Source organism: Streptomyces sp. NBC_01622 (assembly GCF_045209635.1).
In the GTDB taxonomy this organism is placed as follows: Bacteria; Actinomycetota; Actinomycetes; order Streptomycetales; family Streptomycetaceae; genus Streptomyces.
In genome coordinates, this window is record NZ_CP109293.1 from 5,710,309 (window position 1) to 6,168,845 (window position 458,537).

The window sequence follows — 458,537 nt, forward strand, 5'->3', positions numbered from 1 at the left end:
CCGCGCCCGTGATGCTCTACCTGTGGGCCTGGGGCGCGGCCTACCTGATACGCCACGACCCCCAACTCGCCGGGCGCGTCCGCTACTCGCTCGCCGAGCACAACAGGGCCGTACGGAAAGGCCTGTTGCCCACCTGGCGATCGCTCGGCGCGGCCGTCCCCCGCTATCTGCGGCGCTCCTACCATCCGTCGCGGGAGGGATCGCTGAGCCGGGCGGTGGAGTATCTGAGGCGGTCACCGGCGGCGCGGGCGGGGGCAGGGGCGGGGGCCGCGTGAACTCCGAGACCGGTTCGGACCCCGGCTCTGGCTCTGGCTCTGGTGAGGTCGCCTACCGGATCGAGGATCTCGCGCAGCTCAGTGGGGCCACCGTCCGGACGATCCGCGCCTATCAGGACCGCGGGCTGCTCCCCCGCCCCGAGCGGCGCGGACGGGCGAACGCGTACGCGGACGTCCATCTCGCCCGGCTCCGCCAGATCGCGGACCTGCTCGACCGCGGCTACACGCTGGCCTCCATCAAGGAGTTGCTGGAGGCCTGGGACGCGGGCCGGGGCCTGGGCGGGGTGCTCGGGCTGGTCGCGGAGGTCGACGGGCCGTGGACCGACGAGGAGGCGGCCCGGATCTCGCGCGCCGAGCTGGAGCGGCGCTTCGGCGGCAGCCCGGACGACGCGGCCGTCGCCGAAGCCGTCGAGCTCGGCGTACTCGAACCGGTCCCCGGAGACACCGACTCCTTCCTCGTGCCGAGCCCCCAAGAGCTGGCGGTGGCCGTCGAGTTGTACGCCTCGGGGGTTCCGCTGTCCGCGATCTCTTCCCATCTGCGGGAGTTGAGGGTCCAGGTCGAGCACATCGCCTCCCGTTTCCTGGAGTTCACCACCGAGCACGTCTTCGCCCGCTACCTCGAAGGCCCGCACCGTCCGACCGACGCGGACGCGGCCGAGGCGGCCTCGCTCGTACGACGCCTGCGCCCGCTCGCCCAGCAGACTGTGGACGCTGAACTCGCCCGCGCGATGCGGCTGTTCGCCAACCGTTCGCTACGGCAACACATGGGGGCGGCGGAATCTTCGCCGTCGGTGTCCTCGTCACGTTCCGTGGCCGTACCCGAGGAGACAATGCGGGCCGTGGAGGGGCTGGTTGGGCCGGAGAAGGCGGCTGAGTTCGTCGCGCTGGCGGCTGAACGGGAGCTGCGGGCAAGGGCGTTGGATGCGCTCATGCCAAGTGATCGCCCCCCAGTCGATCTTGACGAACAGGTGTGACATGACAGGGAGTTGTCCACAGAAACGCCAAATCCCCTGTGGATAACTACAGTTGGTTGTGGACCAAACATCGGCTCCAAAAGAAAATGCGTGATCCGTGTCTCTCCCGTCATGCTGAGCGGATGGACGAAAGACGCACCGTGAAGGTGTCGAAGTACCTCTCGAAGCACCTGCGCCACCAGCCCGAGCGGATCGGGCTCACCCTCGACGAAGCCGGCTGGATCGAGATCGACACGCTGATCGCCGCCTGTGCCGCGCATGGGTTCCGGTTCAGCCGTGAGGAACTCGACCATGTAGTGGCCACGAACGACAAGCAACGCTTCGCGATCGAGGGCACCCGTATCCGCGCCAGCCAGGGTCACAGCATCGAGGTCGACCTCGGACTGCCTCCGGCCACCCCGCCGTCGTACCTCTTCCACGGCACGGTGGCACGCAACCTGGACGCGATCCGGGCCGAGGGGCTCCGGCCCATGAACCGCCACGCCGTGCACCTCTCCGCCGACCGGGAGACCGCGACCCGGGTGGGCGCCCGTCGCGGCCGGCCCGTCGTGCTCGCCGTGGACGCGGGCGCGATGCACGGCGACGGCCATGTGTTCCGGGTCAGCGAGAACGGAGTGTGGCTCACCGAAGCGGTACCCACGCGCTATCTGCGGTTCCCTGAATCCCACTGACCCCGCGCGGCCGAGATGTGCCACCGGGTATGGCCTCGGCCGCACCGCCCCCGGCATGATCAGAGGTATGGACCACTTCCCCACCACCGAGGCGGCCGTCACCGCTCCGCGCGACATCGCGGCCGAGTACGCGCGTGAGATCGAGGTCACCCACGACATCGGCGCCGACCAGACCTCGCGCCGCACCGCCGCGGGTTTCGGCGTCACCACCGACCCCGACGGTTCACTGCCGCACGAGGCCTTCGTCGAGTTCGGCGGACTGCCGCGGGTGAGCGTGCGGCTCTTCCCCGAGGACGACGCCGTGATCACGGTCGAGGGCATCTCCTGCCCCGACATCGCCCGTGACGACGTCCCCGCCTTCCTCCGCTCCGTCTTCGACGGCCACGCCTACGTCAAAGCCCGCCGTTTCCCACCCAGTTGCAACCTGATCGTCCCGCTGCCCGGCGACCGGACGCACAAGGAGTGGATCTCGATGATCACTCTCACGCCGTGGCTGAACAGCCGCATCAGGTGACGGTTTCACGTGAAACACGGACGGCCGCATAGCCTGGGAGCCATGAACCTGCGCCTGAGCACCGTGATCCTCCCGTACCGCCGCTGGAACGAGGGGAGCCGCGAGGCATGGCAGCGCGCGGAGCAGCTCGGCTTCCACACCGCTTACACCTACGACCACCTGTCCTGGCGCACCTTCCGGGACGGCCCGTGGTTCGGCGCCGTACCGACGCTGACCGCCGCGGCGGCCGTCACTGAGCGGATGCGTCTGGGCACGCTCGTCACGTCGCCCAATTTCCGGCACCCGGTGACCCTCGCCAAGGACCTCATCACGCTCGACGACGTCTCCGACGGACGCATCACCCTCGGCATCGGCGCGGGCGGCACCGGCTTCGACGCCACAGCCCTGGGACAGGAGCCGTGGAGCCCACGGGAACGTGCCGACCGGTTCGGGGAGTTCGTTCCGCTGCTGGACCGGCTGCTCACCGAGGACTCGGTGTCGTACGAGGGTGACTTCTACTCGGCGCACGAGGCCCGGAACATTCCAGGGTGTGTGCAGCGGCCTCGGCTGCCGTTCGCGGTGGCCGCCACCGGGCCCCGTGGTCTGAAGCTCACCGCCCGGCACGGGCAGGCCTGGGTGACCACCGGTGATCCCCGGCTGTTCGAGAGCGGCACTCCCGAGCAGTCGGTTCACGCCATTCATGGCCAGGCCGAGCAGCTGGCCGACGCCTGCGCGGCGATCGGTCGGGACGCGGCCGGGATCGACAAGATCCTGCTCACCGGTTTCACCCCGGACCGCGGCCGTCCGCTGGAGTCCCTCGGTGCCTTCGTCGACTTCGCGGGTCGGCACCAGGAACTGGGCTTCACCGACATCGTGATCCACTGGCCCGTCCCGGACTCCGACTTCGCGGCGGACGAGAAGGTCTTCGAGCAGATCGCGATGGAAGCGCCCACCCAGCTCCGCTGAGCCGGCGGCATCCCTGACCTTGGGCGCAACGGCCCTGCTGGGGGTCGTAACCACTCACATGTGCGCACCCCCGCACGGCCGTGCGGGCATATGCGGGAGAATGGCCCGGTGACCTCAGCGACTCGACAGCCCGAGACCCCGGCCTCCGCCGTCCCGCCACGGCTGATCGCCACCGACCTGGACGGCACTCTGCTGCGCGACGACAAGTCGGTGTCCCCCCGTACGGTGGCCGCTCTGGCGGCTGCCGAGGAGGCGGGCATCGAGGTCTTCTTCGTGACCGGCCGCCCGGCCCGCTGGATGGACGTCGTCAGCGACCACGTCCACGGTCACGGCCTGGCGATCTGCGGAAACGGCGCCGCCGTCGTCGACCTGCACGGCGGCCCCGGGGCCCACCGCTTCGTGAAGGTCCGCGAACTGGCCCGGAACAACGCCCTCGACGCCGTACGGCTGGTGCGCGAGGCGGCGCCCGGGACGGTGTACGCGATCGAGCAGACCTACGGCTTCTACCAGGAGCCGGCGTATCCGAAGCTGCACATGGAGATCCCGGACACCCTGGCGCCCGCCGAGAAGCTCCTCGCGCCGGATGCCCCGGGGGCCGACGAACCGGTGCTGAAGATCCTCGCGTTCCATCCCGACCTCGACCCGGACGACTTCCTGACCACCGCCCGCCTCGCCCTGGGCGACCGCGCGAACGTCACCCGCTCCAGTCCCAGCGCCCTGCTGGAGATCAGCGGCCCGGATGTCTCCAAGGCGAGCACGCTCGCCCTGTGCTGCGCGGAGCGGGGTATCGCGCCAGAGGAGGTCGTCGCCTTCGGGGATATGCCGAACGACGTCGAGATGCTCACCTGGGCCGGGAAGTCGTACGCGATGGGCAACGCGCACCCCGCCGTGCTCGCCGCGGCCTCCGGGCGGACCGTCGACAACAACGAGGACGGCGTGGCCGTCGTGATCGAGCGGATGCTGTCGGAGCGGCGGTAGCTCAGCCGACAGCCACTCCGCGCGCCGCCAGCCACGGCAGCGGATCGACCGCCGACCCCGTCTCCGCGGTGACCCGTACCTCGAAGTGCAGGTGCGGGCCGGTGGAGTTGCCGGTCGTGCCAGAGCGGCCGATCCACTGGCCGGCGGTGACCCGGTCCCCCTCGTCGACGGCGACGGTGGCGAGGTGGGCGTACTGCGTGCAGTAGCCGCCCGGATGCTCGACCACGATCTGGTTGCCGAAGGCGCCGCCGCAGGACACCCGCACCACGCGGCCTGCTCCTACAGCCCGGACCGGTGTGCCGATGGGCACCGCGAAGTCCTGGCCGGTGTGCCGGTTCGCCCAGCGGGAGCCGCCGCTGCCGAATCCGGCGGACAGTTCGCTCGTCTCCACCGGCGCGACCCATGAGGCGGTTTCAGTCGTCGGCGGCCGGCCGAGACGGACGGCGCCCCGGCAGGAACCCGCCGCGACCGAGGTGTCCGTCTGCCTGGCACCGTCGGTGTGGCTGTCGCCTTCGCCGGGGCGGGCCACCAGCACGGCGATCGCGCACAGCAGCACCGGAACGAGCAGTGGGTGACGGCGAGATGAGGGCATGTCAGCGATCGTGACCCGCGCGGCGGACCGGCGCCCTGTTCACGTCGTACGCATGGGGGACAGGGTGGCGCGAACGGCTCAGTGGGAGCCCCATGGTGACGGGCTCAGTCGAGTGCCTGCCACACCACCGTCGTACCGCCTCCGTCCTCGCCGATGCCGGGCCCGTACCAGCTGTCGCCGCCCAGGGATTCGGCCCGTCGCTTGAGGTTCTTCAGGCCGCTGCGGCGACCGCCCTCCGGGACGCCGACCCCGTCGTCCGCGACGGTGAGCCGGACGCCCGGCCGTCCGTCGGGCAGGGTCGCGGTCGCGTCGACGACGACCTCGATCCGGGTGGCCGCCGCGTGCCGGAAGGCGTTGGAGAGGGCCTCGCGCAGGGCCGCGATGAGGTTCTTGCCGGTGAGGTCGCCGACCACGGTGTCGACCGCGCCGACGAAACGGTGCGCGGGTGTGAAACCTAGTGGCACGGCGGCCATGTTGATCTCCCGCAGCACCCGCGTGCGCAGTCCGGAGGGGGCTTCGCTGGGGCCCTGTTGGAGCGCGAAGATCGCGGTGCGGATCTCCTGGATGGTGATGTCGAGTTCGTCGACGGCGTTGCCGACACCCTGCCGCACCTCGGGGACGAGCGAGTCGCGCCGGGCGCTCTCCAGCATCATGCCGGTGGCGAACAGCCGTTGGATGACCAGGTCGTGCAGGTCGCGGGCAATGCGGTCCCGGTCCTCGTACACCGCGAGGCGTTCCCGGTCGCGCTGCGCCTCGGACATCATCAGCGCGAGCGCGGCCTGCGAGGCGAACTGGATCGCGAGGGTGCGTTCCGCTTCCGTGAACGGCCGCTCGCCCGGCGCGCGAGGGGTGACGAGGGCGCCCAGGACGCGCCCTCCGCTCTGCAGGGGCAGCGCCATGACCGGCCCGTACGTACGCGCGAGGCCGGTGACCATACGGGGATCGGTGGCCGCGTCCCCTACGAACACCGGCTGTCCGTCGAGCAGTTGGGCCACGATCTCGCTCTCCGGGGGCACGACCGCGCCGAGCGCCTTCGACGGCCGTTCCGAGGCCACGGCGACGATCTCCATGCCGCCCTCGTCGGCGGGCAGCAGCACGATCCCGGCCGCCGATCCGGACAGCCGACGGGCCCGCTCCGCGACGACCTGGAGCGCGTCCTCGGCGTCCCCGCCGGACAGCAGGGCGGTCGTGACGGCCACCGACCCGTCGATCCACCGCTCGCGCTGCTGGGCGGCCTCGTACAGCCAGGCGTTGCCGATCGCGATGCCGGCCTCGGTGGCCAGGACCCGGACCATGTTGACGTCGTCGTCGTTGAACGGGTCTCCACCGCGTTTCTCGCCCAGATAGAGATTCCCGAAGACCTCCCCCTGGACGCGGATCGGAACACCGAGGAAGCCCCGCATCCGAGGATGGTGCGCGGGGAAGCCCCAAAAGCGCGGATCCTGGGTCACATCCACGAGCCGGACCGGCTCCGGCTCCCGGATGAGCGCGCCGAGCAGCCCCTTGTGCCCGTCGGGAAACCGCCCGATGCGCCGCGCGGTTCCCGCGTCGACCCCGTGAAAGACGAAGTCCGCGAGGGCGTCGCCGTCCTCGTCCACGACACCGAGCCCCGCGTAACGGGCGTCCGTCAGCGTGGCCGCTGCCTCGCAGATCCGCTCCAGCGTGGAGTGCAGTTCGAGCCCGCTGCCCACGGACCGCATCGCCGCCAGCAACTGCGGCACACGTGCGGCCAGTTCGGCGGACAGCCCTGAGGAAGGCGACGGGGGACCGGCACTCGGAGCGGCTGACATGCCCCGAGCCTAATTAGTCCCCTTTGTCACGGAAAGTCGAGCGCCTCGATCGCGAGCCTCCCTACCCGGCCGCCACCAACAGCTCCGACTCCGCCTCCCGCTCCGCCATCCCCCGCAACGGCCCCTCCACCGAGGCCAGTCCGGCGTACGGCCCCCGCTGCACGACCCGTCCCTCGTCCAGCACGATCAACTCGTCCACGTCCTCAAGTCCCGCCAGCCGGTGCGTGATGAGCAGGGTCGTACGGCCCTCCGTGGCGGCCAGCAGATCGGCGGTGAGCGCGTCGGCGGTCGCCAGGTCCAGGTGCTCGGCGGGCTCGTCGAGCACGAGGACCGGGAAGTCCGCGAGCAGCGCGCGGGCGAGGGCCAGCCGCTGCCGCTGTCCGCCGGACAGCCGCGCCCCGTGCTCACCGACGAGCGTGTCCAGTCCGTCGGGCAGCCCGTCGGCCCAGTCGAGCAGCCGGGCCCGCTCCAGCGCGGCCCGCAGTTCGTCCTCGGTCGCTTCCTTCTTCGCGAGCAGCAGGTTCTCCCGCACCGAGCTGTCGAAGAGGTGCGCGTCCTGGGCACACAGCCCGACGAGCCGTCGTACGTCGTCGCCGTCCAGGGCGTACGCGTCCACGCCGGCCAGCGTGTACGAACCGGCGTCCGCGTCGAGGAACCGCAGCATCACCTGCGCCAGCGTCGTCTTGCCGGACCCGGAGGGCCCGACCACGGCGACCCGTCGCCCCTTCTCCAGCGTCAGGTCGAGCCCGGCGAGCGCGTCCCGGTCCTGCCCGGTGTGCCGGGCGGCCAGTCCCTGCACTACGAGCGGGAACGGCGTCGCGGGCGCCTGGCGGGGCCGCTCCGGTTCCCGTACGGGCTCGGGGGCGTCCAGCACCTCGTACACGCGCTCCGCGCTCTTGCGGACCCGCTGCCGGTACTGCACGGCGAGGGGCAGTCCGAGGACGGCTTCGAAGACGGCGAGCGGGGTGAGGACGACGACGGCCGTCAGAACACCGCTGAGCCGTCCGGCAGCGACGGCCTGGGCGGCCACCAGTGCGGTGGCGGCGACGGTCAGGCCGGAGATCAGCGCGGTAAGGCCGTCGCCCAGCGCGGTGGCGGTGGCGGCGCGGGAGGCGATCCGGGTGAGTACGCCGTCTGCGCGGCGAGCCTCGGCGGTACGGGCGGGCAGTGCGCCGGCGACCGTCAACTCGGCGGTGCCGGTGAGCAGTTCGGTCACGCGGGTGGCGAGCACCCCACGGGCCGGGGCCAGCCGCCGTTCGGCACGACGGGCCACGGCACCGGTGACCAGGGGGACGCCGACACCGGCCGCGAGGAGACCCACCGCGAGCACGGCACCGGCCTCGGGCAGCAGCCAGGCCGTGAACCCGACCGTCGCCGCCGAGACGGTGGCCGCGACCCCGGCGGGCAGCAGCCAGCGCAGCCAGTAGTCCTGCAGCGCGTCCACGTCGGTGACGAGCCGGGACAGCAGATCGCCCCGGCGGGTGTCCCGCAGCCCGGCGGGCGCCAGCCGTTCGAGGCGCCGGTAGACGGCGACCCGGGTGTCGGCCAGCATCCGCAGCACCGCGTCGTGCGACACGAGCCGCTCCGCGTACCGGAACACGGCCCGCCCGATCCCGAAGGCCCGGGTCGCGGTCACCGCCACCATCAGATACAGCACGGGCGGCTGCTGCGAGGCCCGCGAGATCAGCCACCCCGAGGTGGCCATGAGCCCAACGGCACTGCCCAGCGCGAGACCTCCGAGCAGCAGCGCCAGGGCGAGGCGGCCACGCCGGGCACCGGACATGGCACGGACCCGGGCGAGGACACCGCCCGTGTGTGCCGCGAGCCGTGTCTCGGGCTCGTCGACGGCCACGGAGCTCACCGTCGCCTCCGGGCTCGTACCGGCGAGCGTCGGCCCGGCCTCCGCGCGAACCGCGGTCTCGCCCTCGGTCAACCGCACCACCCGGTCCGCCACCGCCAGCAGGGCCGGCCGGTGCACCACGAGCAGTACCGTCCGCCCGACCGCCAACCGCCGTACCGCCTCGACCACTTCGGCCTCGGTCGCCCCGTCCAGCGCGGCCGTCGGCTCGTCGAGGAGCAGGACCGGCCGGTCGGCGAGGAAGGCCCGCGCGAGGGCGAGCCGCTGCCGCTGCCCGGCGGACAGTCCGGCCCCGTCCTCGCCGAGCACACTCCCGATGCCCTCGGACAGCGCGTCCACGAACTCCAGGGCGCCGGCTTCGGCCAACGCCCGCCGTACGGCGGTGTCGTCGGCGTCGGGCCGGGCGAGCCGTACGTTCTCGGCGATCGTCCCGGCGTACAGCTGCGGCCGTTGCGGCACCCAGGCGATCCGCGAGCGCCACCGCTCCAGGTCGGCGTCGGCGAGATCGACTCCCCCGACCCGCACCCGGCCCTCGGCGGGCCGCACGAACCCCAACAGGGCGTTCAGCAAAGTGGACTTGCCCGAGCCGCTCGGGCCGACGAGGGCGACCGTCTCGCCGGGTTCCACTGCGAAGGACACGTCCGACACTGCGTCCACGGAACGCCCGGGATACCGGACCGTCACACCTTCGAAGGCGAGAGCGTCGGAGGGCACTTCGGTGGTCCCTGAAGTCGGTACCGGTGTCTCCAGTACCGAGAAGATCTCCTCGGCAGCCGCGAGGCCCTCCGCCGCCGCGTGGTACTGGGCGCCCACCTGACGCAGCGGCAGATACGCCTCGGGCGCCAGGACGAGGACCACGAGGCCGATGTAGAGATCCATGTCGCCGTGGACGAGCCGCATGCCGATCGTCACGGCGACCAGGGCCACGGAGAGCGTGGCCAGCAGTTCCAGGGCGAAGGAGGAGACGAAGGCGATCCGCAGGGTCCGCATGGTCGCCTGCCGGTACTCACCGGTGATGCGCCGGATCGACTCGGCCTGCGCCTTGGCCCGCCCGAACACCTTCAGGGTCGGCAGCCCCGCGACCACGTCCAGGAAGTGCCCGGAGAGCCGGGACAGCAACTGCCACTGCCGGTCCATCCGGGACTGCGTGGCCCAGCCGATCATCACCATGAAGAGCGGGATGAGTGGCAGGGTGCCAACGATGATCGCCGCCGAGATCCAGTCCTCGGTGACGATCCGCGCCAGCACCGCCACCGGGACGACCACCGCGAGCCCCAACTGCGGGAGATAGCGCGAGAAGTAGTCGTCGAGGGCGTCGACGCCCCGGGTGGCTAGGGCGACCAGCGACCCGGTCCGCTGCCCGCTCAGCCAGCCGGGGCCCAGCTCCACGGAACGCTCCAGCAGCCGTCGCCGTAGCTCCGACTTCACGGAGGCGCTGGCGCGGTGGGCGGCGAGTTCGGTGAGCCAGGAGACCAGGGCACGGCCACTCGCGACGGCCACCAACAGCAGCAGGGGAGTGCCGAGTTCACTCACGGACTTCCCGTGCTGGAAGGCACCGACCACGACCTCGGCGATGAGCATCGCCTGGGCGATGACAAGCAGCGCGCCGACGGCACCCAGGCCCACGACCGCCATCAGGAAGAGGCGGGTGGCGCGTGCGTATCGGAGCAGACGTGGGTCGATTGGTTTCACGTGAAACACACCCTCTTCATCGGGAGGTCCCGACTCCTCAGTAGGTCCCGACTTCTCGGCCGGCCCCAAGGGGGCATGTTTCACGTGAAACATGCCCCAAACCGGACTCAGTGGTCGGCCTCAGTGCGCCGCTTCGGCAATGTGCTGCGTACCGATCCGCTTGCGGAACACCCAGTACGTCCAGCCCTGATAGAGCAGGACGATCGGGGTGGCGATGCCCGCGCACCAGGTCATGATCCGCAGCGTGTACGGGCTCGACGAGGCATTGGTGACCGTGAGGCTCCAGTCCGCGTTGAGCGAGGACGGCATGACGTTCGGGAAGAGCGACAGGAAGAGCATCGCGACGGCGGCCACGATGGTGACGCCGGAGAACGCGAACGACCAGCCCTCGCGCCCGACTTGGATCGCCCCCAGCGCCGCGACCAGGGCGACGACGGCCACGACCAACGCGACCAGACTCTTGCCGTCACCGCTGTCGACCTGCGTCCAGATCAGGAAGACCAGCGCCAACAGGGCGGTGACGAGCCCGACTTGAAGCGCCAGCTTCCGTGCCCGCACCCGGATGTCCCCGACGGTCTTGAGTGCCGTGAACACCGCGCCATGGAACGTGAAGAGGGTCAGCGTGACCAGGCCGCCGAGGATCGCGTACGGGTTGAGCAGGTCCCAGAAGTTGCCGACGTACTCGAAGTTCTTGTCGATCTTCACGCCCCGCACGATGTTGCCGAAGGCCACGCCCCACAGGAATGCGGGGAGCAGTGAGGTCCAGAAGATCGCCGTCTCCCAGTTGCGCTGCCAGTTCTCCTCGGGCCGCTTCGCCCGGTACTCGAAGGCGACGCCCCGGACGATCAGGCAGACCAGGATGATCAGCAGGGCGAGGTAGAAGCCGGAGAAGAGGGTGGCGTACCACTCGGGGAAGGCGGCGAAGGTCGCGCCGCCGGCGGTGAGGAGCCAGACCTCGTTGCCGTCCCAGACCGGTCCGATCGTGTTGATCAGCACCCGCTTCTCGCTGCGGTTCCGGGCGAGCAGCTTGGTGAGGATGCCGACCCCGAAGTCGAAGCCCTCCAGGAAGAAGTAACCGGTCCACAGGACGGCGATGAGGACGAACCAGACGTCGTGCAGTTCCATGACTGTTGCAGCTCCCTCGGCCTAGTACGAGAAGGCCATCGGCTTGTCGGCGTCCTGGGAGTCGCCGCCGATCTTCGTGGGCGGGTTGAGGTCGGCCTCGGTGAGTTCGGGCGGGCCGGCCTTGACGTACTTCACGAGCAGCTTGACCTCGATGACGGCGAGGATCGCGTAGAGCGAGGTGAAGACGATCATCGAGGTGAGGACCTCACCCTGGGAGACGCTGGGGGAGACCGCGTCACGGGTCTGGAAGAGGCCGTAGACGACCCAGGGCTGGCGGCCCATCTCCGTGAAGATCCAGCCCCAGGAGTTGGCGATGAGGGGGAAGCCGAGGGTCCAGATGGACACCAGCCAGTAGAGCCTGGTGAGCTTCGGGCCGAGGGCCTTCTTCTTGAAGAGGACCACGTTCGGGACCTCGTCGTCGCCGACCCGCAGATGCTGGGGCAGCATGAACTTCTTGCGGGTCAGCCAGAGTCCGGCCAGGCCGACGGCGAAGGACGCCATGCCGAAGCCGATCATCCAGCGGAACGCCCAGAAGGTGACGGGGATGATGGGCCGGTAGTCGCCGGGACCGTACTTGGCCTGCTCGGCCTTGTTGGTGTCGTTGATGCCGGGGACGTACGAACTGAAGTCGTCGTCGGCGAGGAACGACAGTATCCCGGGGATCGAGAGCTCGACGGTGTTGTGGCCCTTGCTGACGTCGCCGTAGGCGAAGATCGAGAACGGCGCGGAGTCCTGGCCGTCCCACAGGGCCTCGGCGGCAGCCATCTTCATCGGCTGCTGCTTGAACATGACCTTGCCGAGGGTGTCGCCGCTGACGGCGGTGAGCAGACCGGCGATGGTAACGGTGATCAGGCCGAGCCGCAGCGAGCTCTTCATCACGGAGATGTGCTTCTTGCGGAACAGGTGGAACGCGGCGATGCCGACCATGAAGGCGCCGCCGGTCAGGAAGGACGCGGAGAGCGTGTGGAAGGCCTGCGCGAGCGCGGTGTTCTGGGTCAGCACGTGCCAGAAGTCGGTGAGTTCGGCACGGCCCTTGGCTTTGTTGATCTTGTAGCCGACAGGGTGCTGCATCCACGAGTTGGCCGCGAGGATGAAGTACGCCGAGAGGATCGTGCCGATCGAGACCATCCAGATGCAGGCCAGGTGGATCCGCTTGGGCAGCTTGTCCCAGCCGAAGATCCACAGGCCGATGAAGGTGGACTCGAAGAAGAACGCGATCAACGCCTCGAAGGCGAGCGGGGCACCGAAGATGTCGCCGACGAACCGCGAATAGGCGGACCAGTTCATGCCGAACTGGAACTCCTGCACGATGCCCGTGACGACGCCCATGGCGATGTTGATCAGGAAGAGCTTGCCCCAGAACTTGGTGGCCCTGAGGTACTTCTCCTTCTCCGTGCGCACCCACGCGGTCTGCAGCCCGGCCGTGAGAGCGGCGAGCGAGATCGTCAGGGGGACGAACAGGAAGTGGTAGACGGTGGTGATGCCGAACTGCCATCGCGCCAGTGTCTCTGGCGCCAGAGCCATTTCCACGTCGTCGGTCTCCTTATGTCGCCGTGGTACAGCGGCAGCTTGCCCCTTTTGTCACACACATCACGGGACGAACTGGGACACGCTTGTGAACGCGTTCACATTCACAAGCTATTATGGCGTACCGATTTTCGACCGACGAAGGGGGGTCCCATTACGGAGGGGGGTCCCCATAAGGCAACCCCCCTGACGTCACTCGTTACGAACGATCCCGCCGGCGACCGCTAGAGCTCCTTGCGGAACTCGGCCGCCACCCGCAGGAAGATGTCGTTGGCCTCGGTCTCCCCGACCGTGATCCGCACACCCTCGCCCGCGAACGGCCGCACCACCACGCCCGCCCGGTCGCACACCTCGGCGAAATCGACCGTACGCTCCCCCAGCCGCAGCCACACGAAGTTCGCCTGGGTCTCGGGAACCGTCCAGCCCTGAGCGCGCAGCGTGTCGACCACGCGGGTGCGCTCGGCCACCAACGAGCCGACCCGGCCCAGCAGTTCGTCCTCCGCGCGCAGCGAGGCGACCGCCGCGTCCTGCGCGAGCTGACTCACCCCGAACGGCACCGCCGTCTTGCGCAGCGCCGCGGCCACCGGCTCGTGCGCGATCGCGAAGCCGACCCGCAGCCCGGCGAGGCCGTACGCCTTGGAGAAGGTCCGCAGGACGCAGACGTTCGGCCGGTCGCGGTAGAGCTGGACGCCGTCCGGCACCTCCATGTCCCGGATGAACTCGCGGTACGCCTCGTCCAGTACGACCAGCACATCGCCGGGCACCCGGTCCAGGAAGCGCTCCAGCTCGGCCCGCCGTACGACCGTGCCCGTCGGGTTGTTGGGGTTGCAGACGAAGATCAGCCGGGTCTGGTCGGTGATGGCGTCGGCCATCGCGTCGAGGTCGTGCACATCGCCAGGGGTCAGCGGCACCTGCACGGCCGTGGCACCGCTGATCCGCGTGATGATCGGGTACGCCTCGAAGGAGCGCCAGGCGTACATGACCTCGTCGCCGGGTCCTGCGGTCGCCTGGATCAGCTGCTGGGCGACGCCGACCGAGCCGGTGCCGGTGGCCAGGTGGGAGACGGGGACGCCGAACCGTTCCGCCAGTTCGTTCATCAGACCGGTGCAGGCCATGTCCGGGTAGCGGTTGAAGGAGGCGGCGGCCGCCGTCACGCTCTCCATGACACCGGGCAGCGGCGGGTACGGGTTCTCGTTGGAGGACAGCTTGTAGGCCACCGGACCGTCCGCCGCGGCGGGCTTGCCCGGCTTGTAGGTGGGGATACCCTCCAGCTCGGCGCGCAGCTTGGGGCTCGTCTCGCTCACCGCAGTCCTCCTTGTGACCACCACCGGATTTCAATACTGCTCACCTTATGAGGATTCGACGCCGCCGCGTACAGATCGCGTCCGGGTGAGCGGCCTCCGGACGTCGGCCAGGACCGCCTCACAGGTCACATCCGCATCAGGGGCAACACCGTACGAAGACGCACGAACCGGGGGCGCGCTGTACATATATCTATGCGCCGGTAGCTCACGCCGTGGCGCGCATCCCTCGTGCAGGTGAGTTGAGACCTCTTCGAAACATCGGGGACTTGGCAGGCCCATGCGCGCCGACAAGTCACGTAATGCCATCGAAGCGTTTAACTGACTTTGTTTCTAAGGCAGTTGACCCCTTCTGACCTTGCAGAAACGTGCCTGTCAACGCGTGCATATGCGTCCGCACTACCCCACCGCATGAGCCCTACTATCGGCTCGCCATGACAGCAGCAGGGAAGCACCAGGTGAGCCGCGCGGAAACCTCTCGTCGAGGAAGCCGGCCGGGCCGGGCGGGAATCAGAGACGTGGCCGCCGCGGCCGGAGTCTCCATCACGACCGTCTCCGACGCCCTCAACGGCAAGGGCCGGCTCCCGGACGCCACCCGACGCCATGTCCGCGAAGTGGCCGACCGGCTGGGCTATCGGCCCTCCGCGGCGGCTCGCACGCTCCGTACCGGGAAATCGGGCCTCATCGGCCTGACCGTCACGACGTACGGGGATGAACCTTTCACCTTCACCGAATTCGCGTACTTCGCCGAGATGGCGCGCGCCGCCACCTCGGCCGCGCTCGCCCGCGGCTACGCCCTCGTGATCCTTCCGGCGACCTCGCGCCACGACGTGTGGTCGAACGTCGCCCTGGACGGCACGGTCGTCATCGACCCGTCCGACCAGGACCCGGTGGTCAGCGAGCTCGTCCGGCAGGGTTTACCGGTCGTCTCCGACGGCCGCCCGGCCGGCTCGCTCCCGGTGACCGCCTGGGTCGACAACGACCACGAGGCCGCCGTCCTCGGCATCCTCGACCACCTGGCCGCCGCCGGCGCCCGCCGGATCGGCCTGCTCACGGGCACGAGCACGGACACGTACACACACCTCTCGACCACCGCATACCTGCGTTGGTGCGAGCGGGTGGGCCAGGATCCGGTGTACGAGTCCTATCCGGCGCACGATCCGTGCGCGGGTGCCGTCGCCGCCGACCGATTGCTCGCCCGGCCCGACCGGCCCGACGCGGTCTACGGCCTGTTCGACCCCAACGGCACGGATCTGCTGGCCGCCGCGCGCCGCTACGGGATGCGGGTGCCGGAGGATCTGCTGCTGGTGTGCTGCAGCGAGTCCACGGTGTACGCCAACACCGAGCCGCCGATCACCACGCTCTCCCTGAAGCCGCGCCGCATCGGCACGGCTGTGGTGCAGCTCCTCATCGACGCCATCGAAGGGGTCAATTCGGATCTGCCGGTCGAGCAGGTGATACCGACCGAACTGATCATCCGTACGTCGTCCCAGCGACGCCCACCACGGACGACGGTCAGTCCGCCCCGGTCGCCGGAGGGGAAGTAGGGGGGTCGGGCGGTGGGGCTGTCCCGTCGAGTCGGTGGCTTCACCGTCCGGTGGGTCCGCTTGCCCCGTGCCGAGGACTGCTCGGGGTCTGTGCAGTGGCGGGCGGGGTCGTAGCTGGGCCCTTGCTCGCGGCCCGCACGGTGAGGGGTGGGGCGGTTGGGGGAGGACGCCGTGACGGGCTCCGCGAGGCGCTTGGTGCGGTGCCGGGCCTCTCTCGGGGCGGAGTGGCGGGCGGGCGGTGCCCGGGCGCTTCCCTCGGGCTCCAGTACGGGCCGGACGGTGCCGGGACTCCCGCCGGCGCCGTCCGGGCCGTACCGCCCGACCCTGTGTCCCCAGGCAGCCACCCGGCACCGGAGTCGACTACCGACCGGCTGACGGCCGGCGGCCGGCGGCCGTACCGAAGTCGGAGGTGGAGTACGGCACATCACACCGGCGAAATCCAGCCGCCCTTCCGGCGGGAACCGATCGTCCCTCGGGTGCTGGTCGAGTGGTCGAAGCCCTGCCCAATCGGGGCGAAAGCCACGGTGAGCCAGAGTCCTGCTCTGATTCACCACCCCTGGGTCATCACACGGCGCGATCCGCATTCCTATGATGGGCCCACGACACCGCGGGCCGCTGCGACCAGGCAGTCCGACGCGGTGCAGACGCGGCGTGATGGTGGAGGGGTCGATGACTCAGGGGGCCGGTCAGGGACCCGAGGTGGAGCGCACGGCGACGTTGCGCGACTTCCGGGTGCCGGCATACGTCCACGAGACCGGTCCGTACGCCGACAGCGCGCAGCCCGGCGGCGCCGTACGACCCGACGAGGAGGCCTTTGACGAGGCCTCTCCCGACGGGTACACGCCGACTCAGCGCGATCTGCCGGTCATCAATCGGGGTGACACGGTTCAGGTCGCGGTAGACCCGGCGTCGGTGGGGATCCCGCGGCAGACGGAGGGCCCCGGTCCGCTGTTCGTCGTAGGGGATGTGCACGGCTACCTCGACGAACTGGTGGCCGCATTGCGGGAGAAGGGCCTGATCGACGCGGCCGGCAGCTGGTGCGCGGGCACCGCGCGGCTGTGGTTCCTCGGCGACTTCACCGACCGCGGCCCGGACGGCATCGGCGTCATCGATCTGGTGATGCGGCTGTCCGCCGAGGCCGCCGCGGCCGGCGGCTACTGCAAGGCCCTCATGGGCAACCACGAGCTGCTGCTGCTCGGCGCCAAGCGGTTCGGCGACACCCCCGTCAACTCCGGCGCGGGCACCGCCACCTTCCAGGCGGCCTGGTTGCTCAACGGCGGCCAGAAGACCGACATGGACCGCCTCCAGGACGTCCACCTGCAGTGGATGGCCCGCCTGGACGCCATGGAGGAGGTCGACGGGCACCTCCTCGTCCACTCCGACACCACCGCCTACCTCGACTACGGCGACTCGATCGAGGCGGTCAACGACAACGTCCGCGAGACCCTCACCCGCAACGACGCGGACGAGGTGTGGGACGTGTTCCGCAAGTTCACCAAGCGCTTCTCCTTCCGCGACGAGGGTGGTGCCGAACATGTCCGCTCATTGCTCGACATGTACGGCGGGACCCGGATCGTGCACGGCCACAGCCCGATTCCGTACCTCCTGGGCGACGTCGGCTCCGAGGACGGCGAGGACACCGCCAGTCCCGTGGTCGAGGGACCGCACGTCTACGCCGAGGGACTCGCCATCGCGATGGACGGCGGAGTGACCATGGCCGGAAAACTGCTGGTCCAGCAACTGCCGTTGGATATCTGAGCGTTTAGCGGGCAGACGTCCCCCTCGGAGGACCGGCGGACGACAACGCTGGCCAGGGGCCAATTTCTGGAAACCCCCTGTCACCGTGTGCCGTCGCCGCTCTACCATCGGCTTATCCGTAGCAGGCTCCCCTCCGTTTCTGCCCGACGGCTCGTTGGCATGCGAGCCCCAAGCCCTACGGAGCATCGGGGGATGCACATGAACAGCGTTCCGCAGCACCTGCACAGCGAGGACCGCCAGGAGTACGAGCGGATCCTCGACGAGGCGCTGCGCTCCGCCCCTACCCGCCCGGAACTGGCCGCTGTAGGTAAGCGGCTCAACCCCGAACAGCTGCGCACCATGGCGCTGAACGCCACCGCACTCATCACGGCGGCCGCGGCGACCGAGTACCAGCACTACGTGAAGGTCCGCGAGGAACTGCGCCAGCCGGCGTCGTCCACCCCGTCGTCCGTCCACGAGACCGGCTCCGCGGAGCCGGGCGGCGTGGGCGCGATGGGGCTCGCCACCACCCTGGGGGAGGCTGCCGAGGGTGCGGGTGCCGTCGCCGTCGCCGCCGTCCTCACCCCCGTCCTCGCCGGCACGGCCGCGGCGATATTCCTGCTCGTGGGCTACATCCTCAAGATGCTCACCCCCGAGCCCGCGTTCGCGCAGACCATGCTCACCGCCGGCTGGGTGTTCGGCGCCATGACCGCCGCGGCGATCCTCGTCGCCGCCGTCGGCCTGCTCCTCACGGCCCTGCGTAACCGGCCGACGTTCGACGCCGACCCCTACGGCGAGTCGGGCGGTGAGGTGGCCCGGGCCAGGGAAGCCTGGCACGACGCCCTTCTGGAACGCGGCATCCTGCCGTTCCTCCAGGAGGCGCTCGCGGCCCCGGGCACGGCGGCCCTACGCCGTACGACACCCTCGGCACCGAGTCGCATGCCGCACCTCGGCTACGACCGCCCGGGCTTCTCGAGCCCCGACGACGGCCCGGAGCCGGGGCACCGCCCGAGCTTCAGCAGCCCGGACTTCTCCAGCCCGGACTTCGGGGGGCCCGAACACCAGCCGGAGTAGCCCCTCGGCTTGCGCCCCCACCCAGGGGAGCGCAAGCCGAAGACCCGGTCACGGACCTCGCTGCTCGTCGCGCCCGTCGAACTCCTCCCGCGCCGCGCGCATGGCGGTGACGTTCGTCTGCGCCCAGACGGTGATGCTCTGCACCAACCCGCCGACTTCCTGGCCCAGTTCGGTCAGCCGGTACTCCACGCGCGGTGGCACGGTCGGGTACACCGTGCGGATCAGCAGCCCCTCGCGCTCCAGCGCTCGCAGGGTCTGCGTCAGCACCTTCGGCGTGACGCCGTCCAGCCGTCGCCGCAGTTCGGCGAACCGCATGGTCCGGCCGTCCTCCAGGGCCACCAGCACCAGCATGGTCCACTTGCCCGCGATCAGCTCCAGTACGGCACGGGTGGGGCAGTCGCGCAGGAAGATGTCCACGCCGCCGTATTTCCTCAGGTCGAAGCCGGTATCCATGAGGAACCTCGGTATCAGAGAAGTGCCCTCTTCCGCAGGGTCGTCGCCCGGCCGAGCATGGAACGCGCCACGCACCACGCCCTGTTGACGAGGAGTCCGGATGTCCGCCCGTATGCACGCCATCGTCCAATCCGTGTTCGGCGGCCCCGAGACGCTCACCTACGTCGAGACCGACGTCCCCGGGCCCGGCCCCGGCGAGGTGCTCCTGCGGGTCGCCGGCGCCGGCGTCAACCCGGGCGACGCGGTGCTGCGGTCCGGCCGGGTGCCGGAGCTGGTCCCCCTGCCGTGGACACCGGGCAACGACGTGGCCGGTGTCGTCGAGCGGGTCGGCGAGGGCGTGACACGGTTCGCGCCGGGCGACGAGGTGTACGGCATGCTGTCCGTCACCCCGCGGGGCGCGTACGCCGAGTTCACCGCCGTACCGGCCGACGCGCTGGCGCCCGCGCCCAAGAACCTCGATCTCGCGCACGCGGGGGCCGTACCCCTGGTCGCGGTCACCGCCTGGCAGGCCCTGGCCGTGCTGGCGCGGGTCGGGCCCGGCGACCGGGTGCTGATCCACGCGGCGGCGGGTGGCGTCGGGCACGTCGCCGTCCAACTCGCCAAGGAACTCGGGGCGTACGTCATCGGCACCGCCCGCACCGCCCACCACGGCTTCCTGCGCGAGCTGGGCGCCGACGAGCTGATCGACTACACCACCACCGACTTCCGGACCGCCGTCGCCCCGGTGGACGCGGTCCTGGACCTGGTCGGCGGTTCCTATGGCCCGCAGTCCCTCGACGTGCTCCGGCCGGACGGTCTGCTCGTCGGCGCGTCGATCGACCCGGGGACGGACGAACAGCAGGCCGCCGCCCGGGGCCTGCGCTACACGTGGGTCACGGCCGAGCCCTCCGGAGCCCTGCTGAAGCAGGTCACCGAACGCGTCGAGGCAGGTCGGCTCCGGGTCTCCGTCGAGCGCACCTATCCGCTGGCCGAAGCCGCCGAGGCCCACCGCGCCATCGAGGCCAAGCGCACCACGGGCAAGCTCGTCCTCGTGCCGTGACCGGCTCGGCCCGCTCGTTCCCCACCGGGGCCCGACGGGGACGAACCCGAGGTTCGCAGGGGGGTTATGTCCACCCCGCACTCGGTGGACAGCCCCATCCTCCCCCGCACCTCGATCCGGTTGGCTGGTGATCGTCACCGATCAGGACCAGGAGCAACGGGGGATTCGGACATGCAGATGCCGTCATCGAGGAAGACCGGCGCCGCCCTGCTGGCAGCGGCGTTGCTCGCACTGGGCTCACCCATGGCCGCGACCGCCACCACCGGACACCCGGCGCCGGACCACCCCTCCCACGTGTACGGCCAGGCCATGCTCCAGCGCGACCTGGCAGCCGTACGGAAGGCCGGAGGCGGCGATGTGAACGGGCTGGCCAGGGTCGACGTACCGAACGGCGCACCGCTCATGGCCCGCATCGGCACCCGCACGGCCGACTCCACGGCCCCGATCCCCTGGAACGCGCACTTCCGTGTGGCGAGCACGACGAAGACGTTCGTGGCGACCGTCGTCCTCCAACTCGTGGCGGAGAAGCGGCTGTCGCTCGACGACACCGTCGAGCACTGGCTGCCGGGAGTCGTCACGGGCAACGGCAACGACGGCACCCGCATCACCGTCCGCGACCTGCTCCGCCAGACCAGCGGCCTCTACGACTACATCGACGACCCGGAGATCCAGGACCGCCTGATCAACCACTTCGACGAGAACCGCTACGACACCACCCCGGCGGCCGACCTGGTCGCCGTCGCGATGAAGCACCGCCCGCTCTTCGTGCCGCAGCCGGGCGGGGCCACCCGGTGGGCGTACTCCAACACCAACTACCTGCTGGCCGGGATGATCGCCGAGAAGGCCGGTTGCGCGAGCTGGCAGGACCTGGTCGCTCACCGGATCATCGCGAAGCTCGGACTGCGCAACACCTCCGTCCCCGGGCTCGACCCGTTCCTGCCCGACCCGCACGTGAACGCGTATCTGACGACCGCCGAAGGCAAGCGTCTCGACGTCACCGACCACAGCTTCCAGCACACCGCGGACTCCGGTGTGGTGAGCACCACCGCCGACCTGAACACCTTCTTCCGGGCCCTGGCCGGCGGCAGGCTGCTCCCCGCCGCGCAGTGGCGCGAGATGCGGCAGACCGTGGAACGGACCGACGACCCGGAGGACGTGGCCGAGATGCCCGAGGGCACCTACGGCCTCGGCCTGCGAAAGATCCCGCTCTCCTGCGGCGGTTTCTACTACACCCACGAGGGCGACGGTGCGGGCGTCAACACCCGTCCCGCGGTGAGCGCCGACGGCAGGCGCGCGGTGACCGTCTCCATCACGACCACCACCGCGCCGCCGGACCTCGCCGCCCTCAACCGCGCGACAGGCACGCTGGTCGACCACACCCTGTGCGACAAGCCTGCCAAGGGCTCACCGAAGAGCTAGGCCGTGTCCGACCCAGCCGGTCGTCGTCAGTCGGCGATCGGCAGGTACACCCGGTTGCCCGCCGCCGCGAACTCCTTCGACTTCCGCGCCATGCCCTCCTCGACCTCCGCCTTGGTACCGCCGTGTTCGCGGCGGATGTCCTGGGAGATCTTCATCGAGCAGAACTTCGGCCCGCACATCGAGCAGAAGTGCGCCGTTTTGGCCGGCTCCGCCGGCAGTGTCTCGTCGTGGAACTCCCGAGCCGTGACCGGATCGAGGGCCAGGTTGAACTGGTCCTCCCAGCGGAACTCGAAGCGGGCGTCGGACAGCGCGTCGTCCCACTCCTGTGCACCTGGGTGCCCCTTGGCGAGGTCGGCTGCGTGGGCGGCGATCTTGTAGGTGATGACGCCGGTCTTGACGTCGTCACGGTTGGGCAGGCCCAAGTGCTCCTTGGGCGTGACATAGCAGAGCATGGCCGTGCCCCACCAGGCGATCATCGCGGCACCGATGCCGGAAGTGATGTGGTCGTACGCAGGCGCGACGTCCGTCGTCAGCGGGCCGAGCGTATAGAACGGAGCTTCATCACAGATCTCCTGCTGAAGGTCGATGTTCTCCTTGATCTTGTGCATCGGGACATGTCCCGGGCCCTCGATCATGGTCTGTACGTTGAAACGCTTCGCGATCGTGTTGAGTTCCCCGAGAGTCCTCAACTCGGCGAACTGCGCCTCGTCGTTGGCGTCCGCGATCGATCCGGGGCGCAGACCGTCGCCCAGCGAGTAGGTGACGTCGTAGGCGGCGAGGATCTCGCAGAGCTCCTCGAAGTTCTCGTAGAGGAACGATTCCTTGTGGTGCGCCAGGCACCAGGCCGCCATGATCGAGCCGCCGCGCGAGACGATGCCGGTCTTGCGGTTCGCCGTCAGCGGTACGAACGGCAGCCGCACGCCCGCGTGGACGGTCATGTAGTCCACGCCCTGTTCGGCCTGTTCGACGACCGTGTCCTTGTAGATCTCCCAGGTCAGCTCCTCGGCACGGCCGTCGACCTTTTCGAGCGCCTGGTAGAGCGGCACGGTGCCGATGGGGACGGGGGAGTTGCGCAGCACCCACTCGCGGGTGGTGTGGATGTTGCGGCCGGTGGACAGGTCCATGACCGTGTCGGCGCCCCAGCGGGTCGCCCAGGTCATCTTCTCGACCTCCTCCTCGATGGAGGAAGTGACCGCGGAATTGCCGATGTTGGCGTTGACCTTCACCAGGAACCGCTTGCCGATGATCATCGGCTCGATCTCCGGGTGGTTGACGTTGGCCGGCAGCACCGCACGCCCCGCCGCGATCTCCTCCCGGACCACCTCGGGCGAGACCTTCTCCCGTACGGCCACGAACTCCATCTCGGGCGTGATCTCGCCCCGTCGCGCGTAGGCGAGTTGAGTCACCGCCGTACCCTCACGTCCACGGCGCGGTTGCCGGGGGCGGCCCGGGAACACCGCGTCGAGGTTACGGAGTCCACCGCGCGGTGACGTGTGCTTGATTCCGTCGTCCTCGGGGCGGACGGGACGGCCCGCGTACTCCTCGGTGTCGCCCCGGGCGATGATCCAGTTCTCCCGCAGCGGCGCCAGTCCCCTGCGGACGTCGGTGTCGACGAGCGGATCGGTGTACGGGCCTGAGGTGTCGTACAGCGTCACGGACTGCCCGTTGGTGAGGTGTACCTGACGGACCGGCACCCGCAGATCGGGGCGCGAGCCCTCGACATACCCCTTGTGCCAGCCGGCGGACTTCCCGGCCGCAGAGGACTCCTCGACCCCCGTCGGCTGCCCGGCCCGTGCGAACTCCTCGCCCGGAATGGGCTGTTCGTCCTGGCTGAAGGCAGGCGTGCGTACGTCCTTGTTGGTCATGAGACCTACTCCCTACGCCGGCATTACCCGGTAACAGGTTCGGCGGTCGACGCAGCGGCTTCCGTCAGCCGATGTTTCATGTGAAACATCACTCGATACAGGTGACGTTTCCCGTGAAACATCGCAGAGACGGAGGTCAGCGCCCTCTCAGCCCGGTGCTCCGAGCTCCCGCGTGTGCAAAGGTGCCTCCACGCTAGCGTCATATGTGGCGCGGTGAACAGTGGGCCTCCGGCGTTCTTGCGATGATCGGGCGGTGACCACGACGCAGCAGCCCCCGTACCCGCCGACCGGGCCGCCGCATGGCCATGACCACGGCCACGGTTCCGATGGCGACCATGGCTCCGGGTCCGGGGACGACGACAGCTCCGGCGGGGACGGCGGGCACGGTTCCGGCGCGGGTGGTGGACACGGTCACTCGCACAGTCACGGCCCGGCCGCCCCCGTCTCCCGTCACCTCCGGAAGGTCATCGCGGCGATCCTGATCCCGTTCACGGTCGCGGTCGTGGTCGGCATGGTGGTGCTGTGGCCCGGCGGCGCACCGTCGCACAAGCGCACCGGCGTCGGCTTCGACCGGCAGACGCAGCAGGCGACGGTCACCAAGGTCGTCAGCGTGAGCTGCGCCTCGGTGAACGCCTCGGGCGGGGGCGCGACCGGGGACACCTCCACGGCCGAGGGCTCCTCGGCACAGCAGGAGGCGGGCGGCACCTGCAAGAAGGCCACGGTCACGGTCAGCACCGGCAAGGACAAGGGCCGTACGTTCACGGAGATCGTGCAGCCCGACCAGTCACGGCAGTTGCATCAGGGCGAGAAGGTCGTGGTCGCGTACGAGCCCTCCGCGCCCAGGGATCTGCAGTACTCGGTCACCGATGTGAACCGTAAGTTCCCCATGGCGCTGCTCGCCGGCATCTTCGCGCTGGCCGTCGTGGTGGTGGGCCGGCTGCGCGGCGTCATGGCACTGATCGCGCTGGCCATCAGCTTCATGATCCTCAACTTCTTCATCCTGCCCGCAATCCTGCACGGCTCGAACCCGCTGATCGTGGCGGTGGTCGGATCGAGCGCCATCATGCTGATCGCCCTCTACATGTGCCACGGACTGTCGGCCCGTACGTCCGTGGCGGTGCTCGGCACGCTGATGTCGCTGGTCCTGATCGGCGTCCTGGGTTCGGTGTTCATCGGCTGGGCCGCGCTGACCGGCAACACGGACGACAACACGGGCCTGATCCACGGGCTGTATCCGTCGATCGACATGAGCGGCCTGCTGCTCGCCGGCGTCATCATCGGTTCGCTCGGTGTGCTCGACGATGTGACGGTCACGCAGACCTCGGCGGTCTGGGAACTGCACGAGGCCAACCCGTCGATGGGCTGGCGCGGGCTGTACCGCGCTGGTATCCGGATCGGCCGCGACCACATCGCGTCCGTGGTCAACACGCTCGTCCTCGCCTACGCGGGCGCCGCCCTGCCGTTGCTGCTGCTCTTCTCCATCGCGCAGAGCAGCGTGGGGTCGGTCGCCAACAGCGAGTTGGTCGCCGAGGAGATCGTACGCACGCTTGTGGGCTCGATCGGCCTGGTCGCCTCGGTACCGGTCACCACCGCGCTCGCGGCCCTGGTGGTCTCGGCGGACCGACCGGGACGCGAAACAGCTCCCGCGGGGGTTGCGGCGGCGGCCACGGCGGCGCCGGGTGCCGGGCCCGCGGCAGCGCCCGGTGCCAAGCCGGCGCCGGCGCGCGGCGGGAAGGGCCGACGCCGCAAGCACTGAGGACGGCGAGAACCGCCGCACGGAGCCACACAGAAGCGTTCCTGCGACTCCAGGGCTCCTCCCGGGCTTCCCGGACCGCACCCGGACCTCTCGGCCTCGCAGGCCTTTCAGGGCTCCACAGATGCCTCCAGGGGCCTCGGGCCCCGTGGTGAAGCGTTACGCCAACTCTCCCCGCCGCCGTAGCAACGCTTCAGCCGGCGCTCTGCTCCTCCGCCAGGATGCGGTCCAGTGCCTCGTCGAGGTGGGCGTCGAAATCCGCGAGCGCACCCTCCTGACCGAGCGGAACCAGCAGGTCGGTGCGGTCGAGGAACGCCACGAGCGGGGCCGCGCGGGTGCGGAACAGCGCCTGGTCGCCGCCCACCTGAAGCCTGATCAACACTTCGCCCAGCGTCTCGGGATCGACGGGCTCGATCCGCACATCGCCGTCCCCGGACGCCCGGCCCACCCCGTCGATCAGCAGCTCCCGGCCGAAGGCCCAGGTCACCGGGGCATCCCCCGGCAAATGGAAGGTCAGCCGTACGGCGTACGGATCGCACGTCTCGTAGCCCAGTTCGACCGGGATACGGAAGGAGAGCTCCTCGGAGACGAGGAAGCTCATCATGACCTCTGCCTGTACGGACTCGCGCATCGCCTATCCCGTCAATTGCCGCCGACTGGCCGGGAATGATCCCCGTGACACTGAAGGAATATTGCTGAACGTGCACAACAGATCACAAGGAGTAAGTTTTCAGATACTGATAGAGAGCGCGAGCGACCCCAGGAGCCTGCCTACCTCGGTCTGCAACTCCCGGGCAGCGGCCGGCAGACGATCCGCCTGATGCGAGGGGAGAGAAATGGCCATCGTGGCGGCCGTGCTGCCGAGCGTGATCGGAATCGCCGCGCAGACCGTCCCCAGCGCGTACTCCTGACGCTCCACCACCAGCTCCATCCGCCGCATCCGGTCCAGGCGCCGCAGCAGGGCGTGACCGTCCCGCACGGTGTACGGCGTGAGGGACTGCGCGGGGTAGCGGTCGAGGTGGTCGCGCCGGGCGTCCTCGTCCAACTGGGCCAGCAGGCACTGGCCGATCGCATGCGCGTGCCCCGTCTCACGGAAGTCGGCCCACTCCTCGACCGCCGGGCTGCCGGGGCTGTCGGAGACGCACATGACCTCGATCTCACCGTCGCGGTACATCGCGTAGTAGACCGGCACACCGATCGAATCCCGCCAGGCCGCCAGCGCGTCCACGAGCGTGCTGCGACGTTTCTCCTGCGCCCCGCTGCTGCTCAGCCTCTCGGCCGCTTCGCCGAGGAAGAACAGCCCTTTGTCCCGGCGGAGATAGCCCTCGTGCACGAGGGTGCGCAGCAGGTGGTACGCCGTGGGAAGCGCGAGGCCGGTCTCGCGGGCCAACTGCTTTGCGGGGGCTCCGTGTTCGTGCGCGGCGACGGACTCCAGCAGCCGCATCGCCCGCTGCACCGAGCCGATGAGGGTGGCGGCGGGCTGGGGCTGCTGCTCGGGGGCTGTCGCGGAGCGCTGTCGCGGCGGGGCCGCCACGGGGCGCAGCTGTGCGGGGATCGCCACTGAACTCGGCCATGTCGGCGGGCCGGGCTGGGTGGGAGGTGCGTGCGGTTCTACGGGTGCGGTGTCAACCGTGGCCAAGGGTCACTTCCGGAGCGCGAGGGGGCAGCCCGTGCGGGGAACACGGGGAGGGGGTGCGCCGCCCGCGGGGTTCGTCCCCGCGTCGAATTCCGGACTGTAACCGCCCGCCACCGCCCGCAGACGGCCTGTCCGGAAAACTTCCCTCGCCCGAGGGAACCGGTGATTCCTGTTACCGATCACCGGTTGCCCCGCAGGGCCTCACCAGTCGCTGCGTGAGGAGGAACCCGCCGTGAACTTCCGTACGACGTAGATCAGTCCGCCGACCAGCGCCACGAAGACCAGCGCCTTGAAGAGCAGTCCGATGACAAAGCCCACGACGGTCGCTATCAGCCCGCCGAACACGACCAGGGCGATGACCGGCACCGCGACCCACTTCACCCACCACGGCAGTCCGCCGAATATCTCTCGCATCGCCCTCGTCCTTTACCTCTCCGCCCGTCGTTCGCACCGGGTCCTGTCGGTGTCCGGCACTGCTGTGCCGGACCTCTGATGTCCTGCACTCGATGCTAGGTCGGCCGAAGACAGAACGGGGGCCTCGCATCCCTTGTCCTCCCCTGACCGTTCCCCTAGGGAACCCTGAGACGCGGGTCAGGCTTCCGGGGGAGGGTCAGGCCTCCGGCGGCGAGAACACCACCAGCACCCGCAAGTCCTCGCTGATGTGGTGGAACTTGTGGGCCACCCCGGCCGGCACATAGACGACGCTGCCGCGCGCCACCTGGGTGGTCTCCATGCCGACGGTGATCGCGGCACGGCCGCTCACGACGAAGTACACCTCGTCCTGGTTGTGCGGCTGCTGCCGGTCGTGATCGCCCGCGTCGAGCGCGTAGAGGCCGACCGACATGTTCTTCTCGCGCAGGAACTGCAGGTATGCACCGTCGTTGGCGGCACGCTCCGCCTCCAGTTCATCCAACCGGAATGCCTTCATCGCCCTCGTCCACGCTCGGAGTCGATCTCTTCTGCCACGATCAGACACATGAAGAATTTTCTAGTCAAGACGATCGCCAACGCGGGCGCCCTTGCAGTCGCCGTATGGCTGCTCGACAAGATCACCCTGACCGGCGACAGCACCTTCAAGAAGGTCTGGACCCTGCTCCTCGTCGCCATGGTCTTCGGCCTGGTGAACTTCCTCGTGAAGCCGATCGTCAAGTTGCTGACCTTCCCGCTGTTCATCCTGACGCTCGGTCTGATCACCCTGGTGGTCAACGCGCTGATGCTGCTGCTCACCTCGTGGCTGGCCGACAAGCTCGACCTGAGTTTCCACGTCGACGGCTTCTGGACCGCCGTCCTGGGCGGCCTGATCATCTCGGTCGTCTCCTGGGCGCTCAACCTCGCCCTCCCCGACGGGGACTGAGCGCGCGATGACCTACCGCGTCAGTTTCGTCTGCACCGGCAACATCTGCCGCTCCCCGATAGCCGAATCGGTCTTCCGCGCGCGGGTGGAGGAGGCCGGGCTCGGCGATCGGGTCGAGGTCGAGAGCGCGGGCACCGGCGGCTGGCACGAGGGCGACGGCGCCGACCCGCGCGCCGTCGCCGTCCTGGCGGAGCACGGCTACGGGACCGACCATGTCGCACGCCAGTTCCAGGCCTCCTGGTTCTCCCGCCTCGACCTCGTCATCGCCCTCGACGGCGGCCATCGCAAGGCCCTGCGCCGCCTCGCCCCGGCCGAGCATGACGCCCAGAAGGTCCATCTGCTGCGCTCCTACGACCCCGCCGCCGGCTACGACCTCGACGTACCGGACCCGTACTACGGGGGTCTGGACGGCTTCGAGGAGTGTCTTGAGATGGTGGAGGCGGCGAGCGAGGGCCTGCTCGCCGCGGTACGCGAGGAAGTGGAAGGACGAGCGACATGAGTGATTCCGCCGCAGACGAGGGTGTTCGAGACGGCGCCGGGGACGGCACGCTCGCGGTGCGGGCGGGTCTGCCCGAGCCGGTCAGGCACGAACCGACCCTGCCCGGCCCGGTGTTCGCCGCGCACTTCCACCTCCCGGGCGAGGTGACGGGCCCGTACAGCTACGGCCGTGACGACAATCCGACCTGGACCCACCTGGAGCGCGCCATCGGCGAGTTGGAGGCACCCGGGCGGAGCGCTGTCGAGACGCTCGTGTTCGCCTCCGGCATGGCGGCCATCTCGTCGGTGCTCTTCTCCCAACTGCGCGCCGGCGACACGGTCGTACTGCCGAACGACGGCTACCAGGTGCTGCCCCTGGTGCGCGCCCAGTTGGAGGCGTACGGCATCGGGGTGCGCACCGCGCCGACCGGCGAGGACGCCCAGCTCGACCTTCTCGACGGCGCGAAACTGCTGTGGCTCGAGACCCCCTCGAACCCCGGACTCGACGTGTGCGACATCCGTCGGCTCGTCGAGGCGGCACACGCGCGTGGCGCCCTCGTGGCCGTCGACAACACCCTCGCCACACCCCTGGGACAGCGCCCGCTGGAACTCGGCGCCGACTTCGCCGTGGCGAGCGGCACCAAGCAGCTCACCGGGCACGGGGACCTCCTTCTCGGCTACGTCTCCGGAACCGACGCCTCCGCGATGACCGCCGTACGCCGCTGGCGCAAGGTCGTCGGCGCGATTCCCGGGCCCATGGAGGCCTGGCTCGCGCACCGCTCGATCGCCACGCTCCAGTTGCGCGTGGACCGGCAGGACGCCACCGCGCTGATCCTCGCCGAGGCCCTGCGGGGGCGGGACGAGGTGACGGGGCTGCGTTATCCGGGGCTGCCCGACGATCCCTCGCACAAGGTCGCCTCGCGGCAGATGCGGCGCTACGGGTGTGTGGTTTCGTTCACGTTGCCCACGCGCGCGCGTGCCGAGCGTTTTCTCGACGCGCTGCGGCTCGTGGACGACGCGACGAGTTTCGGCGGGGTGCGGTCCACCGCCGAACGCCGGGGACGCTGGGGAGGGGACGCGGTGCCGGAGGGCTTCGTTCGGTTCTCGGTGGGCGCCGAGGATCCCGAGGACCTGGTGGCCGATGTGCTGCGTGCGCTGGACGAGTCGGCGCGGTGACCGCTTTACGTACCGCCGGTCGGTGTCCGGCTACGCACAACGGACGGTCCGAGCCTCCCCCCTCGTGGCTCGGACCGTCCTCGGTTCTGCGCGCGAAGAACCGCGCGCACAAGGCTAGTTGACTCTGTGTCAGTGTCCAATCACAGTAGCGACAGAGACCTATCGACTTATTTATAGTTGGGCCCTGCCCGGGGCCGGAAGAAGGGCGGGGAAAGGAGAATGCGTGCCATGGATCTGGCCTTGCTGCGCACCTTCGTGACCGTGCACCGGGCCGGCTCCTTCACCCGCGCCGCAGCCCTGCTCGGTCTCTCCCAGCCCGCGGTGACGTCCCAGATCCGCACCCTGGAGCGGCAGTTGGGCCGCCCCTTGTTCCTTCGCCAGGCCCGTGGAGTCACCCCCACGACCATGGGCGACGAACTCGCGCACAAGGCCGCGCCGCATCTCGACGCCCTCGTGGAGATAGCCGAGACCGGCCCCGACAACGACTCCTCCTTGCGCACCCTGCACCTCGCCGGACCCCCCGAGTTCACCGCCGAGCGGGCGCTGCCCGCGCTCACGGAGCTGACCGGCGACGACGGCCAGCCCTTCGCACTGCGCGCGTCCTTCGGGAACGCCGAGGAAACTCTGGAGGGACTGGCCGCCGGACATCACGATCTGGCCATCAGCACGGCCCGTCCACGAGGCGCCCTGCTCACGGCGACAACGCTCTGCGACGAGGAACACACCCTCGTCGCCGCTCCACGCTGGGCCGAGCAGATCGGCTCCGCGAACCTCGATCCCAAGGACGCACCCACTCTGGACGACCTCCCCCTGATCGAGGTCCACGAGTCGCTACCCTTCGTCTCCCGGTACTGGGCGTCCGTCTTCGACTCCCGCCCGGCCGCCTCGGGCACCGTCATCGTGCCGGACCTGCGGGCGGTGCTCGCCTGCGCCAGCGCGGGCGCCGGACTCGCGGTGCTGCCCCGCTATCTGTGCGTCCCCGCACTGGAGCGCGGTGAGGTCGTCCCGCTACACGAACCGGCGGTGCCACCGCTGCGGACGTATTTCCTGGTCGTACGCACCGGAACTCTCGCGATGCCGCACATCGCCCGAGCCCACGAGTGGCTGCACCGCGCGGCCACCGGATGGGGCTGACCAGGGACTTTGTCGTCGCTTCGTCTCGACGGCGCCGAATGTCACGCTCTGAACCACCAAGGTGACGTTTCGCGATGTTTCACGTGGAACCAGCCGGGCCACATTTCTCCCATGACCGTCCGACCCGTGGTCAAGCGCACCGCACGTGCCGTCCTCCTCGACGGCGACGACCTGATCCTGATCAAGCGCACCAAGCCCGGTGTGGATCCCTACTGGGTCACGCCCGGTGGAGGGGTCGAGCCCGAGGACACCACCGTCGTCGATGCCCTGCACCGCGAGGTGCACGAGGAACTCGGCGCCAAGATCACTGACGTGGTTCCCTGCTTCGTGGACACCGTCGAGCACATCGGGGCGGACGCCACAGCGACCGGCGTGAAGGTCCAGCACTTCTTCGTCTGCCACCTGGAGTCCATGGACCCGGCACTGCGCCACGGCCCCGAAGTGGACGCTCCCCTCGGCGAGTACGAGATCGTCAGAGTCCCGTTCACCCGGGTAGGCATCGCGTCCGTCCATCTCGTGCCGCTGTCCCTGCGGCACTATCTGGACGGCAACATCGAAGGCGTCCGCGCGATGCATGCCCCTGACCTCGGCTGACCTCCCCGGGAGCCGGATCAGTCCCCGGCGGCCACCAGTTCCTCGACCGAGTCGTGCCGTATGCGGTCCGCCGGGACACCTACGTCCTTCAGAGCATCGACACCGCTGCGGATCATTCCGGGCGGGCCCGAGACATAGGCGTCGTACCCACCCCACGGCCCGTACGTCCGTATGGCGTCCGGGAGTTGGAGATGCGCCTGCTGGTCGACGACCGTCCGGACCGTGAGCCACGGATACGACTGCTGGAGCCGGAGCATCGTGTCGAGGTCATAGAGGTCATGGTCGGTACGGGCCCCGTAGAACACCTCCACCGACCGCCGCTCGCCGTGCTCGGCGACGTCCTCCACCAGTGCCTTGATCGGCGCTATACCGGTGCCACCGCCCAGGCAGAGCAGTCCGCTGTCGGTGCTGTGGTTCACGGTCATCGAGCCGGCCGACGGACCGAGCCGGATGATGTCGCCGGGCCGGGCCCGGTGCACCAGCGCGTTCGAGACCCAGCCCGCCGGGACGGCCTTCACATGGAAGGTCAGCAGTCCGTCCGAGCGGGGCGCCGAGGCGAAGGAGTAGTGCCGCCAGATACGCGGCCACCAGGGCGTCTCCAGGCTCGTGTACTGCCCGGCGAGGAAAGGGTAGGGCTGGTCGGGGCGGACGGTGACGACCGCGATGTCCCGGGTCCTGAGATCGTGGGCGACGACCTCCGCGTTCCACCAGGCCGGGGCACGCAGTTCGTCCGCAGCCGCCGCGTCGATCATGACCTGGGAGATCGTCGTGTACGCCCGGACCCAGGCAGCCTCCGTCTCGGCGCCCCAGACGGCCGAAGCGTACTTGTTCAGCGCACCGATGAGGCACTCGCCGACGGCCGGGTAGTGCTCGGGCCGGGTGCCGTACTTGCGGTGCCCGCGGCCGAGGTTCTGCAGATACGCGACGAGCACCTCGGTGTTGTCGATGTGCTCGGCCGCGGTGAGCAGCGCCTTGAGCAACCGGTCCCGCTGGGTGTCCATCGCCGCAGGGAACAGCGACCGCAGCTCGGGGTGGCGTACGAAGAGCAACGCGTAGAAGTACGAGGTGACCTTGTCGGCCACGGGGGCGACTTCGGCCATGGTCCGTCGAATGAGTACGGCGTCCGGGGAGGCGTTCTCGGTGACGATGCCGGAAGACCGCTGGGCGGGTACACGCACGACGGCCGAACCGGTCGCGGCGCGGGCCGGGACGGGTGCGGGAGCCGACTGCTCGGGAGGCAGAACCTGCGCGGGCGCGAAGGGCGACGAGGACGCGGGAGACAGGCGCTGGGCCGGCATGGCGGGTGCCGGAGGCGTGGGGGGCGGAGCCTGGTCAGGAGGGGCGGGTGACGAGGGCGTGGGGGGCGAAGTTTGAGCAGGAGCAAAGGGCTGCGGATGGGGCGTAGACAAGGCTTGAGCGGAAACGAAGGGCTGCGGAGGCGCGGGCGACAGAGGCTGGGCCGAGGTGAAGGGCCGTGGGGCGGTCGCAGCCGACGGTATTCGCTCCTGACCAGGCGGGAGGCCCTGCTGCGAACCGTGGCTTTCCGGCTCCGGCGCGGCACCCTCGGCGGACCGCTCCGAACTGGCTGCGGGCGGGCGCTCGTTGACACCGGCCGCGGACCTGCGGACCGGTCGCATCACGGCCGGACGCCGTCCCCCTGTCGTCGCCCGCTCTTCGCCCGGAGGCACCTCCGGCTGCTTGCGTGGCGTGAACCAGCCGCCTCCGCCGCTGCCGCTTCCGCCTCCGGACGGGCCGTTGTCGGCCGACGTGGTCGTCGGAGCGTCCATGGTGTGCCTCGCCTCGAACATCTTTCGGTCGGTCGGCGTGCTTCCCCCATCGGAAGCTGCCTGCTTTCCGCGCGGACTGCTTGCCTTTCCCCGTTCGCTCAAGCGGCCAATACAGCCGTATCCAACCCACATTCCCACCGCGTACGGACAAGTAAGGCGAGATGTGACATTGCCCGCAGTACTCGCCTGCGGCGCCCCGCTGCGGACAAGAACCGGAGTCGACCATACCGGCCCGTGATGCACGCACAAGTCCGGCCCGGCTCCCCCATGAACAGGGGGAGGTGCGAACCATCAATTCCCCCAACTACCGGGCGCCTCGCACCAATTCGTAGGCATCCCACAGATCCCGCCCCGCATAGGAGTGGGTGGCAAGGCCCGCCAGATGTCGATCGGCGTTCACCGCGACAGAGACGGGTACGGCGCCGAACAGATCCTTGTCCGACATCGAGTCGCCATAGGCGACACAGTCCGCCCTCGTCACCCCGAACTCCTCACAGAGCCGATCCGCGATCACCACCTTGGCCGGGGCACTGAGGACTCCGGCCAGGTCCATCGAAGGCTCGGTGAAGGGCACGGCGGGGAAGAGCGATCCGTGTGCCGCGTGAGCGCCCCAACCCGTGAGCCGCTCCACAAAGAAGGACGGCGAGAGCGACACGACGGCGCAGTATTCACCGGCGCTCCTGATCTCGGCCCAGACCTCGCGGATCCGCGCCAACCAAGGGGCCGCTTCAAAGGCGGCCGCCACATGCGCCTCCGTGAGATCCGCCCAGAGCGCGTACACGCGGGTCGCATACTCCGGCGGACCGATCAGCCCGGCCGAGATCTCCTGTTCAAGCGCCACCGTCTCGGTTTCCAGACCGAGTTGACGTGAGATCTCCAGGGGCGCGCTGGTTCCGTGCAGCAAAGTACCGTCGAGGTCGAAGAGATGAAGTCTCGCCATGGGCCACGAGGTTAGTGGGCGGAACTGTGGCACCTTCCGCGAGCCTGCCGGATGCTCGCCGTTCGTCGGTGTTTCACGTGAAACTTCCGGCTTCGGCTGAGGTGTCGCACAGTCGGCCATGACATGGCCAAAAGCAAGTACGTCTCCCCAGAAACGGGTGGACGGCGACAACGCAGTCAGACAGCCTGACCTGCGTGCCGACTCATTCCCTCGCCGCTCTGCCCATCCGCCGACTGACGCTCCGCGATCGCACCGCCTGCGCCGACCTTTCCGAGGACCGGGGGTGGCCACGCGAGGAACACAAGTGGGGCTTCCTCCTCAGCGCGGGGACGGGGTACGGCATCGACAGTCCGGAAGGCGGCCTCGTCGCGGCCTGCGTCGTGACGGAGTACGGTCCGCAGGACCGCCCGGATCTGAGCGCCATCGGCATGGTCCTGGTCGCCGAACGCCATGCCCGTCAGGGCGTGGGGCGCCGGCTGATGCGCCACCTGCTGTCAGTGCTGGGCCCCACGCCACTGACCCTGCACGCGACTCCGAACGGCCGCCCGCTCTACGAAGAACTCGGCTTCAAGGTGACGGGTCGAGCCGAGATGCTGCGCGGCCATTTCACGCCGGACGGACCCGAGTCCCGGATCGCCACCCGTGCGGCCACGGCCGAGGACCTCACCGGCATCCTCCGGCTTGACGAGGAGGTGTTCGGCACCGATCGCACACCCCTCATCACACGACTACCCGCCTTCGCCGACCAGTTGCGAGTGGCGCAGGACAACGGCCGGATCATCGGGTATGCGGCGGCCTGGCCCAACATGGACACCCAGGTCGTGGGCCCGCTGATCGCACAGGACTCGGAGACGGCGAAGGCTCTCCTCAGCTCACTAGCCGCCCGCACCGACCGTCCCCTGCGCACCGACATCGACGCACGCCACGAAGACCTGCTGTCCTGGGTGAAGGAACGCGGCCTGGAGTACTGCGCCTCCAACTCCGTCATGACGTACGGGATCGCGGAGTTGCCCGGAGACTGGACACGGCGGTTCGCACCCCTCACGGTCGCGGCCGGCTGACACCTCCGGGCATGGAGAACGCCGGCTCCCGACATGATCGAGAGCCGGCGTTTCAGCCGTCTTCAGACGTCAGACGAGTGCCTCGAGGGCGGCCTGGGCGAAACCGTGGTCCTGCGACGGCGCGCCGCCACCGACCCCGATCGCTCCGATCAGCCGGCCGTCGCGGTGCACCGGGAGACCGCCCGCGATGAACAGCAGCGGTCGGTCGAGCGCCGTCGGCAGGGTGTGGAAAAGGCCTCCGGGCTGGACCGCGTCGACGAGGTCGGCGGTGGCGGCGTTCAGCTGAAGCGCTGTGTACGCCTTGCGGGTGCTGGTCTCCCCGGAGATCAGCACGGCCCGGTCGTCGCGCCGGAAGGCGAGCAGATGACCGCCCGCGTCCAGCACGGTGACGCTGACCGTGACTCCGGCGCCCTCTGCGGCACGGCTGGCCTGGTCGACGAGCGCTTCGGCATCCTGGATGGTCAGCGGGGCTACGGCGGTGGTGGTGCTCATCGGGGTTTCTCCTTGCGGGTGTTGCTGTTGGTGGTGTCGGAAGGACGGATCGGACGGACAGGTGCGGTCGGGATTCACGGGAAAGGCCCTGGCCCCGCGTCTCCCCGCTCCAGCCCTACGGGGTCAGTGGTGGACGACGGTCCGCTGCTCGCTCGGCAGGCCGCCCGCAACGACCGTGCCGTGGGCGCCGGTGCGGCGCTCCAGGGCGGCCGAGAGGATCGCGAGGACCAGGGCGGCCGCGGCGAGGACGGCGCCGACCCAGTTGGGGGCGGTGTAGCCGAGGCCGGCCGCGATGACGATGCCGCCGAGCCAGGCGGACAGCGCGTTGCCGAGGTTGAAGGCGCCGATGTTCACCGCGGAGGCCAGCGTCGGAGCGCCGTGCGCCTGGTCCAGGACCCGCTTCTGCAGCGGCGGCACGGTGGCGAAGCCCAGGGCGCCGATGAGGGCGATGGTGACGGCCGCCGCGATCTTGTTGTGCGCGGTGACCGTGAAGAGCGCGAGCACTACGGCCAGGGCGCCGAGTGAGACGTAGAGCATGGGCATCAGGGCTCGGTCGGCGTACTTGCCGCCGATGAGGTTGCCGCCGACCATGCCGAGGCCGAAGAGGACGAGCAGCCAGGTGACGGAGCCGTCGGCGAAGCCCGTGACATGGGTCATCATCGGGGCGATGTAGGTGATGGCCGCGAAGACGCCGCCGAAGCCGAGGACGGTCATCGCCATGGCGAGCAGGACCTGGGTGTTCTTGAAGGCGGCCAGTTCGTGGCGCAGTTGTACGCCCTCGGGCTTGGGCAGGTCGGGCACGAGCTTGGCGATGCCGGCCAGGCCGATCACACCGAGGCCCGCGACGATGGCGAAGGTGACGCGCCAGCCGACGGACTGCCCGACGAGGGTGCCCAGCGGGACGCCGACGACATTGGCGACGGTCAGCCCGGTGAACATCATCGCGATGGCTCCGGCCTTCTTGTCCGGGGCGACGAGCTCGGCCGCGACGACCGAGCCGATGCCGAAGAAGGCGCCGTGTGCGAGCGAGGCGACCACACGGCCGATCAGCATCACCGAGAAGCTCGGGGCGACGGCGGAAAGCAGGTTGCCGACGATGAACAGGCCCATCAGCAGCATCAGCATCCGCTTGCGGGGGACCTTGGTGCCGAGCACGGTCATCAGCGGGGCGCCGATCACCACGCCCAGCGCGTAGCCGGTGACCAGCAGGCCGGCGGTGGGGATGGAGACCCCGAAATCACCCGCGACCTGGGGCAGCAGGCCCATGATCACGAACTCGGTCGTTCCGATTCCGAAGGCCCCGATCGCGAGGGCCAGAAGCGCGAGAGGCATGGGGATGTACCCTTCCCAGAAGATTGCAGGAGCGCTTTGCGTGCGTTCACAATAGTTGCAGACGCGGGCTATACGCAAGCGCCGACTATTTCACCTGTGCTCTATCCTGGGTTCAGCCGCTCCGGGACGGAGGAAACGCCAATGACAGCGACAGACCCCGCGCTCACCGCCCTTGCCCAGGGCTGGTGCGCCCTCTCCTTGCTGCACGGGAGGATCGAGGCGCACATCGAGCGCGCCCTGCAGGCCAAGCACGACCTGAGCATGCGGGAGTACTCCCTGCTCGACGTCCTCAGCCGGCAGCACGACGGTGACGGGGGCCATCTGCAGATGCGGCAGGTCGCCGACGCGGTCGTCCTCAGCCAGAGCGCCACCACCCGGCTGGTCACCCGACTCGAGGACCGCGGCCTGCTCTCGCGATACCTGTGCCCGACCGACCGCCGGGGCATCTACACCAACGTCTCCGAGGCCGGCCTCGCCCTGCTCGAGGAGGCCCGGCCCACCAACGACACCGCCCTGCGCGAGGCGCTCGACGCGGCGGCCGGGAACCCCGAGCTGGCGCCGCTGGTCCGCGTCGTGGAGTCGATGCACGCGCCCGCGTAGCCAGCCCGTCCCCCACCGCACACCACTGCCTAAGGTGTGACCATGGGAGATCTTCAGATACGAGCCGCGGTCACCGAGGACGTCCCCGCCATCGTCGGCATGCTCGCTGACGACCCGCTGGGCTCCCAGCGTGAGTCACCCGACGACCTGACGCCCTACCTGGCCGCGTTGGAACGTCTGACCGCCGACCCCAACCAGCACCTGGTCGTCGCCGTGCGTGAGAGTCGCGTCGTCGGCACCCTCCAGCTCACGGTCATTCCCGGCCTGTCCCGCAGAGGCGCCACGCGCTCGATCATCGAGGCCGTACGCATCCACGCGGATGAGCGCGGCAGCGGCCTCGGCACCCGACTCATCGAGTGGGCGATCGCCGAATCGCGCCGCCAAGGCTGCCAGTTGGTCCAGCTGACCTCCGATGCCACCCGCACCGACGCCCATCGGTTCTACGAACGGCTCGGCTTCACGGCGTCGCACGTGGGCTTCAAGCTCCCCCTCTGAAGAGACGCCCAACTCCGGTACGAGCGTGAAGCATCCTGCCGACAGCGTGAGGCGTCGTGTTTCACGTGAAACACGACGCCACCCCGACCATCACGGCTAGCGGATCCCCCGCCACCCCTCCGGGTCCACCCCACCCGGCACAGAAGCGCTCTCGTCGTACGGCTGACGCGTGAAGACGAACGATCCGAGGTCCAGGTGACTCACGGACCCGTCGGGCCGCTGTACGGGCCGTAGGAGCTCTCCGGCGTAATACCCCTCCAGCCCGGTCCAGGTGCCGTCGCCGTTGGCCCGGAAGCGTGAGCGGCGGCCCTTGCCTGCCAATGGCTCCAGCGAGGCCTTTCCATCTGCCGTCAGCCGCAGGGCGAACCCGTGCGTACCCCAGTACCACTGCCCGGCCAACTCCAGTGCGGCGGCGTCGACTTCGGGCATCGGGCGCCATGGCTCGGGAATCCTGGGTTCGGCCTCGGCGACGATACGGACGAGGTCGGCGCCCACCGATGACAGCGGCGGTCCGGAGGTGCAGTTGGCCAGCACCACCGCCGAGACGTTGTCCTCCAGGCTGATGGTGAGGTTCGCCAGGAAGCCGGGCAGCGATCCGGAGTGGCCGATGAGCAGGCGGCCGTCGCGGTGCTGAATCTGCAGGCCGAGACCGTAGGCGGCACCGTCCACGACATCGGCCGCCTCGGCCGGTGCCGCAGGGGTTCGCATCTCCCGCACGGACTCCGCGCTGAGGACCCGGTCGTCACCGTTGGCCAGGAAGACGGCGAACCGCGCCAAGTCGTCGGTGGTGGACCAGAGTTGACCGGCCGGCGCCATGAGACCGAGGTCCACCGCGGGTTCCGGCAGCAGCGCGTCGGCCCACGGATGCACTGCCCAGCCGCCCGCGTGGGGTGCCTGAGGCTGGCCACTCGTGCGATGGAGGCCCAGGGGTTCGAGCACTTCCCGCCCGAGTACGTCCTCCCAGGGCGCACCGCGCAGCTCCTCGACGAGCGCGCCCAACAGCGTGTAACCGGGGTTCGAATAGTGGAACCGGCGGCCGACCGGATGCAGCAGGGCCTGCTCGCCCAGCACATCGCGGAGTTCGGGGCGCAGGGAACCGGGCGTCCGTTCCCACCAGGGCGCGGGTGCCTCGGCCGCCAACCCGCTTGTGTGCGCGAGCAGTTGGGCGACGGTGGCCTCCCCCACGCCGGTGCCCGGAAGATGCTTCTCCAGGGGGTCACCGAGATCGAGGACGCCTTCGTCACGCAGCCGCAGTACCAGGACCGCGGTGAACGTCTTGGTGATCGAGCCGATCCGGTACTGCACGTTCTCGTCCGGCCCGTGTCCGTCCACCGAGGTCCGCGCACCGTGCCACACCGCCCGCCCGTCCCGCGCCACCGCCGCGACCAACGACGGTGCCCGCCCCTCGGCCTGGGCCACGGCGATCCGATGCAGCAACGCCCGGCGGGTAGCGGGAAGCAAGTCGTCCTGAGATGTCGTCATGCCCCCAGTCCATCCGGCGGGGCTGCCATACGTCGAGCATATTTCCCGGGACACGGCACCGGGTCGGCCGCCCCCGGCCGACCGGTCAGGTCTGTGCCATGTCCACGAACCGCGAGTAGTGGCCCTGGAAGGCGACGGTGATCGTCGCCGTCGGGCCGTTACGGTGCTTGCCCACGATGATGTCCGCCTCGCCGGCGCGCGGTGACTCCTTCTCGTAGGCGTCCTCGCGGTGCAGCAGGATCACCATGTCGGCGTCCTGCTCGATGGAGCCGGACTCACGCAGGTCGGACACCATCGGCTTCTTGTCCGTGCGCTGCTCGGGACCACGGTTGAGCTGCGAGAGCGCGATCACCGGGACCTCAAGCTCCTTCGCCAGGAGCTTGAGGTTTCGGGACATGTCCGAGACTTCCTGCTGACGACTCTCGGAGCGCTTGGAACCACCGGCCTGCATCAGTTGCAGATAGTCGATGATCACCAGCTTGATGTCGCTGCGCTGCTTGAGCCGGCGGCACTTCGCGCGGATCTCCATCATCGACAGGTTCGGCGAGTCGTCGATGTAGAGCGGCGCGGACGACACCTCGGGCATCCGGCGCGCCAGGCGGGTCCAGTCCTCGTCGGTCATGGTGCCGGAACGCATGTGATGCAGAGCGACGCGGGCCTCGGCGGACAGCAGACGCATCGCGATCTCGTTGCGCCCCATTTCGAGGGAGAAGATGACGCTCGGCAGGTTGTGCTTGATCGATGCCGCACGGGCGAAGTCCAGCGCGAGGGTGGACTTGCCCATGGCGGGACGGGCAGCGATGACGATCATCTGGCCCGGGTGCAGACCGTTGGTGAGCGAGTCGAGGTCCGTGAACCCGGTGGGCACACCCGTCATCTCGCCGCTGCGTGAGCCGATCGCCTCGATCTCGTCGAGCGCGCCCTCCATGATGTCGCCGAGCGGAAGGTAGTCCTCGCTGGTCCGCTGCTCGGTGACCGCGTAGATCTCGGCCTGGGCCCGGTTGACGATCTCGTCGACATCGTCGTCGGCCGCGTATCCCATCTGCGTGATGCGTGTACCGGCCTCGACCAGGCGGCGCAGGACGGCACGCTCGTGGACGATCTCCGCGTAGTACTCCGCGTTCGCGGCCGTGGGAACGGTCTGGACGAGTGTGTGCAGATACGATGCGCCGCCGACCTTGTTGATCTCGCCGCGCTTGGTGAGTTCGGCGGCGATGGTGATCGGGTCGGCCGGCTCGCCCTTGGCGTAGACGTCGAGGATCGCCTGGTAGATCGTCTCGTGCGCGGGCTTGTAGAAGTCGTGGCCCTTGAGGACCTCGACGACGTCGGCGATGGCGTCCTTGGACAGGAGCATGCCGCCGAGTACGGACTGCTCGGCGTCGAGGTCCTGCGGCGGCACGCGTTCGAAGGCCGAGCCCGCGCCCTCCCACTCGCCGCCTTCCCGGCCGCGGTCGTGCTGTTCGTCGCGGCCCCGGCCTCCGTCGCCGCGCCGTCGGGAAGCGGGCAGACGATCACTTGGACCGCTCTCGGCCCACGGGTCGTCCAAGGGCTCGGAAATACTCAACCGAGCCACCTCCTCCCGTCCGCCGAGCGGACCTCGCCGTGCCCCTTATTTCTACGGCACGGCACTGACAAATGAGATGCCCAACTCCGGTACGGGCGCGTCGGTTTTGTGTTGGTTCTCAGTCCGACTGACGGGGCGGGTGCCGGTCCACCGTAGGCCCGCAGGCACCGTCAGCCAATCTGGTTATCCACAGGCCATGTGGACGACGGCCCGGATGCTGTGGAGAACCCGCCAAAACCTGTGCACGACCCGGTGGACAGCCCTGTGAACAAGACCTCGCCACTCCGCGCACGACCCATCTGACCTGCCTCTTTCCCATCCACCGGCTGTGCAGAAGAAAAACTTGTCCAGCTGGCCCAAGATCGCTTCGAACAGTGCGCGAGAGGACACGAGGCGAGATCAGAGGTAAGGGTCACATGGCAATTGCATCTCTTACCTGTGGACGATTAGATTAGTGCTCATGACACAGGCTCCCGCGACCACCAGGGCCACCCGACGCCGGCACGACCGCGAGATCGTCATGCTGGCCGTCCCAGCCTTCGGCGCACTCGTCGCCGAGCCCCTCTTCGTCATGGCCGACAGCGCGATCGTGGGCCATCTCGGCACGGCACAACTCGCCGGACTCGGCGTTGCTTCCGCTCTCCTGACGACAGCCGTGAGCGTCTTCGTCTTCCTCGCCTACGCCACCACGGCGGCCGTCGCCCGACGCGTCGGCGCGAGTGATCTCCAGGCGGCCATCCGCCAGGGCATGGACGGCATCTGGCTCGCCCTGCTGATCGGTGCCACCGTCATCGCCGTCGTCCTTCCCTCGGCACCTGCCCTCGTCGACCTCTTCGGCGCCTCTGACACGGCGGCCCCTTATGCGACGACCTATCTGCGAATCTCCTCCCTCGGCATCCCGGCCATGCTGGTCGTACTCGCCGCCACCGGAGTCCTGCGCGGACTGCAGAACACAAAGACACCGCTGTACGTCGCCATCACCGGCTTCGTCGCCAACGGCGTCCTCAACCTGGGGCTCGTCTACGGCGCCGGCCTCGGCATCGCCGGCTCCGCCTGGGGCACCGTCATCGCCCAATGGGGAATGGCTGCCGTCTATCTCGTCGTGGTCGTCCGCGGAGCTCGCCGGCACGGCGCCTCGCTCCGCCCCGACGCAACAGGGATCCGAGCCTCGGCGCAGGCGGGTGCACCTCTCCTGGTGCGCACACTCTCTCTGAGAGCGATCCTCCTGATCGCGACGGCGGTCGCCGCCCGCCTCGGGGACGCCGACATCGCCGCCCACCAGATCATCCTGTCGCTGTGGTCACTGCTGGCCTTCGCACTCGACGCCATCGCCATCGCGGGCCAGGCCATCATCGGCCGCTACCTCGGTGCGGACGATCCACAGGGCGCCCGAGCCGCCTGCCGCCGCATGGTGCAGTGGGGCATCGCCGTCGGAGTGGTGCTCGGCCTCCTGGTGATCGTGTCCCGTCCGCTGTTCCTCCCCTTGTTCACCAGCGACTCCACCGTCAAGGACACCGCCCTGCCCGCCCTGATCATGGTGGCGCTCTCGCAGCCGATCTGCGGTGTCGTCTTCGTCCTGGACGGGGTGCTCATGGGCGCGGGAGACGGGCCGTATCTCGCAGGAGCCATGTTGGTGACCCTGGCGGTCTTCGCCCCAGTGGCCCTGCTCGTACCGGCCTTCGGTGCCGGACTGACCGCTCTCTGGGGAGCGATGACTCTGATGATGACGGTGCGCATGTTGACGCTCCTGCTGCGCACCCGCTCGGGCCGCTGGGTCGTCACGGGCGCAACCCGCTGACCGTTTCACGTGAAACACCGCGCGCTGCCTCGTTTCACGTGAAACATGCGCGCCGTAGCGCCGCCCGAACCAACACACTCGCTGTGCCCTGCACCCCACCCCAATACGCGGGCCACAGTCCGCTCCTCCCGAGCACGGCAGAGGGGCCGCACCCCAACGGGTGCGGCCCCTCTCTCAGCTGTGCCGAGCGCAGCGGTCAGGCCGCGATGACCTCGATGTTGACCTTGGCGGCAACCTCGGGGTGCAGACGCACGGACGTCTGGTGGGCGCCCAGCGTCTTGATCGGGGCAGACAGCTCGATCCGACGCTTGTCGACCTCGGGGCCACCGGAAGCCTTGATCGCCGAAGCGATGTCGGCCGGGGTGACGGAACCGAAGAGCCGACCGGCGTCGCCGGAGCGGACGGCCAGACGAACCTTGACGCCTTCGAGCTGGGCCTTCACGGAGTTGGCCTGCTCGATGGTCTGGATCTCGTGGATCTTGCGAGCACGACGGATCTGCTCGACGTCCTTCTCGCCACCCTTGGTCCAGCGGATAGCGAACTTCCGCGGGATCAGGTAGTTGCGAGCGTAACCGTCCTTGACGTCAACGACGTCGCCCGCGGCACCGAGGCCGGAGACCTCGTGGGTGAGGATGATCTTCATTGGTCGGTCACCCTTCCCTTATCGCGCGGTGGAGGTGTAGGGCAGCAGCGCCATCTCACGGCTGTTCTTCACGGCCGTGGCGACGTCACGCTGGTGCTGCGTGCAGTTGCCGGTCACGCGGCGGGCACGGATCTTGCCGCGGTCGGAAATGAACTTCCGCAGCATGTTCGTGTCCTTGTAGTCCACGTACTGGACCTTGTCCTTGCAGAATGCGCAGACCTTCTTCTTCGGCTTGCGCACAGGCGGCTTCGCCATGGTGTATCTCCTGTGTGATCAAGAAGTGTGGGTACGACCCACCCCCGGCCCGAAGGCCTAGAAGGGGGGTTCGTCCGAGTAGCCGCCGCCACCGCCACCGCTGGCGCCGCCGGAGTTTCCACCCCAGCCGCCACCGCCGCCGCCCTGGCTGCCACCGGCGGGAGCGCCGGTTGCCCACGGGTCGTCGGCGGGAGCGCCGCCGGCCGGTTGACCGCCGCCGGAGTTTCCACCCCAACCGCCGCCACCCTGGCCGCCACCACCGCCGCCGCCGAAGCCGCCGCCCTGGCCACCGCGAGCGCCACCGGCGGTCTTGGTGACCTTGGCCGTGGCACTGCGCAGGCTGGCGCCGACTTCTTCGACGTCCAGTTCGTAGACCGTGCGCTTGACGCCCTCACGGTCCTCGTAGGACCGCTGCTTCAACCGGCCCTGCACGATGACGCGCATGCCTCGCTGGAGCGATTCGGCGACGTTCTCCGCCGCCTGCCGCCAGACCGAGCAGGTGAGGAAGAGGCTTTCGCCGTCCTTCCACTCGTTCGTCTGGCGGTCGAAGGTGCGGGGAGTGGACGCGACACGGAACTTCGCGACCGCCGCACCGGAAGGGGTGAAGCGCAGCTCGGGGTCGTCGACAAGATTGCCGACGACCGTGATGACGGTCTCGCCTGCCATGGGGGAACCTCTCGGCGGGTTTGCTGCTGGCTGCTTGGTGCTGCTGCTACTCGGATCCCGAGATCAGCTGAGCAGGATGCTCAGTGGGTCTCGGGGCGGAGGACCTTGGTCCGGAGGACCGACTCGTTCAGGTTCATCTGGCGGTCGAGCTCCTTGACGACCGCAGGCTCGGCCTGCAGGTCGATGACCGAGTAGATGCCCTCGGGCTTCTTCTTGATCTCGTACGAGAGACGACGACGGCCCCAGGTGTCGACCTTCTCGACCTTTCCGTTGCCCTCACGGACGACGGAGAGGAAGTTCTCGATCAGGGGGGAGACAGCGCGCTCCTCCAGATCGGGGTCGAGGATGACCATCACCTCGTAGTGACGCATGTGGAACCCACCTCCTTTGGACTCAGCGGCCACGGTCGATCCGTGGCAGGAGGGTTGTGATGCGTAAGCAACAGTGTGTGCCAGTAAAACAGTCGCCACTGACATCGGGTGCCCCTGATGGGGATTCCGGGTCGTGGCATGGGCAGACACCAGTGCAGAGGGTACAGAGTACCCGCACACCGGCTTCCGGTTGAAATCCGGTGGCGGAGAGCGTCAATCTGTACACATCGGGTGCGTCCGGCGCGACGATGCGCCGCCTTCCGCAGGAGGTGCCACATGGCACAGGCATTGCGACCCAACACCGCCGGTTCCCTTTTCGCCACGGACGGCAAGCCCCATCCGCTCCAGGACACGCTGCTCGCGGTGACCGTGGTGCTGGGGCTGACCGCGTTCATCACGGGGTTCTTCCACAACCTGCATCTGCTCAGCTCGTGGGCCGGCCTGGTGGGGATCCTCACCGGCGCGTACGGGCAGTGGATCTCCGAGACGACGAGGGAGCGCTTCGGCCTGATCCTGGGTCTCGGTGCCGCGGGTGTCGGATTCTTCCTCGGCATGGCGCACGGCGGCCTGTTCGGTGGCGTCATCAACTGACGGCCCCGACGCCTCAGTCCGAACTCCGCGTAAAACAGCACGGAACGCCTTGGCGGCCAACAGGCCGAGGCGAAGGTTGCATACGCCCAGTCTGGGCGCTCGCAAGGCGCAGTAGGCTTCGGCCCGAGAGCCGGAGCCCCTGTACCCATGGGGACACACCAGCCCGAGGAGCGCCCCGAATGAGCCTGACCCTGAGGACCATCAGTCGTGAGCAGCATCTGGCATTCATCCAGAGCCTGCCCTCGGCGAGCCACATGCAGGTCCCGGCATGGGCTGATGTGAAGGCGGAGTGGCGCTCCGAGAGCCTTGGCTGGTTCGACGAGAAGACCGGCGAGCTGGTCGGTGCGGGCCTGGTCCTCTACCGCCAACTCCCCAAGATCAAGCGGTACTTGGCCTATCTGCCCGAGGGCCCGGTCATCAACTGGTTCGCGCCGAATCTGGACGACTGGATCCAGCCGATGCTGGCCCACCTCAAGCACCAGGGCGCCTTCTCGGTGAAGATGGGCCCGCCGGTCATCATCCGGCGCTGGGAGGCCACCTCCATCAAGGCCGGCATCCAGAACCCGGATGTGAAGCGACTGCGGGACATCGAGGCCGACTTCATCGAACCGCGCGCCTTCGAGGTGGCCGACAAGCTGCGCCGTATGGGCTGGCAGCAGGGTGAGGACGGCGGCGCCGGCTTCGGCGACGTCCAGCCGCGCTACGTCTACCAGGTGCCGCTGGCGAACCGCTCCCTCGAAGAGGTCCACAAGAACTTCAACCAGCTGTGGCGCCGGAACATCAAGAAGGCCGAGAAGGCCGGTGTCGAGGTCGTCCAGGGCGGTTACCACGACCTTGAGGAATGGCAGCGGCTGTACGAGATCACGGCGTTGCGCGACCACTTCCGGCCCCGCCCGCTGTCGTACTTCCAGCGCATGTGGACAGCCCTCAACACCGAGGACCCCAACCGGATGCGGCTGTACTTCGCGCGGCACGACGGGGTGAACCTGTCGGCGGCGACGATGCTCGTGGTCGGCGGACACGTCTGGTACTCCTACGGCGCCTCCGACAACATCGGCCGTGAGGTCCGGCCCTCGAACGCGATGCAGTGGCGGATGCTGCGCGACGCCTACGCGCTCGGCGCCACCGTCTACGACCTGCGCGGCATCTCCGACTCGCTGGACGAGACCGACCACCTCTTCGGTCTGATCCAGTTCAAGGTGGGCACCGGCGGGCAGGCCGCCGAGTACCTGGGCGAGTGGGACTTCCCGCTGAACAAGCTGCTCCACAAGGCGCTCGACATCTACATGTCGCGCCGCTGACCTCACGGTCCTCGCTTCGATAACGTCGACAGCTCTCATACTCCTGATACACCGCAGCCACCCGAAAGGTTCCAGGTCCGGCCATGGCGCTCACGCTCTACGTCGACACTGCGCGCTGGCGGGCGCATCACAAGCACGTGGCCGAGCAGTTCCCGGGGCTCGTCCCGGTCTGCAAGGGCAACGGCTACGGCTTCGGGCACGAGCGGCTGGCGGAGGAGGCGACGCGTCTCGGCGCGGACGTCCTCGCCGTCGGCACGACGTACGAGGCCGCCCGGATCAAGGACTGGTTCGGGGGCGACCTGCTGGTGCTGACGCCGTACCGCCGCGGCGAGGAGCCCGTTCCGCTGCCGGACCGGGTGATCCGCTCGGTGTCGTCCATCGACGGTGTGTACGGCCTCGTGGGCGCCCGTGTGGTCATCGAGGTGATGTCCTCGATGAAGCGGCACGGCGTCAGCGAGCAGGAACTCCCGCAGCTGCACTCGGCCATAGAGAACGTCCGCCTGGAGGGCTTCGCCATCCACCTCCCGTTGGACCGCACCGACGGCTCGGACGCCGTCGAGGAGGTCATCGGCTGGATGGACCGGCTGCGGGCCGCGCGGCTGCCGTTGCACACGATGTTCGTCAGCCACCTCAAGGCCGAGGAACTCGCCCGGCTGCAGCAGCAGTTCCCGCAGACGCGCTTCCGGGCCCGTATCGGCACCCGGCTGTGGCTGGGGGACCACGAGGCCACCGAGTACCGCGGGGCGGTCCTGGACGTCACCCGGGTCTCCAAGGGCGACCGCTTCGGCTACCGGCAGCAGAAGGCGGCCTCAGATGGCTATCTGGTGGTCGTGGCGGGCGGTACGTCGCACGGGGTGGGCCTGGAGGCCCCCAAGGCGCTGCACGGCGTCATGCCGCGCGCCAAGGGCGTCGCCCGCGCCGGCCTGGCCACGGTGAACCGGAACCTTTCTCCGTTCGTCTGGGACGGCAAGCAGCGCTGGTTCGCCGAGCCCCCGCACATGCAGGTCTCGATCCTGTTCGTGCCGGCGGAAGCGGCCGAGCCGAAGGTCGGCGAGGAGCTGGTGGCCCATCTGCGGCACACCACAACCCAGTTCGACCGCATCGTGGATCGCTGAGCCTCTCCTAGACAGCCGAATGGCCGTACACGGGACGTTCGTGTACGGCCATTCGCGTGGTCTCGCAGGGGCTGTTCGCTCAGAGCGAACGGTCGGCCATCCCCTCGCCGCCCCACTCCACCTGTGGTCCGTCGAAGGGGGCCGCGTGCCGTCCGGGACGGGCCGCGGCCCCGAACACGAACACGTCCTCGGCCCGGTCTAGCACTCCGCCCGAGGGGTCGTCGTCGCCCGCCATACGCACCACGTCCCGCTCCGGCATGAGGATGTCGCGCACGATCACGGCGCACAGGTAGAGCGTGCCCAGGATGTGGAGGCCGATGGCCAACTGGTAGCCCTCGGTCGGCAGGCCCTTGTGGGCGTCTCCGCTGGTCGTGTAGGCGAGGTACATCCAGATGCCCAGGAAGTACGCCACCTCGCACGCCTGCCAGATCAGGAAGTCCCGCCACTTCGGCCGGGCCAGCACGGCCAGGGGGACCAGCCACAGCACATACTGCGGCGAGTAGACCTTGTTGGTCACGATGAACGCGGCGACGATCAGGAAGGCCAGTTGAGCGAAGCGCGGCCGACGAGGAGCGGTCATCGTGAGCGCCGCGATGCCTCCGCAGCACAGCAGCATCAGCAGCGTGGCGAACGTGTTGACCGTGTCGGTGCTGAGCGGGTCGGTCGAATTCTGAGCCATGATCAGCCAGAAGGACCCGAAGTCGACGCCCCGCTCCTGGCTGAACGTATAGAACTTCGACCAGCCGTCGAAGGCGAAGAGCATCACCGGCAGGTTCACCGCCAGCCAGGCTACGGCGGTTCCGCCGAACGCCTTTCCGAAGTCCCGCCACTTGCCCGCGCGCCAGCACAGCAGGAACAACGGGCCCAGGAGAAAGACGGGATACAGCTTGGCGGCCGTGGCAAGGCCCAACAGGACGCCGAAAGCGAGGGAACGGCCCCGGGACCACATCAGCATCGCCGAGGCCGTCAGAGCGACCGCCAGCAGATCCCAGTTGATGGTGGCGGTGAGCGCGAAGGCGGGTGCCAGGGCGACCAGCAGTCCGTCCCAGGGGCGGCGGGCGTGCGTGCGGCTGACGCATACGACGATGACGGCCGCGCACACCATCAGCATCCCGGCATTGACCATCCAGTACCACTGTTCCTGGTGCTGGATGCTGCCGCTGCCCGGCGTGAGCCAGGCGGCCACCTCCATGAATACCCCGGTCAGCACCGGGTATTCGAGGTACTGCATGTCGCCGGGGAGCTTGTCGAAGTACGGGACGAGCCCGTCGGCGAAGCCGCGCCCCTGGTAGAGGTGCGGGATGTCCGAGTAGCACGCGTGCGTGTACTGCGAACTCGCGCCGAAGAACCAACCGCTGTTGTAGCAGGGCGCCTTCTGGACCAGGCCGAGGGCGAACATACCGATCGCCACCAGCGCGATGACCCGTACGGGAGTCCACCAGGACGTCCCGAGGAGGGCGCGCCGGCCGACGGGGCCACCGATCAGTTCGCTACCGGCGGCGGCGACCTGGTCAACCTTGGTCGGCTTTACCGGATCCGGCTCGTGCACGCTCGCGGGCGTAAGTTCTGCACTGGGCATGGGGCACATCCTGCCGTACACACCTAGGAGTACGCCGAGGGCCGCCGCAACCCGGTGGATGCGACGGCCCCTGTTTCACGTGAAACCGTCCACGATGGGTGTTTCACGTGAAACACCCATCGTGGACGGTATGGCAGCTAACCGGTTGCGCCTCCGAAGATGCCCCCATTGCCGTTGCCGTTAGTGGTGCCGCTGGACTCCGTCGCAGTGGCCGTGTCCGTCGGCGTGGACGTCGCGCCTCCGTCGGTGCCGCCGTTGCCACTGCACTGCCAGCTGAACCGGCAGGACTCGGTTGCCGACGGCGTCGAACTCGGCGTCTCACTGGGCGTCTCGCTCGGCGTCTCACTGGGCGTCTCGCTGGGCGTCACCACGGGCGTCGGAGTGGGAGACGGTACGCCGTCCTCGTTCTGGACCTTGTCGATCTTGGTGGCATCCGGGAAGCCCGGGTCGGAGTCCCCCTTGAGTGCGGCCTCCATGTACTCGGTCCAGATCGACGTCGGAATGTCACCACCGTGAATGGACGGCACGCCTGCCGTGCCGTTCATCGACAGCAGCTCGGCGTCCTTGGGGTTCTCCCTGAACATCGCGATCGACGTCGAGAGCTGCTGGGTGTAGCCGACGAACCAGGCCGACTTGTTGCTGTCGGTGGTACCGGTCTTGCCTGCCGCAGTGCGGCCCAGAGCCTTCGCGTTCTTCGCCGTACCGTTCTGGATGACGTTCTCCAGGGTGTCCGTGACGTTGTTCGCCACGTTCTCCGGCATCGCCTGCTTCACAGCGGGCTTGTTGAAGCCGGCCACCGGCTGTCCGCCTTGCTTGACGGACGTCACCGAGTACGGGTCCGCCTGCTTGCCCGAGGCTGCGAACGTCGCGTAGGCGTCGGCCATCCGGATCGCGCTGGGTGTCGACGTACCGATGGCGAACGACGCGTTGAGATCCTTCGTCATGCTGCCGTTCAGGATGCCCGCCGACTGGGCGACGGCCTTCACCTTCGTCATCCCGACGTCCATACCGAGCTGGACGTACGGCGTGTTGATGGACTGCTCCATCGCCTTGCGGAGCGTGATGTAGCCCCAGGGATATTTGCTCTCGTTGTTCTGGTAGAAGATCGAGTTGTCCTTGTTCAGGACATACGAGCCGTCCTGGTTTCTGACCTTGAGATGGTCGTCGCCGTTGTACTTGCTGAGCGGCGAGATACCGACGCCATCGGTCTTGTACGTGCCGTACTCCATGGCCGCGGCGAGCACGAACGGCTTCCAGGTCGAACCGACGGGAACACCCGAGGTGTCGGCGTTGTTGGTGAAGTGGCCGTTCTCGTAACCGTCACCTCCGTAGAGGGCGACGATCGCTCCGTCCTTGGGTCTCACCGACGCCGCGCCGAACTGGACGTACTTGTCCAGACTGCGCTTCTTCGGGTCGATGCGGTCCTTCTGGACCTTCTTCACGGCCGCGCTCAGTTCGTTGACCTTGGCCTTCTCGAAGGTCGTGTAGATCTGGAAACCGCCCTTGTCGAACTCGGTCTGCGAGATGTTCGAGTGGCTCAGGACGTACTTCTTGGCCGTGTCGACCAGGTAACTGATCTGGCCGGTCATGCCCTTGGTCGCCTTGAGCCCCTGAGGCTGGGGGTACTTCTTGATGGCTTCCTGGTACTCGGCGTCCGTGATGCGCTTGTCGTTGTGCATCTGCTCAAGGATCCAGCTCCAGCGGGCCTCGGAGCGCTTGCGGTTGGCGCTGGCGGTCGCCGCGGAGTCGATGTTCGTGGCGCCGATCGGGTCGTAGTACGTCGGACCCTTCAACAATGCCGCGAGGAAGGCGCACTGACTCGGCGTCAGCTTGACCGCGTCCACACCGTAGTAGGTCTGCGCGGCAGCCTGTATGCCGTAGGCGCCGCGGCCGTAGTACGAGGTGTTCAGGTAGCCCTGGAGGACCTGCTCCTTGCTGAGCTGGGTCCCCACCTTGATGGAGATGAACATCTCCTTGAACTTACGGGTGACCGTCTGTTCCTGGCTCAGGTAGGTGTTCTTGACGAACTGCTGGGTGATCGTCGAACCACCCTGCGTCTCACCGCCCCGGGCCATGTTGACCAGGGCCCGGGCGATACCCATGGGGTCGACGCCCGAGTCCGTGTAGAAGCTCTTGTTCTCGGCCGAGATCACCGACCACTGCATGGCCTTCGGGATGTCGGCGATGGTGATGTTCTGACGGTTGGCGCCGGTGCCCGTGGCAACCATCTGATCGCCGTTGGACCAGTAGTAGACGTTGTTCTGCGACTTGGCCGCGGTGTTCTCGCTGGGGATGCTGACCATCGCGTAGCCGACACCGACCGCGGCCACGATGCTGCCGAAGAACAACAGGCACAGGCTGGAGACAAGCCGCCAGGAGGGCACCCAGCGGCGCCATCCGTACTTGTCGAAGCGCGGATAGTCGATGAACCTCTTCTTGCCGGGAGCGGGACCGCGTCCTCTGCCCCGGCCGGGCCCGTTCGGGCCACCGGGACCGCAGCCTGCCGGCTCGGCCCCTCTACGACGGCCGCCGCCTCTCTGCGCGGCCCGACGGGCTTCGGCACGGCTGCCGTACTGGCGGTCGTCACCGCCCGAATCGGCGGGGTTCGACCCATAGGAATCGGTTGGAGACCCGGTGGTGGCGCCTCGCGGTGCCGCGCGGCGGCCGGAGGTCGGTCCGGACTGGCCGCGTCGGTCCGCGGCACGTCCGCCTCCCTGCGGCTGCGGCGGTTTGCGACGGTGCTCGCTCATCGAACGATTACTCCTCGGGCAGGCGCACCCGTGCGCGCCTGGAAACGGCGGCTGGTTTCCGGTCCCCCCGAAGTACGGATGTGGTCGGTTCTGCATTCATCCGTACCGCACCGGGGACGTTGACGCCCCCACGCGTCACTTGGTTCCCGGTGGTGTGCATGCCGCACAGACTACGCACCGTCAAAACCTGCTTAGCCCCGAAGTTCACCCCAAATCAGGCAACTTGCTTCCAACGAATCAGTGATGTGACGCCGCTCACCATCTCCCCACTTGTCGCATCTGGAAGGCCGTTCTATCGTCTGGATGTATCGAGTCGATACATCAGCTCGGCATAAAGGCCGTCATGGTCGGACCGCGGACAGAGAGGAGGCAACGATGAGCCGACGTTCCGGCATCCTCGAGTTCGCCATCCTCGGTCTGCTCCGCGAATCCCCGATGCACGGCTATGAGCTGCGCAAACGACTCAATACGTCACTGGGTGTGTTCCGTGCGTTCAGCTACGGGACGCTCTATCCCTGCCTCAAGACGCTGGTCGCCAACGGCTGGTTGATCGAGGAGTCGGGGAACACTCCTGAGGACGCCCTCACGGCCACACTCGCGGGGCGTCGCGCCAAGATCGTCTACCGGTTGACGGCGGAAGGTAAGGAGCACTTCGAGGAGTTGCTCTCGCAGACGGGACCCGACGCGTACGAGGACGAACATTTCGCCGCTCGTTTCGCCTTCTTCGGGCAGACGTCACGCGACGTACGCATGCGCGTATTGGAGGGCCGCCGCAGCCGGCTGGAGGAGCGTCTGGAGAAGATGCGTGCCTCCCTGGCGCGGACCCGGGAGCGCCTCGACGACTACACCCTTGAGCTCCAGCGCCACGGAATGGAGTCCGTGGAGCGCGAAGTGCGCTGGCTGAACGAGCTCATCGAGAGCGAGCGGGCCGGACGTGACCTGAAGGGTCCCGTTCCGGACGGCACCGCTCAGCAGGACAGCACATCTGGGGAGTCGGGCGGCCTGCCCCGGCTCGGGGGTGCCACCCCCGGGCCGGATCCGTCCGATGACACCACCACATGAGGTCCAGTCAGGGCCTCACCTCGCACACACAGGGAGCAACCGGAATGGGTTCGGTTCGCGTAGCCATCGTCGGCGTGGGCAACTGCGCCGCCTCACTGGTACAGGGCGTCGAGTACTACAAGGACGCCGATCCGGCGGCCAAGGTGCCGGGTCTGATGCACGTCCAGTTCGGCGACTACCACGTCGGTGACGTCGAGTTCGTCGCCGCGTTCGACGTCGACGCGAAGAAGGTCGGCCTCGACCTCTCCGACGCCATCGGTGCCAGTGAGAACAACACCATCAAGATCTGCGACGTCCCGAACAAGGGCGTCACGGTCCAGCGCGGTCACACCCTCGACGGCCTGGGCAAGTACTACCGCATGACGATCGAGGAGTCCGACGAGACTCCGGTCGACGTGGTCCAGATCCTCAAGGACAAGCAGGTCGACGTCCTGATCTGCTACCTGCCCGTCGGTTCCGAGGACGCGGCGAAGTTCTACGCCCAGTGCGCCATCGACGCCAAGGTCGCCTTCGTCAACGCCCTCCCGGTCTTCATCGCCGGCACCAAGGAGTGGGCCGACAAGTTCACCGAGGCCGGTGTCCCGATCGTCGGCGACGACATCAAGTCGCAGGTCGGCGCCACCATCACGCACCGTGTGATGGCGAAGCTGTTCGAGGACCGCGGTGTCCGCCTTGAGCGCACGATGCAGCTGAACGTCGGCGGCAACATGGACTTCAAGAACATGCTGGAGCGCGACCGCCTGGAGTCCAAGAAGATCTCGAAGACGCAGGCCGTCACCTCGCAGATCCCGGACCGCGACCTGGGCGAGAAGAACGTCCACATCGGCCCGTCGGACTACGTCCAATGGCTCGACGACCGCAAGTGGGCCTACGTCCGTCTCGAGGGCCGTGCCTTCGGCGACGTCCCGCTTAACCTCGAGTACAAGCTCGAGGTCTGGGACTCCCCGAACTCCGCGGGTGTCATCATCGACGCCCTGCGCGCCGCGAAGATCGCCAAGGACCGCGGCATCGGCGGCCCGATCCTCTCCGCGTCGAGCTACTTCATGAAGTCCCCGCCGGTCCAGTACTTCGACGACGAGGCCTACGCCAACGTCGAGAAGTTCATCAAGGGCGAGGTCGAGCGCTAGGACCCGCCGGTCCGGTCGTCGAGGGTCCCCGGGGCATTCCGTCCGGGGACCCTCCTCGTATGTGAGGTTGTGCCCATGGCCGTCGTCCGTGACCTGCGCGTCCTTCTGCGCTTCCAGGGCTTCCGGCGCCTGCTCGCCGTACGACTGCTCTCCCAGGGCGCGGACGGCGTCTACCAGGTCGCACTCGCCGCCTACGTCGTCTTCTCCCCGGAGAAACAGACCTCGGCCACCGCGATCGCCTCCGCAATGGCGGTCCTGCTCCTCCCGTACTCCCTCATCGGTCCCTTCGCCGGCGTCCTCCTGGACCGCTGGCGCCGCCGCCAGGTCTTCCTCTACGGCAACCTGCTGCGCGCCCTGCTGGCCGCGGCCACCGCCGTCCTGATGGTGAGCCATGTCCCGGACTGGCTCTTCTACGTCTCCGCTCTGTGCGTCACTGCCGTCAACCGCTTCGTCCTCGCCGGCCTGTCCGCCGCGCTCCCTCGCGTGACCGACGGCGAACGGCTCGTCCTCGCCAACTCCCTTTCCCCCACGGCCGGAACACTGGCGGCGACCGCAGGCGGCGGCCTCGCCTTCGTCGTCCGGCTGCTGGTCGCGGACACCGACGCCACGGTGGTTTTGCTGGGCGCCGCCCTGTATCTGTGCGCGGCCCTGGCCTCCTTGCGCATGGCCCCCGAACTCCTCGGCCCCGACCTCGCGTTGACCCGGCCCCGACTGGCAACAGCCCTCGCCGGCACCACCCGGGACCTGAGAGCGGCGCTACGGCATCTCGCCGCACCGCAGCGCCGTGAGGCGGTCCGGGCTCTCCTCGCGATGACACTGATGCGCTTCTGCTACGGCGCCCTGACGGTCCTGCTGCTGATGCTCTGCCGGTACGCCCTGTCGTCGACCCCGGACGACGGACTGCGCCTGCTGGGGCTGGCATTGGGGGTCTCCGGCGCCGGCTTCTTAGTGGCCGCCGTGGTGACACCCTGGGCCGCCGGACGACTGGGCCCCGGCCGCTGGATCGCCGTGTGCGCCGCGGGCGCCGCGGTCCTGGAGCCGGCCCTCGGCCTCCCGTTCACCACCGCCCCGATGCTGGCGGCGGCCTTCGTCCTGGGCCTGACCACGCAGGGCGCGAAGATCGCCACGGACACGATCGTGCAGTTCTCGGTCGACGACGGCTTCCGCGGCCGGATCTTCTCCGTCTACGACGTCCTGTTCAACGTCGCCTTCGTCGGCGCGGCGGCGATGGCCGCCCTGATGCTGCCGCCGGACGGCCGCTCGATGACGCTGGTGGTCACGGTCGCCGTTATCTACTCGACGGTTGCTGCGGCTATGGCCCACTTTGAGCGCCGGAAAGTGTCACATCACTGATACGGAGTCGATCCGGGTCACAGCGGTGTCAGTGGGTGCCGGTAACTTACGTGCGTCTTACTTCGCACCATGCCGCGTGCCATGCCGCGTCATGCGCCCACGTTCCAGGGGGGACCCCGAATGACAACTCCGCCGCCTCAGAGCCCGAACCCATACGCCCAGGGCCAGCAGCCCTACGGCCAGCCCCAGGCGCAGGCTCCGTACCCGCCCCAGGGCCAGGCCCCGTACCCGCCCCAGGGCGGCTACCCGCAGCAGCCGGGCCAGCCCGGGTTCCCCCCGCAGGGCGCGGCTCCGTTCGAACCGGTCCTGGCGCAGCCCAGGCGCCGGTTCAGCCCCAAGCTGATCCGGCTCGCCATCATCATCGTGATCGGTATAGGCGCAGCCATCTACGGCGTCATATCGAGTCAGAACGACGCCGACACGGCGAAGGTCGGCGACTGCATGCACCGCGGCAGCACCAGCGACACCAACCCGGACCTCCAAGTCGTGAAGTGCAGCGACGCGAAGGCCCAGTACACGGTGCTGGCCAAGATCAGCGGCAACTACTCCGAGGCTGAGGCGCAGACCAAGTGCGCGGCGGCAGCGAAGGACTTCCAGTACTCGTACACCGAGAGCGGTGACGGCAGCGACTTCCTGCTCTGCCTGAAGGACTACAAGAAGTAAGGCAGTTGCGGCGCGGGGCGGTGTCTCATGTTTCACGTGAAACACCGCCCCTGATGCTGTCCGGGGTCATGTTTCACGTGAAACATGACCCCGTTCCATGGCCTCAGCTCTCCGAGGCCCACCACTCCTTGAGCGCGGCCACCGCCGCCTCATGCTCCATCGGCCCGTTCTCCAGCCGCAGTTCGAGCAGGAACTTGTAGGCCCGACCGATGGCCGGCCCCGGCGTCACGCCCAGGATCTCCATGATCTGGTTGCCGTCGAGGTCAGGACGGATCGAGTCCAGCTCCTCCTGCTCCTGAAGCTGCGCGATGCGTTCCTCCAGCCCGTCATAAGCCCGGGACAGCGCGGCAGCCCTGCGCTTGTTCCGTGTGGTGCAGTCCGAGCGGGTCAGCTTGTGGAGTCGGTCCAGGAGCGGGCCGGCGTCACGGACGTAGCGCCGGACCGCCGAGTCGGTCCACTCGCCGGTGCCGTAGCCATGGAAACGCAGGTGGAGTTCGACGAGACGCGAGACGTCCTTCACCAGCTCGTTGGAGTACTTGAGCGCGAGCATGCGCTTCTTGGTCATCTTCGCGCCGACCACTTCGTGGTGGTGGAAGGAGACCCGGCCGTCGTTCTCGAAGCGGCGGGTGCGCGGCTTGCCGATGTCGTGCAGCAGCGCGGCAAGCCGGAGCGTCAGGTCGGGACCGTTCTCCTCCAGTTCGATGGCCTGCTCCAGCACGATCAGCGTGTGTTCGTAAACGTCCTTGTGCCGGTGGTGCTCGTCGCTCTCCAGGCGCAGGGCGGGCAGCTCGGGCAGGACATGGTCGGCGAGACCGGTGTCCACGAGCAGCGCCAGACCCTTGCGGGGGTGGGCGGAGAGGATCAGCTTGTTCAGCTCGTCCCGCACCCGCTCGGCCGAGACGATCTCGATCCGCCCGGACATCTCCTTCATGGCCGTGACGACCCCGGGAGCGACCTCGAAGTCGAGCTGCGCGGCGAAGCGTGCCGCTCGCATCATCCGCAGGGGATCGTCCGAGAAGGACGCCTCGGGAGTACCCGGGGTACGCAGCACCCGGGCCGCGAGGTCGCCGAGACCGCCGTACGGGTCGATGAACTCCTTCTCCGGGAGTGCGACAGCCATCGCGTTCACCGTGAAGTCGCGCCGGACGAGGTCCTCCTCGATGGAGTCGCCGTACGACACCTCGGGCTTGCGCGAGGTCCGGTCGTACGCCTCCGACCGATAGGTGGTCACCTCGATCTGGAAGCTCCGGTCGACGTCTCCGACGCGGGCGTCCTTCTGCACGCCCACCGTACCGAAGGCGATCCCGACCTCCCAGACGGCATCCGCCCACGGCCGGACGATCTTCAGTACGTCCTCGGGCCGCGCGTCCGTCGTGAAGTCCAGGTCATTGCCGAGCCGGCCGAGCAGCGCGTCGCGGACCGACCCGCCGACCAGGGCGAGGGAGAACCCGGCCTCCTGGAAGCGGCGGGCCAGGTCGTCGGCGACGGGAGCCACCCGCAGCAGTTCGCTCACCGCGCGATGCTGCACCTGGCTCAGGGCACTGAGGTTGTCTTCGTTGGCGTTCGGCACAACAGAAAAGGGTACGTGGCCCGGGCGACCCCGGGCGCCTCCATTAAACTTGCACGGACATGTCACCTGATATCGGCGCAAGCACAGCCCTTGCGACGTACCGGGGTGCTCCTCTTTATACGCACACATACGGGACGCACCGATATCGATCTGCGATCTTGTGGAGCAGTCCGCGGCACTTCCCCTCAGCGCGCATCGTTACCATGCGTGGACGCACATTGCGACGACCACTGACGATGACGAGGGACGGGCGAGCGCGTGGCCGAGGCGGCAGACTTCCAGGGGACGTGTCCCTCACCTGCCCGCCGGTGGCTGCGGCGCACCGGCGCACTGCTCGCCGGGGCGCCTCTACTGGCCGGCCTCCTCCAGCTGTCCGTCGTCGTGCCCGCCGGCGCTACCGAGCAGACTTCCGCGCGGGCCGCCTCCGGCTCGCAGACGGTGTCCGTCTCCGTGGACACGCTCACCCCCAGTGCCCCCACGGACGGGGACACGCTGACCGTCTCCGGGACGGTGACGAACAACGGCAAGCAGGCGGTCACCGACGCCCATGTGGGCCTGCGCCTGGGACAGGCACTGAGCACCCGCTCGGCGATCGACAGCTTCGCTCAGCGCACCGACTTCGTGCAGGGTGTCGACGGCTCGGAGATCGACGACAAGTACACCCAGAAGTTCTCCAAGCTCACTCCGGGCGTCGCCGAGCCCTTCACCCTCTCCGTGCCGGTCGACAAGCTGGGCCTGGGCGACGACGGCGTCTACCCGCTCGGTGTCTCGCTCTCCGGTCAGACCTCCGCCCAGCCGTGGGACCAGGTGCTGGGCATCCAGCGGACGTTCCTGCCGTGGCAGCCCGACGACGCGGACACGAAGACGAAGACGACGTTTCTGTGGCCGCTCGTCTCCACCGTCCACATGACGGCACAGACGGGTTCCAACGAACAGCAGACGCCGGTCTTCCTCAACGACGACCTCGCCAAGGAGATCGCCCCGGGCGGCCGGCTCGACCAGATGATCTCCCTGGGCAAGGACCTGGACGTCACCTGGGTGATCGACCCGGACCTGCTGGCCTCCGTCGACGCGATGACCCGCAGCTACAAGATCCAGGGCGACGGCGGCACCACCACGACCGGCACCCACCAGGCGGTCGCCAAGGCGTGGCTGGCCCAGCTGCAGTCCGCGGTGGCGGACAAGGAGGTCGTCGCCCTCCCCTTCGCCGACCCGGACCTGGCGTCCCTCGCCCACAACGGCACCAGCGTCACCGGCTCGCTGAGCCATCTCAAGGACGCCACGGGCGTCGCCGCGACCACCGTGGAAACGGTGCTCCACGTGACACCGACCACCGACTTCGCGTGGCCGGTGAGCGGCGCCGTGGACCCGTCGATCATCAAGGTCGCCACCTCGGCCGGCGCCGACAAGGTGATCACCCGCAGCGACAGCCTCCAGGAGACCGGCGGCCTGCCGTACACGCCCTCCGCGGCCCGCCCCATCGGTGGCGGTACGACGGCGGTGGTCGCCGACGCGCGCCTCTCGACGGCGTTCGAGGGCGATCTGACGAAGGCCGGGGCGGCCACGCTCGCCGAGCAGGAGTTCCTGGCCCAGAGCCTGGCGCTGGGCCTGCAGACGGACAAGCAGCGCAGCATCGTCGTCGCCCCGCAGCGCATCCCGACCGCGAGCCAGGCCCAGGCGATGGCCGAGGCACTGACGGCCCTTCAGGGCAGCACCTGGACCGAGTCGCAGGATCTCGCCGCGGCGGCCAAGGCCAAGCCGGACGCGGGTGCCACCACGAAGATCCCGTCGTCCTCCAGGTACCCCTCCTCGCTGCGCAAGCAGGAGCTGCCGAGGTCGGCCTTCGAGGAGATCGCGACCACTCAGGACAAACTCGACAACTTCCAGGTGATCCTCAGCAACGAGGCCCGCGTGGTGACCCCCTTCGGGCGGGCCATGAACCGTGAGATGTCCACGTCGTGGCGCGGCCGGGCAGGAGAGGCGGAGAACTTCCGCCAGGGCGTGCTGGGTTATCTCGACGACCTCATCGACCAGGTCAAACTGATCGACAAGTCCGAGACCAAGCTCTCGGGCCGCAGCGCCACGATCCCCGTGACCGTGCAGAACAACCTGGTGCAGGGCGTCGACCACCTGATCCTGCGCCTCACCTCGACGAACCCCACGCGCCTCAAGATCGGCGGCAAGGCCTACACGGAGCAGCGGGTCACGGTCAACGGCGGGCACAGTCAGTCGGTGAAGTTCACCACGACGGCCAACGCCAACGGCAAGGTGGGCGTGGTCGCCCAGCTGTACACGGAGGACGGCCAGGAGTACGGGCAGGCCGTCAACTTCGACGTGAAGGTCACCGAGGTCACCGCCACAGTGATGCTGGTCATCGGCGGCGGTGTCCTGCTGCTCGTCCTGGCCGGCTTCCGGATGTACACGCACCGCAAGCGCGCCGCCGCCCGCCAGGCCGAGGAGGAGGGTCCCGACGGGCCCGACGACGCGGCGGGCGAAGCACCCGAGGGCCCGGAGAACCCCGAGGGCCCGCAGGACCGTCTCCAGGAGGAGTCCGGCACTCCGTCCCGGGCAGAAGACCCGGAGCACCCGAGTGACCTGACACCGGACACCGCACCGGAAAGCGCCGACCCGTCCGGCACGGGTGAGAGAGTGGACCGTTGAGCGATGTCGTGGCCGGTGGGCCCGGGGACGATGAGGTGGGGTAACCATGAACGCGCCGTACGACGGTGACCGCGGTCAGGGCGCGGGCAGCTCGGGCTACCCCGAGGGTCCGCCGCCCGAACACGGCCAGGTGCCGCCGCAGCCCCCCGCGGACATGTATCTCCAGGACGCCTACGACCAGGACCCCTACCGGGCGCAGGACCTCTCCGCCCAGGACCCGGTCGCCGAGGCGCTCTACGACCGCGCCGCACACCCCCCGCCGCCTCCGGGCACGTACCAGCCACAGCCTCCGCTCTACGCCCAGCCGCCCCAGTCCCCGTACGCCCCCGACCCCCGCGTGTGGGCGCAGACCCCGGCGCCCGAGCCCGAAGGTCCGACCCAGTACCTGCCCTACGGCGACGACGCCCGCACGACGCGGTTCGTGGGCGTCGACGACCTGGTGACCGGGGCCGGCGAGGACTACCAGGAGCCGGACGCCTTCGCCCACCTCTTCCGGGACCAGGGCCAGGGCGGCGGACGCCCGTCGATGGATCCCCCGGCGGTCCCCGGCCCGTCCCCGGCACCGCCCTCGGACCAGGCACCCCTCGCGCCGACCCCGGCGCCGATGTCCGACGCCACGATGCAGCTCACCCCGACGGCACCGGCGCCCTCGGCCGCTCCCAAGAAGGGCGGGCGGGCCGGCGGGCTCCTGAAGTCGAGCGCCGTGATGGCGGCGGGCACGATGGTCTCCCGCCTGACCGGCTTCGTCCGCTCCGCGCTGATCGTCTCGGCCCTCGGTGTCGGCCTGCTCGGTGACACCTTCCAGGTCGCCTACCAGCTGCCGACGATGATCTACATCCTGACCGTCGGCGGCGGTCTCAACTCCGTCTTCGTGCCGCAGCTCGTGCGCGCCATGAAGGAGGACGAGGACGGCGGCGAGGCGTTCGCCAACCGGCTGCTGACCCTGGTCATGGTGGCGCTGGGCGCACTGACCGCGCTGGCGGTCTTCGCGGCCCCCCTCCTGGTCCGCCTGCTGTCGGTGAAGGTCGCCAACGACCCGGCCGCCAACGAGGTCGCCGTCACCTTCACCCGCTACTTCCTGCCCTCGATCTTCTTCATGGGCATCCATGTGGTGATGGGCCAGATCCTCAACGCGCGCGGCAAGTTCGGCGCGATGATGTGGACCCCGGTCCTGAACAACGTCGTCATCATCGTGACGCTCGGCATGTTCATCTGGGTCTACGGCACCGCGGCGAACTCCGGCATGAAGGTCACGACGATCCCGCCGGAGGGCCAACGGCTCCTCGGTATCGGCGTTCTCCTCGGCCTCGTCGTCCAGGCCCTCGCGATGATCCCGTACCTCCGGGAGACCGGCTTCCGGCTGCGGCTGCGCTTCGACTGGAAGGGCCACGGCCTCGGCAAGGCCGCGATGCTCGCCAAGTGGACCGTCCTGTTCGTCCTGGCCAACCAGGCGGGCGCGCTGGTCGTCACCCAGCTCTCCACGGCCGCGGGCAACGACACGAAGGTCGACGGCACCGGCTTCGCCGCCTACGCCAACGCCCAGCTGATCTGGGGTCTGCCGCAGGCGATCATCACCGTGTCCCTGATGGCCGCCCTGCTGCCGCGCATCTCGCGCTCGGCCGCCGAGGGCGACGGCGGCGCCGTCCGCGACGACATCTCCCAGGGCCTGCGGACCACGGCCGTCGCGATCGTGCCCGTCGCCTTCGGCTTCCTGGCGCTCGGCATCCCGATCTGCACCCTGATCTTCGGCTCCTCGGGCACCAGTTCAGCCACGAACATGGGTTTCATGCTGATGGCCTTCGCCCTCGGCCTGATCCCGTACTCGGTGCAGTACGTCGTCCTGCGTGCCTTCTATGCCTACGAAGACACCCGGACGCCCTTCTACAACACCGTCATCGTCGCCGCGGTCAACGCGGGCGCCTCGGCGGTCTGCTACTTCGTGCTCCCGGCCCGCTGGGCCGTGGTCGGCATGGCGGCCTCGTACGGCCTCGCGTACGCGACCGGTGTCGGAGTCGCCTGGAACCGGCTGCGCAAGCGGCTCAACGGCGACCTGGACGGCGCTCGCGTGCTGCGGACGTACGCTCGGCTCGGTATCGCCTCGGTGCCGGCCGCACTGCTCAGTGGTGCGGCCTGCTACGGGATCGGACATACGCTCGGCCAGGGTGTCGTCGGCTCGTTCGCCGCGCTTCTGGTGGGCGGTGCCGTACTGCTCGGAGTCTTCTACATCGCCGCCCGCCGCATGCGTATCGAGGAGCTCAACTCCCTCGTCGGCATGGTGCGCGGGCGCTTGGGGCGCTGAGCCGGGGGCACATGCACAACCATCGTCCGCCGCTGTGTGTCGTGCATAGCGGCAGACTGTGGGCACAATTGGTTTCGGCGTCGGACAGCGTGCAACGGATGGGGAGGCAGGAGCGGCGGTGGCGGAACGGAGCACGGCTGCCGTCGACGTGGCAGACAACAGCGGCGACAAGCCGCTGACCGCCCAGGCGGACCAGTCCACGGCCGACGGGGTGGCCCAGAACCCGGAGCGGGACACGGACAGCGACGAGGCACAGGGGAGTGGCGGGATCGAGGAAACCGGGAAGGCCTCACCTCCCGAACTGCACAGCGGGCACAAGCTCGCCAGACGCTATCGCCTCGAAGAGTGCGTCACCCGTCTGGACGGCTTCAGCAGTTGGCGTGCGGTGGACGAGAAACTCCGCCGTGCCGTTGGTGTGCACATCCTGCCCGCGGACCATACGCGGGCCCGCTCGGTACTGGCCGCGGCCCGTTCCTCGGCGCTGCTGGGCGATCCCCGTTTCGTCCAGGTCCTGGACGCCGTGGAGGAGAACGACCTCGTCTACGTCGTGCACGAATGGCTGCCCGACGCCACGGAACTGACGGCGCTTCTGGCGCCCGCCCCGCTGGAGGCGCACGACGCCTACCAGATGGTCAGTCAGATCGCCTCGGCGATGGCCGCCGCCCACCGGGAAGGCCTCGCCCATCTGCGCCTGAACCCGAACGCGGTGCTGCGCACCTCGTCCGGCCAGTGGCGTATCCGGGGCCTGGCCGTCAACGCCGCGCTGCGCGGCATCAGTTCGGACACCCCGCAGCGCACGGACACCGAGGCGATCGGCGCCCTGCTGTACGCCGCTCTCACCCAGCGCTGGCCGTACGAGAGCGACGCCTACGGCCTGTCCGGGCTGCCCAAGGGCGTCGGTCTCATCGCCCCCGACCAGGTGCGCGCAGGTGTCCACCGAGGTCTCTCGGAGCTCGCCATGCGCGCGCTCGCCAACGACGGTGCCACAGCCTCCCGGCACGAAGCGGCGTGCACCACCCCGGAGGAGCTGGTGAAGGCGATCGGCGAGATGCCCCGCATCCGCCCGCCGGAGCCCGCGTTCACCGCACCTCCCGAATACCAGCGCACGACCTACCAACAAGGCTCGTACGGCCGCCCCGCGCCACGTCCCGGTGCCACCCAGGCGGTGCCGACCCCGCCGCCCCCGCTGCAGAGCCGCACCGGCAAGGCACTCAAGTGGGCCGTGTCCGCGCTGCTGATCGCCGCGCTGGGCCTGGGCAGTTGGCAGCTCGCGGACGCTCTGATGGATCAGGGCAACAAGTCCGAGGACACGAAGCAGACGCAGACGACGGACGGGAACGACAAGAGCGGCGGCAAGACCAAGCCGGTCAAGACGCTCTCCGTCCAGGCCGCCCAGGAGTTCGTGGCGAAGGGCGACGCCCAGCACCCCAACGACGTCGACAAGACGTACGACGGCGACCCGTCGACGTACTGGCGGACCTCCAGCTTCCTAGGGGGCCCGGTGCTCGCGCCGTACAAGCCGGGCGTGGGCATCGTCTACGACCTCGGTTCGGCGCAGGACGTCTCCACGGCGACCATAGGGCTCTACTACAGCGGCGATCACACGACGGTGAAGCTGTACGCGGCCGACTCGCTGTCGTCCTCCTCCCTGGACTCCATGACGCAGATCGGCACCGTCACGACGACCGGGACTAGTGCGACGGTGAAGGTCACCAAGCAGGTGAAGACCCGGTACGTTCTTGTCTGGCTCACCGCTCTGCCGCACGCGGCGAGCGACCGGTACAGCGATGCCGGCTACAAGCAGGCCATCACCGACGTGAAGTTCACGGGCTGACGTCCCACCGAAGGGGAGGGGGTCCGATGGCGGAAGGCGCCGGACACGACGGCATGAGCGATCAGGACCTGCTCGCCCGTCATGTCGAAGGCGACCCGGACGCCTTCGGTGAGCTCGTACGTCGCCACCGGGACCGTCTCTGGGCCGTGGCCCTCCGCACGCTCGGTGACCGCGAGGAGGCCGCTGACGCGGTCCAGGACGCCCTGGTCTCCGCCTACCGGGCCGCCCACACCTTCCGCGGCCAGTCGGCCGTCACGACGTGGCTGCACCGGATCACCGTGAACGCCTGCCTGGACCGCGCCCGCAAGGCCGCCTCCAGGAAGACGTCTCCGGTCGACGACACCGAGCGCCTCGAACAGCTTCTGGAACCGCACGAGTCGGCCGCCGCCCCGGCGGAGCGCAACGACCTGCACCGCCAACTGCTGGAAGCCCTGGGCACGCTCCCGCCCGACCAGCGCGCCGCCCTCGTCCTCGTGGACATGCAGGGCTACCCGGTCGCCGAGGCCGCCCGCATGCTCGATGTGCCGACGGGCACGGTGAAGAGCCGCTGCGCACGCGGAAGAGCCAGACTGCTTCCGCTCCTCACCCATCTGCGGCCGGAAAGAGCCGCTGACGACGAGGAACCGGGCGCACGACGGAACCGGGCGCAGGGGACATCCGTCCCACCGGCAGCGGGCCCACGCGAATCGTCGGGTCCCAAGGATGCAGGGCCGAGCGATTCAGCTGCTGTGAAGGGCGGAGGTGGGCGAGCGTGACATCCACGACGGACACGGCCGGGCACCCGGATGTCGCGGAGATCTCCGACCTCACCGAGGGCCTCCTCCCGCCGTCCAGGACGACTGAGGTACGACAGCATCTGGACGAGTGCGAGCTCTGTGCGGATGTCTTTGACTCGCTGGAGGAGATCCGGGGACTGCTGGGCACACTGCCCGGCCCACCGCGGATGCCCGCCGAGATCGCGGGCCGTATCGACGCGGCCCTCGCCGCGGAAGCTCTGCTGGGTGCCACCGCCCCCGAGGTCCTGGCCGCGCCAACTTTGGTGAGCGCCTCCCGATCGGTGTCCGGCGAGGACACCGGGACGCACGTTTCACGTGAAACATCGCCTCAGGCGGACCGCCCGTCGGGACGTGCGCATGCGGCGACCGGTCCCGGACGCAAGGAGCGGAGTCGCGGCGGTCGTCGCGGGAGGATCGTCCTCGGAGCCGTGTTCACGGCAGCCGTTCTCGGAGCCGGTTCTCTCTTCCTCCAGTCGCTGGGCGACCACAAGACGTCCGACGCGGCTCATGGAAACCCGACCAGCGCCGCGGACACCTTCTCGAAGGGGAAGTTGGAGAGCGAGGTCGCGGATCTCCTCTCCACGAAGACCGCCACGAGTCGGAGCGCCGACACCGGAGGCTCCTGGAACGCCGCGACTGTGCCGGACGGTCCGAAGTCCTCCGTCAAGACCCCCCAAACCCTGATCCAGCCCTCCGGCACCATCCCGAAGTGCATCAGGCAGGGGATCAACCGCGGTGACGAGGATGTGCTCGGCGCCAAGAAGGGCACCTACAACGGGAATGCCGCGTATCTCGTGGTGCTGCCCGACGCTTCCGACAGCACCCGGGTCACGGCCTATGTCGTCGACGCGGCCTGTGTCAGTGGGCAGACATCCGCCCCTGGCAAGGTTCTTCTGATTCGGTCATACGCGCGTTCCTGACTTCGGACGTCTCATCGCCGACCGGCGTGGTACTTCCCTCCTGTGTGCCGTCTCCGTGTGCCCGGACACACCGGGAATGCGGGCCCCGTAGGATCCGTTGGGTGGGGTGGAGGCTCCGACAGGGGCACCCACCGGTCGTACTGACGCAGTCCAGAGACGAGGAACCAAGCCGTGAGCGACGTCCGAAACGTGATCATCATCGGCTCCGGGCCCGCCGGCTACACGGCGGCGCTCTACACCGCGCGCGCGTCGCTGAAGCCGCTGGTGTTCGAGGGCGCCGTCACCGCCGGTGGCGCACTGATGAACACCACCGAGGTCGAGAACTTCCCGGGCTTCCAGGACGGCATCATGGGCCCCGAGCTCATGGACAACATGCGCGCCCAGGCCGAGCGGTTCGGCGCCGAGCTGATCCCGGACGATGTGGTCTCCGTCGACCTGACCGGTGAGATCAAGACCGTCACGGACACCTCGGGCACCGTGCACAAGGCGAAGGCCGTCATCGTCACCACCGGCTCGCAGCACCGCAAGCTGGGCCTGCCGAACGAGGACGCGCTCTCCGGCCGGGGTGTCTCCTGGTGTGCCACGTGTGACGGGTTCTTCTTCAAGGACCAGGACATCGCCGTCATCGGTGGCGGCGACACGGCGATGGAGGAGGCGACCTTCCTCTCCCGCTTCGCCAAGTCCGTGACGATCGTGCACCGCCGGGACAGCCTGCGTGCCTCCAAGGCGATGCAGGAGCGTGCCTTCGCCGACCCGAAGATCAAGTTCGTCTGGGACAGCGAGGTCGCCGAGATCGAGGGAGACCCGAAGCTGGCCGGCCTCAAGCTACGCAACCTGAAGACCGGGGAACTCGCGGACCTCGCGGTGACGGGTCTGTTCATCGCGATCGGCCACGACCCCCGCACGGAGCTCTTCAAGGGCCAGCTGGACCTGGACGGAGAGGGGTACCTGAAGGTCGAGGCGCCCTCGACCCGGACCAACCTGACCGGTGTCTTCGGCGCCGGTGACGTCGTCGACCACACCTACCGCCAGGCGATCACCGCCGCCGGCACCGGCTGCTCCGCGGCTCTCGACGCCGAGCGTTTCCTCTCCGCCCTCGCGGACGAGGAGAAGGCAGAGCCCGCGAAGACCACCGTCTGACCCCCATCCGCCCCACCGCACGATCAAGTTAAGGAGCCCGCCGTGGCCGGCACTCTGAAGAATGTGACCGACGATTCCTTCGAGCAGGACGTCCTCAAGAGCGACAAGCCCGTCCTCGTGGACTTCTGGGCCGCCTGGTGCGGTCCGTGCCGTCAGATCGCTCCGTCCCTCGAAGCCATCGCCGCCGAGTACGGCGACAAGATCGAGATCGTCAAGCTCAACATCGACGAGAACCCGGGTACGGCCGCCAAGTACGGCGTGATGTCCATCCCGACCCTGAACGTCTACCAGGGTGGCGAGGTCGCCAAGACCATTGTTGGTGCGAAGCCGAAGGCCGCGATCGTCCGCGACCTTGAGGACTTCATCGCCGAGTGATGTTTCACGTGAAACATGGATGGGCCGACTCCCCGGAGTCGGCCCATTTGCTTTGGAGTTGTCCCTAACCTCTCCTAGAGCGGTCGCAGCGCTGGTTCCTTCTGTACGGCCCCCAGCAGCCGGTCGAGCGCCAGCTCCACGTCCTCCTTCCAGGAGAGCGTTGTGCGCAGCTCCAGCCTCAGTCGTGGATGGGCGGGATGCGGGCGGACCGTCTTGAAGCCCACAGCGAGCAGATGGTCGGCAGGCAGTATGCAGGCAGGCTCTTTCCAGCGGGTGTCGCCGAAGGCCTCGATCGCCTTGAAGCCCCGCCGCAGCAGATCCTTGGCGACCGTCTGGACCATGACCCGGCCCAGCCCCTGTCCCTGATAGCCCGGCATGATGAACGCCGTCATCAGCTGTACGGCGTCCGGCGAGACGGGGCTCGTGGGAAACGCCGTGGAGCGAGGAACATAGGCGGGAGGCGCGTAGAGGACGAAGCCCACCGGCACATCATCGACGTAGACGACCCGCCCGCAGGAGCCCCAGTCCAGTAGGACAGCGGAGATCCAGGCTTCCTTCTCCAAGGCCGTCGTGCCCGCTCTTACCGCGGCCTGGCCGCTGACGGGGTCCAGCTCCCAGAAGACGCACGACCGGCAACGCTGGGGAATGTCCGGGAGGTTGTCCAACGTGAGCGGTACGAGCCGACGCCCCATGAAGGCTGATCCTCGCTTCCTTCGCCCGCAGCGTCGCGGGCGGCTGTCAGAGCGCTGCGTTCCCTGAGCAGACTGCCGACGAATCCGCCGACCGCTCCCAGGCCCAGACCCGCGCTCACCAGTCCGGTGCGGCTCACCGTTCGCATGGCCCCTGCCTCCCCTAAGAGGTGCTGCCAGGTGGATGCGCCATACCCGAGCGCATCGTATCCATGATGCGATTCCATCGATACCGACAGAAAGCAAAGAGCGAGCCGTGTTCCGGTACACACCGGACACGGCCCGCTCCGCAGGTCGGACGAACGAAACCCATGGCGTGGGCGGACGGCTCAGGCCTCGTCCTCCGAGTCGTCGTCCAGCAGGCTCCGCTGCAGGACCGGCCCCTCACCCGGGGCCAGCGAGCCGAGGATCCGCTCAAGGTCCTCCATCGAGGCGAACTCGACAGTGATCTTGCCCTTCTTCTGCCCCAGGTCGACCTTCACCCGGGTCTCGAAGCGATCCGAGAGGCGCGTGGCGAGGTCGGACAGCGCCGGGGAGACCAAGGCGCCGGCCCGCGGTCCCTTGGAACGCTGAGCGGTCTGGGGCCGTGAACCCATCAGGGTCACGATCTCCTCGACGGCCCGCACGGAGAGCCCCTCCGCCACAATCCGGTGAGCCAGCCGGTCCTGCTCCTCCGAGTCGTCCACGGAGAGCAGCGCCCGGGCATGGCCGGCGGAGAGCACTCCGGCCGCGACCCGGCGTTGGACCGACGGCGAGAGCTTCAGCAGACGCAGGGTGTTGGAGACCTGCGGGCGGGAGCGCCCGATACGGTCCGCCAGCTGATCATGCGTGCAGTTGAAGTCCTTGAGCAACTGATCGTAGGCAGCCGCTTCTTCGAGCGGGTTCAGCTGGGCGCGGTGCAGGTTCTCCAGGAGGGCGTCCAGGAGAAGCTTCTCGTCGTCCGTGGCCCGGACGATCGCCGGGATCGCATCGAGCCCCGCCTCACGGCAGGCCCGCCAGCGCCGCTCGCCCATGATGAGCTCGTAGCGCGTCGGGGCGATCTGCCGTACGACGACGGGCTGGAGGAGACCGACCTCCTTGATGGAGGTGACGAGCTCCTGCAGCGCGTCCTCGTCGAAGACCTCACGCGGCTGGCGGGAGTTCGGCGTGATGGAGTCGAGAGGCAGCTCGGCGAAGTGGGCACCGATGGGAGGCGCGAACGTCTCCACGGCGCCGTAAGACGGCTCCTCTGTGTCGTAGGAGGCCGGCGGCAAGGTGGTGACCTTCGCCGCGGCCACCCCTCGGTCGCCGGTGATGACCGGAACGGCCGCGGGGGACACGGAAGCGGTGCCGCCTCCCATGGCGGCCGGAGCCACCGTCTTCTCCCCGGTCGGGGCTGCGGGGATCAGTGCGCCGAGCCCACGGCCCAAACCCCTCCGTCGCTCGCTCACTGGATGTCCTCCACCATGCTCTGGTCGCTCTGCGCGCCGATGTGCCCATGTGGTGCGTCGTAGCTGACGCCCACACCCTTCAGTGCGATTTCCCTTGCTGCCTCAAAGTAGGAGAGGGCACCGCTCGATCCGGGATCGTAGGTCAGTACCGTCTGCCCATAACTCGGCGCCTCGGAGATACGGACCGAGCGGGGAATGCTCGTCCGCAGCACCTCGTCGCCGAAGTGGCTGCGCACCTCGTCCGCGACCTGGGACGCGAGACGCGTCCTGCCGTCGTACATGGTGAGCAGGATGGTCGACACATGCAGGTTGGGGTTGAGGTGCCCCCGCACCAGGTCGACATTGCGGAGCAGTTGTCCGAGGCCCTCCAGCGCGTAGTACTCGCACTGGATCGGGATGAGGACCTCCGCACCGGCGACCAGTGCATTGACCGTCAGCAAGCCGAGCGAGGGCGGACAGTCGATGAGGATGTAGTCCAGCGGCTGCTCGTAGGCCTGAATCGCCCGCTGCAGTCTGCTCTCTCTCGCCACCAGGGACACCAGCTCGATCTCCGCACCGGCGAGATCGATCGTGGCAGGGGCACAGAAGAGACCTTCGACATCGGGAACCGGCTGCACGACCTCGGAGAGAGGCCTGCTGTCGACCAACACGTCATAGATGGAAGGGACTTCCGCGTGATGATCGATCCCCAGCGCCGTAGAGGCGTTGCCCTGTGGGTCGAGGTCGACCACCAGAACACGGGCACCGTGCAGTGCCAGCGAGGCGGCAAGATTGACGGTCGTCGTCGTCTTGCCCACCCCGCCCTTCTGGTTGGCGACAACCATGATTCGGGTCTGCTCAGGTCGCGGCAGGCCCTCGCCCGCACGACCTAGGGCTTCCACAGCCAATTGGGCAGCACGACCGATGGGAGTGTCGTCCATAGGGGGCGGTGTTTCACGTGAAACATCCTCCCCCATCGACTCGGTACGGGGACCGGGGACCGGATCGGTCATCGGTCCCGCGATGTTGGCGTCGGACCGCAAGGATTCACTCTCCTCGACTTCAGGCTCGCAATGAACAGAGCCTCCCATGTCTTCAGGGTCGTGAACCAGTGAGGCCTGTTGTTCTGTGGAGAATTCCACCTCTGTGGACAACTCCGTGCCCTCTCCGAGTGATCCGAGAGGCTTCCGATCGCGGGGTTCGGCCGCGCGGCTGCGGCTGATGATGCCGTGGAGCAGTGAGCGACGTTTCACGTGAAACACGATGCACAGCAGCCGAGGCCGAACTGTCCGCGACACTCCGGCATGCGTAGGTTAGGCAGCTTGTGTGGAGTAAGTCTCGTCGTCAGGACGGATCAGCGACGGCGGCGAGTCCGTCCGGTGCGCGCCGCCTTCGCACGTTTGGCGGCGAAGCGAACACCACCGGGACTCTCCCCTACTTCGACGCGCACGACCGTGGACAGCGGATCAACGATGCCCTCGCCCACATGGAGGATGGATGTCTCCACAGCGCCGAGCTTGCTCAGGGCCGTTGCCGCCGCCTTGAGCTCTTCCTCGGCGGTGTCGCCCTTGAGGGCGAGCATCTCTCCGTAGGGACGCAGCAACGGGATGCCCCAGGTGGCCAGCCGGTCCAGCGGTGCCACGGCCCGGGCCGTCACCACATGGACTGGCTGCAGCTTGCCCATGACCTCCTCGGCCCGACCACGTACGACGGTCACATGGTCCAGGCCCAGCAGTTCGACGACCTCGGCGAGGAAGTTGGTCCGCCGCAGCAGGGGCTCCAGCAGCGTGATCTTCAGATCCTCCCGGACGAGCGCCAGGGGAATGCCTGGCAGGCCGGCTCCCGAACCGACGTCGCAGACGGTCACGCTCTCCGGCACGACCTCCGAGAGCACCGCACAGTTCAGGATGTGCCGTTCCCACAGGCGGGGCACCTCGCGTGGGCCGATGAGACCACGCTGCACGCCCGCGTCGGCGAGCAGCTCGGCGTATCGGACCGCATCCTCGAAGCGATCGCCGAACACCTCGCGCGCCTGCTCGGGCGCAGGGGGAAGCTCCGCTGCCTCCGTCACGGGGGACCGTCCTTCCGTACCGCAAAAGCGCATGGGGCGCTGACCATCAGGACCACCAGAACTACAGGACTATCAGGCTGACAAAGTTCGGCCCCGTCTGCTCAACAGACGGGGCCGGTGGAACGTGGGGACCGCTCAGGCGGGAAGCACGACGACGAAGCGCTGCGGCTCCTCGCCCTCCGACTCGCTGCGCAGTCCCGCGGCCTTGACGGCGTCGTGCACGACCTTGCGCTCGAACGGGGTCATCGGGTTCAGCTTCACCGGCTCACCGGTGTTCTTCACATCGGCCGCGGTCTTGGCGCCCAGCTCGGAGAGCTCGGTCCGCTTCTTGGCCCGGTAGCCGGCGATGTCCAGCATCAGCCGGCTGCGGTCCCCGGTCTCCCGGTGGACGGCCAGGCGGGTGAGCTCCTGGAGTGCTTCCAGCACCTCACCGTCACGGCCGACGAGCTTCTGCAGGTCGCGGCCACCGCTGTCGCTGATGATCGACACAGCGGCGCGGTCCGCCTCGACATCCATGTCGATGTCGCCGTCGAGATCGGCGATGTCGAGCAGACCCTCAAGGTAGTCCGCCGCGATCTCGCCCTCCTGCTCCAGGCGGGACAGGGTGTCTGCACCCTCGGCGGCGGCGGAGGTGGTGGTGCCTTCCGTCACGGGATGGACTCCTTCTTACTTCTTGGACGGGGACTTGGGCCGCTGCGGACCCTTGCGCTGTCCTGACTGGGCCTTGCTGCGGGTACCGCCGGCGGGCTTCGGGGCGGCCTTCTTGGCAGCGGTGGCGGGCTTGGCGTCCTCGGGTTCGTCCGACTTGCTCAGCGAGGTCTTCGGCTCGGCGTCGTCGGCCGTGTCGTCGGCCGACTTCGCGGCGGTCGACTGGCGCTGGGACTTGGTCTGCCGCTTGGGCTGCTGGCGCCGGGGAGCGGCCGTGGTGGGCGTGCCGTCCTCGGACTCCACCGCTGCCTCGCCCTTCACCACAGTCCCGTCGACCTGGGCCACGAGGCCCACCTTGGTGAGGCTGTTGATGAACTTGCGCTCGAACTCGTTGCGGTCGCGGCCCTTGGAGACGATCGCCTTGACGATGGCCTTCTCGCCCCGGCTGCGGGTCTTCTCGTGGTGCGTGACGTGCTTGGTCAGGCGCTCCAGGTAAGCGGCCTGGGCCTTGGAACCCGGGGTCGGGTTGTTGCGGATGACGTACATCTGCTGGCCCATGGTCCACACGTTGGTGGTCAGCCAGTAGACGAGGACACCGACGGGGAAGTTGATGCCGAAGATGGCGAACATGACCGGGAAGACGTACATCAGCATCTTCTGCTGCTGCATGAACGGTGTCTTCACCGTGGTGTCGACGTTCTTCGTCATCAGCTGGCGCTGCGTGTAGAACTGCGACGCCGACATCATCACGATCATGATCGCGGTGACGACCCGGACGTCGGTCAGCGTGGCACCGAGCGCCTCGACCTTGCTGCTGCCGTCCGTGAACTTCGCGGCGAGCGGGGCGCCGAAGATGTGCGCGTTACGCGCGCTGGCGAGCAGCGAGTCGTTGATGACGCCGATCGTCTTGCCCGTCGCGATGCCGTTGAGCACGTGGTACAGGGCGAAGAAGAACGGGGACTGCGCCAGGATGGGAAGGCACGAGGAGAGCGGATTGGTACCCGACTCCTTGTACAGCTTCATCATCTCTTCGGACTGACGCTGCTTGTCGTTCTTGTAGCGTTCCTGGATCTTCTTCATCTCGGGCTGCAGGGTCTGCATGGCCCGGGTCGCCTTGATCTGCTTCACGAAGAGCGGGATCAGGCAGATGCGGATCAGGATCACCAGGGACACGATGGACAGGCCCCAGGCCCAGCCCGTGTCGGGACCGAAGACCTTCCCGTACACCGAGTGGAACTGGACGATGACCCAGGAAACGGGTGTCGTGATGAAGCTGAAAAGACTGGCAATCGTGTCCACTAATCATGCTCCTTGGGCATGGGACGGTGTCTCTGCGGCCGGGCTCGAAGGACTCAGCCCTTCAGTGGCCGTTTCGGCGGCGGAGGTCCCGCCCTTGTCTGCGCGCCGTGCGCCTCGCAGCATCTCGTGCCACCTGGGTCGCTTGCGCGGCGGGACATGGTCCACACCGCCGAGCGACCACGGATTGCACCGCAGGATGCGCCAGGCCGTGAGCGCGGTGCCCTTGATCGCGCCGTGCCGGTCGATGGCCGTATAGCCGTAGTGGGAGCACGACGGGTAGTACTTGCACACCGGCCCGAGCAAAGGACTGATCGTCCACTGGTACAGCTTGATCAGCGCCAGTAGCGGGTACTTCATCGCGCGCCCCCTCCCAGCAGCCGCTGAACGGCGGCATCCAGGTCTTGGGCCAGCTGTGCATGGTCGGCGTCGCCCGCTCCGGGCAGCGCTCGTACGACTACCAGGCTACCGGGGGGAAACAGAGCGACTCGCTCACGCATCAGATGGCGAAGTCTGCGCTTCACTTTGTTCCGCACCACGGCGCCGCCCACTGCCTTGCTGACGACGAAACCCGCACGTGTCGGGGGAGCGCTCTCCCCTGGCGCGTGCGGGTCCGTGGCACCGCTACGAAAGTGGACGACGAGAAGCGGGCGGCCGGCCCGGCGACCCCGTCGTACCGCGGTCGCGAAGTCTTCGCGCCGCCTCAGCCGATGCTCGGTAGGCAGCACGACGTCATGACCTGATCGGGATCAGGCGGACAGGCTGGCGCGACCCTTGCCACGACGGTTCGCGAGAATCGCGCGACCGGCACGGGTACGCATCCGCAGGCGGAAGCCGTGGGTCTTGGCCCGACGACGGTTGTTCGGCTGGAAGGTGCGCTTGCTCACGAGGGGGCTCCAGAAATAAATCGGTGGTTGCGGGTGCCGTCCTGGCTGTCACCGTGCGCCCACGAGTAGCTCGCAGTAACGCCCGAGTGCACCGCTGACCGATCACCCACATGCGATCTGTGCCCATCGGAGGCAGGCGGCAGCAGCCATCGACAACTCGACCTGGTCACGGTACGCGGGGCTACGCCATCCGGTCAAACCAGCGGTCACAGCGAGACACTATCCACAGGCTGGGGACAACAACTTGAACCGCACCCGTCGCCCTGACTACCGTGGCTGGACTCTGATTCGTTCCTTTGTCCCCCGCCCCGACACCCTTTTCCCCTGCGTCCCACCCGATTTACATCCCGTCCCGTCCGCGAACCACACGTTCGTGGGACCCGTTAGAGAGCGTGCCCTGTGGCTGACGTACCTGCCGATCTTGCCGCAGTGTGGCCACGAGTGCTGGAGCAACTTCTCGGTGAGGGGCGTGGGCAGGGTGTCGAGACCAAGGACGAGCACTGGATCCGGCGCTGCCAGCCCCTGGCACTCGTCGCAGACACCGCCTTGCTCGCCGTACCGAACGAATTTGCGAAGGGCGTGCTCGAAGGCCGCCTCGCGCCGATCGTCAGCGAGACCCTGAGCCGCGAGTGCGGCCGGCCGATCCGTATCGCGATCACCGTCGACGACTCCGCCGGCGAGCCCCCGGGCCCGCCGGCGCCCCCCGCCCCGCCCCAGCGCCGCTACGAGGAACCCGAGCAGAACCGGGACCCGTACGAGGGCGGCTACGGCCGTCATCGCGCCGAGCCGCTCCCGGGCGGCCCCGGCGACCAGCTGCCCACCGCCCGCCCCGCCTACCCGTCGGAGTACCAGCGGCCCGAGCCCGGCGCCTGGCCGCGCCCGTCGCAGGACGACTACGGCTGGCAGCAGCAACGGCTCGGCTTCCCCGAGCGGGATCCGTACGCGTCACCGTCGTCCCAGGATCAGTACGGCTCGCCGTCCCCTGACCAGTACGGAGCACCGCCCCAGGACTCTTACAAGCCGCAGCAGGACCAGTACGCCCCGCCGGCTCAGGACTACCGCCCGCAGTCGATGGAGCGTCCGTCGTACGAGCAGCAGCGCGCGGAGTACGAGCAGTCGCGGGCCGAGTACGAGAAGTCCCGCGCGGAGTACAACCAGCGCGACGCGCGCCGCGATCTGTCCGACTCGCGCTCGTCGTCGAACTCCGGCCACGTGCACCGCGGCGGTCCGGGGTCGCCCGGGCCGCTGGGCTCGAAGCCCGCGCCGGCGGCCGGACCGGGTGAGCCGACCGCGCGCCTGAACCCGAAGTACCTCTTCGACACGTTCGTGATCGGCGCCTCGAACCGCTTCGCGCACGCCGCCGCGGTCGCCGTCGCCGAGGCGCCCGCGAAGGCGTACAACCCCCTTTTCATCTATGGGGAGTCGGGGCTCGGCAAGACGCACCTGCTGCACGCGATCGGGCACTACGCGCGGAGCCTGTACCCGGGCACGCGCGTGCGGTACGTGAGCTCGGAGGAGTTCACCAACGAGTTCATCAACTCGATCCGCGACGGCAAGGGCGACAGCTTCCGCAAGCGGTACCGCGAGATGGACATCCTTCTTGTCGACGACATCCAGTTCCTCGCGGACAAGGAGTCGACGCAGGAGGAGTTCTTCCACACCTTCAACACGCTCCACAACGCGAACAAGCAGATCGTGCTCTCCAGCGACCGGCCGCCGAAGCAGCTGGTCACGCTGGAGGACCGGCTGCGGAACCGTTTCGAGTGGGGCCTGATCACCGACGTCCAGCCGCCCGAGCTGGAGACCCGTATCGCCATCCTTCGTAAGAAGGCGGTGCAGGAGCAGCTCAACGCCCCGCCGGAGGTGCTGGAGTTCATCGCCTCCCGCATCTCGCGCAACATCCGCGAGCTGGAGGGGGCGCTGATCCGGGTGACGGCGTTCGCGTCGCTCAACCGGCAGCCGGTGGACCTCGGTCTCACCGAGATCGTCCTCAAGGACCTCATCCCGGGCGGCGAGGACTCGACCCCGGAGATCACCGCGTCGGCGATCATGGGCGCCACCGCCGACTACTTCGGCATCACGGTCGAGGACCTGTGCGGCAGCTCGCGCGGGCGCCAGCTGGTCACGGCCCGGCAGATCGCCATGTACGTGTGCCGCGAACTGACCGATCTCTCCCTGCCGAAGATCGGCGCGCAGTTCGGCGGTCGCGACCACACCACCGTCATGCACGCCGACCGCAAGATCCGCGCGCTGATGGCCGAGCGTCGCTCCATCTACAACCAGGTAACGGAACTGACCAACCGCATCAAGAACGGCTGACAGCAGCGCAGTTACGACGGCTAGGGCGCCCCGGGAGAGATCCCGGGGCGCCCTTCGTCATACCGGGAAGCGACTCCTGAGGCCACTCCTGAGCCAGGCTCCAGAGGCTTCAGGAGCCGATCCGGGACGTGTCCGCCGCCCATCCACAGCTGTGCGTAGACCGCCGGCTGTTCGAATACCCGCCGGGTTACGGCCGCCCTCCACAGATTTGGTGACTTTCTTCCGTCCACATCCTGGGGACCGCGAAGTTGTCCAGATCGTGTCCACAGGCGCCTCGGGTGAGAGACCATCGGTCCAGGTCAGGTGCTTGTGGATTCGTGGACAAAAGATCTCCACAGGCTGTGGACAAATCCGTGATCCACAGGCTGGGGACGGAGTTGTCCACCGACAACCCACAGGCTGGGGCCTGTTGTCCCCAGCGATCCCCAGCTTCTCCACACCGCTGTCCACTGTTCGGCAACGCGACGCGCCATCTCACCGTGTCGAGTGAAAGGCGTCACACGAAGGTGCCGGGTTGGGCTGTGGGAAAGGTGGGTAAAGCTGGGGACGGCGCTGGGGAGAAGTGGCCCTCGGCTGTGCATGGAGTGTGCAGAACTTTCCGTTCTCCACAGAAACCCGAGGTTGTCCACCGCCGTCACCCACAGGACCGGTGGACAAAATTCCCGCTCTGAGCTGGGAAAACGGGGTTATCCACGGTATCCACAGCCCCTACTACTACTAGCAACTAGAGAGAGCTGGGAAACCGTTTCGAAGCGGGGCCTGTGCACAACTCGCGCTTCGTTGCCCGACCGCCCCTCGTCACGACTTGACCCCGAGAAGCACCTACTGTCAGTGCCGTGCGTCAGACTGTTCCCCGGTGTCCTTCCCCTCACAGGGACCGACGACACCGAGACAGACGACGAAGCCAGGCAGGCCGAGAAGCGCCGGCAACAGCAGGAGGCGGCAACAGTGAAGATCCGGGTGGAACGCGACGTACTCGCGGAGGCAGTTGCCTGGGCGGCACGCAGCCTCCCGGCCCGTCCGCCGGCGCCGGTCCTCGCCGGCCTCCTGCTGAAGTCCGAGGAGGGGCAGCTGAGCCTGTCCAGCTTCGACTACGAGGTCTCCGCGCGCGTGTCGGTCGACGCGGAGGTCGAGGAGGAGGGCACCGTCCTCGTCTCCGGCCGACTGCTCGCCGACATCTGCCGCGCCCTCCCCAACCGGCCGGTGGAGATTTCCACAGACGGTGTACGGGCGACGGTGGTCTGCGGCTCGTCCCGCTTCACCCTCCACACACTGCCTGTGGAGGAGTACCCGGCGCTGCCGCAGATGCCGGGCGCGACCGGCACCGTCCCCGGTGAGGTGTTCGCCTCGGCCGCCGCCCAGGTGGCCATCGCCGCCGGGCGCGACGACACGCTGCCCGTCCTCACCGGTGTGCGCATCGAGATCGAGGGCGACACGGTGACGCTGGCGTCCACCGACCGCTACCGCTTCGCCGTCCGTGAGTTCCTGTGGAAGCCGGAGAACCCGGAGGCGTCCGCGGTCGCCCTGGTGCCCGCCAAGACGCTCCTGGACACCGCCAAGGCCCTTACGAGCGGCGACAGCGTGATCCTGGCGCTCTCCGGCTCGGGCGCGGGCGAGGGCCTCATCGGCTTCGAGGGCGCCGGCCGTCGTACGACGACCCGCCTCCTGGAGGGCGACCTCCCGAAGTACCGCTCGCTGTTCCCGACGGAGTTCAACTCCATCGCCGTGATCGAGACCGCCCCCTTCGTGGAGGCCGTCAAGCGCGTGGCCCTGGTCGCCGAGCGCAACACGCCGGTGCGGCTGAGCTTCGAGCAGGGCGTGCTGATCCTGGAGGCCGGTTCCAGCGACGACGCACAGGCTGTGGAGCGGGTCGACGCGAACCTTGAGGGCGACGACGTGTCGATCGCGTTCAACCCGACGTTCCTGCTGGACGGTCTGAGCGCCATCGACTCCCCGGTGGCCCAGCTGTCCTTCACGACCTCGACCAAGCCCGCGCTGCTCAGCGGCAAGCCGGCTCTGGACGCCGAGGCGGACGAGGCCTACAAGTACCTGATCATGCCGGTGCGCCTCAGCGGCTGACCCACCGAGCGAGAACACCGCAGGTCGGGGCATACGGCCGGGTACTTTTGAGCGCGTATGCCCACAAGTGTGCATGACCGTCCGGGTTTAGGCTCGGACACAGGTACGCAAGTGCCCTCATGCCACGTCGCACCCTAAGGAACAACTGATGGAGCTCGGTCTCGTCGGCCTCGGCAAGATGGGCGGCAACATGCGCGAGCGCATCCGCCGCGCAGGTCACACCGTCATCGGCTACGACCGCAACCCGGACCTCGCCGATGTCCACAGCCTGGGAGAGCTTGTGGACAGGCTCAAGGGCCCCCGCGTCGTGTGGGTGATGGTCCCGGCCGGGGCCGCCACCCAGTCGACCGTCGACGAACTGGGTGAGCTCCTGGAGCCCGGTGACGTCGTCGTGGACGGCGGCAACTCCCGCTGGACGGACGACGAGAAGCACGCCGAGGAGCTGGGTGCCAAGGGCATCGGCTTCGTCGACGCGGGCGTCTCGGGCGGCGTGTGGGGCCTGAAGAACGGCTACGCCCTGATGGTCGGCGGCGATGCCGAGAACATCGCCAAGGTCCAGCCCGTCTTCGACGCCCTCAAGCCCGAGGGCGAGTTCGGCTTCGTGCACGCCGGCAAGGTCGGCGCCGGGCACTTCTCCAAGATGGTCCACAACGGCATCGAGTACGCCATGGTGCAGGCCTACGCCGAGGGCTGGGAACTCCTGGAGAAGGTCCACTCCGTCACCGACGTCCGCGAGGTCTTCCGCTCCTGGCAGGAAGGCACCGTCATCCGCTCCTGGCTCCTCGACCTCGCCGTCAACGCCCTCGACAGCGACGAGCACCTGGACAAGCTCAAGGGCTACGCCGAGGACTCCGGCGAAGGCCGCTGGACCGTCGAAGCGGCCATCGACAACGCCGTACCGCTGCCCGCCATCACCGCCTCCCTCTTCGCCCGGTTCGCCTCCCGCCAGGAGGACTCACCGCAGATGAAGATGGTCGCGGCCCTGCGCAACCAGTTCGGCGGCCACGCCGTCGAGACCAAGTAATCCACAGATCCACAGGCCGCGGCCGTGGATCCACAACCTGGGGGAGGTCGGCGAACGACCATGCACGTCACGCATCTGTCGCTGGCCGACTTCCGCTCGTACGCCGGGGTCGACGTTCCGCTCGACCCCGGCGTCACGGCGTTCGTGGGCCCCAACGGGCAGGGCAAGACCAACCTCGTCGAGGCGATCGGCTATCTCGCCACCCTGGGCAGCCATCGGGTCTCCTCCGACGCCCCGCTCGTCCGCGTGGGCGCCGAACGCGCGATCATCCGGGCGCAGGTCCGACAGGGCGAGCGGCAGCAACTGGTCGAGCTGGAGCTGAACCCCGGCCGCGCCAACCGCGCCCGCATCAACAGGTCCTCGCAGGTCAGACCCCGGGACGTGCTGGGCATCGTACGGACCGTGCTGTTCGCGCCCGAGGATCTCGCCCTGGTGAAGGGCGATCCCGGGGAGCGGCGGCGTTTTCTCGACGAGCTGATCACCGCGCGGTCGCCGCGCATGGCCGGTGTGCGGTCCGACTACGAGCGGGTGCTCAAGCAGCGCAACACCCTGCTGAAGTCGGCCGCGTTGGCGCGGCGGCACGGCGGGCGGTCGATGGACCTGTCCACGCTCGACGTGTGGGATCAGCATCTCGCGCGCGTGGGGGCCGAGTTGCTCGCCCAGCGGCTCGATCTGATCGCCGCGCTGCAGCCCCTCGCGGACAAGGCGTACGAGCAACTGGCGCCCGGCGGCGGCCCGGTGGCCCTGGAGTACAAGCCGTCGGCGCCCGGTGAGGCGCACACCCGCGAGGACCTCTACGAGCAGCTGATGGCGGCGATCGCGGAGGCGCGCAAGCAGGAGATCGAGCGGGGCGTCACCCTCGTAGGACCCCATCGGGACGATTTGATTCTCAAACTCGGTCAGATGCCCGCCAAGGGGTACGCCTCGCACGGGGAGTCCTGGTCGTACGCGCTGGCGCTGCGGCTCGCGTCGTACGACCTGCTCCGGGCCGAGGGCAATGAGCCGGTGCTCGTGCTCGACGACGTGTTCGCCGAGCTGGACACCCGGCGTCGGGAGCGGCTGGCCGAGCTGGTGGCGCCCGGTGAGCAGGTGCTGGTGACGGCGGCGGTCGACGACGACGTACCGCATGTGCTGGCCGGGACGCGGTACAGCGTGGCGGAGGGGGCGGTGGAGCGCGTATGAGCACCGACGAGCCCGCCCCGCGCCCCGAGCGTCCCGCGGCCGGGGAACCGGCGCCCAAGAAGGCCGCCGAGCCCTCCGGCGTCGACCTCGCGCGCGTGGCGCTGCGCGCCGCGAAGGAACAGGCACGCGCGCGTGGGGACGCGGCGCAGCAGAAGAAGCAGGCGCGGCGCGGGGGCCTGCGCTCCGGCGCGCGCGCCGACGGCCGCGACCCGATGGCACTCGGCGCTGCGATCAACCGGCTGCTGAACGAACGCGGCTGGGAGACGCCGGCCGCGGTGGGCGGTGTGATGGGCCGCTGGCCGCAGATCGTCGGCGAGGACCTGGCCAAGCACTGCGTACCGGAGAAGTACGACGAGGACGAGCGGGTGCTGGTCGTGCAGTGCGACTCCACGGCCTGGGCGACCCAGCTGCGGCACCTCACGCCCACCCTGGTGGCCAGGCTCAACGAGGACCTGGGGCACGGCACCGTGCGGATGATCAAGGTGCTCAACCCCGGTGGACCGCCCCGCCGCTACGGCCCGCTGCGGGCTCCCGGCAGCACGGGTCCCGGCGACACCTATGGGTGACTGACATCACAGTGCGGGCCCCGGCGGGCGACCGGACGCGGTTGCGAACAGCGACCTGACCCAGGAGTAGCAAAGGGTTCACACCCGGAAGCGCTGAGTGCCGCTGTAAGCCTCTTTGAGCCCCGTTCCGCATATGGGGAGTCGGGAGAGACCGGTTGAGGGCGGCACATGAGGACTCAGGTACCGGCAAACCCCCATCACTGTCGGCGCTACCGGTAGACTGGAAGCAATCCCGCCCCACTTGTGGGACACACACCGAGCAACGCTGACTAAGGCTTACCAACGCAACACGCCGCAGCCGCTCCGGCCAACCGCCGGGAGCCTGGCTTGTGCTGTGCCAGAAAGGGCGCTTCGTGGCCGATTCCGGCAACCCCAACGAGAACATCCCGTCCACCGACGCCGGCGCCGACGGCGAGGCTCACTCCTCGAACGGCGAGGTCACCGCCTCGTACGACGCCAGCGCCATCACCGTCCTCGAGGGTCTGGACGCGGTCCGCAAGCGACCCGGTATGTACATCGGCTCGACCGGTGAGCGAGGCCTGCACCACCTGGTGCAGGAGGTCGTCGACAACTCCGTCGACGAGGCGCTGGCCGGCCACGCGGACACGATCGACGTCACGATCCTGCACGACGGCGGCGTGCGCGTCATCGACAACGGCCGAGGCATCCCGGTGGGCATCGTCCCGTCCGAGGGCAAGCCCGCCGTCGAGGTCGTGCTGACCGTGCTGCACGCGGGCGGCAAGTTCGGCGGCGGCGGCTACGCGGTCTCCGGCGGTCTGCACGGCGTGGGCGTCTCCGTCGTGAACGCCCTGTCCAGCAAGGTCGCCGTCGAGGTCAGGACCGACGGATACCGCTGGACCCAGGACTACAAGCTGGGCGTCCCCACGGCCCCGCTCGCGAAGCACGAGGCCACGGACGAGACCGGTACCTCGGTCACCTTCTGGGCCGACCCGGACATCTTCGAGACCACCGAGTACTCCTTCGAGACGCTGTCGCGGCGCTTCCAGGAGATGGCGTTCCTCAACAAGGGTTTGACGATCAAACTCACTGACGAACGCGAGCTGGCGAAGGCCACGGCCGGTGCCGACGAGGCGGGTGCGGACGAGAAGGACGAGGTCAAGACCGTCACGTACCACTACGACGGCGGCATCGTCGACTACGTGACGTATCTCAACTCCCGCAAGGGAGACGTGGTGCATCCGACCGTCATCGACCTGGAGGCGGAGGACAAGGACAAGAGCCTGTCCCTCGAGGTCGCGATGCAGTGGAACAGCGGTTACAGCGAGGGTGTGTACTCCTTCGCCAACATCATCCACACGCACGAGGGCGGTACGCACGAAGAGGGCTTCCGGGCCGCGCTGACGTCACTGATCAACAAGTACGCGCGCGACAAGAAGCTGCTCCGGGAGAAGGACGACAACCTCACGGGCGACGACATCCGCGAGGGTCTGACCGCGATCATCTCGGTGAAGCTGGCCGAGCCGCAGTTCGAGGGTCAGACCAAGACCAAGCTCGGCAACACCGAGGCGAAGACCTTCGTACAGAAGGCGGTCTACGAGCACCTCAACGACTGGCTCGACCGCAACCCGAACGAGGCCTCGGACATCATCCGCAAGGGCATCCAGGCGGCCACCGCGCGCGTGGCGGCCCGCAAGGCCCGCGACCTCACCCGTCGCAAGGGCCTCCTGGAGACCGCGTCCCTGCCGGGCAAGCTGTCCGACTGCCAGTCGAACGACCCCACCAAGTGCGAGATCTTCATCGTCGAGGGTGACTCCGCCGGCGGCTCGGCCAAGTCCGGCCGGAACCCGCAGTACCAGGCGATCCTCCCGATCCGAGGAAAGATCCTCAACGTCGAGAAGGCCAGGATCGACAAGATCCTGCAGAACCAGGAGATCCAGGCACTGATCTCCGCCTTCGGCACCGGAGTCCACGAGGACTTCGACATCGCCAGGCTGCGCTATCACAAGATCATCCTGATGGCGGACGCCGACGTCGACGGACAGCACATCAGCACCCTGCTGCTGACCTTCCTGTTCCGCTTCATGCGGCCGCTGGTCGAGGCCGGGCACGTGTTCCTGTCGCGCCCCCCGCTGTACAAGATCAAGTGGGGCCGCGACGACTTCGAGTACGCGTACTCGGACCGCGAGCGCGACGCCCTGATCGAGCTGGGCCGGCAGAACGGCAAGCGCATCAAGGAAGACTCGATCCAGCGCTTCAAGGGTCTCGGCGAGATGAACGCCGAGGAGCTGCGCATCACCACGATGGACCAGGAACACCGCGTCCTCGGCCAGGTCACCCTGGACGACGCCGCGCAGGCCGACGACCTGTTCTCGGTCCTCATGGGCGAGGACGTCGAGGCGCGCCGCCAGTTCATCCAGCGCAACGCCAAGGACGTCCGCTTCCTCGACATCTGAGTCGGTCTCAGCTGACCGCATCAGGAAGGATCTTCACCAGCAATGGCCGACGAGAACACTCCCAGCACGCCTGAAGAGGGCGCGATCATCGCCCAGCGCGTCGAGCCCGTGGGGCTTGAGACGGAGATGCAGCGCTCGTACCTCGACTACGCGATGTCCGTCATCGTGTCGCGAGCCCTGCCCGACGTCCGCGACGGCCTCAAGCCCGTCCACCGCCGCGTCCTGTACGCCATGTACGACGGCGGTTACCGGCCCGAGAAGGGCTTCTACAAGTGCGCCCGTGTCGTCGGCGACGTCATGGGCAACTACCACCCGCACGGCGACTCCTCGATCTACGACGCGCTGGTCCGCCTCGCGCAGCCGTGGTCGATGCGGATGCCGCTGGTGGACTCCAACGGCAACTTCGGCTCCCCGGGCAACGACCCCGCCGCCGCCATGCGCTACACCGAGTGCAAGCTGGCGCCGCTGTCCATGGAGATGGTCCGTGACATCGACGAGGAGACCGTCGACTTCACGGACAACTACGACGGCCGCTCCCAGGAGCCGACCGTCCTGCCGGCCCGCTTCCCGAACCTGCTGATCAACGGCTCGGCGGGCATCGCGGTCGGCATGGCCACCAACATCCCGCCGCACAACCTCCGTGAGGTCGCGGCGGGCGCCCAGTGGTGCCTGGAGAACCCCGAGGCCTCCCACGAGGAGCTGCTCGACGCGCTGATCGAGCGCATCAAGGGCCCCGACTTCCCGACCGGGGCGCTCGTCGTCGGCCGCAAGGGCATCGAAGAGGCGTACCGCACCGGGCGCGGCTCGATCACCATGCGCGCGGTCGTCGAGGTCGAGGAGATCCAGAACCGCCAGTGCCTAGTGGTCACGGAACTGCCCTACCAGACCAACCCCGACAACCTCGCGCAGAAGATCGCCGACCTGGTGAAGGACGGCAAGGTCGGCGGCATCGCTGACGTCCGCGACGAGACGTCGTCCCGTACCGGCCAGCGCCTCGTCATCGTCCTGAAGCGGGACGCGGTCGCCAAGGTCGTACTGAACAACCTCTACAAGCACACGGATCTGCAGTCGAACTTCAGCGCCAACATGCTGGCCCTGGTCGACGGTGTGCCGAGGACCCTCTCCCTGGACGCGTTCATCCGGCACTGGGTGGCGCACCAGATCGAGGTCGTCGTCCGCCGTACGAAGTTCCGGCTGCGCAAGGCCGAGGAGCGGGCGCACATCCTGCGGGGCCTCCTGAAGGCCCTGGACGCCATCGACGAGGTCATCGCGCTGATCCGGCGCAGTGACACCGTGGAGATCGCGCGCACGGGCCTGATGGGCCTCCTGGAGATCGACGAGATCCAGGCGAACGCCATCCTGGAGATGCAGCTCCGCCGACTGGCCGCCCTGGAGCGCCAGAAGATCATCCAGGAGCACGACGAACTCCAGGCGAAGATCACCGAGTACAACGCGATCCTCGCCTCCCCGGTCCGCCAGCGCGGCATCGTCAGCGAGGAACTCGCCGCGATCGTCGAGAAGTACGGCGACGACCGCAAGACGATGCTGGTGCCCTTCGACGGCGACATGTCCATCGAGGACCTCATCGCCGAGGAGGACATCGTCGTCACCATCTCGCGCGGCGGCTACGTCAAGCGCACCAAGGCGGACGACTACCGCTCCCAGAAGCGCGGCGGCAAGGGCGTCCGCGGCACGAAGCTCAAGGAAGACGACATCGTCGACCACTTCTTCGTGTCGACGACCCACCACTGGCTGCTGTTCTTCACCAACAAGGGCCGCGTCTACCGCGCGAAGGCGTACGAACTCCCCGACGCCGGCCGCGACGCGCGCGGGCAGCACGTCGCGAACCTGCTCGCCTTCCAGCCGGACGAGGCGATCGCTGAGATCCTCGCGATCCGCGACTACGAGGCGGCGCCCTACCTGGTCCTCGCGACCAAGGGGGGGTTGGTGAAGAAGACGCCTCTGAAGGATTACGATTCGCCCCGTTCCGGCGGTGTCATCGCGATCAACCTCCGTGAGACGGAGGACGGTTCCGACGACGAACTGATCGGCGCCGAACTCGTCTCGTCCGAGGACGATCTGCTGCTGATCAGCAAGAAAGCACAGTCGATCAGGTTCACCGCGACCGACGACGCCCTGCGCCCCATGGGGCGTGCCACCTCCGGTGTCAAGGGCATGAGTTTCCGCGAGGGCGACCAGCTTCTCTCGATGAATGTTGTTCGACCCGGTACGTTCGTGTTCACTGCCACAGACGGCGGGTACGCGAAGCGGACCGCCGTCGACGAGTACCGCGTCCAGGGTCGCGGCGGCCTGGGTATCAAGGCCGCCAAGATCGTCGAGGACCGCGGTTCTCTCGTCGGCGCGCTGGTGGTCGAGGAGACAGACGAGATCCTCGCCATCACGCTGTCCGGCGGTGTGATTCGTACGCGAGTCAACGAGGTCAGGGAGACGGGCCGTGACACCATGGGCGTCCAACTGATCAACCTGGGCAAGCGCGATGCCGTAGTCGGTATCGCTCGTAACGCCGAGGCGGGATCCGAGGCGGAGGAAGTCGCCGGCGACGAAGCCGTCGACGAGACCGCCGAGGGTGTCGCGACCACCGGCACGGACGAGGGTGACGCACCCTCGGTCGAGTAGCACGAGGAGAGAGTCATCGTGAGCGGAGCCACGGGCGCCGGATCGACCGGTACGGACACGGACGGCGGCGGCCGTGGCTCCGCCGCGAACGCGACAGATCCGCACACGACCCAACTGCGTGCGATCGACGTGAAGAAGGCCGACTCGAACGCGCCCGACACACATGGATCCCAGGGATCCCAGGGGGGAACTGTGACGGACACCCGAGGTCCGGGCACTCAGCAGCAGTCTGCTGGGGCGGGCCAGGCCGCGGCCGGCGCGAGGCCTCCGGCCCAGCCGGCCGCCGCACCGTCCGCGCCGCCGACGGGGGCGCCGCACGGTTCCCCGCTGCCGGGCTCACCGCTCCCCGGTGAGCGTCAGCCGCAGCAGGCGGCGGGGCCTTACCACCCGCCGCAGGCCTACCCCACGCAGGCGCCCGCCGCCGCCCAGAGCGGTGCCGTACGGCGTCCGCGCACGGGCGCGCGCACCGCGCCCCGCACCCGCAAGGCGCGCCTGCGGGTGGCCAAGGCCGACCCGTGGTCGGTGATGAAGGTCAGCTTCCTGCTCTCCATCGCGCTGGGCATCTGCACGGTCGTGGCGTCCGCGGTGCTGTGGATGGTCATGGACGCTATGGGGGTCTTCTCGACGGTCGGCGGCACGATCTCGGAGGCGACCGGCTCGAACGAGTCGAACGGCTTCGACCTGCAGTCCTTCCTGTCCCTCCCGCACGTCCTGACCTTCTCCGCGATCATCGCGGTCATCGACGTCGTCCTCGCCACGGCCCTCGCGACCCTCGGCGCGTTCATCTACAACCTCTCCGCCGGCTTCGTCGGCGGCATCGAGCTCACGCTCGCCGAGGACGAGTGAGAAGTCGGACGAGAACTCGGGTGTACGGGGGCTGAAACCTCCCCCCGGCGGTCCTGTGACTATCGATTTTGGGACTGCCCATGTCGTGCGCTAATCTTCAGGAGTCAGCGCGCGGGACACACTCCGCACAGCGCGGCGGGGCTATAGCTCAGTTGGTTAGAGCGCATCCCTGATAAGGATGAGGCCACAGGTTCAAATCCTGTTAGCCCCACCAGCACGAAGACCCCCAACCGGTCGTGGTTGGGGGTCTTTGGCGTCTACGGCCGCTGAACCATGGGTCAGGACTGCAGCCAGACGCGTCGGTGTCGTGCGACGGCGTAGACCTGGTCGATCTGCGCGGTCGTCAGCCTGCCGGTGAGGGGACCGAGCGCCGACACCTCGCGCTCCTGGTAGATCCGTACGGTGTACTGCGTCGCGGCGCGGTGCAGTGAGGTCACGCCGACGAAGACCAGGACCGGTTCCACCGGGACGGGGAAGCCGCAGTGCCGCTCCAACACGCCCTGGACGTAGGCCGCCTCCGACCTGCTCGCCCTGGCGTACGGGGCCGGCTGACCCCCGTTGACCTTGGCCATGGTGTCGCCCACCCAGACCGAGGCGCCCTGGTGGCACTTGGTGTTGACGCTGAACACTCCGCCGGGGCCGATCAGCAAGTGGTCGATGTCACCACCGTTGCCCTTGGGTACGCCGTGCAGGACGCGCCAGCCACGAGAGGAGAGCCGTGCCAGCTCCCGGCCCACTCGCCGTTCCCCTTCGAGCCCGACGTACCAGCTGTCCCACTCCGAGGGGCGTCTCAGCACCCTCGTCAAGAGCCGTTTAGCCGGTGACGGTCCACGGGCGGCGATCGCCTCGATCAGGGCCGCGCCGGGACGGTTCTCCGCCAGATCGTCGGCGACGGTCGCCTTGGGCAGTTCCACCGGCCGAGTCGGGCGACGCGGGGCGGGCGGCTCGGGGTGCCGAACAGGCTCTCCAGAGCGTGCTTCCGGGCGGGCGGTGGCGGACCGCGCGGACGCAGGACGAAGAGTCACCGAACCGCCGAGATGCTGCCGCAGCAGGGCCAGGGCCTCGCCCTGATACTTCTGCTCCTTGATCGTGACGACCTTCGTCGGCCGGTCCGCCCAGGCGACCGTGGTCCCATCCGGCAGGTTCACGTAGAGCCGGTCCTTGCCGTGCCGCTTCCACGGTTTCACCGTGAGATCGCCCATTGGCCCGCCCCCGAATATGTGCCGTCCCCACACACATGGCAGCAGCAGACCAGTTGGCCAGCAAGAGCGCCGGGGCAACATGGCCGAGTAGTGGCGTGCGTTGAGCGGCCGGCCGACAGCAGTGAGACCCCCGGCCACGACGGGCCGGGGGTCTTCGGGGTCTTCTCTGGAGCGTTGTACGCAAGTTCGCCGCTGTGTCAGAGATGTCGGGGCGGTGGGTGAGTGGTGAGGTGGCGCGTGCCGGGGGTCAGCGCTGGAGTGGGACCGCCAGGGGTGCCGTCTGCTCGGTGTGGTCCGGTTCGGTGGAGCCGGCGGTCTCCATGGCCTCGTCCGTGTCCGTCGGCGGGCGGTGGCGGCAGCTGGGGGACTTGCCGTGGGCCTCGGCGCGGATGCGCTGCTTCATCGTGGGGGGCAGGGACCTGGTGAAGGACCAGGGGGAGATCGTCGGTGCCGTCGGCTGCGCGATGGCGGCGCTGGTGCCGGTCGCCCCGGACCGGGGCGTCGCCGCGGTGGCGGCCGTCGCGGTGATCGTGACGAGTCCGAGCGCGGTGCACAGAGCGATGAAGGCGGTGACGAAGGCGGTCCACAGCTTCATGACCTTGATCTGGGTCATGGCCCCTCACTTTCAGGTTGGGCGATTTGCGTACTTTCCTCATGATGTGTATGGGGGCCGCGAAGTGTGGGACCGGCGCCCGTGGCGCGTCGATGTTCCGATGAACACCACTCGGATGGGTGCAAGAGGCCAGAAAAGCCAAGGAAGAGGGAGAAGTGGGACCAAATTAACGGTCCGTGGAGATGTGATCACCCTCCGATCGGAGCGGTTCCATCCGCTTCTACTGCGCTGTCCCGGGCGGGAGTTGGCCGCGGAGGCAGGTCACCGATCGGTATCGGTCGGTGTGTATAGTCGGGCGACAGAGGTCCCCTACGTCAAGGAAAGACGAGGTCGCGCGGTGAAGAAGCTTCTCCTGGTCGCACTGGCCGCCATCGGCGGGCTCCTCGTGTACCGCCAGATCCAGGCGGATCGCGCCGAGCAGGATCTGTGGACGGAGGCGACCGACTCCGTGCCCACGGGTTCGTGAGTACCGAGATCCAGTTCTGAGCACGCCCCGACCGCCTGGCGGTCGGGGCTTTGTGTTGCGCCGACGCGCGAACGCGGCTACGGCCGCCACGACCCGGGCGTTTCGGACGCTCGCACGAATTGCCGGGATGCCAAGCGCGCGTGCGGGGCAGGATGGGCCACGTCCGGAGCAACGACGAGGGGTGGCGCGTGATGGGGCGGCGGCGTACGGCGTGGTGGCGGACGCGAGCACAGGGCGGCCGTACGCCCGTACGACCCGTCAGCGCGGCCGTACGACGCGTCGGTGTCGTCGTCGCCGTGCTCTGTGCGACCGCGGCCCTGGCCGGGCAGCCCGCCGGCGCTGTCGGGGCGCCGGGCTCCTACGGCTACGACAAGGGTGACCGGGCCGTCAGCGGCGCGACCGCTGCGGCCGACGCCGTAGGCCTGAACTCGGGCGGGACGTACCGGAGTTCCCTCCCGAAGGGCGCCAGCCTCTACTACGGCCTCACTCTCGACGACGTGTCCGACGTCTACGTCTCCGTCACAGCCGTGCCCCCGGCCGGCACCACGGTCGCCGCCACCGACGGGATCAGGGTGTCGCTGCAGAACGCGGCGGGCACCGGATGCACCCACCAGAGCGCCGGCTTCGGCGCGAGCAGGAGCCCGCACCCCGTGGCCGCCTGGGCCGCGCGGGAGACGGGCAGGGCGCTGTGCAAGGGGGGCGGGCAGTACTACGTACTCGTCGAACGCGTCGACGCGTCGGGTTCCTCGTCGGACACCTGGGGGCTGGAACTCACTGTGGTGTCGGAACCGCCGCTCGCCCGGGCGGGCACGTCGGGCGCGCCCCAGGCCTGGAACTCCACGTCGCCCGAGCCCGTCACGGGGGAGGCGCGGAGCCGTGCGGGCGGCTCGGGGTTCGCCGGGGCGGTCGCCGTAGGACAGGGCGTGTGGCGGGGAGACATCGCACCCGGCGGGACCCTCTTCTACAAGGTGCCGGTCGACTGGGGCCAGCAGCTCTCCGTCACCGCCGACCTGGGCGCCTCGGACGCCGGCAGCGGTTATGTGAGCCGCGCGCTGGACCTGGCGCTCTACAACCCCGTGCGCGCCTCCGTCGACGAGGCGGGCGTCGGTTACCAGGGCAGTCCGAGATCGGCCGCCCTCGAAGCCCTGCCGCCCGTCGAGTACCGCAACCGCTACTTCGTCATCGACCACGAGAGTGGGATGCGCTTCGCCGGGTCGTACTACCTCGTCGTGCACCTCGCCGCGCAGGTGGCCGACGACTTCGGCCAGGGCCCGTTCCCGGTGACGCTGCGGGTGCGCGTCGCCGGTACGGCGCACGGCGGGCCCGGGTACGAGGGGCAGTCCGAACCCCGGAACGTCTTCGACGTCACCGCGCAGGACCGCGCGGCGGCCGTGACGGGGAGCGGCGGGGGAGGCGACACCGCGATGAAGGTGCTCGCGGTGGCCGGGATCGGCGCGGGCAGCGTGCTGTTGGCGACGCTCGGCGCGTGGACGGTGACGGCCAGGCGCCGGGCCACGACGTAGCCGTACCCCTTCGGACAGTGGTCGGTCAGACGCGGGTCAGCGCCCAGAAACCGACGGCGTAGCAGGCCAGCGCCAGCAGCAGGACCGGTATCGCCACCTTCGCGGGCGGCCCGGGCCGGCGCCGGGCGCGCCTGCCGGCACGGTGCTGCGGAACCGGCGGCGCGGAGGGCGGAACCAGCGGGACCTGTTCGGTGTACGAAGCGGTGGCGGGTTCGGCACGCGGCTGGGGGGAGTGCGGGACATAGGGAGCCTGCGGGGGCGGCAGATGGAAGCTGCCGGTGTCCGACATCGGGGTGGGGGTCGAGGCGGACGGCTGGGAGGCGATGTTCTCCCGTGGATAGAGAGGGACGGAGCCCGTGCTGTTCGTACCTGTACCGATATCTGTGTCGGGTCCCGTCACACGCGACAGGGTCGACCCCGTGTCCACCCCGGAAGCCCGCTTCAGCGGGCCCTCGGGCGCGAACCCCGTCGGCAGCGGCCCCACTTGGTCGAAGATCTCGATCAGCTCGTCGTCGGGGCCGGGCTCCGGCAGCAGTTCCACGGCCGCCGCGAGCGCCTTGCGCGCCCCCGTGGCCGTCCGGAAGCGGGCCTGTGGATCGGGCTGCAGCAGCATCGCCACGACCTGCCACAGCGGCTCGGGAACGCCCTTGGGCGCCCCCGGGGTCCCGTGCTCGGCGAAGTACTGGATGAGCGCCTTGGAGTCCGGCTTGGCCCCCTCCAGCAGATACAGCGCCACCAGTCCTACGGCGAACAGGTCGGCGGGGAAGTCGGGTTCCGCGCCCATCATCTGCTCGGGCGCGAGGTAACCCGGCGTGCCCACCACGAGGTTGGTCTCCGTCAGGCGTGCCTCGCCCAGCCGCATCGCGATGCCGAAGTCGGACAGGCGCAGCCGTGGACGGGCCGTGCCGGTGGCTTCCAGGAGCAGGTTGGCGGGCTTGATGTCACGGTGCACGACACCCTCCGCGTGCACCGCGGCGAGGCCGGAGAGGAGCTGGTCGAGCAGCGTGCAGACGAACGCGGGGGGCAACGGGCCGTAGTCCCCGATGAGATGGACCAGTGAACCGCCGGCCACCAGGTCCATGGTGAACAGGACCTTGTCGTCGTCGGCGGCCCAGCTGGCCGGTGCGAGCACATGGGGGTGGTCGATCCGCAGCGCCTGTTCCCGTACGAAGCGCAGCAGCGAGTGCGCGTCGCTCTGCTGCAGGACCTTGGCCGCGACATAGCGGCGCCTGCGGTGGTCCCAGGCGCGCCAGACCGCGCCGACACCTCCGCGCCCGATCGGGTCGACCAGTTCGTACCGGCCGGCGAAGACCTCACCCATGGCTGTACGTCGCTCCTCCCCCTTCGGCTACCTCCGTTGCTTCCCCCGAGACGAGCGATACGACTCCCCCTTACGGCAGTTGCCGTGTGCCCGGCTGTCGAACCCCCGATCGACGGCCGGGCCGTGGTGCTCAGCTCTGGTGGGACTGGTAGTGCGCGACCGCGTCGGAGGTACGGCCGGCGCCGTACACCCGGAGGAACTCTGCCAGTTCGGGGTGGCTCGGGGCGAGGGTGTCCGCCGCGTCGATGATGTCGCCGGCGGCGGCCACCGAGCGCAGCAGCGACTGGATCTCACGGACCACCCGTTTGACCGTGGGCGCTCCCGAACTGCTCGTCGTGGTCGTCGTGTTGCTGAGCACCGAGCCCCCCTGGGACTTCTTGATCTCGTCCATCCGCTCGGTCGCCTCGGCCGCGCTCACGCTGCCGTCCGCGACCTGCCCCGCCAGGTCCTGCAGCAACTGCACCCGCTGCACCACCGCGGGATTGCCGATCTTCGCCCGCTGACCGCTCATCAGCTGGGACAACATCGGCGCGGACAGTCCCAACACCCCCGCGAGACGAGCCTGGTTGAGGCCAAGATCGTCGATGAGCTTACGGAAGAGCGCCCCCAAAGGCTCCCCGTACCAATTCCGCTGCAGCTCCCGCGCTCTGGCGGTGGCTTCCTGCTGTGCGGCGTCCATTGCGTCTCCCCATCGCTTCCCCAAAACCGTGGTTCGCTCTAGCGAACCACGACGAGCATCTTACGGAGAGTGGTCGTCCACCGGGAGCCCCAAGTTTTTGCGAGATACCCCGGGTGACCCGGTACGCTGGTCTCCGAAGCCCACCGGTGCGCGGTTGTGCCGGTCGGACGCTTCTCTAGCGGGGCCTTAGCTCAGTTGGTAGAGCGCTGTCTTTGCATGGCAGATGTCAGGGGTTCGACTCCCCTAGGCTCCACACCCGCACCGGCCGGTCGCCCTCAGTGGCGTCCGGCCGGTGTTTGTTTGTGTCCGCGAGGTGACGTGCGTCACATAAACGGCGGCTTGCCGTTGCAGTTGTTTGCGCAAATATCGGTACCGGGTGAGGTCTGCCGGGTCGCCGGGGTGGCGGTCGGCGCGGTGTGGGGAACGTGTGTGCCGATGTGCGGGACGTGTGTGAGCTGGCTGAATACGGTCGCGTAATCAGGGGTGTGCGGTCCGTTAAGGCAGTCTGTGCGGTACTTGTACACCTGGGGCGTTGCAAACGTCATCGCGGGCAGCTTGCGTAAATCAAGGGAGTTGCCCGCCCGCGCGACTGTTCCACGTGAAACATCGCGGTGGGGCAGGAGACTCTCAAGTCTCCTGCCCCACCGCGATATTGACGGTTCGTCGAACGTCAGAGGTGCTCGTCGCGGTCCACGGCCGCCTCGTCCTCGGCCTGCTTCGCCTGGACCTCGGGATCGAGCACGGACTGACCGCTGCCGTCCACCGAGGAGAGACGACCCGTCTCGGGCACCTCGGTCGCGGCCGGGGGTTCGACCAGCCAGTCGGGGTTGGCCTGCTTGTCCCACCACTTCCAGGCGGCGAAAGCGCCGCCCGCCAGGATGCCCAGTACCGCCAGCCCCTTCGCGAGCCGGCCGGCCCTCGCCCGCCGCTCGTGCTTGCGGACCAGTTTCTGGATCTCCTTGGGCGAGACCTGGCCGCGCAGCGCGGCGAGCGCCGCCGCACCGCGGGCGGCGGCCTCGTCCCTGACCGGGCCGGCGGCGGCGACCGCCTGCTCGATCCGCGGCCGGGAGTACTCGGCGGCCTGCTGGGCGGCCTTGCGGGTGCGGACGGCGGCCTCCTGGGCGGCCTGGTCCACCTTCGGCGGCACGTGGGTGCGGGCCTGTTCCAGACGTGGTGCGAGATGGGCGCCGTACTGCACACGGGCCTGGTCGGCGGCCAGGGACACCCTGGGCGCGAGTCGTACGCGTGCCTCGTGGGCGTAGTAAGCGGCCTTGTCCTTGGCCGTGTCGGCGTAGGGCGCCACCACTTCCGCGGCGTGCAGCACGCTGTCCTTCGCCGAGCCGGTCGCGGAGCGCACGCTGTCGATGCGGGTCACGGGTTCCTCCTCCTCGGTGGCGTACGTTTCTTCGTCTGTCCACCCAAATAGGGATCATGCCTGCCAGAGGGCTACGGGGCACGTGAGGGCGGGCATCCGGGTCACGATCACGGGTAATAGCGGATGAATACGTGGGAACTGGGGGAACGGGGGCTTGTCGTCGACAATGGCACGGATCCCCGCCGCCTGCCCCTGTCCCGGAGTCACTCGGCCGGTTTTCTGCAAGCGGATCGTGTGGAAAGGTCCCCGCGCGCGGCCATCGGGCGCCTCGGCGCGGCCGGCGTGCGAGGATCTGGGGGTCACAGGAAGACAACGGAAGGCAGATCGTGGCCGAGCAGCTTTACGCCACCCTGAAGACCACCCTTGGCGACATCGAAATCCGGCTGCTGCCGAACCACGCGCCCAAGACGGTCCGGAACTTCGTCGAGCTCGCCACGGGTGAGCGTGAGTGGACCAACCCCGAGACGGGCGAGAAGTCCAAGGACAAGCTCTACGACGGCACGGTCTTCCACCGGGTGATCAGCGGCTTCATGATCCAGGGCGGAGACCCGCTGGGCAACGGCACCGGCGGCCCCGGCTACCAGTTCGAGGACGAGTTCCACCCGGAACTCCGCTTCGACAAGCCCTATCTGCTCGCCATGGCCAACGCCGGTCCGGGCACCAACGGCTCGCAGTTCTTCGTCACCGTCTCCCCGACGGCCTGGCTGACCCGCAAGCACACCATCTTCGGCGAGGTCACCGACGCGGCGAGCCAGAAGGTCGTCGACACCATCGCGGCTACGAAGACCAACCCGCGCACCGACCGCCCGCTCGAGGACGTCGTCATCGAGTCGGTCGTCGTCGAGACCCGCTAGGTGTATTGATCACAGGGCCGGAACCAGTACCTACCGGCGGGAACCAAACGCCCCGTTCATCCGTAAGGATGGGCGGGGCGGTGCATTGCGTACGAAGGATTGAGGGGACCCCATGGACCAGGCGCCAGGCAGCCCGCAGGGCCCGGAGGAACAGCGGCCCCCGGACGCCCAGAGCCTGCCGGGCTGCTATCGCCACCCGGACCGCGAGACCGGCATCCGCTGCACCCGCTGCGAGCGCCCGATCTGCCCCGAGTGCATGGTCAGCGCCTCGGTCGGTTTCCACTGCCCGGAGTGCGTGCGCGGCGGCTCCGGCACGGGGCATGCCCCGACGGCCGTCCAGCCCCGCACGATCGCCGGTGGCACGGTGGCGGCGGATCCGCGGCTTGTCACCAAAATCCTGGTCGGGATCAACGTGGCGGTGTTCATCGCCGTCCAGGTACGCCCCTCGCTGCTCGACCACCTCGTTCTCGTCGGCGCGTGGCCGCCGGCACCGTACAAGGCCACAATGGGTGTCGCCGACGGCGAGTGGTACCGCTTGGTGACCGCGATGTTCGCGCACCAGGCCGTATGGCACATCGGCTTCAACATGCTGAGCCTGTGGTGGCTCGGCGGCCCCCTGGAGGCCGCGCTCGGCCGCGTCCGGTACCTCGCGCTCTACTTCGTCTCCGGCCTGGCGGGCAGTGCGCTGACGTACCTGCTGGCCTCGCCGTCCGAATCCTCGCTCGGTGCCTCCGGCGCCATCTTCGGCCTCTTCGGCGCGACGGCTGTGCTGATGCGCCGGCTCAGGTACGACATGCGGCCGATCATCGCCCTGCTGGTGATCAACCTCATCTTCACCTTCGGCTGGGGCAACATCGCCTGGCAGGCCCACATCGGCGGCCTGGTCGCCGGTGTGATCACCGGGTACGCGATGGTCCACGCCCCGCGTGAGCGGCGGGCCCTGATCCAGTACGGCACCTGTGCCGTCGTACTCGTGATCGTCGTGGTGTTGACGCTGATCAGGACGGCTCAGCTCAGCTGATATCAAACCGTTGTCCACAGTGCGTGGCGGATCTTGTGCATACCGTGGAGAACAGCTGTGCCCCCTGTCATCGACCAGCGTTTGTGCAGGTCAGGCAGGGGGCGAACAGACTTGCGGTTACCGGTGTGTCAGTCACACCGGCGTCAACACTCAGTGGGTTATCCACAGATCGTCGTTCTTTTTCCCCAGGCCCGCTGTGGATACTTCTCTGGCCTGTGGATAACTCAGTGGAAAGCCGTGGGCAGAGCTGCGTTCACCGGGTGGCGGCCGCAGCTTTCGCCGCTACTTCCACTGCGTGGAGACACCGAACCCGGCGGCGATGAAGCCGAAGCCCACCACGATGTTCCAGTTGTCCAGGCTGTCGATGGGCATGGAGCCGTCGGTGACGTAGAAGACGACGATCCAGGCCAGTCCGATGACGAACATGGCCAGCATGACCGGAGCGACCCAGGCACGGCTGTTCAACTTGATGGCGGTCGCCGTCTTCGCCGGCGGCGGCGTGTAGTCGGCCTTCTTGCGGATACGTGACTTCGGCACGAGGGTCTCTCCTGTCGATGCGCTGCGTGGCCGCGCAGGGAACTGGGGCGGGCTCCGGGGCAGCGTACAAGGGGACACTGAGTGCTCCCCCGGGCGTCCGTTAGCGTAGTGCTTCCGCGGCGCCGAAGGAGATAAGGGTACGTTGAGCAATTCTGCCGACTCCCCCGGGACGGGTACCAGTCCTGCCCGTATCCGCCGTTTCCGTCCCGTACGGATTCTCACGGTGGCCGTCTTCGCCCTCGCGGGGCTCATCTTCTTCACCAGTTTCAACACCGCCAAGGGCACCAACATCCGCACGGACGCCTCCCTGCTGAAGCTGTCCGACCTCATCCAGAACCGCAGCGAGAAGAACGGCCGGCTCAACGACGCCAACGGCGTCCTGCGCGACGAGGTCGACGCGCTCCGCAAGGAGGACGACACCGGCACGGGCGCCGACAACGAGAAGCTGACGAAGCTGGAGCAGAGCGCGGGCGCGCAGAAACTCAAGGGCAAAGCCGTCACGGTCACCCTCAACGACGCCCCGCCCAACGCCACCGCCAAGCTCCCCGGCTATCCCGAGCCGCAGCCCGACTACCTGGTCATCCACCAGCAGGACCTCCAGGCCGTGGTGAACGCCCTCTGGCAGGGCGGCGCCCAGGGCATCAAGGTCATGGACCAGCGGCTGATCGCGACCAGTGCCGTGCGCTGTGTGGGCAACACCCTGATCCTCCAGGGCCGGGTCTACTCACCGCCGTACAAGATCACGGCCGTGGGTGACCCGGAGAAGCTGCAGCAGGCGCTGGCGGCGTCGAAGACGATCCAGAACTACATGGTGTACGTCAACGTCTACGGGCTCGGGTGGAAAGTGACCGATGACGGGACGGTGACTCTTCCCGGGTACTCGGGCACAGTGGATCTGCACTACGCGAAGCCAGTGGAGTAGGCGTCCGTACGGGAGCTGCCGGTGCGCGTGATCGTCAGGAGCGTCAGCGAACTCTGCATCACCGCAGGCACCTTGATCGTCCTCTTCGTGGTCTACGTGCTCTTCTGGACCGGTGTGAAGGCCGACCACACGATGAGCGACCAGATCCACCAGCTGCAGGACCAGTGGTCGCGGCAGACCGCCCGTCCGAAGGCGGCCCCCACACCCACCGCCCCGGCGAAACCGGCCGCGTACAAGGACGGCAGGCCTTTCGCGATCATGTACATCCCGCGCCTTGGTTTCACGTGGAACAAGCCGGTCCTCGAGGACACGGCCGTGGACACCCTCAAGAAGGGGCTGGGGCACTACGCGGGAACCGCCCGACTCGGGCAGGTCGGGAACTTCGCGGTGGCCGGCCACCGGCGGACCTACGGCAACCCCTTCGTCAACTTTCCCGAGCTCCGCAAGGGTGACGCGGTGGTGCTGACGGACGGGACGACCTGGTTCACGTATCGGATCGACAAAGGGCCTTACAAAACAGTGCCCACCGACATTGAGGTGATCGATCCTGTGCCACGTAAGTCCGGGTACACGGCCTCGGGCCGCTATCTCACGCTGACCACGTGCGATCCGGAGTGGGGGCACAGCCACCGGCTGATCGTCTGGGCACACCTGGACTCCACGCAGCCTGTGGAGGCCGGGAAACCAGCCGCGCTGCGCCGTTAGTCTGGTGGCGTACGGCGTGAGTCTGGTGCCGTGGTGCGACGGAAGGGACGGCATGTACGGCTGGATCTGGCGGCATCTGCCGGGCAACGTGTGGGTCAAGGCGCTGATTTCGCTCGTCCTGGCCCTGCTCGTGGTCTACATCCTCTTCCAGTACGTCTTCCCGTGGGCCGAACCGCTGCTGCCCTTCAACGATGTGACGGTGGACAACCAGTGAGTGCACGGATTCTCGTCGTCGACAACTACGACAGCTTCGTCTTCAACCTGGTCCAGTACCTGTACCAGCTGGGCGCCGAGTGCGAGGTGCTGCGCAACGACGAGGTGTCGACCGCGCACGCCCAGGACGGCTTCGAGGGCGTCCTCCTCTCGCCCGGCCCCGGCACCCCCGAGGAGGCCGGCGTCTGCATCGAGATGGTGCGGCACTGCGCCTCGACCGGGGTACCCGTCTTCGGCGTCTGCCTCGGCATGCAGTCGATGCAGGTGGCCTACGGCGGCGTCGTGGACCGCGCCCCCGAACTGCTGCACGGCAAGACCTCGCTCGTCGAGCACGAGGGCAGGGGCGTCTTCGCCGGACTGCCCTCGCCCTTCACCGCGACCCGCTACCACTCCCTGGCGGCCGAGCCGGGCACGGTCCCGGCCGAGCTGGAAGTCACCGCCCGGACGCACGACGGCATCATCATGGGCCTGCGCCACCGCGAACTGCCCGTCGAGGGCGTCCAGTTCCACCCGGAGTCGGTGCTCACCGAGCACGGCCACCGGATGCTGGCCAACTGGCTGGTGGAGTGCGGCGACCAGGGTGCCGTGGCGAGGTCGGCGGGGCTCGCCCCGGTGGTGGGTAGGGCCACGGCGTGACCGCGCTGCGCCCCGAGCGCGAGTCCGAGGCCTCGTACGGGGAGCAGCCGTACGGGGAGCCGGGCGGGTTCGAGGAGTGGTACGACGCGTCGGCCCAGGGCGTCTCCGGGGTGCCGTACGGTCCGGTCGACGAAGAGACCATGGCGCTGCGGGTACCAGAGCCGCCGCCGGTACGGCGCGGCCACGGTCGGTCCCTACCGGCGTCTGACGCCTCATCCGCCTCTTCCGCCACGGGAACCCCCACGGGTGGCCGTGCGGCCCGCAGAAAGGCAGCCAAGGGCCGTCACGGGCGTCATGGGGGCGTCGGGTCGGCGGAGGAAACCGCCGAGGGGGCCGAATCCGGTGCCGTCGGCGCGTCCGGCGGATCCGGCGCGCCCGTCTCGCGGGTCGAGGCGCGGCGGCGGCAACGGGCGAACAAACCGGGTGCCGCGGTCGTCGCGAGCCGCGCGATCGGCGAGGTGTTCATCACCACCGGCGTGCTGATGCTGCTGTTCGTCACCTACCAGTTGTGGTGGACGAACGTGCGGGCACATGCGCAGGCCGGCAGCGAGGCGAGCCAGCTCCAGAACGACTGGGCGAGCGGGAAGCGCGCGCCCGGGGAGTTCGAGCCGGGGCAGGGTTTCGCCATCCTGCACATCCCCAAGCTGGACGTGGTCGCGCCGATCGCCGAGGGCGTCAGCAACAAGAAGGTGCTCGACAAGGGCATGGTCGGGCACTACAGCGAGGGCACCCTCAAGACCGCGATGCCGGACGCCAAGACCGGCAACTTCGCGCTCGCCGCGCACCGGAACACCCACGGCGAACCGTTCCGGTACATCAACCAGCTCAAGCCCGGCGACGAGGTCGTCGTCGAGACCCAGACCACGTACTACGTCTACAAGATGACGAAGACGCTGCCCGTGACGTCGCCGAGCAACACCAGCGTCATCGATCCCATCCCCAAGGGCTCGGGTTTCACCGAACCCGGCCGGTACATCACGCTGACGACCTGTACGCCGGAGTTCACCAGCAAGTACCGACTGATCGTCTGGGGCAAGATGGTCGAGGAACGGCCGCGCAGCAAGGGCAAGCCGGATGCGCTCATCGAGTAGGGGCAGATGAACGTGGCAGCGACCACCGACGACACCGAAGAGCAGACCGACACGCCCGCGTCGCCGCCGGACCGCCCGCGCGGCACCGGCCCGATCGCGACCGCGGTCAGCCTCTTCGGCGAACTCCTCATCACGGCGGGCCTGATCCTCGGCCTGTTCGTCGTCTACTCCCTGTGGTGGACGAACGTCGTCGCCGACCGCACGGCCGACAAACAGGCCGACAGGGTCCGCAACAACTGGTCCAAGGACAAGGACACCGGCCCCGGCGCGCTCGACACCAAGGACGGCATCGGCTTCCTGCACGTGCCCGCCATGAAGAACGGCGAGGTGCTGGTCGAGAAGGGCACCGAGACGAAGGTCCTCAACGACGGCGTCGCCGGCTACTACACCGACCCCGTCAAGGCCGTCCTGCCCGCCACCGGCAAGACCGGCAACTTCACCCTCGCCGCCCACCGCGACGGCCACGGCGCCAAGTTCCACAACATCGACAAGCTCAAGAAGGGCGACCCGATCGTCTTCGAGACGAAGGACAAGTGGTACGTCTACAAGGTCTACGACATCCTTCCCGAGACCTCGAAGTACAACGTCAAGACCCTCGCCCAGATCCCCGTGGAGTCCGGCAGGAAGAAGGCCGGCCACTACATCACGCTGACGACCTGCACGCCGGTGTACACCTCCCGGTACCGGTACGTGGTGTGGGGCGAGCTGGTCCGCGTCGACAAGGTGGACAGCGCGCGGACCCCGCCCAAGGAACTGCGGTAGGACCCGGCAACACACTCGGCAGCCCAAGAGCCCCGGCACCCTCTCAGGGTGCCGGGGCTCTTGCGTGTGCTTCGGGGTACTGCGCTATCCGTTCGACCCGCCGAAGAGGCCCCCGTTGTTGTTCCCCCCGTTGTTGTTGCCGTTTCCGACACTCAGGGTGGTGAGGGTGATCGTCGTGTTGCTCGGGTCGACCGTGTTGCCCGCGCCCGGGTCGATCCGGGTCACGAGCGCGTTGTCGCTCTGGTCGCTGCCGTCGGCGAACTGGATGTTGGTGAAGCCCTGCTGCTGAAGCGTCTGCTTGGCGTTCTTCACCGTCTGGCCGACCACGCTCGGCACCTGGACCTGCGTCGACTTGCCGATCTGGATGTTGACCGTGGAGTTCTTGTCGACCTGGGTGTTGGCCTGCGGATCGGTCGAGACGACCTTGCCGACCAGGTTGGGGTCGCTGGTGTCGACCTCGGTGCAGTTGCCTACGAGGTTGTTCGCGGTCATCTGCGCCTTGGCGTCGTCACAGCTCTTGCCGCTGACGTCCGGGACCGTGGACTTCGCCTGGGCCTTGGCGACGGTGAGGGTGATGGTGGTGCCCTTCTCCACCTCCGCGCCGAGCTTCGGGTTCTGGTCCAGGACGGTGCCCGGGTCCTCCGCAGACACCTTCTGCACCGTCTTCACGATGAACTTGTACTTGTCGCCCTCGAGCGTCGTGGTGGCGTCGTCGACATTCTGGCCGAGGACGCTCGGTACGACCACCTTCGGGGCGCCGGTCGAGACGACCAGGTTGACGGTGTCGCCCTTGTTGACGTCGACGCCCGCCTTCGGGTCCTGCGAGCAGACGCTGCCCTTCGGCGCGTTCGCGCAGGCCTTGCGGGTGGGCTCGCCCAGTTTCAGGCCGGAGTTGACGGCCATGGTCTTGGCGGTGTCGTAGGTCTGGCCGACGAAGTTCGGAGCCGCGAACGGTTTGTCCGCGCCTCCGTTCCCGCTGAACGCCCACTTCCCGATCAGGATCGCGCCCACCAGCACCAGGACGGCCGCCACGACCAGCAGGATCGTCGAGGTGTTCGTCTTCTTCTTCTGCTGGCGGCGCCGGTCGGGGCGGTCGTCGTAGCCGAAGCCGCCGTCGTCCGGGTTCATGGGGGGCAGCATCGTGGTGGCGCCGGGGTCGGCGCGCAGGGCCGTGGTGGCCTGGTCGTCGCCGTAGCCGCCGTAGCCGACCGAACCCATCGCCGCCGTCGCCGCGACCGGCTGGCCGTCGAGGCAGGCCTCGATGTCCATGCGCATCTCGTCGGCCGACTGGTAGCGGTAGTTGGGGTCCTTGACCAGGGCCCGCAGGACGATCGCGTCCATCTCGGGCGTGATCTCGGGGTCGAAGACCGACGGCGGCTGCGGCTCCTCGCGTACGTGCTGGTACGCGACCGCGACCGGGGAGTCGCCCACGAACGGCGGCCGTACGGTCAGCAGTTCGTAGAGGAGACAGCCCGTCGAATAGAGGTCCGAGCGGGCGTCGACCTGCTCGCCCTTCGCCTGCTCCGGGGAGAGGTACTGGGCGGTGCCGATGACCGCGGACGTCTGCGTCATCGTCATGCCGGAGTCGCCCATCGCGCGGGCGATGCCGAAGTCCATCACCTTGACCTGGCCGGTGCGCGTCAGCATGACGTTGGCCGGCTTGATGTCGCGGTGCACGATGCCGTTGCGGTGCGAGTACTCCAGGGCCTGGAGGATGCCGATGGTCATCTCCATGGAGCGCTCCGGCAGCAGCTTGCGGCCACTGTGGAGGAGCTCACGGAGGGTGGAACCGTCGACGTACTCCATGACGATGTACGGGATCGAGACCCCGTCGACGTAGTCCTCGCCCGTGTCGTAGACCGCGACGATCGCGGGATGGTTGAGCGAGGCGGCCGACTGGGCCTCCCGGCGGAACCGGGCCTGGAAGGAAGGGTCGCGCGCAAGGTCGACGCGCAGCGTCTTCACCGCCACCGTGCGGCCGAGGCGTGTGTCATGGGCGAGGTAGACCTCCGCCATGCCACCACGGCCGAGCACCTGGCCCAGCTCGTACCGGCCGCCGAGGCGACGCGGCTCTTCCATAGTTCCCTACCAGCCCTCTCCGTCGGTCCCGACCCGCACGGATGTGCGGTCGGAGGCTAGCCGTCCGGGCCTACCGTACCCGGCTGGCTCTGTGTGACCTGGCCAAGCCCGTCACCCGATACAGGACCGGTATCGCAACGTGCACCGATGTGAAGGGGACGTGAGCGGGGTCACTTCTTACTGTTGATGACCGCCTCCATCACGCTCTTCGCGATGGGGGCCGCGAGGCCACCGCCGGAGATGTCGTCACGGTTGGCGCTGGAGTCCTCGATGACCACGGCCACGGCCACCGGCGAGCTGCCGTCGGGGAGCTTGGCGTAGGAGAGGAACCAGGCGTACGGGTTCTCGCTGTTGGCGACGCCGTGCTGGGCGGTGCCGGTCTTGCCGCCGACGGTGACGCCGCTGATCTGCGCCTTCTGGCCGGTGCCGTCCTTGACGACGGTCTCCATCATCGACTGCAGGATCTGCGCGTTCTTCGACGAGAGCGGCTGGCTCATCTGTTGCGGCTCGGTCTGCGCGATGGTGTCGACGTTCGAGGACTGGAGCTTGTCGACCATGTACGGCTTCATCAGCTTGCCGTCGTTGGCGACCGCGGAGGCGACCATGGCCATCTGCAGCGGGGTCGCGGCGGTGTTGAACTGGCCGATCGAGGACAGCGCGGTCTGCGAGGAGTTCATGTTGTCGGAGAAGACCGAGGCGCTGGAGCGGACCGGGGTGAACTGCTCGGCGTCGAAGCCGAACTTCTTCGCCTCGGCCAGCATCTTGGCGTTGCCGAGGTCCGAGCCGATCTTGCCGAAGACGGTGTTGCAGGAGTACTGCAGCGCGACGCGCATGGTCGCGTTCTTGCAGGGGATGCTGCCCTCGTTCTTCAGCTCGGTCGTGGTGCCCTTCATGATGTAGGGCAGCGGCGAGTCGGTCGCCGTGTCGGCGGACGAGTACAGGTTGTTCTCCAGGGCGGCGGCCGCGGTGACCACCTTGAAGGTGGAGCCCGGCGGGTAGGTCTCGCGCAGCGCCCGGTTGAGCATCGGGTCGTTCGGGTCGTACTTCTTCTGCAGCTTCTGCCAGGCCTTGGAGTCCGTGGACGTGGAGTTCCCGGCGAACGACGACGGGTCGTACGACGGGTAGGACGCGAGTGCCAGGATCTTGCCGGTGGACGGGTCGAGGGCGACGACCGCGCCCTTGCCGCCCTGCTTCGTCAGTCCGCTCCACGCGGCCTTCTGCGCTGCCTCGTTCAGGGTGGTCACGACGTCGCCGCCGGACTTGTCCTTGCCCGTGATCATGTCGAGGGTGTTGCGGAAGAAGAGCCGGTCGTCGGTGCCGGAGAGGATGCCGTCCTCGATGGACTCCAGCTGGTTGGCGCCGAAGGCCTGCGAGGCGTATCCCGTGACCGGCGCCCACATGGCGCCGTTCTTGTAGGTGCGCTTGTACTTGAGGTCGTTCAGCCCGGAGGTGCTGGTCTCGGTGGAACCGGTGATCGGGTTGCCGTCCACGATGATGTCGCCGCGCGGGGTGGAGTAGCGCGCGATGGTGACCCGGCGGTTCTTCGGGTCGTCCTTGAGGCCGTCGGCCTTGACGTACTGGAGCCAGTTGTCGCGCAACAGCAGCGTGAGGACCAGCAGACCGCAGAAGAGCGCGATCCGGCGCAGGGGCTTGTTCATGACGGGCGGACCACCTGGGTCATCTCGGCGTCGGGACTGGGGGCGGGCGCGGGGGCCGGCCGGCGGGCGGTGTCGCTGATACGGATCAGGATGCCGATCAGCGCCCAGTTGGCGATGACGGAGGAACCGCCGTACGCGACGAACGGCATCGTCATACCGGTCAGCGGGATGAGACCCATCACACCGCCGGCGACGACGAAGACCTGGAGGGCCATGGCGCCGGAGAGGCCCACGGCGAGGAGCTTGCCGAAGGGGTCGCGGGCGGCGAGGGCGGTGCGGACGCCGCGCTCCACGATCAGGCCGTAGATGAGCAGGACCGCCATGATGCCGGCGAGGCCCAGCTCCTCGCCGAAGGTGGCGAGGATGAAGTCGGAGTTGGCGGCGAACCGGATGAGGTCGGAGTGGCCCTGGCCGAGACCGGTGCCGAGGGTGCCGCCGGAGCCGAAGGCCCACAGGGCCTCCATCGACTGCGCCGAGTGGCCGGGGACGGTCTTGCTGAGCGTGTACTCCTTCATCGGGTTCAGCCAGGCCTGCACACGCTGCTGGACGTGCGGTTCGAAGCTGGCCACGCCGACCGCGCCGGCCGCGGACATCAGCAGACCGAAGACGATCCAGCTGGTCCGCTCGGTGGCGACGTACAGCATGATGATGAACATTCCGAAGAACAGCAGCGAGGTGCCCAGGTCGGTCTCGAAGACCAGGATCAGGATCGAGATGAACCAGACGACCAGGATCGGGCCGAGGTCGCGCCCGCGCGGCAGGTACAGGCCCATGAAGCGGCGGCTGGCCAGCGCGAGCGCGTCGCGCTTCACCATCAGGTAGCCGGCGAAGAAGATCGCCAGCACGATCTTCGCGAACTCCCCGGGCTGGATGGAGAATCCGCCGACCGAGATCCAGATCTTCGCGCCGTAGATGTTGGCGCCGAGGCCCGGCACGAGCGGCAGCAGCAGCAGGACCAGCGCGCCGACCATGGAGATGTAGGTGTAGCGCTGCAGCGCGCGGTGGTCCTTGAGGAAGATCAGGACGACGGCGAACAGTCCGATGCCCATCGCGGTGTACAGCAGCTGCCGGGGCGCCGCGTTGCCCGCCTGGTTGATCGACTGCAGCAGCTTCGACTGGTCGAGCCGCCAGATGACGACCAGTCCGAGGCCGTTGAGCAGGGTGGCCAGGGGCAGCAGCAACGGGTCCGCGTACGGGGCGAACTTCCGTACGACGAAATGGGCTACGCCGGCCAGCAGGCCGAGGCCCAGTCCGTAGCTCAGCAGGCCGGACGGCACCTTGTCGTTGATGGCCAGGCCCACGTTGGCGTAGGCGAAGACCGGGATGACGACCGCGAACAGCAGCAGCGCCAACTCGGTGTTGCGTCTGCTCGGTGCGCCGATGGCGCCGATCGTGGACGTGTGGTGCGTCGGCGAATTGGTTGAACTGCTCATCGTGTGACGGGGCCTCTCACGGCTTGCCTATTGCTTGCTGCACTGCGAGACGACCTGCTGCTCTTCCTCCGAAAGGCTGGGACCGGGGCTGGGAGTTGCAGACTTGGTCGGGGACGGGGACGTCGAGGCCGAAGGTGACGGCGTGGCCTTGGACGTGAGGGAGGTGCTGGTGGTTCCCGTGGTGCCGCCGGCCTGGCCCTGACCCGTCTTGGAGGTGCTCGTGCCGGCGGCGGCCTCGCGCTCGGACTGCTTCTTGCACGCGGAGGCCTGCACCGCCAGGTCGTCGATCTTCTTCTGGGCGTCCTGGAGACCACCCTCGGCGATCGTCGCCTTGACCTGCTTCTGCTGGTAGGCCGGCAGGTACTTGAGTTCGATGTCGGGGTGGTCCTTCTCCACCTTCGACAGCGAGACCCAGGCGAGGTCCTGGCTGATGCCCCGGTACAGCGCGACGTGCTCGCCGTTGGCGCCGACGAAGTACTGCGTCTGCGTCCAGCGCCAGCCGCCGTACAGACCGCCGCCGATGACGGCCAGCGTGAGCACGGTGTAGAAGGATCTCTTCAGCCACTTGCGGCCCTTGGAGGGCTTCACGAAGTCGTCGTCGGTGTAGTCCCCGAAACTGCCCGAGGGGACGTAACCGGTGGTGTCGCCGGAGCCGGGCGGGCCGAACTCGCCGCCCCCGCCGCCCTGTCCGGGCACCTGGCGGCCGAGCCCGGAGGCGCGGCCCGCCGGAGTCTGCATGATGCCGTTGTCGTGGTGGTGGAGCTGGTTCTCGGCGACCGCGCCGACGATGACCGGGGTGTCCGACAGCTGCGCGGCGAGGGTGTCACCGGTGTCGAGGTCGAGGACGTCGGCGATGATCACCGTGATGTTGTCGGGGCCGCCGCCGCGCAGGGCGAGCTGGATCAGCTCCTGCACGGTCTCCTGCGGGCCCTGGTAGCTGGCGAGGGTGTCCTCCATCGTCTGGTGGGAGACGACTCCGGACAGCCCGTCGGAACAGATCAAGTACCGGTCGCCGGCGCGGACTTCACGGATCGACAGGTCCGGCTCGACGTGGTCGCCACTGCCGAGCGCGCGCATGAGGAGGGCGCGCTGCGGGTGGGTGGTGGCCTCTTCCTCGGTGATCCGGCCCTCGTCGACCAGCCGCTGCACCCAGGTGTGGTCCTGGGTGATCTGGGTCAGCACCCCGTCGCGCAGCAGGTAGGCGCGGGAGTCGCCGACATGGACCAGGCCGAGCCGCTGCCCGGTCCACAGCAGGGCGGTGAGGGTGGTCCCCATGCCCTCCAGCTGGGGGTCCTCCTCGACCATCATCCGCAGCTGGTCGTTGGCCCGCTGCACGGCGGTGCCGAGCGAGGTGAGGATGTCGGAGCCGGGCACGTCGTCGTCGAGCGAGACGATGGTGGAGATCACCTCGGAGGAGGCGACCTCACCGGCGGCCTGGCCGCCCATGCCGTCGGCGATCGCGAGGAGGCGTGGACCGGCGTAGCCCGAGTCCTCGTTGCCCTCGCGGATCATGCCTTTGTGCGATCCGGCGGCGAAGCGCAGTGACAGACTCATGCGCACCTCGCCCGTCGGCTCCGGGTACATCCGCACGGTGCCCACCCTCCGGTCGGGAGCGCGCCGGGGTCCGCCAGACGGTCCGCCGGTGCGTGCTCGCTCCGCTCGCGCTCATTCATGACGTGGCACTACTTCCGCAGCTCGATGACGGTCTTGCCGATGCGGATCGGCGCGCCCAGCGGAATCGGTGTGGGGGTCGTCAGCCGGGACCGGTCCAGGTACGTGCCGTTGGTCGATCCGAGGTCCTCGACGATCCACTGGCCGTCGCGGTCCGGGTAGATCCTGGCATGCCGGCTGGAGGCGTAGTCGTCGTCCAGCACGATCGTCGAATCGTGCGCCCGGCCCAGGGTGATGGTCTGGCCCTGGAGCGCGACGGTGGTGCCGGTGAGGATGCCCTCGCTGACGACCAGTTTGGTGGGGGCGTTACGGCCCCGCCGGCCGCCCCCGCTCGGCTGCTGCTGGCGCTGCTGCGGAGGCGCCGCCTGCCGGGCGGCCTGCTGCTGCGGCCGTCCCGCGTCCCGTCGCGAGCCGCGCTGTGTGACACGCGTTCCGAACAGGTCGCTGCGGATGACCTGCACGGCCACGATCACGAACAGCCACAGTACGGCCAGGAAACCCAGCCGCATGACCGTGAGGGTCAGCTCTGACATTGCCCCCGCTTCACCCTTCGGCTTGCCGGTAAATGATGGTGGTGCTGCCCACGACGATCCGCGAGCCGTCGCGGAGCGTAGCGCGGGTGGTGTGCTGCCCGTCCACCACGATGCCGTTGGTGGACCCGAGATCCTGGATCGTCGAGGGCGTTCCGGTCCGGATCTCACAGTGCCGACGGGATACGCCGGGGTCGTCGATCCGCACGTCGGCTTCGGTGCTGCGGCCCATCACCAACGTCGCGCGGGAGATCTGATGGCGGGCGCCGTTGATCTCCACCCAGTACCGCATCCGCACGCCGGGCGCCGGGGCGGCGGGCGCGGGCTGGAGGTACGGCGCCGAGCCGCGGCCACCGGGCGGCGGTGCGGCCGGCATGGGCGGCGGGGCGTTCGCGGGGGCGGCGGCGGGCGGATAGCCGTAGCCGCCGGGCCGGCCCGCTGCCGGGGGTGCCGCCGGAGCGGCGGTCCCGGGTGCCTGCTGGTTGGTGGAGGAGGCGAGCGTACGACTGCGCACCCGGTACAGACCGGTGTCGAGGTCCTCCGCCTTCTCCAGGTGGACCTTGATGGGTCCCATGAAGGTGTAGCGCTGCTGCTTGGCGTAGTCGCGCACCATGCCGGCGAGTTCGTCGCCGAGCTGGCCGGAGTAGGGGCTGAGCCGCTCGAAGTCCGGCGTGCTCAGCTCCACGATGAAGTCATTGGGTACGACGGTCCGGTCGCGGTTCCAGATCGTCGCGTTGTTGTCGCACTCGCGCTGGAGCGCGCCGGCGATCTCGACGGGCTGGACCTCGGACTTGAACACCTTGGCGAAGGTGCCGTTGACCAGACCTTCGAGGCGTTGCTCGAACTTCTTCAGGACTCCCATGGGGCACCTCCTCCGTCGTTGCCGCACTGGTTGCCGTGCCGGCTGCCTTGGTACTGCTTACTGATCGTATCCACGCGCCGGTAAATCGGCTGGTTCCCCCTTGTCGGCCCGTCGAACTCGTTCTGCACTACTCCTGCCCAGGATCGTAGAGGGGGCCGCAGACAAGTGTCCCGCACCTGACTGTGGACCTTGTCCCCCTCCTGGGGAGATGGCCGCTACCGGTACGAGGTTGATACGTGAACCGGCCCACGTTGATACGTAGCGGGAGGTGCGAGGCGTTCGGAGGGGGCGCCGGTGGTCCCCGGGGCAGGTCACGGGGTGCGGATAAGGGATGTGAATCCACCCCGGGCACCGTGCTAATCTTCTGCATGTCGGAAGGCGCCAGCCCCCTGGGGGAACAGCCCGAAGGCACACCCAATGCGCGGGTGGCGGAATAGGCAGACGCGCTGGATTCAGGTTCCAGTGCCCGAAAGGGCGTGGGGGTTCAACTCCCCCCTCGCGCACAGCGAAGAACCGACGAAACGGGTCTTCACCACTGACGGAAGTCAGGGTGAGGGCCCGTTTCTCGTTGCGGTGACGGTGCTGCGGCCGGCTCGGCTTCGGCGGTGAGGTATCTCACGGTCGGGGGACCCGCTCGTCCTGGGTGATCGCGACGCCGCAGCCCCCTTCGAAGAGGGCCTGGACCATGTGCTGTGGGAACAGGACGGCCGTACGGTCGAGATCGTGTTCCTGGTGGCCGTCACGGGGCGGGGGCTCCACGACGGCCGGCGGCTGCCCGGGCACGGCATCACGGTGTCGGCCGAATTCGACCACCTCACCAAGAACACGAGGGTGTACCGGTACCCGGACCTCGACGCACGCACTGCGTGCCGGATCCGATGACGCTCATCGGGCTCGCCCCGACCTGTGGAGGGCTCGGGGCCCGATGGCCTCACCCCGGCGTGGACGTCACGCGGCGAGCCGTTCCGCCAGTTCCTTGGCCTTGGTCGCCGCGTCGTCGAGGGCGCGCTCGCGGGACGCCTCGTAGAGGGGGACCAGGTCGGACATCGCCGGGTTCTGCGGGGCCATGGTGAGCTCCGGGACGATGAACTCCAGTTCCGTGCCGAGGGCGTCGACGAAGACCGCGCGGAGATACGTCTGCACGTACTCGAAGCCCTCGCGCGGGGTACCGGGGCCATATGCACCGCCGCGGCTGGCGATCACGGTGACCGGAGTGCCCTTGATCTTCGAGTCCTCGGTGCCGGCGGTGCGGCCCATGAGGATCACGTTGTCCAGCCAGGCCTTCAGGGTCGAGGGGATGGCGAAGTTGTACATCGGGGCGCCGATCAGCACCGCGTCCGCCTGCTCCAGCTCCTCTATGAGCTGCACGCGCTCGGCGAAGGCCTTCGCCTGCTCGGGGGTGTGCGTGGCCGGGTCGGCGAAGCCGGCGGTGTGGGCGTCGGCGGTGATGTGCGGGACGGGGTTCGCGGCGAGGTCGCGGTGGAGAACCGTGCCCTCCGGGTGCTGTTCCTCCCAGGACGTGCGGAAGGCGTCGGCGACGGCGCGGGAGGCGGAGGCGCCGGCGGGGAACACGGAGGAGTCGATGTGCAGAAGCGTGGCCATGGGGGTCTCCAGGGGGCTGGGCTCGCCGAGCAATCGTTTTGCTCAGCAGCTGAAGTTTCGTACTCGACTATGAATAACATAGGTACTTACTTTTTTTCACCTCCATTCCGGAGGGCAGTACCCTGAGGCCATGACGGTCGAGCAGGAACACGGCACGGACCTGTGCAAGCAGGTCGACAAGGGCATCACCCGTGTCTTCCAGCTGTTCGGAAAGCGCTGGACCGGGCCGATCGTGGCCGTCCTGATGGCACAGCCCATGCACTTCTCCGACCTGCGCCGGGCCATCCCGGGCATCAGCGAGCGCATGCTCTCCGACCGGCTCACCGAACTCGGCTCCGCCGGCCTGCTCGTCCGCGAGGTCGACGAGGGCCCGCCGCTGCGCGTCTCGTACCGGCTGACAGCGGCCGGAAAGGCCCTGGACCCGGCGCTCCGGGAACTCGGCGAGTGGGCCAAGGTGCATCTGCCCGAGGGGTGGGAGTCGGGCAACTGCTGAGGCCCGGCTTAGGGCGGTTGCCGAGCCCCGGCTTCGGGCGGTTGCCGATGCCTGGTCCTCGCGGGGTCCGCCGGGCGCCGTGGGTTTTCCACAGGCGTGGCGCTGTCCACAGGCGCCGAGTTGTCCACAGGGCCTGACGCGTTTTCGCCACCGGCTGTACGGTCGTCGCGAGTTGATGTTCGTGCGTGCGCAAGTGCGGGGGAGGCGGTCGGTATGACCGAGGCCGGAATCGGTGTGGGGCGCAGGCTGCCCGGAGTGCGGGGCTTCGCCACGTGGCCGGTGGAGGGATCGCCCAAGGAAGCGGGCAAGGCGCTGCGGGAGAGCGTCCCGCGCGCCGCGCACGCCGCGCTCGGTCTGGACGGCTCCCGCCCCGACGCGGTGACCGCCGTCGAGGAGTCGGGCCGCGGCCGTATCCCCGGGCTCACGCCGATACGAGTGGGCCGGATGGCGGCCACCCCCTTCGCCTTCCTGCGCGGTTCGGCCGGCCTGATGGCCCACGACCTCGCCCGCACCCCCATGACCCGGATCGGCGCCCAGATCTGCGGCGACGCCCACGCGGCCAACTTCGGCCTGTACGGCGACGCCCGCGGCGGCCTGGTCATCGACCTGAACGACTTCGACGAGACCGTGCACGGCCCCTGGGAGTGGGACCTCAAGCGGCTCGCCTCCTCGCTGGTGCTCGCGGGCCGGGAGGCCGGCGCCGACGAGTACACCTGCCGTACGGCGGCGCACGGCGCCGTGGGCTCCTACCGCCGCACCATGCGGCTGCTCGCGAAGCTCCCGGTGCTGGACGCGTGGAACGCCATCGCGGACGAGGAGTTGGTCTCCCACGCCGACGCCCGCGACCTGCTCGGCACCCTGGAGCGGGTCTCTGAGAAGGCTCGGGGCAACACCAGCGGGCGGTTCGCGGCCAAGTCGACCGAGGCGGCCGAGGACGGCGGGCGCCGCTTCGTCGACGCCTCACCTGTACTGCGCCGGATCCCGGACGGGGAGGCGGCGGCGGTCGCGGCGTCCCTGGAGTCGTATCTCGACACGCTCTCCGAGGACCGCCTCCCACTGCTCGCCCGGCACACGGTGCACGACGTCGCCTTCCGCGTCGTCGGCACGGGCAGCGTCGGCACGCGGTCGTACGTCGTGCTGCTGCTGGACCACCGCGGCGAACCGCTCGTCCTCCAGGTCAAGGAGGCCCGCCCCTCGGCGCTGGTGCCGCATCTGCTGACCGCCGGATTCGACGCGCCGTCCGTCGAGCACGAGGGTCGGCGCGTGGTGCTCGGGCAGAAGCGGATGCAGGTCGTCAGCGACATCCTGCTGGGCTGGACGACGGTCGACGGACTGCCGTTCCAGGTACGGCAGTTCCGCAACCGCAAGGGCAGCGTCGACCCCGCCGCCCTCGCCGCCGACCAGATCGACGACTACGGCCGGATGACCGGCGCCCTCCTGGCCCGCGCCCACGCCCACAGCGCCGACCCACGCCTGGTCGCCGGGTACTGCGGCAAGAACGACGAACTCGACGAGGCGATAGCGACGTTCGCCGTCACCTACGCCGACCGCACCGAGGCGGACCACGCGGAGCTGGTGTCGGCGGTGCGGTCGGGGCGGGTCGCGGCGGAGCTGGGGGTGTGAGGTACGTCGAACTCGACGGAGGCGTGGGTGAGATGACGGGGGTGATCGACCCCCGGCCGTATCTGGCGGAGTTGCCCGGGTTCGCGGAGCGACTGCCGCCGGGGGCGCGGGAGTTCGCCACGGACCCCGATCACTACGCCTTCCGGGGCAGACGGTGCGTGAAGGATCTCGCACCGCAGGGGGCCGTCCGCAGCGGCGAGGACGGGATCGAGATCCGGTTCCGGCACAACTGCTGGAAGCACGAGGAGGACCTGGTCATCCGCTACACCGGGGTCTCCGTCTTCCGGGCGGACGGGCTGGACGAGACGGGTGAGAGGGGTGAGAGGGGTGAGAGGGGCGAGAGGGGCGAGACGGAAGTGCTGGACGTGCCGGAAGGTCCGGGCGTCCGTGATCTGTCCGTCCTGGGTGACGTGATCCTGGACGAGGTGCTCCCGGCCCCCGGCGGCTGCACTCACGAGATCGGCTGCCGCCCGGGCACGCTGTTCGTCGCCTGCCGGGACCTGTCGGCCGAGTGGTCGGTGGCCGACTGTCCGGAGGCGAGGGGCGGCCGTGGCCTACGCTGGTCGGGTGACGACCCCGGAAGCTGAGCAGTCCCAGTCCGCGCCCGTTGGAGAACCGGTGCCGGAGCAGGCGGGTGCCGAGATGCCGTCTGCCGCCGGAGCCGCGGCGGGTGAGGGTTCGGTGCGCGAGGAAACCGGGGGCACCGGTCCGGCGGACGGTGCGGCGCCCCGGCCCGAGGAGCGGCTGGAGCGGGCCGTACGGGCCGCCGAGCAGGCGTTGATCGAGTACGAGATCGCGGTGGACACCTTCCGCATCGAGGTCGAGAACTTCTCCCGGCTGCACCACCAGAAACTCGGCCCGATGTACTCCAGGCTCGACGAGCTGGACGCGCGGATCGCCGAGGCCAAAGCCGCGCGCACCGGCGACCCCGAGGACATCCGCCTGGCGGACGAGGCCCGTGCCCGGGTGATGCCGATGCCCGCGGTCGAGGAGCTGTTCCACGGCTGGATGGACGGCGACGGCCTGTTCCCGGAGGCCGCGGCGATGCTCACGGAACAGCCGGTACGGCCCCCGCAGCGGGTGCGCCCCAGCGAGGAGGCCCGCAAGCTCTACCGCGAGCTGGCCCGCAAGGCCCACCCCGACCTGGCGCAGGACGACGACGAGCGCAAGCGGCGCGAGGAGTTCATCACCCGGGTCAACGCCGCCTACAGCCGGGGCGACGCCCCGCTGCTGCGCGAGCTGGCCGAGGAGTGGGCCGCGGGACCGGCCCCGGCGGAGCGCGGCCCGAGCCCCAGCGAGGAGCTCTACGCCCGCCTCGAATGGCTCGCCCAGCGCAAGGAACTACTCACTCTCGTCGCCCGGGAACTGGAGGAGGGCGCCATCGGCTCCATGCTCCGGATCGCTCCGGACGACCCCGACCGCCTCCTGGACGAGATCGCGGACCAGTTGCTCGCCCAGGTCGCCGAGCGGGAGGCCGAGTTGGCGGCCCTGCTCGGGGAGCCGGACACGTCCGCCGGAGCGTCGGGTAGCGTCGAGTCATGAGTTTCGGAGCTGGTGTGCCCACGGTCGAGGTCGGCGACCTCAAGGACGGCGACTTCCTGCTGGACGTCCGCGAGGACGACGAGTGGCAGGCGGGTCACGCCACGGGGGCGCTGCACATCCCCCTCAGCGAATTCGTGGCCCGGTACGGCGAGTTGACCGAGGCGGCGCCGCAGGACGCCAGGGTCCATGTGATCTGCCGCTCCGGCGGGCGTTCCGCCCAGGTCACGACGTATCTGACCCAGCAGGGCATCGACGCCGTGAACGTCGACGGCGGCATGCAGGTCTGGGCAGCCGCGGGCCGCCCCGTCGTCACCGACGAGGGCGAACCGGGCTTCGTTCTCTAGGACTTTCAGGGCCCCTAGCCGAGCGGATGGGCCGCCAGCAGGTCCCCCAGCGCCTCCTCGTGTGCCGCCGCCGGGCCGAGCGACAGCTCCAGGTGCTTGGCCCAGGCGTGGTACCGGTGCAGCGGATAGTCGGTGTCGGCGCCGAACCCCCCGTGCAGATGCTGCGCGGTCTGCACGACCCGTCGTACCCCCTCCGCCGCCCAGATCTTGGCCACGGCCAGGTCCGCGGCGGCGGGCAGCGCGCCCGGTGCGCCCGAGGCGATCCGCCACGCGGCCTGCCACAGCGTGGCCTCCATCGCGCGCAGGTCGATGTACCGGTCGGCGGCCTGCACGGCGACGGCCTGGAAGGTCGCGACCGGGAACCCGAACTGCTCGCGCTTGCCTGTGTATTCGGCGGTCATGCGCAGGACGGCGGTGCCGAGCCCGAGGGCCAGCGCGCAGGTGCCGGCGGTCAGCAGGTCGCGCAGCCACTCCCAGGCGCCGTCGGCGTCGATGACGTCGACCACCGCGATCGGCACGGATTCGAGGCGGAGTTCGGCGAGCCGCTCGCCGGTGGTGGAGAGTTGCTCGGCGAGTACGACGCCGTCGCGGTCCGGGGCGACCAGCGCGAGGACGCTCCGGTCGGCGTCCGTGTGCGCCGGTACGACGACCAGGTCCGCGTTGTGGGCCCACGGCACCGCCGTCTGCACCCCGTCCAGCAGCCACCGGTCGCCGTCCCGCCGTGCCGTCACGGCGAGCTCGGCCGGGTCGTGGCCGGTGCGCCCGTGCGCGGCGACGGTCAGCACGAGGTCGCCGCGGGCCGCCCGGGCGAGCAGGCCGGACCTCAGCTCCTTGCTGCCGAAGGCCTGTACGGCCGCCGCGGCGGCGCTGCTCTCCAGGAGCGGCACCCTGGCCAGCACCTTCGCGGACTCCCGCAGCAGCAGACAGAGGGCGATGGCGTCCAGGCCCGCTCCGCCGTACTCCTCGTCGAGCAGCAGGCTCAGCAGGTCGGCCTCGGCGAGCCTGGCCCACAGCGCCCGGTCGAAGTCCTCGGCGACGGCGCCCGTGGTGTCCGCGGGACTGGGCACGGAGTCCGGCACGACATCGGCGAACACCCCCGCCGCCGCCTCGGCCGCCGCCTGCTGCTCCTCGCTGAAGGTGAAGTCCACGGTTTCCGTCCTTCCGCAAGACCTGATCTGACGGAGCGTCAAGATAGAACACGTTCTACAAGAAGGGAACGGCTCGGCCGGGTGCCCTGTGGACAACCTGCGGTAGTCCCCGTGGACAACATGACAACGTGCACGGCCTGTGGGGATCGGGACTGTGCCGGGAGCGTGCGGCTGAGTACCGTTCCGTGCGACGGACAGGAATCGGAAACGGGGCGCAATGGACGCGAACGACGGAGGCTCGAACGCCCCCGAGGGGGAGCAGACACCGGTCTCCTCCTCCGAGGGCCCGCGCACGCCCGCCGCCCCCGAGGGGCCGCACGTGCCCGCGCAGCAGCCCCCGCACCCGCCCGCACCGGACCCGCCTGTCGGCGTCGCCGCGCTGTCCCTGCGCTACCAGGTGGGTGCCGCGCTGGCGGTCGCGGTCGTCGCGGTCGCCGCCCTGGTCCATCTCGGGATGGTGTTCCTGCACGTCGCGCCGTCGAACACGGTCACGAAGCAGCACGGCAAGGCGATCGACGAGTGGATCTACCCGGAGTTCGAGCAGAACTGGAAGCTGTTCGCGCCCAACCCCTTGCAGCAGAACATCGAGGTCCAGGTGCGCGCCGACATCCGCACGGCGGCCGGTGAGACCCGTACGACCGGCTGGTACGACCTGTCGGCCGAGGACGGCGCGGCCATCGACGGCAATCTGCTGCCGAGCCACACCGAGCAGAACGAGCTGCGCCGGGCCTGGGACTTCCTGACCGCCACCCACGACGGCAACAACCGCGCGGTAGGGGTGCGCGGCACGCTCGCGGAGACGTATCTGCGGCGCATCGTCGTGCTGCGCCTGGGCCGGGACGACGCCGCCGGACCGGGCGGTACCGTCCAGCGTGTCCAGGTCCGCTCCCGTACCACCAACGTGCCCCCGCCCGAGTGGAGTGACGAGCAGGTGTCGACCACGCCCCAGTACCGCACGCTGCCCTGGTGGCCGGTTCCGGCGGACGAGGGCGCGGGAGGTGTCCGGTGAGCGGCTTCGCGCCGTCGGTCTCCCGCGGCATCGCCCGCGTCACCGAGTCGACCCTCGGCCCCTACCAGAGCGCCGTGATCCGCATCGGCTTCGCCGCGACCTGGCTGCTGTTCCTGCTGCGCGAACTGCCCCACCGCCAGGAGCTCTACGGCCCCGACGGACCCTGGAGCTGGGATCTGGCCCGGCAACTGATCGCGGACAACGGCGCGTTCACGGCTCTGATGTGGTCAGACGGGCAGTTCTGGTTCGAGACGGTGTACGCGCTGGCCGTACTGGCGAGCGTCCTGCTGCTGCTGGGCTGGCGCACCCGGACGACGTCCGTGCTCTTCATGGTCGGAGTGCTCTCGCTGCAGAACCGCAGTGTCTTCATGGGCGACGGCGGCGACAACGTCCTGCACCTGATGTCCCTCTACCTGGTGTTCACCCGCTGCGGCCAGGTCTGGTCCCTCGACGCGCGCCGGGCCGCCCGAACCCGGGAGGCACGCGCGCGTGGAGAGCGGATTCCCGACCGGGCCGGACCTGTCCTGTGGGTCGCCCTCGGCGCGGTGCTCGTCGCGGTGACCTCGGCCGGCCGCTTCGACAGCGACTGGTTCGTGCCCGCGCTCCTGTGGGGCGTCTGGCTGGCGCAGGCCCTGTGGTGGGCGGTCGGGCGCTACGCGAAGTCGTACGAGCCCCGGGTGCTGCTGGACGTCGTAGCGAACGTGGTCCACAACGGAGCCCTGTTCGTCATCGCGACGGAGGCCTGTCTGATCTACGCGACGGCCGGCTGGTACAAGATCCAGGGTTCCCGCTGGCAGGATGGCACCGCCGTCTACTACCCGCTCCACCTCGACTACTTCTCCCCCTGGCCCGGCCTCGCCGGCGTGCTGTCCTCCAGCGGCACGATGGTGATGCTGGTGACCTACGGGACGGTGATCGTGCAGGTCGCCTTCCCGTTCACGCTCTTCAACCGGCGGGTCAAGAACGTCCTGCTGGCCCTGATGATGACCGAGCACGCGGTGATCGCCGTGCTCCTGGGGCTGCCGTTCTTCTCCCTGGCGATGATCGCGACGGACGCGGTCTTCCTGCCGACGTCGTTCCTGCGCCGGCTCGGCGGATGGGCGGCACGCGCGCGTGGGCGGTGGTTCACGCGGGGCGGCCGTACGGTGCCGGACGGGGATCCGGGGGAGCCTCGCGCCCCGGAGAACCCCGAGCACAGCCACGTAGGCTTCACCGCATGACCGACCCCGCAGCGGCCGACTGGCACCGGCTCGCCGAGACCGCCGTGCTGCTCGACGGCTTCCACGCCCTCAAGCACGCGCTGCGCTTCGGCGCCGAGGTCCCGATCGCGGTGACCACGGACCGGCGGACGGCCCTCGCCCTCGCCGGTGACCTGGCCCCCGACGTACGGGACACCCTGGACACGCTGCTGACGGAGGTCCCGGAGGCCACGTACCGCACCTTCGTACCGCGCCCCCACCCGACAGGGGTGGCAGCCCTGGCCGTACGACCGGCGCGCGAGGCCAACCTCCAGCAGCTCGGGCATCTGCCCCGCCGTACCCCCGTAGTGGTCCTCGACAACCCGCGCAACCTCGGCAACGCGGGCGCCGTGATCCGGCTCGCCGCCGGTTTCGGGGCGACCGGGGTGGTCACCACCGGGACGCTCGACCCCTGGCACCCCACGGTCGTCCGCGCAGGCGCGGGCCTGCACTATGCGACAGCCGTGGAGCGCCTGACGGTGGACGCACTGCCGCCCGGCCCGGTGTTCGCCCTGGACCCGGAGGGCGACGACATCCGGGGACTGAAGCTCCCGGACGACTCCGTTCTTGCCTTCGGCTCCGAACGCAGCGGCCTCTCGCCCGAACTACGCGCGCGTACCGACCACTTGGTAGCCCTGCCGATGCGCCCCCAGGTCTCCAGCTACAACCTGGCGACGAGCGTGGCGATGACGCTGTACCACTGGAGCACGTCCACAGCAGCGCCCCTTTAGGGGCGCGAGGAACTGCGCGACAAGCCACAACGGACCGCCCCCCACGCAGCAATCGCACCTCCCGAGCTCCTAGGCGTCCCGACGAACCTCAACAACCCGGAACCGGTTCGCGACAAACGCCCCATCACACAGCGCCGCGTTCGCCGCCGGGTTACCCCCAGACCCGTGGAAGTCCGAGAACGCAGCCGTCTGATTGACGAACACCCCACCCGTCAGATTCAGCGACAACTGCGCCGCCTCCTCCAGACAGACCTCCTCGACGGCCTTCTCGACCTCCTCGTCGGTGGTGTACGCCCCGACCGTCATCGCCCCCTTCTCCCGCACCGTCCGCCGCAGCAGCTCCACCGCGTCGGACGCCGAGTCGACCGCGACGGCGAAGGAGACAGGCCCGAAGCACTCGCTCATGTACGCGGCCTCGTCGTCGGGCTTGGCGCCGTCCAGCTTCACGATGACCGGCGTGCGGACGACCGCGTCAGGGAAGTCCGGGTTGCTGATCTCCCGTGAGGCGAGGGCGACTTCGCCGAGGGAGGCGGCGGCCTCCAGGCGGGCCTTCACGTCCGGGTTGACGAGCGCGCCGAGGAGACCGTTCGCGCGGGCGTCGTCGCCCAGGAGGCCGTCCACGGAGCGTGCGAGATCGGCGACGACCTCGTCGTATGACTTGGGGCCCTGGTCGGTGGTGATGCCGTCGCGGGGGATCAGCAGGTTCTGCGGGGTGGTGCACATCTGGCCGCTGTACAGGGACAGGGAGAAGGCGAGGTTGGACAGCATGCCCTTGTAGTCGTCGGTCGACTCGACGACGACCGTGTTGACGCCGGCCTTCTCCGTGTAGACCTGCGCCTGGCGGGCGTTGGCCTCCAGCCAGTCGCCGAAACCGGTCGAGCCCGTGTAGTCGATGATCCGGATCTCGGGGCGGGTGGCGAGCGTCTTCGCGATGCCCTCACCGGGACGCTCGGCGGCCAGTGCCACCAGGTTCGGGTCGAAGCCGGCCTCGGTGAGCACCTCACGGGCGATCTGCACGGTGAGCGCGAGCGGCAGCACCGCGCGCGGGTGGGGCTTCACCAGGACCGCGTTCCCGGTGGCGAGGGAGGCGAAGAGGCCCGGATAGCCGTTCCACGTCGGGAAGGTGTTGCAGCCGATGACCAGGGCGGTCCCGCGCGGGACCGGCGTGAACTCCTTGTTCATGACGAGCGGGTCGCGCTTGCCCTGGGGCTTGGTCCACTCCGCGACGGCGGGGGTGCGGACCTGCTCCGCATACGCGTACGCCACGGCCTCCAGACCGCGGTCCTGGGCGTGCGGGCCGCCCGCCTGGAACGCCATCATGAAGGCCTGGCCGCTGGTGTGCATGACCGCGTGCGCGAACTCGTGCGTCCGGTCGCCGATCCGCTTGAGGATCTCGATGGAGACCACGGCCCGCGTCTCCGCGCCCGCGTCCCGCCAGGCCCGCTGCCCGGCGCGCATGGCCGGCAACAGGACATCGAGGTCGGCGTGCGGGTACGTCACGCCCAGCTCGATGCCGTACGGCGAGACTTCGCCGCCCACCCAGTCGTCGGTGCCGGGCTGGCCGAGGTCGAGGCGGGCGCCCAGGAGGGCGTCGAAGACGGCCTTGCCCGCCGCCGCGTCCAGGCTGCCGTGCTCGCCGTAGGCCTTCGGGTGTTCGGGGTGCGGGGACCAGTACGCGCGCGTGCGGATCGCTTCGAGCGCCTGGTCGAGTGTCGGCCGGTGCCGGGCGATCAGCTCGTGCGCGGTCGGTTCGGCGGCCATGCGGGACCAACTCCTCTTCTCAAGAACTCGTCTGCGAGCTCATGACCTGGGCAGGAACAGGGGAAGGATCAGGGGCGGAAACGGGCGGTCAGAGTTAGAGTAACCGAACGATCGGTCGGGACAAGGGGGTCCGCCGCATCTGTGGAAAACCCCGTGCGGGAGGATCGCGGACATGACAGCACTGGACCTCAGCAGCCCCGTGGCCGTCGTCGGCACCGGCACCATGGGCCAGGGCATCGCCCAGGTCGCGCTGACCGCGGGTCACGTCGTACGGCTGTACGACGCCGTTCCGGGGCGGGCCCGGGACGCGACCGCCGCGATCGGCGCCCGGCTCGACCGCCTCGTCGAGAAGGACCGGCTCACCGCCGCCGACCGGGACGCCGCACACGGCCGTCTGCTGCCCGCCGAGAACCTCGCCGAGCTCGCGGACTGCACCCTGGTCGTCGAGGCCGTGCTGGAGCGGCTGGACGTCAAACAGCAGCTGATGCGCGACCTGGAGGACGTCGTCGGCGAGGACTGTCTGCTCGCCACCAACACCTCGTCCCTGTCGGTGACGGCCATCGGCGCCGCCCTGCGCAACCCCGGCCGCTTCGTGGGCCTGCACTTCTTCAACCCGGCCCCGCTGCTGCCGCTCGTCGAGGTCGTCTCCGGGTTCGCCACCGACGTCACGTCGGCCACGCGCGCGTACGAGATGTCCCGCGCCTGGGGCAAGACCCCCGTCGCCTGCGCCGACACCCCCGGCTTCATCGTCAACCGCATCGCCCGGCCCTTCTACGCCGAGGCCTTCGCCGCCTACGAGGCGCAGGCCGCCGACCCGGCCACCATCGACGCGATCCTGCGCGAGTCCGGCGGTTTCAAAATGGGCGCCTTCGAACTGACCGACCTCATCGGCCAGGACGTCAACGAGTCCGTCACGCACTCCGTCTGGCAGTCCTTCTTCCAGGACGTGCGCTTCACGCCCTCGCTCGCCCAGCGCCGCCTGGTCGAGTCCGGCCGCCTCGGCCGCAAGACCGGACAGGGCTGGTACGACCACGGGGACGACGCCGAGCAGCCCGAGCCGCACACCGCGGAACCGGCCCAGGCGCCCGCCTACGTCGTCGTCGAGGGCGACATGGGCCCCGCCGCCGACCTGGTCGCCCTGATCCGCGGGGCGGGCATCGTCGTCCGCGAGGAGGAAGAGGACCACGGCACCCGGATGGTGCTGCCCGGGGGCGGACAGCTGGCGCTCGCCGACGGGCAGACCTCCGTGGAGTTCCGTGACGTCGTCTACTTCGACCTCGCCCTCGACTACCGCAGGGCCGGCCGCATCGCCCTGTCCGCCTCCCAGGACACCGCGTCGCAGACCCTCTCCGAGGCGATCGGCCTCTTCCAGGCGCTCGGCAAGGACGTCAGCGTCATCGGGGACGCCCCCGGGATGATCGTCGCCCGCACGGTGGCCCGGATCGTCGACCTTGCGCACGACGCCGTCGCCAAGGGCGTCGCCACCGAGGAGGACATCGACACCGCGATGCGCCTTGGTGTCAACTACCCCCTGGGTCCGTTCGAATGGAGCCGCAGGCTCGGCCGCAGCTGGGCCTACGACCTCCTGGACGACCTGCACCTGCGTGATCCGTCGGGACGGTACGCGCCGTCCCTGGCGCTCTACCGCCACGCGTACGCCACCGAGAAGCGGGAGGGCACCCCATGACCACCGCCAAGCGCGACACGTACACCCCCGAGAGCCTGCTCTCCGTCGCCGTCCAGGTCTTCATCGAGCGTGGCTACGACGGCACCTCCATGGAGCACCTCGCCAAGGCGGCCGGTATCTCCAAGTCGTCGATCTACCACCACGTCACCGGCAAGGAGGAGCTGCTGCGCCGCGCCGTGAGCCGCGCTCTGGACGGCCTCTTCGGGATCCTCGACGAGGAGCACGCGCGCGTGGGGCGTGCCGTCGAGCGGCTGGAGTACGTCGTGCGGCGGATGGTCGAGGTGCTGACCTCCGAGCTGCCGTACGTGACGCTGCTGCTGCGGGTGCGCGGCAACACCGACACCGAGCGGTGGGCGCTGGAGCGGCGCCGTGACTTCGACCACCGGGTGGCCGAGCTGCTGAAGGCCGCGGCGGCCGACGGCGATCTGCGCGGCGACGTGGAGGTACGGCTCGCGACCCGGCTCGTCTTCGGGATGATCAACTCCATCGTGGAGTGGTACCGGCCCGACGGACGGGGCATGGGCGAGCGCGAAGTGGCCGACGCGGTGGCCCAGTTGGTGTTCGCCGGGCTGCGCGCCCCGCACTGAGCCGAAGCCGGCCACCGGGCCCGCACCGGCCCTCGGGCCGGGTCAGCCCTGTGGCTCCAGGTCCTCCTCCTCGAACACCAGCAGGGTGCGCGAGCTGAGCACCTCGGGGATGGCCTGGAGCCGGGTGAGCACCAGCTCGCGCAGCGCCCGGTTGTCCGGTGTGTGCACCAGCAGCAGGACGTCGAAGTCGCCGCCCACCAGCGCGATGTGCGAGGCGCCCGGCAGCAGTCTCAGCTGCTCGCGGACCGTGCGCCAGGAGTTCTGCACGATCTTCAGGGTGATGTACGCCGACGTGCCCTGGCCGGCGCGTTCGTGGTCGACCCGGGCGCCGAAGCCGCGGATGACACCGTCCTCGATGAGGCGGTTGATACGCGCGTAGGCGTTGGCGCGCGAGACATGCACCCGTTCGGCGACCGACCTTATCGACGCGCGGCCGTCCGCCTGGAGCATCTGCAGGATGTCCTGATCAATGGCGTCGAGCGGGCGCGGGGGCGGCAGGGCGTTGCCCGCCTCCGGGCCTTCGGCCATTTGTTCAGGTGCCATGTCCCCCCGCCTCCCTACCATGGACGTACTGCGTTCATTCCAGGTTGTGGAGAACCGTTTGTCCACAGCCTGAAGCCGCGTGTAGCCAAAATGTGCCGACGACCGAACAATCGGTAGGGAGGCGCCGCACGTCCGAGGCGTCTCTCCGAGCCACTCCCACGAGGAGGTGCCGTCATGACGGTCATGGAGCAGCGGGGCGCGTACCGGCCCACACCGCCGCCCGCCTGGCAGCCGCGCACGGACCCCGCGCCGCTGCTGCCCGACGCCGCGCCGTACCGCGTGCTCGGCACCGAGGCCGCCGCACACGCCGACCCCGGGCTGCTGCGCCGCCTGTACGCCCAGCTGGTGTCCGGCCGCCGGTACAACGCGCAGGCCACCGCCCTCACCAAGCAGGGCCGGCTCGCCGTGTACCCCTCCACCACCGGTCAGGAGGCCTGCGAGGTCGCCGCCGCGCTGGTCCTCCAGGAGCAGGACTGGCTCTTCCCCAGCTACCGCGACACCCTCGCCGCCGTCGCCCGCGGCCTCGACCCCGTGCAGGCCCTCACCCTGCTGCGTGGCGACTGGCACACCGGCTACGACCCGCGCGAGCACCGCATCGCCCCGCTGAGCACCCCGCTCGCCACCCAACTGCCGCACGCCGTGGGCCTCGCCCACGCGGCCCGTCTCAAGGGCGACGACGTGGTCGCGCTCGCCATGGTCGGCGACGGCGGCACCAGCGAGGGCGACTTCCACGAGGCCCTGAACTTCGCCGCCGTGTGGCAGGCCCCGGTCGTCTTCCTGGTCCAGAACAACGGCTTCGCGATCTCCGTCCCCCTCGCCAAGCAGACCGCGGCCCCCTCCCTGGCCCACAAGGCCGTCGGCTACGGCATGCCCGGCCGCCTGGTCGACGGCAACGACGCGGTCGCCGTGCACGAGGTCCTCAGCGAGGCCGTACGGCACGCGCGCGAGGGCGGCGGTCCCACACTTGTCGAGGCGATCACGTACCGCATCGAGGCCCACACCAACGCCGACGACGCGACCCGCTACCGCGGCGAGACCGAGGTCGAGGCCTGGCGGGCGCACGACCCGATCGCCCTCCTGGAGCACGAGCTGACCGAGCGCGGCCTCATCGACGAGGCCGGCATCCAGGCCGCGCGTGACGCCGCCGAGGCCATGGCGGCCGAGCTGCGCGCGCACATGAACCAGGACCCGGTGCTCGACCCCATGGACCTGTTCGCCGATGTGTATGCCGAACCCACCCCCCAACTGCGCGAACAGCGCGAACAGTTGGCGGCCGAGCTCGCGGCCGAGCGGGAGGGGACGCACTCATGACCACCGTCGCCCTCAAACCGGCCACCATGGCGCAGGCCCTCACGCGCGCGCTCCGCGACGCCATGGCCGCCGACCCCACCGTGCACGTCATGGGCGAGGACGTCGGCACCCTCGGCGGAGTCTTCCGCGTCACCGACGGCCTCGCGAAGGAGTTCGGCGAGGACCGCTGCACGGACACCCCCCTCGCCGAGGCCGGCATCCTCGGCACGGCCGTCGGCATGGCGATGTACGGCCTGCGCCCGGTCGTCGAGATGCAGTTCGACGCGTTCGCCTACCCGGCGTTCGAGCAACTGATCAGCCACGTCTCCCGCATGCGCAACCGCACCCGGGGCGCCATGCCCCTCCCGATCACCATCCGCGTCCCCTACGGGGGCGGCATCGGCGGCGTCGAGCACCACAGCGACTCCTCCGAGGCCTACTACATGGCGACCCCGGGACTCCACGTCGTCACCCCGGCGACGGTCGCCGACGCCTACGGCCTGCTGCGTGCCTCCATCGCCTCCGACGACCCGGTCGTCTTCCTGGAGCCCAAGCGCCTGTACTGGTCCAAGGACACCTGGAACCCCGACGAGCCCTCACCCGTTGAACCGATAGGCCGCGCCGTGGTCCGCCGCCCGGGCAGCAGCGCGACACTCATCACCTACGGCCCCTCCCTGCCCGTCTGCCTCGAAGCCGCCGAGGCGGCCCGGGCCGAGGGCTGGGACCTCGAAGTCGTCGACCTGCGCTCCCTGGTGCCCTTCGACGACGAGACGGTCTGCGCGTCCGTACGGCGGACCGGCCGCGCGCTCGTCGTGCACGAGTCGGGCGGTTACGGCGGCCCGGGCGGCGAGATCGCGGCCCGCGTCACGGAGCGCTGCTTCCACCACCTGGAGGCACCGGTGCTGCGCGTCGCCGGGTTCGACATCCCGTATCCGCCGCCGATGCTGGAGCGGCACCACCTGCCCGGCGTCGACCGGATCCTGGACGCCGTGGGACGGCTGCAATGGGAGGCCGACAACTGATGGCACAGGTACTGGAGTTCAAGCTCCCCGACCTCGGCGAGGGCCTCACCGAGGCGGAGATCGTGCGCTGGCTGGTCCAGGTCGGCGACGTCGTCGCCATCGACCAGCCGGTCGTCGAGGTCGAGACGGCCAAGGCGATGGTCGAGGTCCCCTGCCCCTATGGCGGTGTGGTCACGGCCCGCTACGGCGAGGAGGGCACCGAACTGCCCGTGGGCGCCCCGCTGTTGACGGTCGCGGTGGGGGCACCGGCCGCCGACACCGACGCGGAGACCGAGGGCTCGGGGAACGTGCTGGTGGGCTACGGCACGGGGGCGCCTCCCGCGCGGCGGCGGAGAGTGCGGCGGATGGCGGCGGACGTCGTGACCTCGGTGGCGGACGCCCCCGCCCCCGGGACCGGCAGCCGCGGCGACGGTCCCGTACCCGTGATCTCTCCCCTCGTACGACGGCTCGCGCGCGAGAACGGCCTGGAACTGCGGGAGTTGACGGGTTCCGGGCGGGACGGGCTGATCCTGCGGGCGGACGTCGAGAAGGCCCTCCGCGCGGCGGCGGCCCAGGAGGCGACCGCACAGGAAGCGACCCTCCTGCCCCCGGCCACGCGCCCCGCGACCACCACCGACACCGACGGAGTCACCCGCACCCCCCTCCGTGGCATCCGGGGAGCCGTGGCCGACAAGCTCTCCCGCAGTCGCCGCGAGATCCCGGACGCGACCTGCTGGGTGGACGCCGACGCGACCGAGCTGATGCGCACCCGCGCCGCCATGAACGCCGCCGCCGGACCCAAGATCTCCGTACTGGCCCTCCTCGCCCGGATCTGCACGGCCGCGCTGACGCGGTTCCCCGAGCTCAACTCCAGCGTGGACATGGAGGCGAGGGAGGTCGTCCGGTTCGACCGGGTGCACCTCGGGTTCGCCGCGCAGACCGAGCGCGGGCTCGTCGTACCTGTCGTACGGGACGCGGGGGCGCGGGACGCGGAGGCGCTGAGCGCGGAGTTCGCGCGCCTCACCGAGGCTGCCCGGACCGGGACGCTGACGCCCGGCGACCTCACCGGCGGGACCTTCACGCTCAACAACTACGGGGTGTTCGGCGTCGACGGTTCCACGCCGATCATCAACCACCCAGAGGCGGCGATGCTAGGGATCGGCCGGATCGTCCCCAAGCCGTGGGTGCACGAGGGCGAGTTGGCGGTGCGCCAGGTCGTGCAGCTCTCGCTCACCTTCGACCACCGGGTCTGCGACGGCGGTACGGCGGGCGGTTTCCTGCGATATGTGGCGGACTGTGTGGAACAGCCGGCGGTGCTGCTGCGCAACCTGTGATCGCGGAAGCCCGCACAAGTTCCCTGTGATCAGGGCGGGACGCATACTCGGGGGGTGACCGCGTACGAGCCCACCGACACCGTGCCCGGCGACGCGTACGACGCCGTCGTGCTCGCCGGTGGTGGTGCCCGGCGGCTCGGCGGTGCCGACAAGCCCGGGCTGCGCGTGGGCGGCCGGGCCCTGCTCGACCGGGTGCTCACCGCCTGCGCCGGCGCCCGGAGCACCGTCGTGGTCGCCGACCCCCGATGCACCCCCCGGCCGGTGCGCTGGGCCCGCGAGGACCCGCCCGGCGCGGGCCCGGTCGCCGCGCTCGACGCCGGTCTGCGCCACACCACGGCCGACACCGTCCTGGTCCTCTCCGCCGACCTGCCGTTCCTCGAAGCGGCAACCGTACGGCGGCTGTTGACCGCACTGCGGACCGGCGGCACCGAAGGCGCGCTGCTCACCGACGCCGACGGACGCGACCAGCCACTCGTGGCCGCGTACCGCGCGCCGGCACTCCGCCGAGAACTCACCGCGCTCATGGAAGAGCACGGCGGCCTCACCGGGCTGCCACTGCGCCGGCTGACCGCCGCGCTCGATCTCGCCCGCGTCCCCGACCCCGTCGCGTCCTTCGACTGCGACACCTGGGACGACCTCGCCATCGCCAGGGCACGCATCAGGGAGCATGAGCACGTGTTGGATGAATGGATTTCCGCAGTCAAGGACGAACTGGGCATCGACCTGGACGTCGACACCGGCATCCTGCTCGACCTCGCCCGCGACGCCGCCCACGGAGTGGCCAGGCCCGCCGCCCCGCTGACCACCTTCCTGGTCGGCTACGCGGCGGCGCAGGGCAAGGGCGGCCCCGAAGCGGTCGCCGAGGCGGCCCGCAAGGCCGTCGCCCTCGCGCTGCGCTGGGCGGACGAGGACACCCCCCAGGCCAAGCCGGACGCCCCGTCCGACGCTCCCGGTCCGGACGCCGCCGGATGACCGCGCGCGGCACGCACACGCACACCGGTGAGCACACCCAGGACGTCGAGGACCTCGACGTCGAGGAGGTACTCGCCCTCGTGAACGAAGCCGGCAGCGGCGGGCACGCCGAGCCCCCGCCGCCACAGCAGGGCACACCTCCGGCCCCCGGCGCACGCCGCGAGCCGGACACCCGTCAGCACAAGGCCACCCCGTGGCCCGAGGCCCGTACCGTCGCCGCCCGCGCCGTACGGTCCGGCGGCCACCGCGCCCCCGTCTCCGTGCCCTTCGACTCCGCCCTCGGCCTGGTCCTGGCCGCGCCCCTCGTCGCCCTGAGCGACCTGCCCTCCTTCGACACCTCCGCGATGGACGGCTGGGCGGTCGCCGGGCCCGGCCCCTGGGATGTACGCGAGGACGGGGTGCTCGCCGGACACGCGGAGCCGGAGCCGCTCGGCGACGGCGAGGCCGTGCGGATCGCGACGGGCGCCCGGGTCCCCGCCGACACCACCGCCGTCATCCGCAGCGAACACGGCCGCACCGACGACAAGGGCCGCCTCCACGCGGCCCGGGACGTCGGACACGGCCAGGACATCCGCCCGCGCGGCCAGGAGTGCCGCAGCGGCGACCACCTCCTGCCCGGCGGCACCCTGGTGACCCCGGCGGTGCTCGGCCTCGCCGCGGCCGCCGGCTACGACACGCTCACCGCCGTGCCCCGCCCCCGGGTCGAAGTCCTCATCCTGGGCGACGAGTTGCTCACCGAGGGGCTGCCCCACGACGGGCTCATCCGGGACGCGCTCGGCCCGATGCTGCCGTCCTGGCTGCGCGCGCTCGGCGCCGAGGTCATCGCGGTCCGCCGGCTCCGCGACGACGAGAAGGCGCTGCACAAGGCGATCTCGGCCAGCACCGCCGACCTCGTCGTCACCACCGGCGGCACCGCCTCCGGCCCCGTCGACCACGTCCACCCCACCCTGCGCCGACTCGGCGCCGAACTCCTCGTGGACGGCGTCAAGGTGCGCCCCGGCCACCCCATGCTGCTGGCCCGCATCAAGGACGACCAGCACCTCGTGGGCCTGCCCGGAAACCCCCTCGCCGCGATCTCCGGCCTGCTCACCCTCGCGGAACCGCTGCTGCGGACCCTGTCGGCACACCCCGCCCCGGAGCCGTACGAGCTGCCCCTCCAGGAGGCGGTGCACGGGCACCCGTACGACACCCGGCTCATCCCCGCCGTCCTGCGCGGCGACTCTGCCGTCCCGCTGCACTACAACGGCCCGGCGATGCTGCGCGGGATCGCGGCGGCCGACGCGCTCGCGGTCGTACCGCCGGGTGGGGCGCGGCAGGGGCAGCGGGTGGAACTCATCGATCTGCCCTGGGCGGTCGCCGGAATCGGGGTGTGTTTCACGTGAAACAGTCGGGCCATGATGCGATCGCCCGCCAGGCAGACGAACATCTCGTGACCCATCGGGTGAAACTCCCGAAGAAAGTGGTCGAGCACCCCTTCCAACAGGTCGCCAGACGACTGTCCATCGCCCTGTGCCTGCTGGCCGCGACCGCGCTGATCGTCTATGCCGACCACGACGGCTACAACGACAACTCGGACGGCTCGGTCGACTTCCTCGACGCGCTGTACTACGCCACGGTCACCCTCTCGACCACCGGCTACGGCGACATCACCCCGGTCAGCGACGGCGCCCGGCTCACCAACATCCTTGTTGTCACGCCCCTGCGCGTGCTGTTCCTGATCGTCCTGGTCGGCACCACCCTCGAAGTCCTCACCGAACGCACACGGGAGGAATGGCGTCTCAACCGCTGGAGGTCCGCGTTGCGGGATCACACCGTCGTCGTCGGCTTCGGTACGAAGGGGCGGTCGGCGATCCAGACCGTGTGCGCGACGGGGCTGAAGAAGGAACAGGTCGTCGTGGTCGACCCCAGTGCGAAGGCGATCGAGGCCGCGAGCAGTGACGGGTACGTCGGGGTCGTCGGGGACGCCACCCGCAGCGAGGTCCTGAAGCGTGCCGAGGTGCACAAGGCGCGGCAGATCATCATCGCGACGCAGCGCGACGACACGGCCGTGCTGGTGACTCTCACGGCCCGGCAGCTCAACCGCGGCGCGAAGATCGTGGCCGCCGTGCGCGAGGAGGAGAACGCGCCGCTGCTCAAGCAGTCCGGCGCCGACGCCGTCATCACCAGCGCCAGCGCGGCCGGCCGGCTGCTCGGCCTGTCCGTGCTCAGCCCCGCCGCCGGCATGGTCATGGAGGACCTCATCCACCAGGGCAGCGGGCTCGACATGACCGAACGGCCCGTCATAAAGGCCGAGGTGGGCAGGACACCGCGCGAGACCGACGACCTGGTGGTGAGCGTCGTACGCGGGCACCGGGTGCTCGGCTACGACGACCCGTCGATCGGGACGCTTCAGCTGACGGACCGCCTCATCAGCATCGTGCGGGTCTCGCCCGGCTCGCAGGTCGCGCCGGACACCCGGCCGCTGCCGGAGTGATCGACCCTCGGCGGTCGGCCGTTTGACGAGGAGTAGCGTCGGGCTCATGCATGCGATCACGATTTCCGAACCTGGTGGGCCCGAGGCGCTGGTGTGGGGCGTGGTCCCCGATCCGGTGCCCGGAGAGGGCGAGGTCCTGGTCGAGGTGGTGGCCACCGCCGTCAACCGGGCCGACATCATGCAGCGCCAGGGTTTCTACGACCCGCCGCCCGGCGCGTCCCGCTACCCCGGCCTCGAATGCTCCGGCCGGATCACTGAGGTCGGCCCCGGGGTCTCCGGATGGTCGGTCGGCGACGAGGTGTGCGCGCTGCTCGCGGGCGGCGGCTACGCCGAGAAGGTCGCCGTACCGGCCGGGCAGCTGCTGCCGGTGCCGCAGGGCGTCGACCTCAAGCAGGCCGCCGCGCTGCCCGAGGTGGTCTGCACGGTCTGGTCGAACGTCTTCATGGTCGCCCACCTCCGCCCCGCCGAGACCCTGCTCGTACACGGCGGCTCCAGCGGCATCGGCACCATGGCGATCCAGCTCGGCAAGGCGGTCGGCGCGAAGGTCGCCGTCACGGCCGGCACCAAGGAGAAGCTCGACCACTGCGCAGAGCTGGGCGCCGACATCCTGGTCAACTACCGCGAGCAGGACTTCGTCGCCGAGGTCGCGCAGGCCACGGGCGGTGTGGGCGCCGATGTCATCCTCGACAACATGGGCGCCAAGTACCTGGACCGCAATGTCCGGGCCCTCGCCGTCAACGGGCGGCTCGCGATCATCGGGCTGCAGGGCGGCATCAAGGCCGAACTCAACATCGCCGCCCTCCTCGGCAAGCGGGCCGCGATCAGCGCGACCTCGCTGCGGGCCCGCCCGCTCGGCGAGAAGGCGGCCATCGTCGCCGCCGTACGCGAGCATGTGTGGCCGCTGATCGCCTCCGGCCAGGTCCGTCCGGTAGTCGACCGGGAGCTGTCGATGAGCGAGGCGGCGGCAGCGCACCAGGTGGTCGAGGACAGCGGGCACATCGGAAAGGTGCTGCTCGTCGCGCCGTAGGCCGGACGCGTTCTAACCGCGGCGCACCCGGAGGCCGATGAAGGCGAGACCCAGGCCGAGCCCGATGAGGATCAGGCCGCTGCCCAGCGGCAGGATCCGCAGCACGGGCTCGGTGGGGTCCTCGGCGTGGGTGACGGCCTGGTGCACGGGCTGGAGCGGCGGCGAGGACGGCACGACCGCCGCTTCCTGTGACGGTGACGCGGAGTCGGCGGGCGCCGGACCGGCAGAACGGCCGCCGTCGCCGCTCTCGTCCGCCGTCGGCTCGGCCGTGTCCCCGTCGTCACTTACGTCCTCGTCCTCGTCCGCGCTCGGCTGAGCCGTCCGCCCCGGCCGTTCCCGCCCTTCGCCGGCCCGGCTTCCGGCCCGGGAGGGCTCGGCGGAGGCGTGAGAGGGCGTCTGGGCGGGGGTCTGGGCGGGGGCCTGATGGTGGTCGGGACCCGAAGCAGGCCTCAGGGCGGTAGCGGTAGCGGAGGCGGACGCAGGTGCCGTGACCGTCGCACGACCACCTCCGGCGCCCCCAGTACTCCCCGTCCCCAGGCCGTACGCCGGAACACCCCCGTACGGATTCACCACCGGGCCCGTGCCCAGCACAAGCAGTAGTCCCGCGGTGCGCAGCCATGGAGTCACGGGACAAGCGTCACATCGAGCGGGTTTCCCGGCATTCCGGGTTCGGGCAAACGGTGGATCACCTTACGAGGGGGGGCACCACGGTGGTGAGGTGTACGGGTGCGAGAGAATGGCGGCATGGAGATGCCGAGGAACGAAAGGTCACCGGAGAAGCCTCAGATCCTGGTCGTGGGCCAGGACGGGATGGCGCTCGGTGGCACCGGGGACGAGGACTCCCGCGAGATCCCGGTGACGGAGATGGTGGAACAGCCCGCCAAGGTCATGCGGATCGGCAGCATGATCAAGCAGCTCCTGGAGGAGGTGCGTGCCGCTCCTCTGGACGAGGCGAGCCGGGTGCGGCTCAAGGAGATCCACGCCAGCTCGGTGAAGGAGCTGGAGGACGGTCTTGCGCCGGAGCTGGTCGAGGAGCTGGAGCGGCTCTCGCTGCCCTTCACGGATACGGCGATCCCGAGCGACTCGGAACTCCGTATCGCGCAGGCCCAGTTGGTGGGCTGGCTGGAGGGACTCTTCCACGGGATCCAGACCACGCTGTTCGCCCAGCAGATGGCCGCGCGGGCGCAGCTGGAGCAGATGCGCCGGGCGCTGCCGCCGGGTGTCGGTGACGGCGGCGAGGAGGGCCAGCCGGGCGGCGGCCGGGTGGGCGGCCCATACCTGTAAAACACCCCACATGTTCAAAGGGCCCGGCAGCAGTCGCTGCCGGGCCCTTCCACATCACGGGGTCAGGACGGGTTGCCCGTCGAGACGTTCAGCTGGATCTGGGGCATCTCCTTGGCGTCCACGTCCGTGCCGGCGGCCGGGAACTGCTCCATGACCGTGCCCTGGCCGTAGGTGTTCTCGTCCTCGGACTTGACCTTCACCTTCCAGCCCGCGGCCTGGAGGCAGGACTTGACCGACGAGATGTACTTGAACTGGAAGTCCGGAACCCGGATCTTGTTGGGGTCGTTGTACGACTCCTCCGGCTCCGTGCACGCGGTCTTGTCGATCGTCTTCGACGTGTCGCCGTCGCGGTGGCCCTCCACCGCCGTCGCCGAACTGCTCGCACTGGAGCTGCTGCCGTTGCTGCCCAGGTCGTTCGAGCCGTTCCCGGCGTTCGCCAGGGCCGCGATCAGCGAGCCGATCGCTATGAGGGCGACGATGATCGCGCCGATGACCACCGGCTTGTTGCTTCGGCCGCCGCCTCCCCCGGGGGTCGGCGTCGGGTGCTGCGGGTTCAGGTTGTACGGCGGCGGGGTCGAGATGCCCTGCTGCCCGAACCCGACCGAGGCCGGCGTCTGGTAGCCCGGCTGCTGCGGATAGCCGTAGGCGGGCGAGGGCGGCGCGGGCGCCGGAGTGCCGTGGTACGGGCCCGGGTGGTACGGCGTCTGTACGGGGCCGGTGGGCGCCGGGGCCGCCTGGTCGACCGGGGGGAACACCGCGGAGCCGACGCCGGCGCCACTCTGCGCGGGCGCGCCCGGCACGATGCTCGGGGCCGCCGCGTGCAGCGAGGACGCCACGCGCAGACACTCCTCGCGCATGGACTCGGCGTTCGGGAAGCGCTCGTTCGGGTTCTTCTTCAGCGCGCGGGCGACCAGCGCGTCCACGGCCGGCGGCAGCGAACGGTTGATCGAGGAGGGCGCGACCGGCTCCTCCTGCACATGCGCGTACGCGATGGCCAGCGGCGAGTCCGCGTCGAACGGCAGCCGCCCGGTGACCAGTTGGAACAGCATGATGCCGACCGAGTACAGGTCGCTGCGCGCGTCCACGCCCCGGCCGAGCGCCTGCTCCGGCGAGAGGTACTGCGGGGTGCCGACGACCATGCCGGTCTGCGTCATCGAGGTGACCCCGGACTGCATGGCGCGGGCGATGCCGAAGTCCATGACCTTCACGACACCGCGCTTGGTCATCATCACGTTGCCCGGCTTGATGTCCCGGTGGACCAGGCCCATCTCGTGGCTGATGTCCAGCGCCGCCAGCACGTCCGCGGTGATCTTCAGCGCCTTGTCGGCGGGCATCGCACCGAACTGCCGTACGTCCTCGTCGAGTACGGAGCCCAGCGGGCGGCCCTCGACGTACTCCATGACGATGTACGGCATCGTCGAGCCGTCGAGCGCGTCCTCGCCGGTGTCGAAGACGGAGACGATGTTGGTGTGCGTGAGCTTGGCCACGGCCTGGGCCTCGCGGCGGAAGCGCTCGCGGAAGGCCTGTTCACGGCCGAGCTCGGTGTGGAGTGTCTTGACCGCGACCTGGCGGTCGAGCACCGAGTCGTAGGCGAGGTGCACCGAGGCCATGCCGCCCTCGCCGAGCAGGTCGCGCAGCTGGTAACGGCCACCCGCCAGCGCGCGCCCCGTATACCGGCCGTGTGGGCCGTCCTGGCTCATGTTCCGTGTCCCCCATCGGCGCCGGCTCAGTGATCGAATGTGCCATTCCCGGCCAAGTCTGCCGGAGGGCACTGACACGTCAAGCGCGGTGCCCGTTCCGTGACCGTACGCGAAAGAAGAGTCGTGGAAGCGTTACAGGTGCTGTACCGGCGGTACACAGAATTTGCACGACGACGCGTGGTACCGATTTGATGGCCGGTCCGTCTCAGGACGATTCCGGCACTGATCCCGGAACGGCGGCTTGCGCCGAGCCTGTAGCGTGGCCGACGGAGACCGTAACAACACCGCGCTCACCGCGGGCAGAAACGACGGCGAGGACTGATGGCACAGCAGCACGCTCAGGGCCCGTCCGACCCCGAGGCGGCTGGCGGCGGAATGTCGGACGCACCGGAGCTGTGGGGCAACGGCGGACTGGTCGGCGACGGCCGGTACCGGCTCACCCACAGACTGGGCCGGGGCGGTATGGCCGAGGTTTTCGCGGCCGAGGACGTCCGGCTCGGGCGCACGGTCGCGGTCAAGCTGCTCCGCTCCGACCTGGCCGAGGACCCGACCTCCAAGGCCCGCTTCACGCGCGAGGCCCAGTCGGTGGCCGGGCTCAACCACCACGCGATCGTCGCCGTGTACGACTCCGGCGAGGACACGGTGTCCACGGGCGGCTACGGTGCGGGCGGCGGCCAGTCCGTGCCCTACATCGTCATGGAGATCGTCGAGGGGCGGACGATCCGCGACCTGCTCCTCAACGCCGAGGCGCCCGGGCCCGAGCAGGCCCTGATCATCGTCTCCGGTGTCCTGGAGGCGCTCGCCTACTCGCACCAGCACGGCATCGTGCACCGCGACATCAAGCCCGCGAACGTGATCATCACGCACAACGGCGCCGTCAAGGTCATGGACTTCGGCATCGCGCGCGCCCTGCACGGGGCGTCCACGACGATGACGCAGACCGGCATGGTCATGGGCACGCCCCAGTACCTCTCCCCGGAGCAGGCGCTCGGCAAGGCCGTCGACCACCGCTCCGACCTGTACGCGACGGGCTGCCTCCTCTACGAACTCCTCGCGCTGCGGCCCCCGTTCACCGGCGAGACCCCGCTGTCGGTGGTCTACCAGCACGTCCAGGACATCCCCGTCCCGCCGTCCCAGACCTCGAACGGGGTCTGCCCGCCGGAGCTCGACGGCCTCGTCATGCGCTCCCTCGCCAAGGACCCGGACGACCGTTTCCAGACGGCCGAGGAGATGCGCGGGCTGGTCCAGTACGGCCTGCAGATGCTCTACGACCAGGGCGGCCACACCGGCACCTGGAACACCGGCCCGGTGACCGTGGCGAACGGTCAGGGGACCCCGCCCGGAGGCTTCGCCGGCACGGCGATGATGCCGCAGGACGCCTCCGGCACCGCGCAGATCCCGCAGCCGATCCTGCCGGGCGGCTACGGCAATGGCGACGACGGCGGCTTCGAGGGGCACGGCAACCACGGCAGCGGCCGGGGCAAGCTGTGGATCCTCGCCGTCCTCGCGGTGATCGCCATCGCGGCGGGTGTGGCCCTGGCCATGAACAACACCGGGAACGGCACCGGGGGTTCGGGTACCTCGCAGTCGCCCACGACCTCGCAGTCCGCGACCGACGACCAGACCTCCGAGACACCGAGCGACGAGGCGTCGGCCACGCCCTCGGACACGGAGACGGACGACAGCGGCACGAGTTCCGGCTCGGGCTACACGCCGACGCCCACGCCGTCGTACACCCCGTCCGAGACGGCCAGCGAGGAGCCGTCGGACACCCCGACCCCGTCCGCCACGAAGCCGTCGGACACCCCGACCGCGAGCACCTCGGCGGATCCGACGGACACGGGCGACCCCGGTGCCGACGGCGGTACCGGCACCGTCGCCGGCGCCCTGGGCGGCTGACCTTCACGCACCTCGACACGCGCGCGTGCGCCCTCTAAACAGGGGTCCACGCGCGCGTGCCGTTTTCCGCCGTCCTCTAGGGGGCGCACTCCGTGAAGGCCTCGCACACCGCGTCGTACTCCCGCGTCCACCACACGGCGAGCGCCGAGGCGGCCGGGAACTGGGGGTCCGCGCGGGTGTCGCCGCGTTCGTAGTGCCAGCGCAGCATCCAGAAGTCGTTGAGCCGTTCCCACCACACCCGGTGCACGGCGGCGGCGAGTTCGGAGGGCGTGGCCCGCGCGGCCCGCCGGTACGCGTGCGCGTACGCCCGCACCTTCGGCAGGTCGAGCGCCCCGTCGGGCCGTACGAAGAAGATCGCGGCGGCACGTACGGCCTCCTCGGCGCGGGGCTGTACGCCGAGCCGGTCCCAGTCGACGATCGCGGCGGGGGTGTCGCCCTTGTAGAGCAGGTTGAACGGGTGGAAGTCCCCGTGCACCCACCCTACGGAGGCACCGCGCGGAGGTCGCCGGTCCGCGTGCCGTTCAAGCAGCTCCCGCCGTTCCAGCAGCCGGTGCCGTGCCAGTTCGTCGAAGGCGTCGGCGGGCCGGTGCCGGCGGACGTGCCCGAGCAGGTCGTCGATGAGGGCGAAGGTGACGGCGGGGTCGGCCCCCGGCACGCACTCCGCGCGCTGCCCCGGCATCACCCGCTCCAGGCTCGCGTGGACGACCCCCAGCAGCGCGCCGAGGCGGCCGCACTGGACGGTGGTCAGCTGGCCGCCGTGGCGGTGGCGGCCGTCGATCCAGGGGTGCAGGGCGTAGGCGTGACCGCCCACGACGGCGACCGTACGGCCGTCGCGGTCCGGCAGCGGCGGGGCGACGGGGACGCCGAGGTCGGCCAGCCGCCGGGTCGCGGCATGCTGGCGGGCGATCGCCGCCGGGTCCGCGGTCTCGGGGTCGAAGTGGTGCTTGAGGAAGTAGCGGCCCCGGGTGGTGCGGAGCCGGTAGCCGCGGTTCAGGAGGCCCTGTTCGACGGGTTCGCAGGCGACGGCGGACCCGGCGGCGTACTGGCGGAGGAGGGCGCCCAGCGGGGGCGCGTGGGGCACGGGGGGTGGTACACGTAAGGGCGGCACGCGGCCGATGCTAGGGCACGGAGCGGGCCTGTGAGCTGCGGTTTGTCACAGAAAGTCACCGGTCGGTCGTCGATGGTCGCTTTCGGTCACAGGGTGGGCCCGAAGTGCCGTTCCAGGCCGCCGTCCGCCGAATGCACGGTGCTGAGCCGCGGTTCGACGCGCAGGTAGACCATCGCGTCCCGGGCCGGGCCGAAACGTTCGACCTGGTCGGCCGTCGGCTCGTACGGCTCGCACGTGCCGATCACCTGCACGGACCACAGGCCCTCGCCCGGCCCGGCCGAGTCCAGGTTGTCGGCCCCGTAGGCGACGACGCTGCCCACGCACGCGTGGTGGTAGCCGTGGCTCCGGGGCATGCGCAGCAGCAGCCGGCCGTCCTGGACGATGTGGCCGGCGAGGGCCAGGAAGGGCAGCGCCCGCAGGGTGGTCGCCACCCTGCCGTGGTCGGTGCGGGAGAGCAGGGCGATGGCCGGCTGTGCGTCCTCGGACATGTGACCACTGTCGGCGCGTCCGGCCTCCCGGGGGAGAGGTCTTTGGTCCCTAATCGCGCCGCCGCTCGGCCTGTCTGCGCGCCACGTAGGCCGCCGCCTGCGAGCGCCGCTCCATACCGAGTTTGGAAAGCAGACTCGACACGTAGTTCTTGATGGTCTTCTCCGCGAGGTGCAGCCGCTCGCCGATCGCCCTGTTGGTGAGCCCCTCCCCGATCAGGTCGAGAATCCTGCGCTCCTGGCCGGTGAGCCCGTCGAACCTGTCGTCCGGCTTGGCGCCGCCGTTGCGCAGCCGCTCCAGGACCCGGGCGGTCGCCACCGGGTCCAGCAGCGACTTCCCGGCCGCGACATGCCGTACGGCACTCAGCAGTTCATTCCCCCGGATGGCCTTCAGGACGTACCCGGATGCGCCCGCCATGATCGCGTCGAACAGAGCCTCGTCGTCCGCGAACGAGGTCAGCATCAGGCACTGCACCGAGTCGTCCCGCGCGCGGATCTCCCGGCACACCTCGACCCCGCTGCCGTCCGGGAGCCGTACGTCCAGGATCGCGACGTCGGGGCGGACGGCCGGGATCCGCACCAGCGCGTCGGCCGCCGTGCCGGCCTCGCCGACCACCTCGATGTCGTCCTCCACGGAGAGCAACTCGTGGACACCTCTGCGTACCACTTCATGGTCATCGAGGAGAAAAACACTGATTTTTCCATCTTCGCGCACGCCGCAAGTCTCACACGCGGCCTCTTCCCGTGCCCGAGGTGACCGGGATAACGTGCCGTTGTTCCGGCCCCCTGCAAGGCTGTGACCAGGAGTTGTTCCCGACTTTGCCGATTTACTTGGAAATCCAAGCAAAATCGCAGGTCAGGAGGGGTTTCACAGAATTGTGGAGCACTGGGTAACGTGCCTGTTGCAGGGCGCTCGCCGGGGCACCTGTCACGCCTGCTCCCGACGAACCGCACCCACCCTGTGCGTCCGTGGGGCGCAGGTGAGCCGCACTGGCACCCGGCGAACCCGGGGAGCCGGACCGACGGAGGAGCACACGTTGACCGTGGAGAGCACTGCCACGCGCAAGCCGCGACGCAGCGCCGGAAGCAAGGCAAAGGGCGCCGACCCGGACCTCGTCCAGCTGCTGACGCCCGAGGGCAAGCGAGTCAAGAACGCGAAGACCGCCCCGTACGACAAGTACGTCGCCGGCATCACCCCCGATGAGCTCCGCGGCCTGTACCGCGACATGGTGCTCACCCGCCGCTTCGACGCCGAGGCCACCGCCCTGCAGCGCCAGGGCGAGCTGGGCCTGTGGGCGTCGCTGCTCGGCCAGGAGGCCGCCCAGATCGGCTCCGGGCGGGCCACCCGCGAGGACGACTACGTCTTCCCGACCTACCGCGAGCACGGCGTCGCCTGGTGCCGCGGGGTCGACCCGACCAACCTGCTGGGCATGTTCCGGGGCGTCAACCACGGCGGCTGGGATCCCACCACCAACAACTTCCACCTGTACACGATCGTCATCGGCTCGCAGACGCTGCACGCCACCGGCTACGCGATGGGCGTGACCATGGACGGCGCCGACAGCGCCGTCATCGCGTACTTCGGGGACGGCGCCTCCAGCCAGGGCGACGTCGCCGAGTCGTTCACCTTCTCCGCGGTCTACAACGCCCCGGTCGTGTTCTTCTGCCAGAACAACCAGTGGGCCATCTCCGAGCCCACCGAGAAGCAGACCCGCGTCCCGCTCTACCAGCGCGCGCAGGGCTACGGCTTCCCGGGCGTCCGCGTCGACGGCAACGACGTACTGGCCTGCCTCGCGGTCACCAAGTGGGCGCTGGAGCGGGCCCGCAGCGGCGAGGGCCCGACGCTCGTCGAGGCGTACACGTACCGCATGGGCGCCCACACCACCTCCGACGACCCGACGAAGTACCGGGCCGACGAGGAGCGCGAGTCGTGGGAGGCGAAGGACCCGATCCTGCGGCTGCGCCGGTACCTTGCGGCCTCAAACCACGCGGACGAGGGATTTTTCGCGGAACTCGAAGCCGAGAGCGAGGCGTTGGGCAGGCGAGTGCGCGAAGCGGTCCGTGCCATGCCGGACCCGGACCGGTTCGCACTCTTCGAGCACGTGTACGCGGACGGGCACGCGCTCGTCGACGAGGAGAGGGCCCAGTTCGCCGCCTACCAGGCGTCGTTCGCGGACGAAGAAGGGGGTAAGTGACATGGCGGAGACCGCGACTTCCAAGAACCTGCCGCTCGCGAAGGCGATCAACGAATCGCTGCGCGCCGCCCTGGAGTCCGACCCCAAGGTCCTCATCATGGGCGAGGACGTCGGCAAGCTCGGCGGCGTCTTCCGCGTCACGGACGGCCTCCAGAAGGACTTCGGCGAGAGCAGGGTGGTCGACACCCCGCTCGCCGAGTCGGGCATCGTCGGCACCGCCATCGGCCTGGCCCTGCGCGGCTACCGCCCGGTCGTGGAGATCCAGTTCGACGGCTTCGTCTTCCCGGCCTACGACCAGATCGTCACCCAGCTCGCCAAGATGCACGCCCGCTCCCTGGGCAAGGTCAAGCTCCCGATCGTCGTCCGCATCCCCTACGGCGGCGGAATCGGCGCGGTCGAACACCACTCGGAGTCCCCCGAGGCCCTGTTCGCCCATGTGGCCGGCCTGAAGATCGTCAGCCCGTCGAACGCGTCGGACGCCTACTGGATGATGCAGCAGGCCATCCAGAGCGACGACCCGGTGATCTTCTTCGAACCGAAGCGGCGCTACTGGGACAAGGGCGAGGTCAACACGGAGGCCATCCCCGGCCCCCTGCACAAGGCCCGCGTGGTCCGCGAGGGCACCGCCCTGACCCTCGCCGCCTACGGCCCGATGGTGAAGCTCTGCCAGGAGGTCGCCGACGCGGCGGCCGAGGAGGGCAAGTCGCTGGAGATCCTGGACCTGCGCTCGGTGTCCCCGCTGGACTTCGACGCGATCCAGGCCTCGGTCCAGAAGACCCGCCGCCTGGTCGTGGTCCACGAGGCGCCGGTGTTCTTCGGCTCCGGCGCCGAGATCGCGGCCCGTATCACCGAGCGCTGCTTCTATCACCTGGAGGCGCCGGTCCTCAGGGTCGGCGGCTATCACGCCCCGTACCCGCCGGCCCGCCTGGAGGAGGAGTACCTGCCGAGCCTGGACCGGGTGCTCGACGCCGTCGACCGCGCTCTGGCGTACTGAGGAGAGGGTCGTGACGACGATGACTGAAGCGTCCGTACGCGAGTTCAAGATGCCGGACGTGGGCGAGGGCCTCACCGAGGCCGAGATCCTCAAGTGGTACGTCCAGCCCGGCGACACCGTCACCGACGGCCAGGTCGTCTGCGAGGTGGAGACGGCGAAGGCGGCGGTGGAACTCCCCATCCCGTACGACGGCGTGGTCCACGAACTCCGCTTCCCCGAGGGGACGACGGTGGCGGTGGGTACGTCCATCATCGCGGTGGCGGTGGCGGGGGGCGGTGCCGCTCCCGAGGAGACCCCGGCCGCTCCCGTGCAGGAGGAGGCGAAGCCCGCGGCCCGCACGCCGGTGCTGGTGGGCTACGGCGTCTCCACCTCCGCCACGAAGCGCCGTCCCCGCAAGGGCGCGGAGATCCCGGCCCAGGAGGCGTCGGCGGCGGTCCAGGCGGAGCTGAACGGCCACGCGAGCGGGGCCGCTGTCGTGGAACAACGCCCCCTCGCCAAACCGCCGGTGCGCAAACTGGCCAAGGACCTGGGCGTCGACCTGGCGACGGTGACCCCGTCGGGCCCGGACGGCATCATCACCCGCGAGGACGTGCACGCGGCCCTGGCACCGGCTCCGGAACCGGTCCAGGCACCGCCCGTGCCGGCCGCGCTCTCGGTGCCGTCCGCGACGTACGACACGACCCGGGAGACCCGCATCCCGGTCAAGGGCGTCCGCAAGGCGACGGCGGCGGCGATGGTCGGCTCGGCGTTCACGGCACCGCATGTCACGGAGTTCGTGACGGTGGACGTGACACGCACGATGAAGCTGGTCGAGGAACTCAAGCGGTCCGACGAGTACGGGATGCAGGGCCGACGGGTCAACCCGCTCCTGCTGATCGCCAAGGCCCTGCTGGTGGCCATCAAGCGCAACCCGGACGTCAACGCGTCCTGGGACGACGCTTCGCAGGAGATCGTCCTCAAGCACTACGTCAACCTCGGCATCGCGGCGGCGACACCGCGCGGGTTGATCGTGCCGAACATCAAGGACGCCCACGCGAAGACGCTGCCCCAACTGGCCGATTCGCTGGGCGAGTTGGTGTCGACGGCACGCGACGGCAAGACGTCCCCGGCGGCGATGCAGGGCGGCACGGTGACCATCACCAACGTCGGCGTCTTCGGCATCGACACCGGCACGCCGATCCTCAACCCCGGCGAGTCGGCGATCCTCGCGATCGGCACGATCAAACTCCAGCCGTGGGTCCACAAGGGCAAGGTGAAGCCACGTCAGGTCACGACCTTGGCGCTGTCCTTCGACCACCGCCTGGTGGACGGGGAGTTGGGTTCGAAGGTGCTGGCGGACGTGGCGGCGATCCTCGAACAGCCGAAGCGGCTGATCACCTGGGCATGACGTCCGCCCATTCGGTACCGTAGGGCGCCTGGAGGGGACGGCCGCAACTTCGCTTTGCGACCGTCCCCTTCGCTGTTCCGGAGTGTTCAGGCCGGTCTCAGGAGCCGTTGAGCACGTACACCGGCGCCCCGTCCTCCGCCCCGCCGCGCGAGCGGATGCAGGCGTGCTGGCGCAGCAGGCGGAGACACTCGTTGACGCGGTGTACGGTCAGCCCCGTACGCGACGCGATCGATTCGAGCGGCTCACGCAGTTCCCCCTCCTCGACCAGCACCGGTGCGATCACCACGGCCACCGTCCACACGTCCTCCGTGACGGACAGCCGTTGCCGCCAGTCGGCCAGCACGGATTCAGTGGTGGGCTGGAGGGTGGGGGCGTCGACGACCGCAGGACGGCCGGGAGCGAGCACATCGAGCCGGTCCGCGATGCGTCCCATGGCCTGGGCGATGGCCTCCTGCGCGACGAGCGTCGCACGCTGCGCGGCGAGCATCTCCCTTTGCAACGCCAGCGATTCACGCTGTGCGACCGCGAGTTCCCCGTCCATCTGAAGGTTGTGCGCCTCCAGCCGGACGATGGCCTCGGCGACCTGTTCGGGCATCGCGTACGCGATGGGGGCTCCGGGATCGGCGGGCTGCACCTCCGCCTCCTCCAAGGTGTAGGACCCCTCCCGCTGAACCGTCTCGATCACCTCGGCGACCCACTGTTTGAAGGGGGCGCAGGCGGGTTTCGTACAGGCGTTGACGAGCAGGATGAGACCTTGGAGAGAGATGACATTCAGGTCTCGCCGCCACTCTCTACCTGCGGGAATGTCCAGACCGTAAGCTCCAGTTACGGTCTCGAGAATCTCTCGATGGTCGTTGGGCACGTGGTCGGCGAGTGCCTGCCGCGAGTTGGTGTACCCCAGCTCCTTGCAGACATCAACAGCCGGGAACCAGTGCGTCCCGTCCGGCATGGTCAGCCTCCGGACGCGGGCTCCGGTAGCCGCGTAGACGAAGTCGCTGATGTCGATGGCGTCCTGCGGCGACTGCCGGTTCGGCTTGTGCTTGCTGGGTTCGATCATATGAACCACCTCCGCAGCGAAACGTAGAGCGAAGGAAATCGAATATGCCAACCAGCGCACGGATGTTCACTGTTGAGGAGGAAGATCGCTGATTTCGCGGCCTGGGACCATGGGGGCGTGCTATTCGGTTCGGATGCCGTCGGCGCGCGGCGCGGTCAGCCGGTCGGCGACCAGCGCGAGCCAGCCGCTGGGTGAGTACGGCGCCGGTGGGTCGACCTCCATGCCCAACTCGGCTACGGCGAGGGCGTAGTCGGACTCGTCGGTGTCCAGAGCGAGCAGTTCGTGAAGTTCGCCGGTGAGACGGGCGACGAGCTGCGGATCGGTCGAGGCCCGGTAGTCGTCGATCGCCGCGTCGTGGTCGTCGAACTCGTCCGGCATGTCCTGCGAGAACCAGCAGCCGAGGAACTGACCGAGTTCAGGGAAGCGGGCGTGCCATTCCCAGTGGGTGGCGGGGGCGGCCGGGGGCGGGACCTCGCCCTCCTCGACGCTGTGCTTGATGTGGTCGGCGAGGCAGTACAGCCACTGCTGGATCTCGCCCTCGGAGAGCCCCACGTCGGGGATCGCGTAGAACTCACCGAGGCGCAGGCGGAGTCGGCCGGGAGGGTTGTCGGCGTACTCGCGGAGTTGGCGTTCGGCGACGGCGAGGGCCCAGGGGCGGCTGTGCCAGGTGTGGCGGAGGTAGGCGACCAGCGCCTCGCTCGCCTTGTCCGGGGTGTCGTCGGCCGGCTGTCCGGCGTAGGCGCGGATCACCTGGTCCAACTCGCCGTAGCGGCGGTCGTGTTCGAGGGGGCTCAAGGGCACGGGATCAGCCTCTACGGATCGGGTCGCTACAGGTAGACGGGGAAGGTGGCGTGGACGGCGAACCCGTGCGGCCGGGACGCGTCCCGCTTCAGGATCACCCGGGCCGCGTGGACGTCGACGGGGTCTCGCCCCGCCAGCATCATCGCCTGGAGCAGTACGCGTCCGACCGGTTCGGGGCGGGAGGGCCAGGATGCCTCGATGGTCAGGCGGGGGCGGGTGGACTGGGCGAGCCAGCGGTGGATCGCCTGTTCGTTGGCGGTGACGGTCTGTTGGGTGGCCCATTGGGCGGTTTCTCGGTCGGGGTAGGTGGCGGAGCGGGTACGGACAGCGGCGGACGCGGTGGGCCCTGTGCCGTTGGCTTTGGTCATGAGAGTCCCATCAGGTCGCGTCGAAGGACCAGAAGACACCGACTTCGTTCTCGGACACCGCAATCATGCCGAGATCCCAGTCGTACCGGGAAAAAGGGGTGCAGCCGGTGGTCGCGTCGTAGAAGTCCGGGGCGTCGGCCGGGCGGTCGCCGTGTGAGCCCGGGTAGCCGCTGTTCGTGTAGAAGGACGTCCCTTCGGGGAAGCGGGCGAGGATCATCCGGGCGTTGTGTTCGAGTTCCGGTCGGCGGATTTCGAAGTGATTGTGGGCTCGCTCGCTGGGAACGTCCAGCCAGGTGGTGGCCAGCATGACGAGCAGCCGCTCCACCGATATCCGGGGCACCGTCCACAGTGCCACCCGCCACGCCGCGACGCCTTGCGGGTCGGAAGGCGGCAGGACGAAGGGGAAGAACGGGTCCTCCAGGCGTTCCTCGTCGCCTTCATCGGCGTCGATCCACTTCCAGGACCGGGGATCCGTTGCCTCCCGGCGCATGATCGCCGCTACGTCCCTCACCCAGTCCTGGTGTGCGCGAGGTCCCACCAGGACGTACGAGTACCGTCGCTCGTACATGGTGAGCGCCGCGGCCCAGGCCTCGGCATCCGGCGCTGTTTTCATCGGCTTTTCCGGGAGCGGTGCATGGGTGACCTACGCGGAAACCCAGTGCGGCGGGTGCTCTTCGCGCATGTGGGTGGTGAAAGTCTCGACGATGAGCGGTAGCCAGTCCGACCAGTCAAGGGTGCCTGATCCCAGGCCGTGTTCGACTTCGAAGAACCGGTGCATTGATTCCTCGCTGTGGAAGATGGTCAGTGCTTCCGTGCACTCTGCCACGAGAGGGGGGAGATACCACAGACAGATGAGGTGGCCGTGGCATTCCTCGATGAAGAGGTGGAGTCCCTCGGACTCGGTCATGTCGTCCTCGGTGGCGATTCCGTCCTGGCCGTAGTAATTCGACAGGAATTCGCTCAACTGAGGGAAACGGAAGGCGAGTTCCGGGCTTGTGGGGACGGCTCGGGAGAGTTTGGTGACGAAGCCCGACTTCCAGGACTCGGTGTGCCTGGCGATGCCCCGCAGTACCGTCCATGGCTCGTCCGTCTCCCATCCCGACGTCATCTCTCTCAGGTCGTCGGGTACCACCGCGGTGCCTGCGAAGCTCGGCTCCAAGGCATCGGCCATCAGACGTACCTCGGCGGCGACCTCGTAGAGGTTTCTTCCGCCTTTCCTGCCCGCGAGCCACAGGGACCGCAGTGTCGGCTCCAGTGCGGCCGCGTGTTCGTCGACCGGATCGGGGGTGCGATGACGGAACACCGACAGCAGCGTCCGCGCTCCCTCGAAGCGGAAGTGGTTGATCGTCTCTTCCTCAAGCATGCTGTTCTGTCGTTCCTCAGGTGGCTGTCGGCGTGGAGGTGATGAGCGTGAACGGAGGGTCCATGCCCGGGGCGGGCTTCACTCGGATCTGCACGCCGTGCGACTGGACCGCGTTCGGCTCCCGGTGCGCAGCGAGTGCTTGTTGGTACTCGTTCTTGGTAATGCTGCTACCGGTCACCGGGCCCTGAGGATCAAGGTAGGTGAAGGGCTTGTTCGGCGGATGGTACGGAGGCCCGCTGTTCAGGTAGTCGCTGATTGCGTCCTGGTTCTTGTCGATGGCCAGCTGGGTGAATTTCTGGCCATCAGCCAGATTCTTGAAGGTGGATGCCGCGGGGATATTGGTCTGATCGCGCAACCGCTGCACGAGCTGTGCGTCGGTTTTCCCGATGTGCTTGTCGACGCCGTGCGAGTTCTCGATGTATTCCTGGTTCGCCAGATCGAGGGGATACCTGTGGTTTCCCGCCGAATCGTTCGGCACGGTCCACTTGTGTTCATTCTTGAAGTCGTTGAGCGCCCGCGCGCCGAAGGCCTCGGCCCTGGCCTCCTCCGCGTCGAACGTGGGCGCGCTCCTGAGCGCCTCGTCCAACTCCCAGTCCAGTTCGAGGAGTTTGGCGGCGGCGTCGCTGAAAGCCTGCTGGTAGATCTCGACGGCCTTGTCCGCGGCCTGCCGGTCCATGTGCCTGCGGAACGCCATCACCAGCTCGCCGAACATGTCCGTGGCCGCGAGTTTGAACAGTTCCAGCGGGTCGAGCCCGGTCGTCAGGTCCACGACCATCCCCTTGGCCGCCGTCTTGGCGAGGTTCTCGGTGGTCGTCCGGCAGGTGCGCACGACCTGGGCCAGGTCGTCGCAGGTCTTCTGGACGGTGTCGGCGGTGTGGTGCAGCACCTCCAGGATCGGCCGGCGCTGCGCGGGTGCCACCGTCGCCGAGGTCTTCCAACTGCGGCCGCCCTGCTGTGCGATGTTGCCCTGCGCGTCACGATTGCGGCCCCAGGCGGTGGTACCCCAGATCGACTGGCAGAACGACTTCATCGCGCCCTGCCATTCGCTGTTGCCCTGCGGATCGGTCATGTAGTCGATGGCGGCGGTGAAGTTGTCGCCCGCCTTCAGTACGGTGCCCGCCGCCTCCCGCCATGCGGTGGCCATCCCCTTGAGGTCGTCGTCGCGTGCGCCCGGGGTGATCTCGTGGGTCTTGCCGAGGTTGAGCCCGTACTCGACAGCCGGCCGCGCGATATCGGCGAGGAAGTCCGGGATCTCACCGAGCGCCCCGGAGATGGCCCACGAGTCGGCGTCCTCGCCCGTCCCGGACCACTTGATGTCGTTGATCTTTCCGTAGTCGGGCTGTTTGTCGATGACGGCCGGAGGAGTGCGGCGGGGCGGCGGTCCGTACATACCGCGCGAAGACCAGTCCGCCGCCTGGTAGTTGTTGGCGGTCACGGTCAGACCGACCGCGACACCGCCGACGCTCAGCACACTGGCCGCCCAGACCTTGACGAACTTCTCGGCGATCTGCATGTAGACGTTGGCGAAGGAGTCCGGGCCCCATCCGGTGCCGGCCGACTGGCTGTACTCATTGAGCGCGCCGACCAGTCGGGTGGCTCCCTTGTCGTAGTCGAACTGTCCGTCGCGCACCACCGCCGACGAGTAGTACAGGTGCGGCGGCTGTACGTCGAAGCCGCCACCGGCGCCAGGCGCAGCCGTCTTCAACTGGTCGCGTTCCTGCTGGCGTTCGGCGTCGCTGGGCCGGTCTGCCATCAGGCCGCCCCCCAACCCCGCAGCACCGCCCGATGCGCCGCCGCGTAGTTCGCGTGACCGGTGGTGACGTACGCGTGCAGCCACTTCTGTGCGGCCTGCAGGTCCTGTGCCGAGCGGTCCCACTCGAGCTTCTCGACGAAGACCTCGCGGGCCTCGCCCTTCCAGGACAGGACGACCGGTTCGGCACGGTCGTAGAGGTCGTCGAGTTTGCCGTTGAGCTGCTTGAGGATGTCTTCCAACTCGGCGGTGAGGTCGTGGAGAGTGGCGAAGGAGACGGCTATGTGGTCGTCGTCGGCGGAAGCCCCGGTCGACATGATCCCCATGGATATCGGTTCCGTTGGCAACTACGGCTGGGTGACTGGCACTTGACGGCTCGGTTCAGAAGGAGTCGAGGCTGCTGCGGGGCGGCGTCGGCGTATCGCCGCCCGTCGCCTCCCCGCCGGGCGTGGACAGCTTGGCGACCTCGCTGCCGACGTTCACCTGGATCTTCCGCATGCGCTCCAGCACCTCGATGTCGTTCGCGGAGAAGCCGTCCCTGCTCATCCGGACCGCCTGCTCCAGCAGCTTCATCACTTCGCGGATGCGTACGGCGTCCTCGGTCGCCGCGCGGTGGAACTCGCGGTAGGCCGTCGCCGCCGGGCCGCGCCAGCCGGCCTCGATGCGGTCGACGATCGCGTCCATGCGTCTGACCTGCTTGTCGAGGTGGTCCTGCATGTCGTCGAGGTCGCCAGCGAGTTTGGTGAGGTCGGAGGACGTCACCCGTAGGTCAGGGCCGCCGCCTTGGCTCGTACCGGTTCCGGGCACTGCCATGCCGTATCCCCGCCCCCGTCGCGTCGGCATCACACGTCACTTGCTGTTGCAATAATCCTACGGTTCGCAGTGGCCCTGAAGCGAGGCCGTTCAGGTTCCCGCGATGTCCAACTCCGCCCAGACGGTCTTGCCGACCGTGAGTCTCTCCACGGCCCAACGGGCGGCCAGCGTACGGACGATGAGGAGACCTCGGCCGAACTGGTCGTCCGGTGTGGAGGTTTGGGGCCATGGGAGCCGTTCGCCCCTCGGGTCGGTGACCGCCACGCGGAGTGCGTTGCCGGTGAGGGACGTCTCCACGCGGAACAGGCGGTCGCGGAGGCAGCCGTGGAGTAAGGCGTTCGTGCACAACTCGCTTGCCAGCAGGGCCGCGTCGGCGGCGGAGTGGGGGTGTCCCCAGGCGGTCGTGAGGTGGGCGACGTGTCTGCGGGCGCGGGGGATGTTGCTCGGGTAGGGCGTGTAGGTGACGGCGTCGTAGTGGTCGTAGGGGCCGTTGGGCTTGGGGGGTCCGGGAGGACAGGAGTCGGTCACCGGGGCGCACCTCCTTGTGCGATGGGGGGACAGGGGCCGGGGGCGGGCGGCATGGTGCCCTTCCGCCAACTGGTGCCGCTGGGTGGCTTGTTGTGCACTGACGGTAGCGGTGCGAGGAATGGGCCAGCAAGTGTGAGGCCATAAATTTCTACTAGAACTTGCTTGCCCTCCGTATGTTGGCCGCACAGACTGTGACCAACTCGGCGGGAGGGAAGGCGACATGGCAGGTAGAAACCCTGATCGCGGTGTGTCCGTGTCGACCGTGCTGGCACGGCGACTGGGCGGTGAGCTGCTGCGTATGCGTGAGGTGCGCGGGCTGCGTCAGGCGCATGCGGCCGAAGCGTTGTCGGCGTCCGTGGCCAAGGTCGCCAAGATGGAGCGCGGGCTGGTGCCGATCCGGGATCCGGACATCCGCGCGCTCTGTCACCTGTACGGCGAGACGGCCGAGCCGGTGATCGGGCGACTGCTGACCCTCGCGAGGACGGACCGTGAGAGACGCAAGGCCCGTGGCTGGTGGAACCAGTACCCGCAGCTCTCCGCGATGGTCGAGTACGTGGCACTGGAAGACATCGCCACCAGCATGCGCACCTGGGAACTCGCCTTTGTCCCAGGTCTGTTGCAGACGCCGGACTACGCCCGGGCAGTGGCCGTGGGCGCGGGTTCGTGGGAGGACCCGGACGAGATCGAACCCTTTGTGAAGGCGAGGCTGGCTCGTCAGGCTCGGCTGCATACGGAGCGGCCACTGGAGTTGTGGGCCGTGGTGCACGAGGGTGCGCTGCGCCAACTCGTAGGCGGGCGGGCTGTGATGAAGGAACAGCTGGGTCAGCTGCTGGACCTGGCACGGACGGACACGGTGAAATTGCAAGTGGTGCCCTTTCTGGCAGGCGCCAACCCGGGCATGATCGGGGCGTTCAGCATCGTCTCGTTCGCTGAACCCGGCGCCCTGGACGTCGTACATATGGACGTACCCTCTTCTACGCTCTGGTTGGAGAGCGAGGAAGACGCAGCCCGGCACAGTCGGATCTTCGATCGCATCGCGCGAGTGGGGCTGGCGGAGCGCAACGCTCTCGACCTGATCGAAGCCATTCGCAAGGAGATGTAGATCCGGTGACCGAGTTCGTGTTCGTGAAGTCCAGCTACAGCGGTGGAGACGCCGGACAGCAGTGCGTCGAGGTCGCCCGCAACGTGCCCGGCACGATCGCCGTCCGTGACTCGAAGGACATGGACGGGCCGACAGTTCGGCTCGCCCCCGCCACCTGGGCCGCGTTCGTCGCGCTCACCAGCGTGACTCGACTCCCCGGGGCACATGCACAGGGGCGATCGTTGCGCGCTCTCCTATGACACCGCCACCGGCCGCTCGACCGGCACGAGCACGTACGACCAGCTGAAGTTCGCCCAGCAAGTGAAGCGCCGGAGCCTGGGGCGTGAGGGCGCGCTGTTCGTCCTGTACGGAGCGGCGGGGACCGGCGCGTTCGCCGCGACTCGGAGACGCAGGTCCTAGCTACGACGAAGGGGCCCGCCGCTGGCATGCGGCAGGCCCCCACGAACGTGTCGGCTACGTCGGTCAGATCGTCGCGAAGCCGTAGTTCAGGAGCTTCGTCGCGTCCGTCGCGCGCTGCGTGACCGAGGACGACGCGAGGACCGTGCCGATGACCGTCTTGCCGTTGCGGGTGGCGGCGAAGACGAGGCAGTACTTGGCCTCGGGGCCGGAGCCGGTCTTCACGCCGATGGTGCCGCTGTAGCTGCTGAGCAGGGTGTTCGTGTTGGTCCAGGCAGCCATCGTGCGGATGCTGCCGGTCTTGGTGACCGTCTTGGCGGTGTACGACTTGGTCTTGACGACCGTCTTGAACGTGGCGTTCTTCATCACGTTGCTGGCGAGCTTCGTCAGGTCGCGCGGCGTCGAGTAGTTGTTGCCGTTGCCGATGCCGTCGAACGAGTCGAACTTGGTGTTCGTCAGGCCGAGCGTCTTCGCCGTGGAGTTCATCTTGGCGATGAACGACTTCACGCGCGCGGCCCGGGTGGAGCCGGTACCGAACTTGTCGGCCAGCGCGTAGGCCGCGTCGCAGCCCGACGGCAGCATCAGGCCGTAGAGGAGCTGGCGGACGGTGACCTTGTCGCCGACGATCAGGTGGGCGGAGGAGGCGGTGTTGGCGACGATGTAGTCGCTGTACGCCTTCTGGATGGTGACCTTGGCGTCGAGGTTGAGGTTCGACTGGGAGAGAACGACCTTCGCGGTCATGATCTTCGTCGTGGAGCCCGTCGACCGCTTGGTGTCCGCGGCCTTCGTGTAGAGCGTCTTGCCGGTGGCGTTGTTCATCACATAGCCGCCCGCGGCCACGATCGACGGCTTGGTGACAGCCTGCGCGGGTGCCGCGGTCAGGGCGCCGGTCGCGAGCACGGCGCCTGCGGTCACGGTGACCGCGGCGGCTCTGCGGAAGCGGCTGCCCTTGATGCCGTTAATGGCAGTAATCAACTGAGGTACCCCGAATACGTTGAATGCCCCTGAGGAGCGGCCCAGTTGGAGGGGGGAAAGGAGAAGGGCCGCACGTGTGTGACACGTAAGTAGCACAGAAGGTTGTGCGGTTGCTGGGGCGGGTTCCTCGAATGCGTGAAACGCCCCCGAGAACCGGCCGCGGAAATGCACACCCGTAGACGCACCCCGGGCCCCCGCTGGTTCCGTCCGGATCCTGGACGCCCATCCTCATGCGTACGTGTTGTATCTATGCTGTCCTCATGCCGTACCCGTCCCCCTCTCCGTCCCTCGCCGCACCACCCGCCGTCAAGCAACCCCCCGCCGCCGACCGCGTCTACACCCACGTCAAACAGGGTGTCCTGGACCGGCGTTACGAGGGCGGCACCCTCCTCACCGAGGGCGAGCTCGCCGAGGCCGTCGGGGTGTCACGGACTCCCGTGCGCGAGGCGCTGCTGCGGCTTGAGGTCGAGGGGCTGATCAGGCTCTACCCCAAGAAGGGCGCCCTCGTCCTGCCCGTCTCCTCGCAGGAGATCGCGGACGTGGTGGAGACCCGGATGCTGGTCGAGCAGCACGCGGTCCGCAAGGTCGTACCGGCGTCACCGACCCTCATCGCCCGGCTCGAAGAACTCCTCGCGCGGCAGAAGGAACAGGCCGCCGCCGGGGACCTGGCCGGCGCCGCCGTCACCGACCGCTGCTTCCACGCCGAGATCGTCCGCAGCGGCGGCAACGAGATCCTCTCCCGCCTCTACGACCAACTCCGCGACCGGCAGCTGCGGATGGGCGTCGCCATCATGCACTCGCACCCCGACCGCATCGCCAAGACGCTCACCGAGCACGAGGCGATCCTCGACGCGCTGCGCACCGGCGACGCGGAGGCGGCGGCCGGGATCGTGCACCAGCACGTCGACTGGTTCTCCCACCTGGCCCGGGGCGAGGTCCGATGAGCAGCAGTGGTAGCAGCAGTTCCAGTGCCGCGCTCTCCCTGCCCGGTGATCCGCCCGGCGGCCGCCGCGCCCTCGCCGTGTGGGGCATCGGCGTCTCCGTCTACTTCGTCGCCGTCATCTTCCGTACGTCCCTGGGCGTCGCCGGCCTCGACGCGGCCGAGCGCTTCCACGTCAACGCCTCGGCGCTGTCGACGTTCTCGATCCTCCAACTGCTGGTCTACGCGGGTATGCAGATACCCGTCGGGCTGCTCGTCGACAGCCTCGGCACCAAGAAGGTGCTGACCATCGGGGTGGTGCTCTTCACCGCCGGCCAGCTCGGCTTCGCCTTCTCCCCCTCCTACGGCACCGCCCTCGCGTCCCGCGCGCTGCTCGGCTGCGGCGACGCGATGACGTTCATCAGCGTGCTGCGGCTCGGCACCCGCTGGTTCCCGGCGCGGCGCGGGCCGATGGTCGCGCAGCTCGCCGGCCTCGCGGGAATGGCCGGGAACCTCGTCTCCACCCTGGTGATCGCCCGGCTGCTGCACGGCATCGGCTGGACGGCCGCCTTCGCGGGCAGCGCGCTCGCCGGGGTCGTAGTCCTCGTTCTGCTGCTGCTGTTCCTGAAGGACCACCCGGAGGGGCACGAGCCGGAGCCCTTCCCGCACCGGGGCGCGGCCTACGTCCGTCGGCAGATCGCCGCCTCCTGGCGCGAACCCGGCACCCGCCTCGGCCTGTGGGTGCACTTCACCACCCAGTTCCCGGCGATGGTGTTCCTGCTCCTGTGGGGCCTGCCGTTCCTGGTCCAGGCCCAGGGCCTGTCCCGTGCCACCGCCGGCGAACTCCTCACCCTCGTCGTGCTGTCCAACATGGTGGTGGGGCTGGTCTACGGCCAGATCGTCGCCCGGCACCACGCGGCGCGGCTGCCGCTGGCGCTGGGCACGGTGGGAGCGACGGCCCTCGTGTGGGCGGTCACGCTCCTCTACCCCGGTGAGCACGCGCCGATGTGGCTGCTGATCGTGCTGTGCGTCGTGCTCGGTTCCTGCGGGCCCGCCTCGATGCTCGGCTTCGACTTCGCCCGCCCGGCCAACCCGCCGGAGCGTCAGGGCACCGCCTCCGGAATCACCAACATGGGTGGTTTCACGGCTTCGATGACGACCTTGTTCGCGATCGGTGTGCTGCTTGACGCGACCGGCGACAACTACTCGATCGCGTTCTCGGTGGTCTTCGTGCTCCAGGCGCTCGGTGTCAGCCAGATCCTGCGGCTACGGCGCAGGGCGGCCCGCCGCGAACGCGAGCGGCTGGTGGCGAGCCGGGTGGAGACGGTGCACGTGCCCGCGTGACGGCGGCCCGCTCACGTATCCACCAACTCGGCTGCAATTACCACCCATTTCTTACTTCTCGCTGCCTACTTCGTGACCGTGAAGTTCCGCAGGATCGACGCCGCGAGCTCCGGATCGCCGTCCGCCTTGACGCGGTCCGTCACCGATTCGAGGGTGACCCGCCCGCAGGCCAGCCGGACGTACGTCTCCCAGTCGAGGATCAGGGTGGCGGCGGGGCCGAGCGCGGGGGCCGTCTCCAGGCTGCCGCGGCCCTGGATGTCGACGCGGATCGTACGGAGGAACTCGATCGGACCGTGCACGTCGAAGACGACCGCCGAACTGCGCGGTGCGCCCGAGTCGTCGGCGACGACGTGGGGGAGCTCGGCGAGCAGCACGTCACGGGCGATGTGCGCGCCCGGCGAGTCGAGGTTCCCGGGGCGGCCGAGGGCGGCGCGCAGATCCTGCTCGTGCACCCACACGTTGAACGCGTGGTTGCGCATGGACTGTTCGAGGGTGACCTCGGTGCTGACATGGCCGCGCACCTTGGTGCCGGGGTCCCGGGACTCGTTCCGCAGCTGCCGGTTGCGCCGGATGATCGTGTACTCCAGCTCCGACGTCATCTCCGGCGCCGTGTGGTGGCGGCGCACGTCGACCTGCATCTCCATGTACCGCTGGTGCTCGTTGGTGACGTGGTAGAGGTCGCGCGGGAGGGTGTGGATGGGCCGCGGGTCGCCGAGCATCTCGTTGTCCAGCCCGATGACGTGCGAGACCACGTCACGCACCGACCAGCCGGGGCACGGCGTTCGCCGGTTCCACTCTCCCTCCACGAGGGGGTTCACCAGCTCGGATATCGCTTCGATGGAGTGGGTCCAGGCGTCGGCGTAGGGCTGGAGAGTGGGATGCAGACTCACGGAACGGGACCCCTCGGCGGTCGGTACAGGTCGGGTGGCGGGCGGCGTTGCCAGCGGGAGGTGGCTGTCGGCGGGTGTCTTGGAACTCCCCCAGTTCTCGACTGCGCTCGAGCCTGGGGGGGACCCCCAAGTTACGCTGCTGTGAGGCACCCCGGCAGTGCTTTCGTGTGACGATCGTAGGCCCGTGTGAACGGTTCGAATGCCAGGACGGTGGTAGTGTGCGCGCCTCTCTCATCCAGATCGCCGTAGAAGAGGGCGAATCAGTCGAAAATCGTCGGGTTCGGGTGGGTGCTCTCGTCCGCGAACAGGCGGGTGCCGATCTGGTCGTCCTGCCGGAGCTGTGGACCACGGGCGCGTTCGCCTACGAGCTGTTCGGCACCGAGGCCGAGCCGCTGGAGGGGCCGACCTACGAGGCGATGGCCAAGGCGGCGAGCGACGCGGGCGTCTGGCTGCACGCGGGCTCGATCCCCGAACGCACAGCATCCGACAGCGGCTCCGCCGCGGGTGACGGCCCCCTCTACAACACGTCCCTCGTCTTCTCCCCCTCCGGCGAACTGGCCGCCGCCTACCGCAAGATCCACCGCTTCGGCTTCGACAAGGGCGAGGCCGTGCTGATGGGCGCGGGCAGCGAACTGGTGACGGTCCGTCTGCCCGAGACGGTCATCGGTCTTGCCACCTGCTACGACCTCCGTTTCCCCGAACTCTTCCGCGGCCTCGTCGACGCCGGCGCCGAGACCCTCGTCCTCCCCGCGGGCTGGCCCGAACGCCGCCGCTCCCACTGGACGCTCCTGGCGCAGGCCCGCGCCGTGGAGAACCAGTCGTTCGTCCTCGCATGCGGAACGGCCGGTACGCACGCCGGAGTTCCCCAGGCCGGTCACTCGATCGTGGTGGATCCCTGGGGCGAGGTCCTCGCGGAGGCGGGCGCCGGCGAGGAGGTCCTCACGGTGGACTTCGACCCGGCGCGGGTGTCCGTGACGCGGGAACAGTTCCCGGCGCTGAAGGACCGGGTGCTGGGGCTGGAGCGTCCGCGGCGCGCGCGGTGACCGGCAGAACCAGGCGGCCCCTGGCCGCACTCGAACGTGCCTTCCTGGCCCTGGACCGCGGTATGGGCGGAGCGAACCCCCCGCCCGCACTCCTGGCGTTCGCCGCCCGGCACCCGGCGGGCTGCGCCACGGCCGCCGCGCCGCTCGTCGCGATACTCGCCGGGAACTTCTCGGTGTTCCGGACGGTCCTCGTCGGCACGTGCGCGTGGCTGCTGTTCTGGTCGATCCTGCGCCTCGAACGCCGCCGCCAGGCCCACTACGCCCGCATCGGCTACGACACCGGGCCACGCGGCTCCTGGTCGACTGCCCGTCCCCGGGCCGTACTCACCACCATGCTCGTCGCGTGGGGCCCGGTGACGGTGTTCATCTGGCTCGTGGCCAGGCCGGACGACGACCCCTACGGCTGGCGGGCCAGCGCGGTGTTCGGCGCGCTGGCCGTCGTGGGCGGCTACATAGGGGGCCGTCTGAAGGAACGCCGCCGGACCCGCGCCCGCGCGGCAGCCGACGAGGAAGCGGGGTTAGTCCTCCCGGCGGGCTAGTCCTCCCCGCTCCTTCTCCGCCAGATGGATCACGCACACCGCCACCGCGATCAGCAGCGCCGCGTCCGCGTCCTCCCGGACGATGTCGACGCCGTACGTCTCCCGGATGTGCAGCCAGCGCCGGGAGATCTGCGCGAGCAGCTCACCGTCGTAGTCCACGCCGAACTCGCGGTCCAGGATCTTGCCGCTGACGTCGAGTTCGGTGCCGTCCACCAGGGACACCCGGTAGTGGTTGCGCAGCAGCGAGAACCGCTTGCGTCTGATGGTCGCGAGGGGCTCGCCGTCCCGTCCGATGACCATCGTGTCGCGCAGGGCGAGCATCTTCTTGTGGATGTCGATGAGCACGCGCCCGTGCGTGTCCTTCAACTCGAAGGTGTCCCTGAGGCGCATGGCCTTGCCGTCGACCAGGAACACCTTGTTGCCGTGCTGGTCCTCGATCCAGTAATCCTCACCGAAGCCGAGGATCCGATCGCGTACGAGGAATCTCATGCCTCTACGGCTTCCCCGGCAGCCGGTCCGAAACGCCGCCGGTAGGCCGACGGGCTCAATCCGGTCTCCCGCCGCAGCCGCACCCGCAGGTTCGCCCCGGTCCCGAGACCACACCTCGCGGCCACCACGTCGAGCCGCTCCTCCCCGCGCTCGATCAGCCGGCACGCCAGCGCCACTCGCTCCCCGGTCAGCCACGCCAGCGGAGTCGTCCCCAGCTGCGCCCTGAACCGCCGGTGCAGGGTCGCGGGGGAGACGGCCGCGCGGACGGCCAACTCGGTCACCGTCAACGGCTCCCCCAGCCGCTCCCGCGCCCACGCGAGCAGCGGCCCCAGTGACTCGTCCGGCACCTCCGGCAACGGCCGCTCCACGAACTGCCGCTGCCCGCCGTCCCGATGGGCCGCGAAGACGAGCCTCCTGGACACCGCGTTGGCGATCTCGGCGCCGTGGTCGCGCCGTATGACATGCAGCCCCAGGTCGAGCGCGGCGGCGCTGCCCGCGGCGGTGAGGATGTCGCCGTCGTCGACGAAGAGGACGTCCGGTTCGAGCCGTACGCGCGGGTGCAGGGCGCGGAAGGCATCCGTCCACATCCAGTGTGTGGTGGCCCGGCGCCCGTCCAGCAGCCCCGCCTCGGCGAGCGCGAAACTGCCGGTGCACAGGCTCATGACACGGGCCCCGCGCGCGTGGGTGCGCCGGATCGCGTCGAGGACGTCACCACCGCGCGGTACGACGTTGTCGGGCCGCCCCGGCACGACGAGGGTGTCCGCCGAGTCCACCGCGTCCAGCCCGTACGCACCGGTCACGGTGAAGAACCCGTGGTTCATCCGCACCTCACGCGCGGGCGTGCACACCAGCACCTCGTACAGCGGCCCGGGGAGCCCCAGTTCGGGCCGGGGCAGCCCGAAAAGCTCGGTGGCGACCCCCACTTCGAAGGGATTGGTGCCCTCGTCGACGATGACGGCGACGCGATGGGGCCTCTTCCGGTGTTGAGAGGATCCTTTCGGCATGTGCGATTCCTAGCACTCGCAGGGCAGGCGCGACACCCCGCAGGCTGACCCCATGGAACCCATCGCGCTCTCCGCCGCCCTCGCCTCCTTCACCGACCAGTGGAGCCCCCGCATCGTCACCACCGTCAACGACTACGACGTACGCGTCGCCAAGGTCGAGGGCGAACACCTCTGGCACACCCACGACCACACCGACGAGTTCTTCCTGGTCCTGTCCGGCGAACTGCACATCGCGCTCCGCGAGTTGGCGGGGGAGCACACGGTCGTCCTCCCCAAGGGCTCCGTCTTCACGGTCCCGCACGGCACGGAACACAAGCCGTACGCCCCGGTCCCCACCGAGATCCTGCTTCTCGAACCGACGGGCACCCTCACGGTCGGCGACCACCACGAGGCCGTACCGGACCATGTGGACGCGACGACGGGGCATGCGCTGGCGTGACTGTCAGTGGCCGGTGGCACTCTTGATTCATGACCGACGCATCCCCGTCCCGGACCTCCCGCCGCGCCCGTGTCCGCGCCCCCCAGCTCACCGGCAAGGGCGGCTGGCTGAACACGGGTGGCAAGCAGTACACCCTCGCCGACCTGCGCGGACGCATCGTCATCCTGGACTTCTGGACCTTCTGTTGCATCAACTGCCTGCATGTCCTGGACGAGTTGCGGGAGCTTGAGGAGAAGCACCGGGACACGGTCGTGATCATCGGGGTGCACTCGCCGAAGTTCGTGCACGAGGCCGAGCATCAGGCGGTCGTGGACGCGGTCGAGCGGTACGGCGTCGAGCATCCGGTGCTGGACGACCCGGAGTTGGCCACCTGGAAGCAGTACGCGGTCCGCGCGTGGCCGACGCTCGTCGTGATCGACCCGGAGGGGTACGTCGTCGCGCAGCACGCGGGCGAGGGCCACGCGCACGCCATCGAGCGGCTGGTGGCGGAGCTGGAGACCGAGCACGCGGCGAAGGGGACGCTCCGGCGGGGGGACGGGCCGTATGTGGCGCCGGAGCCCGAGCCCACCGTGCTGCGCTTCCCCGGCAAGGCGATCGCCCTCCCCGGCGGCACCTTCCTGGTCAGCGACACCACCCGGCATCAACTCGTCGAGCTGGCGGCGGACGGGGAGAGCGTCGTACGGCGGATCGGTTCCGGTGCGCGCGGGTTCGGTGACGGTACGGCCGACTCCGCCGCCTTCAACGAACCGCAGGGGCTCGCCCTCCTCGACGACGGCTCGGTCGTCGTCGCCGACACCGTGAACCACGCGCTGCGCCGCCTCGACCTCACCACCGGCGCCGTCACGACCGTTGCCGGCACGGGCCGTCAGTGGATGCAGGGCGAGCCCACCTCGGGCCCCGCCCGCGAGGTCAGCCTCTCGTCCCCGTGGGACGTGGCCCGGTGGCAGGGCAAGCTGTGGATCGCCATGGCCGGTGTGCATCAACTCTGGGCCTACGACCCGGCCGAGGACACCGTCGCCGTCACCGCCGGCACCACCAACGAAGGGCTCGTCGACGGCCCCGGCCCCGAGGCCTGGTTCGCGCAGCCCTCCGGACTCGCCGCGACCGCCGACCGGCTCTGGCTGGCCGACTCCGAGACGTCCGCCCTGCGCTGGGTGGACCTCGACGGCGCCGTCCACACCGCCGTCGGCAGCGGACTCTTCGACTTCGGCCACCGTGACGGAGCGGCCGAACAGGCCCTGCTCCAGCACCCGTTGGGCGTCACCGCGCTCCCGGACGGCTCGGTCGCGATCAGCGACACGTACAACCACGCGCTGCGCCGCTACGACCCCGTGACCGGCGAAGTCACCACGCTGGCCACGGACTTGAGAGAGCCGAGCGACGCCGTCCTGGACGGTGACGAGATCCTGGTCGTCGAGTCGGCCCGGCACCGGCTGACCCGCCTGCGCCTCCCGGAGGAGGCGGTGCGGGTCGAGTCCGTCGCCCATCGCACACAGCGCGCGGCCACCGAAGTCGCCCCGGGCGAGCTGCAGTTGGACGTCATCTTCCAGGCGCCGACCGGGCAGAAGCTCGACACCCGGTACGGCCCCTCGACCCGCCTGCTCGTCTCCGCCACCCCGCCCGAACTGCTCGTCGGCGGCGAGGGAGCGGGCACGGACCTGAACCGCACCCTGACCCTCAACGAGGCTGTCGCGGAAGGCGTGTTGCACGTCTCCGCGATGGCCGCATCCTGCGACGACGATCCGTCCAACGAATACCCCGCCTGCCATGTCCACCAACAGGACTGGGGCGTCCCTGTCCGCCTCACCGAAGGTGGGACGGACCGTCTCCCCCTCGTCCTGGCCGGCATGGACGACCAGGACGCCTGAAACGGGGGATGACTGGACCGGTGCCAGGGGACGTCAGCGCCGCCGCGCCCGCGGCGCCAGCTTGTAGACCGCCATCCCCGCCGCCACCAGCGTGGTCGCCGCCACCATCATCGCCATGCTGTTCAGCCACAGGCCCGTCGCGGCCAGCGTGGCCCCACCGGCGCCGGTCGTCCCGGCGCCGACAACTCTTCCGTACATAAACGTTTCTCCTTGAGTGACGTGAAGTGGTGTGAGGGGTGGGCTAGGTGGCCACCCACTTCTCCTCGCTGCGGCGGACCAGCCCCCACAGCGAGGAGAAGTAGACGGCGTGCTGGAAGAGGTCGTAGAGCATCTCCGGGATCATCAGCGCCGCGACCAGGACCGCGAGCGGCCCGGCGCGGCGGACGGAGACGGTCTTCTCGACCACGAAGATCAGGCCGATCACGGTCCAGAACGGGGAGACGCCGGGGAAGCCGTACATCGTCGTGTACGTCGCCATGAAGGTCAGGTAGACCAGGAACGACAGCGCGCCGAAGCCCATCAGGAACTGCTGGAGGAAGTAGCGGGCGGTGACCTTGGTCCAGCCGTAGTCGCGGAGGTTCTCCAGGGCGCCGCGCTGCCAGCGCAGGCGCTGGTGCCAGAGTTTGGGGAGGCTGGTCATGACCTCGGTGGTGACCGCGCAGCCCGCCGGGGACATGGCGCGGTAGCCGAGGGTCTTGACCGCCTTGGTCATCTCGTCGTCCTCGGTGAGCGAGGCGAGGCTGTAGTAGCCGTCGCCGCCGCCGATCCGCCCCGAGTGGCGGGCTTCGCGGACCTCGCGCAGGACGCGGGCGCGGAACATGGTGCCGGTGCCGGTGAGGACCTGGGCCTTGCCGCCGGTGCGGTCCAGCTCCCAGGCGTAGCGCTGGAACTCCATGCGCTGGAGCAGTCCGAGGAGTCCGCCGCCCCGCTCGCCGTAGAAGACTCCGCCGACGGCGCCGACCTTGCGGTTGAAGGTGGCCATCGCGGTCTCGCTGAACCAGGGGTTGAGGACGGTGTCGGCGTCCTGGACGAGGAGGAGGTCGCGCTCGTCGAGGTGGGGCAGCACCCAGTCGATGGCCTGGTTGAGTGCGCCGGCCTTCTTGTGGGTGTTGCCGTGCGTGGCGAAGATGTCCGCGCCGTGCGAGGCGGCGACTTCGGCGGTGTCGTCGGTGCAGTTGTCGGTGACGACGACGATCAGGTCGGGTTTACGGGTTTGCCGCCACAGGCCCTCGATCGCGGCGCCGATGCGGTCCGCCTCGTTGTGGGCCGGTATGAGGACCACCAGCCGTGGTTCGGGCACGGCAGCAGCCTCCCCCGTGATGAATCGCGCGACGAGCCCGGGCTGCCTTTTCCCGGACTCTCAACTGCACAGAGTCTTCACGAGGCTCACACAACCGCACAATACGACTGGCGTCACGAATTGCTCACGGTTGTCTTTGGATGTCCTGTGCGGGCGATTCGGTCCGTGTGCGGGTTACGCCCGGTATCCGTCGCGGTTCCGGTCCTCTTCCACCACGGTCGTCGAGCCCGGCAGCAGCACCCGCCGACGCCGCGCGATGCTGCTGAACGTCACGACGCCGATCAGTCCGACGGCCATGAGGATTACGCCGACCAGCGTGAGATTGACCCCTTGCATGTGCCAGTCGGTCGCGAACGCGAGGATCGCGCCGACGGCGATCAGGATGATGCAGCCGCCCAGGCCCATGAGTGTCGCCTCCCTGTCCGGTCCGGTCGTCCCGGTCCGCACACCGGGTACCCGGCCCGACAACACCCATGCGCCGCAAGGGACTTGACTAGCCTTCCAGGAACGTCACCAGCGCGTTGGCCAGCAGGAACGGGTCGCGGTCGCCGCAGAGTTCGCGGGCGCTGTGCATGGAGAGGATCGCCACGCCGATGTCGACGGTCTTGATGCCGTGCCGGGCCGCGGTGATCGGGCCGATCGTCGTGCCGCAGGGCATGGAGTTGTTGGAGACGAAGGTCTGGAACGGCACACCGGCCTTCTCGCAGGCGGCGGCGAACACCGCGCGGCCCGAACCGTCCGTGGCGTAGCGGTTGTTGACGTTGACCTTGAGGATCGGCCCGCCGTTGACCCGCGGGTGGTGCGTCGGGTCGTGCCGCTCCGCGTAGTTGGGGTGCACGGCGTGCCCGGTGTCGGAGGAGAGACAGACGGTGCCCGCGAAGGCGCGTGCCCGGTCCTCGTACGATCCGCCGCGCGTGAACACCGAACGCTCCAGCACCCCGCCGAGCAGCGGTCCGTCCGCGCCCGTGTCGGACTGCGAGCCGTTCTCCTCGTGGTCGAAGCCGGCGAGCACGGGGATGTACGGCAGGTTCTCGCGGGCGGCGGCGGAGGCGAGCGCGGCGGCGCCGGCGTGCAGGGACAGCAGGTTGTCCATGCGCGGGCCGACGACGAACTCCTGGTCGCGGCCCAGATAGGAGGGCGCCTCGACGGAGTGCGTCATCAGGTCCCAGCCGGTGACCTCGCCCGGCGCGAGCCCCGACTCCTCCTCCAGGAAGGCGATCAGGTCTCCGTCGCGGACGTCGTCGCCCAGGCCCCAGATCGGCTGGAGGTGGCGCTGCTTGTCCAGCTTGAGCCCCTCCGCCGACACGGACCGGTCCAGGTGGATGGCGAGTTGGGGCACCCTGAGCAGCGGCCGGTCCACGTTCACCAGGCGGGTCGAGCCGTCCCGCAGGCTCAGCCGGCCGGCGAGGCCGAGGTCGCGGTCGAGCCAGGAGTTGAGCAGCGGTCCGCCGTAGATCTCGACGGCGACCTGGCGGAAGCCGTGCGCACCGGTGTCGGGGCGCGGCTTGACCCGCAGGTTCGGGGAGTCGGTGTGCGCGCCGATGATGCGGAAGGGGGTGTGGGGTGCCGCACCTTCGGGGACGAACCAGGCCACGATCGCGCCACCACGCAGCACGTACTTGCCGCCGGTCGTCCCCTCCCAGGCGTCCGTCTCGGCGACCTGCTTGAATCCGGCCTTCTCCAGTCGCTCGGCGGTGTTCGCCACGGCGTGGTACGGCGTGGGGGACGCCGCGAGGAAGGACATGAGGTCGTCGGTGTGGCCGCGATCGAAGCGGGGGGGTTCGCTCATGGGGTTCACCTTAACGACGTACGAGGGCCCACTCCGGGTGATGGGAGCGGGCCCTCGCAAGGGCGATGTGGGGTTTCGCGAAGCTGTTCCGGTCTGTCCCGGAACGGGTTTCCCGCTGGCTAGAAGGCGGCTTCGTCCAGTTCCATCAGGTCCAGCTCGACACCCTCGGCGACCTTGCGGGCCAGGGTGAGACCGGGCAGCACATTGGCCGCGAAGAACTTCGCAGCCGCGATCTTGCCGGTGTAGAAGGCGCGGTCCTTGGCGGAGGCCGTCTCCAGTTTCTCTACGGCGACGGCGGCACCCTTGAGGAGCAGGTAGCCGACGACGACGTCACCGGAGGCGAGCAGCAGGCGGGTGGTGTTGAGGCCCACCTTGTAGATGTTCTTGACGTCCTGCTCGGTGGCCGCGAGGTCGGTGAGCATCAGGCCGACGATGGCCTCCAGCTCGACGGCCGCCTTGGCGAGGTGCTCGCGGGCACCGGCCAGTTCCTCGCCGCCCGTGCCCAGCGCGAGGAACTTCTTGATGTCCTCGGCGAGGGAGTTGAGGGCCGCGCCCTGGTTGCGGACGATCTTCCGGAAGAAGAAGTCCTGGCCCTGGATCGCGGTGGTGCCCTCGTACAGGGTGTCGATCTTGGCGTCCCGGATGTACTGCTCGATCGGGTACTCCTGGAGGAACCCGGAGCCGCCGAAGGTCTGCAGCGACTGGGCGAGCTGCTCGTAGCCCTTCTCGGAGCCGTAGCCCTTGACGATCGGCAGGAGCAGGTCGTTGAGCGCGTGCTCGGTGGAGGCGTCGGAGCCCTCGGCCTCCTTGACGGCGATCGCGTCCTGGATCGACGCGGTGTACAGCACCAGGGCGCGCATGCCCTCGGCGTACGCCTTCTGCGTGATCAGCGAGCGGCGCACGTCCGGGTGGTGCGTGATGGTGACCTTGGGCGCGGTCTTGTCGCCGAAGGCCGCGAGGTCGGAGCCCTGGACGCGCTCCTTGGCGTACTCAAGGGCGTTGAGGTAGCCGGTCGACAGCGTCGAGATGGCCTTCGTGCCGACCATCATGCGGGCGAACTCGATGATCCGGAACATCTGGCGGATGCCGTCGTGCTTGTCGCCGATCAGCCAGCCCTTGGCGGGGTGGCGGTCGCCGAAGGTCATCTCGCAGGTGTTGGAGGCCTTGAGGCCCATCTTGTGCTCGACGTTGGTGGCGTAGACGCCGTTGCGCTCGCCCAGCTCGCCGGTCTCGACGTCGAAGAGGAACTTCGGGACGAGGAAGAGGGACAGCCCCTTGGTGCCCGGGCCGTGGCCCTCGGGACGGGCCAGCACGTAGTGGAGGATGTTCTCCTCCATGTCGTGCTCACCGGACGTGATGAAGCGCTTGACGCCCTCGATGTGCCAGGAGCCGTCCTCCTGCTGGATCGCCTTGGTGCGCCCGGCACCCACGTCCGAACCCGCGTCGGGCTCGGTCAGCACCATGGTCGAACCCCAGGTCCGCTCCACCGCGAGCTGCGCGATCTTCTTCTGTACGTCGTTGCCCTCGTCGTAGAGGATTCCGGCGAACGCCGGGCCGGAGCAGTACATCCACACGGCCGGGTTGGCGCCGAGGATCAGCTCCGCGTACGACCAGATCAGGGACGGGGGAGCCGTCGTACCGCCGATGGCCTCGGGCAGGCCCAGCCGCCAGTACTCGGACTCCATGAAGGCCTTGTAGCTCTTCTTGAAGGAGGCCGGGACGGGCGCGGTGTTCGTCTCGGGGTCGAAGACCGGCGGGTTGCGGTCGGCGTCGGCGAAGGACTCCGCGAGCTCGTTCTCCGCGAGCCGGGTCAGCTCCGCAAGGACGCTCTTCGCGGTGTCCGTGTCCATCTCCGCGAACGGACCGGTGCCGTACAGCTTGTCGCGCCCGAGGACCTCGAAGAGGTTGAACTCGATGTCGCGGAGATTCGACTTGTAGTGCCCCATGGCGACGACTCCGTAGAAAGATATGTACAACGAGACCTGTACTAAGCAGTAGCCACGATGATGCTACCCGTCGGTAATAAGAAGCAACCCCAAGCCGTCCATCTGTGACTCGTTACTCTTGCTCGCATGTACGGCTACGACCAGAACGTGGGCGCTCAGCAGGGGTACGTCCCGCCCCAGCAGCAGATGGCCGGTGGCGTGGGCGGCTACGGCCAGCAGTCACCGCTCTACCCCGAGCCGTCCCCGCCCTCGCTCGCGGACGCGGTACGCGCCTTCACCACCGGGCAGATGGCCGCGGAGGACTTCCAGCAGGTCTTCGCGACCTCCAAGGTCTACTGTCCGCGCGGCGACAACCCCGGCTTCCTCGCCCTCCACAACACCCAGCAGCCGGTGATCCCGATGTTCACCTCGCTCAAGGAACTGCGCCGCTACGCCGGCAAGGAGTCCAAGTACTTCGTGATCACCGGCGCCGAGGTCATCGACCTGCTGCCGACGGGCTACGGCTTCGTCGTCGACATGGAGGGCGAGCACCGCATGGTGTTCGACGCGAAGGCGGTCGAGCAGATGGTGGAGTTCGCGATGCGCCGCATGTACGGCTGACGTCCGTCGCCCCGTCGCACACGACGCCCGGAGGGAATGCCCTCCGGGCTTCTTCTGTTGTGGGGTAGCAGAAAGTTCAACGCTCAACTAAACTCGACGCACAAGGAGGTCCCGACATGCCTGCAGTGACCGTAGAGAACCCGCTGACCCTGCCCCGTGTGGCCGCGCCGGCCGACGCCGTGGCACGTCCCGTGCTCACCGTCACGACCGCACCCGGCGGTTTCGAGGGTGAGGGCTTCCCGGTGCGCCGCGCGTTCGCCGGGATCAACTACCGTCACCTCGACCCGTTCATCATGATGGACCAGATGGGCGAGGTGGAGTACGCGCCGGGCGAGCCCAAGGGCACGCCCTGGCACCCGCACCGCGGCTTCGAGACCGTCACCTACATCATCGACGGCGTCTTCGACCACCAGGATTCCAACGGCGGCGGCGGCACCATCACCAACGGCGACACCCAGTGGATGACGGCGGGCGCGGGCCTGCTGCACATCGAGGCGCCGCCGGAGTCGCTGGTCGTGTCCGGCGGGCTGTTCCACGGGCTCCAGCTCTGGGTCAACCTCCCGGCCAAGGACAAGATGATGGCCCCGCGCTACCAGGACATCCGCGGTGGACAGGTGCAGTTGCTGACGACCCCGGACGGCGGCGCGCTGCTGCGGGTCATCGCCGGTGAGCTGGACGGCCACCAGGGCCCCGGCATCACGCACACCCCGATCACGATGGTGCACGCCACCGTGGCCCCGGGCGCGGAGCTCACCCTGCCCTGGCGCGAGGACTTCAACGGCCTCGTCTACGTCATGGCGGGCAAGGGCTCGGCCGGCGCCGACCGCCGCCCGATCCATCTGGGCCAGACCGCCGTCTTCGGCACCGGCTCCTCGCTGACCGTCCGCGCGGACGAGCAGCAGGACTCGCACACCCCGGACCTGGAGGTCGTCATCCTCGGCGGCCGGCCGATCCGGGAGCCGATGGCGCACTACGGCCCGTTCGTCATGAACACCCGCGAGGAACTCCAGCAGGCCTTCGAGGACTTCCAGAAGGGCCGGCTGGGGACGATCCCCGCCGTGCACGGGATGAGCGAGGGCGGTCTGTAAGCCTTCGCAGAGCGGAAATCCCCGAAGCCCCGTCCGGACGAGGACGGGGCTTCGGGCGTTTGTGGCTCGGCTCGGCCAAGGCCTCGGGCGTCCACGCCGGTCCGGGCCCTCCGCCCGGGTGACCCGGGCCCGGCCGGTGCATGAAGGTCCCGCGCACGGAAATGGTCCGGCTGAAAGTGGACGTCGAATGCAAGGAAGTCACCCGTGCGTATCCGCATGAGTCCGGCCGTCGTCATGGCAGCCACCTGTCTCGCCCTGGCGGGCGCGGCCGGCCCCTCCCAGGAACTACTCGGGCACCCCCTGGCGGTGGACCCCCGGCTCCGGGTACCGCGACATGCCGTCCAACCTCCGGCGACTACGCCCAGGCCTACGACACCAACTTCGGCAAGAGGATCGACGCGGTGGGTCCCACCTGCTGAGTCCGTCACCCGGGCGGGCCGTCCCCACGGGACGGTCCGCCTTTCGCGTGTTCGGCTGGGACCGTGCAGCTCCTCCCCGGTCCCGTGCGCCGCCTCGCCGCCTGGTGCGCCGTCATCCTGCTCGTCTCCGGGGTCGTCTACGTCGGGATCCGGCTCTGCGTCGAGTTCAAGACGGCTGTCACACCCGTGCTGCTCGCCCTGCTCGGCACCGCGCTGCTCGGGCCGCTGTACCGGCGGCTGGTGAAGGCCGGGGTCAACCGGTCCGTGGCCGCGGCCATCACCTGTGTCGCCGTCGTCGCCGCGGTCGGCGGGGCCGTCTACATCGTCGTGGCCGCGCTGATCGACACCGGGGACCAGATCGTGTCCTCGCTCAAGGACGCGGCGAACTCCGTCTCCGACCACTTCGGGGCCGCCGGGACCTCGCTGGACGATCTCGCCTCCAACGCCAAGGAACTGCTCACCAAGTTCGGCGGGACGGCCGCCTCCAACGTGATCAGCGGGGTCAGCGTCGTCGGCGAGGCCATCGCCATGGCCGTACTGGCGCTGCTGCTCGTCTTCTTCTTCCTGCGCGACTCCCATCTCGCCACCGGACTGCTGCGCTCGCTCGCCCCGCACGGCACCGCCGACCTCGTCGAGGCCATGGCCGGCCGGGCCTTCGAGGGCGTCGAGGGCTTCATGCGCGGGACCACCGTGATCGCCCTCATCGACGCCACCTGCATCGGCATCGGCCTGCTCGTGCTGGACGTGCCCGGGGCGGTCGGCCTGGCCGCACTCGTCTTCGTCGGCGCCTACGTCCCCTACCTCGGCGCCTTCCTCTCCGGCGCGGTCGCCGTGCTGGTCGCGCTCGCCGACCGGGGTGCCGTCATCGCCCTGTGGGCCCTTGGGGTCGTCCTCGCCGTGCAGGTCCTGGAAGGACACGTCCTGCAGCCGATGATCCAGAGCCGGACCGTGCAGATGCACCCGGCGGTGGTGATGATCGCGATCACCGCCGGAGCCTCGGTGGCCGGCATCCTCGGCATGCTGCTCGCGGTCCCGCTGACCGCCGCCGTCTTCGGCGTCGTCCACGAACTGCGGGCGCGCTACGGCACGGCGGACCCCGCCGGGGAACCGTCGCCGTCGGACTCGTAGAGCTCGAACCAGATGCTCTTGCCCTCGCCCCTCGGGTCCACGCCCCAGGTCTCGGCGAGCAGCTCGATCAGCAGCAACCCGCGCCCGGAGGAAGCCAGTTCACCGGGGTGCCGCTTGTGCGGGAGGTCGTCGCCGGCGTCCGTGACCTCGACCCGCATCCGCCGCTCACCGGGTTCACCGGCCACTTCGGCGGTCAGCAGGGCGTCGGCGTCGGTGTGCACGAGGACGTTGGTCAGCATCTCGGAGACGAGCAGGACCGCGGAGTCGACCTGGTCGGCGCCGGTCCAGTCGTGGAGGAGTTCGCGCAGCTGCTGCCGGGCCACCGCGATCCGCTCGGGTTCGGCCTGCGCGACCGTGAGCACCGTACGGCGGATCTTCGGCGGTTCGGTCACCGTGTCGCCGCAGCCGCAGCTCTCGCCCTCCCGGGACAGCAGGAGTACGGCGATGTCGTCCTCGCGGCGGTCGGCGAGCGGGCCGGTGGTGTGGTGCGAGGAAGGCCCGTGGACGGCCTGGACGAGCGCGTCGGCCAGTTCCTCCAGGTCGCCCTTGTGCTCCTCCAGGATGGTCCGGATGCGCTGCCAGCCCGTCTCCAGATCGTGGCCGCCGGTCTCGATCAGCCCGTCGGTGCAGATCAGCATGGTCTCGCCGGGCTCCAGGGCGAGCGTGGTCGTCGGATAGTCGGCGTCCGGGTCGATACCGAGCGGCAGTCCGCCGGCCGTGGGCCGCATCAGCACCGTCCCGTCCGCCATGCGTATCGCGGGGTCGGGGTGGCCGGCGCGGGCGATCTCCAGGACGCCCCTCTCCGGGTCGGCCTCGACGTACAGGCAGGTCGCGAAGCGCGGGTCGGTCATCTCCGCGTCGCCGTTGGTGATGCCGTGCAGGAAGCGGGAGGCGCGCGAGAGCACCGCGTCCGGGCGGTGCCCCTCGGAGGCGTAGGCGCGCAGGGCGATGCGGAGCTGGCCCATCAGCCCGGCGGCGCGCACATCGTGCCCCTGTACATCCCCGATGACGAGCGCGATGCGCCCTCCCCCAGAAGAGGTGCCCCCAGGCAGCGGGATCATGTCGTACCAGTCGCCGCCGACCTGGAGGCCGCCGCCGGTCGGTATGTAGCGGGCGGCGACGCTCATGCCCGGGATCTCCGGGCCCAGCGTGGGCAGCATCGAGCGCTGGAGTCCGTCGGTCAGCTCCCGCTCGGACTCGGCGACCCCGGCCCGGGACAGGGCCTGGGCGAGCATCCGGGCGACCGTGGTGAGGACGGACCGCTCGTCCGGTGTGAAGGCGACGGGGTAGGTGAAGGCGGCCATCCAGGCGCCCATCGTGCGCCCGGCGACGGTCAGCGGCAGGAATGCCCAGGACTGCCGGTGGAAGTGCTGGGCGAGCGGCCAGGTGACCGGGTAGCGGGACTTGTACTGCTCGGGCGTGGACAGATAGACGGCACGGCCGGTCCGTACGACCTCGGCGGCCGGATAGTCCGTCACCAGGGACATGTGCGAGAACGGATCCTCGTCGCCGGGCTGATGACCGTGGTGCCCGATGATCGTGAGCCGGTCGCCCGAGACCCCGAACACGGCGAGGCCGTCCGGTGAGAAGCCCGGCATCGACAGGCCCGCCGCGACCCGCAGTACCTCCGCCGTGGACCGCGCCTCCGCGAGCGCCCGGCCCGCGTCCAGCAGGAACGCCTCCCGGGAGCGCCGCCAGTCACCGGTGACGGCCGTCCGCCCGGCGGGTGTGCCCGGCGTGGGCTCGGTGACCTCCTGGAGGGTGCCGATCAGCTCGAAGGACCGGCTCTCGGGGTCGTAGGACGGCTTGGAACGGCTGCGGACGGTACGGATCACCCGGCCCCGCTCGTCCATGATCCGGATACGGACCTCGGCGAGGGTGCCCTCGGCGACGGCAAGGCCGACGACCCCGGCGATCTCGTTCCAGTCGACGGGGTGGAGCCGGGCCCGGGTCTGGGCCTCCGTGAGGGTGGTCGGCTCGGCGGGCAGCCCGAGCAGCCGTGCGGCCTCGGCGTCCACCGTGACCAGCTCCGTGGCGGTGTCCCAATGCCACAGACCGGTCGCGAGGGCGGCGAGTACCTCCCCCACGGCGGGCAGGGGCTCACCAGTGCGCATTGCCCCACTCTATGAAGAGGAGATCGATAAGTGCCACCGATGGGGTCCCCGGTTAATGGTGGGGAGGCGATCTGTGGGTGGCCGGTACCCTTGGGACGTCCGGGCTCCGGCCCTGGACGTTTCACGTGAAACACTCCCCGATCCGCGAAGGCTGGATGAACGACGATGCATCGGTACAGGTCCCACACCTGCGGCGAGCTCCGCTCCTCTGACGTCGGCACCGACGTCCGGCTGAGTGGCTGGCTGCACAATCGGCGCGACCTGGGCGGCATCCTCTTCATCGATCTGCGCGATCACTACGGCATCACGCAGCTCGTCGCCCGCCCCGGCACGCCCGCGTACGAGGCCCTCGACAAGGTCACCAAGGAGTCGACGATCCGCGTCGACGGCAAGGTGGTCTCCCGGGGCACGGACAACGTGAACCCGGACCTGCCGACCGGTGAGATCGAGGTCGAGGTCGGTGAGGTCGAGCTGCTCGGCGCCGCCGCCCCGCTCCCCTTCACGATCAACACCGAGGACGGGGTCAACGAGGAGCGGCGCCTGGAGTACCGCTTCCTGGACCTGCGCCGCGAGCGCATGCACCGCAACATCATGTTGCGGTCCTCGGTGATCGCCTCGATCCGCTCGAAGATGGTCGCCCTCGGCTTCAACGAGATGGCCACCCCCATCCTCTCCGCGACCTCCCCCGAGGGCGCGCGCGACTTCGTGGTCCCGTCCCGCCTGAACCCGGGCAAGTTCTACGCCCTCCCGCAGGCGCCGCAGCAGTTCAAGCAGCTGCTGATGATCTCCGGTTTCGACCGCTACTTCCAGATCGCGCCCTGCTTCCGTGACGAGGACGCCCGCGCGGACCGCTCACCGGGCGAGTTCTACCAGCTCGACGTCGAGATGAGCTTCGTGGAGCAGGAAGACGTCTTCCAGCCGATCGAGAAGCTCATGACCGAGCTGTTCACGGAGTTCGGCGGCGGCCAGGAGGTCACCTCCCCCTTCCCGCGCATCCCCTTCCGCGAGTCGATGCTGAAGTACGGCTCCGACAAGCCGGACCTGCGCGCCAAGCTCGAACTCGTCGACATCACCGATGTGTTCGAGGGCTCGGAGTTCAAGGCGTTCGCCGGCAAGCACGTCCGCGCGCTGGCCGTGCCGGACGTCTCCGCGCAGCCCCGCAAGTTCTTCGACCAGCTCGGCGACTTCGCGGTCACCCTCGGCGCGAAGGGCCTGGCCTGGGTCCGCGTGACCGAGGACGGCTCGCTGACGGGCCCGATCGCGAAGTTCCTCACGGAGGAGAACGTCGCCGAGCTGACCAAGCGCCTGTCGCTGGCGGCCGGCCACGCCGTCTTCTTCGGCGCGGGCGAGTTCGAAGAGGTCTCGAAGATCATGGGCGCGGTGCGGGTGGAGGCCGCGAAGCGAGCAGGTCATTTCGAAGAGAACGTCTTCCGCTTCTGCTGGATCGTCGACTTCCCGATGTACGAGAAGGACGAGGAGACCGGGAAGATCGACTTCTCGCACAACCCGTTCTCGATGCCCCAGGGCGGCCTGGAGGCCCTGGAGACCCAGGACCCGCTGGACATCCTGGGCTGGCAGTACGACATCGTCTGCAACGGCGTCGAGCTCTCCTCCGGCGCGATCCGGAACCACGAGCCCGACATCATGCTCAAGGCCTTCGAGATCGCGGGCTACGACCGCGAGACCGTCGAGGAGCAGTTCGCCGGCATGCTGCGCGCGTTCCGCTTCGGCGCCCCGCCGCACGGGGGGATCGCCCCGGGCGTCGACCGCATCGTCATGCTGCTCGCGGAGGAGCCGAACATCCGCGAAACGATCGCGTTCCCGCTCAACGGCAACGCCCAGGACCTGATGATGGGCGCGCCGACGGAGCTGGACGAGACGCGACTGCGGGAGCTGCACCTGTCGGTGCGGAAGCCGCAGCCGAAGTAGTAGGAAGTAGTAGGCACCTGGCGGGAGTCGGGGCTCGGAACCGGCATCGGTTTCGAGCCCTTTCGCTTGCTCACAGGATTCACAGCGCATTCTCATGTTCATGTCATGAGGACCACCCCTAGCGTCCCGGGCATGACGGATTCCCGAGTACCCCCCATGGATTCTGAAGTCCCCGAGGAAAAGGGGCAGTTGGCGCGCCGTACAGTCCTGGTGGCAGGCGGCGTGGCGGTGACGGCGGTGGGCGTCGGCGGCACCCTCGCGGCGAACGCCTCGGCGGCGCAGGAGGACGTGCCCCAGGACGCCTGCTACACGCTCACCTCGGAGCTGGTCGAGGGCCCGTACTACATCGACGCCGACAAGATCCGCCGTGATGTGACGGAGGACCAGGAGGGCATCCCGCTCACCCTGGCCCTGAAGGTGATCGACGCCGACACGTGCAGACCGCTCCGCGACGCGGCCGTGGACATCTGGCACTGCAACGCGACGGGCGTCTACTCCGGTTACGAGGCGGGCGGGGGCGGCGGGCCGGCCCCCACGGGCGCACCGCCCTCCGGTACCCCGACGGGTGGCCCGCCGCCCGGTGGCGGCGGAGGTCACCAGGATCCGACCGACGACGACCGCTTCCTGCGCGGCACCTGGCACACCGACCGCCACGGCCAGGTCACGTTCAAGACGGTGTTCCCCGGCTGGTACCAGGGCCGCTGCGTCCACATCCACGTCAAGGTCCACGTCGACGGCGAGTGGACGGACGCGGGCTACGAGGGCGGCCACACCTGCCACACGGGCCAGCTCTTCTTCGACGAGAAATCGGTCCTCGCGACGGCGGTCCTGGAGCCGTACGTCTCCAACACGACGACCCGCACGACCCTCACCGAGGACGGCATCTACCCGCAGAACGGCCACGAGGGCGGCCTGCTCTACCTCAAGTACGACAGACGGCACATCGGCCGGGGCGTACACGCGCGGCTGACGCTGGCGGTGGCACCGGACGAGACGAACGACGGGGAGGGCGGCGGAGGCCCGGGCCCGTCGGCTTCGGCATCACCGTCGGCCACGACAGGCTGACGCCACACCGGCCTCGTACGGCTCTCTGGCACCCCGCCATGGAAACCTCGCAGCGGACGCACAGGAATATCGATGTGCCCGCACAGAGGCAGGGCGTGTCATGGACGTACGAGGCCGGAACCGCCCGGCCCGTGGACCGTGAAGGCCGGGAGGAAGCGATGGGATACGTCGTACTCGCACTGCTGTTGACAGCCGGGGCGGCGTTCGCCGTCATCGCGCAGCGCCGCTCGCACCGGCCACGGGCCCTGTCCGACCTGGACGCGGAGGTCGAGGCCAGCGGTTGGGTGCTACGGCTCGGCGCGAGCCTGTCCGTCCCCGAGGCGAGGCTCTGGGCGGGAGCCGGCGAGACGGCGACGCGCGCACTGACCGACGCCGCCGAGTGCCACCGCGCCGCCGGGACCCGGCTGGCCTCGGCCCACACGGCGGACGAGTACGCCGAGGCGACGCGGGTGGCCAAGGAGGGCCTTGCCCATATCGCTACGGCGCGGGCGGCGCTGGGAGCTGTGGTGGCGGCGTGAGAGATCAGCCGAGGCCGCGGCGCTGCCACCAACGGCGTCTTACGTACGGCCCGCCCGTTCGGCCTTGAGTCGTCAGACCTGGTCGGTTCCGGCCTGGGGCTGCGGTGCCCCAGGGCTCTCGACGAACAGATCCTCCGCCGCGGACGCGGTCAGGGAACGGTCGAACCAGAGGGTGAGGGTGTCGAGGTCGGTGCAGGAGGTGATGCGTTCACGGATGGGCTCAGGGACGTCGATGCCATGCTTTTCCAGCACGCGCAGGATCAGCGAGGCGCGGTCTTCGGCTTTGCCCTCCGTCTTGCCCTCGGCCTTCCCTTCGGCCTTCCCTTCGGCCTTGCCCTCCAGGTACTTCTCCTCGAACAGCGTCCCGTGGCCCGGGAAGTGGGTGATGACCTTCGACATCAGATCTCTCCATTTCTCCTTGGCCGGAGTGTTCTCCAGGCCGACTTCCATCACCTCGAACCAGTACGCCGTGGTGTCCGGATCGAATGACAGGAGTCCACGGAGCATCGCTTCCAGTATGGCGGGCGCTCTGCGGTCGTCGCTATGAACGATCGCCGAGAGCACCGACAACGCTGGCTGCCGGGTCACCATCGACTCGTCGGTGATCACCGGGACCGTGCCCGGTCCCAGCACGAACGGACGCGTGACCTGGGTCGACCACGGACCGACAGCGCACTCGAAGGGACCGGCTGCCCACTTCGCTGTCGACCGGTCCCGGCAGACGGCCACCAGCAGCACCGGCATGTCGTACTTCGCGCTGAGGTGCGCCACGTAGTACGCCCAGCTCTTTGCCTTGTCCGGGTCCTTTTTGGTCTGGGCCTCGATGGCGAGCAGGAAGCTCTCTCCCATGGCGGGTTCGAACTTGAGCACCGTGTCCACTCGGCGCTCCAGGGGCCGGATCTCGGTGGCGTCGGGTGTGATCGAGCCGAAGTCCGACTTCGCGGGCGGCGGGATGCCCAGTGACTCGAAGACGAGGGTGAGGGCCTCCGGATGCTCCTGGAAGAGCCGGTGGGTCGCCTCGTGGGTTGATGTGACCATGTGCGCAACCTAGATGGATCAAGGACCGGGTTGTCCGGCCGATCGGGATGGGTTCACTCTTTCGAGGGGCGAGTGAACGTTCAGGCAGCCGTGGTCAGTTCGCACCAGACGTATTTGCCCTTGCTGCCGTTCCTGGACAGCGGCTGCCAGCCCCACGGGTCCGCGCAGGCCTTGACCAGGCCCAGGCCGCGGCCTTCCTCCAGGTCCAGGAGCTTGGCCAACTCCCTTGGTGGTTCCGGGGGTTCGGGGTTCGCGTCCCAGGCGCCGACGCGGAGGGTGCCGGGTTTCCAGGAGACCCGCAGGATTACCGGGCCTTTCGTGTGGCGTACGGCGTTGGAGACCAGCTCCGTTGCCAGGAGTTCGGCGGTCGAGGGCTTCAACAGGGCCTGTGAGCAGTGCCGTTGAGGGGATGAGCAGCATGGCGCCGAGAAGTCAGCCCACTGCCCGGCAGGTGCGACTGGGGACTGAACTGCGCAAGTTGCGAGTCTCCGCGGGGATGTCGGCCCGCGAGGTGGTGGGGATCCTGTCGTCGACCTCGGCGCAGATGAGCCAGGTCGAGGCAGGCCTGTCGGGAGTCAGCGAAGAGCGCCTGCGCAGGCTCGCGGCGCTCTACGGCTGTGGAGACGAGGCGTTGATCGAGGCGCTGGTGGAGATGGCGACCGATCGTACGCGTGGCTGGTGGGAGGAGTACCGGGATGCCCTCCCGCCCGAATTCCTCGACCTGGCGGAGCTGGAGAACCACGCGCGTTTCATTCAGGTGATCGCGACCGCCCATGTGCCAGGGCTGCTCCAGACCGAAGAGTACGCACGAGCGGTGTTCGGGTACTGGGTTCCGCGGCTTCCGGACAACGAGCTGGACCTTTGGGTCGCGTATCGCATGCGCCGCCAGCAGATCCTCTCGCGAGACATCGTGGTTCCGTACGAGGCGGTCTTGCACGAGTCCGTACTGCGTACCCGTGTCGCGGACCGGCGGGTGGCTCGTGCCCAACTCGACGAGCTGGTGCGGCAGTCGGAGCACCCTGGCGTCTCGGTGCGAGTGATTCCCTTCGACGTCGACGGCTTCGCCGGGGCAAGTTTGTCGTTGATGTACGCGGGTGGCCGGGTGCCGACGTTGGACACCGTGCAGCGGGACACCCCGTACGGCTCCGCTTTCCTGGATGCCGCTGCCCAACTCCACGACATGCGAACGCTCTTCCGTAAGGTTGAAGAAGCGTCTCTTGACCCCACCCGGTCGAGGGACTTCATCCACCGTCTGTCGAAGGAGCTGTAGGCGTGATTCAGTGGCAGAAGTCCACGTACTCCGGTGGCGCGGCAGGCAACGAATGTGTCGAACTTGCCTACAGCGAACGGGAGTTGCTCCTCCGGGAGAGCGACGACCCTGCCCGAATACTCCCCGTCACCCGCACCGGGCTCGCCGGACTCCTGCGTCATCTCGGAGCCGACCTGCGGTAGCGGAAGAGGTTGTCCTCGTAAGCGGTGAGCCGTAAGTGTGCGCAGGATCAAGAAAATTGGCGGCTCACGGCAACCTTCTTGATCCCCACGGCCACTGAGGAGTCGTAACCCCCTCACCGCACCGAAGGACTCCCCGTGGCCGCCACCGCTTCACCCGTCCCCTCCCACCGCCGCTCCCTCCGCAAGCGCCGCACGATCGTCGTCACGGCCGCCGTAGCCGCCGCGGGCATCGGTGCGGGCTTTCTCGTGCTCAACGCGAACGCGGCCAGTACCAGCGTCGACCTGTACCACCGGACGCTCGCCGCCAAGGACGGCTGGGCCTCGTCCGGTACCGGGACCACCGGCGGCGCGAAGGCCGATGCCGCGCACACCTTCACCGTGAGCACCCGCGCGCAGCTCGTGAAGGCGCTGGGGTCCGTCAGTGACACCACCCCACGGATCGTCAGGATCAAGGGCACGATCGACGCGAACACCGACGACTCGGGGAAGAAGCTGAGCTGTGCCGACTACTCCTCCGGTACGGGCTATTCGCTGTCCGCGTATCTCAAGGCCTACGCCCCCTCCACGTACGGCACCTCCAAGCTCCCCTCCGGCACGCAGGAGAAGGCGCGGGCGGCGGCGCAGACCAAGCAGGGGAAGAACGTCATCTTCCGGGTGCCCGCCAACACGAGCGTCGTGGGCGTGCCCGGCACCAACGCCGGGATCACCGGCGGCATGTTGCAGATTCAGAGCGTGGACAACGTCATCGTGCGGAACCTGACCTTCGCCGCCACGCAGGACTGCTTTCCGCAGTGGGACCCGACGGACGGCGACAGCGGGAACTGGAACTCGCAGTACGACGCCGTGACGCTGCGCGGTGCCACGCATGTGTGGGCGGACCACAACACGTTCACCGACGCGCCGGGGCTCGACACCTCCGACCCGACGTACTACGGGCGCCAGTACCAGATCCACGACGGCGACCTGGACATCACCAAGGGCTCGGACCTGGTCACCGTCGAGCGCAACCAGTTCACCAACCACGACAAGACGATGCTGATCGGCAGCAGCGACACCGACAGCGTCGGCAAGCTGCGCGTCTCCATCCACCACAACGTGTGGAAGGGCATCGTGCAGCGCGCTCCGCTGGCCCGGATCGGGCAGATCCACATCTACAACAACTACTACGACACCACGAACCTCAACGGGTACGTCCTCCAGTACAGCGTCAACTCGCGGGCCAAGGCGCAGGTCGTCGCCGAGGACAACTACTGGAAGACGTCGGCCAGTCAGAAGGTCGGCAAGCTGTTCAGCGGCGACGGCACCGGGTCCATCGCCGGCGGCGGCAACCTCGTCAACGGAACCGCCACCGACCTCGTCGCCGCCTACAACGCCGCCAACTCCAAGAAGCTGAAGACCACCGTGAACTGGACCCCGACCCTCACGGCCGGCCTGGAGACCTCCGCCAAGAACCTGCCGACGGAGCTCGCCACCACGACCGGGGCCGGGGTGCTCAAGTAGCGGTCGCGCTCTGGAGCCGCAACTTCCCTTGCCGACAGGGCGGTTGCGGCTCAGCTGTCGTACGTCCCGTCCCACGGTGGTCCGAAGGCGTGCCGGTCCGGGTACAGCTCGGCCCAGTTGCCGTCCTCGTCCTCCTCGATCAGCAGGCCGAACAGGACGCCGTCCACGGTGCGTTGGAAGGGGCGGACCGCGATGTCGGTGTAGCTGCGGCGGGGGAGGGCGCGGAGCAGTTTCGCCAGGTGGATGCGGGCCTGGGAGAGGACCGAGTCGTCGCCGTGCGGGGCGCGCTGCTGCTCGGCCCAGGTACCGGCGCACCAGATCTCCGAGTCGCGGTAGCGGCCCGCGGCGTCGAAGGTGTGGAGCACCGTGTAGAGACGTTTCTGCTCTTCCCAGCCGTCGGCGGGACGGAAACCCTGGGGGAACGCGTAGGTGACCGACGCCAGGAACTGACCGTCCGCGTAGCGGCCGACGGCCCCGCTGCGCTGATTCGGGTCGTAGGCGATCGGGATGACCTCGGGGACTGCCATGGCGGCACCTTACGGGTTGGCGCGAACACGTCTGCGTCGGGGTCCGTCACCGAGCCCGCATGACCTCGCTGAGTTGACCCGGGGTCAATGGTGGCACCGCGATCGGATGTGCCGCACCAGCCCGCAGGCCGTCGAGGAAGAACGCCAGGCAGCGGCGCCAGGTGTCGGGCGCGGTCGCCATCGACTCGCGGATCACCTGGGACATCGCCCAGATCAGGGTGACCAGGTCCTCCGGCTCGAAATCGGGGCGCAACTGCCCGCTGTTCCGGGCCCGTTCGATGATCTGCTCCGCGCGCCGGAACCCGCGGTGACAGGCCTGTTCGACCTCCCCCGCCGCCCGGAACCGCTGCGCCAGCGCGTCGTTGAGGCCGTGGTCCTCGGCCTGCAGCGGGAACAGCCCCTCGATGTACCCGACGAACCCGTCCCAGGGGTCCGGGGCCGCCAGCGCCGACTCGGTGATCCGCTCCAGCGCGGCCAGCCGCTCCGGGAAGATGGCGTCCCAGAACGCCTCCCGGGTCGGGAAGTGGTTGTACAGCGTGCCGATGGAAGTTGAGGTGCACCTCAAGTTAGCCATGTCCGTGAATTCACCCCGGAAGACTCCGCCATGCCCGCATCGCAACAGCCCCAGGTCGCCGTCGTCCTCGGGGTCGGCCCGGGCCTCGGCATGTCCGTCGCCCACCGCTTCGGCCGCGAGGGGTACACCGTCGTGCTCGTGTCCCGCAGCGACGTCCGGCACGCCGGCTACGTCGTGTCCCTCGCCGCGGCGGGCGTCGAAGCCGCGTCCTACGTCGCCGATGTGCGCGACGCCAAGCAGCTCGGCCCGGTTCTCGACGCCGTCATCGAGCGATACGGACGGATCGACCTCGCGTACTACGGGCCGGGCGCCCTCGACCTCGACGAGAGCCGTCCCAAGCCGATCACCGAGACCGACTCCGCCGGTGTCCAGGAGGCGATGAGCTGGATGTATCCGGCCGTCGACGTGGTGGGCAAGGTGCTGCCCGGCATGGTCGAACGGGGCGCCGGTGCCTTCGTGTTCGCCGGCGGGCTCAGTGCCGTGGTGCCGATGCCCGCGCTCGGCGCGCTCGCCGTCTCGGCCGCCGCCCTGCGCAACTACGCCCTGACCCTCAACGCGGCGCTCGCCGACACGGGGGTCTACGCCGGGAACCTGGTCATCGGCGGACTCATCGAGCGCGGTGACATCCACCGGCTGGTGACGTCGAACCCCGAGCAGTTCGGGAACGTCGGCGACCGCACCCTCGACCCGGACGAAATCGCCGACGGCGCCTGGGAGTTGGTGGCGCGGCGGGACCGGGCGGAGGACACGTTCAGCGTGTTCGGCTAGGAGTCGACGCGCGGAAAGAGAACCGCGCCCTTCGTCACCGGGGAGCCGGGCGGAAGCGCACCCCAGGCCGAGGCGTCCCGGATCCGCTGGTCGGCCAGGGCCCCGAGGGTCGCCCCCGCGCCCAGGGAGTCCCACAGCCGCTCCGACGTCTCCGGCATGACCGGTTCGAGGAGGATCGCGATCGCGCGCAGCGAGTCCGCGGCCGTGTAGAGGATCGTCGCCAGGCGGTCGCGGGCCTCGGGGGAGTCGGACTTGGCGACCTTCCAGGGTTCCTGGTCGGTCAGATAGCCGTTGACCTGCCGGACGAAGTCGAAGACGGCCAGGATGCCGCCCTGGAAGTCGAGTTGGTCGCCGATACGGCGGTCCGCCTCCGAAGTCGCCGTCAGCAGAGCCGACTTGAGTGAGCGCTCGGCCTCGGTCTCCTCCCTGGGCGCGGGCAGCGCGCCGTCGAAGTACCTGGCCGTCATCGCGGTCACCCGGGACGCCAAGTTGCCGTAACCGTTGGCGAGTTCGCTGGTGTAGCGGGCGGTGAAGTCCTCCCAGGAGAAGGAGCCGTCCTGGCCGAAGGCGATCGCGCGCAGGAAGTACCAGCGGTAGGCGTCCACGCCGAAGTGCGCGGTGAGGGACTGCGGGTTGATGCCGGTCAGGTTCGACTTGGACATCTTCTCACCGCCGACCATCAGCCAGCCGTGCCCGAAAACCCGCCCGGGAAGAGGCAGGTCATTGGCCATGAGCATCGCCGGCCAGATCACGGCGTGGAAGCGGAGGATGTCCTTGCCGACGAGATGGACGTCGGCGGGGAAGGTGGCCTCGAACTCCGCCGGGTTCTCGTTGTAGCCCACGGCGGTCGCGTAGTTGAGGAGCGCGTCGACCCAGACGTAGATCACATGCGAAGGGTCCCAGGGGACCTTGACGCCCCAGTCGAAGGTCGAGCGGGAGATCGACAGGTCCTGGAGGCCCTGCCGGACGAAGTTCACCACCTCGTTGCGGGCCGAGGCGGGCTGGATGAAGTCCGGGTGGGCTTCGTAGTGGGCGAGGAGCCGGTCGCCGTACTCGCTCAGCTTGAAGAAGTAGTTCTCCTCCTTGAGGAGTTCCACCGGCCGGCGGTGGATGGCGCACAGCGGGGTCCCGCTGCCGTCCTCCGCCTCGATCAACTCGCCCGGGAGCTTGTACTCCTCGCAGTACACGCAGTACGGGCCCTCGTAACCGCCCTTGTAGATCTCGCCCTTGTCGTGCAGGTCCTGCACGAACTCCTGGACGCGGTCCGTGTGCCGGCGCTCCGTGGTGCGGATGAAGTCGTCGTTCGAGATGGCGAGATGGTCCCAGAGCGGTTTCCAGGACTCATCGACCAGACGGTCCGCCCACTCCTGCGGGGAGACACCGTTGGCCTCCGCCGTGCGCAGGATCTTCTGGCCGTGCTCGTCCGTGCCGGTGAGGAACCAGACGTCCTCACCGCGCCGGCGGTGCCAGCGGGCGAGGACGTCGGCGGCGACGGTGGTGTAGGCGTGGCCGAGGTGCGGGGCGTCGTTGACGTAGTAGATGGGGGTGGTGACGTAGTAGTACGTCATCGGGTCACCCCTGCTCTCCGCCGAACCGCTCCTTGTACATCTCCAGGTCCTCCTCGGTGAGCTTCGCGAAGAGCACCGGGGGGACGGTGAAGGGGGTGCCGGCGGGGATGGTGGACAGGGACTTCGCCTCGTCCGACGACACCCACGGCGCACGCTTTTGATCAGGCGCGGTGTCCTTCAGGTCGAACGCCGCCCGCATGGCCGCCGAGGAGGACGGGATGAAGGGTTCCGAGACCACCGCGTAGAGGTGGATCAGGTTCATCGCCGTGCGCAGAGTGAGGGCCGCGGCCTCCGGGTCGGTCTTGATCTCCAGCCAGGGGGCCTTCTCCTCCAGGTAGGAGTTGCCCGCCGACCACAGGGCGCGCAGCGCCGCCGCGGCCTTGCGGAACTGGAGGGCCTCCATCTGGGTCTCGTACTCGGCCAGCAGACCCGCGATCTCCTCGCCGAGCTTCGCCTCAGCCGGGCCCGCGTCGGCGCCCGCAGGGACCTCGTCGCCGAAGCGCTTCTTCGAGAAGGACAGGACACGGTTGACGAAGTTGCCGAGGGTGTCCGCCAGGTCCTTGTTCACCGTGGCGGTGAAGTGCTCCCAGGTGAAGGAGGAGTCGTCGGACTCGGGGGCGTTGGCGATCAGGAAGTAGCGCCAGTAGTCGGCCGGGAGGATGCTGAGCGCCTGATCGGTGAAGACGCCCCGCTTCTGGGACGTGGAGAACTTCCCGCCGTAGTACGTCAGCCAGTTGAAGGCCTTGACGTAGTCGACCTTCTTCCACGGCTCGCGGATGCCGAGCTCGGTGGCCGGGAACATCACCGTGTGGAACGGGACGTTGTCCTTGGCCATGAACTCCGTGTAGCGGACGGTCGCGTCCGACTCGTACCACCAGGACTTCCAGTCACGGGTCTCCCCGGCCGGGGCCGCGTCCGCCCACTCCTTCGTCGCGCCGATGTACTCGATCGGGGCGTCGAACCAGACGTAGAAGACCTTGCCCTCCGCCGCCAGCTCCGGCCAGGTGTCGGCGGGGACCGGGACGCCCCAGTCCAGGTCGCGGGTGATCGCGCGGTCGTGCAGGCCCTCGGTGAGCCACTTGCGGGCGATGGAGGAGGCGAGCTGCGGCCACTCCTCCTCGTGGGCGGCGACCCACTCCTCGACCTCGTGCTGGAGCTTCGACTGGAGGAGGAAGAGGTGCTTGGTCTCGCGGACCTCCAGGTCGGTGGAGCCGGAGATCGCGGAGCGGGGGTTGATGAGGTCCGTCGGGTCGAGCACCCGGGTGCAGTTCTCGCACTGGTCGCCGCGGGCCTTGTCGTAACCGCAGTGGGGGCAGGTGCCCTCGACATAGCGGTCCGGGAGGAAACGGCCGTCGGTGGGCGAGTAGACCTGGCGGATCGCGCGCTCTTCGATGAAGCCGTTCTCGTTCAGGCGGCGGGCGAAGTGCTGGGTGATCTCGCGGTTCTGCGGGGAGGAGCTGCGGCCGAAGTAGTCGAAGGCCAGCGCGAAGCCGTCGTAGACCGCCTTCTGCGCGTCGTGCGCCTGCGCGCAGAACTCCGCTACGGGGAGACCCTGCTCCTTCGCGGCCAGCTCGGCCGGGGTGCCGTGTTCGTCCGTCGCGCAGATGTACAGCACGTCGTGGCCGCGCTGGCGGAGATAGCGGGAGTAGACGTCCGCCGGGAGCATGGACCCCACCATGTTGCCCAGGTGCTTGATCCCGTTGATGTACGGAAGGGCGCTGGTGATGAGGTGTCGAGCCATCGGGGGGCTGCTCCCAGGTCGGTGTGTTGCTGTTGTTGCGAACCTTGAAATCGTAGCCGACATGGGTGTGCCGCCCGCCTCCCGTTTTACGGGGTGGGAAGCGGGCGGCACAGGGGTTCGGTGTTACGGGCGCCAGTCGATCAGTACGCCGTCGTAGAGCTCCGCGTCCGTGAGCTCCAGGGGGGTCGGGCCCGCGTGGAAGAAGGCCGTGTTGTCGGTCTTCAGCTTGCGGAGGTAGTCGAAGGCCTTGTTGTCGTGGTCGCCGAACGCGACGAACGAGAAGAACACGGAGGCGTGCGACTTCGCGGCGTCGGTCAGGGACTGGGTGGCCGGGGTCTTCGCGTCCGGGGCGCCGTCCGTCTGGAAGACGACCAGGGCGGGGGTGCCGGGGGTGGCGTTCTTGTCGTAGTGCGCGAGTACGGCTTCCACGGCGGCGTGGTAGCTGGTACGGCCCATGCGGCCGAGGCCGGCGTGGGCCTCGTCAATCGCGTTCTCGGGGGAGGCGGCGGTGAGGTCGGTGGTGCCGTCGACCTCCGTGGAGAAGAAGACGACGTGGACGGTGGGGGTGGGGTCCGGGTCCAGGTGGGTCGCCAGCGCGAGGGTCTGGTCGGCGAGGGCCTGGGCGGAACCGTCCTTGTAGTACGGTCGCATGCTCGCGGAGCGGTCGAGGACGAGGTAGAGCTTCGCTCGGGTACCGGTGAGGGTCGCCTTGGCGAGGGCTGCGGCGGCGGAGTCGCTGCCCACGGCCTCGGCTGCGCCCTCGGCCCCGATCGTTTCCTCACCCGTACCACCCGTGACAGTTTCGTCGTCGGGTGCGGGCGGCCCCTGCGGGGCGGACTCGCCGTCGGCGGCCGCGGCGGCGAGCGCGGGGACGGGTTCGGGGGCGCTTTCGGCCGCGGGTTCGGGGGTGGGCTCCGGCTGGGGCTCCGCCTCCGGCGCGACCTCCTCGGCGACCGGCTCAGCCGCGGGCGCGGCTTCCGCCTCCGCCGCCTCCGGCTCGGTTTCCGCTTCCGCGACCGGCTCGGGCTCCGGTTCCGGCGTGACCTCGGCGACGGGGTCCGGCTCGGGCTCCGGCGTCACCTCGGCCGTAGCCTCGGCTTCTTCCGCCGTCGGCTCGACGACCGGCCCGGTCTCCGTGACCGCTTCCGGCTCGATGTCCACAACGGGCTCTGCTTCCGCGACCGGCTCCGTGACCGGCTCCGTGACCGGCTCCGCCTCCGGCTCGGGGGTCGCCTCGGCCGTAGGCTCAGCTTCCTCCGTCACCGGCTCCGCCTCGACCGCAGGCGCGGCCTCCGCGATCGGCTCGGTCTCCGTGACCGGCTCGACAGCAGCCGCAGCCGCAGCCTCGACCTTCGGCTCAACCTCGGCCTCCGCCTCGGTCGTCGCCGTACCCCCCGTCCCCTCCGTCGACGTCGTCGGCTGCGGGACCGTCACGTTGTCGAAGGCCAGGGCCACGAGTTCGTGTTCGTCGTCCTCCAGGGTGGAGGACGGGCGGGGCTCGGGGACCTGGGCCGTTGCCGCGGGGGCGGGTGCCGGCGGCGTGGCGAGGTCGGGTTCTGTGGACGGGGACGGGACCTTGGCGTCCGGTTCCCGGGTGGTCTGCTGTTCTTGCGAAGGAGTGCGTTCCGCGCTCTCTGCTTCCGCGGCACGCTCCTTGCGTGACCTGCCGAACGCATTCCGCAGGAGAGTGAGAATGCCCATGTGCGCAACCCTTCGCGTGAGTTGAAGCCGTCAATCCCTGGCCAGGACGGACACGTAAGGTTAGCGGCCTCGGATGGCGATCTTAGGCAGGGGCGACTCGCGTGGGACGCGTTCTGTCAACACCCTCTGTTTCAGCCACCACTTCGCTCACCCGTTCACCTGCCCGTTCACCGAACGGCGGGCAGTGTCAGTGGGTCCCTCTACCGTTCCTTCCCGGCCCGATACGGAGGCCACCGCGCCGATCGTCGACATCATCCCGGAGACGAGCGCGATGCCGGTGAGGGCGGTGACCGCGTACCAGCGGGACATGCGCCCATTATGAGCACCCCCCACGCTATTCGTGCTGGTGGAGCGCGACGTCGACCAGCAGGGCGCGATGGTCGGTGTCGGCCAGGTCCAGGAAGCGGGCGCTGTTCGCGGAGAAGTCCGGGGAGAGGAGGACGTGGTCGATCTGGGTGCCGAAGGCGGGCAGCAGACGTTCCGGCCAGCTCGGGGTGCGCGGGTGTCCGGCGAGGCGGGCCGCGTCGCGCAGGCCGGTGTCGAGGATGCGGCGGAAGGCCGCGTGGTCCTGGGAGGAGTTGAAGTCTCCGGCGAGGACGGTCGGGGTGGTGGGGTCGGCGGCGGCGAAGGCGCGCAGCCTGCCCAGTTCGCGGCGCCACAGGCCGACCTGCTTCGGCAACGGGGGCATGGGGTGGACGAGTTGCAGGCGGACGGAATGGCCGTCCACGTCCGCCACCGCGCCGGGCATGCCCATCGTGCCGGTGACGCCCTTCGTGCCCTTGAGGGGGAAGCGGCTGAGGACGACCGAGCCGTGCGAGCCGGCCGCCACCACGGCCTGCCGGTAGGGGAGTTGGGTGCCGAAGTCCCGCCGCAGGGTTGCCTGGCAGGTGTACTCGCACTCCTCCACGAACACCACGTCCGGCCGCTCCCGCCGGATCACCGGCACCAGGGAGCCGGTCCCCCGCCCGAACTCGACGTTCGAGGTCAGCACCCGGAACTCGGCGATCGCGGGCCCGCCCGGCTCACCGCTCTTCCCGTACGGCTCGATGAACCAGGCCAGCAGCCCGAGCAGCGCCACTCCCCACACCAGCCCGAGCCGCCACCGGGCGAGCAGGGAGAGGAGGAGTCCGAGTCCGGTGGGGGCCAGCAACCACGGGAAGAAGGCCAGGAGTTGGGTGACGGGCGTGAGGGCGTCGGTGTCGGCGGTACGGCAGCCGACGACCCCGCTGACGGCGGCGAACAGCAGGCCGGCGCACCAGACCGTGAAGTGCCGGCCCCGATGGCGTTCCGGTACGAAGTCGGCGGCGGTCCACTCGGAGGTCGCGGTGCCCACGTGATGACCTTCCGCCGGTGGACGCAGATGCCCGAATCATCCCACGCGTGCCGGGAACTCCCCCGGGAATCAGGAATCGGCGGTCAACAATCAGCAGTCATGCCTGGGCCCGTGTCGGCTGCTGTGCCCGGTCCGCCGCCGGGGCTCGCCGGCGTCGTACGAACTTCCCGTGCCGGGCGGACGTATCGGGTGAGCCAGGCCGTCGCGGCGACCGTGAGGCCGAGGCCGAGCAGCAGCCAGGCGACCGTGCGCAGGGTCGAGGTGAGGGCGTCGTAGATCGCGCCGCCCGCCGCCTGGGAGACCTCGGCGGGGAGGTCGGCGACGGTGAGCCGGCGGCCGATCGCGAGGGCGAGGGCGAGCAGCGCGCCGCCGAGGGCCGTGCCGAGCGCGGTCGCGGTGATCGCGCGGCGGCGGCGCACGGCGACGCCGATGCCGGTGACCGCGAAGACGGCGGCGGTGACGGGGAGCCAGAAGCCGGCGACCTCGAGCACGTGGAACTCCTCCCGGAGCGGGCCCAGTTCACCGGCCGCGAGGACCGCGACCTCGGTGTGCTGGACGGGGATGCGGTCCGCCAACGGCACGTGCTCGTGGGCGAGTTGGTGCTTGACCTGGGCGGTGACGGGGGCGAGGTCGACGGTGACGGCGCCGCTGCGCTCCTCGTCGCGCAGGGCGTGCAGTACGGCGTCGTGGGTGGCCCGGTTGCCCTCGTCCCAGGCCAGCCGGAAGGCCTCGGTCTTGGTGAAGGAGCGCACCGCGTCGTGCACGAAGGGGGCCATCGTGCCCCGCATGCCGCCCACCGTGCCGCGCATGCCGTCCACATGGATCCCGCGCATGATGCCCGCGCCGACCGTGTCCACGACGACGTCCCGTACTGCCGGGTCGGCTGCGAGGGGCGCCATCGCCGTGACGTAGCGGCCGGAGTCCGTCAGCCCGTACGCCGCCCAGGCCGCCAGCGCGCCGAAGGGCGTCAGGAAGCAGGAGAGGACGACGAGTACGGCCGACAGGGCGCTCCGGAGACGTGGGGGCACCTCCCCAGGACACGGGCGGGGCGTGCGGTGCGCGAGCCAGGTGGCCGCAATTGCCTGCATTCGGGTGCGATGTCAAGCCGAACGGGTGCTCTGGCCTCGGAACCCTTGGCGGAACTGGTTGTTCCGCTCTCAGGTGGAGGGTTGACCCTAACGGGTGTTTCCTGGAACCGGGGAAAAGGAGGCCGAACATGCGCACCACTCCGGCCCTGCGGACTCTGGCCGCGGCCCTGCTCACCGGTGGCACACTCGCCGTCGCGGCGGCGGGCACCACGGCGGCGGCAGCACCGACCACGTACGCCGAAGGACATGGTGGTGGCGGTGGCGGCAGTCCGATCTGGGGCACCATCGTCTCCCGCACGGATCTGAACGTGCGGCAGTCGCCCACCACGCATTCCCCCGCTGTCGGCTCGCTCTCACCGGGCAGCCAGGACCGCGTCCAGTGCGTGGTCAGGGGACAGAGCGTCAACGGGAACTCCGACTGGTACTGGCTCGTCGGCGCGCAGGCCTGGGCCGGCGCCGCGTTCGTCGACACCGGCGGCCAGTGGGTGCCGTCCTGCTCGGACCCGCGTCCTGGCTGGAAGGACGGCAGCGACAACGGCAACAACTCGAACTGGAACAACGACCCGAACTGGAGCGACAACTCCAACTCGTGGAGCACCTCGGCCTCCGGCTCGTGGAGCGTCTCGGGCTCGTGGAGCTGGAGCGCGTCCGGGTCGTCGAGCGGCGCCGGCATCTGGAACTGGGCGCCGTAGGAAGCGGGCAAGTCCTGGGCCCCGGCACCGAGTTGGTGCCGGGGCCCACAGCTGTGCGGGTTCAGCGGATGCGGTTGCCCGCTGCGTCCTCGCGCGTGTAGTAGCGGTAGAAGAACACCAGGAACACGCCCGCCGTGGTGGCGAGACCGATGGCCGCGGACCGCAGCACGCTCTCGCCGGTCTGGCTGTAGAGGAAGCCGAGCGCGGCGCCCGCGAAGCCGGACTTCACCAGCGAGTGCAGTTCGCGCTTGAGCAGCGGGGCGAACCGGGCCACCGCCAGGCACAGCACGATGAACGCCAGCGTGGTCACGAAGCCGAACAGGATGTTCCAGCCGGTGATCGGACCGCCGCTGCGACGGTTGGCCGCCGCCCAGTAGCCGTAGACGAGCCCGAGGACGACCGGGATCGCTACCTTCGCCACGCGATGCACGCGGGAATCGAAGATGTCGGGCAGACCGCTCGGGGCGGTGAATCCGCCGGAACCGGGTGTGGGTGCCGCATGAGCCATGAGAGCACTCCTCTCTCTCGCCCCCGTCTACCAATGCACACCCCGGGGGAGGCGGTGGCAAGTCGGGGTGCGGCCTCGGTTGGCCCATGTTTCGCTGGGGCGCATGAAGCTCGTACTCTTCGGCGCCACCGGCATGGTCGGCAGCCGGATCGCCACCGAGGCCTCGGCCCGCGGTCACCAGGTGCTGGCGGTCAGCCGCTCCGGCCAGTCACCGGCCCCCGGGATCACCGCGACGGCGGCCGACGCGACGGACGCGGCGAAGGTCGCGGACCTCGCGCACGGCGCCGACGCGGTCGCCTCCGCGTGCGTACCGCCCAGGGACGGCAGCGACCCGCGCGGGCCCTTCCTCGCCCTCAACGAGGGGCTCGTCGCGGGCGTCCGCGCGGCCGGTGTCGGGCGGCTCCTGGTGGTCGGCGGCGCCGGCGGCCTGGAGGTCGCCCCCGGCCAGGCCCTCAGCGACCAGCCCGGCTTCCCCGAGGCCTACCTCCCCGAAGCCCTCGCCCACCGCGACGCGCTCGCCTACTACCGCACCCTCGACGACCCCGACTGGACCTACGTCTCCCCCGCCGCCGAGATCGCCCCGGGCAGGCGCACCGGCCGCTTCCGCGTCGGCGGCGACGAGTTCATGACCGACGACCAGGGCCGCAGCTTCGTCAGCGCCGAGGACTACGCGGTCGCCTTCGTCGACGAACTCGAACAGCACGCCCACCCGCGCACCCGGATGTCGGTCGCGTACTGACGGCCGTGAGCGGCCGCGGACTCATACCGGTGCGCCACGGCGACACCGATGCCCTACGGCGGCAGCAGTTGCTGCGCGTGCGCGGGCGGAGCGTCGCCTGGGTGCCGCCGCTGCTGGTGCTGGTCACCATCCTGCTGGTCGACTGGTACACCGGCGGCGAGTTCCGGACCGTCTCCTGGATCGTGCTCGTGCCCGGTATCGCCGCGGCGATCTGCGGGGTGTGGGGCACGTCCGTGTTCGCGCTGCTGAGCCTGGCCACCTACGTGCTCGCCGACCACGCCTGGCCGCGCCAGTACCAGACCGGCCTGCCCGACTTCATCCTGGTCGGCGTCGGCGGTGTCCTCGCCGTGCTGGCCTGCGCGGTCCGGGTCCGCGGCGAACGCCGCATGCTGCACATGCGGGACGTCGCCGAGACCACCCGCCGCACCCTGCTGCGCCCGCTGCCGCCCGGCTTCGGCGGCCTCGACCACGCGGCCGTCTACCTCGCCGCGGACGCCGTCGCCCGCGTCGGCGGCGACTTCTACGACATCCAGCCCGGCCTGCACGGCACCCGCGCCCTCGTCGGCGACGTCCAGGGCAAGGGCCTCGGCGCGGTGGAGGCGGCGGCAGCGCTGCTCGGCACGTTCCGCGAGGCCGGCTACCACGAGCCGGACCTCGCGACCGTCGCCGCCCGGCTGGAGATCCGGATGCTGCGCCACGGCCGGCATCTCGCCGCACTCGGCCGCGAGGATGTCGACCGCTTCGCCACGGCCGTCCTGCTGAGCTTCCCGGCCGGCGACCCGGGCACGGTCGAGGTCGTCAACTTCGGTCACGAACCCCCGCTGGTGGTCGGCCCGTTCGGCGTACGGTCGCTGCCGCCCGGGCACGGACTCCCGCTGGGACTGGGCGAGTTGGCCGGCCTGGAGGGACCGCCGCCGACCCTCCGCATCACCCTCGCCCCCGGCGAGACCCTCCTCATCGTCACCGACGGAGTCACCGAGGCCCGCGACGGCGCCGGCGTCTTCTACCCCCTCAAGGACGAAGTCACCGAGGGCGTCCACCTCGACCCGCACACCGCCGACCCGCACCGTCTGGTCGCCTACGTCCGCGACGGCACCCTGCGCCACTGCGGCGGCCGGCTCGCCGACGACACCACCGTCTTCGCGGTACGGCGGTCCTGATAAGGCCGGTTCTGACATCACCCTTTGCAGCAGCAGAGGTTGGGCAGAGGTTACGGTGCTGCGGTACGAAGTGATCGACGGTTCTATCGGGGGAGGGCACATGCCCGGAACGGTGCTGCTGCTCGCGGCCTCGCCGGTGGGCAAGGGACGGCTGGTGGACGCGGCGTCCGTGCTCCCGGTGCTCGCGGCCGTCGCCCCGGCCGTGCTGTCCGGCACGGAGACGGCCAACGTCGTCGAACTCGCCGACCCGTTGGAGCCGCAGGCGGTACTGACCCGGCTCCGGGCCGCCGCGACCGCCCCCGGACCGCTGACGGTGTTCATCACCGGGCAGCTCCAACTCGACCGCAAACAGCACCTTCCGCACCTGGCGCTGGCGCGTACGACCCCGGCGACGGTCCGCTACACCGCGTTCCCCTGGGCCTGGATCCGCGAGGAACTGCGCCTGCGCGCGCCGGGCACGACGACCCTGCTGCTCGACCTCCACGCCGACGCCGAGACCTGGCAGTGGCTGCGCGCCCACCCGCTCGACTCGGGCCGCACGCACGCCGTTTACGGTCGCATCGCACCGCCTCCGCCGCGGCGGGGGGTGGCTGTGCCGACGTACATGAAGGCGGTGGCCACGGTGTTGCGGAGCGGGTACCGGCCGCCGGTGGAGGAGTTGCATCAGCTGGCGGTGGGTCGGCTGGGCGCGGAAGGCTATGCGGACGTGCTGCTTGCCTCGCCGGGGGTTGTCGGTGCGGGCGTCCCCGGGGGCTCCGCCCCCAGACCCCCGTCGGCCCTGAAGGGGAATCGTCCTCAAACGCCGGACGGGCTGGATGATGCCCGCCCGAGTGAAAAGGACACCGACCCGCACGCCGCCATCACGGACGCCGTCCAAGCCGGTCGTCACCCCGCCGCCGACGCGCTCGCCGCCGAGCACGAGCAGGCCGCCGTACGGGCGCACGGTCGGGGCTCGGAGCAGGCGCTGCACTGGACGGAGGTGCGGGCCGATCTCGCGATGCTGGCCGGTGACCCGGTACGCAGTTGCCGTGCGTGGCTCGCGGTGGCGTCCGCGCGGCTGGCGGCGGGACAGTCACCCGGCGCACCGGCCGTCGAGGCGGCGGTCGACCGGGCTCACCACCAGTGGGGACAGATCCACGACCCCGCACCCGCCCGCGAACTCGGCCTCGCCCTGGCCGAGTTGAGAGCACGCGTCCCCGGCCGTCGCGCGGGCGCCCTGGACCACGTACGGAAACAGCTGCTCCAACTCCAGCCGCAGGGTTAGTCAGTTCACCGTCAGGATCTCCAACGCCCCCGAAACCAGGGTCCGTACCCCCGGCACGACCGTCACCAGATCGGGCGCGAAGGTCGGGCTGTGGTTGCTGGGGACGGCGTGGAACTTCTCCATCAGGTCGGTGCCGGGCGCTGCGTCCCAGGTGGCCGCCGGGGTGCTCGTCACGAACCAGTAGGAGTACGGCACCCCGTCCGGGACGAGGTGGGGGAAGTCCTCGCTGCCCGTGGCCGGGCCGGGGTCGAAGACCGTGCCCGCGCCGAGGACCTCGGTGTGGACGGCGGCGATCCGGTGGTCGGTGTCCGCGTCGTTGACCATCGTGGGGAGGCTGGTGCCGATGGTCACCTCGGGCTCGCGCGGGCAGCCCGCGGCAATGCACTCGCCGGACGCGATACGGCGGATCGCGGCGATCATCCGGTCCCGTACGTCGGCGGACTGGGTGCGCAGGTTGAGGGAGATCCGGGCGGTGGTCGGGATGATGTTGTGGCGGGTGCCGGCCTCGATGCGGCCCACGGTCAGGACGGCCGAGTCGCGGGCGGCGATCTCGCGGGACACGACCGTCTGCAGCCGGGTGACCAGGTAGGCGGCCGTGACCACCGGGTCGACCGTCGACTCGGGGCGGGAGCCGTGGCCGCCGAGTCCGTGGACCACGATGTCGATGTCCGTGGAGGCCGACATGATCAGGCCGGGCACGTGCGGGTAGAACCCGGCGGGGCCCGGTGCCGCGTGCTGGGCGAGCGCCGCGTCCGGCCGCGGGACGCGCTCGTACAGGCCGTCGGCGACCATCGCCGCCGCGCCCCCGCCCGTCTCCTCGGCGGGCTGCCCCACCAGCACCAGCGTCCCCGACCAGGTGTCCCGCCCGGCGGCCAGCGCCTCGGCGGCGCCGGTCAGCCAGGTCACATGCAGGTCGTGCCCGCACGCGTGCATCGCGCCGTCCACGGTGGAGGCGTACGGCAGTCCCGTCTCCTCCCGCACCGGCAGCGCGTCCATGTCGGCGCGCAGCAGCACGGTCGGGCCCTCGCCGTTGCGCAGCACCGCGGCGACGCCGGTGCCGCCGATGCCCTCGACGGTGTCGTAGCCCGCCTTGGTGAGGCGTTCGGCGAGCTTGGCCGCGGTGCGGTGTTCGCGGCCGGACAGCTCGGGGTGGCGGTGCAGGTCCCGGTAGAAGTCCTCCAGGTCGGGGACCGGGAGGTCGGCGGTGAGGTCCAGTGCGGTGCGCGCGGCGGGGGAAGAGGTCACGGGGGGCAGCGTATGCGGGTCGTATGTGCGTGCGGGAGCCCCGGCGGGACAGGGGGGATGTCCCGCCGGGGCGATCGCCGGTCTCAGCCCGTCACTTGGTGCCCTGCTTGATCGCCAGGCGCAGGATGTTCGCGATCGCCTGGAGGGTGTCGAAGTGGTAGCGGCCGATGTCGGGCGTCGGCAGCGTGTGCGGGTTGTTCAGCCGGTTCTGGAGGTTGTTGCCGAGGGTCTGCCAGTTGTGGATCAGGCCGTCGTCGTCCTGGTCGAACTGGTAGCCCGTGTTCTCCTTGAGGGCGGCCTCGATCCGGTCGGAGATCGCGTTGAAGCGGGCGCCCTCGGCGATCGCCTCGACGTAGAACATCAGCGCGCCGGCGCGCTGGGCGCCCGTGGAGTTCGCGGCGGCCAGGACGCCCTGGTTGTAGGCCATCCACGAGTAGGAGAAGCGGGGGCTGCGCACGCTCTGGTGGGCGTAGGCCGACATGGAGGCGTAGCTGCCGCCGAAGGGGAGTCGCAGGGCGCGGGGCGTGTTGCTGGAGGTGCCGGCGCCGGGCCAGTGGCTCAGGGTCGCGTCGTTGAAGTAGTAGTACGTGTTGGTGCCCGGGACCAGATAGCCCTGGACGTACAGGTCGTGGGCGCGGACCAGGATGCGGATCCGCGGGTGCTCGTAGCTGTCGACGTTGACGGTGAAGTAGTTGTTCCGCTCGTCGTTGCTGACCTGCTGCCGGCTGGAGCCGGTGTGCTCGGTGCTGAGCGTGGTCCAGGTGGTCGCCGCGCGGCTGCCGTAGAGGATGCCGCTCTCGGCGCTGGCGCGTACCTCGTCGATCATGCCCCGGTAGGCGGGCTTGCCGTCGTTCAGGTTCCAGTCGACGTCGTCGTTGTTGTCGATCGCGTGTGCGCCGGTCGCGCCGAAGGGGGCGAGCAGGCTCAGCAGCAGCGCGATCAGGAGGGTGCCGGCGGCGGCCAGCGGGGTGCGGGCGCGACCGCCCGGGGGGCGTAGGGCGAGGGCGGAACTGTTCACGGTCGGGCTCCAGTCGTTCGGTGTGGGGGATGCCACGACCGACGATCGCGACCGGGATGTTGATTCACACGCCCCTCTCACCAGGGCAATCAATTCCGGCTGGGGCGGGAGAGCCCTCCGTGCCGCCTCCGGTGTCACCCAGCCGTCACCTGTGGGCAACCCCGGCGTTTCCTGACCATCCGTATGGTCATCGCTCCGGATGTCGCTTTCGTCAGGTGCATGGAGGTACGCGCATGGGTCGTCCCGAGCGGCCGGTCGACCCGGGGGCCGGTGCCGTGCAGGGGCTCGCGCACGCCCTCCGGGAACTGCGCCGCGCCGCGGGCGGACCCTCGTACCGGACGATGGCCAAGGCGGCGGGCTTCGCGGCGACCACGCTGTCCCAGGCCGCGGCCGGCGAACGGCTGCCGAGGCTCGCGGTCGTGGAGGGATACGTACGGGCCTGCGGCGGCGACCCGGCCGAGTGGGGCCCGCGCTGGAAGGCGGCCGAGGCCGAGGCGAGCCGGGTCCGCGCGGCGGAACCCGAGGACGTCGGCGGCCCGGTGCCGTACCGCGGGCTCGCCCGGTTCGAACCGTCCGACCGGCATCTCTTCTTCGGCCGGGACCGGGTGGTCGACGAGGTCAACGCGCTGGTCTGCGACCACCGGTTCGCGGTGCTGTTCGGCCCCTCGGGCAGCGGCAAGTCGTCCCTGCTGCGGGCCGGACTGATCCCGCGGCTGCGGGAGGAACTGGCCACCCGCGGCCACCCGGCGACCCTGCGCGTCCTCACCCCCGGCCCGACCCCCGCCACCACCTACGGACATCTGCTCACCCCCGCCCCGGAGGAACCGGCGAGCTGGGTGGTGGTGGACCAGTTCGAGGAGGTCTTCACGCTCTGCCCGGACGCGCGGGAACGGTCCCGTTTCATCGACCTGCTGCTCGCTTCCCGCGCCCCGGACACCCGGTTGCGGGTACTGGTCTCCGTCCGCGCCGACTTCTACGCCCGCTGCGCCGAACACCGCGGCCTGGCGGACGCGCTGCGGGGGGCCGCGCTGCTGCTCGGTCCGATGACGGCACAGGAGTTGCGGGAGGCGGTGGTGGGCCCGGCCCGGGCGGCGGGCTGCCTGGTCGAGAGGACCCTCACCACGCGCCTGGTGGAGGAGGTCCTCGACGAACCCGGCGGTCTGCCGATGCTCTCCCACGCCCTCCTGGAGACCTGGCGCCGCCGCCGGGGCCGACTGCTCACCCTCGCCGGCTACGAGGCCGCCGGCGGAGTACGCGGCGCGATCGCGGCGACGGCGGAGGAGGTGTACGGCGCCCTGTCCCCCGACGAGGCCCGCACCGCCCGCCACCTGCTCCTGCGGATGGTCGTACCGGGCCAGGGCACCCCGGACACCCGCCGCCCGCTGACCCGGCCCGAACTGGCGGAATGGGACGACCCCGGGGTACCGGCCGTCCTGGAACGCCTGACCCGCGCCCGCCTCCTGACCGCCGACGAGGACGCCGTCCACCTCGCCCACGAGGCCCTCATCACCTGCTGGCCCCGCCTCCACGACTGGATCGAACAGAACCGGGAACGCCTCCGCCACCACCGGATGCTGACGGACGCGGCCCGCACGTGGCTGGAACACGACCGGGATCCGGGCGCGCTGTACCGGGGGACGCGGCTGGCGCGGGCGGAGGAGTTGTTCGGCGAGGACGCCGGCGGTTCCGAGGACGCCGACGGTCGTACGGTCGCCCCCGAGCTCGCCCTCACCACCCCCGAACGAGCCTTCCTCACCGCCGCTCTCGACGCCCGCGCCGCCGAGCACCGCACCGCCGCCCGGATCAGCCGCAGGTACCGCGTGCTGGCCGTGTCGCTGTCCGCCGTGCTGGTCGTCGCGGTGCTGTCGGCCTTCGCCGTCGTCCATGAGCGGGACGACAATCTGCGGCGGCGTACGCAGAGCGCGGCCCGCCGGGTCGCCGACGTGGCCGACGGTCTGCGCACCACCGACCCGCGCACCGCGCAGCAACTCGGCGTCGCCGCCTGGCGGACGGCCCGGCTGCCCGAGACACGACGCGCTCTGCTCGGTTCGCTCGCGCAGGTGGAGACGGACACGTTCACCGACCCCGCGCCCGGTGCGGACACCCTGCGCGTGCTCACCGACGACGGCCGCACCCTGCTCAGCGCGAGCGGCCGCACCTGGCGCACCTGGGACCTGACCACCCACCGCGCCACCGGCTCCGGCCGGGTGCCCGCCGGCACGGTGACCGAGGCCGGAGCGTCCGCACACGTCCTCGGGGTCACCGACGGGGACGGCACGCTGCGGCTGTGGAACACGGTCACCCACCGTTGGTCCGGGCCCGAACTGCACGACATCGGCGACGCACACTTCACCGGCGACGGCCGCTCCCTCCTCACCACCGAGGGCGACCGCGTGCGGCTGCGCTCGGTCACCGACGGCCGGGTGCTGTTCGACTCACGGGCACCGGACGCGGCTCTCACCGCCGTGAGCGCGGACGGTCGTACGGCCGCGGCCTGTTCGGCGGATGGCGTGCAGGTGTGGAACACGGCCAATTCCCGTCCCCTGAACGGAACTTGGCGACAGGAACCCGCCCTCTGCGACACCGACACCCCCGTTCTCGCGATCTCCGGAGACCGGCTCGCCGCCGCCACCACCGGCACCGGACTGCGGGTCTGGAACACGACGACGGGCCGCAGGGTCGCCGACCTCCAGGACAGCGGGACGCAGTACGCGTCCTTCAGCCCGGACGGCACCTTCGTGGCGACGGCCGACGGTTCGGAGCTGCGCGTCTGGCGGCTCTCGGACCCCGGCGCCCCCGTCCTCCGCCACGCCCTCGACAACCAGCGTCTCTACGGCGGCCTCGCCTGGGACCGCGACGGCCGGACCCTGCGCTATCTGGAGAGCGGCACGGTCCACACCCTCGACCTCGGGGCCGCGGTCACCCACGACTGGCGCAACACTGGCCTGGACGACGTCCAGTTCAGCCCGGACGGCCGCACCTACGCCACCACCCAGCGCACCGGTGACCGCTACCTCTTCCGCCTCTACGACACCTCCGACGGCCGTGTCCTGCACACCTTCCCAGCCGTCCCCGTCCCCGTCTCCACGGACCCCGCCCTGCCGACCGTCCCCGCCGAGACCCTCCCCCTGATGGCCTTCGGCCCGGACGGCACCCGGTTCGCGTACGGGGTCTCGGCGCCGGGCCGGGAGGCGGTGGCGCAGCGGTTCGGGGTGTGGGACGTGCGGCACGGGAGATCCCTGGCGACGCTGGACCTGCCGGGCGCGGCGGTCGTCTCCCTCGCCCTCGGCCCCGGCGGGAGCCGCACCCTCCACGTGGCCCGCACCTCGTCCACCAGTCAACTCACCGACGAGACATGGGACTTCACGCGTGGACGCAGGACGGCCGTCCTGACCGGTGTGACCGGCTCCCACCTCGCGGTCCGCCCGGACGGCGGGCTGCTGGTCGGCGAGGGGCGGATCGCCCGGCTGCCCTCGGGCCGCTCCACCGCCGCCGACCTCGTGCAGGGCGACGAGATCGGCGCCCTGGCCTTCACCGCCGGCGGCTCCGCACTGGCGGTCGGCGACCAGACGGGCCGGGTCCACCTGTGGGATGGAGCGGCGGTCCGCCACCGCACCGGCATCCTCCGCAACGTCTTCCCCGCGCCCGTCGGCACCGCCCCGGAGGGCGTCTCGGCCGTCGCCTTCAGTCCCGACGGCCGCACGCTGGCGGTCGCCGGTGACGCGGGCAGCCTGCAGCTCTGGGACGTGGGCACCCAACAGCCGCTCAGCGGCGGCCCGTTGACGACCCCGGGCGAGGCCATCACGTCCCTCGCGTTCAGCCCGGACGGCCGCACGGTGTTCGCGGGCAGCGCGCACGTCCCGCTCCAGCGGTACACCGTCGACCCGGAGCGGGCGCGGGCCCGGGTCTGCGCGAGGACGGGGAACGCGGAGCTGACCCGGGCGCAGTGGCGGACGTACGTGCCGGACGCGCCGTACCGCCGTATCTGCTGAAGTCGCTCATACGGACCAGCCCACGCGGCCACGCCTCAACGGCGCTGGTCCACTGATTGACAACAAGGGGGCTGGCAGTACCCACCGAAGGAAGTGCCGCTCATGGCTGTCCCTGAATCCACCCTCTGGTTCGTGTCGAAGATGATCGCCCGCGTCCTGGACCGCGTGCTGCGCAGGGTCGGCTCGGAGCGGCTGTCCGAACGGGCCTGCATCGTGGCGCTGGGTGTGATCGCCGCGCTCGGCCAGGCCGGCATCGCGACGTCCGTCACCCAGCCCGTCCTCTATGCGGCCCTCGGAACCGTCGCCGGCATCGTGATCGTCGGTGTCGGCGGCGGCATGATCGCGCCGATGCGCCGGCGCATGGAGCGGATGCTGATGGCGGCGGAGCGCGAGACGTCCAACGCGAAGGGCAGCCTCACGGCGTACCAGGCGGGCCGCGCGGACGCGATGGGCAACCAGCCGGCGCGGGAGCGTACGGACATGGGCACGGACCCGCGGACGGACCCGCGCCGGGACATGCCGGGGTCGTCCGACATGTAGCGGTCGCCGATGTAACCGCAGGTGAGGTAGGTGATCCGGAGTTGATTCGCCTCTGGGGCGGGACTGTCGGATCAACTCCCCGGCGATGACGATCGGAGGCGTCGCCACCCGTGGCGGGTGGTGACGCCGACCCACGTATCGACGAGGAGAACGACCATGAAGGTGTTCCCGCGAGGCCGCCGCAGACTGGCTCTGCTGGCGCCCGCTCTCGCCCTGGTGCTCATCCCCTTCTCCACGGGGACCGCCAGCGCGAACTCCAGTCCCGGCTGGGGCGACGACAAGCCGGACGTGCTGGCCGGCTGCAACCACCACGGCGATGTCCGCTGGCCGAGGTCGTGCCAGTACCACGAGGTCAACGCCTGGACCGCGCTCGGCAAGCGGCATCAGGCCAGCAACGTGGTCGGGAACTGCGGGGGCACCGACAACGGCACGTACGCCGTGACCTACAGCTACGCGACGAACACCTCGTACTCCTACGAGCAGGGCCAGAGCATCGAGGTCAGCGCGGGCCTGTCGGACACCTTCGAGGCGGGCATGTCCGCCAGCTCGTCGTCCTCCGAGACCTGGACCCTGGGCAACACCCGCACCGCGACCAGCACCATCACCAACACGATCCGCCCCGGCTACAAGGGCGCGTACTGGTTCGCGCCCTGGGTCCGCCACTCGGTGGGCTGGATCGAGGCGCACTACAGCAAGCGCACGAACGGCCACTACTACTGGTACTACCCGGGCCAGGGCTCCTCGGGCATCCACATCGACACGCCCGTCGCCTGGGCGGACGGCTCCCTGAAGGGCGAGCTGTACTGGGCGACGTGGAAGTGCTGAACCCGCACTAATCGGTGAACTGGACGGGGCCCGGCCATGGCGGCCGGGCCCCGCGTTGGCCCTGGCTACCATGAGGTATGACCGAGCGTGCCGTTTACCACCGTCTGCGTGAGCTGCGCGAGCGCTTCACACCACCGCCGGGCTTCACGTACCCGGAGATCAGCGACGGGATGTTCGTCATGACGATGAGCCCCTGTCGTCGGCACGAGGTCACGGTTGCGGACGTGCGTGATCAACTCGTTCCGCAACTGCCGGACGGTGCCGGTGCCTTCGAGGCCACCGTCACCGGGGACGAAGTCCTCGGCAAGCTCCGTGTCCCCGACCTCGTCGTCACCACGGGCGAGGCCACCGTGCCCCTGCTGGCCGTCGAGGTCGTCTCCCCGTCGAACCCCGGCACCGACTACGAGGACAAGAGCCGCGACTACCCGGCCATGGGCATCCCCCACTACCTGATCGTCGACCCGCGTGACGGCACGTGGACGTACCAGTGGCAGGTCGGCAAGCGGCGCGGTTCCCCGGAGTACGAGAACCGTTTGCGCCGGCCGTACGGGAACACCGTCGCCGTCGCGGGCGGGTGGAAGGTCCAGACCGGCGGTCTGCCGCTCTACCCGCGTACGGACGTGACGCTTGCGCCCGAGTGAGGCACCGGCAAGTGGTCCGCCGCCTTGGCCGGGCTTGCCGCTGCCGCGCCGATCAGGGCGGCTACGGCGATGACGGCGGCGCAGAATCCTCTGACGTAACGCGCGGACATACCAACCTCGCAACGACAGTGACGGCGACGGCAACAGCGAAGAGTTAAGCACGCTTAATGCGTGCCTAACTTAAGGGGTTGGAGTGCGCAACGGGAAGGGCTTCAAGGGGAGTTGAGCCAACGGAAACCCGTTTTCAGTCACCCCGGCGCTGCTCCGGCAGCAGCCCGTGCCGGTGTACCAGCCAGCTGATGGCCGTCAGCCTGCACACCGCGTAGTCGTGCCCGACCGGCTCCCGCCAGTCCAGCTCCGCGAGCGCGTCCAGAAAACCGAGCGCGTAGTCCGTGAGGTCGGCGTGGTCCGGGGCCGGGGGCGTCAGCTCCGCCCCGCCCGCCGACAGGCGTTCCCGCAGCTCCGCCACGTGCTGGTCCACCACGGCCGTGAAGGCAGGCTCGAAGGCGAACTCCGCGAAGCGGGGCCCGTAAGCACTGCTGATCTTGACCAAAGGGGACATTTCTCCACGGTGCGGCAGGCGGGCGGGGGTGGGTTACGTGATTCCCGTCACCGGGATGCGATGGAGTGGTTACGCTCGGCGACAGGCCGTAACTACTCGGAGGTGGCTGCCGCATGGTCCACGTTCGTCAACTCGACCCGAGCGCATCGCCGTTGGACTACTTCGGCTACGAGGCGCGCCGCCTGCGCGAGGCGGCCGGTATGACGCTGGAGCAGCTCGGCAAGGTGATCTACTGCACGGGCTCCCTGATCGGCCAGGTCGAGACGGCGTCGAAGGTCCCGAGCCGGACGTTCGCGGAGGCGCTGGACGCGGCGTTCATGACGGACGGCTTCTTCAGCCGCCTGCTCAAGCTGGTGCTGCGCAGCCAGTTGCCGAAGTGGTTCCAGCCGTATGCCGAGATGGAGGCGAAGGCAGCGTTCATCTCCACGTATCAGTGTCAGGTGGTGTACGGCCTGCTCCAGACACCGGAGTACGCGGCGGCGCTGGTGGCCGTCGACCACCCGGACAGGGTCGAGGAGTTGGTCGCTGCGCGCATGGAGCGGATGCGCATCCTGGAGAAGAAGCAGCCTCCTGCGGTGTGGGTCGTTCTTGACGAGGCCGTGCTGCTCCGCGAGGTCGGCGGCCGTGAGGTAATGCGCAAGCAACTCGCGCGTCTGGTGAGCTTCCGGGACAACCCCTGGGTGAACATCCAGGTACTGCCGCTCGCCGGAGGTGTGCACGCCGGGATGGTGGGCTCATTCACCCTCCTGCGCTTCGATGACGACCCTGACATCTACTACTCGGAGAGCTACGACCAGGCGCACATGACCGCCAACCCGGAAGTCATCAAGGAGCGCTCGGTCGGATACGCTCGCTTGCAGGCGGGGGCCCTTTCGGTAGAGGACTCGGCCGACCTGATCGCGCGCGTGATGGAGGAACGTTATGGAGACCGGGCGGAAGACGTGGCGTAAGTCCAGTTACAGCAGCACTAATGGTGGTGAGTGCGTCGAGTGCGCCCCCCTCGGCGCGGCGGAGTGGCGCAAGTCGTCCTTCAGCGGCACCAACGGCGGCGATTGCGTGGAGGTCGCCGAGGGTGCCCCCTGCATCGCGATCCGTGACTCCAAGAACCCCGGCGGAGCCATCCTCACCGTCTCCCGTCGCCGCTTCGAGGACTTCGTCAACTCACTCTCCATGTAACTGGGTTACTCGCCAGTCTGTAACTCCGCTTACTGGCATGATTAATGCATGGTGAGACGGGACGACCCGGAAGTCATCGGGCGCAGGGTCCAGCAGTTGCGGCACGAACGCGGGCTCACCCAGCGGCAGTTGGCCGAGCCCGCCTACACGCCCGCGTACATCTCCACCCTTGAGGCCGGCCGGGTCCGCCCCTCCGACGACGCGCTGCGGCACCTCGCGGAACGACTCGGCGTCGCCTACGACGAGCTGGCCACCGGCCGTCCCGCCCACCTCGCCACCGAGCTGCGCCTGCGGCTGACCGGCGCCCAACGCACCCTGGCGACAGGGGAGTCGGAGGAAGCGGCAGAGCAGTACGCCGAGCTGCTCGCGGAAGCGGAGTCGCACGGGCTGGTGGACGAGGAGGCCATCGCACTGCTCGGGCTCGGCGAGTGCGGCCTCGACACCGGTGACCTGTCCGCGGCCCGTATGTACTTCGAGCGAGCCGAGCAGCGCCTCGCCGACGAACCCCTTCCCTCCCGCGTCCCCGCCATCCGAGGCCGTGCCGTCGCGCACTACCTCACCGGTGAACTCCGTTACGCCGTATACCTGTTGGAGTCGACGCTCGACGAGCTGAACCGAGGCGGCCTGCACGATCCCGACGCGCTCCTGCTCCTCTACGCGAGCGCGATAGGGCCGTATATGGACATGGGCGCGCACGCGAGGGCGGCCCAGGCGGCGGAGTTGGCGCTCGCGCTCGCGCCGCAGGTGGCGGACCCGGCGCTGTTGGCACGCATGCACAGGTCGGTGGCGCGGACGCTGATAGCGGAGGGCAAGGTCGCGGAGGCGGACGCCTCGCTCGCGAAGGCCGCCGATCTGTACCGCCAGCTCCAGTTCCGTACCGAACTCGCCAACTGCCACTGGATGCGCGGCTACGTCTACGCCCAGGACGGCGAACTGGAGCGCGCCGAGGTCGAGTTGAGGCAGGCGCTGGCCATGCTGACGGCGAAGCGCGCGGCGCTGTACAGCAGCCAGGTGGCCGTCGAGCTGGCCGACGTACTCCATAAACGCGGCAAGTCCGACGAGGCCGCAACCCTCCTCCACGACGTCCTCAGCGACCTCAGCTCCGAACGCGGCGCCCTGCACTCCGCCGCCGCCCACCGCCTCCTCGGCATCATCGCCGAGGACGCCCGCGACACGGACGCGGCCGAGGAACACTACGTCCGCGCCCTCAGCCTCCTGGAGCGGGCGGGCGCGGCCGGTGACCTGGCCGACCTGTGCCGGATGCTGGGCGATCTGCTCCGCCGTACCGGCCGGGTGGAGGCGGCGCTCGACGCCTACCGCACGGGCCTCGGCCACCGTACGGCCCCCGGAACCACGACCCTCGGACCGGCGCCCGCACAGCCTCCTCTTTGACAAACCGGGGATACCGCACAGCGCCGACGGTTACCGTGCCACGTACGAGTACGAGGCGTAATCGTGCGAAACGGGATGAGACAGGCGCGTGCAGAACGAACGGACCGTGGTCGACGGCCTGCGCCTGGCCGCACGCGCCATGGTCTACGCGGTACTCGGCGGCGCCGCCCTCATAGCCATCGCGACGGTCGTCTCCGTCCTCGGCCCGATGCTGGCGATCGACCTCTACACCCCACCCGTGGCGGCCTGGTGGACGGTCTTCACGGCGGTAGCCGTCCAGGGCGTCCCCTTCCTGCTCCTGGGCACGGTGGTCTCGGCGGCGATCGGCGCGTTCGTCCCGGAGCGGGTGTTCACCCGACTCCTCCCCCGCAACCAGGCGCTGGCCGTCCCGATCGCGGGCGCGGCAGGAGTCGTACTCCCGGGTTGCGAGTGCGCGTCGGTACCGGTGGCGAGCAGCCTGATGCGGCGGGGCGTGGCACCGGCCGCCGCGCTGGCCTTCCTGCTGTCCGCCCCGGCGATCAACCCGGTTGTCCTGGTGGCCACTTCGATCGCGTTCCCGGGCCAGCCGAAGATGGTGCTCGGCCGCCTGGTCGCCTCCCTCGCGACGGCGGTGGTGATGGGCTGGCTGTGGGCGCGCTTCGGCAGGGAGGAGTGGCTACGACTCCCGAAGCGCACGCGGACCACCCACTCGACGGTGGGCGTGAAGGCGTTCGTCGCGGGCCTGCAGCACGACTTCCTCCATGCCGGCGGCTTCCTGGTGCTGGGCGCGGCAGCGGCGGCGACCTTCAACATCGCCGTACCGCGCTCGATCCTGGACATCTTCACGGGCTCGTCCTGGCTGTCACTGCTCCTGCTGGCCCTCCTGGCGGTGGTGCTGTGCGTGTGCAGCGAGGCGGACGCGTTCGTCGCGGCCTCGCTGAGCGGCTTCTCGCCGGCGGCGAAGTTGGCGTTCATGGTGGTGGGCCCGATGGTCGACCTGAAACTGATCGCGTTGCAGGCGGGCACGTTCGGCCGTTCCTTCGCCCTCCGCTTCTCCTCGACGACGTGGCTGGTCGCCGTGACGAGCAGCACCCTCGTGGGCTGGTGGTTGCTGTGAGGCGCTACGGCTCGGCAGTCCTGCTCCTGCTGACGGGCGGCGCGGTGCTGCGAATCTCGCTCTTCAGCGACCTGTATCTGCGGTACGTGCAGGCGGCGTTGCGGCCGTATCTGGTGATCTCCGGTTCGCTGCTGATGCTGTTGGGGGTCGTGGCGGCGGTCAGGGGGATGAGCCACCGGGAGCACGAGGAGGAACACGAGGAAGAGGAAGCAGAGGACCACGGCCACTCCCACGGCCCCCGCATCGCCTGGCTCCTCACCCTCCCCGCCCTCGCCCTCCTCCTCTTTCCGCCCCCGGCGCTGGGTTCGTACAGCGCGGGGCGCGAGCAGGCGCAACTCGCGGCGCAGGGCGTGGGCGCCTTCCCCGCGCTGCCCGCCGCCAAGGTGCTGGACATCTCGGTCGCCCAGTACAGCTCACGGGCGATCTACGACACCCGCCACTCCCTCAAGGGCCGCACGGTCCGCATGACGGGCTTCGTCACCCACGGCTCGAACGGCACCTGGTACGTCACCCGTCTCGTCGTCACCTGCTGCGCCGCCGACGCGACGACCAGCAAGGTCGAGATCAGAGGCACCGAATCCGACGACGCTCCCCAGACCGACACCTGGGTCACCGTCACCGGCACCTGGCTCCCCAAGGGCAAACTCGGCACGGACGGGGCGTGGCCCCCACTCCTCGACGCCACCACCGTCACCCAGGTCAAGCAGCCGGCGGATCCGTACGAGAAGCGGTAAGCGGTAAGCGGTGACCGTTGCCGGTCTTTAGATCTGCACCCGCCCCTGCCGCTGCACATCCGTCAGCCTCTGCGCCCCGATCTCCAGTGCCCGGCTCATCGCGTCCGGGGGTACGTTCGCCAGCCCGCCGTTCGTGAGGGTGATCGTGTCGTCGCCGATGCGGACGGCGGCGGTGTCCAGGGTGAGGGTGGACTGGTCGCCCTCCGGGGTGGTGCCCGTGAGGGTGAGGTGGAGGCCCTCGCGGGCGTCGCCGACGTTCGGGAGGGTGGCTTCCGTGACTGTCACGGTCTGGATGCCCGAGCGGGTGGTCGTCGCCGTGAACTGGGCGCACTTCTGCGGGAGCGTCTTCAGCCAGGCCAGCGTGCGGTCCACGTCGGCGGAGCGGAACGCGGCCACCTGGTAGTGGAGTTGGGCCTCGTCGTCGGTGTCGTCGAGGCCGATGACCGCCTGGGCGGTGGCGGAGGTGCCGAGGAGTTCGTCGGCGTAGAGCGCGTCCAGGAGACGCTGGCAGTCGGGGTCGGCGGTCTTCGCCTTGAGGAGGCTGTCGCGCCAGGTCGCCGTGCCCTGTGTCGGGGTCCAGGGGGCGCCCAGGTCCGTGTCCGCGATCAGCGCGGTCTGCGCCTGCGCCTGGGTGAGGACGGGGGCCGCCGGGGACGCGTGCGCGGCGGGGGTTCGGACGGCCGACGGGGAGGGCGCGCTCGTCACCTTGTGCAGGGCGGCCTCGTTCGCGCAGCCCGCGACCGTCAGCAGGGTGCCCGCCGACAGTGCCGAGGCGAGGAGGAGGACACGGGCCGGGGAACGGGTCATCGAGGGTTCCTCCTGGGGCGGACGCGTGGCGCGGATGCGTGGCGCGGATGTCGGCGCGTGCTCCCACGGCACCACCGCCCGCGCCTGCCCACCAGCGCTCCGGGCCGTCCGGGTGAGAAACCGGATCTCCTCCAGCGGATCGCCCCATTGGCAAACCAATACCGGGCATTCGATTCCTCATTGGCCGCCCGTCCGTACCCCGCCTACTGTCGAAGGCACCTCACCGACCACCGCCCTGGAGACCCCCATGTCGAAGATCCTCTTCGTGCTGACCGGCGCCGACCACCTCACCCTGGCCGACGGGACCCTGCACCCCACCGGCTACTGGGCCGAGGAGGCCGTCACCCCGTTCGAGGCCTTCAAGGCGGCCGGTCACGAGGTCGTCGTCGCGACGCCCGGCGGTGTCGTACCGCCCGTGGACCGGGGCAGCCTCGCCCCCGACTACAACGGCGGCCAGGAGAACGCCGACCGCGTCGCCGCCGTACTCGCGTCGAGCCCCGAGTTCCAGCACCCGGTCAAGCTGACCGAGGTCGACCTCGCCGACTACGCCGCCGTCTACTACCCCGGCGGCCACGGCCCGATGGAGGACCTCGCCGTCGACGCCGACTCCGGCCGCCTCCTCACCCAGGCCCTCGCCTCCGGCAAGCCGCTCGGCGTGGTCTGCCACGGCCCGGCCGCGCTCCTCCCGGCCGTCAAAGAGGACGGCACCAACGCCTTCGCCGGGCGCCGGCTCACCGGCTTCACCAACGCCGAGGAGACCCAGGGCGGCCTCGCCGACAAGGTGAAGTGGCTGCTCCAGGACCGGCTGGTGAAGCTCGGCGCGGACTTCCGGCAGGGCGAGCCGTGGGCGCCGTACGTCGTGGTCGACGGCAACCTCGTCACCGGCCAGAACCCGGCGTCCTCCGCACCGGTCGCGGACGAGCTGCTCAAGAAGCTCGCCTGATCAATTCCGTCGCGGTGGCGGTCGTACGACTGCTACGGTCCGCCGCATGAAGCGCGCCAAGCCGTTCGTGTCGGCTGTGACGACGACGCCGGAGAGTGTCCCGGCGCGCTGACTGCTGACCAAGTCGAAGCCCCGGGGCGAGTGCCCCGGGGCTTCGTGGTGCTCGCCTCTCGGTCCCTTCTTTCGCGAGGAGTTCACCATGTACGACCACCGACCTCTCGGCCGCGAACTAGGCCTCTTCGACACCGACCCCCTGATGGGCGCGGGGCTGCCGTACTGGCTGCCCGACGGTGCCGTAGTCCGGCATCAACTGGAGCAGTACGTAAAGGAGTTGGAGCGCGCGGCTGGGTACCGGCACGTGTACTCGCCCGTCCTCGGAAAGCGTGAGCTGTACGAGATCTCCGGGCACTGGTCGCACTACAGCGACGACATGTTCCCGCCGATGCGACTGGGCTCCGAGGAGGTCGTGCTGCGGCCGAGCCTCTGTCCGCACCACGCGCTCATCTACCGTTCCCGCTCCCACAGCTATCGCGAACTGCCGCTCCGTATCGCCGAGTTGGGCGGCATGTACCGCTCCGAACTCTCCGGCGTGCTCGGCGGACTGACCCGCGTCCGCGCCATCCAGCTCAACGACGCCCACATCTTCTGCACCCTCGACCAGGCCGTCGAGGAGGCCCGCGCCGCCCTGTCCCTCATCGCCCGCGCCTACGCCGACCTCGGCATCCGCGCCTCCCGCTACCGGCTGTCCTTGCCGGGGGAGGGCGGCAAGTACGTTGCCGATCCGGCCCTTTGGCGCCGGGCGACCGAGATGTTGCGCGCGGTCCTCGACGGCTCGGGCATCTCCTACGACTCCGCCGAGGGCGAGGCCGCCTTCTACGGCCCGAAGATCGACGTCCAGATCGAGGACGCGGCCGGCCGCGAGGCCACCCTCTCCACCGTCCAGATCGACTTCCACCAGCCCGAACGCTTCGACCTGCACTACATCGGCGCCGACGGCGCGAAACACCGGCCGGTCATGGTGCACCGCAGTGTCATCGGGAGTGTGGAGCGGGCGGTGGCACACCTGGTGGAGCAGCACGGCGGGGCGTTCCCGGCGTGGCTGGCGCCGGTGCAGCTGGTCGTCCTCCCGGTGTCGGAGGCGCAGGAGCAGCAGGCCTACGACCTCGCCGAGCAGGCCCTCGCCCACGGACTGCGCGCCGAGGTCGCCGTCGAGGGCAGCCTCGGTGCCCGGATCCGGGCGGCGCGGCTGGTCCCGTACCAGGCGGTGATCGGCGAACGGGAGGCCGACGCGGGCCTGGTCGCCGTACGACTGCGGGACGGCCGCCGGGTCGGACCGCTGCCGCCCGCCGAGCTGCTGCACCGCGTCACCGCGCAGGTCGGGGCGCGCGGCGCCGAACTGTGGGCGGATGCGTAAGGTCGCAACCGAACAGCACCCTTGCGCCGAGAGGACCCTGCCGTGACCGGTCAGCCCATCCCCGTGATCATCGACTGCGATACGGGGGTCGACGACGCCCTGGCGCTGCTGTTCGCCGTCCGGCACCCGGGTCTCGACCTGCGGGCGGTCACCTGCGTGGCCGGGAACACGGACGTGGACCAGGTCGTACGGAACACGCTGATCGTCCTGGACCACGCCGGTGCCGGTGACATCCCGGTCGCGCGCGGTGCGGCCCGGCCGCTGATCGAGCCGGCCCGGTCGGCCGCGCACGTCCACGGGCAGGACGGCATGGGCGACATGGGCCTGCCTGTGTCGGCGCGCAGGCCCGTCGACGTGGACGCGGTGACGCTGCTGCGCCGCGAGATCCTGGCCTCGCCGAGCCCGGTCACCCTGATCCCCACCGCGCCGCTGACGAACATCGCGCTGCTGCTGCGCACGTTCCCCGAGGTCACCCGCAACATCGAGCGGATCGTGTTCATGGGCGGCGCGGTGGCGGTCGGGAACGCCACGCCCGTCGCGGAGTTCAACGTCTGGCACGACCCGGAGGCGGCGGCGATCCTGCTCACGGCAGGGGTGCCGATCACGATGTACGGGTTGGACGTGTTCGAGCGGGTCCAGGTCCCGGCCGCGGACGTCCAGCGACTGCGGGACAGCGCGGTACCGCGCCTGAAACTGGCCGGCGATCTCCTCGCCCACCGCGACCCGGCCGCCTCCGGCGACCCCACCCCCACCGGCGGCCTCGGGGACGCGGGCGCGGTCTGCGCGGTCGCCGACCCGGCCGGCCTCACCACCCGCCTCCTGCCGGTCGAGGTCTCCCTTGCGCCCGGGCCGTCTCGCGGCCAGACCGTCGTCGACCGGCGCCCGCGCCACGGTGAGTCCGAGATCCACGACGGGGCACGCGAACAGGCCCTGGTGGACGTGGGGTTGGACGTGGACGTGGACCGTTACGTGAAGCTGTGGCTGGAGACGGTCGAGGGCTAGACCGGGGCGATTCCCCGGCCCAGCCCTCCACCTTCGAACGCTACGAGTGCGAAGCCCGCCGGCGTCGCGTCGCCACCACGATCGCCGCGCCGCCCGCCAGCAGTGCCGCCGCGCCGCCGACGATCGTGCCCGTGTTGCTGCCGCCGCCGGTCTCCGCCAGGTCTCCGCCGCCGCCGTTGGGCGAGGGTGCCGCCGGGGCGCTGCTCGAACCGGAGGCGACCGGGGTCGGGTTGGACGGCGAGGCCGGGGTCGACTCGGAGGCGCTCGGGGTCGGGGTCGGGGAGTCCGAGGCGGGCGGGGTGGACTCCGGGGCCGACGGGGGGACCGACGCCGGGGCAGACGGGGACGGGGGCTGGGACTCGGTGGTCGTGCAGTCCTTCGTGCCGCCGTTCCACGCCGCGATCAGCTTGTCCTTGATGACCGTGTGGTCGGGGCCCTTGGGCAGGTCGCCGTGGACGAAGCCGTCACCGGCGGCCGGGTTGCCGTCGAACTTGACCGCGCCGCGGTAGAGGTCGATCTGCGCGAAGCAGCCCTCGTCCGGCACCGCGATGTCGAGCGAGTCGGTCTGGCCCTTCTTCACGGTGACCGTGTCGAAGTCGACGAAGACCTGCTGGCCGGAGGTGGCGAAGGTGGGACCGTGCGCGATGTACGAGGCGAGCGACGCGGTGCAGGTGGAGGCGTCACCGGCGGTGCGGACCTTGATGTGGACCTTGCCGTCGTCGGTGGGCTTCAGGTTCTGGTCGTCGACCTTGACGGAGGGGAAGAAGCTGGTGCCGTCCAGCGAGAACTGGCAGCCCTCGGTCTCGGTGACCGTGCCGGCGCCCGAGCCCGGCCGGTAGTGGCCGCCGGACTCCCAGCCGTCACCGCCGCCGCCGTGCCCCCCGGTGGCCCAGGCGCCGGACGCGGCGCCCATGGAGGCAGCGGCGAGGGCGAGGGAGGCGGCGCCTGTCCCCAACAGGCGGCGCACGGTGACACGACTGGCTATGGACATACTGATCCCATCTGGCGTGTGCAGGGCGTGGAGGAGCGAAGGAAACACTGAGCCCACTGGTCACATGCGCCACAGCGTGTGCACATCGTGGGTCCACCGGAAGATGACTGTCAACTTGCCTTGGTGTAGAGGGAATTCATTAAGGAGACCACGTGTCCGACCTGTCCTCCCGTGACCCGAACTGGTGGCGTCAGGCCGTTGTGTACCAGGTCTATCCGCGCAGTTTCGCCGACGCCGACGGCGACGGACTCGGGGACCTGAGAGGCATCACCGAGCGGCTCACCCACCTGGCCGCCCTGGGCGTCGACGCCCTCTGGCTGAGCCCCTTCTACCCGTCCGAACTCGCCGACGGCGGCTACGACGTCGCCGACTACCGCGACGTCGACCCGCGCCTGGGCACCCTCGACGACTTCGACGCGATGGTCACCGAGGCGCACCGGCTGGGCCTGAAGGTCATGGTCGACATCGTGCCCAACCACACCTCGCACCTGCACAGTTGGTTCCAGGAGGCGCTGGCCGCAGGTCCCGGTTCCGCCGCCCGCGACCGCTATGTGTTCAGGGAGGGGCGCGGCGACGGCGGCCAACTCCCGCCCACCGACTGGCCGTCCGTCTTCGGCGGCAGCGCGTGGCGCCAAGTGCCGGACGGACAGTGGTACTTGCACCTCTTCACGCCCGAACAGCCCGATCTCGACTGGGGCAACGAGGAGGTGCGGGCCGACTTCCGCACCACGCTCCGCTTCTGGTCCGACCGAGGAGTGGACGGCTTCCGCGTCGACGTGGCCCACGCGCTGGTGAAGGACCTCAGCGAGCCGCTGCGCGACATCGGCCCGCTCGCGGCGAACTCCGAGGCCGTCCTCGACGACCTCCCGCCCGGCAGCCACCCCTACTACGACCGCGACGAGGTCCACGAGATCTACCGCGACTGGCGCCGCAGCGTCCTCGACACCTACACCCCGCCCCGCATGGCGGTCGCCGAGGCCTGGGTACCGGCCGCCCGCCGCGCCCTCTACGCCCGCCCCGACGAACTCGGCCAGGCCTTCAACTTCGAGTACCTGGAGGCCGGTTGGGACGCGGACGAACTGCGCGAGGTGATCACCGGCTCGCTCGCCACAGCCCGCGCGGCAGGCGCCTCCGCCACCTGGGTGCTGTCCAACCACGACGTCGTACGCCACGCCTCGCGCCTGATGCTCCCCCCGGGCACCGACCCGAACGCCTGGCTCCTGTCCGACGGCCGCACCCCGCCCGTCGACCCGGCGGCCGGCCTGCGCAGGGCTCGCGCCGCGACCCTGCTGATGCTGGCGCTGCCCGGTTCGTCGTACGTCTACCAGGGCGAGGAACTCGGACTGCCCGAGGTCGCCGACCTGCCCGTAGAGGTCCTCCAGGACCCGATCTGGGACCAACAGGGCCACACCCACAAGGGCCGCGACGGCTGCCGGGTACCCCTGCCATGGACCACGACCGGTCCGTCGTACGGCTTCGGGTCCGGACCGGCTTGGCTGCCGCAGCCGGCGAGCTTCGCGTCGTACGCCGTCGAGGCACAGGACGGGAGCGAGGGCTCGACCCTGGAGCTCTACCGCACGGCCCTGCGGCTGCGCCGCAAGCTGCTCGAAGGGGAGTCGCTGACCTGGGCCCCGGACAGCCCGCCCGGGGTGCTGCACTTCACGCGCTCCGAGGGCTGGCGGTGTGTCACCAACCTGTCGGCGGAGCCGGTCGCCCTGCCGCCGGGGGAGGTGCTGCTGAGCAGCGAACCGGCGGCGGGCGAGGGGCAGTTGGGGCTGCTGGCTCCGGACACGACCGTATGGCTGGGGGCGTAGAGCGCTTTTCGGCGCACTCACCCCACGGTCGGGGTCGAGCTGGTCGCGGCGTTTCCGCTCGGTGACTCGCCCGGCAGGACCGGTGGCTGGGTGGTGCTGTTCACCGGCGGGGTGAGGACGACTTCCGGCTGGCCCGCGGCCGGGGGCGGTGGGGTCAGGTCGCCGGCCGGCAGCTTCGGCGGGGTCGTCTCCTGGAAGAGGACCTGGCTGAAGTTGACCAGGCCTGTCGCCTCCATGACCGTGATGTGGTCCAGGACCGTCGCGTTGGCCTGGTTGGCGAGGATCCGCACGAGGGTGTTCTCGGTGGTGGAACGGATCTTCGCGATGGTGTTGAAGATCGAACCGTGCGTGACGCGCAGGATGTTGGCGAAGTCCGTGTCGAACTGCTTGCCGCTGTCCGCGTTCAGCGTGTTGATGAAGCCCTGCTGCTGCGGGCTGGGCTGGTTCGGGATCGTGATGTTGAGCATGGGCGCGATCTTGCGGACAGTGGTGTCCAGTGCCGCGTGCCCGTCGATCAGGTGCTTGCTCGCGGTGATGACCGCCGGGCTCGCCCCCTTCTTCAGACCTATCTGGCCGACGGGGTACTCCCACAGCCCTGCCGCGCGCACCTTGACCACGAAGTCCCGGTCCGCCTCGGTCAGCGGGCCCCACTGCGTGTTGGCGATGACGCGTGTGGGCGCGCTGGAGACCGTGTTGACGCCCAGCATTGCCGGATAGGCGAGGGCGACGAGAGTCAGGCTGAGGGCACCCCCCACAACCATGGTTCCCGTCGCGTTCCGCGAAAAGCGCACCGTACCTCCTGTGTCGTGGACCGCCCGTCGGCGGTACGGACGCTCAGGAGTACGGATGGGAGGAGCGCGCGGAGTCTTTTGTTTTGGTAAAGCCGGAGTGGGGCGCGTCACAAGTGACGGGTAGTGCCTCCGGTTCGGCGCCCCACCGCGGACTACGCGAACTGACCGGGCTGGTAGTCGCCGGCCGGCACCGTGAGCATGACGTTCATGCGGTTGAAGCTGTTGATGAGGGCGATCAGCGAGACGAGGGCCATGAGCTGCTCGTCGTCGTAGTGCTTCGCGGCGTTCCCCCACACCTCGTCGCTCACCCCGCCGGCCGCGTCCGCGATCCGGGTGCCCTCCTCCGCGAGTTCCAGCGCGGCGCGCTCCGCGTCGGTGAACACGGTGGCCTCGCGCCACACCGCGACGAGGTTCAGCCGTACCGGCGTCTCGCCGGCCGCCGCGGCGTCCTTGGTGTGCATGTCGGTGCAGAACCCGCACCCGTTGATCTGGCTGGCCCGGATCTTCACCAGCTCCTGTGTGGCGGCGGGCAGCGGCGAGTCGGCGACGACCTTGCCCGCCGCGATGAAGTGCTTCAGGGCCTTGCCGGCGATGGGGCTGGTGAAGGCGTTGAGTCGGGCACCCATGGTGGGCTCCTCTGCGTTTCGTTGCCGTTGCTTACACAGGACTGACGAAACGGGCGCCGCGAATGTGACAGCGCGCGAAAAAGCGGTGGAGCGGCGCCGCTGTCCGCCTCTACCGTGCTGCGGGACCAAGCTGTCTGGGCAAGGACGTGCCGTTGTACACCGTGTGAGACCCCCCAAGTGCTGAATCGTCGCGCGTCGCGCTGTTGCGCCGCGCTCCTTTTTTGCTGCGGATTTCTCACTGGAACCGGTGTACTTCTGTGCTCGAAAACTGGGTGGTCATGCCCACCTGCCTGCCACTCGTCCGCCGCCGCTGCCATGCGTGCGGGGCCGGACACTTCCAGGCAAGCGGCAAGTTCCGCGTCAACGCCCACCACAAGCTGCTCGACGTCTGGCTCCTGGTGCTGTGCACGGGGTGCGGGGACACGGCGAAACTGACGGTCATGGAACGGGCGAACGTACGCTCCATACGACCCGAACTGCTGGCCCGACTGCACGCCAACGACCTGGCCCTGACAGCGGAGTTGCTCCAGGCCCCTGCCGTGCAGCGCCGTAACCGCATCGCCCTCGACTGGTCCGGCGCGTGGCGCCTCGACACCGGCGGCTCGGACAACCTGGACCGCGAGGTGATCGACATCGCGGTCCGCTTCACGGCCCGGATCCCGGTCCGGCCGGTACGGCTGATCGCGGAGGGCTGTGCCTTGCCACGGGCTGAGGTCGAGAGCCTGATAACGGAGGGGAAGCTGGTCTCGACGGCCCGCCTGCACACCAGACTCTCCGACAACTTCACCTTCACCCTCAAACGCTGACGCGCCTGCGCCCGCAGGGCCTGCCCGACAGGCCCTGCGGGCGCGGGGTGGGGGTGGTGGTGGGGGCGCCCTCGTTGACGGAATGTTGACCTGTGCATGGCACAGCGTTGGCGAACCCCCGCTATACGTTCGGCCCCATGCCACCACTCCCCCCACAGCCCCAGCGGGCCCGTCAGGCGCCCCTCCCCGTGCTGCCCTATCGCAAGCCCACCAAGGGGCGTGACTACTGGGTGCTGAATGACGTCCTTCCGGATGCCGACGCCGTACGGGAACGGTGTCTTGCGAAGGACGACTGGGTGAAGGGGTATCCGTACACCTCGGAGACCTGGCCGGGGCTGCGGACCATGCCGGGTCTTGAGCCGGCCGAACTGGCTCGGGTCGAGCGGCTGGTGAAACAGGCCACCGGGGCCAAGGAGCTGTGGGTGCAGAAGGCGCCCGGGGGCGGGACGCTCAACCACAACTGCATCCAGGTCGTGGGGGAGGGCGAGAGCGAGCCCCGGCCCCACACCGACTCGCGGTCGCTGTGCCGGTACGCCGCGGTGCTGTACCTCAATCCCTCCGTGCCGAAGGACTGCGGGACCAGTTTCTACCGGCAGCATCTGCCTGGTGGACGGCTCGGCGGCAATGTCGTGCAGGCTCCGCACAACAACCTCGTCGAGGCGCTGGGGACGCGGTTCGTGGCGCCGGATGCCTTCGAGGAGGACGTGCGCGTGCCGCACAGGTACAACAGCCTGCTGCTCTACCACGCCAACCTCGTGCACAGCGCCACCGGTTACCACGGCAGCACCCTGGAGGAGAAGCGGATGACCGCCGTCTTCTTCTGGATGGCCTGACCCGACCGACGCCCGCCCGGCACCCTCTCCCAAAAAGTGTGTCACCTCCGCCAGAGGTGTCACACTTTTTTTGGACCTACCCCCCGGCAGCGCAGTCAGTAACGCAGCACCGTTCCGGTCTCCGCCTTCACGCCGCCCGACAGCTTGCGGTTGCTGCGGGCTGTCGCCGTGCCGGACTTTCCGGCCGGGACGTCGGAGACGGTGACGACCACGGTGTCGAGCAGATTCCCGCCCGTGTCCTTGAACTCGACCTGTACGGCGAAGGACTTGGTCGAGTCGGCCCTGTTGTCGGCGGTGACCTCGACGGTGCTGCGCCCTGCCGAATCGGTGGTCGGCGTGCCCAGCTTCACCGCGTCCTTGGCGTCGACGCCGTTCTTCACCTCGTCGAGTCTTCGGCCCGCCTCGGCAGTCGCCGACGCGATGGCAGCCGTGGCCTGCGATCCGATGGATGCGACGGCGGACGCCGCCTTGCTCGCGACGGAGGAGGGACTGCTGTCGTCGGAGCAACCGGTAAGGCCGGTGAGGGCGGTGAGAGCGACGGCTGCGGCCGCCGTCAGCGTCGTGCCTCCCCTGTGCCACGCCATGTTCGCCTCCATGAGTTGCCGCTTCCCCGGGCTGTCCCTCAAGTGAAGGTCCGTTGCCCTGTGCCCGCATGCCGGGCTCACCCGGAAGGCGTAACCCCCCTGGTGGAGGGCGCGCCCCGGCCGGATGGTCGAAGCATCACGCAACACAGAGAGACCGAACCACCACGGACCGCACACCACAGAGAGGTGGGGCACCGCCATGACGCAGCAGCCGCACTCGACACAGCAGCCTCACCCGACGTCCACCGGCGGCGAGGAGAAGCCCCCGGTCTGGAACGACGCCGGCCAGGCCCCCGGCGCCCGCGGCTACGGCCCGCCCCCGTCCGGCGGCGGACTCGCGGTCGGCGGTGCCGTCTTCGCCGGTGTCCTGATGCTGATGAACGGCGTCATCGCCATCCTCCAGGGCATCTCCGCGCTCGCCAAGGACGACGTCTACACCCGCGTCGGCGACTACGTGTACAGCATCAACCTCACCGGCTGGGGGGTGATCCTCCTCTGTCTGGGCGCCCTGGGCGCGGTCACCGGCTGGGGCATCCTGAAGGGCATGGGCTGGGCCCGCGTCTGCGGCATCGTCCTCGCGAGCCTCAGCGCGATCCTCCAGTTCATGTTCCTGCCGTACGCCCCGATCTGGTCGGTCATCATGATCGCGGTGGATGTGTTCGTCATCTGGGCACTGGCTGTCTACGACCCGAAGACCTCCGGGGCGCGCCAGTAGCGACGATCGGCGGAACAGGCCGGCGGGCGGGTCAGACGTGTCCGATGCCGCCCCCGCCGAAGGAACCGCTCCTTCCCGGCAGCCAGCGCTGTCGGCTCTGGTTCTTTCCCGTCCGGCTTCCGGAGTGATGGAGCTGGTACGGCATCAGCCGTTCCTTCTCCTCCGAGGCGACGGGCATCTCGTCGGGTTCCCGCATCTCGCGCATCTCATGGACGGCGCCGCCGACGGGGAGGTGGGGCTGCTCCTCGGGGAGCGGCCGCGGAAGTTCCTGGTCCCGGACCTTCATACCGAAATGTATGGCCCAGACCAGCGCGCCTGCGATCAGCAGGCCACCGAGAAAGGCTGCGCCCACGTCGAGCCTGTTGTGCGACGACGCGGCCAGCAGTGCGTACGCTGCCGTGCTCATACTCCGAGTATCACCCTTTGGGAGTGAATGTGACTATCCGCGTGAGATAAGCGGTGACCTCGGCGGGGTCCCGGGTGAACAGCGCCACGTGGTTGTCGGGGCGGACCAGCACCAGGGCCGGATCCGTCACGCCGTACGCCCGCCGCGCATGCCCCTCGTGGTCGCGCAGGTCGGCCACAGCGCCCGAGGCGCCGCCGTCCACCGTGAACCCCTGCAGCAGGCCGTCGTGCTCGGCCGCCAACTTGCCCACGGCGTCCGCGAGTTCGGCGCCGAAGCCGAGCAGCGTGAACCGCGGGACGGCGTACACCTGGAAGAGCCGGACCGGATGCCCCGACGCGTCGAGGCAGGGGGCGTCGGGCGCGCGGTCGCCCGCACGCAGGACGGCGGGGTCGCCGACAGAGCCGACCGAGCCCTCGGCCGGACCCGCGAGGGAACTCCATGGGTAGCCGGTGCCCATGGGCGGCGGAGCGGCGGCCTCGACACCCGTGCCGGGCTCCTTGACCGCCTCGAGCACCCGGGCATACAGGTCGGTGGAGACCCCCAGCGTCCAGGCGGCCACCGGAAGACGCTCCTCCTCGTACGTGTCCAGGAGCCCTGGACCAGCCTGCCCGGTGGCCGCGAGGGCCAGCTTCCAGCCCAGGTTGTAGGCGTCCTGGATACCGGTGTTCATGCCGAGCCCGCCCGCGATCGGATGGACATGGGCCGCGTCCCCGGCGAGCAGGACCCGGCCGACCCGCATCCGGTCGACCATGCGGACATTGACGCGCCAGATGGAGAGCCAGGTCGGGTTGGTCAGCGTGACGCCGGGCACGCGCGCGTACTGGTCGAAGATCCGCTGGAAGCCCTCCAGTGACGGCGGCAACGGCTCGCCGTCCGCGTCGAGTTCGGGACTCGCCTGGAGCTGGAAGGAGTCCGTGCCGGGCATGGGGCACAGCGCCACCCCGCCGCCGTCCGACGTGAACCACTGGTGCCAGACATCCCGGCCGATCCCCTCGGCCTCCACGTCCCCGACGACCATCGACTGCGTCTCCTCGGTCGTACCGTCGAAGCGCACCCCCATCGCCTTGCGGACCTGGCTGCGCCCACCGTCACAGCCCACGAGGTAGCCGGCCCTGAGGCGCTCCCCGTCGGCGAGGACGGCCGTGACACCGTCCGGGTCCTGCTCGAACCCGGTGACCTCCGTGCCGAGCCGGACGCCGACCCCGAACTCCGCGAGCCGCTCGCGCAGGATCTCCTCCACCTGCCACTGCCCTATGAGCACCCCGCGCTCGTACGGCGCGTCGGGCGCGGGGAGGGCGTCCGCGAACGGGTCGGTGTCGTTCACATGCGCGCCGTCGAAGTACTTGCGGAAGGGGAGCCGCGTGGTCCCGGTGGCGAGCGCGCGCTCGGTGCCGCCCACGTCCTCCAGGACCTCCAGGGTGCGCGGCTGCAGGCCCTTGCCCCGGGACTCCCGGTGCGGGGCCGGCGCCGCGTCCACGATCCGCACCCCCACACCGCGCCGGGCCAGCTCGATGGCAAGCGTGAGGCCGGTCGGCCCGGCGCCCACGATCAGCACGTCGTCGGTCATCGCGATCCCTCTCGTCGTCGTTGCGTCAAGAGAACACCGAACGGCAAGAAAATGCAACCGGGTTTCAGAAGATTCTCGACTTCACTCCATCCCCAGTCTCATTTGATTCCCGGTCTCATCGTCTGGTAGTGTGGCCCGCATGGACGAACTCCCCGGCCTCCGCGAGCGCAAGAAAGAACGCACCCGGAACCTCATCGCGCAGGAAGCCCTGCGCCTCTTCCGCGAGAAGGGGTTCGACGAGGTGTCGGTCGTCGAGGTCGCGGCGGCGGCCGAGGTCTCCAAGGCCACCCTGTTCCGGTACTTCCCGGCGAAGGAGGACCTGGTCCTGCACCGCTTCGCCGACCACCTCGGCGAAGCGGCCCGCGTCGTACGCGAACGCCCGCCCGCCCTGACCCCCACGGCAGCCCTGCGCGCCCACTTCCTGGACCGCCTCGCCGCCCGCGACCCGATCACCGGCCTGAACGACCACCCCGACGTGCTCAGTTTCATGGACCTGCTCTACGGCACCCCGAGCCTCCAGACCGGCCTGGTGCAGCGCTACCGCAGCCAGGAGATCGACGCCCTCGCCGAAGCCCTGGCCCTCCCCGGTACCGGTGACTCCACCCCGCTCACCAGACGCCTGGCCGCCACGCACCTGATCGTCGTACAGCAGGAACTCGGCATGGAGAACTGGCGGACGATGGCCGCGGGCCGCACCGCCGACGAGGCCTACGACGATGCCGTGGCGGAGGCGGAGCGCGCGTACGGCCAGCTCATGACCGGCCTGGACACGGTGTTCCCGGCCGGGACCGGAGGCGGCTGATGGTGTAGTCGGCTACACCGTCCACTCGGCACCCTGCTCTCCCGCGCCGCCCGGAATCCGGTGCCAGCCTGGTGAGCATGGGTACGACAGTGCGGCAGGCGACGCGGGCGACGGTTCGACTGGCCAGAGGTGTGGCCATGACCCTCGGGACGTATCTCTTCGTCACCGTGCTGCTGATCGCGACCATGGGGACGCTGTTCGTGGTCGGTGCCTGGATGCTGCCCGAGGTGGTGCTGCTGGTGCGCCGGATCGCGGGCGCCAGGCGGCGGCAGGTAGCCGAGTGGAGCGGGCGGGAGATCTCGGAGGCGTACCGGCCGCTGGACGGAAGGCCGCTGCGGGAGCGGTTCGTCGCGGCGGTGCGCGATCCCGGCACGTTCCGGGACCTGCGGTGGATGCTCGCCCAGTGCGCGTACGGACTGCTCGGGCTGCTCGCCGTCCCGCTGTGGCTCGTAGGACTGCCCGTCGACGGCGTGTGGTGCGGGCTGCTGCGCCGCCGGGCGCTGGTCCTGCCGCTGATCGGGCGGCTCGCGGACCTCGACGCACGCTGGTCGACGGCCCTCCTCAAGCCGTCGCCGAAGGCGCTGCTCACCGAGCGCGTCGAGGAACTCGCCGAGACCCGGGCCGGAGTGATCGCCGCCCACGAGGCCGAACTACGGCGTATCGAGCGGGACTTGCACGACGGTACGCAGGCCCGGCTGGTGGCCCTGTCCATGCGGATCGGACTGGCGAAACGGGCCTACGACCGGGACGGCGGCGCTGATCCGGAGGCCGCCCGGCGGCTGCTCCGCGCAGGCGCAGGACCAGGCGGAGGAGGCGCTGACGGAGTTGCGGCACGTCGTGCGCGGTATCCACCCGCCGATCCTCACCGACCGCGGGCTCGCCGGTGCCGTACAGGCGCTCGCGGCCGGCAGTGGGCTCCAAGTCGCCCTGGATGTGGAGGAGTTGGTGACCGGTCCGCGTGCTCCGGCCGCGGTCGAGGCCGCCGCCTACTTCCTGGTCGCCGAGGCGCTCACCAACGCGGTCAAGCACAGCGGCTCGGACCGTGCGGAGGTCCGGCTCGCCCGGGTGCGCCACGGGCTGACGGTGTGCGTACGGGACGAGGGAAAGGGCGGTGCCGAAGAGGCCGGCGGCACCGGGCTGCTCGGCCTGCGCCGCCGTATCGCCGCCCTCGACGGGTCCGCATACGTGAGCAGCCCCGCCGGAGGACCAACGGTCGTCGCGGCGGAGCTGCCCTACTCCTGGTGAACAGGCGTCAGAAATAGGCTAGTTGGAGAAGTAGATGTACTTCCAGCCGCTGTACGTCGTCGAGTTGACGTTGTCACCGGACGAACCGTTGATGTACGCGGCCCGGATGCGGGCCTTGATGCCGGACTCGCCGGGCGCGCCGAGGTTCACCGCGACCTTGCCGCTCGTACCGAGGCCGAAGTACTCGGAGTCGGAGTCGTACCACCGGCCGTTGTAGTAGACCTGCAGGTCCAGCCGCTCCTGGCGGTTGGGGTAGTAGGTCATCGTCGTGGTGACGATCGGCGCCGAGTTCTTGTGGAACCAGTAGTACGACGTCGAGCCGATCTTCGCCGTCTTGTAGTGCTTGCTGATCGCCGTGGAGATCTTGACCTTGGCGTAGGCCGTGACCTTCACCGTCTTGGACGCGTAGCGGGCGTCACCGGCGAAGACCGCGGAGACGGCGGTGTCGCGGGTCATGTCCACGGTCACGGTGAAGTTGCCGCTGGAGTTGACCTTGCCGGTCTTGACCAGCTTCTTCGGCTTGTCGGCGCCGAAGGGGTCCGAGTAGATCGCGACCGTGCGGTTCTTGTAGGTCTTGCCGAGGTGCGCGGTGAACTTCACGTCGGCGCCGTACGAGTACAGCTTGCCGTTGTTGTTCAGGCTCAGGCTGGTGGCCGCGCGGGACACGGAGACCTTGTCGGAGGCGCTGACCGCCGCGTGCCCGGCGTCGCCCGCGTAGGCCACCTTGTAGGTGACCGTGCCGCCGGCCGGCGGGGTGTCCGCGAAGGAGTACGTGCCGTTCGTCTGCACCGTGACGGTGGGCAGCGCCTTGCCCTTCGGGGACTCCAGGTCGGTGCGCGTGACCTGCAGCTTCACCCCGGCGGGCAGCGCGACCGTGGACGAGAGCTTGCCGGTGACGGTGAGCTTCTTGGCGCGGGTCGCGGAGGCGGGGGCGTTGACCGTGAGGGTCGGGACGTTCTTCTCGGGGTCGGTCAGCGCCTTGAGCGTGTAGCCGCCGCCGGACTTCCCGACCAGCGCGAAGATCCGCGAGTCGTCCGGGGCCCAGGTCAGGTCGGCCGTGCCGTAGACACCGGTGCTGTACGTGCGGATCGCCTTCGTGGCGTTCGGCCGGTACGTCGCGATCGTGCCGCCGCTGACCGTCGCGACCGTGCCGTCCGCGGCGATGTCGGCCTGCTGGCCACTCGGGTAGGTGCCCGCCTGGCTGAACTTGCCGTCCGCGTAGGCGTCCCGCACCGAGCCGTTGACCAGCACCTCGTCGGCGCCCGGCACCAGGTCGATGTCGTAGATACCGCTGTTGAGCGTGTAGTCGCCGCCGTAGTAGGCGACCTTCTGCGGGGTGGCCCCCGAGACGTCCACGACGGCCATCGAGTCGGTGGAGATGCCGGTCTCGCCGATGGCGAGGATGCCGGGCCGGGACGCGGCGGTGTCGAGGAAGCCCGGGTCCCAGATCGTGACGCCCTCCGGCATCTGCCCGAGGGTCACCGGGTCGGTGCCGCCCGCCGGGTCGGTGGCCGGGTCGACCGAGCCGAGGTTGCCGGACCACTGGTCGCCGTAGGTGAACCAGACCTTGCCGGCGGAGACGGCGAGGTAGCGCGGCCCTTCGCCGGTGGCGACCGGATAGCGGGCCTTCACATCGAGAGTCGCCGCGTCGATCGCCACGATCTCGTGCGTGTCCTGAGCCGCCGCGTAGACGGTGGCCCCGTCCTCGGAGACGGCCAGGTCGGAGACGCCCTTGATCCCGCCGACCGAGGCGAGGACGTTGCCCGAGTAGTCGGTGGCCGCGACCGTACCGGCCGAACTGTCGCCCACGAACACCCGCTTGAGAGCGCCGTCCGCGACCAGGCCGCCGGGCGAGGTGACGTTGGCGGTGGCCGCCGAGGCCGTACCCGTCGCCACGACGCTGAGCGCCGCCGAGCCGAAAAGAACCGCGAGCGCTGTCGCGGTGGAGATGCTGCGCATCCGCACGTGCTGTTCCCCCCACAAGGAAAACCGGTCTGGAGACCGGGAGTTGAGAGCGCCGCGCAACACCCGGACGCGACCGCGGATGAGAGACGCGGTGACGCGCGGGGCGCGGCTGCTATGCGCAGCGTATGGCATGCCTGTGACAGGTGGGAAAGGGGTTATGGGGTTGTCGTGCTCGCGGCCGTGGGCGGCGGGGGGCCTGGCTGTTCCGGGACGAGCTGTTCCATCCCTCCGGGAGGACGCCCGGGCGTCCTCCCGGAGGGGAAGGACCTGTCGACCAGAAGTACGGCACCAAATTCGGGGACGGCGAGGACAGGATCGGCCGGCCCGAGCCGTGGTCACCTTCACGTCCTGAGCCCGGCCCGCGTCAGGCCCGGCTCATGTCAGTTCTGGTGGACGGCGTTGTGGCCCGGCCCGCCCGACAGGACGTCCGTGCCGGTGCCGCCCCACAGCGTGTCGTTGCCGGAGTTGCCGTAGATGGTGTCGGCGCCGGCGTTGCCGTAGAGGACGTCGTTGCCGGTGCCGCCGTAGATGAAGTCGTTCCCGGCGCCGCCGCTGATCCGGTCGTTGCCGGTGCCGCCGGTCAGGCTCTGGCCGCCCGCGCCGCCGGTGATGACGTCGTTGCCCGCGCCGCCGTCGGCCGCGGCGCCCACGGTGGTGATCGTGTCGTTGCCGTTGCCGCCCTGGGCGATGGTCTCGACGCCGCCGTGGAGGGTGTCGTTGCCGTTGTCGCCCCAGCCCACGGAGTACTTGCCGAGGGTGATCGTGTCGTTGCCGGTGCCGCCCGAGACGTAGTCGCCGTCGACGCTGCCGTCCTCGGTGTACTTGTCGTTGCCGGCGCCCAGGTCGACCGAGGCGAAGTAGTACGTCTGGGCCGTCCTGTTGTGGTACCTGAGGGTGTCGTTGCCGTCGCCGAGCGTCAACTGCAGGGTGGGGTACGGGTCCTGGCTGTCCAGCGTGGTGACCGTGCAGGAGACCTTGGTGTGGTCCGAGGCGGTGGGGTACGCGCAGCCGGTGCCGGGCTTGATGGTGACCACGTCGTCGATGACGTAGGTGATCTTCTCGGAGCCGGTCACGTGCGTCGCGGTGACGACCGCCTTGTTGGCCTGTCCGGCGCCGGCCGTGTACAGGACCTCGTTGCCGCCGTTGCCGAGCGCGGCGGTGGCCGGAGCCGTGGCCGCGCCCGCGGCCTGGGCGAGGAGCAGCGGCGCGGCCAGGGCCGTGCCGAAGGCCAGGGCCATGAGGCGACTGACAGAACGAGAGGACATCGCACAACCTCCGTGAAACGTAAGGGGAGTTGGCGGATTCCGAGGAATTCGAATTCCGACACCGCGTACGACCCTCCCTTCCGGAGCTTGGTTGTGCGCCTTTTCGCACGGGAGCTGTCCCGGTGTGAAACGTCAGCCGTGATTCAACGCGAATTCATTGAATGGCCCGCTGATCAATGACAACCATCGCTACGAGGCACGGGCCAGTTCCGTCGCGTCACGGCGGAACGCCCACCGCATCTCCGGTTCCATCGCGAAGCGGAAGGCCCGGCGGACGGGCGGTGCGCACAGCGCGGTCACCACGGCGGCGGCGACCACCGTCACCGTGAGCTCGCCGAGGGGGCCCCGGACCCACGAAGGGCCGTACCAGCCCCAGGACTTGGCGCCCTGCGCGACAAATCCGTGCAGGAGGTAGCCGTAGAGCGTGCCCGCGCCCAGCGCGGTGAACCAGGTGCGGCGGCGCGGCACCCAGGCGAGGAAGCAGGCGACCAGCAGCGTCGAGCAGGCGAAGAGGGCGAGTGTCATGAGGGGCCCTTCCCAGTCGGGCACGCCGAGTTGCTCCGCGCTCGCGTTGTGGAAGAGCCAGGAGTAGTCGAAGCGCGGCACCGACCAGTAGGCCGCCGCGAGCGCGCACACGAACACCGGGACCGCCAACTGCCGTACCTCGGGCCGCCGTACGAGCTGGAAGTGCTCCGGCTTCAGGGAGAGACCGAGTACGAAGTACGGGAGGAACTGCAGCACGCGTTGCAGATCGAGGTCGTCGCCGATGGAGGGGGAGAGCGTCGCCAGCATCGCGACGGCCAGCGCGAGCGGCAGCGGGTGGCGGACGTGGTTCCACATCGGGGTGGTGAGCCGCCAGACGAACAGCGCTGCCAGGAACCACGTCAGATACAACGGGTCCAACAGGCTGATGGCGCGGTCGGGTTGGTGGTCGGTCCAGCGGGTGAAGAGCGTGTAGGCCGTCTCGAAGACGACGTACGGCACGACGATTCCCGTGAGCAGCCGCCGGATCTGCGGCGGGGTGGCCCGGAAACTCCGGGAGAAATAGCCGGAGATGACGATGAACGCCGGCATGTGCACCGCGTAGACGAGCGTGTACAGCGCGGTGACGCTACGGCTGCCGGAGCGCAGCGGCTCCCAGGAGTGGCCGATCGCCACGAGGACGATCGCCAGGTATTTGGCGTTGTCGAAGAACGGGTCGCGCGGCTTGGCCGACGGCCCGACCGCCCGCTCGGGCACGGCGCCCGCCCGTGGCGCCGGGGCCGCCGTCCCTTCCTGTACGACGTCCTTCGCGGTGGTGTTTCGGTACGGCATCCGGACCGCCTCACCGCTGCCCGGCGCCGTAAACCTCCTCCTGGGCAGAGGTGGTACGAGTCACAGGAGGGGCGGGGGTGTTCCTGCCTTCTCCGGGCAGAGTGACAGGTCGGAAGGTTGCCGGAGAATGCACAAGCGCTTGCCGTGCGGGAGGCGTCGTAGAGCGCTGGTGCCGTCGGCCTCAGCCCTGCTTGGGCCCCGCCTGCTGCACCACCTCGAACGTCCACAGCGTCGAGTCCGTCGCGGCGGGCTTCGGTCGCTCGCCCTGCGCGGATCCGTCCTGGGGCGTGCCGCGGTGGGCGGACTGGCCCATGCCGGACATCCAGTTCTGGAAGTCCTCCTCGGCGCGCCAGCGGGTGTAGACGAGGTAGGTGTCGGTGCCCTCGACGGGCCGGAGCAGCTCGAACCACTCGAAGCCGTCCGAGCCGTCCACCGTCCCGGCGCGGTTCACGAACCGCTTCTCCAGCGTCTCGCGCTGCTCTTCGGGGACGGTGAGTACGTTGATCTTGACGATGCTCATGGGCCCATTGTCCCAGCGCCGTCACCTGACCCGGTGAACTGGCGTGTCCTCCGGGCGGTTGTGTGCCGAACGGCCGTCACCGGTCGTCCTCTTTCGGGTGATCCGTGGACGGCATAACGGCAGGACGAGGAGGACGGCCGGGTCACCCTGCTCGTCCCGGAGCCGGACGCGCGGTACGCCGACGAGGTGCGGTTCGCCGCCGACCTGTGCCCCGGCGGAGCCATCACGCTCCTCGACCACGAGGAGGCGTGCCGTCCATGACGACCGCCACCACTGCCCTCAACCTCCCCGCCCACTACGGCAGTTGCCCCTTCTCCCCACCGCCGGCCTACACCGACGCCGCCCGCGAGGCCGCCGTCACCCGTGCCGTGCTGCCGGACGGCACCGCGTGCTGGCTCGTCACCGGCTACGACGAGGTCCGTGCCGTGCTGGCGGACGCCCGGTTCAGCGCCGACGCGCGCACACCGGGCTTCCCCTTCCTCTCCGCCGGGCAGCGCGAACTGGCCACCGCCAAGCCGAGCTTCATCCGCATGGACGACCCCGAGCACGCCCGGATGCGCCGTATGGTCAGCAAGGACTTCCTGGTCAAGCGGATCGAGGAACTGCGCCCGGGCATCCAGGACATCGTCGACCGGGCCGTGGACCGCATGACCGAGGCCCGCACCTCGGCCGACCTGGTGGCGGACTTCGCGCTGCCGATCCCGTCGCTGGTCATCTGTCTGATGCTCGGAGTGCCGTACGAGGACCACGATCTCTTCCAGTCGCTCAGCCGGACCCTCCTCGACAACCGCACCACCCTGCTCCGCCGCCTGCCCGGCCTGCGGCTCGCCGTCCCGGCCGATCAACTCACCTACAACCAGGACAGCATCGTGTACGGGCTGTGCGCGCTCCCGGTGACCTGGGCCTAGAACACCCGCCCGAGGTCCTGCTGCACGATCGTCCGCATGCTGTGCTCGGCTAGTGCGGCGATCGTCATGGACGGGTTGCAGGCGCCGGTGGAGCCGGGGATGCGGGCGCCGTCCAGGACGTAGAGGCCCTTGTGCCCGAGGACGCGGCCGGTGAGGTCGACGGCGTCGCCCATCGGGACGCCGCCCAACGAGTGCCAGGTGGAGGGGGCCCCGGCGTTGGTGTCGATCATGATGCCGCCTCCCGCCGTGGCGATGTCCTGCATCTTGGCCGCGATCAGTGCCTGGAGTTCGGCGTCGGCGTCGGTGGGCCAGGTGAGGACGGCGTCGTCGGTGTCGGCGTCGTAGGCCCAGGTGCCCGCGCCGTCGACGATGCCGAAGCCGACGACGGTGAGGGCGGTGACGCCCGGCTGCTGGATGGGTGATCCGGCGTGCACGACGGTGAGCGGGATGCTGCTGTTCGGGTCGCGTCCGCCGACGCAGGCGGGGCCGCCCTGCTGGGTGCCCGCGTCGCCGGACGGGTTGATCCAGGCCCAGATCCGGTCGCCGTTGTTGCCCCACTTGGTGCCGATGGCGTCGGGCAGGTCCGGAACCAGGCCCTTGGCACGGGACTTGACCAGGAGGCGGGTGGTGCCGGGCGAACCGGCGTTGAGGAACACGGCGTCCGCGGTGATCCGGATCTTCTCCTGCACCGCGCCGCCGGTGTCGATGCGGTCGACGGACAGTACCCACTTCTTGCTCGCGTCCATCGCCAGGTCGCGTACGACATGCAGCGGCGCCACCTGCACCAGTCCGGTGGACTCCGCCTGCGCGAGATAGGTGACGTCGATGGAGTGCTTGCCGCCGTTGTCGACACCGAACGCGATGTCGCTCGTGATGTACGTCGGGTCGTACAGCCCCTCCAACTCCCCCCGGACATAGGCCCAGTCGATGGGCAGCGGCACTTTGAACGGGGTCAGGCCGGCCCTCGGTGCGATGTCCTGGAAGAGGCGGGAGGACTTGTAGGGGTCGGAGGCGAGGACGTCGTAGGGGACGGTGGAGATGCCCAGCATCCGCGAAACCGTGGGGTAGGCCCACAGGTTGAGGTCGTCGTAGAGGGCGGCGGCCTGCGGGACGGAGGTGGCGAAGTCCGCCTTCGTCGGTTGCAGGGTCATGCCGTGGTACATGATCGAGCCGCCGCCGACGGCCGCCCCGCACATGGCGGTCATGCCGTTTCCGACCACGGCTTCGAGCACGCCCGTGTACGGCGTCCAGGTCTTGTCGACGCCGCCGACGATGGCGTGGTCGGTGAGCCAGGCGGAGCGGTTGTCCATGTTGGCGAAGCGGCAGAACGTGGTGGAGTTCGGGCCGGTCCGCCAGCGCAGTCCGCGCTCCAGCACCAGGGTGGAGACACCGGCCTGGGCCAGCCTTAACGCGGTGACGCCGCCGCCGAAACCGGTGCCGACGACGACGGCCCGTTCGCGAAGTTCCGTCACTGCGGCGGGAGTTGAGGCCGCGGCAGCCCGGGTCTGGCCGGCGCCGGTCAAGGCGACCGCGCCGAGTGCGGTCGCGCCGAGGAGGCCGCGGCGGCTGAGGGTGGGGGTGAGGTGGGGGGAGGTGTGCTCGGGCATGGGGGGACTCCGGCAAGCCGTAGGGGAGTGCGGGTCGCGGGGAGCGTAGCGTGAATGAGCATGACACTGTCAACAAGCGGAAATGTAATTCTCGTACGGGGAAGTCGAGTTACCGTCGAAGGGTGCGGTGGTAGTGGGCGGGTCCCTCTGAAGTCCGGTGAATCCGATCACCGCCAAGTGCCCGCCGTGGTCGGCGTACTGGCCGAGGGCCCGGGGTCCGATTCACCAACCGGGACCGGGGGTTCGGTGCCTGGGACTGCGACTGGTCCAGCGACGACGGCAAGCGGGAGGTGGAGATCCAGTTCAGCCGGGACAACTCGCTGGACGCCGACGACGGACACCTCGTGAACGTCGCCGGCACCAGGAGCTACTACGTCGCCGACGAAGCCGAGGACGACAGCTGCACCGTACGGACCCCGCACCGCGCCTACACGGACTCCGTCGGCGAGGACACCACCGAACTCTTCCAGCTCACCGTGTACGCACCGAGGCCGGGCAGGCAACTGTGCGACACGGCAGCCGAGTTGGCGGGCGAGGTCGTACGGAGCATCGCGAAGCGGCTTCCGGTGAGCTGAGGTCTCAGAGCTGTACGGGCATGGTCCAGCAGTTGGAGGTGGCCGGCCTGCCGGCGAGGCGGTCGGTGAGCCAGGAGATGGCGTCGCCCTGGTCGGTGAGCAGGGGCGCGAAGTGGTTGACGAGCGCGCTGCCGACACTGGGCAGGACGACGGCCTTGTAGGTGACGTCGGCGCCCTTGGCACACCAGTCGACGGCGAGTTGGCGGGCCTGGGCGTGCGGGACGAGGTTGTCGCTGACGCCGGTCGCGAGGCGGACGGGCCCCGACGGCTTCAGCGTGCCGATGCCCTGTTCGTCAACGTAGGCCTGGAACGCGGGAGTTGCGGCGATGATGTCGCTGAGGGACTGCCCGTCCGTGGTCCAACTGGTGCTCTTCGTATAGGCGTAGCCGAGCAGCGCGTCGCCCACGCACATGGTCGACAGGTCGGTGAGCGCGGCCTTCCCGGCGGCGTTGAGATGTGCCTCGGCGAGGGGCTTCAGCGCCGGGTCGGACTGGAGGAACCCGTTGAGCGACCAGCCCAGCGCACCGGCGAGTTCGCTGCCGTCGATGGCCTTGGTGACCGAGGTCAGATCGGCGGGCGGGGCTCCGGCGTAGGTGCCGGAGAGGGTGACGTCGGGGGCGTAGGAGGACTGGAGTTCGGCGGCTGCCGCGGTCGCCCCGCCGCCCTGGCTGTAGCCGTAGAGCCCGACCGGTGAGTCGGCCGTGACCGAGGTTTCGGTGAGCGAACGGGCGGCGCGTACGGCGTCCAGCACCGCGTGCGCCTCGTCGATCCGGTTGACGTAGGTGTGCAGCCGGTCCGTGGCACCGAGTCCCGCATAGTCGGTGACGACGACGGCGACGCCCTCGGCGAGCAGGCGGTAGATCGACAGATCCTCGTAACCGACCGAAACCGTCTGGCTGTTGAAGACGAGGGGATGCTCCAGGCCCATCGACGCGGAGCACTGGTCGCCCTGTCCCACGGTGCCGGGGGCGACCGCGACGAGGGGGCGCGGGCCGCTGCCGGACCAGTCGGCGGAGGGTTCGATGTAGGCGCCGGTGACGGCGACGGGCTGACCGTTGGAGTCGGTGGACTTGTACATCAGCCGGGTCGCGGTGCCCGGGAGCGGGCCGTCGAGGCCGGGCAGGCTCAGGGCCAGGGGGAGGGGTTCGCTGCGGACGAGGGCGCCGTTCGCGGCGGGCAGGGTGGCGGGCGGGTTGTAGAACGCGGGGATCGTGACACCTCTGGACACGACCTCGTCCGAGGCGGTGGCGGCGGTCGCGGTCGCGGTGACCAGGGCCTGGGCCCCGAGGCAGGCGACGACGGTGAACGCGGCGCCGAGCAGGCGCCGTTGGCGTGCGGGCATGGCGAACCTCCTGTGGAGCGGCCGTCAGGAAGCGGCGGCGTGGTGGCGCACACACGCGTCCCACGTGTGTGCGCCGGCGCCGCCGGAAAGTGGTTCGCCTGGAACTTACCTGCGGGTAAGTTACTCGTGATACCTGTCGGTAGGTTACGTTTCGGTAATGTGACTGACTGTCAAGTCGCGGCGATCCGATTGAGACGGTCGGCCACGGCTTCCGGCTCGCTGACCATCAGGTCGTGGCCGGTGTCGATGTCCCACAACCGCCCGGCCGCACGCGCCGGTTCGAGGTCCGCCGGATCGCGGAAGGGCAGGGTCGAGGTGCAGACGATCTGCGACTGCGGAAGCGCGCGCACCGCCGCCTCGTCCTTCAGCCGCAACGGCTGCTCGAAGCACTTCCAGGGATGGGGCGTGATCTTCGGCGCCAGCCAGGCGATGTCGTCCGGATCGGTCAACCCGTAGTGGGGCATGGGCCCTTCACCCGGAAAGTTCACCAACTCCACGCCATCGACCACCCGTCCCGTCGCCCGGGAGGCGGCCATCAACTCCGGTGCCACATCGGCGAGGGACTGCCCGTTGGCCGGGGTGGCCGCGTCCAGGTAGGCGAGATGGCCGACGTGGTCGAGGGCGCGGTCGGCGGCACCGGTGATGACCATCCCGCCGTAGCTGTGCCCGACGAGAATGGCGTCGAACAGCCCCTCGTACCGCAGTAGTTGAACCACATCGGTGATGTGCGTGTCGAGATCGACACCTGGCCCGAGCAGATGCGCCCGCTCACCGAGCCCGGTCAGAGTCGGGGCGTACACCTCATGACCGTCCGCGCGCAGGATCCGCGCGACGCGCTGATAGCACCATCCACCGTGACTGCCGCCGTGCACGAGAACGTACGTAGCCATGCGGGCCTCCTGCCTTACCCGGCAACTGTCGGATAACCATCAGGTGTTGGAGAGAATACTGTTGCCGCATGCCAGCGCAACCCCCTGAACGACACGGCCTTCCCGACCCCCGCGTCCTGCGCTCCCGCGCCGCCCTTGAGGCCGCCCTGCGCGAACTGGTCACCGAACGCGACCTGCGCCAGATATCCGTCGCCGACCTCACGAAACGGGCCGGCGTCAACCGCTCGACGTTCTACGAGCACTACGCCGACGTCCACGACCTGGCGGTCGCCGCGTGCACCGCGACCTACGACGAGTTGGTGGCCACGGCCCCCATCCCGCACGGCCAACTGTCGCCTGACGGCAGCCCGTTGCCCAACCCCCTACCGGCCCTCTTCACCCATGTCGCCGCACACGCCCCCCTCTACCGGGCCCTCCTCTGCGACGAGGGCAGCGCCCGCATGATCAACCACCTCCTCCACCGCATCACCCTCGCGGCCCGCACCAGCCGCGGCCTGCCCACCGACACCGACACCACCGACCCGGTCTCCGCCTTCCTCGCGGGCGCGATCCTGGGCACGGTCATGGACTGGCTGCGGCGGGACTGCGCGGGGTCGGCGGAGGAGGTCGGGGCGGCGGTTTGGCCTTGTGCGGTGGCTTGTGCGGAGGTCGCGCTCCGGTGACCGTTCACATCGACCGGTGTTCGATCACCCACGCATCCTGGTGTTCGGCGAACGCCGGGAACGCCACGATGGCGGACGTCAGGACCTGGGAAGTGCGTCCGTGGTGTGTGTGGCAGCGTCCACGACATGACGAGCACCGGGATGGGCCGTGGACTGGACTTGTTCCGCGAGGGCGATTCCCCCATCTACACGCTGACCTTCGTGCGGGACCTGACCCCTGCCGAGCTGCTCACCCGCATGGCGGTGGATCCGGAGACGTTGGCGCTTCGCGACGGCCGTGGTGCTCCACTACAACGAGAAGCCGATGCACTGGTGGAGAGCGCTTTTGATATCCGGCTGAGGCAACCAGGCGACGTTGACGACGAGCGTTGGAGCGGCAGGTTGCTTCTTCTGCCGGGATGAATGCCTCAAAGCAGCGGCCTTCGGCGCGGGGCGTGGCGAAAGGCCGGCCGAACGAGAACCTGGCGGCTGTGGAACGCCACGTCTCAGGTCTCGGGAACCCATTCCGCGGGAGGAGGCATGCGGCTGTAGTGGGGTCCCCTGGTGCCGTACTGGGCGAGGTGCAGGATCTCGCCGCCGACCTGGAGTTCTGCCGGCGGAGGGTTGGGAACCCTGATCTGAGGGTGGCGCCGGCCGTCGATGACGATGCTCTCCCGGAGGTCGTTCCGGCCGTCCGCCCAGCTCTGGGCCCGCTCGCGAGTCCACGGGTTCTGAAGGGTCCGCGGGGCGGCCGGGTCGTGGTCGTACCCGTTGAGACTGCGGACGAGACCTTCGCTGTAGACACCCTTGACCCGGAAGTTCTCCAGGTCGTCCGCGCGCACGACCATGTTGACGTACCGGCGGCCGTTGCCCCTGTGCCGCCCGACAGCGTGCCAGCGGCCCCAGCCGGGGTCCCAGCGCGGGGGCGGGATCCACAGCCGGGCACCCACCGGGAAGTGCTTCGTGCCGCGCTGGATGTCGAGACCACCCTCGCCGCGCGTGGTCTCCCGCGACACGTTGGCCACCAGACACCAGCCCAGCAGCCCGTCCGGCGTCTCATCTTCGATGGGTTCCGTGTCTGCCACACCGAGAATTCTCAGGCATGGGACGGGACGTGAACCAGCGGTTTTCAGCTGAGCCGACCGGAGCGCGGCAGCGCGCCTCTGCGCTCACACCACAAGCCCACACACCACCGAACCCACAGCAACCACCAATCCCGTCTCCTCCAATGTCCCGTCCCCCAACACCCGCAACACCGCCACAGTCCCGCTGTGTTGATTCGCCACCAGCAGCTGCCCCGGCGCCGAAGTCAGTCCCCGAGGCCAGCTCCCCCCGCTCGGGATCTCCCCCAGGGGCTCAAGCACGGTGCCCGCCAGCCGGAACGCCGCCACCGTGTCCGCTCCCCGGTTGGTGACCCAGACATAGCGGCCACAGGTCGAAGTGACGATGCCGCCGGGCTGGTTGGGGATGTCCGCTACGGCCGTTGCCGGCACCCGGGACAGTTCGTGCAGGGTGCCCGTCAACGCGTCGTAGCGATGGCAGGTCACCGTGGAGGAGAGCTCGTCGGCGCTGAGGACCAGGTCGCCGGCCGGGGTGAAGGCGAGGTGGCGGGGGCCGGAGCCCGGGCGGAGTTGCGAGGCCGCCACCGGGTTCAACCTGCCGGTGACGACGTCCAGTTGATACGTGAACACCGTGTCCGCGCCCAGATCCGTCGCCAGGATGTAGCGGCCCGCCGGGTCGAGGAGGACCTGGTGGGCGTGGCTGCTCTCCTGGCGGCCGGTCACCGGGCCCGAACCCTTGTGCTCGACCACGTCCGTGAGGTCCGACAGCCGGCCGTCCGCGTCCAGGCGGTGTACGGCCACCGTGCCGGGCAGCGTGTCCGTGCCGTAGTTGGCGGTGAGGAGGAAGTCGCCGCTCGGGTGGACGGACACGTGGCACGGATTCGCGCCGCCGCTGGTCAGGGGCGCCCCCAGCGGAGTCGGGGCCGCGCCCTCCCGCAGGGCGAACGCGCCCACCGCGCCCGGCGTCGACTCGTGCGTCGTGTAGACGACGGGGAGCGTCGGGTGTGCGGCCAGGAAGGACGCGCCGCTCGCCGCCACCGCGTCCACCACGCTCAGCCCACCGTCCTCCGGGGTGAGCCGCAGCGCCGTCAGGCCGACGCCCTCACCACCCGTGTCCGGTGTGTACGAACCCGTCAGGACGTCGACGTGACTGGAAATACTGGTCATTGGGCGCTCGGTTCCTCAGTGGAGTACGTCGACGGAGTACATCAGCGGAGTACGTCGTCATGGTGGTCCAGCAGCGAGAGTTCGGCCCGGCGCGGCAGGCCCTCCCAGTCGCCCTCCGTGCCGACCGCGAACGCGCCGACGCGGGCGGCCGTGTCGAGCCGGACCGGCGCGGGCGCACCCGCCAGCAGCTCGGCCAAGTAGCCCGCCACGAAGGCGTCCCCGGCGCCGACCGAGTCGTGGACACGGGCGGGCAGTGCGGGTTGGCGGTGCGGGCGGCCGTCGAGGAGCGCGAAGGCTCCCTCCGCGCCCAGCTTGATCACGGCACCGGAGGGGCCCAACCCGCAGATCCCCTTGGCCAGTTCCTCGGGTTCGTGGCGGTCCGGCACCGCGAGCCGGGCCTCGTGCGGGCCCGCGAACACCAGGTCGCTGTCGTGGAGAAGGGGGAGGACCGCCTCCCGCGCCTCGTCCTCGTTCCACAGCAGCGAACGGAAGTTGATGTCGAGGGACACCAACACCCCTGCCTCGCGGGCGATATCGACCGCCCGGCGGACCGCTCGTGCCGGTCCCTCCCCCAACGCCGGTGTGATGCCGGTGATGTGGAGGACCGACGCCCCCGCCACCACCTCCTCCGGGATGTCCTCGGGGGCCAGGCGGACGCCCGCCGTCGCCGTCCGGTAGTAGCGCATCCGGTGGTGCGTGCTGGTGCGTCTCTCCTTGAGGAGGAGGGAAGTCGGTGCCGCATCGCGTACCGCCACAGCGGTGACCCCTTCCGCCCGCAGTTCGCGCAGCACCAGTTCGCCCAGCTCGTCCTCGCTGACGCGGCCGATCCAAGTGGCCTTGCCGCCGAGGCGACTTACGCCGATCGCCACGTTGGACTCGGCGCCGGCGATGCCGAGGCGCAGGGTGGTGCCCAGGGTGAGCGGGCCGGGACCGGCGGCGGACAGGACGCCCAGGGTCTCGCCCACGGTGACGAGGTAGGGCTCGTCTTTTTCGACAACAGGCTTGCTGTTCACAGGTGGTTCTTCTCCTCGGGCCCGGTGTCGGGCCTGACCGTTTCCAGCAGTGCGCGGGCCCGGGCCGTGAGGGCGTCCAGTGCCTCGGGGCTGGGGTCCCGGTCGGCGTCGCGCAGCAGCGGGGAGCCGACGCCGACAGCGAGTGCCCCGGCCGCCATGTACTGGCCCGCCGCTTCGAGGTCCACGCCGCCGACCGCCATGAGCGGTATGTGCGGCAGCGGGGCGCGGAGCTGGCGCAGATGGGTGGGGCCTCCGGTGCAGGCCGGGAAGAGTTTCACGGCTGCCGCGCCGGCCCGCCAGGCGGTGGTCACCTCGGTGGCGGTCCATGCTCCCGGGTAGAAGGGGATGTCCTGGTCGGCCGCGTCGTGGATGACGTCCGGTTCGACGTTCGGGGAGACCAGGAACTCGGCGCCCGCCGCCAGCGCGTCCCGGGTGTCGGCCGTGCTGAGGACCGTACCGGCGCCGACCGATACCCCGGCGCCGAGTTCGTCCTTGATGCGGGCGATCGCGTCGAGCGCTCCGTCGGTGGTGAGGGTGACCTCCAGGCAGGTGACCCCGCCGGCCGCGAGGGCACGGGCCGCGGCCGGCAGCGCAGAGGCGTCGGCCGACCTGAGGATGGCCATCACCCGGGTACTGATCAACTGGGGTGTGATCAGGGGCCGTTGCAGAAACTGATTGTCCGTCACTTGACTGCTCCCGCCGACATTCCGGCGACCATCTGGCGCTGGAAGAAGATGAAGATGACCAGGAGGGGCAGCACACCCAGCAGCGCGGCCGGGAAGAGGGTGGTCGGCTGCACGGTGTGCGGGTCGATGAAGGAGTACGCGTTCACCATGACGGTGCGCTTGCCCGGGTCCTGGAGGAATACGAGGGGGACCAGCAGGTCGTTCCAGATCTGCAGGGAGATGAAGGTCAGCAGGGTGCTGGTGACCGGTCGCAGCAGCGGCAGGATGACGACGAAGAAGGTGCGCAGCGCGCCGCAGCCGTCGAGGGCCGCCGCCTCCTCCAGGTCGGCCGGGATCTGGCGGATGAAGCTGGTGTAGAAGAACACGGCGAGCGGCAGGTTGAGCGCGGTGTAGATGAAGACGACGCCCGCGTAGGTGTCCAGCAGGTTCAGGTCGCGCATCAGCAGGTACAGCGGTGCCACCACGACGAACACGGGGATCGACGTGCCGAGGATGAACAGCCGGTACACCGCCGTCGACCAGCCCGCCGTGATGCGGGCCAGCGGGTAGCCCGCGAGCGCGCCGAGCACCGTGATGAGGACGCACGAAAGCCCGGTGATCAGAAGGGTGTTGAGGGTGCTGGTGCCGTAGTGGATCTGGCTGAAGGCGTGCGTGAAGTTCTTCAGCGTGAAGGAGTGCGGGATGCCCAGCGGGGAGCGCGCCACGTCCGCCGCGGTGCGCAGTGAGGTGACGATCGTGAAGACGAACGGCAGGACGAAGAGGACCGTGCCGAGGGTGAGCGCCGTGGTGCCGAGGCCGGCCGCCAGCCTGCGCGGGGTCCACGGGGCGGCGGCGCGGGGGCCGGCCGGAGTGCGGGGCCGGGGCGTGGCGCGCTTCCCGGCGGGGCGGACGGTCTCCGGTACGGAGACCGGTGTCGAGGGGGGTGAGGTCATGGGGTGATCCGTCCGATTCCAACGGTGCCGACGGGGAACTGCTGGGCGTGCGTACGCACTTGAGAGCGTCCGTACGTCGTCACACGCGCCGTTCGCGCAGTCTGAGCAGGGAGTTGGTCGCGCTGGACAGGACGACCACGGTCACCAGGAGCAGTACGGCGATGGCGACGCCGTAGGCGAACTTCCCGCCGCCGAAGATGTTCCGGTACACGAGCAGGGTCAGGGTGTCGGTGGCGCCGGCCGGGCCGCCGTTGGTCAGGACGAGCGGGAACTCGAAGACCTTGAGCGAACCGATCAGGCTGAGCGTCACGTTGACGGTGAGCGCGGGTGCCAGCAGCGGCCACTCGATGCTGCGGAACCGCCGCCAGCCGCTCGCGCCGTCCAGGGCGGCGGCCTCAAGGAGTTCGGTCGGCATGCTCATATAGCTGGCGAGGAAGATCGCACACGAGTAGCCGGTGAACATCCAGATGTTGACGGTCGCGACCGAGTACAGCGCGGTGGACGGGTCGCCGAGCCAGACGTGCTTGAGGCCGCCGAGGCCGACCCCGTCGAGCAGGGCGTTGAGGCCCCCGTTCGGCGCGAAGAGGTACGACCAGATGAACGCGGCCATCAGCGGGGAGATCAGCGTCGGCGTCAACAGGACGACGTTCAGGGCCTTTCGGACCTTCGGGCGGCGGAACAGCATCGACGCGAAGAGCAGCCCGAGGCCGTTCTGCGCGACGACGACCACGAGGGCGTAGAGGACCGTGTGCCACAGGGCGGCGGAGATCTGCGGGTCGTCGGCCATCGCCTGGTACTGGTCCATGCCGACGAAGTGGGAGATCGGGCCGCCGACGCTGTCGGTCAGGCTCAAGTAGACGCCCTTGAACAGCGGATACAGGATGAAGAGCGCGTACACGGCGATCGCGGGGAGCAGGAAGGCGGCCATGGTGGCACGCCGTCGGTGGAACACGGGGGATCAACCTCCTTGGCCGTCAGGCCCCTTGGGGGAGTGGGTGCGCGGCTCGGGCGGGCCGCGGTGGGGCGGTGGATGCGGGGTGAGCACCCGGGTCGTACGCCCGCACCGCGGCGGTCCCGAAACGGCCGAGCAACTCCCGTACGTACGGGGCTACTTGGCGGACGCCGCCGTCTGGATGTCCTTCAGCGTCTTCGCCGCGTCGGACTGGCCCAGCAGGAACGACTGGATCTTGGAGCCGGTGTCGGTCTCCGACTGGGAGCCGTACCAGGTGTTGGAGGGAAGGACCCGGTAACGGCCTTCGGTGAAGGCGGTGTTGAAGATGGTCGTCTCCGTCGAGTCGGGCGTGGTGCCACCGGTGAACGGGGACTCGGCGTGCTCGGCGTCCAGGTACTTCGCCAGATTCGCGCTCTGCGACCAGAACTTGACGTACTCCTTCGCCGCGTCCGCGTGCTGCGACTGGGAGTTGACGCCCCACGCGGTGCCGGAGAACAGCATCGCGTTCGGCTTGGTGCCGGCCGCGCCGCCCGGCCAGGGGGCGAACGAGACCGGGAAACCGGCCTTCTTGATGTTGGAGACCTGCCAGGCACCCTGGTACCAGAAGGCGCTCTTGCCCGCGCTGAAGTCCTGCGGCCCCTGCGACCACTCGTCGACGCCGAGCTCGTTCTTCCAGTTCACATAGCCCTTGTCACCAAGGGTCTTGAGCTGGTCGAGCGGCTCCTTCCAGTCCGAGCCGAAGGACGCCTTGCCGGCCAGGAAGTCCGCGTCCCACTGCTTGTTCTTCTGGTAGACGGTCGTCGAACCGCTGGCCTGGAAGACCGAGCTGCCGGTCCAACCCGCCTTGTCGGGAAGGGAGATGGGCGTGATCCCGGCCTTCTTGAGCTTGGCGAGGTCGGCGAGGAACGTCGGCCAGTCGGCGGGGACCTCGGTGATCCCGGCCTTCTTCAGCAGGTCCATGTTGGCGTAGAGACCGATGCCGATCAGCTCCATCGGCATGGCCAGCGTCTTGCCGTCGCTCTGCGTGAAGGGCTTCGCGGCCGAGGATATGGAGCCGACCCACGACTCGTTGGAGAGGTCCGCGAGGTAGCCGGAGGCACCCCACTTCTTCATCTTGTCGGCGTCGACCATGATGACGTCGCCGGCCTTGCCGCCCAGCAGCTCGGGCTGCAGCTTCTGCGTGTAGGTGGGGTCCGCGGTGGTGTACTTGAAGTCGATCTTGATCTTCGGATGCGCCGCCTCGAACGCCTTGTTGATCTCGGCGATGTTCGCCGGCTCCGCGCCGCCGCCCTTCCACGCCTCCACGTGGAGCGTGACCGTCCCGTCCGCCGAGGTCGAGTCGGAGCCGCCGCCACAGGCGGCGAGCGACGTCGCCAGGGCGGCGACCGTGGTGGCGACCGTGAGCAGTCTCCCGGAGCGCTTCATTGCACACCTCACCCATCATCGGCGCATGCCGATTTCGTCGTGCTTGCAGGGGTTTCTACGGAAAGTTGAGGGGTCCTCTGGTTTCGCCGAGTCCCGTCGGCTGTGCGAGGACCATCATGGTTTGCCGGGCCTGAATGGATATATCACTGAAATCCATCGAAGGAAACCGGTTGACCAACGACTTCGGCGAACGCTAGGTTGCGGCGCCAGAAGGTGTCAAGAGGTCAAACGCAACACCCCACGCCGATCGCCACACCCCAGGCGAATCCGGCAGCAGGGCATGATTCGCAGGACGGCCGGGGTCGTCGACAGCGTGGTTGACAGGGAGGACTCGCGTGGCTGAACAGCCCGTACGGGCAAGGCTGGTGGACGTCGCACGGGAGGCGGGAGTCTCCAAGGCGACGGTGTCCAAGGTGCTCAACGGACGGCAGGACCTGTCCGTCCGGCCGGAGACCCGACAGCGCGTCCACGAGGTCGCCGCCGCCCTGGGCTACCGCCCGCACTCCGGGGCCCGCGCCCTGGCCGGGGCCAGCACCCACGCCCTGGCCCTGCTGGTGCCGGCCCTCAACAACCCGACCTACGTCACCATCTCCCGGGGCGCCTACCAGCGCGCCCGTGAACTGGGCTATCTCTCCCTGCTCGCCGAGGACTTCGACGGCCAGGAGGCCGACGACACCTTCAACGACCTGGTCAAGGAGGGCCGCGTCGACGGCCTGCTGATCGCCTCGGCCCGCCCCCACCACCCCCTACTGGAGACCCTGAGCCGCAACCCGGTTCCGCACGTCTTCCTCAACCGCGCCGTCAAGGGCTCGGGCCGCAACGTCACGATGGACGTGGCGCGTTCGAGCGTCACGGCCCTCGACCACCTGCACGGACTCGGTCACCGGGTGATCGGCCACATCGCCGGCCCCTCGGGGATCACCCCCAGCGAGGACCGCAGGGACGCGTTCCTACGGCACTCCGCCGCACTGGGACTCCTCTCGGCACCGGTCGCCTCCGGCGACTTCACCGAGGAGGGCGGCGCGGCGGCCGCCCGCGAACTCCTCACCCCCGCCGAGGACCGGCCCCCGGTCACCGCGCTGTACACCAGCTCGCTGGCCCAGGCCATCGGGGCGATGCGGGCCATCCACGAACGCGGCCTGCGCATCCCCGAGGACATCTCCCTGGTCGGCAACGACGACCTCCCCGTCGCCGGCTACCTCACCCCACCGCTCACCACGGTCGCGATGCCCCTGCACGAACTGGGGACGGCGGCGGTGGACGCGCTGGTCGCGGAGATCCGGGGGGAGTCGCCCGGGGACGTGGTCGTGCCGACCGAGCCTCGGTTGGTGTTGCGGGGGTCCACGGCTCGGCCGGGGGCCGGCGGGGTGGCGTGACCCGTAGGACCCGTAGGACCCGACCCGTACGACCCGAATGCGTGAGCACGGGCTGACCCGTAGTACCCGTACGACCCGTAGCACCCGTACGACCTGACCGGAAGGGTCGGCCCGAGCCGTAGGCCGACCCGGAAGGGCACCCCGTAGGACGGATGACCGTAGGACGGATGACCGGACGGGCCGGTCACGCCGAGAGGAACACCATGAGCCGCACCACCCCCGAGAACCACCCCGACCGTCACGCCTCTCGTTTCACCGGCCGCACGGCCCTTCTCACCGCCGCCGCCTCCGGCATCGGCGCCGCCACCGCGCGACGCCTCGCCGAGGAAGGAGCGTCCGTGCTGGTCACCGACGTGGACGCGGCCGGGGCCGAGAAGGTGGCCGAAGATGTCCGCGGCAAGGGCGGCCAGGCCCGTCACCTGGGGCTGGACGTCACGAACCCCGAGGCGTGGCCGGAGGCGATCCGGACCGCCCAGGAGTGGACCGGCCGCCTCGACCTGCTGCACCTCAACGCCGGCCGCAACCTCCCCGGCGCGATCCACGAACTCGACGACTCCTCCTGGCACGACCACCTCCGCCTCGCCCTCGACTCCGTCTTCTACGGCGTCAGGGCCGCCGTTCCGCTGCTCTCGGCGGCCGGTGGCGCGGTGGTCGTCACGGGCTCCGTGCACGCGGTGCTCGGCTTCAGCGGCTTCCCCGCGTACGCGGCGGCCAAGGGCGGAGTCAACGCGCTGGTACGGCAGCTGGCGGTCGAGTACGCGGGCCGGATCAGGTTCAACGCGGTCGTGCCCGGTGCGGTGGACACCGGCCTGTGGACCGACGCGCCGGACGAGTACCGGGCCCAGACGGTCGCCCGCACCCCGGTGGGCCGGATCGGCGAACCCGAGGACATCGCCGCCGCCGTCGCCTTCCTCGGCTCCGACGACGCGTCGTTCATCACCGGCCAGAACCTGGTCGTGGACGGCGGGCGCAGCATCAGCTCGCAGGAGTAGGACCCCGGCTCCCTCGCTCCTCCCCCTCCCCCCGCTCCCCGTACTCCCCGTACTCCCCGTACTACCCGTAGGACCCGGAGGTCCGCAGCATGAAAATCACCGGATACGAGCTGTTCCTCGTCGAACCGCGCTGGCTCTTCCTGCGCGTCGACACCGACGAGGGCATATCCGGCTGGGGCGAGCCCATCGTGGAGGGCAAGGCCCACACCACGGCCAAGGCGGTCGAGGAGATGTTCGACTACCTGACCGGCCAGGACCCCGCCCGTATCGAGGAACACTGGCAGATGCTCGCCAAGGGCGGCTTCTACCGCGGCGGCCCGGTCCTCAGCAGCGCCCTCGCGGGCATCGACCAGGCCCTGTGGGACATCGCGGGCAAGGCCCACGGCGTGCCCGTGCACCAACTCCTCGGCGGTCACGTCCGCGACCGCGTCCGCATCTACGGCTGGCTCTACGGCGAGACTCCCGAGGAACTCGCCGAGTCGGCGGCGGGCCAGGTCGCCAAGGGCCTGACGGCCGTAAAAATGAACCCCTGCGCGCAGCTCGAACCGCTCGCGACCCCCGCCGCGATCGACGCGATCGTGGCCCGGGTGGCCGCCGTACGGGAAGCGATCGGCCCGGACCGCGACCTGGCGCTGGACTTCCACGGCCGCTTCAGCGGAGCGATGTCGAGGCGCGTACTGCCGTACCTGGAACCGCTGTTGCCGATGTTCGTGGAGGAACCGGTCCTCCCGGAATTCACCCGCGACCTCGGCGACGTGGTCCGCGCCACCTCCATCCCGATCGCGACCGGCGAACGCCTCTTCTCCCGCTGGGACTTCAGGGAGGTCCTCGGTGCCGGCATCGCGGTGGCCCAGCCAGACATCAGCCACGCGGGCGGCATCTCGGAGACCCGCAGGATCGCCGCGATGGCCGAGGCCTACGACGTGCTCGTGGCCCCGCACTGCCCACTGGGCCCCATCGCACTCGCCGCGAGCCTCCAACTCGACTTCGCCGTACCGAACTTCCTCATCCAGGAACAGTCCCTGGGCATCGGCTACGGCGACAGCAGCGGCCTGCTCGGCTACCTCGCCGACGCCTCGCCCTTCGAGGTCCAGGACGGCTACATCCACCGCCTGACGGCCCCCGGCCTCGGCATCACGGTCGACGAGGACAAGGTCCGCGCCGCCGCCGAACGCGGCCACCGCTGGCGCAACCCGGTCTGGCGCAACGCGGACGGTTCACTGGCGTCCTGGTAGCCCGAGTTCCTCAACTGGCTCAACCGGCGGGGCTGTTGGCTTCGCGCTGCCCCGACGCCGTCGCATCCGGCGTCGGGACAGCACCACACGCTCCAGGCGCACCGGCGGCAACCGGTCATCGCGCCTGGTGAAGAGGGGAATCTCGCCGCACGCAGCGGCAAGGGACACATCCACCCATCCAAGGAGCGCGCAATGAAGCGTCGCAGATTCGGTTCTCCCGACAGACCACTTTCCGCCACCCGCCGAAAGCCCGGGGTCCTCGCCCTGCTCGCCGCGCTGGCGGGCGCCCTGCTCGTCCCCGTCACGGCGACCAACGCGGCGGCAGCGGGCACGAGTTACTACGTCGACTGCTCGGCCTCCTCCAACGGCACCGGCACCAGCGCCAGCCCCTGGAACTCGGCAACAGCCGTCAACAGCAAGACATTTGCCGCAGGCGACAGCATCCTCTTCAAGGCCGGCACGACCTGCACCGGCCAGCTCACCCCCGGCGGCTCGGGCGCCTCCGGCAGCAACATCTCCATGTCGTCCTACGGTTCGGGCGCGAAGCCGATTATCGACGCGGCGGGCGCGACGGGCGCGGTCATCCACCTCCTGAACCAGCAGTACTGGGACATAGGCGGCCTGGAGCTGATCGACAACGCCTCGTCCCCCGCCTACCGTTCGGGCGTCCTGGCCGAGAACAGCTCCGGCGGCGTCCTCAACCACATCCGCGTGCACGACATGTACATCCACAACATCGCGGGCTACGGCGGCGGTTGGTACTCGACGAACGCGGGCGTAGGCGTCCAGACCGACCACACGACACCGGTCTCCACGTGGAACGATGTGGTGGTCGAGAACAACACCTTCGACCACGTGGACCGCATAGCGGTGGCGGTAACACCGGACGCGGACGGCCAGGGCACAGGCCTCACGACCGGCACCGTCATCCGCAACAACACCATGACGTACGACGGCGCGGACGACATCCTGGTCGTCAAGAACGACGGCGCCCTGATCGACGGCAACAAGGCGGGCTACGGCGGCGCCAAGTCGACCTGCCCGCCGTCGGGCCAGTACTGCAACGGCGCCTCGGCCGGCATCTGGATGTCCGGCAGCAGCAACACCGTCGTCCAGAACAACGAGGTCTACTGCCACATCAACGGCGCCGACGGCACCGGCTTCGACGTGGACTGGGGCAACCACAACACCACGTTCCAGTACAACTACAGCCACCAGAACCTCGGCGGCTTCCTCCTGGTGATGCCCCCCTTCACCATCGCCAACGAGCCCACGTCGACGGTCCCCAGCGACGGCACGGTGGTCCGCTACAACATCAGCGAGAACGACGGCAGCAACTCCGGCTGCCCGACATCGGGCACCCAGACCCACGGCGGCGGAGTCCTGCACTTCGTAGGCGGAGTCCCGAACCAGAGCGGCAGCTCGTCCGCGATCCCACTCTTCTACAACAACACGTTCTCGGTCCGCGACGGCCTGAGCACCCCGATCCTGTACTCCCGAGCGGGCACGTCGATCAGCGGCGCGCTGTCCTTCCAGAACAACGCGGTCTTCAACTACGGCTCCGGCAACTACTTCACCACCACCGGCAGTTCGACCTACTCCAACAACCTCTTCTACGGCAACCACCCGTCCCGCGAACCCGCGGACGCGGCAAAGGTGACGTCGGACCCCGAGTTCCGCAACGCGGGCAACGCGAACACGTCCTCCTCCTACACAGGCAAGAACGCGTACCAGGTCCACCCGTCGTCCCCGGCAATCAGGGCAGGCGCGGTAATCGCATCGAACGGCGGCTACGACGCGTACGGCAACGCGGTGTCGGCTACGGCGGCCCCCAACATCGGCGCGTACAACGGCACCGGCGGCAACCTCCTGTCCAACGCGGGCTTCGAGACAGGGAGTTTGTCTCCCTGGACGCAGGCAAGCGGTACGGCGTCATCCGTAACGGCGTCCAACTCCCGCACGGGAGCTGACGCGTTGACGACAGCGGCGAGCGGCAGCGGCGCGAACCAGTCCCTGACAGGCCTGACCCCGTCGACGACGTACTTGCTGACGGGCTGGGGCAAGGTAGCAACGGCAGGCGAAACCCTGGCGATCGGCGTCAAGAACTTCGGCGGCACGGAGACCTACACGAACGTGGCGTCGACGTCGTACTCGCAGGCGGCGATCGTTTTCACGACGGGTGCGTCAGCGACAACGGCCACGGTCTACTGCTGGAAGAACGCCGGTGGAACGGGGGCGGGTTACTGCGACGACCTGGCGGTGGAACCCCTGTCGTCGTCGACGAACACGGTCACGAACCCGAGCTTCGAGACGGGCGCACTGACCCCGTGGACCCAGAGCACGGGCACGGCATCGAGCGTGGCGGCATCCAACGCCCGCACCGGCACGTACTCGCTCCAGACCGGGGTGAGCGCGAGCGGCGCCATCCAGACGGTGAGCGGCCTTACGTCAGGCGGGAGTTACCTGCTGGCGGCGTGGGCGAAGGTGGCGACCTCGGGTGAGGAGGTGGCCGTAGGCGTGAAGAGCTTCGGCGGCACGGAGACGTACCTGCGGGGCTCGACGACGACGTACACCCAGGAACCGATCTTCTTCACGACGGGCGTCTCCAACACGTCGGCGTCGGTGTACTGCTACAAGAACTCCGGCTCGGCGGCGGGGTATTGCGATGACTACACGGTGGTGAAGCTGCCGTAGGACGGCTGAGCGACTGGCATCCCATCCCCCGGGTTTCATGACCCGGGGGATGCGCGTTGAGGGTTCGGTTGGCCCGAGCCGGCGGCGCGTATCACTCTCGCGCCCGTTGTCAGTGCCTACGACTATGGTCGCAAGCGCGCGGCCGGCTTCCGGGGGTTCCAGCTCCGTAGGGAATGGTTGCATCCCCGACCTGTCCGGGGGCGGCCCGGAGAACACGTCCGGGACCCAACCGACGGTCGGGCTCAGCCGATGACCAAGCAGTGACCTGCCAGCGCCGGCCGCGCACGATCTGCCTCCCGGGGCAGGTGGCTCACAGGTGTTGCTTGCCCCGGCTGACAAGTCGGCTGATTCCGTCGCGAGTTCGCACCCTGCGAGCATCGAACTCGTCCCTGCTGTCGACCTTGGGCAGCACCGTGATATCGGCGAGCACGTCCTCCGCGGCCCGGCTCAGCGCGTCGTCATCCGTGAGCATCTGCGCCCGGAACAGGGCCTCTTGGGCGTTGGAGCGCAGGTCGTAGGCACGGATACGTACCGCGTCCGGATCTTCCGGCGGAGGCTGCTCATGCTCACAGAACCACAGATGGACCAGGCAGCGCCGATAGTTGATCAGTGCCCCGGCGTACACGGAGTAGGCGTCGAGCCGCTCCTGCCGGAGCTTCTCGCGGCGCGCGAACTGGTGACTCCTGTCGGTGGTGCGCTGTTGGAACGCCAGAGTGATCCCCGAACCGAGCAGCGTCCCCAGGACGGCTATGCCACTGGCGATGATGGTCTCCACGCGCTTAGCTGATCACGCGAGGTCGGCCTCGGCACGCAGTATCCCCAACCTCTAGGACCTCACCACGCTGGCCGAAGGCTCATCAACCCTCGTGGCTTTCACCGTGATTCCCCGCTGTTCCTCGCCCTGGCTGGTGCCTCTGCGATGCATGAGCGTTGTCAATTGGCCGTACGCTGCGGAGCGTTGGGTCGGTCTGCCGCCTGGGCAAGGAGAGCGCGCGGCCAAGGGGGGTGGCTCAGAAGAGATCCCCGAGCCACGCCGGTCCGGGAGCTCGTGAAGCTTCGACACCACCCCCCTCCGAACAACCGCCGAGTGGCCCCGGACCGAGCGCGGATCACTTCTTACGACGTCTGCCCGCACGCTTATTCAGCTCGGCCTGGCCACGCTTCGTCCAGTCACCCTGATGGAGGTAGCAACGTGCCGTGCCCTTCAGCGTCTTGTTCTGACAACGCTTTCCGGACGCCGTCGGCCAACCGCACTTCCCCTGCTTCCACTCACCCACGGGTTCTCCCCCTCTCGCTCGTTCGCTTGGTGCCCGGGCGTCCAGAGTCCGGCAGGTGGCCGACGCGGAGGAGGGCGTACGGTCGGCGGAGTCGGGGTGATGCGAGTGCGCGCGGGTCGGTACGTCGGGGCGCTCTTCCGGGGGTATCGCCTCGGCGCCTCGACTGCTCTTGACGTTGCTCTTGCCGTGATTGCCCGCTGTATCCAGTACGGCGCCGGTCGTGTGGTCGCCGTTCGACGAATACCTCTGGCACTCGTGCGACATCCTTGCCGATGTCCTCGAAGGCCAAGGGGCCCGCCGACCGTTGGTGGCCACGACCGCACGAATGCAACACGGCGAACGCGCACTCGCCGTCGGGCCGGCGCAACGCCAGACCTGGAGGGCACTCGGCAACGGGAGTTACACGCACACGAACGCCGCCGCCTTCGGCAGTCCGGGATTTGTGATCGGTTCCTTGGCGGGCTCTGCCTTGGGCAACGCCGCCCGCAGGCGGCAAGCGGCACGTGACGCCGAGCCGCGGTGGGTCGTGGACGGGACCGGCGCAGTGACGCTCACCCTGCAGAAGCTCCACTTCGCGCACACTGCTGAACTGGACCTCGACTGGGGGGCGTTGAACTCCATCGAGCTCGCGGCCCCGGACGTGTTCCAGACGAGCTTCGTCAACACGCGCGGTTCTCATACGACGGTGCGAGTGCAGACGCCGTGGGCTTCGCTCGCCTTCGTTCTCGCCGCGATCACCGCGTTCCCGGCCCACCCCCGCCTGCTCACCCGCGGTTGGCTTCCTCCGGACTTCGAGGAACGGTGTGCCCGAGCAGGTCGTCCCTGCCGTCCGGCCGCGCAGCCGGCACTGCGGGCAAGCGGCGCTTAGCCGCGAAGCGGAGTAGACCGGCCGCCGTGCTTTCCCTAGCAGTCGTAGCGATGCGTGTACGGCAGTTCGGGGCACTCGCGGCAGAGGAAGACGTAGATGCCTCCGAGGTCGCCCATGACCATGTCGAGGTCTTCCTCGGGGGTGATGCTGAGCAGGTGCTCCATACGGTGGCCGCGCCCGCAGACCGGCCAGTCGGGTGTCTGATTCCAGGCCGGATACCCGCCGACCTTGTTCTGCAGCGCACACGCCAGCAGCGCGTACTCCGTTCCGAACCGCTCTTCCAACTCCTCTATGCGGGGCCGCAACGTCCGCTGAAGTTCCTGCGGCAGATCCCAATTCGGGTACTCCACAACCGTGGTGGGGGACACCGTGCACGGATTGGGCATGAACTCCTCGTCGTACTCGCCCTCTTGAGGGGTGAGTATCGCCTGGAGCATGCCGGTGGCGGGGACGTCCGCTTCGTCGCGCCAGAAGAGCTTCGGCAGGGCGGCGCACGCCTGGTCCCGGGGATGGATCAGCGGGCACCAGACCAGCTGGAGTACGTCCGTACCTCCGGGGAACGTCAGCTCAGGCACGTCCCGTGCGAAGAGCTGGACGACCGGGACCATGGGGACCGTCCCGGCCGGCTCCTTCTCGTTGGGCCAAGTCCAGTGACCCGGTTGTCCGCAGGAGGGCCAGGGCTCATCGGCCGGCCAGAGCATGGGCCCGCCCAGGGAACTCTCCCGGACCCCGGGGGACCCGCTCTTCGGCAACAGCAGGGTCGTCCGTCGGCGGAGGAGCGCGAGCTCGGGTATGAGGTCGTCCAGGTCGTGAGGGCGACCGCTAAAGCTCGGCGTCACGGGCGGGGGGCTCCTTGCTTGGGCGGCTCCGGATGGTGGGCAAGTTACTTCATGAGGGGGGATCACCCGGCGGGTGGCTGCTGCGAAGGATTCTTCTTGCCCTGGGTGTTGTCGGGGATCTCGGGGAGCTGGGTCTTTGCCGGTGAGGGGCAGTGGGCGGGCCACATGAACGGCGTCAGCCGACGGAGGTGGCGCGCCACTGCGCGGTGATGCGCCCTTCCTCAATGTCCCACCACTCCTTGCCCACACCGTGGTTGAGCAGCCGTTGCACCGCGGCGAGATCGGCGGCGGGCGGGACGTCCAGGGCGACCATGCCGAACTTCTCTATGCCCTCGCCGCAGACTCCGAGTTCACGAAACGCATCGATCACGCTCTGCCGTGCGGCTGCTGAACCGTCGTCGCGGAATCGGCAATTGGAGTGTGCAGTTCCGCACGAGGGAGGGGTTCACGTACACGGCGTACGCCCTGAGTGATCTGGCAGGTGGGACTTGCCAGGATGAGCGGTTCGCTGATGTGCGGCGGATCGTTGATGCCCAACTCCACAGCGGACAACCGCTTTAGGAGTTCGATCGTGGGCCCTCTGGAGGCGCCTCACCGCAGAAGGGCACAGTCATGCCTGACCGTCCTGGACTGCTGGTGTTCCTCGACGTTGATGTCAGTCGTGGATGTCACCCGCGTCCGATGAGGGCGTCCGCGAGGGCTTGGGCTTGGCGCGGTGTGATGCCGAGGGCGAGCGGTATGTGGCGGGGACTGTAGGGCGACGAACACACTGCGATCGGGCTATCTGCAGTCACGGTCCAGCTGGGTTCGCTCCCGGCCTCCTGCTCGCCGACCAGTACGGTGGCCAACTCGTCCGCTGCGTCAGAACTTATGCCGCAGCGTGTCAGCGCTTGAGCCACCATGTGACGCGCTTCGGGTGGCATCTCGGCGTCGCCAAGCATCGGAAGTAGGAGCAGGAGGCGCTGTGAGCTGTCGGTCAAACCCTCACTGCTGTTCTGTGCGGTCTCAGCGAGTGTGGCGAGTTCCGTCCAAGACAGTCCGGGGCCGGCCTGGTCAGCGCCGCACTGACCGAGGTATCCGAGTCGGCCCCACTCATGGTGGCGTACGAAGAAATCGACGTTGTTAGCGTCGTCGAAGTTGGCGTACACGGCGTAAGCAGTATGGCCGCCCTCGAAGGGGACACGCAGCACCGGCCAGGGCTCCTCAGGGTTGCTGAGGTGCTCCACCATCGCCTCGTAGGCCGACGCGTCCACCCCGTAGCGCTCTGGATCCTCGCTCGGATCTCCCACGGTCAACATGAGATGTGCAAGCCAGAAGGCGGGCTCGCGCGCGAGATCCTCGCCTGCTATCAGCTCGCAGTCCTCCAGATATTCGGGGATGTGCACCGTGAGAGCCATGCGCGGAGCGTACTTGTCGTCATCGCCTTCCCATCCGCGAGGGCCGGGAGGACTGTCTTCCTGACGTCGGGCCGGACGGGAGCAGCCCCGCTTTAGGAGAGAGGGTGAGCCGCACGGCAGGTGACCTGCGGCTTCGCTGGTCGAGCTAGCGGGCACGTATGCACCTGCTAGCCACCCTTGTTGACCCCTGCTTCTGGCACGGCTGTGGCACGGTGACCCCTTCGTCCCGAAGCAACTTGGACGGGCGCTCTGCCTTGGGTTGCTGCGTCTCTCACCTGCGCTGGTGGTCCACTGGCGTTCGCGCTCGTCCGCGGTTGTTCGTCCGCGTTGTCACGCAGTTGGATACGCACATGCGTTTCGGACGGCCGCGGACCGGGCCGCCCGGCAAGCGGCCGACGCCCGCCTCGCCGCCCGGATACAGGCCGTGCACCGCGAGTCGGACGGCACCTACGGCGTCCCCAGGATCACCGCCGAACTCCGCCACGACGGCGAGCGAATCAACCACAAGCGGATCGCGCGGGTGATGCGCAGCATCGGCCTGGCAGGCGTGCGGCTGCGCCGCAGGCACCGCACCACTGTTGCGGATCCGGCCGCGGCGAAGGCCCCGGACCTGATCGGCCGCGACTTCACGGCAAGCGAGCCGAACACGAAGCACGTCGGGGACATCACTTATCTCCCGCTGGACGGCGGGAAGTTCCTGTATCTGGCCACCGTCATCGACCTCGCCTCACGCCGCCTGGCCGGCTGGGCGATCGCGGACCACATGCGCACCAACCTCGTCACCGACGCCCTGGCCGCCGCCGAACGGACCCGCGGCAGCCTCGCCGGGCGGTCATGCACACCGACCAAGGAGCCCAGGGTGGATTCAACTGGTCGTCGCAACACTTTGATCTCGGAGGTGTGCGACGTGGCCACGGCGGACTGGAGTTTGAAGACCAGCGATGTTCCGGAGGGTCGGCGTCGGCAGTGGCGCGCTGATCGTGCGTTGCGGCCGGCGATGCGTTCGCCGGGGCGGCCTGATCCCTCTCGAGTCGTGCAGCGCCAGTTCTGGCGGCTGATCGCCACAGGGGTCACGACGGTGGAGGCGTCGTTGGCGGTCGGCGTGTCGTGGCCGGTGGGTGCGAGGTGGTTTCGTCACGCTGGCGGACACCCGCCGAGGTCTTCGAAGAGCAGCTACGCTCGCTGCAACAGCCCGGTGTTGCAACGACTGGTTGAACTCGCCCAGTACACCAGCCGGGCCTTCGCCGATGCCTGCCGCCTGGCCGGCGTCCGCCAGTCCATAAGCGCGATCGGCTCCAGCGCGGACAACGCGCTTGCCGAGTCCTTGAACGCGACTTTCAAACGCGAGACGCTCCAGGGCCGCAAGACCTGGTCCAGCGAACGCGAGGCCCGCCTCGACGCGTTCCGCTGGCTCAACCGCTACAACACCCGACGCCGTCACTCCAGCCTCGGACAACGCAGTCCCATCGCCTACGAGACCGCACCCGACACAACATCAACTACCCTGGCCCAAGCCGCATAGCCCGTGTCCAAGATTCCGGGTCAAGGCCCCAAGTGAGACTTCCCCACTAGTCAAGGCACGCGGCACGCGCCGTGCACGCGCGGCCCGTCGTCCAGGCCCCGCTCCGATCTTCGTCCCGCTCCGGCCCGGCCGCCGACCCCACGCCTGACAGAGCCTCGCTATTCTGCCTCGGCGTGTCCCTCGTCGAGGCAGGCGCCGGCGCTGTTTGAATCGCCATATGACTAAGCGTGACGACGCGGCCCTGTTCGGCAACCGATTCTTGACTCTGGCCGCTCCCTCGGAGACCTTCCCCGAGGAAGGCATGGCTGCGACGGATGCAATGAGGCTCGTGGATGTGGATCTCGCCATGGAGGGTGACCCGCAGCGCAACCTCGCCACGTTTGTCACCACTTGGATGGAGCCGGAGGCGCAACGGCTGATCGCCGAGAATCTCCACCGCAATTTCATTGACCATGCGGAGTACCCGATTTCCGCGGAGATCGAGCAGCGTTGCGTGCGCATGCTCGCCGACCTCTTCAACGCGCCAGGCAGGACAACCGGGTGTCGGACCCAGGGCTCGTCCGAGGCGATCATGCTCGGTGCTCTATCCCTGAAATGGAAGTGGCGGGAACGCCGCCAGGCGGCCAATCTGTCGGTCGACCGCCCCAACTTGATCTTCGGCGGGGACGTCCACGTCGTGTGGGAGAAGTTCTGCCGCTACTTCGACGTCGAACCGCGGATCGTGCCGCTTGCCGAAGGCAAGTACACGATCGGCCCGGAGGACGTGGAGCCTCACCTCGACGAGAACACGATCGGCGTCGTCGCCGTCCTCGGCACCACGTTCACCGGCCACAAGGACGACGTCGTCGGGATCGACAAGCTCCTGCGGGACGTCCGCAAGGAGCGGGACCTCGACATCCCGATCCACGTTGACGGAGCCAGCGGCGCATTCGTGTGGCCCTTCCTCTACCCGGACTCGAAATGGGACTTCCGGCTCGAGCAGGTCCGCTCCATCAACGTCTCGGGACACAAGTACGGCCTGGTCTACCCCGGCATCGGCTGGCTGGTCTTCCGCGAGGCGTCCGACCTGCCCAAGGACCTCGTGTTCCAGGAGAACTACTTGGGCAAGACCGACGCGACGTTCACGCTGAACTTCTCTACCGGCGCGTCGATGGTGCTCGCGCAGTACTACAACTTCGTCCGGCTCGGTCGCCAGGGCTACACCTACGTCATGAAGATGATGCAGCAGAATGCCCACGCGTTGGCGGACAACCTGCGTAGCAGCGGCCGCTTCGAAGTGATCGGGAGCGACCTTGAGCAGCTGCCGCTGGTCGCTTTCCGTCTCGCCGGCAAGCACGCCTACGACGAGTCCGACGTCGCCTGGCAACTCTCGGCCGAGCGCGGCTGGATGGTGCCGGCGTACACGCTCCCGCCCAACGCGGAGCGGGTGAAGATCATGCGTGCCCTGGTCAAGGAGAGCATGAGCCGCGAGCAGGTCGATCGCCTGAGCCAGGACATCGCCGACGCGTGTCGCACTTTGGACGACAAGGGTGCGACCCATGGGAGCGAGCGGGCCCAGGTCAAGCGCGGCACCGGCTACTGACGCACCCAGCCCTCTCACCTCAACCCACCACTCACCCCAGCTCCCATCCCGTCTGCCTGGGCTGAAGGCAGACGGGATGGGAGCTCCCTACGCACGCCACGATGTGCCCGCAGTCGCCGATGGCGCCCTGTCCATCCCGGAGTCTGAGCGCCCCCGACGGAGCGGAGCGCAGCCGGGTGCCTTGATGCTTGACACCGCTTGCCTCGGCATGGCTGTGCGCCTGGATGTGGCATATGGGGCTGGTCTGGGTGAAGCGGACGTGGAAGGCCCCGGAGAACGAGTCCTCCGGGGCCTTCGACGAGGAGTGAGAGGTGGGCGGAAGGTCAGGAAACGGATGCGGTGCCGTTCAGTTCCCAGGTCTTGCCCGACTTACCGTCACTCGCGATGTCGGGGTAGGCATAGCCGTCCGCGGTCCAGGTCTTCTTCTTGGTCTTGACATAGACCATGCCGTAGTCGTTCGTGAACGTCTTGGAACCCTTCTCCGAGCCGTTGATCTCGGAGCTGATGTCGCGGTTCTCGCAGATGTCGTTGCTGCAGTTCGTGACCTTGGTCGACCCGTGTTCAGCGCGCATGTGGATCGAGAAACTGTTGAAGCGCGTCCCACCGATGAAGCTGGACGTGCCGTCCCAGGACGCCTTGCTGACCCAGGCGCTGTAGTGGCGGTAGCCGCTGCTCGTGCCGGTGTACTGGATGCAGATCTTGACGCTGACCTTCACGTCCGGCTTGCCGGGAAGGTCGAACGACTTGGTGCTGGTCTTGCACTGCGTGGTGGGCGCCGCCTGGGCGTTTCCAGCTGTGGCGACGGCTCCGCCGAAGAGCAGCGCACCGGTGGTCGCCGCGGTAGCCGCATGGCGTACGAGTGTGTTCATGAAGACGATCTCCCCCTGGTTTCGTCGATCAACGTTTCCGCCGAGCCCCATGGGGCTCTGAGAGGCGAACCGGGTGTTTGCACGGTTGCCTCTCGGCGATACAGGCACGGGGCATCACGAGTGTGTGACACGGGCTTGTCCCGTCCTGGCCCATGATCGTAACCGGGACACCGGCCTGTTGAGCCTGAGGTAGCCGATGGTGGGTGATCTTTTACTGATCTTCTACAACTCGGAAGATTCACCCAGAGGCTGACGCCGAAGGGCACGCCGAACCGTGATGCTTGGTGGACGTATTGCCAGCCGAAGGACCGTTGGGCGAACCGCTTCAAGGAGTGGTGTGAGGCTTGAAGTCGTGCGCGCAGGCAGGTAGTTCTGCGCTCTGACGGTGTGCCATTGGCAGGAAGCGCGCTGGTCGGACTGCCCATGTGATGCGTGTGGTGACGTGGGTGACGGACACCGCCCACGGTTCCCTGCGCAAGAGGGCTCGTCTCGTGTCGATGCGATGGTCGTAGAGCCGCTCCCACGCTTCTTGAGAAGCATCGGTGTCGAAGGCCACCACCTCGACCACTTCGAGGAGGAGATCCGCGCCCGGATGCCCTCGCCCACCGAGGTCAAGACGCTCCGGCTGGCTTCCGGTGTGCCCGTGATCCACCTCATCCGTACCGCGTACGACATCGAAGGGCGGGCCGTGGAGGTCTGCGACACGATCACGGCTGCCGATGCCTATGTCCTCTCCTACCAACTCCCCGCGGCCTGAGTACGGCTCGCGTCATGAGTGGGGGAACGTGGACCGGCAACGACCGCGAACACAATGACGCTTGTCACGAGCGCTGGTTGGGGCGGGACTGGGGGGTCTGTACGCACCCCGGCTCGGCGTTCGACGGGCGAGTTCGTTTTGAGCATGACGGCTGCGAGCTGTTCGCCGCCCGGGAAGACGGTTCCTTCGGCTGAGTTCGATGAATGCGCTGAGTTCGGCTGATCGTTGTGTGGAGCAGCAAGGCCCAGGTCATCGACCTGGGCCTTGTTCGTGCAGCTGAAGCAACCTCAGTCCGTCGCCCCCGGCTTGACCACCGTGTCCACGAAGTCGCCGATCGCTCCCAGCGTCGCGCCCAACTGCTCGATCTGGGGGAAGTGGGCCGCGTCCGCGAGCGGGACGAAGTGGGCGTTGGGGAAGGAGTCGGCGTAGCCGCGGCCGTACTTGAGGGGGGCTATGCCGTCTTCCTCGCCCCAGATGACCAGGACCGGGACGATTACGCGGTGGAGGTGGGAGCGGAGCTTCGGGTCGTAGGTGAAGTGTTCGCCGCCGTAGATGGCCAGGGTCTTCTGGTTCGCGGCTCCAGCAGCGCGCTGTTCGTCGGTGAACGATGCGAAGTCGGGGCGGAACTCGGCCTTGGCGAAGGAGAGTTGGCTGATGTCGGTCGGAGCCATGCCGCGCGGGTCGACGACACGGTTCTCGACCATGTGGGCGTGGATGCCGACCGCGTTGAGCAGGGTCAGGGCGCCGATGCGGCCCTGGTTGTCGCGCAGGGCCATCTCCGCGGCGATCCAGCCGCCGACGGAGTTGCCGATCACCATGACGTCCTTGAGGTCCAGCGTGTCGAGCAGGTCCAGGTAGGCGATGGCCAGGTCGGCGACGGTGTCGAAGCGTTCTGGGCGGGGGGTGCCGTCGAAGCCGGGGTGGGTCGGGGTGACGACGTAGGCGTGTTCGGAGAGGGCGGCGGAGATGCCGGCCACCGTGCGCGGGCCTGCGCCGCCGTGCAGTACCAGGACGCCGGTGCCCTCGGTGTTCTCGCCGAACTCCTGGACGGTGACGGCGAGTCCGCCGGGGAGGGCGACGGTGCGAGGGGCGGGGGAGGTGGCGGAGGTGGGCATGGTGGGGTCCTTTTCGCTTGGTTCGCTCGGGCTTCGCTGCTTGCTGAGAGCTGGCTCTCATGAAGGTAAGGGGTTGGCTCTCCTTATGCAAGTCCACTCTCATGATGAGAGTTGGGTGTGCCCGATTCGGGGTGCCAGACGGCGATATGGGTGTGCGCGGTGCGCGGTGCTCCGCGCTCGGTGCTCCGCGCTCTGCGTGGCGCGGGGCCCGGTGACGGCGGGCGAAAAGGCCGGCGGCCGGTCGGACGTTCCCCCGTGCTGCCCGACCGGCCGCCGGTGGAGACGCTATCCGTGGTGCGGGGGTCGAAGAGGGTTGTGGTTACAGGGTGTTGAGCAGGTCGTCGAGGGGGGTGGGGGTGCGGTCGGGAGTGAGGGCCTCGACCAGGACTCGGCCGTAGTGGATCTTGCGGCCCGATGTCGTGCCGAAGAAGCGTCTCAACTGCTGCTGGATGGGGCGGCCTTGTTGGGCGGGCTGGTTCAGGAAGGTGCGGAGCGGGCGCAAGTCGCCCTCCGCGTCGATGAGTTCGGTGACGCGGGCCGGGCCCAGAGCGCGGATCAGTTCGTCCTCCAGGTCCGCCGTGCAGACGAAGAAAGCCTGTTGTGGTGCGCCCACGCTGTCGAAGGCCCGCGCGTAGTAAGGGCGTTCGCGTTCGTCGCACAGGCCCGTGAGGCGTAGGCCCAGGCCGGACGGGGACGGGCCGAGGAGGCGGGCGTAGCGGCCGACGTTCATCGCGCCGCCCATCGACAGGACGCAGACTCCCTCGGCGGGCAGGTCCCGGCCGCGGGCGGTCGCGAGTGCGTCTACGGCTGCGACGTCACTGGGGCCTTCGAGCAGTACGGCCACCCGAACTCCGAGTTCCGCTGCCAACTCGCGTGCCGGGGCACCGGGGTCACCGGCCGCCGCCCACTCCGCGACCGCCTCCCGAAACCTCTCCATTTCCCCCGTGCTCACCATGCCGACCATGAGACGAGTCTCCGTCCAGTACCGGCCGGTCCGGTAGGGATTTTTCACCGGGCGGAGGCGCGAGCAACCAGCCGCACAGGAGCCGGCGTTACGCGTCCGGCAGCGAGCGGACTGAGTATCGGGGGCCGTTCAGGTCCTTGAAGTGCCCGGTGACCTCACCGGAGTTGAGTCGTCCCTGAGCACCTGCGTGCGGGCGCCGAGCGACAGCGGATACACGCCGGCGTAGGTGTCGTAGGCGTAGGCGACGGCCTTGATCACGAGCAGGGCGCGGTGGGCGGCGGTGGGCGGCGGTGGGCGCGGAACACCCGCTGCGCGAGGGGGAGTTGGTGCGGCTCGGCGGCGGGGCGGGCCACGCTGTGATCGACCGGTACGTCTCGTACGAGCAGCAGCTCGAAGGCCTGCCCGGCGATGCTGCGGCCGACCAGGGCGACGGCGGCGGCACGGCGTGAAGTCTCCTTCGGGACAAAGCGGTTGGCAACGCCGAAGTGGCTCGCGAAGGTCGAGTGATTCACGTGCCCGTCCTGTGAGCGGGTGCGGGCCGGGGGGTACCTCCCAGGCCGTCGAGGCACTGGGAAGGACGGCCAGGCTGCGTCGGTGAAGTGCTCGCCGCAGGGCGGCCCGGGGTGACGGTCGGGTCCCTGAGTGGCACGAGTAGATACGGTATAAGGCTTACCTGACTTCTGCCGCAAGTGTGTGACCTGCACCTATCTGCTCGCCGTGCAGGGAGAAGGCGCGCACGATACCGGCCGTCGCCGAGACGCGGGACGCCGAGCGGATGATCAGGTACCCGACCATTCCGCCGAGAGTGTTGGCGATGAGGTCGTTGACGTCCACCGAGCGGGCGTCGTTGAACAGGACGTACATGAGGCACTGGGTGACCTCGATCGACGCGCTGGCCAGCGCCGTCCAGGCGGTGACCCGCCACAGCGAGGAGGCCTTCGCGGAGACGAGGGGGAGCAGCATCCCGAACGGAACCAGCATCAGCACGTTGGGTACGAAGCTGAAGTCGGCGGTGAGCAGCGGGATGAGCTGGAGCTGGTTCTCCCACGGCATCTGATTCGCGTACTTGCCGTAGGTCACGGTGATCGGAAGGATCGTGAGGCCCAGCACGCCGGCGAGGTAGACCGCGCCGGCCAGACGGGTCAGCGCCTGCCTACCGCCCCACCCGGGCTTCCTCCGCACCGCGTTCACGGCCAGCAGCACGCAGAACGCCGCCAGCAACGGGCCCAGCACGGTCGCGGAACCGATCTCGAATTGGACGTTGCCCATGGTGATGCTCCTAGCTGATGCGGACGGACGGCCACTGTCGCCCGGCGCACCCCGCGCGCGGATCTCCCGAAAGGCAGATCCTGAGCGGCTCGCTACGACTTTTGGCCGACCCTCCGGTTACGCTCGCCGCCATGAGGTTCCGGTGGTGGCTGCGGCCGCGCGTGGTGGTGTGGCCGCTGGTGGCGGCGCTGCTGCTCACCCTGGGCCTGTTCGACCACCGCTGGGGCATGTTCGACGACACGACGATCGGCCTGCTGAAACTCGGGTCCGCTCTGCTGGCGGTCGCCGCCCTTCTCGCCTCGCCCCGGCTGGGACCCCGAGCTCTGCCGGTGTCCGCCGGTGTCGCGGCGGTGGCGTCGCTGGGCACCACCGTCGCCCTCCACGTCGTCTCGGCGCGGTCCGTCGGAGAGAACGGGATCTATCCCACGGAGCCGTACGGCCTCACCGAACCGGCAGCGCTGCTCGGGCTGTTGACGCTCGTCGTCTGGCGCGGGAGACCGGTACCGGCGGCGGCGACAGCACTGGCACTGATCCCGGCGATCGTGCTGCGCCCGCTCGCGGAGGGAGTGAAGGAGACCACCGCCGTCATGGCGTTCTTCTTCACCCTGGCGGCGACGGCGGCGCTGGGTATCGGCCTGACGGTACGCCTGGTGACCGATGACAGACGGCGCCGGGAGACCACCGTACGACTGGAACAGCGCGCCGAGTTCGCCAGGGACCTGCACGACTTCGTGGCCCACCACGTCACGGGCATCGTCGTCCAGGCGCAGGGGGCCCGCGCGATCGCGGTCGGACGACCCCAGCTCGTGCCGCCCGCGCTGGAACGGATCGAACAGGCCGGCGTGCGGGCGCTGACCTCCATGCGCGCCATGGTCGGAATGCTGCGCGACGCGGACCGGCAGGGAGACCAGGGGGATCGTGGGGACCAGGGGGACATGGAGGGTCCCGCGCTCGCGCCGCTGGCGGGGATCGACGAAGTGCGGTCCCTCGTCGAGGAGTTCGCCCCGGTCGGCGGTGGCCGGGCGCTGTTGCGGATCGAGGGCGCGTTCGACGATCTGCCGGTGGAGGTGATCACCACCGTGCACCGGGTGGTGATGGAGGCGCTGACCAACGTACGCAAGCATTCCCGCGACTTCACCGAGGTGGAGGTGTGCCTGCTCCGGTCGGCGGGCCGGGTCCTCGTCAAGGTGACGGACGACGGCCGGCCGCGGCCCGCGCTGGGTCACGCCCTGGGCGGCGGGTTCGGACTGAAAGGGCTGGCGGAACGGGTGGAGATGATCGGCGGCAGAGTCGAGGCGGGCCCCGGAACGGCCGGCGGCTGGAGCATCGGGGCGACCATGCCGGTAGGGAAGGCTGCATGACGATCCGCGTACTGATCGCCGACGACCAGGCCATGGTCCGCACCGGATTCTGGATGATCCTTGCGGCCGAGGACGACATCGAGGTCGTGGGGGAGGCGGCGGACGGCGTGGAGGCGGTGGAACTGGCCGAACGACTCCGGCCGGACGTGGTGCTGATGGACATCCGCATGCCCCGGCTCGACGGGCTTGAGGCACTGCGCCGGCTGACCCGCCCCGGCCTGGTCGACCCGCCCAAGGTCGTGGTGGTCACCACCTTCGACGACGACGAGTACGTCCACCGGGCCCTGCGCGACGGCGCCTGCGGCTTCCTCCTCAAGGACTCCGGCCCCGCGCTCCTTGTCGAGGCGATCAGGGCGGCGGCCTCCGGAGACGCCCTGGTCAGCCCGTCCATCACGCTCCGCCTCCTGCGCGGCCTGTCCGGCGCCGCCTCGCCCGGACCCCGCGAACCCCGGCCCACCGAACTGTCGGCACGCGAGACGGACGTCGTACGGCTCGTGGCCAAGGGCTCCACCAACGCGGAGATCGCCGCCCGGCTGTCCATCTCGGTGGGCACGGTGAAGACCCACCTCGGCAACGTGCAGTCCAAGCTCGCCGCCCGAAACCGCGTCGAGATCGCCGCCTGGGCCTGGGAGAGCGGCCTCGTCGACCAGCGCTGACAAGCGTTGTCCCGCCCCCGTGGTGGCCGGCCGCCAGATCTCCGCCACCGTCTCCTCCCCGGACTCGGTCGGCGGTTGAACGGCTGCCGGCCGTAGTCCGACCCCCGGTACAGCAGCCGCCCCCCAGCGGGCCCTGAGCGTCGAGGTCACCTCGGGGTCGGAGCCCGCCTTCTCGTAGTACGAGGGGATGTTGACGATCGCCGGGATGCGGATCATGCCGTTGACCGCGGGCTCCCCGACGCGGAGATCTCGTACGCGGTCGAGCTGCGCGACGCCGACGACGAGCCGGTCCACGTCGGCGCCGCCCTTCGCCACGACAAAGACAACGTCGACATGTACGAGGCCGGCAGTGGCTGGATCGACCTGGACGCGTCCGATGCCGAGTGGTTCTACGCGTCCGTGAAGAACGGCACCGTCCTCTCGGTCACGGGGCACTCGTGATCGCCGCGAAGAAGCGTTCCAGGCGTGGTTCCCCGGAGTTGTCGAAGACGGTCTCGGGCGGGCCCTGGACGAGGACGCGGCCCTGGTCCATGAAGACCACCCAGTCCGCGACCTCACGGGCGAAGCGCATCTCGTGGGTGACGACGACCATCGTCGTGCCGTCGGCGGCGAGTTCGGCCATCACCGACAGGACCTCGCCGACGAGTTCGGGGTCGAGCGCCGAGGTCGGTTCGTCGAAGAGCAGCACGCTGGGGTCCATCGCCAACGCGCGGGCGATGGCGACGCGTTGCTGCTGGCCGCCGGACAACTGGTGCGGGTACTTGTGCGCGTGGGCGTCCATGCCCACCTTGCGCAGCAGCTCCCGCGCCCGGCGCTCGGCGGCCACCCGGCCGTCGTAGAGCCGCTGTTGGAGCGGGGCGAGGGTGATGTTCTGCAGGGCGGTCCGGTGCGGGAAGAGGTTGAACCGCTGGAAGACCATGCCCACGCGGCGCCGCTGGGCGGCGAGCTGACGGTCGCGGCCGCCCATCGGCCGCCCGTCGATCTCCACGCTGCCGGCGTCGGGCTGTTCGAGGTGGTTGAGGGTGCGGACGAGGGTGGTCTTGCCGGAGCCGGAAGGTCCGATGACGGCCACCACCTCACCGCGGTGCACATCGAGGTCCACCCCGTTCAGGACGGAGACCGCGCCGAAGGACTTTCGCAGGCCCCGGGCGCGTACGACCGCCTCCCCGGAGTGCGGGACACGGGGCCGGGTCCGCCGCGGCGCGGTCGGTGCTCTGTCCTCCGGGGTGTCGCCAACTGCCGCTTTCGTGCGGCGTTTTCGCACGTCCAGGCGGCGTTCGAGGAGGGCGCGGAGCCGGTCGAAGAGGGTGACGAGCAGGACGTAGTAGACCGCCACGGCGAGCAGGGTCTCCAGGACCAGGAAGTTCTGGGTGTAGAGGCGCTGGCCGACCAGCAGGAGTTCGGCCAGGGAGATGGAGCTGACCAGGGAGGTCAGTTTGAGGATGCTGATGAACTCGTTGCCGAGTGCGGGGAGGGCGACGCGGAAGGCCTGCGGCACCACCACATGGCGTTGGACCCCCGCGTAGGGGATGCCGAGCGCCTGTGCGGCCTCGCCCTGTTCCTTGCCCACGGCGAGCAGTCCGCCGCGGTGGATCTCGGCGGTGTACGCGGTCTCGCTGAGCACGAGCGCGACCAGTCCCGCGGCGAAGGGGCTCGACAGGAAGGGCCTCAAGTCGGGGAAGAGCTGGGGGGAGTTGTAGACGAAGATGAGCAGGACCAGCAGCGGCAGACTGCGGAAGAACCAGACGTACGCGCCGGCCAGCAGCCGTAGCGGACGCAGCCGGGACTGCTGGGCGAGGGCGACGAGCAGGCCCAGCGCGGTGGCGATCACCCAGGCGGAGACGGCGAGTTCGACGACGAGCAGGGCCGCCCGCCACAGGTCGGCGTCGCCGAACAGACCGATCGTGTAGTGCCAGTCGAAGCTGCCCATCGTCGGTCAACTCCCCTCGGCCTGACCGAGGTTGTACTTCTTCAGCAGCTCGGCGTAGGTGCCGTCCCGCTTGAGCTCGTCGAGTGCGGTGGTGAGGGTCTTCTTGAGGGTGGCGTCGCCGCGCTTGACCGCGAGGCCGGACTGGACCGGGTAGATCAGCGTCTTGCTGGAGATGGTGAGCCTGCCGTTCGTCTTGTCGGCGGCTGCCTTGGCGACGGCACCGTCGGTGACCTGGGCGTCGACCTGACCGGACAGCAGCGCCTGAGTGCCCTCGGGATCGGTGCCGAACTCCCTTACGTCGACCGCCTTTTCACCCTTCGCCCCGCACTGGGTGCTCGCGTCGCCGCGCAGCTTCTCGACGATCTGCCCGCCCTTGATGACGGCGACGGACTTGCCGCACAGGTCGGTGACCACGGTCGGCCGGTAGCCGCCCGAGGTCTGCACCACGATCGAGTTGCCGGTGGTGAAGTACGGGATGAAGTCGACCTGCTTCTTCCGCGCGTCGGTGATGTACAGGTCGGAGGCGATCACGTCGAAGTGCCCGGTGCCGAGCCCGGCGATCAGCTGCTCGAACCGCGTGTCGACGAACGTCGGCTTCAGCCCGGACGCCTTGGCCAGCGCGCGCGAGATGTCCGGGTCGAAGCCTGCCGGGGTCTTCCCGTCGAGATAGGCGTACGGCGGATACGTCAGGTCCGATCCCACGGTCAGGGTGCCGGCGGTCATCGTGCCCGAGTCGCTCGAAGAGGAGCCGCTCGAACAGCCGGACAGGGCGAGGAGCAGGCCGGCGGTGAGGGAGCTGAGGAGGGTCACGCGCATGAGGAGGCCTCTCGACCGGGAGACGGGGGCGGGCTGCAAACTGTTGAACAATCTGGCTGCTGATGATGGTGACGCCTCGGTGTTTCAGTCAAGTAAAAGGTCGGAATTTCCCTGGAAGCGGCATGTGGAGTGCGTGTGAGCGACTGTCGTCGGCCCCTGTTTTGTTCAACAGATCGTGCGTTAGGGTGGGGCCATGTCGACTCTGAACAGCGCGGCCTCCGCCGGGCGGCCCGTCCTGGTGACCGACGTGCTGCGCGAACGCATCGTCGAGGGCGAACTGCCGCCCGGCACCCCGCTGCGGGACGTGGCGCTCTCCGCCGAACTCGGGGTCTCCCGCAACACCCTGCGGGAGGCCCTGCGCACCCTGTACGACGAGGGCCTGGTGGTGCAGCAACTGCACAAGGGCACCGCGGTGAAGACCCTGTCCGCCGAGGACGTGACGGACATCTACATTGCCCGCCGCACCCTCGAACTCAGCGCGGTCGACGCGAGTCCGCTCGCCCCGGAACCCCTGCTCGACGCCATGGAGGCCAAGGTCGCCGCGGCCGAACTCGCCGTGGACGCCGAGGCGTGGGACAAGGTCGGCACCGCGTCCCTGCGCTTCCACCAGTCGCTGGTGGCCCTGTTGGGCAGCGCCCGCCTCGACGGCTTCTTCCGGGTGACGATCGCCCAACTCCGCCTGGCCTTCGCGGTGATGGCGGACCAGGGCGCCTTCCAGGCGCCGTGGGTCGCCCGCGACCGCGAGATCTGCGACCTGATCCGCGGCGGCCGGCGCAGCGCCGCCACGGCCGCGCTGCGGGTCTACCTCGACGACTCGGAGCGGACGGTGCTGGACGCCGTACGAGCCAGTTCTCGTACGGCCAACTCCCATACAAACAGTGCGACTTCGGCAGTGAAAGGCAAGCGATGACCTCCCGCACAGTGACCGGGGCGGATGAGGCGCCCGCCGGGTCCAAGGCCGCAGCCGCCTACCAGGCGGGCGAGGGCGGTGCCCTCGACGTCGACCGCGCCTTCTACGACCGTTTCGCCGGGGTGCGCCACGAACTCGTGGACTCCTTCGAGATCCCGATCCGCTCCGGCCGCGCCTGGACCGTCCCGCAGGGACACCTGTGCCGGATCGTCACCGTCGAGGGCCCCCAGGTCGGCGACCTCAACGTGTGGAACCTGCACGACCCGCGCGAACGCATGTGGGCCGCCCGCACCCGCCAGTTGCAGCGCGCGCACATCTCCACCTACGACCGGATCTGGTCCACCCTGCCGTTCCTGCGCCCCCTGCTCACCGTCACCGCCGACACCCTCGCGGACTACGGGGTGGACGGCGACGGCGGACGCGTCCACGATCTGCTGGGCACCCGGTGCGACCCGTACGTCAACCGGATGCTCACCGGCGAGGACTTCGACTTCCACTGCCACTCGAACCTGGTCCGGGCCGTCCTGCCGTACGGACTCACCGAGTTCGACGTGCACGACGTGCTCAACGTGTTCCAGTGCACCGGCCTCAACGACGACGACCAGTACTTCATGAAGGACTGCCCGGCCCGCGTGGGCGACCACTTCGAGTTCTTCGCCGAGACCGACCTGCTGTGCGCGCTGTCGACCTGCCCCGGCGGCGATCTGTCCGTCCCCCTCTGGGGCCCGGACGCGCGCGACCCCCTGGACGTCTGCCGCCCGCTCGGCATCGAGGTGTACCGGCCCGACCCCGCACTCCTGGCCGGCTGGACCCCGCCGGCCAGGGCCGCCTACGGCAATCTGCACGGGATGCGGCGGCCCGAGTTCCGTGCGGGGGAATGATCCGGTCCGGCGGTGAAAGGAACCGGCCGGCGCCGGACAGGACAGGTCGTGGAATCCATGACGGAACAGGAGACGCGCCGGATGCGGCGGGCGCGTTTCGAAGGGCTGGCCCAGGTGGTGGTGGAACCGCTGCACCGGTATCTGCTGCGGCGTGCGAGCACCGAGACGGCCGAGGACGTCCTCTCGGAGACGCTGCTGGTGCTGTGGCGCCGTATCGACGACGTCCCCGGGCTCGGCGACGATTCCGCGTCCCCTCCTGACTCCGACGCCGTACTGCCCTGGTGCTACGGGGTGGCTCGGGGTTGCCTGGCGAACGCCCGCCGGGCCGACGGGCGCAGGCTCCGTCTGGTGGAGCGGCTGATCAGGACCCAGCAGCGGGCTCCGGAGGAAGCCGCCGAGCACAGCGAGCTGCATGCCGCGCTCGACTCCCTCGGGGCGGCGGACCGCGAGGTGGTGCGGTTGTGGGCGTGGGAGGGGCTCGCGCCGCGGCAGATCGCGGAGGCGACCGGGTCGACCCCCAACGCGGTGAGCATCCGGCTGCATCGGGCGAAGGCGAGACTCGCCGCCCAGCTGGGGCGAAAGAATGGCGGACGGCCCGGACACAAGAGCGATGAAGGAAGGAGCGGTCAGTGAACGACGACGAGTTGCTGGCCCGGCTGAAGGCCGCGGACCCCGCACTGACCCGTAGTGCTCCGCCGCCCGACATCGATCAGCTTGTGGAGGCCACCTTGAACACTGTCACACCTACGGCCACAGCCCCTGTCAACGCCGGTGTGCCCGCGGTACGGCCCCGCCGGCACCTCCTCGGACTCGCGGCGGCCGTCGGGCTCCTCGTGCTCGGCGGCGGCATCGGGGTCGGGGTCATGGCGAACGGCGGCGGTGGCGGTGGCGGTGGCGGTGGTACGGCGAACACCGGTGGCAACCAGGCCAAGCACAGCGGCAGTTCGGCCGCCTCCGGGGCCTTGAGACTCACCGCCGAGGGCGGCTCCGCCAAGTGCGTGGCGCCCACCCCCGACACCCTGCGCGGGTACCCGACGCTCTTCCTCGGCACGGTCACGTCCATCAAGGGCACCGTGGTCACCTTCCGCGTCGACCACTGGCTGAAGGGCGGCACCGCCCGCACGGTCGTCCTCGACAGCGACACCAGCCGGCCGGAGGCGCTCACGTTCTCGAACGGCGAGCGGTACATCGTGGCCGCCAAGGACGGCGTGGTCCCCGTGTGCGGCGCGAACGGCGTCACGGCCGACGACATCGCCAAGTTCCGTAAGGCGTACGGGAAATGACCACCCGCCCCGGTCACGGGCCGTCCACCAGCTGGTCCCAGTCGTCAGGCGAGCAGGCCGGCAGGGATCTCAGCGAACTCTCCTCGGCCGGCAGGCGGTTGACCCGTAACAGCCAGGCGACGCGGGCCCGTCGGCCCAGTGCGGAACCCGCGGCGACCGCCGCGTGAGCATCCATCCGGTAAGGGATACCAACGGGGAACCGGCCCGCGCTCACGCAGGCCGAACGCGCAGCCCGCGACCGGGCGAACGGGGCCTTGAGGGCGGGGCCGGGGAGGGGCGGAGTGCGGATCAGGCCCTGAGGGCGGGTGTGAGGAGAGCCGGGACGTGGACCGGCCCCGGACGGGCGGGTCCGGCACGGGGGTGCGGACCCGCCCCGTCGGTGCCGGCGGGCGGGTGCCCTTCGGTGTGACGGACGTCCGTCCGATCGAGTGGACTCGCGGGGACGCGCAACGCAGGAGGACCCTCCGCCGGACTCCGGATGGTGGCGTGGCCACCTCAACCCCCCCAACCGGAAGAAGCGCCCCGGCATGCGACGTACTCCTTCCCGACGCCTGGTGGCAGCCGCGCTGCTGGCGGCGTCCGTACTGACTTCTACGGCGGCGGCATCCGCCGTGACCACGGCAACTCACACCTCGGCGGTCCAGCGCACGGGTGCCGACCGGGACGACTGCCCGGTGGGCCCGGGCGGCCTCGGCCGTACGACGACCGCCCGGCTGGACAAGGCCGTCGCCGACGTCCGCCGCCAGGCCGGCATTCCCGGCGTCGCCGTCGGACTGTGGATGCCGGGCAAGGGCTGCTACGTCCGTGCGACCGGCGTCGCCGACAAGGCCACGGGGCAGCCGATGAGCACCGACTTCTACTCGCGGATCGGCAGCGAGACCAAGACCTTCACGGTCACCGCGCTGCTCCAGCTCGTCGACGACGGGCGGATCCGCCTCGACGACCCGATCGCCCGCTACATCCACGGCGTACCGAACGGCCGCCGCATCACCCTGCGCCACCTGGCCGAGATGCGCAGCGGCCTGTTCCCGTACAGCTCCGACCCCGCTTTCGTGCACGACCTGCTGAGCGACCCGACCCGCTCGTTCACCCCGCCGGAGCTGCTGGCGTACGGCTTCAAGCACCGCAACACCTCCGCACCGGGCAAGGTGTTCGTCTACAACAACAGCAACCTGGTCCTCCTCGGCCTGGTGGTCGAGAAGGTCACCGGCCACCACATCGCCGACGTGATCGACCGGCGGGTGCTCCGCCCGGCCCACCTCGACCACACGCTGTTCCCCGACGGTCCGAACGTCCGCGAGTTCCCCGAGCCGCACGCCCGCGGCTACACCAACCAGACGTTGAGCGGCGCGGTGGCCGACTCCACGGACTGGAACCCGAGTTGGGGCTGGTCGGCCGGCGCGATGATCTCGAACATGCGCGACCTGCACCGCTGGGCGAAGATCGTCGCCACCGGCACACTGCTCAGCCCGGAGACCCAGAAGCAGCGCCTGAAGACCCTGCCGACCGGATTCCCCGGCCTCGGCTACGGCCTCGGTATCTTCGACAGCGACGGCTGGATCGGCCACAACGGCTCCATCCCGGGCTACGAGACCGTGACCGTCTACCTCCCGTCGCAGCGGGCCACCCTGGTCGTCATCCTCAACACCGACATCACCTACGGCGGCCAGGAACCGTCCTCGCTCGTCGCCCGCGCGGTCACCGAGATCGTCACCCCGGACAACGTCTACGACCGGCCGGTTCCGCCGAACCCGGAGCCCCTCCGCCAGCGGTCCCCCTGAGCGGAGGCGGCACAGGGACGAGGAAGCCCCCTTTCCCGTCCCTGTGCCGTCTTCACCGCACCGGCCTATTCGGCCGGCCCGCCGAGGTCCGCTTCCTCGGGCAGGATCTCCATGTCGATGTCCGGGCGGCCGAGCAGCGGGCCCAGCGCGAGACCGCGCTCCGGCGGCCAGAACTCGGGCTTCGCACCGGGTACGGGGTCGTCGCCACCCTCCAGCCACAGGCTCTCGCCCCCGCCGGGGGTGAAGGAGGACACCATGTGCGCCTGCTCGCCGGTGCGGTTGCGGAACCGGTGCCGGGTGCCCCTCGGCACGAAGACGAAGTCACCGGCGTTGGCGACGAAGGTCTGGTCGCCGTTCAGGAACTCCAGCGAACCCGAGACGACGTAGAAGGACTCGTCGGCGCTCTTGTGCACGTGGGCTATCGGTCCGCCGCCCGGGGGCACCCAGCAGACCGTGAAACCGAGTGCGCCGCCGGTGGAGTCGGCCGTCGCCAAGGTCTCGTAGACATCGCCGGACATCCACTTGACCACCCCCTTCTCGGCGGGGACGTGCAGGACGCGCGGGCGGTAGTAGTCCGCCGTCTCCGCGCCGTCGTTCGGCAGTGCAGTTGTCATGTCGTGTCCTCGCAGGGCATGGATTGGCATGGGTCGGAAGATTCGGAACAACTGGCTTGGGTGATACGGGAGTTCAGTGGACGCCGAACTCCCGGGCCTGTCGGGTGGCGGCCCGGACGCCCTCGGTGAAGGGCTCGCCGTGGCCGGGCAGCACCAGGTCCGCCGTCAGGAAGTCCAGACGGTCGAGGGCGGCGAGCGCGGCCCCGCTGTCGTGGGTGAAACAGCGGCTCACCAGGGTGGGACCGGTGCGCTTGGTGAAACCGTCGACGGTGACCAGGGCGTCGCCGGTGAAGAGCAGCCCCCGGTCCGCGAAGAAGTACGCGGCGCTGCCGGGTGTGTGACCTGGCAGCACGACGGCCCGCGGCGCGCCCGGGACCTCTTTCAGCACCCGGTCGGCGTCGAACTCCCGCGCACCGAGCACCGGGCGGGCGGTGAACGCCCCGGAACGGGCCAGCGCGAGGGGGAGCGCGAGCGCGGCGGGCCTGCGCAGCAGATACGGCAGCATCGACCGCTCGGGCTTGGCGTGCTTCATCGCGCTGCGCGGGCCGTCGCGCAGGATCGCGGCGTCCCCCGCGTGGATCCAGAGGTCGGTGCCCGCTTCCTGGAGGGGGCGGGCCAGCCCGGTGTGGTCGGGGTGGCCATGGGTCAGGAGTACGGCGTGGATGTCGGACTCCGAGTGGCCGAGGCCGGCCAGCAGGGTGCGCAGCTGCCCGAGGTGCGCGGGCAGTCCCGCGTCGACCAGGACCAGGCCGTCGGGGTCCTCGATCAGGTAGAAGTTGACGCCGTGGTCGCCGAGGCGGTGGACACCGGCGGCGACCTGCGTGGGCGCGGGACGGGACATACGAGCCTCCGGCGACCGGACAGTATTCGATACAGTCGACTGTAACAGAATTGGATGGTGTGCCGATGGCAGACACGACGCCACGTCGGTCCTACAACTCCGAGGGCCGCCGCGAGGCCGCGCGCCGCAACCGGGCGGCGGTGCTGACGGCCTGCCGCGAGCTGCTCTTCCGGGAGGGCTACCACGCCACGACCGTGCGGGCCGTGGCCGAGCGGGCGGGCGTCTCCCCCGAGACGGTGTACAAGTCGTTCGGCGGCAAGCCGGGCATGGTCAAGGCCCTGTGGGACATCACGCTCGCCGGAGACGACGAACCGGTGCCCATGGCCGACCGTCCCCAGGTCCAGGAGTTCCTGGCGATCCGGGAACTGGACACCAAGCTCCGGCTCTACGCCGCGTACGTACGCGGAATCCACGAACGGGTCGCCGCCCTGTTCGCCCTCCTGACCCAGGCCGGCCCGGACGTCGGCGAGGTCCTGGACACCGCCGAGCAGGAACGCCTCACCGGCGTCACCATGTTCGTCACCCACCTCGACGAAACCGGCGCGCTGGCCCGTGACGCGGATCCGGCCCACCTCGTGGACATCGTCTGGGCCCTGGCCGGCCCCCAACTGTTCACCCAACTCACAGCGGGCCGCGGCTGGTCCACCACTACCTACGAGAAGTGGCTGACCGACACGCTCACCGCGACGCTGGTTCCCCGTCCACCCTCACGCGAGTTCACCAGCTGACCCCGGCCGCCACCGGCAGATGGTCGCTGCCCGTGGCCGGCAGCACCCACGACCTCGTCGGTCGTACGCCCCGCACCAGGACCTGGTCGATCCGTGCCACCGGGAACCTCGCCGGCCAGGTGAAGCCGAAGCCGTCCCCTGCCGCGTCCTGGACCGGGCGCAGCTGTGAGGTCAGGCCGGTGAACTCGCGGTCGTCCGTGGTGCCGTTGAGGTCGCCGAGCAGCACCACCCGCTTGTCCGGCTCGGCGGCGACGGCCTTCGCGAGCGCCTTCGCGCCACGGTCCCGGTCGTCCGTGCGGAAGCCGCTGCCGGGCAGCACGCGTACGGATCCCAGATGGGCCACGTACACCGCGAGCGGCCCCCGGTCCGTGGTCACCGTGGTGCGCAGCGCCCGGTTCTCGGCCGCCCTGGCACCGGCCGGCAGGGTGTCCGCCAGCGGCCCGACGTCCATCGCGGTGTCGACCGCCCGGGTGTCCGACAGCGGCAGCCTGCTCCACACCCCGACCGTGCCCAGCACCGCGTGGTACGGGTACGCCGTCGCCAACTCCCTCTCGTACGTGCCACTCGCCCGCGCGGTCAGTTCCTCCAGCGCCAGTACGTCCGCGCCGGAGGCGGCCAGGTCGCGGGCGGTGCCGGCCGGATCGGGGTTGTCGGCGCCTACGTTGTGGCTGACCACGGTGAGGTCGCCGGCCTCGTCGGACTTGTCGCCGAGCAGTCCGCCGAAGAGGTTCAGCCACACCACGACGGGCAGCACCAGCGCGACCGTCGCGCAGGCGGAGCGGCGCCAGAGCGCGCGGGCCAGCAGCACCGGCACGAACAGACCGAACCACGGCAGGAAGGTCTCCACCAGGCTGCCGAGCCCCCCGATCCGGTTCGGGATCCACGAGTGCAGCAGCATGAGCAGCCCGAGCGCCGACGCGAGCACGGCCGACACCCGGGCACGCTTCCAGGGCCCCGGCCGGGCGGCGAGGCGGATCATCCGGTGGACGCGGGTGTGCCCGGTGGGCGTACGCCGGGTGCCGAGCCCCGCAGCCGCCCCGGTGCCGGTGGCTCGATTCATGCCGTCAGCCAAGGCCGTGCCGTGTTGCCGCCGCGTATGAGCTTTTCGATACGTCACCGATACGCGCCGGCTCGTAGCCTCGACGGCATGCGTGTGCTGATCGTCGAGGACGAGCCCTATCTGGCCGAAGCCGTCCGTGACGGCCTGCGCCTGGAGGCGATCGCGGCCGACATCGCGGGCGACGGCGACACCGCCCTGGAACTGCTGGACATCAACGCCTACGACATCGCCGTCCTCGACCGTGACATCCCCGGCCCCTCCGGCGACGAGGTCGCCCGCCGTATCGTCGCCTCCGGCAGCGGCGTCCCGATCCTCATGCTCACCGCCGCCGACCGCATCGACGACAAGGCGTCCGGCTTCGGACTCGGCGCCGACGACTACCTCACGAAACCCTTCGAACTCCGCGAACTCGTGCTCAGGCTCAGAGCACTCGACCGCAGGCGCGCCCACAACAGGCCGCCCGTGTGGGAGATCGCGGGGCTGCGCCTTGACCCCTTCCGCCGGGAAGTCTTCCGCGAGGGACGCCATGTCGCGCTCACCCGCAAGCAGTTCGCCGTGCTGGAGGTCCTCGTCGCCGCCCAGGGCGGCGTCGTCAGCGCCGAGGACCTGCTGGAGCGGGCCTGGGACGAGAACACCAACCCCTTCACCAACGCCGTCCGCATCACCGTCTCGGCACTGCGCAAACGGCTCGGCGAACCCTGGCTGATCGCCACGGTGCCGGGCGTCGGCTACCGCATCGACACAGCAACCGGCGGAGCCGCAACCGACGGAGGCACCCATGGATAGATCCCCCGGTCCCATGGACAGGCCCCCCGGCCTCAGCGTCCGCGTCAAACTCACCCTCAGCTACGCCGGGTTCCTCATGGTCGCCGGTGTGCTGCTGCTCTCCGCCGTGTGGGTGTTCCTCAGCCGGGTGCCGCATATCGGGCTGATCCTCATGCCCGGCTACCAAGGCGCCGTCGTGCGCGCCTTCGCCCCGATCGCGGCCGTCTCGCTGGCGTGCCTGCTGGTGTTCGGGCTCGTCGGGGGCTGGTTCCTCGCCGGCCGGATGCTCGCCCCGCTGACCCGCATCACCGGCGCCACCCGGCTGGCCGCGACCGGATCGCTCTCCCACCGGATCCAACTGCCGGGCAGCAAGGACGAGTTCCGCGAACTCGCCGACTCCTTCGACACGATGCTCGCGCGGCTCGAAGCACATGTCGCCGGCCAGCGGAGGTTCGCGGCCAACGCCTCGCACGAGCTGCGCACCCCGCTGGCCATCTCGAAGACGCTCCTCGACGTGGCCCGCACGGACCCGGCCTGCGACACCGGAGAGGTCATCGGCCGCCTCAGCGCCGTCAACACCCGGGCGATCGACCTCATCGAGGCCCTGCTGCTGCTCAGCCGGGCCGACCAGCGGTCCTTCACTCCAGAACAGGTCGACCTGTCCCTCCTGGCGGAGGAGGCCACCGAGACGCTGCTGCCGCTCGCGGAGAAGCACGGCGTCACCGTCGAGACCGGCGGCGACATCACCCCCACGACCGGATCGTCGGCGCTGCTCCTGCAGCTGACCACGAACCTCCTGCACAACGCGATCGTCCACAACCTGACCGCGCAGGGCACCGTGCGGGTGACCACCGAGGTCCGCCCGAGGGCGGTGGCGCTCACCGTCGAGAACACCGGCGAGGGACTCACCCCGCAGCTGGTCCCGACGCTCACCGAACCGTTCCAGCGCGGCACCGAGCGCGTCCACACCGACCAGGCGGGCGTCGGCCTGGGCCTGGCCATCGTCAAGACCATCACCGACGCGCACGACGGCACCCTCACCCTCACCCCCCGCCCCACCGGCGGACTCCGCATCACCGTGGAACTCCCCACGCCGAACCCCCGGTTGTACGAACGGCATCCCGCCGTCGGCCGGATCTGATCTCCGTGTGACAATCCCCGCCTTGATGTTCGAAGCCACTCGAAGCCGTTCGAAGTGGGATTCGAAGAGGGTTCGAAGAGAGATCGGGCTGCCATGCCTTCCCACAGACGCCGCTTCCTCGCTGTCCCGGTAGCGGCCCTCACGGCCCTCGCCGTGGCCCAGGCCGTCGCCACCGTCCCGGCCGTCGCCGCACCCGAGACCGCGTCCGACGTGTCGACGACACTCCCAGCGCGGACGACCTCCGTGCCCGTCGCCACCGACCTGTCCGGTTCCGGCCAGGCCGTCGTCTGGCGGCAGACGACCGCGGCCGACACGGCGGCGCACGGCTGGCTCGCCGTCGCCGGAGGCACCCCGCAGGACCTCGGCCGGCTCGCCGACACCGGTGAGACGGTGACCGTCCACGCGGTGTCCGTCCAGGACGGCGTCGTGGCCGCGGCCACCTCCACCAACCCGAACGGCGATCTCGCCGACCACGTGACCCTGCGCCACCTCGGCTCCGGCGCCGAGGACGTCCTCCCGGTCGCCTACGACAGTTCGGGCGCCGCCGGCGACGAGCGCTACCGAGGACAGGCCGGCGACGGCATCCTCGTCCAGCAGAGTTACTACGACGACGCCTCCGCCTACCGAGTGCGCCTGGTGCTGCGCACCCCGGGCGCCACGGACCGCACCGTCCTCTCCGGCGACGAGCAGTACGAGGTCCTCGACTCGGACGCCGACGGCGCCCTGGTGCTGCGGCGGACCGCGCCCGGCTGGGGCTACGAGATCGTCTACGTCGACTTCGCCACCGGCTCGACGGTCACCGTGGCCGAGCCCGACACCGGCGAACTGCCGCAGGCCCTGGAGTTCACCCCGGACCACTTCGGTGTCGTCGACGGCGCGACCCTGACCGAGTGGCAGCGCTCGGCGCCCGGCGACGGCCCGGCCACCGTCACCCTGCCGGTCGCAGGCGCCCGCTGGATCAGCGACGACAGCCTCGCCTGGTACCAGCGCAACGACTCCGACGCCTCGAACGAACTGCTCGCGATACCCAGGGACGGATCCACGGCGGCCAAGGACCTCGGCGGCACCTTCCGCGAGGTCGCGGTCGGCGACGACGGCAGGATGCGGACCTCGCTGTACCGGCCCGACGTCGACGCCGCGATCCAGACCCTCACCGACGGCCGCGTCTCCACCACCGCGGGCGACGCCACGACCATCCCCGCCGGACCCGCCCGGCTGGACGCGCTGGCCCTGTCCGGCGGCGCGCTCTACACCGCCGACAACTCGGCCCGCCTTGACGGAGTCCTGCTCCGCTCGGATCTGACGGTCGGTTCGTCCGGGGCCTCGGCGAGCACGCCGTCCCGGGTGCTGGCGTACTCCGGCGGCCCGGTGCACCAGACGCTGGCCGCGGCCGGCGGACGGGTCCTGGTCGAGCAGACGGACGCCTCCGGCGCGGGACAGTTCCAGGTCTACGACAACGGCACGCAGGTCGGCACACCGCTGGACTACCCGGACACCTCGGTGGTGACGGTCGCGGACTTCGACGGCGCGCACGCGCTGCTCTCGGACAAGACCACCGCGTCCAACGGCACCCTGCTCCTCTACACCTTCGCCGACGGGCACTCCCAGCGCGTGCCGTCCGGCACCACCCTGTACGACGGCGCCCTGTACGCCTCGGAGCGCAACGGCACCACGTCCACCTGGTCGATCCACCGCACCGACATCACGACCGGCGCGGTCACCACCGTCGCCACCGTCAACTGCCTTCCCGGCGGCCTCCAGGTGCGCGGTTCCCGCATCCTGCTGACCACCTGCGGAGCCACCTCCTCCACCGGCCTGCTCCTCACGATGGGCAGCTCGGCGACCACCACCGTGGACGCCTCCGCCTTCGTCCGCAGCCCGATCCTCGGCACGGACGTCCTCTACACCTTCACCAAGGCCTCGGGCAGCGCCGCCGTCACGCTCAACGCCCAGTCCCTGACCGGCACGGACACCACCGCGCACGCCCTCTTCACGCTCCCCGACCGGGCCAACACCGCCGCCGCCGAACGCTGGACGGTCGACCGTGACGCACCCTGGGCGGCCTGGACGGACGACTCCGGCGTCACCCACGTGACCTGGGCGGGCGTCCCCACCGCCGCGCGGGCCGCGACCACCCCGGCCGGCTTCAGCCCCAACGGCGACGGTTCGTCCGACAGTTGGACCCCCAGCTGGACCTACGACCGTCCGGTGAGCTGGACGCTCACCCTCAAGTCCGGCTCCACACAGGTGCGTTCACTCACCGGCACCAGCTCCACCGGCAAGGTCGCACCGTCGTGGAACGGCACCACGCAGACCGGCACGGCGGCCGGCGAGGGCGCGTACACCTGGACGCTGACCGCGACCGACACGGTCACCGGCCGGCCGGCGGCCGACGCCACCGGCAAGGTGACCCTGCGCCGGACCGTCCCCGCCGCCACCGTCACCGCACCGGCCGTCGCGAGCAGCGCGGGAACCACCGCGTCCGTGCCGGTCACCTGGTCGGCGAAGACGGCGGGCGTGAAGTCGTACGACATCGCCTGGCGGGTGACCACCCGCAACAGCGCGGGCGCCTGGACGCTCGGGCCGCTGCAGACCTGGCGTACCGCCACCACGGCGACGTCGGCAACCTTCGGCAAGGCGGGCAGCCCCGTGAAGCCGGTGCCCGGAGTCACCTACCGCTTCTATGTCCGCGCCCACGACGACGCCGGCCAGACCGGCGCGTGGAGCAAGACGGCGACCACGGGCATCCCGCTCGACGACCGGGCCACGGCCCTGCACTACACGGGCACCTGGAAGTCGGCGTCGGCGGCCTCCGCGTGGGCGGGCACCGTGCGCACCTCCGCCGCCAAGGGCGCGTACGTCTCCTTCACGGCGAACGGCACCCAGCTGCGCGTCGTGGCGACCAAGAAGTCCGACGGAGGCCGCTTCGCGGTCGTGGTGGACGGCAAGACGGTCGGCACGGTCAACACCTACGCCGCGAAGACCGCCTACCGCCAAGTGGTGTTCACCCGCACCCTCGGCACCACGGTCAAGTCCCACAAGGTGCAGCTGCGCGTCCTTGCCGGCAGCACCTCGGCCCGGTCCACCGTCACCCTGGACGGCGTACTGGTCACCCTCTGACCCGCCCAGGACGGCCCGCCCCGGGGCATGCTGGTGGTCGTCCTGTACGCGCGGGCCGGGAGGTGCCGGGATGCGGTGGTGGGCCGGAGTCTGGACGGTCGCCGTGGCGGTCGTCCTGGCGGGGTGTCACGCGTCGGCGGGTGGCGGATCGGTGGGAGGGGCGTCGGAGAGCGGCGCGAGTCCCACCGGGGGAAGTCCGTCGGTGTCGGCGCCCGGCTCCTCCGCTACGGCGGGGGACTGTGCCGCCGGGCGTGCGGAGGTCGTCGTCGGTCCCGGTGACGCGGTCGCGCGGCGGCTCTGTGTGCGGCCCGGGACCGTGGTGTCGCTCGTACTGAGGCCGCGACTGGACGACAAGCGGTGGACGGCCGTGCGGAGTTCCGCGCCGGTGTTCGTCCTCGTGTCCGGCTGGCGGGTGGATCCGGACGGTACGGCCCGTGCCTCGCTGCGCTGTGCGGGGACCCGGGCCGGCGCGGCCGAGGTCACCGCGTCGGCGAAGGCGCCGGACGTGGCGGGCGCGGCGCGGACCGCCTTCACGCTGCACCTGAGTGTGGTGCCGTACACGACGCGGGGGTGACCCCGGTGGTCCGGAGTCACCCCTGTCGGCCGTCTCCGCGTCAGCGGAGGTCGTGCACGCCGATCGTGTAGATGCCGCGGCCGTGGGTGGCCGCGTACAGCGTCTTGCCGTCCGGGCTCAGCTTCAGCTGGAGTACGGCGACGGCCGGGAGGTTCCCGACGCGCTTCCAGGTGGTACGGCCCGGCGCGCGGTAGACGACGCCGAGGTCGGTGGCGACGGCGAGGCCGCCGTTCGGTGTGACGACCGCGGAGTCGGTCGGCACGTCGGGCAGGTTCTTCGAGATGTCCTTCCAGGTCGTGCCGCCGTCGGTGGACTCGAAGACGTGGCCCACACCGGCGCCGGGGCCCTCGGTCCAGTGCCGGGAGAAGCCGTTGACCGCGAGGTAGACGTGGTCGGCGTTCTTCGGGTCGACGGCGAAGCCGGCGAGGTAGCGGTTGGGCACGGTGCCGTCCGCGCCCGTGCTCGGCAGGGTGATGTCGTGCCAGCCGGTGCCGTCCGCGTTGCCGACGGAGATGCCGCGGGCGAAGCCCTGGTTGTTGCAGGGGCCGCACCAGGCCGCGTACACCTTGCCGCCCGAGGCCGCGACGGCGGTCGCGGTACGCCCGGCGCCCAGGTCGTAGACGCTGGTCCACTCGTCGCCGCTGCGGATGGCGTAGCCGTGGGTCTGCACCCAGATGTGCCGGCCGCCCGCGATCCAGGTCGAGCTGTTCTTCATGTCTGCCGTGATCGGGGCGATGAAGCGGGCCTCACCGGTGGCGTTGTCGGCGGGGGCGACGTTGTACGACGTGATCTTGCTGGGATCGGTGACCCAACTCCCGTCGTTGACGGCGCAGTTCTGGGTCACCTGGATGGAGAGGTAGACGTACTCCTCGGCGATGTTGCAGCCGTTGGCCGGGTCGGTGAGGGTGTCGCCGCCGTCGCCGCCGAAGTTGGAGCCCATGACCTTGTCGTTGCTGCGCAGGATCGACTGGCCGTTGTCCTGGAGGCCGCCGGTGACGGAGACGCCGCCGTAGGTCAGGTCCTTGCCGACGCCCACCGAGTAGTACTGGAGGGTGTCGATGGTGCCGTCGTTGAGCGAGGTCCAGTCGGTGGCGTGCCCGGAGGCGTCCTGCGAGCCGGCGAGCGGGCGCTTGTAGACGCCTCCGTCGTTGCCGACGTAGACGAAGCTCTTGCCGTGGTAGCTGCCGATCGCGACGCCGTGCTGGTCGGAGTGGGTGGTCGGGCTGCAGTCGCCCGTCTGCTTGGTGGGGTCGATGCTCCAGCAGGGGAAGCCGAAGTTCCAGTACGGGCCGACGGTCGACCAGTTGGTGCCGCCGTCCTTCGTCTCGTAGACCTCCTCCAGGCCCGCGTAGACGTGCTCCGCGTTCGCCGGGTCGACGGTCAGGAACTGGTTGTACCAGGCCTGCACGCCGGGCATGTAGCCGCTGGAGGTGAGTGCCGAACCGTCGGCGGCCAGGCCCTTGTAGTCGGCGATCTTCGTCCAAGGGCCGGTCGGGGCGCCGGACTTGGAGACGTAGATGCCCTCAAGACCGCTGTCCGGGTTGGTGTTGAGCTGCTCCGGGGACTGGTCGATGGCGTAGTAGCGGGAGCCGTCGGCGGAGCGGGCGAAGGTGACGTTGCCGACGTTGTCGGCGTCGGCGGGCAGGTCGCCCAGGCCGCTGGTGATCCGGGTCCAGGTGCCGCTGGAGTCCTTGGTGTAGAAGCCGTTGTAGTCGTCACCGCTGCGCCAGCCGACCGCGAGGACCACCTTGGAGGGGTTCTTCGGGTCGATCGCGATGTCGTTGGCGATGTTCTTGTACGCGGCCGAGGCGTCGTTCGCGAGTGAACCACCTGGCAGATAGGCCGGGTTGGGCGCGAACTCCAGCTTCCAGGCGCCCTTCAGCGTCTTCGTGGAGTGGCTCCACACGCCCTCGCTGGTCGCGGCCCACACCTTGCCGCCGCCGAAGCGCAGTTCGTGAATGGTCGTGGATTCCAGCTCGTCGCCGCCGACCCGGCTGCGTGTGGAGAACGTGCCGTGGCGGGGGTTCGACAGGACGTAGACACCGCTGCCGAGATACGCGTCCGCGTTGGTCGTCGCCTCGCCGGTGCCCAGCCACAGCCGTCCGGCGCCGTCCAGCGCGAGCGCGCCGGTGGACTGGGCGGGCAGTTTGTCGCTGATGGGCTGCCAGTGCCCGCCCCCGGACCGGGACCGCCACACGCCGCCGCCCGCGCTGCCCGCGTACACGTACCCGTCGTCGTCGGCGGCCATCGCGGCCATCCGGCCGGTCACATTGCCCGAGCCGCCGCTGGAGTTGGAGTCGTAGTCGCGGTAGCGCGCATCGTCGGAGTTGTACGGCAGGTTCGTGATGTTGCGCCAACTGCCGCCGGTGCTGGACAGGTTGGCCAGACTCGTCCAGGCGGCTCCGTACGCGCCCGGTGCGACGATGCCGGGCGAGGTGCGGGCCTCGGCGTACTGGTCCGCGCCCTCGGCTATCTCGTCGGCCTCGTTGCCGTCGTCACCGCCGTCGTCCTCGGCCTTGGCCTTGGGGCTGACCGCACCCACCGACTGCCCGCGTTCGGCGGCCAGTTGAGCCAGTGCGCGGGCCCCGAAGGGGGTGCCGCGCGAGCCGGGCGCGGCGCCGGCGGGTATCGCCACGAGTGCGGCGGATGCGGTGATGGCACAGATCGTGAACCAACGTCTCTTGCGGGTCGGTTGTGACATCAGGTCCTCCCGAGCGGGCACGGATACAGCCGTCGGGGACGACCCGATCACCGGGAGGCGGAAGAGTCCGGCATTTGGGCCGCTCTTGACCAGAACCTGTCACTAGCGATGGCTGGAACTGGACCGGGTCACGGTCGGCAGCACACCCGCGAGGGCCAGCGCGATGGCCCCGGAGACCAGCAGCGGGAGGTGGCCGTCCGTGCCCCAGGCGAGCCCGGCCCACACGCCCGCGAGCAGTACGGCGGCGCCGGTGGCCCCCTGGTAGAGGCCCTGTGCGCTGCCCTGCTGGTGGTCGGGGACGAGCGTGGAGATCCAGGCCTTGCCGACGCCGTCGGTGCAGGCCGCGAACCCGCCGTAGAGCGGCAGTACGACGAACACCGCCCAGGGGCTGTGGATCAGGCCGAGGCCCAGGTAGCCGACCGCGAAGAAGAACAGACCGGCGGCGAAGACCAGCGGGCGCGGGAGCCGGTCGGACAGTGCTCCGGCGGGGTAGGACAGGGCGGCGTAGACGAGGTTGTAGACCGCGTACGCGCCCATCACCCCCGCCGTCGACAGGCCCAGGTCGTGGGCGCGCAACAGCAGGAGCGCGTCGGGGAAGTTGACGAGGTTGAAGACGAGCAGCACGCCGAGGACCCGCCAGTACGGGCGCGGCAGGGACCGCCAGGGGGTACGGGTGGCGGTCGCCCGTGTCGAGGAGCCGCCCGTCCTCCCGCCGGCTCGGGGGTCGCGGACGGCGGCGACCAGCGCGACCGAGGCGACCGCCGGGATCACGGCGATCCAGAACAGCGGGCGCAACCGGTGGTCCAGCGCCTCGTACAGGACCAGCCCGACGAGCGGGCCGACCACCGCGCCGGCGGTGTCGGCGGCCCGGTGCAGCCCGAACACCCTGCCGCGCTGCCCGTTCGGAACGCCCTCGACGAGCAGGGCGTCGCGCGGCGCCCCGCGCATGCCCTTGCCGAGCCGGTCGGTGACCCGGGCGACGAGGACCAGCGGCCACGCGGTCGCCAGCGCGATGAGCAGCTTGCCCACCGCGGCCAGGCCGTACCCCGCACCGATCAGCGGACGCCGGGCGAACCGGTCCGCCAGCCGACCGGCGGCCACCTTGGTGAGCGAGGCGGCCCCCTCCGCCGCCCCCTCGATCGCCCCGACCGCGGCGGGCGGCGCGCCCAGCACCACGGTCAGGAAGATCGGCAGGATCGGGTAGAGGAGTTCGCTGGCCGCGTCCTGGAGGAAGGACACCCCGCACAGCACCTTCACGTTGCGGGTCAGCCACGCGGGGCGCTTGGGGTTCGAGGGGACCTCGGTGCCTGGGGCGGTCACAGATGCAGTATCCACGGCATCGGCATCGGCGGAAGAGGCCCGGACTATCCCGTCCCCGTCGTGGCCAGTCGCCAGATCTGTGCCGTGGTCTCCGTCGCGGACTGTGCCGGCGACGGGTCGTTCGGCAGTTGGGCCGGTGCGGTCGTGTTCTTCTTCTTGCCGGGGCGGTCGGCGAACAGGGCGAAGGTCAGGGCGAGTTGGGGGTCCAGTCGGGCGGACCACACGGTGCGGCGGGTGATGCCGCCGCCCGCGCCGGCCGTGAAAGCGGTCTGCGGGGCACGCTGGGCCGCGGGAACCGCGGGGAGCGCGTCGTCGTACGACTTGGACATCTGCGCGCTCACCATGAACGCGTCCTTCTCCTCCAGCGCGCGCCGGGTGTCGGGGTGCGCGGTGTACACCTGCCGGCCGTCCCGGGTGATCTTCGTGACCGTGTACGGGGCCGCGTACATTCCGTTCGCCGCTACGGTCGCGTATGCCGAGGCCAGCTTCAGGGGGGTGGGTGCCGCGGTCTTCGGGAGGGCGGTCAGCGGGGCGCCGAGCCGGATCTTGGCGAATGGGTCCAGCGCCGTGCCCGCCTCCACCGCGCCGCCCACCGCGTCGTTGAACGGCTGCCGGGCGTAGTCCGACCCCCCGTACAGCAGCCGTACCGCCCCGTCGCCGGGCACGATCGCCACGACGGCGGCGTGCAGCGTGACGCCCTTGCCGGCAGCCCCACCCCTGCCGTCCTTGAGGTCCTTCACCGCCTCGGTGGTGGCGTCCTGGAGCGCCAGGTCGAAGGTGGTGCGCACGGTGTAGCCGCCGCGCGCCAACTGGTCCTCGGTGATGCCGAGCCGGTCGGCGGCCTCCTGTGCCGCCACGTCGATCATGTACTGCCGCTGTCCCTCGGTCGCGCCCGGCGGATAGAACCGGAACGCGGGGAACACGGCCTCGGCGCGCTGCTTCGCCGTGATGCTGCCGCCCGCCGTCATCGCGTCGAGCACCCACTCCCAGCGGGCCCTGAGCGTCGCGGTCACCTCGGGGTCGGAGCCCGCCTTCTCGTAGTACGAGGGGATGTTGACGATCGCCGCCAGCGCGGCGCCCTGGGAGACGGTCAGTTTGCGGGTGTCCACGCCGAAGTAGTTGCGCGCGGCGGCCTCGATGCCGGCCGAACCCCGGCCGAAATACACGGTGTTGAGATAGCCCGCGAGGATCTCGTCCTTGGAGCGGGTGCGGTCGAGCTTGATCGCGATCAGTGCCTCGCGTGCCTTGCGGGACAGCGACTGCTCCGGGCTCAGCAGCGCGTTCTTGACGTACTGCTGGGTGATGGTGGAGCCGCCCTGCCGTTCGCCGCCGGTCAGCGAGGCCAGTACCGCGCGGGCGACGGCGCGCGGCGACACCCCGTCGTCCGTGCGGAAGGAGCGGTTCTCGGCCGCGATCACGGCGTCCTGGACATAGCGGGGTACCTGCGACAGCGGCACCTCCTGACGGTCCACGGGACCGCGCCGGCCCAGATAGGAGCCCTTGTCGTCGACGAAGACCGTGCTCTGGGTGACGGTCTCCGGGTGCGGGTCGGGGATGCCCGTCAGCCGGTACGCGACGACCGCGGCCGTGCACAGCGCCACGATCAGCAGGAGGAAGGCGATGATCAGCCGGCGCAGCAGCCGGCCCCGGGTACGGCGGAGCCGGAGGCGGAGCGGGATGCGAAGCCTGGCGGACCTGGCGGTGCGCCTCACTGGTCGGCCCCGCCCCGCGCGACGACCTTGCCGGCCGCGTCGTACACCGTGACGGTCGGACCGCCGTCGCCGTAGCTCGACTTCAGCTCCGCCAACGACAGCGGTGCCCGCGTGTACCAGACGCCCCAGCCCGGGCTGCCCGCCAGCGTGAGGACGGTTCCGGTCATCCTGCTGTCGTCGACGGTGACCTCGACGCGCGCCGGGTCGGCGGACAGGCCGCGGTACAGACCGGACAGGAAGTACGAGCTGTTCAGCCGGTCGGGCTGCACGGAGGCGGCCGGCTTCCCGCTCTCGGCGCCCACTTTCGAGCCGCTCGCGTAGCTGTCGTCGGTCAACCCGAGGAACTGGTTGGGCCGTTGTGGTGTCGACCAGTGCTTGCCGTCGCCCGTCAGCCAGACCTGAACCCCCGGCAGGGCGTCCACCCGCTCGCCGGGCGCGACGATCCGTATCGGGCTCCGCGCCACGTCCGCCGCCCCGGCGACCGACCCGTCCGCGGTGCCACCGCCCACGATCCGCTCGGCGGCGAAGACACCCGCCGGGACGAGCAGCAGCGCGCAGAGCGCCGCGACCACGGCCCTACGGCGGCGGCGCAGCGCCCGGCCCCGCTGCTCCACGGCATCGAGCGGAACGCCGAACGGGACGTCCCCTGAGCCGACTTGGACCGCTTCGGCAGCCTCCGCGAAGAGCTCCCGCAGTCGTCCCGCGTCACCCCCGCACACCGCCAGCCCCCGCCGGGCCCGGCTGCTCACCGCGCCTGCCGACCAGCCGAGCAGCTGGGCGACCTCCGCCTCCCGCAGACCCTCCCGGTGCAGCATCACGAGCACCGCCCGCTGCCGTGCGGACGTGTCCTTCAACACACCGTCGGGCAGGGACCGTTGGCGGCGCGCCCCGCGCAGGAACTCCTTGACCAGGGACCGCCGTACATAGAAGTCCACGTCGTCCCGAGGTATCCGGCGCCACCGCGCGCACACTCCCACCAGCGTTCTCCGCGCCAGCTCGGTCGCCTCGCGGGGGTCTCCGGTCGCGCCGGAGAGCAGGTGCGCGGTGGTGACCAGCCGGGGCAGCTGCGCGTGCGCGTACGCCGTGAAGTCGTCGTGGGGGTCGGGCACTTCGGTGGTCCTCCGATACAACTGTGGGGGGAGTGGATCCTGAGACGCGTGTTCGTCGTCTTTCCTGTACGCACGGTGCGGCGGTCGGGTTGCACGGGAATTCCGAGACTCCGGTGAGGTCATGACCGAGGACGAGTTCGACGCCTTCTACGCCGCCGCGTTCCCCCGTCTGACCGGCCAGCTCGCGGCGTTCACCGGAGATCGGGAGGAGGCGCAGGACGTGGTCCAGGAGGCGTTCGTACGGGCCTGGGACCGGCGCGGGGACTTCCTGGCGGACGAGGCGCCCGAGGCGTGGATACGCACGGTCGCCATGCGGCTGGCGGTCAGCCGCTGGCGCCGGGCCAGGCGCTGGCTGGAGTTGGTGCGCCGTACTCCACCGCCCGTGTCAACGCCCGGACCCAGCCCCGATCACCCGGCACTTGTCGCCGCGCTGCGCGAACTGCCCACGGCACAACGGATGGTGATCGTCCTGCACCATCTGTGTGATGTGAGCGTCGAGCAGATAGCCTCCGAGACGGGCGCGCCGGTGGGGACGGTCAAGGCCAGGCTGTACCGGGGACGGGCGGCGCTGGCGAAGCAGCTGACTCCGGACGAGGCGGACGAGCCGGTTCGGAACCGGAAGGAGAGCGGCCGTGTCGGATGAACTCTCCACCGGAGCCCACGGGTTCATGGACGACACCGACGAACTCTCGGTCGCGCTGCGTGAGTTCGCCGCGGAACAGGAGGCCCGTCCGGTTCTCACCGGCGCCGAGGTCCGTGGCCGTGCGGTGCGCCGGGCGCGCCGTCGGATGGCCGGCACGCTGGGCGCGGGTGCGGTGGCTCTCGCCCTGGTGGGACTCGCGCTGACCCTGGACCTCACCGGGAAGGACGACGGCCGTCAGCTCCCGGGTGCCGCCACGCCCGCCGTCCCGTCGCAGTCGCAGGCACCGACCCCGTCGCCTTCCGCCGCCTCCGCCGCAGTGCCGACCCCTGTCTCCACGGTGCCCGCCACCGGCACGCTCGACCTCGCCAAGCGTGCCCTGACCGTCGGCGACCGGGTCATGCCGCTGACCTCGGACTCCTCCAACAGACCAGCACTCGTCGGGCCGTTGACCGTGTACCGGAAGCACGACACCAAGGTTCTGGCCGGCACCACGGAGATCTTGCTCGCGGTCGAACTGCGTGATGCCCACAACGAACCCGTCTACGTCGGCGTCACCACCTTCTACAAGAGGAAGAGCCTCGGCACCCAAGGCACCGGCGGCTGGATCGGCCTGGACGGCGCCGACGCCAAGTGGTTCTACCAGGACGCGAAGATAGGCAGCGTTCTCTCGGTCACCGGCGATTGAGCTCGAAGTCCCCGTCGTAGCCCATGAACCGGGCCGACTTGGTCAGGTCGTCGGCGCCGGTGGCCACGGGCGCGGAGCCGGGGACGATCGTCTGGGTACCGTTCTGGAAGGCCACGCCCTGCAGCACCTTGTCGACGATCGCGGCCACTCCCGGAGTGAACGCGGCCCGCGCGTCCGGGTGTTGGAGCCCGCCGACCGGCTTGCCGTGCCGGAGCACCCCGGTCACCGAGCAGGGGTCGTTCTGCTTGCCGCTGTTGGCGAAGGTCGCGTAGGCGTCGGCCGTCCGGATGGCGCTGGGGGTCGAGGTGCCGATCGGGAAGGTCTGCTCCAGCGGGGCCATGCTGCTCTCCAGCAGCCCGGCCTTGACGGCCGCGTATCCGCCGCTCCAGAAGGGGCGACCGTCCATCCGTCTCGCGGGCAGCGCGGTGACGGTCGAACTGCCGTCGCTCACCGGCCCGTTGACCGCTCTCGCCACCCGCCAGCTACTCTGCACCGCGGCCGACGCCTTCCTCACCGCCGGCCCCGGCAGTTAGAGAACCAGGACGAAACGATCCAGAGGCGGTCTCGGGCCGCTGGTCGCATGTTCGCCGTACGGGACGCACCGGCAACACGAAGGAGAGAACGCTGTGGGTAGGCATGCGCTTCCGCGTGGCGGGAACGGGAAACTCGGGAAGAGCGGTCGGCGGGCGGCCGTGATCGCGGTTCCGGTGGTGGCCGCGATGGCGATGACCGCCACCTCCGCGTCGGCGGCGAACGCGCTGACGGCCGCCGACAAGGCGATGGCGGGGAAGCTCAACCAGCGGATCGGCACAGCCCAGTTGGGCACCAATGTGGTGGGTGAGGTCCGGGACGTCGCCTCCGGGCAGAAGGTGTGGTCCCAGAACCCCGCGAAGGGGGTGATGCCCGCCTCCACCAACAAGCTGGGCACCGCGGTCGCCGCGCTCACCGTGCTGGGCCCGACCCACACCGTGCAGACCAAGGCCGTCTACCGTTCCGGCACCGTGTACCTGGTCGGCGGCGGCGACCAGCAACTCAGCTCCGCCGACCTGAAGAGCCTCGCCACCGCCGCCGCCAAGTCCCTGAAGGCCAAGGACCTGCACTCGGTACGGCTGATGTTCGACGACCACCTCTTCGCCGCCCCCAGCCTCGCCACCGGCTGGAGCAGCAGCTACTACCCGGACACGGTCGCCCCGGTCCGGGCCCTGCGCATCGAGGGCGACAACACCTCGGACACCGCGCTCACCGCCACCAAGTACTTCGCCCAGCAACTCGCCGCCCAGGGCGTCACGGTGGGCACCCCCGCACGCGCCAAGGCCCCCTCGGGCACCACGGTCGTGGCCACCCACACCTCGAAGCCGCTGTCGACGACCGTGGAATACATGCTCAAGCACAGCGACAACGACATCGCCGAGGGCCTGCTCCGGCTCACCGCGCTCGGCCAGGGCCGGGCCGCCACCTTCGCGGGCGGCACCGCCGCGGTGCACGCGGTCCTCGTCCAGTACGGCATCCCGCTCACCGGCGTGAAGGAGTACGACGGCAGCGGCCTCTCCCGCAGCGACCGCATGACGGCCGACGCGCTCTCCGCCATCGCGGCCCTCGCGGTGGACACCCACTACCAGGCCAAGTTGTGGCCGATCCTGCAGGGCCTCCCGGTCGCGGGCGTCGACGGCACCCTCAGCACCTCCTACGGCCGCTTCACCACCGCCCCCGCCTCCTGCGCCGTAGGAAAGGTCGATGCCAAGACCGGCACCCTGAGCGATGTGTCCGCGCTGGCCGGGGTCGCCAAGGGCGCGGACGGCCGCTGGAAGAGCTTCGCGTTCGTCGAGAACGGCACGGCACCGACGGCGACCGTCACCCACGGCCTGGACGGACTCGCGGCGACGGTAGAGGGCTGCTGGTAGCGGGAACGCCCCGGTCCGTGGTGACGGACCGGGGCGTTCTTCATTCTCTGTGTTCTCTTCGTGCGCGTCAGCCGGTCGCCTTGGCGGCGTCCTCGATGAGACCGGCGACGATCCTGGGGTGACTGAGCATCACGACGTGGGAGGAGCCCGGCACCTCGACGACCTTGCGGGCGTTCGCGCGGCTGTACATCCAGCGCTCGCAGGCCGGCGGGATCGCCTTGTCCTGGCCGGCGACCAGCCCCCACACCGGGATCGTCTTCCAGGCCGCGGCCGTGGTCGGGAAGGTGAAGGAATCGGCGTCGAACGGCCGTTGCGTGGCCTGGAGGACCTTGAAGTCGGTGGTGGAGATGTCGGCGGCGAAGGCCGCCTGGCCGTCCTTGCTCAGGTACAGGTCGATACCGGTCGTGCCGTCGGCCTTCGTGTACGGCACCGGGACGCTCACCGGTTCGACCTCGCTGCCGGGGAACTTGGTGATGAGCTCGCCCTGCGTCTCGCCGACGTCGGGCACGAACGCGGCGACGTAGACGAGCGCCTTGACGTTGCTCTTCCCGGCGGCGGCGTTCGTGATGACCGTCCCGCCCATGGAGTGCGCGACCAGCACGACCGGTCCGCTGACGGAGTCCAGCAGGCTCGCGATGTAGGGGGCGTCGGTCGGAATGCCCCGCAGCGGGTTCGACCCGGAGATCGTGGTGTAGCCCTTGTACTGCAGCTCCTTGATGGTGGCGTTCCAGCAGGAGGAATCGGCGTAGCCGCCGTGCACGAGGACGATCGTGGGCTTCACCTTGGGGTTCTCCTTGCTCGTACCGGCCGCAGCGCTCGCCGCATCGGCCGTTCCTGCGACACCGCCGACCAGCGCGGCCGCTCCGGCCACTGCCGCTCCGGCGGCGAGCACCTGGCGGCGGGAAACATCGGTACTCATGGGACTCCTCGGGCGGCTGGATCGGGGTGGTGTGTCATGGACCTTATGAGGGGGCGTTGGGCGGGGGCATCTGCAAAATGGCCTAGTTTCCGGGGCGATCGTTCAGAGCGCCGCGCCGGTGAATGTCCGGTCGACCGTCGCGGTGAGCGGTCGCGTGACCGACCATGAGGTGTGCGATTCGATTCAGTTCCCATGCCGGTGACCGTCGAGGGCAGGCCTCGTGACAGCCGGGGTTATCCCGTGCCCGCCATCACGCCGTGGGAGGGCGGCGAGCCGCAGTTCGCGCTCACCGACTACGGGCGCAGCGCGGAGTGTGCGCGGCGGCGGCTGTGTTCCGTCTGCGGCACTCTGATGCCCAAGGGGGCGGTGTGGCGGGTGGTCGGTGCCGCGGAGAGTTCGGCGATCAGGGAGGCGCTCGATGCCGGGCGGCCGTACCGGAACATGGCGGCGACCCTGGAGGGGCCGGGGCACCGTGCGTGCATGCTCTACGCCTCGATGGTCTGCCCGTATCTGGCGCGTCCCAACGCGCGGCGCGGGCTGACGGCACAGAGCCCGGACGACATGACCGCGCATGTCGTCCGGGGCGCTGTCCGTGGGGACATGGGTGCCGTGGTGGGGTTCGGCGACTACGAGTTCGCCGTCACCAAGAGCCAGGTCCTGTTCCGTTTTCTCGATGTGGTCGAGTATCTGCCGCACGACACGGCCGACCAGCATCTGCCCGAGCTCCGGGCCGAACTCGCCCGCTCCGGCGGGCGGTTGGGCGGCGGTCAGCCGCGGTAGGCGGGCAGGCCGGTGTGGGTGGAGACCTTCACGGGCCTGCCGAAGCCGTGGGCGGTCTTCGTGATGGTGTACGTACCGGTCGGGGCGCGGAAGGCGATGGTCTTGCCGTTGGGGGACCAGGTGGGCTCGGTGTAGTCGGTGGTGGCGGCGGGGGTGACGTCCTTGACGGTGTTCGTGGAGCTGGCGAGGTCCTCCACGAAGAGGTGGTCGTGGCCGTGGACGGAACGGACGAAGACGACCTCCTCGTTGTCGGGGGAGAGCGCGGGCTCGGAACCCTTGGCCAGCGCGCCGCCCTGCTGGCGCAGGTAGTCGTCGCGGATGTAGACCTCGCCGGTGTGGGTGTTCTCGTAGACGGCCGAGCCGTACTTGCCGCCGGCGTTGGGCCAGGTGTTGTTGGTCTGGGGGACGGCCCCCTCCCCCGCCTCGCCGTTCAGGCTGATCCTGGCCGGCCTGCCGTGGTTGGCGGTGGCCTTGACGCCCTCCAGGACGGTGCTGCCGTGGATCTTCGCCGAGAAGATGAGGTTGTTCTTCGCGGGGATCTGGTTCGTCCGGTCGGCGGCGGTCACCTGCCAGGTGGGGTGGGACCACGTCTGTCCGCCCGGGTTGGCGGCGACGGTGACGCGGTGGGTGCCGTCGGGGTTGGAGACGACGAGGTTGCCGTGCCCGTCGATGAAGGCGGCCTTGCTGCCGCCCGGGTTCCAGGCCAGGTCACGGACCGTGGTGCCGAAGTCGATCGACCTGCCGTTGACGATCACGTGGCGGGTGCCGTTGCTGAGGGTGAGTCCCCTGGGCACGGTGAGCATGTGGGTGGACGCGGCCGCGGCGACCATCGCGGCGCTGCCCTTGGCTCCGCCGGAGGCCGGGGCGGCCGGCGCGGCGCAGGCCGTGCCGCACAGGGCGAGCAGGGCGGCGGCACCTGCGGTGACGACGGTTGCGCCGGCGCGCCGACGGTTACGAGCGGACATCGAGGTTCCCCCAGTGATGTGAATGACGCTGCGACGAGAGTCTCGCGGGAACCGCCGGCCGTCCCCGGACCCTGAACCGGTCCGCTCGGCTTGCTGCCCTTCGCGACAAGACGGAGTGTTCCCGCAGCGGGTGACGGGACTGTGCGGTCGCTGTCACAGGTGTGCAATAGGGCGGTGGGTGGGATGCGGGGACACCCAGGGCGGCGCCGCCCTGGGCGTCCCCGCCCGTTGGGGTGTGCTCTTCACGTGGGGTTCTGGTGTGCTCACCAGGTGGGGATGAAGCCCCCGTCCACGGTGATGTCCGCGCCGGTGACGTTCGCCGTGCGGTCCGCGGACAGCAGCAGGACCACGTCGGCGATCTCGGCGGGCCGGGAGAAGCGGCCGGTCACTGTCGTCCGCGCGGCGTTGTCGATGACGTCCTGGGGTTTCATGCCGGTCGCCTCGGAGACCGTCGCGGCGACCCCGCCCTCCCCCAGCCAGAGATCGGTCTCGACCGGCCCCGGGCTGACGGTGTTGACCCGGATCCCCTTCGCGCCGACCTCCTTGGACAGGGCCTTGGAGAAGCCCGCGAGGGCCGCCTTCGAGGCGCTGTAGTCGATGACCGCCGGGTCGGGGAGCGCCGCGTTGACCGAGCAGATGTTCACGATCGAGCCCCGTCCCCGGGCGAGCATCACCGGCAGGGCGCTCCGGGTCGTACGGACGGCCGCCATCAGGTTGAGGTTCAGGGTGGCGAGCCACTCCTCGTCGGTGACCGTGAGGAATCCTCCGGTGCGGGCCGGAGCCGTTCCCACGTTGTTGACGAGGATGTCGATCCGGTCGCCCGCCGCCTCGATGAGCCGCGCGGGTCCGGACGCCTCGCCCAGGTCGACCGGTACGACCCGTACGTTCCCGGTCGCGGCCAGCTCCTCCAGGCCGGGCGAGGAGTTCCGGGCCCCGGCGTGGACCGTGACTCCCTCGGCGACCAGCGCCCGTACGACCGCCAGCCCGATCCCCCTGCTGGCACCGGTGACCACGGCCACCTGTCCGTTCAGTCCGAGATCCATCGTGAGTTCTCCCGTCCTTGGCTACATTCCACACGCCGGATGGCGGGATCGCCTGCCGGCGTCGAGCACGGTCCCGACCTGAGCATGCGCCCACCGCACCGTGAACCGCGGCCTGTCGGCGGAACGGCCGGTGTCTCCGGCCTAGGCACTCGCGGTCGGGCCGCCGCCGTAGAACTGCGCGTACCAGCGGCGCAATGCCTTGATGCCCTGTTCGTGGGGGAGCAGGACCGGGTGCGGCCGGTGGATCTTGTGGTCCCAGATCCGGAGTTCCTCGCGCACCTCGCCCAGGGCCTGCGTCCGGAAGACGAGCTTGAGCACGGGCGTCAGGAACGGGAACCGGGCCGGTTTGCGGACGTAGTACAGCATCCGCATCTCGCTCGTGCGGTCGTCGACGGGGGTGGTGAGGGCGACGGCGGTCACCGACAGGGCGGGGCCGTGGGTGCGGACCACCATGACGCCGGGTCCGTACATGAACGCGTCGAAACTGTTGTCGATGTCCCGGCCGAGGACGCGCCGGCGGATCCGGCCGCGGGCTTCGGCGAAGGGGCCGTTCGACCGCCAGTCCTGGACGAGGGGTTCGCTCTGACCGTGGAGGGTGTGGAAGTGGGACTCGTCGACGATGTTCTCGCGCATCTCCTGGATGTGGATGCGCGCGCGGCAGACGTCGTCGATCGGCCTGGCGAACCGCCCGGACGCCGCCTCCGGGATCTCCGGTACCTCCCACGACGGATCGTCCGGCCCGACGTGGACGAAGACGAGCCCGCTGTGCTCACGGACCGGAAAGCCGCCGAGCGACACCTTCGGAGTCCGGCGCGCGAACGGAGCCGCCACGCACCGCCCGTCCGGGCCGAACCGCCAGCCGTGGAACGGACATTCCGCACTGCCGTCCACGACCTTGCCGCCCGCGCCGAGGTGCGCGCCGTAGTGCGGGCAGTGCGCGTCCCGTACGGCCGCCCGGCCGTCCGCTCCCCGGAAGGCGATGAGCGCCCGCCCGAAGTAGTGCAGGCTGACGACCTCGCCCGGACGGAGTTCGTCGCCGCGGAGTACGGCGTACCACCCGTACGGGACGGCCGGCATCGGGTAGTCGTCGGCTCGCGGGTCGCGCGGCAGGGCGGCGAGCTTGTCGTGGCGCCGACGCAGAGGCATGACGGGATGCTAGCGAGGGGTGGGTGGATCCGGGGTGGGGGTTTGCATACTTACTAGGGTCCAACTCCTGTAAACCGCTTGGGAGTTGGTGACACCGGCCGGTCGTCCGCCCGTTCGTCTCCCTGTCCGGCCTTTAGGGTCGGAGACATGACGACGCCTCTTGCCGGTACCGCCTTCGACTCGCTCCGTCTCGACGCCCTGTCCGACCAGGACGCGCTGCGCCAGGTCTACGACCTCCCCGGCGAAGCCGCCGTACGGAAGCAGATGACCGAACTCACCGACCAGACACGGCGGTTGATCGGCTGCTCGTCGCTGGTCCTGGTGGCCAGCGCGGACGCCGAGGGCAACTGCGACGTCTCCCCGCGCGGCGGCCCCGCGGGATTCGTCGCCGTCCTGGACGACCGGACGGTGGCGATACCGGACGCGACCGGCAACAAGCGCCTGGACACCTTGCAGAACGTCATAACCACCGGACGGGCCGGGCTGCTGTTCGTCATCCCCGGGCGCACCACGACCCTGCGGGTGAACGGCCGGGCCTGCGTCTCCACCCGCCCGGACCTGCTCTCACAGCTGACCGCCGTGGGCAAGCCGCCGGCCAGCGCGCTGGTCGTGGGCATCGAGGAGGTCTACCCGCACTGCCCCAAGTCCCTGCTGCGCAGCGGGGCGTGGAAGCCGGAGCGGTGGCTGCCCGCGGACGCCCAGCCGACGTCGGCCGAGGTGACGCTGGCCCAACTGCGGATGCCGGACCTGACGATCGCCGACATCCAGCAGACGGAGGCGGACTCGCTGAAGTACCGGTACGAGTAGCGGGGCCGATCCGGTGTACCCCGGTACCACTGACCAGCGGTCATTGTGACCTCCGGGCCCACGGGTCGCGCCGCAGCCGCTCCTAGCCTCGACAGCAGTGACCCGGCCGGATGCCGGGCCAAAGGCGAGCGGGGAGCGGCGCTGTGATCGAAGTTCGTGGGCTGACCAAGCGGTACGGGGACAGGACGGCGGTGGACGGGCTGAGTTTCACCGCGCCGCCGGGGCAGGTGACCGGGTTCCTGGGGCCGAACGGGGCGGGCAAGTCCACCACCATGCGGATGATCGTGGGCCTGGACGCGCCGACCAGCGGCACGGCCCTGGTCAACGGCAGGCCCTACGCCCGACACCGCGCGCCCTTGCAGGAGTTGGGGGTGCTGCTGGAGGCGAGGGCCGTCCATCCGGGGCGCTCCGCGTTCAACCACCTGATGGCGTTGGCGTACACCCATGGTGTGCCGAGGCGGCGGGTGGAGGAGGTCATCGATCTGGCCGGTCTGCACGCGGTGGCGCACAAGCGGGTCGGGGCGTTCTCGCTGGGGATGGGGCAGCGGCTGGGCATCGCCGCCGCGCTGCTGGGTGATCCGGCGGTGGTGATGCTGGACGAGCCGGTGAACGGGCTCGATCCCGAAGGGGTGCGCTGGGTACGGGAGTTGCTGCGCGGGCTGGCCGCCGAGGGGCGCACGGTGATGCTGTCCTCGCATCTGATGAGCGAGATGGCGCAGACCGCCGACCGACTGGTGGTCGTGGGGCGGGGGCGGCTGCTGGCCGAGACGACCGTCGACGCGCTGGTGGAGGGGTCGGCGGACAAGGGGGTGCGGGTGGCCACCGGTGAGCCCGCGCGACTGCGCTCGCTGCTGGCCGGCCCGGGCGTCACCGTGACCTCGACGGACGCCGAGCGGCTGGTCGTCTCCGGCCTGGACACCCGGCGGATCGGGGAGCTGGCAGCCGAGCACCGCGTGCCGCTCTACGAACTGGCCGCCGAATCGGTGTCGTTGGAGGAGGCGTTCATGCAACTGACCCAGGACGCCGTGGAGTACCAGAGCATCGACGCCGGGAGGGCCGCCTGATGAGTACGAGCACCGTCACCCCGCTTGTCCACCGAGTCACCGGCCGACGCGTCGTCCGCTCCGAGTGGTCCAAGTTCTGGTCGCTGCGCTCCAGTTGGATCACGCTGGGCGTGGCCGTGCTGTTCCTGGTGGCCATCGGGTCGGTCGCCGCCGCCCTCTACACTCCGGACGGCCCGCTCGGCGGCAAGGACGCGGACTCCGGCGCGGCACTGACCCTGACCCTGGCCGGCACCAACCTCGCGGCCCTGGCCGTCGGCGCGCTGGGGGTCCTGATGTCGGCCGGCGAGTACAGCACGGGGATGGTCCGCTCGACCTTCGCCGCGGTACCGGGCCGGCTGCCCGTGCTGTGGGCGAAGTGCGCGGTCTACGGCCCGATCGCGTTCGTCGCGGCCACCCTCGGCGCCCTGCTCTCGTTCCTGATCGGGAGCGCCGCCCTGCACGGCGAGAGGATCGCCCTGTCCCTCGGGGACGCCGGGGTCCTCCGGTGCCTGCTGGGCGCGGGAGTGTATCTGGGCCTGGTCGGTGTGTACGGCGTGACGGTCGGCCTGCTCGTGCGCAGCACCGCGGGAGGCATCGCGATCCTGGCCGGTGTCGTGCTCGTCCTGCCCGGCCTGACCGGGCTGCTGCCCAGCTCGCTCGGCGACACCGTCAGCCGGTATCTGCCCAGCAACGCGGGCCAGTCGGTGATGACCCTGCACGCGTCGAGCGACTCCCTGGTCGGCCCCGGAGCGGGGGTGACGGCGCTGCTGGTGTGGGCCGTACTGCTGCTGGCCGGTGCCGCCCTCCGGCTGCGTCGCAGTGACGTCTGAGATCGCGTCCGCGAGGATGGAGCCGATGCACGACAGGACGAGGGCGCGCTCGGCCCGGGCGGAGCCGACCATGCCTCCGCCCGGGCCGGACGCCGTCTGGGCGCACCCCGTGACGCGGCTGCTGCTGCGGGTGCTGAGCCGTCTGCGGGCGGCCGACCGGCGCCGTCCGTGGCTCCTCGACACCGCCGTGGTGGTCCTCGCCGCCGCCGCCGCGCCACCGGACCTGCTGTCGCACGGCCCGGGGCATCCGGTGTCCCGCCCGGTGGGCGCCGGCCTGCCCGTCGGTGTGGTGCTGGGCATCGCGGCCGTGCTGGTCGTCCCGTTGTGGTGGCGTCGCCGTCGTCCCGCCGTCGTCTACGGCGTCTGTCTTCTCGTGTGTCCGGTCATGTGGTCGCTCGGTCTGGGGCCCGCCGCCGCCCTCGTCCTGCTGATCGCCCTGTTCGACCTTGCCCGTCACGCTTCGCCGCGAGCCATCTGCTGGGCGCTGCCGGTGACCGTGGCGGGGTGGGTGCTGCTCGTGGTCACCGTGATTCCGACGGCCGGTCCGGTGGCTTTTCTGGTCCTGTCCGTCGGTACCGGCGTCGGAGCTGTGGCCCTGGGCCTGACCGTCCGCATCAGCCGGCTGTACCTGTCGGCGCTGCGGGACCGGGCGGCGCGGCTGGAGATCGAGCGGGACCAGCGGGTCCGGCTGACGGCGGCGGCGGAGCGTTCGCGGATCGCCCGGGAGATGCACGACATCGTCGGCCACAACCTGTCGGTCATGGTCAACCTCGCCGACGGCGCCGCCGTGCTCACCACCCGCGACCCCGGTCGCACCGAGCAGGTACTTCATCTCATCGGAGACACCGGGCGGCAGGCGATGGACGAACTCCGGCGCGTGCTGGGGGTCTTGCGCGAATCGCCGGAAGAGCAGGACACGTCAAGGTCCCCGCAGCCGGGCGTCCGTGACCTGGACACCCTGCTCGACCGGGTCCGCGCGGCCGGGCTGCCGGTGGCGTACCGCACCGTCGGCCCGGTCGACGCGCTGGGCCGGGGCGTGCAGCTCACGGTCTTCCGCGTGGTGCAGGAGGCCCTGACCAACACCCTCAAACACGTCGGCCCCGGCGCCACGGCCGACGTCAGGGTCGCGGTCCAGGGCGGCGGGCTCCGCGTGAGGGTCACCGACACCGGTTCGCCGTCACGGAAACCGACCTCCCGCAGGGACAGCGGCGGCCACGGCCTGGTCGGCATCCGCCAACGGGCCGCGCTCTACGACGGCACCGCGACCATCGGACCACGCGACGACGGCCGGGGATGGATCGTCGACGTCCTGCTGGATCCGTCCGCCTCGGCCACCTCCGGAGAACCCACGCCGTGACCACGATCCTGATCGCCGACGACCAGCCGCTGCCCCGCATGGGCTTCCGGATGCTGCTCGACGGCTCCCCCGGCGTGAGCGTCGTCGGCGAGGCGGACAACGGCGCGCAGGCCGTGCGCATGGCGGCCGAACTGAGCCCCGACGTGGTCCTGATGGACGTACGGATGCCCGGTCTCGACGGCATCGAGGCCACCCGCCGCATCGTGGCGGCGGGCGGCCGCACCCGCGTGCTCATCCTGACCACATTCGACCTCGACGAGTACGCCTACGCCGGCCTGCGCGCCGGGGCCAGTGGCTTCCTGCTGAAGGACGTCCGGCCGGCGGAACTCCTCGCCGTTATCGAGGCGGTCGCGACCGGCGACGCCGTGGTCTCCCCCCGGTTGACCCGCCGCCTGCTCGACGCCCACGCCCACGACGTCCTGGCACCCGACGCCGGGCCGCGCACGGACCCGCGGCTGGCGACGCTCACCGAACGCGAGCACGAGGTGCTCGTCGCCATCGGCACGGGCTGGACGAACGCCGAGATCGCCGAACACTTCGTGCTGACCGAGTCCACGGTGAAGAAGCACGTCGGCCGGGTGCTGGCCAAGCTCGGCGCCCGGGACCGTATCCAGGCGGTGATCGTCGCCTACGACGCGGGACTGGTCACTCCCCGGCAGTGAGGGCCGGCTTGTACAGCTTCAGCGGCACCCGGCTGATGACCGAGTCGAGGGAGGAGTTGTTCCGCCCGTCGGCCCAGGTGACGTAGGCGTACCTGTCGGTCAGGGTGATGCCCGACCAGCGGTCACCGGGCGGGCCCGTCTCGCCGACCGGCTCGGTCGCGTGGTTGACCCGCACCGGGGCGCTGAACGAGCGTCCGTGGTCGAACGAGACGGCCGAGAACGCGTCGCCGGTCGTGGTCCGCCACATGACCCCCAGATCGCCGTTCGCGCCGAAGTCGATCGCCGGCCGCAGAGCGCCCGTCGCGGAGATGGTCGCCGGTCCGGTCCAGGTCCGGCCGGCGTCCGGGGTGACGTAGACGTCCAGGGTGTTCGAGTCCCGGGGGACCATCACGGCGAACCCGCCGCGGTGGGAGGTGTCGGCGGCGACCCACGGGACGGGGTCGGCCGCCGCGCCCAGGCCCGGGGTCGGCACCAGGGAACCGGTGCCCGCCGCGACCGGGTTTCCCTGGCCGTCCTTGAGGGTGGTGTTCGTCCATGTCCTGCCGCCGTCGCGGCTGACGTGGAAGTTCACCGGCTGCCCCGCCTCCTGGGAGGCGGACACGAGGATCCCGCCGTACACGGCGATCTCGCGCCCGGGATAGCCGCACACGAGCGGGATGCCGGGCGCCACCTCGATGCAGGGCATCGGGCCCGGGATCACCCGCGAGTCGGTGCTGAAGGTCTTGCCGCCGTCCGCGCTGACAGAGACCGCGCTCGGATACTCCCAGGCCGCACCGGCGACCGCGTAGACCTTGCCGGTCGCGGCGTCCACGCGCATCTTCGGGGCACCGCCGAGGAGCAGCGGGGTGGACACCGGGTCGGTCCAAGTCCGGCCGCCGTCGGTGGACTTGGCGACCTGGTTGTGGTTCACCAGGTTCGCGGCCAGCCCCGAGCTGACCTGGTTGTTGTCCACGTACACGGTGCCTTTCGCGTCGAACTGCACGCTCGGCTCACCGCACTTGGGCGCCGCCGTCCCCAACGGCCAGGCCACCCGGGTCCAGGTGTCGCCCCGGTCGTTCGAGTAGGCCAGGAAACAGCCGCCGTCGACCGGCTCCAGGCCCGGTGACGGCGGGAAGATCGTCGAGACGAAGACGAGGTTCTTCGGGTTTCTCGGGTTGACGGCGACCGTGGGCTGGCCTTCCTTGGTGGCCGGCAGGTCGGTGACGTCGACTTCGTGAATGGCCGCGTCGCCCGCGCCGTTCGGCGAGGCGACGGCGGCGGGTGATCCGTACGTCATGAACAGTGCGGCAAATGCCGCCGCGCTCAAGGCAGTTGAGGACTTTCTGATCAGCACCATGTGAGCAGGCTAGGAAGGCCTGTTGCCGCGGGCGTGGGACCACGGGAGACAGTTGGCCCGGCGGACTGGTACCGCGGTACGCCCCGCCGCCCGGCCTACGGCCGTCGGGCCGGCCGCGCTGCGGTCATGTCACTCATGTCACCCATGTCGACCCTGTCCAGCAGCAGCATCGCGTCGTGGTCCGGGCTGCCGGGTTCGGCGGCGTAGACGCCGATGCGCTGGCCGGGGGTGCCTTCGATGTGCAGGGACTGGGAGGTGAGGGTGAGTGTGCCGACCTGGGGGTGGTGGAAGGTCTTCTGGGCCGGTTTGCGGCCGGTGACTTCGTAGCGCTCCCAGAGTCCGGCGAAGTCGGGGCTCTTGAGGAGGAGTTCGCCGACGAGGTTGGTGAGGTCGGGTGCGTCGGGGGCGGTGCCGGCGATGGCGCGCAGGCGGGCGACGCAGTTGGTGATCTGCCATTCCCAGTCGTGGAAGAGGTCGCGGGCCGCGGGGTGCAGGAAGAAATAGCGGGCCAGGTTGCGCTGCTTGACCGGCCAGTCGTCCAGGCCCGCGTAGAGGGCGAGTCCGCCGGGGTTCCAGGCCAGCAGGTCCATGCTGCGGCTGATGACGTACGCCGGGTTCGGGCGGAGCGATTCCAGCAGCAGCTTGAGGTGGGGGCGGACCGTGCGGCTGGGCGCGGGCGGCGGTTCGGGGGCGTAGCGGGCGGCTCGGGCCGCGAGTTCGCGCAGATGCTGGTGCTGTTGGTCGTCCATGTGCAGGGCGCGGGCGAGCGAGTCGAGGACGGCGGGGCTGGGGCGGGTCTCCTTGCCGCGTTCCAGGCGCACGTAGTAGTCGATGCTGATGCCGGCGAGGGTGGCCAGCTCCTCGCGGCGCAGCCCGGGGGTGCGGCGGATGCCGGCGCCGACGGTGAGGCCGACGTGGTCGGGGCGGGTCTGGGTGCGGCGGGCGCGCAGAAAGCGGCCCAGCTCGGCGCCCTCGCTGTGCGCGCTCTCGGTTGCCATGCGTCCAGTCTCGCCCGCACCCCACCCGTCGCGCAGGCGGGAGGGGGGCCCTGTCGTTACCCCTGAAGAGCCCGCCCTGCCACACCGTCGCGATCCGGGCGAACGTGAAGGAGCAAGGCGCCGGCACCCCGGCCACCACGGGCACGATCCGCCGGGCCGGGTGAGGCTGGGAGCGCCGGGCGACGCGATGAACCGGAGAGGGCGAAATGCACTACATCAAACTGCGTGACCTGGAGGTTTCCCGGATCGGCCTCGGCGCCATGGGCATGTCCCACGGCTACACCGGCTCCGGCACCGACGACGCCGAGTCGATCAGGACCGTGCACCGGGCACTGGAGCTGGGGGTCACGCTCATCGACACCGCCGAGATCTACGGCCCCTACACCAACGAGGAGCTGATCGGCCGGGCGCTGCGGGGCCGTAGGGACAAGGTGGTGCTGGCCACGAAGTTCGGCATGGTCTCGCACGCCGGTGCGGGCGTCTGGAACCAGGACTCCGGCGCCGCCAACATCCGCACCGCCGTCGAGGGCTCCCTCAAGCGGCTGGGCACCGATCACATCGACCTGTACTACCAGCACCGCGTCGACCCGAACACGCCCATCGAGGAGACCGCGGGCGCGGTGGGCGAGCTGATCGCCGAGGGCAAGGTGCGCGCCTTCGGCCTCTCGGAGGCGGGCCCCGACACGATTCGGCGCGCGCACGCCGTCCAGCCGGTCACCGCGGTGCAGTCGGAGTACTCACTGTGGACCCGGGGGATCGAGGACCGTGTCCTGCCGGTGCTGCGGGAGCTGAACATCGGCCTGGTGCCGTTCTCCCCGCTGGGCCGCGGCTTCCTGACGGGCGCCATCCGTTCCACCGACCAGTTCGACGCCTCCGACTTCCGGCGCGACAACCCCCGTTTCACCGGCGAGAACTTCCGCCGCAACCTCGCCCTCGCCGACGAGGTCAAGGCCCTGGCCACCGAGGTCGGCGTCACACCCGCCCAGATCGCGCTGGCCTGGCTGCTCGCCCAGGGCGACGACATCGCCCCGATCCCCGGCACCAAGCGGGTCGGCCGCGTCGAGGAGAACACCGCCGCCGACGCCGTAACCCTCACCGGCGAGCAGTTCGACAAGCTCAGCAGCCTGCCGCCCGCCGCGGGCGACACCCACACCGAGGCCCAGGCTCGGATGCTCGAACGCTGATCATCCAGATCGTCACCTGGCTGGCCGGGCGCCGTCTCGACGCGTGACCGCAGTGCGGAAGGGCGTCACGTCAGGACGATCGCGGTGGCCTGGTGTCCCCCACCGGGCGGCGGGACGCACCCCGTCGTACGGGCACCTGGCCAATGGGCTGTCTCAGGCCGCCGAGTTCCAGATGGGTCTGCCAGGCGCGGGTCTGTGCCCGATCGGCGTGGACCGGATTCCAGAGACGTACCGTGTCGGTGGCCGTGACCTCGTGCGTCCGACCCCGGATGTCCCGCAGCAGCCACCGGCCGCCGGGGCCGCGCACGGGCAGCCCGGTGAAGGTGCCGTCGGCGGTCTCCGCCTCCCAGACCAGGGCCTGGGAGAGGGGCCCGGCGACATCGTGGTCGAGCCGGCGGGCGCTGAACTCCTCACCGGTCAGCGCGGTGCCGGTGGCGAGGAGTTCGGCGAGGGCGCCACGCTCGCGGTCGGCCCGCGCGGCGAGACGCGGGAGCCGTAGCCGCAAAGCGGTCAGTTCCAGGACGTATCTCCCGTTGAAGTGACGCATCCCGTACGCAGTCACCGGCTGTCCCCGGTCGGTGCGGATCTCCACGCCCACGGAGCCGTCCGGACGTACGGCCAGGTGGGCCGTGTGGTGGTCGAGGGCCAGCTCGCGGGCTCCCTCGGACAGGAACTCGTCGGCGATCGCGTCCAGCGCGGCGCGCGCCGCGGCGGCTGCCTCGGGCGGCAGTCCTGACAGCGCCCTTCGGTGCCGGCCCAGCCCGGGCATGCCGGCCGCGGCACTCAGGGCGGTGACACCCGCCCGCGCCGGGAGGATGTCCCGGTCCGGAAGGCCCGGAAGCCGCCGGTCGAGGCCGCGGCCCAGCACCTGCGCGGCCACCAGCCCGATGAGGGCCGGGTCTCCGCTGAGGCAGGCCGCCCAGGCGGCTCCGGCCATGAGCGTCGCCTGGTCGAGGACGGGCGCCTGCCTGCTGAGTGCCGATTCGGTCATGTGGCCGGGGTAGCTGGTGTCCATGCGCAGCAGGGCACCCACGACCTCGGGGGCGACCGGGACCATCTCCAGTCGCTCACGGACCTGCCCGAGCCAGGACTGGGCCGGACGGAAGCTGTCGATGGCGAGAAGCACCGCGAGCAGGTCCAGCACACCGGGTTCGAAGACCAGCGTGCCCAGTTCGCTCAATGCCCGGTTGCCGCTGGTGCCCCGGTCGGGGAGGACCCGCGACAGACTCTCGAGGACCTCGCGGTCGTACGGCAGGTCCAGCAGCGCGGCGGCCTCCTCGACGGAGAGATGCCACTGACACTGTTCGAAGCGACCGGAGTGATGGTGGTTACGGGCGCCCAGCACGACGGCCCGCAACCGAGGCCGGTAGCGGGCCCGCTCGGACGGCTCCTGCTCCCGTACGGCGGCGAGCGGCAACCCCAGGCACCGGCACACCTGGTGGAACCCGTAGGGGATGTGATCGATCTCCGGCAGGGCGAGGGCCAGCAGTTCCTCTGCCTCCTCGGGGGACCAGCCGCACGGGTGCCGCGTCAGCGCGGCCTCCATACAGATGTCGCCCCTGGTGTCGTGCGGGTTGCTCAGCAGCGCCAGTCCCAGCCGTCGGCGGTCCCGGGGTTCGAGGGAGTCGACGAGGCGGTGGCTGTGGGTCCACTGGGAGGGGTCGGCCGGGGCCAGGACGATGCCGCGCCGGATCTCCTCGTCCGGCCCCGGGTGCTGTCCGAGGTCACGGTGACGCGCACGGGCCGCGGCCCTTCTCAGGGCCGGGGGCAGGGGCGGCACCACGGCATCGCTCCGGGTCCGGTGGGGAAACGACCGGTCTCCCGCCCACCATGGCCACATCGGCCTCACCTCCGTGGGTGCCATTCCCCGCCCGATGCCGAAAATATCCTCGCCGGCTGCCTGTACCGGTGGTCAACTTCCTTGAGCGGCAAGCGGGTTGATGTGACGTGGGGGTCACCGGTGACCGGGTGGACGGGCTCGACGTACGCGTCGCAGCGAGCGACATCCGTCGGCTGTCGGAGAACGAAGTACGTCCCGGCGTCGAGTGATCAGCCCGTCCGCCGTACGGCCCACGTCGTCACCGCCGCCAGCGCCGCGGTGATCGCGGCCATCAGGGGCACTGCCGCGGAGGTCCAGGCCGCGGCCGGCACCAGCACCGCGGCCACGGGCGAGGCCGCGACGGCGGGGCCGCGCAGTGGCGGGCCCACGCGCAGCCATCGGACCGTCGCGATCCAGGCGGCGAGGGGGATGCCGACGGCCAGGCCCTGCTGCGGGTGGGTGAGGTGCGCATGGCCGGTGAGGGCGTCGACGGCGACGGCGAGTCCGGCGCCGATCGCCGCGGTCGAGGCGAAGACGAGGTAGTGGCCGTAGCCCCAGATGATCGTCGTGGGCATGGAACGCAGCATGCGCTGGGTGGTCCGGTCGAAGTAGAGCCACCACAGGCTGAGGACGAGCAGCAGACCGCTGCCTGCCAGGACCAGCAGGCCGATGTCGAGGCCGTCGCGCGAGTCGGCCGCGGTCTGTACGGCGGTGGTCGCGGCCAGCACGGCCTCGCCGAGCACGATCATGGTGAACAGCCCGAACCGCTCGGTGATGTGCTCCGGGTGAAAGGTCGTCATCCGCGCCCGCTCGGCCCAGATCGGGACCAGCAACTCGCCCACGGCCACCGCCAGCCCGGCATAGAGGTACGTCGGCTGGTCGAAGGCGAGGCGAGCGACCCACCCGACCTGCACCAGGGCGTAGCCGACGGCGTACCGCAGGGCGGTCGTGCGCCGTTCCGGATCGGCTCCGGCCGCCCGCAGCCACTGCACGACCATGGCCAGCCGCAGGATCACGTAGCCGACGGTGATGACGAGGTAGTCGCCGGACTCGAAGGCCCGGGGTACGCCGGCGGCCAGGGTCAGCGCCCCGGCGATCTGCACCATGGTCAGCAGGCGATAGGCGTCGTCGTCGTTGTCGTACGCGGAGGCGAACCAGGTGAAGTTCCCCCAGGCCCACCAGATCGCGAAGAACACCCAGAGGTAGTTGCCCACGGCATGGCCGAGGTGTCCGGAGCTCAGGTCGTGATGCAGATGGGAGGCGGCCTGCGCGACGGCGGCGACGAAACAGAGGTCGAAGAAGAGTTCCAGCGGGGTGGAGGACCGGTACGCCTCGTCGGTCCGGCGGGCCGTCATTCTGCGCAGGTTCAGCACCCGCGTGTCCGTGCCGTCTGTGCTGTCCGTGTCAGGTTCCGGTGGCGAGCAGGTCGTGGGCGGCGACCCACAGTGTGTAGGGGTTCGCCAGTTCGGGATGGGCGGCCGTCATACGGTCGATGAGCTCGCCCGGTGATGAGCTGCGTGCCAGCGCCGTCTCGAAGTCGGCCAGGTAGCGGCGGCTTTCCTCGACCTGGCGGTGGGCGTCGTCGTCGGGGGCCCGCGGATCCCGGTGGCCGGCGATCAGGGTGTCGGCCCCCAGCGCCGCCACGGCGTCCAGCGCTCGCGCCCAGTCGGCCCGGGAGTCCGGTGTCGATCCCGCCAGCCACATGTGCGTCCGGTTGTAGACGACGTCACCGGAGACGACCAGGCTCAGCTCCGGGACATGGACGACGCTGGAATGCACGGTGTCGCTGGTCCCGACCGGGATCACCGTGGCCGAGGAGCCTCCGATCGGGATCGTGCGGCCGGTCAGCGGCCCGGGCGCGACGGGCTCGCCCGTCAACTGGCCGGGAAAGAACCCGCCCCAGACCCGCATGTACCCCGCTGAGATCTGCTCCTCCATCGCGGGGACGGATTCGGCCAGGGCCACCGGCCTCGCCCGCGGGAACGCCGCCAGGATCTCCGGCAGCCCGAGGAGGTGGTCGGCGTGCGGATGGGTGATGTACACGTAGTCGGGCTCGCGGTCGTGGGACTTCACCCATGCCGCCAGTTCCCGGCCCTCTCGCACGGTGATGAGGCAGTCGACCAGCACGGCGCCGTCGTCATCGCCGATCAGCGTCGAGGTGGACGGCGGCCAGGTCGCCGGGCCCATCACCTCCTCGAATCCCGGTACCGCACTCGGGATCGGCTTGGGATCCACCACGAACACGTCGAAGTCAAGGCTCATCGTCTTCTCATCGCCTTCTCCGGCATCGTCCCGCATCGCTGATTCGGCTGGACCTCATGGTCACCCCGGGGACGGTGGCCGAGTATCAGCATGTTGACTGCATCGCGGGCCGCGGCCGGCCGGCTGCAGTCACGTTGCTGATACCACTCCACGGTGCGTTGCCGGATGCTGGTGCCCATGAACCCGAACGCGGCCACACCCGGGGGCGGCACGCGCCCGCTGGCGGACGGCAACCAGGTGCCGGTGCTCGGCCTCGGCGTCTGGCAGGTGCCCGACGGACCTGAGTGCGTCAACGCCGTGCGCTGGGCGCTCGACGCCGGCTACCGGCACATCGACACGGCGCAGGCCTACGGCAACGAGCAGAGCGTCGGCCGCGCCCTCCGCGACAGCGGCGTACCGCGCGATCAGGTGTTCATCACCACGAAGTTCCAGCCGCGGGGCAACGATCCCGTCGCCCAGGCGGAAGCCAGCCTCCGGCGCCTCGGCCTGGACCAGGTCGACCTCTACCTGGTCCACTGGCCGGCGGGCGGCCCGACCCGTGCCTGGGCCGGGATGGAACGTGCCAAGGAGCTGGGGCTGGCCCGTTCCATCGGGGTCTCCAACTACGACGTGGCCGAACTGGAGACCGTGATCGCCGGGGGAACGGTCCCGCCCGCCGTCAACCAGATCCTGTTCAACCCGCCGCACCGCCGACAGGCGCTCCTGGACGCCTGCGCCCGGTTCGACGTCGCCGTCGAGGCCTACAGCCCGCTGGGCACCGGCCGGTACGTCGACGACACCACCGTCGCCGGGATCGCCCGGCGGACGGGCCGGACACCAGCACAGGTGCTGCTGCGCTGGGGCCTCCAGCACGGACTCGTGGTCGTGGCGAAATCGACGCACCGCGACCGCATCCACGAGAACGCGCAGCTCTACGACTTCACCCTGTCGGCCGAGGACATGGCCGAACTCGACGCGCTCGACCGGACCGGCGGCACCGGCCGCGCGCTCGAAGCCAAGTGGTGGTGACACCCGCACTCAAGGAGTGCGCCATGCCCATGATCGACGTAACGCCACAGCGGGCACCTTCACGGACGGGCACCAGCTCGCCAAGGACCTCGCCGCCACGCTGAGGGCCATCGAGGAGGTTCCGGACATCCCGATGTTCCGCCGGAACACCGCGGCCTTCGCCCACCTACGTACGCGTGCAGGTGCTGACCAACGCGGGCGCTCTCGACCGGGACAAACAGCTCGCGGTGGTGAGCCGGTTCACCGGCATGGTCGCGGAGGCAGCCGGTGATCCAACGCTCGCGGACCGCACCTGGATGCTGCTGACCGAGGCCGCGCCCGGCGGGTGGGGACTGGGCGGTCACGCGCACACCAACGACGAACTCGTCGCCGCGGCGCGCAAGCAGATCGCGGAACTGCAGGCGATGGCCGGGGAACAGCAGTGAGGCAGGCGGCGGCGGTCACACCTGTTCGCGGATCCAGGCCTCCGCCAGCGTGGTCCAGATCGCGGCCTCGCCGGCGTTCCGGGCGAGGCCGAGGCTGTGCGGGCCGTGGGCGAACACGTGCACGGCGTGCGGGACTTGGCCGGCCGCGAGCGCCGCGGCAAGACGGTAGGTGTGTTCGACGGGGACGTACGGGTCCTCCGCGGTGTGCCAGACGAAGAACGGCGGCGCCTCGGGCGTGACCAGCGCATCCAGCGACGTCGACCGGCGCAGCCCGGGGCCGGCGTCCTCGCCGAGGAGGATCAGCCGGGCCGGACGGTAGGTCTCGGTCTCCATCGAGGTGATGGCGTAACCGAGCACGGCGAAGTCCACCGCCGCATCGGGCGCCTCACTGGGCCCGGTGCCCGGCGCGAGGGCGGCAAGACCGGCCAGATGACCTCCCGCGGAGAACCCGATGAGGCCGATGCGCCGTGCGCCGGCCGCCCGCCGGCGGCGGATCTCGGCGCGCAGCGCGTCGAGCGGCTCCGGGTGCCGGGCGTGGAGCGGGTAGCGGAACACGCTCGCCCGTACGCCCATGCCGCCGAGCCAGTCCACCACCGGCTCGGCCTCGTGCGCGGCGTGCATGGCGTACCCGCCGCCGGGCAGGACGATCATGTGGGTGCCGGTCATCAGGGGCCGTCGAGGAAGACGTCGACGTCCGCGGCGAATTCCGCGTGGTGCTGGAACAGGAACCCGTGCGCCGCGTCGGGATAGATCTTCACGCGGGACTGCGGGATCAGACCCGCGAGCAGGTGGGAGTAGTGCGGCAGGATCATCGGGTCGCTGTCGCCGTTCGCCACGAACACGGGCATCCGCAGGCAGCCGAGCCGCTGGAGCTTCGCGTGATCGGGGATCCCCCACGTGCACACCGCGTCGTACTGCGCCTCGCGGGTCGCCCAGTCCGTCGCGCGGTCCCGGTCCGCGCTCCGGGCGCCGTAGATCCGCTGCAGGGTCTGCCGGCCGGCCCGCAGGCTTCCCTCGGACCGGGCGAAGAAGACGCTCAGGTATTCCTCGGGGCTGGTCTCGGGGTTGCCGATCGCGCCGATGACCTCGGAGGCCCAGCCGTGCATGCCCTCGGCGCCCTGCGGGGCCGACGAGGCGAGGACCAGCCTTCTGACGAGCGCCGGCCTGGTCAGGGCGATCCGCTGTGCGACGAAGCTGCCGAGGGAGAAGCCCAGTACGTCGACGGGGCCCGGGGCCTCGCCGAGGCCCGGACCCCCGGTCGCCAGGATCGCCTCGACGAAGGCGATGGCGTCGTGTGCCATCCGGTCCACGGTGCGCGGAGTCGTCCCGGTGGAGCCGCCGACTCCGGCGTTGTCGAAGGCGATGACCCGCCGGGCCGGTGCCAGCGCGTCGATCAGCGCCGGATCCCAGTTGTCGAGGTTTCCACGGAAGTGCTGGAGAAGGACCAGCGGTACACCGGCGCCGTCGTCCGGCGGCCCGGTGTCGCGGTACGCGTAGTCGATGCCGTTCGCGGCCTTGACCCGCTCGTTCGGCAGACCTGAGTACGAGTTGAGCTCCATGCCCCGAGCGAATCAGCCGCGGCGCGGCGGCGGAATCCGCATGTTGACTGCACTGCGCCGAGAGGTCACCGGCCCCGGGCCGACGTCCGGGTCACAGGGCCCGCAGAAAGCCGACGAGCAGTTCGTTGACCTGGGCGGCGTGTGTCCAGAGGATCGCGTGACCGCCGTCCGGCAGCACCGCGAGGCGGGTGTCGGCCAGCATCGTGGCCAGGCGGCTCCCGGTCGCGCCGGGCGGCATGACCCGGTCCTGGGCGCCCTGCACGATCAGGACGGGGACCGTGATGCGGGCGACGTCGGCCCGGAAGTCCTCCCGCCAGGCGACCGCGCAGCCCAGGGCCGCGACCGCGGACACCCGGAGCGCGACGTGGAAGCTGTTCTGCCATGCCTGGTCGCTCACCCGGATCCCGCCGAGCGGGCAGGAGTCGTCGCGGTAGTCGGTGTTGTAGTAGTCGATGTTGTAGTACCGGTCCAGGTAGGTCTTGATCGCCGCCGGGCGGTCGGCGGACAGCTCGCCGAGGAAGGCGTCGAGGGCGCCCGGGGCGATGCCCTCCGGGTTGCCGTCGGACCGGGGCAGGAACGGCGGCAGAGGCGCCAGCAGCGCCGCGCCGCGGACCCGCCGCTGCCCGTACGTTCCCAGATACCGGGTCACTTCCCCGGTGCCGGAGCAGCAGCCGACGAGCACAGCGTCCCGCACGTCCAGGACGTCCAGCAGCACGTTCAGGTCGGCGGCGAGCGTGTCGTAGTCGTAGCCCACGGCAGGCCGGCTGGAGGGGCCGCCGCCGCGCCGGTCGTAGCCGATGACGCGGTACCCGGCCGTGAGCAGCGCCGCTTCCTGTTTCTCCCACGAGCTCCCGTCGGCGAGGTAGCCGTGGACCAGGACGACGGGCGGGCCCGCGCCGTGGTCCTCGTAGTGGATCCGGATGTCACCGGTGTTCTCCCGGCCGACCCTGACATACGGCATCACGGACCCGCGTTCCCTCGCGCGCGGGGACCGGCGCAGGGGGCGGCGCGGGCGACAGCATCCATACACTCGACCCTGTGCCGTGCGGCGGCCGTCCGGTATCCGCAACCTGACTGCACAACGAGGTGAGGGTGGCGTTTCCGCGATGACCCGCAAGGAGATGACCCGCGAGGACACGAACGTGATCGGGCGGCGGGAGGAGCTGTGCCTGCTGCGGGAACTGATCGCTCCGCCCCACAAGGAGAGCCACGTTCTGCTGCTCCTGGGCGATCCTGGTCTGGGCAAGACCGTCCTGCTGGCCGAGGCCGCGCGCGAGGCCGGGGCGGTGGGGATGCGGGTGCTGGCGGCCACCGGCAGCGAGTCGGAGCGGGACCTGGCGTTCGCGGGGCTGCACCAGTTGCTGCGCCCGGTGCTGGACCGTGTGGCCCACCTGCCGACCCGCCAGGCCGAGGCGCTGCGCGGTGCGTTCGGGCTCTCCGACGACCCCGCGCCGCCCGACGCCCTGCTCACCGGGATCGCCGTACTCACCCTGCTGTCCGAACTCTCCGACGAGCAGCCGCTGTTGGTGGCGGCCGACGACGCGCAGTGGCTGGACGGTGCCTCCCTCGACGCGCTCGCCTTCGCCGCCCGCCGCCTGGAATCGGAGCAGCTCGTGCTGCTGGCCGGGGCGCGCGGGACCGTGCCTCCCGCCGGTTTCGAGCGGGATCTCCCGCAGCTCCTGCTGCGACCCCTCACCCGGCCGGACGCGGGCCTGCTCCTGGACGCGCAACCGCGCCCGCCGCACGGCCGGCTGCGGGAACAGGTGCTGGCCCAGGCGGCCGGCAACCCGCTGGCGCTGATCGAGCTGGCCAGGGCGATCGCCGCGGATCCCGACGCGGGCCGCCGATGGACCGCCGAGCCACTCCCGCTGACCGGACGGCTGACCGACCTCATGGCTGCCCAGTACGTCACTCTGCCCCCGGCGGCCCGAACCGCGCTGCTGCTCGCCGCGGTTGCCGACAGCCCCGACCTGACCACAGCCGTACCAGGGCTCTCCGCCGACGCGCTCGCCCCGGCGGAAGCGGCGGGCCTGATCCGGCTGGACCCGCCGGGCCCGCGGTTCGTCCATCCGCTCGCCCGGTCGGCCGTCTACCACGCCGCGCCCTTCGCCGAGCGGGCCGCGGCGCACCGACAGGTCGCCGACGCGCTCCGCGACCGGCCCGACCGTCATGCCTGGCATCTGGCGGCCTCCGCGTTGGAACCCGACGAGCACCTGGCCGCGCTGCTCGAAGACAGCGCGGCCCAGGCACAGCGCCGCGGCGGCGCCGCCGCGGCGGCACGCGCCCTGGAACGCGCCGCCGAGCTCAGCCCCGCCGAAGGCGACAAGGCCCGGCGGCTGCTGGCCGCCGCCGACCTTGCCCTGCCCGCCGGACAGGCCGACTGGGTACGCGAACTGGCGGGCCGGGTCCTCACGTTGACCTCCGACCCGGACCTGTGCATCGCCGCCCGGCTGGACATCGGCTGGTCGCTGCTGTGGTCCGACCGCAACGCCGACGCGTTCGACACACTCCTGTCCGTCGCCGCCGAGGCATCCCCCAGGCTGCCGGCCCTCGCGTGGCAGGCCGCCTGGATGGCCGCCACGGTCGCCCACCAGACCGGACTCCCCGAAGTCTCCGCCAGGGCACGCGCCGCCCTCGACCTGCTCGACTCCCAGGACGGGCCGGCGCCGGCCCCGGCGGCCGAGTACCGGCTCTGGATCCGGGCCTGCACGGACCCGTACGGCGAACGAGCCGACCTCGTCCCCCGCCTGCGCCGCACAGCGGAAGGCCCCCTCTCGGACCCGGGTACGTTCGGCGCGGCGGCCTGGGTCCTGGACGAGACCGAACTGGCGGTCAGGGTGCTGCGCGAAGCCCTCAGCCGGCTGCGCGCCCCGGGCGTCCGCGGTGCCGGCGGCGGTGTGCTGTCGGCACTTGAATGGGCGTACGTCGACAGCGGCCGCTGGGACGACGCACTCGCCGCCGCCCGGGAGGCGGGCGACATCGCCGCCGCGTACAAGATGGAGACCGTCGCGGGCTCGGCCGACCTCACCACGGCCGTCGTGGCGGCCATGCGCGGCGAACACGACCGGGTGGCACCGCTGCTGGCCCGCGTGCGCGGCGCCGTGGACACCGGCGAATACCGCGGGTTCGCCGCCAGGATCTGGCAGACGGCAGGTCTGTCCGCGCTGGCCCAGGGCACCTACACGACCGCGTACGCGCAGCTCAGCCGCCTCTTCGCCGCCGACGGCACCCCCCTGCACCACCACTTCTCCTACCTTGCCGTCGCCGACCTCGCCGCCGCCGCGGCGCGCGCCGAACGGCGCCTCGAAGCGCGTACGTTGCTGGAGCGCGCGCTGGCCCGCCTGGACCCCGCGCCCGGGCCGCGCCTGGCCCAACTCACGGCCCGCGCCCGCGGACTGCTCGCCGAGCCCGCCAGCGCCGAAGCCCACTTCGCCGCGCCCCTCGCCGATCCCACCGGGGACACCTGGCCGTTCGAACGGGCCCAGCTCCAGCTGGACTACGGGGAGTGGCTGCGCCGGCAGCGCCGGATCAACGACGCCAAGCCCCTCCTCGTGACCGCCCTGGAAACGTTCCGCCGCCTCGGCGCGACACCGTGGACCCGGCGCACGGAATCCGAGCTGCGTGCCTGCGGCGTGCACGTGCAGGCTCCGCAGGGCGCCCCGGGCGCGCTGGACGGCCTCACCGCCCAACAGCGGGAGATCGTCGTCCTCGCCGGGCACGGTCTGACCAACGCCGAGATCGCCGACCGCCTGTTCCTGTCCCCCCGCACCGTCGCCTCACACCTGTACCGCTCCTATCCCAAGCTCGGCATCGCCGGCCGCCACCAACTCCGCGACATCATCGACCAGCAGTTCACGCCACAGGCCGACGACGATCCGGCAGCCCTCGGGGAGCGTGTGTCGAACTCGCGCTCTCAGCTCGGGAAGCGACGGCGCTGAGCTCGATCTCGCGGCGCTGCCCGGGCGGACGCGCGCCCGGGGCGACGGGCTCTGTGACCACGCGGTCCTCGCCGGCGTCGTAGGGTCCAGGACCGCCACGAACGACGCGGACGCGGTCGACCTCCTGAATCGCATCGCCGAGGTCGCCGCCGCGAAGAAGTCCGTGTCCGTCGGGGACGACCAGTACATCTATGTCCGCACTCAGGGCTCCATGACGTTCTCGGACAAGGACATCCGGATCCTGCGCGAAGCGAGTTGGACCGCCGTCGACGGCAAGCGCGCGGGACTGCGCCGGGTCACGGTGCTGGTGGGTCCGCCGTTCCGTCCCCGGGACCCGTTCTCCTCGTACTCCAAGGGCACTCACGACATGAGGCTGAGCCCCGATCCGGACGTCACCACGTTCCGTGAGCTTCAGGCGCTGCCCACCGACCCCGATGCACTGCTGGCGAAGATCTACGCCGGCACGAAGGGGGAGGGGCAGACCAGACAGAGCGCGGCGCTGGAGAAGATCGGCGACCTGCTGCCCGACGCCACGCTCCTGCCCGAACTGGACGCCGCGCTCTACCGCGCGGCCGCGAAGATCCCGGGTGTCTCGGTCGTCACCGACGCCCAGGACTACACCGGCCGCTCGGGCATCGGCCTGAGTTTCAAGGAGCGCGACGGCCGCACGGTCTGGGTCTTCGACAAGGAGTCCCTCGACTTCCTGGGCTCGGCGGACGAGGCACTGCTGGACGTCGGGGTCGCGGACAAGGCGGGCGAGACGCCGGCCGCATGAATCCCTGTTCCTGGAGAGCGGTCCCGTCCCGCAAGTTCTTCCCTCAGCTGCCTCACACCTCGTCGTAGCCTCATGGGAGGGGCCGTCTCGTCAGCCCAACAGGGCGTCATAATCTAGGAGTTGACCATGGGCGCGCAGGACACGGCCATGAGACTACGGGCGATCAGCGACGAGCTGTCGGACCGCTTCTACGAGCGGGCTGACGTGGTGCGGACGCTGGTGGTGACGCTGCTGGCCGGACAGCACTCGTTGCTGCTCGGCCCGCCCGGAACGGCGAAGTCCGAGCTGGCCCGCGAGCTCACGGGCAGGTTCGAGGGGGCGTCCTACTGGGAGATCCTCCTCTCGAAGTTCACCGCGCCGACGAGGATGTTCGGCCCCATCGATGTCGCGGCGCTGGCCCGGGGCGAGTACCGCCAGGTCTACGACGGTCGCGCCACGACCGCGCACATCGCGTTCATCGACGAGATCTTCAAGTGCTCCACGGCGGCGCTGAACGAGACGCTGGGCTTTCTCAACGAGCGGATCTACCACCCCGAGAGCGGCGGCGAGCCGATCAACTGCCCCCTGATAGGGGCCATCACGGCGAGCAACGAACTGCCCGGCGGGGACGACACGGCCGCGATCTACGACCGCCTGCTGGTGCGGATCGAGGTCGGGTACCTGGAAGACCCCTCCCATTTCGCCGCGCTGGTCCGCTCCGCCGTCAGCCGGCCGGCGCCACCGACCCGCACCACCGTCGAACTGGCCGCGCTGCAGCACGCCGTGACCGAGGCCGTCCCGGCCGTGGACGTACCCGACGTGATCGTGGACGCGGTGTGCACCCTGCGGGCCGCCCTGCGCCGCAGGGAACTCGTCGCCTCCGACCGCCGCTGGCGGCAGGCGGTGGGCCTGCTCCAGGCGTCCGCGTACCTCGACGGCCGCCCGGCGGTAGCCGAGACCGACCTGTCGGTGCTGACGCACGTGCTGTGGAACTCCCCCGCCGAACGCCCGGCGGTCGAGCGCGAGGTGCTGCACCTGGTCAACCCCGATGCCAAGGAGGCACTCGACCTGGCCGACACCATCGACGAACTGGAGGCCCAACTCGACGCCATGGCAGGGCAGTCCCGCGAGGCGCTGAGCGAGTGGGTCATCAAGAAGGCCCACAACCAGCTCGCCACGGCGGGGAAACGACTGGAGAAGCTGCGTGAGGAGGCGGCCGGCGCCGGCCGCTCCACCGCCGCCATCGACCGGGTCACCGGCCGCCAGCGCGCCGTCCGCGCCCGCGTTCTCACCGAGGCCCTCGGCATGGACGCGAGCATGGTGCAGGCCCAACTCTGAACACCGGGGGGGCAGGACCCATGGACGAGACAGGGGGCAGGCTCGACGAACTGGCGAGCCGGGCCGGGAGGTGGCTGGGCGGATCCGCCACCGCATCCGAGCAGCAGACCACGGCGGTGGTCGCGGACCGGTTCGACCGGTTCACCTGGCAGGACACCTATGGGCAGTCGGCCGGACTGCGGGACCTGGCCGAGGAGTTGAACCAGCGCTACGACCACACCATCGACGTCCTGACCGACGTGTTCCTGGCCGCCTACAAGGTCAGACCGCGGTTGCGTGAGCGCGCGGAGATGGACCCCTCCCGACTGGTCAACCACCAGATCATCACCTCGCTCCTGGACTCACCGGAGTTCGCCGAGCTGCACCGGGAGACGGTCGGCGACCCGTACGCCGCCGCCATGGCCGTACTCGCCCAGGCCGCCGCGCTGCGCCGGACACTGGAGAGCTCCCGGGATGCCCGGGATCAGGCCGAGCAGGCGAGGAAGGCCCGGCAGGCCGCCGAAGGCGCGGCGACCACCGTGGGCGAGGCGCTCCAGGAGGCCGCCGACGAGGCCGACGAGGACGGCACCGTGCCGTCCTCCGCCGACGATGCCGTACACCAGGCGATCGAGGCCGCCGACGCCGCCGAGGCCACCGCGCGGCAGGCCGCCCGGACCGCCGCGCAGGCCCTCACGGCGGCGGCCCCCGGTATCCGTGCCGCCGCGCGGAACGCGGTGGCGAAGGCCGCCGAGGCCGCGCGGGAGGAGGGCGCGCTGATGCGGGCATGGGGAGTCGGTCCCGGCGAACTGGAGCGGATGCCGTTCGACCAGCGGGCCCGGCTCGCCGAGCGGCTGCGCACCGGCCGGCTCGCCGAGTGGGCCGAACTGATCGGCCGTTTCCGGCAGATGGCCGACGGTGAGCGCGCCCGCAAGGTCGAGAACGCCACCGGAGAACTGGTCGGCGTCACCCTGGGCGACGACCTCTCCCGCGTCATCCCCTCCGAACTGGCCAACCTCGGCCTGCCCGCACTGCGCGCGGTGTTCGCCGTGCGCTACGCCGCCGGTGAGCTGATGCTCTACGACAGCCAGGGAGAGCAGAGCACCGGCCAGGGCGCCGTCATCGCGTGCGTCGACACCTCGCACTCCATGTACGAGGCGGGGCCCGGCGGAGTCACCCGGGAGGCGTGGGCCAAGGCATGCGCCCTCGCGCTCCTCGACCAGGCCCGTCACGCGGGACGCGACTTCGTCGGCATCCTCTTCTCCGCCGCCGACAAGCTCCAGGTCTTCCGCTTCCCGGCCGACCGGCCCGCCGGCATCGCCCAGGTCCTCGACTTCGCGGAGACCTTCCTCGGCGGCGGCACCAGCTACCAGCGGCCGTTGTCGGCGGCCGGCGAACTGCTGGAGGCGGAGTTCAACGACACCACCCGCGCGCGCGGCGACATCGTGATGCTCACCGACGACGACTGCGGCGTCACCGGGACATGGATGCGCGGCTGGAACGAGGCCAAGCACCGGCTGGGCTTCCGCGTCTTCGGCGTGGCCATCGGCGCCCCGCGCGTCGCCGAAGCCGACTCGGTCCTGGACGCCCTGTGCGACAACCTGCGCTCCATCGAGGACTTCACCGACGTCCACGCGGCCGCCGACCTCTTCCGCGTGATCTGACCCGGGTCTGACTGACCTGGGCCTTGAGCGACACCGCCGCTTCACGGAGTGACCGCCGGAAGATCGAACGGCCCGGCCGCCGGATACCGACACCACCAGCACAGGCACGTCGCGAGGGACGGCCCGGTCGCTGGGTAGGGTCGGGGAGTGGACCCCAGCAGCAGACAGCCGGGCGACGTGTTCGCCGGAGAGGCGCGGAGCGAGCTGTCGTCGCGGGCGGTGCGGGCGCTGTGGTGGGGGTCGGCCGGTCTGGTGCTCGCCGTACCCGGTACGGCGGTGCTCGTCGCCGGCGCGGAACGCGGTTGGCGACTGCTCGTGGCCGTGGCCCTGGTTCTTGTGCAGGTCTGCGCCCTGAGATGGCAGGTGCGGGCCCCGGTTGCCGTACTCGCTGTGAACGCGGCGACCGGGCTCGCGGTGTGGACGCTGCTGCCCGCGGTGTCCTTGACGGGGGCGCTGCTCGCGGCGCAGGTCGCGTTGTGCGTGCTGTCGGCCACCAGGCCGCGGCGGGCGTCGGTGCGGGCGCTCGCGGCAATGTGCTTGCCGGTGCCGCTGGCGTTCGGGGCGGGTGGCGGCCCAACGGGGGTGACGGTCTATCTGCTGGCGGTGGTCCTCGCGTGGACCGCGGGGCAATGGCGCCGGGCGCAGCAGGCACGGGCGGGGGCGGAGATGCGCCGGGCCGTGGTCGAGGAGCGGGCGCGGATCGCGCGCGAGGTGCACGACGTGGTGGCGCACACGTTGTCCGTGATGGTCATTCAGGCAGGTGCCGCGGATGATGTGTTCGCAGAACGCCCCGACCAGGCCCGCCAGGCGCTGCGGGCCATCGAGTCGGGCGCCCGCTCGGCGCTCGGGGAACTGCGCCTGCTGCTCCAGGCGTTCGGACCCGAGGCCGACGAGGCCGACGAGGCCGGGGACGGCGGAGCCCGTGAGCAGCGGGAGCCGGGGCCCTCGCTTGCCCGCCTTGACGAGTTGGCCGACACCGTGCGCGCGTCCGGGATGACCGTGAGCGTGCACCGCGAGGGCGCCTTCGAGGGGCTGTCGGCCGCAGTGGGTCTGGCGGCGTACCGGATCGTCCAGGAGGCCCTCACCAACACCCTGCGCCACGCGGTCGGCGCCGACGAGGTGGGCGTGTGCGTGAGCGTCGAAGGGGAGTGTGTGACGGTCTCGGTGGTCGACAACGGGCGTACGCCACAGGGCCGTTCGGACGCGGCCGGAGCGGGACGAGGCCTGGTGGGGATGAGGGAGCGCGCCCGGCTCGTGGGCGGCAGCCTGCGCGCCGGTCCGTTGCCCCAGGGCGGGTTCGAGGTGGCGGCGCGGCTGCCGGTGGAGCGCGTGTCATGACGCTGCGTGTGGTGGTGGCCGACGACCAGGCCCTGGTCCGTACCGGATTCCGCATGATCATCGATGCCCGGGACGATCTGGAGGTGGTCGGTGAGGCGTCCGACGGCGGGGAGGCGGTGCGGCTGACGCGGGAACTGGCACCTGACGTGGTGCTGATGGACGTACGCATGCCGGTCGTGGACGGCATCGAGGCGACCCGGCGGATCGCGGAGTCGGGCAGTGGGGCCCGGGTGCTCGTGCTGACCACCTGGGACGCGGACGCGCACGTGGTCGCCGCGCTGCGGGCCGGGGCGAGCGGTTTCCTGCTCAAGGACATGCGCCCCACCGAACTCGTCGACGCGATCCGCCTCACCGCGCGCGGCGACGCGCTGCTGGCACCGGCTGTGCTGGGCCGCGTCCTCGACCGGTTCCTGCGCACCACGCCCGACGCGGCGCCGCCGCCCTCGCTGCGGAATCTCTCCGGACGCGAGCGGGAGGTGCTCACCCTGATCGGGCAGGCGCTGTCGAACGCGGAGATCGCCGAGCGGCTGCGCCTGTCGGAGGCCACCGTCAAGAACCACGTCACCGCGGTCCTTCGCAAACTGGGCCTGCGCGACCGTGTCCAGGCCGTCGTCGCCGCCTACGACCACGGCCTCGTGCAGCCGCGCCGCCCCTGACAACGCCTCCTCCTCAAGGAGGAGACCGGGCCGCGGTCCTCCTGCGTTCCCAGTGCCGTTCCGTCCCCGGGGCCGATCCGTGGCCGGGGTGCCCGGCCATAGCGTCGAGGTGTGAACGACGATCTGGCCTGCCTCATGTATCTGCTCGCCCACGACGACGCGGCCGAAGGCCCCTACGACCGTTCCCGCACCCAGTTGCTGGTGCGTGCCGCCGCCCTGGTCGACCTCGCGTCGCGCGGCCGGCTGGCGGAGGACGGCGGCGGCAAGGTCACCGTGTCCGGCGCACAGCCGACCGGTGACCCGGTCCTGGACGGCGTGCTGCGCGACGCCGCCGCCGGGCGCGGCTGGAAGCACCTCGTCCGCCGCCACCGCAAGCAGACCCTGACCCAGGTGGAGGACCGGCTCGCGGCGGCGGGAGTACTCACCGTGAAGGCGCCCCGCATCCCCTTCGGCACCCGGCGCCTGACCGTGACGGACCGTGCCGTGCCCGCCGAACTCCGCGCCCGGGTATCGGCGGCGCTGCACGGAGACCGCCCCGTCCGGGAACTCCCCGCCGCCGACGCCGCGCTGCTGGCACTGGCCGCGGCGGGCGGCATCCGCTCGGTCGTCCCACGGCAGGACCACAAGACCTTCCGGGACCGTATCGACGCCTGCACGGGGTCGCTGGCCGTTCTCGCGCCGGGCCTGGAGAAGGCCGTACGCACTCTGCCGATGACCATGATCGCCGCGAAGGGCGGCATGGGCGGCGGCTGACCGAACGGGGAGACGATGATCATGCACCGCGTCCTGACCACCCTGGGCTGCGCCCTGACCGCCGTCCTCGCGACGGCCTGGTCCGCAGCGCCACCGACTCAGCCCGCCGCCACGACCGTACGAACCGACGGCGGCCTGGTGCGAGGCGCCGCCCACGACGGTTACCGCACCTTCGAGGGCATCCCGTACGCGGCGCCCCCGGTCGGCGGGCTCCGCTGGGCGCCACCCCGCCCCGCGGCCCCCTGGCCCGGGGTACGGGACGCGACCCGGCCCGCGACCGCCTGCCCGCAGCCGGCCGGCGAGGTGCCCGGCGGCAGCACCGACGAGGACTGTCTCCACCTGAACGTCACCACGCCCGACGACGCGGGACCCGCGCGCCTCCGGCCCGTGATCGTGTGGCTGCACGGCGGCGGCTTCACCACCGGAGCGGGCAGTTCCTACGACGCCCACCGCATGGCCACCCGGGGCGACGTCGTGCTCGTCACCGTCGACTACCGCCTCGGCGCCCTCGGTTTCCTCGCGCACAGCGGGCTGCCCGGCTCCGGCACCTTCGGCCTGGCCGACCAGCAGGCGGCACTGCGCTGGGTCCGCACCGAGATCGGCGCCTTCGGCGGCGACGCGCACAACGTGACGCTGGCCGGTGAGTCCGCCGGCGGCTACAGCGTCTGCGCCCAGCTCGCCTCACCCGCCGCCGCGGGCCTCTTCGACCGGGCGATCATCGAGAGCGGTCCGTGCACCGCTCGCCCCGACCGGCCCTTCGCCCCGTCCTCCGTCCCCCTGCCCACGGCGCGCGCCACGGGCGCGGACCTCGCGGCGAAGGTCGGCTGCGGCTCCACCCACGACGTCCTGTCCTGCCTACGACGCGTGGCCGTCCCGCGCCTGCTCGCGGCCCAGGACACCGACCAACAGCCCGCCTACGCCACCCCGTTGCTGCCCGCCGACCCCGGTGCGGCGATCGCGGCCGGCCGCTTCCACCACGTCCCCGTACTCATCGGCAACAACCACGACGAGGGCAACGGCTGGGCCGCCGGGATCATCCAGGCCGGCAACCCCGTCACCCCCGATACCTGGCCCGACGTCGTGTCCGCCTTCTTCCCCTCCCCGGGGCAGGCCAAGGCGATCGTCCGCGAGTACCCGGTGCACCGCACCGACGGAGGGCCGGTGTTCGGCGCGGTCATCGGCGACGCGAACTTCGCCTGCCCGACGGCAGACACCGACGCGGCCCTGCGCAGCGCCCAAGTCCCCACCTGGCGTTACGAGTTCGCCGACGAGCACGCCCCGCCGCTCACCTCGGGCACGCCGCCGTTCCCGCTCGGCGCACCGCACGCGAGCGAACTGCCCTACCTGTTCGACCTGGGCGGCCGCCCCCGCGACCTGACCGCGGCACAGCACCGACTGGCCGACACCATGATCGACTACTGGACCCGCTTCGCCCGCACCGCCGACCCGAACGGCCCGTCATCGCCGCACTGGCCCCGGCGCACCGTACTCTCCCTCGCACCCGACCACATCGCCCCCACCCACACGGCGGAGTCCCGCCACCACTGCGCGTTCTGGAACACCCGCGGGTGACCACTGTGAGGGCGCGCCACCCCGGGCCGACAAACAGACCACGGGGGAAGCGTCGGGAGCGTGCGATGTCGGTGAGGGGTGATGCGGTGCCGGTCAAGGCGACTCCCTCCGCGGCGCGCAGTCACCGCCACGGAGGCCGCGGCACAGTGCGGTACGGCAGGCCATGCGACGAGGCGGCTGACGTAAGGGCCGGGCGCGGGACGCACCCTTGGCGGGCGGGTACAGGCAGGCATGCGGATGCTCGCAGGCAGCGGCGTGCCGGGGCTGCGGGTCGCAGCCCAGGCAGCGGCGTGCCGGGGCTGCGGGTCGCAGCGTGGGGGACTGTGCGCTCTTCGTCTTCGTCTTGTGTGTTCGTGGGCTGCCGCCGCCGCTCTCGTGCCGTTGCGTGCACGAGAGCGACGGCGGATGACTCAGCGGTGGGCGGCGCGGTTCATCTCGACGACGCCCATCGAGGCACGGGGCTGCCGCTCAGCGATCCGTGAATTCCTGGACACCGGCAGCTCCGCCCCGGCCGCTCCGCCCCGGCCGCCGCTTCACACTCTGACCGCTCAGGCGGGCCCGTGCGGATACGAGGTCCTGGGCGGCTGGCGCTCCTCGTACCTTGGACCTTCCTCGGACAGGTCGAAGAGGTTGTCGCGCTGGACCGTGCACAGCGCCCAGATGATGAACCCCGAGATCGCGATCATCACGACCGACCACACCGGGTAGTACGGCAGGGAGAGGAAGTTGGCGATGATGACGAGTCCGGCGATGGCCACGCCGACAACGCGCGCCCACGTTGCGGTCCGGAGCAGCCCGATGCTGACGATCACGGCGAGCGCTCCCAGTGCGAGGTGCATCCAGCCCCAGCCGGTCAGGTCCCACCGGAACACGTAATTGCGCGTCGTCACGAAGACGTCGTCCTCGGCGATGCCCATGATGCCCCGGAATATGTCGAGCAGGCCGACGAGGAAGAGCATCACGGCCGCGAAGGCGGCCAGGCCGGTTGCCCATTCCTGCTTCGCCGTGTGTGCCGGCTGGGTGTATGTCGCGGTCATCTTGTGCCTCGATTCGTGGTGTCCACGTGCTCAGCGACCGGGTGTGTGGGTGGTGGAGCCGGCGTGCTCAGCCGGGCCGTGGCCGGTCAGGACCAGTTCCTTGGCCCTGCGGAACTCCTCGTCCGTGATGTCGCCGCGGGCACGGATGTCGGACAGCCTGGCGAGCTCGTCGATGCTGCTGGGCCGGTCCTGGACGCCTGCCGCTTCCCTGATGTGGGCGTCGAAGGCTTCCTGCTGTGCTCGCGCCTGGGAAATTTCCCGGCGGCCCATGTTCTTGCCGCGTGCGATCACGTAGACGAAGACGCCCAGGAAAGGCAGCAGGATGGTGAGCGCCAGCCAGCCGGCCTTCGCCCAGCCGCTCATGTCGTCGTCACGGAAGATGTCGACGATGACGCGGAAGAGCAGGGCGAACCACATGATCCACAGGAAGAACAGGAGAATGCTCCAGAAGACGCTCAGCAGGGGATAGTCGTACGCGAGGTACGTCTGCGTACTCATGTTTCTCCTCCGTCCCGGGCGCTCGCCCGGCCGCCGTTGCGTGCAGTCTCAGCGTGGGCGCGGCCGGGGTCGGATGGCCTCACCCGACGCGGGTGATCCTGCGGGCGGCCCGCCACTCGATGGACGCGCTCCGGCGGCAGGATCAGGGTTCGGCCCGCGTACGGCGGGGGGAGGCGGCTGACCGGTACCAGTCGGAGGAGGCGACGTACTCGCCGAGGGCGAGGCCCGAGACCGCCACCAGCAACACGGCGATCAACCAGGACAGGAAAGTGAAGACGGGCCCCAGCGGTCCGAACTCCTGAAGGCTGCGCTGCATGGCCGTGGGCACGAAAAGACCGGCGGCCCAGCTCAGTACGACCGTGCCCGTGCCCGCCGGCAGCGCTCCCGGGAGCAGGTTCCGCCAGCCGATCCTGCCGCCCAGCAGCAGATGCTGGGTCCACCACCACAGCAGCGTCGACGACAGGAGTGACAGCACCCGTCCGGTCACCGCGCCGACTCCCAGTCCGCTGCGCAGCGGCGCCTGGACCAGGAGGACACCCAGCCAGACGAGCAGCCAGAGCAGCCAGCGCCAGACCGCGCCCCGCACCGGTGTGCGGGGCAGGTGCCAGCACCGCTCGCAGACCGCCTGAAGCGCCCGGCTGAACGCCGTGGCGGACACGAGGGTCACCACCACGCCCACAGTTCCGGCGGCGTCTCGTGGTGTGCCGGTGGCCGAGAAGGTACGGCGTACCTCGTCGAGCGTGTCGCCCCGCACCCCCAGAACGGCACGGACGGAGTCGGCCAGCAGGTCCTGCACCCCTTCGGGGGCGAACGCCGCGACGGTCATCAGCAGCGGGAGCGCGGTGAGGAAGGCTTGCGCGGCCAGCCTCACGGAGCCCTCCACGATGTTGAGCGCCGACAGGCGGGGAAGCAGCCGGGCCAGCGGACCGGACCGCAGGCCCGCCAGGACCCGCTCCACCACCCTGGGTCTGAGGGACGCGGGGGCGGGGCTGGGTTTCCTGGCCATGGCTCACGGGGCCGCCGCCCGGTCCTCATGCCCGGCCGCCGGGCCCGAGACGTCCGCGAGGACCGCCGCCAGGGCTCCCGCCGCGATGACACCAGTGGTTGTCCATTTCAGGTGGCCGGACAACGTGACGACGAGCAGGGTGCGCGTGCTGTCGCGCAGGAACGGGACGAAGGTGTCGTAGATCGCCGCGGCCGCGTCGGTGGGTAGCGCCGTGGGCGGGACCGAGTCCGGACAGACCCGTCGGACCATGAACCGCACGACGTCGACCGGGTTCATGCATGCTCTTTTCCATGGGGGCGCCGCCCCGGCAGGCCGCGCCGGTCGCCACTCGGGTCGGCCGGGGACGGAGGCGACTGCACGGTTCGGGTGCGCCCGCCGGAGTGGCGGGTACGGTGTCAGACTGTCGCGCCGCCGGTGGCCTGCGGCCCCGTGGTGCGCGTCCTTCGCAGCGCGGCCCGCCACGCGAGGGCGACCGCCGCCTCGGCCAGACCGAGCAGGACGAGCCACAGGCCGAGCAGCCGGGTCAGGGCGCGGGCCGACTCCGCCGGCAGGGCGAGCACCACGATTCCCGCGACGATGCCGAGCACCGCGGCGCCCAGGACGACTCCGCGGTGCGGCAGGTCCTTGGCGGCGATGGCCGTGTAGAGGGTGAGGATGCCGGAAACGAGCCAGACGACGCCGACGATCAGCGAGAGGGCGGCGATGGTCTGCAGCGGATTCCGCAGGCACAGAACCCCGGCCAGGACGTACAGCACGGCCAGGAGCAGCCCCGGAAGCCGTTCACCGTGCTCCTCCCGGCCGAAGACGGCCACGAACCGGAACACCCCGGTCGCCAGCAGGTACAGCCCGATGAGGACTGCCAGGACATGCAGGGTTTCGTCCGGCCAGACCAGCGCCAGGACGCCCGGCACCACCATCGCGACCGCCGAGCCCAGGATCCAGGTCCACGACCGGCCCACTTGCGCCAGCACATCCGCGGGATCACTCACCGGGCGGGGGGCCGCCCCGGCGGCAGGTGGTTCCGGTCCGGAAGGCGCTGCCGGATCACGCGACATGGTCATGGCTCCTCCTCGCGTGATCGAGCGGGTCGCTCCCGGGTCGCCGACGGGGCGGTGTCCGAAGGAACGGTGTGCCGGACCGCTCCAGGGTCACGCCGGTCACCGGGTGCCGGGCTCACCCACCACGGGTGATCCGCCGGCTCTTCGACCCGGCACCACGCCGCCCGGTCCTCTCACTCCGGCAGCTGCCTCATCTCCACGACACGCAGTCCCAGTGACTGGCAGCGTGTCAGCAGCCCATACAGGTGCCCTTCGTCCACGACAGGACCGAACAGGACGGTCTGTCCGGACATCACCACGTGGCCCAGCTCCGGGAACGCTTTGGCCAGCGTTTCCGACAGGTGTCCCTCGACTCGGATCTCGTAGCGCACGAGCTGTCCTCCCATGGACCGCCTGGGACAGGCGGACGGCGCTCTTCCCTGCGATCGTGCGCCTCCGTGCTCCTTCGGGCCTCACCCGGTACAGGTGACCGTCCGCCGGCGACGAACGGCACGGATGAGCCCCTTACTCAATGCGTCAGAACGATCTTGAAGGAGATGATCAGCAGGCCTAGCAGCAGGTTGACCGATGCAGTGGTGGCCATAAGCCGCCGCGAAGCACCGCCGCGGCGTGCCGCGGCCACGGACCAGCCCACCTGTCCGCCAACGGCGACGGAGAGAGCCAGCCAGACGGCACCTCGCACGTCGAGCCCCAGGAGCGGGCTGACGGCCACCGCGACGGCCGGCGGGACGGCGGCCTTGACGATCGGCCACTCGTCACGGCAGACGTTCAGTACGACTCGGCGGTCCGGAGCCTGTCGGGCCAGACGGGCCCCGAACAGCTGGGCGTGCACGTGCGCGATCCAGAACACCAGGCCGGTGAGCAACAGCAGCAGCACCAGCTCGGTGCGTGGGAAGGAGCCCAGGGAGCCGGCGCCGATCACCACGGAGGCCGCGAGCATGGATCCGTAGACACCGCCCGTGTAGTCCGCGTGGGTGCGGCGCTCGGCACGACGCTCCCCGCGGGCCGTGGCCGGGCCGGTCCTGGTTCTGGACACCGGTGACTCCCTCCCGACTCAGCGCGTCGGCGCACGCCTCGCCGCTCCTCCCATCGCATCCGAAGCACGTGGCCCGTGCCTCACCCGTCACGGGGGAAGGGCGGCACAAAAGGAGAGAGAACCGATCACCTGTCCCGATTGCGATGATTCATGGTAGATACGATCTGTGCCGCACCGGGAGGATCCGGAAACTGCGGGTTCCCGCAAGGAGCCCTCCCCTGAACGATCGCTGCTGGCGTCGGTCGGCACCGATCCGGGGCACCTCCCCGAACTCCTCGCCGACTTCGCCGTCCGCCGCATCGCTCCGGCCGTGCCCGAAGCAGTCGCCTCGCTTCGGCGGAACCACCCCACCGCCACCGAGGCGGAGCTCCGGGTCCGGGTGATCGATCGCGGCCGTCGGACCGTCGTATCGGAGGGATCTTTCGTGGGCGGCCCGTTCCTCGTCCTCGTTCCCGTCGCGTTCTGCGCGGCGCTCCTCCGCCAGGCACGTACGGTTCTGGAGCTGGCCGCACTGGACGGCCGCGACCCCACGGCGAGCGCCCGGGCCGGCTGGCGAACTCCTCGTCCTCCAAGGCGTGTACGAAGACACCGGGCAGGCGCAGCGCGCGCTCGCCCGTAGGGGACGCGCCGCCGGTGAACCCGCACGCCGGAAGCGATGGGTGGCTCTGTGGGACGTCACCCTGCGCATGGCCCACCTCCTCGGCCTGCTCACGCCAGGCGACGGGAGCAGCCGACGCGTACGCCGGGTCGCCGTCCAGACCTGGCGGTGGCTGCTCCTCGGTGTGGTCTTTCTGGTCGGGGTGGTCGCGCCCCTCGTCTGGCTTCCGTACATGGCGGTGATGTACCAGCGCGGTGACGCCCGCCTGGCAGACCGTGTCGTCGCCTACTACTTCGCCGACACCACACCCGCCCCGCGCCACCGGACTTCCCGCCTCGAACCGGCAGTGATTGCGGCCGCACTCCGCGCGCTCCTCTCCCTCCTCGTGCCGCTCGTCCTGGCCGCCGTGATCTTCCTGACCGGCCTGCGCATCGCCGGGAGCCGCTGGCCGGTCCTCGGCATCACACTGGCCACGGCGTCCGCCGCGGTCGGCGCACTCTGGTACTGGCGCCGCCACCGGCGCCTGTGACGTGTGTTCTTGGGCGAGCCGGAGCGCAGGCGCCTGAGTAACCCCCTGCTCTCACCGACGCGCGTTCACAGCAGCCGGAGGTCGCGCGCGCGGCGCACCGCGTCGCCTCGCCGGTTCACCGCCAGCTTCCGGTAGACGCTCTTGAGGTGGGTCTTCACCGTGTTCACCGACACGTAGAGGTCGGCGGCGACCTCCTCCGTCGACATCATCCGGGCCAGCCGCTCCAGGACGTCGCGCTCACGTCCGCTCAGCTCCACCGCGACGAGCGGCGGGGGCAGCGCCTCCGGCCGGGGTCGCTCACCGTGTCGCGGCGTGCCGGGCGTGAGCCAGCCCGCTGCCAGCTCGTGGAGCGGAGCCGTGGCCAGGAGAGGCCGGAGCCACGCTCCCGCATCGAGGAACGGACGCCGCAGCCGCTCCCGCCGAGCGTCGAGGAGCGCATGTGCCACAAGCCTGCGGGCCGTGGCGGTGTCTCCCGCCTCCTCCGCGGCCTGAGCCCTCACCAGCGCTGCCCGCACGGTCACCGCCGGCCCGGCGCGGACCCCGGCGTGGATGTTGTCGAGCAGGTCGATGGCCGCCCCGGTACGGCCCGCGGCGAGCTGGATCGCCGCGGCCTCCACGGCACACGCCGGCTGGTCGGCGGACACACCCTGGAGCACCTCGGCCGCTCTCTCCGGCCGCCCTTCGGCCAAGTGGGCGGCGGAGGCGACGAGGGCTTCATGGCTTGTCGCCCAGGGTGAGGCCACGGCGGCGGAGACGTCCGGGTCAGCCGCCTTCACGGCGGCTCGTGCGTTGCCGCTGACCAACAGCAGGCGAGCTGTGGCCAGGGCCCGTCCCGCCGCCGACACCGGGTCATGTGTCCCTGGCGGCAGCTGGGCCGCCTCGTCGAGGAGGGCTTGGGCCCGGCCCAGCTCATGGCGGTCGACGGCCACGGCGGCGAGGACCATCTGCCCGAGGCCGGAGCCGGACGGCTGGGGAAGGCCGACCCGCTCCATCTCGGACCTCGCCGCCAGGGCCTTGCGCTCCGCTCGGCCCGGCCAGCCGTTCAGATAGTCGAGCAGGGCCAGGTGCTCCATGGAGTCCTCTCGGGGCAGCACGGTGGAGGCTCCGCCGGGAGCGGCGGCCGCCGCGGTCAGGGCACTGCGCGCGTCCTCGAAACGCCCGGCCCACAGGCGGGCCGAGCCCAGATGGGTCAGCAGGAGAGCGGTCAGTTCAGGATGCTTGTCCAGAAGGTGCGCCGGGACCTCCTGCCGCAGCTCATCGGCCGCTTCGGCGGCCCTTTCGGCCTGTGGGGGACATCCGGTCAGCCGGGCGGCCAGTGCCTCCAGCAGAGCACAGCTCAATTGGGCGGCTGCCAGGTTGGGCGCGTCCTCGGCCAGACGCTCCTGGGCGAGGCGCAGACGTGCCAGACCATGATCGAGGTCGTGCCGGGACAGGTCACGGGCGGCGCGTACGACGTCCGTCGCGGGGCTTCGGGCGTCGGACCCCATATGGGAGAACAACTGGGTCAGGTCGTCCGAGCGCAGGCCGGTGAAGAGCTGCCCGATCGCCAGGTCGTCGACGAGGGCACCGGCGGCGAAATCCCAGTCGCCCGCGGCGGCGCCGTGGGCGAGTGTCTCCGGCAGGAATCCGTAACGACGCAGCCACCGCGCGGCCCGCCGGTGGAGTTCGGGCTCCAGGCCGGGCAGACGCACGCGCAGATGGGCCCGGAGTATCTCCCGGAACAGCGGGTGGAGCTGGTACGAGGAGTGCCCGAGATGCTCGACGAACGCGTTGTCGCGGTGCAGCCCGGCGAGAATGGGCTCGGCATCGGTCCGGAGGGTCAGCGCGTTGGCCAGATCAGGACAGAAACGCTCCAGGACGCTGACACGCAGCAGGAGGCCCTGTGTCTCCTCCGGCTGTTCCCTGAGGACCTCGGCCAGCAGGAAGTCCGCGACCGTACTGCGGTCCGCCTCGAACTCCTTCAGGTAGAGCTCCGGGTCGGCGCTCTCCAGAGCGGCCAGGGCGGACAGGCGCAAACCGGCGGCCCAGCCCCGGGTGCGGTCCACCAGGGCGCCCGCGGCAGGAACCGGAAGGCTCAGACCATGCAGCTCCAGCAGTGTGACGGCCTCCTCGGGGGTGAACGCCAGTTCGGCGGCGCGGATCTCCGTCAGCTCGCCGGCCGCCCGGTAACGGTGCAGCGGCAGCAGCGGTTCGGTGCGGGTGACGAGGACGAGGTGCAGGCCACGCCCGGCGTGGTGCAGGACGAACTCCAGCTGCTCCGTGACCTCCGGATCCGTCACGCGGTCGTACTCGTCGAGCACGAGGACCACGGGCCGGTCGCGATCGTTCAGCTCGGCGGCGAGCGCTGCCAGCAGCTTGCGGTCCACCCCGGACGCGTCCGCGGGGACCCCGACCGCGTCGGATGCCGACGCACCGCCGGCGCGCAGTGCCTGAAGGACGTACGCCCAGAACACCCCGGGACGCCGGTCCTCCGCTTCGACCGTGAGCCAGGCGACAGGCTGCCGCAGTCCGGCGGCCCAGTCGGCGGCCAGCAGGGTTTTGCCGGCCCCGGCCGGGCCGTTGACCAGGGCCAACGGCGTCCCGAGAGCCTGGTCGAGGTGCTGGACGAGCCGCTGCCGCTGCAGGAACGTGGCGGGCCGCGTGGGGAGGGCGAACCGGGTGCGCAGGAAGGGGTCTCCCTGGGGATCTGCCCACGGCACGATCGGAACGGTCGTTCCTTGGGCGTTCTCGTAGGTCTCGGCCACGGCGCTCACTACCCCTGTCCGTCACGGTCACGTCACGGGCGGCGGTCCCTCCTCCAGCATCCCAGCCTCTCCGCCACCGCGCGCGGCACGGGACGGGGTGGCGTGGGTGACAGGAGCTGCCGGCAGCTCCTGTGCGGGTAGCCGGCCCGCGCGCACCGCGTCGACCAGGGCCTGGTGGTCACGCTCGTTCTGGTCGGCGTATGCCTCCGCGAAGGTGGCGAGTGCGCGGACGAGTCGCCGCTGCCCAGGTATGCGGCGATCGCGATGCGGTCGCCGGACCGCGCGTGCGCACGAGCCTGCGTGACCCCGCACAGTTCGCCGAACGTCTGCATGTCCTTCGGCTGCATCCTCTCCGGCATGGCGATGCCCTTCCAGTCGCGCAACTGGCGGACGTAGAAGTCGCGTTGCCTGCCGTCGATTCCGTCCACCCGTTCCCAGCCGAGGAAGATGTCGCTCGTGGCCGCATCAGCCGCTGGCCCGAGACGACCCGCTCGCCCTGGTTGGGGTAGCGGCTGGCACCGACGTGTGCGGCGAGTACGGAGGTGTCGGCGGCCTCCTTGGCCTGGAGGAAGAGCGGGTCCTGGCCGTCCCGGCCGAGCAGCAGGAAGATCCAGCATCGGGTGCCTACGCTGCCGACGCCGACCACCTTGCGGGCGACGTCCGCCAGTCGGTGGTCCGTCAGGAGCGTACGCCGGTCGGAAGCCGGAGTGCGGCCGTACCGCTCGAGCAGGCCGCGGAACCGGCGCTCCAGGGCGCTGCGCTCGACGTCCGGCAGCAGGTCGCCGGCCGGGATGAGCGGCGGGGGATCCGCCGCGATCCTGGGTCGGCCGTCGACCGTCTCCGTGAGCTTGTCGAAAGCCTGCAGACCGTCGCGGGTGCGGGCCTTCGCCAGGCATGGGCCAGCCTCTTCCGACCACTCTTCGTTCCGTGGAGTCGGCCTGCGGCCAGGGACTCGAGGCGGTCCGCACCGATCTTCGCGTACCAGACGTCGAGGTTGCTCATGCCCGCGAAGCGGATCATCGCCTCGCGGTACGAACGGACCGTGGAGCTCACGATGCGGGCGCGCTCCGCGTCGTCGAAACCGTTCGCCCGGCCCGCGATGACAAGACTCGCCGCGAGCCGCTTGACGTCCCACTCCCAGGGGCCCGGCAGTGTCTCGTCGAAGTCGTTGATGTCGAACACCAACTGTCGTTCCGGCGAGGCGAGCAGACGGAAGTTCACCATGTGTGCGGCCCCGCACAGTTGGGCCTTGAGCCCCGAGGTCGGGCTGTCGGCCGGGTCGCACGCCATGATCGCGGCGGCGCCCCGGTAGAAGCGGAACGGGGCCTCCATCATCCGGCCGTAGCGGATCGGGACGAGTTCGGGCACCCGTGCCGCGGACTGCGCCTCCAGGATCGCCAGCGGGTCCCGCCGGTCGGGAGGCGGCCGGTACTGGGCGTGGCCCGAGCGTGGTGAGCGGCGCCGCGCCTCCTTGCCGAGAGCCATGCGTTCCTCGGGCGTGGTGTGGGGTGCCGCGCGCATCGCCGTGGTCGCATTCTGGGTCATCACAGACCCTCCTGTCTGGTCCTGCGGCCCTTGTGACGCCCCGCACGGGCACGTCGGACCCGGCGGGCGGGCATTCGGCCCGCGAAGGGTTCCGTCACGCCGGTTCTGGGACGAAGGGATGCAACTCGTCGGCTCCGGCTTGTACGACGCCGTAGCTGCTCTCGGGCACCTCGTTCCAGGCACCCGGCAGATCACCGAGGGGCTCGGACACGATGAGGCGGGTCTCGTCGGACACTCCCTGCAGGAACGCCATGTCGGGGTGCAGCTCTCTCAGTGCGTCCACGCGGGTGCTGTAGAACAACGACCGGGAAGCGCCCTGGCTCGAATGACGGAAGGCCCATAGGCGTTGGCCGTCGGTCACGGCGATCGTCATCTGGAGCGGGAACTCCACACCGTGGTCGCGGCCGACGAGCAGGGACAGTTCGCGGCGCATGAGGTGGAAACCGGCGATGGCACCGTTGTGCATCCACCAGGTTGCGGTTGTTCCAGCCAGTCCCATTTTCGCCTCCCTCGCCGCACATCGCATGCGGGCACGGATCGGACGGCCAGGACAACTCACGTGGGTTCGTGCGACAGAGAAGGAGTGGTGCTCGAAACCAGGCCCCGGGGGAGGAACAGCGCGGCGGCGAGGCCGACGAGCCCGAGGACCGCCAGTGTGATCATCGCGGCTCCGTAGGCATGGGCGGTGAGGCCGGCGACGAGGATGGTGCCGGCGACCGCGGTGCCCAGTGAGGAACCAAGGTTGGAGACGCTGCGTGACAGCCCGGAGATCTCGCCCTGCTGCTCGTCAGGGAAGCTCGACTGCACCACGTTGACCGATGGGGTCAGACTCAGGCCGAGGCCCAGGCCGATCAGCAGCAGTCCGGGCGCGAAGGCCCGTGATGTCGGGCACGCCACCCATAAATTGGCCTAGACAACAAACAAACCCCAGGCCGCTGGCCCGGGGTTTCATCGTGGAGCGGGTGACGAGAATCGAACTCGCACTCTCAGCTTGGGAAGCGATGGCGCTTGGGCGGGCGCTACGGTTCTGACCTGCGTAGGCGCCTTCCCTGCGTCGTAGTCGCGAAGCTCGGATCGCAACCCTGTTGACCGTGGTTGCCCGCTCTTACGGGCACGGATTGGGCACGGCTTCGGCTCAGGCGGCTCGGCGGCGTCTCCACGCCCTCGGCGGATGCGGCGGGCGTAGAGCTCGGCAGAGCGTGTGCGACCACTGTTGCGTGCGCAAACAGGCGATTGCGACGGGCCGGCTGTGGAAAGTCACCGGTCGAGGTCCTCGTACTCCTTCGCGGGCACACCGATGTCCGAGAAGATGTCCCGTGCCTGCTGCCTCATCAGTTCAGCGGCAGCGTCGTCGGTCTTCCGGTGGGCGAGTGCCATGAGGGTGCGGGCCTCGCCGAGTCGGTGGCCGGTCTCGCGGTGTATGGAGAGGGCCTCCTGGCCGAGTTCGACCGCTGCGCCGGGTGTTTCCTCGGCCTCCGCGGTCTCGCACAGTGCTGTCAGGGCCTGGCCCTCCACCACGCGGAACGAGTGGTCGCGGGCCAGGGCCAGAGCCTGTTCGGCGTGGGTACGGGCCTCGTCGTACCGGCCCGCTTCCGTGTAGGTGAGGCAGAGGGACATGAGGCTGTCCGCCTCGGCCCGTCCGAATCGCGCCTCGCGGGCCAGGGCGAGAGCCTGCTCGCCGGCCTGAAGAGCCCCGTCCAGCTGGACCAGGCGTCGGCGGGCGGCGGCGACCGTGGTGAGGATGCCGGACTGAATCCAGTGTCGTTTCCAGTCCTCGACAAGGGCGAAGGCTCGCTCGGCCTGCTCCAGTCCTTCGTTGTGGCGGCCGAGTTCGATGTTGATCTTCGCGATGGCATCGAGCATCATCGCTTGGCCGTCGCGGTAACCGGCCCGCTTGTCGGAGGCCACCTCCGGGCCGAGGAGGTCGAGTCCCTCAGTGAGACGGCCGAGTTCCCAGTACACCCCACCCAGGATCTGCAGGGCCGAACCGGCGTCCCACCAGCTGACCTCTGCCTCAAGGCCGACGGCACGTTCGAGGTGGCCTGCGGCCTCGTGCAGCCGGCCCAGATCCCGGCAGGCCATACCGAGGCCGACCATCCCGAATCCTTCGAAGTAACGATTCCCGGTCTCACGGAAGATGCGCAGGCCGACGGTGAAATCGTCGTGCGCACTGTCGAGGCGCGCCATGCTCCAACGCGCGAAGCCTCTGAGGCCGAGACCCATCGCCTTGCCCGTCGCCCAGCCGAGCTCCCGGCTGATGTCCAGTGCGCGTGTGGCGTGTTCCATCGCTCGTCGTACATGCCCCCGGTCCCACCGCGCCGTCGCAAGGGTGGAGTGCATCGCTGACTGGCCGAACAGGTCCCCTTCGGTCTCGGCCGCGTCCAGTGCCGTCTGCGCGGTGGTCTGCCAGGTCTTCCGTGGCAGATGGATCCAGAAGTGGTTGAACAGTGCCGAGGTCAGATGCCAGGCGACGGGGCGGGGGCCGTGGTGGGCGGCATGGTTGATGACGGCGAGCAAATTCTCCCGTTCCGCATCCAGCCATGGTCCGGGTGCGACGGCCGACGGCATACCTGGGTGCCTGCCGGAGTGGAGGCTGCTGGGCAGTTCCGGAAAGAGTCCGGCCCCCGCGGTGGCTCGGGCGGCGTTGAGGTACCAGACCAGGAGCCGTTGCAGCGCGGCGTCGCGATCCGCCGCCGTCTCCTCCGCCTGCGCCTGCTCCTGGGCGTACTCGCGCAGTAGATCGTGGAAGCGGTAGCGGCCCGCAGTCACCGGTTCGATCAGGTGGGCCGCTGCCAGCGCACCGAGCAGACGTCGGGCCTGCGGCAGCGGCGCGTCCAGGAGGGCCGACGAGGCTTCGGCGGTGAACTCCGCTCCCGGGAACAGGCCGAGCAGGCGGAACAGCCGGCGTGCACCGGGAGCCAGGACCCGGTACGACACCGAAAAGGCCGTACGTAAAGGGGAGTTGGCGTCACCGTCCGGCGCCAGTGCCTCCAGCTTATTGCCCTCGGTCATCTCGGCGACGAGGTCGGCCGTCCGCAGGGCCGGGTCGCCGGCGAGCCTGGCGGCGGCCACGCGCAGCGCCAGCGGAAGACTGCCGCACAGCAGGATCAGCTCGTCTACGGCCTTGTCGTCGGCGGCTACCCGGTCCGTGCCGAGGGCCCGGCTCAGCAGTGCGCGGGCCTCGTGCGGCTGGAGGAGGTCCAGGGGCAGGGCGTGGGCGCCGTCGTGGGCGACGAGGTCGCCGAGGCGGTTGCGGCTGGTGACGAGGACGCGGCAGGTCGGGCCGGACGGCAGCAGCGGACGTACCTGCTCGGCCGAGGCCGCGTTGTCCAGTAGGACGAGCATGCGCCGGTCGGTCAGCAGGGTCCGGAACACGCGGCCCTGTGCCTCGTGGTGCGGGGGGATCTCCGACGCTGCGAGACCCAGGCTGCGCAGCAGCAGTTCGAGGGCTTCGCCGGGTTCGAGGGGTTGCCGGTCGTGGTCGAAGCCGTGCAGGTTGACGTAGAGCTGGCCGTCCGGGAAGCGGTCGCGGACCTGGTGTGCCCAGTGCACGGCCAGTGCGGTCTTGCCGATGCCGGCGGCGCCGCCGATGGCGGAGATGACCACGGTGTTCGCCGCTTCCCCCTCGCGCGCGGGCGAAAGCAGGGCGTGAAGCCTGGCGAGTTCACCGGTACGACCGGCGAAACCCGCGGTGTCGTGCGGGAGTTCGGCGGGTACGGCGCTCTCGCGCGGTGTGGAGAGCACCGACGGGGACGGACGCAGGAGGAAGGCGTCGTCTTGGTGCAGTACCGCTTCGTGCACCCGGCGAAGTTCCTCACCGGGATCGGTTCCGAGCTCGTCCCGCAGTCGTTTCCGTAGGTCATCGTAGGTTGCGAGCGCTTCCGCCTGACGTCCGCGGCCGTACAGGGCCCGCATGCGCAAGGCCGTCAGCGACTCGTCGTAGAGGTCAGCTGCCGAAGACGCCGACAGTCCGCTCAGATCGTCGAGGGCATCGCCGAACCGCCCCAGCGCGACCAGGCACTTGAGCCGCTCCAGCCGGAACGTCCGCCGGTGTTCCTCCAACCGCTGTCGCTCGTTCCGCGCGAAGGGTCCCGGCAGCCCGGCCAGGGGTTCGCCCCGGAACAGCCCGATGGCTGCGGAGAGTTGGTCCGCTGCGGTGGCCAGGTCGCCCGACGCGACGGTACGCAACGCCTCGGCTCCCCGTTCGTCCAGATCCGCCGTATCGAGTCGGACCTCCTCGACGACGAAGCGGTACCAGCCCTTGCCGCTGCGGATCACCGACTCCGCGGGCGGGGTGCCTTCCGGATCAAGCACTCTGCGCAGAGAGTTGACGTGAGTGGGCAGCACCTTGTGGCCGCCTGGGGGAGGCTCCTCGCCCCACACCGCGTCGAGCAACCGCTCATGACTCACCACGGCTCCTTGCCGCAGCAGCAGAGCGGCCAGCACGGCCTGCCGCTTGACCGGCCCCAACTCCAGCGGCGTCGCGCCCCGCCATGCCCGTAACGGTCCGAGCACTTCGAACCGCAGTAACTGAGGAGATCCGTCGTCCACCCCGAAGCCTCCGCTTCCCCACGTCATCGAAATTTCATCAGAATTGCAGCACCCCCAGCCATGGTTACGGACACGACATCGCACAACCCGCACAACCGAAGGGGGTCCGCGTGACCGAAGTGGATCTGGTGGCCACCGCGTTGGCCACGGGGGCGGCAGCCGAACTCACCGACACCTCACGAGGAGTCGTCCACGACCTGCACGCCGTGCTGAGGGACGCGATCCGCCGACGGCTGTCCGATGGCTGCGACGGCGTGCAGGGCGGATACGGCGCACGAGTGCTGCACGCGTACGAAACGGACCCCGATGTGTGGCGGACCCGGCTGCTCCGGGTCCTGGCCGCCGAGCTGGAACTGGACGAGGAGATCCTCGGGGCGGCCCGCGCAGTGCTCCGCGCGGACCGCAGGGCAGGGCACGTCATCGTGGACCTGGTCGGTTGCGGTGCACGGAGCGGATGAATGCCCTCGGCAGATGTGTACGCCGATGCCGCGTACGGCGTCTCGGAGCCGTGGTTGCAGGGGCGCGGTCAAGGGCCCCTTGGTTGTTTCGGAGGGCCACTCCTTGGTGACCATGTCTGCACGCGGAGGGGACGGTGGACGCACATGACGGTATCCAAGGGAACCGAGGATTGGCCGGCGCGCAGTCTCCTGGGGAGGCTGTCTTCCTCAGCACGGCGGGAACTGCTCGACCTGGGGACCGAGGTCCGGTTCGACACGGATGCCGTGCTGCTGCGGCAGGGGATGAACGACAGGCACGTGCTCCTGCTGCTGTCCGGTCTCACGAAGGTCACGGCGGTTGTGGAGAACGGTGAGACTTCGCTCCTCGCGGTCCGGGCCGGCGGTGACACGGTAGGCGAGATGGCTGCCATCGACGGGTGCGCCCCGCGCTCGGCGACGGTCACTGCCTGCGGTCCACTGACCGCGCGAGTGGTGCATGACGGCGCCCTGCGAGCACTGCTGATGCGCCGCCCCGAGGTCTCCATGTCCTTGACGATGGTCGTCGCCGACCGCTTGCGCTGGGCCAACCGCAGGCGGCTGGACTTCCGGGGGTATCCGGCGAAAGTGCGTCTGGCCCGTGTGCTGGGAGAACTCGCCGCGTCCTACGGAACGCCCCGAGGCGACGAGGTGGTGATCGACATCCGGCTGACGCAGCCGGAGCTTGCCACGCTGATCGGCGCCGCGGAGACGACGGTCCACAAGGTACTGCGCGAACTACGAGATGAGGAGCTGTTGAGGCCCGCTACCGTGCCACCGTCATCAGGGACCTGACCGGGCTGAGGAGGCTCGCGGGCCTGGCGGACGAATGACCGTGGCCCGACCGGCGTCAGCCCGGTATCGACTGCAGGACCACGCTCAGCCCCGCGCTGACGCCCATGACGGCCGTGCACACCACCGCTCCGGTCAGCCAGCGGTACTTGAGAACGGCGACGTGGGCGAGGAACCGCACGGTGTGCGACAACTCCCTGCGATCCGCGGCCTCGTCCGCGGGCACGTCCTCGGCGGGCAGGATGTCGGGGCCCGACTCCAGGTGGACGAAGCAGTACCGGTTGGCGGCCCGATCCCGCAGCAACCGCGGGCTCAACACCGCTGCCAGACTCACCGCGCCACCGATCAGTCCACAGAGGAACAGGGCCAGCAGCGTCCCCGCGAACACCCCGGCCGCGCCTCCCCGTTCACAGACGAGCACGCCCCCACGACTCCATGCCCCCGCGGTGCCGACCAGCCCGGCCTGCACCGCCGCCAGGATGCCGGCCTTCGCGTCCGCGTGCTGGTGGGTCGTCTGCAGCGCGGTGAACATGTACTGCGCGGGGCGGCTGTCGGCTGCCTGAGCGGTCGGTGCCATGGACGTCTCCTCCGGTCGGCGAGGGTGTGCTGCCTCCAGTAAGAGGTGATCGTCTCCGTCGAACCAGTCCCTTCTGCGGGTTCCGGGGACCTCGTCAGTGCTCGCAGATCTCGGCATCCCGTATTTCCACAGGGTTCACACCGAGGCGCAGGTGTACGACTTGATCGCCGGCACCCGTGATCCGGGGGAGCGGGTGCCGGTCTGATGTGTAGTAACTCCGTTGATTTGCAGGGGATTTGAGTCACGCCGCGTGCTCCCCCTGAAGTACGTGTACCGAGAGGTGTCATGACAGGGAACGGTGTGGACGGGCCGGGCGACGTACGGGCGTTCGGGCGCAGGCCGCTGCTGGCGGTCGACGCGAAGGGATACGGCGGCGTCGACGCGAAAACGCAACGTCAGTTCCAGGAAGCGATCGTGCGGTTGCTGGACGAGGCGGCTGCCACGGCCGAGCTGGACCGCGAAAAGTGGGTGACGCAGGAGGGCGGGGACTCTCTGTTCGCCGTCCTGCCCGCGGACGCCTCCGAGCCGGCCCTGGTCGACAAGTTCACGCGCGCCCTGGACGCCGGTTTGCGCACCTTCAACTTCGGCCGGGAGCGGCAGCCGTGGCTCCGGCTGAGAGCGGCCGTTCACTTCGGCCCGGTGGCGCTGGGCGCCAACGGCTTCGTCGGACGGGCCGCGGTCGAGATCAGCCGCATCCGCGACTGCGCGGCGCTGCGCACTGCCTTGGACCGGGCGCCGTACGCCTGCCTGGCCCTCGCGGTGTCGGCGACCGTCTTCGATGTCGTACGGGAGACGTACACCAGCATTCCGGCGGACGAGTTCCGGCAGGTGAGTGTCGAGGAGAAGGAGCACCGGGGGGAGGCCTGGATCTGGCTCCCGGGCGTCGACGTACGGCAGCTGGACCTGGAGCCGGATCCGCAGGAGACCGCGCCGGGGTTCGGGCCTTCCGTCGGCAACCTGCGCAGTGGGGACGGCAGCGCAGTCGTCGTGGGGCATGGGGGCAGCGCGACGGTCAACAACGGACCTGGAGGTCCGCCCTCCCCGGGCTCCGGAACCTCGGGTGACCAGCCGTGACCGAGAACTCCTCCGGGCAGCACGAGGCGGACGGCGCGGCGGAGGGCCCGGGCCCGAGCGTCAACTACCTGCGCAGCGGCGAGGGCAGCGCGATCGTCGTGGGGCACGGCGGCACGGCGACCGTCACCAACGTCTATGGCACACGCCTGCCCGCGATCGAGGAACTACCCGCCCCGTCCGCTCCCGAGTCCGCATGGCTGATGACGCAGCCCAGCCGCCTGCTGGACGCGCGCAGCCACGTCGTGCCCTTCGTCGGCCGGGAAGCCGAGCTGGAGCGGCTGCGGCAGTGGCGGGACGCCCGAGACGCGCGACTGTCGATCCTGCTGCTGCACGCTCCCGGCGGGCAGGGCAAGACCCGGCTCGCCACGGAGTTCGCCGAACAGTCCCGGAGCCCGGAACTGCCGGCGGCCGAGCGATGGCAGATCCTGCAGGCGGGATTCCGCGGTGTAGTCGGCGTCGGCGCGCCACCGTCGGACGGCGCCTCGGCGCAGGACGGCGCCGAGGCCGGAGTGCTCCTCGTCGTCGACTACGCCGACCGGTGGGCGCACAGCGAACTGGCACGTCTGCTGTCCGATCCCGTGCTCAACCAGGAGCGGCAAACGCGGGTCCTGCTGGTGGGCCGTACCGTCCGCTGGTTCGCCGCCCTGCGCGGTGAGCTCGCCGAACGCCTGGCCGACGCCGACGACCTGCTGCTTCCGTCGCTGGCCGCGGACCGCGCGCGGATGTTCGACGCCGCCCGGGACCGTTACGGCGCCGCCGACCTGTACGGACTGTCGGACACCCCGGACATCGAGCCGCCGGGTTCACTCGACCACCGGGACTTCGGTCTGACGCTGAACCTGCACATGGCAGCCTTGGTCGCCGTCGACGCCCATGCCCACGGCAAGAAGCTGTCGCTCACCGAGCCGCACGAGCTGTCGGCATACCTGCTGGACCGCGAACGCCTGGCCTGGCAGCGGCTCTACGACGCCGGGAAGCAGGGGCAGACCTACCGGACCGACCCCGACGTCATGGCCCAGACCGTGTTCACCGCCGTCCTCACCGGAGCGGTCAGCCACCTCACCGGGGCCCGGGCCCTGCAGACCCTGGACCTGCCCGAACACTCCGGGTATCTCCTGAAGGACCACCGGTTCTGCTATCCGCCCGCCGACCGGTCCCTCGTCCTGGAACCCCTCTACCCCGACCGGCTCGCGGAGGACTTCCTCGGCCTGCTCACCCCCGGCCACGACATCACCTCGTACGAACCCGACCCCTGGGCGAGCGACGTCCCCCGCACCCTGACCGCCGAAAAGGATCTCCGGACCGTCATCGCCCCGCGCGCGGTGACCTTCCTCGCGTCCGCCGCCGGCCGCTGGACCCATGTCCGGGAGAAGGTCCTGTTCCCTCTGCTGCGCGACGACCCCGGTCTCGCGGTCGCCGCCGGCAGCCCCGCCCTCACCACCCTGGCCGCCCTCGGCGACCCGACAGGCCCGGACTCCCCCAAGGACGCTCCCGCAGACCCCGGGCTGCTGGCCGTACTGGAGGCCGTCGAGTCCCGCCTGCCCGAGGACCGCCACCTCGACCTGGACATCGGCATCCTCGCGGTCGTGGAGGTCCTGATCGCCCACCGTCTGTCCACCGCGACGGACCTCGGGGAACGGGCCGGGCTGTACAGCACCCTGGCGTGGCGTCGTGCGAACGCAGGTCGGCGGGAGGAGGCGGTCGCCCCGGCCGAGGAGGCGGTCCGCCTGCACCGGCAACTCGTCGAGGCCGACCGGGACCACCTGGGTCGTTGGGACCACCCGCGTCGTTGGGATCAACCGGATCGTCGGGGCCACCCGGACGATCGAGATCACCCGGAGCACCCGGAGCACCCTGACCACCAGGCCCACCTCGGCCGCCTCAGCGCCCTGGCGACCTCGCTGGCCGGCCTCGGCGACCGGCTGTCCGACGTGGGCCGTCCGGAGGAGGCGCTCTTCTCCGCCGAGGAGTCCGTGGCGATCTGCCGCCGTCTGACCAAGGCCGACCCCGTCACCTATCGACGCAGCCTGGTGAACTCGCTGACCAGCCTCGGCAACCTGTTGTCCGGCCAGGGCCGTCAGGAGGAGGCGCTGGCCGTCACCCAGGAGGCCGCCGACCTCGACCGGCAGCTGGTCGCCGCCGATCCCGCCGCGCACCAGAGCGATCTCGCGGCGTCGCTGGGTCACCTCGGCCTACGTCTGAACGCCACCGGCCGTCAGGAGGAGGCGCTGGCCGCCGCCCAGGAGGCCACCGACCTGTACCGGCAACTGGCAGCCGCCTACCCCGCGGCCCAGTCTCATCACCTGGCTGCGGCGCTGTACAACCTCGCGGGCCCGCTGTTCGACCTGGGCCGTGCCAAGGACGGCATGACCGCTGCCCGGGAGGCAACCGATCTGTACCGGCAACTGGCCGCCGCGAACCCCGCCGCTCACCAGCCCGCCCTGACGCTCGCGCTGCTCCAGCTCAGCACTCTGCTCTCGCACATGGGCCGGCAGGAAGAGGCGCTCGCTCCGGCCCAGGAGGCGGTGGACATCCAACGGGAGCTGGCCGAGAACGGCTTCGGCTCGCACCGCCTCGATCTCGCGAGGTCGCTGAACAACCTCGGCGAGCGGTTGTGGGACCTGGGCGACGAGGAACAGGCCCTGGAGGTCACTCAGGAGGCAATCGACCTGTTCCGACAGGTGGCCATCGTCCACCCGACCCTCGACCTTCCCGAGCACGCGCAAGCACAGCACCGTATGTCCCGTGCCCGGGCGAGCCGCCGGGAGCAGGCCCGGGCCGCCGCGCAACAGGCCACGGATCTGTACCGCCGACTGGACGGAGTCGCCCCTGGCACCGACCTTTCTCCCCTCGCCACGTCGCTGGCCGAGGTCGGCGAAACCCTTGCCGAGGTGGGGCGGGTCGAAGAGGGCATCGCAGCCGTCGAGCGGGCCGCCACTGTCCTCGTCAAAGCTGGCGAACAGCGCCTCGCGGCGGAGCTGCTCGCGAAGTTCGGCATCACGCTGGGTGGGATACAGCGGTTCGAGGAGGCGGTCACCAGCGACGAGCAGGCCGCCGCCCTCTACCGAGAGATCGGCGACCGCGCCGGGGAAGCCATGACGCTGAGCAACCTCAGCACTGTCCTCGCCCGCTCGGAAAGAACCGCCGAGGCCGCCGACGTCGCCGGGCGGGCCACCGCCGCCGCTCGGGAGACAGGTGACTGGCGTCTGGAGGCCCTGGCACTGACCAACCAGAGCAATGCGCTGGCGGCCGCCCAGCGGTACGAGGAGAACGTCACCGTCAGCCGCCGCGCTCTCGCCGTCTTCGAGGAGAGCGGCGGAGTCCAGCCGGGCATCACACTGCACAACCTCGGCTACGCCCTGTTCAAGGTGAGCCGATTCGAGGAGTCCCTCACGCCTCTCCGGATGGCAGCCGCCTCCTATCACCAGCAGGACAAGCTCAGCGGCGAGGCCGATTCCCTGAAATACCTGGGTGAGGCCCTGTACAGGCTCAACCGGTACGACGAGGCAGTCACCGCCATCGAGCGGTCTGCGGCCCTCATGCGCGAGACCGGCCGCTCCGTAGAGGAGGGCGAGGTACTCCGCGGGCTCGCTGCCATCCTGGTCGAGCTGGGGCGATACGACGAGGCCGCCACCGTCGCCAGACAATCCGCCTTCGTCATCGGCGGGACCGACGACCCTCAGTCCGAGGCCCTGGCACTGCTCAATCTCAGCGGTACCGCTGTCGAGACGGGCCGGTTCGCCGAGGCCGCCACCGTGTGCGGAAAGGCAGCCGCCCTCTTCCGTCAGACCGGCGACCACGACGGCGCAGCCCACGCACTGTCCAACCGGAGCGAGGCACTGGCGAAGGCGGAACGGTACGTGGAGGCCGCCGAGGCCTGTGAAGAGGCTGCCGCCCTCTACCACACGACGGGCAACCGCTCACGGGAACGCACGGTGCTGCACGGCCTCGGCAAGAACCTGTTCGCCGCACAGCGGCATGAGGAGGCCATCACCGCGTTCGAACGGGCAAGCGTGGTCTGCCAGGAGACCGGCGAGCGCCAGGCCGAGGGCGAGGCGCTCTTCAGTATCGGCCTCGCCCTCGTGCTGCTGAACCGGATGGAGCGGTCCGTCGCCATCCTTGAGCAGGCCGCAGACATCTTCCGTGAGACCGGCGACCACGGCAGAGAGGGCGCGGCGTCGGAGTACCTCGGCTCCGCGCTGGTCGAGCTGGAACGCACCGAGGAGGCCATCGCCGTCCGGCGGCGGGCCGTCGCGGCGTTCCGCGCTGCGGGAAACCTCCAGGGCGAAGCCTCGACGACAGGCGCACTCAGCTCTGACCTGGGACGAGTAGGCCGATACGGCGAATCCATCGTTGCCAGCAGACGGGCGGTCGAGCTCTACCGGCAGTTGGGTGACGGCGCCAAGGAAGCCAAGGCCTGGAACAACCTCGGGCTCGGTCTGCAGAGCGAGGGGCAGCACGAGGAGTCCGTCACCGCCTGCGACCGGGCCGCTGCCCTCTTCCGCGAGCAAGGCGACCGGCACGGCGAAGCCGACGCGCTGCGTAATCTGAGCCTCGCCCTGTCGTCGGCGGGGCGGGGCAAGGAAGCCATCTCCACCGCGCAGCGGTCCATCTCCTGCTACCGGGAGTCGGACAGCGAGCGCGGCGAAGCCCTGTCGCTCTACAACCTCGGCGAGTTCCTCCTGGGCGAGGAGCGATACGAGGAGGCCGTCACCGTGTACCAGCGAACCGCCGACATCTTGCGGCGGGTCGGTGTCCCCGCCCTCGAAGGCTCCGCGCTCCTCAACCTCTCCCGCGCCCTGCTGGCGCTGAACCGACTTGAGGAAACCGTCGTCGCCTACCGCCGGGCCGTCACCGTGTACGAAGGGACCGACGAGCACGACCGCCAGGCCGGGGCCGGCAAAGATCTCGGCAACACGCTCATGCGGCTGGGGCGCCCGGGCGAGGCCGCCGCCGCATACGAGCAGGCCGCCACCGCATACGGCGCAACGGGCGACGAGTATGCCCAGAGCCTGATGCTGCTCAGCCTCGGCAAGGCGCTCAAGCAGGCCGGCCGGCCCGAGCAGGCCACCGCCGCCGACCGGCGGGCCGCCGCCCTGCGCGACAGGACACCGAGCAGCCTCTCCGAGAGCGACGACCTGCTTATGCGTGGCTTGGATCTCGGGATGGTCGGGCGATACGAGGAGGCCATCACCGTGTTCCGGCGGTATCTCACCGTCAGCCAGGAGACCGGAGACCGGACCGGGGAGGGCTCGGCGCTTCTGCTGCTCGGCGGTCTCCTGGTGGACACGGGGCAGTACGCGGAAGCTGTCCTCGTCAACGAACGGGCCTTCGAATTCCACTGTGTGGAGGGCGACGACGAGAGCTGGCACATAGCCCTGAGCCAGTGGGACAAGGCGAAACGAGGGCTGAGACGGGGCCATCTCGGCTAGTCGGCCGGCTCAGCGAATGCTCAACGCCAAGCAGCCCCCCCGATCCCGATGGGGACCGGCAGAGCCGGCCAGGCGTTGGTGGTCTGTGCCAGGGTTCCGGAGCGGTTCATCAGCAGACCCAGAAGCGGGGCGAGTTGGGTGAGGAGGAGGACCAGGAGCGCTTGGGGCAGCAACCGCAGGGCCGTACGCCATCACCGCCTGGGCCGGCGCCGGGCTGACCGCCGGCCGGTCAACTCGCAAAGGCCGCCGAGGCCCTGACCAAGGCCGTCAAGCACAGTGAGGTGACCCGAACGGAGGGACATGCGCGCCCGCGCCGTCGCCCGCGCCACGAGCACCCCACGAGAGCGCGGCCTCCCCGTGGGAAGGGTGCGAAGCGCGCTGGCAATACACAAGCCCCAGGTCACTGACCTGGGGCTTCAAAAAGAGCGGGTGACGAGAATCGAACTCGCACTCTCAGCTTGGGAAGCGACGCCGCTTGCGCGGCCGCGTGGCTGCCGACCTGCGTGGATTCGCTGTGTCAGCGTCGTTGTGCGGGCCTGATCGCACTCCTGTGGACCGTGGCTGTCCGCTCTTACGGGCACGCCGTGGGCACGGCTTCGACAACAACGGCGTGCACAGGGCCCGAGCGGCGGACCGTGACCGTGCGCTCGGCCGACCGGTGCCACTTGCCCGCTTCCGGGCCGTATGACGGCCGCACGTCGACACCAGGTCTGTTTCGACCCGGCGCATCACCTGGTGGGCCCGGTTCAGCGGCTGGAAGATGCGGCCTTCCCTTCCCGCCCTTCCCGGGCGAGCATGCCGAGCAGGATGACATCGAGGGCGCCGTCGAGGCGGTCGCGCAGGTCGAACGGAGCGGGCTCCGCCCGGATCCAGCGCAGGATCGTGGAGAAATAGCAGGCGGCCAGCATGGCGCCGACCTGTTCGGCGTCGACGCCTGTCCGGAGCTCTCCGCGCTGCCTCCCCTGCTCGACGATCTTCGCCAGTTCGATTTCGAGCGACGCGTCGTGCAGGAGGCTGCCGACCCGGGCCGCGGCGTCCATCAGGATGGTGGTCTCCGCCCGGGAGGCGATGTTGAGCTCGGCCATCTCCCGGAGGTAGCGGCGCAGCCGGTCGCCGACCGAGAGGTCCTGCGCCGGGGACGAGCCGAGTATCTCCGCGACGCGCGCCCGGCGGCGGGCGCCCCACTCCTCCAGGAAGCCGACCTTCTGGGAGAAGTGGTTGAAGACCGTGGCCCGGGCGACGTCGGCGGTCTCCGCGATCTGCTCCATGGTCGTCGTCTCGTAGCCCTGGGAGACGAACAGGTCCAGCGCGGCGGCGTAGAGCTGGTCGCGCACCTGCCGGCGCCTGCGCTCGCGACGTCCGGCGGGCCGAGCGTCCGCCGCGGGTGTGGCTCCCGCCTCCGGGATCTTCATGGCGCTCAGTACAGCACAGGCGTGCAGGAGTCTTGACCGCCGGAGCTCCCATATTTAGATTGCAGTCCATTGATGGACTCCAGTCCATTAATTTCCGGTCCATTGACGGACTCGAACTGGAGGCAACGTGGCTTCCCTGGTTTCTCCCGTGCGCCCGGTCGACCTGGGCCGTGGCTGTCATGCGTGGATCCCGAGCGCCGGCGGCTGGGGAATGAGCAACGCCGGGCTGGTCGTCGGCCAGGGCGAGTCCCTGCTCGTCGACACCCTCTTCGACCTGCGTCTGACCCGGGCCATGCTGGACGGACTGGCACCGCTGACCAACGCCGCGCCCATCTCGACCGTGGTCAACACCCACGGCAACGGCGACCACTGGTTCGGCAACCAGCTCGTGGCCGACGCCGAGATCATCGCGGCCCGCGGATCCCTGACCGACATGCGGCAGGCGGGCCCGGACGAGGTGCGGGCGCTGCTGGCCGAGGACAGCGACGCCGGACGGTACGCCCGCCGGATCTTCGGCCGCTTCGACCATCGCGATGTCCAACCCGTCCTCCCGAACCGGGTGTTCGACGGCGAGACGGTCCTGGACATCGGGGGGACGGAGGTCCGGCTGATCGACGCGGGCCCCGCGCACAGCGCCGGAGACACGATCGTCCACGTCCCGGGCGCCCGGACCGTCTACACCGGTGACATCGTCTTCGTCGGCGCCACCCCCCTCGTCTGGCACGGCCCGTTCGCGTGCGGCCTGGCCGCCTGCGACCTGTTGCTGAGCCTCGACGTGGACACCGTGGTGCCCGGACACGGCCCGGTCACCACCCAGAAGGCCGTCCGGGCCGTCCGCGACTACCTGTCGTACGTCCATGAAGAGGCCACCGCCCGGTTCACCGCCGGGATGCCGGCCGCGGACGCGGCACGGGACATCCGCCTGGGTCCCTTCGCCGGCCTGGAGGAGAGCGAACGCCTCGCGGTCAACGTCTACACCGTCTACCGCGAAATCGACCCCGGCCTGCCTCCGCTCGACGGCCCCCAGCTCTTCGGCCGCATGGCCTGCCTCGCCTGTCCCTGAGCCGCGTCCACCGCGCCGGCCCCATCGACTGCCGGCTCCGTAGCCGCACCCCTCCACGCCGGCCATGACCCGCACCCACGAAGGAGGAGACATGGTCTCCAGCCCCGCCTACGACCCACCCGCCGCACCCCCCGACCCACCCGCCGCCCCGTCCGGCACGCCGGCCGTCCCGCACCCGGGCACCATCGTCGCCGGATGCCTGGCGGTCTGCCTCGCCCAGATCGGGCTCGTCCTGCCCGCCGCGATCAACGGCGTCATCCAGCGCTCCCTGGGGACCTCCGGCGCAGAACTCACCTGGATCACCGACGCGTTCCTCGTCCCCGCCGCGGTCCTGGCGTTGACCTTCGGTGTCGTAGGCGACCTGTACGGCCGAAAGAAACTCCTGGTGGGCGGCGCCCTCCTGGCGGCGGTCGGCTATCTGGTCTCCGCCACTTCCGACTCACCGGCACAGCTGATCACCGGGCAGGCGCTGTCCGGCATCGGCGCCGCGGCCCTCTTCCCCGCCTCCCTCGCCGTGATCACCGCCGGGACCCCGACGCCGGCGGCCCGCGCCCGGGGACTCGCCTCCTGGACCACCGCGCTGTCCCTGGGCGCCCTCATCGCTCCGCTGCTGTCCGGCGCGGTCGTCGAACACGCCTCCTTCCACTGGGCGTTCGCGGCCGCAGGCGTCCTGGCGGTCGTCACCGCGGCCGTGGCCTGGCGGCTGGCCGCGGAATCGAGCGCACCCGAAGGCCGCTCACTGGACTGGCCGGGGCAGATCACCATCGCCCTCGCCCTGCTGGCCCTGCTCTACGGCATCATCCAGGGCCCCACCGACGGCTGGGGGTCGGTGACGGTCGCCGGCTCCTTCGCCGTCGCCGCGGTGATGCTGGGGGCGTTCATCGCGGCAGAGTCGCGCGGCACGTCACCGATGCTGCGCCTGGAGCTGTTCCGCAATCCCGCGTTCTCGACCTCGGCCGCCATGGCGGTGATCGGCATGTTCGGTTTCCTGGGCGGCGCGTACGACCTGAGCATCCGGCTCGGTGTCATCCAGCACCAGAGCCCGCTGCGGGTCGCGGTGTCGTTCCTGATCATCCAGGCCGTCACCCCGCTCATCTGGCCACTGCTGGTCCGCCTGCTCCAGCGGGTGGGACCGGGCCCGATGCTGGTCACCGGCTTCGTCTCGCTGGCCGTGGCCCAACTGTGGCTGCGCGCAGTGCCGGTACACGAGACCGGGATCCCCGCCCTGCTGGGGCCGCTCGTGCTCAGCGGCGTCGGCTTCGGACTCGTCGTCGCCGCCATCACCGCCGCCGCCGTCAACGCCGTACCACTCCACCTCACCGGCATGGCCGCCGCGACCACCAGCCTGGTCCGCGACCTCGGCCAGACCCTCGGTCCTGCGGTCGTCGGCGCCGTCGCCCTCGCCACGGCCACCCACCAGCTGACCGGCAGCCTCGGCGCGGCGGCCCTCACCCCCGCCGAACACGGCACGGCCGCGGCCGTCCTCGACGCAGGCGGCCCGCTCGCGCTGCACACCGCTGACCTGGGTCCGCTCAGCGCCAAGATCGCCCCACTCACCGAACGGGCCCTGGCGGCCGGATACGGCGATGTCCTCCTGCTCACCGCCGGAGCCTGCGTGATCGCCGCCGTGATCGCCGCCGTGAGCCTGGGCGTCAGGCCGCGCGGCGCCGCCCCGGCCCAGCCGGAAGAGAGCCGGTCATGAGGTTCGCGACCTTCCTGCACGGCGGCCGACGGCAGTCGGGAGTCGTGGTGGACGACAAGGTCCACCCCTTCGAAGTCCCGGCGGAACTCCTGGAGTTCATCAAGGCGGGAGAGGACACCCTGCGCACGGCGGCAGCGGACGCCCTGGCAGGTACATCGCCCCTGCCTCTGGCAGACATACGACTGCTTCCCCCGCTACAGCCGCCCACGGTGCGGGACTTCGTCACCTTCGAACGTCACGTGGAAGGCATGGCGCGGGGCCACGGCGACACCGTCCCCGAAGAGTGGTACGCGGCCCCCACGTTCTACTTCACCAACCCCTACGCGATGCTCGGCGCTCACGACGACGTGCACGTCCCGCCCGGCTGTGAGCGCTTCGACTTCGAGCTGGAAGTAGCCGCCGTCATCGGCAAGGCCGGCCGCGACCTCGGCCCGGACCAGGCCCGCGAGCACATCATCGGCTACACGATCCTCAACGACTGGTCCGCCCGCGACCTGCAGGGCCGCGAGATGAGAGTCGGCCTGGGCCCGGCCAAGGGCAAGGACTCCGCCACCACCCTCGGCCCCTGGCTGGTCACCGCGGACGAACTCGAACCCCACCGCACGGCCGACGGTCTCCTGGACCTCCACCTCACCGTCGCGGTCAACGGAGTGACGGTCGGCCAGGACCGTCTCGCCAACATGTCCTGGACCTTCGAGGAGATGACGGCCTACGCCTCCCGCGGCACCTGGGTCCGCCCCGGCGACGTCCTGGGCTCCGGCACCTGCGGCAACGGCGGCTGCCTGGCCGAACTCTGGGGCCGCCACCGCATCCTGGAACCACCTCCGCTCACTCCCGGAGACACGGTCACCATGACTGTGCAGGGGATCGGAAGCGTCAGCAACACCGTCATCGAAGGCGTGCCGCCCATACCCGTGCCACGCGCCCGTCACAGACTCTGATCCGGGGACAAGAAGCCGCACCACCAAGCCGCCGTCAAGCGCTCCACACGACGAACGGACCCCAGGTCACCGGCCTGGGGTTTCACATGGAGCGGGTGACGAGCATCGAACTCGCACTCTCAGCTTGGGAAGCGACGGAGCTTGGGCGGTCTCTGTGGCTCCGATCTGTACAGATGCCTTCCCATGGGATGGTCGCGCGGGTCGGATCGCACCGCTGTTGACCGTGGTTGTCCGCTCTTAAGGGCACGCTGTGGGCACGGGCGCCACCAGCAGCCGGGCCATACGTGCGCGCGACGCTTGCGCCGACCGGACCGCATCGTCTCGTGTGTTGATCTGGAGTGTCCGTCGCGACTGCACAGGCCGGGATCCGGCACTCAGACTTGGACCCCGTGGATGTTGGTGCGCGCCATGGCTCTGTCCAAGGTCAGGACCAAGAAGGAGGCGGTCAATCTCGCTCTGCACTTCTACGCCGAGCAGCAGGAGCGTGCGGCGCGCATCAGCCGTCACTTCGAGCGTGCGCGTGAGTGGGGTGCCGTCGAGGACGCCGAGCGCCTGCACCGGGCGGAGAAGCACAGCCGGTGATCTACTTGCTCGACACGTCCGGCCTGGTCCGGCTGCTGCGCGATCCAAAGCTGCAATCGGCCTGGTACGACGCGATCGATGCCGGGGCCATCGCATCCTGCTATGCGCAGCGTGCCGAGTTCCTGTACAGCGCCCGGAACGGTCGCGAGTACGACGAGATCTCGGAAATGTTCACTGACCTCTACCCCGACGTCCCGGTGCCGAAGAACGCAGGACGCTGGATCAGCGCGGTCCAACACCGCATGGCCCAGGCCGGAGAGCATCGCGGTGCCTCGGCCGTGGACCTCGTCATCGCCGCCACCGCGGCCCACCACGGCCTGGTTGTCCTCCACGACGATGCCGACTACGGCACTGTCGCCCGGCACGCATCCGACCTGACCGAGCACAACATCCACGACATCGCCTGAGGCGCTTCGCCGCCCCGGCAGGTTGTGCCTGGGGCACGCCGGGGGCTCGGGGGCTCGGGGGCTCGGGGACACGGGGGAGCTCCGCTCCGTGGTCACGACCGCCCGAGCTCTCGAAGCCAGCGGTGGCCCTACCGGGGCGGTGGAGCGGGCCGTACGGAATCGCCCCTGCTGTCACCGGTCGGTGAACCGCGCCCTTCACGGACGGGTATGCCCGCAGTCGGCGGTCGCAGGTTGCACACCGAGTCCGCGCAGGACCACGTCCAGCATCCTGTCGGCCCGGTCGCGTCCTTCGGCGCCGGGCCCCACGCGCCAGAGACATCCCAGCAGGAGCAGGACGTCGTCCACGTCCAGCCCGGAAACAACGGTCCCCGCCTCCTCGTTGGCGCGCAGCAGGACGGCCAGCGCGTCGACGACGGGGCCGTACGTTTCGGCGACCACGGCCGCCTGCGCGGTAGCACCGTCGAGGGCATCGGCCAGACCTGCCCTGCTGGCCCCGCAGCGGGCCAGCCGTGTCAGCCACTCGCGCAGGACTTCGAAGGGCGGCCGACTTGCCAGCAAGTCGGGTACGCAGGAGGTGAGTTGCCATATCTCGCAGGCGTACACCTGAAGGACCAGCGACTCCCGGGAGGGGAAATGGCGGTACAACGTGCCTTTGCCCACCCGCGCCCTGCGGGCGATGGAACCGAGCGAGGGGCTGTCGCCGTCGGCGTACGCCTCCATCGCTGCCTCCAGAATGCGGGTGCGGTTGGCCCGTGCATCGGACCTCATGCTTCCGGCCCTTTCGGTCATGGCTGGGTGGAACGGCCGAGCACCGCAATGCCGTTCGCGGCGTCAGCGGGTCACCTCTCCCACATGCCGCAGTCGACGCGGAGGTCGACCGCGTTCAGGCCCGGGTTGTCGAGCAGGAGGGCCGCGGCGTCCACCACGTCGGCCGACGTGGGCAGTCGATGGGTCAGCGTGTGGCCGGCGGCCCACTTGACCATCTCCGGCTTGTCCCGCCAGAACGGCGAGTCCTCGATCATCCAGGTGTGCAGGGAGTTGACCCGGATCGGCGCCAACTCGACGGCCAGGGTTCGCATCATGCCGATGACGCCGGCGTTGATCGTGGACACCGTCGTGGACCCCTCGTACGGGCGGTCCTTGGCCATTCCGCCGAACAGCAGCACCGAACTGTCCGGCGAGAGCCGGGACTTCAACGCGTGCACGACGGTGTGGTAGCCGACCAACTTGAGTGTGGTCAGCCGGACAGCCTTGTCGATGTCGTAGTTCGCGATGGTGTTCATGTCGCGCTCGATGGCGACGAGCACGAGGCGGTCGACCGGGCCGACGTCGGCCAGCGCGGCGGCTATATCGTGCGGTTGGCTCAGATCCACTGCCAGACCGCGTACCGGAAGAGTCCCGGCGTCGTCCTCCGCCCTGGCGGCAGCAGCGAGTTCGGCCGCGACACCTCGGGCGCGCTCCGCGTCCCGGCCGGTGATCACCACCGGCCGGCCCATGTCGAGGTAATTCCGGGCCAGTTCCCTCCCGATGCCCGAGGTGCCGCCGATGATTACCACACTGCCCATGATGATTCTCTTTCTTGGAATAGAGCGTTTTTCGTCGGCTGCGCAGACAAGGTAACCCAGCGATTTTCCCTGGTTCCGCTCCTCGCCATCCGCTGCTCTTATAGCTGGCCTTTCGCAGAACTTATGGCTGACAAACGCGGGCGGACTTTCCGGCTGCTTAGATGCCAGGCAGTCGAGCGGAGAAGAAATTCCTGGCCAGAAGGCCGGAGCAAAGGAGACGTAGTCGTGCGTATCGGTACCGCACTACCGCAGTTCGGTCCGCTTGCGGAGCCTCATCTGATCGCCGGGTTCGCCGCCGAGGCCGAGCGGCTGGGCTACGACGCGCTGTGGGCGGGCGACAGGGCGTTGACCCCGCTGCAGCCGTCCGACCTGTACCCCGGCTGCACGCCGGAGCAGCCGTGGCCGGTGGAGCAGGCACGAGCGATCGATCCCGTCGTCGTGCTGACGGCCGCCGCCACGGCCACCAGCCGGGTCAGGCTCGCCACCAGCACTCTGGACGCGCCGTGGCACACCCCGCTGCTCCTCGGGCGCTCGCTCACCTCCCTCGATCTGCTCAGCCAGGGGCGGCTCGACGTCGGCTTCGGGGTGGGCTGGATGCGCACTGAGTACGAGGCGCTCGGTGTGCCCTGGGCCCAACGTGGCGCGCGGTTGGAGGAGATCCTCGACGTCCTGCGCGCGATGTGGACCTCCGACCCGGTCGAACACAAGGGCACGCTGTGGCGGATACCGCCGTCGCGCATGGATCTGCGCCCGTTCCAGAAGCCCGGACCGCCAGTCCTGCTGGGCGGATTCGGAGCCGGTGCCCTCGACCGAATCGCTCGCCGGGGCGACGGATGGCTGCCCGTGACGGTGGTGGGTGCGGGACCGGACCTGGAGATTCTGGAGGGCCTCTGGCAGGCCATCAAGCAGGGGGCGGAAGCCGCCGGGCGGGACCAGGAGGCGCTTCGGCGGGAACTGCGCGTCAACATCGCCCCGGGTCTGCCCGTCGAGTCGGCCGTGCCCGTCCTGCAGTCCGCCCGCGCGCTGGGATACGACGGAGCGTTCCTCGACCTGTCGTACAACGCGGAAAGCGTCAGCCATGCCTTGGAGATCGCCGCCGACATCATCGAGCGGTACCGCAAGGGCTGACGAGGCCAGAAGTTCCTTGAAATCGCCACATAAGAAAACGCTCTGGAAAGACAGAAGAGAAAGACAGTAGAGACAGAGATGACCACGCACACCGGTCCCATGGCAGACGTCCGGGACATGTACATGATTCACACCGTGTTCCGGCGGGAGTTCGGGCTCATGCCCGGGCTGGTTCGCGGGGTCGCCGACGGGGATACCGAGCGCAGCGAGATCGTCGGGGCGCACCTGGACCTGATGTGCCGATTCCTGCACGTTCACCACGAGGGCGAGGACGTGATCCTCTGGCCGCTGCTGTTGGAGCGGGGCGGGGAGAGCACGCGGAGCGTCGTGCCGACGATGCAGTCCCAGCACGCTGCCATCGAGGCAGCACTCGGGCAGGTCACCGAATCGCTCTCCCCGTGGCGGCGGACGGCGCGCGAGGCGGCGGCTCTCGCCGACGCCTGCGAGAGCCTCAACGCCTCGATCACCGTGCACATGGCGCTGGAGGAGGAGCAGATTCTGCCGCTGGCCGAGAAGCTCGTCACCCACTCCGAGTGGAAGCAACTGGGTGCCCACGGGAGGGCTCTGTTCACCAAGCAGGAGTTCCCGGTGTGCTTCGGCATGGCGATGTACGAGGCGGACCGCGAGGTCACCAAGAGCGTCCTCGCCGACGCACCGTTCCCGGTACGCCTGCTGGCGCCCCGGCTGGCGCCGAGGGCGTTCGCCGCGCACTCCCGGCGCGTGCACGGCACGGCCACCCCGCCTCGCGCCGCGTCCCTGACCTGACGCTGCCGGAGCAGTCACCGCGAACACGGAGAGCAGCGGACAGGCGGGTGCCCCCGCCGGGAGCATGGCGTCGGCCCGGGGGTATAGCGTCGGCTTCGTGCAGCCGTCAACAGACTTTCCCGCGCGAGGTGGCACGCGGCTGATGGGCCGGCGGGCGGAGTGCGCCGCGCTGGACCGGCTCGTCGGTGCCGTACGTGCGGGTGAGGGCCGGAGTCTGGTGGTGCACGGCGAGCCGGGCGCGGGCAAGACGGCTCTGCTCGACCATCTGGCCGGGCGGGCGGCGGACTGCCGGGTCGTGAGCGTCGTGGGTGTCCAGTCGGAAAGAGAGCTGCCTTTCGCCGGGCTGCATCAGTTGTGCGCGCCCATGCTGGACCGTGCCGAAGCACTGCCCGCCCCACAGGGCGATGCCCTGCGGATCGCCTTCGGCCTGCGTCCCGGCCCCGCACCGGACCAGTTCCTGCTCGGTGTGGCGGTGCTGAGCCTGTTGTCCGAGGTGGCCGGCGAGCGGCCGGTGATCTGTCTGGTCGACGACGCCCAGTGGCTCGACCGCGCCTCCGCACAGGTACTGGCGTTCGTGGCACGCCGCCTGGTCGCGGAGCCGGTCGGCGTGGTGTTCGGCGCGCGCCCCTCCTGTTCCGAGCTGGCGGGCCTGCCGGAGCTGGCGGTCGGCGGGCTGCCCGAGCGGGACGCGCGCGCGTTGCTGGACTCGGCGCTGACCGGGCCGCTGGACGTGCGGGTGCGCGATCAGATCGTGGCCGAGACGCACGGCAACCCCCTGGCCCTGCTGGAGTGGCCACGCGCGCTGCCGGCGGAGCTGGCCGGCGGGTTCGCGATGCCCGGCGTGCTGCCCGTGCCGGACAACGTCGAGGCGGGCTTTCGACGGCAGGCGGAGCAACTGCCCGCACAGACCCGGCTGTTGCTGCTGCTCGCGGCGGCGGAGCCGACCGGCGACACGGCCCTCGTGTGGCGGGCGGCCGGTGAGCTCGGTGTCGGCGCCGAGGCGGCCGAGCCGGCGGTCGCCGCGGACCTGATCAGGTTCGGTGCCCGGGTACGGTTCCGGCATCCGTTGGTGCGCTCGGCGGCCTACCGGTCCGCGTCGGTCCCGGAGCGGCGGAACGCGCACCGCGCCCTCGCGATGGCCACCGATGCGCAGCTCGACCCGGACCGCCGCGCCTGGCATCGCGCCCAGGCTGCCGAGGGCCCCGACGAGGAGATCGCCGCGGAACTGGAGCGTTCGGCCGGGCGCGCCCAGGCCCGCGGCGGGCAGGCAGCCGCCGCGGCCTTCTGCGAACGCGCGGCCCTGCTGACGCCCGATCCGACCGGCCGGGCCAGGCGCGCGCTCGCGGCGGCGCAGGCGACGTACCGGGTGGGGGCGCGGGATGCCGCGCTGAACCTGCTGGCATTGGCGGAGGTGGGACCCGGGGACGAGCGCGACCGGGCCGGCGTGTGCCTGCTGCGCGGGCAGATGGCGTTCGCCTCCGGCCGTAGCGCCGACGGACCGCCGCTGCTGCTCGAAGCGGCTGCCCGGTTCGAGGCGGTCGACGCGCGACTGGCGCGTGTGACCTACCTGGACGCCCTGTCCGTGGCGATGTTTGTCGGGCGCCTGGCCGATCGGGTCGGGATGACGGAGGTCGCGAAGGCCGCGGCCGGCACTCCCGTCGTGCGCGGCGCCTGTGTGGCTGACCTGCTCCTGGACGGACTGGCCACGCTGATCGTCGACGGGCCCGTCGCCGGAACCCCCGTCGTCCGGCAGGCGCTGAAGGCATTTCACGATGCCCGCCTCTCGGTCGACGAGCAGTTGCGGTGGCTGTTCGTCGCGGTCCGCGCCGCCCACGAGATCTGGGACGACGGGCCCTGGCAGGACCTGGCCGACCGTCAGGTTCGGCTGGCCCGCGACGCGGGTGTGCTCTCCGTGCTGCCGCTAGCCCTGAGCCAGCGGGTCTTCGTCCACCTGCACGCGGGTGAGCAGGCCGCGGCCAGGTCGCTCGTCGCGGAGCTCGCGGCGATCAAGGAAGCGACCGGTCACCCGCTGCCCGCCTACGGCGCGATGACCCTCGCCTGCTGGCAGGGCCGCGGCCAGGACGCCGCCCGGCTGATCGAGAACGTCGTTGAAGAAGCGACGTCGCACGGCGAGGGCATAGGACTGTCCCTCGCTCACCACTACGCCAGTGTGCTCAACAACGGGCTCGGCCGGTTCGAGGAAGCCCTGGCAGCGGCGGAGCGCGCCGCCGCCTACCCCGAAGAGCTCGGTCACTCGAACTGGAGCCTGGTCGAACTGATCGAGGCCGCCGTGCGCAGCGGACAACCCGCTCGCGCGGAGGCGGCCCTCGACCGGCTCGCCGGCACCACGGGCCCGTCCGGCACCCCGTGGGGCCTGGGCGTCGAGGCGCGGTGCCGTGCCCTGCTGAGCGAAGGCGACGCGGCCGAGCACCGGTACCGGGAGTCGGTCACGCATCTGAGCTCGTGCTCCGCGCGCTCGGAGCTCGCCCGCTCCCATCTGCTGTACGGGGAGTGGCTGCGCAGGCAGCGCCGACGCGGCGACGCACGCGTACAACTGCGCACGGCCCACGGCATGGCGGAGTCGATGGGCATGGAGGCGTTCGCCGCGCGGGCCCGCCGCGAGCTGCGGGCCACCGGGGAAACCGCCCGCAAGCGGGCCGTCGCCACCCGGCCCGAACTGACGCCCCAGGAGGCCCAGATCGCGGGGCTGGCCCGCGAAGGACTGTCGAACCCCGAGATCGGCACCCGACTGTTCCTCAGTCCACGCACGGTCCAGTACCACTTGGGCAAGGTCTTCTCGAAGCTGGGCATCACCTCGCGCAGCCAACTGCGCGGCGCCCTGCCCTCCGGCCCGGACGAGACCACACTCGGCTGAGCGGGGGCCTCCGGTCACTTGCGCTGGCCACTGCGGCGGATTCGAGCACCGGGTCCGCGCCCGGAGCATGGCGGCATACGCGGCGGGCCACCTCCGCATGCAGGCCGCCGGATCCACCCACGCAAGGAGTCACCAGTGAGCTTCACGCTGTCCCAGCCCGAGTTCCCGCAACACGCCGACGCTGGCGGAGGGCTCCACGTACCCGCCGACGCGGGCGTCAGCAAGTGGGTCTTCGGCGACACCTACACCACGAAGCTCACCGGGCAGCTCACCAAGGGCTCGCTGGGACTCGTCGAGGCGTCGGTCCCCCCGGGCGGCGGGCCGGTCCCGCACACCCACGCCCACGAGGACGAGATCTTCTACCTGCTCTCCGGCGAACTGGAATTCCTCAGCGGCGAACGGATCTTCACGGCACACCCGGGAGACGTCGTCTTCATCCCGCGAACCGTCCACCACCGGTTCCGCAACGTCGGCGTCCGCCCTGCCTCGATGCTCTTCATGTACACCCCCGGCGGCGCGGAGGGCATCTTCATCGAGGGCGGCGACGAGCCCGAGCCCGGCAAGGCGGCCCAGCTGTGGGGACCCGAACGCCTGCCCCAACTGGCCGACCTGCTGGTCAAGTACGGCATCGAGGCTGTCCCGGAACCCTGACAGGCACCGAGCCGGCGAGCTGCCGTCTTCAGCCTCGCCGTCCTCCACCGGAGGCGTTACGTCGATGGCGCTTACGGCATGCGGTGCCGCAGGTCGGAAGCGTCCGTGTCATCCCGAGGCGGTTGGCAGAGTCCGCACCCCGGTGCACATCGGCGGCGCGCACGCATGCAGGACTCCGCTGTGGGGCCGCACGGCACTGACCGGCCCAGGCCGCGACGCGGCACACGGAACAGGCGTGAGCGTCACTTTTCGTCACTACGGTCCGCTCACGCTCCTGCTGGGCGTCCCGATCGCGGATCGGGGGATGGTGCCGGAGCGGGTTGTGTTCGGCGCCGGCGGGCGGGCGCCGAACAGAGCTACGGGGTGTTGAGGGCATGGAACTGCGAGAGATGCGGGTGTTCGTGGCGATCGTGGAGGAGGGGAGCCTGTCGGCGGCGGCACGGCGGCTGCATCTGAGTCAGCCGGCGTTGTCGCAGACGGTGGGGTCGCTGGAGCGGCAGCTCGGGATGCGGCTACTGGTGCGCAGCAGCGTGGGGATGGCGGCCACGCCCGAGGGGCTGACGCTTCTGGACGAGGCGCGTGCGGTGCTGGCGCGGCACGACCTGGCGCTGACGGCACTGGACCGGCAGTGCGCTCGGGAGGTGGGGGTGCTGCGGCTGGGGCTGCCGCTGGATGTGCCCCCGACGCTGCTGGTCGGGCCCCTGCGGGAACTGGCGGCGGCGTATCCGGCGACCGGAGTCCAGGCGCGCCATCGGGCGCCGGCGCTGCTGGACATCGCGCTGCGCGGCGGTGACCTGGACGTGGCGCTGCTGAGGGAACGTCCCCGAGGGCAGGAGCTGGACTGTCTGCTGGTACGGGAGGAACAGCTGGGGGTGCTTCTCACCACGCGGCAGGCGGAGCGGCTGGGCGGACCGGAAGGGCTGCCGCTGGAGGCACTGGCCGGGTTGACGTGGGTGGGGTTTCCACGTGAGGACGCCCCGGGCTACTTCGACGTGCTCACCGCGGTTCTGGGCGCCCACGGGATCGAGGTGGCGCGGGCGGTGACGGAGCTGCGGGCGATCGTGCCCGCGGTGGTCTACGCCGCTGTGGCGGCGGCGGACGGGGCCTTCGCGCTGGCTCCGCCGCACCTGGCGTACCTGGCCCCGAACGGGCTGACCTGGTTGCCGCTGGCCGGGAACCCGCTGGTCCGCCGTACCTGGGCCGCCTGGTCGGCCAGCTCGCACCGCCGCGATCTCGGGCACTTCATCGCCGCCTTCGACATCCCGGAACGGCAGCGCGACCTCCCGGTGCCACGCACCCTCCGCCCCACCCCCGGACCGGCGGTCAGCCCGCGTGCGTAGAGATCCCGCCCCGCGCCATTTGCGGCCCTCGCGGAGATCTGCTTCCACACGCAGCTGTTCTGTCCCCTCGGACAGTCGCAAAGGTCGGCCGACGGGCCTTCGTCGAAACGTGGAGCCCGGCCGGCTCATCCGGGTGGAGAGGGGCCAATTGCTTCGTCCCGCTGCCGGAAGGGCGTGTGGCCCTCCTGCCAGCCGGATGAGCCGGCCGGGGCTCCAGGAGAGAGATCGTCTTCTGATTGTTGGCGGGCTGCTCCGCTCCGCTTGCCTGGACGCGGACCGATCGTGATCACGTTCGCGTCACTGGCCTGGACGGATGCTTGGGGCTTCAGGCGTGAAGGGTGGCTCTGGCAAGGCGATCAGAACTGGCGCCGCTTGCTGCGATTTAAGGAAAACCTGCAACTTGTAGTGCTGGCGTTGAGGGGAGCCGTCTTGAGTTGGGCGATCGAGGTCACCGATGAGTACGCGGAATGGTTCAGGCAGATGATCAAGCAAGATCTCGGCTCAGCCACTCAGGTCGCCCAGGCTGTTGCCGCCCTGCGTGAGACGGGTCCCACTCTGGGGCGCCCTCTCGTGGACCGGCTCAAGTGATCGGAACTGCATCACCTGAAGGAGTTGCGGCCGGGATCGGGCGGTCGGTCCGAGATCCGGGTCGTCTTCGCCTTCGACCCGACGCGTTCGGCCCTCCTGCTCCTCGGAGGCGGCAAGGCTGGAAACTGGGAGCGTTGGTACCGCGACAACATTCCCCTGGCTGAACAGCTCTACCGCGACTACACCGGCGACACGGAGGATTGAGGAGTGGGTATGCCCAAGAAGACCCCGCAGGACTGGGAGACCCTGGAACAGGAGCTGTACTCGGCCGGCGTGGATCCTGCCGAAGTGGAAGCTGGATCGCGCCGCCTGCTGTCGGAAGCCCGTGGGCACCAACTGGCTGAGGCGCGCAAGCAGTACGGGCTGGCACAAAGGACGTCGCGGCCCGCATGGGGGTGAGCATTGCCCGCGTGTCCCAGATTGAGCACGGCGAGGTCAGCACTCTCGATGTCGTCGCGCGTTATGTCGAGGCACTCGGCGGCCGACTGGACTTGGTTGCCGATTTCGGGGATCACACGGTGCGTATGCCGGCGAGCGGTGATCAGGGCAGCGCGGCAGCGTAGTTGACTGCACAGGCTTCCGGATGGCGCTGTGCGTCGAACCCAACGGCATTCTTCGGGGAACGGCAGGCTGAGGGTTTCCCTGCTCGAATCTCACGATGCGCCGCGTGAAACCGCAGGTCAGCGGTGCACTGCGGCATGATGAGTGGTGCACGTGCGGCCTCCGTCAAGCCCTCGTGCCCTCCGTGTGCCCAATCTTCGGGTGTGTAGGGGTGCGAAAAGGCAAGCGAGGCAGCGGCAAAAGTTACAAGCCCCAGGCCACTGACCTGGGGCTTTCGGTAAGAGCGGGTGACGAGAATCGAACTCGCACTCTCAGCTTGGGAAGCGACGGCGCTTGGGAAGCCGGATAGCCTCTGACCTCGACATACGTACTCTGACGTGACGCTCGGGAGCGCATGATCGCACCGTAGGTGACCGTGGTTTACCGGTCCTATGGGCACGCTAAGGGCACGGAGTCAGCTCGGAGGGGTGCAGGGCTCCTCCTGGCGCCTGACGAATCACCGAGTTCTGGGAACGGGCGCTGGTCGGAAGAGCGTGGTTGCGAGAGCACACGGAGCAGGGCTCAGCGGCGGCCAAACAGCTTGGGACGAAGGGGGCTCGGAGCGGCCCCTGCAACGCGGGCCTGCTCGGGGTGGACACCGCCGAGGCGATAGAGCGGGCCGACATCGGGGAGAGGGTCTGCGAGGAGGTGCCGGTCATCCGGGTGCGCGAAGGCCATGAAGTACGCCTGGGCCAGGATGGCCGTGTTGACCTCCTCCGCTACCTCCTGGCTTTCTTCCGGAGTCAGCCGAAGATGAGAGGGCCTGGCAGCAGCGGGGTGACTGAAGACCAGCAGCGTGCGCCGGCCCACGGGAATGACGATCTCATCGACCCGAGCCAAGCCTCGATTCCGAGTGCTCTGGACCTGGACGAGGGCCTTGGTCTGCCGGATCGCTCGCTGTCCTCGGCGTCGACGGCTCCGGGTCCGCCGACGTGCCTGCGGGATCACCGGGTCAGGCGCGGCTTCCTCATCGTCGAACGTGACGATGGGCTCGTCGCAAGTGAGCAGGGATCCGTTGGTCAGCTCGAACACGGTCAGGGGCCTCTGGAGCAGGTGCTCGGAGAGAGGCTCGGCCAGCTTTCCCAGAAGACTCACGTGCTCGTTGGGGTGGCTGGCGACCTCAAGAGTCCTGAAGTCGCGGAGCATGTCCCGGTAGGCGGCGACCTCCTGGCGCCCGGCGCCGACAGGGTCGTTCAGCCGCATGACACGGACGTAGAAGTCCGACATGAGCTCGATCTCGCGACGTTTGCGGAGGCCGCGGACGTATTGGAAGGCCACGAAGATGCAGAGGTCTGTCTTGTCCTCGGGAGTGATCGGCCGTCCCCAGGTCACGGACGAGGTCACGCGACGCAGCGCGCTCGCCGCACTGCCCTCGACCCTCTGCAGCACCTGTTCCATGCGTCCGTCCGGCTCACCATGGACGTTCTGGAACGTGTAGAAGTCCCGGACGGCCAGGTCGCTCTCCCTGCGCAGCCCGGGCATGGGGGACCTGCGGTCGCGGACCCACAGTTGATTCTGGGAGTTGGCGAACCTACGGAGATAGAAGGCGGGCACCGTGTGGTGCCGTGCCCCTACTTGCTGGTTCGGATCAGCGTTCTCCAGGTCCCACTCGTCCATGCCACGAGCGTCGCACGCGGCACTGACACCGACAGCGCATACGGGCGAGCGCGGCCGGTCTCTCCAGTAACCAACAGCGGCCGACGGCTGAGCTGGGACCTTGGCCTCCCGGTACTGCCGGCGTGCGCCCCGGCGTTGCGCTCGGTGGTGCGAGCATCGACAAGGCGCTGGACCTCTGCGGCCGGGTCGGCAATCTCCTCGACGACATCGCGCGGAGCCCTTCCAAGAGGTTGCCGAACCACGCGGACGGGGATTGCTCTGCGGACCCGCGTTCAGCTTTGCTGAGGCCAGCGGTTGCGACTCTGGAAATACTCAGGTGCCGTGGGTTCCTCCGTGAACTCAAGTAGGCCGCCCACTTTGTCCGCCAGGAGTGCCCGGACTTCGGACGGTGTGGCGAAGAAGAACTCGCGCCGCTGATTGACGAAGTTGACGCGTCGGCTGGCGAACGCCTTGTGGAGTTGCGACTCTAGAGTTACGGCGTCCTCGGAGAAGAACAAGGCGTGGACGTCGTACCGGAACGGCACGGAAGCGTCGCCGAGTTCCCGGACGCGGTCCATCGGATCGAGGCGGCGGGTCATGCCGATCTTGACGATGTTCGGACCGAACGCACCGATGTTGGAGATGACGTACACGTAACCGGCACGGATGTTCGCGATGCGGTAGTCGTTGGCTGCGATGGCCTTCTCGATGTCAGCGAGGCGGCTGGAGAGTTCCGTGACGGCGGCGTCGTCGCCCTTGGCGCGGAGTGATGCCAGGGCGCTGACGTAGTGCGCTCGTTCCTTCTCAAGACGTTCCTTCTCGGCGGCCAACTCCTTCTCGGCCTGGCGCTGTTCGCGGAGAAGCTGGCGCTCGTGGCGGGCGTGTTCGCGCTCTTCCTGCATTTTTATCTGGAAGTCGGCGGTCAGCTCGATCTCGGTGACACGCAGCGCGTGATATTCGGGGTTGATCCGCATCTCCATGATCGCCCCGAGTCTCTCGATCGCGGTGACCGCCGACTCCAGCCGTTTCAGCGCAGTGCGCACGTTCCCCGACCGCAGCGAGCGAACGCAGTTGTCGGCCTCGGCGTTGTAGGCCCGCAGCATCAGCTTGGAGAGATCGCCGACCAGCTTCCGTCCGCGGGCCAGAGAACCGTCGAAGGTGAACATGTCGGCTGCGAGGATCGCGCGACTGCTCTTGACGGTTTCGCCGATCTTGTCTTCGAGACTGCGCAATCGGTCCTTGTAGGCCGCCGCGTTTTCCAAGGGATGGTGGTAGCGATAGATGCCGACATCCTGCAGGGCACGCTGATCGCTGAGATCGATCAGGTCGGCGCCACCTTGTGCGGCGGCGAGCGCCGTTTCGAGGTCCGCGATGCGGGCCAGCAGCGGCGCGGGGTCGACTCCTCGGAGCGGTGGCGGAGTCGGTGGGACGGCTGATGCGGGGTTCTGCCGCGTTCCCGGTGACCCCTGCGCCGGGTCCGTGGGAGGGGCCCCGGTGGTCTGCCCGGTCACGGACTTGTCGGCGTCGACGTCCGGTTCGGACCCGTCGTCGGGCACGAAGAGGTGCCAGCCAGGTGGTGGGGCCGGCCAGGCCGGGTCAGGGTTCCATCCTGGCGGGGGCGTCCAGCCTTCGGGCGGTGTGGGCCACCCTGGGGGTGGGTTGAACCGCATGATCACTCTCCCCGAACGCGGACGCCGCGACTTGTGTCCGCCGGGACCAAGTCGAATGGCGACTTCGACATCGCGGCACCGAGGTGCTGCAAGGTGGCCTGGGGGACCACTTTGGCCAGATCGAAGCTGTTGAAGGTCTCGCGGTCCGCCGCCACGATGACCAGAGGAACGGTGGCCGGGCGGCCGGTGGCGGGGTCGATCGTGTCGACGCCGACCGCCAGCGCGATCGAGTGCACTTTCCCGGCGCGGTCGGCCTCGAAGACTTCGTGCAGACTGCGAACCGCGACCTGCCAGACCGCGTTCGCGTACCGCTCCTTCTTTTCGCGAACGGGCAGGTTTGTCGAAGCGATCTCATCCTTCGCCTTCACGTACCGGTACGCCTTCACCGCGGGTATGGATGAAGGCTCCGGAACGCTGACCTTGAGCGAGAGTTCGCGGGACGCGAGATTGAATACATGGTCGTGCTCGACCGTGAAGACCTCGGGGTAGACCGAGTTGGACAGGATGATGCCGACGTACTCCTGGATGGCGGACTCGACATCGAAGGCAAGGTCGTTGATGAGCTTGGCGACCTCCGCATTGTGAGCTGATGCGTCAGCCTCGCGCTTCTCACATTCCTGCTTGTACTTCTCCTCAGCGGCCGACAGTTCCGCCACGCGCTTGGCTTCCGACTTTTCGCGCTGGGCTGCCTTCTTGACGTAGCTGCTGTGAGCGGCGTCCTTGGCGCGCTCCCAGTGGCGATGCGCGTCCGCAAAGGCGGTCCGAGCCCCCTCGATAGCCTGTTGGTGCCGCTTCTTGCCGCCGAGCATGGCGGAAAGGCCGCCGGGTGCGACCGGCTCCTCGTACACGGGCTCGGGCTCGTAGGTCGGCTCCGGAACACTGGGCGCCGGGACGGCCATGCGACCGGGCGTGAACGGAGGATGCTCGACCGCCGAGATCTTCAGGGATTCGAGATCGACGTAGTCGTCCATGTCCAGGGTCCACGTGAGCAGACCGTCGATGTCGGCGAGATCGCCGGCCAGGCTGGCGTTCATCGACTCGACCTCAGCGAGCCTGGACTCCACGTGGAGCCGCGCGGCTTCACGCTCTGCGGCTTTCCTCTCCGCGGCAGAGGATCGTGCCGCCGCCAATTGCGCGCGCTCGTACGCCTTCGTGGCTCGCTCTGCTTGGCGCTGCGCCGCAAGATGAGCACGATGGCCAGCGGCCTCTTGCTGACGCCGACGCTTCTCCGCTTGCTGTGCCTGGTAGTTCAGCTCCGCAAAAAAGCCGCGACGCTTCCCCATAACATCCCCCCACAGGAATCGGCACCCGAGGATCTGATCGTAGGACGTTAACCGTATCCATGATCGTTGCCACTGGCGAGGTGAACCCGGGATTACGGGCGGAGGTTCTCGCCGGTCCTACACGGGTGACCAGGCGAACGAGGTCGGTGCCGTGGCTCCGGCCCTGCGCCCGGTGTTACCCGCCGCCGACGCGGTGCCTCCCGCGAAGAACCGTCTGCGCTCGGCGTACGAGCACGGGGGCCGGGAGGCGCCCCCGTCCGGTCGGGCCCCGGGCATACGACGAAGCGCATAACGGTCGGCTCCAGGAGGTCGGGCATACCCACCATCCCCGTTGCCGCTGGTCCTCGGAACCCCGCATGGTCGTGGATGTGATCGCGAGCCGGGAGCCAGCATCTCGGCGCGGATGTGGACATGAGCGCCTGAGGAGGACTATAAAGCCCCCTTCCGGGATTCCTGGAGGGGGCTCGTGTTGCCTGTTGAGAGGCATGCGGAGGATACGAGAGTCGAACTCGTGAGGGGTTGCCCCAAACACGCTTTCCAAATGTTCGTCTGGGTTCGGCCGAGTTCGTCATGGTTCTGAACTGCGCGGGAGCGGTTCCCTGCCGCGCCTGCGGACCGCGCCGGACGCAGGCGAATGCAACTGGAACTGTCTGAATCTTTGTCGTGCGGTGCTTGAGCTGCAGGTCTGAGATACGCGCAGGACCGGTTTGACCGATACCAGCAGGGCTAGAAGGATCGGGTTCGGCTGGAGACGGTCGGTCGCTTCGAGGAAGGTGCACAGAGCGGGGAGATCGCGCCCGTGCCGCGGGGATTGAGCGGTCCGTGTAGCTCAGCGGCGGGAGCGGGGCGAGGGAGGTTCCCAGGAAGCCGCGCGCCCTTCCATGCTTTACCGGTTGCAGCGGTCGGCGCAGCAGTGGGCAGAGCCGGTACAGAGGGGAGCAGCTTCAAGCCTGCTCGACCACCGCTGCACTGACTGGTGTAAAGGCCGCCGGAGACGGGCCGTTCCCCGCTACTCTTGCAGTCCAGTTAGGTCTCTACTGTCATGATGTAGGCCCTAAGCTCCCGTTGTTCAGCAGCTCGGAGGACACAAGTGGCCAAGGTTATCGCGCTCTTCAACAACAAGGGTGGCGTTAGTAAGACGACGACCTGCTTCAACCTTGGCTGGATGCTTGCTGAGCGTGGTAAACGCGTAATCATGGTCGATGGGGACCCACAGTGCAATCTGACCGGCATGGTACTGGACTTGAGCCAGTCGGACGGGCTTGAACACTACTATTCTCAGAATCCGCTCGGAAACCTCAAGGAAGCACTCGAACCCGCCTTCAAATCGCGCCCGCGCCCGCTGGAACCTGTTAAGTGCGTTGCCGTCGAAGGGCGAGATGGACTTTTTTTGGTTCCGGGCCACGTGGGACTGGCCGAGGACGAAGTATCCCTTGGAATCGCCCAGCAACTCTCAGAATCTATGCAAGCTCTGAGGAACCTGCCTGGCAGCTTCCGTTACCTTATCGATATCACGGCGGCAGAGTATGAGGCCGACTATGTGCTAGTCGATCTGAGCCCCGGGCTCGGAGCGATCAATCAGAACCTGGTCGCCACTGCAGACTACTTTCTGGTTCCGACGAGTCCTGACATTTTTTCCGTAATGGCAATAGACTCGCTTGCTCGGGTCGTCCCTCAGTGGGTTGCTTGGGCCCAACGCGCTGCCCAGCTTGAGGCCCTCGCGACAGCCGACTATCCGTTCCCCACGCCAACGCTGAAATTCCTTGGTGTCGTGGTTCAGCGCTATAGACTGCGAAACGGGGCGCCGACACGCGGTTTCGACGAGTACTTCCGACTCCTCGGAGAGTCCGTCGATCAGCGGTTCTTGCCTGCGCTAGACAAGGCTGGCGTTCTCCTCGAAGAGGAGAACTATGCAGGAGTTGACCTCGTTGAGGGGCGCTGGCTTTCTCGAATTTCTGATTTCAATACACTAATCGCTGATTCTCAACGAGCGCGTAAACCAGTATTTGCATTGACGCAGCAAGACGTTGGCCGGGTAGGCACAGTCTGGGAAAATACGCTGGAGAATATTACAGTTTTCCGAAAAACTTTTGATGACCTTGCGCAACGCATCGAGACCCTGACAGGGGCGATTTCGTAATGTCCACCTCGCGGCTCGACGACTTTGAGGGAGACATCGCTAGGGCTAGGGACCTAGTCGGACTCGGTCAGTCGATTGGAAATATGACAAACGGACTCGTTGACTCCACTGATCTGTACCGCGCGGCATTGGTGCAAAGCGTGGCTGCGTGGGATCGATATGTACACGGCATTGTCCTGGATCGGGCCGTGGATATAATGCTCGGACGTCTCCCTGCTGGCTCATCTTCGAGAATCGGGCTGCCGCTGAATTCGGTAGCAATGCTCGTGAATGCACCAGATATTGCAGCACGTGAACTGGCTGCAAGGTCCTTCTTTGCCGAGCGACTCACGACAGAGACGTATCAACGGCCCGACGACGTCGCGGCAGCGCTGGCGATGGTTGGAGTTAAGGCGATCTGGAGCACGGCATTTAAAAGTGCTCAGCAGGCGAAAGTCGCTATAGGTGTCATCGTAGATCGCCGCAATAAAATTGTGCACCAATGTGACTACGATCCCGTTTTTCCCGGAACGGTTACTTCTCTTGTTCCATCTGATGCGACCGATGCACTGCTTGTTGTTAGCAATACGGTTCATGCGATCGACCCGTACTGCAAGTGAAGTGTCGGAGCTGGAAATATGACTCGCGCCCGCGACCAGCACACCCGATCGAGCGTCACGCCAGCCCCACCTCCGACCAGCACGTTCGAAGATGGCGAAGGCTCATGCACGACGGTCGGTTCTTGAGGGGGTCTCGTTGTGACGGCTAACTTCCGAGGATGGTCTCTCGTGCCGCTCGTGACCAGATGGCCTGCTGACGCGTGGTGAAGCCCATGCGGTTCCAGTGGAACAGGATGTGGCGGGCGAGGATGCCGCGTGTGCCGAGGCCGAGCCGTCCTTCGCGGCCGGCGTTCCCGAGGGCCTGGCCGCTGCGCTCGATCGCGTCGGCCCACTCGCCGAGGGGAGCCAAGGGGTTGCTGCCGGTAAGGGCGGACGCGGTGTCGGCTGTCAGGAGCTTGCGCACCCTGCCGGTCATAGCGGTCACGCGCTCCGGCGGAACGTCGTCTGGGAGAGGGCGCTTGGCTTCGACGCGTGCCCACACGTCGCCCTGCTCGCTCCATTCCTGGCCGGCCGCACGCAGGAGCAGGCTGGTGATGATCAGCGAGGTCGCCTTGGCGTCGAGCGGGACGCTGGCTTCTGCCGCCGGACCGCGCAGGTAGTCGAGAACGCCCGCGCTGTCCGCGTGGAACAAGGCGTGGGCGATCCTCATCCCGTCAGTGCCGCCAAAGGCCACCGTCTCAGCCTCGTATGGCGACGGCCACCAGCGTTTCACCACGCCCCATGAGACCGCGCTGTCGAGAGCCGCATGGACGGGTTCCGGTGCGCACTCGCCCATCGGCTGCGGGCCGGGGACGACGCGGAGACGCCAGCAGGGGAACTTGCGGACGAACCACCAGGCGCCAATGGCCCCAACGTCGCAGGCTTCCCGTAGAGACGGCAGCAAGTAGGCGAGGAAGGCGCGTTGGGCGGTCGGGTAGTCGGTGAACTCGATGTTCACCTGCTGCCATTCGGAGGCTGACGACCGTGCGTCAAGCGCTGTCCGTCCAGCGGCGCAGTACAGCTTGACGGCTTCGGCCAGGCGTTCCGGTGACGAGTGCAGCCGGGCGGAGACCGCCTCGATCGACGCGCCGGCCAAGACGGCGTGGACGGCTCGTTCTGCCGTTCTGCTGGCGTGCAGGTCCACGCCTTACTCCTTTCGGGGCCTCTGTCAGACGAGGAGCAGGCAGGCATCCCAGTCTCTGACCTGTGCCTCGTCGGCCTCGATGCCCTGGAGAGTGAGCGCGGCTCCGGCCGCGCCTTCGAGGAACCCGGCTTCTGTCGGTGTCTCGGCGGCAAGGAAACGTTCGCTGAGATGCGGCAGGAAGCTGATGAAAGCGGCAGGCTCGTCGGTGTCCTGAGCGACGCGCTGAACCACCCGCATGAGGCCGCCGGTGCCGTGGCACAGGCCCCGACCGGTGAGTTGGTCGAGTTGCAGAGGGTCAGCCAGGCAGTCAAGGAGCGCTCGTTCGGCCATGCGTTTGCGGTCGGTTTCGCCGAGGGCGAGGGCGGCGAGTTGCTGGGCGCGGGTGAGGCCGGGGGTGCCGTAACACCAGGACGGCGCCGCTGAGTGCACGGGACTCGCGGTGGTATCGGTGATCCAGCGTGGCCATCGGGTTCCTCGGCGGTCGCTGACGCGTATCCGGTCCAGCCAGCGGCAGATGCGGATCATCGCTTCCTGGTGGCCGGGCACGGTGATGCCGCGCAGGTGGGCGAGTGCGAGGAGAGCCAGGGGTCCGGTAATGCCGTGGGCGAGCCCGGCGTTGGCGTGGCCGCCGGGGGTGGGGTTGCCGAGGTTGACGGGGCTGTGGCCCACCCACCAGCCGGGCCGGGGGCGCCCGTTGGGGCCGGGAAGCGGTTCTGCCAGGCGCACGAGGTATTCCAGGACGGCTTGGATCTCCGCACCGTCGGGGGCGCGACGCAGGAGGAGGGCGCCGAGGCCGGTGAGGCCACGCAGTAGGTCGTACTCGGCGAAGCTGGCGGGTCGGCCGTGGTCGATGCGGGTGTGGGCTGCTTTCAGTCGGCGCCGGGTGTGAGTGGTCACGATCCGGTCGAGGGCGTTCAGGGCGCCGACGTACTGGTTGCTGCCGGCGGCGGCCAGGTGCAGGACGTACGTCATCGCGGGTGCGCCGAGAAACAGGCCCGCTGTGTCTCCGTCGAGCAGCGGGCCGACGCCAGTGAGTTGGCGGTGGACGTCCTGCCGCGATCCATCGCCCTGGCGGGCCCGCTCGATGTGGAGCAGGGCGATACCGAGAGAGCCGTGGGCGAGCGACTGCCGGAAGGCGGTGTCCTGTTCGGAGGCGGGTGTGACGGCGGTGGTCACTGCGGTACTCCTTCGGTGCGCGCGTTCCAGGACAGGGCGGCGGTGCGGGCGAGGCGGCGGCATGTGGCCTCGCTGTCGGGATCGATGCCGGCTGCCCGGTTGTGGTGCATGTGCAGCAGGGAGGGCAGGACGTCGGTGGGTTCGGCGCCGTGGTCGGCGAGCGCGGTCCGGTACGTCTTCAGCGCATCGCGGCGGTAGGCCCAGGCGGCGACGACGTGTTCGCCGCCGGGCAGGGCTCGCAGTGCGGCGAAGTCGCTGTCTGGGGTGGTCAGTTGTAGGGCCTGTGCTTGGACATCACGCGAAGGCATCTCGCCCTCTCCCTTGAGCAGGCGCTCGGTCAGCCAGCGGTTCCCGGCGGCCGGGCTGTCGGTGAAGGCGGCGGCAATGTCCGCGAAGCTGGCGGCGGTGACTGCTGGTTGCATGTGGGGAGGCAGGCCGAGCCTCAGTTGGGCGACCGCGGCGGTGGAATCAGCGGCGAAGGCTCGTTCGGCGACGGCCAGGGTGTCGCCGGTGCCGTAGCGGCCGGTCTCCGGTTCATCGGTGTCCCACTGGACGCGGCGGACCAGCCCGTCGTCGCGGAGTGCCGCCGCCCAGGCTCCGACGTGCTGCGCGGTGGTGCCGAAGGCGTCCGGGGTCGGCAGCCGGAGCCGTAGGCGCAGGTGGGTGTCCGGATCGCTGTAGCGCGTGTACCACCACAACGGTTCGCCGCCCTCCTGGTCTTGGAACAGGGTGGGCAGGTGCGTGGTGAGGATCTCCGGGGTGCGTTCGGGGTGGCAGTAGATCTTTAGGTACGCCCATGCGGAGGTGCCCGGCAGGCGGCTGCTGTCGCGCCTTACGACCGCTGTCGTTCGGGGGCGGTGGACCGCTGGTTCAGCTGTGGAGGCGAACGGCATGGTGATCTCGTGGGCGCGGCCCAGCCAGCCGTACGCCCCCTCCTCGGGCGCCTCGTGCAGCGTCACCGTGCCGGTGCGCTCCAGTTCCATGCGCAGGAGCTGTTGGTGGGTGGAGTGGTCGAGGTTGAGGCGGAGGCGCTGGTCGTCGGAGCCGAGGAACACGGTGCGGGTCACGCCGTAGCGACAACGCCAGTCGGTGAAGTGGCGTAGCCAGTCGGGATGGCCGTCGTGAACGAGGTCGTGTGTCCGGAGGCGCCAACAGGCGGGCGAGAGAATGGTGCGGCCGACGCGGACCTCGGGCAGGAACGGTAGTCGGGCGGCTGCTCCCCACGCGAAGGGGGCCAGTACCGCGCTGTGTGAGCGGTGCACTTCGGTGAGGAAGCGGACCAACGGGTGTGTGGCGTTGGTGAGTTCGACGGCGTTCATCGCCGACGGTTCGACTAGCCGGCCGGTGGACAGCGAGACCAGGTAGAGGCGCTGGGGGTCCGCGGTCACGGCGAGGTCGTCCAGGTCGAGCGTGGCGGCGAGGTTGTGCTCGCCCAGCGAGAGCACGTGCGGTACGACGGCGGGGGCTCGGCTGACGTTCTGGGTGCGCAGCCGGAGCGGCGGGCTGGAGATCTGTACGCGGTCCGTGGCGGCGGTGAGCGTCGGCAGGGACGCGTACACGGTCGTCATGCGGTCGCGGTCGGCCGACTCCAGCATGGTCAGGAACCGGCCAGTCGTGGTGCCCGCCGCCTGGGAGAGCCCGGCGAGGCTCAGCGTGTATCGGCCCTGGTTCAGGGCGCTCAGGGAGGTGGCGAGCATGGAGAAGCACAGCTCGACATGGGCGGGGACCTGGGTGACCTCGCCGACGGCGAGCGCGGCGAGGTCCTCTTCGGTCAGCGTGATCTCGCGTGCCTGGTTGATCGCGGCGTCCTGGGCGAGGGCGAGGAGGTGTTCGTCCCGGCGGGTGGTGGCCTGGACGGGACGCTTGAGGAGGGAGCCGCGGTAGCCGGCCGGGAATCCTAGGCCGATGTCGGGGTCGGTGAGGTCGCGGACGGGCACGAGGGCGCCCATGCTGTAGCGCTCTAGGAAGCGGGCGCGGTAGTCCTGCCAGGTCGGAGGCCCGGCAGGGTAGGGCGAGATACGTGCCATGACCTGGAGGGCTCGTTCTGCTTCCCGTGCGACCTCGGCGGGCAGGACGACATCGCAGTCGGGCCGCAGATTCACCACGAGGGTCCGCCCGTTCACGCCGGTCGCGGCTGTCATGCGCTTCGTGGCCTCGGCGCGGAGGGTCCGCTGCTCGTCGGCCAGAGCGTGGTTGTGGCGGATCAGGAGCTGGTGGATCCGGCGGAGGTGCCCGGCTGTCTCCGCCTGGAGATCTGTGCTTAAAGAATCGAGTTGGGCCACCAGGTGGCCGAGTGCGTCGTCGCAGGTCATGGGAGCCCGCAGGCTGGTGATGAGGATCCGGTGGGCGACGAGGTCCCGAACCATGCCCTCGATCACCGGCGTGGGTGTGCTGGGGTAGCTCGCGTGCAGCTTGGCGACGATGTCCTCGACAGCGATCGGCGCGCGGGCGAGTTCGAGCACTGCATCGGCAGCGGGGGTGCGGCGCAGGGTGACCTTGGCAGGACCGTCCCTACCCGGTTGGTGCGGTACGGCGATTCTGGTGCCTCGGACGACGCACGTGTGATCGGCGATCACGGGCAGGTGCCGCAGCAGGTCGGTGTTCTGCTCCAGGGCGGTGACGATCTCCGTGAGCCACTCGGCGTCCGCTCGGACGGACGCCCGGTGTTCGGTACCCCATCGCACCTGGGCGCGGTCTCCGAGTTGTACGGGCGTGGGGCCGGCGAACAGACCGAAGGGCGTGGCACGGTGCTGCATCCGCAACAGGTAGCGCATCAGCGAGATGACAGCGCGCCGGACGGTGCGAGGTCGCTGGTTACGGCCGTCGAGCACGCCGTGCACGGCCTCGACCAGCAGCGGGCTGGCGACCTCGATGGCCGCCACTGTGGCCTCGTCCGCCCAGACCTCGCCGATCCACTCCCGCCAACGTTCGACGTCGCCGGAGGTGTTGCCGCCGAGGTCCGGCCAGGGAGGCTGTGGTGCAGTCAGCGGCCGTGCGGCTGCTCTGATCAGAACCGCGTCGACGGCGTCGTACATCGCAATGCCTCCTTCGTTCGTCGTCTTGTGTGGCGAGGGGCGGGACCGGTGACCCCGGCCCCGCCCCTCAGCGGTTGATCAGCCGCCGATGCAGGTGCTGTTGGAGCAGGCGGACTGGCAGGTGGAGGTGCAGCCGTCGCCGGTGTCGTTCAGCAGGCCGGGCACGACCGGAGCAGACGCGATGGTCTCGATGTCGAGGTCGAAGTCCGTATCGGTGCCGGACGTGAAGTCCGTCGCGGCCTTGAGAGTGGTGCTGCCCTGTGGTGCCATCTCGATTCCTCCTGAGTGAGTGGGATGTGCCTTGCTGTCCTGGCTGGTGGGCGCTCTCAGCTCTACGGCCAGGTGATCAGGACCCGTGTGTGCGGGCGGTCGACGACGCGGCCCGAGGGAAGCTGCCCGTCCGGTGCGCCCGTCGGGTGGATCTCGATCCGTGCTCGGTCGCTGCGGTGCTCGCGGTCCCAGACCTGGATCTCCTCGACCAGGCGCTCGGCGACCTTCTGGCCCTGCGGCCCGTGGCCGATGGCGCCGAGCTCGAACCGGTCCGGGTTTTCGGTACGCCGAACAGTTCGATAGGCGAAGCTGTCGCCGTCGACGAGCGTGGGGACCCCGAGCGGCGAGGCCGAGGCAACCAGGCCGCGCTCGCGGGCGGCCGGGGTCGCGGCCAGGAGCGGCAGGTTGTCCAGTGCGGTCGTCAGCCACATGTCCAGGTGCTCGCTGGACTCGTCGCCGGCGAGTGTCACTCCGGACCATGCTTTGACGCTGGGGCTGCGAAGGGCGGCCCGCAGTCCGTCGGCGTCCGGCTCGGGGTGACCGTCCAGACGCAGGCCCACTTCTTCGCCTTCGGCGTCGTGCAGGAGGACCAGGCGAACGCGGTTCTCGCCGACACCCTGCATGGGCACGAAGCCGCACAACTCGACGCTGTCGCTCAGCAGTTGGTCGCCGTGGCGGACGAGCGCGACGGTACGGGTCATGCCACGCATCCGCAGGGGCACGACGATGCGGCCGCCGTCGACGAGCTGCTCGGTCCAGGCCGGCGGGATGTCGGCGGCCTGGACGGTGACGAGAACGCGGTCGTACGGAGCGTGGTCGGCCACGCCGTATTCGCCATCGGCGGTGACGACGCGCACCCGTTGGTCGTAGCCGGTCTCGGCCAGGAACTCCTCGGCGCGTGCGGTGACGTCGTGGTCGATGTCCACGGTGACGACGAGGCCCTCGGGGCCGACGATCTCGGCCAGATAGGCGGCGTTGACGCCGCCGGAGCCGATCTCCAGTACCCGCATACCGGGCCGCAGGTCGGCCTGTTCGATCTGCATGGCCTGGATGCGGGCGGCGGACACCGAACTGATGGCCACGCCGTCGGAGTCCTTCTTCGTGATCGCGGCGAACTCCGTCTGATAGGCCGTGGCCAGGTCCAGTTCGGGGGTGGCCAGATGCCGGGGGACCTTGCGGAACGCGGCCACGACGTGCGGGCTACGGGCGGCGTCGACTTCGATCAGTTCTCGGACCATCGCGTCGCGCAATTGCTCAGCGGATGCGGGGGCTTCCTCTTGGTGGGTCGTCATGTCGAGGACGTTATTCACGAGCTCTCTCTTTCTCGGCTGTCTCTGCCGAGCCGGTCGCGACGTGGAGGAGATGTGGGTTGTGTCGGCTGGGGCTAGGGGATGGTTGCGTCGAGGGGTGCCAGCTCGGGGGGCGCGGGTTGGCCCACCTGCGAGGTAGCCACGGGGCTCAGTGATCGGCTGCACCAGACCCACTTGCCCCCACGCCTTCGTCGCGTACGGCATCCCCAGTCGTCGGAGAACGCTTCCACCAGGGATAACCCGCGGCCGGACTCGCCCTCGGTGGACTGGGTGCGGGGCACGGGCAGACTGGGAGAGGCGTCGGCGATCTCGGCCAGGATGGTGTCGTCGCGCTGCTGCAGAACCATCACGATGGGGCCCTCGCCGTGTTGCACGGCGTTCGTGACAAGCTCCGACACGACCAGGACCATGTCGTCGGCCAAGTTGCCCAGGCCCCAAGAGGTCAGGGTGTCGCGCGTCGTCCTACGTGCCTTGGACGCCGCGTGCGGATCGGACTCCAACGGGATGGCGATCGCTCTCAGAACGCGGCCGGCGTTCGTGCTCTGTCGAGGAATCGTCATCATGTCCACCTGCGCAGAGCGTCCCGGACCCGCCGTACCGTCGACGTACTGTTGTCGAAGGCGCCCAGAGCAGCATGAACGCGTGCTCCACCGGACGGAGTTGTCCATGGCTTCGCGGGCAACCGCACGGGCCAGGTCTGGCCGCACGTCCGGTGGGAGAGCGGCCGTCTGTCCTGGAGGGCCGGTGGGGGGCTTTCCTGCTTCACGGCGGTGCTCCTTGGGAAGAGACGGACTGTCCGGGCGGAGACGCCTCCAGCGGCGGGTACGTCGCTGGAGATGGTGTCCTCGCACTAGGTGACGGCGATCAGAGTGAGGCCGGTGCGGATGTCGTCACCATGGCCCAGCGGGTAGCGTCTGCCGCTCTTCCAGGTGACGCACGTGGCACGCGGGTAGCTTCGAAGTGTCGTCTGCACCAAGGCGGTTGCGGCTCCCTCGTATGCCGGGGTCCCCTGAATGCGAGGGAGCCGCAGGCCAAAGGCCGACGATGGTTGGTCAGTGGTCTTCTTTGGCCGAGAGGGGCCGATGATGGATGAACGTCCCAGGACGCTGCTCAAGGCCCTGGTGGCCCAACGTCACTGGCGCTACGGCGACTTCGTGGGCCACTTCACCCGCACCGCCGAGAAGGTCATCAGGAAGGGCACCGCGAACCCGACGATCTCCGAGGCGCAGTTCCGCCGTTGGACCGCGGGCACCATCCGGACCCTGCCCGGCCCGGACGCCTGCCGGGTACTGGAGGAGATGTTTGGCGTCAGCGCAGCTGCCCTGTTTCAGGCGCCTCCCTCAGCCGAGTCACCCGCACCCGCGTTCAGCCTGAAAGACGAGATCGACATGACCGCACGCGACGCGTCCAACGAGGCTGGTGCTGCCGCCTCCGCGTCCATCTCCGACACCACCGTCGACCAGCTGCGCGACGACGTCGCCGAACTCGCCCGCCGCTACCACTCCTTCTCGGCGTTCGAAGTCCTCCAGACCGCACGGAAGTTGAGGGAGGAAGCCGAACAGCACCGCGACCGCACCCAGGTACCCGCCCAGCAGCAGGACCTGCTGGTCATCGCCGGACAAGCCTGCGCCCTGCTGTCCGCCGCAGCCTTCGACCTCGGCTCGCTCGACGGTGCCACCCGTCTCGCCCGGGCCGCCGCCCTGTATGGCGAGACCGCCCGCTTCACCCCACTGCGGGCTTTCGCCGGCGGTGCCCTCGCCTACATCGCCTACTTCTCGGGTCGGCCCGCCGAAGCGGCCCAGATCGCCCAGCGAGCGCAGATGTTCACGGGGCTCGGCGATGTCGCACATCGTCGCCTGGCGGCCATCGAGGCACGCGCGCACGGCCACCGAGGAGACGCTGCCTCGGCCCAGCAGGCGCTCAACGCCTCTCGCCAGGAAGGGCGTGGACACATCGACGACCTGCACGACGGCGTGGCGGGCGAGTTCGGCTTCCCCGACGACCGACTGGCCATGTCTAACGCCTCGACCTGTCTGCTGCTCGGCGACGGCGAACAGGCCGAGGCCGCTGCCCGCACTGCGCTCGACCTGGTGGCAGGCAAGCCCGAGGCCCTCCGCTCCGCACGCGTCGTGGGCGGGGCTGCCGCGGACCTGGCCGCGGCCCGGCTCCTGTGCGGTGACCTCGACGGCGCCGCCGACGCTCTCGAACGCGTCTGGATCGTGCCCGGCGAGCAGCGCGCCACCGGTCTGTTGACCCGTACCACGCGCGTCCGTCGCGCACTGATCGACGAGCGGTTCCGACGGGCGCCCCTCGCCGACGAAATGGGCGAGCGCCTGGAACACTTCAGTCGCCTCGCCGCTCAGCACCAACTGGGTGTGGGAGCCGGCGCGGTGGCCGTCCTGGAGGGATGAGCCGACTCAGGAGGTGGAGGCCAGAGCAGCGAGGATCTTGACCTCCTTTTCCGGGGCGATTCCGTGCTCCGCCCAGCGAGGGTGATCCACCGGACGCCCGTCGGTCCGCAGCCAGGCCCACGTGTCCGTGATCGTCTCGGTCAGCGGCCGGCACCGCAGCCCGGCCGTCACCGCCTTGCTGGGGTCCACCGACCACACGCCGGCGTGGGTACGCCAGAGGGGCAGCTCGGTCCACTGCCGGACCTCGTGCTCGATGAGCACCTCAGGCTCCACCCACACCGGGTGACCGTTCGACTCGGTGACGGCAAGGCAGGCGAGCAGGAAGTCTCCGAACCCCATCCCCTCCGGATGGGCCAGGTTGTAGGCGCCGCCGCCGGCAGCCACCTGGTCCAGGGCGAAGGCCGCGACATCGCGCACGTCGACCGGCTGGATGACCCGGTCGGCCGGAGCCGGCGCCAGCACCGCTCCGCCCCGGCTGGCCCGGTTCAGCCACCACGGCAGCCTGCCCACGTACTCACCAGGCCCGAGGATGACCCCCGGCCGCAGGAAGATCGCCCCGTCGCCGAACGCCTCGGCGACCGCCCGCTCCCCGCCGGCCTTCTGGAACCCGTACTTGGTGGGCGACCCGTCCGCGCCGGTGTAACCGAAGGACTCGTCCGCGTCCGACGGACACTCCAGCACCTCGGACTCCTCGGTCAACGTGTCGTGCGGCCACCCCGCGTACACGGAGACGGTGGACACGTGCACCCACCGAGCTGTCGCATCGCGCAGGGCTTGCGCGGCCAGCCGCACGTCACGCGGTGGAAACTCGGAACTCGACGTATCGATCACCGCGTCCCAAGGACCCTGGGCAGCAAGCCGGTTGAGATCCGCAACCTTGGTGCGATCGCCATGGACCGTGTGCACCTCGGACACGTCGTGCCCGGACCGGCCGCGGTTGAACGTTGTCACATCCCAGCCGCGGCGTAGCGCCTCCGCCACGATGCTCTTGCCCAAGAACCATGTACCACCCAAGACCAGAATCTTCATACCAAGATCCTGCCCTCCTCGATGGCACGGGAAAAGGGACCGCGGAACAAGTGGAAATCCTCCAGTTGCCGCGAACAAACCCGGGCTGGCTGATGCGGCGGCTGGTGCTGAGCGAGTGCCTCAGGGGGCGACGTCCGGAGCGTCAGGCAGGCGGTATTCAAACCACACGACCTTGCCAGTGCTGAGTCGAGTGCTGCCCCATCGGCTGGCGATCGTGTTGACCAAGTGCAGACCAAACTCGCCCTTATCCGGGGTCCATGGTTTTTTGAGCCGCGGAAGTTGGGGCGTGCCGTCGCCAACTTCGCAGCGCAGCACGTCTGTGCGCAGCAGTCGTAGCGTGATTGGCCCCGACGCATGGAGTATGGCGTTGGTCACAAGTTCGTTGATCAGAAGTACGACAGCATCGCTAGTGGCCTCCAAGCCCCAGCGTGCCAGCGCCTGGCGTGCCACTTGCCGGGCCCGGCCTGGCGCTTGGTACTTCGGGTCGAGGGACCAGTACGCCACGTTGCTTGGTGAAATTCCCTCGAAGCGGGCAGCGAGCAGCACGACGTCGTCGTCCTGGAAGCCGGAGCCGAGCATGTCGAGCACCTCGTCGCACAGCGCCTCGAGCGGCGGCGGATGGCCGGGGTCGGCCTGTTGGGCGACCCCGGCGAGCCTCTCGCGCAGCTGTTCTATCCCGGTCCACACGTCCTGCTCGCGCGACTCGACTAAGCCGTCGGTATACAACAGCAGCGTCGCCCCGGCCGGGGCATTTAGCTCCACGGCTTCATAGTTGATGCCGCCGACACCGACCGGCGCGCCCTCCGGCACCCGCAGGACCTCGGCCCGGCCGCTCAGGTGCAGCAGCACCGGCGGCGGGTGTCCCGCGTTGGCGATGGTGATGCGGTGCGAGACCGGGTCGTAGACCGCGTAGAGGCAGGTCGCCATGCGGTCGGTGCCGAGGCGCTGGGCCTGTTCGTCGAGGTGGTGCAGGACCTCCTGCGGGGGCAGGTCGAGGCTGGCCAACGTCTGGGCGGTGGTGCGGAGTTGGCCCATAATCGCGGCCGACGTCGTGGTGTGGCCCATGACGTCGCCGACCACCAAGGCGATCCGGCTGCCGGGCAGCGGGATCGCGTCGTACCAGTCGCCACCCACCTGGGCCGTCTGCGAGGCAGGAAGGTATCGGGCGGCGAGCTGGATGCCGCTTGACCGGGGCAGCGTCTCCGGCAGCATCGCACGCTGCAGTTCCTTGTTGCTGCCCGCCTCCTGCCCGTAGAGCACGGCCTTGTCGATCGCGATCGCGCTGTGCGTGGCCAGTTGGGCCGAGAGCAACAGATCGTCGCCCGCAAAGGGCACCCGGTCTCGGTCACGCAGAAAGACGACGGCGCCAATCACCCGACGGCGGCCACGCAAAGGCGCAAGGATGGCTCGCTGGCCACCCGCTGCGGTGTGTCCGTCGCCCAGAAGTTCGTTCAACGCATCGACGGAGGTGGGCGAATCCATGAACATGGGCCGTACTCGACGTAGCACGTCGGCGAGTGCGCCGTCGGGCAGCACCTCGCACAGCTCTGCGGCCTCTCCGACATCAGGCTCCGGAAGGAAGGAGGGCGCCAGGAAGTCCTCAGCGTCATAGCCCCTCCAGCTTCGGTCCGTACGCCATCGCCTCAGCACCACAGGGCCCAGGGGCCGCTCGTCGCCGACCGGCAAGGGGTCGCGCAGGTAGAGGACGAGGCCGTCAGCGAAACCCGGGATCGTGGTTTCGAACAAGGCACGGCTGATCTCATCGATGTCGAGTTCCCCAGCAATCCGAGCCGTCGCCGAGGCGACGACCGCCGCCATACCGGCTGGCTCGTCTTCGCCGTCGTCGGCGTTGAGCGCCCGTAGAACATCAAGGGCAGCCTGACCGAACGGCCTCATTTCGGCGGGGAGCTGGTGCAGCGCTTCTTGATCGTCCAAAACCGCGGGCACGCTGGTACCGGGAGCGCAGACGCTCACGTATCTATCTAGCATCCCGTACAGTCGCCACGCCTCATGTTGAGGTAGCAGTCGCTTCAGTTCCTCTTCGGCGCCGCTGCGGAAGGTCACAACCAACGTGCCGTCGTCCTGAGGATGAAGAGACACGATGTCACTCGTGATCAGTTCGGCAATGTCGGCGACCGTGGCCTCGGGTACGAACTCCTGCCGGATCAAATGGAGAACGGGCAAACTGACGCGTCCAGCCAATGCGCACAGGATGGCCAGTTTGGCCGCGTCTGGTGAAGCTGTCCGCACGAACGCTTGGACAGGGTCCACCCGGGCCACGTGGGTGTGGCGGACGTTGCCGCGCTGAACGCGCCCCGCTGGGGGAACGAGCACGGCGTCGCAGCCGCCTGGATCGCCGCGCATCTGCGCGCGTGCCCAGCGGCCGAATGAGTGAGGGCTCAACGAGAGGACGGGGACAGGGAACCACGGCGATCTATCGGTTCCCGAGTCCTGCAGGAGCAGCGGCATGTCAAAGCGCAGCGTGGTGCTGCCGTTGCCTGGCACAGCCTGCCTGGCGGTGACGCCTGGGAGGTCCAGCGCGCTGCGCCTCCAGAGCTTCGGAGGTAGCGGATCGAGCAGTGCCACCGGTGTCGACTGAGCCCAGGCGCGCAGCTGCCTCCAAACTTCCGCGCGGTACCACCCGTGGGCCGAGCAGTCGGAGATGACGAGGACCAAACGCCTCCCCTGGGGTGAGAGCACGTGGTCGGGGCCAGCCGCCGCCCCCTGGTGATCGTGGAGAAGGGGCTGCGAGCCCTCGAAAGTCAGCCCCCAGGTGCGCAGAAGGCGGAAGGCTCCAAGGTGGTTAAGCACGCGCTCCAGCTCGGCGATGGTTTCTTTCCACACCTGCATGGACAGCGTCCGGTCGACAATCAGCAACAGGTCGAACCACCGCTCCGGAGCCGCTCGGAACGCCGGGATCAGCTCACCGCTGCGCGCGTATCCGTCAATCGTCTGCTCGACGTCGAGTTCCGTGTGCAGGCCAGCCGCCCACGGCCGTTTGTAGGCCCGCAACGCACGTGATAAATCCAGGGCTTGAGGCAGGGCCCGGCCACGCGTGACGGCGACCAATTCGCCCGACACACTGCCGAGGCTGTCGGAAAGCTGCTCATGTATCGCCAGGCCGGGCCGGGGCGAGCCCGCGACCGCCCGACCGCTACGCGGCCGGTGCCTCTGTGCACCGTCGGTCCGCGGCGGCACCGGTTCGGGTTCTTCGGTGCCTGTGTGCGACCGGATCGGTTCCCCACGGAACGTGGCAGCCAGCCAAACGGCTTCGGCCAGCGCCGTGTCATCCAGGTCCAGCGCCCCTGCCGCAAGGAGGTGATGCAGCACATGCGACAAGTGGTCAGGCACGTGACAGCTCTCGCATCAGCAGTTCGACGACATACTGCCGTCTGCCGTCGCCCGGAACTGTGGTTCCGGACATCACGTGAACGGCATTGAGTAGTTGATCGATCGCCAGGCTGTCGCCGCCGTCGAGTCTGGCCACAAATTCCTCGACAAGGTCCCGGACCGGTCCTCCGTCCTCGATGTCGATCTGCAAATGAGCCATGATCATCTGGCGAAGCAAGGAAACCGTAGGCGGCTGCATGGTGTAGCGGATGCATCGGCGAAGGAATGCGGCTGGGAAGTCACGCTCGCCGTTACTCGTCATGACAATGAAGGGAAACTGCGTGCAGCGCACACGGCCCCGCTCGATGTCGTGGTGCTCGTCGCCGCCCCACTGCCGGACGGAGACGACGTCCTTTTGGTAGCGGGCGAGTTCGGGGATCTCAAATTCACCGCGTTCCATGACGTCGAGCAAATCACTGGGGAGATCGAGGTCGCTCTTGTCCACTTCGTCGATCAATAGCGCGTTGGGCTGGTCCGAAGGCAACAGGGCTGTGCCAAGCGGCCCCAATTGCATGAAAGGTGCGATGTTGTCGACCCCGCCTGATTGGCCGAGGCGTTGCGCATGGATGCGGCCCAGGGCGTCGTACCGGTACAGCGCGTCGGTCAGGGTACTGCGGGAGGTGATGTGCCAGCGCAGCACGCCTCCAAGTTTCAGCTCGCTGGCCACCTGCTCAATGACGGTGGATTTACCCGATCCAGCCGGGCCCGTCAGGAGCAATGGCCGCCGTAGGTGTAGCGCCGCGTTCACGGATTCCACGAGTCCTGCGGGCGGCTGGAATTCCTTCGCCATTGCACGGCGTGGGAACGTCCGCCACGGCGGAGGAGGTGCGAGTTCCACGTCTCGCGGGACGCCGTCCCCGGTGTAGTACGGACTCCAGGTCATGAAAAGCTCCCGTTTACGACGTCGTGACTGTCGAACCAACTGCAGAAGTCAAGCCATTCGAGGTCGTGCCAGACAGATCTCAGATCGGCGAGCCGGTCAGAAGGGGCAGCGGAACCGCCTTGCCAGCGCTGCCGGTACGCTTCGGCCAGTTCTGTCGGCAGACGGTCCCAGAACATATCCAGGAGCGTCTGTTCCGCCGATGAGAAGTCATTGTTTGTGTCGGGCCACAGCACGACCGGCACGTATGCTAGAAGCAGTTCCATCAGCTGCTTCAGGTGGGTCGGCCGGTGCGTGAACGCCACGGCACGCGTGTACCTGCCGGCCCGCAACAGGTCTCCGAAGTCCTGCGGTTGGCCCATGTCCTGTTCGGCCAGCCAGTCGACAGGAGCCTTGGTCGCGCAGCTGCTCATCCGCTCCAGGCCAGCCCGAGCGTGATCGTTGATCCACCATAGGTGAGCAGGTGGGTTCAGACGCATGCTCCAGCGCACCACCACGTCGTAGTTCACGCCCAGACGCACGCCGAAGTCGGTCTCTTCGGGCTTCCAGCGCAGGATTAGCGAAGTGGGGACGGCGACGTCCACGTGTTTCAGCGGCGCGTGGCGCTGCCGCGCGTGCTTGCGCGCCCAGGCGACAGCCTCTCCGACCTTTGCCTCGACCGCCGCCTGCGTGGGCGCGCAGGCGACCTCCGCTCGCTCGCACACTGCGCCGTCGTCCAGCAGCCACAGGTCCAGCGACTCGGGCCAGTCGTCCGCCACCGTGGCGTGCAGGCTGACTACCAGACGCAGTCGTCGCTCGGCTTGGCCGCGGGAGAGATTCTCCTGGGTGTCGTTGAGCTCGATCTGGGCCCCGCAGACGTCTGCCCATGCCGCAACCTCGGGAGCGGAAAGGTCCAGCCCGGCATCGGCTCCGAGCGCCGCGACGAAGCTGGTGAGCAATGCTGTCCTACTGTCACCGACCCGCGGTGCGCGTAGGACGAGTAATTCGAGGAGATCCGTGAGCAGCGCAGTGCCCGTGGTGTGTGGCACCAGCGCGTGCGCGTCGGCGGGCATGGCGGGCAGTGCCTTGCGCAGCCGTTGAGTAGTCAGCTTGCTGGCCATCCAGGAGGTAAGGAAGGACCGGCTGACGAGGCAGATACGCAGGCCGTCAACGATGTGGACCGCCCGTTGGACGAGGGCAGCCGGGCCGATTCCTGTGCCGGTCTCCTTGATCCGTTGAATCTCATGTCGCACCCGGTCCAGCTCGTGCAGTGTCCAGGGTTCCGGCCAGGTCACGGCAGGGCCGACCGCTTCCAGTGCCAATCGAAGGTCCTCGTTGCCGAACGTGCCAGGGCCAGGGCGATCGGCGCCGACGAGGCGGGGATTGTGCGACAGCCACAGCTCGTGCACCGCAAAGTGATCACCGTCGTGCTCCAGACTGACTACGTCCTGGCCGGTTACCACATGCCTCAGCGCCTCCCGGAGCGCGGATACCCCCATGCGCTTCCCTGCGCCCGAGAGTCCCTGTCTCAGCAGTTCGGTGAGCTGTCGGCTGAACACGAGATCGTAGGCTTTCTGGTCAGCCCCAGAGGCCATGAGCAGGGAAACGCGGGTGCGCCCGCCCCGTACGCCTGCCACCAGAGCCTTGACGTCGGGCACGGCTCCTGCAGCGTGGCAGGTGTCGACCAGACCGATGACGCCGTTGACTCCAGGCTGGTCCGCTGCCTCGATGATGAGATGGCCAACGTTCACGGCAGTACTGAGTACGTCCGGCTTCGTGTCGGCCCCCATTACGTATAACTCGGAGCGTCCCGGCGGCGCCATGCCATGGCCGAGGAAGGCCAGGACCAGTGTGGCGCCGACGTCCCCGGCCCGCCGGGCGGCGGCACGCACTGCGGCCTCGATCCGGACCTGGGTCACCTCCGTGCCGTACAACACGGCAACTCCGCCAGCAAGCGCGGGTAAGCACTGGCCTAGATCGTTCTGCTGAAGTACCTCCCCCAAGGCGCGCGCGGCGCCCTCCAACTCGTCCAGATGGCCCACGGCGGTGTTCTGGGGCGCCACGACGAGAAGCAGCCGCGAGTCGGTCATGCAGCTGTCCCCTCCCCGGCGAGCCGGATGGCCTCCACGACCGGACCGGCCACGCTTGCCTGCGCCAGGTACTTGGTGGCTGTGTGGACCCAGATGCCGTCCGAGTCCACCCGATCGCTCACCGGCAGGCAGCCACCGGCGTTGGGCAGTACGTCCCGCTCCAGCCATGGGCGAGGAGCGATGATGTCGTCCCGGTCCCAGAGGTTGAGCCAGCGCTCCACGCAGTCCGGGGTGACAGGCGGCTGAGGGCGCAGCCGAGGGCGTACGACGGTGCGCATGCCTATCGGGGATCCCAAAGTCACGAGCAACGGGATGCGACCCCCATGGTGGTGCAGGGATTCCAGCGCGACGACGCTCCCGAGGGAGTGCGCTATGACGACTGTTGGCCTGCCGTTGTCCAGGAAGTCCAGGACGCGATTGCGGATGCGTTCGTCGAGAGTGCGTCCGTTGCTGTCCACCTCGGACCTGGCCAGATAACGGGTCACTTGGGAAAGGTGCCCTGCCATGAGGCGGCCGCTCGCCCACTGGCCCCCGCGACGTAATCCCGGCAGGGCTAGCAGGGTTGTGCAGACATTTACCAGTCGTCGTGCGACATCTCCGCTCCCCTGAGCCTGCTGTGTAGCCGTCAGCTCCACGCGCGCGTGCTGCAGGACGCGCCGTTCACTGTCGCCGGGGTAGAGCGCCAGCTGAGTGTCAATCAAGTCCTCCAGCATATGCCGGAACACTTCGCCCTCACCTACTTCGACGTGGGGCGCCGCGCCTCCTTGTGTCTGCGGGGGCGCGAACAGATCCCCGTAGTAGGCGAAGGCCGTGTCAACGAAGCCGTTTTGAGCCAGTGCCAATCCGTCCGGCGAATGACCCGCCTTGTGGGCTCCGACAGCCAGGGCCGCGAGCCAGGAGTCACGTTCCGTCTCGGGGTCTCGTGCGCCACCGATCCCATGAATGAACACCAAGGCAGGTCTCACGCCGTGGTCCCCCTCCCCGTCCCACCGCACATGTGCACTGGCCCAACAGCGCTGCACACAAAGGCAGTCGACACGGTCCGCGTGCTTAGAGAAAAGTCGAGATTAGCAAGCGGAGCCCTCGCGCGGGCACGGCTGCGCGAGGTTAGCCGCCAGGGCAAGAGGAGCCTCCAGTTGGACGGTAGCGCTGTCCGGCACCATTTCCAGGTGGTCGGACAGGCACTAGTGACCATTGAGCTCACGAGCCGTGGTGCTGCCTCGGCGGTGTTGGAGCCGGGCAGACGGCGCGGCTTGCGCTCGCTGACCAGCGCGTTCGCGGATATGGGCTGGCCTGGGACAGTCAGAGTCGGCGCGATCGCATCACTTCTTGCCGGGGCGCGGTCGCGACGGCGGGGACTGCAGCAGGAGTCGGCTTCGAACGGCCAGGCGGCGTGGTGATGTAACCGAGGTGGTGCAGCCTCCAAACCAAGACGTCGCTGGCCGAGTCGGCGCTGTCGAGTTCGCGTTGGGCGGCGGCCTTGGCCAGCAGGACAGCCGTGTCGTGGCCGTCATGTTCGGCCTGGTCGAGAACAGCTGTCAGTCCGTCCCAACCGGGCTCGGCCTGGAGGCGGTCGGCCAGGTGGGGGAGGGCGGCGCGGACCATGGCGGCGTGGCGTCGTCGGTTCGGGGCGGGCAGGCGTTCGCCGTGGGCGCGCAGTGTGGCCAGTGGGCCGGCAGCGGTGGCCTGGTACGCGGTACGCAGGTGACGGGCGGCGAGCTGTGCGGCCTTGGCCTGCTGGGCGTGGCCACGGGCGGCGTGCCAGCGGGCGGCGGCGACGACGGCCAAGATCATGACGTCGAGGATCAGGGCGGTTGCGGTGCCGTCCGGGCCGCGGCCGAGGGCCGTGCCGGAGTGGACGATCTGGCCGGCTGCACGGCGCAGGGCGTACATCTCCTCGTTCTTGGCGCCGATGTGGGAGCGGCTGGCGCGCTCGAAATGCCGTGCGGCTGCTTGCAGTTCGGCGCGGCTGGAGGGGGGTGAGGTCTGGGCGAGGGCGTCGAGGACCTCGCCGACCCCGATCAGCTGGGCTGCCGCTGTGTTGTCGTCCTCGGATGTGATCGAGGTGAGGGCGGAGTCGGCGGCCTGGACGGCGACGTAGCGGGCGCGGGCTGGTGCCGAGGCGCCGCTCGGGTCCAGGGCCGTGGGCTGCGCGGCCGTGTCGGTGGGCGTGGTGAACCGTTTGCGGATGCGGGGCAGGGAGAGGTCGGGGGCGAGGGTGGAACCGGCGTAGTAGACGGGCTCTTTGTCCCCGTTGCGGTCGTCGGGCAGGGCGACCTTGTATCCCTGCAAGTCGCCGGAGGGCAACACCTTGGTACGTACGAGGAGCCCGGCACTCTTGAGACGGTCGAGGAACTCCTCCTCACTGTTCGCGCCGGCCACCGCGCGGCGCACGGTCTCGCGCAGCTCCTCGCGGGCGGTGCGGTCCCGGCCCTCGCGTTCGGCCTTGTGTCGTTCGGCGCTGGTCGGCCGCTTGGCGGCGGTCCCGTCCCCGGCTGGGACGCGGCGCAGGCCGTAATCGACTTCGATACGGCGGCACTCGGTCTGGGCGCGGCGGGCCTCGTTGTGCAGGCGGGGCCGGCGGCCGTCGTCGCGTACGAGGGTGGCGATGATGTGGATGTGGTCGTCGGCGTGCCGGACGGCCGCCCAGCGGCAGGCGGTTTCGTCGCCGTCGGGGGCGATGCCGGTGGTGGCGACCATGCGGCGGGCGATGGCTGCCCAGTCCTCGTCGGACAGGACCGGGTCCTCGGGGGCGGCCCGTACGGACAGGTGCCATACGTGCTTCTCGGGTCGCTTGCCGACGGGCAGTGCGGTGACGGGCTGGTCGAGCAGGTGCTGGAGCTGTTCGTAGGTGGCCTTCGGGTCACGGCCGGGGTCGGGGGTGAGCGGGTCGAAGGCGGCCACCAGGTGCGGGTCGATGTGCTCCTCTTTGGTGCCGGGGCCGTAGAGGTAGCTGATCAGGCCGATCGTCTCGCTGCCGCGGTCGTGGATGCTGGGGATCACGCAGGCGTACCGCCGTCGCGGTGGGCGAGCAGGGCATCGGCGGCGTGCTCCATGCGGCGGGCGGCGTTGCCGACGGCCTCGGCCGCTGCGTCCAGGTGGGGTGCGTCGGTGCCGGAGTTGAGGGCCTTGGCGACCTGGTTGAACAGGCCGTGGATGCGGCCGAGGTGCCGGCGGGCGGCGAACAGCTCGTTGATGACTTCCCGTTCCGTCGCGATCTCGGCGGCGGTGCGGTTCAGGTCGCGGGCGGCCTTGTCGGCGGCGTAGGCGAGGAAGGCGGCGTTGGACATCTGACAGTGGGCGGCGGCGTCGGCGAATCGCTTGAACTCGGTGTCGTTCATACGGCAGCTGGGCTGCTTCAGTCGCTTGCGTGACTTCGGCAGACGGGCACGCTGACGTCTGGTCGACACGGACTCGGCCTGCCCCCTTCCTCCCTGCTGCGGTCCGCCCTCGGTCGCAGCCTGACTGCCCGGTGCCCCCTGGCGCCGGGCTGTTCCCGCCACCCCCGGGGAGGGAACTCCGGAAGCATCGCTTCCGGTACAACTTGCTGCGCTGTTCAGGCCAGCGGTCATCTCCCCTTCGGCTGTGGGGAGTTCGTAGTTCGGGTCGTGCATGGGTCGGTTCTCCGTGGGTGCTGTCGCCGGGTGCTTCGCTGTGCGCAATCCCTGTGCCCTTGGCTTGTCTGCCTGGGGCACAGGGTGAGCTGGAAGGGCGGGGCGGTCGGTGTGTTTGCTGGGCTCAGGTGGTGCCGACGGCGGCTGTGCCGCGTTGACTCTGGCGCTCGGAGGCGGCTTCGTCGCGTCCGTCGAGAGGCTCGGTCTCGGAGCCGTCGTGGGCGGCGGGATCTGGCCGGTCGGTGCGCTCGGTCTGCAGCTGGTCGCGCAGGGTGCGGGCGCGGTTTTGGCTGATCCTGAGTTCGTTGCGCAGGCGTTGTGCGGTCAGCCGGTCGTCGCTCCAGCTCGCGGTCAGGAGTCGGGCCTCGTCGAGGACTTCGGCGTCGGTGCGCGTGCGGTCGGGGGCCGACTTTGTGGTGGAGGGGACCCGACCGGTCGAACGGCGTGGGGCGGCTCCGGTCGACTCGACCGTGGTGGTCGACCGTTGCGGTCGGGTAGAGCGGGCCGCCTGGTCGGCCTCGGCCAGCTTTGTCACGGGCATCTTGCCGGCCTTTGCGGGGGCCGACCCGGTCGGTGGCTCGGGGGCCGATTGGGCCTGGTCGGAGCTCGACCGTGCGGGCTGCTCATCGGCCTGCCGACCAACCGCTTCGGCAGAGTCGGCCGACTCGGGGTGGTGGTGCAGTACCTTCGCCACGAGGTCCGATCCGAAGTAGATCGACCCGACCGGTAGCGAGGTCGCCAGGAGTACGAGGGCCCAGTTTGCCGGGTCCCAGTCGGTCAGTCGGCCCCACTGGGTCGGCGTGGTGTGCAGGGCCGGGGTCAGGCCGTGCACGTAGTTCAGCAGGAGGCTGGCGATCGTGTAGGTCGCCAGGACCCGCAGGGCGAACTTCCGGTCGGCATCGGGCAGCACGAGCGTGGCGATCAGCGCGAGGGCCATCAGCCCGTCGACCACGATCGGGTAGAACAGGGCGGCGGTGGGGTCGGCGCCGATGGCGCGGGCGACGTCGGACAAGGCGTTCCACGAGACTCGGAAGGCCATGAGGACCACAGCCATCAGGCCGACGACGAGGGTGAAGCGTGCCCCGCGGTTCCGGCGATGACTCTCAGCTCGTGCGTCGGCGGGGCGGCGGTAGAGAGCTCGGAGACGGGCGAAGGGAGAGCGATGGCTGTCGGCGCTGGGGATGGCGACCGGAGCTATCGGGGTGGGGGAGGTCAAGTCAGATATCTCCAGGGTGGGCGCAGGCGGGCATGAGGTGAGGTCTCCGAGGAAGCCGTCCGGGCATGGCATTGGTGCTGCCGGCGGGTGGTGAAGGTGGGATTCGGGTGCGGTGGAGAGGCCGTTGGTCAGGCGTCGGCGCCGATACGGCAGCCGCCGGTCACGCGGCGTCCTGCCGGGCCAGCTCTGCCGCGGCGAGGTCCACGCGGGTGGGGTGCGGCCTCGTGCGGGGTGCGTTGCCCCGGGCGTGGCCGTCGAGCCCGAGGCGCTGGCTGCGGCAGGGCTCGCCCTTGTCGGCGTGGCACCACCGGCACGGGACGCTGAGAGCGTCGGGCTGTCCGGTGGCGACGGCAGCCTCGCGGGCGGCACGCGCGGGCCGGTAGGGGGCGAGTGCCGCGCGGACGGCCGGCGGGATGGACGATCCGACGGCGGCGAGGCGGGCATCGATGTCCCGGTGCGGGCTCCCGGTGAGCTGTCGGTGCGGGGAGGGCGCGGCCATGCCGGTGGCGACGGCGTGCCGTGTGCCGAGGAGTTCGGTGCGCCAGGCGGCGGGGTCGTCCGGATCGGCGGCCGGGGTGGGATCGGTGTGCCGGTCCAGGCGGTCGCGACGGTAGGCGCGCCACTTGCGGGCGACGTCCACCGGGAGGATCGGGTACGGGGAGTCCAGGACGTGGGCCCGTATCGCCTCGCGGACGTCCCAGCCGTGATCGGTGGCGAAGGGCACGTCGTCGAGCAGTTCCTGCCACTGGGCGACCTGGTCACGGACTTCGGCCGTGCCGGTGCGGATGGTGCGGGGATCGAGGCGGCCGATGTAGGCGAGGACGGCGGCGACTTCACGTTGGTCCAAAGGCGGGTTACTCCGTTCCGGTCGGTTCGTCGACGGCGGCGAGCAGGGCGGCCATGTGCGCCTCGGTGCGCGTCATGCCGGTGGTCGAGGTGGGGGCGGGTGGGCCACCGGGCAGGGCGTAGAGGTTCGGGCGACCGGGGGCGGGGGTGCGTTCCCGGGCGATCCACGCGCGCCAGTCGGCGGCCCACGCGTCGGCGGTGCGGGGCGCCCACGAGCTCCGGTAGGTGCGCCACTTCGCGTCGGCGGTATGCAGGCCGTGCTCGCCGAGCCGGTCGAGATGCCCGTCGTGCTGGAGCCAGGCGTGGGCGCTGTCGTCGATCTGCCACTCGGTGGCGGAGATGAGTGGGGCAGAGCTGCTGCTGCTCTTACCGTTCACTTTCGGTTCTCTTCTGTTCTGGGGGTCGGAATCTGCACCCCCCTCGGGTCGGAATCCGTACCCCCTGGGGGTCGGGTTCTGTTCCCCGGGGCCGGATTCCGATCCCCCCTTGAAGGGCTCGGCAGGGTCGGATTCTGACCCCCCGAGGGTCGGATTCCGACCCTGTTGGGGTGCCGGATTCCGGTCCCCCTCCCGAGGCGCATCGGCGAGGAACCGGGCGGCGATTGGGAGGCGGTAGTACGTCTCTCCTCTGGGTCCCTTGCGGCCAGGGAGCTGCACCAGCTCGCCATCGGCGATCAACTTGGCGAGCGCATCGCGCACGGCTGTGCGGGAGGCGTTGGCGCGCTTCATGAGGGTGGGCACGGACGCGTACGCGACGCAGTGCCGGTCGCCGCACCGGTCGGCGATCAGAGCGAGGACCATGCGGGCGGTGCCCTTGCTGTGGCTGTGATCCCACACCCATTCGCGGGCGTCATAGCTCATCGGGTGGCGGCTCCTGGGGGTCAGTGCATGGAGGTGCAGTCGGCCCTTGTCGGGCGGTGCACAGGGAGGGGGTTGGCCCACCACCCCGGCCGACGGCGCGGGGGAGGGCTGGTGGCGTCGTATAGCCAAGACAGCCACATCCATGCCGCTCAAGTCCAGCATTCCGCCGAGAAATTCAGACAGCTGACGGCGAACGCTTACTGCGAGCTAGGCATCCCCAAAATTATAAACGCGAATCGGCCGCTGCCGAAATAACGGACCGTCAGGCGAAGCCAGAAGCATCACATCGGCAAGCCGTTGACGCGCCGCCGACGGGGAAGCTACAACACAACACCGCACGTCACAGCATCGATCGACGCATCCGTCCGTGCCCCCATCCCGACCCCCGGAAACCTCTCCCCGGCGTACGACGCGAGCGCAACATAGCCGACGATCGCCGGTTACCAAAACCGGCGATTGAGCCTTTCAATTGGAGCCATGCCCCCACGCTCATTGGAAATCGGGCCGGCAGGAATGCAGGCGGCCCGTGCCATCGAAATCCTCCGCGCCGAACGCGGCCTGTCGCAAAGGCAGTTGGCCGACCGCGTGACAGCCCTCGGCCACCCGATGTCGAACACCATGTTGTCCCGCATCGAGCGCGCCCAGCGCCGATGTGACGTCGACGACCTCATCGCGATCGCCGAGGCCCTCCACGTCCCGGCACCCGCGCTCCTGCCCGGCCGCCCCGCAGTCTGAACCGCCTTCGCCGCGCCGCAGTTCGCCCCATCCCGCACCCGAGTGAGGACCCACCGCCCTTGCGCCTGCCCGCAATACCCCCGGCTCCCGTCTGCCCCCAGCGCGCCTCCGCGACGGAGGTGATCGTGAATGGCTGACCGCCTCCTGACCGTCGCCGAGGCCGGCGAAATGCTCGGCACGGGCGAGCGGTTCGTTCGCCGCCTGATCGCCGAGCGCCGCATCCGCTACGTGAAGCTCGGCCGCCCGGTCCGCATCCCTGAGAGCGCGGTCGCCGAGTACGTCGAGGCGCGCATGGTCGAGCCGACCCGCCGTACCCGTGTCCGCTATGGGAAGGCGGCCTGATGGCGGGACGCAAGCCGCAGCGGCGGCGGCGCGAGTTCGGCACGACCCGCAAACTTCCCTCCGGTCGATGGCAGGCCCGCTACATCGGCCCCGACGGGCAGCGGTATACCGCCCCGGAGACCTTCGAGACCAAGTCCGACGCCCAGGACTGGCTCAACCTCACCCGCGCCGACATCGAGCGGGACGTGTGGCGTGACCCGGACGTGGGCGCGGTCAACTTCGAGAAGTACGCGCTCCGTTGGAAGGAGGAGCGCGGTCTGGCTCCAACCACGCTCGACCGCTACGACGGGCTGCTGCGCCTGCACATCCTGCCGACCTTCGGCAGGAAGGACCTGGACGAGATCACCCCGCCGTCCGTCCGCACCTGGCGTGCCGAGCGCCTGAAGGCGACCGGCGCCACGACGGTCGCCAAGTCGTACCGCCTGCTGAAGGCCATCCTGCAGACGGCGGTCGACGACGACCTCCTGCGCAGCAACCCGTGCCGCATCAAGGGCGCCGGCAAGGAGGAGGCCGATGAACGCCCCACCGCGACCATCGAGCAGGTCTTCGACCTCGCCGACGCCATGGGCCCACGCTGGCGCCTGATGGTCCTGCTCGGCGCCTTCGCCTCCCTCCGCCCGGAGGAGTTGGCCGAACTGCGCCGACGCAGTGTCGATCTCGACGAATGCTCCCTGCGCGTCACCCGGGCTTCCCCGGAGCTCACCAACGGCCGGCGCGTTACCGGCGACCCCAAGACCCGGGCGGGCAAACGCACCGTCTACCTGCCGGACTTCATGCTGCCGGAGCTGCGGCGGCACCTGCAGTGGTTCGCCGAGAAGGAGGTGGACGGCCTGCTCTTCATCGGTGAAAAGGGTGCTCCGTTCCGCCGCTCCACCTTCGGCCGGAAGTGGCGCAAGGCGCGTACCAAGGTCGGCATGCCGGAGAACTTTCGCTTCTACGACCTACGGCACACCGGCAACACCCTTGCCGCGGACACCGGCGCCAAGTTGAAGGACCTCATGGTCCGCGCCGGCCAGTCCTCGGAGCGGGCTCAGTTGATCTACCAGCACTCGACGGCGAAGCACCAGCAGAAGCTGGCCCAGGGCATCAACGCCGAAGTGCGGCAACAACTGCGCGAGGCAGCCGCAGAGGGAAAGCCTGCCGCAGAAGCCTGAGAACACGAGGGCCGTACGGAACCCGGACCGACAAAATTCCGGCCGGGTTCCGTCCTGACTTCCTGCACCTTGCACCCTGCAAAGGGTCGGGACTTCAGCCGCCCGCTTGCGCAACCACCCCGTGCTGGCGAGGTACTCCTTGCTGGTGCAGCCGCCTTCGCGTAGTCCGTCATCGCCCGCTCCAACACGATGGCCGAAATGCCGCTCTTGCAAAGACTCGAGTGCATATCAGTACGCGGCTGGCGGGCAGAGTCGCCCAATACACCAGCCGTTGTGGGGGGAAGCTGGATGTCACTGGACTGGGCAACAACCATCACCACTCTGGGCGGGGTGGCCACTGCCTTGATCGGTGTGGTGGCGGGCTCATTGCTCACAAGCCGCAGCGAACGCACTCATTGGGCACGTGACAAGCAGATCGCCGCCTGCTCGGCGATCGTTGCCGAGTCCACCCGAATCCAACTCGCTCTGCGTCGTGCCTGGAAACACGGTGATCCCGTGGACTGGGTGCCTTGGAACGTGGCCTTGGGAACGGTCTGGCTGGTCGGCAGTCCCGCAGTCGTCGACGCCGCAGCCCGGGTCGACGAAGTGTTCTGGGAGTGCAGCGATCAGTTCATCCGGCAAGTCGCACTCGAAGAGCAGTCCTGGGGCGAGGCGCGCGACCGAATGGAAACCGCGCGGCTCCACTTCATCAACATCGCCCGCCTTCATATCGATCCCCAGCGGTCACGGCTCACCCAGGTGCCCGTCAGTCGGCCGCCCCAGCCACGCCTTGCCGGCCCGGGACCAGGAGGGGCCAGGGCACCCGACGCCGCATGACACCGAACCCCCAGACCAGCACACCCCAAGATCAATGGCGGGCATCCCGTAAGGGGCGGCGTGTACGGCTGCCTGCCTCAGGCGAGCCTGCACGCCTTTTCCGTTGCGAAGTCGTCCCGCTCCTGAGCTTGACTCTGTCGGGGATCTTGTAGACGCCGAGGTCAACTACCCAGGGTGCGCCAGGACTTGAGACGAGGGATCTCGCGTTGGTCGAGGTAGTTCTGGAAGGCAGTCGGCCGGCGGGGCGTGGGGGCTTCCTCGGCCGGTGTCAGTGCGCTGAGGCGCTCGATGTTGACGGCGATGGCCGTCAGGACGTGCTGGACGTGGGCCTTTCCCTGTCCCCGGTAGCGACAGCGTCGCATGCCGTGTCCGTGGGCGAACTCGTTGATGGTGCCCTCCACCCCGGAGCGGACCGCATAGCGGGCCTTCCAGTCAGGCGTCTGTTGCTCGGCGCGGACGCGGAGCTGCAGGTCGCGGAGTTCTCGTGGAGGGAAGCCCACGGTGCGGGCGTTGTCGGCGGTGCTGGTGCACTGGGCGCGAGCTGGGCAGGGACGGCATTGGCTTTTGGTGAACCGTGCCACGATCAGTGGGGCCGCGGTGGGCGAGGAGGTCGGGTAGGGGCCGTGCCAGCCCGCGCTGACCTGCCCCTGCGGGCAGGTGACCTGCTGACGATCGAAGTCGATATGGAAGTCGTCCCGGGCGAAGCCCTCGTTTTGGCGGTGCTGGCGGGTGGGGTTGCTCTTCAGCGGCCCGGAGACGGTGACCTGGTGTTCACGAGCGGCTTGTTCCAAGTGGGGCAGGGAGGTGTAGCCGGCGTCGACCAGGTGCTCGGCGGGCAGCAGCTCGCGGCGGGCGAGGCGGGTGTGGATGCCGGGCAGGACCTGGCTGTCGTGGGTGGTGGCCGCGGTGGTGGCCACGTCCGTGATCACGTTGGGGCCGTCGGGAGCGCAGGTCTCGGTCAGATGCGCCGAGAACCCCTTCCAGCTGATGATGTGTCCGTGCCGTGCGTAGCGGGCCGAGGGGTCGTAGGGAGAGACGATCGCCCTCGACGAGGGCGGCAGTCCGGGTCCGCCTTCCTTCTCGGCGGTGCGCCAGCGCAGGTGCCCTGCGGCATCACGGTGGTAGTTCTGCACCATGATCTGGCGCAGGGCCTGGACACGGGGAGCGGGCATGCGGTCCGCTCCGCGACGGTGGAGGTGTTCCAGGAGCCGGGCGGCGTCGTTTCCGGTGGCAAGAATCCTGGTCATGGGCTTGGTGGGGTTCTTGCCCAGGCGGACCGGCCGGCCGTAGCGGCGCCCCCAGTCCTCATCGACCAGCTCGTCGAGCAGGTGCGGGAACGTGCCGGCGACTTCTTCGAGTGCGGCGCGGACCGCTTCGGTGATCAGCTCCAGGCGGGTCAGGTCACGTACCGCGGCCAGGACGTGGGTGGAGTCGGTGCGCTGTGTGGTGCGCTCGCGCACCAGGCCGGCCTCCTTGAGCCGGGCCAGCGCGAGGTCCAGGAGACGGTCAGGACGGCCGTCCTCAGCGAGACGGTCACGGAAGTCTGCCAGCACACTGTGGTGAAACCCGGGATCGTCCAGTTCCATGGCCATCGCGTACTTGAAGTCGATGCGGCAGCGGACCGCCTCGGCGGCCTGCCGGTCCGACAGGCCGAGCAGGAACTGCAGCACACAGACGGTGGCCAGTTGAGCAGGCGAAAGCCCGGGACGTCCGTCCCTGGGGTACCAGTCCGCGAAGTCCTCGTCGCACCACAGCCCGTTGAGGCGGTCCCTCACCCATATCGCCGTCGTGCCGCCCGGGTTGCTTGCCCGCGCCACCTGCGCGGTCAGAGGCGGGACTCGCTCACCGGAACGGGGGCGCAGGGACAACGGGCACCTCGACAACTGCATCGGTCGGCAGAACTACCCGAGCCTGCCCGTTGACCATGCTGCCGCACCGGGAAACCCCAAGATCCCCGACAGAGTCAAGCTGAGAAGCCGTATCTCAACCGATCATGGAACGTGCGGTTCGAACAGGTTTCCCGCCGGGGAGATCTTCCCGTTGTACGGGGCATGGAGACAGGGCCTCTCGGTAGCTGGGAGATGCGAACGACCACGGGCCGTCAGCCGGCACTGAACATCCCCGATGCCTCCAGAAGGAGCCACCCGCGTCCTGCCAGGCGCCTGGCCCTGGAACGCACCGCGGCCTTCGCCGGCGTCGTCCCAAGGCCCAGCTCCACCGCGATCTCCCCGGCCTCCAACACCTCAGCCAACCGCGCGGCTTCCTCCCGCAGACCCTCCACCCGTACCGGCGCAGCCGCCTCCCGTTCCTCCAGCACTCCCAGCACCGGCGTCGCCGCGCACCCTTCGGCCATGAAGCGGATACAAGACGTCAGCATGCCTCCCTCACTCCGAGTAAAACCATCTCTGACCAGCAGAAATCAACGGATTACGTTCGGGTCTGATGGAGGTTTGGGTGACAGGTTCGGTCAGGCGTCCGGCCGGGTTCCGTGCCCGAGCAGTCGCGTTGGGAGGGCCCCGCAGCACCGTGCGCCCCTCGTGCCCCCTTGAGGGACGGCTTCCGTTGAGATCAGCTTTCCCTGTATGTACTGACAGGGGAGTTGAGGCTGGCCGCGGTCGGCCCTTCTGGAGGGGGAGTAGTGGCGATCAAGTTACTGCCGGTTGCGCCTGCGCGGAACGAGCTGATCGACAAGGCCATCGCGCTGGGCGATCGCTACACCAAGACGTTGGGGCTCCTGACGCCGCCTGCGTACCGTAAAGCGGCTGAGGACGGTGGACTTTTGGTCGCCGTTGAAGCGGAAGAGGTAATCGGCTATGCGCTGTTCGGGCTCCCGAAGAGGAGCGCGCACATACGCCTGGCGCACCTCTGCGTGGCGGAGGAGCAGCGTGGCAGGGGCGTCGCGCGGCAGCTGGTGGAGGAGATCAAGAAGAGGTATCCCCAACGGCTAGGAATCAAGGCCAAATGCCGACGGGACTACGACCTCAGCGACATGTGGACGAGCCTGGGGTTCGTTCCGCACGGTGAGGTACGAGGACGCGGCCGGGACGGAGAGATCCTCGACGGATGGTGGCTGGACCTAGGGCATCCCGACCTCTTCGCGGAGGTGGAGAGCGATGCCCTGCTGGTGGTGACGGTCGACCACGGAGTGTTCGCCGATCTGCGCGGGCTCGCCGAAACAACCAACGCAGAGGAGTCCCGCGCGCTGGAAGCGGGCTGGATGACGGATCTCGTCGAACTTGCCTACACGCCCCAACTGGTCCATCAGATCCGAGACATCCCTGACACCGCCGACCGTCAGCACCAGAGGGCGGCGCTGCCCGGACTGCGCCAGCTCACTCCCGATGCTGCAGCCGTGGCTGAACGAACGGATCAACTGCTCAGTGCGGCCGCAGAGTTGCTCCCGGACCTGGGTGACAACAGTGCACTACGTCGTTGTGCGCAGTATGTGGCTGAGACATCGTGCGCCGGCCTTCAAGTGCTGGCCACCCGGAACCCACTCCTGTTCCGCCTGGCCGATGTGGCCTGGGAGGTCGCCAGGGTCCGCGTTGTATCGCCTGCCACCGTGACGCTGCACGTGGACGAGCTTCGGCAGGCTCAGGTGTACCGACCGGCCGATCTGATGGGTACGGATTTCCGGTCCACCGAGGTGTCCTTGGGTGCGGAGGACGAACTGGTCGCGTTCTTCGATCAGTCCGGTGGAGACGACGGTTCGGCCTTCGCCGAGCGCTTGCGGTCCCTGAACGCGGGCACGGTTGTATGGCGCCGTCAACTCCTACGGGATGGCGAAGGCCGCCCGGTAGCACTCTACGTATGGGCGCTGGACGGGCGAACACTGATCGTCCCCGTGCTCCGCACCGCAGATCATGCACTTGAAGAGACCCTGGCCAGGCAACTCCTCTTCCTGCTCAAGAGTCTTGGGCGGGACTGTGGCGCGGAGATCATACGGATCACCGATCCGCACCCCTCCGTGGTTGCCAAGGCTGCTGCTGGTGACGACGGTTTCTTCGAACACGACGGCAGGCTCGTAGCCCTCCTGGTGAACGTGTGCGGCACGGCGGCCGAGGTGGAGGCCGTGGCCGGTGGGCTCGCTCGTGAGCTGACCGTTGAGGCAGCCGCACTGCATGAGGGGATGCCCGCCGTGGTGGCCGCCGTGGTGGAACGCGCCTGGTGGCCGGCGAAGGTCATCGACTCCGGGCTGATGTCCTTCCTGGTCCCGATCAAACCGCGTTGGTCCACCGAGCTGTTCAACGTCCCGGCGATGCTCCTGCCGCGTAGTCAAGTTCTGGGCATCAGTAGGGAGCACGTCTACTACCGCTCGTCGGGGCATCGAGGGGAGAGCGTTCCCGCTCGCCTCCTCTGGTACGTCAGTGAGGGTCCCGCCGGTGTGGAAAGCCAGATGGTCGTGGGCAGTTCGCGGCTGGACGAGGTGCTCATCGACACACCCGATACTCTCTTCTCGAAATTCGAACACCTGGGCGTATATGGTCGGGCTGAGGTTCAGGAAGCCGCTGATGCCTCAGGTCACGCCATGGCCCTGAGGTTCTCGGACACCGAGATCTTCCCCAGGTCGGTGACGCTGAGGCGATTGACCTCGCTGGCCAGGGAGCTGGGACTACCTTGGTCATCGAACTCGCTGATCTCGCTGTCGAAGATCAGCAACGAGCTGTTCCAGGCGGTCTACAAAGAGGGGTACCGAAAGACGTGAACGATCCGGAACGCGCGATGCTGCTGTCCGTCCACCCGCGCTTCGCCACCGCGATTCTGGCTGGCAGCAAGACGGTGGAGGTCCGCCGCCAACGCGTCGCCGCGCCTCCCGGAACGCCAGTCCTGCTCTATGCGACCGCACCCACCATGGCCCTGGTGGGTATGGCGCGTATCGCCTCGGTGCACGTGGCTTCTCCCAAGGAGGTCTGGTCGGCGCATCGCTCACAGACGGGGATCACTCGACGCGAGTACGACGCCTACATGGACGGCGCGATCCAAGCGAGCGGTCTCACCTTGGAGGACCCCGTGTCCTTCGATGAGCCGGTGACACTCAGCGCGCTGCGTGCGGCGGGGACCTTCCACCCTCCGCAGAGCTATCGCTACCTGAAGAGTGTTGAATTGCGTCAGGTATCAGAGGCTGGTCCCGCCGTGGGCAGTGCGCTGCGGCAAGCACTGCCAGATGTGGTGCACGCGTAGCAGGCCGGGGCTACGAGCCGATTGATCGCGGGAGCCCCTTCGCTGCTCGTTAGCCGCCGAACACTGCTTGGTACGCCGCCTGCCCCTGCTGTACCAACAGCGTGAGGCCGGCTGTCGTGGTCGTGATCGCGCCCAGAGTCTCCTGTACGCGCAGGTACGCAGCCCTGATCCGCCCGGGCTCCGGCTGCTCGGCAGAGGTGGTCTCCTCCAGCACTTCGACGTCCTGGATCAAGGCTTCCTGCTGATCCAGCGGGGCTCCGAGCGTCGGGGCCAACTGCCGTACCAGGGTCGCGAATTCGGCGAGCGCGGAGGCGTCGACACCGAAGTTGTTGTTCTGAACCACGCTCTGCTGGGACCCGGCGACGACGCCGGAGGAGTTGTTGATGTTGTAGGTGTCGCCTGTGCGCTGCTGGCGGCTCAGGTAGTCGCTCACGGTTCCTCCGGACAGTACGCAGTCAGTGCCTGAGTCGGTGACTTTGGCTTTGATCGAACTCGTGGTGCTTGGGTCCTCGTTTGCCCGGCGGACAAGCCCCCGCCGGGTTAGGTGCTCAAGCGCGCCGAGGATCTCGTCCACGGACAGAGAATCGCCCGCGACGTACGAGCCCGGCGCCTCCACGAACGCCATGACCTCTACGAGTTCTCGACCGCGACCGGTCTGGAACAGCCAGTACAGCAGGGCGTCGCATGCGTGGACGAATCGTGCGACCGAGTCGGTCTGCAACGTCCTCAACTGCTGAGCCACCAGCATCCCCTCGTCGGTGAGGAAGACCTGGGAGTCCGTACCGGAGAGATCCCGGGAAATCTGGACAAGCCCGTGCTGCTCCAGCTGCAACGCCATGGTCTTGGCCTCGGCTGAGGGAAGTCCTTCCGAGTCGACATAGGACGAGACGTCAGCGGTCACTCCCGGCTGGAGGGCGGCCAGATCGTCAAGCCACACGAGCAGCCGCGAGAGATACGGGTCCTTCTCGATGCCTGCGTTCACAGGTGATGCAGACGGGATCTCTGGCGCATCCACCTGGACCGGAACGCGGATGGGATGCTTGCGGGCCGCGCGCTCGAATTCCTTCGCGATCTCTCGCTGCATCTTTTCGATGGCCTGCTTGTTGATCTCGAATCCGGCCATGCGCGGCCTCCTGTCGTCGGTGACACAAGAAGCCTAATGAGCACCACTGACAACGCGGCTCCCGGACGGGCGGCGAGGCTCACGCGGTGGGCTGAGAACGACCGCCCTGACGCCGGGCCGCGCGTTGCGCGTCGCGGTCTGCACGTAGCTGCCGTGAACTGCTGCTTTGCGTAAGCGACTTCGCAGACAGGTCGCGCAGTCGTGGCGCAGGTCACATGAAATGCGTCTCGCTATTTGGGACGCTTGAAGGTCAAGTTGCTCGAAGTGGCCCGTGAGCACCCCTGTGGTGCCCCTTTGTCTCGACTTAGGGCACGCGGAGGGCACGCCACCCCCGAATTGGTCTAGACAACAAACAACCCCCAAGTCGCTGACCTGGGGGCAAATTCTGGAGCGGGTGACGAGAATCGAACTCGCACTCTCAGCTTGGGAAGCTGATGTTCTACCACTAAACTACACCCGCGCGAGACGCCGGTTGAACCGGTGTCGGAACGCTCTGTCACTGTAGCGCATGTCGGGTCCCCGGTGCTGAAGCCGTGGGGCTCGTGTGCGCCGGGAGGAGGGTGATGGGGCTGCGGGGGGCCGGAGTTGGGGCGTACGGTGGAGGCGTGGAAGAGGGTCTGGGTGGGACCGGAGTGCCGCCTGGAGAGCCGTTCCTTTCATCCCGTAATGTGGCATTTGTCGTCCGGCGGTCAGCAGCCGGACGCGGCTCTTGGGGAAGGGACTCATGGACTTGATGGAGCGCACCGTCGTCCGTTGTGCCGATGGGCACGTGTTCAGCACCGCTTCGTTCCCGATGCAGCAGGCCGAGCGGCTCGGCCCCGGTCGGCTGGTCCGGTGTCCACGGTGTGCCCGGCTCCGCAGCGCGGTGCCGGTGACCTTGGAGAAGCAGTAGCGGTAACGCAGTAGTCAGGCAGCAGCAGGCGCGCGGGTCCGTCCGATTGTGGTCGGTCCGCGCGTCTTGCGTATCCTCGGGGCGTGCTTCTCTCAGACAAGGACATCCGGGCCGAGATCGACGCCGGGCGGGTCCGGATCGATCCCTACGACGAATCCATGGTGCAGCCGTCCAGTGTCGACGTGCGCCTCGACCGCTACTTCCGGGTGTTCGAGAACCACCGCTACCCCCACATCGACCCGTCCGTCGAACAGGCGGACCTGACGCGGCTGGTGGAGCCCGAGGGCGACGAGCCGTTCATCCTTCACCCCGGTGAGTTCGTGCTCGCCTCGACGTACGAGGTCGTCTCCCTGCCCGACGATCTCGCCTCAAGGCTCGAAGGGAAGAGTTCCCTCGGCCGGCTCGGGCTCGTCACGCACTCCACCGCCGGGTTCATCGACCCCGGCTTCTCCGGGCACGTGACGCTGGAACTCTCCAACCTCGCGACCCTCCCCATCAAGCTCTGGCCCGGCATGAAGATCGGCCAGCTGTGCATGTTCCGCCTCAGCTCACCGGCCGAGTTCCCCTACGGCAGCGAGCGCTACGGCTCCCGCTACCAGGGCCAGCGCGGCCCCACCGCCTCCCGCTCCTTCCTCAACTTCCACCGGACGCAGGTGTGAGCAGGGGCGGCGCAGACGTACGGGAGAACCTGACCTACGAGGCGTTCGGCGTCGCCGTGCGCGAACTCGCCCAGACCATCGCCGACGACGGTTACGAGCCCGATGTCATCCTCAGCATCGCCCGGGGCGGGGTGTTCGTCGCCGGCGGTCTCGCCTACGCCCTCGACTGCAAGAACATCAGCCTTGTGAACGTCGAGTTCTACACAGGCGTCGGCACCACCCTCGAAATGCCCGTCATGCTCGCGCCCGTCCCCAACGCCATCGACTTCTCCGACAAGAAGGTCCTGATCACCGACGACGTCGCCGACACCGGCAAGACACTCAAACTGGTCCGCGACTTCTGCCTCGACGCCGTCGCGGAGGTGCGCAGCGCGGTCGTCTACGAGAAGTCGCAGTCGCTGGTGAAGTGCGAGTACGTGTGGAAGCGGACCGACGAGTGGATCAACTTTCCGTGGTCCGTCGAACCCCCGGTCGTAACTCGCGCCGGTCAGGTTCTCGACGCCTGAGCGGAGCCGATGCTGTGACGGCGAGGGGCTTCCGGTTCGTGCCGGGAGCTCCTCGTCGTCGTAGTGGAAAAGCCGTTAGAACGTGCCCAGCTTCACGATCGACAGCAGGGCGATCAGTTGGATCGACGAGGCGCCGAGGGCCTTCGGCCAGGGGAGGTCGTGGGAGCGGCTGACCATCATTGTCAGGAGGGCTCCGGCCGCTACCCAGGTGGCCCAGCCGAGGGCCTGGACGAAGGTCGCGTTGCCGCCGAAGAACATGGCGAAGACCAGGCGGGGGGCGTCTGTGATGGACATGATCAGCATGGAGAGGCCGACCGTGGGCTGCCAGGCGCCGTCGCCGCCGAGTTGGCGGGCCAGGGTGTGGGTGACCACGCTCAGGACGAAGGAGGAGACGACCATCGCGACGGCCGTGATCAGGACGATCGGGACCGCGTTCGCCAGTGTGGCGTTTATCGCGTCCTCGCGGGCGCCGTCGAAGCCGAAGACGGCGAGCAGGCCGTAGAGGAACGTCACGATCAGGGCGGGGGCCCACATCGCGTAGTCCCGCATCTGGAGGAAGGTCTGCTGGGGGGCGAGGACGATGCCTCTCAGCAGGTCCTTCCAGTGCAGGCGGGGGCCGACCGGGCCCGTGGGGGCCTGGGTCGAGCCCGCGCGGTAGGTGCCGCCCTGGGTGTACGGGTCCTCGCCCACGGAGAAGGCCTGGGTGTGGCCCGGGTTGTTCGCCGCGTACGGGTCCGGGGTGCCCGGGTGGCCCTGGGCGTACCCGCCGCCGTCGCCGAAGTACTCCGGCTCGTCGCCGTGGGCGCCGTTGCCGCCGTTCCCCTGGGACCACTGCCGGTCGCCGCCACCGCCTCCGTACTGCGGTTGCTGCTGCGGGTACGGCTGTGGTGGTGCCGTGGGGTAGCCGTACGGCTGTCCCTGCGGCGCCGGGGGTGCCTGCTGCCCGTACGGAGGTTGTTGAGGGCGCGCTTGCGGGGCCCGGCCGTCCCGGCCGCCGCGTCCGATCCTGAATCCAGCCACGTCTTCGAACGTACCTGGTTCCGGAGAGTCACGTGTCGGGCCGGCGTTTCGTGCGGGCCTTTGCTGCCGAGCTGTGACATCCCCTAAGGGCCTCCTAAGGGACCCCTAAGGGGATTCTCAGGAGTCGTCAGCCGACCAGTGTCGTGCCCAGGGTCGGGGAGCCCGCGGTGGAGAGGGAGAAGCCGCTCGGGCCGTAGGACGTGGCGCCGGATGTGGTGATGCCGGTGGTGGCGCCCTTGAGGAAGGTGATCAGACCGTCGCCGGAGTTCTCGCCGTCCGCTCCGACGACGAGGTCCGCCCTGCCGTCGCCCGTCATGTCGGTGAGCAGGACCGACGTACCGAAGAAGTCGTTGTACTCGGCGGCGCCGGGGACACCGGGCGTGTCCTGGGTGAGGGTCACGGGAGCCGTGAGGCCGGTGGCGCTGCCGAAGTGGACGAGGACCGCGCCGTTGACGGTGGTGATGCTGGACTCCTCGGGGTAGCCGAGGGCCAGGTCGGGGTAACCGTCGCCGCTGATGTCGCCGAGGGACGGGCGGCCGGAGCCGGTCAGGCTCGCCTTGGTGCCTACTCCCGATGACGTGCCGTACGAGATGACCGCCGCGCCCGGGGCCTCCAGGTCGCCGCCGGTCGCGGTTTCCGTCTCGCCGGTGACGATGTCACCGTAGCCGTCCTTGTTCACGTCGCCCACGGTCAGTTGCCGGCCGTAGGGGAGTTCCGTCTTCTTCGACGGGGCCGAAGTCGTGCCGAAGTAGAGGTAGTTGTGGTCCAGCACGGTTTCCGAGGCGATCTTGGTGTGGCCGCCGAGGATCAGGTCGGCCTTCGTGTCCTTGTTGACCTTGCCTGCCGTGAGGCGGAGTACGCCCGCGCTGCCGGTCCAGGAGGTGGTGTAGGTGAGCTTCGCGCCGGTCGAACCGGCCTTGGTGAAGCCGCCCTTGATGATCCATTGGGTGGTGCCGGTCGTGCCGACCGCGAGGTCGGCCTTGCCGTCGCCGGTGAAGTCGCCCACGGCCAGGGCCTGACCCCAGCGGTCGTGCTTGGTCGGCGCCGGGTCCGACACGGTCGTCGCGCCCTTCAGACCCGTCGACGAACCCCAGACGATGACGACGGTGCCGCCGGCCACGTCACTGCCGACCTGCTCGTACGGCGTGCCGATCGCCAGGTCGCTGTAGCCGTCGTTGTTGAGGTCGCCGACGGCCGCCGCGTCGCCGAAGTAGTCGTAGATCTCGGCGCCGCCGGGGACGCCCGAGGTGTTCTGGCTGACGGAGGTCCTGCGGCCGATGCCGCTCGACGAGCCGTACGCGATGCCGACCGCGCCCGCCTCCTCCTGGCCGCCGACCGTGGCATTGGGGGCCGGGGCGGCGAAGTCCCGGTACCCGTCGCCGTTGAAGTCGCCGACCAGGCCGGAGGGCGTGGCGGAGGCGGTGGTGACCGGGAGGGCGGTGAGCAGGCCGGTGGTGAGGGTCGCGGCGAGCAGGAGAGTGCGCTTGCGCAAGGGAGTTGACTCCGGGGAGGGGAAGGGTGTGGGCCCGTGACCGGCGGTCACGGGCCCGTGCGGAGAAGGGGGTGTCAGTCGGCGAACAGCGCGCCGAACTGCGGCGTGCCCGAGGTCGAGACGCCCGAGGTGCTCGGGGAAATCGTGCGGGAGCCGGTGGCGGTGATCTTCGTGCCGTTGGAGGGGAGGTAGGTCACCGCGCCGTTTCCCTCGTTCTCGTACGACCCGACGAGCAGGTCGGCCTTGCCGTCGCCGTTGACGTCGTCGAGCTTGACGTCGGCGCCGAAGAGGTCGTTCTTCTCGTCGGCGCCGGGGACGCCGGCCGTGCTCTGGGCGAAGGACTGGACACCGGTGGTGGTGTCGGCGCCGGACGCGGAGCCGTAGATGACCGTGACCATGCCGGCGTTGGTGGCGGCGCCGAGGTCCTCGTTCGGGGCGGAGACCACGACGTCCTGGTAGCCGTCGCCGTTGACGTCACCCAGGTCCAGGTCCCAGCCGAAGGCGTCGCCCTTCTCCGAACTGCCGGGTATGTTCCCGGAGTTCTGGGTGATGCCGGTGGTGGCGGCGGGGCCGGACGCGGAGCCGTAGGTGATGTTCACCTTGCCGCCGTTCGCCGAGTCCGGGACGGTCGTACCGTCGCTCGTCGTGGCGTCCCAGCCGGCGCCGGTGACGATGTCGCCGTAACCGTCGCCGTTGATGTCGCCGATGCCGGTGACGATGCCGGGCTTGAGGGCCTGCGCGGACGCGACGCTCAGACCGCTCGCGGTGCCGGGCACGAAGTAGTTGGTGTTCCAGCCGTTGGACGTCTGCGTCTCGAAGCCGTCGACCACGAGGTCGGTGCGGCCGTCGCCGTTCACGTCACCGGCGGTGAGCTTCATCGGGCCGTACGGGAAGCCGGTCGTGCCCGCCGCGATCGGGGGCTTGATGGTGTAGCGGCCGCCGGGGGCGCCGGTGGAGCTGCTGAAGCCGCCCTTGTAGACGTAGATGGTGCTGGCCGAACTGCCCACGGCCAGGTCGGCCTTGCCGTCGCCGTCGAAGTCGCCGGCGGCCAGCGTCTGGCCCCAGTTGTCGTGCCCGGAGACGGCCGGGTCCGGTACGTCGCTGCTCTTGCCGGTGAGGCCGCTCGCCGAGCCCCAGAGGATCGCGAGGGCGCCGCCGTCGGTGTCGGTGCCGACCTTCTCGGACGGCGAGGAGACGGCGAGGTCGTCGTATCCGTCGCCGTTGAAGTCGGCGTACGCCGTCTCCCCGCCGAACATGTCGCCGGCCTCGGCGGTGCCGGGGATGTTGCCGGAGTTCTGGCTGAGCGTCGAGCGCTTCGCGGACGATACGCCGGTGGCGGTGCCGTACAGGGCGACGATCTGGCCGGCGTTGGCGTGGCCGCTGACGTAGGCGCCGGGCGCCGAGGCCAGGACGTCGCCGATTCCGTCGCCGTTGAAGTCGGCCTTCGCGACCTTGAACGAGTCGGCGGCGGTCGCTGTTGTCGCCGAGAGAGTGAGCAGACCGCCCGTCAGCGTGGCCGCGGCGGCCGTCGCGAGGGCGAGTCGCAAGTGGTGCTTCTGGTGCATGCGGGGTTCTCCTGCGGCATGCGGGGGATGCGTGGCGGGCATCCGCGTTGATGGGGTGCGTACCGTCCGTGTTTGCCGGGAGTTGTCCCTGGCTTCACGGGCGGTTGGCGATCAGGAGACCTGTGGTGGGGCGTAAGGGTTGTGCGTGAACTCGGTAAATCTCTGAGGTTGGTGTCAGGGGTGGGGTGGTGCTTGCGTGTGTCGTGACGTGGGCGTTGGGCCACTGTCGTCATGACGTACAGACGTCCTTGAGTCTGTCCGCTGCCGCGTCGATCTTGCTGGAATCCGGGTTCGTATCGCCGTTCAGGATCGCCTTGTTGTAGTCGGAGATCGCCTTGTCCAGGTCGTCGACAGCCTTGTTGACCTTGCTGTCGTCCGAGTTCGTGTTGATCTTGTCGAGGTTCTTGTCGATCGTCGTGATGGATTCGTCGGTGCGGGTCGGGTCCTTTGCCGCGTCCGAGCCGGCCTCGTGGATTGCCTTGAGGCTGTCGGTGATCGTGTTCCAGTTCCCCTGGCAGTTCAGGGAGTTGGAGGTGTCTATGGGGTCGCAGGCGGTGAGGAGTCCGGCTGTGAGCGCGGTGGCGGCCATGAACGTGGCCATGGTGGCCGTACGGCGTGCACGTGGGTGATGCGCGGTCATGGGAGGCCTTTCGGCGGCGGGGTCGGTGTGTGGATCGAGGCGTCAGGCCCAGGGCTCGTCCACCGGGGTTCGGGGTGACGTCTTGGCCGGGCCCTTGCGGAGGTTGGAGATCAGGCCGCCTGCCGCGCCCAGGGAGACCAGGCCCATTCCGGCCGCGGTCGCGATGCCCTTGGCGCCGTCCATGGCGAAGTAACTGGCCACGGCCACACCGCCGTTGAACAGGAACAGGAACCACAGGGTCGATGTTTTCGACAGAAACGCCTTGATCTTGGGCTTCTTCGCGATACGCGAGCCCGTCAGCATCGAGACAGCGATACCGGCGAAGGTGGCCGCGGTCTTCGCCGTGCCGTCGAGTACGGCGCCGGAGGCCGTGCTCGCGGCGAGGCCGCCGATGAAGAGCGACCACAGCAGCAGGCTGGCGATGAACGACTTCACGGTGGCGAGCAGCGATTTCACGGGATTTCCTTCGGGGGAAGAGGGGAGGAGGGCAGGGATCGTCGGGGCTTGATCTCTGTCCTCTACGATTCCGTCGCGCGCTCGCCGTCACGAGGGACCGTTCTCCCGAATGCATGGTGTAGCGCGCTACACCATGGGGGAGCTGGGGGGTGGGGTTTGTGCGCGCTGTGCTGGTGTGGACCGTGCGGCTGTGCGGGCCGGCGGGGTGGGTCGCCGTGGCGGTGGCCTGCGTGTGGCTGCTCGGGGTGGGGGCCGTACCGCGGCCGTGGAACGGGGTGTTGGCGTGGGGAGCCGTTGCCGCGGGGTGCGCGGTGGTCCGGGCGGGGGCGTTGTGGGGGCTGCGGCGGATTGAAGGGTCCGGAGGTGGCGTTTCCCTCAACAAGTCGAATGGCGGGGGGAGTTGGGAGTCCCGGGGCTGGATCCGGGTCCGTACCTGCGCCGTGTGGCTTCTCGTGGGCCTCGCCTCCGGCGCGCTGTTCGTCGGGCTGCTGGGCGCCGGCAGTGGTGACGACCGGGTTGACGCCCTGCGGGACGCCGGTGCCCGGGTGAGTACCGCGACCGTCGTGGAGCGGCCGGGCGGGGTGCGGGAGGACCTGAGCGAGGACGTCGTACGGGGGTATTCGGCACGGCTGGTGGTCGCCGTGCCCGGCGGTCCCGAGCGGCTCGTCGTGAAGGGGGCCTATACGTACGACAAGCCCCGTGGCGGTGCCGAGGTCGAGGTGTTGTGGGCTCCGTCGGCGCCTGAGCTGGGCGGTTACGTGCATGAGCGCAAGGATCTGAGCGCGCTCGCCGGGGGTCGCTGGAGTGCCTTCTCGGGCGGGGCGGACGGCAGGGACGCCCTGGTCGCCTTCGTGCTCGTCATGGTCGTCGGGTGCGTACTGGCCGCCGTGTTCACCTTCGCGGCCGGGCCCGTGGCCCTTCAGCGGCTGGCCTGGTCCCCTGGGGTCCAGACGGTGCGTACCGCCCTGATCGTGGCCGTGTTCCTGGGCTGGCGCCCGTTCCTCCTGGGGGACGAGGCGAGCCTGCCGGAGGAGTTGTTCGCCGGGGGCGGCTTCATCCTCGCCCCCCTCGTGTACGTCTTCACGTCCGTGGGGACCATCGGGGACGACTGACGGGACGACGACGCCCCGCGCCCTCCGGTGAGGGTGCGGGGCGTCGTCGTGGCGGACCGGCCGGTTGTTACTTGACCGGCTGGGGTTCCGGGGCGTTCTCCGGTTCCGCGGTGCCCGCCGGGGGCTCGTCGTCGGCCGGCGTCCTGACCGAGTCCAGGAGCAGCTGTGCCACGTCGACCACCTGGATCGACTCCTTCGCCTTGCCGTCGTTCTTCTTGCCGTTGACCGAGTCCGTGAGCATGACCAGGCAGAAGGGGCAGGCCGTGGACACGATGTCCGGGTTCAGGGAGAGGGCTTCGTCCACGCGCTCGTTGTTGATGCGCTTGCCGATGCGCTCTTCCATCCACATACGGGCGCCGCCCGCGCCGCAGCAGAAGCCGCGTTCCTTGTGGCGGTGCATCTCCTCGTTGCGGAGGCCGGGGACGCTGGCGATGATCTCGCGCGGGGGCGTGTAGATCTTGTTGTGGCGGCCCAGGTAGCACGGGTCGTGGTAGGTGATGATGCCCTCGACCGGGGTCACCGGGACCAACTTGCCCTCGTCCACCAGGTGTTGGAGCAACTGCGTGTGGTGGATGACCTCGTAGTCGCCGCCGAGCTGCGGGTACTCGTTGCCGATGGTGTTGAGGCAGTGCGGGCAGGTCGCGACGATCTTCTTCGAAGACTTCGGTTTCGCGGACTCCGGCACCACCTTGCCGTCGTCGTCCAGTTCCTCGCCGAACGCCATGTTCAGTGCCATGACGTTCTCCATGCCGAGCTCCTGGAACAGGGGCTCGTTGCCGAGCCTCCGCGCCGAGTCGCCGGTGCACTTCTCGTCGCCGCCCATGATGGCGAACTTGACGCCCGCGATGTGGAGGAGTTCCGCGAAGGCCTTCGTGGTCTTCTTGGCGCGGTCCTCCAGGGCGCCGGCGCAGCCGACCCAGTACAGGTACTCGACCTCGGTGAGGTCCTCGATGTCCTGGCCGACGACCGGGACCTCGAACTCGACCTCCTTGAGCCACTCCAGGCGCTGCTTCTTGGCCAGCCCCCAGGGGTTGCCCTTCTTCTCCAGGTTCTTGAGCATCGTCCCGGCTTCCGACGGGAACGCTGACTCGATCATCACCTGGTAGCGGCGCATGTCGACGATGTGGTCTACGTGCTCGATGTCCACCGGGCACTGCTCGACGCAGGCGCCGCAGGTGGTGCAGGACCACAGGACGTCCGGGTCGATGACGCCGTTTTCTTCGAGAGTGCCGATCAGGGGGCGCTCGGCCTCGGCGAGGGCCGCGGCGGGGACGCCGGCCAGCTGCTCCTCCGTGGCCTTCTCCTCGCCCTCCATGGACTTGCCGCCGCCCGCGAGCAGGTAGGGCGCCTTGGCGTGGGCGTGGTCCCGGAGGGACATGATCAGGAGCTTGGGGGAGAGCGGCTTGCCGGTGTTCCAGGCGGGGCACTGCGACTGGCAGCGGCCGCACTCGGTGCAGGTGGAGAAGTCCAGCAGGCCCTTCCAGGAGAACTGCTCGACCTGTGACACGCCGAAGACGTCGTCGTCGCCCGGGTCGGTGAAGTCGATCGGCTTGCCGCCGCTCGTCATCGGGAGCAGGGCGCCGAGCGAGGTCTCACCGGTTGCGTTGCGCTTGAACCAGATGTTCGGGAAGGCCAGGAAGCGGTGCCAGGCGACGCCCATGTCGGTCTTCAGGGCCACCGTGATCATCCAGATGAAGGAGGTCGCGATCTTCACGCCGGCGAAGAGATAGGTGAGGTTCTGGAGCGTGGAGACGTCCAGGTGCTCCAGGCCCGAGACCACCGGGTACGAGATGAAGAAGGAGGCCTCGTAGGCGTCCACGTGGTGCTGGGCGCCCTCGAGCGCGTGCAGCATGAAGATGCAGACGCCGACGATGAGGATGACGGCCTCGACGAAGTACGCCTGGCCGAAGTTGGAGCCGGCGAAGCGGGACTTGCGGCCCGGCTTGTTCGGCTTGCTGAGCTGGCGGATCACGATCAGGGCGAGGATGCCGAGGACCGTCATGGTGCCGATGAACTCGACGAAGACGTTGTACGGCGCCCATTCGCCGATGACCGGCAGCAGCCAGTCGGCCTGGAAGAGCTGGCCGATGGCGTTGACGATCGTCAGCAGCAGCGAGAAGAAACCCACCGCCACGAACCAGTGCGCGACCCCGACGACGCCCCAGCGGTTCATCCGGGTGTGGCCGAGGAACTCCTTGGCCACGGTGACGGTCCGCTGGAGGGGCTCATCGGTGCGAGTGCCCGCGGGCACGTCCTGGCCGAGTCGCATGAGGGTGTAGATCTGCAGGACGGCACGGGCGAACAGCGCCACACCGACCACGATCAGAACCAGCGACACGATGATCGCGGCGAGTTGCATTTCAGGGCTCCTCGGGCCTGCGAGGGGTCATTACCGAACCCAGAACATTACTAAGCGGTAACTTAATCGGTCCGACCGAGATTACCCCCATTCTCTGTCGCACTGTAGCCAGCCGTGCGGTGATCTATGTCGCTGAGGGTCGCCTTAAAAACCTGTGACGGTCCGATCGTGTTATTCGTACTGAATTGGTGCATTTGCGTCTAATTTGGAGTCGTGCTCTACGGGATTCTCGCCGCCACGACCGCCCTGCTCCTCTCCGCCCTCCTCGCCGCGCTGCTCCGGGTGCCCGCCCTGCGTGCCCGGATCGTCGACCGGCGGCGGCGCACGCGCCCGGTACCGCTGCTCGGGGGACTGGCCGTCGTGATCGCCGTCGCGGCGGTCACCTGGGGGTGCGACTGGACCGGCGTCGCGCCGCTGGGTGACGACGTCGGCGGCCTGCTGGTCGCCGGCTCCGCCGTGGCCGCGCTCGGGCTCGTCGCCGACGTGTGGCGGCTGAAGACACGGGTCCTGGTGCTCGGTATGGCGGTGGCGGCGGCCTGTGTCGTGCCGTACGGGGAACTCGGGGTGCCCGGCGGGCTGTTGGCCGCGGCCTGGATCGTGTTCGTCGCCGCCGCCTTCAAGGGGCTCGATCACGCCGACGGGCTCGCGGGGACCGTGGGGGTGGTCACCGCCTTCGGGGTGGGGGCCTGCGCCGCGCTGGAGGTGATGGACGGGCTCGCGGTGTTGTTGAGTGTGCTGGCCGCCGCGCTCACCGGGTTCCTGATGCACAACTGGCATCCCGCGCGGATCGCGCTCGGCGCCTGCGGGTCGCTGTTCACGGGCTTCGTGCTCGCCTCGGCGGCCGTGGTCACGCGGGCCGGGCACGACCTCGCGTCCAGTGCGGGTGTGCTGTTCGCGCTCACCGCCCTCGCGAGCGCCGACGCCGTCCTGGTGCTGCTGTCGCGGCGGCTGGCCGGGCGGCCGCTGCTGCGGGGCGGCCCGGACCATCTCGCCCACCGGCTGCGGCGGTTGGGGTTCACTCCGCAGGGCGCGGTGGTGCTCCTCGGGGTCGCGGGGTTCTCCGGAGTGCTTGTCGGAGTGCTCGTGCACAACGGGTGGGCGGGTGAATCCGCCGTGATGTGGGTGGCGGGCGGGGCCCTGATCGTCGTACTCGGACTGCTGAAAGTATCTGTCCACGGGGTGCGGCGGGCCGGATCGTCGCAGGTCGGGGCCCAGTTGCGTGTAAGGAACGGATAAGAGTTGAGCCTGCTCGACTCAGCTCTGTTGACCCAGCGATGAGTGTGGTGCACACTTGAGCCCGTTCCACTCAAGTCATTGCTGGAGGAATCAACCATGGCACGTGCGGTCGGCATCGACCTGGGCACGACTAACTCCGTCGTCAGCGTTCTTGAAGGCGGCGAGCCCACCGTCATCACCAACGCAGAGGGCGCCAGGACCACGCCGTCCGTCGTCGCCTTCGCCAAGAACGGCGAAGTGCTCGTCGGCGAGGTCGCCAAGCGCCAGGCGGTCACGAACGTAGACCGGACCATCCGCTCCGTGAAGCGCCACATGGGCACGGACTGGAAGATCGAGCTCGACGGGAAGCACTTCAACCCGCAGCAGATGAGCGCCTTCATCCTGCAGAAGCTGAAGCGCGACGCCGAGGCCTACCTGGGCGAGAAGGTCACGGACGCGGTCATCACCGTCCCGGCCTACTTCAACGACTCCGAGCGCCAGGCGACGAAGGAGGCCGGCGAGATCGCGGGCCTGAACGTCCTGCGCATCGTGAACGAGCCGACGGCCGCCGCGCTGGCGTACGGGCTCGACAAGGACGACCAGACGATCCTCGTCTTCGACCTCGGCGGCGGCACCTTCGACGTGTCCCTCCTGGAGATCGGTGACGGCGTCGTCGAGGTGAAGGCCACCAACGGCGACAACCACCTCGGTGGTGACGACTGGGACCAGCGGGTCGTCGACTACCTGGTGAAGCAGTTCGCCGCCGGTCACGGCGTCGACCTGGGCAAGGACAAGATGGCCCTCCAGCGTCTCCGTGAGGCTGCCGAGAAGGCCAAGATCGAGCTGTCCAGCTCCACCGAGACCTCGATCAACCTGCCCTACATCACGGCGTCCGCCGAGGGCCCGCTGCACCTGGACGAGAAGCTCACCCGCGCCCAGTTCCAGCAGCTGACGGCCGACCTGCTGGAGCGCTGCAAGACGCCGTTCCACAACGTCATCAAGGACGCCGGCATCTCCATCAACGAGATCGACCACGTCGTCCTCGTCGGTGGCTCCACCCGTATGCCCGCCGTCGCCGAGATCGTCAAGGAGCTCACCGGCGGCCAGGACGCCAACAAGGGCGTCAACCCGGACGAGGTCGTCGCCATCGGCGCGTCCCTCCAGGCCGGTGTCCTCAAGGGCGAGGTCAAGGACGTCCTGCTCCTCGACGTCACCCCGCTGTCCCTCGGTATCGAGACCAAGGGCGGCATCATGACCAAGCTGATCGAGCGGAACACGACGATCCCGACCAAGCGGTCCGAGATCTTCACCACCGCCGAGGACAACCAGCCCTCCGTGCAGATCCAGGTCTACCAGGGCGAGCGCGAGATCGCGGCGTACAACAAGAAGCTCGGGATGTTCGAGCTGACCGGTCTGCCGCCGGCCCCGCGCGGTGTCCCGCAGATCGAGGTCTCCTTCGACATCGACGCCAACGGCATCATGCATGTCACGGCCAAGGACCTCGGCACCGGCAAGGAGCAGAAGATGACCGTCACCGGCGGCTCCTCGCTGCCGAAGGACGAGGTCGACCGCATGCGCCAGGAGGCCGAGCAGTACGCGGACGAGGACCACCGCCGCCGCGAGGCCGCCGAGTCCCGCAACCAGGGCGAGCAGCTCGTCTACCAGACGGAGAAGTTCCTCAAGGACAACGAGGACAAGGTCCCCGGCGACGTCAAGACCGAGGTCGAGGCCGCCGTCGAGGAGCTGAAGGCCGCGCTCAAGGGCGAGGACACCGCCGAGATCCGCACCGCCACCGAGAAGGTCGCCGCGGTCTCGCAGAAGGTCGGCCAGGCCATGTACGCCGACGCCCAGGCCGGGCAGGCCGCGGGCGGCGACGCCCCGGGTGCCGAGGCGCCCAAGGCGGACGACGACGTGGTGGACGCCGAGATCGTGGACGACGAGCGCAAGGACGGTGCCGCGTGACGGAGGAGACCCCGGGCTTCGACGAGAAGCCCGACGTCCCCTCCGGCGCCACCCCCGAAGACGCCGAGCCGAAGGCCGCCTCCCCCTCCACGGGGGAGGGGGCGGCCCCGGCAGGGGACGCAAGTGCACAGATCGCCGGTCTGACGGCCCAGCTGGACCAGGTGCGCAAGGCGCTCGAAGAGCGCACCGCGGACCTCCAGCGGCTCCAGGCCGAGTTCCAGAACTACCGCCGCCGGGTCGAGCGCGACCGGGTCGCGGTCAAGGAGATCGCCGTGGCGAACCTCCTGACCGAGCTGATGCCCACGCTCGACGACATCGGCCGCGCGCGGGAACACGGTGAACTCGTCGGCGGTTTCAAGTCGGTGGCGGAGTCGCTGGAGACCGCCGCGGCGAAGATGGGACTGCAGCAGTTCGGCAAGGAGGGCGAGCCCTTCGACCCGACGATCCACGAGGCCCTGATGCACTCGTACGCGCCGGACGTCACCGAGACGACCTGCGTGGCGATCCTGCAGCCCGGGTATCGCATCGGCGAGCGCACCATCCGCCCCGCGCGGGTGGCCGTGGCCGAACCGCAGCCCGGTGCGCAGGCGGTCAAGGCCGAGGACGAGTCCGAGGCCGGCGACGAGAAGGACAACGGCCCTGAGGAGGGCTGACGCAGACACCGGGCGGAAGGAGGGACGTCGAGGATGAGCACCAAGGACTTCATCGAGAAGGACTACTACAAGGTCCTCGGCGTGCCCAAGGACGCCACCGAGGCCGAGATCAAGAAGGCGTACCGGAAGCTCGCCCGCGAGTTCCACCCGGACGCCAACAAGGGCAACGCCAAGGCCGAGGAGCGCTTCAAGGAGATCTCCGAGGCCAACGACATCCTCGGTGACCCCAAGAAGCGCAAGGAGTACGACGACGCCCGCGCGCTGTTCGGCAACGGCGGCTTCCGCCCGGGGCCGGGCGGCGCGGGCGCCGGCAACTTCAACTTCGACCTGGGCGACCTCTTCGGAGGCGGTGCGCAGGGCGGCGGCGCCGGGGGTGCCGGCGGATTCGGCGGCGGGATCGGGGACGTGTTCGGCGGCTTGTTCAACCGGGGCGGCGCGGGCACGACCCGGACCCAGCCCAGGCGCGGCCAGGACATCGAGTCCGAGGTCACGCTCAGCTTCACGGAGGCCATCGAAGGAGCCACGGTCCCGCTGCGGATGTCCTCGCAGCAGCCCTGCAAGGCCTGTTCGGGCACCGGCGACAAGAACGGCACACCGCGCGTGTGCCCGACCTGTGTCGGCACCGGCCAGGTGGCGCGCGGCTCCGGCGGCGGTTTCTCGCTCACGGACCCGTGCCCGGACTGCAAGGGCCGGGGCCTGATCGCCGAGCACCCGTGCGCCGAGTGCAAGGGCAGCGGGCGCGCCAAGTCGTCGCGGACCATGCAGGTCCGGATCCCCGCGGGGGTCACCGACGGCCAGCGCATCCGGCTGCGCGGCAAGGGTGCACCGGGTGAACGGGGCGGCCCCGCGGGCGACTTGTACGTCATGGTGCACGTCGACACGCACCCCGTGTTCGGCCGCAGGGACGACAACCTGACGGTGACGGTCCCGGTGACGTTCGCCGAGGCGGCGCTGGGCGGCGAGGTCAGGGTGCCCACCCTGGGCGGGCCGCCGGTGACGCTGAAGCTGCCGCCGGGCACGCCCAACGGCCGTACCATGCGGGCCCGCGGCAAGGGCGCCTTCCGCAAGGACGGCACCCGGGGCGATCTCCTCGTGACCGTCGAGGTGAGTGTCCCCAAGGACGTCACGGGGAATGCTCGTGACGCGCTTGAGGCGTACAGAGAGGCCACCGCGGGTGAGGACCCGCGGGCGGAGCTGTTCCAGGCCGCGAAGGGAGCATGACAGAGATGGACGGCCGTCGACGCAACCCGTACGAGCTGACCGAGGAGACCCCGGTCTACGTCATCTCGGTGGCGGCCCAGCTCTCCGGTCTGCACCCGCAGACGCTGCGCCAGTACGACCGCCTCGGCCTGGTCTCCCCGGACCGCACGGCCGGGCGGGGCCGGCGCTACTCGGCCCGCGACATCGAACTGCTGCGCACCGTCCAGCAGTTGTCGCAGACCGAGGGCATCAACCTGGCGGGCATCAAGCGCATCATCGAGCTGGAGAACCAGGTCGTGGCGCTCCAGCAGCGCGTCGCCGAACTCCAGGCGGCGGTCGAGGGAGCGGCGGCGACGATGCAGCAGCGCGAGGCCGCCGTGCACGCCTCCTACCGCCGGGACCTGGTGCCGTATCAGGAGGTCCAGCAGACCAGCGCGCTGGTGGTGTGGCGGCCGAAGCGGCAGTCCTCGGACTGACGCGCGCACAACCGTGCAGGGGCCCGGAGGCTCACCCGCCTCCGGGCCCCTGCACGGTTGTGCGATCTTTGCCCACTCATGAACTCCCGTTGAGTGGAGGGTCGGTAAAGAGCGTTTGGATGGGATTCCGCAAGGTCTCCACATACAAACGGAACGTGATGTTGCCATCTCGTTAAGTAGTTCCGCTTGACGCCGATGGCCGCTGCCGCGTTGGCTTTTCAGTCACCTGGGTTGCAATGCTGCACCCACGTCCGGACGGCACCAGAAGTGAGCAACCCAATGCGTCGTATCGCCATATCCGTGGCCGCGTCCTCGCTGGCCCTGCCCCTGGCCGCCTGTGGCGTGCTCAACTCGTCGGGGAGCAGCTCGGACGCCACCCCGGCCAAGGGCAACGACATCACGGTGGGCGTCCTGATGCCGGAGAAGACGAACACGCGGTACGCGGAGTTCGACTTCCCGATCATCAAGTCGACGGTCAGTGAACTCACCGACAAGAAGGGCAAGGCCGAGTACCAGAACGCCGGCGGTGTCGCGAGCGCCCAGGACAAGCAGATGCAGGCGATGATCGACCAGAAGGTCGACATCATCGTGCTCGACGCCGTCGACTCGCACCTCATCCTGCCCATGGTGAAGAAGGCCAAGGCCGCCGGCATCCCGGTCATCGCCTACGACCGCCTGGCCGAGGGGCCGATCGACGCGTACGTCTCCTTCGACGGCGAACTCGTCGGCGAGGTGCAGGGCCGCTCCCTGGTCGAGGCGCTCGGCAGCAATGTGGACACCTCCGACAAGGTCGTCATGATCAACGGCTCGCCGACCGACCCCAACGCAGGGGTGTTCAAGGCGGGGGCGCTGTCCGAGCTGCAGGGCAAGGTGACGGTCGCCGCGAGCTACGACACCAAGGCCTGGGACCCGGTCATCGCCCAGTCGGAGATGACCAAGGCGATCGACAAGCTCGGCAAGGACAACATCGCCGCGGTGTACTCCGCCAACGACGCGATGGCCGGCGGCATCATCAAGGCCCTGCAGAACGCGGGCGTGACGCAGATGCCGCCCATCACCGGCCAGGACGCCGAACTCCCCGCCGTGCAGCGGATCGTGACCGGCGAGCAGTACATGAGCGTCTACAAGCCTTACCCCGACCTGGCCGAGGCCGCCGCGAAGATCGCGGTCGCCAAGGTGCAGGGCCGGGACATCGAGTTCGACGCCCTCACCCGTGACTCGGTGGACAGCCCCACCAACAAGAAGATCCCCTCGCAGCTGGTGTCCGTGGTCGCGCTGACGAAGGACAACATCAAGTCGACGGTGGTCGCGGACGGGATCTACAAGATCTCCGACATCTGCACCAGCAAGTACAAGTCGGCGTGCGCGGCGGACAACCTGAAGTAGGGCGGGTTCAGTCGGCGGCCAAGACGGCGTGGAGCCGGGTGTCGTCGCTGCCCACGTAGAGCACTCCGTCGACGACGACCGGCGAGGAGACCACGGGCCCGCCGGTCGGGAAGCGCCAGCGCTCCCGGCCGGTGACGGTGTCCACGGCGTAGACGCTGCCGTCGTCGCTGCCGAAGTGGACGGCGGTGCCGGTGACCGCCGGGGTGGTGCGGACCGGGCCCATGGCCGTGAAGCGCCACTGGACCTCGCCGGTGGCCGCGTCGAGGGCGTACAGGCGCTCGTCGTCGTTTCCCACGTAGACCGTGCCGTTCGCGACCGTGGGGGCCGAGCGGACGGCGCTGCCGGTGTCGTGGCGCCACTTCCGCTGCCCGTTCGCGGTGTCGAGGGCGTGCACCTCGCCGCGCTGGTTGCCGACGTAGAGGATTCCGTCGGACAGGGCGGAGGGGCCGGAGACGGGGCTGTCCACGACGCGGACGCTCCACTTCTTGCGCCGGGTGTAGGCGTCGAGGGCGTACACGTGGTTGCCCTGGTTGCCGATGATCGCCAGCGGACCGTCCATCGCGACCCACTGGAGCGCCGTCATGCCGACGGCGTAGCGCCAGTGCGGGGTGCCGTGTTCGGCGTCCAGCGCGTACAGCGTGCCGCTGTTGCCGACGCACACCCGGTCGGCGACGATTCCCACCGTCGCGGACACGCCCGTCCTCTGCTCGGCGAAGTCCCAGCGCCCCTGTCCGGTGCCCGTGTCGGTCGCGTACAGGGTCCGGCCGGCGGTGGCGTACACGAGATCGCCGCGGACGGCCGGGGTCGACCGTACGGGGCCGCCGTTGAGTGCGCGGCTCCAGCGCCGCCGCCCGGTGGCCGCGTCCACGGCGTGCAGGGAGCCGCCGTCGCCGCCCACGTACACCACCCCGTCCACCACGGTCGGTGTGGACCGCACGCAGTTGTCGGTCTGGAAGCTCCACAACTCGGTGCCGGGCGCCGGGGGCGGGGGAACTGCCTTGGCGGGGGCGGGAGTCGGCGCGGGCGCGGGAACCGCCTTGGCGGGGGCGGGTGTTGGCGCGGTGACCGGCGGGGCGGCCGGGGCCTCGGCGGCAGGCCCGTCCTGGAGATGTGCTGCCGCCGCGCCCGACACGCTGCGGCTGTCGTCCTCCGTCAGGCGCCGGAGTTCCTCCTCCGCGCGGTGGCGCACCGTCGCGTTGCCGAAGCGGCGCAGGTGGGCGAGTGGCTCCACGGCGCCGAGCCGTACCAGGGCGATCGGGCTGTCCAGCGCGACCCGGATCTGCGCGGGCAGCGCCCAGTTGACGTTCCGGGCGATGACGATACGGCCCTCGACGTTCTCCTGTTTCTTGGGCCGCTGGTGCGGCAGTTCGGCCACGACGTGGTCGTGGACGTAGGAGTACAGCTCGTCGAGGGTGATGTCGCCGTCCCCGTCGAGGTCGGCGCTGCCGTCGCGCAGGCCCCGCACCAGATGGCGGGTGAAGACGGACTGCGGGGCACTGCCGCTGACCCGGTCGCCCTCGAAGGAGTACTGGGTGGCGTCGGAGGCGGTGAGCACCGTACGGCCGCGGCCGTGGAACTTGTCCAGGGTCCGCACGTCGGTGTCGCCCTTGGCGGCCAGCCGGGCGGCCGGGAAGGCGCCGCTGTAGCAGCAGTCGAGGATCAGTACCTGACGGCGTGACATGCAGGCCGTCATCGCCCGGTCGATCCGTTCGGCGGGCAGCGAGGTGAACAGCAGGTTGTCGCGGCGGGTGTCGGCCGTGGCGAGGTGGAGCTGGCCCTCGTCGTCCTTGAGGCCGTGGCCGGTGAAGTAGAGCAGGGTGAGGTCGTCGTGGCGGCGGTCGCTGAAGAACTCGCCGATGGCCTGGCCGATGCGGTGGTGCGGTTCGTCGACCAGGACGGTGACCTCGTCGAAGGCGGCGATGTCCGGGTCGCGCAGCACCTCGGCGAGCGCCTCCGCGTCGTGCGCGGGCGCGGTCAGTCGCCGCAACCCCTCGTCCTCGTAGGTGTAGTTGGCGATCAGGAGGGCCAGTTTCCGTCCCACGGCTACTCGGCGTCCGATCCGTGCCGGCGGACGAACGCGTCGACCAGTTCCCGGCGTTCGTCGGCGGACGCCCGCTCCAGTTCGATGGTGTCGCCGTCGATGGTGACCGAGACGCGGTGCCGGGCGGACTGCCGGCCGAGCCAGTCCCGCAGGGTCTCGACGAGTGCGATGAGGACCCCGCCCGGGGCGCTCAGCGCCAGCACCACGGCGCCCACGGTCACCGGGTCGACGCCCTTGGCCCCGGAGGGCGCCACCGCGCCGGGCGCGATGTGCAACTGCAGCGCGTCCAGGTCGAGTTCGCGCAGTTCGGTCCGGACCCGGGCGACGAGCCGCTCGGTCTCCTCGCGGTCCGCGTCGGCGGCCGGAGCCAGTCTCAGCAGCACGTCCATGGCACACCTTCCCCGTAACTCCCCCTGTCGGCCAACATGATGCCTGCCGGGGGAAGGTACGGGAAGTCGATCAGACGCGCCGTCGGCAGACGGCCCCGCCGCCGTTCGCTCATGCCACCCGCGTGAACTCCACCGTCACCTCCGGCGGCCCGCCGGCCACCCCCCGGTAGATCCCCTTGTGCGGGGTCACGTCGTCGTAGTCCCGCCCGCGTCCGACGACCACATGGGACTCGTCGGGCCGGGTCCGGTTGGTGGGGTCGTAGCCGCACCAGTCGCCCGCCCAGTACTCGACCCAGGCGTGGCTCTGGCCGGCCACCGGGCGGTGCAGCTCCGCCTCGCGCTCGGGGTGGAGGTAGCCGGAGACATAGCGGGTGGGCAGGCCGAGGCCGCGCAGCAGGGCGATGGTGACGTGCGCGATGTCCTGGCAGACGCCCGCGCCCTGTTCCCAGGCCTCGGCGGCGGAGGTGTTCACTCCGGTGACGCCGGGGAGGTACGCCACCCGGTCGGCGACCAGCGCCGAGACCGCGACGGCCGTCTCGTGCGGATCGAGTCCTACGGCCGCCTTGCGCGCCTTCTTCAGCAGCTTGGGCGGGACCGTCGTACGGACGGTGGGGCCGATGAACTCCAACAGACGGGAGTTCGTGGTCCGTTCGGTCACCTCCTGCCAGCTGGGCGCGGGGCCGAGCGAGTCCGGCGGGGACGTCTCGACCAGGCTCGACGCGGTGATCGTGAGGTCGGCGTGGGGGTCCATCAGGTCGAAGCCGGTGACCTGGGTGCCCCAGTAGTCCCAGTACGACCAGGTGGGTGTCGTGGGGTTCACGGTGACGCGCGCGTCCAGCGTGGTCTGGCCGGGGAGGGTCAGCGGGGTCATCCGCACCTCGTTGTGGGAGGAGACGGCCGCCTGGGCGTACGACACGCGGGTGGTGTGGCGGATGCGAAGCCTACGGGTCATCTCAGGCTCCTTCCTGGGCCCATTCGACGGGCCCCTGGTACGGGAAGAACAGTTCCGCGACGGCCTCCGCCGAGGCCATGCAGGCGTGCTGCAAGTCCTTGAGGAGGGCGGGGAGTTGTTCTTCCAGGGCGTGCGAGTCCAGGTATTCGAGGCGGGTGCGGAGCCGGCCGATGGGGCGGCGCGCGGGGTCCTGGCGCTGGCGGCCGAGCGCCGTGAGGCACTCCTCGGCGGTGGTCAGTGCGTGCAGTGCCGAGCGCGGGAAGTCCCGGTCCAGGAGCAGGAATTCGGCCACGCGCGGGGTGTCGCCGAAGCCGCCGTACACCCGCGCGTACGCCTCGTCGGCGCCCGAAGCGCTCAGCAGCGTGGGCCAGTCGGGCGCGTGGGCGGCGTCCAGCACCCGTACCGACAGCAGCCGTACGGTCATGTCCACCCGTTCAAGACTCCGGCCGAGGACGACGAAACGCCAGCTGTCGTCGCGGCTCATCGTGGAGTCGGCGAGGCCGAAGAACAACGCGGCGCGTCTGCGCACGAGTTCGAGATAGGCGTAGGGACCGGTACGGCGGGCCGCGAGGCGTTGGTCGGCGAGCGCGTGCCAGGTGGAGTTGAGGCACTCCCACATCTCCGAGGAGACGGCCTCGCGGGCGCTGCGGGCGTTGAGGCGGGCGGCGCCGAGGGCGCCCTCGATGGAGCAGGTGGAGCGGGCGTCGAAGGCGAGCTGGTCCAACACCTGCTGCATGTCGACGCGTTCACCGCCCGCGTCGACCCCGAGGATCGCGTACAGCGACCGGCAGGCCACGTCCTCGTCGCGCCAGGGGTCCTCCAGCAGTCGGTGCAGATAGGCGTCGAGGATGCGCCCGGTGATGTCGGCGCGCTCGACGTAACGGCCCGTCCACGTCAGGGCCTCGGCTATCCGGGAGAGGATCACGTCGTTCACTGCTGCTGCGCCCCTTCCTGTACGACCGTGGGGTTGCCGTCGGGGCCGAGCTGGCGGGGTGCCACCTCGGGCAGTTCGCCCTCCGCGGTCAGCGTGGCGGGCTGTTCGGTGGGACCTTCGGCGAGCACCCAGGTGTCCTTGGAGCCGCCGCCCTGGCTGGAGTTGACGATCAGGTTGCCCTCCTGGAGGGCGACGCGGGTGAGGCCGCCGGGGAGTACCCAGACGTCGGTGCCGTCGTTCACGGCGAACGGGCGCAGGTCGATGTGGCGCGGTGCCATGCGTTCACCCGCGAGGGTGGGGGAGGTGGACAGGGCGACGGGGCGCTGGGCGATCCAGCCGCGCGGGTCGGCGGCGACGGCTTTGCGAGTGCGTTCGAGGGTCTTCGCGTCCGCCTTGGGGCCGATGACGATGCCCATGCCGCCGGCGCCGTCGACGGGCTTCACGACCAGCTGGTCGATCTGGTCGAGGACCGCCTCCAGCTGGCCCGGCTCGTCGGGGCGGTACGAGTCCACGTTCGGGAGAATCGGTTCCTCGGAGAGGTAGTAACGGATGAGGTCGGGGACGTAGGTGTAGAGGAGCTTGTCGTCGGCGATGCCGTTGCCCACCGCGTTCGCGAGTGTGACGTTCCCGGCCTGGGCGGCGTTCATGATGCCCGGGCAGCCGATCACCGAGTCGGGGCGGAAGTGCAGCGGGTCGAGGAAGTCGTCGTCGAGGCGCCGGTATACGACATGGACGGGCACCTCGCCGCGCGTGGTCCGCATCCAGACCCGGTTGTTGCGGCAGACCAGGTCGTGGCCCTCCACCAGTTGGACGCCCATCAGCCTTGCGAGCAGGGCGTGTTCGAAGTAGGCGGCGTTGCTCGGGCCCGGGGTGAGGACCACGACCCTCGGGTCCGTCGTGCCGGCGGGCGCGGCGGCCCGCAGTGCGGCGAGGAGCCGTCCCGCGTACCCGTCGACCGGCACCACGTGCTGCTCGGCGAAGAGGGACGGGAAGATCCGGGTCATGGCTCTGCGGTTCTCGATGACGTACGAAACCCCGCTGGGGACCCGCACGTTGTCCTCCAGGACCCGGATGTCCCCGGCCTCGTCCCGGACCAGGTCGATGCCGGCGACATGGATACGGACCCCGCCCGGTGGCTCGACGCCCTGCGCGGCCCGGTGGAAATGGGCCGAGTTGAGGAGCAGCCGCCAGGGCACGACCCCGTCCTCGAAGGCGTGGCAGTGCGAGTAGGCGTCGGAGAGATAGGCCTCCAGGGCCCGCACTCTCTGTGCCACCCCGCGCTGGATGAGGTCCCACTCCAGCGCGTCGATGATCCTCGGCACCAGGTCCAGTGGCCAGGGCCGTTCCTCGCCCGCGAAGGCGTAGGTCACCCCTCGGTCGGTGAACGCGCGGGCCATCTGGTCCGCGCGGAAGCGCAGTTCACTCGGCTCGATCGGCTGGAGTGCCGCCAGTACCGGCTCGTAGGCGGTTCTGACCTCACCCGGCCGCACAAACATCTCGTCCCACGCATCGGCCAATGCGTATGCGTCAAATATGTCCGCCATGAGGGGACGTTAGAGGCGGTACGTAACACGGCGATCTCTGAGTGATTTCCGGCAGCTCACGCGGAAAGTGATACGGCGAAGCGGCCGGCGGCCGAGGCCGGGTACCCCCCAGCTTGTTGCAAGGTGACACGCGGAGGTGGGGAGATAGTGAGCGATATCGGTGGTTTTCGGGGCTCGTTCGAGCGGGAGCCGTGTTGCGGAGCAGGTCGGGTCCGCGCATAGTTGCGCTGCAAAGAGCCGGGAACCGGGGGTGGGATGGGCAATGACCGGGAACGGGACGGACGCGCATCCACACGGTGCTGACCGGCTCTGCGACGCCGGGGACCTCGTGTACTCCCGGGCCGTACGGCGGGGCCGGGTGCCGCGCACGGACGCCGAGCCGGTGCCGTGTCTGCTGGAGCTCGCCCTCCTCCACCCCGACCCCGACGACATGGACTGGCTGGTGCCGACCTCCCCGCAGGAGGTCATGACCCGGCTGCTGCGCGGGGTCTACGACGAGGTCAGCGAGAGCCACCGGCGGGTGGGTTCGGCGGTCGACGCCTTCGAGCGGTACGCCGGTCTCGGCCGCCGTATCGAGGCGTCCGCGCCGGCGTCGGGGGTCCTGGAGGGCGCCGCGATCCGTGTCCTGGACGGGCTCGCCCGTATCCAGGCGGCGATGGACGACGCGACCGAGGCCTGCACCGGCGAGGTCCTCACCGTCCAGCCCGGCGGCATCCGCCGCGAACCGGAACTCACCGAGGGCCTGCACCGCGCCCTGGCCCTGCGCTCGCGCGGGGTCCGGATGCGCGACCTGTACACCCATGTCGCCCGGCACGGCCAAGGCCTGCTGAACTACCTGGAGTTGATGGGCGACGCGGTCGAGGCACGGACGCTGGACGAGGTCGTGGACCGCCTGATCCTGTTCGACCGGACGGTCGCCTTCATCCCCGCCAACGCCGACCACACCATGGCGCTCGAACTGCGCCACCCGGCGCTGATCGACTACTTCGTCACGGTCTTCGACCGCCTGTGGCGCCTTGCGATCCCCGTCGCAGCCCCCCTGCCCGACACCGGCATCGAGGGCATCTCCCACCGCGAACAGTCCATCGCGGCCCTGCTCGCGGAGGGCCACCAGGACGCGGTGATCGCGGAACGGCTCGGCATAAGCGTCCGCACCTGCCGCGCCCACATCGCCCGGCTGTCGGAGACACTCGGCGCGGCCAGCCGTACCCAGCTGGGCGTCCGTATCGCCCAGGTGGGCCTGGACGGCGCCGCGTCACGCGTGCCGGACGTCCCGGCGCAGCTCACTCCCGCCGATCAGGGATCCCCGACTGTCCGATGAGGTAGCCGAGTCGGGCGCGGCTCTCGCTGCCGAGGGTGCGGTCCTTGTCGCCGAGGACCGTGATCGTCGCGGTGTCCGTGGCCGCCGTACGGGAGCCGTCGGCAGCCATCGCGGATCCACCTGCCGCACAGAGCTCCTCCGCCCTGTGCGAATGCGCTCCGGTCACGGATGGCCGGCTCCTCCGTGCGCCGAGTGATCCTGCTTCAGCATCCCCGACTGGGCTATGAGGAAGCCGAGCTGCGCGCGGCTGCCACTGCCCAGGGCTGTCGCCAGTTTGGCGATGTGGGCGCGGCAGGTGCGCACATTCATGCCCAGCCTGCGGGCGATGGCCTCGTCGACGTGGCCCTCGACGAGGAGCTTGGCGATGGAGTGCTGGATGTCGGTGATGCCGTCCGGGTCGGTCTCGTAGGGAGTGCCCGCGCTCAGCGGCACCGCGCGACCCCACATGAATTCGAAGACCTTGACCAGGTAGCGGACGAGACCGGGGTGCCGGAGTTCCAGAGCCACCTGCCGGTCGTCGCGGATGGGGATGAAGGCCACGGTCTCGTCGCAGATGACGAGGCGCTCGACGAGCTCGTCGATGGTGCGGTACTCCACCTTGCCGTCGGCGAACTGGTCCACGTAGGCGAGCCGGTCGGGGTTGTACCTGGCCGTGTGCTGGTAGAGGGTGCGGATCCGCACTCCGCGTTCGGCCATGGGCTTGTCGCGCTCCAGCGCCTCCAGAAGCCTGTTCTCGGGGCTGCGGTGGCCGCTGGGCTGGACGGTGAGCATCTCGGTCTGGCACTGGGAGGTCGCGAGGTCGAGCGCCGCGTTGATGCCGTTGAGGCCCTCCAGCACCGTGATCGAGTGCGCGGGAGCCGTCTCCTGGGCGCTGAGAGCCATGAACGGCTCGAAGGCGTCCGAGAGGGCGATCGACAGCCGCCGGTGCTCGGTGATCTCCCGTTCTATGGGGTTGAGCCGCTGGGCCAGGGCGACCGACGGCGGAAGCGGAAGCAACCAGCTCGGGTCGTCGGGATCCGGATGAAGCAGGGCAAATTCCATCAGGCAGGGCGCGGGCTCGACCTCGCCTCGCGAGATGCGTCCTGTACGCAGGGCGTTCGCGTAAAGACGGTTACCCTCCTCACACAGTTCGGTCACCGAATGGGGATGTGTCGCCTTAGTCCCATTTGTTGCCAAATCTCCACCCCCCAGGGTCCTGAACATGCAGGAACATGATGCACCGATCGTGTGGCCATGACGTGCCTGAATAAGCCATCGTCTTACAGGACGGGGGAAGAGGGGACCTTCAAGTGAGGACGAAGCCGACTATGCGTAACAGAATGCTTCGCTCGGTGCTTGTCGCCGCCTTCTCCGCCGTTGTGGCCTTCGGAACGCTGGCCGGCCTCTCCGGTGTGAGGAGCGACGCGCACAGAGCGGACAGTGGCCAGTCCGTGACTGTCGCGGCCGACACCGACGAAACGCTCGTGTACCCCCTTGACAGCAGGTGGGACTGAATACGATGACGACCCCACCCGACGACCGCAGCTTCCGACGCGAGATGGCCACGGCCTACCGCTCCGGCTGGCACTTCATCGATCTGGCCACCGCCATCCCCCACAGCGGTGACTCGCTCATGGTGACAGTGTTCGGCGAGCCGGTGGTGGTGACCCGCGACGAGGACGAGGACGTACGGGCGTACCGGTGTCTGCGGCGGCCTCGGGGGGCGCCGCAGCCGGTGCGATGTGCCATCAGGTACGGAATGATCTTTGTGAATCTTGACCAGCGAGACCACCGGCTGGTGGAAACGGATGCCCCCGACGTCCAGACCATCTCAGCCACCCCCCGCAGTGCCTGACGCGATTCCCCCGTCGTAACAGATCGCTCAGGTGCTTCCCCCCGCAGCGGCGTCACCGTGACCTGAACACGGTGACGCCGCTGCAGTTTGGGCGAAATGTCAGGGTATGGGCCCGGCCGCAGTGGCCTGAACTGATCGATTCAGTCCCTGTCCAGCGCTCGCGTCAACCCGATCTCGATCACCACCGGGACGGGTTCGGCGACGGGGTGCGCCCGTAGCGCCCGGCGTACCGGTGCTCCGCCTCCGCGACCCGGTCCGGCTCCGCGCGTACGAAGGCCCGGCCCTCCGGCGTCGCCCGGCGCCGCCCGTCCGCCTGGCACACGGCGACCCGTGCCCCGAGCGGGCCGGCGGCCGGCATGTTCGCCACCTTCCGGCTCGACTTGTCCGCGACGACCCGAGCCGGCCGCGCCTCCGGGGCGTATGTCACTCCGACAGAAACGACATGCGGGCTGCCGTCGGGGCGCGGGGTCGTGAGGGTGCACAGATGCCGTTCCTGCCAGAAGGTGAGGTACGACGGGTCGGGATCGCCCGGGTCGACCGGATATGAGGCTATGGTCCCCGAACTTGGTCCCCCGATCTGCCCCGCCGCTGCCTTGAGTGGAATAGACTCAACTTTGTGCACGTTGACCGAGTCAGTCCGTGTACGAAGGCTGTAGGAGGAGGAGTACCGGAACGTGGACGCCGAGCTGACCAACAGGAGCCGGGAAGCGATCAACGCGGCCAGCAGCCGCGCCGTCACCGGGGGGCACGCCGATCTGACCCCGGCGCACCTGCTTCTCTCGCTGCTCGCGGGGGAGGACAACGAGAACATCACCGACCTGCTGGCCGCCGTCGACGCCGACCAGGCCGCCGTACGGTCCGGGGCCGAGCGGGTCCTCGGCGCGCTGCCCAGCGTGACCGGGTCGACCGTCGCGCCCCCGCAGCCCAGCCGCGAACTGCTCGCGGTGCTCGCCGACGCCGACGAGCGCGCGAAGGAGCTCGGCGACGAGTACCTCTCGACCGAGCACCTGCTGATCGGGATCGCCGCGAAGGGCGGCGCGGCCGGGGACGTACTCTCCCAGCAGGGGGCCAGTGCGAAGAAGCTGCTGGACGCGTTCCAGAAGAGCAGGGGAGGGCGCCGGGTGACCACACCCGACCCCGAGGGGCAGTACAAGGCGCTGGAGAAGTTCGGTACGGACTTCACGGCCGCCGCGCGCGAGGGCAAGCTCGACCCCGTCATCGGGCGGGACCAGGAGATCCGGCGGGTCGTCCAGGTGCTGTCCCGCCGCACCAAGAACAACCCCGTCCTCATCGGCGAGCCCGGCGTCGGCAAGACCGCCGTCGTCGAGGGGCTGGCCCAGCGGATCGTCAAGGGAGACGTGCCGGAGTCCCTCAAGAACAAGCGGCTGGTCTCCCTCGACCTCGGCGCGATGGTCGCGGGCGCGAAGTACCGCGGCGAGTTCGAGGAGCGGCTCAAGACCGTCCTGGCCGAGATCAAGGACTCCGACGGCCAGATCATCACCTTCATCGACGAACTGCACACCGTCGTGGGCGCGGGCGCCGGCGGCGACTCCGCCATGGACGCCGGCAACATGCTGAAGCCGATGCTCGCCCGCGGCGAACTCCGCATGGTCGGCGCGACCACCCTCGACGAGTACCGCGAGCGCATCGAGAAGGACCCGGCGCTGGAGCGCCGCTTCCAGCAGGTGCTGGTCGCGGAGCCGAGCGTCGAGGACACCATCGCGATCCTGCGCGGACTGAAGGGCCGCTACGAGGCCCACCACAAGGTCGTCATCGCGGACAGCGCACTGGTTGCCGCCGCGACCCTCTCCGACCGCTACATCACCTCCCGCTTCCTCCCCGACAAGGCGATCGACCTGGTCGACGAGGCGGCCTCCCGCCTGCGCATGGAAATCGACTCGTCCCCCGTCGAGATCGACGAACTCCAGCGCTCCGTCGACCGGTTGAAGATGGAGGAGCTGGCGCTCGACAAGGAGACCGACGCCGCCTCCATCGAGCGTCTGGAGAAGCTGCGCCGCGACCTCGCCGACCGCGAGGAGGAGCTGCGCGGCCTCAACGCCCGCTGGGAGAAGGAGAAGCAGTCCCTCAACCGGGTCGGTGAGCTGAAGGAGAAGCTCGACGAAATCCGCGGCCAGGCCGAACGCGCCCAGCGCGACGGCGACTTCGACACCGCCTCCAAGCTGCTCTACGGGGAAATCCCCTCCCTGGAGCGGGACTTGGAGGAGGCGTCCCAGGCGGAGGAAGAAGCCGCCAAGGACACGATGGTGAAGGAGGAGGTCGGCCCCGACGACATCGCGGACGTGGTGGGTTCGTGGACGGGCATTCCGGCCGGGCGCCTCCTGGAGGGCGAGACGCAGAAACTCCTGCGCATGGAGGAGGAGTTGGGCCGCCGGCTCATCGGCCAGCAGGAGGCCGTACAGGCGGTCTCCGACGCGGTACGGCGCACCCGCGCCGGTATCGCGGACCCCGACCGCCCCACCGGCTCCTTCCTGTTCCTCGGCCCGACGGGCGTCGGCAAGACCGAACTCGCCAAGGCCCTCGCGGACTTCCTCTTCGACGACGAACGGGCCATGGTCCGCGTCGACATGTCGGAGTACGGCGAGAAGCACAGCGTGGCCCGGCTGGTCGGCGCGCCTCCCGGCTACGTCGGCTACGAGGAGGGCGGCCAGCTCACGGAGGCGGTGCGCAGGCGCCCGTACTCGGTGATCCTGCTGGACGAGGTCGAGAAGGCGCACCCGGAGGTCTTCGACGTCCTGCTCCAGGTACTGGACGACGGCCGCCTGACCGACGGCCAGGGCCGCACGGTCGACTTCCGCAACACCATCCTGATCCTCACGTCCAACCTCGGCAGCAACTTCCTGATCGACCCGAGCACCGGCGAGGACGAGAAGAAGGAACAGGTCCTCCAGGTGGTCCGGGCCTCCTTCAAGCCGGAGTTCCTCAACCGGCTGGACGACCTCGTGGTCTTCTCCGCCCTGAACCGGGAGGAGCTGGGCCGGATCGCCGCGCTCCAGATCGGCCGCCTTGCCAAGCGCCTCGCGGAACGCCGCCTCACCCTGGAGATCACCGACGAGGCCCTGACCTGGCTCGCGGACAACGGCAACGACCCGGCGTACGGCGCGCGACCGCTGCGGCGGCTGGTACAGACGGCGATCGGGGACAGGCTCGCCAAGGAGATCCTGGCGGGCGAGGTCAAGGACGGCGACACGGTACGGGTGGACGCGTTCGGCGACGGACTGATCGTGGGGCCGGCGACCGGCAAGACGCTGTGACGCCCGGCGCTCAGTAGGAACTCGCGTCGAAGCTGACGAGGGCGGTGTCCCCTGCGGACCCGCCCTCGTAGTGCACGCTCACCGTCACGGCGTAGGCACCGGGCGTGTGCGCGTGCGTGTCGCGGACGACGTGGACGCACGTGTCGTCGTCCCCGTCGCAGGGGACGCCCGCGGCGTCCGGGAACGACGTCGTCAGCCAGCCGCGCACCGCCGCGCGCGGCATGCGGAAACTGCCGTCGTACGCCTGGCCTCCCCAGGTGTACGAGGTGCAGTCCTCGTCGCGGGTGTCCTCGGGCAGCGCGGCGCCGGAGAAGTCCATGGCCTCGGCGCAGCCGGCCCCGGTGACGGTGCCGGGCGGGTCGTCACTGGACGCGGCGTAGAGCATCGTGCGTCCGAACCACCAGCCCGCCCCCACCACGAGAACCAGGCATGTCCACCACATCCCCCACAGCGGCCACCGCATCCCCCTCTGCATGGGCATGACCGTATATCGGTCAGCCCGTGGCGGACAGACCCGGCAGGGGTTGCCACCCCCCTCCCCGGATGGGGGAGGATGGCGGAATCCGTACGAAGGGAAATACACGGTGAGCATCGACCCGTCCTCGATCCCGAACTTCGGGGGCCAGCCCGAGCCGCAGCAAGGACCGGCGGGCCCCGTCGTCCCGGATCAGGACCTCGTGAAGCAGCTCCTCGACCAGATGGAGCTGAAGTATGTCGTCGACGACGAGGGAGACCTCGCGGCGCCGTGGGAGCAGTTCCGTACGTACTTCATGTTCCGCGGTGAGGACGACCAGCTCGTCTTCTCCGTCCGGACGTTCTACGACCGTCCCCACGAGATCGACTCCAAGCCGCACCTGCTGGAGTCCATCGACGACTGGAACCGCCGCACCCTGTGGCCCAAGGTCTACAGCCACACTCACGACGACGGCACCGTCCGTCTGATCGGTGAGGCGCAGATGCTGATCGGCACCGGCGTCGACCTGAACCACTTCGTCTCCTCGACGGTCAGCTGGGTGCGCGCCGCCATCGAGTTCGACCGCTGGCTCGTCGAGCAGCTCGGTCTGACCGAGGAAGTCGACGAGGCCACGGAGAAGCCGGAGGACGACGAGGAGTAGTCACTCCAGTCACCCCAGTCGATCCAGCGAGAGCCCGGCCCGGCATGCGACCACCACCGTCGCGCGCCGGGGCCGGGCTCTCGCCGTCCGGCGGAGTTGACGTGCAGGAGCTCATCGGGTTCGCTGCCGGGATGCCTGGCCTTCGCATTCAACAGCCGGACGACGACGCCACGTTCAAGGACTGGAGGCACGTCCACAACACGATCATCCCCACCCACGTCCTCTCCCTGGACGAGGTACGGGAGCGCGCCCAACGCCACCACCTGGAGATCGCCCACCTCAACGATGGAGGCGATGAACTCGTGGGCTGCAGCACGGTTCGCCCGCCGACGGACGAGACGCGGACGGCCACCGTCATCGCCCGCGTTCTCGCCCCGCACCGCGGGCATGGGTTCGGCCAGGAGCTCTACGCCCGCGGCCTCGACCGCGCCCACGAGCTGGGCGCCGAAGTGATCGAGACCGTCGTCCTGTCCTCCAACGAGGCCGGACTCAGGTTCGCGCTGCGGCACGGCTTCGTCGAGACCGAGCGGTATCTACTGCCCGGGGAGACCATTCCCTGGATAGATCTCCGCCTCTCCTGACGCGCTGCCGAAAGGGTTTCCGGAGGGGCTTCCGGAGGCGAACGCGAGGATGTCGCGGACCGCCGCGCGCAGGCTGCCGAAGTGACGATGCACGCCGTCCACCGGCACGGGAGTGTTCACGCCCCACACCGTCATTCCGGCGCGCAGCCCGGCCCGCACTCCGGACGGCGCGTCCTCGACGACGAGACAGTCCTCCGGCGCGGCGCCGAGCCGCGCCGCGGCCCGCAGATACGGCACCGGCGACGGTTTGCCCTCCTCCACGGCGGCGGCGTCCACCAGTACCTCCGGGACCGTCAGCCCGGTTCGCGCGAAGCGTCCGCGCACCCGGTGCTCGTAGTTGGAGGTGACCAGGGCCCAGGTCCCGGGGCGCAGGGCGCTCAGCAGTTCCGAGGCGCCGTCGTAGGCCGAATAGACGCCGGAACGGACGTCCTCGTCCTCCAACTCGTGCAGAGCGGCCAGGCACTCCCGGGGATCCTGGTCCGGGGCGACCCGCGCGAAGGTCTCCAGCGGCCTTGTCCGCAAGGCCACTTGGTGGACCTCGTCGGGGTCCAGCCCGTACCGCTTTGCCCAAGTCCGCCACACCAGACGCTGATTGGCCACGGCGTCGATCAACGTGCCGTCGACGTCGAACAGGACGTACTTCACCGCACCGACCCCTGCCACGGCTCAGCCCGCCAGCGACTTCAGCCGCCCCACCGCCTCCTCCAGCACTCCCACCCGCTTGCAGAACGCGAACCGCACGAACGGCGCCCCCGCCTCCCGGTGGTCGTAGAAGACCGCGTTGGGGATGGCGACGACCCCCGCGAGTTCCGGCAGGGCGCGGCAGAAGGCGAAGCCGTCGCCGTTCTTGGAGAGTTCGGGGCCGAGGGGGCGGATGTCGGTGGTGATGAAGTACGTGCCGGCCGGCCGGAAGACCTCGAAGCCGGCCTCCGTCAGGCCCGTCGCCAGGACGTCCCGCTTGGCCAGCATGTCCGCGCGGAAGGCCTCGAAGTAGGAGTCGGGGAGGGACAGGGCTTCCGCGACCGCGTACTGGAAGGGGCCCGACGCCACGTAGGTGAGGAACTGCTTCGCGGAGCGTACGGCCGTGACCAGGTCCGGGGTTCCCGTCACCCAGCCCACCTTCCACCCCGTGAACGAGAACGTCTTGCCCGCCGAGCCGATCGACACCGTGCGCCCCCGCATTCCAGGGAAGGTCGCGAGCGGGATGTGCTCGGCCGTGTCGAACACCAGGTGCTCGTACACCTCGTCCGTGATCACCAACAGATCGCGTTCTACGGCGAGTTCGGCGATGGCGGTGAGTTCCTCGCGGGTGAGGACGGTGCCGGTCGGGTTGTGCGGGGTGTTGACCAGGAGGAGGCGGGTGCGGTCGGTGACGGCGGCGCGCAGTTCGTCGAGGTCGAGGCGGAACCGGCCCTCCGAGGGGCGCAGGGTGACCGGTACCCGCGTGCCGCCCGCCATCGCGATGCAGGCGGCGTAGGAGTCGTAGTACGGCTCGAACGCGATGACCTCGTCGCCCGGTTCCACCAGGGCCAGCAGCGCCGCGGCGATGGCCTCCGTCGCGCCCGCCGTGACCAGGACCTCGGCGTCGGGGTCGTAGGACAGGCCGTAGCGGCGCTCCTGGTGGCCGGCGATCGCGGTGCGCAGTTCGGGGACGCCGGGGCCCGGCGGGTACTGGTTGCCGCGTCCGTCGCGCAGTGCGCGGACCGCCGCCTCGCGGATCTCCTCGGGGCCGTCCGTGTCGGGGAAACCCTGGCCGAGGTTGATCGACCCGGTCTTCAGGGCGAGGGCGGACATCTCGGCGAAGATCGTCGTTCCGAACTCGGCGAGCCGGCGGTTGAGGAGGGGGCGTGCGCTGGAGGTCATGCCCGTCATCCTGCGCCCAAGCTCTGGACTTCCTCAACTCTGCTTTGGCCGGTGAGACGGCCGGGCATCCCTGCTTCACGCACCACACGAGGCGCCCACGGGGGGCCGCTTCGGGGGAATCGGAAGGAGGGTGACGCCATGTTCTTCTTCGTCATCCTGGCGGTGATCGCGGTCGTCTTCGTGGGGGCCGTAGTTCGAGCGGGTCGCAAGTCGGGCCGCGGGAGGGGCGCGCACGGGGGCGGCGGTGCCGCCGGTACGAGCAGCTGGTGGGCCGGGGACGGGGGGTCGTCGTCCTCGGGCGGCGGTCACTCCGGGGGGCACCACGGCGGCCACCACTCCTGCGGCGGCGGGCACTCCTCCTGCGGCGGTGGCTCGTCGTGCGGCGGCGGCTCGTCCTGCGGGGGCGGTGGCGGCTGCGGCGGGGGCAACTGAGGGGACGCGGCAGCGGACGCGATGACAGCTGACACGGGGCAGCTGAGCACCGCGGAAGAGGCCGCGTCCGGGGTCACGGCGCCCGTCGGGAGACCGCTCCCGGCGGGCGCTCCCGGCGCGCGCCTTACACGCCTGGGCGTACGCCTTGGTTGAACAGTTGAGCTGTGGAGCCCCCTGAGGGATGGAAACCCCACGAAGTTGGGTAAAAAGACTGTGGTGGCGCCACCGTTCATGATTCCCTCTAAATCACCAGCGCGGCCCCTCGGAAGCCCGCAGACACCTTCTCCTGACTGGGCTGACCGGGCCGATCCCCCGGTGTCTACCGGGGTGCGCCGGACCCCCCACCTCCCTTTCTTTGCGTGCTAGCGGAGCCGATCCATGCTCACGACCCTTCAGACCTCCTACACCGATACGCGCGCGGCCGACCTCGCCTGGACCCTGGGGCGCGAGCCGCTTCCCGCGCTGGCCACACTTGACCTGGAACTCGCCGGTGCGCGGCTCCAGTTGAGACTGCTCGGCGCGTCCCACCAGGTACTCCTGGACGAGGAGCGGGGCAGCTGTTCGGAGACGGTCGCGTGCATCCCGGGTTCCAGCACACCGCTGCCCCTCGGGGTCGCCAAGCGGGTCGATGACTGGGAGTACGAGTTCGCGGCCCGGGTCGAGGTGCTGTCCCCGGAGCAGTTCGCGGGCCGCGCCCAGGAACTGCTGGCCCTGGTCGCCGACCATCCCAACGGTCTGGCGGGGGTCTTCCCCGGCAGCCCGCACGCCTTCACCGCGATGCTCGCCCAGCGGTACGAGGGCCAGGTGCACTGGCGCACCTGGCACGCCTATCCGCAGGACGGCCAGCTGGTGGCGACCCGGACGAGGGTGGGTGTGCGGGTGCCGGTGGCCTACCCGGTGCCGTCTCCCGTCCGAGCCGCAGGCGGGCTGCACCGCCCCTTGCCGTCGTAAACACATTCCACGCGTGTGGGTGACGAAGCGTGCCCGCCTTGTGACGTAACGTCGCAGCGTGATCGAACCGCACGCGCCGGCCCGGCCGGGTACCCAGCCGCCCTGGGCAGGCCCCGCGCGGCTGCCCGTACGGCCGGGCACGGGCCGGTTCCTGGTGCTCGCGGGGGTCTTCCTCTGCGCGGCCTGCGGACTCGTGTACGAACTCGAACTCGTCGCTCTCGCCTCGTACTTGATCGGCGACTCGGTCACCCAGGCGTCCGTGGTCCTCTCCGTCATGGTCTTCGCGATGGGCATCGGCTCGCTCGCCGCGAAGCGGCTGCGCCGGCACGCGGCGGCCGGTTTCGGCGCGGTCGAGGCGGCCCTCGCGCTGATCGGCGGGTGCAGCGCGATGGCGTTGTACGCGGTCTTCGCCTGGACCGGGAACTGGGGCGGCCTGTGGGCGCAGGGCCCGCGCTGTCTCCTGGTCGCCTTCTCCCTCGCGATCGGTCTGCTGATCGGCGCCGAGGTCCCGTTGCTGATGGAGCTGATCCAGCGCATCCGGCGCCAGGACGCGGGCGGCGCGGTGGCCGACCTCTTCGCGGCGGACTACGTGGGCGCACTGGTCGGCGGCCTCGCGTTCCCCTTCCTCCTCCTCCCGTTCCTGGGCCAGTTGACCGGCACCCTGCTCACCGGCACGGTCAACGTGGTCGCCGGCGGCTGTCTGGTCCTCGGCCTGTTCCGCCGCGACCTCACCCGCCGGGGCCGCTGGCTCCTGGTGCTCGCCAACCTCACCGTCCTCGGCCTGCTCGCCTCCGCCGCCGTACTGGTCGACGACTTCGAACGGGCCGCGCGGCACGCCGTCTACGGCAAGGACGTCCGGGTGGCTCTCCAGACGGACGTCCAGGAGGTCGTCCTCACCGGCGGCGACCACGGCCGCCCCCTCGACCTCTTCCTCGACGGCCGCCTCCGGGTCAGCGAACGCGACGAGCGCCGCTACCACGAGGCCCTCGTCCACCCCGCGATGGACGGTCCCCACGCGCGCGTGCTCGTCCTCGGCGGCGGCGACGGCCTCGCGGCCCGCGACGTCCTCCGCCACCGGGGCGTGCGCCGCGTCGACATCGTCGAACTCGACGCGGCGGTCGTCCAGTTGGCCCGCCACGACTCCGCCCTGGCCGCGCTCAACGACCACGTCTACGGCGACCCGCGCGTCCACGTCACCACCGGCGACGCCTTCGACCTGCTGCGCCGGGTCCACCCGGGGACGTACGACGTGGTCATCGCCGACCTCCCCGACCCCGGCATCACCGCCAGCACCAAGCTGTACTCCCAGGAGTTCTACGGCCTCGCCCGCCGCGCCCTCACCGAGCGGGGCCGGCTGGTCGTGCACGCGGGGCCGGTCTCCTCCCGGCGCCGCGTCTTCTGGACGGTGGTCTCCACGGTCCGCGCGGCCGGCCTGTACCCCGTCCCGTACCGCGTCGGCGGCCGGGCCTCGGGCTTCGCGGCGGGCCCCGACCGTACGGCCGGAACGTCCCGTTCCCCGCGCGACTGGGGGTTCGTGCTGGCGGCGCGGGGGGCGGTGCCCGCGGAGCGGGGGCTGGAGAGCGACGAACGGGCGGCGGAGCGGACGCGGATACCGGGCCTGCCGGCTTCGACGCTGGTGCACCCCCGGTATTGATGCGACGCCCGCACCAACACGGCGCCACTTCCGCGCAACGCCAGGTGCACCCCCGCCCAACCTAGGTAGGCTCCGCAAGCATGGAGCTTGAGGTGCACGTTCCGGTTTCGCCCGAGCGGCTGCGATCCGCGCTCGGTGACCCCGCCCGGGTCGCCCGCGCCGTCCCCGGCCTCCAGCAGGACGCCGGCACCGAACCCGTCGCCGGCCGCCTGAAGGTCCGCGTCGCCGGCCACTCCATCACCTACCGCGGGTCGGTCCGCGTCTCCGCCCGGGACGACGGCTCGTACACCGTCGAGGGCGACGCGGCCGAGGCCCGCGGCACCGGCTCCGTCAAACTCGCCCTCACCCTGCGCGTCCGCGAGTCCGACGGCGGCTCGACGATCACCTTCGACGGTACGGCGACGGCGGACGGCCGGGTCACCGAACTGGCGTCGGACGCGGTGCACGCGGCGGCGACCAGGCTGCTGGAGCGGTTCGCGGCGAACCTGGGGGCGGAGGCGGAGCCCGAGGACGAGCCGGAGCAGGTCGACGACATCGACGACGTGGACGACGTAGAAGCGGACGACGTGGACGCGGACGACGTGGATCTGGACGACCCGGATGTCGACGCGGCCGGCGCCGTCGAGGAGCTGCACGTCTCCGAGACCTTCGCCGAGACGCCCCAGCCGCCCGCCGAGGCTGCGCACGCGCGCCGCACGATGATCGGCCGCAGCGCGGAGGAGGTCGACCACGCGCCGCCGCGCGGGCGTTACGCCCCCGTCCCCGCGCCGCAGACCGTGTCCGCGAACGCCACCCTCCGCTGGGCGGCTCCCGCCGCCGCGCTGGTCCTGGCGTCGGCGATCGTGGTGAACAGGGTGCTGCGCAAACGCCGTTGAGCGGCCCAGTAGGGTCGTGCCGTGAGTAACGAAGAGATCACGCTGACCGCGGGCGACGCGGAAGTGACGGTGCAGCCGGGCAACGGCGGCCGTATCGGAGGACTTCGCGTCGGCGGCACCGAACTGCTGCGCCAGGGCGAGCGGTTCGGGTGCTTCCCGATGGTCCCCTGGTGCGGGCGGATCCGCGACGGCCGCTTCCTGGACGGCGGGACCGTCCACCAGATGCCCCTCAACTCCCCGCCGCACGCCATCCACGGCACCGTCCGCGACGGCGTCTGGCGCACCGCCCGCAGGACGGCCGACGAGACGGTCATCACGTACGACCTGGCCGAGCCGTGGCCCTTCCCGGGCCGCGTCACCCAGGCCGTCGCGCTGACCGGGGACTCCCTGACGCTCACCATGGCGATCGAGGCGTACGACGACTCGTTCCCGGCGCAGATCGGCTGGCACCCGTGGTTCCACCGCAACCTCGGCGGCGAGGACGTGCTCGTCGACTTCGGCCCCGCCTGGCAGGAGGAGCGCGGCGAGGACCACCTGCCCACCGGCAACCGTGTCGACGTGAAGCCCGGCCCCTGGGACGACTGCTTCGGCATGCCGGACGGCGTCGACGTCACGCTGACCTGGCCGGGGCAGCTGGCGCTGAAGGTGACGAGCCCGGAGCAGTGGGTCGTCGTCTACGACGAGCAGGAGGCCGCCGTCTGCGTGGAACCGCAGACCGGCCCGCCGAACGGCCTGAACACCCTGCCCCGCCTGGTCACCCCGATCGAGCCGCTGGAAGCCACGATGACCTGGACTTGGACGCGCCTCTAAGCTGGCAGGCATGACGGACGTACGCGGCGCGCTGCTGCAGCAGATCAAGGACAAGGCCGTGGTGCACGGCAAGGTGACCCTGTCGTCGGGTCTGGAGGCCGACTACTACATCGACCTCCGCCGCGTCACCCTCGACGGGGCGGCCGCCCCGCTCGTCGGGCAGGTGCTGCTGGACCTGACCGCAGGCCTCGACTTCGACGCGGTCGGCGGCCTGACCATGGGCGCCGACCCCGTCGCCACCTCGATGCTGCACGCCGCCGCCGCGCGCGGGCAGAAGCTGGACGCCTTCGTCGTGCGCAAGGCCGCGAAGGCGCACGGCATGCAGCGCCAGGTGGAGGGCCCGGAGATCGCGGGCCGCCGGGTCCTGGTCGTCGAGGACACCTCCACCACCGGCGGTTCCCCGCTCACCGCCGTCGAGGCCGTGCGCGCGGCCGGCGCCGAGGTCGTCGGCGTCGCCACCATCGTGGACCGGGCGACCGGCGCCGCCGAGAAGATCGAGGCGGGCGCGGGAGTGCCGTACCTCTTCGCCTTTTCCAAGGACGAGCTGGGCCTGGACTGACCGCACGCTCCTAGCATCCGGCCACGTCTGGAAAGATGGGCACGACGATGACGTCGCACCCAAGGTCTAGGTCAGGGCCGTAGTACGCAGATCGCGAAGATCGCCAACCCGCACATACAAGGAGCGGACAGATGCCCATCGCAACCCCCGAGGTCTACAACGAGATGCTCGACCGGGCGAAGGCAGGCAAGTTCGCCTACCCGGCCATCAATGTGACCTCGACCCAGACCCTGCACGCTGCGCTGCGCGGCTTCGCGGAGGCCGAGAGCGACGGCATCGTCCAGATCTCCACGGGTGGCGCCGAGTTCCTGGGCGGCCAGTACGCCAAGGAGATGGTCACGGGCTCCGTGGCGCTCGCCGAGTTCGCGCACATCGTCGCCGAGAAGTACCCGGTCACGGTCGCGCTGCACACCGACCACTGCCCCAAGGACAAGCTCGACGGCTACGTCCGTCCGCTGATCGCCGTCTCCGAGGAGCGCGTGAAGGCCGGCGGCAACCCGCTGTTCCAGTCCCACATGTGGGACGGCTCGGCGGAGACCCTCGCCGACAACCTCGCCATCGCGCAGGAGCTGCTGGCCCGCGCCGCCGCCGCGAAGATCATCCTTGAGGTGGAGATCACCCCGACCGGTGGCGAGGAGGACGGTGTCTCGCACGAGATCAACGACTCCCTCTACACCACGGTCGACGACGCGATCCGTACGGTCGAGGCGCTCGGCCTCGGCGAGAAGGGCCGCTACCTGCTCGCCGCGTCCTTCGGCAACGTGCACGGCGTGTACAAGCCGGGCAACGTCGTGCTCCGCCCCGAGCTGCTCAAGGAGCTGAGCGACGGCGTGGCCGCGAAGTACGGCAAGGCGTCCCCGTTCGACTTCGTCTTCCACGGCGGCTCCGGCTCCACCGAGCAGGAGATCGCCACCGCGCTGGAGAACGGCGTGGTGAAGATGAACCTCGACACCGACACCCAGTACGCCTTCACGCGCCCCGTCGCGGACCACATGTTCCGCAACTACGACGGTGTCCTGAAGGTCGACGGCGAGGTCGGCTCCAAGAAGACCTACGACCCGCGGACCTGGGGCAAGCTGGCCGAGGCGTCGATGGCCGCGCGCGTCACCGAGGCGTGCGCGAACCTGCGCTCGACGGGCACGAAGATCAAGTAAGTCGGTCTGTCCGTCCGTCTGTTACGCGAGCCCGGTGCCACGGCACCGGGCTCGTTGTATACCTGGGGTCATGTCCTCCGACGTCCGGCTCGCCTCGCCCCAGGGCAAGTGGATCCTGCTGACCACGGTGCTCGGCTCCAGCATGGCGATGGTGGACTCCACCGTCGTCAACGTGGCCCTGCCCCGCATCGGCCGCGATCTCGACGCCGACCTGGCCGCCCTCCAGTGGACGGTCAACGCGTACATGCTCACGCTGGCCGGACTGATCCTCCTCGGCGGCTCGCTCGGCGACCGCTACGGCCGCCGCAAGATCTTCGTCCTCGGTGTGCTGTGGTTCGCGGCGGCCTCGCTGCTGTGCGGGCTGGCACCCAACGTCGGGGTCCTGATCGCCGCCCGCGCGCTCCAGGGCATCGGCGGCGCGCTCCTCACCCCCGGCTCCCTCGCCCTCATCCAGGCCTCCTTCCACCCCGACGACCGGGCCAGGGCGGTCGGCCTGTGGTCCGGTTTCGGCGGTATCGGCGCGGCGATCGGCCCGTTCCTGGGCGGCTGGCTGGTGGACGGCCCCGGCTGGCGCTGGGTGTTCCTGATCAACATCCCGATGGCGCTGGTCTGCGCCCCCATCGCCGTACGCCATGTCCCCGAGTCGGCGGACGGCCGTACACACGGCCGCTTCGACGTACTGGGCGCGGCGCTGGGCGCGATCGCACTCGCCCTCGTCACGTACGCGCTGATCGAGGCGGCCGACGGCCCGCTGCCCGTCGTGATCGTCACCGCCGTGGCGGGCGTGGCCGCGGGGGTCGCCTTCGTCCACGTCGAGAAGCGCAGCCCCGATCCGATGATGCCGCTGGGCATCTTCGCGTCCCGCCAGTTCACGGCGGTCAACCTGGTAACGCTCTGCGTCTACGCGGCCTTCAGCGGTTTCTTCTTCCTCACCGCGCTCCAACTCCAGGTCGTGGCGGGCTACTCGGCGCTGGAGGCCGGCACGGCCCTGCTCCCGACGACCGCCCTGATGCTTCTCTTCTCGGCCCGCTCGGGCGAACTGGCCCAGCGGATCGGCCCCCGCATCCCGCTCACCGTCGGGCCGTTGTTGTGCGCGGCGGCGATGCTGCTGATGCTGCGGGTCGGCCCCGACGCCTCCTACCTCGCCGACGTCCTACCGGCCCTCCTGGTGATGGGCACCGGCATGGTCGTCCTGGTCGCCCCGCTGACCGCCACGGTCCTGGCCTCCGTCGACACCGCCCGCGCGGGCCTGGCCAGCGGCATCAACAACGCGGCGGCCCGCGCGGCCGGCCTCATCGCGATCGCCGCGCTGCCCCTGCTCGCGGGGATGGGCTCGGAGGCGTACCGGTCGGCGAGCGCCTTCGACCACGCCTTCGACCGGGCGATGGGGTGGTGCGCGGGGGTGCTGGTGGTGGGTTCGATCCTGGCCTGCGCGACGGTCCGCCGCCCGGCCCCGGACTGCCGCCACCCGGAGTGCCTCACCCACGGCTCGATCACGGCTCCGCCGCTGGAGCCACGGTTGGGGAAGGGGCGGCTCGACGCGGGGTAGCGGGCGGATGCCGGGCAATGGCCGCGGCTGGGGGAGACTGGAACCCATGACGATTCACGAGAACCTCCTCGGGGGACCGCCCCCGACCCACCTCCCCGAAGACCCCGGGCCGCGCGACCTCCTCGCGAGCGGGACTGCGCCCGCCGAGGTCGCCGCGAAGTATCCGACCTCCTCGCTCGCCTGGGCCCTGCTGGCCGACGACGCGTTCGAGCGGGGCAGCGTCGTGGAGTCGTACGCCTATGCCCGTACGGGCTACCACCGCGGCCTGGACTCCCTGCGCCGCAACGGCTGGAAGGGGCACGGTCCGGTGCCCTGGGAGCACGAGCCGAACCGCGGGTTCCTGCGTGCGCTGCACGCCCTCGCGCGGGCCGCGCAGGCGATCGGGGAGCAGGAGGAGTACGCGCGCTGCAGCCAGTTCCTGAAGGACTCCTCGCCCACGGCGGCCCAGACGCTGGGCTGACGCGGGTGCGGTGATGCGGGTCCGCCTGGGTGTGACCAGGCGGACCTTGCGGTCTTGCGGGACGATTGTGCAGGATGCCCGGTGGGGACCGGGGCCCCCGTGTCGGAATTCGGCAGGGGCGGACCGCTACCCGGAGTACGCATCAGGAGACAGCGATGTCCCAGCAGGCTCAGGAAACGCAGGAGCCCGAGGCCCCGCATCTCGACTTCCAGGGAACGACCCCCTACGAGGACTACGTCCAGGCGGACGTCCTCACCCACCTCCAGCACACCCGCTCCGACGACCCCGGCGAGATGGTCTTCCTGGTCACCACCCAGGTGATGGAGCTGTGGTTCACCGTCGTCGTGCACGAGTGGGAGACCGCCGCGCGTGCCCTGCGCGAGAACCGGGTGCCGGTCGCGATCGACGCGCTGAAGCGTTCCGTACGGGAGCTGGAGGCGCTCAACGCCTCCTGGCGGCCCCTCGGCCAGCTCACACCGGCGCAGTTCAACTCGTACCGGGCCGCCCTCGGCGAGGGCAGCGGCTTCCAGTCGGCGATGTACCGCCGCATGGAGTTCCTGCTCGGCGAGAAGTCCGCGTCCATGCTCGTCCCGCACCGCGGCGCACCGCGCGTGCACGCCGAGCTGGAGAAGGCACTGCACGAACCGAGCCTCTACGACGAGGTGTTGAGGCTCCTCGACCGGCGCGGGCATACGATCCCGGAGGCCGTGCTCACGCGTGACGTGTCGCTGCGCTACGAGCCGTCGGAGCAGGTGGAGGAGGTATGGACCGCCCTCTACTCCGGTGACTCCGGCGACGAACTCGCCCGGCTCGGCGAGGCGTTGACCGATGTCGCCGAGCTGGTGTGGCGATGGCGCAACGACCATCTCGTCGCCACCCGGCGCGCGATGGGCGCGAAGACCGGGACGGGCGGCTCCGCAGGGGTGGCCTGGCTGGAGAAGCGCGCGCAGAAGAACGTGTTCCCCGAGCTGTGGACGGCGCGTTCCCATGTCTGAACTCGCGCTGAAGGCAGAGAAGTTGGACGCCGCCGACGAACTGGCGGGCGTACGTGCGCAGTTCGTCCTCGGTGACGATGTCGTGTACCTGGACGGAAACTCGCTCGGCGCGCTGCCGGTAGGGGTCCCCGGCCGGGTCGAGGACGTCGTACGGCGGCAGTGGGGCGAGTTGCGGATCCGGTCCTGGGACGAGAGCGGCTGGTGGACCGCGCCCGAGCGGATCGGCGACCGGATCGCCCCGCTGGTCGGGGCCGCGGCCGGGCAGATCGTCGTCGGCGACTCCACAAGTGTCAATGTGTTCAAGGCGGTTGTGGCAGCCGTGCGGATGGCGGGCCCGGGGCGGGACGAGATCGTCGTCGACGCCACGACCTTTCCCACGGACGGGTACATCGCCGAGTCGGCGGCCCGGATGACCGGCTGCACGGTGCTGCCGGTGACCCCGGCCGAGGTGCCGGGCGTGCTCGGCGACCGTACGGCGGCGGTGCTCCTCAACCACGTCGACTACCGCACCGGCCGGCTGCACGACCTGCCCGCGCTCACCGCCGCCGTACACGCGGCGGGTGCCGTGGCCGTCTGGGACCTGTGCCACAGCGCGGGCGCCCTGCCGGTCGGACTGGACGAGCACGGGGTGGACCTCGCGGTCGGCTGCACCTACAAGTACCTGAACGGCGGCCCGGGTTCGCCGGCGTATCTGTATGTGCGCGAGGAGTTGCAGGACCGCTTCGACTCCCCGCTGCCCGGCTGGAACTCGCACGCCGAACCCTTCGGCATGCGGCCCGCCTACGAACCGGCGCCGGGCGCGCTGCGCGGCCGGGTCGGCACCCCGGACATCCTGTCCATGCTCGCCCTGGAGGCGGCCCTCGACGTGTGGGACGCCGACGGCGTCTCGGTCGGGGCGGTGCGGGCCAAGTCCCTCGCGCTGACGGACTTCTTCCTGGAGTGCGTGGCGTCGTACGTGCCGTCGGGGCGGGTGGAGTCGGTGACTCCGGTGGCCCACGCGGAGCGGGGGAGCCAGGTCGCGCTGCGCTGCGCGGACGCCGGTGACGTGATGAAGCGGCTGATCGAGCGGGGTGTGGTCGGCGACTTCCGGCACCCGGACGTGCTGCGGTTCGGATTCACGCCGCTGTACGTCGGGTTCGGGGACGTGGAGCGGGCGGCGCGAGTGCTGGGGGACCTGGTCCGCTAGAAGCTCTGGAGAGTGTGTATCTCGATCTAACCGCCGTAGGCTGCTGGAGCGGTTAGATGCCAGTGACGTGCCGGTGACGTGCACCGCAGAACCGTCTACGCCTCACCGAGCGTGACAACCGCGGTCTCCGCGCACGTCACTGGCCTGGTAGCGTCCCGGCCGACGGCCGAATTTCTCCGCGTGTCTCTCTCCTGGTCGCCATATCCCGTCACATCCCGTTCCGTCCAAGTCCTCCCCCAGTGCCGAAAGCCTGGGAGGTGCCCCCATCGTCGCTGAGAGGTTGGAGCATGCCGGACGACACCGCTGCCGCACGTGCCGCCACAGCCGCCGCAGAAGAGGAGTCGGCCTTCTCGCACCCCGCCGTGGAACCCGACAGCACCGCCGCGTACGGCGACCACCCCGACCAGGTGATCGACTTCTACGCCCCGCACGGCGAGCGGGTGCCGGGCGAACCGGCGCCGCTGGTCGTCGTACTGCACGGGGGTGCGTGGCGGGCGCCGTACGACCGCCGGCACATCACCCCGTTCGCGGACTTCCTGGCCCGCCGGGGGTTCGCGGTGGCCAATGTCGAGTACCGGCGGGGGGCCGCACTGCCCGCGCAGGGCGGTACGCGCCCGGTCGCGGGCCGCTGGCCGGAGACCTTCGACGATGTCGCGGCGGCGCTCGACGCGCTGCCCGCGCTCGTCCGGGAGGCGCTTCCGCAGGCCGATCCGCGCCGCACGGTGCTCACCGGCCACTCGGCCGGCGGACACCTCGCGCTGTGGGCGTCGGCCCGGCACGTCCTCCCCAAGGACGCCCCCTGGCGCACCGACGCCCCGGCCGCGCTGCGCGGTGTGGTCGCCCTCGCCCCGATCGCCGACTTCACGGTCGCCGAGAAGCTCGGGGTGTGCGGGGGAGCGGCGGGTCAACTCCTGGGCGGAGAGGCCAAGTTCGCGGAGCGCCTGCCGTACGCCGATCCGACGCTCCTGCTTCCCACCGGCATCGCGACCACGCTGGTCCAGGGCCGCGCCGACCTCGAAGTCCCGCAGGCGGTCGCCGAGTCGTACGCGGACGCGGCGGCGAAGTCCGGCGAGGTCGTCGGCCTCACGCTCCTTGAGGACGTCGGCCACTTCCCCCTGATCGACCCGGCGGCGGACGCGTGCGCGGTGGTGGCGGAGGAGATCGCACAACTGGCGTGGTGAGCGGCCGACTTCGGTCGGCTATCGTCCGCCCCGGTCATACCCGTAGTACCTGAGAGCTACGGCGCAGGTGAGTTCCCTGGCGGGACGCGGACGACGTGCGCGGATCCGTAATTTCCCTTCCAGATCGGTCCGACGGCGGCCGGTGCGGGAGGGGAGACGGACATGGGGCTGGGCAGGGGGGTGGTCGGGGCCCGCGCGGAGACCGGTACGGCGGTAGCCGACTCGGTGGAGAGGGGCCCGGCCGGGGAGGTCGAGGCGCCACGTGTCCGCAACAGGCGTCGCCGAACCGGCAGTTGGCGCCGCGCGCTCCTCGCCGCGCTCGTCATAGGCGCGGTCGTGATTCCTCTCTCGGCCGCGGCCCGGCCCGAGATCCCCGCCCCCGCTCCGGCCGCGCTCGCGCCGCTCACGCCGGCCACGTTGGACGAGACGTACGCGGAGAACGGCGCCAACGCCGCCGAGGCGTCCCGCATGGCCGCCGCCGACGGGGACGAGCGTCGCGCCGCTGCGGACCGTGCCATGGCCGACCCGGCCCGTCACCTCCTCGCCTTCGACGGCCGTGGCCAGGGCCTGGCGACGGAGGTCCTCGGCGACCTGGCCCACGCCGACCGCATAGCAGTCCTGGTCCCGGGCTCGGACACCTCGCTCGACACCTACGACCGCTTCCGCGCCACCGCACTGAACCTCCGCCGACAGCTGACCCACGACGCCCCGAACTCCCGTACGGCGGTGCTGTCCTGGCTCGGCTACGACACCCCGCGCACGGTGAGCGCCACGGTGCTGACCGCGGGCAGAGCGGACCGAGCGGCCCCGTATCTGCGGGAGTTCATACGGCAGCTGCGCGGCATCACCGGCCGCACGGCGCGGATCGCGCTGCTGTGCCACTCGTACGGCACGGTCGTCTGCGGCCGGGCCGCCGCCGGCCTGGACGTGTCCGACCTCGTCCTCGTCGGCAGCCCCGGCACGGGCGCCGACTCCGTTGCGGGACTGCGTACTTCGGCCCGCGTCTGGGCGGCGCGCGGCGACGGCGACTGGGTGGGAGGCGTCCCGCACGTCAGCGCCGACCTGTTCGGCACGACCGTCGGCTTCGGCACCGATCCGGTGTCCCCGGAGTTCGGCGCCCGCGTCTTCGCGGCCGGCGACGGCGGCCACAGCGACTACTTCTCACCGGGCACGGCCTCCCTGGCCAACCTCGCCCGGATCGTCCTCGGCGAGACCACGGAGGTGACCCATGCTTGAACGCCTCCGCCAGGCTGCCGTCCGCCTCGACGCCGCGACCCCGCCCGACCGGGACCGTGCCGTGGACGCCCTGCGTGCCTTCGCGATCCTCGGTGTCGTCCTGGGCCACTGGCTGGTGACCGCGCTGGTCGCGGACGGCGGCACCCTGCACACGGCGAGCCCGTTGCGGGAGATGCCGTGGCTGGCGCCCATCTCCTGGGTGTTCCAGACGCTGGCGGTGTTCTTCCTGGTCGGCGGCCATGTGGCGACCCGGGGCTACGCCTCCGCACGCGCCCGGGGCACGACGTACGGCCAATGGCTGGTCGCCCGGCTGTCCCGGCTGTTCACCCCGGTCGCCGCGGTCCTCGTCGTGTGGACGGTGACGGCCGTCGCGCTGCTCCTGTCCGGCACGGACTTCGACACGGTCCGCGCCCTGGTCAAACTGGCGTTGTCACCGATGTGGTTCCTGGTCGTGTTCGCGGGCCTGACGGCGGCCACCCCACTGCTGACCCGGCTCAACCCGCTGTGGCCGCTGGCCGTCGTACTGCACGTGGACCTGATCCGTTTCGGGCTCGGCGGCCCGTCCTGGCTCGGCTGGGTCAACGTGGCGGCGGGCTGGCTCGTGCCCTACACCCTCGGTGCGGCCTGGACCCGGGGCGAGTTGGACCGGGCCCGGGCGGGCTGGGTCCTCCTGGCCGGCGGTACGGCGGCGACGGCGGCACTCGTCCTCTGGGCGGGCTACCCGGCGTCGATGGTCGGCGTCCCCGGCACCACGATCTCCAACCTGGACCCGCCGACCCTGGCCGCCGTCACCTTCGGCCTGGCCCAGTGCGGCCTGGCCCTGCTGCTCCGGGACCGGTTGCGCCGCGCGCTGCGCCGGCCGCTCGCCTGGTCGGCGGTAGCACTGGTCAACCTCTCGGCGATGACGGTCTTCCTCTGGCACCAGACGGCCCTGATGGCCACCACGGCCGCGACCCTGCCCGCCGGTCATCTGCCCGGCCTGCACACCCGCCCCGACGACCTGACCTGGGTGGCGGCCCGACTGGCCTGGCTCCCGGTGTTCGCGCTGACGCTGACGGTCTGCTGGGCGGCGTTCCGCGTGTACGAACAGGGTCCGAGGCGCCGCCCGTCACGCCGCGCACGGGTCGTCCGCGCCCACACCCACCCGCCCCACCCGGCAGCGAAGCGCCCTCACCGTGCCTAGGGTTGACCGGGTGAACGCAGCCGCCGAGGGTGCCGGGCCCCCGCACACCGCGCCCAGCCTGTTCCCCAGGCACCGCTGGCTGCGTTACGTCACGTACGCGCTCGTCTCCCTCGCCGCTCTCGGCCTCTCCCTGTCCGGCATGGACGAGATGATGAGTGAGTACGAACTGGGCGTGCCCCAGGGCTTGTTGGCGGGCTTCGGGCAGGGCGTCGCCCTGGTTCTCGCCCTGCGTCGGCCCGTCCCCGCCTGGGCCCTGTCCCTCACCGCGACGGCTGTCACCGCGTTGGCAGCGCGTGCGGCCGTGGATCCCCGCCCCGCCCTGGGGCAAGTCCCGTACCCCGGCCCCGGCCCCGACTGGCCCTGGAGCACCACCGAAGTCATCGTCCAGGCCGTCGTCCTCCTGCTCGTGGCTCTGCGTGTGCCGACCCGCAGAGCTCTCGCGGCGCTGGCCGCGACCGGCCTGACGACGTTCGTCATCCAGGGTGTGCTCGGCGCCCAGAGCTACTCCTCGACGGGCGTGTCCGCGGTCGTGGTCTGCGCGGTGGCCGTCCTCATCGGCACCGCCCTGCGCGGTCGCAGCGAGGCCCGTACCCAACTCGTGGAGCAGGTCACGATCACGGCGGAGGAACGGAACCGCCGCACACTCCTGGAGGAGCGCAGCCGTATCGCCCGCGAGCTGCACGACGTGGTCGCCCACCACATGTCGGTGATCTCCATCCAGGCCCAAGTGGCGCCCCTCCTGGTCGACAACCCGTCGGAGGAACTCAAGGAGAACCTCGACGGCATCAGACAGAACGCCCTGGAAGCGTTCGCCGAACTGCGCCGGGTCCTCGGAGTGCTCCGCTCGGAGAACCCGGAGTATCCCGACGACCCCTACACCCTGGGCGGCCCCGGCACCGGTGCCGCCCCCGACGCCCCGCAGCCCACCCTCGACCGCCTGGACGCCCTGATCGAGAACACCAGGGCCGCCGGTCTCGACGTGCGCGGCGACGTCAGGGGCGAGGTGCGTCCGCTGGCACCCGGCGTGGAGCTGTCGGCGTACCGGATCGTCCAGGAGGCCCTGAGTAACGCGCTGCGGCACGCCCCCGGTTCCACCGTCGCCGTGGAGGTCGCCCACGACCCCGACGGGCTGCGGCTGATCGTCACCAACTCCCGCCCGCAGCAGGCCGCCCCGCCCTCCCCGGGCGCCGGGCACGGTCTGCTCGGCATGCGGGAGCGGGCGGCGATGCTCGGCGGACACCTGACCGCGACGAGAACGTTCCAGGGCGGCTTCGCGGTCGTCGCGTTCCTCCCCAGGGACGGCGTCGCACTCCCCGAGGGAGCCGACGGACCCGACGGCCCGGACAGCGCCGACGGATCCGATGCCCCCGACAGACCCGCCGCCCCCGAGATCATCTTCCCGACAGGAGACGAGACCCCATGACGAGCGGCACCATCCGTGTACTCATCGCCGACGACCAGCAGATGGTCCGCCAGGGCTTCACCGTGCTGCTGAACGCCCAGCCCGGCATAGAGGTGGTCGGCCAGGCGGTCGACGGCCTGGACGCGGTGGCCAAGGTCGCGGAACTCGCCCCGGACGTCGTCCTCATGGACATCCGCATGCCCGAGCTCGGCGGCATCGAGGCCACCCGCCGCATCACGGTGGCGACCCCGCACATCAAGGTCCTGGTGCTCACCACCTTCGACCTCGACGAGTACGTGTACGAGGCGCTGCGCGCCGGCGCCTCCGGGTTCCTCCTCAAGGACGCGTCCGCGGAGCAACTGGCCGAGGCGGTCCGGGTGGTGGCCGCCGGTGACGCACTGCTCGCGCCGGGCGTCACCCGCCGTCTGATCGCCGAGTTCTCCCGGCTGAACGGGACACCGCGCACCCCCCTCAAGTCACGCGTCGGCGACCTCACCGAGCGCGAGACGGAGGTGCTCGCGCTGATCGCGCAGGGCCTGTCCAACGCGGAGATCGCCGAGCACCTGGTCGTCGCCGAACAGACCGTGAAGACCCATGTCGGCCGCATCCTGGTGAAGTTGGGCCTGCGGGACCGCACGCAGGCGGCGGTGTTCGCGTACGAGTCGGGGTTGGTGCGGCCGGGCGGGGGCCGCTGAGGCGGCTGAAGGCTGTCCGGTGCCAGGTCTCCGGCATACCCGTAGTACCTGAGACGGACGGGCGAAGACCCATCTCACAGGTGACGACGGCGACGGACCCCTCCGCCTACCGTTTTGAATGTGACCGAGACGACCCAGCAGTTGCCGCCGGCGGGCGGGGCCAAGCCGCGCAGCCCGGAGTTCAGGCTTGCCGCGGACGCCCTGCGCGGACTGCGGCAGGACCTGTTCCACGACGCCTTCGCCTACCACCCGCTGCCCCCCTCCACCGCCGACGGCCCGCTGACCCGGCGTCTGAAGGGCCGGGCACGGGAGTACGCGGCCTGGAGCCCGCACGCCCTGATCACCGCGGTCGGCCTGCTCGCGATGTTCGTCGCGACGAACGACGAGGCCCGCGGCGCGGGCAGCAACCTGATCCTCGGCCTGCTCGCCCTGGTGCCGGTGCTGCTGACCATGGTGCGGCCGGTCGGCGCGTTCTGGCTGTCCATGGCCGCGACCCCGGTGGCCACCGCCCTGGCGACCGAGTTCGACGACGAGTGGCCGTGGCGGACCGGCAGCTTCGTCTGCCATCTGTCCGTGCTCGCGATCGTGGCGATACGCACCCGGCCGCGCACGGCCGCCTGGATGTGGGCGCTGACGGCGGTCTACGGCATCGGCGCCACCAGTTTCGCCGGTGGCCACGCCTTCGGCTCGAACAGCGCGCAGATGCTGTTCCTCTCCGCCCTGGTGCTGCTCGGCGTCGCCGTCTGGCAGATCCGCCGCGAGGCCCGGCAGGAGGTGACCGCGCAGCAGACGGTGACGGCGCACGAGCGGTCCCGGCGCACCCTCCTGGAGGAGCGCACGACGATCGCCCGTGAGCTGCACGACGTGGTGGCCCACCACATGTCGGTGGTTGCCATCCAGGCGGAGGCCGCGCCCTACCGCGTGGAGAATCCGCCGCCGGAGCTGGAGCGCGCGTTCGTCACGATCCGGGAGAACGCGGTGGCGGCTCTGACCGAACTGCGCCGCGTCCTGGGCGTGGTGCGCGCGGAGGACTACGAGGCGCCGGACGCCCCGCAGCCCACCCTCGCCGACATGGACGCACTGCTCGCCAATGTGCGCGACGCCGGCCTGGGCGTCGACAAGGCGGTGACGGGGGCGGTGCGTGAACTCCCGCAGGGCGTCGAGCTGTCGGCGTACCGGATAGTGCAGGAGGCGTTGAGCAACACCCTGCGGCACGCGCCAGGCGCGAGCGCCCGCGTGGAGATCGGTTACGTGCTGGGCGGGCTGGGCCTGCGGATAGTCAACGGCCCGATGCCCGAGCCGAGCCTGGTGAAGCCCTCACCCGGTGCCGGGCACGGCATCACGGGGATGCGGGAGCGGGTCTCCATGTTGAACGGCGAGATGACGGCGGCCCCGGTGGACGACGGCGGCTATGAGGTGACGGTGTTCCTGCCGGTTCCGAGTGCGAGCGAAGGTGACGCATGACCATCCGGGTACTGATCGCGGACGACCAGATGATGGTGCGCGAGGGCTTCTCGGTCCTGTTGGGCGCGATGCCGGACATCGAGGTCGTCGGCGAGGCGGTGAACGGCCGCGACGCGGTCGAGCGGGTGCGTGAACTGGCCCCGGACGTCGTCCTGATGGACATCCGCATGCCCGAGATGAACGGCATCGAGGCGACCCGGGAGATCGTCGCGGCGGACGGCGCGGCGAAGGTGCTGGTGCTCACCACGTTCGACCTCGACGAGTACGTGTACCAGGCGTTGCGGGCGGGAGCTTCCGGCTTCCTCCTCAAGGACGCCTCGGCACGCCAACTCGCCGACGGGGTGCGGGTGGTGGCGGCCGGCGAGGCGCTGCTGGCCCCCTCCGTCACCAGGCGGCTGATCACGGAGTTCTCGAAGCTGTCCGAGTCACCCCGGCTCGTGCCCACCGGGCAGCAGGCGACGTACGGGGATCTGACCGAGCGGGAGACGGAGGTGCTGATTCTCATCGCCCAGGGGCTGTCGAACGTGGAGATCGCCGAGCGGCTGGTGGTCGCCGAGTCGACGATCAAGACCCATGTCAGCCGCGTCCTGGTGAAGTTGGGGCTGCGGGACCGTACCCAGGCGGCGGTGTTCGCGTACGAGGCGCGGTTGGTGAGGCCGGGGTGACGCGGGATTCCGAGGTGACTCCGATGAAACGCTGAGCCGATTCTGTCCCCGGCTGTGAGGGGACGTTGATCAGCGGCGGGCGGTTCCGTTCGAGAGTGGTGCGCAGCAACTGGTACTTCCACCGAACTCCCCCTCTCGATGGAGTGATCCATGGCATTCGCCCCGCGCAAGAAGAAATCCGCCAAGCGCTTCTCCCCTCGCACGATCGGTGTGCTCGGTGCCCTCACCGTGGGGGCCTCGCTGCTCACGGCTCCGCAGGCGCTCGCCGCGGACACCCCGACCAACGCCGAACTCCTGAAGGCCTGCAGCTGGGCGAGTTTCTGCAAGTTCCGTCCGCAGAGCTACTGGAGCTACACCGGCCCGGCGCACCAGGTCGGCAGTACCGCGTACAACTGCGGCACCCAGACCAACCAGCACCGGATCGACTGGTCGGACACGACCACCGCAGGCAACACGGTCGGCGTCTCGGTAACGGCGGGCTACAAGTTCGCCGAGGTCTTCGAGGTGCAGGTCGAGACGACCTACAGCCACACCTGGCAGAACTCCCACACCGACACCGAGTCCAACACGGTCAACATCCCCTCGGGAAGCTACGGTTGGATCGAGCGCGGCACCTCCAAGCAGCAGGCGAAGGGGTGGTGGGAGATCCAGTTCAGGGACAAGTACTACGGCCACTACGACTGGTACGTGTACGACTACCAGGAGTCCGGCTTCAACAACGACAACCCCAGCTACGGCTATGTCACCTTCAAGGACAAGCCGATGAGCCTGGCTGATCGCGGCCGGCACTGCTGACGGGCGGGGCGTGATGTTCCGTACCGCCGCTCTCGCGGCCGGCTCGCTCCTCCTTCTCCCCGGCCTTCTCTCCGGCTGCGCGAGCGCGAACGCCGCGGGCACGCACGTCGGTTACGCGGACAGTGCGGGGCCGGCGGTGATCGGTACCGACGGTTCGGCGGAGAGCCGGGTCGTGGCGGCGCTGTACGGCGAACTCCTTACCCGGGCGGGGAAGAAGGTGCGGACGGCGGACGCCTCGTACGGGTCCCCGGTCGACACCGCGCAGGCCGTGGTGGACGGCAGGATCAGCATCGCGCCCGCCTACGAGTCCACCCTGCTGCGGGCGATGCCGGGCGGGCAGACCATGCACGGGAACATGGAGGCGACGCTGAGCATGGCGTTGCCGCCGGGGATCGTCGCGTTGCCTCCGGCGGCGGCGCAGGGTGGGGTCGTCCTCGCGGTGACCAGGTCCACCGCAGGGCGGCACAAGCTGCGCAGCCTCGCGGACCTCCGCGGGGCCGGCACAGGTCTGACGCTCGGCGGTTCCGCGTCCGGCCATCCCGACGCCCCGTCCGTCACGGCCTTGAAGCAGGCGTACGGCATCACGCTCACCCCGGCCGGGACAGCGGAGGCTGCGGACATCCGGGTCCTGCGCAGCACCGACCCGGTGATCGCCCGGGACGGGCTGGTGGTGCTCGCCGATCCGAAGTCCGTCGTACCGCCCGAGCATGTCTTCCCGTTGATCAGCGCCCCCGCCGTGGACCTGGCGGGCCGGACGGCGCTGGCCAGGGTCAACACCCTGCTGACGACCGCCCAGTTGGCGAAGCTCACCGCGTCGGTCGATGCGGGCGAGACCCCCGGCAAGGCGGCCAGGGCCTGGCTGCGGACCAAGGGCCTGCTGCACTAGGACCAGGCCCGTAACGATCACATCTGCGCAAACCACCCAAGAATGGCGGTAGTTCCATGTCCATGCGCACGGTCAGACGCAAGGTCGTCATGGCGATGCTCGCCGTGGCCGCCACCGTCGGCGGTCTCGCGGCCCCCGGTACGGCCTCCGCGGCAGGCGACAAGTTCGTGACCCTCAGGGTCTGCAGCGGGTCCACCGAGACGGTGAAGTTCTTCTTCGTCGGGGAGAACCAGTACGGGGACTGGATCGGCTCCCAGTTCTGGGAGATCGCGCCGAAGGGCTGCACGACGGCGAGCGGCTACTGGTGGAAGGCCGGGCAGTCGGTCGAGTTCCACCACCGCAAGCCCAGCACCGGCTGGCGCTGGGAGCCCAGGCTGATCTCGTACAACGACACGCGGGACAAGGCGGTCTACGACCTCTGGATCGGCTGACCGACCCCGGTTCCGCCGATCCCACCACTGCCGGCCCCACCACTGTCGACCCCGTCACCGGCGCCCCCCTTCCCGGTGACGGGGTCGGCGCTCAGCAGATAGCCCGCGCCCCGCACGGTGCGGATCAGCGACTGGCCGGAGTCGCCCAGCTTGCGCCGCAGGTAGTAGACGTAGGTCTCCACAACTCCGGACTCGCCCTGGAAGTCGTACTTCCACACGCTGTCCAGGATGTCCCCCTTGGAGATCACCCGGCCCGCGTTCTCCATGAGGACCTTCAGCAGGGCGAACTCGGTGGCCGACAGCTGCACCGGCTGCCCGTGCCGCCACGCCTCCCGGGTGTCGACGTCGAGTTCGACGCCGGCCGCGCGCAGCCGTCGGGGGGCGGCGGGGACGTCGTAGCCGATGTCCCGGACGTGGCCGGTGCTCCGGGAGCGGCGGATCAGGGCGCGGATGCGGGCGCTGACCTCGGTGAGGTCGAAGGGTCTGGTGACGTAGTCGTCGCCGCCCATGGCCAGTGCGCGGCAGGTGTCCGCCACCGAGTGGCGGGTGCCGAGGAAGAGCACGGGGATGTTGTTCCCCGCGGCGCGCAGCTGTCGGCAGACCTCGGTGCCGTCCAGGTCGGGGAGGACCAGGTCGAGCAGGACGGCGTCGGGCCGCCGCTCGCGGACGGCGGTGAGCGCGTCCGCACCCGTGGCCACGGTGTGCGTGTCGAAGCCGAGGAACCCCAGGGCCGTCACCAGCGGCCCGGAGATGCCGGCGTCGTCCTCCACCACGAGGACGGAGGGGCGGTCGGGGGAGCGATCTCGGGTCACGTCTGACGCACCTTCGGTCAAGGGGAACTGTCAGGCCTCGCCCCCCAAGGCTGGCGACCGGAGGGTTGTCCAAGTAGCCCCTTCGATCACTCCAGACAAACAATCACCGCTGTTCACAGGTGTGTTGGTAGGGCGCGTCGGGGATGTAGGCGCGCCATTGGGCCCGGGTCAGCGAGGTCCCGGCGCGGGCGCACACCTGGGTGAGGGCGGCGGACGCCGAGAGGGCGTAGCGCTGGAGCGGGACGTGGTCGCCGGCGACGTAGAGGGTGCCGTTGTCGGGGCTGAAGGCGAGGGAGCGGATGCCTTCGCCGGGGGTGGGCAGGGTGCCGCCGAGGGGTTGCTGGGTGGCGGTGTCCCAGAGCTGGACGGTGCCGGCGTCACCGGCGACGGCGAGGGTGCGGCCATCCGGGCTGAAGGCCAGGGCGCTGACGGCTTCGGGGGTGCCGAGGGCCGGGCCGGGGAAGACATTGGGCAGGATGCCCGCGCGCTGTCGGAGGTCTCCGTCCCAGAGGGCGACGCGGCCGGTCAGGTCGCCCGCCGCCAGCCGGGAACCGTCGGCGCCGAAGGCCAGCGCGCCGATCCGCCCGCTCTGGCCGAGGGCCCGCGCGGCGACCGGCCCGGCGGGCAGAGCGGCGCTGTGGCTGCCGCCGACGAGCAGCCGGCCGTCGGGCCGTACGGCCAGGAGGTGACTGTCGAAGCCCTTGAGCACGGCCGTCCTGCGGTGCCGGGTGACGTCCCAGACCTCGTCGGTGAGGTGCGGGGTGCCGGGAGTGCGGGCGGCCAGCAGGGTGCGCCCGCCCGGCCCGAGGGCGAGCGCGACCGCCGTACCGGCGGAGGACGAGGTGATGTCCAGTGTGGTCCGTTCGCGATCACCGGTGACGTTCCACACGGTCAGTCGCTGCGGGGCCGCGTCCCGGCCCGGTGCGGACACCCCGTACGCGAACGACCCGCTGTCGGGGCTGAACGCCATCAGGGACTTGGTGTACCGCGGTACGACCGGTTCGCTCCCGGCGACGGCCACGGGGAACGGCGGGGAGGGCAGTTCACGCAGCAGCCGCCCGTCCTCGGTGTCGCGCAGCTGGAAGCGGTAGTGGCCGCCGGTGCGTTCGGCGGTGGCGAGGGTACGGCCGTCGGGGCTCAACAGCGCGTTGTCCAGGGGCTGTCGGCGCCAGCGGGAGGTGAGGGGGGTGGTCATGTCGAGGGTGTGGACGGTGGAGCCTTCGAGGTAGCGCAGGACCGGCAGGCGGGGGTCCCAGGCGAGGGAGGCGGAGGGGAGCTGGCCGTTGAGGGGGTAGCGGAAGACGGGTGCGGCGTACCGGGAGACGGGCGCCGACAGCCGCCACACCCTGATCTCGTCGCGGCACGATGCCGCGAGGAACCTCCCGTCCTCGCTGAGGGCGGCGTACTGGACGTCGGGGTAGTAGACGTCGGCGAGGAGGCGTCCCGTGGTGGTGTCCCAGGCGCGGATGCCGGTGGTGGACAGGGCGGTGAGCCGGTCGCCCGCGCCGAACCGCAGCAGTCGGTTCGGGTCGTCGCAGATGTCGCGGGCCGACTCCCAACCGCCGTGCAGCGTACGGTGCTTGGCGAGGTCCCACACGGCCGGCGCGTGCCCCTCCCGGCACACGGCGACCCGGCGGTCGTCGGGGCTCGGGACCAGGTCCGGCTCGCCGGTGCCCGAAGTCCCGTACAGCAGCCGGTCGTTGGCGACGGACCGCAGTTGTGTCCGGCCGCGGTCCGGGTCGGCCACCAGGTAACTACGGTCGCTGGCACCGAAGTCGAGATCGTAGGACGACGGCAGCGTCCGCGCGGGACCGGTCCACCTCCCCGCGGCCACGTCCCACAGCCGCTGCCCGTCGGGCACTTGGAGCACCACGACCCGCGCGTCGGGAGCGGCGGCGAGCACCGTGCCGTACGGCAGCTGTCCGGATGCTCTACGGCGGTGGGTGGCGACGTCCCAGGTCCGCCAGGTCCGTCCCTCGGTGCTGAGCACGGTGCGGCCGGAGTCGGCGAGGAAGCGCGGGGTGTCGCCGTCCGCGCCGGGCGCGGTGAAGGCGTCCGACTGCGGCTGGGTGAGCGCGCCGAGCAGGGCCGAGCGGCTCTCGGCGAGCGGGGCCGTACGCCAGGCGGCGACGCTCAGCAGCATTGCGGTCCTGGGGTCGGTCGTCCGCATCGACGCGGCGACCGAGGCGATCCGGCGGGCGGCCGTCTCGGTCCGCTCCCGCACGCCGTTGCGGTGCAGCTGCCAGGCGACCAGTCCGGTGACCAGCGACAGCGTGACGGCGACGGACAACGAGACGACCAGCCGCCGGGCCCGGCGGGCGGTCCGGGTGGCGGTGCGGTGTTCGTGCGCGCGGGCGTCGAGGGCGGCGGTGAGGAAGTCCCGCTCCAGCGTGTTGAGTTCGGGGGAGAGCCCGGCCGCGAACATCTCCTCCACCTGGGCCAGCCGTGTGCCCCGATACAGGGTGCCGGTGTCGCGGCCGAGCTCCTCCCAGGTGTGGGCGGCCTGGGTGAGGCTCCGGTGGTGGCGCAGCCGTTCGCGGTCCTCCTCGACCCAACTGCGCAGTCTGGGCCAGCTGTTGATGAGGGCCTCGTGGGCCAACTCCACGCAGTCGGCGTCCATGGTCAGCAGCCGGGCGCGGGCCAGCCGTTCGACGACCTCGCACAACTCCGGGTCGGAGACGTTCAGTTCGCCGCGCCGGACCGGGCGCCGGGTGTCCGCCGTCCCCTGCCCCGGTTCGATCAGCCGCAGCAGCACCTGCCGCGCCATACGGGCCTGGGCGGGGGTGAGGTCGCCGTACAGGTGCTCGGCGGTCGCGGCGATCGCGCCGGACACCCCGCCGGCCGCCTCGTAGGCGGCCATGGTCAGGGTCCGGCCGTGGCGCCGGTACCAGGTCTCCAGCAGGGCGTGGGACAGCATCGGCAGCGCGCCGGGCCGGTCGACGACCTCGTCGATGATCCGGGCGGTCAGCTCCCGCTCCACCAGCAGTCCGGCGGCGGCGGCCGGGCGGACGACCGCCTCCCGCAGCTCCGTCGCGTCCATCGGCCCGACCGGCAGATGGGCCTCCCGCAACGCGTCCACTAGCCCCCGGTGCTCCGCGCACCGGTCGTAGAAGTCCGCCCGTACGGCGATGACGACCCGCAGCCGGTTCCGCGGCTCCCGGGCCGCCAGCAGCAGTTCGATGAAACGGGCCCGTTCCTTCCGGTCCCGGCACAGCGTGAAGATCTCCTCGAACTGGTCGACCACCACCCACCTGTCCGGCTCACCGTCCGCCGGGGTCAGCAGATGTCCGTGGGTCGCCGCCGGTGTGGCACCCGGGGTGAGCACGCGCAGCACCGCCGCGCAGCCGTCCTCCTGGATGCGCCGCCGCAGCCGGGGTATCAGCCCCGCCCGCAGCAACGACGACTTCCCACTCCCGGACGCCCCGAACACCATCGCCAGCCGGTGTTCGCACACCAGCTCCAACAACTCCCCGACCAGCCGCTCCCGCCCGAAGAACAGCGATTCGTCCCCGGGCTCGAACCGCACGAGCCCGCGATACGGCGGCTCGTCCCCGCCACCGCTGTCCTCCTGCCGTACGGCCCGCTCCTCCTCGGCCGCGGCCTTCCACCGCGTCTCCCACTCCCCGGGATCGGCGTCACAAGCCTGCACGTACGCAAGCACCACGGCCAGCGACGGCAGTCGCTCCCCACCGGCCGCCTGCGCGAGGGTGGCCGCCGAATAGTGCGCCCGCCGGGCCAGGGTCCGGTAAGACGGCCCGCCGCACGCGGCACGCAGTTCCCGCAGCTGATGCGCGAGCCGCTGAACGGCTCCGGCCTCGGGATCCACCGGCCGCTCGGGACGTCCCATCGCACCACCAATCGCCCGTTCCTGACAGGTCGCCATGATTGAAACATCAAGAAGCGGAGAGCGGGCCGGGACCGAGACACAGGCCCCGCGATATTCACCACAAGTCCACAGGCGGTACGGCCGCCAGCCGGGACATCCCTGGTCAGCGGCGCGTCCGATGGTTGGCGTCGGTCCGTGGCAGCTGTCGGCAGTTGGCCGGTGAACTGGCGGACCGCTGGCGGCTGCGGGCGACGGCGGTGGAGAACGGCGGTGCGGCGAAGCCGTTGTACGAGATGACGCCCGAGGAGTGGCGCGCTCACAACCGCGGGCTGTGGGAGGCACGTCTGCCGCGGGTGCGCCGTCCGATGACGATCCAGGAATGGATCAGCGGCCAGTACGAGAACGAGGCGTAGCGGATCGCTGCCAGGCTGGAGATTTCCCCGCGGACTTCGGTTTGCCGCTAGTCCGTAGCTTTTGGGTGCCCGAGGCCGGCGTACACCAGCCAGACGCGGCGCCTTTCCTCGTCAATGAGGTATCAGAGTCGGCCCCCGCCGGTGACTTCGATCTGCCACTGCGGGAGCCGCTCTCCCTTCTTGGGACTCACTCGCCCGGAACCTCCGGCGGCTCGACGGATCCGAGATCTTCACTGAGCGGCTTCGTCAGTTCGCCGTGCAGTGTTTCGTCGGCGTGGATGAGGGCGGTCGACTTCCATGCAGCGAGGACCGGGGCCAGCAGACCTACATTGTCGAGGTCGACTGCGGCACGTGCTGTCTCCACGAATTCGACGAGGAACTCGCGGACAGCCGCATCTGGGAGGTAGCGCACCCAGGGGAAGGCTTCAGGAAAGACGTGAGTGAGTATCTTCACCGCCTGGGGGTCGCTCTTCATCATGGCGACGAAGATCCGGGTCGTGGAGTCGACGACCTGCACCGCTTCCTCGGCGCGGGCAGCGGTGGTCAGGTAGAGGTCTTCGTCGTCGCGGCGGTGCAGGAGGATACCCCGGCGGGTGCTGCCCTGCATGCGCGCGATCGTGTCCTTGGGCTTCTGTAGTAGCTCAGAGAGGTTCGCTTCGGCAGGCATGGTGGTCATGACTTCAAAAGTAGTTCAGAAGTCCAAGGCTGTCTACATTTTTCCAAGTCTCAAGCGACGCCTTTGGTGAGTACCTGCCGCTTGACCTGCAAAGACGATGTCATGCAGACAAGAGATATGCGTGGCGCGTCAGGATCCCGCTCCAAACGTGACCGTAGGTGGTCGAGCGGGTCGGGTCGGCATGTGCCTGGGTCTCTGGCCCATGGAGAGGCGATGTACGCGATCCCGTAACGTCGCCGGCCTGCGGTCTCGCCGTTCTCGGCAACCGTTGCATCTGGCCAACGGTTGGGGCCCGCGTGGTCTGCTGCACCACGAGGCTGGCCAGTCGCGGGGCACCCACAGTTGGGGGCAGTGGGAATGTGAGTACCTCTTGTCCAGGGGGGCCTCGTCGGTGAGGCCCCCGGCAGTGAGCTGCGGGGTACGCGTCAGTCCCGACCGCGGTCTTACTGGGATCGCAGGAAGATTCCCGTTGGCGGGGGGCGAGTCCGACTCGGTCATCCCGCATGTGGCTCCGGACGACGAAGTCGCAAAACCCTGGCCGGTGATCTTCCCGGTAGCGAGAAGATCGCGGCGGCCGAATGCAGCAGGCAAGTGGCGCCCGTGTCGAACCCGTCGTCACGTTCCGGCAACAACTGCCCGCGCTCTGTAGGCGGCTGACACTGTGACCGCACGCGTCATCCACACCATCGAGGGGGCCTTGTGCGCCGCACCATCCTGCCTATCGCCGCCATCTTGCTGACCGCCGCGTGCAGCGGCAGCCCGAAGGCCGGCACAGCCGCCAACGTAGGCGGTAGCGCAGCCAAGCCGCTCACCGCCACCAGCTCCTTCACGAAGCTGTCCGCCGCGGTCTCCGCGGCGAAGCAGTCCGGCATCGTCACCGCGGCCAACGACGGGAACCACCTGTTGGGCCGGCCGAACCAGTACACGTCGAAGGTCACCTTCACCGACTCCCGGATCAAGGCCAGCGACGTCGAAGGTACGGACAAGGGTGACGTGGACCGGGGTGGTGCGATCGAGGTGTTCGCAGATCCAGCCGACGCGAAGGCGCGCGCCAAGTACATCCAGGCCGTCACCAAGTCGATGCCCGTGTTCTCCGAGTACGACT

At 69.8% G+C, this 458,537-nt stretch carries 421 protein-coding genes, 4 tRNA genes, 9 pseudogenes and 1 riboswitch (2 of these 435 only partly in view); of the genes and pseudogenes, 229 read left to right on the top strand and 205 right to left on the bottom strand.

The features are described 5' to 3' along the window. The 6 genes from OH768_RS26200 to OH768_RS26225 form a co-directional block, all read left to right on the top strand. On the top strand, positions 1-275 hold the 3' portion of the coding sequence (locus OH768_RS26200; protein WP_406457493.1) for a metal-dependent hydrolase. Its footprint begins 655 nt before the window's first position; 275 of the gene's 930 nt are visible here — the last part of the coding sequence; its start codon lies beyond the left edge, outside the window; it ends in the stop codon at positions 273-275. Then, positions 272-1,249 carry a MerR family transcriptional regulator gene (locus tag OH768_RS26205; protein WP_406457495.1) on the top strand — a complete coding sequence of 326 codons (978 nt, stop codon included), beginning with the start codon at positions 272-274 and terminating at the stop codon, positions 1,247-1,249. The genes OH768_RS26200 and OH768_RS26205 overlap by 4 nt, the downstream gene beginning before the upstream one ends. Positions 1,250-1,371: 122 nt before the next feature. Continuing rightward, positions 1,372-1,920, top strand: coding sequence for an RNA 2'-phosphotransferase (locus tag OH768_RS26210; protein ID WP_406457497.1), 549 nt, complete (start codon positions 1,372-1,374; stop codon positions 1,918-1,920). 67 nt (positions 1,921-1,987) lie between these two features. Then, the gene (locus tag OH768_RS26215) at positions 1,988-2,434 is read left to right on the top strand and encodes a hypothetical protein (RefSeq protein ID WP_406457499.1); all 447 of its coding nucleotides are present in this window, start codon (positions 1,988-1,990) and stop codon (positions 2,432-2,434) included. A gap of 42 nt (positions 2,435-2,476) precedes the next feature. Beyond that, complete coding sequence (locus OH768_RS26220) at positions 2,477-3,379, top strand: LLM class flavin-dependent oxidoreductase (RefSeq protein ID WP_406457501.1); 903 nt, start codon at positions 2,477-2,479, stop codon at positions 3,377-3,379. A 90-nt stretch (positions 3,380-3,469) separates the two neighbouring features. Next, entirely contained in the window at positions 3,470-4,357 is an 888-nt protein-coding gene (locus tag OH768_RS26225) for a Cof-type HAD-IIB family hydrolase (protein ID WP_406457503.1), read from the top strand. A 1-nt stretch (position 4,358) separates the two neighbouring features. Here the strand turns inward: OH768_RS26225 and OH768_RS26230 are convergent. The 6 genes and pseudogenes from OH768_RS26230 to hisC form a co-directional block, all read right to left on the bottom strand. Further along, positions 4,359-4,841: pseudogene (locus tag OH768_RS26230) on the bottom strand (M23 family metallopeptidase); the annotation flags it as partial. Positions 4,842-5,053: 212 nt separating this feature from the next. Beyond that, on the bottom strand, positions 5,054-6,739 hold the full coding sequence (locus OH768_RS26235) for a GAF domain-containing sensor histidine kinase (protein WP_406457505.1): 1,686 nt from the start codon (positions 6,737-6,739) through the stop codon (positions 5,054-5,056). 61 nt (positions 6,740-6,800) lie between these two features. Next, complete coding sequence (gene cydD, locus OH768_RS26240; RefSeq protein WP_406457507.1) at positions 6,801-10,289, bottom strand: thiol reductant ABC exporter subunit CydD; 3,489 nt, start codon at positions 10,287-10,289, stop codon at positions 6,801-6,803. A gap of 120 nt (positions 10,290-10,409) precedes the next feature. After that, on the bottom strand, positions 10,410-11,414 hold the full coding sequence (cydB, locus tag OH768_RS26245; RefSeq protein WP_406457509.1) for a cytochrome d ubiquinol oxidase subunit II: 1,005 nt from the start codon (positions 11,412-11,414) through the stop codon (positions 10,410-10,412). A gap of 21 nt (positions 11,415-11,435) precedes the next feature. After that, a complete protein-coding gene (locus OH768_RS26250) occupies positions 11,436-12,944 on the bottom strand; it encodes a cytochrome ubiquinol oxidase subunit I (RefSeq protein WP_406457511.1) in 1,509 nt (502 codons plus the stop codon). A gap of 221 nt (positions 12,945-13,165) precedes the next feature. Then, the gene (hisC, locus tag OH768_RS26255) at positions 13,166-14,245 is read right to left on the bottom strand and encodes a histidinol-phosphate transaminase (RefSeq protein ID WP_406457513.1); all 1,080 of its coding nucleotides are present in this window, start codon (positions 14,243-14,245) and stop codon (positions 13,166-13,168) included. Positions 14,246-14,676: 431 nt separating this feature from the next. Here hisC and OH768_RS26260 point away from each other — a divergent pair, with 431 nt between their 5' ends. From OH768_RS26260 to OH768_RS26270, 3 genes are all read left to right on the top strand, one after another. Continuing rightward, entirely contained in the window at positions 14,677-15,789 is a 1,113-nt protein-coding gene (locus OH768_RS26260) for a LacI family DNA-binding transcriptional regulator (RefSeq protein WP_406457515.1), read from the top strand. Between the two features lie 654 nt (positions 15,790-16,443). Next, the gene (locus tag OH768_RS26265) at positions 16,444-17,547 is read left to right on the top strand and encodes a metallophosphoesterase (RefSeq protein WP_406457517.1); all 1,104 of its coding nucleotides are present in this window, start codon (positions 16,444-16,446) and stop codon (positions 17,545-17,547) included. Between the two features lie 192 nt (positions 17,548-17,739). Then, complete coding sequence (locus OH768_RS26270) at positions 17,740-18,600, top strand: hypothetical protein (RefSeq protein WP_406457519.1); 861 nt, start codon at positions 17,740-17,742, stop codon at positions 18,598-18,600. Positions 18,601-18,648: 48 nt separating this feature from the next. On the opposite strand, the gene OH768_RS26275 is transcribed toward OH768_RS26270, so the two are convergent. Next, positions 18,649-19,053 carry a winged helix-turn-helix transcriptional regulator gene (locus OH768_RS26275; protein WP_406457521.1) on the bottom strand — a complete coding sequence of 135 codons (405 nt, stop codon included), beginning with the start codon at positions 19,051-19,053 and terminating at the stop codon, positions 18,649-18,651. A 100-nt stretch (positions 19,054-19,153) separates the two neighbouring features. Between OH768_RS26275 and OH768_RS26280 the strand changes: the two genes are divergently transcribed. Then, positions 19,154-20,092 carry an NADP-dependent oxidoreductase gene (locus OH768_RS26280; RefSeq protein WP_406457523.1) on the top strand — a complete coding sequence of 313 codons (939 nt, stop codon included), beginning with the start codon at positions 19,154-19,156 and terminating at the stop codon, positions 20,090-20,092. Positions 20,093-20,263: 171 nt separating this feature from the next. Continuing rightward, positions 20,264-21,511, top strand: coding sequence for a serine hydrolase domain-containing protein (locus tag OH768_RS26285; protein WP_406457525.1), 1,248 nt, complete (start codon positions 20,264-20,266; stop codon positions 21,509-21,511). 26 nt (positions 21,512-21,537) lie between these two features. On the opposite strand, the gene thiC is transcribed toward OH768_RS26285, so the two are convergent. After that, positions 21,538-23,376, bottom strand: a complete 1,839-nt coding sequence (thiC, locus tag OH768_RS26290) for a phosphomethylpyrimidine synthase ThiC (protein ID WP_406457527.1) — start codon at positions 23,374-23,376, stop codon at positions 21,538-21,540. Next, positions 23,369-23,558: riboswitch (TPP riboswitch) on the bottom strand. (Overlaps the previous gene by 8 nt.) 71 nt (positions 23,559-23,629) lie before the next feature. Between thiC and OH768_RS26295 the strand changes: the two genes are divergently transcribed. Beyond that, a complete protein-coding gene (locus tag OH768_RS26295) occupies positions 23,630-25,132 on the top strand; it encodes a YibE/F family protein (protein ID WP_406457529.1) in 1,503 nt (500 codons plus the stop codon). A gap of 190 nt (positions 25,133-25,322) precedes the next feature. Here OH768_RS26295 and OH768_RS26300 read toward each other — a convergent pair whose 3' ends face one another. The 4 genes from OH768_RS26300 to OH768_RS26315 form a co-directional block, all read right to left on the bottom strand. Continuing rightward, positions 25,323-25,760, bottom strand: a complete 438-nt coding sequence (locus OH768_RS26300) for an SsgA family sporulation/cell division regulator (protein WP_406457531.1) — start codon at positions 25,758-25,760, stop codon at positions 25,323-25,325. A gap of 99 nt (positions 25,761-25,859) precedes the next feature. Beyond that, the gene (locus OH768_RS26305; protein WP_406465449.1) at positions 25,860-26,663 is read right to left on the bottom strand and encodes an IclR family transcriptional regulator; all 804 of its coding nucleotides are present in this window, start codon (positions 26,661-26,663) and stop codon (positions 25,860-25,862) included. A 303-nt stretch (positions 26,664-26,966) separates the two neighbouring features. Then, positions 26,967-27,179 carry a DUF5326 family protein gene (locus tag OH768_RS26310; protein ID WP_093627959.1) on the bottom strand — a complete coding sequence of 71 codons (213 nt, stop codon included), beginning with the start codon at positions 27,177-27,179 and terminating at the stop codon, positions 26,967-26,969. A 196-nt stretch (positions 27,180-27,375) separates the two neighbouring features. Then, positions 27,376-27,693 carry a cupin domain-containing protein gene (locus tag OH768_RS26315; RefSeq protein ID WP_019073397.1) on the bottom strand — a complete coding sequence of 106 codons (318 nt, stop codon included), beginning with the start codon at positions 27,691-27,693 and terminating at the stop codon, positions 27,376-27,378. A 48-nt stretch (positions 27,694-27,741) separates the two neighbouring features. Here OH768_RS26315 and OH768_RS26320 point away from each other — a divergent pair, with 48 nt between their 5' ends. The 5 genes from OH768_RS26320 to OH768_RS26340 all read left to right on the top strand — a co-directional run bounded on the left by OH768_RS26320 (position 27,742) and on the right by OH768_RS26340 (position 31,500). Next, the gene (locus OH768_RS26320) at positions 27,742-28,119 is read left to right on the top strand and encodes a phage holin family protein (RefSeq protein ID WP_406457534.1); all 378 of its coding nucleotides are present in this window, start codon (positions 27,742-27,744) and stop codon (positions 28,117-28,119) included. 7 nt (positions 28,120-28,126) lie between these two features. Further along, the gene (locus tag OH768_RS26325; RefSeq protein ID WP_406457536.1) at positions 28,127-28,618 is read left to right on the top strand and encodes a low molecular weight protein-tyrosine-phosphatase; all 492 of its coding nucleotides are present in this window, start codon (positions 28,127-28,129) and stop codon (positions 28,616-28,618) included. Further along, positions 28,615-29,772, top strand: coding sequence for a cystathionine gamma-lyase (locus tag OH768_RS26330; protein ID WP_406457538.1), 1,158 nt, complete (start codon positions 28,615-28,617; stop codon positions 29,770-29,772). Before OH768_RS26325 ends, OH768_RS26330 begins: the two co-directional genes overlap by 4 nt. 228 nt (positions 29,773-30,000) lie before the next feature. Continuing rightward, positions 30,001-30,906, top strand: a complete 906-nt coding sequence (locus OH768_RS26335) for a LysR family transcriptional regulator (RefSeq protein WP_406457540.1) — start codon at positions 30,001-30,003, stop codon at positions 30,904-30,906. Positions 30,907-31,017: 111 nt separating this feature from the next. Beyond that, positions 31,018-31,500 (top strand): NUDIX domain-containing protein, encoded by a 483-nt coding sequence (locus tag OH768_RS26340; protein ID WP_019073392.1) that lies wholly within the window; start codon positions 31,018-31,020, stop codon positions 31,498-31,500. A 17-nt stretch (positions 31,501-31,517) separates the two neighbouring features. Here the strand turns inward: OH768_RS26340 and OH768_RS26345 are convergent, their stop codons facing one another. Both OH768_RS26345 and OH768_RS26350 read right to left on the bottom strand, forming a co-directional pair. Continuing rightward, positions 31,518-33,308 (bottom strand): globin domain-containing protein, encoded by a 1,791-nt coding sequence (locus OH768_RS26345; RefSeq protein ID WP_406457543.1) that lies wholly within the window; start codon positions 33,306-33,308, stop codon positions 31,518-31,520. A gap of 283 nt (positions 33,309-33,591) precedes the next feature. Beyond that, positions 33,592-34,227 carry an HAD family hydrolase gene (locus OH768_RS26350; RefSeq protein ID WP_406457545.1) on the bottom strand — a complete coding sequence of 212 codons (636 nt, stop codon included), beginning with the start codon at positions 34,225-34,227 and terminating at the stop codon, positions 33,592-33,594. Between the two features lie 194 nt (positions 34,228-34,421). Between OH768_RS26350 and OH768_RS26355 the strand changes: the two genes are divergently transcribed. Beyond that, the gene (locus tag OH768_RS26355; RefSeq protein WP_406457547.1) at positions 34,422-35,288 is read left to right on the top strand and encodes a GNAT family N-acetyltransferase; all 867 of its coding nucleotides are present in this window, start codon (positions 34,422-34,424) and stop codon (positions 35,286-35,288) included. 69 nt (positions 35,289-35,357) lie between these two features. On the opposite strand, the gene OH768_RS26360 is transcribed toward OH768_RS26355, so the two are convergent. After that, positions 35,358-35,780, bottom strand: a complete 423-nt coding sequence (locus tag OH768_RS26360; RefSeq protein ID WP_406457549.1) for a heme-binding protein — start codon at positions 35,778-35,780, stop codon at positions 35,358-35,360. A 123-nt stretch (positions 35,781-35,903) separates the two neighbouring features. After that, positions 35,904-37,112, bottom strand: coding sequence for an MFS transporter (locus tag OH768_RS26365; protein WP_406457551.1), 1,209 nt, complete (start codon positions 37,110-37,112; stop codon positions 35,904-35,906). Between the two features lie 141 nt (positions 37,113-37,253). On the opposite strand from OH768_RS26365, the gene OH768_RS26370 reads away from it, so the two are divergent. Together OH768_RS26370 and OH768_RS26375 are read left to right on the top strand one after the other, a co-directional pair. Further along, on the top strand, positions 37,254-37,712 hold the full coding sequence (locus OH768_RS26370; RefSeq protein ID WP_406457553.1) for a MarR family winged helix-turn-helix transcriptional regulator: 459 nt from the start codon (positions 37,254-37,256) through the stop codon (positions 37,710-37,712). Between the two features lie 42 nt (positions 37,713-37,754). Continuing rightward, positions 37,755-38,207, top strand: coding sequence for a GNAT family N-acetyltransferase (locus tag OH768_RS26375; RefSeq protein ID WP_406457555.1), 453 nt, complete (start codon positions 37,755-37,757; stop codon positions 38,205-38,207). A 96-nt stretch (positions 38,208-38,303) separates the two neighbouring features. Here the strand turns inward: OH768_RS26375 and OH768_RS26380 are convergent, their stop codons facing one another. Together OH768_RS26380 and dnaB are read right to left on the bottom strand one after the other, a co-directional pair. Further along, the gene (locus OH768_RS26380) at positions 38,304-39,689 is read right to left on the bottom strand and encodes a serine hydrolase domain-containing protein (protein ID WP_406457557.1); all 1,386 of its coding nucleotides are present in this window, start codon (positions 39,687-39,689) and stop codon (positions 38,304-38,306) included. A gap of 85 nt (positions 39,690-39,774) precedes the next feature. After that, the gene (dnaB, locus tag OH768_RS26385) at positions 39,775-41,253 is read right to left on the bottom strand and encodes a replicative DNA helicase (protein ID WP_384153563.1); all 1,479 of its coding nucleotides are present in this window, start codon (positions 41,251-41,253) and stop codon (positions 39,775-39,777) included. Positions 41,254-41,713: 460 nt separating this feature from the next. Between dnaB and OH768_RS26390 the strand changes: the two genes are divergently transcribed. Then, the gene (locus OH768_RS26390) at positions 41,714-43,051 is read left to right on the top strand and encodes an MATE family efflux transporter (protein WP_406457562.1); all 1,338 of its coding nucleotides are present in this window, start codon (positions 41,714-41,716) and stop codon (positions 43,049-43,051) included. A 196-nt stretch (positions 43,052-43,247) separates the two neighbouring features. Here the strand turns inward: OH768_RS26390 and rplI are convergent, their stop codons facing one another. From rplI to rpsF, 4 genes are all read right to left on the bottom strand, one after another. Beyond that, complete coding sequence (gene rplI / locus OH768_RS26395; protein WP_388113139.1) at positions 43,248-43,694, bottom strand: 50S ribosomal protein L9; 447 nt, start codon at positions 43,692-43,694, stop codon at positions 43,248-43,250. Between the two features lie 18 nt (positions 43,695-43,712). Next, positions 43,713-43,949, bottom strand: a complete 237-nt coding sequence (rpsR, locus tag OH768_RS26400) for a 30S ribosomal protein S18 (RefSeq protein WP_006381652.1) — start codon at positions 43,947-43,949, stop codon at positions 43,713-43,715. Positions 43,950-44,006: 57 nt separating this feature from the next. Continuing rightward, entirely contained in the window at positions 44,007-44,615 is a 609-nt protein-coding gene (locus OH768_RS26405; RefSeq protein WP_406457564.1) for a single-stranded DNA-binding protein, read from the bottom strand. Positions 44,616-44,695: 80 nt separating this feature from the next. Beyond that, a complete protein-coding gene (gene rpsF / locus OH768_RS26410) occupies positions 44,696-44,986 on the bottom strand; it encodes a 30S ribosomal protein S6 (RefSeq protein ID WP_006604399.1) in 291 nt (96 codons plus the stop codon). Positions 44,987-45,262: 276 nt separating this feature from the next. Between rpsF and OH768_RS26415 the strand changes: the two genes are divergently transcribed. From OH768_RS26415 to OH768_RS26425, 3 genes are all read left to right on the top strand, one after another. Then, complete coding sequence (locus OH768_RS26415; protein WP_406457566.1) at positions 45,263-45,577, top strand: hypothetical protein; 315 nt, start codon at positions 45,263-45,265, stop codon at positions 45,575-45,577. Positions 45,578-45,756: 179 nt separating this feature from the next. Then, the gene (gene femX, locus OH768_RS26420) at positions 45,757-46,878 is read left to right on the top strand and encodes a peptidoglycan bridge formation glycyltransferase FemX (RefSeq protein WP_019055131.1); all 1,122 of its coding nucleotides are present in this window, start codon (positions 45,757-45,759) and stop codon (positions 46,876-46,878) included. 83 nt (positions 46,879-46,961) lie between these two features. After that, complete coding sequence (locus OH768_RS26425) at positions 46,962-47,993, top strand: alanine racemase (RefSeq protein ID WP_043676063.1); 1,032 nt, start codon at positions 46,962-46,964, stop codon at positions 47,991-47,993. Between the two features lie 79 nt (positions 47,994-48,072). Here the strand turns inward: OH768_RS26425 and OH768_RS26430 are convergent, their stop codons facing one another. Continuing rightward, a complete protein-coding gene (locus OH768_RS26430; RefSeq protein WP_406457569.1) occupies positions 48,073-49,572 on the bottom strand; it encodes a glycosyltransferase family 87 protein in 1,500 nt (499 codons plus the stop codon). Between the two features lie 137 nt (positions 49,573-49,709). Then, positions 49,710-52,322 carry a transglycosylase domain-containing protein gene (locus OH768_RS26435; RefSeq protein WP_406457571.1) on the bottom strand — a complete coding sequence of 871 codons (2,613 nt, stop codon included), beginning with the start codon at positions 52,320-52,322 and terminating at the stop codon, positions 49,710-49,712. Positions 52,323-52,697: 375 nt separating this feature from the next. Between OH768_RS26435 and OH768_RS26440 the strand changes: the two genes are divergently transcribed. The 4 genes from OH768_RS26440 to OH768_RS26455 all read left to right on the top strand — a co-directional run bounded on the left by OH768_RS26440 (position 52,698) and on the right by OH768_RS26455 (position 56,527). Then, entirely contained in the window at positions 52,698-53,384 is a 687-nt protein-coding gene (locus OH768_RS26440; RefSeq protein ID WP_406457573.1) for a helix-turn-helix transcriptional regulator, read from the top strand. Positions 53,385-53,428: 44 nt separating this feature from the next. Beyond that, complete coding sequence (locus OH768_RS26445) at positions 53,429-54,511, top strand: inositol-3-phosphate synthase (protein WP_200713261.1); 1,083 nt, start codon at positions 53,429-53,431, stop codon at positions 54,509-54,511. A gap of 75 nt (positions 54,512-54,586) precedes the next feature. After that, the gene (locus tag OH768_RS26450) at positions 54,587-55,864 is read left to right on the top strand and encodes an MFS transporter (protein WP_406457575.1); all 1,278 of its coding nucleotides are present in this window, start codon (positions 54,587-54,589) and stop codon (positions 55,862-55,864) included. A gap of 120 nt (positions 55,865-55,984) precedes the next feature. Then, a complete protein-coding gene (locus tag OH768_RS26455) occupies positions 55,985-56,527 on the top strand; it encodes a hypothetical protein (RefSeq protein WP_406457577.1) in 543 nt (180 codons plus the stop codon). 103 nt (positions 56,528-56,630) lie between these two features. Here the strand turns inward: OH768_RS26455 and OH768_RS26460 are convergent, their stop codons facing one another. Continuing rightward, on the bottom strand, positions 56,631-58,097 hold the full coding sequence (locus OH768_RS26460; RefSeq protein ID WP_406457579.1) for a CCA tRNA nucleotidyltransferase: 1,467 nt from the start codon (positions 58,095-58,097) through the stop codon (positions 56,631-56,633). A 258-nt stretch (positions 58,098-58,355) separates the two neighbouring features. Between OH768_RS26460 and OH768_RS26465 the strand changes: the two genes are divergently transcribed. From OH768_RS26465 to trxA, 7 genes are all read left to right on the top strand, one after another. Then, positions 58,356-60,758 (top strand): DUF6049 family protein, encoded by a 2,403-nt coding sequence (locus tag OH768_RS26465; protein WP_406457581.1) that lies wholly within the window; start codon positions 58,356-58,358, stop codon positions 60,756-60,758. 46 nt (positions 60,759-60,804) lie between these two features. After that, entirely contained in the window at positions 60,805-63,057 is a 2,253-nt protein-coding gene (murJ, locus tag OH768_RS26470) for a murein biosynthesis integral membrane protein MurJ (RefSeq protein ID WP_406457583.1), read from the top strand. 118 nt (positions 63,058-63,175) lie between these two features. Then, the gene (locus OH768_RS26475) at positions 63,176-64,891 is read left to right on the top strand and encodes a protein kinase family protein (RefSeq protein WP_406457585.1); all 1,716 of its coding nucleotides are present in this window, start codon (positions 63,176-63,178) and stop codon (positions 64,889-64,891) included. 26 nt (positions 64,892-64,917) lie between these two features. After that, a complete protein-coding gene (sigM, locus tag OH768_RS26480) occupies positions 64,918-65,646 on the top strand; it encodes an RNA polymerase sigma factor SigM (RefSeq protein ID WP_406457587.1) in 729 nt (242 codons plus the stop codon). Then, positions 65,643-66,587, top strand: coding sequence for an anti-sigma factor family protein (locus tag OH768_RS26485; RefSeq protein WP_406457589.1), 945 nt, complete (start codon positions 65,643-65,645; stop codon positions 66,585-66,587). Before sigM ends, OH768_RS26485 begins: the two co-directional genes overlap by 4 nt. Positions 66,588-66,758: 171 nt before the next feature. Continuing rightward, a complete protein-coding gene (gene trxB / locus OH768_RS26490; RefSeq protein ID WP_406457591.1) occupies positions 66,759-67,727 on the top strand; it encodes a thioredoxin-disulfide reductase in 969 nt (322 codons plus the stop codon). A gap of 42 nt (positions 67,728-67,769) precedes the next feature. Continuing rightward, positions 67,770-68,102 (top strand): thioredoxin, encoded by a 333-nt coding sequence (gene trxA, locus OH768_RS26495; RefSeq protein WP_007383275.1) that lies wholly within the window; start codon positions 67,770-67,772, stop codon positions 68,100-68,102. Positions 68,103-68,176: 74 nt separating this feature from the next. Here the strand turns inward: trxA and OH768_RS26500 are convergent, their stop codons facing one another. The 9 genes from OH768_RS26500 to rpmH all read right to left on the bottom strand — a co-directional run bounded on the left by OH768_RS26500 (position 68,177) and on the right by rpmH (position 75,102). Continuing rightward, positions 68,177-68,794, bottom strand: a complete 618-nt coding sequence (locus OH768_RS26500; protein ID WP_406457594.1) for a GNAT family N-acetyltransferase — start codon at positions 68,792-68,794, stop codon at positions 68,177-68,179. Positions 68,795-69,120: 326 nt separating this feature from the next. Further along, on the bottom strand, positions 69,121-70,221 hold the full coding sequence (locus OH768_RS26505) for a ParB/RepB/Spo0J family partition protein (RefSeq protein WP_406457596.1): 1,101 nt from the start codon (positions 70,219-70,221) through the stop codon (positions 69,121-69,123). After that, positions 70,218-71,291 carry a ParA family protein gene (locus OH768_RS26510; protein WP_406465451.1) on the bottom strand — a complete coding sequence of 358 codons (1,074 nt, stop codon included), beginning with the start codon at positions 71,289-71,291 and terminating at the stop codon, positions 70,218-70,220. Before OH768_RS26510 ends, OH768_RS26505 begins: the two co-directional genes overlap by 4 nt. Before the next feature lie 263 nt (positions 71,292-71,554). Next, on the bottom strand, positions 71,555-72,271 hold the full coding sequence (gene rsmG / locus OH768_RS26515) for a 16S rRNA (guanine(527)-N(7))-methyltransferase RsmG (RefSeq protein ID WP_317882806.1): 717 nt from the start codon (positions 72,269-72,271) through the stop codon (positions 71,555-71,557). Between the two features lie 135 nt (positions 72,272-72,406). Next, positions 72,407-72,922 carry a R3H domain-containing nucleic acid-binding protein gene (locus OH768_RS26520; RefSeq protein ID WP_019073357.1) on the bottom strand — a complete coding sequence of 172 codons (516 nt, stop codon included), beginning with the start codon at positions 72,920-72,922 and terminating at the stop codon, positions 72,407-72,409. 15 nt (positions 72,923-72,937) lie between these two features. After that, a complete protein-coding gene (gene yidC, locus OH768_RS26525; RefSeq protein ID WP_406457599.1) occupies positions 72,938-74,218 on the bottom strand; it encodes a membrane protein insertase YidC in 1,281 nt (426 codons plus the stop codon). Between the two features lie 3 nt (positions 74,219-74,221). Beyond that, positions 74,222-74,575: a membrane protein insertion efficiency factor YidD gene (yidD, locus tag OH768_RS26530; RefSeq protein ID WP_019073355.1), complete on the bottom strand. Its 354-nt coding sequence runs from the start codon at positions 74,573-74,575 to the stop codon at positions 74,222-74,224. Beyond that, a complete protein-coding gene (gene rnpA, locus OH768_RS26535) occupies positions 74,572-74,943 on the bottom strand; it encodes a ribonuclease P protein component (protein ID WP_078532680.1) in 372 nt (123 codons plus the stop codon). The genes yidD and rnpA overlap by 4 nt, the downstream gene beginning before the upstream one ends. A 21-nt stretch (positions 74,944-74,964) precedes the next feature. Next, complete coding sequence (gene rpmH / locus OH768_RS26540; RefSeq protein WP_006381191.1) at positions 74,965-75,102, bottom strand: 50S ribosomal protein L34; 138 nt, start codon at positions 75,100-75,102, stop codon at positions 74,965-74,967. 399 nt (positions 75,103-75,501) lie between these two features. Here rpmH and dnaA point away from each other — a divergent pair, with 399 nt between their 5' ends. From dnaA to OH768_RS26585, 9 genes are all read left to right on the top strand, one after another. After that, positions 75,502-77,421 carry a chromosomal replication initiator protein DnaA gene (gene dnaA / locus OH768_RS26545; protein ID WP_406457602.1) on the top strand — a complete coding sequence of 640 codons (1,920 nt, stop codon included), beginning with the start codon at positions 75,502-75,504 and terminating at the stop codon, positions 77,419-77,421. Between the two features lie 948 nt (positions 77,422-78,369). Then, entirely contained in the window at positions 78,370-79,500 is a 1,131-nt protein-coding gene (gene dnaN / locus OH768_RS26550) for a DNA polymerase III subunit beta (RefSeq protein ID WP_019073352.1), read from the top strand. A gap of 148 nt (positions 79,501-79,648) precedes the next feature. Continuing rightward, a complete protein-coding gene (gnd, locus tag OH768_RS26555) occupies positions 79,649-80,524 on the top strand; it encodes a phosphogluconate dehydrogenase (NAD(+)-dependent, decarboxylating) (RefSeq protein ID WP_406457605.1) in 876 nt (291 codons plus the stop codon). A 60-nt stretch (positions 80,525-80,584) separates the two neighbouring features. Beyond that, positions 80,585-81,706, top strand: a complete 1,122-nt coding sequence (gene recF, locus OH768_RS26560; RefSeq protein ID WP_406457607.1) for a DNA replication/repair protein RecF — start codon at positions 80,585-80,587, stop codon at positions 81,704-81,706. Continuing rightward, positions 81,703-82,272: a DUF721 domain-containing protein gene (locus tag OH768_RS26565; protein WP_406457609.1), complete on the top strand. Its 570-nt coding sequence runs from the start codon at positions 81,703-81,705 to the stop codon at positions 82,270-82,272. The genes recF and OH768_RS26565 overlap by 4 nt, the downstream gene beginning before the upstream one ends. Positions 82,273-82,625: 353 nt before the next feature. Next, positions 82,626-84,686, top strand: a complete 2,061-nt coding sequence (gene gyrB, locus OH768_RS26570) for a DNA topoisomerase (ATP-hydrolyzing) subunit B (RefSeq protein WP_406457611.1) — start codon at positions 82,626-82,628, stop codon at positions 84,684-84,686. A gap of 42 nt (positions 84,687-84,728) precedes the next feature. Then, complete coding sequence (gyrA, locus tag OH768_RS26575; protein ID WP_406457613.1) at positions 84,729-87,323, top strand: DNA gyrase subunit A; 2,595 nt, start codon at positions 84,729-84,731, stop codon at positions 87,321-87,323. 18 nt (positions 87,324-87,341) lie between these two features. Next, the gene (locus OH768_RS26580; protein ID WP_406457615.1) at positions 87,342-88,169 is read left to right on the top strand and encodes a DUF3566 domain-containing protein; all 828 of its coding nucleotides are present in this window, start codon (positions 87,342-87,344) and stop codon (positions 88,167-88,169) included. A 137-nt stretch (positions 88,170-88,306) separates the two neighbouring features. Then, positions 88,307-88,383: transfer RNA gene (locus OH768_RS26585), tRNA-Ile, on the top strand. A gap of 64 nt (positions 88,384-88,447) precedes the next feature. On the opposite strand, the gene OH768_RS26590 is transcribed toward OH768_RS26585, so the two are convergent. After that, the gene (locus tag OH768_RS26590) at positions 88,448-89,371 is read right to left on the bottom strand and encodes a nuclease-related domain-containing protein (RefSeq protein ID WP_406457617.1); all 924 of its coding nucleotides are present in this window, start codon (positions 89,369-89,371) and stop codon (positions 88,448-88,450) included. Positions 89,372-89,618: 247 nt separating this feature from the next. After that, positions 89,619-89,984 carry a DUF6344 domain-containing protein gene (locus OH768_RS26595; protein WP_406457619.1) on the bottom strand — a complete coding sequence of 122 codons (366 nt, stop codon included), beginning with the start codon at positions 89,982-89,984 and terminating at the stop codon, positions 89,619-89,621. Positions 89,985-90,321: 337 nt separating this feature from the next. On the opposite strand from OH768_RS26595, the gene OH768_RS26600 reads away from it, so the two are divergent. Together OH768_RS26600 and OH768_RS26605 are read left to right on the top strand one after the other, a co-directional pair. Next, entirely contained in the window at positions 90,322-90,450 is a 129-nt protein-coding gene (locus OH768_RS26600) for a DLW-39 family protein (protein ID WP_003999697.1), read from the top strand. Between the two features lie 152 nt (positions 90,451-90,602). Continuing rightward, on the top strand, positions 90,603-91,973 hold the full coding sequence (locus OH768_RS26605) for a hypothetical protein (protein WP_406457621.1): 1,371 nt from the start codon (positions 90,603-90,605) through the stop codon (positions 91,971-91,973). A gap of 25 nt (positions 91,974-91,998) precedes the next feature. Here the strand turns inward: OH768_RS26605 and OH768_RS26610 are convergent, their stop codons facing one another. Beyond that, positions 91,999-93,294 (bottom strand): protein kinase domain-containing protein, encoded by a 1,296-nt coding sequence (locus OH768_RS26610; protein ID WP_406457623.1) that lies wholly within the window; start codon positions 93,292-93,294, stop codon positions 91,999-92,001. Between the two features lie 130 nt (positions 93,295-93,424). Next, positions 93,425-93,973 (bottom strand): DNA-binding protein, encoded by a 549-nt coding sequence (locus OH768_RS26615; RefSeq protein ID WP_019073558.1) that lies wholly within the window; start codon positions 93,971-93,973, stop codon positions 93,425-93,427. A gap of 180 nt (positions 93,974-94,153) precedes the next feature. Here OH768_RS26615 and OH768_RS26620 point away from each other — a divergent pair. Further along, a tRNA-Ala gene (locus tag OH768_RS26620) sits at positions 94,154-94,226 on the top strand. A gap of 417 nt (positions 94,227-94,643) precedes the next feature. Here the strand turns inward: OH768_RS26620 and OH768_RS26625 are convergent. Further along, positions 94,644-95,348 (bottom strand): DUF5324 family protein, encoded by a 705-nt coding sequence (locus tag OH768_RS26625; RefSeq protein ID WP_406457625.1) that lies wholly within the window; start codon positions 95,346-95,348, stop codon positions 94,644-94,646. A gap of 326 nt (positions 95,349-95,674) precedes the next feature. On the opposite strand from OH768_RS26625, the gene OH768_RS26630 reads away from it, so the two are divergent. Beyond that, entirely contained in the window at positions 95,675-96,202 is a 528-nt protein-coding gene (locus OH768_RS26630; RefSeq protein WP_406457627.1) for a peptidylprolyl isomerase, read from the top strand. 112 nt (positions 96,203-96,314) lie between these two features. Next, positions 96,315-97,223, top strand: coding sequence for a rhomboid family intramembrane serine protease (locus tag OH768_RS26635; protein WP_406457629.1), 909 nt, complete (start codon positions 96,315-96,317; stop codon positions 97,221-97,223). Positions 97,224-97,505: 282 nt separating this feature from the next. Here OH768_RS26635 and crgA read toward each other — a convergent pair whose 3' ends face one another. After that, positions 97,506-97,760: a cell division protein CrgA gene (gene crgA, locus OH768_RS26640; protein ID WP_019073554.1), complete on the bottom strand. Its 255-nt coding sequence runs from the start codon at positions 97,758-97,760 to the stop codon at positions 97,506-97,508. Between the two features lie 142 nt (positions 97,761-97,902). Here crgA and OH768_RS26645 point away from each other — a divergent pair, with 142 nt between their 5' ends. From OH768_RS26645 to OH768_RS26670, 6 genes are read left to right on the top strand one after another with little or no spacing between them, the layout of a single operon-like run. Next, positions 97,903-98,682: a DUF881 domain-containing protein gene (locus OH768_RS26645; protein WP_406457631.1), complete on the top strand. Its 780-nt coding sequence runs from the start codon at positions 97,903-97,905 to the stop codon at positions 98,680-98,682. Positions 98,683-98,703: 21 nt separating this feature from the next. Then, positions 98,704-99,387, top strand: coding sequence for a class E sortase (locus tag OH768_RS26650; RefSeq protein ID WP_406457633.1), 684 nt, complete (start codon positions 98,704-98,706; stop codon positions 99,385-99,387). Positions 99,388-99,403: 16 nt separating this feature from the next. Beyond that, positions 99,404-99,601, top strand: coding sequence for a hypothetical protein (locus tag OH768_RS26655; protein ID WP_406465836.1), 198 nt, complete (start codon positions 99,404-99,406; stop codon positions 99,599-99,601). Further along, the gene (locus OH768_RS26660) at positions 99,598-100,236 is read left to right on the top strand and encodes an aminodeoxychorismate/anthranilate synthase component II (protein ID WP_406457635.1); all 639 of its coding nucleotides are present in this window, start codon (positions 99,598-99,600) and stop codon (positions 100,234-100,236) included. The genes OH768_RS26655 and OH768_RS26660 overlap by 4 nt, the downstream gene beginning before the upstream one ends. Further along, positions 100,233-101,327 (top strand): class E sortase, encoded by a 1,095-nt coding sequence (locus OH768_RS26665; protein WP_406457637.1) that lies wholly within the window; start codon positions 100,233-100,235, stop codon positions 101,325-101,327. Before OH768_RS26660 ends, OH768_RS26665 begins: the two co-directional genes overlap by 4 nt. Positions 101,328-101,333: 6 nt before the next feature. After that, positions 101,334-102,089: a class E sortase gene (locus OH768_RS26670; protein WP_406457639.1), complete on the top strand. Its 756-nt coding sequence runs from the start codon at positions 101,334-101,336 to the stop codon at positions 102,087-102,089. A gap of 84 nt (positions 102,090-102,173) precedes the next feature. Here OH768_RS26670 and pknB read toward each other — a convergent pair whose 3' ends face one another. The 6 genes from pknB to OH768_RS26700 all read right to left on the bottom strand — a co-directional run bounded on the left by pknB (position 102,174) and on the right by OH768_RS26700 (position 110,322). Continuing rightward, a complete protein-coding gene (gene pknB, locus OH768_RS26675; protein ID WP_406457641.1) occupies positions 102,174-104,168 on the bottom strand; it encodes a Stk1 family PASTA domain-containing Ser/Thr kinase in 1,995 nt (664 codons plus the stop codon). 170 nt (positions 104,169-104,338) lie between these two features. Further along, the gene (locus tag OH768_RS26680; RefSeq protein WP_406457643.1) at positions 104,339-105,826 is read right to left on the bottom strand and encodes a peptidoglycan D,D-transpeptidase FtsI family protein; all 1,488 of its coding nucleotides are present in this window, start codon (positions 105,824-105,826) and stop codon (positions 104,339-104,341) included. Next, positions 105,823-107,259 (bottom strand): FtsW/RodA/SpoVE family cell cycle protein, encoded by a 1,437-nt coding sequence (locus OH768_RS26685; RefSeq protein WP_359610683.1) that lies wholly within the window; start codon positions 107,257-107,259, stop codon positions 105,823-105,825. The genes OH768_RS26680 and OH768_RS26685 overlap by 4 nt, the downstream gene beginning before the upstream one ends. A 27-nt stretch (positions 107,260-107,286) precedes the next feature. Beyond that, entirely contained in the window at positions 107,287-108,843 is a 1,557-nt protein-coding gene (locus OH768_RS26690; protein ID WP_406465453.1) for a Stp1/IreP family PP2C-type Ser/Thr phosphatase, read from the bottom strand. A gap of 98 nt (positions 108,844-108,941) precedes the next feature. Next, complete coding sequence (locus OH768_RS26695) at positions 108,942-109,463, bottom strand: FHA domain-containing protein (RefSeq protein ID WP_388113175.1); 522 nt, start codon at positions 109,461-109,463, stop codon at positions 108,942-108,944. A gap of 10 nt (positions 109,464-109,473) precedes the next feature. Continuing rightward, positions 109,474-110,322: an FhaA domain-containing protein gene (locus tag OH768_RS26700; RefSeq protein WP_406457646.1), complete on the bottom strand. Its 849-nt coding sequence runs from the start codon at positions 110,320-110,322 to the stop codon at positions 109,474-109,476. Positions 110,323-110,741: 419 nt separating this feature from the next. Between OH768_RS26700 and OH768_RS26705 the strand changes: the two genes are divergently transcribed. Beyond that, positions 110,742-110,825, top strand: a tRNA-Leu gene (locus OH768_RS26705). A 112-nt stretch (positions 110,826-110,937) separates the two neighbouring features. Here the strand turns inward: OH768_RS26705 and OH768_RS26710 are convergent. Both OH768_RS26710 and OH768_RS26715 read right to left on the bottom strand, forming a co-directional pair. Beyond that, complete coding sequence (locus OH768_RS26710; protein WP_406457648.1) at positions 110,938-111,105, bottom strand: hypothetical protein; 168 nt, start codon at positions 111,103-111,105, stop codon at positions 110,938-110,940. Positions 111,106-111,270: 165 nt separating this feature from the next. After that, positions 111,271-111,924, bottom strand: coding sequence for an FMN-dependent NADH-azoreductase (locus tag OH768_RS26715; protein WP_406457650.1), 654 nt, complete (start codon positions 111,922-111,924; stop codon positions 111,271-111,273). A gap of 130 nt (positions 111,925-112,054) precedes the next feature. Here OH768_RS26715 and OH768_RS26720 point away from each other — a divergent pair, with 130 nt between their 5' ends. The 5 genes from OH768_RS26720 (at position 112,055) to OH768_RS26740 (ending at position 115,926) form a co-directional block, all read left to right on the top strand. Beyond that, entirely contained in the window at positions 112,055-112,417 is a 363-nt protein-coding gene (locus OH768_RS26720; RefSeq protein ID WP_406457652.1) for a winged helix-turn-helix transcriptional regulator, read from the top strand. A 213-nt stretch (positions 112,418-112,630) separates the two neighbouring features. Beyond that, positions 112,631-114,040, top strand: a complete 1,410-nt coding sequence (locus OH768_RS26725; protein ID WP_406457654.1) for a DUF2252 domain-containing protein — start codon at positions 112,631-112,633, stop codon at positions 114,038-114,040. After that, complete coding sequence (locus OH768_RS26730; protein WP_406457656.1) at positions 114,037-114,627, top strand: hypothetical protein; 591 nt, start codon at positions 114,037-114,039, stop codon at positions 114,625-114,627. Before OH768_RS26725 ends, OH768_RS26730 begins: the two co-directional genes overlap by 4 nt. Continuing rightward, on the top strand, positions 114,608-115,582 hold the full coding sequence (locus OH768_RS26735) for a J domain-containing protein (protein WP_406457658.1): 975 nt from the start codon (positions 114,608-114,610) through the stop codon (positions 115,580-115,582). The genes OH768_RS26730 and OH768_RS26735 overlap by 20 nt, the downstream gene beginning before the upstream one ends. Positions 115,583-115,596: 14 nt before the next feature. Continuing rightward, on the top strand, positions 115,597-115,926 hold the full coding sequence (locus OH768_RS26740) for a rhodanese-like domain-containing protein (RefSeq protein WP_406465454.1): 330 nt from the start codon (positions 115,597-115,599) through the stop codon (positions 115,924-115,926). 14 nt (positions 115,927-115,940) lie between these two features. Here OH768_RS26740 and OH768_RS26745 read toward each other — a convergent pair whose 3' ends face one another. Continuing rightward, the gene (locus OH768_RS26745; protein WP_406457660.1) at positions 115,941-117,074 is read right to left on the bottom strand and encodes an acyl-CoA dehydrogenase family protein; all 1,134 of its coding nucleotides are present in this window, start codon (positions 117,072-117,074) and stop codon (positions 115,941-115,943) included. 217 nt (positions 117,075-117,291) lie between these two features. Here OH768_RS26745 and OH768_RS26750 point away from each other — a divergent pair, with 217 nt between their 5' ends. Genes OH768_RS26750 through OH768_RS26760 form a run of 3 tightly spaced genes read left to right on the top strand, consistent with a single transcriptional unit; the run spans position 117,292 to position 120,052 of the window. Further along, the gene (locus OH768_RS26750) at positions 117,292-118,083 is read left to right on the top strand and encodes a DUF5819 family protein (protein ID WP_406457662.1); all 792 of its coding nucleotides are present in this window, start codon (positions 117,292-117,294) and stop codon (positions 118,081-118,083) included. After that, positions 118,080-119,303, top strand: coding sequence for an HTTM domain-containing protein (locus OH768_RS26755; protein WP_406457664.1), 1,224 nt, complete (start codon positions 118,080-118,082; stop codon positions 119,301-119,303). Before OH768_RS26750 ends, OH768_RS26755 begins: the two co-directional genes overlap by 4 nt. Beyond that, positions 119,300-120,052, top strand: a complete 753-nt coding sequence (locus OH768_RS26760; protein WP_406457666.1) for a TrmH family RNA methyltransferase — start codon at positions 119,300-119,302, stop codon at positions 120,050-120,052. The genes OH768_RS26755 and OH768_RS26760 overlap by 4 nt, the downstream gene beginning before the upstream one ends. Before the next feature lie 69 nt (positions 120,053-120,121). Here OH768_RS26760 and paaN read toward each other — a convergent pair whose 3' ends face one another. Continuing rightward, positions 120,122-121,813, bottom strand: a complete 1,692-nt coding sequence (gene paaN / locus OH768_RS26765) for a phenylacetic acid degradation protein PaaN (protein WP_406457668.1) — start codon at positions 121,811-121,813, stop codon at positions 120,122-120,124. A gap of 172 nt (positions 121,814-121,985) precedes the next feature. Between paaN and OH768_RS26770 the strand changes: the two genes are divergently transcribed. After that, on the top strand, positions 121,986-123,500 hold the full coding sequence (locus OH768_RS26770; protein WP_406457670.1) for a 3-hydroxyacyl-CoA dehydrogenase: 1,515 nt from the start codon (positions 121,986-121,988) through the stop codon (positions 123,498-123,500). After that, positions 123,497-124,087 (top strand): TetR/AcrR family transcriptional regulator, encoded by a 591-nt coding sequence (locus tag OH768_RS26775; RefSeq protein ID WP_019073529.1) that lies wholly within the window; start codon positions 123,497-123,499, stop codon positions 124,085-124,087. Before OH768_RS26770 ends, OH768_RS26775 begins: the two co-directional genes overlap by 4 nt. Before the next feature lie 42 nt (positions 124,088-124,129). Here OH768_RS26775 and OH768_RS26780 read toward each other — a convergent pair whose 3' ends face one another. Continuing rightward, positions 124,130-124,630 carry an Lrp/AsnC family transcriptional regulator gene (locus OH768_RS26780; RefSeq protein WP_406457672.1) on the bottom strand — a complete coding sequence of 167 codons (501 nt, stop codon included), beginning with the start codon at positions 124,628-124,630 and terminating at the stop codon, positions 124,130-124,132. Between the two features lie 174 nt (positions 124,631-124,804). On the opposite strand from OH768_RS26780, the gene pdhA (OH768_RS26785) reads away from it, so the two are divergent. Genes pdhA (OH768_RS26785) through OH768_RS26815 form a run of 7 tightly spaced genes read left to right on the top strand, consistent with a single transcriptional unit; the run spans position 124,805 to position 132,727 of the window. After that, complete coding sequence (gene pdhA, locus OH768_RS26785) at positions 124,805-125,941, top strand: pyruvate dehydrogenase (acetyl-transferring) E1 component subunit alpha (RefSeq protein WP_406457674.1); 1,137 nt, start codon at positions 124,805-124,807, stop codon at positions 125,939-125,941. Next, a complete protein-coding gene (locus OH768_RS26790) occupies positions 125,938-126,942 on the top strand; it encodes an alpha-ketoacid dehydrogenase subunit beta (protein ID WP_406457676.1) in 1,005 nt (334 codons plus the stop codon). Before pdhA (OH768_RS26785) ends, OH768_RS26790 begins: the two co-directional genes overlap by 4 nt. After that, a complete protein-coding gene (locus OH768_RS26795) occupies positions 126,942-128,255 on the top strand; it encodes a dihydrolipoamide acetyltransferase family protein (protein WP_406457678.1) in 1,314 nt (437 codons plus the stop codon). Before OH768_RS26790 ends, OH768_RS26795 begins: the two co-directional genes overlap by 1 nt. A gap of 54 nt (positions 128,256-128,309) precedes the next feature. Then, positions 128,310-129,227 (top strand): NTP transferase domain-containing protein, encoded by a 918-nt coding sequence (locus tag OH768_RS26800; RefSeq protein ID WP_406457680.1) that lies wholly within the window; start codon positions 128,310-128,312, stop codon positions 129,225-129,227. Beyond that, the gene (locus OH768_RS26805) at positions 129,224-130,609 is read left to right on the top strand and encodes a molybdopterin molybdotransferase MoeA (RefSeq protein ID WP_406457682.1); all 1,386 of its coding nucleotides are present in this window, start codon (positions 129,224-129,226) and stop codon (positions 130,607-130,609) included. Before OH768_RS26800 ends, OH768_RS26805 begins: the two co-directional genes overlap by 4 nt. Further along, positions 130,606-131,700: a potassium channel family protein gene (locus OH768_RS26810; RefSeq protein WP_406457684.1), complete on the top strand. Its 1,095-nt coding sequence runs from the start codon at positions 130,606-130,608 to the stop codon at positions 131,698-131,700. The genes OH768_RS26805 and OH768_RS26810 overlap by 4 nt, the downstream gene beginning before the upstream one ends. A gap of 46 nt (positions 131,701-131,746) precedes the next feature. After that, positions 131,747-132,727 carry an NAD(P)H-quinone oxidoreductase gene (locus tag OH768_RS26815; protein ID WP_406457686.1) on the top strand — a complete coding sequence of 327 codons (981 nt, stop codon included), beginning with the start codon at positions 131,747-131,749 and terminating at the stop codon, positions 132,725-132,727. A 12-nt stretch (positions 132,728-132,739) separates the two neighbouring features. On the opposite strand, the gene OH768_RS26820 is transcribed toward OH768_RS26815, so the two are convergent. Beyond that, the gene (locus tag OH768_RS26820; RefSeq protein WP_406457688.1) at positions 132,740-133,354 is read right to left on the bottom strand and encodes a hypothetical protein; all 615 of its coding nucleotides are present in this window, start codon (positions 133,352-133,354) and stop codon (positions 132,740-132,742) included. 117 nt (positions 133,355-133,471) lie between these two features. Between OH768_RS26820 and OH768_RS26825 the strand changes: the two genes are divergently transcribed. Further along, positions 133,472-134,011, top strand: a complete 540-nt coding sequence (locus tag OH768_RS26825) for a bacterial proteasome activator family protein (RefSeq protein ID WP_406457690.1) — start codon at positions 133,472-133,474, stop codon at positions 134,009-134,011. A 62-nt stretch (positions 134,012-134,073) separates the two neighbouring features. Here the strand turns inward: OH768_RS26825 and OH768_RS26830 are convergent, their stop codons facing one another. Continuing rightward, entirely contained in the window at positions 134,074-135,711 is a 1,638-nt protein-coding gene (locus tag OH768_RS26830; RefSeq protein ID WP_406457692.1) for a protein kinase domain-containing protein, read from the bottom strand. 321 nt (positions 135,712-136,032) lie between these two features. Between OH768_RS26830 and OH768_RS26835 the strand changes: the two genes are divergently transcribed. Beyond that, on the top strand, positions 136,033-137,610 hold the full coding sequence (locus OH768_RS26835; RefSeq protein ID WP_406457694.1) for a protein kinase domain-containing protein: 1,578 nt from the start codon (positions 136,033-136,035) through the stop codon (positions 137,608-137,610). Positions 137,611-137,686: 76 nt separating this feature from the next. Here the strand turns inward: OH768_RS26835 and OH768_RS26840 are convergent, their stop codons facing one another. From OH768_RS26840 to OH768_RS26850, 3 genes are all read right to left on the bottom strand, one after another. Beyond that, positions 137,687-138,691 (bottom strand): phosphotransferase, encoded by a 1,005-nt coding sequence (locus OH768_RS26840; protein WP_406457696.1) that lies wholly within the window; start codon positions 138,689-138,691, stop codon positions 137,687-137,689. A gap of 113 nt (positions 138,692-138,804) precedes the next feature. Beyond that, positions 138,805-139,206: a pyridoxamine 5'-phosphate oxidase family protein gene (locus tag OH768_RS26845; protein ID WP_406457698.1), complete on the bottom strand. Its 402-nt coding sequence runs from the start codon at positions 139,204-139,206 to the stop codon at positions 138,805-138,807. Positions 139,207-139,255: 49 nt separating this feature from the next. Continuing rightward, positions 139,256-139,918, bottom strand: coding sequence for a response regulator (locus OH768_RS26850; RefSeq protein ID WP_406457700.1), 663 nt, complete (start codon positions 139,916-139,918; stop codon positions 139,256-139,258). A gap of 322 nt (positions 139,919-140,240) precedes the next feature. On the opposite strand from OH768_RS26850, the gene pdhA (OH768_RS26855) reads away from it, so the two are divergent. Genes pdhA (OH768_RS26855) through OH768_RS26865 form a run of 3 tightly spaced genes read left to right on the top strand, consistent with a single transcriptional unit; the run spans position 140,241 to position 143,779 of the window. Further along, the gene (pdhA, locus tag OH768_RS26855) at positions 140,241-141,398 is read left to right on the top strand and encodes a pyruvate dehydrogenase (acetyl-transferring) E1 component subunit alpha (protein ID WP_406457702.1); all 1,158 of its coding nucleotides are present in this window, start codon (positions 140,241-140,243) and stop codon (positions 141,396-141,398) included. 1 nt (position 141,399) lies between these two features. Next, the gene (locus OH768_RS26860; RefSeq protein ID WP_406457704.1) at positions 141,400-142,392 is read left to right on the top strand and encodes an alpha-ketoacid dehydrogenase subunit beta; all 993 of its coding nucleotides are present in this window, start codon (positions 141,400-141,402) and stop codon (positions 142,390-142,392) included. Between the two features lie 10 nt (positions 142,393-142,402). Further along, the gene (locus OH768_RS26865) at positions 142,403-143,779 is read left to right on the top strand and encodes a dihydrolipoamide acetyltransferase family protein (protein WP_406457706.1); all 1,377 of its coding nucleotides are present in this window, start codon (positions 142,403-142,405) and stop codon (positions 143,777-143,779) included. Between the two features lie 97 nt (positions 143,780-143,876). Here the strand turns inward: OH768_RS26865 and OH768_RS26870 are convergent, their stop codons facing one another. The 9 genes from OH768_RS26870 to OH768_RS26910 all read right to left on the bottom strand — a co-directional run bounded on the left by OH768_RS26870 (position 143,877) and on the right by OH768_RS26910 (position 150,459). Continuing rightward, the gene (locus OH768_RS26870; protein WP_406465455.1) at positions 143,877-144,836 is read right to left on the bottom strand and encodes a Bro-N domain-containing protein; all 960 of its coding nucleotides are present in this window, start codon (positions 144,834-144,836) and stop codon (positions 143,877-143,879) included. Positions 144,837-144,956: 120 nt separating this feature from the next. Further along, positions 144,957-145,637 (bottom strand): contact-dependent growth inhibition system immunity protein, encoded by a 681-nt coding sequence (locus OH768_RS26875; RefSeq protein WP_406457708.1) that lies wholly within the window; start codon positions 145,635-145,637, stop codon positions 144,957-144,959. Positions 145,638-145,663: 26 nt separating this feature from the next. Beyond that, entirely contained in the window at positions 145,664-146,005 is a 342-nt protein-coding gene (locus OH768_RS26880) for an RNase A-like domain-containing protein (protein ID WP_406457710.1), read from the bottom strand. A gap of 10 nt (positions 146,006-146,015) precedes the next feature. Beyond that, positions 146,016-146,618: a hypothetical protein gene (locus OH768_RS26885; RefSeq protein ID WP_406457712.1), complete on the bottom strand. Its 603-nt coding sequence runs from the start codon at positions 146,616-146,618 to the stop codon at positions 146,016-146,018. 30 nt (positions 146,619-146,648) lie between these two features. After that, on the bottom strand, positions 146,649-147,368 hold the full coding sequence (locus OH768_RS26890; protein WP_406457714.1) for a hypothetical protein: 720 nt from the start codon (positions 147,366-147,368) through the stop codon (positions 146,649-146,651). 16 nt (positions 147,369-147,384) lie between these two features. Continuing rightward, positions 147,385-149,121 (bottom strand): RNase A-like domain-containing protein, encoded by a 1,737-nt coding sequence (locus tag OH768_RS26895; protein WP_406457716.1) that lies wholly within the window; start codon positions 149,119-149,121, stop codon positions 147,385-147,387. Then, a complete protein-coding gene (locus OH768_RS26900) occupies positions 149,121-149,435 on the bottom strand; it encodes a WXG100 family type VII secretion target (protein ID WP_406465457.1) in 315 nt (104 codons plus the stop codon). Before OH768_RS26900 ends, OH768_RS26895 begins: the two co-directional genes overlap by 1 nt. A 64-nt stretch (positions 149,436-149,499) precedes the next feature. Then, entirely contained in the window at positions 149,500-149,931 is a 432-nt protein-coding gene (locus tag OH768_RS26905) for a WXG100 family type VII secretion target (RefSeq protein WP_406457718.1), read from the bottom strand. A gap of 90 nt (positions 149,932-150,021) precedes the next feature. Then, the gene (locus tag OH768_RS26910; protein ID WP_406457720.1) at positions 150,022-150,459 is read right to left on the bottom strand and encodes an ATP-binding protein; all 438 of its coding nucleotides are present in this window, start codon (positions 150,457-150,459) and stop codon (positions 150,022-150,024) included. 220 nt (positions 150,460-150,679) lie between these two features. Between OH768_RS26910 and OH768_RS26915 the strand changes: the two genes are divergently transcribed. Then, a complete protein-coding gene (locus OH768_RS26915) occupies positions 150,680-151,561 on the top strand; it encodes a helix-turn-helix domain-containing protein (RefSeq protein ID WP_406457722.1) in 882 nt (293 codons plus the stop codon). Between the two features lie 5 nt (positions 151,562-151,566). Continuing rightward, positions 151,567-151,800 (top strand): DUF397 domain-containing protein, encoded by a 234-nt coding sequence (locus tag OH768_RS26920; RefSeq protein WP_406457724.1) that lies wholly within the window; start codon positions 151,567-151,569, stop codon positions 151,798-151,800. A 223-nt stretch (positions 151,801-152,023) separates the two neighbouring features. Here OH768_RS26920 and OH768_RS26925 read toward each other — a convergent pair whose 3' ends face one another. Then, positions 152,024-152,932 (bottom strand): D-alanyl-D-alanine carboxypeptidase family protein, encoded by a 909-nt coding sequence (locus tag OH768_RS26925; RefSeq protein ID WP_406457726.1) that lies wholly within the window; start codon positions 152,930-152,932, stop codon positions 152,024-152,026. A 260-nt stretch (positions 152,933-153,192) separates the two neighbouring features. Between OH768_RS26925 and OH768_RS26930 the strand changes: the two genes are divergently transcribed. Together OH768_RS26930 and OH768_RS26935 are read left to right on the top strand one after the other, a co-directional pair. Next, the gene (locus OH768_RS26930; RefSeq protein ID WP_406457728.1) at positions 153,193-153,876 is read left to right on the top strand and encodes a GntR family transcriptional regulator; all 684 of its coding nucleotides are present in this window, start codon (positions 153,193-153,195) and stop codon (positions 153,874-153,876) included. Continuing rightward, entirely contained in the window at positions 153,873-155,195 is a 1,323-nt protein-coding gene (locus OH768_RS26935; protein ID WP_406457730.1) for a nitrate/nitrite transporter, read from the top strand. The genes OH768_RS26930 and OH768_RS26935 overlap by 4 nt, the downstream gene beginning before the upstream one ends. A gap of 65 nt (positions 155,196-155,260) precedes the next feature. Here OH768_RS26935 and OH768_RS26940 read toward each other — a convergent pair whose 3' ends face one another. After that, the gene (locus tag OH768_RS26940; protein WP_406457732.1) at positions 155,261-156,085 is read right to left on the bottom strand and encodes a maleylpyruvate isomerase family mycothiol-dependent enzyme; all 825 of its coding nucleotides are present in this window, start codon (positions 156,083-156,085) and stop codon (positions 155,261-155,263) included. Between the two features lie 218 nt (positions 156,086-156,303). Here OH768_RS26940 and OH768_RS26945 point away from each other — a divergent pair, with 218 nt between their 5' ends. Continuing rightward, on the top strand, positions 156,304-157,128 hold the full coding sequence (locus OH768_RS26945) for a carbon-nitrogen family hydrolase (protein ID WP_406457734.1): 825 nt from the start codon (positions 156,304-156,306) through the stop codon (positions 157,126-157,128). Continuing rightward, positions 157,125-157,667, top strand: a complete 543-nt coding sequence (locus OH768_RS26950; RefSeq protein ID WP_406457736.1) for a hypothetical protein — start codon at positions 157,125-157,127, stop codon at positions 157,665-157,667. Before OH768_RS26945 ends, OH768_RS26950 begins: the two co-directional genes overlap by 4 nt. On the opposite strand, the gene OH768_RS26955 is transcribed toward OH768_RS26950, so the two are convergent. Both OH768_RS26955 and OH768_RS26960 read right to left on the bottom strand, forming a co-directional pair. After that, a complete protein-coding gene (locus OH768_RS26955; protein ID WP_406457738.1) occupies positions 157,647-158,156 on the bottom strand; it encodes an LURP-one-related/scramblase family protein in 510 nt (169 codons plus the stop codon). The two genes, OH768_RS26950 and OH768_RS26955, sit on opposite strands and share 21 nt — an antisense overlap. After that, on the bottom strand, positions 158,153-159,160 hold the full coding sequence (locus tag OH768_RS26960; RefSeq protein WP_406457740.1) for a helix-turn-helix domain-containing protein: 1,008 nt from the start codon (positions 159,158-159,160) through the stop codon (positions 158,153-158,155). The genes OH768_RS26955 and OH768_RS26960 overlap by 4 nt, the downstream gene beginning before the upstream one ends. 52 nt (positions 159,161-159,212) lie before the next feature. On the opposite strand from OH768_RS26960, the gene OH768_RS26965 reads away from it, so the two are divergent. Together OH768_RS26965 and OH768_RS26970 are read left to right on the top strand one after the other, a co-directional pair. Further along, positions 159,213-159,599, top strand: a complete 387-nt coding sequence (locus OH768_RS26965; protein WP_406457742.1) for a cupin domain-containing protein — start codon at positions 159,213-159,215, stop codon at positions 159,597-159,599. 29 nt (positions 159,600-159,628) lie between these two features. After that, positions 159,629-161,467 (top strand): thioredoxin-like domain-containing protein, encoded by a 1,839-nt coding sequence (locus tag OH768_RS26970; RefSeq protein ID WP_406457744.1) that lies wholly within the window; start codon positions 159,629-159,631, stop codon positions 161,465-161,467. A gap of 33 nt (positions 161,468-161,500) precedes the next feature. Here the strand turns inward: OH768_RS26970 and OH768_RS26975 are convergent, their stop codons facing one another. The 5 genes from OH768_RS26975 to OH768_RS26995 all read right to left on the bottom strand — a co-directional run bounded on the left by OH768_RS26975 (position 161,501) and on the right by OH768_RS26995 (position 166,502). Then, positions 161,501-161,665: a hypothetical protein gene (locus OH768_RS26975; protein ID WP_200712931.1), complete on the bottom strand. Its 165-nt coding sequence runs from the start codon at positions 161,663-161,665 to the stop codon at positions 161,501-161,503. A gap of 43 nt (positions 161,666-161,708) precedes the next feature. After that, a complete protein-coding gene (locus tag OH768_RS26980) occupies positions 161,709-162,767 on the bottom strand; it encodes a glycosyltransferase family 2 protein (RefSeq protein WP_406457747.1) in 1,059 nt (352 codons plus the stop codon). 174 nt (positions 162,768-162,941) lie between these two features. Then, the gene (locus OH768_RS26985; RefSeq protein WP_359612977.1) at positions 162,942-163,172 is read right to left on the bottom strand and encodes a DUF6458 family protein; all 231 of its coding nucleotides are present in this window, start codon (positions 163,170-163,172) and stop codon (positions 162,942-162,944) included. Between the two features lie 88 nt (positions 163,173-163,260). Next, positions 163,261-164,556 carry a M18 family aminopeptidase gene (locus OH768_RS26990; RefSeq protein ID WP_406457749.1) on the bottom strand — a complete coding sequence of 432 codons (1,296 nt, stop codon included), beginning with the start codon at positions 164,554-164,556 and terminating at the stop codon, positions 163,261-163,263. Positions 164,557-164,675: 119 nt separating this feature from the next. Beyond that, positions 164,676-166,502 (bottom strand): acyl-CoA dehydrogenase, encoded by a 1,827-nt coding sequence (locus OH768_RS26995; RefSeq protein ID WP_406457751.1) that lies wholly within the window; start codon positions 166,500-166,502, stop codon positions 164,676-164,678. 126 nt (positions 166,503-166,628) lie between these two features. On the opposite strand from OH768_RS26995, the gene OH768_RS27000 reads away from it, so the two are divergent. The 3 genes from OH768_RS27000 to OH768_RS27010 all read left to right on the top strand — a co-directional run bounded on the left by OH768_RS27000 (position 166,629) and on the right by OH768_RS27010 (position 169,737). Further along, positions 166,629-167,102, top strand: coding sequence for an SseB family protein (locus OH768_RS27000; RefSeq protein ID WP_406457753.1), 474 nt, complete (start codon positions 166,629-166,631; stop codon positions 167,100-167,102). Positions 167,103-167,218: 116 nt separating this feature from the next. Continuing rightward, positions 167,219-168,190, top strand: a complete 972-nt coding sequence (locus OH768_RS27005; RefSeq protein ID WP_406457755.1) for a pirin family protein — start codon at positions 167,219-167,221, stop codon at positions 168,188-168,190. Positions 168,191-168,672: 482 nt separating this feature from the next. Next, positions 168,673-169,737: an AI-2E family transporter gene (locus OH768_RS27010; protein WP_406457757.1), complete on the top strand. Its 1,065-nt coding sequence runs from the start codon at positions 168,673-168,675 to the stop codon at positions 169,735-169,737. On the opposite strand, the gene OH768_RS27015 is transcribed toward OH768_RS27010, so the two are convergent. Further along, on the bottom strand, positions 169,689-171,851 hold the full coding sequence (locus tag OH768_RS27015) for a SpoIIE family protein phosphatase (RefSeq protein WP_406457759.1): 2,163 nt from the start codon (positions 171,849-171,851) through the stop codon (positions 169,689-169,691). The two genes, OH768_RS27010 and OH768_RS27015, sit on opposite strands and share 49 nt — an antisense overlap. A 165-nt stretch (positions 171,852-172,016) precedes the next feature. Here OH768_RS27015 and aspS point away from each other — a divergent pair, with 165 nt between their 5' ends. The 3 genes from aspS to OH768_RS27030 all read left to right on the top strand — a co-directional run bounded on the left by aspS (position 172,017) and on the right by OH768_RS27030 (position 175,363). Beyond that, positions 172,017-173,780 carry an aspartate--tRNA ligase gene (aspS, locus tag OH768_RS27020; RefSeq protein ID WP_406457761.1) on the top strand — a complete coding sequence of 588 codons (1,764 nt, stop codon included), beginning with the start codon at positions 172,017-172,019 and terminating at the stop codon, positions 173,778-173,780. 132 nt (positions 173,781-173,912) lie between these two features. Next, complete coding sequence (locus OH768_RS27025) at positions 173,913-174,845, top strand: intradiol ring-cleavage dioxygenase (RefSeq protein ID WP_406457763.1); 933 nt, start codon at positions 173,913-173,915, stop codon at positions 174,843-174,845. Positions 174,846-174,919: 74 nt separating this feature from the next. Beyond that, positions 174,920-175,363 carry a hypothetical protein gene (locus OH768_RS27030; protein ID WP_406457765.1) on the top strand — a complete coding sequence of 148 codons (444 nt, stop codon included), beginning with the start codon at positions 174,920-174,922 and terminating at the stop codon, positions 175,361-175,363. A gap of 72 nt (positions 175,364-175,435) precedes the next feature. On the opposite strand, the gene OH768_RS27035 is transcribed toward OH768_RS27030, so the two are convergent. After that, entirely contained in the window at positions 175,436-176,401 is a 966-nt protein-coding gene (locus OH768_RS27035; protein ID WP_406457767.1) for a hypothetical protein, read from the bottom strand. Positions 176,402-176,481: 80 nt separating this feature from the next. After that, the gene (locus OH768_RS27040; RefSeq protein ID WP_406465459.1) at positions 176,482-176,784 is read right to left on the bottom strand and encodes an ATP-binding protein; all 303 of its coding nucleotides are present in this window, start codon (positions 176,782-176,784) and stop codon (positions 176,482-176,484) included. 35 nt (positions 176,785-176,819) lie between these two features. On the opposite strand from OH768_RS27040, the gene OH768_RS27045 reads away from it, so the two are divergent. The 3 genes from OH768_RS27045 to OH768_RS27055 all read left to right on the top strand — a co-directional run bounded on the left by OH768_RS27045 (position 176,820) and on the right by OH768_RS27055 (position 179,353). After that, complete coding sequence (locus OH768_RS27045; RefSeq protein ID WP_406465461.1) at positions 176,820-177,671, top strand: helix-turn-helix domain-containing protein; 852 nt, start codon at positions 176,820-176,822, stop codon at positions 177,669-177,671. A 2-nt stretch (positions 177,672-177,673) separates the two neighbouring features. After that, the gene (locus OH768_RS27050; protein WP_406457769.1) at positions 177,674-177,853 is read left to right on the top strand and encodes a DUF397 domain-containing protein; all 180 of its coding nucleotides are present in this window, start codon (positions 177,674-177,676) and stop codon (positions 177,851-177,853) included. Between the two features lie 135 nt (positions 177,854-177,988). Continuing rightward, on the top strand, positions 177,989-179,353 hold the full coding sequence (locus OH768_RS27055; RefSeq protein WP_406457771.1) for a polysaccharide lyase family 1 protein: 1,365 nt from the start codon (positions 177,989-177,991) through the stop codon (positions 179,351-179,353). A 50-nt stretch (positions 179,354-179,403) separates the two neighbouring features. Here the strand turns inward: OH768_RS27055 and OH768_RS27060 are convergent, their stop codons facing one another. Then, positions 179,404-179,880 carry a hypothetical protein gene (locus tag OH768_RS27060; RefSeq protein ID WP_406457773.1) on the bottom strand — a complete coding sequence of 159 codons (477 nt, stop codon included), beginning with the start codon at positions 179,878-179,880 and terminating at the stop codon, positions 179,404-179,406. A gap of 46 nt (positions 179,881-179,926) precedes the next feature. Then, positions 179,927-180,454: a TetR/AcrR family transcriptional regulator gene (locus OH768_RS27065; RefSeq protein ID WP_406457775.1), complete on the bottom strand. Its 528-nt coding sequence runs from the start codon at positions 180,452-180,454 to the stop codon at positions 179,927-179,929. Between the two features lie 30 nt (positions 180,455-180,484). Between OH768_RS27065 and OH768_RS27070 the strand changes: the two genes are divergently transcribed. Further along, positions 180,485-181,222: an SDR family NAD(P)-dependent oxidoreductase gene (locus OH768_RS27070; protein ID WP_406457777.1), complete on the top strand. Its 738-nt coding sequence runs from the start codon at positions 180,485-180,487 to the stop codon at positions 181,220-181,222. Here OH768_RS27070 and metG (OH768_RS27075) read toward each other — a convergent pair. The 6 genes from metG (OH768_RS27075) to OH768_RS27100 all read right to left on the bottom strand — a co-directional run bounded on the left by metG (OH768_RS27075) (position 181,219) and on the right by OH768_RS27100 (position 188,593). Then, positions 181,219-182,790, bottom strand: a complete 1,572-nt coding sequence (metG, locus tag OH768_RS27075; protein WP_406457779.1) for a methionine--tRNA ligase — start codon at positions 182,788-182,790, stop codon at positions 181,219-181,221. The two genes, OH768_RS27070 and metG (OH768_RS27075), sit on opposite strands and share 4 nt — an antisense overlap. 4 nt (positions 182,791-182,794) lie before the next feature. Next, positions 182,795-184,531 (bottom strand): methionine--tRNA ligase, encoded by a 1,737-nt coding sequence (gene metG / locus OH768_RS27080; protein ID WP_406457781.1) that lies wholly within the window; start codon positions 184,529-184,531, stop codon positions 182,795-182,797. Positions 184,532-184,654: 123 nt separating this feature from the next. After that, a complete protein-coding gene (locus OH768_RS27085) occupies positions 184,655-186,232 on the bottom strand; it encodes a VWA domain-containing protein (protein ID WP_406457783.1) in 1,578 nt (525 codons plus the stop codon). A gap of 147 nt (positions 186,233-186,379) precedes the next feature. After that, on the bottom strand, positions 186,380-186,541 hold the full coding sequence (locus tag OH768_RS27090; protein WP_406457785.1) for a hypothetical protein: 162 nt from the start codon (positions 186,539-186,541) through the stop codon (positions 186,380-186,382). Between the two features lie 25 nt (positions 186,542-186,566). Further along, positions 186,567-187,565: an endonuclease/exonuclease/phosphatase family protein gene (locus OH768_RS27095; protein ID WP_406457787.1), complete on the bottom strand. Its 999-nt coding sequence runs from the start codon at positions 187,563-187,565 to the stop codon at positions 186,567-186,569. Between the two features lie 83 nt (positions 187,566-187,648). Further along, positions 187,649-188,593: a hypothetical protein gene (locus tag OH768_RS27100; protein ID WP_406457789.1), complete on the bottom strand. Its 945-nt coding sequence runs from the start codon at positions 188,591-188,593 to the stop codon at positions 187,649-187,651. 188 nt (positions 188,594-188,781) lie between these two features. Here OH768_RS27100 and OH768_RS27105 point away from each other — a divergent pair, with 188 nt between their 5' ends. Beyond that, complete coding sequence (locus OH768_RS27105; RefSeq protein WP_406457791.1) at positions 188,782-189,345, top strand: SH3 domain-containing protein; 564 nt, start codon at positions 188,782-188,784, stop codon at positions 189,343-189,345. 61 nt (positions 189,346-189,406) lie between these two features. Here the strand turns inward: OH768_RS27105 and OH768_RS27110 are convergent, their stop codons facing one another. Then, positions 189,407-189,853: a hypothetical protein gene (locus OH768_RS27110; protein ID WP_406457793.1), complete on the bottom strand. Its 447-nt coding sequence runs from the start codon at positions 189,851-189,853 to the stop codon at positions 189,407-189,409. Positions 189,854-189,956: 103 nt separating this feature from the next. Here OH768_RS27110 and OH768_RS27115 point away from each other — a divergent pair, with 103 nt between their 5' ends. The 3 genes from OH768_RS27115 to OH768_RS27125 all read left to right on the top strand — a co-directional run bounded on the left by OH768_RS27115 (position 189,957) and on the right by OH768_RS27125 (position 193,016). Further along, positions 189,957-190,592 carry an NAD(P)-dependent oxidoreductase gene (locus OH768_RS27115; RefSeq protein WP_406457795.1) on the top strand — a complete coding sequence of 212 codons (636 nt, stop codon included), beginning with the start codon at positions 189,957-189,959 and terminating at the stop codon, positions 190,590-190,592. A gap of 5 nt (positions 190,593-190,597) precedes the next feature. Then, positions 190,598-191,752, top strand: coding sequence for a PP2C family protein-serine/threonine phosphatase (locus tag OH768_RS27120; RefSeq protein WP_406457797.1), 1,155 nt, complete (start codon positions 190,598-190,600; stop codon positions 191,750-191,752). A gap of 100 nt (positions 191,753-191,852) precedes the next feature. Next, complete coding sequence (locus OH768_RS27125; RefSeq protein ID WP_406457799.1) at positions 191,853-193,016, top strand: hypothetical protein; 1,164 nt, start codon at positions 191,853-191,855, stop codon at positions 193,014-193,016. Here the strand turns inward: OH768_RS27125 and OH768_RS27130 are convergent, their stop codons facing one another. Beyond that, complete coding sequence (locus OH768_RS27130) at positions 193,017-194,261, bottom strand: amidohydrolase (protein ID WP_406457801.1); 1,245 nt, start codon at positions 194,259-194,261, stop codon at positions 193,017-193,019. 91 nt (positions 194,262-194,352) lie between these two features. Beyond that, positions 194,353-195,279, bottom strand: a complete 927-nt coding sequence (locus OH768_RS27135) for a ribosome-inactivating family protein (RefSeq protein WP_406457803.1) — start codon at positions 195,277-195,279, stop codon at positions 194,353-194,355. Positions 195,280-195,512: 233 nt separating this feature from the next. Between OH768_RS27135 and OH768_RS27140 the strand changes: the two genes are divergently transcribed. From OH768_RS27140 to OH768_RS27155, 4 genes are all read left to right on the top strand, one after another. Continuing rightward, the gene (locus OH768_RS27140) at positions 195,513-199,271 is read left to right on the top strand and encodes a hypothetical protein (protein WP_406457805.1); all 3,759 of its coding nucleotides are present in this window, start codon (positions 195,513-195,515) and stop codon (positions 199,269-199,271) included. A 102-nt stretch (positions 199,272-199,373) separates the two neighbouring features. Further along, on the top strand, positions 199,374-199,811 hold the full coding sequence (locus tag OH768_RS27145; RefSeq protein WP_406457807.1) for a hypothetical protein: 438 nt from the start codon (positions 199,374-199,376) through the stop codon (positions 199,809-199,811). A 156-nt stretch (positions 199,812-199,967) separates the two neighbouring features. After that, positions 199,968-200,636, top strand: coding sequence for a hypothetical protein (locus OH768_RS27150; protein ID WP_406457809.1), 669 nt, complete (start codon positions 199,968-199,970; stop codon positions 200,634-200,636). Positions 200,637-200,713: 77 nt separating this feature from the next. Continuing rightward, positions 200,714-201,277, top strand: a complete 564-nt coding sequence (locus tag OH768_RS27155; RefSeq protein ID WP_406457811.1) for a Uma2 family endonuclease — start codon at positions 200,714-200,716, stop codon at positions 201,275-201,277. 244 nt (positions 201,278-201,521) lie between these two features. Here OH768_RS27155 and OH768_RS27160 read toward each other — a convergent pair whose 3' ends face one another. After that, positions 201,522-201,839 (bottom strand): DUF6401 family natural product biosynthesis protein, encoded by a 318-nt coding sequence (locus OH768_RS27160; protein WP_406457813.1) that lies wholly within the window; start codon positions 201,837-201,839, stop codon positions 201,522-201,524. Positions 201,840-201,952: 113 nt separating this feature from the next. On the opposite strand from OH768_RS27160, the gene OH768_RS27165 reads away from it, so the two are divergent. The 5 genes from OH768_RS27165 to OH768_RS27185 all read left to right on the top strand — a co-directional run bounded on the left by OH768_RS27165 (position 201,953) and on the right by OH768_RS27185 (position 206,237). Further along, a complete protein-coding gene (locus OH768_RS27165; protein ID WP_406457815.1) occupies positions 201,953-202,789 on the top strand; it encodes a helix-turn-helix domain-containing protein in 837 nt (278 codons plus the stop codon). Then, on the top strand, positions 202,761-203,015 hold the full coding sequence (locus OH768_RS27170; RefSeq protein ID WP_406457817.1) for a DUF397 domain-containing protein: 255 nt from the start codon (positions 202,761-202,763) through the stop codon (positions 203,013-203,015). The genes OH768_RS27165 and OH768_RS27170 overlap by 29 nt, the downstream gene beginning before the upstream one ends. A 48-nt stretch (positions 203,016-203,063) precedes the next feature. Then, on the top strand, positions 203,064-204,407 hold the full coding sequence (locus OH768_RS27175; RefSeq protein ID WP_359613036.1) for a tetratricopeptide repeat protein: 1,344 nt from the start codon (positions 203,064-203,066) through the stop codon (positions 204,405-204,407). A gap of 139 nt (positions 204,408-204,546) precedes the next feature. Beyond that, on the top strand, positions 204,547-205,503 hold the full coding sequence (locus OH768_RS27180) for a permease (protein WP_406465463.1): 957 nt from the start codon (positions 204,547-204,549) through the stop codon (positions 205,501-205,503). Continuing rightward, complete coding sequence (locus tag OH768_RS27185) at positions 205,500-206,237, top strand: TIGR03943 family putative permease subunit (RefSeq protein WP_406457819.1); 738 nt, start codon at positions 205,500-205,502, stop codon at positions 206,235-206,237. The genes OH768_RS27180 and OH768_RS27185 overlap by 4 nt, the downstream gene beginning before the upstream one ends. A 27-nt stretch (positions 206,238-206,264) precedes the next feature. Here the strand turns inward: OH768_RS27185 and OH768_RS27190 are convergent, their stop codons facing one another. Then, positions 206,265-207,044: a hypothetical protein gene (locus tag OH768_RS27190; RefSeq protein ID WP_406457821.1), complete on the bottom strand. Its 780-nt coding sequence runs from the start codon at positions 207,042-207,044 to the stop codon at positions 206,265-206,267. Positions 207,045-207,291: 247 nt separating this feature from the next. Here OH768_RS27190 and OH768_RS27195 point away from each other — a divergent pair, with 247 nt between their 5' ends. The 3 genes from OH768_RS27195 to OH768_RS27205 all read left to right on the top strand — a co-directional run bounded on the left by OH768_RS27195 (position 207,292) and on the right by OH768_RS27205 (position 210,403). Continuing rightward, on the top strand, positions 207,292-207,987 hold the full coding sequence (locus tag OH768_RS27195; protein WP_406457823.1) for a type 1 glutamine amidotransferase domain-containing protein: 696 nt from the start codon (positions 207,292-207,294) through the stop codon (positions 207,985-207,987). 115 nt (positions 207,988-208,102) lie between these two features. Then, the gene (gene thrS, locus OH768_RS27200; RefSeq protein WP_406465465.1) at positions 208,103-209,401 is read left to right on the top strand and encodes a threonine--tRNA ligase; all 1,299 of its coding nucleotides are present in this window, start codon (positions 208,103-208,105) and stop codon (positions 209,399-209,401) included. Positions 209,402-209,443: 42 nt separating this feature from the next. Further along, positions 209,444-210,403, top strand: coding sequence for a nucleoside hydrolase (locus OH768_RS27205; RefSeq protein WP_406457825.1), 960 nt, complete (start codon positions 209,444-209,446; stop codon positions 210,401-210,403). Between the two features lie 40 nt (positions 210,404-210,443). On the opposite strand, the gene OH768_RS27210 is transcribed toward OH768_RS27205, so the two are convergent. Continuing rightward, on the bottom strand, positions 210,444-211,394 hold the full coding sequence (locus tag OH768_RS27210) for an LAETG motif-containing sortase-dependent surface protein (protein WP_406457827.1): 951 nt from the start codon (positions 211,392-211,394) through the stop codon (positions 210,444-210,446). Between the two features lie 152 nt (positions 211,395-211,546). Between OH768_RS27210 and OH768_RS27215 the strand changes: the two genes are divergently transcribed. Next, positions 211,547-213,208, top strand: coding sequence for a glycoside hydrolase family 13 protein (locus OH768_RS27215; protein WP_406457829.1), 1,662 nt, complete (start codon positions 211,547-211,549; stop codon positions 213,206-213,208). Positions 213,209-213,225: 17 nt separating this feature from the next. Here OH768_RS27215 and OH768_RS27220 read toward each other — a convergent pair whose 3' ends face one another. After that, positions 213,226-213,969 (bottom strand): DUF4142 domain-containing protein, encoded by a 744-nt coding sequence (locus tag OH768_RS27220; RefSeq protein ID WP_406465467.1) that lies wholly within the window; start codon positions 213,967-213,969, stop codon positions 213,226-213,228. A 182-nt stretch (positions 213,970-214,151) separates the two neighbouring features. Next, entirely contained in the window at positions 214,152-214,625 is a 474-nt protein-coding gene (locus OH768_RS27225; RefSeq protein ID WP_406457831.1) for a carboxymuconolactone decarboxylase family protein, read from the bottom strand. Positions 214,626-214,903: 278 nt separating this feature from the next. Here OH768_RS27225 and OH768_RS27230 point away from each other — a divergent pair, with 278 nt between their 5' ends. Together OH768_RS27230 and OH768_RS27235 are read left to right on the top strand one after the other, a co-directional pair. After that, the gene (locus OH768_RS27230) at positions 214,904-215,431 is read left to right on the top strand and encodes a DUF1062 domain-containing protein (RefSeq protein ID WP_406457833.1); all 528 of its coding nucleotides are present in this window, start codon (positions 214,904-214,906) and stop codon (positions 215,429-215,431) included. Positions 215,432-215,568: 137 nt separating this feature from the next. Further along, positions 215,569-216,264: a DUF6445 family protein gene (locus OH768_RS27235; protein WP_406457835.1), complete on the top strand. Its 696-nt coding sequence runs from the start codon at positions 215,569-215,571 to the stop codon at positions 216,262-216,264. A gap of 95 nt (positions 216,265-216,359) precedes the next feature. Here OH768_RS27235 and OH768_RS27240 read toward each other — a convergent pair whose 3' ends face one another. Further along, on the bottom strand, positions 216,360-216,848 hold the full coding sequence (locus OH768_RS27240; RefSeq protein WP_406457837.1) for a hypothetical protein: 489 nt from the start codon (positions 216,846-216,848) through the stop codon (positions 216,360-216,362). A gap of 199 nt (positions 216,849-217,047) precedes the next feature. Between OH768_RS27240 and OH768_RS27245 the strand changes: the two genes are divergently transcribed. Beyond that, positions 217,048-217,563: a hypothetical protein gene (locus OH768_RS27245; RefSeq protein ID WP_406457839.1), complete on the top strand. Its 516-nt coding sequence runs from the start codon at positions 217,048-217,050 to the stop codon at positions 217,561-217,563. A 31-nt stretch (positions 217,564-217,594) separates the two neighbouring features. Here the strand turns inward: OH768_RS27245 and OH768_RS27250 are convergent, their stop codons facing one another. Together OH768_RS27250 and OH768_RS27255 are read right to left on the bottom strand one after the other, a co-directional pair. Continuing rightward, positions 217,595-217,969 carry a DUF6479 family protein gene (locus tag OH768_RS27250; protein WP_406457841.1) on the bottom strand — a complete coding sequence of 125 codons (375 nt, stop codon included), beginning with the start codon at positions 217,967-217,969 and terminating at the stop codon, positions 217,595-217,597. A gap of 10 nt (positions 217,970-217,979) precedes the next feature. Continuing rightward, positions 217,980-219,536 (bottom strand): FAD-dependent monooxygenase, encoded by a 1,557-nt coding sequence (locus tag OH768_RS27255; RefSeq protein ID WP_406457843.1) that lies wholly within the window; start codon positions 219,534-219,536, stop codon positions 217,980-217,982. Between the two features lie 139 nt (positions 219,537-219,675). Here OH768_RS27255 and OH768_RS27260 point away from each other — a divergent pair, with 139 nt between their 5' ends. Together OH768_RS27260 and OH768_RS27265 are read left to right on the top strand one after the other, a co-directional pair. After that, positions 219,676-220,338, top strand: coding sequence for a TetR family transcriptional regulator (locus tag OH768_RS27260; RefSeq protein WP_406457845.1), 663 nt, complete (start codon positions 219,676-219,678; stop codon positions 220,336-220,338). A gap of 77 nt (positions 220,339-220,415) precedes the next feature. After that, positions 220,416-221,583, top strand: a pseudogene (locus tag OH768_RS27265) (histidine kinase). An 18-nt stretch (positions 221,584-221,601) separates the two neighbouring features. Here OH768_RS27265 and OH768_RS27270 read toward each other — a convergent pair. The 4 genes from OH768_RS27270 to OH768_RS27285 all read right to left on the bottom strand — a co-directional run bounded on the left by OH768_RS27270 (position 221,602) and on the right by OH768_RS27285 (position 226,647). Continuing rightward, on the bottom strand, positions 221,602-223,542 hold the full coding sequence (locus OH768_RS27270) for a YncE family protein (protein WP_406457847.1): 1,941 nt from the start codon (positions 223,540-223,542) through the stop codon (positions 221,602-221,604). A gap of 386 nt (positions 223,543-223,928) precedes the next feature. Beyond that, positions 223,929-224,813 (bottom strand): calcium-binding protein, encoded by an 885-nt coding sequence (locus tag OH768_RS27275; RefSeq protein ID WP_406457849.1) that lies wholly within the window; start codon positions 224,811-224,813, stop codon positions 223,929-223,931. A 189-nt stretch (positions 224,814-225,002) separates the two neighbouring features. Further along, a complete protein-coding gene (locus OH768_RS27280; protein ID WP_406457851.1) occupies positions 225,003-226,127 on the bottom strand; it encodes an acyltransferase family protein in 1,125 nt (374 codons plus the stop codon). Positions 226,128-226,308: 181 nt separating this feature from the next. Beyond that, the gene (locus tag OH768_RS27285; RefSeq protein WP_406457853.1) at positions 226,309-226,647 is read right to left on the bottom strand and encodes an antibiotic biosynthesis monooxygenase family protein; all 339 of its coding nucleotides are present in this window, start codon (positions 226,645-226,647) and stop codon (positions 226,309-226,311) included. A 257-nt stretch (positions 226,648-226,904) separates the two neighbouring features. Between OH768_RS27285 and OH768_RS27290 the strand changes: the two genes are divergently transcribed. Beyond that, on the top strand, positions 226,905-227,555 hold the full coding sequence (locus OH768_RS27290; protein ID WP_406457855.1) for a hypothetical protein: 651 nt from the start codon (positions 226,905-226,907) through the stop codon (positions 227,553-227,555). Here the strand turns inward: OH768_RS27290 and OH768_RS27295 are convergent. Next, complete coding sequence (locus OH768_RS27295) at positions 227,552-229,162, bottom strand: GMC oxidoreductase (RefSeq protein ID WP_406457857.1); 1,611 nt, start codon at positions 229,160-229,162, stop codon at positions 227,552-227,554. The two genes, OH768_RS27290 and OH768_RS27295, sit on opposite strands and share 4 nt — an antisense overlap. Positions 229,163-229,452: 290 nt before the next feature. Between OH768_RS27295 and OH768_RS27300 the strand changes: the two genes are divergently transcribed. Beyond that, positions 229,453-229,737, top strand: a complete 285-nt coding sequence (locus OH768_RS27300; RefSeq protein WP_406457859.1) for a hypothetical protein — start codon at positions 229,453-229,455, stop codon at positions 229,735-229,737. A gap of 4 nt (positions 229,738-229,741) precedes the next feature. Here the strand turns inward: OH768_RS27300 and OH768_RS27305 are convergent, their stop codons facing one another. Beyond that, positions 229,742-231,079 carry a lipase family protein gene (locus OH768_RS27305; RefSeq protein WP_406457861.1) on the bottom strand — a complete coding sequence of 446 codons (1,338 nt, stop codon included), beginning with the start codon at positions 231,077-231,079 and terminating at the stop codon, positions 229,742-229,744. Positions 231,080-231,249: 170 nt separating this feature from the next. Next, positions 231,250-231,969 (bottom strand): alpha/beta fold hydrolase, encoded by a 720-nt coding sequence (locus OH768_RS27310; RefSeq protein WP_406457863.1) that lies wholly within the window; start codon positions 231,967-231,969, stop codon positions 231,250-231,252. Positions 231,970-232,037: 68 nt separating this feature from the next. Here OH768_RS27310 and OH768_RS27315 point away from each other — a divergent pair, with 68 nt between their 5' ends. Together OH768_RS27315 and OH768_RS27320 are read left to right on the top strand one after the other, a co-directional pair. Then, positions 232,038-232,631: a TetR/AcrR family transcriptional regulator gene (locus OH768_RS27315; RefSeq protein WP_406457865.1), complete on the top strand. Its 594-nt coding sequence runs from the start codon at positions 232,038-232,040 to the stop codon at positions 232,629-232,631. Between the two features lie 126 nt (positions 232,632-232,757). Then, complete coding sequence (locus OH768_RS27320; protein ID WP_406457867.1) at positions 232,758-233,033, top strand: hypothetical protein; 276 nt, start codon at positions 232,758-232,760, stop codon at positions 233,031-233,033. Positions 233,034-233,116: 83 nt separating this feature from the next. Here the strand turns inward: OH768_RS27320 and OH768_RS27325 are convergent, their stop codons facing one another. From OH768_RS27325 to OH768_RS27355, 7 genes are all read right to left on the bottom strand, one after another. Continuing rightward, positions 233,117-233,695 carry a hypothetical protein gene (locus OH768_RS27325; RefSeq protein WP_406457869.1) on the bottom strand — a complete coding sequence of 193 codons (579 nt, stop codon included), beginning with the start codon at positions 233,693-233,695 and terminating at the stop codon, positions 233,117-233,119. An 84-nt stretch (positions 233,696-233,779) separates the two neighbouring features. Beyond that, positions 233,780-234,838 carry a lactonase family protein gene (locus OH768_RS27330; RefSeq protein WP_406457871.1) on the bottom strand — a complete coding sequence of 353 codons (1,059 nt, stop codon included), beginning with the start codon at positions 234,836-234,838 and terminating at the stop codon, positions 233,780-233,782. Between the two features lie 41 nt (positions 234,839-234,879). Then, complete coding sequence (locus OH768_RS27335) at positions 234,880-235,851, bottom strand: sugar kinase (RefSeq protein WP_406457873.1); 972 nt, start codon at positions 235,849-235,851, stop codon at positions 234,880-234,882. Next, entirely contained in the window at positions 235,848-236,537 is a 690-nt protein-coding gene (locus tag OH768_RS27340) for a bifunctional 4-hydroxy-2-oxoglutarate aldolase/2-dehydro-3-deoxy-phosphogluconate aldolase (protein ID WP_406457875.1), read from the bottom strand. Before OH768_RS27340 ends, OH768_RS27335 begins: the two co-directional genes overlap by 4 nt. Continuing rightward, a complete protein-coding gene (locus OH768_RS27345; protein ID WP_406457877.1) occupies positions 236,534-237,469 on the bottom strand; it encodes a carbohydrate ABC transporter permease in 936 nt (311 codons plus the stop codon). Before OH768_RS27345 ends, OH768_RS27340 begins: the two co-directional genes overlap by 4 nt. Positions 237,470-237,548: 79 nt before the next feature. Then, positions 237,549-238,421 (bottom strand): carbohydrate ABC transporter permease, encoded by an 873-nt coding sequence (locus OH768_RS27350; RefSeq protein WP_388111072.1) that lies wholly within the window; start codon positions 238,419-238,421, stop codon positions 237,549-237,551. A 156-nt stretch (positions 238,422-238,577) separates the two neighbouring features. Next, positions 238,578-239,846, bottom strand: a complete 1,269-nt coding sequence (locus tag OH768_RS27355; protein WP_406457879.1) for an ABC transporter substrate-binding protein — start codon at positions 239,844-239,846, stop codon at positions 238,578-238,580. Positions 239,847-240,181: 335 nt separating this feature from the next. On the opposite strand from OH768_RS27355, the gene OH768_RS27360 reads away from it, so the two are divergent. The 4 genes from OH768_RS27360 (at position 240,182) to OH768_RS27375 (ending at position 246,143) form a co-directional block, all read left to right on the top strand. Further along, entirely contained in the window at positions 240,182-241,222 is a 1,041-nt protein-coding gene (locus OH768_RS27360) for a LacI family DNA-binding transcriptional regulator (RefSeq protein WP_406457881.1), read from the top strand. 203 nt (positions 241,223-241,425) lie between these two features. Next, a complete protein-coding gene (locus OH768_RS27365; protein WP_406457883.1) occupies positions 241,426-242,214 on the top strand; it encodes an SDR family NAD(P)-dependent oxidoreductase in 789 nt (262 codons plus the stop codon). Between the two features lie 89 nt (positions 242,215-242,303). Continuing rightward, the gene (gene dgoD / locus OH768_RS27370) at positions 242,304-243,449 is read left to right on the top strand and encodes a galactonate dehydratase (protein ID WP_406457885.1); all 1,146 of its coding nucleotides are present in this window, start codon (positions 242,304-242,306) and stop codon (positions 243,447-243,449) included. 192 nt (positions 243,450-243,641) lie between these two features. Then, entirely contained in the window at positions 243,642-246,143 is a 2,502-nt protein-coding gene (locus tag OH768_RS27375) for a carbohydrate binding domain-containing protein (protein WP_406457887.1), read from the top strand. Between the two features lie 310 nt (positions 246,144-246,453). Here OH768_RS27375 and OH768_RS27380 read toward each other — a convergent pair whose 3' ends face one another. Further along, positions 246,454-246,918 (bottom strand): hypothetical protein, encoded by a 465-nt coding sequence (locus tag OH768_RS27380; protein ID WP_406457889.1) that lies wholly within the window; start codon positions 246,916-246,918, stop codon positions 246,454-246,456. A gap of 827 nt (positions 246,919-247,745) precedes the next feature. Between OH768_RS27380 and OH768_RS27385 the strand changes: the two genes are divergently transcribed. Continuing rightward, positions 247,746-248,288: a hypothetical protein gene (locus tag OH768_RS27385; RefSeq protein ID WP_406457891.1), complete on the top strand. Its 543-nt coding sequence runs from the start codon at positions 247,746-247,748 to the stop codon at positions 248,286-248,288. Between the two features lie 35 nt (positions 248,289-248,323). On the opposite strand, the gene OH768_RS27390 is transcribed toward OH768_RS27385, so the two are convergent. The 3 genes from OH768_RS27390 to OH768_RS27400 all read right to left on the bottom strand — a co-directional run bounded on the left by OH768_RS27390 (position 248,324) and on the right by OH768_RS27400 (position 250,524). Next, positions 248,324-249,127 carry a DUF1963 domain-containing protein gene (locus OH768_RS27390; protein WP_406457893.1) on the bottom strand — a complete coding sequence of 268 codons (804 nt, stop codon included), beginning with the start codon at positions 249,125-249,127 and terminating at the stop codon, positions 248,324-248,326. 175 nt (positions 249,128-249,302) lie between these two features. Then, positions 249,303-249,497 carry a DUF4265 domain-containing protein gene (locus tag OH768_RS27395; protein ID WP_406457895.1) on the bottom strand — a complete coding sequence of 65 codons (195 nt, stop codon included), beginning with the start codon at positions 249,495-249,497 and terminating at the stop codon, positions 249,303-249,305. Positions 249,498-249,795: 298 nt separating this feature from the next. Next, the gene (locus tag OH768_RS27400) at positions 249,796-250,524 is read right to left on the bottom strand and encodes a hypothetical protein (protein WP_406457897.1); all 729 of its coding nucleotides are present in this window, start codon (positions 250,522-250,524) and stop codon (positions 249,796-249,798) included. A gap of 283 nt (positions 250,525-250,807) precedes the next feature. Here OH768_RS27400 and OH768_RS27405 point away from each other — a divergent pair. From OH768_RS27405 to OH768_RS27415, 3 genes and pseudogenes are all read left to right on the top strand, one after another. Next, positions 250,808-251,686, top strand: a pseudogene (locus OH768_RS27405) (IS3 family transposase); the annotation flags it as partial. Positions 251,687-251,743: 57 nt separating this feature from the next. Further along, positions 251,744-252,046: pseudogene (locus OH768_RS27410) on the top strand (integrase core domain-containing protein); the annotation flags it as partial. Between the two features lie 217 nt (positions 252,047-252,263). Beyond that, positions 252,264-253,628 carry a glutamate decarboxylase gene (locus OH768_RS27415; protein ID WP_359613107.1) on the top strand — a complete coding sequence of 455 codons (1,365 nt, stop codon included), beginning with the start codon at positions 252,264-252,266 and terminating at the stop codon, positions 253,626-253,628. Positions 253,629-253,951: 323 nt separating this feature from the next. Here the strand turns inward: OH768_RS27415 and OH768_RS27420 are convergent, their stop codons facing one another. After that, on the bottom strand, positions 253,952-254,497 hold the full coding sequence (locus OH768_RS27420; protein WP_406457899.1) for a hypothetical protein: 546 nt from the start codon (positions 254,495-254,497) through the stop codon (positions 253,952-253,954). A 325-nt stretch (positions 254,498-254,822) separates the two neighbouring features. Continuing rightward, a pseudogene (locus tag OH768_RS27425) lies at positions 254,823-255,050 on the bottom strand (hypothetical protein); the annotation flags it as partial. Here OH768_RS27425 and OH768_RS27430 point away from each other — a divergent pair. Then, positions 255,048-255,254: pseudogene (locus OH768_RS27430) on the top strand (UTRA domain-containing protein); the annotation flags it as partial. The pseudogenes OH768_RS27425 and OH768_RS27430 sit on opposite strands and share 3 nt — an antisense overlap. Positions 255,255-255,541: 287 nt before the next feature. On the opposite strand, the gene OH768_RS27435 reads toward OH768_RS27430, so the two are convergent. The 5 genes from OH768_RS27435 to OH768_RS27455 form a co-directional block, all read right to left on the bottom strand. Then, positions 255,542-256,369 carry an alpha/beta fold hydrolase gene (locus tag OH768_RS27435; RefSeq protein ID WP_406457901.1) on the bottom strand — a complete coding sequence of 276 codons (828 nt, stop codon included), beginning with the start codon at positions 256,367-256,369 and terminating at the stop codon, positions 255,542-255,544. Positions 256,370-256,688: 319 nt separating this feature from the next. Then, entirely contained in the window at positions 256,689-257,306 is a 618-nt protein-coding gene (locus tag OH768_RS27440; protein WP_406457903.1) for a TOPRIM nucleotidyl transferase/hydrolase domain-containing protein, read from the bottom strand. A gap of 156 nt (positions 257,307-257,462) precedes the next feature. Further along, on the bottom strand, positions 257,463-257,591 hold the full coding sequence (locus tag OH768_RS27445) for a hypothetical protein (protein WP_406457905.1): 129 nt from the start codon (positions 257,589-257,591) through the stop codon (positions 257,463-257,465). After that, positions 257,588-257,845, bottom strand: coding sequence for a hypothetical protein (locus OH768_RS27450; RefSeq protein ID WP_406457907.1), 258 nt, complete (start codon positions 257,843-257,845; stop codon positions 257,588-257,590). The genes OH768_RS27445 and OH768_RS27450 overlap by 4 nt, the downstream gene beginning before the upstream one ends. 157 nt (positions 257,846-258,002) lie before the next feature. Further along, positions 258,003-258,602, bottom strand: coding sequence for a VanZ family protein (locus tag OH768_RS27455; protein WP_406457909.1), 600 nt, complete (start codon positions 258,600-258,602; stop codon positions 258,003-258,005). 131 nt (positions 258,603-258,733) lie between these two features. Here OH768_RS27455 and OH768_RS27460 point away from each other — a divergent pair, with 131 nt between their 5' ends. Both OH768_RS27460 and OH768_RS27465 read left to right on the top strand, forming a co-directional pair. Next, a complete protein-coding gene (locus OH768_RS27460; protein ID WP_406457911.1) occupies positions 258,734-259,963 on the top strand; it encodes a sensor histidine kinase in 1,230 nt (409 codons plus the stop codon). Further along, a complete protein-coding gene (locus OH768_RS27465) occupies positions 259,960-260,619 on the top strand; it encodes a response regulator (RefSeq protein ID WP_406457913.1) in 660 nt (219 codons plus the stop codon). The genes OH768_RS27460 and OH768_RS27465 overlap by 4 nt, the downstream gene beginning before the upstream one ends. Positions 260,620-261,043: 424 nt before the next feature. Here the strand turns inward: OH768_RS27465 and OH768_RS27470 are convergent, their stop codons facing one another. After that, a complete protein-coding gene (locus OH768_RS27470; protein WP_406457915.1) occupies positions 261,044-262,549 on the bottom strand; it encodes an amino acid ABC transporter permease/ATP-binding protein in 1,506 nt (501 codons plus the stop codon). 6 nt (positions 262,550-262,555) lie between these two features. Continuing rightward, entirely contained in the window at positions 262,556-263,365 is an 810-nt protein-coding gene (locus OH768_RS27475; RefSeq protein ID WP_406457917.1) for an ABC transporter substrate-binding protein, read from the bottom strand. 193 nt (positions 263,366-263,558) lie between these two features. Between OH768_RS27475 and OH768_RS27480 the strand changes: the two genes are divergently transcribed. Genes OH768_RS27480 through OH768_RS27495 form a run of 4 tightly spaced genes read left to right on the top strand, consistent with a single transcriptional unit; the run spans position 263,559 to position 266,439 of the window. Next, the gene (locus OH768_RS27480) at positions 263,559-264,275 is read left to right on the top strand and encodes a GntR family transcriptional regulator (protein ID WP_406457918.1); all 717 of its coding nucleotides are present in this window, start codon (positions 263,559-263,561) and stop codon (positions 264,273-264,275) included. Beyond that, positions 264,272-265,156: a DUF1989 domain-containing protein gene (locus tag OH768_RS27485; protein WP_406457920.1), complete on the top strand. Its 885-nt coding sequence runs from the start codon at positions 264,272-264,274 to the stop codon at positions 265,154-265,156. Before OH768_RS27480 ends, OH768_RS27485 begins: the two co-directional genes overlap by 4 nt. Positions 265,157-265,213: 57 nt before the next feature. Next, entirely contained in the window at positions 265,214-265,789 is a 576-nt protein-coding gene (locus OH768_RS27490) for an RNA polymerase sigma factor (protein WP_406465469.1), read from the top strand. Next, positions 265,786-266,439 carry a hypothetical protein gene (locus tag OH768_RS27495; RefSeq protein ID WP_406457922.1) on the top strand — a complete coding sequence of 218 codons (654 nt, stop codon included), beginning with the start codon at positions 265,786-265,788 and terminating at the stop codon, positions 266,437-266,439. The genes OH768_RS27490 and OH768_RS27495 overlap by 4 nt, the downstream gene beginning before the upstream one ends. Positions 266,440-266,452: 13 nt before the next feature. Here the strand turns inward: OH768_RS27495 and OH768_RS27500 are convergent, their stop codons facing one another. After that, positions 266,453-266,614, bottom strand: coding sequence for a hypothetical protein (locus OH768_RS27500; protein ID WP_406457924.1), 162 nt, complete (start codon positions 266,612-266,614; stop codon positions 266,453-266,455). 352 nt (positions 266,615-266,966) lie between these two features. On the opposite strand from OH768_RS27500, the gene OH768_RS27505 reads away from it, so the two are divergent. Beyond that, entirely contained in the window at positions 266,967-268,220 is a 1,254-nt protein-coding gene (locus OH768_RS27505) for a serine hydrolase domain-containing protein (RefSeq protein WP_406457926.1), read from the top strand. Positions 268,221-268,285: 65 nt separating this feature from the next. Here the strand turns inward: OH768_RS27505 and OH768_RS27510 are convergent, their stop codons facing one another. Then, entirely contained in the window at positions 268,286-268,834 is a 549-nt protein-coding gene (locus OH768_RS27510; RefSeq protein ID WP_406457928.1) for a cupin domain-containing protein, read from the bottom strand. A 73-nt stretch (positions 268,835-268,907) separates the two neighbouring features. After that, positions 268,908-269,675 (bottom strand): MBL fold metallo-hydrolase, encoded by a 768-nt coding sequence (locus OH768_RS27515; RefSeq protein ID WP_406457930.1) that lies wholly within the window; start codon positions 269,673-269,675, stop codon positions 268,908-268,910. Between the two features lie 65 nt (positions 269,676-269,740). Between OH768_RS27515 and OH768_RS27520 the strand changes: the two genes are divergently transcribed. Beyond that, positions 269,741-270,403, top strand: coding sequence for a TetR/AcrR family transcriptional regulator (locus OH768_RS27520; protein ID WP_406457932.1), 663 nt, complete (start codon positions 269,741-269,743; stop codon positions 270,401-270,403). Here the strand turns inward: OH768_RS27520 and OH768_RS27525 are convergent. Beyond that, positions 270,393-271,382, bottom strand: a complete 990-nt coding sequence (locus OH768_RS27525; RefSeq protein WP_406465470.1) for an endonuclease/exonuclease/phosphatase family protein — start codon at positions 271,380-271,382, stop codon at positions 270,393-270,395. The genes OH768_RS27520 and OH768_RS27525 overlap by 11 nt on opposite strands. Positions 271,383-271,550: 168 nt before the next feature. Between OH768_RS27525 and OH768_RS27530 the strand changes: the two genes are divergently transcribed. The 4 genes from OH768_RS27530 (at position 271,551) to OH768_RS27545 (ending at position 277,063) form a co-directional block, all read left to right on the top strand. After that, entirely contained in the window at positions 271,551-272,249 is a 699-nt protein-coding gene (locus OH768_RS27530) for a response regulator transcription factor (RefSeq protein WP_406457934.1), read from the top strand. Positions 272,250-272,262: 13 nt separating this feature from the next. Beyond that, positions 272,263-273,369, top strand: a complete 1,107-nt coding sequence (locus OH768_RS27535) for a sensor histidine kinase (RefSeq protein ID WP_406457936.1) — start codon at positions 272,263-272,265, stop codon at positions 273,367-273,369. Positions 273,370-273,462: 93 nt separating this feature from the next. After that, a complete protein-coding gene (locus OH768_RS27540) occupies positions 273,463-276,489 on the top strand; it encodes a hypothetical protein (protein ID WP_406457938.1) in 3,027 nt (1,008 codons plus the stop codon). Positions 276,490-276,559: 70 nt separating this feature from the next. Next, on the top strand, positions 276,560-277,063 hold the full coding sequence (locus OH768_RS27545) for a hypothetical protein (protein ID WP_406457940.1): 504 nt from the start codon (positions 276,560-276,562) through the stop codon (positions 277,061-277,063). A gap of 40 nt (positions 277,064-277,103) precedes the next feature. On the opposite strand, the gene OH768_RS27550 is transcribed toward OH768_RS27545, so the two are convergent. The 4 genes from OH768_RS27550 to OH768_RS27565 all read right to left on the bottom strand — a co-directional run bounded on the left by OH768_RS27550 (position 277,104) and on the right by OH768_RS27565 (position 283,905). Then, positions 277,104-279,764 carry a glycosyl hydrolase gene (locus tag OH768_RS27550; protein ID WP_406457942.1) on the bottom strand — a complete coding sequence of 887 codons (2,661 nt, stop codon included), beginning with the start codon at positions 279,762-279,764 and terminating at the stop codon, positions 277,104-277,106. 102 nt (positions 279,765-279,866) lie between these two features. Further along, complete coding sequence (locus OH768_RS27555; RefSeq protein ID WP_406457944.1) at positions 279,867-281,084, bottom strand: MFS transporter; 1,218 nt, start codon at positions 281,082-281,084, stop codon at positions 279,867-279,869. 44 nt (positions 281,085-281,128) lie between these two features. Continuing rightward, the gene (locus OH768_RS27560; protein ID WP_406457946.1) at positions 281,129-282,796 is read right to left on the bottom strand and encodes a transglycosylase domain-containing protein; all 1,668 of its coding nucleotides are present in this window, start codon (positions 282,794-282,796) and stop codon (positions 281,129-281,131) included. Further along, a complete protein-coding gene (locus OH768_RS27565) occupies positions 282,793-283,905 on the bottom strand; it encodes a sigma factor-like helix-turn-helix DNA-binding protein (protein WP_406457948.1) in 1,113 nt (370 codons plus the stop codon). The genes OH768_RS27560 and OH768_RS27565 overlap by 4 nt, the downstream gene beginning before the upstream one ends. 121 nt (positions 283,906-284,026) lie before the next feature. Between OH768_RS27565 and OH768_RS27570 the strand changes: the two genes are divergently transcribed. Beyond that, complete coding sequence (locus OH768_RS27570) at positions 284,027-284,548, top strand: SigE family RNA polymerase sigma factor (protein WP_406457950.1); 522 nt, start codon at positions 284,027-284,029, stop codon at positions 284,546-284,548. Then, a complete protein-coding gene (locus tag OH768_RS27575) occupies positions 284,538-285,233 on the top strand; it encodes a hypothetical protein (RefSeq protein WP_406457951.1) in 696 nt (231 codons plus the stop codon). The genes OH768_RS27570 and OH768_RS27575 overlap by 11 nt, the downstream gene beginning before the upstream one ends. On the opposite strand, the gene OH768_RS27580 is transcribed toward OH768_RS27575, so the two are convergent. Beyond that, positions 285,220-285,726 carry a hypothetical protein gene (locus OH768_RS27580; RefSeq protein ID WP_406457952.1) on the bottom strand — a complete coding sequence of 169 codons (507 nt, stop codon included), beginning with the start codon at positions 285,724-285,726 and terminating at the stop codon, positions 285,220-285,222. The genes OH768_RS27575 and OH768_RS27580 overlap by 14 nt on opposite strands. A gap of 133 nt (positions 285,727-285,859) precedes the next feature. Here OH768_RS27580 and dacB point away from each other — a divergent pair, with 133 nt between their 5' ends. Further along, positions 285,860-287,134, top strand: coding sequence for a D-alanyl-D-alanine carboxypeptidase/D-alanyl-D-alanine-endopeptidase (gene dacB / locus OH768_RS27585; protein ID WP_406457954.1), 1,275 nt, complete (start codon positions 285,860-285,862; stop codon positions 287,132-287,134). A gap of 67 nt (positions 287,135-287,201) precedes the next feature. On the opposite strand, the gene OH768_RS27590 is transcribed toward dacB, so the two are convergent. Next, positions 287,202-288,053, bottom strand: a complete 852-nt coding sequence (locus OH768_RS27590) for an alpha/beta fold hydrolase (protein WP_406457956.1) — start codon at positions 288,051-288,053, stop codon at positions 287,202-287,204. Positions 288,054-288,293: 240 nt separating this feature from the next. Here OH768_RS27590 and OH768_RS27595 point away from each other — a divergent pair, with 240 nt between their 5' ends. After that, positions 288,294-288,833 carry a hypothetical protein gene (locus tag OH768_RS27595; protein WP_406457958.1) on the top strand — a complete coding sequence of 180 codons (540 nt, stop codon included), beginning with the start codon at positions 288,294-288,296 and terminating at the stop codon, positions 288,831-288,833. Here OH768_RS27595 and OH768_RS27600 read toward each other — a convergent pair. The 3 genes from OH768_RS27600 to OH768_RS27610 form a co-directional block, all read right to left on the bottom strand. Beyond that, complete coding sequence (locus OH768_RS27600; protein WP_406457960.1) at positions 288,821-289,798, bottom strand: TolB family protein; 978 nt, start codon at positions 289,796-289,798, stop codon at positions 288,821-288,823. The genes OH768_RS27595 and OH768_RS27600 overlap by 13 nt on opposite strands. Positions 289,799-290,061: 263 nt before the next feature. Further along, on the bottom strand, positions 290,062-290,841 hold the full coding sequence (locus OH768_RS27605) for an SDR family NAD(P)-dependent oxidoreductase (RefSeq protein ID WP_406457962.1): 780 nt from the start codon (positions 290,839-290,841) through the stop codon (positions 290,062-290,064). Between the two features lie 141 nt (positions 290,842-290,982). Further along, positions 290,983-291,987, bottom strand: a complete 1,005-nt coding sequence (locus OH768_RS27610) for a Rieske 2Fe-2S domain-containing protein (RefSeq protein WP_406457964.1) — start codon at positions 291,985-291,987, stop codon at positions 290,983-290,985. Positions 291,988-292,134: 147 nt separating this feature from the next. Between OH768_RS27610 and OH768_RS27615 the strand changes: the two genes are divergently transcribed. From OH768_RS27615 to OH768_RS27635, 5 genes are all read left to right on the top strand, one after another. Further along, the gene (locus OH768_RS27615; RefSeq protein ID WP_406457966.1) at positions 292,135-292,794 is read left to right on the top strand and encodes an MSMEG_1061 family FMN-dependent PPOX-type flavoprotein; all 660 of its coding nucleotides are present in this window, start codon (positions 292,135-292,137) and stop codon (positions 292,792-292,794) included. Between the two features lie 143 nt (positions 292,795-292,937). Next, positions 292,938-293,858, top strand: a complete 921-nt coding sequence (locus OH768_RS27620; protein WP_406457968.1) for an ABC transporter ATP-binding protein — start codon at positions 292,938-292,940, stop codon at positions 293,856-293,858. Then, a complete protein-coding gene (locus tag OH768_RS27625; protein WP_406457970.1) occupies positions 293,858-294,667 on the top strand; it encodes an ABC transporter permease in 810 nt (269 codons plus the stop codon). Before OH768_RS27620 ends, OH768_RS27625 begins: the two co-directional genes overlap by 1 nt. Before the next feature lie 25 nt (positions 294,668-294,692). Further along, positions 294,693-296,024, top strand: a complete 1,332-nt coding sequence (locus OH768_RS27630; RefSeq protein ID WP_406457972.1) for a sensor histidine kinase — start codon at positions 294,693-294,695, stop codon at positions 296,022-296,024. Beyond that, entirely contained in the window at positions 296,021-296,686 is a 666-nt protein-coding gene (locus OH768_RS27635) for a response regulator (RefSeq protein WP_406457974.1), read from the top strand. Before OH768_RS27630 ends, OH768_RS27635 begins: the two co-directional genes overlap by 4 nt. Here OH768_RS27635 and OH768_RS27640 read toward each other — a convergent pair. Then, positions 296,670-298,022 (bottom strand): sialidase family protein, encoded by a 1,353-nt coding sequence (locus OH768_RS27640; RefSeq protein WP_406457976.1) that lies wholly within the window; start codon positions 298,020-298,022, stop codon positions 296,670-296,672. The two genes, OH768_RS27635 and OH768_RS27640, sit on opposite strands and share 17 nt — an antisense overlap. A gap of 95 nt (positions 298,023-298,117) precedes the next feature. Further along, on the bottom strand, positions 298,118-299,020 hold the full coding sequence (locus OH768_RS27645) for a helix-turn-helix transcriptional regulator (protein WP_406457978.1): 903 nt from the start codon (positions 299,018-299,020) through the stop codon (positions 298,118-298,120). A gap of 206 nt (positions 299,021-299,226) precedes the next feature. On the opposite strand from OH768_RS27645, the gene OH768_RS27650 reads away from it, so the two are divergent. Next, positions 299,227-300,204 (top strand): aldo/keto reductase, encoded by a 978-nt coding sequence (locus OH768_RS27650; protein WP_406457980.1) that lies wholly within the window; start codon positions 299,227-299,229, stop codon positions 300,202-300,204. A gap of 70 nt (positions 300,205-300,274) precedes the next feature. On the opposite strand, the gene OH768_RS27655 is transcribed toward OH768_RS27650, so the two are convergent. The 3 genes from OH768_RS27655 to OH768_RS27665 form a co-directional block, all read right to left on the bottom strand. Continuing rightward, positions 300,275-301,987: a DUF4132 domain-containing protein gene (locus tag OH768_RS27655; RefSeq protein ID WP_406457982.1), complete on the bottom strand. Its 1,713-nt coding sequence runs from the start codon at positions 301,985-301,987 to the stop codon at positions 300,275-300,277. Between the two features lie 266 nt (positions 301,988-302,253). Then, on the bottom strand, positions 302,254-303,378 hold the full coding sequence (locus tag OH768_RS27660) for a low temperature requirement protein A (protein WP_406457984.1): 1,125 nt from the start codon (positions 303,376-303,378) through the stop codon (positions 302,254-302,256). Positions 303,379-303,427: 49 nt separating this feature from the next. Then, positions 303,428-304,285, bottom strand: a complete 858-nt coding sequence (locus tag OH768_RS27665; RefSeq protein ID WP_406457986.1) for an MBL fold metallo-hydrolase — start codon at positions 304,283-304,285, stop codon at positions 303,428-303,430. A gap of 177 nt (positions 304,286-304,462) precedes the next feature. Between OH768_RS27665 and OH768_RS27670 the strand changes: the two genes are divergently transcribed. Together OH768_RS27670 and OH768_RS27675 are read left to right on the top strand one after the other, a co-directional pair. Continuing rightward, positions 304,463-305,293 carry an aldo/keto reductase gene (locus OH768_RS27670; RefSeq protein ID WP_406457988.1) on the top strand — a complete coding sequence of 277 codons (831 nt, stop codon included), beginning with the start codon at positions 304,463-304,465 and terminating at the stop codon, positions 305,291-305,293. 176 nt (positions 305,294-305,469) lie between these two features. Continuing rightward, positions 305,470-305,718 carry a 4-oxalocrotonate tautomerase family protein gene (locus OH768_RS27675; protein WP_406457990.1) on the top strand — a complete coding sequence of 83 codons (249 nt, stop codon included), beginning with the start codon at positions 305,470-305,472 and terminating at the stop codon, positions 305,716-305,718. A gap of 15 nt (positions 305,719-305,733) precedes the next feature. Here OH768_RS27675 and OH768_RS27680 read toward each other — a convergent pair whose 3' ends face one another. From OH768_RS27680 to OH768_RS27690, 3 genes are all read right to left on the bottom strand, one after another. Continuing rightward, positions 305,734-306,384 (bottom strand): alpha/beta hydrolase, encoded by a 651-nt coding sequence (locus OH768_RS27680; protein ID WP_406457992.1) that lies wholly within the window; start codon positions 306,382-306,384, stop codon positions 305,734-305,736. Next, positions 306,384-307,277, bottom strand: coding sequence for an alpha/beta fold hydrolase (locus tag OH768_RS27685; protein ID WP_406457994.1), 894 nt, complete (start codon positions 307,275-307,277; stop codon positions 306,384-306,386). The genes OH768_RS27680 and OH768_RS27685 overlap by 1 nt, the downstream gene beginning before the upstream one ends. A gap of 91 nt (positions 307,278-307,368) precedes the next feature. Then, positions 307,369-308,238, bottom strand: coding sequence for an alpha/beta fold hydrolase (locus OH768_RS27690; RefSeq protein WP_406457996.1), 870 nt, complete (start codon positions 308,236-308,238; stop codon positions 307,369-307,371). Positions 308,239-308,383: 145 nt separating this feature from the next. On the opposite strand from OH768_RS27690, the gene OH768_RS27695 reads away from it, so the two are divergent. From OH768_RS27695 to OH768_RS27730, 8 genes are all read left to right on the top strand, one after another. Beyond that, positions 308,384-311,215, top strand: a complete 2,832-nt coding sequence (locus tag OH768_RS27695; protein WP_406457998.1) for an AAA family ATPase — start codon at positions 308,384-308,386, stop codon at positions 311,213-311,215. Next, on the top strand, positions 311,172-311,990 hold the full coding sequence (locus tag OH768_RS27700; RefSeq protein ID WP_406458000.1) for a CU044_5270 family protein: 819 nt from the start codon (positions 311,172-311,174) through the stop codon (positions 311,988-311,990). Before OH768_RS27695 ends, OH768_RS27700 begins: the two co-directional genes overlap by 44 nt. Positions 311,991-312,116: 126 nt before the next feature. Further along, entirely contained in the window at positions 312,117-313,307 is a 1,191-nt protein-coding gene (locus OH768_RS27705) for an AAA family ATPase (RefSeq protein WP_406458002.1), read from the top strand. Positions 313,308-313,327: 20 nt separating this feature from the next. Beyond that, positions 313,328-314,947 (top strand): VWA domain-containing protein, encoded by a 1,620-nt coding sequence (locus OH768_RS27710; protein WP_406458004.1) that lies wholly within the window; start codon positions 313,328-313,330, stop codon positions 314,945-314,947. 147 nt (positions 314,948-315,094) lie between these two features. Then, a complete protein-coding gene (locus tag OH768_RS27715) occupies positions 315,095-316,285 on the top strand; it encodes a sensor histidine kinase (RefSeq protein ID WP_406458006.1) in 1,191 nt (396 codons plus the stop codon). Beyond that, positions 316,282-316,941 carry a response regulator gene (locus OH768_RS27720; RefSeq protein ID WP_406458008.1) on the top strand — a complete coding sequence of 220 codons (660 nt, stop codon included), beginning with the start codon at positions 316,282-316,284 and terminating at the stop codon, positions 316,939-316,941. The genes OH768_RS27715 and OH768_RS27720 overlap by 4 nt, the downstream gene beginning before the upstream one ends. Before the next feature lie 111 nt (positions 316,942-317,052). Beyond that, the gene (locus OH768_RS27725; protein ID WP_406458010.1) at positions 317,053-317,694 is read left to right on the top strand and encodes a GPP34 family phosphoprotein; all 642 of its coding nucleotides are present in this window, start codon (positions 317,053-317,055) and stop codon (positions 317,692-317,694) included. Between the two features lie 15 nt (positions 317,695-317,709). Beyond that, complete coding sequence (locus OH768_RS27730; protein WP_406458012.1) at positions 317,710-319,266, top strand: carboxylesterase/lipase family protein; 1,557 nt, start codon at positions 317,710-317,712, stop codon at positions 319,264-319,266. A gap of 548 nt (positions 319,267-319,814) precedes the next feature. Here OH768_RS27730 and OH768_RS27735 read toward each other — a convergent pair. The 7 genes from OH768_RS27735 to OH768_RS27765 form a co-directional block, all read right to left on the bottom strand. Then, on the bottom strand, positions 319,815-320,303 hold the full coding sequence (locus tag OH768_RS27735) for a hypothetical protein (protein ID WP_406458014.1): 489 nt from the start codon (positions 320,301-320,303) through the stop codon (positions 319,815-319,817). A gap of 30 nt (positions 320,304-320,333) precedes the next feature. Then, a complete protein-coding gene (locus tag OH768_RS27740; RefSeq protein ID WP_406458016.1) occupies positions 320,334-320,801 on the bottom strand; it encodes an SHOCT domain-containing protein in 468 nt (155 codons plus the stop codon). Positions 320,802-320,943: 142 nt separating this feature from the next. Further along, a complete protein-coding gene (locus tag OH768_RS27745; RefSeq protein ID WP_406458018.1) occupies positions 320,944-321,807 on the bottom strand; it encodes a YhjD/YihY/BrkB family envelope integrity protein in 864 nt (287 codons plus the stop codon). 3 nt (positions 321,808-321,810) lie between these two features. Next, complete coding sequence (locus OH768_RS27750; protein ID WP_406465838.1) at positions 321,811-322,083, bottom strand: hypothetical protein; 273 nt, start codon at positions 322,081-322,083, stop codon at positions 321,811-321,813. Between the two features lie 119 nt (positions 322,084-322,202). Further along, positions 322,203-322,868: an HdeD family acid-resistance protein gene (locus tag OH768_RS27755; RefSeq protein WP_406458020.1), complete on the bottom strand. Its 666-nt coding sequence runs from the start codon at positions 322,866-322,868 to the stop codon at positions 322,203-322,205. A gap of 170 nt (positions 322,869-323,038) precedes the next feature. Then, positions 323,039-323,236, bottom strand: a complete 198-nt coding sequence (locus OH768_RS27760; protein WP_406458022.1) for a hypothetical protein — start codon at positions 323,234-323,236, stop codon at positions 323,039-323,041. Positions 323,237-323,373: 137 nt separating this feature from the next. Then, entirely contained in the window at positions 323,374-323,901 is a 528-nt protein-coding gene (locus tag OH768_RS27765; protein WP_406458024.1) for a hypothetical protein, read from the bottom strand. A 575-nt stretch (positions 323,902-324,476) separates the two neighbouring features. On the opposite strand from OH768_RS27765, the gene OH768_RS27770 reads away from it, so the two are divergent. Then, entirely contained in the window at positions 324,477-325,028 is a 552-nt protein-coding gene (locus OH768_RS27770; RefSeq protein WP_406458026.1) for a hypothetical protein, read from the top strand. Between the two features lie 65 nt (positions 325,029-325,093). Here the strand turns inward: OH768_RS27770 and OH768_RS27775 are convergent, their stop codons facing one another. From OH768_RS27775 to OH768_RS27800, 6 genes and pseudogenes are all read right to left on the bottom strand, one after another. Beyond that, positions 325,094-327,772, bottom strand: coding sequence for a LuxR C-terminal-related transcriptional regulator (locus OH768_RS27775; RefSeq protein WP_406465472.1), 2,679 nt, complete (start codon positions 327,770-327,772; stop codon positions 325,094-325,096). Between the two features lie 27 nt (positions 327,773-327,799). After that, a pseudogene (locus OH768_RS27780) lies at positions 327,800-328,565 on the bottom strand (DUF2252 family protein). Beyond that, positions 328,451-329,317 (bottom strand): DUF2252 family protein, encoded by an 867-nt coding sequence (locus tag OH768_RS27785; RefSeq protein ID WP_406458028.1) that lies wholly within the window; start codon positions 329,315-329,317, stop codon positions 328,451-328,453. Before OH768_RS27785 ends, OH768_RS27780 begins: the two are co-directional and overlap by 115 nt. A gap of 94 nt (positions 329,318-329,411) precedes the next feature. Next, the gene (locus OH768_RS27790) at positions 329,412-329,816 is read right to left on the bottom strand and encodes a hypothetical protein (RefSeq protein ID WP_406458030.1); all 405 of its coding nucleotides are present in this window, start codon (positions 329,814-329,816) and stop codon (positions 329,412-329,414) included. A 56-nt stretch (positions 329,817-329,872) separates the two neighbouring features. Then, entirely contained in the window at positions 329,873-330,214 is a 342-nt protein-coding gene (locus tag OH768_RS27795) for an MFS transporter (protein WP_406458032.1), read from the bottom strand. Positions 330,215-330,574: 360 nt separating this feature from the next. Next, the gene (locus OH768_RS27800; RefSeq protein WP_406458034.1) at positions 330,575-333,832 is read right to left on the bottom strand and encodes a BTAD domain-containing putative transcriptional regulator; all 3,258 of its coding nucleotides are present in this window, start codon (positions 333,830-333,832) and stop codon (positions 330,575-330,577) included. Between the two features lie 146 nt (positions 333,833-333,978). Between OH768_RS27800 and OH768_RS27805 the strand changes: the two genes are divergently transcribed. After that, positions 333,979-334,326, top strand: a complete 348-nt coding sequence (locus OH768_RS27805) for a hypothetical protein (protein WP_406458036.1) — start codon at positions 333,979-333,981, stop codon at positions 334,324-334,326. A 144-nt stretch (positions 334,327-334,470) separates the two neighbouring features. Further along, positions 334,471-335,136: a Crp/Fnr family transcriptional regulator gene (locus OH768_RS27810; protein WP_406458038.1), complete on the top strand. Its 666-nt coding sequence runs from the start codon at positions 334,471-334,473 to the stop codon at positions 335,134-335,136. A gap of 55 nt (positions 335,137-335,191) precedes the next feature. Here OH768_RS27810 and OH768_RS27815 read toward each other — a convergent pair whose 3' ends face one another. Next, positions 335,192-335,710, bottom strand: a complete 519-nt coding sequence (locus OH768_RS27815; RefSeq protein ID WP_406458040.1) for a hypothetical protein — start codon at positions 335,708-335,710, stop codon at positions 335,192-335,194. Between the two features lie 285 nt (positions 335,711-335,995). Here OH768_RS27815 and OH768_RS27820 point away from each other — a divergent pair, with 285 nt between their 5' ends. Beyond that, positions 335,996-336,784, top strand: a complete 789-nt coding sequence (locus tag OH768_RS27820) for a hypothetical protein (protein WP_406458042.1) — start codon at positions 335,996-335,998, stop codon at positions 336,782-336,784. After that, positions 336,781-342,216, top strand: a complete 5,436-nt coding sequence (locus OH768_RS27825) for a tetratricopeptide repeat protein (protein ID WP_406458044.1) — start codon at positions 336,781-336,783, stop codon at positions 342,214-342,216. Before OH768_RS27820 ends, OH768_RS27825 begins: the two co-directional genes overlap by 4 nt. A gap of 746 nt (positions 342,217-342,962) precedes the next feature. Here OH768_RS27825 and OH768_RS27830 read toward each other — a convergent pair. Then, entirely contained in the window at positions 342,963-343,628 is a 666-nt protein-coding gene (locus OH768_RS27830) for a TetR/AcrR family transcriptional regulator (RefSeq protein WP_406458046.1), read from the bottom strand. Positions 343,629-343,755: 127 nt separating this feature from the next. On the opposite strand from OH768_RS27830, the gene OH768_RS27835 reads away from it, so the two are divergent. From OH768_RS27835 to OH768_RS27855, 5 genes are all read left to right on the top strand, one after another. After that, positions 343,756-344,691, top strand: coding sequence for an MBL fold metallo-hydrolase (locus tag OH768_RS27835; RefSeq protein WP_406458048.1), 936 nt, complete (start codon positions 343,756-343,758; stop codon positions 344,689-344,691). A 91-nt stretch (positions 344,692-344,782) separates the two neighbouring features. Continuing rightward, entirely contained in the window at positions 344,783-346,393 is a 1,611-nt protein-coding gene (locus tag OH768_RS27840; protein ID WP_406458050.1) for an MFS transporter, read from the top strand. Beyond that, positions 346,390-347,334 carry a fumarylacetoacetate hydrolase family protein gene (locus tag OH768_RS27845; protein WP_406458052.1) on the top strand — a complete coding sequence of 315 codons (945 nt, stop codon included), beginning with the start codon at positions 346,390-346,392 and terminating at the stop codon, positions 347,332-347,334. Before OH768_RS27840 ends, OH768_RS27845 begins: the two co-directional genes overlap by 4 nt. A gap of 408 nt (positions 347,335-347,742) precedes the next feature. After that, a complete protein-coding gene (locus tag OH768_RS27850) occupies positions 347,743-347,916 on the top strand; it encodes a type II toxin-antitoxin system VapB family antitoxin (protein ID WP_406458054.1) in 174 nt (57 codons plus the stop codon). Continuing rightward, positions 347,913-348,323, top strand: a complete 411-nt coding sequence (locus tag OH768_RS27855) for a PIN domain-containing protein (protein ID WP_406458056.1) — start codon at positions 347,913-347,915, stop codon at positions 348,321-348,323. The genes OH768_RS27850 and OH768_RS27855 overlap by 4 nt, the downstream gene beginning before the upstream one ends. Before the next feature lie 195 nt (positions 348,324-348,518). On the opposite strand, the gene OH768_RS27860 is transcribed toward OH768_RS27855, so the two are convergent. Continuing rightward, positions 348,519-349,091 carry a TetR/AcrR family transcriptional regulator gene (locus OH768_RS27860; protein WP_406458058.1) on the bottom strand — a complete coding sequence of 191 codons (573 nt, stop codon included), beginning with the start codon at positions 349,089-349,091 and terminating at the stop codon, positions 348,519-348,521. A 71-nt stretch (positions 349,092-349,162) separates the two neighbouring features. Continuing rightward, a complete protein-coding gene (locus tag OH768_RS27865) occupies positions 349,163-349,888 on the bottom strand; it encodes an SDR family oxidoreductase (RefSeq protein ID WP_406458060.1) in 726 nt (241 codons plus the stop codon). Between the two features lie 225 nt (positions 349,889-350,113). Between OH768_RS27865 and OH768_RS27870 the strand changes: the two genes are divergently transcribed. The 9 genes from OH768_RS27870 to OH768_RS27910 all read left to right on the top strand — a co-directional run bounded on the left by OH768_RS27870 (position 350,114) and on the right by OH768_RS27910 (position 357,798). Continuing rightward, positions 350,114-351,016 carry a TIGR03619 family F420-dependent LLM class oxidoreductase gene (locus OH768_RS27870; RefSeq protein ID WP_406458062.1) on the top strand — a complete coding sequence of 301 codons (903 nt, stop codon included), beginning with the start codon at positions 350,114-350,116 and terminating at the stop codon, positions 351,014-351,016. A 99-nt stretch (positions 351,017-351,115) separates the two neighbouring features. Continuing rightward, positions 351,116-351,781: a hemerythrin domain-containing protein gene (locus OH768_RS27875; RefSeq protein WP_406458064.1), complete on the top strand. Its 666-nt coding sequence runs from the start codon at positions 351,116-351,118 to the stop codon at positions 351,779-351,781. 97 nt (positions 351,782-351,878) lie between these two features. Beyond that, positions 351,879-354,656, top strand: a complete 2,778-nt coding sequence (locus OH768_RS27880; RefSeq protein ID WP_406458066.1) for an AAA family ATPase — start codon at positions 351,879-351,881, stop codon at positions 354,654-354,656. Positions 354,657-354,791: 135 nt separating this feature from the next. Continuing rightward, on the top strand, positions 354,792-355,307 hold the full coding sequence (locus OH768_RS27885; protein ID WP_406458068.1) for a cupin domain-containing protein: 516 nt from the start codon (positions 354,792-354,794) through the stop codon (positions 355,305-355,307). 374 nt (positions 355,308-355,681) lie between these two features. Further along, positions 355,682-356,647, top strand: a complete 966-nt coding sequence (locus OH768_RS27890) for a LysR family transcriptional regulator (RefSeq protein WP_406458069.1) — start codon at positions 355,682-355,684, stop codon at positions 356,645-356,647. 282 nt (positions 356,648-356,929) lie between these two features. After that, complete coding sequence (locus OH768_RS27895) at positions 356,930-357,235, top strand: hypothetical protein (protein ID WP_406458071.1); 306 nt, start codon at positions 356,930-356,932, stop codon at positions 357,233-357,235. Between the two features lie 15 nt (positions 357,236-357,250). Further along, positions 357,251-357,439 (top strand): type II toxin-antitoxin system RelE/ParE family toxin, encoded by a 189-nt coding sequence (locus OH768_RS27900; protein WP_406465473.1) that lies wholly within the window; start codon positions 357,251-357,253, stop codon positions 357,437-357,439. A 9-nt stretch (positions 357,440-357,448) separates the two neighbouring features. Further along, positions 357,449-357,634 (top strand): hypothetical protein, encoded by a 186-nt coding sequence (locus OH768_RS27905; RefSeq protein WP_406458073.1) that lies wholly within the window; start codon positions 357,449-357,451, stop codon positions 357,632-357,634. Between the two features lie 11 nt (positions 357,635-357,645). Next, positions 357,646-357,798: a hypothetical protein gene (locus tag OH768_RS27910; protein ID WP_406458075.1), complete on the top strand. Its 153-nt coding sequence runs from the start codon at positions 357,646-357,648 to the stop codon at positions 357,796-357,798. Positions 357,799-358,357: 559 nt separating this feature from the next. Here OH768_RS27910 and OH768_RS27915 read toward each other — a convergent pair. From OH768_RS27915 to OH768_RS27925, 3 genes are all read right to left on the bottom strand, one after another. Then, positions 358,358-359,452: a DUF4238 domain-containing protein gene (locus OH768_RS27915; protein WP_406458077.1), complete on the bottom strand. Its 1,095-nt coding sequence runs from the start codon at positions 359,450-359,452 to the stop codon at positions 358,358-358,360. A gap of 272 nt (positions 359,453-359,724) precedes the next feature. Beyond that, the gene (locus OH768_RS27920; protein ID WP_406458079.1) at positions 359,725-360,987 is read right to left on the bottom strand and encodes a DUF4041 domain-containing protein; all 1,263 of its coding nucleotides are present in this window, start codon (positions 360,985-360,987) and stop codon (positions 359,725-359,727) included. Positions 360,988-361,103: 116 nt separating this feature from the next. After that, the gene (locus OH768_RS27925; protein WP_406458081.1) at positions 361,104-362,384 is read right to left on the bottom strand and encodes a hypothetical protein; all 1,281 of its coding nucleotides are present in this window, start codon (positions 362,382-362,384) and stop codon (positions 361,104-361,106) included. A gap of 1,090 nt (positions 362,385-363,474) precedes the next feature. Between OH768_RS27925 and OH768_RS27930 the strand changes: the two genes are divergently transcribed. Beyond that, on the top strand, positions 363,475-364,524 hold the full coding sequence (locus OH768_RS27930) for a ParA family protein (RefSeq protein ID WP_266839130.1): 1,050 nt from the start codon (positions 363,475-363,477) through the stop codon (positions 364,522-364,524). An 83-nt stretch (positions 364,525-364,607) separates the two neighbouring features. Next, positions 364,608-365,123: a hypothetical protein gene (locus tag OH768_RS27935; RefSeq protein ID WP_266839128.1), complete on the top strand. Its 516-nt coding sequence runs from the start codon at positions 364,608-364,610 to the stop codon at positions 365,121-365,123. 145 nt (positions 365,124-365,268) lie between these two features. Here OH768_RS27935 and OH768_RS27940 read toward each other — a convergent pair whose 3' ends face one another. The 6 genes from OH768_RS27940 to OH768_RS27965 form a co-directional block, all read right to left on the bottom strand. After that, positions 365,269-366,246 (bottom strand): thiopeptide-type bacteriocin biosynthesis protein, encoded by a 978-nt coding sequence (locus tag OH768_RS27940; RefSeq protein ID WP_266839126.1) that lies wholly within the window; start codon positions 366,244-366,246, stop codon positions 365,269-365,271. A 24-nt stretch (positions 366,247-366,270) separates the two neighbouring features. Then, positions 366,271-367,422 (bottom strand): lanthionine synthetase C family protein, encoded by a 1,152-nt coding sequence (locus tag OH768_RS27945; RefSeq protein WP_266839124.1) that lies wholly within the window; start codon positions 367,420-367,422, stop codon positions 366,271-366,273. Further along, positions 367,419-370,457: a lantibiotic dehydratase gene (locus OH768_RS27950; protein ID WP_406458084.1), complete on the bottom strand. Its 3,039-nt coding sequence runs from the start codon at positions 370,455-370,457 to the stop codon at positions 367,419-367,421. The genes OH768_RS27945 and OH768_RS27950 overlap by 4 nt, the downstream gene beginning before the upstream one ends. 78 nt (positions 370,458-370,535) lie before the next feature. Continuing rightward, the gene (locus tag OH768_RS27955; protein ID WP_200678509.1) at positions 370,536-370,727 is read right to left on the bottom strand and encodes an FxLD family lanthipeptide; all 192 of its coding nucleotides are present in this window, start codon (positions 370,725-370,727) and stop codon (positions 370,536-370,538) included. Positions 370,728-370,789: 62 nt separating this feature from the next. Further along, entirely contained in the window at positions 370,790-372,019 is a 1,230-nt protein-coding gene (gene fxlM / locus OH768_RS27960; RefSeq protein ID WP_406458086.1) for a methyltransferase, FxLD system, read from the bottom strand. A gap of 92 nt (positions 372,020-372,111) precedes the next feature. Next, complete coding sequence (locus OH768_RS27965) at positions 372,112-372,597, bottom strand: ATP-binding protein (RefSeq protein ID WP_406458088.1); 486 nt, start codon at positions 372,595-372,597, stop codon at positions 372,112-372,114. A gap of 525 nt (positions 372,598-373,122) precedes the next feature. Here OH768_RS27965 and OH768_RS27970 point away from each other — a divergent pair. Beyond that, positions 373,123-374,448 carry a DNA-binding protein gene (locus OH768_RS27970; RefSeq protein WP_406458090.1) on the top strand — a complete coding sequence of 442 codons (1,326 nt, stop codon included), beginning with the start codon at positions 373,123-373,125 and terminating at the stop codon, positions 374,446-374,448. Between the two features lie 6 nt (positions 374,449-374,454). Here OH768_RS27970 and OH768_RS27975 read toward each other — a convergent pair whose 3' ends face one another. The 11 genes and pseudogenes from OH768_RS27975 to OH768_RS28025 all read right to left on the bottom strand — a co-directional run bounded on the left by OH768_RS27975 (position 374,455) and on the right by OH768_RS28025 (position 388,352). Beyond that, positions 374,455-375,477 carry an NAD-dependent epimerase/dehydratase family protein gene (locus OH768_RS27975; RefSeq protein ID WP_266839112.1) on the bottom strand — a complete coding sequence of 341 codons (1,023 nt, stop codon included), beginning with the start codon at positions 375,475-375,477 and terminating at the stop codon, positions 374,455-374,457. Between the two features lie 120 nt (positions 375,478-375,597). After that, a complete protein-coding gene (locus tag OH768_RS27980; protein ID WP_406465474.1) occupies positions 375,598-377,466 on the bottom strand; it encodes a SpoIIE family protein phosphatase in 1,869 nt (622 codons plus the stop codon). Next, positions 377,461-378,828, bottom strand: a pseudogene (locus tag OH768_RS27985) (SAV_2336 N-terminal domain-related protein); the annotation flags it as partial. The gene OH768_RS27980 and the pseudogene OH768_RS27985, both read right to left, overlap by 6 nt. Continuing rightward, positions 378,821-379,750 (bottom strand): MoxR family ATPase, encoded by a 930-nt coding sequence (locus tag OH768_RS27990; RefSeq protein WP_266839110.1) that lies wholly within the window; start codon positions 379,748-379,750, stop codon positions 378,821-378,823. The pseudogene OH768_RS27985 and the gene OH768_RS27990, both read right to left, overlap by 8 nt. Next, on the bottom strand, positions 379,747-381,816 hold the full coding sequence (locus OH768_RS27995; RefSeq protein WP_406458093.1) for a hypothetical protein: 2,070 nt from the start codon (positions 381,814-381,816) through the stop codon (positions 379,747-379,749). The genes OH768_RS27990 and OH768_RS27995 overlap by 4 nt, the downstream gene beginning before the upstream one ends. Then, entirely contained in the window at positions 381,813-382,301 is a 489-nt protein-coding gene (locus OH768_RS28000; protein WP_323187395.1) for an alpha/beta fold hydrolase, read from the bottom strand. Before OH768_RS28000 ends, OH768_RS27995 begins: the two co-directional genes overlap by 4 nt. An 817-nt stretch (positions 382,302-383,118) precedes the next feature. Beyond that, positions 383,119-384,819, bottom strand: a complete 1,701-nt coding sequence (locus tag OH768_RS28005; RefSeq protein WP_406458095.1) for a relaxase/mobilization nuclease domain-containing protein — start codon at positions 384,817-384,819, stop codon at positions 383,119-383,121. Further along, on the bottom strand, positions 384,816-385,157 hold the full coding sequence (locus OH768_RS28010; protein ID WP_406458097.1) for a plasmid mobilization relaxosome protein MobC: 342 nt from the start codon (positions 385,155-385,157) through the stop codon (positions 384,816-384,818). Before OH768_RS28010 ends, OH768_RS28005 begins: the two co-directional genes overlap by 4 nt. Before the next feature lie 397 nt (positions 385,158-385,554). Continuing rightward, positions 385,555-386,484 carry a DUF2637 domain-containing protein gene (locus OH768_RS28015; RefSeq protein ID WP_406458099.1) on the bottom strand — a complete coding sequence of 310 codons (930 nt, stop codon included), beginning with the start codon at positions 386,482-386,484 and terminating at the stop codon, positions 385,555-385,557. 322 nt (positions 386,485-386,806) lie between these two features. Next, positions 386,807-387,493 carry a hypothetical protein gene (locus OH768_RS28020; protein WP_406458101.1) on the bottom strand — a complete coding sequence of 229 codons (687 nt, stop codon included), beginning with the start codon at positions 387,491-387,493 and terminating at the stop codon, positions 386,807-386,809. Positions 387,494-387,500: 7 nt separating this feature from the next. After that, complete coding sequence (locus OH768_RS28025) at positions 387,501-388,352, bottom strand: helix-turn-helix domain-containing protein (RefSeq protein ID WP_406458103.1); 852 nt, start codon at positions 388,350-388,352, stop codon at positions 387,501-387,503. Positions 388,353-388,829: 477 nt separating this feature from the next. Here OH768_RS28025 and OH768_RS28030 point away from each other — a divergent pair, with 477 nt between their 5' ends. The 4 genes from OH768_RS28030 to OH768_RS28045 all read left to right on the top strand — a co-directional run bounded on the left by OH768_RS28030 (position 388,830) and on the right by OH768_RS28045 (position 391,399). Further along, entirely contained in the window at positions 388,830-389,087 is a 258-nt protein-coding gene (locus OH768_RS28030) for a helix-turn-helix domain-containing protein (RefSeq protein ID WP_060904833.1), read from the top strand. A 129-nt stretch (positions 389,088-389,216) separates the two neighbouring features. Further along, positions 389,217-389,429, top strand: a complete 213-nt coding sequence (locus OH768_RS28035) for a helix-turn-helix domain-containing protein (RefSeq protein ID WP_266839093.1) — start codon at positions 389,217-389,219, stop codon at positions 389,427-389,429. After that, complete coding sequence (locus tag OH768_RS28040; protein WP_406458106.1) at positions 389,429-390,583, top strand: tyrosine-type recombinase/integrase; 1,155 nt, start codon at positions 389,429-389,431, stop codon at positions 390,581-390,583. Before OH768_RS28035 ends, OH768_RS28040 begins: the two co-directional genes overlap by 1 nt. Before the next feature lie 288 nt (positions 390,584-390,871). Continuing rightward, the gene (locus tag OH768_RS28045) at positions 390,872-391,399 is read left to right on the top strand and encodes a hypothetical protein (protein ID WP_266839089.1); all 528 of its coding nucleotides are present in this window, start codon (positions 390,872-390,874) and stop codon (positions 391,397-391,399) included. Between the two features lie 161 nt (positions 391,400-391,560). Here the strand turns inward: OH768_RS28045 and OH768_RS28050 are convergent, their stop codons facing one another. Together OH768_RS28050 and OH768_RS28055 are read right to left on the bottom strand one after the other, a co-directional pair. After that, positions 391,561-393,174: an IS1182 family transposase gene (locus OH768_RS28050; RefSeq protein WP_406448763.1), complete on the bottom strand. Its 1,614-nt coding sequence runs from the start codon at positions 393,172-393,174 to the stop codon at positions 391,561-391,563. A gap of 326 nt (positions 393,175-393,500) precedes the next feature. Then, on the bottom strand, positions 393,501-393,776 hold the full coding sequence (locus tag OH768_RS28055; RefSeq protein ID WP_266839087.1) for a hypothetical protein: 276 nt from the start codon (positions 393,774-393,776) through the stop codon (positions 393,501-393,503). A 261-nt stretch (positions 393,777-394,037) separates the two neighbouring features. On the opposite strand from OH768_RS28055, the gene OH768_RS28060 reads away from it, so the two are divergent. Beyond that, positions 394,038-396,104, top strand: coding sequence for a GNAT family N-acetyltransferase (locus tag OH768_RS28060; protein ID WP_406458108.1), 2,067 nt, complete (start codon positions 394,038-394,040; stop codon positions 396,102-396,104). After that, entirely contained in the window at positions 396,101-396,580 is a 480-nt protein-coding gene (locus tag OH768_RS28065; RefSeq protein ID WP_266839083.1) for an ASCH domain-containing protein, read from the top strand. Before OH768_RS28060 ends, OH768_RS28065 begins: the two co-directional genes overlap by 4 nt. A 49-nt stretch (positions 396,581-396,629) precedes the next feature. Here OH768_RS28065 and OH768_RS28070 read toward each other — a convergent pair whose 3' ends face one another. Beyond that, entirely contained in the window at positions 396,630-397,703 is a 1,074-nt protein-coding gene (locus tag OH768_RS28070; RefSeq protein ID WP_266839081.1) for a hypothetical protein, read from the bottom strand. Positions 397,704-398,089: 386 nt separating this feature from the next. Beyond that, a tRNA-Gly gene (locus tag OH768_RS28075) sits at positions 398,090-398,163 on the bottom strand. 515 nt (positions 398,164-398,678) lie between these two features. Here OH768_RS28075 and dcd point away from each other — a divergent pair. After that, entirely contained in the window at positions 398,679-399,254 is a 576-nt protein-coding gene (gene dcd, locus OH768_RS28080; protein ID WP_266770151.1) for a dCTP deaminase, read from the top strand. Continuing rightward, a complete protein-coding gene (locus OH768_RS28085; RefSeq protein WP_406458111.1) occupies positions 399,251-399,760 on the top strand; it encodes a phosphoribosyltransferase in 510 nt (169 codons plus the stop codon). Before dcd ends, OH768_RS28085 begins: the two co-directional genes overlap by 4 nt. A gap of 75 nt (positions 399,761-399,835) precedes the next feature. Here OH768_RS28085 and OH768_RS28090 read toward each other — a convergent pair whose 3' ends face one another. From OH768_RS28090 to OH768_RS28110, 5 genes are all read right to left on the bottom strand, one after another. Then, positions 399,836-400,780 carry a Yip1 family protein gene (locus tag OH768_RS28090; RefSeq protein WP_406458113.1) on the bottom strand — a complete coding sequence of 315 codons (945 nt, stop codon included), beginning with the start codon at positions 400,778-400,780 and terminating at the stop codon, positions 399,836-399,838. Between the two features lie 127 nt (positions 400,781-400,907). Beyond that, on the bottom strand, positions 400,908-402,272 hold the full coding sequence (locus OH768_RS28095; RefSeq protein WP_406458115.1) for an FG-GAP and VCBS repeat-containing protein: 1,365 nt from the start codon (positions 402,270-402,272) through the stop codon (positions 400,908-400,910). A 74-nt stretch (positions 402,273-402,346) separates the two neighbouring features. Continuing rightward, the gene (locus tag OH768_RS28100) at positions 402,347-403,837 is read right to left on the bottom strand and encodes an FG-GAP and VCBS repeat-containing protein (protein WP_406458117.1); all 1,491 of its coding nucleotides are present in this window, start codon (positions 403,835-403,837) and stop codon (positions 402,347-402,349) included. A 229-nt stretch (positions 403,838-404,066) separates the two neighbouring features. Further along, the gene (locus tag OH768_RS28105; protein WP_406458119.1) at positions 404,067-404,477 is read right to left on the bottom strand and encodes a hypothetical protein; all 411 of its coding nucleotides are present in this window, start codon (positions 404,475-404,477) and stop codon (positions 404,067-404,069) included. Between the two features lie 42 nt (positions 404,478-404,519). After that, positions 404,520-404,933, bottom strand: a complete 414-nt coding sequence (locus tag OH768_RS28110) for a hypothetical protein (protein ID WP_406458121.1) — start codon at positions 404,931-404,933, stop codon at positions 404,520-404,522. 158 nt (positions 404,934-405,091) lie between these two features. Here OH768_RS28110 and OH768_RS28115 point away from each other — a divergent pair, with 158 nt between their 5' ends. Further along, on the top strand, positions 405,092-406,045 hold the full coding sequence (locus tag OH768_RS28115) for a hypothetical protein (RefSeq protein ID WP_406458123.1): 954 nt from the start codon (positions 405,092-405,094) through the stop codon (positions 406,043-406,045). Positions 406,046-406,112: 67 nt separating this feature from the next. On the opposite strand, the gene OH768_RS28120 is transcribed toward OH768_RS28115, so the two are convergent. Further along, a complete protein-coding gene (locus OH768_RS28120) occupies positions 406,113-408,404 on the bottom strand; it encodes a (Fe-S)-binding protein (RefSeq protein ID WP_406458125.1) in 2,292 nt (763 codons plus the stop codon). A gap of 213 nt (positions 408,405-408,617) precedes the next feature. Between OH768_RS28120 and OH768_RS28125 the strand changes: the two genes are divergently transcribed. The 6 genes from OH768_RS28125 (at position 408,618) to OH768_RS28150 (ending at position 415,296) form a co-directional block, all read left to right on the top strand. Then, positions 408,618-409,640 (top strand): MraY family glycosyltransferase, encoded by a 1,023-nt coding sequence (locus tag OH768_RS28125; RefSeq protein WP_406458127.1) that lies wholly within the window; start codon positions 408,618-408,620, stop codon positions 409,638-409,640. A 96-nt stretch (positions 409,641-409,736) separates the two neighbouring features. Continuing rightward, positions 409,737-411,581, top strand: a complete 1,845-nt coding sequence (gene dnaK, locus OH768_RS28130; RefSeq protein WP_406458129.1) for a molecular chaperone DnaK — start codon at positions 409,737-409,739, stop codon at positions 411,579-411,581. Further along, a complete protein-coding gene (gene grpE / locus OH768_RS28135; RefSeq protein ID WP_406458131.1) occupies positions 411,578-412,234 on the top strand; it encodes a nucleotide exchange factor GrpE in 657 nt (218 codons plus the stop codon). The genes dnaK and grpE overlap by 4 nt, the downstream gene beginning before the upstream one ends. Before the next feature lie 33 nt (positions 412,235-412,267). Beyond that, complete coding sequence (gene dnaJ, locus OH768_RS28140) at positions 412,268-413,455, top strand: molecular chaperone DnaJ (RefSeq protein WP_359611579.1); 1,188 nt, start codon at positions 412,268-412,270, stop codon at positions 413,453-413,455. A gap of 5 nt (positions 413,456-413,460) precedes the next feature. After that, a complete protein-coding gene (locus tag OH768_RS28145; RefSeq protein WP_317882840.1) occupies positions 413,461-413,910 on the top strand; it encodes a heat shock protein transcriptional repressor HspR in 450 nt (149 codons plus the stop codon). A gap of 279 nt (positions 413,911-414,189) precedes the next feature. Continuing rightward, entirely contained in the window at positions 414,190-415,296 is a 1,107-nt protein-coding gene (locus OH768_RS28150; protein WP_406458134.1) for a sugar ABC transporter substrate-binding protein, read from the top strand. 7 nt (positions 415,297-415,303) lie between these two features. Here OH768_RS28150 and OH768_RS28155 read toward each other — a convergent pair whose 3' ends face one another. The 5 genes from OH768_RS28155 to OH768_RS28175 form a co-directional block, all read right to left on the bottom strand. Then, positions 415,304-417,337 (bottom strand): PQQ-binding-like beta-propeller repeat protein, encoded by a 2,034-nt coding sequence (locus tag OH768_RS28155; RefSeq protein WP_406458136.1) that lies wholly within the window; start codon positions 417,335-417,337, stop codon positions 415,304-415,306. Positions 417,338-417,339: 2 nt separating this feature from the next. Further along, positions 417,340-417,726, bottom strand: coding sequence for a hypothetical protein (locus OH768_RS28160; RefSeq protein WP_406458138.1), 387 nt, complete (start codon positions 417,724-417,726; stop codon positions 417,340-417,342). Between the two features lie 109 nt (positions 417,727-417,835). Continuing rightward, positions 417,836-418,678 carry a transglutaminase domain-containing protein gene (locus tag OH768_RS28165; protein WP_406458140.1) on the bottom strand — a complete coding sequence of 281 codons (843 nt, stop codon included), beginning with the start codon at positions 418,676-418,678 and terminating at the stop codon, positions 417,836-417,838. Between the two features lies 1 nt (position 418,679). Then, positions 418,680-419,612, bottom strand: a complete 933-nt coding sequence (locus tag OH768_RS28170; protein ID WP_406458142.1) for an alpha-E domain-containing protein — start codon at positions 419,610-419,612, stop codon at positions 418,680-418,682. Then, positions 419,609-421,156: a circularly permuted type 2 ATP-grasp protein gene (locus OH768_RS28175; RefSeq protein WP_406458144.1), complete on the bottom strand. Its 1,548-nt coding sequence runs from the start codon at positions 421,154-421,156 to the stop codon at positions 419,609-419,611. The genes OH768_RS28170 and OH768_RS28175 overlap by 4 nt, the downstream gene beginning before the upstream one ends. 262 nt (positions 421,157-421,418) lie before the next feature. Between OH768_RS28175 and OH768_RS28180 the strand changes: the two genes are divergently transcribed. Beyond that, positions 421,419-422,477: a LuxR C-terminal-related transcriptional regulator gene (locus OH768_RS28180; RefSeq protein WP_406458146.1), complete on the top strand. Its 1,059-nt coding sequence runs from the start codon at positions 421,419-421,421 to the stop codon at positions 422,475-422,477. On the opposite strand, the gene OH768_RS28185 is transcribed toward OH768_RS28180, so the two are convergent. Both OH768_RS28185 and OH768_RS28190 read right to left on the bottom strand, forming a co-directional pair. After that, entirely contained in the window at positions 422,440-422,586 is a 147-nt protein-coding gene (locus tag OH768_RS28185; RefSeq protein ID WP_406458148.1) for a hypothetical protein, read from the bottom strand. The two genes, OH768_RS28180 and OH768_RS28185, sit on opposite strands and share 38 nt — an antisense overlap. A gap of 53 nt (positions 422,587-422,639) precedes the next feature. Beyond that, a complete protein-coding gene (locus tag OH768_RS28190; RefSeq protein ID WP_406458150.1) occupies positions 422,640-423,680 on the bottom strand; it encodes a helix-turn-helix transcriptional regulator in 1,041 nt (346 codons plus the stop codon). 86 nt (positions 423,681-423,766) lie between these two features. On the opposite strand from OH768_RS28190, the gene OH768_RS28195 reads away from it, so the two are divergent. Together OH768_RS28195 and OH768_RS28200 are read left to right on the top strand one after the other, a co-directional pair. Further along, complete coding sequence (locus tag OH768_RS28195) at positions 423,767-423,970, top strand: hypothetical protein (RefSeq protein WP_406458152.1); 204 nt, start codon at positions 423,767-423,769, stop codon at positions 423,968-423,970. Between the two features lie 5 nt (positions 423,971-423,975). Beyond that, positions 423,976-424,311 carry a hypothetical protein gene (locus OH768_RS28200; RefSeq protein ID WP_026178811.1) on the top strand — a complete coding sequence of 112 codons (336 nt, stop codon included), beginning with the start codon at positions 423,976-423,978 and terminating at the stop codon, positions 424,309-424,311. A 140-nt stretch (positions 424,312-424,451) separates the two neighbouring features. Here OH768_RS28200 and OH768_RS28205 read toward each other — a convergent pair. After that, a pseudogene (locus tag OH768_RS28205) lies at positions 424,452-424,864 on the bottom strand (pyridoxamine 5'-phosphate oxidase family protein). Positions 424,865-424,985: 121 nt separating this feature from the next. On the opposite strand from OH768_RS28205, the gene clpB reads away from it, so the two are divergent. After that, the gene (clpB, locus tag OH768_RS28210; protein WP_406458154.1) at positions 424,986-427,583 is read left to right on the top strand and encodes an ATP-dependent chaperone ClpB; all 2,598 of its coding nucleotides are present in this window, start codon (positions 424,986-424,988) and stop codon (positions 427,581-427,583) included. Positions 427,584-427,593: 10 nt separating this feature from the next. Here the strand turns inward: clpB and OH768_RS28215 are convergent, their stop codons facing one another. Next, positions 427,594-428,058: a hypothetical protein gene (locus tag OH768_RS28215; protein WP_406458156.1), complete on the bottom strand. Its 465-nt coding sequence runs from the start codon at positions 428,056-428,058 to the stop codon at positions 427,594-427,596. A gap of 109 nt (positions 428,059-428,167) precedes the next feature. On the opposite strand from OH768_RS28215, the gene OH768_RS28220 reads away from it, so the two are divergent. Further along, positions 428,168-428,698: a YbjN domain-containing protein gene (locus tag OH768_RS28220; RefSeq protein WP_406458158.1), complete on the top strand. Its 531-nt coding sequence runs from the start codon at positions 428,168-428,170 to the stop codon at positions 428,696-428,698. A 131-nt stretch (positions 428,699-428,829) separates the two neighbouring features. Then, complete coding sequence (locus OH768_RS28225) at positions 428,830-429,279, top strand: GNAT family N-acetyltransferase (RefSeq protein ID WP_406458160.1); 450 nt, start codon at positions 428,830-428,832, stop codon at positions 429,277-429,279. Here OH768_RS28225 and OH768_RS28230 read toward each other — a convergent pair. Beyond that, entirely contained in the window at positions 429,232-429,924 is a 693-nt protein-coding gene (locus OH768_RS28230) for an HAD-IA family hydrolase (protein ID WP_406458162.1), read from the bottom strand. The two genes, OH768_RS28225 and OH768_RS28230, sit on opposite strands and share 48 nt — an antisense overlap. Before the next feature lie 21 nt (positions 429,925-429,945). Continuing rightward, positions 429,946-431,151, bottom strand: a complete 1,206-nt coding sequence (locus OH768_RS28235; protein ID WP_406458164.1) for a pyridoxal phosphate-dependent aminotransferase — start codon at positions 431,149-431,151, stop codon at positions 429,946-429,948. A gap of 129 nt (positions 431,152-431,280) precedes the next feature. Between OH768_RS28235 and OH768_RS28240 the strand changes: the two genes are divergently transcribed. The 21 genes from OH768_RS28240 (at position 431,281) to OH768_RS28340 (ending at position 451,705) form a co-directional block, all read left to right on the top strand. Further along, a complete protein-coding gene (locus OH768_RS28240) occupies positions 431,281-431,574 on the top strand; it encodes a hypothetical protein (RefSeq protein ID WP_406458166.1) in 294 nt (97 codons plus the stop codon). A 378-nt stretch (positions 431,575-431,952) separates the two neighbouring features. Next, the gene (locus tag OH768_RS28245) at positions 431,953-432,525 is read left to right on the top strand and encodes a DUF2617 family protein (RefSeq protein WP_406458168.1); all 573 of its coding nucleotides are present in this window, start codon (positions 431,953-431,955) and stop codon (positions 432,523-432,525) included. A 58-nt stretch (positions 432,526-432,583) separates the two neighbouring features. Further along, positions 432,584-434,179 (top strand): polyamine aminopropyltransferase, encoded by a 1,596-nt coding sequence (locus OH768_RS28250; RefSeq protein WP_406458170.1) that lies wholly within the window; start codon positions 432,584-432,586, stop codon positions 434,177-434,179. Between the two features lie 92 nt (positions 434,180-434,271). Continuing rightward, positions 434,272-435,054 carry an SRPBCC domain-containing protein gene (locus OH768_RS28255; RefSeq protein ID WP_406458172.1) on the top strand — a complete coding sequence of 261 codons (783 nt, stop codon included), beginning with the start codon at positions 434,272-434,274 and terminating at the stop codon, positions 435,052-435,054. Between the two features lie 21 nt (positions 435,055-435,075). Beyond that, a complete protein-coding gene (locus OH768_RS28260; protein ID WP_406458174.1) occupies positions 435,076-435,864 on the top strand; it encodes an aldose 1-epimerase in 789 nt (262 codons plus the stop codon). A gap of 10 nt (positions 435,865-435,874) precedes the next feature. Beyond that, positions 435,875-436,423 carry an orotate phosphoribosyltransferase gene (gene pyrE, locus OH768_RS28265; RefSeq protein ID WP_406458176.1) on the top strand — a complete coding sequence of 183 codons (549 nt, stop codon included), beginning with the start codon at positions 435,875-435,877 and terminating at the stop codon, positions 436,421-436,423. Positions 436,424-436,554: 131 nt separating this feature from the next. Next, positions 436,555-437,577 (top strand): class II fructose-bisphosphate aldolase, encoded by a 1,023-nt coding sequence (gene fbaA / locus OH768_RS28270; RefSeq protein WP_406458178.1) that lies wholly within the window; start codon positions 436,555-436,557, stop codon positions 437,575-437,577. Between the two features lie 70 nt (positions 437,578-437,647). Then, on the top strand, positions 437,648-439,126 hold the full coding sequence (locus OH768_RS28275; RefSeq protein WP_406458180.1) for an MFS transporter: 1,479 nt from the start codon (positions 437,648-437,650) through the stop codon (positions 439,124-439,126). Between the two features lie 46 nt (positions 439,127-439,172). Beyond that, entirely contained in the window at positions 439,173-439,586 is a 414-nt protein-coding gene (locus OH768_RS28280; RefSeq protein ID WP_093627692.1) for a DUF3151 domain-containing protein, read from the top strand. Positions 439,587-439,741: 155 nt separating this feature from the next. After that, positions 439,742-440,581: a tryptophan 2,3-dioxygenase family protein gene (locus tag OH768_RS28285; protein WP_406458182.1), complete on the top strand. Its 840-nt coding sequence runs from the start codon at positions 439,742-439,744 to the stop codon at positions 440,579-440,581. Then, the gene (kynU, locus tag OH768_RS28290) at positions 440,574-441,767 is read left to right on the top strand and encodes a kynureninase (protein WP_406458184.1); all 1,194 of its coding nucleotides are present in this window, start codon (positions 440,574-440,576) and stop codon (positions 441,765-441,767) included. Before OH768_RS28285 ends, kynU begins: the two co-directional genes overlap by 8 nt. A 287-nt stretch (positions 441,768-442,054) precedes the next feature. Beyond that, on the top strand, positions 442,055-442,948 hold the full coding sequence (locus OH768_RS28295; protein WP_406458186.1) for an alpha/beta hydrolase: 894 nt from the start codon (positions 442,055-442,057) through the stop codon (positions 442,946-442,948). Positions 442,949-443,110: 162 nt separating this feature from the next. Further along, positions 443,111-444,184, top strand: a complete 1,074-nt coding sequence (locus OH768_RS28300) for an alpha/beta hydrolase (RefSeq protein WP_406458188.1) — start codon at positions 443,111-443,113, stop codon at positions 444,182-444,184. After that, positions 444,177-445,367 carry an acyltransferase gene (locus OH768_RS28305; protein ID WP_406458190.1) on the top strand — a complete coding sequence of 397 codons (1,191 nt, stop codon included), beginning with the start codon at positions 444,177-444,179 and terminating at the stop codon, positions 445,365-445,367. Before OH768_RS28300 ends, OH768_RS28305 begins: the two co-directional genes overlap by 8 nt. 10 nt (positions 445,368-445,377) lie before the next feature. Then, positions 445,378-446,790 (top strand): sensor histidine kinase, encoded by a 1,413-nt coding sequence (locus tag OH768_RS28310; protein WP_406458192.1) that lies wholly within the window; start codon positions 445,378-445,380, stop codon positions 446,788-446,790. Then, positions 446,787-447,464 (top strand): response regulator, encoded by a 678-nt coding sequence (locus OH768_RS28315; RefSeq protein ID WP_406458194.1) that lies wholly within the window; start codon positions 446,787-446,789, stop codon positions 447,462-447,464. Before OH768_RS28310 ends, OH768_RS28315 begins: the two co-directional genes overlap by 4 nt. Before the next feature lie 120 nt (positions 447,465-447,584). Continuing rightward, positions 447,585-448,928, top strand: a complete 1,344-nt coding sequence (locus OH768_RS28320; protein WP_406458196.1) for a sensor histidine kinase — start codon at positions 447,585-447,587, stop codon at positions 448,926-448,928. Continuing rightward, on the top strand, positions 448,925-449,593 hold the full coding sequence (locus OH768_RS28325) for a response regulator (RefSeq protein WP_406458198.1): 669 nt from the start codon (positions 448,925-448,927) through the stop codon (positions 449,591-449,593). The genes OH768_RS28320 and OH768_RS28325 overlap by 4 nt, the downstream gene beginning before the upstream one ends. 150 nt (positions 449,594-449,743) lie before the next feature. Next, on the top strand, positions 449,744-450,388 hold the full coding sequence (locus OH768_RS28330; protein WP_406458200.1) for a hypothetical protein: 645 nt from the start codon (positions 449,744-449,746) through the stop codon (positions 450,386-450,388). Positions 450,389-450,401: 13 nt separating this feature from the next. Further along, entirely contained in the window at positions 450,402-451,274 is an 873-nt protein-coding gene (locus tag OH768_RS28335; protein WP_406465476.1) for a glycine betaine ABC transporter substrate-binding protein, read from the top strand. 62 nt (positions 451,275-451,336) lie between these two features. After that, on the top strand, positions 451,337-451,705 hold the full coding sequence (locus OH768_RS28340; RefSeq protein WP_406458202.1) for a hypothetical protein: 369 nt from the start codon (positions 451,337-451,339) through the stop codon (positions 451,703-451,705). Here the strand turns inward: OH768_RS28340 and OH768_RS28345 are convergent. Both OH768_RS28345 and OH768_RS28350 read right to left on the bottom strand, forming a co-directional pair. Then, on the bottom strand, positions 451,684-452,517 hold the full coding sequence (locus OH768_RS28345) for a response regulator transcription factor (protein ID WP_406458204.1): 834 nt from the start codon (positions 452,515-452,517) through the stop codon (positions 451,684-451,686). The genes OH768_RS28340 and OH768_RS28345 overlap by 22 nt on opposite strands. A 103-nt stretch (positions 452,518-452,620) precedes the next feature. Beyond that, positions 452,621-456,364 carry a helix-turn-helix domain-containing protein gene (locus OH768_RS28350; protein ID WP_406458206.1) on the bottom strand — a complete coding sequence of 1,248 codons (3,744 nt, stop codon included), beginning with the start codon at positions 456,362-456,364 and terminating at the stop codon, positions 452,621-452,623. Between the two features lie 161 nt (positions 456,365-456,525). Between OH768_RS28350 and OH768_RS28355 the strand changes: the two genes are divergently transcribed. Then, a complete protein-coding gene (locus tag OH768_RS28355; protein ID WP_406458208.1) occupies positions 456,526-456,756 on the top strand; it encodes a hypothetical protein in 231 nt (76 codons plus the stop codon). A 187-nt stretch (positions 456,757-456,943) separates the two neighbouring features. On the opposite strand, the gene OH768_RS28360 is transcribed toward OH768_RS28355, so the two are convergent. Next, entirely contained in the window at positions 456,944-457,432 is a 489-nt protein-coding gene (locus tag OH768_RS28360) for a hypothetical protein (RefSeq protein ID WP_406458210.1), read from the bottom strand. Positions 457,433-458,131: 699 nt separating this feature from the next. On the opposite strand from OH768_RS28360, the gene OH768_RS28365 reads away from it, so the two are divergent. Further along, positions 458,132-458,537 carry the 5' portion of a hypothetical protein gene (locus OH768_RS28365; RefSeq protein ID WP_406458212.1) on the top strand. 92 nt of this gene lie beyond the right edge of the window, so the window shows 406 of its 498 coding nt (coding positions 1-406); its start codon is at positions 458,132-458,134; its stop codon lies beyond the right edge, outside the window.

Bases quoted from the DNA above. Each gene is read 5' to 3' on its own strand.
- OH768_RS26970 (WP_406457744.1), top strand. From the start codon at position 159,629: ATGACCGACGCATCCCCGTCCCGGACCTCCCGCCGCGCCCGTGTCCGC.
- OH768_RS27505 (WP_406457926.1), top strand. From the start codon at position 266,967: ATGCGACGTACTCCTTCCCGACGCCTGGTGGCAGCCGCGCTGCTGGCG.
- OH768_RS26720 (WP_406457652.1), top strand. From the start codon at position 112,055: ATGACGGTCGAGCAGGAACACGGCACGGACCTGTGCAAGCAGGTCGAC.
- OH768_RS26315 (WP_019073397.1), bottom strand. From the start codon at position 27,693: ATGAAGGCATTCCGGTTGGATGAACTGGAGGCGGAGCGTGCCGCCAAC.
- OH768_RS27150 (WP_406457809.1), top strand. From the start codon at position 199,968: ATGAAGGTGTTCCCGCGAGGCCGCCGCAGACTGGCTCTGCTGGCGCCC.
- OH768_RS27610 (WP_406457964.1), bottom strand. From the start codon at position 291,987: ATGCCTCTGCGTCGGCGCCACGACAAGCTCGCCGCCCTGCCGCGCGAC.
- OH768_RS27540 (WP_406457938.1), top strand. From the start codon at position 273,463: ATGCCTTCCCACAGACGCCGCTTCCTCGCTGTCCCGGTAGCGGCCCTC.
- OH768_RS27025 (WP_406457763.1), top strand. From the start codon at position 173,913: ATGACGGATTCCCGAGTACCCCCCATGGATTCTGAAGTCCCCGAGGAA.
- OH768_RS27590 (WP_406457956.1), bottom strand. From the start codon at position 288,053: ATGAGTACCGATGTTTCCCGCCGCCAGGTGCTCGCCGCCGGAGCGGCA.
- OH768_RS28100 (WP_406458117.1), bottom strand. From the start codon at position 403,837: ATGCACCAGAAGCACCACTTGCGACTCGCCCTCGCGACGGCCGCCGCG.
- OH768_RS27750 (WP_406465838.1), bottom strand. From the start codon at position 322,083: ATGAACCCGGTCGACGTCGTGCGGTTCATGGTCCGACGGGTCTGTCCG.
- OH768_RS27345 (WP_406457877.1), bottom strand. From the start codon at position 237,469: ATGACCTCACCCCCCTCGACACCGGTCTCCGTACCGGAGACCGTCCGC.
- OH768_RS27280 (WP_406457851.1), bottom strand. From the start codon at position 226,127: ATGCCGTACCGAAACACCACCGCGAAGGACGTCGTACAGGAAGGGACG.
- OH768_RS27970 (WP_406458090.1), top strand. From the start codon at position 373,123: ATGGATGAACGTCCCAGGACGCTGCTCAAGGCCCTGGTGGCCCAACGT.
- OH768_RS27475 (WP_406457917.1), bottom strand. From the start codon at position 263,365: ATGCGCGTGACCCTCCTCAGCTCCCTCACCGCCGGCCTGCTCCTCGCC.
- OH768_RS27415 (WP_359613107.1), top strand. From the start codon at position 252,264: ATGACTAAGCGTGACGACGCGGCCCTGTTCGGCAACCGATTCTTGACT.
- OH768_RS27660 (WP_406457984.1), bottom strand. From the start codon at position 303,378: ATGACGGCCCGCCGGACCGACGAGGCGTACCGGTCCTCCACCCCGCTG.
- OH768_RS27170 (WP_406457817.1), top strand. From the start codon at position 202,761: ATGGAGACCGGGCGGAAGACGTGGCGTAAGTCCAGTTACAGCAGCACT.
- OH768_RS27600 (WP_406457960.1), bottom strand. From the start codon at position 289,798: ATGTCCGCTCGTAACCGTCGGCGCGCCGGCGCAACCGTCGTCACCGCA.
- OH768_RS27690 (WP_406457996.1), bottom strand. From the start codon at position 308,238: ATGCCGTATGTCAGGGTCGGCCGGGAGAACACCGGTGACATCCGGATC.
- OH768_RS26430 (WP_406457569.1), bottom strand. From the start codon at position 49,572: ATGCCCAGTGCAGAACTTACGCCCGCGAGCGTGCACGAGCCGGATCCG.
- OH768_RS26860 (WP_406457704.1), top strand. From the start codon at position 141,400: ATGGCGGAGACCGCGACTTCCAAGAACCTGCCGCTCGCGAAGGCGATC.
- OH768_RS26955 (WP_406457738.1), bottom strand. From the start codon at position 158,156: ATGAGATTCCTCGTACGCGATCGGATCCTCGGCTTCGGTGAGGATTAC.
- OH768_RS28025 (WP_406458103.1), bottom strand. From the start codon at position 388,352: ATGAGCTATGACGCCCGCGAATGGGTGTGGGATCACAGCCACAGCAAG.
- OH768_RS27305 (WP_406457861.1), bottom strand. From the start codon at position 231,079: ATGCCCGCACGCCAACGGCGCCTGCTCGGCGCCGCGTTCACCGTCGTC.
- OH768_RS28175 (WP_406458144.1), bottom strand. From the start codon at position 421,156: ATGGCGGACATATTTGACGCATACGCATTGGCCGATGCGTGGGACGAG.
- OH768_RS26880 (WP_406457710.1), bottom strand. From the start codon at position 146,005: ATGACCAAAGCCAACGGCACAGGGCCCACCGCGTCCGCCGCTGTCCGT.
- OH768_RS26605 (WP_406457621.1), top strand. From the start codon at position 90,603: ATGGGCCACGTCCGGAGCAACGACGAGGGGTGGCGCGTGATGGGGCGG.
- OH768_RS27950 (WP_406458084.1), bottom strand. From the start codon at position 370,457: ATGTACGACGCCGTCGACGCGGTTCTGATCAGAGCAGCCGCACGGCCG.
- OH768_RS28070 (WP_266839081.1), bottom strand. From the start codon at position 397,703: ATGGCCGGATTCGAGATCAACAAGCAGGCCATCGAAAAGATGCAGCGA.
- OH768_RS27680 (WP_406457992.1), bottom strand. From the start codon at position 306,384: ATGACCGGCACCCACATGATCGTCCTGCCCGGCGGCGGGTACGCCATG.
- cydB (WP_406457509.1), bottom strand. From the start codon at position 11,414: ATGGAACTGCACGACGTCTGGTTCGTCCTCATCGCCGTCCTGTGGACC.
- OH768_RS27455 (WP_406457909.1), bottom strand. From the start codon at position 258,602: ATGGGCAACGTCCAATTCGAGATCGGTTCCGCGACCGTGCTGGGCCCG.
- OH768_RS27720 (WP_406458008.1), top strand. From the start codon at position 316,282: ATGACGCTGCGTGTGGTGGTGGCCGACGACCAGGCCCTGGTCCGTACC.
- OH768_RS27995 (WP_406458093.1), bottom strand. From the start codon at position 381,816: ATGACCGACTCGCGGCTGCTTCTCGTCGTGGCGCCCCAGAACACCGCC.
- OH768_RS28180 (WP_406458146.1), top strand. From the start codon at position 421,419: ATGACCGGGAACGGGACGGACGCGCATCCACACGGTGCTGACCGGCTC.
- OH768_RS28035 (WP_266839093.1), top strand. From the start codon at position 389,217: ATGGCTGACCGCCTCCTGACCGTCGCCGAGGCCGGCGAAATGCTCGGC.
- OH768_RS26445 (WP_200713261.1), top strand. From the start codon at position 53,429: ATGGGTTCGGTTCGCGTAGCCATCGTCGGCGTGGGCAACTGCGCCGCC.
- OH768_RS27285 (WP_406457853.1), bottom strand. From the start codon at position 226,647: ATGAGCATCGTCAAGATCAACGTACTCACCGTCCCCGAAGAGCAGCGC.
- OH768_RS26690 (WP_406465453.1), bottom strand. From the start codon at position 108,843: ATGTACCCGGAGCCGACGGGCGAGGTGCGCATGAGTCTGTCACTGCGC.
- OH768_RS28305 (WP_406458190.1), top strand. From the start codon at position 444,177: ATGCTTGAACGCCTCCGCCAGGCTGCCGTCCGCCTCGACGCCGCGACC.
- OH768_RS27275 (WP_406457849.1), bottom strand. From the start codon at position 224,813: ATGTCCTCTCGTTCTGTCAGTCGCCTCATGGCCCTGGCCTTCGGCACG.
- OH768_RS26805 (WP_406457682.1), top strand. From the start codon at position 129,224: ATGACCGCGCGCGGCACGCACACGCACACCGGTGAGCACACCCAGGAC.
- OH768_RS26590 (WP_406457617.1), bottom strand. From the start codon at position 89,371: ATGGGCGATCTCACGGTGAAACCGTGGAAGCGGCACGGCAAGGACCGG.
- OH768_RS27355 (WP_406457879.1), bottom strand. From the start codon at position 239,846: ATGAAGCGCTCCGGGAGACTGCTCACGGTCGCCACCACGGTCGCCGCC.
- OH768_RS26760 (WP_406457666.1), top strand. From the start codon at position 119,300: ATGACCGACCCCGCAGCGGCCGACTGGCACCGGCTCGCCGAGACCGCC.
- OH768_RS27035 (WP_406457767.1), bottom strand. From the start codon at position 176,401: ATGGTCACATCAACCCACGAGGCGACCCACCGGCTCTTCCAGGAGCAT.
- OH768_RS26825 (WP_406457690.1), top strand. From the start codon at position 133,472: ATGGAGATGCCGAGGAACGAAAGGTCACCGGAGAAGCCTCAGATCCTG.
- aspS (WP_406457761.1), top strand. From the start codon at position 172,017: ATGCATCGGTACAGGTCCCACACCTGCGGCGAGCTCCGCTCCTCTGAC.
- OH768_RS27110 (WP_406457793.1), bottom strand. From the start codon at position 189,853: ATGGCTCATGCGGCACCCACACCCGGTTCCGGCGGATTCACCGCCCCG.
- OH768_RS27965 (WP_406458088.1), bottom strand. From the start codon at position 372,597: ATGACGATTCCTCGACAGAGCACGAACGCCGGCCGCGTTCTGAGAGCG.
- OH768_RS26380 (WP_406457557.1), bottom strand. From the start codon at position 39,689: ATGACGACATCTCAGGACGACTTGCTTCCCGCTACCCGCCGGGCGTTG.
- OH768_RS26615 (WP_019073558.1), bottom strand. From the start codon at position 93,973: ATGGACGCCGCACAGCAGGAAGCCACCGCCAGAGCGCGGGAGCTGCAG.
- OH768_RS26985 (WP_359612977.1), bottom strand. From the start codon at position 163,172: ATGGGCCTGGGCGGCTGCATCATCCTGATCGCCGTCGGCGCGATCCTC.
- OH768_RS26775 (WP_019073529.1), top strand. From the start codon at position 123,497: ATGACCACCGCCAAGCGCGACACGTACACCCCCGAGAGCCTGCTCTCC.
- OH768_RS28215 (WP_406458156.1), bottom strand. From the start codon at position 428,058: ATGCAGAGGGGGATGCGGTGGCCGCTGTGGGGGATGTGGTGGACATGC.
- OH768_RS26215 (WP_406457499.1), top strand. From the start codon at position 1,988: ATGGACCACTTCCCCACCACCGAGGCGGCCGTCACCGCTCCGCGCGAC.
- OH768_RS28150 (WP_406458134.1), top strand. From the start codon at position 414,190: ATGCGTCGTATCGCCATATCCGTGGCCGCGTCCTCGCTGGCCCTGCCC.
- OH768_RS27295 (WP_406457857.1), bottom strand. From the start codon at position 229,162: ATGCCCGAGCACACCTCCCCCCACCTCACCCCCACCCTCAGCCGCCGC.
- OH768_RS28325 (WP_406458198.1), top strand. From the start codon at position 448,925: ATGACCATCCGGGTACTGATCGCGGACGACCAGATGATGGTGCGCGAG.
- OH768_RS27180 (WP_406465463.1), top strand. From the start codon at position 204,547: ATGGTCTACGCGGTACTCGGCGGCGCCGCCCTCATAGCCATCGCGACG.
- rplI (WP_388113139.1), bottom strand. From the start codon at position 43,694: ATGAAGATCATCCTCACCCACGAGGTCTCCGGCCTCGGTGCCGCGGGC.
- OH768_RS27745 (WP_406458018.1), bottom strand. From the start codon at position 321,807: ATGGCCAGGAAACCCAGCCCCGCCCCCGCGTCCCTCAGACCCAGGGTG.
- dnaJ (WP_359611579.1), top strand. From the start codon at position 412,268: ATGAGCACCAAGGACTTCATCGAGAAGGACTACTACAAGGTCCTCGGC.
- OH768_RS26350 (WP_406457545.1), bottom strand. From the start codon at position 34,227: ATGGCGAGACTTCATCTCTTCGACCTCGACGGTACTTTGCTGCACGGA.
- OH768_RS26325 (WP_406457536.1), top strand. From the start codon at position 28,127: ATGACCTACCGCGTCAGTTTCGTCTGCACCGGCAACATCTGCCGCTCC.
- OH768_RS27790 (WP_406458030.1), bottom strand. From the start codon at position 329,816: ATGGGACTGGCTGGAACAACCGCAACCTGGTGGATGCACAACGGTGCC.
- OH768_RS27615 (WP_406457966.1), top strand. From the start codon at position 292,135: ATGACGACGCCTCTTGCCGGTACCGCCTTCGACTCGCTCCGTCTCGAC.
- OH768_RS27000 (WP_406457753.1), top strand. From the start codon at position 166,629: ATGTACGGCTACGACCAGAACGTGGGCGCTCAGCAGGGGTACGTCCCG.
- OH768_RS27090 (WP_406457785.1), bottom strand. From the start codon at position 186,541: ATGTCCCGCTGGTACGCGGTCACCGCCCTCACCGGCATCGCGCTCGTC.
- OH768_RS26815 (WP_406457686.1), top strand. From the start codon at position 131,747: ATGCATGCGATCACGATTTCCGAACCTGGTGGGCCCGAGGCGCTGGTG.
- OH768_RS27315 (WP_406457865.1), top strand. From the start codon at position 232,038: ATGCCAGCGCAACCCCCTGAACGACACGGCCTTCCCGACCCCCGCGTC.
- OH768_RS26635 (WP_406457629.1), top strand. From the start codon at position 96,315: ATGGACCAGGCGCCAGGCAGCCCGCAGGGCCCGGAGGAACAGCGGCCC.
- OH768_RS28010 (WP_406458097.1), bottom strand. From the start codon at position 385,157: ATGAACGACACCGAGTTCAAGCGATTCGCCGACGCCGCCGCCCACTGT.
- rpsF (WP_006604399.1), bottom strand. From the start codon at position 44,986: ATGCGTCACTACGAGGTGATGGTCATCCTCGACCCCGATCTGGAGGAG.
- OH768_RS28240 (WP_406458166.1), top strand. From the start codon at position 431,281: ATGTTCTTCTTCGTCATCCTGGCGGTGATCGCGGTCGTCTTCGTGGGG.
- OH768_RS26885 (WP_406457712.1), bottom strand. From the start codon at position 146,618: ATGAAAACAGCGCCGGATGCCGAGGCCTGGGCCGCGGCGCTCACCATG.
- OH768_RS28340 (WP_406458202.1), top strand. From the start codon at position 451,337: ATGCGCACGGTCAGACGCAAGGTCGTCATGGCGATGCTCGCCGTGGCC.
- murJ (WP_406457583.1), top strand. From the start codon at position 60,805: ATGAACGCGCCGTACGACGGTGACCGCGGTCAGGGCGCGGGCAGCTCG.
- OH768_RS27915 (WP_406458077.1), bottom strand. From the start codon at position 359,452: ATGGACGAGTGGGACCTGGAGAACGCTGATCCGAACCAGCAAGTAGGG.
- OH768_RS27015 (WP_406457759.1), bottom strand. From the start codon at position 171,851: ATGCGCACTGGTGAGCCCCTGCCCGCCGTGGGGGAGGTACTCGCCGCC.
- OH768_RS27310 (WP_406457863.1), bottom strand. From the start codon at position 231,969: ATGGCTACGTACGTTCTCGTGCACGGCGGCAGTCACGGTGGATGGTGC.
- OH768_RS27815 (WP_406458040.1), bottom strand. From the start codon at position 335,710: ATGGCACCGACCGCTCAGGCAGCCGACAGCCGCCCCGCGCAGTACATG.
- OH768_RS28280 (WP_093627692.1), top strand. From the start codon at position 439,173: ATGACGATTCACGAGAACCTCCTCGGGGGACCGCCCCCGACCCACCTC.
- OH768_RS27840 (WP_406458050.1), top strand. From the start codon at position 344,783: ATGGTCTCCAGCCCCGCCTACGACCCACCCGCCGCACCCCCCGACCCA.
- OH768_RS26275 (WP_406457521.1), bottom strand. From the start codon at position 19,053: ATGGATACCGGCTTCGACCTGAGGAAATACGGCGGCGTGGACATCTTC.
- OH768_RS26770 (WP_406457670.1), top strand. From the start codon at position 121,986: ATGACAGCACTGGACCTCAGCAGCCCCGTGGCCGTCGTCGGCACCGGC.
- OH768_RS27240 (WP_406457837.1), bottom strand. From the start codon at position 216,848: ATGGCGTGGCACAGGGGAGGCACGACGCTGACGGCGGCCGCAGCCGTC.
- OH768_RS26695 (WP_388113175.1), bottom strand. From the start codon at position 109,463: ATGTCAGAGCTGACCCTCACGGTCATGCGGCTGGGTTTCCTGGCCGTA.
- OH768_RS27420 (WP_406457899.1), bottom strand. From the start codon at position 254,497: ATGAACACACTCGTACGCCATGCGGCTACCGCGGCGACCACCGGTGCG.
- OH768_RS26960 (WP_406457740.1), bottom strand. From the start codon at position 159,160: ATGCCGAAAGGATCCTCTCAACACCGGAAGAGGCCCCATCGCGTCGCC.
- OH768_RS26500 (WP_406457594.1), bottom strand. From the start codon at position 68,794: ATGGGGCGTCGGCTCGTACCGCTCACGTTGGACAACCTCCCGGACATT.
- OH768_RS26340 (WP_019073392.1), top strand. From the start codon at position 31,018: ATGACCGTCCGACCCGTGGTCAAGCGCACCGCACGTGCCGTCCTCCTC.
- OH768_RS26725 (WP_406457654.1), top strand. From the start codon at position 112,631: ATGACCGAGGCCGGAATCGGTGTGGGGCGCAGGCTGCCCGGAGTGCGG.
- rpsR (WP_006381652.1), bottom strand. From the start codon at position 43,949: ATGGCGAAGCCGCCTGTGCGCAAGCCGAAGAAGAAGGTCTGCGCATTC.
- OH768_RS26895 (WP_406457716.1), bottom strand. From the start codon at position 149,121: ATGGCAGACCGGCCCAGCGACGCCGAACGCCAGCAGGAACGCGACCAG.
- OH768_RS27630 (WP_406457972.1), top strand. From the start codon at position 294,693: ATGCACGACAGGACGAGGGCGCGCTCGGCCCGGGCGGAGCCGACCATG.
- OH768_RS28145 (WP_317882840.1), top strand. From the start codon at position 413,461: ATGGACGGCCGTCGACGCAACCCGTACGAGCTGACCGAGGAGACCCCG.
- OH768_RS26210 (WP_406457497.1), top strand. From the start codon at position 1,372: ATGGACGAAAGACGCACCGTGAAGGTGTCGAAGTACCTCTCGAAGCAC.
- OH768_RS26370 (WP_406457553.1), top strand. From the start codon at position 37,254: ATGACAGCGACAGACCCCGCGCTCACCGCCCTTGCCCAGGGCTGGTGC.
- yidD (WP_019073355.1), bottom strand. From the start codon at position 74,575: ATGAAGTACCCGCTACTGGCGCTGATCAAGCTGTACCAGTGGACGATC.
- OH768_RS27875 (WP_406458064.1), top strand. From the start codon at position 351,116: ATGGCAGACGTCCGGGACATGTACATGATTCACACCGTGTTCCGGCGG.
- OH768_RS27975 (WP_266839112.1), bottom strand. From the start codon at position 375,477: ATGAAGATTCTGGTCTTGGGTGGTACATGGTTCTTGGGCAAGAGCATC.
- OH768_RS26345 (WP_406457543.1), bottom strand. From the start codon at position 33,308: ATGTTCGAGGCGAGGCACACCATGGACGCTCCGACGACCACGTCGGCC.
- OH768_RS27530 (WP_406457934.1), top strand. From the start codon at position 271,551: ATGCGTGTGCTGATCGTCGAGGACGAGCCCTATCTGGCCGAAGCCGTC.
- OH768_RS26965 (WP_406457742.1), top strand. From the start codon at position 159,213: ATGGAACCCATCGCGCTCTCCGCCGCCCTCGCCTCCTTCACCGACCAG.
- OH768_RS26900 (WP_406465457.1), bottom strand. From the start codon at position 149,435: ATGTCGACCGGGGCTTCCGCCGACGACGACCACATAGCCGTCTCCTTC.
- OH768_RS27270 (WP_406457847.1), bottom strand. From the start codon at position 223,542: ATGCGCAGCATCTCCACCGCGACAGCGCTCGCGGTTCTTTTCGGCTCG.
- OH768_RS27005 (WP_406457755.1), top strand. From the start codon at position 167,219: ATGCCTGCAGTGACCGTAGAGAACCCGCTGACCCTGCCCCGTGTGGCC.
- OH768_RS28105 (WP_406458119.1), bottom strand. From the start codon at position 404,477: ATGACCGCGCATCACCCACGTGCACGCCGTACGGCCACCATGGCCACG.
- OH768_RS26235 (WP_406457505.1), bottom strand. From the start codon at position 6,739: ATGTCAGCCGCTCCGAGTGCCGGTCCCCCGTCGCCTTCCTCAGGGCTG.
- OH768_RS28295 (WP_406458186.1), top strand. From the start codon at position 442,055: ATGCCGGACGACACCGCTGCCGCACGTGCCGCCACAGCCGCCGCAGAA.
- OH768_RS27605 (WP_406457962.1), bottom strand. From the start codon at position 290,841: ATGGATCTCGGACTGAACGGACAGGTGGCCGTGGTCACCGGTGCCAGC.
- OH768_RS27115 (WP_406457795.1), top strand. From the start codon at position 189,957: ATGAAGCTCGTACTCTTCGGCGCCACCGGCATGGTCGGCAGCCGGATC.
- OH768_RS26995 (WP_406457751.1), bottom strand. From the start codon at position 166,502: ATGGGGCACTACAAGTCGAATCTCCGCGACATCGAGTTCAACCTCTTC.
- OH768_RS27435 (WP_406457901.1), bottom strand. From the start codon at position 256,369: ATGCCCACCTCCGCCACCTCCCCCGCCCCTCGCACCGTCGCCCTCCCC.
- OH768_RS27990 (WP_266839110.1), bottom strand. From the start codon at position 379,750: ATGACCTGGAGTCCGTACTACACCGGGGACGGCGTCCCGCGAGACGTG.
- OH768_RS26830 (WP_406457692.1), bottom strand. From the start codon at position 135,711: ATGAGCCAGGACGGCCCACACGGCCGGTATACGGGGCGCGCGCTGGCG.
- OH768_RS26365 (WP_406457551.1), bottom strand. From the start codon at position 37,112: ATGCCTCTCGCGCTTCTGGCCCTCGCGATCGGGGCCTTCGGAATCGGA.
- OH768_RS27375 (WP_406457887.1), top strand. From the start codon at position 243,642: ATGAAGCGTCGCAGATTCGGTTCTCCCGACAGACCACTTTCCGCCACC.
- OH768_RS26610 (WP_406457623.1), bottom strand. From the start codon at position 93,294: ATGGGTGAGGTCTTCGCCGGCCGGTACGAACTGGTCGACCCGATCGGG.
- OH768_RS27480 (WP_406457918.1), top strand. From the start codon at position 263,559: ATGTCGACTCTGAACAGCGCGGCCTCCGCCGGGCGGCCCGTCCTGGTG.
- OH768_RS27705 (WP_406458002.1), top strand. From the start codon at position 312,117: ATGGGCGCGCAGGACACGGCCATGAGACTACGGGCGATCAGCGACGAG.
- OH768_RS26300 (WP_406457531.1), bottom strand. From the start codon at position 25,760: ATGCGCGAGTCCGTACAGGCAGAGGTCATGATGAGCTTCCTCGTCTCC.
- pknB (WP_406457641.1), bottom strand. From the start codon at position 104,168: ATGGAAGAGCCGCGTCGCCTCGGCGGCCGGTACGAGCTGGGCCAGGTG.
- OH768_RS26510 (WP_406465451.1), bottom strand. From the start codon at position 71,291: ATGGGAGGCTCTGTTCATTGCGAGCCTGAAGTCGAGGAGAGTGAATCC.
- dgoD (WP_406457885.1), top strand. From the start codon at position 242,304: ATGAAAATCACCGGATACGAGCTGTTCCTCGTCGAACCGCGCTGGCTC.
- OH768_RS26335 (WP_406457540.1), top strand. From the start codon at position 30,001: ATGGATCTGGCCTTGCTGCGCACCTTCGTGACCGTGCACCGGGCCGGC.
- OH768_RS27065 (WP_406457775.1), bottom strand. From the start codon at position 180,454: ATGGCTAACTTGAGGTGCACCTCAACTTCCATCGGCACGCTGTACAAC.
- OH768_RS27330 (WP_406457871.1), bottom strand. From the start codon at position 234,838: ATGACCAGTATTTCCAGTCACGTCGACGTCCTGACGGGTTCGTACACA.
- OH768_RS26450 (WP_406457575.1), top strand. From the start codon at position 54,587: ATGGCCGTCGTCCGTGACCTGCGCGTCCTTCTGCGCTTCCAGGGCTTC.
- OH768_RS27525 (WP_406465470.1), bottom strand. From the start codon at position 271,382: ATGATCCGCCTCGCCGCCCGGCCGGGGCCCTGGAAGCGTGCCCGGGTG.
- OH768_RS28235 (WP_406458164.1), bottom strand. From the start codon at position 431,151: ATGACGGGCATGACCTCCAGCGCACGCCCCCTCCTCAACCGCCGGCTC.
- OH768_RS26680 (WP_406457643.1), bottom strand. From the start codon at position 105,826: ATGAACAAGCCCCTGCGCCGGATCGCGCTCTTCTGCGGTCTGCTGGTC.
- OH768_RS26320 (WP_406457534.1), top strand. From the start codon at position 27,742: ATGAAGAATTTTCTAGTCAAGACGATCGCCAACGCGGGCGCCCTTGCA.
- OH768_RS26225 (WP_406457503.1), top strand. From the start codon at position 3,470: ATGCGGGAGAATGGCCCGGTGACCTCAGCGACTCGACAGCCCGAGACC.
- OH768_RS27260 (WP_406457845.1), top strand. From the start codon at position 219,676: ATGGACGAACTCCCCGGCCTCCGCGAGCGCAAGAAAGAACGCACCCGG.
- OH768_RS26330 (WP_406457538.1), top strand. From the start codon at position 28,615: ATGAGTGATTCCGCCGCAGACGAGGGTGTTCGAGACGGCGCCGGGGAC.
- OH768_RS27865 (WP_406458060.1), bottom strand. From the start codon at position 349,888: ATGGGCAGTGTGGTAATCATCGGCGGCACCTCGGGCATCGGGAGGGAA.
- OH768_RS26845 (WP_406457698.1), bottom strand. From the start codon at position 139,206: ATGTCCGAGGACGCACAGCCGGCCATCGCCCTGCTCTCCCGCACCGAC.
- OH768_RS26700 (WP_406457646.1), bottom strand. From the start codon at position 110,322: ATGGGAGTCCTGAAGAAGTTCGAGCAACGCCTCGAAGGTCTGGTCAAC.
- OH768_RS27820 (WP_406458042.1), top strand. From the start codon at position 335,996: ATGACAGGGAACGGTGTGGACGGGCCGGGCGACGTACGGGCGTTCGGG.
- OH768_RS27175 (WP_359613036.1), top strand. From the start codon at position 203,064: ATGGTGAGACGGGACGACCCGGAAGTCATCGGGCGCAGGGTCCAGCAG.
- fbaA (WP_406458178.1), top strand. From the start codon at position 436,555: ATGCCCATCGCAACCCCCGAGGTCTACAACGAGATGCTCGACCGGGCG.
- OH768_RS26990 (WP_406457749.1), bottom strand. From the start codon at position 164,556: ATGAGCGAACCCCCCCGCTTCGATCGCGGCCACACCGACGACCTCATG.
- OH768_RS28185 (WP_406458148.1), bottom strand. From the start codon at position 422,586: ATGGCTGCCGACGGCTCCCGTACGGCGGCCACGGACACCGCGACGATC.
- OH768_RS27510 (WP_406457928.1), bottom strand. From the start codon at position 268,834: ATGACAACTGCACTGCCGAACGACGGCGCGGAGACGGCGGACTACTAC.
- OH768_RS27925 (WP_406458081.1), bottom strand. From the start codon at position 362,384: ATGGGGAAGCGTCGCGGCTTTTTTGCGGAGCTGAACTACCAGGCACAG.
- OH768_RS27230 (WP_406457833.1), top strand. From the start codon at position 214,904: ATGCCCACCTGCCTGCCACTCGTCCGCCGCCGCTGCCATGCGTGCGGG.
- OH768_RS26435 (WP_406457571.1), bottom strand. From the start codon at position 52,322: ATGAGCGAGCACCGTCGCAAACCGCCGCAGCCGCAGGGAGGCGGACGT.
- kynU (WP_406458184.1), top strand. From the start codon at position 440,574: ATGTCTGAACTCGCGCTGAAGGCAGAGAAGTTGGACGCCGCCGACGAA.
- OH768_RS26870 (WP_406465455.1), bottom strand. From the start codon at position 144,836: ATGATCGAACCCAGCAAGCACAAGCCGAACCGGCAGTCGCCGCAGGAC.
- OH768_RS27830 (WP_406458046.1), bottom strand. From the start codon at position 343,628: ATGAAGATCCCGGAGGCGGGAGCCACACCCGCGGCGGACGCTCGGCCC.
- OH768_RS28015 (WP_406458099.1), bottom strand. From the start codon at position 386,484: ATGGCTGTGGTCCTCATGGCCTTCCGAGTCTCGTGGAACGCCTTGTCC.
- OH768_RS26715 (WP_406457650.1), bottom strand. From the start codon at position 111,924: ATGGCCACGCTTCTGCACATCGACTCCTCCGTGTTCCCCGCCGGCGCC.
- OH768_RS27810 (WP_406458038.1), top strand. From the start codon at position 334,471: ATGACGGTATCCAAGGGAACCGAGGATTGGCCGGCGCGCAGTCTCCTG.
- OH768_RS27710 (WP_406458004.1), top strand. From the start codon at position 313,328: ATGGACGAGACAGGGGGCAGGCTCGACGAACTGGCGAGCCGGGCCGGG.
- OH768_RS27385 (WP_406457891.1), top strand. From the start codon at position 247,746: ATGCAACACGGCGAACGCGCACTCGCCGTCGGGCCGGCGCAACGCCAG.
- OH768_RS27190 (WP_406457821.1), bottom strand. From the start codon at position 207,044: ATGACCCGTTCCCCGGCCCGTGTCCTCCTCCTCGCCTCGGCACTGTCG.
- OH768_RS26285 (WP_406457525.1), top strand. From the start codon at position 20,264: ATGCAGATGCCGTCATCGAGGAAGACCGGCGCCGCCCTGCTGGCAGCG.
- OH768_RS26270 (WP_406457519.1), top strand. From the start codon at position 17,740: ATGCACATGAACAGCGTTCCGCAGCACCTGCACAGCGAGGACCGCCAG.
- OH768_RS27890 (WP_406458069.1), top strand. From the start codon at position 355,682: ATGGAACTGCGAGAGATGCGGGTGTTCGTGGCGATCGTGGAGGAGGGG.
- OH768_RS26670 (WP_406457639.1), top strand. From the start codon at position 101,334: ATGAACGTGGCAGCGACCACCGACGACACCGAAGAGCAGACCGACACG.
- OH768_RS27650 (WP_406457980.1), top strand. From the start codon at position 299,227: ATGCACTACATCAAACTGCGTGACCTGGAGGTTTCCCGGATCGGCCTC.
- OH768_RS26905 (WP_406457718.1), bottom strand. From the start codon at position 149,931: ATGGCAGTGCCCGGAACCGGTACGAGCCAAGGCGGCGGCCCTGACCTA.
- OH768_RS27145 (WP_406457807.1), top strand. From the start codon at position 199,374: ATGGCTGTCCCTGAATCCACCCTCTGGTTCGTGTCGAAGATGATCGCC.
- femX (WP_019055131.1), top strand. From the start codon at position 45,757: ATGAGCCTGACCCTGAGGACCATCAGTCGTGAGCAGCATCTGGCATTC.
- OH768_RS27550 (WP_406457942.1), bottom strand. From the start codon at position 279,764: ATGTCACAACCGACCCGCAAGAGACGTTGGTTCACGATCTGTGCCATC.
- OH768_RS27105 (WP_406457791.1), top strand. From the start codon at position 188,782: ATGCGCACCACTCCGGCCCTGCGGACTCTGGCCGCGGCCCTGCTCACC.
- OH768_RS26440 (WP_406457573.1), top strand. From the start codon at position 52,698: ATGAGCCGACGTTCCGGCATCCTCGAGTTCGCCATCCTCGGTCTGCTC.
- OH768_RS28045 (WP_266839089.1), top strand. From the start codon at position 390,872: ATGTCACTGGACTGGGCAACAACCATCACCACTCTGGGCGGGGTGGCC.
- gyrA (WP_406457613.1), top strand. From the start codon at position 84,729: ATGGCCGACGAGAACACTCCCAGCACGCCTGAAGAGGGCGCGATCATC.
- OH768_RS26930 (WP_406457728.1), top strand. From the start codon at position 153,193: ATGCCGTACCCGTCCCCCTCTCCGTCCCTCGCCGCACCACCCGCCGTC.
- OH768_RS27250 (WP_406457841.1), bottom strand. From the start codon at position 217,969: ATGAGCACGGCAGCGTACGCACTGCTGGCCGCGTCGTCGCACAACAGG.
- OH768_RS26685 (WP_359610683.1), bottom strand. From the start codon at position 107,259: ATGAGCAGTTCAACCAATTCGCCGACGCACCACACGTCCACGATCGGC.
- OH768_RS27955 (WP_200678509.1), bottom strand. From the start codon at position 370,727: ATGGCACCACAGGGCAGCACCACTCTCAAGGCCGCGACGGACTTCACG.
- OH768_RS27535 (WP_406457936.1), top strand. From the start codon at position 272,263: ATGGACAGGCCCCCCGGCCTCAGCGTCCGCGTCAAACTCACCCTCAGC.
- OH768_RS27845 (WP_406458052.1), top strand. From the start codon at position 346,390: ATGAGGTTCGCGACCTTCCTGCACGGCGGCCGACGGCAGTCGGGAGTC.
- fxlM (WP_406458086.1), bottom strand. From the start codon at position 372,019: ATGACGACCCACCAAGAGGAAGCCCCCGCATCCGCTGAGCAATTGCGC.
- OH768_RS27060 (WP_406457773.1), bottom strand. From the start codon at position 179,880: ATGGCAGTCCCCGAGGTCATCCCGATCGCCTACGACCCGAATCAGCGC.
- OH768_RS27645 (WP_406457978.1), bottom strand. From the start codon at position 299,020: ATGGCAACCGAGAGCGCGCACAGCGAGGGCGCCGAGCTGGGCCGCTTT.
- OH768_RS26425 (WP_043676063.1), top strand. From the start codon at position 46,962: ATGGCGCTCACGCTCTACGTCGACACTGCGCGCTGGCGGGCGCATCAC.
- OH768_RS28245 (WP_406458168.1), top strand. From the start codon at position 431,953: ATGCTCACGACCCTTCAGACCTCCTACACCGATACGCGCGCGGCCGAC.
- pyrE (WP_406458176.1), top strand. From the start codon at position 435,875: ATGACGGACGTACGCGGCGCGCTGCTGCAGCAGATCAAGGACAAGGCC.
- OH768_RS26750 (WP_406457662.1), top strand. From the start codon at position 117,292: ATGGACGCGAACGACGGAGGCTCGAACGCCCCCGAGGGGGAGCAGACA.
- OH768_RS27400 (WP_406457897.1), bottom strand. From the start codon at position 250,524: ATGGCTCTCACGGTGCACATCCCCGAATATCTGGAGGACTGCGAGCTG.
- OH768_RS27735 (WP_406458014.1), bottom strand. From the start codon at position 320,303: ATGACCGCGACATACACCCAGCCGGCACACACGGCGAAGCAGGAATGG.
- metG (WP_406457781.1), bottom strand. From the start codon at position 184,531: ATGGCTCGACACCTCATCACCAGCGCCCTTCCGTACATCAACGGGATC.
- OH768_RS26780 (WP_406457672.1), bottom strand. From the start codon at position 124,630: ATGGCACCTGAACAAATGGCCGAAGGCCCGGAGGCGGGCAACGCCCTG.
- OH768_RS28285 (WP_406458182.1), top strand. From the start codon at position 439,742: ATGTCCCAGCAGGCTCAGGAAACGCAGGAGCCCGAGGCCCCGCATCTC.
- OH768_RS27730 (WP_406458012.1), top strand. From the start codon at position 317,710: ATGATCATGCACCGCGTCCTGACCACCCTGGGCTGCGCCCTGACCGCC.
- gnd (WP_406457605.1), top strand. From the start codon at position 79,649: ATGGAGCTCGGTCTCGTCGGCCTCGGCAAGATGGGCGGCAACATGCGC.
- OH768_RS27140 (WP_406457805.1), top strand. From the start codon at position 195,513: ATGGGTCGTCCCGAGCGGCCGGTCGACCCGGGGGCCGGTGCCGTGCAG.
- OH768_RS27245 (WP_406457839.1), top strand. From the start codon at position 217,048: ATGACGCAGCAGCCGCACTCGACACAGCAGCCTCACCCGACGTCCACC.
- dnaK (WP_406458129.1), top strand. From the start codon at position 409,737: ATGGCACGTGCGGTCGGCATCGACCTGGGCACGACTAACTCCGTCGTC.
- pdhA (WP_406457674.1), top strand. From the start codon at position 124,805: ATGACGGTCATGGAGCAGCGGGGCGCGTACCGGCCCACACCGCCGCCC.
- OH768_RS27155 (WP_406457811.1), top strand. From the start codon at position 200,714: ATGACCGAGCGTGCCGTTTACCACCGTCTGCGTGAGCTGCGCGAGCGC.
- OH768_RS27320 (WP_406457867.1), top strand. From the start codon at position 232,758: ATGACGAGCACCGGGATGGGCCGTGGACTGGACTTGTTCCGCGAGGGC.
- metG (WP_406457779.1), bottom strand. From the start codon at position 182,790: ATGACGTACTACTACGTCACCACCCCCATCTACTACGTCAACGACGCC.
- OH768_RS27290 (WP_406457855.1), top strand. From the start codon at position 226,905: ATGACGACCGCCACCACTGCCCTCAACCTCCCCGCCCACTACGGCAGT.
- OH768_RS27085 (WP_406457783.1), bottom strand. From the start codon at position 186,232: ATGGGCATTCTCACTCTCCTGCGGAATGCGTTCGGCAGGTCACGCAAG.
- OH768_RS27465 (WP_406457913.1), top strand. From the start codon at position 259,960: ATGACGATCCGCGTACTGATCGCCGACGACCAGGCCATGGTCCGCACC.
- OH768_RS27255 (WP_406457843.1), bottom strand. From the start codon at position 219,536: ATGACCGACGACGTGCTGATCGTGGGCGCCGGGCCGACCGGCCTCACG.
- OH768_RS27545 (WP_406457940.1), top strand. From the start codon at position 276,560: ATGCGGTGGTGGGCCGGAGTCTGGACGGTCGCCGTGGCGGTCGTCCTG.
- OH768_RS28275 (WP_406458180.1), top strand. From the start codon at position 437,648: ATGTCCTCCGACGTCCGGCTCGCCTCGCCCCAGGGCAAGTGGATCCTG.
- OH768_RS27905 (WP_406458073.1), top strand. From the start codon at position 357,449: ATGCCCAAGAAGACCCCGCAGGACTGGGAGACCCTGGAACAGGAGCTG.
- OH768_RS26935 (WP_406457730.1), top strand. From the start codon at position 153,873: ATGAGCAGCAGTGGTAGCAGCAGTTCCAGTGCCGCGCTCTCCCTGCCC.
- OH768_RS28160 (WP_406458138.1), bottom strand. From the start codon at position 417,726: ATGGACGTGCTGCTGAGACTGGCTCCGGCCGCCGACGCGGACCGCGAG.
- OH768_RS27640 (WP_406457976.1), bottom strand. From the start codon at position 298,022: ATGGTGCTGATCAGAAAGTCCTCAACTGCCTTGAGCGCGGCGGCATTT.
- OH768_RS27225 (WP_406457831.1), bottom strand. From the start codon at position 214,625: ATGGGTGCCCGACTCAACGCCTTCACCAGCCCCATCGCCGGCAAGGCC.
- OH768_RS26835 (WP_406457694.1), top strand. From the start codon at position 136,033: ATGGCACAGCAGCACGCTCAGGGCCCGTCCGACCCCGAGGCGGCTGGC.
- OH768_RS28360 (WP_406458210.1), bottom strand. From the start codon at position 457,432: ATGACCACCATGCCTGCCGAAGCGAACCTCTCTGAGCTACTACAGAAG.
- OH768_RS27670 (WP_406457988.1), top strand. From the start codon at position 304,463: ATGAACCCGAACGCGGCCACACCCGGGGGCGGCACGCGCCCGCTGGCG.
- OH768_RS27365 (WP_406457883.1), top strand. From the start codon at position 241,426: ATGAGCCGCACCACCCCCGAGAACCACCCCGACCGTCACGCCTCTCGT.
- OH768_RS27195 (WP_406457823.1), top strand. From the start codon at position 207,292: ATGTCGAAGATCCTCTTCGTGCTGACCGGCGCCGACCACCTCACCCTG.
- OH768_RS27685 (WP_406457994.1), bottom strand. From the start codon at position 307,277: ATGGAGCTCAACTCGTACTCAGGTCTGCCGAACGAGCGGGTCAAGGCC.
- OH768_RS27860 (WP_406458058.1), bottom strand. From the start codon at position 349,091: ATGAGGTCCGATGCACGGGCCAACCGCACCCGCATTCTGGAGGCAGCG.
- OH768_RS27740 (WP_406458016.1), bottom strand. From the start codon at position 320,801: ATGAGTACGCAGACGTACCTCGCGTACGACTATCCCCTGCTGAGCGTC.
- OH768_RS26310 (WP_093627959.1), bottom strand. From the start codon at position 27,179: ATGCGAGAGATATTCGGCGGACTGCCGTGGTGGGTGAAGTGGGTCGCG.
- OH768_RS26390 (WP_406457562.1), top strand. From the start codon at position 41,714: ATGACACAGGCTCCCGCGACCACCAGGGCCACCCGACGCCGGCACGAC.
- sigM (WP_406457587.1), top strand. From the start codon at position 64,918: ATGGCGGAAGGCGCCGGACACGACGGCATGAGCGATCAGGACCTGCTC.
- OH768_RS26360 (WP_406457549.1), bottom strand. From the start codon at position 35,780: ATGAGCACCACCACCGCCGTAGCCCCGCTGACCATCCAGGATGCCGAA.
- OH768_RS28055 (WP_266839087.1), bottom strand. From the start codon at position 393,776: ATGCTGACGTCTTGTATCCGCTTCATGGCCGAAGGGTGCGCGGCGACG.
- OH768_RS27850 (WP_406458054.1), top strand. From the start codon at position 347,743: ATGGCTCTGTCCAAGGTCAGGACCAAGAAGGAGGCGGTCAATCTCGCT.
- OH768_RS28040 (WP_406458106.1), top strand. From the start codon at position 389,429: ATGGCGGGACGCAAGCCGCAGCGGCGGCGGCGCGAGTTCGGCACGACC.
- OH768_RS28335 (WP_406465476.1), top strand. From the start codon at position 450,402: ATGTTCCGTACCGCCGCTCTCGCGGCCGGCTCGCTCCTCCTTCTCCCC.
- OH768_RS26260 (WP_406457515.1), top strand. From the start codon at position 14,677: ATGACAGCAGCAGGGAAGCACCAGGTGAGCCGCGCGGAAACCTCTCGT.
- thiC (WP_406457527.1), bottom strand. From the start codon at position 23,376: ATGACCAACAAGGACGTACGCACGCCTGCCTTCAGCCAGGACGAACAG.
- OH768_RS27160 (WP_406457813.1), bottom strand. From the start codon at position 201,839: ATGTCCCCTTTGGTCAAGATCAGCAGTGCTTACGGGCCCCGCTTCGCG.
- recF (WP_406457607.1), top strand. From the start codon at position 80,585: ATGCACGTCACGCATCTGTCGCTGGCCGACTTCCGCTCGTACGCCGGG.
- OH768_RS28120 (WP_406458125.1), bottom strand. From the start codon at position 408,404: ATGCAACTCGCCGCGATCATCGTGTCGCTGGTTCTGATCGTGGTCGGT.
- OH768_RS28350 (WP_406458206.1), bottom strand. From the start codon at position 456,364: ATGGGACGTCCCGAGCGGCCGGTGGATCCCGAGGCCGGAGCCGTTCAG.
- OH768_RS26265 (WP_406457517.1), top strand. From the start codon at position 16,444: ATGGTGGAGGGGTCGATGACTCAGGGGGCCGGTCAGGGACCCGAGGTG.
- OH768_RS27665 (WP_406457986.1), bottom strand. From the start codon at position 304,285: ATGAGCCTTGACTTCGACGTGTTCGTGGTGGATCCCAAGCCGATCCCG.
- OH768_RS27785 (WP_406458028.1), bottom strand. From the start codon at position 329,317: ATGACCCAGAATGCGACCACGGCGATGCGCGCGGCACCCCACACCACG.
- OH768_RS26790 (WP_406457676.1), top strand. From the start codon at position 125,938: ATGACCACCGTCGCCCTCAAACCGGCCACCATGGCGCAGGCCCTCACG.
- OH768_RS26915 (WP_406457722.1), top strand. From the start codon at position 150,680: ATGGCAGGTAGAAACCCTGATCGCGGTGTGTCCGTGTCGACCGTGCTG.
- OH768_RS26280 (WP_406457523.1), top strand. From the start codon at position 19,154: ATGTCCGCCCGTATGCACGCCATCGTCCAATCCGTGTTCGGCGGCCCC.
- OH768_RS27210 (WP_406457827.1), bottom strand. From the start codon at position 211,394: ATGTCCATAGCCAGTCGTGTCACCGTGCGCCGCCTGTTGGGGACAGGC.
- OH768_RS27125 (WP_406457799.1), top strand. From the start codon at position 191,853: ATGCCCGGAACGGTGCTGCTGCTCGCGGCCTCGCCGGTGGGCAAGGGA.
- paaN (WP_406457668.1), bottom strand. From the start codon at position 121,813: ATGGCCGCCGAACCGACCGCGCACGAGCTGATCGCCCGGCACCGGCCG.
- OH768_RS26455 (WP_406457577.1), top strand. From the start codon at position 55,985: ATGACAACTCCGCCGCCTCAGAGCCCGAACCCATACGCCCAGGGCCAG.
- OH768_RS26795 (WP_406457678.1), top strand. From the start codon at position 126,942: ATGGCACAGGTACTGGAGTTCAAGCTCCCCGACCTCGGCGAGGGCCTC.
- OH768_RS27935 (WP_266839128.1), top strand. From the start codon at position 364,608: ATGACAAACGGACTCGTTGACTCCACTGATCTGTACCGCGCGGCATTG.
- OH768_RS27500 (WP_406457924.1), bottom strand. From the start codon at position 266,614: ATGGATGCTCACGCGGCGGTCGCCGCGGGTTCCGCACTGGGCCGACGG.
- OH768_RS26975 (WP_200712931.1), bottom strand. From the start codon at position 161,665: ATGTACGGAAGAGTTGTCGGCGCCGGGACGACCGGCGCCGGTGGGGCC.
- OH768_RS26890 (WP_406457714.1), bottom strand. From the start codon at position 147,368: ATGCTTGAGGAAGAGACGATCAACCACTTCCGCTTCGAGGGAGCGCGG.
- OH768_RS26375 (WP_406457555.1), top strand. From the start codon at position 37,755: ATGGGAGATCTTCAGATACGAGCCGCGGTCACCGAGGACGTCCCCGCC.
- OH768_RS27165 (WP_406457815.1), top strand. From the start codon at position 201,953: ATGGTCCACGTTCGTCAACTCGACCCGAGCGCATCGCCGTTGGACTAC.
- OH768_RS28300 (WP_406458188.1), top strand. From the start codon at position 443,111: ATGGGGCTGGGCAGGGGGGTGGTCGGGGCCCGCGCGGAGACCGGTACG.
- OH768_RS26415 (WP_406457566.1), top strand. From the start codon at position 45,263: ATGGCACAGGCATTGCGACCCAACACCGCCGGTTCCCTTTTCGCCACG.
- OH768_RS27460 (WP_406457911.1), top strand. From the start codon at position 258,734: ATGAGGTTCCGGTGGTGGCTGCGGCCGCGCGTGGTGGTGTGGCCGCTG.
- OH768_RS27070 (WP_406457777.1), top strand. From the start codon at position 180,485: ATGCCCGCATCGCAACAGCCCCAGGTCGCCGTCGTCCTCGGGGTCGGC.
- OH768_RS27490 (WP_406465469.1), top strand. From the start codon at position 265,214: ATGACGGAACAGGAGACGCGCCGGATGCGGCGGGCGCGTTTCGAAGGG.
- OH768_RS27520 (WP_406457932.1), top strand. From the start codon at position 269,741: ATGGCAGACACGACGCCACGTCGGTCCTACAACTCCGAGGGCCGCCGC.
- OH768_RS28030 (WP_060904833.1), top strand. From the start codon at position 388,830: ATGCCCCCACGCTCATTGGAAATCGGGCCGGCAGGAATGCAGGCGGCC.
- OH768_RS27235 (WP_406457835.1), top strand. From the start codon at position 215,569: ATGCCACCACTCCCCCCACAGCCCCAGCGGGCCCGTCAGGCGCCCCTC.
- OH768_RS28225 (WP_406458160.1), top strand. From the start codon at position 428,830: ATGCCTGGCCTTCGCATTCAACAGCCGGACGACGACGCCACGTTCAAG.
- OH768_RS27470 (WP_406457915.1), bottom strand. From the start codon at position 262,549: ATGGGCAGCTTCGACTGGCACTACACGATCGGTCTGTTCGGCGACGCC.
- OH768_RS27485 (WP_406457920.1), top strand. From the start codon at position 264,272: ATGACCTCCCGCACAGTGACCGGGGCGGATGAGGCGCCCGCCGGGTCC.
- OH768_RS27570 (WP_406457950.1), top strand. From the start codon at position 284,027: ATGACCGAGGACGAGTTCGACGCCTTCTACGCCGCCGCGTTCCCCCGT.
- OH768_RS27220 (WP_406465467.1), bottom strand. From the start codon at position 213,969: ATGGTTGTGGGGGGTGCCCTCAGCCTGACTCTCGTCGCCCTCGCCTAT.
- OH768_RS26595 (WP_406457619.1), bottom strand. From the start codon at position 89,984: ATGACCCAGATCAAGGTCATGAAGCTGTGGACCGCCTTCGTCACCGCC.
- OH768_RS28330 (WP_406458200.1), top strand. From the start codon at position 449,744: ATGGCATTCGCCCCGCGCAAGAAGAAATCCGCCAAGCGCTTCTCCCCT.
- OH768_RS27045 (WP_406465461.1), top strand. From the start codon at position 176,820: ATGGCGCCGAGAAGTCAGCCCACTGCCCGGCAGGTGCGACTGGGGACT.
- OH768_RS28190 (WP_406458150.1), bottom strand. From the start codon at position 423,680: ATGTTCAGGACCCTGGGGGGTGGAGATTTGGCAACAAATGGGACTAAG.
- OH768_RS28315 (WP_406458194.1), top strand. From the start codon at position 446,787: ATGACGAGCGGCACCATCCGTGTACTCATCGCCGACGACCAGCAGATG.
- OH768_RS26405 (WP_406457564.1), bottom strand. From the start codon at position 44,615: ATGGCAGGCGAGACCGTCATCACGGTCGTCGGCAATCTTGTCGACGAC.
- OH768_RS27695 (WP_406457998.1), top strand. From the start codon at position 308,384: ATGACCCGCAAGGAGATGACCCGCGAGGACACGAACGTGATCGGGCGG.
- OH768_RS27625 (WP_406457970.1), top strand. From the start codon at position 293,858: ATGAGTACGAGCACCGTCACCCCGCTTGTCCACCGAGTCACCGGCCGA.
- OH768_RS26565 (WP_406457609.1), top strand. From the start codon at position 81,703: ATGAGCACCGACGAGCCCGCCCCGCGCCCCGAGCGTCCCGCGGCCGGG.
- OH768_RS27755 (WP_406458020.1), bottom strand. From the start codon at position 322,868: ATGACCATGTCGCGTGATCCGGCAGCGCCTTCCGGACCGGAACCACCT.
- OH768_RS28165 (WP_406458140.1), bottom strand. From the start codon at position 418,678: ATGACCCGTAGGCTTCGCATCCGCCACACCACCCGCGTGTCGTACGCC.
- OH768_RS27440 (WP_406457903.1), bottom strand. From the start codon at position 257,306: ATGGAGAGGTTTCGGGAGGCGGTCGCGGAGTGGGCGGCGGCCGGTGAC.
- OH768_RS27980 (WP_406465474.1), bottom strand. From the start codon at position 377,466: ATGCTAGATAGATACGTGAGCGTCTGCGCTCCCGGTACCAGCGTGCCC.
- OH768_RS27515 (WP_406457930.1), bottom strand. From the start codon at position 269,675: ATGTCCCGTCCCGCGCCCACGCAGGTCGCCGCCGGTGTCCACCGCCTC.
- OH768_RS28200 (WP_026178811.1), top strand. From the start codon at position 423,976: ATGACGACCCCACCCGACGACCGCAGCTTCCGACGCGAGATGGCCACG.
- OH768_RS26220 (WP_406457501.1), top strand. From the start codon at position 2,477: ATGAACCTGCGCCTGAGCACCGTGATCCTCCCGTACCGCCGCTGGAAC.